We start from the raw sequence: 461,373 nt of genomic DNA on the forward strand, positions 1-461,373 counted from the left end.
ATCATTTGCTGGAGAAAATTCAATTGGAAATAGGTGATATTGATTATTTCGCCATTCATCCGGGCGGAAAACGCATTTTAGATGTGATAGAAGAAAAGCTGTTGATAAGTAAGGATCAAAATCAAGCAGCACGCCATGTCCTGAATACACATGGAAATATGTCATCACCTACGGTGCTTTTTGTAATTAAATCAATTCTGGATGAGTTAAAAGTTGCTGATCATAATAAGCATTTGCTAAGCTTTGCTTTCGGGCCCGGTTTAACCATGGAAAGCGCTGTGCTAAAAACCCACATAAATGCTTAAATACCGGTCAGATCAGTTTGAAATCATGGACGATCTTACTGTTTCTGGGGAAGTGGTAAATCAAACCTTGCGTGAGCTCAATACCATCAATAAAAGACTAGGAGGTAATAAAATCAGCGTCTCTGCATTTAAGAAGCTGGCAAAATCAAATAATATAATACTTGCTGACTTAGGTTGTGGCGGAGGTGACATCATGGAGGAAATGGCGAGCTGGAGTAGAAAAAAAGGATTAAAGGCTTCATTCCTCGGGATAGACGCAAATCCTCATATTGTGGAGTACGCGCAAGAAAATACGAGCAGATACCCGGAGATTAGTTATCGGGCAATCAATATTTTTAGTGATGAATTCAAAGAATTAAAGTTTGACATCATTCATTGTTGCTTGTTTATCCATCACTTTACTACTGATGAGCTCATAGACCTCTTCAAACAATTTAAAAAACAGGCTCGAATAGGTGTAATCATCAATGATTTGCATCGTCACCCTCTTGCCTATTGGAGCATTTCGTTGCTCACATCGCTGTTCTCAAAATCAATAATGGTAAAAAATGATGCAGCTATTTCTGTTTCACGTGGATTTAAAAAGGAAGAATTGCTTCATATTCTAAGGGAGGCAGGAATTAATGAATTTCAGCTAATATGGAAATGGGCTTTTCGGTGGAAGTTGATCTTCTAACTACTTCCAGTCGCCAAAGATCAGATTGCCTTTCGCGTTTACATCACTTGATCGAAAGAAGTTGTTGAGTCCCTGAACCATTTCATCACAGGAAATATAATTGTCGCTATTAGAATCCAGTTCTTCAAAACCCTGGATTGCCATTTTATGAGGAATATTGTAAATGGTTAGCATATTAGCGTATTCTTCTTGAGATATCAATTTGTCTTTATTCATGTCAAATAAATCAAAAATATGCCGAGAGGTTCGGTGAATGTAGTGATCAAGGATACCCGGCTCATCAGATTCAATCTGATCTCGAAAAAATGCAACCCAATCCCATAAAGTAAGGCTCAATTCAGGATTATGTAAGTCCGTAAGTAGTTGAACAAAAAGACGATGGGATTTTAGTAGTATCAGTTTGCCACTTCTTGACCGCTCGCGCAATCCCAACTGAGCAACAATTTTCTTCCCAACGTTTACAAAATCGTTTGGTTGTAGCTGTCCGTTCCGATCTATATCCAGAACGTTAAAGAGGTGATGAACTTTTCTCTTTTGTGTTTCGGAAAAAACGGATCGGGAGCTTCTGGGCGTTGTGGTGGTAGGGCTCCCCATATTATCAATTTACAATTTACAAAAATATTTCCACCCTTCCACGCATTTCTTAGTTTTGCGCACCAATTCTTAACAACAAACAACATGTCCCAGGATATTCAGTCAATATTAAAGAGATTAAAAGTAGATGCAGACAATAAAGGAGCTGCAGTTGGCAATAAGTGGTTAAATACCTCAGGAGAGAAGCTAGCTTCATATTCTCCGGTTGATGGCAAAGTAATCGCCAATGTTACATTGGCCGATGGAAAGGCTTATGATGAGGTGATAGCAGAGGCACAGGAGGCTTTCAAGGAGTGGAGGCAACTACCGGCCCCACAAAGGGGAGAGATCGTACGCCAGCTTGGAAATGAGCTGCGCGAGTATAAGCAAGAGCTTGGCTCGCTAGTTTCATATGAGATGGGTAAATCCCTACAAGAAGGACTCGGTGAAGTACAAGAGATGATTGATATCTGTGACTTTGCGGTAGGTCTGTCTCGACAACTTTATGGATTGACCATGCATTCAGAGCGACCATCTCACAGAATGTACGAGCAGTGGCATCCGCTAGGAATTGTAGGAATTATTTCTGCATTCAACTTCCCAGTTGCAGTATGGTCATGGAATGCTGCACTTGCTTGGGTGTGTGGTGATGTATGCGTATGGAAGCCATCAGAAAAAGCGCCAATATCGGCTATTGCTTGTCAGAAGATAGCCGAACGTGTGTTTGAGAAAAATGGTATTCATCCAGGAGTATGCGGTTTGGTGATTGGTGATGCTGAGATTGGCAAGAAACTAGCAGCTGACACAAGAGTACCGTTAATTTCGGCAACAGGCTCTACCAGAATGGGTAAGAAAGTTGGAGAAGTTGTAGGGGCACGTCTAGGTAAACACATTCTCGAGCTGGGAGGAAATAACGCGATGATTATTTCTGAGCACGCAGATTTGAACATAGTTGTGCCGGGTGCTGTATTTGGTGCTGTAGGAACAGCCGGTCAGCGATGCACATCTACCAGAAGGCTAATCATTCATGAAAGCCAATATGAAGAAGTAAAGGAGCGATTGGTAAAAGCATATGGGCAGTTGAGAATTGGAGATCCTTTGGATGAAAACAATCACGTTGGGCCACTTATCGATACGGATGCGGTTAAAATGTATCAAGCAGCTATTGAAAAAGTAAAAGCCGAAGGCGGAAAGACTGTGATCGACGGAGAGGTACTTACTGGAGCTGGATATGAGTCCGGATGCTATGTGAAGCCCGCCATCTTTGAAGCTAAAGCAGATTATGAGATCGTTTGTAATGAGACGTTTGCGCCAATCTTGTATTTGATCAAATATTCTACCATAGAGGAGGCTATTGAAATTCAGAATGCAGTACCTCAAGGGTTATCTTCTGCAATTATGACTACCAATATCCGAGAGTCTGAGTTGTTCTTGTCACATGCTGGATCTGATTGCGGTATTGCAAATGTGAATATTGGTACGTCTGGGGCTGAGATTGGAGGAGCGTTTGGTGGTGAGAAAGAAACCGGAGGTGGACGTGAGTCTGGATCTGATGCATGGAAAGCATACATGAGAAGACAAACCAACACAATCAACTATTCTACTGAGCTACCATTAGCGCAGGGGATTAAGTTTGAACTTTAAGAAATATCGTTCGATCACTTGAAGCCGGGTGATTAATATGACAATGAATGAAGGTCTGCATTGATGCAGGCCTTTTTTTATCTTAAAATGGGTTAATTTCATATCCAACATGGGTCAACGCAATAAACACAACTGCCTAAATTGTGGATCCGCAATTGCTGAAAACTACTGTCCTAATTGCGGACAATCAACCACAATACATCGAATTACTTTCCGAGAGACAATTAATGATTTCTTCAGCTCTACGTTTGCTTTAGAGGGCCCATTGCTGTTAACCATAAAATTATTGATTTTAAACCCGGGTAGACTATTTAGGGAATTTATTGAAGGAAAACGCAAGACCTATTATAAGCCTGTTGCATTTTTTGTGGTACTTACTGCGCTCTACCTAATCATTAGGTCGGCATCCGGATTTGACCCCTTCCATAATCAACCGCAAATGAAAGGTCGTGATGTTCCAGAAAGGGCAATGATTTTCATTGAGGCAGGCAGATTCATGGTTGCCCATATTAATCACATAATGTTTTTCTTGGTTTTTGCAATTGGGCTTTCAAACAAGCTGTTTTTCTACAGAAAATATAACCTTGCTGAATATATAACAACCGGATTTTATATATCAGGTATTTACATTTTGGTTGGAATTGCTCAAATACTTTTCAGTGTTTATGTTTTTTATATTAGTCCGCAGCTGAATATGGTATTCCTTTTTGCCTACCTTTTTTATGCATCATTTTCCTTTCATAAAAACACGTCATTTATGGCGATAGTTAAATATTTGCTGTTAAGCGTATTCGCAATTATTCTATATGTCGTATTTGGTTTCAGTTTTTCACTTTTAGTTGTTTCCTGAATTAACTGCCTCGGCAATTTGAACCATATGCCGTTCTTCATGAGCCAAAAGAAATTCAAAACATTCCGGCACATAAAATTTCACTTTCTCACCCAGAGCGGTCGGCACTTTTGCGTTTCTCAGGTCTTTGGTTCTGGCTCTTTTGATTAGTTCATTAAATGTTTCTTTCTTCTCCAAAAAGCTGTGAATAATCCCGTTCGTTTGATCGGGTGCGATAGCAGGTCTGAAGAAATCGAAGGTCTTCATTTTGAATCTTCGCTTTTTTCCTTTGGGCCGATTAATTGAAATTGATAGCCTGCCCAAAATTGTTCGTCTCATTGCTGGAGTTTCATTTTCATTTAAATCGCGCGCGGCATTTATGGCCTCATTGAAATTATCGAGATACACATCGTAGACCTTATTCAAATGTTCCACTACCTCAAGAGCAGACCATTTCTTCATGTTTTCCTTTCTTGTGAGAATGCTTTCTTCCAGGTTGGCAACATCTCCTTTGATATAATTTTTGATCCGGTTCGAATCCTGGAGTAATTTTTCGTAGTTCGCTTCCATCTGAGTTGTTTTTTTGACGGTTCAAAGCTCAACTATTCAACAGTAATAAAAATTGATATAGATCAATTAATCACGAAGCGCACGTAACCTACTAAAGGTTTCCGGCTTCATATTGAGATAGCTTGCCAGGTATTTCTGAGGGATTTCAAGCAATTCAGGAGGGCATCTTTTCACAAATGCATCAAATCGTTTTTTAGCAGTCATGGTGGTTATTTCAACTTCACGAGAGATCCTACCCAGTAAAATGTCTTCCATGAAAAGCGCTCTCCATTTATAGAATTCGGGAAATCGCTCAAAGAGCTCATCAAATTTCTGCTTGTTTATGCCAATCAATTTGGAAGGAGAAAGCGCTTCCAGAAAGAAATGGGAGGGCTTACTTGTGATAAAGGAGTCAAAAGCCCCGGATGGCGAACCCTTAAAAGAAAATCCCAAAATGACTTTTTCTCCCTTCTCATTGATGATGTAGAGCGCTTGCACTCCAGAGAGAACAAAATAAAAATACTTTGCATAACCACCACTTTCCACAATCATTTCCCTTCCCGAGTAGTTCATTTCTTGAAAACTGGCATTTAAAAATTCTAATGCTTCCGGGCTTATATCAATGTATTTTCCAAAATAAGATTCGAAAATATGACTTTGCATGGAGTGAATTTAGGGAAAACTACTTTTCAAACTATGGAAGGAAACTAGGCAGTTGCTTTTTGTTTCAATGCCCTATATGTCCACATGCCGGCTACAAACTCAATAAATGAGAAGGCCACTAAGGCAAGTGTTCCACGCTCAAAGACATAGAGCCAGATGAAGAAGACAAACTGAATGATTCTCACCTGAACAGTGAACCCGAAGAATGGAGTGAGGTTCTCTTTAGCATTTCGGATGTAGTAATAGCCTAACACTGCCACCACAAACCCAAGTACGATTCTCCAAACACTTTCCGGGTCAGGGATACAAATGGCTGATAGGATTGATGCAGGAGCCAACATGAGGAAGAGCCCTTCAACAAGTAAGTAGATCCCAAAAAACCAAACAGTTTTCGCAGGTTTTTTCATAAAATTATTAAATAATGATATTAAAGGTTGTCATTTCGACTGAAAGGAGAAATCTGTACCAAAATAAATGTCTGAACAAGGATGGATTTCTCACTTCGTTCGAAATGACAGGAAAAGACTGTTTGCGGTAATTTGAATAAATTCCCATTTGTTATAAATCTCATTTTCAATCTACTGAAACTATGCGAAAATTGCTCCTACTTTTGGTCTGTCCGCTTCTTCTCAGCGCCCAAACCCCGGCCGATCAAATATTGGCAAAGGCAAAAGCCTACCATGACCCTCAGGATATCTGGCCAACGTTAGAGACGACTTTTACTTTCAAAGAAACCAGACCGGATGGCCCGGATAGAAGTACAATCATTATCCTAGATAATGGCATAAGCTACATGAAGATCAATCGGAATGATGAGGAGGTGTATGAAGTCAATGGGGAAGTAGCTGAAGTACTTAAGGGCGATAAAGACAAAGCGCGAGCACTCGTTCTTCGAAACTATTACTTATACCTATGGGGCTTGCCGATGAAGCTGTACGATAAATCCACTCCCGAAATATCTTTGGCTGAAGATGAAAAAGTAGGTGATAAGTTGTGTAAGGTACTTCGTGTCGTATATGAGGAGGATACGTGGTATTTCTATATCGATGATTTTTCCGGGCGCATGCTTCAATACAAGTTCTACAAGGACGAAGCAACCGGAAAAGGAGAGCTCATCACGCTTGAAGATGAAATCATGGTGGATGGAATCAAAATCCCTCAAGAAAGGAGCTGGTATACACTGCCTGAGATGAAGTATTTGGGGACGGATATTTTGGAGGAGGTGGATTGAAGCATCATGCATTAAGATTGTTTAGTTAATGAATTTTTTAAAGGTTTTTATTCTTGCTTTTGTATTAACAGGAAGTAGAGCGCTGTTTGCACAGGATAATTGTGATTATTTGAGAAGAGTTTTGGCTTTCGAAGACGATAATTTTTATGTTCTTATGAAAGTCAAAAATTATCCAAAACAAGAGGTGCTTTTTTCACTTTCAGTCCTTAAACAATTCATGGAAATTGAATTCGGCATTACCTATGATGACAAGGTCAAGATGGACTCTGTTCTATTGAGTAAATGCAATGAAGATTTAGTCTTTAAAGATAAGAAGTTGGTAAACTACTTGAAGGACTATTTTAAGGTAGATTCATTGGGATTAAATAACTTTTCTAGGAGTGTCCACCTTAAGAAGATTATAGGTGAAACAATGGAAAAGTTTCAACTTTTCCAACGACATCAAGGGAACTATGATTCATTAGCTTTCTATTCAGCGGCTAGAGATATTATTATCGAAACCGATTATTTGGAAATACCAATTTGGTTTACTGAAAGAAAGTTATTGATTTCATACTTTATAAGAAAAGGTATTGTTCTCAGAGAGGAGCACAATAGATTTCTTGAAGTATTGGATAAGTCCGAGTTTATTCAAGAGTTTTAATTGGTAACTTATTTTTGAAGTCATTCCCGCAGGGAATCTATGGTCCTTTAAAAAGCATTTTTTCAATATCCATAGACTCCCTTCGGGAGTGACTAATGAAGCTTTATTAAACTCAGGACTAGGTTCCAATTATTTATTTAAAGAGCTTTACCCACCCCTGCCCCTCCAAGGAGGGGATAATGTCACTCATCCTTCAACGTCCTGGCCGGATTGATGCGATACACTTTCATCGAGTGCAAGACGGTAGCTACTAAGGCCGTGACCAAAACCACCAAGCCTGCTGCTAAAAACAGCCACCAGCTAATGTCGATTTTATAGGCATAATTATCCAGCCAGCCGGAGAGCAGCACATAGGCAATCGGAGAAACGATCAACATGGCAATTACAATTCGTAGTGCGAATGGTCTGAACAGATTCCCCATCAGGTCTTTCAGGTTGGCGCCCAACACTTTTCTCACGCTGATCTCTTTGGTTTTCTGTGTGGCTATCAGTGATATCAATCCATAAAGGCCCAAACAGGCAATTATTAAGGTAACAATGGTCAAGGCCTGAAACATTTTGGCGAATGCCACATCCTCCTGGTACAATGAATTGAGATGGTTTTCTAAGAAAATCAAATCAAATGGGAGATCAGGAAAAATGCTGCTCCATTTAGCTTCAATTTCTTCAACCAGTTCGAGCATATTCCCTGGTTCCACTCTTATGTACACGTCTTCTTGTAAGGTTCTTGGATACATGATGGCCAAAGGACCAATATCGTTGTGTAGTGAGGAGAAGTGATAATCGGCAACTACACCAACGATATTACCCGTACGAATCTGCCCAACCTGAATCTGTCGTCCAATCGCTTCTTCCGGTGACGAGTAGCCCATATATCTTACTGCTTTCTCGTTTATGATGACCGCTCCGGCACTATCGGTAGGATACGATTTGTCAAATTCCCTGCCTGCAACCATTGGAATCCCCAACATTTCAAAATAGCCATAATCAACTCCATCGATAAATATGGGTTTTGATTCCTCCATGTCAGGTGTTTTCACCGGTACATTCCCATTGTCACCATCCATTCTTCCCCCACCGATAGCGACTCCAGACACTCTCTGTATAGAGTTCAACTGATTTTTCAACACGTCGGCTTTCTGTAGAAGCGACTGACCGGGTACCCGAAGTACCGCTAAGGCAGATTTATCATACCCCAGATCCTTATCCTGAATGTAGGAGATTTGCTGATAGATAATAATGCTTCCGGCCAGCAGGCCTATGGTGATGATAAACTGCATGGTCACAAGCACCTTTCGCACGTTGATCCCCAATTGACCTCCTGAGATTGTTCTTGCCAGCGCAGCGATGGCTTTAGTTTTTGACATAATAAATGCCGGATAAGCTCCACCCATTGCGCCAACAATGACAACTAAAATGGTCGCGACAATGGCGAGCCATTGGTTCGATTGCCACACCTCCATCGCATATATACTGATGCCTAAGTAGGACTCCAGAAAATTGATTGTTGGAAGAATAAGAGCAATGGAAATGATGAAGGAAAGCAGAGAAAGAATAACCGACTCAATGGCGAATTGAAAAACTACCATTCGTTTACTCGCTCCAAGTGCTTTACGAACGCCCACCTCTTTCGTTCGGGTGAGTGATTGCCCCACAGATAGGTTGGTGTAATTGAATATGATCAGGAACAGGAGCAATGCTCCGGTAATACTTAATGCGTAAATATTATTCCAGCTGCCGGATGCCACGATATCATTTTTGATCTCTCCTAAATAGATGTCCTCCAGCGGCTGTAGCACAAAACGAAATAAATTGTGCTGCTCTTCAGGCCAATGCACTTTCATAAAGTCGACCAACTGTTCTTCCAACGCTTCTTTTTCTGATGGATCTTTTAATTCGATGTAGGTGTGAAAAGAGATCCAACCCCAGGAATTCAGCGTAACAGGGTAGCCAAATGGCACCCTAAAAGCATGAAAAGGAATGATAAAATCAAAGGTAAAATGACTGGTGGATGGGCTTGGGTTCATTACTCCGGTTACGATGTAAGGAGTTTCTGAAATCTCAATACGTTGACCAACCGCCGACGAAGAACCAAAGTATTTCTCAGCCATATCAGCTGATAAAACCACGGAATTGGTGTTCTTTAGAGCGGCTCTTTCGTCACCTTCTGCAAGTGAGTAATCGAACATATTGAACAAGGTGCTGTCAATGTAGAAGATCCCGTCTTCATAGAAATTTTTGTTACCAACTTTTACCGGTTGTGTGGGCGTGTCTCTCACACGCATGTAGTTTTCAATTTCGTCATACGCTTCCACCAATGCAGGGCCAACCGGAGGTCCTACTGTTGCTAAATGGCGATCACTTCTACCTATACTACGTTCATCATGAGTTACCTTGAATATACGATCAGACTTTTCATGCCACTGATCGTAACTCAACTCTCTGATGACCATGAGTGCAATGATCAAACTAAGTGTAAATCCGATGGTGAGACCAATGCCATTCAAAACGGCACTCATCTTATCTTTTTTGAGATTTCTCCAGGCCGGTCTTAGTGTGTGTTTGATAAACATAGTAGAGGTATTAAGTTGATTAATGTTTTTCCAGGTGTATCGATAGCGAGTAAACATAAGAGTGGTGATGAGGAGGTGAAGCTTTGTTCTGAACTTTCCATGTTTAGTTGAGAAGTCTTCCATCTCCTCGTTCAGGTCACCAATAATTTCTTCTCTCACCCTTTCATTAAAGAGTGCACGACACAAAAATTTCACACTACTTGGCAGCTCATTCATGTGGTGATGAATTGCGTTTGAAGTACTTTTTCTGGGATTTTATCCCAAAATTTTGCTCGAAGATTTTTGGCCTCCTCCAGCTTTTTCAACCCCAATGCTGTGATTTCGAAAATACGTTTTCGCTTACCACCTCTCACTGAAGTAGCCTCACCCAGGTAACTTTTCACCAGCCCTTTGTCTTCCAGTCTGGCCAAAGCTCCATGTGCAGTACTTAAGTTGATATTCCGCTTCGCTGTTTGATTGATTTCATCTTTTACGGTATTACCGTATGTGTCCGGATGGGTTGTGCAAACGGCCAAAAGCACCAATTCTTCAAACTCTCCAAGATGTGTTCCTTTCATAAGAGGATTATATACGTATATGTAGAAAATATGTTTTGTGCTTAACAGTTTCCCCCTTTGGAGGGGGCTAGGGGGAGGATTTATTATACGTAAATACAGATCTCATTATTTACTTAACAAATGTGAAACTTATATATTACATTCACGTTTGTTAAGTAAATATTTTAATCCATGGAATATCAATTAGGTGAATTTGAAGAGCTGGTATTGCTCACGGTAGCTGCGCAACATAATGAGGCGTATGGCGTCTCCATTCATGAATTTCTAACCGAGGAAACCAAAAAGAAAATCAATATCAGTGCGATTCATGTCGCATTGAAACGATTGGAAAAGAAAGGTTTTGTCGACTCTCGTTTCGGGGGCATTACCGAAGAACGTGGGGGTAGAAGAAAGAAGTACTACATCGTAACTGCCCTTGGTAAAAAAGTTTTAGATGCTTCACATGACTTGCGAACTAGCATCTATCAAAGAATCCCTTCTCTTCAATTTGCAAAGATTTAAGGATGCCGGAACTGCAACCACCAAAATGGGCACAACGCTTTCTCAGATGGTACTGTAGAGAGGACTACCTCGATGAGATCGAAGGCGATCTTTTTGAGCTCTACAGTATTCGTGTGGCTGCCTCTAGTAGGAAAGCAAACCTATTTTTTGTATGGAATGTCTTTCGATCCTTTCGATGGATCAACCTTAAAAAAACTCAACTCTCAAATAATTGGACTATGAACATGTTTAAGAATTATTCTAAAATCTATTTTCGTCGATTCAGGAAGGAGACGGTACATTACGCCGTAAATATCCTCGGGTTATCACTTGGCTTATCCATCTTGTTTTTCATCCTGATGTTTGTGTATGATGAGCAAAACATTGACAGCTTTCACAGCAAAAAGGATCGAATCTACCGGGTTGTCAACGAAGTTCAGGAAGAGGAGGGTTTAAACCATTATTTATCGGGACCTAATCCTTTAGCGAAAGCCCTCAAGACTGATTTTCCAAGTGTGGAAGAAACGTCATGGTTGACCTATTTTGGATCTCATGTATTAGCTAAAGATGACATTCGGATAGCTGACAGGGACTGGGCCATTGTCAACAGAGGCATGTTTGACATTCTGGACATTGACATTTTAGAGGGGAACCCGGTCAAACAAACCGAAGGAGATGCCGGAATTGTCATCACCGAAGAAGTAGCGATGAAGCTGTTTGGAAGAACCGATGTGGTTGGAGAAGTGGTAGATGGATCTCGATTCGGCACAATAGAGGTTGTGGCGATAATGGATGATATGCCTCGAAATTCAAGCTACCAATTTAAAGAGCTGTATGTGCTCAATCCGGATCAGATGGCAGAAGGATGGCAGAACTTCTTAAATGACTGGGATACCCAATTCATGCAAACCTGGGTGTTATTAAAAGAGGGAACGACACCAGAAGATGTGTATGCCTCTAAAGATCAATTCATCGAGAAATACATTGCTGAGGAAAACAAAGGCAAGTATGATTTTTACCTGCATCCATTGACTGAAGTTCACTTAGGTTCCACTCACATCAAAAACGGTGGACCTGCACCCCTTCTGTCTATTCCTTACAGCGATAGGGAGTTTGTTTCCATGATCCTGATTATGGGAATGCTCGTAATATTTATTGCAGCATTAAATTATGTGAACCTTTCCTCCGTTCAGGCCTTGAAGCGAACACTGGAGGCAAGTATGCGCAAGATCAATGGCGCCACCAATAAACACCTGTTTGGACAGTTGTTTTTCGAAACATTTCTGACTGTAATCCTGAGTTACGTTCTTGCTTTGCTGTTGATCGTTGTTCTGTTTCCTTTCTTCTTGCAGATCGCCAACAAAGATTTTGGTATTAGTCTGTTGTTCTCTGCTGACTTCATTTTCTATCACGTGATCAGCATTCTTATTATCTGGACTATTTCGGCATTGCTTCCGGCACTTTACTATTCGCAGTTAAAACGATCACTCCTGGTTATGAAAAATGCATTTTCCGGGAAAGGGGACTTATTGAGAAAGGGATTGGTAGGGATTCAGTATGCACTGTCCATCTTCCTCATCATTGGGTCTTTAGTGATCTATCGTCAGCTCAACTATGTGCAATCAAAAGATCTTGGCTTCAACAATAAAAATATGATTGTCCTGGATATCAATTCAGGAGCTGCTCGTGGTAATTTCAAAAACATCGTTGAAGGGATTAAGAATAATCCAAATGTTATTAATGCTTCAACATCGTCTAGGGTACCGGGCGAATGGAAAGACATCCCGATTGCCAATGTGAGCAAGAATTTGACGGACGATGCGATGGAATTCAGCCATTATGCTGCGGACAAATATTGGTTAGATACCTATGATATCAAACTATTGGATGGCGAGAATTTCACTGGAGCTGATCAATCAGATAGTTTATATATCCTCATTAACGAAGAGGCAGTAAAAGCCCTAAATCTTGAACAGCCAATTGGTGAAAGTGTGTGGGTAATGTCGAACAGTGATTCAGTGAAAATGAGAATCAAGGGAGTCGTGGAGAATTTTCATTTTGAATCGCTCTATGAAGCTATAGGTCCGGTGTTGATCACTCACTGGAACAATCATATCAGATCAATAGATTACTTCACCATTAAGTATGCTCAAAATCCGAAAGAGACGATAGCACATATAGAAGAAGTCAACGCAACGTTTGATCCGAATACACCAGCTGAAATAAATTTTCTTGATCAGCAATGGGAGCGATTTTATGAAGCTGAAGAAAGTAGAAGTACGATTATTCTCATAGCATCCATTGTTTCAATTATCATTTCTGCTTTCGGCTTATTTGGATTGATAAACTTCACAGTAGAGCGAAAGACCAAAGAAATAGGTATCCGAAAAGTGATGGGAGCAAATGTTCAAAACATTACTACCCTGATATTGAAAGACTATTTAATTCTACTCATCATTTCATTGGTGATTGCTGCACCGGTATCCTGGTGGTTATTTGGTGATTGGCTGGCTGATTTTGCCTACCGAATCAATATGAGTGTGGATCTGTTTGTAATTGCATTTGTGCTTGTCCTCATCATTTCATTTACAACAGTTTTGGCCAGGATTTATAAGATAGCTAAGGCCAATCCGGTTCAGTCCATTCGATACGAATAATGCATCAACAACCACCAAAGTGGCCCTTGAAATTCCTGCGATGGTTCTGTAGGGAAGACTATTTGGATGAAATCGAGGGAGATATTATTGAGCTCTTTCATTATCGATCAACCAAATCACAGAAAACAGCTTCGTTGTTTTTGATTTGGAATGTCATAAGGTCGCTTCGGTGGGTTAATCTAAAGCATGCTCCCGTCTTCAAATCAGGGCTTATTCGAAACTACTTTAAAGTAGGATTCAGAGCTTTAATTAAAGATCGTCAGTTCACAGCAATCAATCTGGTTGGGTTATCCATAGGTACTGCGGTTTTTGTTGCTATTCTTTTGTTGGTTTACCATGAATTAAGTTTTGATCAGTTCCATTCCAAATCCGATCGAATTTTTCAAGTCATCCAGGATTTTGAGAATCACGATGGCAGTGATCCGGAGATTTACACATCATCTCAGCTTGCTGACGCTGTGCGTCAAGATTTTTCATTTGTTGAAAATTCGGTAACCATACATGGAGCTGCATCTACATGGTTTGATGTGTCAGGCAAGAAATTTTTTGAAGAAGAAGGAATAGTTTCTGGGCCACAATTTTTCCAAATTTTCGATTTCAATCTGCTGTCAGGAGATAGAAACCTGGTTTTGAAGAATAAGCGATCCATTGTCCTTTGTGAATCCTTGAGTCGGAAATTTTTCGGTTTTGAAAATCCAATAGGAAAAGAGGTGACCTTATCTCATTATGGGCGTTTTGAGGTAACAGGTATCATGGAAGATGTTCCGGCCAACTCATACATTCAGTTTGAATATCTTATTTCTCAGGATTATGAAACCTATTTTGAGCAGACGGCTGGTTGGTATCCTAGTTGGTTTTTGTCCTGGAATGGTAATGGCGCGACCACCTATGTTTTGCTACATGAAGCAGCGGATAAGGTAGAATTTGAGAATCAAATCCCTAATCTATTAAGAAAGTATCTGGATGGAGAAGAGCGTCCAAACAGGCATTTTTTGTTATCTCTTACTGATCTTCATTTTGGGTCGAATGGAATTGATGGAAGAGTGAATCATTATGTAAAGGGAGATCTGCGTCAGGTTTACTTTTTGATCGTCATTGCATGTGTTGTGCTTTCCATGGCATGCTTCAATTATATCAATATCGCCACTGCGAGAGCTGTGAGGAGGAGCAAGGAGGTTGGGATAAGGAAAACATTAGGAGCCTTTCAGCATCAGGTCAAAACGCAATTTTTGGTTGAGGTCTTCGTGTTGGTGCTGGTTTCCTTTGTATTGGGATTGGGGATCGTGAGTGTCTTACTGCCATATTTCAATACCGTTACCGGAATAGCTCTTGAGCTCAATACAAGTTTACTTTTAAAAACATTTCCTTATCTGATTGGTGCCATTATTCTGGTGACTTTGCTTGCAGGATCTTATCCAGCTTTCTATTTGAGTGCCTTTAATCCTGTTTTTATTCTAACCAAGGCCAAGGCTTCATCCAGATTTAATTCACTTTTGCGAAATGGTCTCATTACACTTCAGTATGTTCTTTCCATTCTAATTCTCTCTTCGCTGGTGGTGATCACCAGACAGTACAGTCTGTTGTCGCATGCTTCTCTCGGTTTCGATTCCGAAGAATTGGTCATCGTGGAAATTAACAGCGGATCAGTCCGGGACAATTTCAGTCTCATGAAACAGGAATTACTGACTCATCCGGAGATCAAAAACGTTGCTGGCCTTACCCGCATGATTAGCGGATACCGCTCTCCAACATCCATATCGGTAACCGACCCGGACGAGCCAGAAAAGGCACAGCCGATGCGGTTTTACGGAATGGATGAAGATGGTTTGGAAACATTGGGTCTGTCATTAAAAACCGGTTCAAACTTTTCAGGAGATACTCGAATGGACAGCCTTTCCATATTCATGAATGAGCAGGCTGCAAAATTGTTTGACGGAGAAGAGTCAATTGGAAAATGGCTTGAAATTGATTCTGATCAAAACGAAAACTTTAGGGCAAGGTTGATCGGAATTGTTAAGGATTTTCATTTCAATTCATTACACTCTCCAATAGAACCGGTCATTTTGGGATACTTTAAGAACCCCTTTATCTCTCTTGATGATATCGTTATCAAAGTAAGAGGAAATAGTCTCAAAGAGACCTTATCCTACATTGAAGAAATTCATAATGAATATGATGATAATGATATAATGACTTGGGAATTTGCTGATGACATGGCACAACGAGCTTATCAAAAAGAGCTTATTTTCAGGGATATATTTATGGGTGCCTCGGTCATTGCATTTTGCATTGTTATTCTGGGAATTATTGGGTTGGCCTCTTATAATGTAACGGTAAAGAGCAAAGAAATTGGCATTCGTAAAATACTCGGTGCATCACCCACGCTTATCCTTAAAAAGCAAGCAAGCCAGTTTGTAATGTTCATTGCCATTGCTGCTTTCCTTACAATCCCCCTCTGCATCTATATTTCAAATAAATGGCTTGACAACTATGCCGTTCGCATGGATGTTTCCGTCTTCTTGTTCATACCTGTATTGGTTGCTATTTTGATAGTTACATTGCTGGTTGTTGTCGCTGTTGCTAATAGAATTGCTACCTCCAATCCCGTAAACTCCATCCGAAATGAATGATCTGAATTTTCAATGCCATCGTTTGCTGGATGAGTGTTTGATTTGATTAAACTTGTGATTTTTTACCTTATTTATCGAAATCTGAAACTATCGCATACGATTTCAGGTTCTTTTATCGTATATTAAAAAGTTATTTATTGCAAAATCAGTCTATTGGAAGCTATCTTTGCAGATTGCTTTTTTATACCCATAACAAATTAGTTTTTAAAGAGATAATATGCGACAGTTAAAGATTACCCAGTCAATTACCAACAGGAGAGAGAGCCACACCCTGGAGAAATATTTTACTGAGGTAAGTAACGTTCCAATGATTACTCCTGATGAGGAGGTAACGCTAGCCAAGCGCATCAAAGAAGGAGACGATCTTGCATTGGAAAAACTCGTAAAAGCAAACTTGAGGTTCGTAGTATCTGTAGCAAAGCAGTACCAGAACAGAAGTTTACCACTAAATGACTTGATCAATGAGGGGAACCTTGGATTGATCAAAGCAGCAAAGAAATTTGACGAGACAAAAGGATTTAAATTCATCTCATATGCGGTATGGTGGATTCGTCAGTCCATTATGCAAGCGTTAGCAGAGCAGTCTAGAATTGTTCGTTTGCCGATGAATAAGTCTGGTGCTATCAACCAGATCAGAAGAGCATATGCCGAGCTTGAGCAGCAATTTGAGCGTGAGCCGACAGAAGAAGAATTAGCTGACATTCTAGACATGAAGCCTAGCGAAGTGAGAAATACACTTGGAGCTGAGGTGAAGCAAATGTCAATGGATGCACCATTTGGTGAAGACGAAAGCGGTTCATTACTTGACGTGTTAGAAAACGTAACAACAGGCCCGACAGATGGAAGCCTTGTCTTCAATGATTCACTGAAAGTGGAAACCATGCGTGCGTTATCGACACTGACTGCTAGAGAAAGAGAAGTAGTAATGATGAGCTTTGGTATCGGATGCGATAATCCATTCACACTGGAAGAAATTGGTGATGCAATGGGCTTGACCCGTGAGAGAGTCAGACAAATTAGAGAGAAGGCGCTTCAGAAATTGAGAGAGCCGGGCAAAAACAGAAGATTGAAAGAATTCTGTGCAAGCTAAAATTTGGGAAAAGCATAAATTTAAATCCTGACAGAAATGTCAGGATTTTTTTTGCTCAAAATTGAATAATGCCAATTCAAGATCAACTTGCTTATGCCCTGGATCGTAACGATCAGGAGCCTAATAAAATCCTGGCAAAACAGATTGTTGATGCCGGAGGTGAAAAGGAAATTAGAGAGTTGATTTCTTTCATTGAAACAAAGCCTAATCAAAGAGCAAAGTCAGACGCAATTCTAACTATGGCTTATGTTGCTGAGCTATCACCTAAATTGATGGCGGGTCAGATTGACTTTTTGACTCATCAATTGGCTAGTTCAATCAACCGGGTAATTTTTGGTAGTATGATAGCGTTGGCGCATGTCGCTCATATGAGAAAAGAAAAACTTTATAAAGCATTGCCTAAAATCATTGATGCAATGGATGATGGAACGGTGGTGACACGTGACCATGGCTATCGCATTATGATCACTTTGTATGCAGATGAGCGTTTTCAGGAAGACATGTTTTTGCTTATCCAGGAACAGCTTATTAAAGCGCCATCGAATCAATTAGGCCAATACACTGAACGATTAATACCAGTTTTGAACAAATTGCACCTCAATACGCTTATTGAAACGTTGGAGGAGCGTAGAAGTGATGTCACGAATGAATATCACATTAATCGATTAAATAAGAACCTTAAAAAGCTGTATAAACTATTATGATTAGCTGGAGTGATTTTGAAAAAATCGACATGAGAGTAGGAACCATAATAAAAGCGGAAAGCTTTCCGGAAGCCAAAAAACCAGCCTATATCCTGACTATCGATTTTGGCCCTGAGATTGGTATCAAAAAAAGCTCTGCCCAAATAACTTCGCTGTACAATAAAAAACGTCTTAAAGGAGAACAAGTCATTGCTGTTGTAAATTTTCCTCCGAAACAGATAGGCCCCTTCATCAGTGAATGTCTGGTAATGGGAATTTACAATGAGCAGGAAGATGTCGTGCTCCTTCGTCCACAGCGCGAAACCATGAATGGGTGCAAGGTTGGCTAGAGTCTGTTGTTTATCCTTTTTAGTTCATAAACATCGTTTAAATCCTTGGGTCTTTTGGATTTGACTTTTTCAAGAATCAAATCGTCAAAATCTATAAAGGGAACTTCGACATCACCAAATTTTGAATATTTGGAATCTCTATGAATCAATTCAAATTCCTTATCGATATTGATTTTGAATAAGAGTTCTATTACATGATGAGAATTTGAAAATTGAATCAGCTCACCTTTACTGATTTCACCTTTAGCCTCATTATCAATAAGGAAACCAAGTTTATCCAACGCTAGATATAACTTTTCAAGGTTATCAGTTTCATGATCAATCAAAAAATCGAGATCTCCTGTAGAGCGATTATAACCCCAAAAGTTGACAGCAAACCCACCGATAATTACAAAACGGACTTGATACTTGGTAAACAATCTGCATGATTCTTCATACAAGTTCATTTCCTTTTTAGTTTATGGCCAGAACTCGTCTTAGGCATAGGATTAATTTTGGCTTGAATTTCTATAAAATCCAAAAGCCATTGAATCCTTTCTGGTGGAGTCAATTCTTTTGCTTTTTTTTGCGCCTTATTCTTGAGTCGGTACATTATTCAAATTTAATCATAAATCGAGCCAAAAAATGTCTCAAATTCATCTGGTTTCCTGGAACGTGAATGGCATCCGAGCCATGATCAAAAAAGATTTTATTAAGGATGTGAAGGAGATGAATCCGGATGTTTTGTGTCTGCAGGAAACTAAGGGACAGCCGGAAGATGTGAAAACTGCACTGCAATTATTACCAGAATATCAGGTGGCTGTAAATTCTTCAAAAGCCAGAAAAGGCTATTCAGGAACCGCCATACTTTCCAAAGAAAAACCGCTGGAGGTTTTCTATGATATGGGAATCGAGGAGCATGACCAGGAAGGGCGTGTTATTGCTGCTGAGTTCGAAAAGTTCTTTGTCGTAACCGTTTATACGCCTAATTCAGGCGAGGGTATGAAACGACTGGATTATCGCGAAACCTGGGATGAAGCATTCAAAGAATATATTATCAGCCTAGAAGAGAAAAAGCCGGTAATCATTTGCGGCGACTTAAATGTGGCGCATACAGAAATTGACATTGCGCGAGCCAAAGAGAACTACAATAGAGCCTCCGGATACACCCAAACAGAGATTGACGGATTAGATGCGCTCTTAAATGAAGGATACATTGATACATTCCGTCTAAAGCATCCGGACGAAGTGAAATATTCCTGGTGGAACTATAAATACAGGGCGCGTGAACGAAATGTGGGGTGGAGAATCGATTATTTTTTGGTGAGTGAAAAGCTGAAAGATCAAGTGGAAGAAGCTCACATTTACAATGAATATTTAGGATCGGATCATTGTCCGGTCGGATTAAAACTTAACAGCTAAGAAGCATGGAAACGAAAAAAATCCCTTTGAATGACCTGCATGAAAAACTCGGTGGCAAAATGACACCTTTTGCAGGATACAATATGCCGGTTCGATACTCATCGGACAAAGAAGAACATTTGACAGTTCGAGATTCGGTGGGCGTATTTGATGTGTCTCACATGGGAGAGTTCATGCTTCGTGGACCTCATGCGCTTGATTTGATCCAGTGGGTGACCAGCAATGATGCATCTAAAATTGTAGATGGGCAAGCTCAGTATTCCTGCCTTCCAAATGATAAAGGCGGTATTGTAGATGATCTTTTGATCTACCGTATGAGTGATGAGGAATACATGCTCGTGGTGAATGCATCCAACATAGAAAAAGACTGGAACTGGATCAAGAGTCAGGATAAGTGGGACGTGGAAATGGAAGACATTTCTGATGATATTGTGCTACTTGCTGTGCAGGGACCGAAGGCAGTTGAAACCCTTCAAAAACTGACAGAAGTCAACCTTTCTGAAGTAAAATTCTACCGATTTGTGCAAGACAAGCTCGCCGGAAAAGAAATGATCATTTCAGCTACTGGATATACCGGTTCCGGTGGATTTGAGCTATATATCAATAAGAACGATGCGGAAGAAGTATGGAACAAGATTTTTGAAGCTGGCGAGGAATTTGGCATCAAACCAATCGGACTTGGCGCTCGAGATACATTGCGACTGGAGAAGGGATTTTGCCTGTATGGCAATGACATCACTGATGAAACTTCTCCTCTGGAAGCAGGACTTGGGTGGGTGACTAAGTTCACGAAGGAATTTGTTAACTCTGAGAATCTAAAAGCGCAGAAAGAGGCAGGCGTAACCCGAAAGTTGGTAGGTTTTGAAATGATTGATCGTGGCATCCCGCGTAATGATTATGAGCTGGCCGATGCGGATGGAAACATTATCGGGAATGTGACTTCCGGCACCATGGCTCCTTCGTTGAACGTTGGAATTGGAATGGGCTATGTGACCAAAGAGCACAGCGCACCTGATACTGAAATCTACGTGCAGGTTCGAAACAAGAGTTTGAAAGCGAAGGTGGTGAAGCCACCCTTTTTGAAATAAAAAAAGTCATGCTGAATTTATTTCAGCATCAGTTCAGACTCTGGAACAAGTTCAGAGTGACACTAAATTTAGATTATGAACACAATCGAAGTTTGCTTAACACCTGAACTCATTCATCAACATGCCCTAAAAGGTAAACTGGTGGTAGTAGTCGATATCTTTCGTGCCACCTCCTGCATCGTAACCGGGCTGGCCAATGATGTTGAAGCGATTAAGCCGGTGGCTGAGGTAGATGAATGTAAAGCATTAGGCACCAAGGGATATATCATGGCAGGAGAGCGTGACGGTATTATGATTGAGGGTTTTGATATTGGCAACTCTCCATTTGACTATCAAAGTGAATCCGTGAAAGGAAAGAAGGTAGCCATCTCGACAACCAATGGTTCAAAGGCGATCCTTTTGTCCGAAGAAGCGGACGAAATAATCATCGGCTCATTTTTGAACCTTGATGCTGTTGCTCAATACATTTTGCAGAAAAAGAAAGATGTGGTGATACATTGTGCAGGGTGGAAAGGCACACCAAATCTGGAAGACACGCTTTTCGCAGGTGCATTGATAGATGAATGTGCAGAGGAAATGAAACCAGATAGGGATTCTGCGTTGGTCGCTCATCAATTATTTATCGCTAGTCATGAAAACATGCTAGGATTGGCCTTGCAATCAAGCCACGCCGAGCGACTTAAGGGGTTTGGTATCGAAGAGGATCTTGAGTTTTGTATGGAGGAGAATAAGTACCCTGTCGTGCCAAAATTGGTTAATGGTGAGTTGGTATCTTAGTTTGATGCAATTCGTTTAGATCTATATGGAAATGCATTGGATCTACATTCTCCTCGCCATAGTCGCTATCATACAGATTGCTATCTTCGTCATGGCCCGTCGCATTCGTAAGCGAGAAAAAGAAAACAATGTGCTTCTAAAGTATAACATCAATTCACGTCAGCGAGCCTGGCAGCTTCTTGCAGATCAATCGATTCCAGATGAAGATAAAGTTAAAATCAAGGAATATTACGAAGCATCCTGATTAAAAACCCTGACAGGTTTAATTCAATTAAAGCTACAGATTATGAAATAATGATCCATTTTGAGCCACTAAAACCTGTCAGGGTTACAGGGTTAAATGCCAAAAGGATTATTTTCTCAACTTCTCATTCTCCAAATGCCTGGTGCTATCTCTTGAATTCTTTTTTTCGAGGTTTTTCTTAAGCGCATCGGTGAGATTTACACCTGTCTGATTGGCCAAACAGATGAGTACCCATAGCACATCGGCCATTTCATCTCCCAGGTCACGATTTTTATCTGATTCTTTAAATGATTGCTCTCCGTATGTGCGGGCGATGATTCGTGCTAACTCACCCACTTCTTCTGTGAGCATCGCCATGTTTGTAAGCTCATTGAAGTAGCGCACCCCCTTTGTTTTTATCCACTCGTCTACTACCTGCTGTGCTTCTTCTATGGTCATCGGTTACTATTCGCTTCCAGATTTTCGTTAATATGTTTCAACTCAAACCCTTCTTCTTCCAGCTTAGATAAAAAAAAGGCCATTCTGTCTTTTTCCTCATTCATTAGACTATCCATATTAGGATCAAACTCCTTGAATGTTTCATGCGGAAAACGCTTGCCCGGTGTGTAATGATCCTTCCAGAACAGGCTTTCCACGATAGTTCCATCCTGATAATAGTATTTAAACTCTTCAGCTAATCGATCATCTTTGAAGTTCATCATGTGACCCGAAAAAATAGGCTTTTCATTTTCGAAGTAGAAATAGTCATCACGCTCAAAGTGAGGTGTTTTAATAATTCCAACGAGCTTCATAAGCCTACCTTCATTGAAATATCCTCTGACTTTATAGGCAGAGTCCGCTTCTACAAAATCATCCTCAATAATGCTGACACGGTGATTTTGATCAATGTGCTTGACTCTATAATCTATGGCTTCTACCAGGTGTCTGTTTTCTTTTTTTATTTCTGAGCCGCAAGCCCATAATAGACTAGCAGAAACGAGAATCAGTAGGTTTTTCATGATGTAGGTTGGTTTTTACTTATGAAAAGTTAATCAATTCGATAAATGCAAGATGGTCGAACGTACCATATTCGACGAATTCATCAATAAATTGTATTGAATGAATGGAAATTATTCCTTGAAAGGAAGAACAAAAGTGTTCAAAATGCGTGCATAAGGAGACTGAATTCAGAAAACATTAACCTTTAAAAAAGCATAAACATGAAATCATTAAAAGTTGCATCCGTACTGGCCCTGAGTTTGTTGTTGGTTTTTTCAGCACAGGCACAAAAAGATAAAAGCAAGCGAAAGAGTCCTCCGGCACAGGTGTCTAAAGAAGTAAATGGAACAAAAATCACCATCGACTATAGTCAGCCATCAAAAAGAGGACGTGATATTTTCGGAAGCCTTGAAGAGTATGGCAAGGTTTGGCGAACAGGAGCTAATGAGTCAACCTGGATTGAAATTTCAGATGATGTAGAGGTACAAGGAAAAACATTGGCAGCTGGCAAGTATGGGCTTTTCACTATTCCGGGTAAAGATGAATGGACAATCATCTTCAACAAAAAGTGGGACGGATGGGGAGCATATGAGTACAAGGAAGCAGATGACGTGCTGCGAGTTACTGCACCATCTTCAAACACAGACAGTGTTGTTGAAACATTTACCATTGAAATAGAAGATAGTGGTGATGTGATTTTGGCCTGGGATCAGACCAAAGTGGAGTTTTCTATCAGGTAATTAAATATTAAAGTTGTAATCCTGAACTTTGATTCAGGATTTGGCCCTGTTGGGATCGAATCCCCGCAGGGCTGCCTTTTTACACAATGTTTAAATTCTGCTCTTTTATTTTCTCCAGCTCATCTTTCATCATTACCACTGTCCGCTGTATTTCAGCATGATTGGCTTTGGAACCAATGGTGTTGATTTCTCTCCCGATTTCTTGTGCAATAAAACCTAATTTCTTTCCGGCGCAATCTTCTTTAGTCAATACTTCATCAAAATAGTCGAGGTGCTGTTTAAGTCTCACTTTTTCTTCTGAGATATCCAGTCGCTCCATATAAAATATTAGCTCCTGCTCAAATCTGTTTTGATCTACCTGTACTCTTTCCTTGATTTCATCCAGGTTTTTCTGCAAGCGTGTGCGAATATTCTCTGTACGGCTTGCATCATTTTCCTCAACACTTTTTAGCCCATCCCTGATGTTTTTAATATAGTCTGAAAGCTTTTTTTCCAGCGTTTCACCTTCTTGCTTTCTAAACACAATGCACTGATCGATGGCAGATTGAAGGCACCCTTTGATTTCATTCCATGGTAGTGCTTCAGGGTCAATTTCCTCTTGTTTTATTACATCTGGTGCTTGGAGTGCCAATTTCACCAAATCTGAACTGTGACTGTTAACAGCTTCTGTCAAAGAGCTGAACTTTTCAAAATAAGCTTTGAATCTGACCTCATCTACATGGACATTCAGGCTGGTTTCGTCAGCCAGTTCCAGGTCGATGTTCAGCATGACCTTCCCCCTTTTTAGTTGATCTGTTATCAGGTTTCGGATATCTGCTTCTCTGGCGGATAATTCCTTAGGGAGCCTTGGAGAGAAGTCTAGGAATTTGCTGTTTAAAGCCTTAATCTCTGTTTTTATTAACAGATTTTTGCTGGTACGTTCTTCACGCCCATAGCCTGTCATGGATTGCTGCATAAGCTGCAAAGGTATACTTTGCCTTAAAAGTCTAAACCAAGTGTGAAATAAAATCTTCGACCTTTAACCTCCCCATCAAGGTAGGGGCGTGCTACATCAAATTTGATGTAGTATCCAAAAAGCACCGTTCGTAGGCCGTAACCAAACCCGCCGAGCCATGGGTTTTGGAATTTTACAATTTCAGCGGTAAATGGTCCCTCTTCGAATTTTCTTGTGATTGGTCTGCCTTCTTTAAATGGTGGAGCTCCGGTCCACACAGACCCAATATCAAAGAAACTAATCAGCTGAAAATTTCTTAAGAAATTAGATTTAATAGGTCCGTTTGTCAGGTACTGAAATACAGGAACTCTCAATTCACTGTTGAAAACTAAAACATCAGAGCCATTTGCCTCATTGAAATCAAGCCCTCTTAGGTTTGTGACAAACTCATTGAATAAAATGTCACTATTGTCCTGATCGTTGCTAATAAAAAGTGGATCCTGTTCACCTTGAACATCTTTCGAAGCGAAAAGCCAGTTGTCCATCCCGCCAAGCATATAATCTTTTCTGGCAGGACCCATTTGCTTCCCGTAAAGCACTCTGTTGGCCCACGTGATTTCACGATGTACTTTTTGATAGTGTCTGAAGTCAAATCGAAGCTTGCTGAAGTTTTTACTTGCATCATCGGCATGAAGATGTGTTGTTACTTCAAACAGCGCTCTTGTGCCCTGGTATAAATTAAAGGATCGTTCAATTGCGTTATCGAATATGAACGTTAGGCTACCGCCAAAATACTTTTGCCTGCTATTTTCTGCTTGTTCATTAGAAAGCCCGGACACACTCAGGTAATGAAGATTGGTAAAAGATGTTTCTGTAAAAAACGGAGAAGCTTCTACTCTGAATGTGTGAGTGACAGGTAGCGAAGCGGTCAATTTGAATCGGTTGAGCTTGTACTTGTGTCTTAAATCATCATCTAACCCCGGATTTTCCAGCAGATACGTTTTACGATCCACTCTGGCTTTAAAATCCATCCAGTATTTCAGGTATTGAAACTCGGCAAATATATCCCCTTGCTGAAAGTCGGTTTTTACTAATGCACCCCCCTTTATCTTATAATTCTCAAGAATGTCATTAATCTCGGTTTCCATGAACATCATGAAATCACGATAGGGGTCCCATAGAAAGGATGTGATTACGTTGTTAAAGTTAAACCTTGGGTTGTACGGGATAGGCCCAACTCTTTCGTTTTCCTGCTCGAAGCTCTGATACTTACTGAAAAATGATTCAGGTTCAAAGGAAGTCTCATTTTCATCTTCAAAGACATAATTGTCAGTATCTATCCAGTTTGGATTTTCCTCGGTTTCCTCGCTTTCAGTTACTTCATCTTCAAATACGAAATCGTCCGTATCGATTTCATCTTTTGCTTCATCTTGAACAGGAGGCGGATTATTTTCAGCATTTCTCAACACGCGAGAAACTACCCGAATGGCATTTTCCCTTCGCTTTCTAGGAGTTTCTGTCGCGAATTTGCTGGAAGTTAAACTTGATATGGTGTCCAGATACACCTTTTCCTCACCATCGGCAAGCATAGTATAGGTCAGTCGGTTAGGATCAAAATGAAGATCGTAACTGATAATGCTCTTGTCAAAATTGGTAATCTGCGTGGTTATTGAATCATATAGATTGTATCGATATAGATTGGAAATACCCTGTTGATCGCTTAGGTAATAAACCTCATTTATATTTTTAGCATATGGTTTCCTGTCCTCTCCGTAGGTGTTGGTGAGTCTGAAAAACTTTGCTGTAGTCGTATCTAGGTCGTAAACAAACAGGTTGAAATTTTCATCCAACGTTTCCAGAGAAACATCAGATACATTGACGGAATCAATGATTCGATTTGAACTAAATACGATTGCTGCTGTACCCGGTACAAATGTTGGATCCAAATCATCGTAAACATCACGTGTGATCCTACGCAGTGCATTTCGGTTCATGGCAATGAGGAAGATATCATTTTGACCATCGATATCACCTGATATCACGGCAAGCCGCCCATTATCATTGAATGCAAAACTTTCTATTTGTCGGAATCTGGATAGCGGTTTTTGACCTTTTTCACCTGTCTCCAGATTAAATGTGTTTAAGTATAAAAATCCTCTTTTGAAGAGTATCACACCCAGTGTATACTCATCTTGCCAGTCAAGTAAAGGCAAATGTTTGTCAACATCCTGACCATTTATGCGATACCCTCCGGTAACTATTTTGTTTGTTTTTCCGCTATTGATATCAGTTACATATACTTGATATTTGCCGTTCTTCAACATCGCATAAGCCACCTTGTCAGCATCTTTATTAAAGCTGATTGTGCTTGTAATTAACTCTTTTGAGTTTTTGATGTCTCTAAGCAGTCTGTCCTCACCGGATTTGATGTAATTCTCTTCTACTTCTATTCGTTGAAGGAGGTAATAGTTTTGCCAATCACTGAGAAAATTTTTGAAAGAAACGCCAAGCGTATTCGCAATGCTGTTCTCTTCCTTTCTGATAATTCGAGTAAGGTTGAGAATATTTGAAAGATTACTTTCTCCATACTTCACAGCTATGTAATTCCATATACTGTGCCCAACCACAGAGGCTGATTCACCATCAATTCTCTTTAGTTTTTTTATCTTTTTTCTACCCATGTAATCTCGCAGGTAGTCGTCCATTTCTCTGGACCATCCATAGGCGATATACCTTGCAGCTCCATCTATAAACCAATCAGGAAGCGTAAGCAAATAGCTGTTTTGGAAAATTTCTGCGAGACTGCCCCCGTACATCATGTCGTTTATTAGGGTGCTGGCTAGTTTGTAGATTAGGTCTTCTTTGAATTTATGAGCTTGCCCCGGATATGCAACTTCCAATTGAAGCTTAACAAACTCAGTCCTTCCTCCAATGGTGTATACTGCTCCGTCTATTCCAACATTACTCTGCTGAAGGTCATGAATGGAATTATAGATAAAGATTTTGGTTTTGCTGTAAGGAGCATACCCCAGTTTATCCGTAAGTGTTACGAATTCATCTTCAAGAAAATTGATTGCCTCTAGCGCATATTCTTGCCCACCGGGATAATAATAAATCTCAAAATTATTGGTGCTGTAATAGTACCAATCAAATTTTTTATACTGAATCCGATTTTGTCCAAATGGAGTAGTGTAATGCTGACCGTAGGCCACACCAACTACCATAAATAAGATTAAAGTGTATTTAAACAACCCTTTGAACATGTACTTCTTCGTCAATATCACTGTGGCCCTCTAAAACATCTACGAAATGTTTTGCAAAATGTGGTGTTAAAGAAACACCTTTCGTGCCAAAACCATTAAAAATACCTAATGTTTTATACTTATGATGTAAACCAATATAAGGCTTTCTATCATGAGTAGCTGGTCTTACCCCAGCCCTTTTGTCTACAATTTCAAATTTACCACTGTACAATTTCTTTAACCGCTCTTCCAACGATTTGATTCCTTCCGCTTGTGGCTCATACGTCAGTTTCTTGTGATCATACGTAGATCCTATGGTAAATCGATTTTGACCTTTGGGAATCATAAAAACCCCCTGATTAATTATATGTTCTGAGCTAAGTTTTGTTTCAATGTCAATTATTTCACCTCGTACGGGCCTGAAAGGGAGCTCCCAATAAGGATTTGAACTTACACCCTCACAAAATATTACTTTGCCGACATTAATATCATCGTAAGAAACACCTTCGAAGTTCAATTCCATTCTTTGGTAGTCAAACACCTCACGTCTGTATGTTCCCTTATTCTGGATATACAGTTTCATCGCTTTCAAAAACTCTGGGATGTTGACATACCCTGAATGATTTAGAATGATTCCTCCAAGAGGGTCATGAATATTTGAGTAACCAATCGGTTCGGTCAGCACTTTTTTTAGATACTGATCATAGCCTGAATCGGTTCGCCTACCATCCCAATCGTTTTGATCCTCTATTGTCTTAAATGGCCTGTAAATGGGGATAGGATAAAGGAATTTTGATTTGAGGGATATTTCCAGCTTTTGATATTGATTTTCAAGGTCCGGGAAGAGCGCATCGGCACGCCAGGTTTTCACCATTTTCCTTCCGGTGATGGGGTTGTAAATCCCAGCTGCTTTTTTTGATGATGTATGAGGGGTGCCTTCATCAAAAATCACTACAGACAAATTCCTTTTTAACATTTCATAAGCTAACCATGACCCTGCAAGCCCTTGCCCAACGATCAAATAATCAGCCTTTATTTTTCCCACTATACTTTTGTGTTTTCAAAGGCCATAAAACTAATCAGATGAAGGTAAAATCTTTTGTGTTTAACCCGTTCTATGAAAATACTTATGTGATCTCTTCCAATAAGAAGAACTGCTTGATTTTCGACCCAGGTTGTTACGAAGACTATGAAGTAGATGAGTTAAAAGAGTACATCCATATGAATGATTTGAATGTTGTGGCAATCATAAATACGCATTGTCACATTGATCATGTGTTAGGAAATGATGTGCTAAAATTTGAATATAAGGCGCCACTCAAAATCCCTGAAAACGAAAAAGAAGTATTCGGGGCTGTACCTGCTTATGCCCCACAATGGGGAATATCAGGCTATAGACATGCTGATGTCGATGAGTATCTCAAAGGCGGTAGTGATTTAGTACTTGATGAAGTGGTATTAAAAATGATAGAAGTACCGGGACATTCACCTGGCCACCTCATGTTTCTTAATCAGGAGGAAAAAATAATGATTGGTGGTGATGTTCTTTTTCGTGAAAGTATCGGAAGAACTGATTTACCAGGTGGTAACCATGACGACCTGTTGAAAAACATCCAGGAAAAGGTTTATACATTGCCTGATGACATTCAGGTACTACCAGGACATGGACCTGCCACCACAATTGGTCATGAAAAACAATACAATCCGTTTGTGAAAGCATGAAAAAGCACATTCCCAATTTACTAACCTGCTTGAATCTTGCAATCGGTTGTGTAGGGATTTATTATACGCTCGGCGGAAAGGAGCCCATAGCATTTTATTTTGTCATAGTTGCCGGGCTTTTTGATTTTTTAGATGGCTTTTCTGCGAGGCTTTTGAAGGTGCAATCAGAAATTGGGAAACAGCTGGATTCCCTATCCGATCTTGTTTCTTTCGGATTGTTGCCGTCATTTTTTATGCTTAAATGGCTTGAGGGAATAACAGCGTTTTACTGGGTAGCGATTATTATAGCTGTATTTTCTGCAATTAGGTTAGCTGTTTTTAATGTGGATGAATCGCAGACAGATAGCTTTAAGGGGCTGCCAACCCCTGCTAATGCCATAATGCTGACTTCATTGAGTTTTGTTTCTTTTGAGTTGTATGAATATACTTTAATTAGCATCTGCCTGTTTTCAGCACTGCTTTTGGTTTCACCAATTCGTTTAGTGGCACTTAAATTCAAATCATTCGCCTGGAAAGGTAATGAGGGGAGGTGGATCTTAATTGCTGGCATAGTAGTGTTTATATCTGTCTTTCAATGGACATTTATTCCTTTCCTGATACCGTTTTATCTAGTGGTATCGCTCATTTCATTTGTAGCTTTTAAGAAAGGATAAAATTTTTATCGTGAAGCATACGTTTTACATAGCGATGTGGAGGTTTATAAGTCTGTTAGTTCTAGCCTGCGGTACCATGCAATCTGCCAGGGCGCAATCCTCAGTATTAGCTTCAGGTAACTGGTATAAGGTTGGAATAACAGAGACAGGTATCTACAAGATTGATAGAAACACCCTGGATGTACTTGGTGTACCTTCCTCAGTCAACCCAAAAAAGATCAAAATTTACGGCAATGGAATCAAAGGGGTTTTGCCCCAATCAAATGCTGAAGACAGACCAGTAGATCTCGTTGAGAATGCCGTTTTTCTATCTGGTCAAAATGATGGATCATTCGATCAAAATGATTACCTCCTTTTTTATGGAATAGGGCCGGACAAGGAAACATGGACCGAGTCAGGGTTTCAATATCAAAAGAATTTCTATTCGGATACCTCATTTTACTTTATGCAGGTGGATGGTGCCGACGGAAAACGGATCAGTACAAAAGAGAATGCTGAAGGGATTGTGGATCAAACAATATCCACTTTTGATGACTTTGTTGTATTTGAAGAGGATGAAAACAACCTCATTTCCTCTGGAAGGGGCTGGTACGGTGAAACGCTTTCAAGTGGTGAATCACAAACATTTTCGCATCAATTAACCGGCTTAAATTCTAACGTCGAATTGACTTTAAGTGGAGTAAGTCAATCATCTGAAGATGCTACATTTGATGTGAGCATAAACAATTCACTGATCGGTTCAATGCCAATAGACAAAGTGCCGGATGGGCCTGGCACGACTTATAGTATTAAAGCTCGCCAGGAAACACAATCATTTTCATTTTCAACGACGGATTCATTCGATTTAAAAATAGCTTTCGATGGGAATGCTTCTGGCGAGCGCGGGTTTATTGATTATTACTTTTTGACGTTCAGGCGTAACCTTCAGTTATATGGAAATGAAACGGATTTTAGATGGTCAGGTAATGTAGGGGAGCGTTTAAGATATGAAATCAACAATGCTGAAGGTGTTAAAATATGGGATGTAACAAATCCCGTTAATATAAAAGAGCAGGGTTATAACCTAAGTGGCAACAAAGCTGTTTTCCTCAGTCAATCTGAAAGTATTGAAGAATATGTTGTTTTTGAAGGGGCCGATTTCCCAACTCCTTTTGTAATCGGAAAGATTTCAAATCAAAACTTAAGAGGCGAAACGAATTATGATGCGGTAATCGTATCACATCCTAGTTTTTTGGCGGAAGCTGAATCATTAAGTCAATTCCATCAGACGCATGATGGTTTAAGTGTGTTAACTGTGACAACAAAGCAGGTTTACAACGAATTTTCTTCTGGACGGCAGGATGTTTCGGCCATCCGAGATTATGTCAGGCATGTATATGATCATGGGGGAAGACTAAAGTATTTGCTTCTATTTGGTGACTGCTCATACGACTATAAGGATCGAGTGTCCAACAATACTAACCTCGTTCCCACATACGAATCACGTCAAAGCTTTCATCCGATTTTTAGCTATTCATCTGATGATTATTTTGGGTTTTTAGAATCAGATGAAGGAGTTTGGGAAGAGACTGTATCAGGAGATCATACACTAGAAATTGGTGTAGGAAGATTGCCGGCAAAAACCAAAGGGGAAGCACAGGCATTGGTCGATAAAATCATTTACTATTCTACAAGCCCAAATACGCTAGGAAAATGGCGAGGAGAGATCACCTATGTAGCAGATGATGGCGATGGAAACGTTCACGCGAGACATGTTGAAGATCTGTCTGAGCTGATAGATACAACCTATGCACTTTACAATATCAATAAACTGCTTCTTGACGCTTTTGAACAGGAATCTTCAGGGTCGTCCGAAAAATCACCTCAGGCAAAAGCGGCATTAAAAACAAGAATTAAAAATGGTACTTTTTCCATCAACTTCATTGGACACGGAAATGAGCGTTTATGGATGGAGGAGCAGATTTTCACAACCGCAGATATCGAAGAGCTTACCAATAGAAACAAGCTCCCCATTTTTGTTACAGCTACATGCGAATTTGGCAGGTACGATGATCCTATCCGTACCTCAGGAGCTGAGGAGCTATTACTTTTAGAGCAGGGCGGGGCTATAGCGCTGCTAACTACAAGTCGACCAGTTTTTGCAAGCACCAATTTTAGCCTCAATCGTGCATTCCATGAAAATATTTTCAGGAAAGAATCAAATATCAACTTAAGATTGGGGGATGTGATTCGTTTGACAAAAAACGAAGGGCTGGAGGGTCCGGTCAACCGTAACTTTACTCTTTTGGGAGACCCTATGATGATGCCCGCATACCCTAAACTTGACATTATTATCAACGAAACAGGCCAACAGCTGGACACTTTAAGTGCACTGGAAGAAATAACACTCACAGGACAGGTGCACAAGAACGGAAGTATTTTTGAGACTTTTAATGGAAAGCTTTCCATAGGCATTTTTGATACCGAGCAGGCTTTTATCACAAAGGGTCAGGAGAGTGCTCCATACTCCTATGAGTTAAGAACAAACGCCATCTTTCGAGGAGAATCGAGTGTTTTAGAGGGTAATTTTTCATTTTCCTTTATCGTCCCGAAGAATATTTCCTACCAGTTTAAGAATGGCAAAATGAGTCTGTATGCATGGGATCCTAATAGCAATTTGGATGCTGGAGGTTCTTCAAGAGATTTTGTTATAGGGGGTACTTCCGGTCAGCCAGCAACTGACTTAAACCCGCCTTTGATTTCTGCATATATAAATGATAGATCATTCAAAAATGGAGCAACCGTAGGAGACTCTCCGCTATTCATCGCAGATCTTGAAGATGAAAGTGGCATAACTACTACAAGTATTGGAGTAATTGAAGGGATCACATTAAATCTCAATAGCGAAGAGTTTAACCTCAACGGATTTTACACCGCAAATGTCGATGATTTTAAAGGTGGAACGGTTGTTTTTCCATTACAGGATTTAGAGCCCGGAAACTATGCTGCTACAATAAAAGTATGGGACACGCATAATAATGCTTCTGAAGAAACGATCGATTTCAAAGTTTCAGATGAACCAATATTGTTCATTTATAATCCCATAGTATACCCGAATCCCGTGATTGGTTCTACAACATTTGCTTTTGAACACGATCGGGAGGATGAAGACCTCTTCATTACTACTATTGTATATGGTCCAAGAGGAGAAATTATTAGTAAGAGGGAGCAATTGATTGAAAATAGTCAACGTCGAATTGAAATTCCATGGAATGCTACTACTAACTCAGGAGAGGCTTTAAGGCAAGGGGTTTATTATAGTCGGATGATTATTCGGAGTAGATTAGATGGGGCAATGAAAGAAATCACCCAAAAGCTCGTTATACAGAATTAGTAAATTTCAGTCAATTGAATATCAGCAGTTTTATTGGAAATTTTAATAGGTATTCACCTGATAATGTTAAGTTTGGCATCCTTTTATAAAAACATTCACATGAGTCACTTTATAAAGAAGATAATTGGAATTCTTCTTGTTTTCGTTGCTGTAGAATCTTTTTCACAGCAGCAACCTTCACCAACGCTATCAGGACAAGGTGATGGCAATAACCCGATTACCGTTGCGGTACCATTTTTAAACTTTGCCCCAGACAGTAGGGCTTCTGCAATGGGAGATGTTGGAGTTGCCACCTCACCAGATGTCAACAGTGTACACTGGAATAATGCAAAGCTTGCATTTATTGATTCTGACATGGGTTTTGGATATTCCTACTCTCCATGGCTTGGAAACATCGTTGACGATATGTCATTGAATTATCTATCGTTTTTCAAAAAAATTGATCAGACGCAATCTTTTGGTGCATCATTCAGGTATTTCGATTTAGGAGAAATTCAAAAGTATGATGGCAATGCAGTATTTCAAGGTGTCGAAAATCCCAATGAATTAGCTGTAGACGGAACTTACTCAAGAAAATTATCCGAGAACATGGGAGTCGGAGCAACTTTACGATTTGTTTGGTCAAATCTGGCAGGTGATCTGCAAGGTGCACCGGATGCCAAAGCGGGCACGAGCGTTGCAGTTGACCTTGGATGGTATTACACTAAACCGTTCATGTTGTCTGGTAAAAACTCCGAGCTTTCATTAGGAGCTCATGTTTCAAATATTGGTCAGAAAATCACCTACAGCGCCGAATCAAATGAGAACTTCATTCCTGCCAATCTTCGGGTAGGATCAGCTTTTAAGACTAATCTGGATCCATATAACACCATCACACTAGCGTTTGACATTAATAAATTAATGGTACCATCACCACCTATTTATGAGGAAGACGAGAATGGTGAGGTTGTAACAGATAGTAACGGTGACCCAGTTATAGCTAAAGGAAAAGACCCAAATAGATCATTGCTTTCAGGGACATTCGGTTCATTTGGAGATGCTCCAAATGGTATAAGAGAAGAGATTCAGGAATTGATGTATTCTGCAGGAGTCGAGTATTGGTATCGTGATGTTTTTACTGCTCGAGCAGGATATTTTTCGGAGCACCAAAACAAGGGAAATAGAAAGTACCTCACCTTGGGAGCAGGATTCCGTTATCAGGTTTTTGGGTTCGATTTTTCTTACTTAATTCCTTCAGACGGACAAAACCATCCACTAGCAGATACATTGAGAATTTCATTGCTATTTAATTTAGATGATAGTGGCAATGACGAGTAGTAGATAAACAGAGAAAAAAATTCTAAAAGAAGAGTTGACTACCTAGTTAACTCTTCTTTCTATTTTTGCGAAAAAACGCTTACAACCAACTTTATGAACGCACTTTCTAGTCGTATTAAAAGCATCCCCGAGTCAGCTACACTTGCCATGGCTGCAAAGGCAAGAGAGATGAAAGAAAAAGGCATTGAGGTAATTAGTTTAAGCCTGGGAGAGCCTGATTTCAAGACACCAAAACATATTCAAGAGGGGGCTAAAGAGGCGATTGACTCAGAAAACTATTTTGCGTATCCGCCAGTTAATGGTTACCTCGATTTGAGAAAAGCAATTTCTGAAAAATTTAAACGTGACAATGGTCTGGACTATGGGCCAGATCAAATTGTAGTTTCAAATGGGGCGAAACAATCCATAGCTAATGTAATGATGGCAATCCTCAACCCAGGGGATGAAGTGATTGTGCTTACACCATATTGGGTTAGCTATTCTGCAATGATACTTTTGGCAGAAGGCAAGCCCGTCTTCGTTAGGGGCACAATTGAGACTGATTTTAAAGCAACTGCAGATCAGATAAAAGAAGCGATCACAGATAAAACCAAGGCAATTATATTTTCTTCTCCATGCAACCCTACTGGTTCAGTATTTACTCGTGAAGAGCTTGAAGGAATCGCTAGTGTATTAAGAGACAGAGAGGATATAACCATAATCTCAGATGAGATATACGAGCTGATAAATTTCGGATCCAAACACGAAAGCATCGGCACTCTCGATGGAATGTTGGAACGAACAGTCACCGTTAATGGCTTTTCAAAAGGATTTGCGATGACTGGATGGCGAGTTGGGTACATTGGGGCACCTCAATGGATTGCAAAAGCATCCAACAAAATGCAAGGGCAATATACCTCTGGTAATTGCTCGATAGCTCAAAGAGCAGCTCTTACAGCTCTTACAGGTCCAATGGAGCCCACTTTGGAAATGTCCAAAGCTTATGAAAGGCGAAGAGGATTAGTATATGATCTTCTCAGCGATATTCCCGGGTTTGAGGTGAATATGCCACAAGGCGCATTCTATTTTTTCCCTAATGTTCGCCACTATCTAGGAAAATCTACTGGAGATGTGAAAATTGAAACTGTGAATGATCTGTGCTTGTACTTACTGGAAGATGCTCATGTTTCGTTGGTCACAGGAGAGGCTTTCGGTGATCCCGAATGTCTAAGATTATCGTACGCTGCATCCGAGGAAGATTTAAAATCAGCCATTTCCAAAATAAAAGAATCGCTAGCTAAGTTGTCTTAATATGGAATCGATCGAAGACGTATTTGAAGCATTCAAAAACAAAACAGTCCTGGTTGTTGGTGATGTAATGATCGACAACTACATGCGAGGCAAAGCAAGTAAGATTTCAGCAGAAGCTCCTGTGCCTGTGATTAGGCTTGAAAAACAGGAAAAAAGATTGGGAGGTGCAGCGAATGTGGCCTTGAACATACGTGCTCTTGGTGCCACTCCCATCTTATGTTCGGTTGTTGGAGACGATGCTGATGGAGAATCTTTTGAACAGCTACTGGAATTTGAAAACATGCCAAATAAAGGCATTATCAGAAGCCAAAACAGGGTTACCACAACGAAACTGAGGATAACATCAGGGTTGCAACATCTGATTCGCGTGGACAATGAAGATGTGCACCCCTTGATTGATTTAGATCAAAAGTCTTTGCTTCATCATATCAGAAACTTATTAGATGAGTGTGACTTGGTGATTTTTGAGGATTATGACAAAGGGACGATCAACCCGGAAGTCATCGAGCAAACAATAAAGCTGGCCAAAGAAAAAAATATTCCGATTGCTGTTGACCCTAAACGCAGAAACTTCACAAAATACCAAGGAGTTTCCCTTTTCAAGGTAAATGTGGCTGATCTAAAAGATGGATTAGATATTGAGTTTGATGCTCTGGATGAGTCAGAATTAGCCAATGCAGCCAAGCAACTGAAAGACAATGTCGCTGCGGATAACTATTTCATTACATTGTCAAAACACGGGCTTTTCTATGATTCAGGAAAAGAATCCGGAAAGCTTGAAGCACATAAAAGAAATATCGTTGAGGTAATGGGTGCCGGTGATACGGTAATAAGCATTTCTGGCCTTTGTCTTACATTGGGGCTTCCGTTAGAGTTTATTGCAGAACTTGCAAATATCGCTGGTGGGATAGTCTGTGAGATGCCGGGAGCCGTCCCAATAGATCGGGAAATATTATTCAATGAAGCGAAGGAAAATCCGATACTCAAAAAATATCTTTAATTTGGCTGCTTGTCAGCCATGAAAAGACTTGTATTCGTACTTCTTTTTTCTACTACCTTACTACCACGGGTATGTACTTCTCAGGAGGTAATTGATGGTGTTATTGACCTTTCCAAAGTCGACCTTAATAACAATGCAGTTGCGATATCCGGAGATTGGGAGTTTTACTGGAACAAGCTGATTAATCCTGATTCTATTAATCTTCAGCAAAAGGACTTTTACCGATTTCCTAAACTTTGGAATGACGGAGTTACCCGGAATGGTATAGAATTGTCCGCACAAGGATATGGCACCTATCGTATCAGGATAATCTTGCCTCCTAAAACACCTCAGCTTGCGATTTCCTTAGGAGAAAGCTATAATTCGTATCGGCTGTTTTATGATGGATTTGAAATCGGCAAAAACGGCAAAGTAGGTAAGTCGAAGGAAACATCAATCCCGGACTGGATGCCACAGGTAATTCCAATTGCCAGGTATCAGAATACCCTGGATCTTATTTTACAGGTGTCTAACTACAGACACTCAAAGGGAGGAGTGCGTGAGCCTATCATGATCGGTGATAGGAAGGTTCTAAACGCTAAGAGGGACTTTGATTTTAGCTATGACTTTCTTTTAAGTGGAAGTTTAATCATGGGCGGCCTCTTCTTCCTTGGTCTATTTATGTTTGGTCAGCATGAGCGTTCAGTGTTATTTTTCGCGCTGTTTTGCCTCACCTTTAGTTATCGTATGATTGGAAGTGGGGAATATGCAATTCATGCGCTTTACCCCAATATGTCATGGGATCTAATTATTCGAGTCGAATACCTGTCTTTATTTATACCCTGTGGAATTTTCACCGTTTACAGCTATTTGCTTTATCCTGAAGATAGTAAGCGATGGATTCTGCTAGGATTTACCATTATTTCAGGCGTATTTTCTATTCTATCACTCTTTGCTCCCACGATATTTTTTACCCGCTTGGTTGAGCCGTTTTTTGTTTTGGTTATTACTGCAATTTTTTACCTGATCTATGTGTATTGGATTGCGTACAAGCGAAATAGAACTGGAGCGCAATATGCTTTTGCAAGTACCGGCATTGTATTTATGGTTGCAGTCTATTTGATATCTGTATACCTAACGCCTGTTCAGGAAAATACTTTCCTTACGTTTATTGGCTTTATTTTATTCTTTTTCTTTCAATCACTAATACTTTCGTATCGTTTCGCACATTCATTAAAGAAAGCAAAAGATGCAGCGGAAGATGCTTCGAAAGCAAAAACAGATTTCCTCAGTACCATTTCGCATGAAATAAGAACACCCTTAAATGCTGTGGTAGGTATTTCGCACTTCTTGATCAATGAAAATCCACGTAAAGATCAAAAAGAAAGTCTTGAATCTTTACAGTTTTCGGCAGAGCATCTCACAGCACTAATCAATGATATTCTGGATTATAATAAGTTAGAGTCGGGCTCAATTGAGTTTGAGTTTACTGAGGTTAATCTTGAATCACTAGCAGCAAAAATCATTAAAGCGCATACTGCTCTTGCAAAAGAAAAGGGGCTCAGTCTGTTATTAGAACTTGATGAGAAAATGCACCCATTAGTATTGGCTGATCAAACCCGAATTTATCAGGTATTGAATAACCTTATCAACAACGCACTAAAATTTACCTCCAAAGGATATGTAAAGCTTAAAACAATCGTCCTGAATGCGGATGAAAAGATACAGACTCTTCGAATAGAAGTACTTGATTCGGGCATTGGTATACCATACGAAAAGCAAAAAGTAATCTTTGAACGATTTACTCAGGCGGGATCATCTACTACCAGAGAGTATGGTGGTACCGGACTTGGTTTAGCAATTATTCGAAAAATTCTAAACATGGTTGGCTCAGAAATATATGTGAAAAGTGAACCTGATTCAGGCACCATATTCTGGTTTGATTTAAGCTTCAAAAAGGTGTTGCATGCCGAAATAGATGAGGCAGTTCAGGAAGAGGAAGATTCAAATATTATTACTGGAAAGCGCATTCTTCTTGTAGAAGATAATCAAATGAACATTATGGTGGCCGAGAAGTTTCTGAAAAAATGGGAGCTAAATGTAGAAGTAGCGCATAATGGGCAGGAAGCAGTGGAAATGATGATGGAAAAATCGTATGATCTGATCTTAATGGATTTGCAAATGCCTATAATGGATGGCTACAAAGCAACCAGAAAGATTAGGACATTCAATCAAAAAACACCAATTATCGCACTGACAGCATCAGCTCTTTTAAAAGTGAGACAAGAAGTAATAGCTGCCGGAATGAATGATTATATCACCAAGCCATTTGATCCGAATGAGCTGAGACGAAAGATTGCTAGTTTTATTAAGTACCAGGAGACAACTCCTTAACCATCTCAATAAAGTATTTTACCTTATTAGGATCTGTGTCAGGATATACACCATGACCCAGATTGGCAATGTGCGGATGATCCCCGAAAGACGCAAGCATTTTCTTGGTTTCAGCCTTTATTACCTCATTGCTTCCATAGAGCGCACAAGGATCAAGATTACCCTGTAAGGTTTTATTCGGCAGGACTCTTCGGGCTTCTTTCGGATCCATATTCCAATCCAACCCCACTGTCCTGCAATTAATATCAGCCATTTCTGGGAGCGCCCACCAGGCACCTTTTGCAAACACAGTGATCGGTACCTCAGTAATAGCGTCACAAATTTTTGAAATATACTTCAGTGAGAATTTTGAATAATGTGCTGGGGGCAACACGCCTGCCCAGGAATCAAAAATCTGCAACATATCTGCTCCAGCTTTGACCTGCTCTTTCAGATAAGCTATGGTGGAGTCTGTAATCATATTGAGCAAATGCTCAGCCATTGCCGGATCGCTGTAAAGCATTCTTCTGGCTTTCGAAAAAGTTTTGCTTCCACCACCCTCAATCATATAAGAAAAAATGGTCCATGGAGCTCCGGCAAACCCGATAAGAGGGACCCGGCCGTCCAGTTCTTTCTTGGTGATACGAAGTGCTTCATACACATATCCTAAGTCAGCAGGATCAGCCACTTTAAGCCTTTCAATATCATGCTTACTCTCTACTGTTTTTGGAAAATGAGGGCCTTTTTTCTCTACCATCTCATACGTGAGACCCATGGCTTCTGGTATTACGAGGATGTCTGAGAAGATGATTGCTGCGTCTACTCCAAGAATATCCACAGGTTGAATCGTTACCTCAGCGGCCAATTGCGGAGTTTCAACCAACTCTTTAAACCCTGAAAGGCTATTTCTCACCGCTCGATATTCTGGCAATATTCTTCCAGCTTGTCTCATTAACCACACTGGAGTACGTTCCGTCTTTTCTCCTCTTGCAGCTCGTAGTATAAGGTCATTTTCCAACATGGCCGCAAAAATAGGCAGGTTGATGAAACTCATGGCCCAAAGCGTCAGTTATTGGGCAAAACAAATAGTATCTTTGAGTATGGGTGTTTTGTTCAACAGTTTTGAGGAGTGGAAAAAGGAGTGCGAGGGAAAAGGCCTACCCCTTTTTCAGGCGGTTCTTGATTTTGAAGTCAATCAAAAAGGCAAGAAGGAAGAGGATATTTGGGCCGGTCTTGATGAAGCCTATCAGGTCATGAAGGAGGCTGTGCAATCCGGTCTGAAGGAGGAGATGAATTCATACTCCGGCATGATCAATAATGGCGCTAAGAAAGTGATGAACTTTCCAAAGACTGTCCTTTCACCGGAATTCCAAAAGCTGGTTGCCCGGGCACTCGCCGCTAAAGAAGTAAACTCATGCATGGGAAGGGTGGTGGCGGCACCTACAGCCGGCGCTAGCGGTATATTGCCAGGGACCATGGTTACTCTTCAGGAGATACATGATATTTCGGATAGAAAAATTTATGAGGCCCTGTTGATTGGAGCAGGGGTGGCTTTGATTTTAGAAAAGCGAGCTTCTATTGCAGGAGCGGTTGGAGGCTGTCAGGCAGAAACAGGTTCAGCTGCAGCTATGGCCTCTGCGGGTATTACCTACTGCCTTGGAGGTAGCAACGATCAGATATTTAATGCAGTAGCAATCACCATTCAGTGTATGCTTGGGTTGGTTTGTGACCCGGTAGCAGGCTTAGTAGAGATTCCGTGTGTAGTTCGAAATGCAAGCGCCGCAGCTATTGCAAATTCTTCCGCACAAATTGCATTAGCAGATGTAAGCCCGGTGATACCGGTAGACGAATGTGTAGATGCCATGGGTGAGGTTGGACAAAGTATGGAAGCCCGATATAAAGAAACAGCTCAGGGTGGACTAGCCGCGACCCCTACAGGAAGAGCAATCTCAAAAAGGGTACTTATTCAGGATATTGAAGTGCTCGAAGACGAGGATGGGGAAGATTAACTTGGAATAAAATCTTCAACGAGCCAGAAAGCATATTTGATAATTAGTGTGATGATCGTGCTCCATAACAAAGCACTGATCCACATCCATTTCAGGATTATTTTTTTCTTTGAGCCAAGCAGGTTAACCAGCAGTCCACCACCAGGTGGCGTGAGTATTAATGGTGTTAGCAAACACATTCCTTTTAACCCAAACTTCCTCCAGATTCGCACAAACCGTCTACTCTTTTTAGAGAAAATTCGTTTTTTCTTTCGAAACCTAGCAAAGAATCTTCTGATCTCATCACCAAAAAAAGTGAAGAGATAAATGGTGGTCATCATCCCTAGTGCTGTGAGAATAATAATAGCTGGCACGGGCAAGTTATTGGCCACACCAAAAGTGGGTCCGAAAACAAATTTTAGCCCACTGAGAAAGTAAACCGTGAAGTATTTTAAAGCGGTAGCCATAATAGATTTGCTAACTTACTGATACTAGTTGTAATAAAGACGGCTCGAAACATTTTTAGCCCTTATCTTTACCGCTTTTTACAAATTGAAGGTATGCTGAATGTAATTTTGTTTGGACCTCCGGGAGCGGGGAAAGGAACTCAAAGTGAGCGACTGATCGAGAAGTATGGTTTGTGTCACATCTCCACAGGGGACCTGTTTCGATGGCATACAAAAAACGACACAGAGCTAGGTAAGCGAGTGAAGGAGATCATCAATAGCGGACAACTTGTTTCTGATGATATTACCATTGCCATGCTGAAGCATGAGGTTGAAAAAAACCCAGAAGCTAATGGGTTTTTGTTTGATGGCTTCCCGCGAACCGTGGATCAAGCCAAGGCACTTGATGCACTCATGGAGTCCATGAACACGAGCATTCATGCCGTGATTGAACTAAAGGTTACCGAAGATGAAGTTCGACAAAGAATTGCAAAAAGAAAGCAGCTGGAAAATAGAGCAGATGATGCTTCAGATAAGCTAGACAGAAGAATTGGTGAATACTTCAATAAAACCGTACACGTACTTCCTTTTTATGAAGAGCAGGGAAGACTCTCTACAGTGAATGGTATTGGGGATATCGAAACCATATTTGCTGATATTGACAAGACTGTCTCTGCACTGGAGGTGTAAAGACCGATGGAATCCAACTTTATAGATTATGTAAAATTTTACGCCCGATCGGGTGATGGCGGAGCTGGGTCGGTGCATTTCCGCAGGGAAAAGCATGTGCCAAAAGGCGGGCCTGATGGAGGTGATGGGGGTAGAGGAGGCAATATTATCCTCAAGGGTAATAGTCAGCTTTGGACACTACTGCACTTAAAATACAAGAAGCACATCACTGCCGAAAACGGAGGGAACGGAGAGGGAGGCCAGCGCTTTGGGAAAGATGGTGAAGATATAATTCTGGAGGTGCCAATAGGAACGATTGCCCGAAACGCTGAAACCAACGAAAAAATGGTGGAGATTCTGGAAGATGGGGAAGAGAAGGTGCTGCTTTCCGGCGGAATCGGTGGGCGAGGAAATGTGCATTATAAGACTCCTACAAACCAAACACCTCGATACGCTCAGCCAGGAATAGAAGGAATTGAAAATTGGGTCATTTTAGAATTGAAGATCCTGGCCGATGTAGGGCTTGTAGGCTTTCCGAATGCTGGTAAATCCACACTACTTTCGGTTGTTTCTGAAGCCAAGCCCGAAATAGCTGACTATCCTTTCACCACCCTCGTGCCAAATTTAGGAGTTGTTCCATATCGGGATTACAAATCGTTTGTGATGGCGGATATACCAGGTATCATAGAGGGAGCAGCTGAAGGGAAAGGGCTGGGGAGCAGATTCTTGAGGCACATTGAGCGTAATTCCATTCTGCTATTTATGATCCCTGCAGATGCAAATGATATTAGAAAAGAGTTCAAAATCCTTATGGGTGAACTTGAAAAACACAATCCGGAATTGATGGATAAAGACCGGTTGCTGGCAATTTCAAAATCAGATCTTTTGGATGAAGAACTAATGGCAGAAATGAAAGAGGAATTGCCTGAAATTGAAACGTTGTTTATTTCAAGCGTAACAGGGTTAGGAATTCAGGAATTAAAAGATAAAATCTGGCGTCAGATTACGTCATAATCCATCTCATTCATCCCTTTGTTTTTATTGTATGCCAACTCCCATCAATTTATTGGTTGAATTCTGCCATAATGGCACACCTAAACGCATTGGCAAAGAAATTGTCAATCTCAGACCATCTTTAAGCATGTTGAAAGAATGAAGGAAACAAAAGAAAAAGTGACTAAAGAGCAGGAAGTAGCAGAAGAGCAGGAAGCTCAGAATAATAAAGACGAGGAAGTGAAGAATCAGGAGGCCAAAGAAGAGGCTTCCGAGGAAACTGAAGAATCCCAGGAGCCAACGCTCGAAGAGCAGGTAGGAGAAGCAAAAGATAAGTACTTGCGTCTCTACTCTGAATTTGAAAACTTTCGTAGAAGGACATCTAAGGAAAAGCTGGATCTCATCAGCACTGCCAATAAAGATCTGATGTCAGACCTTATCCCTGTACTGGATGATTTTGAACGAGCAATGAACGCCTCCGAAGAAAGCGAAGACATTAAGGCATTGCGCGAGGGCATGACATTGATTCAAAATAAACTCAATAAATCGCTTCAAAACAGAGGTCTGAAAAAGATGGAAGTAAAGAAGGGCGATGATTTCAATGATGAAATACATGAAGCGATCACCCAGATTCCTGCTGATAAAGATTTAGAAGGCAAGATTGTAGATGTGGTAGAGGCAGGATACACCCTCGGAGAATCCGTGGTACGATTTGCAAAAGTAGTTGTAGGAGCGAAGCAATAGCATGGCAAAGAGAGACTATTACGAAATTTTAGGAGTTGACAAGTCAGCATCAAAAGATGAGTTGAAAAAAGCTTATCGCAAGATTGCGATTAAATATCACCCGGATAAAAACCCGGACGACAAAGAAGCTGAAGATAAATTCAAAGAAGCTGCAGAGGCGTATGAAGTTCTGAGTAATGATCAGAAACGTCAGCGGTATGATCAGTTTGGTCACCAGGGTGTTGGTGGTGCCGGAGGAGGCTTCAGTGGCGGCAATATGAACATGGATGATATCTTCTCTCAGTTTGGAGATATTTTCGGTGGAGGCAGCCCGTTCGATAGCTTTTTCGGCGGTGGTGGCCGTGGAGGAAGAAGAACCCGTAAGGGTACCAACCTCCGCATCAAATTGAAGCTGACGCTTGAGGAAGTTGCGCATGGCGTAGAGAAGAAAATAAAGGTAAACAGGCTGATCGTTGATCCTGAAACGAAGTTTCAGACATGCTCGAGCTGTAATGGTACCGGTCAGGTTCGCAAGGTGATGAACACGATGCTAGGCCAAATGATGAGTACATCCACATGTCCGTCTTGCGGCGGGAGCGGCCAAATGGTTGAAAGCAGAGCTGCAGGAGTGGATAGCTCAGGGCTAAAGCGTCAGGAGGAGATAATTCCAATCAAGATTCCTGCAGGTGTAACAGACGGCATGCAGCTTTCTATGTCTGGAAAAGGAAATGAGGTAGCTGGTGGTGTTCCAGGGGATTTGCTTATTCTGGTTGAGGAAGTTGAGCATGAAATCCTGAAACGAGATGGCAACAATGTGATCTATGATCTTTATATCAATTTCGTTGACGCAGCACTCGGAACATCAATCGAAGTGCCAACAATCGATGGGAAGGTCAAGATCAAAGTTGATCCCGGCACTCAAAGCGGAAAAATTCTTCGTTTGAGAGGTAAAGGAATAAAGTCTGTAGAAGGATATGGGCAAGGTGACCAATTGGTTCATGTAAATGTGTGGACGCCTAAAAAGCTGAATGCTGATGAAAAAGAAGCATTGGAGGCACTGCGTGAATCTCCAAACTTTCAGCCGGATCCGGGCAAATCAGATAAAAGCTTCTTCGAGCGGATGAAGGAATTCTTTTAATTTATTTAACCACCGAGATATCTAAGAATTTCACAGAGAAGATGCAAGAGCGTTTCTCAGAGAGCCCATAAGAAGGTGCTATAGAGAATCTCTCTCAGTGTTCACTGTGATTAATACTCAGTTCTCTTAGTGGTTAAAAAGATTTTTATTCAAATAGATCGAAGAAACGTAACCTCCAATTACCCTTTGCGTAATAACAATCCATGTTGCGGTTGGTAATGATAGCAGGCACGTCCCTGCTGATGAGTCTGGGTGCGTTTGCACAGCTTACAAAATTTTATACGGTAAAGGAATCTACACAATTCGATACCGTTGACTTTTATCTTAAAGCCACAGCAACCAATTGTTTGCTTAAACGCTCCGAAACGGACAATAATCCACTTACTATCTACGGAAATCCTGACTTGGAAAAGATCAATCCTTCCTTTGCCAATAAGGTTAAAAACAATACATGTTATGCAAAGTTGGCGCTTGATGAATACAACTCTTCGGGGTTTGGAGACAGCTTCTCTATGGCCGTATCCAGGAGTGATAAAGAAAATGATTTCTGGAAGGTCAATTTGAATGAGTCAGAAATCTATAAACTCAACCTGATATACGGATTTGGTAACGCAGATGTGAATTTAACAGGTACTTCTGTTCAGCGCTTGAAAATCAAATCAGGAAGCGCAGACATTGTCGTGGGTTATGATGATGGAAACAAGAACCCCATTCAGATGGATACTTTCTACGTGAAAGCTGACTTTGGTTCCATAGTCGCCAAAAGGATGGAGCTCGCACGCGCTAAGAATGTGATTACCAAGATTGGTTTTGGAAACGTATTGTTGGATTTTGATAGTGAGATGACAGAAAAATGCAATGTAGATGCATCGGTTGGAGCGGGAAATCTTGAGATACTCCTTCCAAGAGACGGCACTCCTGTTAGAATTCAAATTCGGGATTCACCTCTGTGCGCAGTGAAAATTGCTAAAGGATTTGAGGAAGTGGAAAAAAATGTATTCGTCAACATGAGCTATGATGCCAATGCGGATAACCTGCTTTCTTTTGATGTAGATGTGGCACTAGGTATGGTACGCTTCAGGTACACGGATTAATTTTTCTTAACGGATAGACTTAACCACTGAGGCCACTAAGGCGTTCTCACAGAGGACTCAGAGGTTTCCATCAAAGTTTCTTTGTGCTCTCCGTGTTAAATCTCCGTGTTCTTTGTGGTTTAAGTTCACTGTGATACTTCTCAAATTTCTCAGCGGTAAAACCTCTCTGATCTCTTTGTGCTAATCTCAGTGTTCTCTGCGGTTAAAAACCTACTCCACGTGCTTCAACAACCCCTTCACAAGTAATAATTGAGCTGCACAGTAGGTAGACATAATAAACACTCCGGCATAAGGAATCGCGGTATGAAAGGCGTTGAAAGCCAGAATCGAATCTGATAACACGAACAGAATACTTCCGTATAATGCTAGCCTGAAACTTTCCTGAGAAGTATTCCCTTCCCTCAAACGAGCCATGATTACCATTGTCAATATGACCACTCCATAAATGGAAATTGGAATGGTAAAATCGCCAGCAGGTAGAAGGACGAAGAAAAGGGCACCACCATAAGCTAAAAATGGAATTACTTGCACCAGATTGAACGACGGTTTTTGATAAGCAGACGTTCTCAGGACTATTACATAAATGATTTGTGCGACTAAAAACAGCCCAATTCCGGCAATAAAAAAGGCTTCATTGGCTTGGTACATTAGCGCCACATCTCCCAGCCATGAAAAGAACAATGCTCCTGACACAAGTAAGATGCGTTTGGTGGTTTTTCCAATGCTTGACCGATACACATAAAACATAAGTAGCGGCATGAGCATAGGTTTGGTAAACTGATCCAAATCCTCAGAAGGAATAATTTTAGCGATGACATTCGCAAATGATACGATGATGTAGATCCAGAATATAAGGTTGGGCATTTTACTTTCCTTTAAACAAAAGGTAAATAAAAGCTAAAAACGCCAAGCTTCCACATCCGGTAAACACAATCGGAAAATTGGCAGGGTTACCATTGTAGATCTGGCCGGCCAGCATGGCCCCCATACCTATGCCTATCTCTAAGGCCATAAATAAAGTAGAAAAACCTCTGCCTCTGAATTTGTCTGGAGCTAAATCTGCCGCCCAGGCAAAAAGTGCCGGAGAAGATAAGCCGTAACCTGCGCCGAAGATCAGTGCACCAGTAAATAGCTGAAATGCTGAAGTGGAAAATCCGATATAAATAGATCCTGTACCTACAATCAGCATGGCTGCAATCAATACTTTCCTACGCCCAAACTCATCAGACAATCGCCCTCCAACAACCCTTGAAACAAGAGACGTGACAGTAAAATAAGAGAAGAATAATCCTTTGTTAGCAATGCCTAGTGATACACTCAAATCAGGAGCTAACGTAAGAGCTGCACCAAAGGAAAAAGTCACCAACATCATCACAACAGAGGGAACCAGAACGGTAGGTTCATATATATCAGCAGCCTTTATTTTAAGCAATTGCCTGGAGAATTTCTGCTTGTTCTCTACTGTTTCCTTCATTCCGGCCAATACCACAACGGAAAGGATAGCCACAGCAGCACTGCTATAAAAAAGTGTTTCAATGGAGCTGTGAAGGGCTATTTCACCACCGATGTAGTTTCCCATCCCCATCCCGGTCATTCCGAAGAAGCTTAGGATACCCATTCCTTCACCGCGCCTGTTTACAGGAACAATATCCGCCACATAAGCAGCTGTACCTGTTGGCTTAAATCCGGTGGAGAATCCATGCAGAAACCGAATAAACAGGAAGGCATAGATATTCAGGAAGAAAGGATAAAACAATGACACCACAGCCGTGACCGTACATCCAAACACCATGACCGGGATTCGCCCCCAGGTATCAGTCAACTTTCCGCTAAAGGGTCGCGAGATGAGGGCTGTAAGCGTGAAGAAAGTGATATGAAGACCAATGTAGTCTTCACCACCAAAGGTTCGCATAAAATCAGGCAGCTCAGGCAATACCATGTTAAAGGAACCAAAGAAGAGAAACGAACTCATGGAAAGTAACCAAAAGTTCAGTGAATATTTTTTCATTAAACCGGGTTAGGTGTTACGCTATTCTTCTTGGTGAAGAAGATAAGCTTTGATATAATCATTCAAATCCCCATCAAGTACATTTTGTACATCTGTCCGCTCAAAGCCGGTTCTGGCATCTTTGATGAGTTTGTAGGGATGTAACACATAATTTCGGATTTGCGATCCAAAATCGATTGCTTTTTTTCCAGCCTCTATATTTGCGCGCTCTTTGTTTCGCTTCTCGATCTCCATTTGGTACAACTGAGACTTAAGCATCTGCATGGCTCGTTCCCGGTTGGCAAGCTGAGATCGCTCCACCTGACAAACCACAACAATCCCAGTGGGTTTGTGGGTCAATTGAACTTTGGTCTCCACCTTGTTTACATTTTGACCACCGGCACCTCCGGATCGAGAGGTGTGAAGTTCAATGTCAGATGGATTTATATCAATTTCAATTGAATCATCTGCTACCGGATAAACATAAACAGAAGCAAACGAAGTATGTCTGCGTCCACCACTATCGAAGGGTGAGATTCGAACCAATCGGTGTACACCATTTTCTGATTTAAGATACCCATACGCAAGTGGTCCATCAAATTCTAATGTTACCGATTTTACTCCGGCTACATCACCTGCCTGGTAATCAACCTCACGAACTTTGTAGCCATTGGCCTCACCCCACATGATGTACATCCGCATAAGGATGCCGGCCCAATCGTTACTTTCTGTACCACCAGCGCCAGGAGTGATTTGCAGCATGGCAGAGAGTTGATCTTCCTCTTCTCCCAGCATTTTCTTCAATTCCAGGTCTTCCAGTTGTGTCAGAGCAGCTTTGTGAGCTTCTTCCAACTCTTCGTCCGTGGCTTCACCTTCTTGATTAAATTCAAAGAGGGTTTCTACGTCACCAAGTGAAGTCTCTACTTCTTCAAAGCTTTCGGTCCAGGACTTTAAGCCCTGGATTTTTTTCATGGTTTTTTCCGCCTCGTCAGGATTGTTCCAGAAGTCGGGCTGGGCGGTGACAAGTTCTAATTCTTCCAGGTTTTTCTTACGACCATCATAGTCAAAGATACCCCCTCAAGGCATTAACACGAGCCTTTAAATCTTTCAATTCATCTGTTGTCATAGCATGCTAAAATTGAAGTGGCGAAGATAGCATTAGTCTTTAAGAATTTATAAATAATGTGAATATCGGATGAGGAATGCTAAAATGTCCAAAACAATGCCTTAAAGTCTCCTCCTTGGAGGAGTGGAGGTGGGTTTTTGAAAAAGATTGGTTTGGTCATTTTAGGTGTAAAAGAAAAAAGGGTTGCTTATTTAACCCACCCCTAGCCCCTCCAAAGGAGGGAAATAGGCCTCTTTTAGCCGTCAAGAAATTTATCACCCAATCTTTTTGATCCAGCCATATTTGTCCTCAATCTGCCCCATCTTGATGCCAGTAAGCGCATCTAACAGCCGATTAGAGGTCTTACGGGTTTCTATAGTAGGAAGCTCGTAATCTGTTCCTTCATAGCCTATTACTGCAATATGAGACACAGTAGCTGCAGTGCCAATACCAAATGCTTCTGTCAGGGAACCTTTCTCAATTGCTTCGATGACTTCATCAATCTTGATAGGTCGCTCTTCTACATTCAGTCCCCAATCTTTTGCCAAAATCAATGCACTCTCACGAGTAATTCCCGGAAGAATTGAATCGCTGGTTGGAGGAGTGATGAGTGTGTCATTGATCACGAACATGATATTCATGGTTCCTGACTCCTCAATGAACTCATGTGTTTGTCCATCGGTCCAAACCAGTTGGTGATAGCCTTGTGACTGAGCTTGCTTGGCTGGGTATAATGATGCAGCATAGTTTCCTGCAGTCTTAGCAGCACCCACTCCACCCCTTACGGCTCTTGTAAAATGTTTTTCGATTTTCACTTTTACCGGCTCAGAATAGTATCCTCCTACTGGGCCTGTCAAAACCATGAACTTGTACGTTTCAGAAGGTCGAACTCCAATAAATGGATCGTCTGCAAACTGAAAAGGTCGGATATAAAGTGAAGTCCCTGGCTTATTTGGAACCCAATCTTTATCTAAAGAAACCAAGCTTTCGATTGCTTCCATAAAAAGTTCTTCAGGTACGGGCGGCATACACATGCGTTCTGCACTTTTGATCAGTCTCTTAGCGTTAGCTTCTGGTCTGAAGATAAGGATATCTCCATTGTCATTTTTGTGTGCTTTCAGCCCTTCGAAAATACTTTGTGCGTAGTGAAGTGTTGCGTTAGCGGGGCTAATAGAGAGGTTTTGATAGGGTGTGATTCGAAGATCAGTCCATTCACCGTTTTTATAATCAGCCACAAACATGTGGTCAGAAAAAGTCTTGCCGAAAGCGAGGTTGTCGAAATCGATTTCGGATAGTTTAGATGATTGGGTTTCGGTGATTTGTATATCCAACGTCTCAGTCATTATGCTACAGTCTTTGGGTTGAAATGGGATTATTTCAATCAGACTTAGGTGACCAAGGCACTTCCTGTACACCTAAAATGTGCCCGATTGCGCGCGCAAAGATGAACAAATAATCAGACAATCTATTCATGAACTGTAATATTGACTCATCAATAGGCTCGTGATTAGCTAACGAAATGATGCTGCGTTCGGTTCTCCTGCATACCGTACGGCAGATATGCGCAAGCGAAACAGCAGGGTGCCCACCCGGTAAAATAAAAGTTTTTAAAGGAGGTACTTCGCTATCAAATTTATCAATCCAAACCTCTAATTGCTGCACCTCGGTTTTGGTGATTTGAGGAAGTTCAAAGCCTTTAAAATCTGCTTCAGTAGCCAGAATACTTCCGATAGAAAAAAGGTGTTCTTGAATCCAGTAAAGTTGTTGCTTCAGTCGGTTTTCAACTTCATCATGATCTTTTAGGTGTCCGATAAATGAATTGAGCTCGTCCACATTTCCATAGGCTTCAATTCTGAAATCAGCTTTTGAAACTTTTTTACCTCCCAGCAGAGAAGTTTGTCCCTTATCTCCTGTTTTTGTATAGAGTTTGGCACTCATGCAGGCACTTTAGTAGTTCTTACACTTTTATTCACCTCATCAGACTCAATCAACCCATCTCGTAATCGAACAATGCGATGCGAGTACTCTGCAATATCTTCTTCGTGCGTAACCATGATAATGGTGTTGCCTTTGTCGTGCAACTCCTGAAACAGGTCCATGATATCGTATGAGGTTTTGGAATCCAGGTTTCCAGTAGGCTCATCTGCAAGGATAATACTTGGGTTATTTACTAAAGCTCTCGCAATCGCAACCCTTTGCCTTTGTCCACCGGAAAGTTCATTTGGCTTGTGATACGCTCGGTCTTCCAAGCCAACACCAGCAAGTGCTGCGAGCGCCTTCTCTTCTCGTTCTGAAGAACTATAACCTGCATAAACGAGTGGAAGCGCTACATTTTCAAGAGCAGATGCTCTTGGTAAAAGGTTAAATGTCTGAAAAACGAATCCGATTTCCTTATTCCTGATTTCAGCAAGTTCGTTTTCCGTCAGGTCACTCACATCGTGATTATTTAACACATAGCTGCCATCAGTGGGAGTGTCCAGGCAACCAATGATGTTCATCAGGGTAGACTTCCCTGAGCCTGATGGTCCCATAAAAGCAACATATTCTCCCTGGTCGATATTGATCGAAATGGATTTTAAGGCCATAATGACCTCACTACCCATGATGTACTTTTTTGAAACCTCTGTTGTATTTATTATGCTGCTCATTGCTGTCCTTCTATGTTCGCTAAAGTAAAAAATTATGACCTGCTCGAGGCAAGACACTAACACGTTTTTTAGATAGTTTTGGTTCTAATAATGTTACACACTATGCTAGCAATCTTTTTAAGTCTTCTATTCATACCACAACTTTCAGGGTGGGAATTATTATCCTCAGTAGAAATTGTAATGGGGTATGATGACTTTATGAGTGCCGAAGTTGAGCAACCTAAATTTTCTGAACAACTAAAATTACGGGAAGGGAAGGAGCTAACCCTTGAAGGGTTCATTATCCCCCTTCAGCAGGAGAGCGATCAGGACTATTTTGTACTTTCTCGCTTCCCATATCAAAGTTGTTTTTTCTGTGGTGCAGCCGGTCCGGAGACGGTGGTGGAGGTCTATTCAGACAGACAATTTCGATTTACAGATGAACGTGTTAGGGTGACGGGTAAACTTCGGCTAAACGATGACAACCCATTGCATCTTTTTTATATCCTCGAAGATTGCCAGGTAACAAAGCTTGACTAAATGGATAAGGAGAGCTTCTTTCAGGATGTATATGAAGTTGCAAAACTTATACCGAAAGGAAGGGTGACTAGTTATGGAGCAATCGCCAAATATCTAGGCGTAGCACGGTCCGCTAGAGTGGTGGGATGGGCAATGAATGGAGCATCTACTTTGGATGATGTTCCAGCTCATCGAGTGGTAAATCGAATTGGAGTGTTAAGTGGAAAAAACCACTTTCAAACACCTACTAGAATGGAAGAGCTGTTGGAGAAAGAAGGGGTAAAAGTGAAAAACGATCAAATTTTAGATTTCGAAAAACACTTTTGGGATCCTATGACAGAACTTGGCTTGTGAATCTACCCATCCTGATTAGCTTCATCAATTACCCGAATAGCTTCATAAAATAGTTGGTGTAGGTATACTATTTTCATTAAATGGTTCATGTGCCCTTTAGCAAGGTATATGTTAAGCTTCTCTTTTGAATCATTCGTGGGTTGCATTGCTGCAACCATTTCAGAGTTTATGAAGACTTTCATTACATCTGCAGGCTGGTCATACCTTAATTCAAAATGCTCTTTAAGGAACCTCCCTGATAATTTATTGTCATCAAGGTTGAACACCTCATCAGACGCTCCAATTTTCAGAATAATCTCAGCACTATAATTACTCAGGTTGAATACACCTAAAAATTGAGTAGATTTTGATGAAATGATAGCTTTCCATGATTCCGCTACCCAATTATTTTTGACGGTAACTCTCTGAATTACTTGTTTCTCATCACTCAATAGTAAATCACTTTTTGTTTCTTCTTCCCACCCCCTGTTAATTTTGATTATTATAGAGTCTTCCAGTGTAGCCTTACGGGTATCATATTCATTCAAGGTTAATTTTATGGCATTTAGAATAAACTCTGAAACTGATTGATCTGGAGGTCTACTGAAATCAAGTGACTCGAAGCTTGGATTTTCTTCAGAAAATAGCGTGATCAGACATCTATTGTAAATACTGAAGAAATCTTCTTCTGATAAAAGAAACTTGTTACTAATACCTGTAGTTGGGTAGCTAATATTGATTGGGACTTTCACGTTATTCTTAAAAAATTTTTTCCCTTTATGATCTGAAATTTTCACTTTTATTAAAAAAGCATATTGTGTACTCAGGTCAAATGTTTGACTGGTTTGGATTTCAGATTCAAATCTTAAGTAGTAATCATGTCCTCCCTTTTTGATTGCTTTCTTGTGTTTGTTTAAGTACAAAGACGAGGGGCTGGCATACAGATCCTCCTCACTTCCGGCAAAAAAATAGACACTCTCGCCACCGAAGGTGACTTCTTTTATTCCAAAACTAGCTTTGAGTTTTTCTGAAATATCCTCTTTTAGTTTATTCAGGAGATTAGGGGATGACCTAAAATAGTCTGGTAATTCCGGGTCATTGGGGCCGCTGGGATAATTAAAGGTTAAATCGGTTACCAGAAGACCCTGTCCGTCTGTGATTAGAAAAGCAATTGTAAAAATTAATGTTGCAATGCATTTCTTCATTTTGCGCTTTTTTGAATTAAAAATAATCCTATAAAAGTTATGAGACCATTAAGTATTAATATTTCAAATCCAAATCTATAACCGGCCAGAAGGGCTTCAGAATTGATATTAATGAGGTAACTCAATAGTGGTGAAGTAACGCAAACAAGCGGAACAAATCGATCTTTTACATTCCATTTCGTGAATATTCCGAAAGCAAAAAGACCCAAGAGAGGGCCATAGGTGTAACCTGCAGCTATGAAAATAGATGTAATTACACTTTGGTCATTTATGGCCTGAAAAATCAGAATTACAAAAAAGAGAATAAATGAAAACCCAAAGTGAATTCCGATTCTGAGATTTTTGCGTTCTTCGTAGTTTTCTTTTCTGAACCCCAGAAAATCAACGCAAAAGGAAGTAGTAAGCGCTGTGAGCGCTGAGTCGGCGCTGGAGTATGCGGCAGCTGTTATTCCTAATAAAAAAGTTACGGTTCCGATTGTTGAAAACTCATTCACAGCAAGCATAGGGAAAAGATTGTCGGAGCGATCAGGAATGACGATACCACCGATTTCCGCATATTGATAAAGCAGAACACCGAGACTTAAAAACAAGAAATTGACAATGACCAAAATGATGCAAAACCAGAATACGTTTTTCTGTGCTTCACCGATATTCTTACAGGTCAAGTTTTTTTGCATCATATCCTGATCTAGCCCAGTCATCACTATGGCTATAAACGCTCCGCTAAAAAACTGTTTGTAAAAGTTGGTGCCACTTTGCCAGTCCCAATTGAAAATGGTAGATCGACTATCCTGAAATAAGCTTGAAGATAGCTCTGTCCAGGTCCAGGAAAGTTCGTTTTTAATAAAGAGGATACTCACAACAACTGCAACCAACATAAATGCCGTTTGTAGTGTGTCCGTCCAGACTATGGTTTTAATGCCACCTCTAAATGTATAAAGCCAAATGAGAATAATAGTAGTCAGCACAGAAATCCAAAATGGCAGATTATATGTATCAAAAAAAGCAATCTGTAGAACGCCGGCCACTAAAAAAAGCCTAAAGCTTGCGCCAATAATACGGCTGATTAAAAAGAAGAAAGCACCAGATTTATATGCCCAAAACCCAAAACGCTGTTCCAGATAGGTGTATATGGAAACCAGGTTGAGTTTGTAATATAGGGGCAGAAGAACCCTGGCAATTACAAAATAGCCTACCAGATATCCGAGCACGACCTGGAAATAGTGAAAGTTTGTATTGGCAACTTCTCCCGGAACAGAAATGAATGTAACTCCGGAAAGAGAAGCTCCAATCATTCCGAAGGCAACCAGGTACCACTTGGACTCACGATTAGCAGTGTAGAAGTCAGTGGATTTAGCATTTTTGGAGGTGATCCAGGAGATCCCAATCAATAAAATAAAATATCCCAGAATGATCGAGCCAACGAAAATCGGATTCATTGTGTTTGTTATTAAAATGCGGTTGCAAATTACAAAGCAACTCTGGTTGTTCGGCAATTATTAGTTTTGCAGTTAATCAAAGAGATATGAGTACTGATTTTGATATAGCGATTGAGGAAGAAATTCAGACAGGGGAAGATATCGGAAGTGAGAGTTTGCGCGATCTCATGGTTTACAACGATGACTTTAACACTTTCGATCATGTCATTAACACGCTGGTAAAAGTGTGCAAGCATGATGTGCATCAGGCTGAGCAATGTACATTTCTCATTCACTACAAGGGCAAATGCTCGGTGAAAAAAGGAATGTATGAGGAATTGAAACCAATGAGGGAAGGGGTCACTTCAGCTGGCATCAAAGCTTCAATAGTCTAAGAATGGAATTCCCTTCGCAGTTGGTGGAACGTGCCGTTGAAGAAATCTCCAGGCTTCCGGGCATTGGAAAAAAAACGGCACTCAGGCTGGCTTTGCATCTGTTAAAGCAACCTGAAGACGCTACTTTCGAGCTTTCATCCGCACTTAAAGAATTAAGAGAAAATATTAAGTACTGCAAAACCTGTCACATCATCGCTGACACGGAGGAGTGCACCTGTCAAAATGCTTATCGTGATACTTCCGTAATTTGTGTGGTGGAAGATACACCAGACGTTTTGGCAATCAGAAACACCGGACAGTATAACGGACTCTTTCATGTGCTTGGTGGACGTATCTCTCCAATGGATGGTATTGGCCCGGAGAATGTTAAAATCGATTCCTTGATCAGCCGCATTAAGAGTGATGATCAGGTGAAAGAGGTCATTTTGGCGCTGAGTGCTACTATGGAAGGGGATACAACTTCTTTTTATATAACTAAGCTCCTAAAAGAATCCGGAATCAAGGTGACGACTATTGCACGGGGAATTCCGGTAGGTAGTGAACTTGAGTTTGCTGATGAAGTGACGCTTGGGAGAAGTATCACTACCAGAACGCTTTTCAGTCAAGATTAATAATTAATACTAATTATTCGTTTTAGGTAAGCTACTTTCTGCCAATTGATCGCCTAGCTGAAACTTCAATTTGACCAAAAAAGGTTAATCCTTTCTCCTTCCACCGCCTCTTAAATTCTGTGACAATAGAACAGCAATCCCAAAAGCCATGATAAGAAATATCCACCTCGGATTTCCCTCTTTGTAGGTTTTCATCAAGTACCACACACTGAGAAATAAAGCCAGAATAATCCCTGCAAAAGCGAGGGGTCTTATGAGTTTTGGGTTCATGTGGTAAATATAGGAATCACATAATTGCTTCTTAAAAGATACTTTTGCCTCGATGGGTGATTTTATTGAATTTTTATACTCGAGATTCCTTTTAAGTGATGGTGTATCTATCGACACTCGGACAATCGAAAAAGGGAATCTGTTTTTTGCTATAAGTGGACCGAACTTTAATGCAAATAAGTTTGCAGAAGAAGCTTTAGCGAAAGGTGCTTCTTACGTTGTTGTGGATGACAAGGCCTTCTGCACAGATGATCGAATCATATACGCTGAAGACTGTTTAAAATCTTTGCAGAATCTTGCTGTTTTTCATAGGGACAGATTCAAAAGGCCTGTGCTGGGAATTACAGGATCGAATGGGAAAACAACTACCAAAGAGCTAATAACCCGAGTGCTTTCGAAGAAGTACACAGTTCATGCAACAAAGGGGAATTACAACAATCACATTGGAGTTCCACTAACCTTACTTCACATCCATCCACAGGTAGAAATTGCTGTTATCGAGATGGGGGCCAACCACGTTGGGGAGATTGCTATGTTGTGTGAAATGGCAAAGCCAACACATGGCCTGATTACCAATATCGGACATGCACATACCGAGGGTTTTGGGGGTTTTGAAGGTGTCATTAGAGGTAAGAGCGAGCTCTTTGATTATCTGAGAAAATCAAACGGACAGGTCCTTATCAACACAGATGATGAGGTCCTTTCCAACATGGCGAAAAGATTTCAAAACCCTGGAATATTTCCTTCTAAGGATCTGGACCTGACAGAAACAGCGCCAACGCTGGAAATTTCATTAGGCGGTAAAACAAAAAGCACTCAACTAATTGGGAAATATAATTTCTCAAATATCGCTGCTGCAGTATGTGTTGGACGGGTGTTTGATGTAACGGATGATGAAATTCTTGAGAGTATTGCTAGCTATGTTCCGGATAATTCCCGTTCACAGGTAATCAACAAGAATGGTGTCACAATTATTTTAGATGCCTACAATGCAAACCCTGACTCCATGAAAGCAGCACTTGAAAATCTTGCTGAATACGGTGTAGAAACAATCGCTGTTCTTGGGGATATGAACGAGCTGGACAATCCGGATGATGCGCATCATGAACTCTTAGCAATAGCAAAAGAATTGGGGATTAGTGATATTTATACCATCGGTGATAAGATAGGGAAAGTATCAAAAGCAAATCACTTTGCTTCAAAAGAAGCATTGGTTAAGGCGCTAAAAGCCACAAAACTAAAAGGTAAAACTGTCCTTTTAAAGGCCTCTCGTTCGATCAAATTAGAGACAATCGCAAACGAAATTGCATAATGGATTTACAATTTACCCTCGACTTCCTGTCGGATTTGGCCAAGAACAACAAGAAAGAATGGATGGATGATAACAGAAAAAGGTACCAGGAAGCAAAAGATCAGGTGCTGGAATTGAGTGCGGAAGTCATCCAGAAGACTGTCCCTTTTCATCCTGAAATTACAGGATTAGACCCTAAGAAAACCCTTTTTAGAATCAATCGAGATATTCGTTTTAGTAAAAACAAAGATCCCTATAAGACAAACTTTGGTGCTTCGATAACTGCAGGAGGACGCAAGTCAGGTAACCCCGGATTCTACCTGCACATTATGCCCGGAAATAATTTTGCCGGCGGAGGGTTGTATCAGCCTCAATCTGAGGTATTGCATAAAATCCGCCAGGAGATTGATTACAATGGAAAAGAAATACGATCCATTATTGAAGACACTAAGTTCAAAGAAACCTTTGGGGAACCATTTATGGAGGATAAGTTAAAAACTGCTCCAAAGGGCTATCCGAAAGATCATGAAAATATTGGGTTGTTACAGTTGAAGCACTACGTCTATATGCGGAAGATTTCTGATAAGGAGGTGACTTCAAAAGGGTTTTCAGATAAGGTAGCTGAGGTATATCAAACACTTAATCCGTTCATTCAATTTTTATCCAAAGCAATGGATTAAAAATTATTTTTTATCAAGACCTTGCACGGAAAATAAACCGTACTAAATTTGCAGTCCTTTTAAGGAAGGGCGCTTAGCTCAGTTGGTTCAGAGCACCTCGTTTACACCGAGGGGGTCGGGGGTTCGAATCCCTCAGCGCCCACATCAAAAACCCTGATTCAGAAATGAGTCAGGGTTTATTTTTTTATAAGTAAAGTATTTGTAGGGATGAGAACCCAGGTTCGAAACCGGAGCGCAGCGCAGGTTCACGAGGGGTTTGTGCGGCCTGGTTTGAGCGTATGAGTAATCCCTCAGCGCCCACATCAAAAACCCTGATTCAGAAATGCGTCAGGGTTTATTTTTTTATAAGTAAAGTATTTGTAGGGATGAGAACCCAGGTTCGAAACCGGAGCGCAGCGCAGGTTCACGAGGGGTTTGTGCGGCCTGGTTTGAGCGTATGAGTAATCCCTCAGCGCCCACATCAAAAACCCTGATTCAGAAATGCGTCAGGGTTTATTTTTTTATAAGTAAAGTATTTGAAGGGATGAGAACCCAGGTTCGAAACCGGAGCGCAGCGCAGGTTCACGAGGGGTTTGTGCGGCCTGGTTTGAGCGTATGAGTAATCCCTCAGCGCCCACATCAAACAGAAATCCATTACACGATAGAGTGTGATGGAATTTTTTGTTTTAAAGCCTTGTCAGTCCTTTGGGTCAGCTGAAAATAGTTACCGTGACCTTCTGATATAAGTGGTTACGAAAAACTAATCAAAATGCTTAAACAGATCCCCAGCCTTTCACTAAGAAAATGCTGGGATTAAACCATGAAATTTGCAGGGGAAAAATTAAATTAATCAGCTACTATCAAGATGAATAACTCACCAAAAATCCTGGCAGGTTTCTTTTGCATTTTAATAAGCTTTTTTTCAGTGGCTCAACTGGCATTTGAAAAATCGCCTATGGATTCTACAGCTAATAATAGCATCATAAAGGATTTGACTCCTCCACATACCGATCTACTTCCAACGCTCACCGGAAATTACATATATGGCCCGGCAACACGTATCAAGTTTGAAATAATTGAGAAGGAATCCGGTTGGGAAACGACCTACTTCCAGATAGCTGATCTTCCGTACATGAAATCTGACGGGAGGCAAATGATGCCTCATGATTTGAATGATGGTGAATACACAATGCAATACTACAGCGTGGATAAGGAGGGTAATCAGGAACAGGTTCAAGAGAAAACAATATATCTGGATAAGCATGGGCCTAAAGTAACCCCCTATTTTAATATTACTCCCACATCATTTATAGAGGGTATTCCGGTTTTTAGCGGAAGTGTTGACCTTATTGCTGAAATTGTTGACAATAATGTAGGTGTTCAAAAAGTGACATATAGAATAAATGAGGGTCCCATAGTAGAAAGTGATGAACTTCACACAATTGATTTTTCGAAAGAGTTGTCTCAATTAGAATCTGAAACGATAATTATTGAGATAAAAGCTTATGATACTTTCTACAATATTTCAAAAACTGTAATAGCGTTTAAGACAAAGGAATAGTCTGGGTTTCGGGATGGCGAGTGAAGGGTATTTTTTAACTCACCAAATATTCTTTAGCTGTTTCCTCGTCATTAAATGGTCGCATAGCTCCTCCAAGTAGCCGGTTATAGCCTGACAGCAAGACTTTTTTGGCTCCAGTTATTCCCACAACAGCACCTTTTACAGGAACGTTTTTTGTTTCTTTTCCCAGCTCTCTGATATATGCAGTGAATTTCCGGGTTGCTGGAGTATCCGTGATATTAACCAGCCTTAAATGTTCGCCGGGATTAGACAGCAAGAAGTCCCTTAAAGATGATGCAGTTTCAAGCATCTGCTCTTCATTCTGCCCACGATAGTCTACGTAAATAATCAGCTTCCCTTTATAGATGATTTTTTGAATTTTCGGCATTAGTAGTTAGGTATGTGTGAAATACGAAAATAATTAGTTTAAAAAACAATCCAAGGCACTAAGCGTGGGTGTGAAGAAAAAAATATGGGACAATATTATTTTTTTGTTCGTCGTGGGTAAAAAACCCCTTCTTTGGAACCATAATTGATAAATTGCCAACTCGATTATTGAAGGTAGATGGCAAAAAAGAATCAATTCAACACAAAAGCCCTTTACAAAAAACTGGATAAGCTTTTTGAAGCCGGTACCGTCCTCGAATTAAATAAAAAAAAGCGATGGGTCATTTTTTCCGACCTCCATATGGGAGATGGTGGCGCCACCGACGACTTCAAGAGAAATGCCAATCTTTTTACCTCTGCTCTGAAGGAATACTATTTAAAGAAAGATCACACATTAATTCTAAATGGGGATGTAGAAGAGCTTCAGCGATTCCAAATTCGAAAAATCCTCGAAAGATGGAGTGAGGTATATCAGTTGTTCGATCAGTTCAATGCTAAAGGAAATCTCTTTAAGACCATAGGTAATCACGATTTAGAGCTAGAGTTGATGAAAGAGCTTCCCTTTGATTACAAACTTCATGAAGCCTTGAAATTAAAATTTGGAACAAATCATTTATTTGTCTTTCACGGTCATCAGGCGAGCAAAAAGTATCAACAGCATAATGAGCTAATCGGTTTTACTTTAAAATATTTTGCAAATCCGCTCGGTATAAAAAGCTACTCAGTTTCTCATAGCAGTAAGAAACAATACAAAATTGAGAAACGAGTTTATGGTTTCTCCGCATTCAATAAAGTAGTGTCTATAATTGGCCACACCCATCGACCCCTTTTTGAGTCTCTGCATAAGTTAGACAGATTAAAATATAAAATAGAGCAATTATGCAGGGATTATGCCGAAGCGGATATCGAACAGCACAGTGAAATCAAAGCTGAACTAAAGACGCATAAAAAAGAGCTAAAGAAATATTACAAAGAAAATAAGGATCATAGCTTTCAAAGCTATGTATACAACACACTTTTTCACATTCCATGTTTATTCAATTCAGGATGTGTTGTTGGGAAGCGTGGAATGTCCTGTTTGGAGATCGAAGGAGATAAAATCAGACTAGTACACTGGTTTGATAAAAATATCAGCAAGAAATACCTTAAGAAAAGCGGGTACCAGCCCGAACAGCTTGGCAAAACAGATTTTTATCGGTTGGTTATCGATGAGGAATCATTGCATTACATATTTACGAGAATTAAATTTTTGGCATAGGAATTTCCAGATGTAAAATTCACGAAATGCTGATATCAATTAGTTTCGCAGTTTCATATAATGATTATAGACCCGAAGGCAAGACAAAAAGAATAGTTAACCTTCTCACAATAACCTGATAAAATGAGCAAAAAATACGACGTATGCGCTATCGGAAATGCGCTGGTAGATTATGAAATAGAAGTAGCAGATCAATTTTTTTCCGACCATAAGGTAGAAAAAGGATTGATGACGCTGGTTGATGAAGAAAGGCAGTCGGAGCTTGTAGATAGTGTAGAGGGTAAAATCAAGAAGAAGCAAGGGGGTGGATCTGCTGCGAATACCATTTTTGGACTTGCTGAGCTTGGAGGTAAAGGTTTCTACACCTGTAAAGTTGCCGATGATTCTGATGGGATATTGTATACAAATGATTTGATAAAAGCAGGAATCGATTCAAACCTGGATCCTAATAACCTGTATCAAGGAACTACCGGTAAGTGCTTGGTGATGATTACACCGGATGCTGAAAGAACGATGAATACCTATCTGGGCATTACAGCTGACTTTTCAGTGAATGAACTTCAGGAAGAAGCAATTAAAAATTCCACTTACTTATTTATGGAAGGATTTCTGGTTTCTTCTCCTACAGGATTGGAAGCTATGAAAAAAGCAAAAGAACTGGCTCAGAAGCATGGTGTGAAGGTGAGTCTCACCTTCTCGGATCCATCTATGGTTAAATATTTTGGTGATCAAATGAAGGAGGTAGTAGGGGACGGAGTAGACTTACTTTTTTGCAACATAGAAGAGGCTGAATTATTCACAGGAGTAAATGGAGAAGAAGAAGTGAAAAAAGCTATTTCAAAAGTTGCTAGGGAGTTTGTGATTACCAAGGGAAAGGATGGTGCGGTTGCTTTTGATGGAAATTCATACCATGAAATAGAACCATTCCCAACAAAGGCGATTGATGCAACTGGGGCAGGAGATATGTTTGCCGGAGCATTTTTGTATGGAATCAATCATGGGCTATCACATGCGCAGGCAGGGAAATTAGCTAGTGCAGCGAGCTCTGCTGTGGTTAGCAAGTTTGGGCCAAGATTAAATCAGAACCATATCAAGGAGATACGTGAAAATGTTGGCATATAATCCTTCGATGTAAACTGAATTGTTACTTTAGCGAAAATTATAAATCTAATATTCATAAAAAATCATGCGAAACACCCTAATCTTAATCATTCTATTCGCAGCTTTTGGCAGTCTTGCTCAGGAGAAGCGGATTGATTTTGTGGAGTATGACCTAGACAATGGGTTGCACGTGATCCTACATCAGGATAACTCAACCCCAATTGTTAATGTAGCTGTACTCTACCATGTTGGTTCGAAAAATGAGCCGGAAGGACGAACAGGATTTGCTCACTTTTTTGAGCATCTGATGTTTGAAGGATCTCCTAACATTGAAAGAGGTTCATTCTTTAAAATCATCCAAAATGCAGGGGGTCAGCTTAACGCTAACACCTCATTTGATCGGACTTTCTATTACGAAACACTCCCTTCTCACCAGTTAGAACTTGGACTTTATATGGAGTCTGAACGCATGCTTCATGCGAAGATCGATTCAACAGGTGTAGCCACCCAAAAAGAGGTAGTGAAAGAGGAGAAGCGTACACGAATCGACAATCAGCCATACATGTCTTTCCAGGAAAAAATATTTGGCAAGGCTTATGAGGGAACCCCATATTCATGGACACCTATTGGCTCATTTGAGGATATAGATAATGCAACAGAAGAGGACTTTAAAGATTTCTTCGATACTTTTTATGTACCGAATAACGCTACGCTTTCAATAGCAGGAGATATTGAAATAGAAGAAACCAAGAAATTGGTTGAGAAGTATTTTAGTGAAATCCCGAAAGGGACAAAAGAAATCCCAAGACCAGAAATTGAGGCACCAGACCTTGGCGGAGAAGTCAGAGAAGAGGTTTTCGATAATGTACAGCTCCCAGGTGTATTTCAGGCTTACAGAATGGCAGAGCAAGGATCAGACGATTACTATGCAATGCAAATGCTAACGACATTACTTTCAGGAGGACAAAGCTCCAGATTTCAAAAAGAGATTGTAGATAATAAGGAGATTGCTGCTTTCGTAGGATCATTTCCATTTGCTCTTGAGGAGGGCGGTCTTTTCATTTCACTTGGTTTAGTGAATGTCGGTAATACACCGGAGGAATTGGAGGAAGCAATGATTGAAGAAATTGATCGAGTAAAGAATGAAGAAATCAGTGATCGTGAATTTCAAAAACTTCAAAATCAAATTGAGAATGATTTCGTGAGTTCAAACAGCACTATGAGAGGCATTGCTGAGAGCCTGGCCGATTATCACGTCTATTACGGTGATGCAAATTTGATTAACAGTGAAATTGAAAGATACATGGCTGTGACCAAAGAAGATATTAAGCGAGTGGCTAAAAAATATCTTACGCCGGACAATAGAGTGACACTTTATTACTTGCCAAAATCAGCGCAACAAAAGCCTGATGATGAAAAACTCGACGATCAATAAACCTAATCAAAGCAGGAAATTATGAATTTTAAGAATATATTATCCCTCGTTCTGACCATCGGAATAGTAGGTGCTTTTGCACAGGTGGATCGGAGCAAGCTGCCGGAAGCAGCAACCCCTCGTCCAATTAATATCGGCGAGTATGAATCCTTTGAATTAAAGAATGGACTAAAAGTTTTCATCATTGAAAACCACAAACTTCCACGGGTAAGTTATAATCTGCTAGTGGACAGGGAGCCACTTTTGGAGGAAGATAAGGTAGGCTACCTGGGGATGGTTGGACAGATGATGATGCGTGGGACAGAAACCAGAACCAAGGAGCAACTGGATGAAGAAATCGACTTCATTGGCGCCTCTGTTTTTGCTGGTTCTACAAATGTATTTGCATCAGGATTGTCAAAGTATCAGGAAAAAATTCTAGAGCTGATGACTGACGTAGCTTTCAACCCAACATTTCCGGAAGAAGAGCTTGAAAAAATCCGTAAGCAAACCCTTTCAGGACTTGCGTCGGCAAAAGAAGATCCCGGCGCTATCGCTGGTAACCTGAATCAGGCTTTGGTGTTTGGAAAAAATCACCCATATGGGGAAATCCAAACGGAGGAAACAACAAATAACATTACCGTTGAAGACCTCAAAGCATATCACTCAACCTATTTTAAACCCAATATTTCCTATTTGGCAATAGTGGGAGATGTTGATCCTAAGCAGATGAAGAAAATGGTAAAGACCTATTTCGGAAGCTGGGAAGAAGGCGAGGTTCCAATGCCATCATATGAGACTCCACAAGCCCCGGAAAAAACAAAAGTAGGAATTGTAAACAGGTCTGCGTCTGTACAATCGGTAATAAATATTACCTACCCTGTAGTGCTGCCGGTTGGCTCAGAGGATGCCATTAAAGTGAGAGTTATGAATCAGATACTTGGGGGATCATTTTCCGGCAAGCTGAACATGAATTTACGAGAAGATAAAGGCTATACCTATGGCAGCCGGTCGTCTCTTTCCTCGGATGAGCTTGTCTCTCGTTTTAATGCCAATGCAGACGTAAGAAATGAGGTTACGGATAGTGCTGTTGTTCAGATGATTTACGAGATGGAGCAAATGCGAAATGGAGAGATCACAGAAGAAGAGCTGGAGCTTGCCAAAAATTCAATTTCAGGCAGTTTTTCTCAATCACTGGAAAGGCCTCAGACTGTTGCGAATTTCGCTCTGAATACTGCTATTTATAATTTACCTGAAGACTATTACAATACCTACCTTCAAAAAGTGCAGGCAGTTACAATTGAAGATGTGAAGGCCATTGCTCAGAAATATTTAAGTACTGAAAAGGCTCACATTAACATTGTTGGTAAAGCAAGCGAGGTAGCTGAAAAACTGAAGCAGTTTGGTGAACTTACTTACTACGATACCTATGGCAATGAAGTTGATCCTTCACTTTCAAAACTGCCTGAGGGATTAACTGCAGAAACTGTTCTTAAAAACTACATTGAGGCAATTGGTGGTAGAGAGAAAGTTGAAGCGGTGAATTCTGTGAAGATGAAAATGGAAGCTTCTATAATGGGTCAATCCCTAAATATGGAATCGACAAGAATGGCTCCAAACAAGATGTTGATGGAAGTAAAAATGGGTGGAAATGTCATGCAAAAGCAAGTCTTTGATGGTGAAAAAGGAGCTAGCTCAGGAATGCAAGGGAGTAAAAAAATTGAAGGAAATGAAGCTCTAGATATGGCAATAAGTTCTTCTATTGTGGAAGAAACAGTTTATCTCGACAAGAATGTTGATGTAAAGTTGACTTCAGTTGAAAATATCGATGGAAATGATGCGTATGGGCTTGAAGTGACTATGCCTTCCGGTAAGAAATCCATAAGATATTATGATACAGAAACCGGATTCCTTGTTCGGACTACTAATACGATTGAGGCACCTCAGGGGGCAATGACTTTATCGACAGATTATTCTGATTATAAGGAGTATGGTGGGATACTATTTCCAACAGGAATCAAACAACCAATGAATGCTCAAATGAAAATGGATATTAAAGTGACCGAAATTCTTGTGAATGAGGAAATTGATGAATCTATCTTCAATGTGGAATAACTAGAATATTTTCACAAAATTTGCATAGAGGGCAAGGATTTATCTATCTTTGCCCTCCGTTTTTAAAGACGAAAGATAAGATATCATGAAATGAGACTCCCGGGTCGAATTCCATGTTGCTTTTGAAAAACAACTATAGACATGAAAAGGACATTTCAACCGTCAGTAAGAAAGAAGAAAAACAAGCACGGATTCAGAAAAAGAATGGAGAGTGTGAATGGTCAATCTGTGATTGCCAGAAGAAGAGCAAAAGGTCGTAAGAGACTGACTGTATCTGACGATATCCACAAGAAGTAAATCATGGCCTATGGGCCTTTCCAAAGACAGTTTTTCTAAGCAGGAAAAACTTACAAGCAAGAAAAAAATTGAGGGACTATTTAAAAAAGGTTCCTCTTTTTATTTGGGCGACTTCCAGGTTCGTCATCTACGGTCAGCAATACCAGGACCAAATCAAATCCTCATTTCCGTTCCGAAACGTAACTTTAAACGTGCAGTAGATCGGAATCTACTCAAGCGAAAAGTGCGTGAAGCATACCGCCTGAATAAGCATTTAATCGATAATGTGGATGATAAGTCACAGCATTACATTGCATTCATTTATCTTTCAAAACAGATTTTAACCTTTGATAACATCCAGACTCAACTAATTAAGTGTCTGGAACGTTTGGGTAGTATTAGTGCAGAAAATGCAGATTGATATGAGCAGAAAAGTAAAAATTCTCCTTCCTTCTATTTTGATTCTAATCGTCACTATTGCCGCTGTTAAGCCGCCGACGGATAGATACTTCGAAATCCTAAAGAACCTTGACATATTCGCCACGCTGTTCAAAGAAGTCAATACCCACTATGTAGATGAGGTGAACCCAACTACTTTGATGAAATCCGGTATTGACGAAATGCTCGAAACATTAGATCCATACACGAACTATATCGCTGCAGATGATATAGAGACTTATCGGATGATGACCACTGGAGAATATTCAGGCATTGGAGCCGTTGTGGAACGGAAAAATGGGATAAGCACCATAGTAATGCCGTATGAAGGCTTTGCCGCTCATGAGGCTGGTTTGAGATCTGGAGATGAAATCCATGCCATCAACGGTATTTCACTCAATGGAAAATCACAGGAGGAGGTCAGGTTTCTTATGAAGGGACAATCAAATTCTGAAATCACTTTAACAGTCAAACGTTTTGGACAAGACGAAATGTTTGATGTCAAAGTAAAACGGGAAAAGATTGCAGTAGATAGTGTGCCATACGCAGGCATGGTTACAGACAATATCGGCTATGTCAGATTAACAAGCTTTACGCAAAACGTAGGACGATCAATTGGGATAAAAGTACTTGACCTGATGGAACAGGGAGCTGAGAGCATTATTCTAGACCTTCGTGGAAATCCGGGTGGACTCCTTCACGAAGCAGTTAATGTGTCCAATGTTTTTGTAGAAAAAGGAAAAAAGATTGTAGCTCAAAAAGGAAAAGTAAGAGCCAATGACTGGATTTATAAAACCTTAAATGATCCAGTAGACCCGGACATACCTGTTGTCGTTTTGACAGATAATGGGAGTGCTTCGGCTTCTGAAATAGTGTCTGGCGTAATGCAAGACTATGATAGAGGCGTGCTGATAGGAAGAAAAACGTTTGGAAAGGGATTGGTGCAAATTGAACGGCCACTCTCTTATGATGCTGTAGTAAAGATTACTACGGCTAAATATTATACACCTACAGGACGATGCATCCAGGCGATCGATTACGGCAATAGAAATGATGATGGTAGTGTTGGAAAAATTCCAGACTCATTGAAAAATGAATTTTACACCAAAAATGGAAGACTTGTATATGATGGTGGAGGGATTGACCCTGATGTAGAAGTTGAAAAGCTTGATTTTGCTCCTATTACAAAGAGTCTTTTAAGAAACGACCACATCTTCTATTACGCTACAGAGTATTACTATAAAAATGAAGGCCTAAATCCTGCATCACCTAATGAACTTAGGCTATCGGACGAAGAGTATGAACAGTTTGTTAAATGGCTTTCCAAACGAGATTTTGACTATGTGACAAAGGTAGAGCAGGAAACAAAGGATCTGATAAAAATTGCCAAGCAAGAAAAGAAATACACTAAGCTTAAAAGCTATTTTGATGCGCTGGAAAAAGCAACTCGTCACAATAAAGATGAAGACCTAATCACCTTTAAAGACGAAATAGTGATGCTTTTGGAGCAGGAGATTGCCGGAAGATATTTTTATGAGCGAGGCATCATAGAGTCTACTTTCGGAAAGGATCCTGATGTTCAGGCTGCTATTTCTGTGCTTGATGATACTACCAAATACAACTCGATTCTAAATCCTAACTAATTGGCCTTAATTCTCAGCATAGAGACATCTACCATGGTGTGCTCTGTTGCACTTCATCGCAATGGAGAGCTTCTTTCAAATCAACTTCACAAGGTAGAAAAATCACACTCCTCCTTGTTGCCAGGAATAGGATTGGAAGTTTGTCAAGAGGCAAATGTTGAGTTTGGTGATCTTGATGCGGTAGCTGTTTCTTCGGGTCCGGGTTCGTATACTGGCTTGAGAATAGGAGTGTCTACTGCCAAGGGAATATGTTTTACACTAAATAAGAAACTGATTTCGATTCCATCGCTGGATATTATATCAGAATCACAAAGAGATAAATTTTCTGGAGATTACCTCCTGTGCCCAATGATGGATGCCAGAAGGATGGAGGTGTATACTCAGATTGAAGACCAAAGTGGCAAATTAATATGGGATTTGCAGCCCAAGATTCTGGATGAAAATACATTTAATGAATTTGAGCAACCGCTTTATTTATTTGGTGATGGCATGCCGAAGTTTAAAGAAATCGCCAATCAGAAAAACCTGATTTTCATTGAGGATGTGATTCCAAATGCAGAAAATATGGGAAGACTAGCATTAGAGAAGTTCAAAAATGAGCAATTTGAAGATGTAGCTTACTTTGAGCCGAACTATCTAAAGGAATGGCGAACTACCACACCGAAAAAACAGTTGCTGTAACGATGGACGAAATTGTAAATAGAGTAGCAAAGAGCCCACTGGTTTCCATTGACCTGGAGGATCACCTGGATAAAGGAGAGTATGCAGTCTTTGATGTAAAAGAGACACTTTTCGAAGGGTTAATCCTGAGAGAAAAGGATTTCAGATCCTATTTAAAAGAAAAGGATTGGTCAGTTTATCAAGATAAAAATGTAGGGCTTATCTGCTCAGCAGATGCAATTGTTCCTACCTGGGCTTATATGCTTCTGGTCACCAAGATCAAGGAGTTTGCCAATGTAGTTACTTACGGTAATGAGGACGCCATTGAGAAAGAATTAATCGATCAGGCTATCGACAGATGTATTGGTGAGAACAACCTGAAAGAAAAGAAGGTGGTAATCAAAGGCTGTGGCAATGTGAAAAACGTTGAGTATGCCTACACTAAAATCACAGAAAAACTGTTTCCTCTGGTAAGTAGTCTTATGTATGGCGAACCTTGCAGTACAGTCCCTATCTTTAAACGCAAAAAATAACCTAACACGTGGATATAGATGTTTTGAAATACCCTGTTGGAAAGTATGAAGCACCAGCAGAGATCACCGGGGATGTATTCGACAAATGGATCGAAACCATGGCTTCATTACCGGAGCAGCTGAAAAAGGTAGTTGGAAACCTTTCTTACGATGAGTTGGAACTTCAGTACAGACCAGGTAGCTGGAACATTAAGCAGGTTGTTCACCATCTGGCGGATAGTCACATGAATAGCTTCATTCGGTTCAAATTAATTCTCACAGAGGAAAATCCTACGATCAAACCGTATGACGAAGCAGCATGGGCCAAAACAGCCGATGCAAACAATGAAGATATTATGGAGTCAATTGATATCCTTGAGGGCCTTCATAACCGATGGGTGATGTTGCTCAAGTCGTTGAAGCCAGAGCACAAGAAGCGAACCTATTTTCATCCGGAATATGACAAAGAATTTACACTTGAATGGATGCTCGGGCTATATAATTGGCATTGTAAACATCATCTGGCTCACATAAAACAAGCGATCAAGTTGGAAGGAGAATTCACACCCGAAAAAGTAGGGTAGCGCCCTCTGTCTTTAGTAAATGTCCCATTGAGGGGACTATAGGGGTGTCAACAGACAGCCTGAATTGATTCACTTTTTATCCTCTGCGATAATCTCACAGCGTCCTCAGTGATTAATGATCAAAAAAAGCCCCTTGGATTTCTCCGAGGGGCTTTCTTAGGTTAGTCAGGAATTAGTCTTTCTTCTTGCTCGATCCTTTTTTACTTCCGGAACCAGCAATTGAACTTCTCATATCCGTATCCGCCTCAATGTTTTGGAACTTGTAATAGTCCATAATCCCGAGGTTTCCACTTCTAAAAGCTTCCGCAATTGCTTTCGGTACCTCAGCCTCAGCAAGGATTACTTTAGCTCTTGCATCTTGTGCTTTCGCTACCATCTCTTGTTCTTCAGCAACAGCCATCGCTCTTCTTTCCTCAGCTTTTGCCTCAGCCACTTTCAGGTCTGCTGATGCTTGATCCGTTTGTAGTTTCGCACCGATGTTTGCCCCAACGTCTACATCAGCAATATCTATGGATAAGATTTCAAATGCCGTACCCGCATCCAATCCACGTTGAAGGACTAGCTTAGATATTTTATCCGGATTTTCAAGAACTTCTTTGTGAGTCGAAGCTGAACCTACAGAAGTCACAATACCTTCTCCAACTCTCGCAAGAATGGTTTCTTCACCAGCACCCCCAACAAGTTGCTGAATGTTGGCCCGAATGGTTACTCGAGCTTTTGCAACAAGCTGAATGCCGTCAGCCGCAACTGCAGCCACAGAAGGAGTATTGATTACTTTAGGGTTTACTGAAATTTGAACAGCTTCAAATACATCTCTACCTGCAAGATCAATAGCAGTAGCCTGCTTAAAAGTTAAGTTGATGTTTGCCTTATCCGCAGAGATTAAGGCTTTGATCACCTGAGGGACATTGCCTCCAGCCAGGTAATGAGTTTCCAGGTCTTGAGTTCTAAGATCTCTTTTTGTTTCTCCCTCTATCTCTGTAATCTTCAGACCAGCCTTCGTTGCTGTAATGAGAGAATTGACAATTATAGAAGGAGGTACTTTCCTTATTCTCATAAAGAATAATTCAAAAAGACCAACTCTGACGTTGGTTACTTGAGCAGTAATCCATAGCCCTACAGGAATGTAGTATAGCAATATAAATAACGCTATTATGGCTACAATTACTATTACTATTGTCACTATTCCATATCCCATGTTTATATTTTATATAGGTTTTACAAAAATTCTGGTATTGTCTATTTTTTCGATTTCAATTTCGACATTTTCATCGACATAATTCCCTTTCGATCGAACTTCAATTACAACATCATTGAAAATTGCTTTACCAATAGGCTTCAATGTCGAAATAGTCCTTCCTTTATCACCCAATTTCAAGGAATGCTTAAAATCCTGATTGACTTTTGATTCATGAGATTGTTGTAAGGAGAATCGTTCCCACGTTTTACCTCTAAAAGCCAACACTAATGACAAAACGTTAACAATGACTGCTAAAATTAAAACGATGGTGCCCGTAGTTGAATCAAAATATTCGAAGCTGAGATAAACTCCATATATAGAGCATAGTACTCCTAAAGTCCCTGCAATAAAAATTCCAGGAATAAATAATATCTCAGCAATCACCAGGAAAGCGCCAACGAGTATAAGCGATATAATAGTAAACCATTCCATTAATTAGTAGGCCTTAGCAAAGAGAACACGTCCCTTAGACGGCTTGCCTGTAAAGATACAAGTTCCTTCTTCTTCTTTTTGATCTAACGGGATACATCGAATTGTTGCCTTGGTTTCTTCTTTGATTTTATCTTCTGTCTCAGCAGTTCCGTCCCAATGTGCATACACAAACCCCTGCTCTACCAACTCTTTAAACTCATCATAGGTGTTCGCCTCCTTTGAGTTTTCCTCTCTAAGTTCTTTTGCTTTATTATAAATATTCACCTGAATATCTTTCAAGAGATGCATAACATGATCGACAGCCCCATCGATGGGATGGAAAGATTTTTCCTTGGTATCTCTCCGAGCTATTTCGACAGTTCCTTTCTCTAAATCTTTTGGGCCAATGGCTAGACGAACCGGTACTCCTTTTAGCTCATACTCGGCAAATTTCCATCCCGGTTTATGTGTGTCTCTGGTATCAAATTTCACAGAAACACCTTTTTCTTTCAGTTGAGCAACAATCGGAGCGACTACCTCTTCTATTTGAGCAAGTTGCTCATCTTTAAAATAGATCGGCACGATCACCACCTGGATTGGAGCCAATTTTGGAGGTAACACTAATCCATCATCATCAGAATGAGCCATTATCAAAGCACCCATCAATCGGGTGCTTACCCCCCATGATGTACCCCAAACCAGTTCTTCCTTACCTTCTTTTGTTGCAAACTTCACATCGAAGGCTTTAGCAAAATTCTGCCCAAGGAAGTGTGAGGTTCCAGCCTGAAGTGCTTTACCATCTTGCATCATTGCCTCAATACAGTAGGTATCCACTGCACCAGCAAATCGCTCACTTTCTGTTTTTACTCCTTTTATAACCGGCATTGCCATAAATTCCTCAGCAAATGTGGCGTAGACATCCAGCATCTGCCTGGTTTCGTCAACCGCCTCTTGCTTAGTGGCATGAGCTGTATGACCTTCCTGCCATAAAAATTCAGCAGTTCTTAAGAAAAGCCGTGTTCTCATTTCCCAACGCATCACATTCGCCCACTGGTTAACCAGGATTGGTAAATCACGGTAGGATTGAATCCAGTTTTTATAAGAGTCCCATATCACTGTTTCAGAGGTTGGTCTTATGATTAACTCTTCTTCTAGTTTGGCTTCAGGATCCACCACTACTCCCTTACCATTTTCATCATTTTTTAAGCGGTAATGGGTAACCACTGCACATTCTTTGGCAAAACCTTCCACATGATCTGCTTCTTTACTCAGGAAGGATTTTGGAATAAGTAATGGGAAATATGCATTTTCATGACCTGTGTCTTTAAACATTCGATCAAGTGTTTGTTGCATTTTCTCCCAAATAGCAAAACCATAGGGTTTTATTACCATACAGCCTCTAACAGGAGAATTTTCTGCTAATCCGGCCTTTTTTACCAGTTCATTATACCATAGAGAGTAATCTTCCGAACGAGATGGAATAGCTTTTGCCATGAATAAGTTTTTCTTTTGGTATGGAGTTTGCTCCTTTTAGTAAAAAGATTTTCTAAGGGACGCAAATATAGCGGAGGTGTAGAACAGAGAGCCCTTGAGAATCGTTAAATTAAAACAAAGGAGGATCGTCATGAGACATTATTTAAAAAACACACTGGTTTTCATCTTAGGACTCACCGTGATCGGGGCATTCGGTCAGGAGTACGATGATTTATACTTCACCAAAGAAGATAGAGTAAAGAAGAAGTCCAAATCCAATGTGACGATCTCCGCCAATCAGGAAGTGCAGGAAGAAAACAATGAAGAACTAAGCTTCCTGGGTCGACAATACAAAGACAACAACCCTGTCATTGATGGTGTGAGTGAGGAGTCGCTGGAATATTATGCTCCTGAAAAAACACAGGAAGATTACATTTCTGAAGACACTCAAAATGCTTACATCAACGGAACAGACAGGAATCCGAATTTTAGTAATCCTCAGGCTTCATTCAATGACAATCCAAACAGCCAGCCAGTTGTAATAAACAACTATTACAACGACAACTGGAATACCGGGAACCGATGGAATAATCCTGGATGGAGATTTAATATTGGTTGGAACAGCTGGGGCTGGAATACATGGTCAGTATCCTACGGTTGGGGTAATGCCTGGAACCCATGGTACGATCCTTTCTGGGATCCATGGTACAATAATGTATGGGGATCAAGATGGGGCTGGAACTCTTGGGGTTGGAATGCAGGCTGGGGCTTGAGAGGTGGATTTTATGATCCCTATTGGTGTCCCTCATATTATAGAGGATACACAAGACCAATATATATAGTGGATTCTGATAATCGTAGAAGAAGAGATATTGTGAGGGGTTCTAGAAATAGTAGGGGTTCAATTTCCTCATGGGAAAGCAGATCATCTTCGGGCAGAAGATCAGCTGTTGCAAGCGAGGTGAATCGTAATCAAAGCTATAGTCGACAGCAGGCAGACTACTTGAACAGATCCAGGAGTAGCAGATATAGTAGTGACAATAACCGAGGATCAAGCAATTCCGGTAACCGAACTTTCAATACAAATAGCAACTCAAGAAGTACTTCCTCTTATGGAAGAAGGGCGTCAGGAAGCTCAAGCAATAACAATTTTAGCAGATCTTCCAATAGTTCGAGAAGCCGTTCTTACACGCCATCATCTTCCGGAAGCAGTAATCGAAGTTTCTCGCGATCGTCCAGTTCATCTCGAAGTTCTGGTTCGGTAAGGTCTGGAAGTTCTTCTAGTAGATCGTCAGGGTCAAGATCTTCATCTGGCAGATCCAGTTCTGGAAGAAGAGGTGGTAATTAATAAATAATCTGATTAAGTAAATGAAAAGTAAACTCACAATACTCTTACTTTCTATTTTCGGATGTTCAGTTATATCCAATGCTCAGTATTTCGAAGATGCTTACCGTTTTAGCAATACGAATTATAGTCTTGGGAGTACGGCAAGAATGCAAGCCGTTGGAGGTGCTCAGATAGCGCTGGGCGGAGACATCAGCTCAGCTGTTTCAAACCCTGCAGGTCTGGGGTTCTTTAATAAGAGCGTCTTTGTGTTCAGTCCATCGCTGGATTTTATTAGTGCAGATACGGATTATTCAATTATCAGACCGGATGAGGTTATCAATGCGCCAGGGTCAGATTTGACTTTTCGTAATAATTTTAATTTCTCGAATATTGGGACGGTCATCAATTTTGGAAAGGGTCGATTTACGGATGATAAATTTAAAGGAGGGTCACTTGCCATTTCACTTAGTAGAAACAATACGTACCACTTATCCAGAACATACGAGGGTGAGAATGGATTTAACTCCATCGTTGATAATATTTTGCAAGGGGCAGGTTCGAAAAGCTTAAATGAGTTAAGCGAACTAGAATATGCAGCTTTTGATCAGTTTATAATCAACCAGTATGAAGACGATCAGGGAATTTTCTACACCTCCAATGTGGGAGGCTTTCCAATTCAGAGAGAAACCATTAAAGAGCGAGGTTCTCACTATCAGTTAAATATGGCCTGGGGCGGAAACTATGATGATCGCCTGTATTTTGGAGGAGGCATGGGAGTTCAAATATTAAATTATAAGCAGAATAGATCTTATGAAGAATTCGACTTTCTTCAGGATGGATCGGATATGGACTCATTGAATGCCATTTTCATTGACGATGAAATCAGAACAAGAGGTGCGGGAGTGAATTTCAATGCAGGCGCCATTTACAGACCCGCTAGCTTTCTCACAGTCGGTGTAAGCTACACATCACCTTCTTTTCTTTCATTAGATGAAGAAAGCTTCATTGATCTTGAAGCAGATTGGGATCCGGGCTCTACATTCACAGAGGAAGTGGATGGTGAGACAACCACTTACGATTTGGCAAACATAGATCCATACAGGAGCAATCTTTTTGTTAATACCTATCGGTTAAGAACGCCATCAAAAGTGGGGTTGGGTGCTTCAATGTTCATTGGGAAAAGTGGCTTTCTTTCTGGAGATTTAGAGTTTGTGAATTATGGCAATGCCAAACTCAACTCCGATGATTTCTCAACCTCTCAGGACAATGATGACATTAAATCCGCTTACGAATCAGTGGTGAACATACGAGTGGGTGGCGAGTATAGATTTGATAGTTTCAGGTTACGCGCGGGATATGCCTATTTTCCCGATCCATTTAAAGACACTAACCTACAAGACAGAACCAATATAACCTTTGGTTTTGGATACAGAACATTTGATTATTTCCTTGACTTTGCCGTTGTGTCGAGCATTTCTCAGCAGCAAGCAGTTCCCTACTTTTTAGACCCGGAAACAGTTCCGGAAGACTTTGCAGGACAGCCAGTCGCCACCTCGGATATTCAAAATACCACTGTAACTGTTACGTTTGGATTCAACTTTTAAAAACCGCTATTAATTCTTTGTATTTCTGAATGGTATGGTCAGCTCGTCTATACCATTCTTTTCTTTGGTCCAATAAGTTCTCCAGAGTATTGGTCTTCATTAGTGGACGGGTGGTATCCTTTTCAATTCGCATTTGAATTTCTTCGATAGGGGTGTTGATGTAGCAAATCGTTCCAGCTTTTTGCATGACCTCCATATTGTCAAAAAAACAAGGAGTACCACCACCTGTTGCCATCACAAACGAATCAATTTCATTGATCACTTTTTCCAAATGATATTTTTCGAGCTGTCGAAAATGAGCTTCTCCTTTCAACTCAAAAATTTCTCTGATTGAGCACTTTTCAGCCTTCTCAATATCCTGATCCAGATCTACAAATTGAACTCCCAGATCAACCGCCAAATCCAAACCCAAGGTGGTTTTTCCAGCACCGGGCAGTCCGATTAAAAAGATTTTTTGGCTCATTGCCTATTCAGTATTTCGATTACGTCATCGGTCAACGGCGTGTCATTGTAGTGCCATTTGGCAAGAACAGTACCATCTTTCAAAAGCAAGACACCAGGATTTGAACGCACCATTGTTTTAAGTACAGTAGCATCCGCAAAAAAGTAAGGTGCCGCCAGTTGATTCTGGTGTCTGAATGCCTCAAACTTCTCATAGCCTGATGAAGTAAGTATCCAAGTATCAAACCTTGGATTATCAAAGGTTAAGTTTCTCAATCGGTCAATTTCATCAAGTGAAGTCTTTTCAATTTGATGAATGATAATAACCAGTTTAGTTCCAGTCAGTAACTCATCGGTATAATCATCATCATTCTGCCATACGTTTAAGTCGGTGATTTTGGCAGCCGCTTCCGGGTTCATCAGCCTGGCTTCCTTGTATTCATAGCCACCCCCAGATGGGTAGTTTTCAAACTCGATGGTTTCACCATCTTTTTCCATGACGTACACATATTTCAATGGCTCTGAATTCTTCATCAACGTAGGTAGATGATTGCCTACTTTGTATGCTCTAAAGTCAATAAATGGCAAATGAGCGATGGCGTAAATAGCCAGAATCAACATGACTAAAGTTGTTCCAATAATTTTCACCTCCTGCAACATCGGACCTAACATCGGCTTGTAGCTATCCTTTTTCCAGAAAATAACTCCGATGAGGACAAGCAGAATGATGTCTTTGTAAAATGATTCCCATGGAGTGAGCTTAATCGCATCGCCGAAACATCCACAATCGGTCACTTTATTGAAATAAGCTGAGTAGAAAGTAAGGAAGGTGAAAAAGATGATCATGGCCAGTAAGATCCATGATGTAATACGCATGCGGTAACCGACAATAAGTGCGACACCTAATACAACCTCTAGCACACTTAAAAAGACGCTTAAGAAAAGTGCTGCAGGTACAAACCATTCAAAAAAAGGTGCGATATCAGCCGCGAAAACCTGAAAGTATTCTTCAAGTTTGATGGCTGTTCCTACCGGGTCATTGACTTTAATGATCCCTGAAAAAATAAAAAGCGCACCTACTGCATAGCGTGCAAATTCCTTTAAGATTTTCATGATTTTCCTTCTTTCAATTTAATCAAACAAAAAACCGAGTAATTGATCATGTCCTGGTAGTTGGCATCAATTCCCTCCGAGATAAGTGTTTTACCTGCATTGTCTTCAATTTGCTTCACTCGCATCAATTTCATGAGAATAATGTCCGTCATTGAGCTCACTCGCATTTCCCTCCAAGCTTCTCCGTAATCGTGATTTTTAGCGGACAAAAGATTTCTAGTGTCATCAGCAACTTGATCATACATAGGTTCCAACTTGGCAAATGGAATTTCCATGTCTTCGGTTCCATTCAGCTTCATTTGGATGACGGCTATGATGCAGTAGTTGATGATTCCAATAAACTCATTGCTGATGTCTTCACCCACTTTATTCTCTCCCTTATCCTGGATGGACCTAATGCGCTGCGCTTTGATAAAAATCTGATCGGTAATGGATGGCAACCTTAAGATTCTCCAGGCAGTCCCATAATCTTTGGTTTTCTTCTCGAAAATCTCTTTGCACTCAGAAATGATTTCTTTGTATTGCTGTTCAGTTTCCTGTCTCATGTAATTTTACTGTCCAAGCAAAACTAATCCATTGAGCCCCAAACATACCATCAATATTGGAGGAGAAATTATTGATCTTTCGTCACCTAAGGTGATGGGGATTATCAATGTAACTCCGGATTCTTTTTTTTCAGGAAGTAGAAAAACAGCTATTACTGAAATATTGAAATCAGCTGAAAACATGTTGAAAGAGGGCGCTTCTTTCCTTGATATCGGCGGCTACTCATCAAGGCCCGGAGCGGAGGATATTGCCATAGAGGAAGAATTAGAACGGGTCATTGAACCCATTGAATCAATAGCTAAAGAATTTCCTAAGGCCATTATATCCATAGACACATTTCGGTCCGAAGTAGCAGAGAAGGCAATTAGTTCGGGAGCTCACCTGGTCAATGATATTTCAGCAGGGAAACTCGATGCTGGCATGTTATCTGCTGTATCAAAGATAGGTGTTCCTTATATCGCCATGCACATGCGTGGAACTCCACAAAACATGAAGGAGTTAACTAAGTACGACGACCTTCTTCACGAGGTGATGAAGTATTTTTCATCCGTTATTCATGATTGCAACCAGTTGGGGATAAAGGATGTCATAATAGACCTGGGGTTTGGATTTGCAAAAACCGCCGATCAAAGTTTTGATCTTCTGAATAAGCTGGATCATTTTCACCACCTTGATCGACCGTTGATGGTAGGTATTTCGCGCAAGTCCATGATCTACCGAACACTTTATTCGACCGCTGAGGAAGCATTGAATGGAACAACGGTACTAAATACCGTAGCTTTGTTGAAGGGCGCAGCAATACTACGTGTGCACGATGTGAAGGAAGCTGTCGAGGCAATAAAACTTGTAAATGAATTGAGTTGATTTTAGCGTTTCAAATAGGGTTTTTAGATATAAGCTGGAAAGATGTGTTAGACATCCTTCTGGTGACTTTCCTATTAGCTCAGGTTTACAAACTCATGAAAGGAAGTGTGGCCATCAAAGTCTTTGTGGGCTTCCTCTCAATTTATTTAATCTATTTAGTTGTAAATGCCCTCCAAATGGAGCTCTTAAGCACCATTTTGGGACAGTTTATGGGAGTGGGGGTACTGGCTGTGATTATCCTATTCCAACAGGAAATCAGAAAATTCCTCTTGCTGGTAGGGCGTACCAATATCTTCGAAGAAGGCAACCTCATTAAGAACCTTAGATTTTGGACGCAGAACGGTAAGACCAAGCGAGCTAACATCACTCCGATTGTCGAAGCGGTTAAATCGCTAGCTGGATCTAACACCGGAGCTTTGATTGTGCTATCTGAAGATTCTCCTCTAAAATTTTATGCAGAGTCAGGAGATGCGATGGACTCACTGCTTTCCAAACGCCTCTTGCTCGCTATCTTCAACAAATACAGCCCACTTCATGATGGGGCAGTGATTGTCCACAAAGATCGAATTGTTGCTGCACGCTGTATTCTTCCGGTTACGGAAAGAGATGTGCCCGCTCAGTATGGCTTAAGACATAGGGCTGGCCTTGGTATGTCTGAAAACACCGAGACATTTATTATTGTTGTTTCTGAAGAAACCGGTCAAATATCTGCCATGCAAAATGGAGAAACGATGCACAACATCTCGGCTCAGGAACTTAGACGTCAAATCAATAAATACCTCAACGAGCCAAAAGAACTAAAGAAAGAAAAGGAGAAGAAGGAGAAAGAAAAAGAAATCAGCTCCGAGGTTGAAGTGAAGGAAGAGGTGGCTTAATTACCCGAAAGACTCCTTCTATCAAATTTCATTTCGCTACAAAAAACTACTACTCTAAGATAAATCGATAAAATTTTTCAAATTCAGTATCTTAACTGAATGTCCAGAGTTAGTTTTCTTTTTTTATTCACTCTTAGTGTCCACGCCTGGGCTCAAGATCTGAATGAGATTTCTTCTCTGCATTCACAATTAAATGTCGCAAAATCTGATAGTCTTCGCTCGTTTCTACACAGTGAAATCTGCTATCAATGGTGTGGGATTAATTTCGATTCTGCGATGTATCATGCGCAGAATAGTTATATGTATGCAAAGAGTTCAAGGAGTCCAAAATTAATTGGTCTGGGTCTGACAAGTATTGGATGGGTGTTTGATTACGACTATCAGTTTGATAGCGCAATACATTATTATACCAAATCATACAGCTATGCTTTACAACACGAGGATACCAAACGAGTTGCGACCTCTTTGTTCAATGTTGGGGTAGTCTTCTATTACAAGGGGCAGCTTGATTCGGCGTTACATTATTATCTAGCTTCAAAACCAAAATTTGAAGCATTAAATGATGAACCAAATTTATCTCGGCTTTATAACAATCTAGGACGGATTTATGAGAAAACGAACCAACTAGAGCACGCACTTGAGGTATCCAGAATCTCAATTCAAATCAAAGAGAGTTTAGATGATACAAAAGGTTTACTTAATACCTATACGAATATGAGCTCAATCTTTCAGCGGCTGGATCGGTATGACTCTGCACTGGTGTATTCAAATAAGTGCATTAATAAGGCAAAGGAGGTAGGGGACTTGTCCGCTTACAAATCTGAGCTTGTAAATGTGGGAATTATCTACAAGAACCTTGATAACAATAATAAAGCAATAAGTGCTTTCAAAGAAGCAGAATCACTTAAACTGGACAAAGAAGATCCTTATGTTTTATCTCAAATTTATCATAATCTCGGGAAGTTTTACTTCGACCAAAATGAGTTCAGCAACGCTGATTATTATGTTCAAAAAACAAGTGAAGTTCTATTGGAAGAAAAATATCTTGAGACCGCCTTAAAGCACTATCATTTAGATTACGCATTGAATAAACAGAAAGGCAAAGCTCCTGAAGCACTTAAGAGTTTGGAGAAATATCAGGAGTTAAACGAAAGGTACATTACACAAGAACTAGTCAATCGGACAAGTGAGTTGGAACAGCTTTATCAGAAGGAAAAAAGGGAGTTAGAGATAGAGACCTTAAATGCTGAAAATCAAATTCAAAATCTTAGAATAGAAAAAAACATAAGGGATCGAAACGGATGGATCATACTTTCAGTCCTAGTCTTTGGGATTACTTTATTGCTGTATAGACTCTATCATATCAAACAAAAATCATTGAATGAAAGAGAGATCCTATTAAAAGAAATCCATCATCGGGTTAAAAACAACCTACAGGTAATCTCCAGTCTTTTAAATCTGCAGGCAGATTCCCTTGAAAGTGAAATCGCAAAAGATGCAGTGAAAGAGGGGCAGCATCGAGTTAAGTCAATGGCCTTAATTCATCAAAAACTCTATTCTGCCGATGATGTCAGAGGTGTTGATGTACAAGATTATTTGGAAAGCTTATCAAAAGAATTATTTAAAGCTTTTGGGGTGGATGAGGAAAAGATTAGTTGGGAGATTAACACAAACGGACTGAAGCTCGATATTGATACCATCATTCCCTTAGGACTGATCATTAATGAGTTAATTACCAATTCCATTAAATACGCCTTTGCTGACACAGATCAGGGATTACTGAAGATTGATATGCTTGAAGACGGAGATAATTTAAAGGTTGTGATTGCCGACGATGGAAAAGGAATGGATGAGGAGCATATCCAACAATCGAATGCCTTTGGGTGGAAGATGATTCAGTCACTAAGTCGCAAATTAAAAGCGGAGATAAATGTTAATTCTGAAAATGGAACCAAGGTGAATCTTTTACTTTCTAGATATAAGTTAGTCGCATGAGTGTTTCTGTTTTAATAGTTGAAGACGAGCCTTTAATTGCTGATGATATTGCACTTATTTTAGAAAGGGCAGGCTATGACATCTTTGGTATACAAGACAATGCTGATGATGTAATACGTTTATTAAACCAAGATAAACCCGATATAGCACTTCTTGACATTAATATTGAGGGTGAAAAAGATGGTATTCACTTAGCCCACCTCATCAATCAAAAATATCACATTCCTTTCGTCTTTCTAACATCTTATTATGATAGAAACACCTTGGCTCGGGCCAAAGCAACCAATCCTGGCGGTTACGTGGTGAAACCATATGATGAAGGAGATTTGATTGCGAATATTGAGTTAACTCTTTCAAAAGGGCATGCAAAAAATGATATTCCAAGTGATAAAGTTTTTGTTCGAAACCAAGGACAGCTTCAAGCAGTTGATCCATCAGAAATCCTATATGCTGAAAGTGAAGATAACTACACTAAAATCTTCATTGAAGATAAGAAGTTGGTAGTAAGCCATACGTTAAAAAGCGTGGAGGAGCAATTAACTCCATTCGCATTTATACGCATTCATAAGTCGTACCTTGTCAACTTTCAAAAGATCACTAGCATCCATGAAGGGTATGTGTTCATCGAAGAGATAAAGATTCCAATTGGAAGAGCTTATCGAGAAGACTTCCTTAAAAGGCTGGCTATACTCTAATCGTCGTTTACTTAATTCTTTTTGTCGATCACTAAAACTGGTTTTATTATGAGAAATAAGTAAGGAATATTCATGGCCTAATCAAACTCATTGCTGCCATGAAACGATCATCAATACTTCCTTTTTTAATATTTCTTATTTCCCACTTTTCTTATTCTCAATTATTAATAACAGGTGTTGACCCATCTGCAAATAGTACGTCGCTCGCAGTTGACGGGAATATCTCAGTAACCTTTAGTGCGGCGATTGATGGAACAACACTTTCCGGGAATATATTCTTGCGCAGTGAGCACAGCGGTTTGCTTTCATTTACTACCAGTGGTAGTGGCACAGCGACGATTACCATAGATCCGACAAATGATTTTCGATCTGGGGACAACATATTCCTTACAATAACGGATGGAATTATGAGCACGCTTGGTGAATCACTTAATAAAGGACAAACTTTTCGATTTAATTCGACGGTCGACCCTGCATATGAGAATCCTCCCGTTTTCGCTCGGAATGATATATCAACATCTAGCTCTCTTGGATCAGCAATCGCAGTAGACCTTGATAGCGATGGCAATATGGATGTGGTTAGTGCTACATCCTCATTAACCTGGTTTCAAAATGACGGGAGTGAAGGTTTTAATCAAATTTCACTATTAACCGCTTCGAATATACTTCATGGGTTACATCCCTCTGATCTGGATAGCGATGGTGATATGGATATTGTTGCTTTTTCTGTCACTGGCGATGAAATAATGTGGTTTGAAAATGATGGATCTGAAAATTTCACAGAACATTCAGTGATTACATCAGCGGACGGAGCGTATCATGTCCACGCAGTGGATATGGATGGAGATGGTGATGTGGATATAGTTGCTGCTGTTGAGAGAGAAGGAATATTTTGGTATGAAAATGATGGAGCAGAGAGCTTTACTGAAATCGAAGTAAATACTGCAGATGTATCCTGGCCACACGCTGTAAGTGGTATCGACCTGGATTCTGATGGTGATATGGATATTGTCTCAGGTTCATGGGCAAATGATAAAATTGCCTGGCACGAAAACGATGGATCTGGAAACTTCACATTCAATGAAATTTCAGCAAGTGCTGATGGTGTGTGGTCAATATATACAATAGATCTAGACGGTGATGATGATGTCGATGTTCTATCAGCTTCATGGTATGATGATGAAATTGCTTGGTATGAGAATGATGGAAATGGAAACTTTACTACGCATTCGATTTCAACTAACGCCGATAAAGCGTACTGGGTACATGCAGCTGACTTAGATGGAGATTCGGATATCGATGTTCTTTCCGCTTCCGAATCTGACAATAAGCTTTCATGGTACGAAAATGATGGTAGTGGAAACTTTACGGAAGTTCTAATTACAGATCAACTTAAATCAGTTGGTTTTGTATCAGCAATCGATTTGAATGGTGATAATAGAATGGATGTTCTATCATTTTCCAGTGCTGATAAAGATATTGTTTGGTATGAAAACAAAACCAATTCAACCCCTCAACTAGATAATCCAATTCCCGACCAGTCAGCGACTGCTTTTCTTTCATTTTCCTACACGTTTAATGAAGATGTCTTTAGTGATCCAGACGGAAGTCATTTGATGTCATATTCAGCAACCCTAAGTGATGATTCAACACTCCCCTCTTGGTTGTCTTTTTCCGGACCCGAAAGGAGATTTTCGGGTGTCCCAGGCTCAGAAGATGGCGGTATAATCACAGTTAAAGTGACAGCAGAAGATCCTAATGGGGCTTCCGTGACTGATGAATTTGATATTACTGTTACAGTTCCTACGCTCATGTCTATTTCATCAACAAGTCCGGCAGTTAACGAAAATGGGGTTTCAAGTACCTCTACCATTCAAATAGAGTTTAGTGAAACCATTGCTTCCGGAACAGTTAATGATTCCAATATTGTAATTAGAGGTAGTCTAACCGGAGTTATCAATGGAAATTTTTCTGGTGGCGGAACGAATACTGTCACATTTGACCCTACCAATGATTTTAAAAAAGGTGAACTAATAACCATCACAATTACTGCAGGACTGGAGAGTGAAAGTGGAAGCATCCTTCAAGGAGGAAAAAGCTTTTCATTTCTTGCAGCTTCAGGTACTTCTCCTACATCACCAGCTTTATTAGTTGAGGAGGCTACCTTAAGTGCTAATTCAAGCGCTGAAAAGATAGACGCTATAGATTTAGATGGAGATGGTCATATTGATATTCTAGTTCCTATTACCAATTCAAACAGAATTGAATTTCATAAAAATGATGGCGCTGGTAATTTCACTTCTTCGGATATATCAACGGGATCATTTAATGCTCGAACAATTTTCGTGGATGATCTTGATTTGGATGGTGATCTTGACATGCTTGTCGGTGCAACCAACAACACATTGGCCTGGTTAGAAAATGATGGGTCTGAAGGTTTCACAAGTCATACTATAGACACGGATTTTTCCTCCATTCGATCGTCAATATCTGGTGATATGGATGGTGACGGAGACATTGACATTCTTGTTGCATCACAGCAAGACAATACTGTATCCTGGTATGAAAATGATGGTGGTCAAAACTATTCCAGACATGAAATCACAACCATGCTGACCTGGACGTACAATGCTAAAATGGCTGACCTAGACGGTGATCTAGATATCGATGTAATAGCCGGGTCTAGACTTGGTCAAGATGAAATTTACTGGTATGAAAATGATGGGGGACAGAACTTCACAGAACACACGGTCAGTCTTAATGCCAATGATGTTGATGAGATTATTCCAATAGATCTTGATGGAGATGGGGACATGGACGTTGTGGCTGCTGAACGGACTGATGACGAGGTAATGTGGTATGAAAATGATGGGGATCAAAACTTTACTCCAAGAACCATTTTTAATACTACCAATGGGCCCATTTCAGTAGAAATTGCTGATCTGGATGGAGATGGAGATTTGGATGTGATAAGTGGTTCAGATATTGATAATCAAGTTATTTGGCACGAAAACGATGGGAATGAGAATTTCACTTCGTTCATGATTTTTGAAATGGAAGGCCATGATATTGAAGCAGCTGATTTTGATGGTGATGGCGATCTTGATATCGCAAACATTTCTGATGCTGAAAATACACTGAAGTGGGCCAGGAATAAGTCAAATACAACTCCGACGGTTGAGAATTTTATAGATGATCAGAACGCTATTGGAGGTATTACTTTTTCTTTCACCTTACCGGGAAACATCTTCAATGATGTTGATGGTAATCATTTGTTAAGCTACCAGGCAACACTTTCAGATGCATCACCGCTTCCATCATGGTTGTCTTTTGATAGTGAAACATTGCAGTTTTCCGGCACGCCAAGTACTGAAGATATTGGAACTATTACCGTTAAAGTGATCGCATCAGATCCTGCAGGGGCCAGTGCTGAAGATGAATTTGATATTGAGGTAGCTCAACCACCAATCCTAGCAATTCTTTCTACCTCTCCAGCTAGAAACGAGAATCACATCTCTACTACAGATAATATCGTAATCAATTTTGATGCTAATGTTGAAAGCTCAACACTCAATACTTCCAACATTATAGTTCGGGGGGAAGCAAGCGGTTTGATGGACGGTGCTTTTTCTGGAGGAGGAACATCAACAATTACTTTTGATCCTGATAATTCATTTATTGTTGGGGAACGTGTTCATGTGCTTATAACAACCAATATTGAGGGAACCGGGTCCGAGGTTGTTGCAGTACCACATGTTTTCAGTTTTACGGTTGTATCAGGATCTGCAGCCGCTCTTTTTGTTGCCCAAGATCCCATCGAATCCAGTTTAAGTCTTCCTACTTCAGTACATATCATTGATTTAGATGGTGATGGGAATTCGGATGTTCTCTCTACATCGCGAGACGGTAAGATTAATTGGTATGACAATAATGGAGTACAGTCATTTTCCACAATAACACTATCATCTGCAATAAATGGAGCCAGAGACCTTTTTCCTTTAGATCTGGATAATGATGGTGATTTGGATGTTGTTACAAGCGCAGAAGATGATGGTAAGCTATTATGGCTTGAAAACAATGGTACTGAGTCATTTGCTGTTAATACAATTGCACAATCACTTAGTGGTATTAAAGGTGTCTACGCGATAGACATGGAGGGGGATGGTGATCTGGATATAGTATCTGCTTCGATTTTCAGCCTTGATTGGCATGAGAACGACGGCAATCAAAATTTCACCACTCATGATCTTGGATCAACCGGGAATAGTAGAACAACTTGCTATGCTGCGGACATAGATAATGATGGTGACATAGATATCATAGAGGGTTCAAGTTCTAAATTAAGTTGGTTCGAGAATGATGGAACACAGTCGTTTACGCAGCATGATTTACCATTTACAATAGGTGCTGCAGGGGATGTTTTTGCAATCGATTTAGATGATGATGGGGATATGGATATCGTCTCCGCAGAACGAATTGATGATGAGGTGGTATGGTATGAGAATGATGGAAACCAGTCCTTTTCAGAGCATATTGTAAGCAATGATGCTGATGAAATATATGCAATTGTCGTTGCTGATTTAGATGGAGATGGGGATATTGATATCGCATCAAGTTCTAGTTCTGATGATAAAGTGGCTTGGTATGAAAATGATGGTACAGAATCGTTTTCAACACATATTATTTCACTCTCCTCTAATGGCCCAAGGTCTCTATTTTCTGGAGACATTGATGGAGATGGAGATTTGGATTTGGTATCAGGAAACTATGACGGCAATAACATTATTTGGTATGAGAACAGAGCAAATGAGTCGCCGGTTTTGGAAAATGCAATCGTAGATCAAGTGACTAATGAGGACGAGGAATTTTCATTTAGCATACCAACAAATACGTTCGATGATCCTGATGGAGATGAATTGACTTATGATGCAGAATTATCAGATGGTTCATCGTTACCCGACTGGTTAATATTTAACGGAATATCTGGCTCTTTTAGCGGAACACCAGAACAAAACGATGTTGGAACACTAACATTGAGCATAACAGCTTCCGACGGACTCGGTGGGGAAGCCACCGATGAGTTCAGCCTCGAAGTAATCAATACCAATGATGCCCCCATACTTGAAAATACAATAGTTGATAGGAGTGCTGTTGCATTAGAAACTTTCGAGTTTGTGGTCCCTTCAAACACTTTTTCAGATGAAGATGGCGATGATTTAACATTGTCGGCAGAATTGACAGATGGGTCTCCATTACCGGAGTGGCTATCTTTTACAAATAGCACAAACACTTTTAGTGGAACTCCAGGTAATGATGATGTTGGGACAATAAGTATAAAAGTAATTGCTGATGATGGGAATGGTGGAAGCACGAATACTGAATTTGACATTGAAGTTTTATTTACAAATCAAGATCCTGAAGTATCAAATGCAATAGCAGATCAAAATGCTTCTGAAGATCAGGAGTTCACATTTATATTTGATATCACAACATTTTCAGATCCGGATGATCAGGAGTTGACCTATGAGGCCTCCCAAGTGGATGGCTCTGACTTGCCTAATTGGCTAACATTTACCGGCGCTGAAAGAAAATTTGTAGGAACGCCAGCGCAATCTGATGTTGGTGAATTGCAAATTCGCGTGGTTGCAGCAGACCCGGCTGGGGCGAGTGTTTTTGATGATTTTATAATTGTTGTTTCAGCCACCAATGATGCGCCTGTTCTTTTAAAAGGTATCGCAGATCAGACCGCCTTTGAGAATGAACTATTTACATTCACGCTGGACGAAGAAACATTTGATGATGAAGATGGTGATGCACTGAGCTATTCTGCTCAACAAACTGATGAATCGGATTTACCTGAATGGCTTTCATTTGATGATGTAGAACTGACTTTTTCGGGAACGCCAAGTGTGACTGATGCTGGTACGATAACAATTGAGGTGACTGCTTCAGATCCATCTGGAGAAAGCGCAAGTGATGTTTTTAATGTTGTCGTCGAGTTAGTGAATGATGCACCAACAGTTTTAAATCCTATTGCAGACCAGGAGGCTACTCAAGGAAAGTTTTTTTTCTTGGAATTCGCAGAGAATACATTTGTTGACTTGGATGGAGATGAGCTTACCTACACCAGCACATTATTAGATGGTTCGCCATTACCAGAATGGCTAACATTTAGTGGAATCGATCGCACGTATAGTGGTACACCTTCTTCAGATGACGTAGGTTCAATATCTATTCTTTTGACTGCTGCTGACGGTAATGGAGGAACTGCGCAAGACACGTTTGTTATTGAAATTATTGCCTCTAAAAAAGATCAAACCGTATCCTTCGAAGAAATTCCGGAAAAAACATATGGAGATGATTCATTTGAATTAAGCGCTTCAGCAAGCTCCGGATTGACGGTTGTGTTCTCAAGCTCAAATGAAAGTGTAGCCACTGTTGAAGACAATTTAGTTACACTTCATAATGCTGGAACGACAACCATCTCGGCTTTTCAAGAGGGCAATGAAGAATTCAATGAAGCGATAAGTGACCAGATACTAATCGTAAGAAAGGCAGCTCAAACCATCCAGTTTGAGACAATATCTGAAAAAAGCATTGATGCCCCTGATTTCTCAATAGCGGCAACAGCTTCATCAGGTCTGGAAGTGTCCTTCACCAGTTCTGATCTGAATGTGGCCACCATTACAGGAAATGTCGTCTCAATAGTTGGTGAAGGAACAACAGTTATAACTGCGTCACAAGAAGGTAATTCCAACTATAATGCTGCGCCTGAAGTAGAACAAACACTGAGTGTAACAGCATCAAAACAGTCACAAACCATAACTTTTGAGTCAATAGATGATAAAACCTTTGGAGATGCTCCGTTTGAGCTTAATGCGTCAGCATCTTCAGGTCTAACTGTTTCTTATGTAAGTTCCGACGAATCGATTGCCACTATTTCAGGCAATGAAGTTACCATTGTAGGGACGGGAGTTACAACAATCACTGCATCGCAGGCAGGAAATGGCGATTTCGTAGCTGCTGAGAATGTAAGTCAATCATTGCTTATCCATAAGGCAACTCAGACTATCACTTTTGATGCAATCGAAGATAAAGTGTTTGGAGACGCACCTTTTTCTTTATCAGCCACAACTTCATCAGGCTTGGCGATATCCTTTGTAAGTTCTGATGAATCAGTTGCCACTATAACTGGAGATCAAGTCTCGATTTTAGCTGCAGGAAATGTTACGATTACTGCTACTCAAGAAGGAAATGCAAATTATGAGACTGCTTCAGATGTAGCGCAAGAATTGGTCGTTGCAAAAGCAAACCAAACCATCACTTTTGAGACTATTGAAGACCTCTCCGTTGGGGAAACAATCAATCTTTCAGCTACTGCCTCTAGTGGATTGGATGTTTCGTTTGAGGTTGAAGGTCCTGCATCACTAGACGGTAATAGCCTTTCCGTTTTAGATGAAGGAACAGTGACAATTACGGCTTCACAATTCGGGAATGAAAATTGGAATGCGGCTGAGTCAGTAAATCAGATAATTGAAATTACAGAAACAACTCTCGGAATCTCTAATGAGTTAATCTCAGCGTATCCTAATCCTTTTATGAATGTCTTATATCTGGACTATCCGGAACCAGTAGACATTCGAATTTATTCTTTGAATGGATCTGAAGTAATATCCAAAAAAGCAGTTAAAGTTCAACTGGATTTGAGCTCGCTTGATGAAGGAATGTATGTTTTGGAGATAGAAAGCTCCAATGAAATTACACGAATGCGAATAAAGAAAGTAAACTAAGGCAGCTCCTACTTACTTGTTGAGTAGGACATAAAAAACGGCTCCAAGGGAGCCGTTTTGTTTTTTATATCACCCCTAGTTCTTTACCCACTTCAGTAAATGCTTTGATCGCTTTATCCAGATGAGCTTTTTCATGAACCGCAGAAATTTGAACCCTGATTCGAGCTTGTTCTTTCGGCACTACTGGGTAGTAGAATCCTATCACATAGATGCCTTTTTCCAATAACTTGGCTGCCATCTCTTGCGAAAGTTTTGCATCATAAAGCATGATCGGTACAATTGGATGCTCTCCAGGCTTAATGTCAAATCCAGCCTGAGTCATCTGTTCTCTGAAATACTTCGTGTTGTCCTCCAGCTTATCTCGGAGTTCTGTGGTTTCACTCAGCATGTCTATCACTGCAATGGAAGCTCCGGTTATGGATGGTGCAAGCGTATTGGAAAACAAATATGGTCTGGACCGCTGGCGAAGAATATCTACAATCTCCTTTCGGGCAGCTGTAAACCCTCCGGAAGCTCCACCTAAAGCTTTACCTAAAGTTCCAGTAATGATATCAACACGATCCATGCAGTTTCTATACTCATGGACACCACGTCCGGTTTTCCCAATAAATCCGGTGGAGTGACATTCATCGGTCATTACGAGTGCATCATATTTATCAGCCAGGTCACATATTTTATCGAGCTGCGCAATGGTGCCATCCATTGAGAATACTCCATCGGTCACAATGATTTTGACTTTAGCATCAGAAGCCGCCTTCAGCTGTTCTTCCAGGTCAGCCATGTCGTTGTTTTTGTATCTATAGCGTGCGGCTTTACACAATCTCACACCATCAATGATCGATGCATGGTTCAAGGAATCGGATATGATAGCATCTTCAGGTCCTAATAGCGGCTCAAATACACCTCCATTTGCATCAAAAGCTGCTGCATAAAGAATGGTATCCTCCATTCCAAGAAACTCTGAGATCTTCTTCTCGAGCTCTTTATGAATGTCTTGTGTTCCACAAATGAAACGTACAGATGACATCCCGAAACCATGTGAGTCAATACTCATCTTTGCAGCTTCAACCACCTTTGGATGAGACGACAGACCCAAATAGTTATTTGCACAAAAATTGATTACTTCAGAGCCATCCTGAAGTTTAATGTCAGCACTTTGCGGTGAAGCAATGATTCGCTCTTGTTTATAAAGTCCGGCCTCTTTTATCTCTTCAATTTCTTTTTCCAGTCTTGGCTTCAGTGATTTGTACATATCAGCTTGTTTTTGGTTTCAAAGGTTTAATTTTCGGTCGCATGGCTGGTTTTGAAGTACTTTTCACAGCTTCTTCTGTATTCTCCAGTTTATAGGCCCTGCGGATTTTATTAATCAAAAAAAGTTTTTGTTGGGTGAAGCTTTCCGGGTGAACCTGATCAAAGAGCTTCTTAAACTCAGCATATTGAGTGGATTCTCCCTGCTGAAATTTTTCAGGATCAATCTTTTTACTTTTCAAGTATTCCTTAAACTCCATCGACGGCAAATTTAATGGAAGCTAGTTTTCTTATGACGTGTAAATTTGCAATCCCGAAAACAACAATAGACAACAAAATTACCCATGGATAAAATCCTGATCATTGGAGCTTGCGGACAACTGGGAACCGAGCTGACATTAAAACTGAGAGAATTAAAGGGAACAGAAAATGTAATAGCATCGGATCTGAGAGATGAGCCGATAGATTTGCTAACCGAAGGGCCGTACGAGAAGCTAAACATTATGAATAAAGAAGCTTTTCAAATTATATTGGAAAAGCACCAAATCAATCAGGTTTACCATCTCGCTGCAGTTCTATCAGCTAAAGGCGAGCAAAACCCACACTTTGCCTGGCAGCTGAATATGGAAAGTCTTCTTACGGTTTTGGAGGCAGGAAAGGATCGGCTGAAGAAAATTTACTGGCCGAGCTCAATTGCGGTTTTTGGTCCGGATACCCCAAAGGAAAACACGCCTCAGAATACAGTGATGAGTCCTAACACGGTTTATGGAATCTCCAAACTTGCAGGTGAGCGATGGTGTGAGTATTACTTTGAAAAGTACGGGGTGGATGTGAGAAGCTTACGATATCCAGGACTAATAGGCTATAAAGCCATGCCTGGCGGAGGCACGACGGATTACGCAGTGGATATATATCATAAAGCCATAGTAGGAGAGAAGTTTGAATGTTTCCTTTCAGAAAATTCCATGCTGCCCATGATGTATATGGATGACGCAGTTAAAGCTACTATAGATTTGATGGAAACAGATGCGGAGAACGTGAAAGTGCGAAGCTCATACAACCTTGCCGCCATGAGCTTTACACCAAAAGAAATAGCTGAGGAAATTAGAAATCACTACCCGGATTTTGAGATCACTTATAACCCTGATTTCCGCCAAAAAATAGCTGATAGCTGGCCAGGAAGCATAGATGATAGTGCCGCAAGAAACAACTGGGGGTGGCAGCATAAATATGGGCTGAAGGAACTTACGGAGACGATGATCACTAATTTGAAAGACACAATTGTTTTTGATTAAGGCATTTTTCCTTTTTCTTTCCGTCTGAAAAAACCAAGCGACCAAATGGAATCATACGAAAATCTGGCACTGGATCTAGCAGATAGCATTCTTACCATTACTATCAATAGAGAAAGTAAAATGAATGCGCTAAACCGGGCAACAATGCTCGAAATAAAGGATGCTTTTCAGTATGTGCAGGACAATCCGAAGGACATTCGGGGAGTAATCCTAACTGGTGCAGGAGAGAAGGCTTTTGTTGCCGGCGCAGATATCAGTGAGTTTACAGGTCTGAGTGAAATGCATGCCAGAAAGTTTGCCGAAGAAGGTCAGGAGATCTTTCAGGAAATAGAAAATTGTCATACACCAGTAATCGCTGTGGTAAACGGATTTGCCTTGGGAGGAGGTTGTGAGTTGGCAATGTCAGCACATATGCGAGTGGCTGTCTCCTCAGCAAAATTTGGTCAGCCGGAAGTGAATTTAGGTTTGATTCCCGGGTATGGGGGTACGCAACGACTGACACAGCTGATTGGAAAAGGAAAAGCGTATGAATACTTGATGAGCGCTGACATGATTTCTGCTGATCAAGCCAAAGAAATGGGATTGGCTAACCACGTTGAGGATAGTAAAGATGCTGCTCTAGCCAAAGCAAAAGAACTATTACAAAAAATTGCTACAAAAGCTCCGGTTGCCATTGGGTTAGTCATTGATTCGGTCAATGCGCACTATGAAACAGCTGTAAACGGATATCAAACAGAAGCCAATGCGTTTGCAGGATGCTTTGGTACCGAAGACTTCAAAGAAGGAGTTGCTGCATTCCTGGAAAAACGAAAAGCCGATTTTAAAGGCGAATAATCCTTGTCGATACTTAAGAAGCTCGCAAGTCAAACAGCCGTATATGGTCTGAGCAGTGTTCTAGGTCGGATGCTCAATTATTTACTGGTACCTCTTTATACATCTGTTTTCTTACCTGCAGAATATGGAATTGTCACGGAACTTTATGCGTATGTCGCATTTCTAAATATCCTATTCATATATGGTCTGGAAACGGCCTATTTCCGATTTTCCTCTCAGGGAAAAGGATATAACTACTTCAATCTCGCATTCACGAGCATCCTAATTTCATCTTTTGTTTTTTCAGGAGTTATCTGGTTGCTATCTGATTCAATTGCACAGATACTTGAATACCCGAATAAAGCGCACTTCATTCGATGGCTTGCTGCAATACTAGCGATTGATGCGATTGTAGCCATCCCCTTTGCCCGCCTAAGGCAAATTGGAAAGGCGTATCGCTTTGCGGTTTTCAAGCTTTCAAACATTGGAATCAATATCTTCTTAAATGTCTTTTTCATTGTTCTGTGTCCACTAATTTTGACAGATCATCCTGAAAGCTTCATCCGGCATATTTACAATCCTGATTTGGGCGTTGGCTATGTGTTTCTTTCGAATCTTATTGCCAACGGACTCTATTTACTCTTTTTCTATAAAGATTGGCTGAAAGTAAAACTCACATTCAATGCTGCCGAATGGAAGCGAATGATGAAATATGCCTGGCCGGTGCTGATCATTGGATTTTCAGGGGTAACCAATGAAATGCTGAGTAGGGCTATTCTAAAATATCGATTGCCGGAAGGCTTTTATGAAGGATACACGAATCTTGAGATTCTTGGAATTTTCGGGGCTTGTTATAAACTCTCAGTCTTTATGACTCTGGCGGTTCAGGCATTTCGATATGCATTCGAGCCATTCTTTTTTGCACAGGCGAAAAAGAAAAACTCACCACAAGTGTTTAGTAGGGTCATGACCATGTTTGTGTTATTTACTTCCTTTAGCTGGTTGGTTTTGTGTGTCTTCATGCCCTATTACGCACCGATTTTTCTAAGACAAGAAAGCTATTTAATGGCTTTAGATGCTGTGCCATGGCTGCTAGGTGGGGGCCTTTTTCTCGGAGTATTTTACAATCTTTCTTTGTGGTATAAACTGACGGATAAAACTCTTTATGGTGCCTATATCAGTTTGATAGGGGCATTTGCTACATTCATTCTCAATTGGTCGTTAATCCCGGTAATGGGATATATGGGCAGTGCAATAGCCACATTTGGCTCTTATTTGATAATGGTTTTTATTTCTTATTGGTGGGGCATGAGGCACTATGCAGTTCCTTATCAATTAGGCAGAACATTGTCTTACGTTCTTTTTGCCGGGGCAGGTATTTTGATAAATGGTCAATTCGAACAATCCGTTTCAAAGTCCGTGTTGATCGTTTTAATCTTTCTAACTTTGCCGATCATTTTTGAACGAGAATCTTTATTTCGAAAAAGGAGCTAAATAGCTAGTAATCAATACGATCTCATTTTATGAACTTAATTATTCCGATGGCCGGAAAAGGAAAACGACTCAGGCCACACACGTTAACCACCCCAAAACCATTAATTCCTATCGCAGGTAAGCCTATTGTTCAACGATTGGTCGAGGATATCGCAGATGTTACCCCCGAGAAAATCGAAAAGATCGGGTTTGTAATTGGCGATTTTGAGGAAGAAGTAAAAGATAAACTGAGAGAAGTAGCCGCTGCGGTGGGAGCAGAAGCATATTTTTTCGTGCAGGAAACAGCAGAAGGTACCGCTCATGCCATTGCCTGTGCCAATGAAATTTTGGAAGGAAAAGTAACGGTGGCCTTTTCAGACACACTATTCAGAGCGGATTTTAAGCTCAATCCGGAAGATGATGGGATCATTTGGACCAAGCAAATAGAGGATCCTAGTGCTTTTGGTGTTGTGAAAACGAACAATGAAGGAGTTATCACGGATTTCATTGAGAAGCCAAAAGATTTTGTTTCAGATCAAGCCATAATAGGAATTTACTATTTTAAGAATGGTGAAGAGCTCAGAGATGAGATCAATTATCTGATTGAGCATGACATTAGAGGGGGAGGAGAATTCCAGTTGACTATGGCGCTGGAAGCACTAAAAAACAAGGGTACCAACTTTACAATAGGGACAGTGAATGAGTGGCTGGATTGTGGAAATAAGGAAATCACTGTAGAGTCAAATTCCAGATATCTTGGATTCTTAAAAGGACAAAACCTAATTTCCAACAAAGCGAAAATTGAAAACTGCGAGATTATTGAGCCTGTTTCCATAGAAGAAGGAAGTGAGATTTCGAACGCAACCATTGGTCCGAATGTTTCTATAGGTAAAAATTGTACAATTCGTAACGTTAAGCTCTCCGAAACACTCATTCAAAATAACACTACGTTGGAAGACGTTGAATTAACCAACTCAATGATTGGAAACTTCGTTAATTTGAAAGGCAGCCCAAAATCGGTGAGTTTGGGAGACTACAGTGAATGGTAAAACCGATGCGATTACTTCTAATTTCCATCCTTATTTTAGGAACCCTTTCTTCTTTTTCTCAAAAAGGTAAGAAAGGGAAAGATGTGGTTATACCGCAAACGCAAGAGGATTCCTTGAAATTGGAAGGAGTGCTTGTGGAGGCGGAAAAGCAGTTGATTTTGGAGAATTATGCCAAAGCCCTGGAGAATTTCCATGTTGCGATGGAAATGAATACCGAAAGTGCAGCCATCCATTTCAAAATAGCAGAAGTACTCGCGAAAAGCAATGAAGGACAAAAAGCTTTGCCTTATGGTCTTGAAGCAATCGAGTTAGCCCCTACAAATAAATATTATCGTTTAGGACTGGCACGCATTTACCAATCTATTGGATTTTACCTGGATGCAGCAAAAACATACGAAGAGCTTTTAGAACAATTCCCATCTGAGGAAAATGCCTTATACGAATTAGCTGAGCTATATCAGCTTACCGGTAGAAGAGAGGAAATGTTTAGGGTTTTTGATCAAATCGAAGCTCAGCTAGGCGTAAAAGAGGAAATCACCCGTGAGAAGCAGCGTATTTACATGAAAGAGGGGAAAGTGGATCAAGTGGTTATCGAATTTAAGAAATTGATTGACGCCTATCCAAATGAGTCCTCTTACAAAGCTGAATTGATCAATTTCCTCATTCAAAATGGAAAATTAGAGGAAGCTGAAACAGCAATTGCGCAATATGAGGCTACAGAAAGTACCTCTTCCAGGATTACCCTTATGAAAAGTGAGCTAAACTGGATGAGGGGAAATCGTGCCGAATCACTCAAATTACTCACCCAGGCCTTCGAAACCACATCTATTGACTTTGATTCAAAGTTTCAAATCCTTTCCAATTACTTCGTTATGGCCAAGCAGGAAGAGGACAAAATGAAACTTACGCAAGTTGCAGAGATGCTTGCCCGGCAATATCCGGATGAATTTAAAGCACAAGCTTTTGTTGGTGACATGCTGTATCAGAGTGGAAAGAGCAAAGAGGCGGTAACGTATTATTTAAAAGCGGTTGACCTCAGTCCGGCCAATTATTCGGTGTGGCAAAACATTCTCAATGTTGAGGCTGATTTAAATCAGTATGATAGCGTGGTGGTACATGCCGAAAAAGCATTGGAATATTTCCCAAATCAGGCTCTTCTATACTATTTTGCTGGTACTGGTCACCTCATCAAGAATAACTACAAAAAGTCTGTACGGATGCTTGAGCAAGGCCGAAAGTATACGGTTGACCCTAATCTCCTTACCGTTTTTTATGGGCAGCTCGGCGATGCTTACAATGGCATGAAGGAACAGGATAAGTCATTTAAAGCATATGAGAAGGCCTTGGAAAATGGCCCCAATAATGATCACGTATTAAATAATTATAGCTATTTTCTTTCGCTGGCCAATAAAAACCTTGAAAAAGCCCTCGAGATGTCTACGAGACTTGTTGAGCAACACCCCGATAATCCGACATACCTTGACACGCATGGCTGGGTGCTTTACACCAATGGCCAATTTAAAGAGTCAAAAAAATTCCTAGAAAAAGCAGTGTCATTGGATGAAGATGGCACAGTCATTGAACATTATGGAGACGTATTGTTTAAATTAGGTGAAGTTGAAAAGGCAATTATCCAGTGGGAGAAAGCGCGTGATTTGGGCAATGCATCAGAGTTAATAGAAAAGAAAATTGCGGATAGGAAGCTGTATGAATAAGCTTATTATAGTATGCTTGATGGGGATGATAGGTTTATCGTCATGCAACAGAAAAGTAGGAGCCATCTTCACAAAAACGGACAAATTGGAAGTTGTAGATCCACAATTCGAATATTTGTCAGCAAAGGCCAGGTTTAAGTTTGATCATGAGGAAAAAAACGTCTCTGCCACTGCTAATTTTAGAATAAAGAAAGACAGCATTATATGGATATCGATATCGGGATTTGGATTTGAGGGAGCTCGGGTATTAATTGACACCTCCAATGTGCGTATTCTTGATAAGCTAAAGAAGCAATACTATGAGTATACATTTGAAGAGCTCTCTAAGGAATATGACTTTGATTTCAATTTCCAAATGATTCAATCTGTGGTACTTGGAAATCTTGTTGAACCGTATAAAAAACAACGAGTTGAAAAGAGAGACACCTATTACACCTATTCCGCTTCAAAAGGGGTGTACTTGTTTCAAAATTACATTGGAGCTAAATCTATGAAGCTCGAAAAAGTTCAGGTATTTGATGAGGGCACAAAAAACACGATTTCTGTAAATTACAGCGACTTTATATTAGTCGATGGTCAAATTTTTCCATATGAAATTTTGGCATTAATAGATTATGAGGCCGAGTCTAAACCCAATACGGAAATTAGTATTTCATATAACAAAATGGTCATTGAGGACGCCCCAATCAGCTTTCCTTATACCGTTCCAAGTAAGTATGAGAGGAAGTAGTACACAGCTTCTTATGTTGGCGTTGGTTTGTCTCTTCTCGGCTTTTGGAGCAGTGGGTCAAAAGACAAAGAGCCAACTTGAAGAAGAGAAGAAAGAAAACTTAAGAAAAATAGCGGAGGCTGAAAGAATTTTAAGCGAAACTGCCGATGAAAAGAAAGTCACACTTGGCCAGCTTCAAGCATTAAATCAGCAGATCAATGCCCGGGAAAATCTCATACGGTCCATCGGCTCGGAAATACGAATATTGGATAATGAAATTACCGACCTACGCATAGTCGTTAACTCTTTACAAAATGACTTGATACTGCTAAAAGAAGAATATGCTGCCCAGATTTATTCGTCATATAAAGCCAATAGAGGCAATAGTCGTCTGATGTTTCTGTTTTCAGCCAAAAACTTTAATCAACTAGTTCAGAGGCTTAAGTATTTAGAACAATATTCTGAAGCTAGAAAGCTACAGGCTGAACAAATTGAAGAGGTGACGAAGGAGCTGAACGATCAACGAAGCAAAGTGGAAGCTAAAAGAGCTGAACAGCAAACGCTGCTAAACCAACAGGTAAGAGAAAGCAGAAAGCTGGCTCGCTCAAAACAGAAACAATCCGAGCTTGTAGCTCAATTGACAAAAAAGGAACGTCAGCTCAGAAAGGAAGTAGAAGAAAGAAAAGAGGCTAACAGGAGGCTAAACACACTCATTGCAAAAATTATTGAAGATGAAGCAAAGAAATCTACAACAGTCTCTACTGCTGAAGCAGCGAGTGCAGCTGAGCTAACAAGGTTGTTTGAGTCTAAAAAGAACAATCTGGAATGGCCGGTATCTGGTTTTATTGCCTCCAAGTTCGGCAATCAACCGCATCCGGTATTAAAGAGAATTACAGTTGTAAATCACGGTGTAGGGATTCAAACCGAAAAAGACAGCAAGGTAAAGGCCGTTTTTGATGGTGTAGTGAGTGAAATATGGGTTCTGCAAGGCAAAAATAATGTAGTGGTTCTCAGACACGGTGATTATATGACCGTATATGCAAAGCTCAAAACTGTAAACGTCAAAAAAGGTCAAATGATAAGATCTAACGATATTATAGGAGAGGTCTACACAGATCGTGATGGGGTTTCAGAGCTGGAATTTCAGCTATATAAAGGAGCCTCTAAACTCAATCCGGAAAACTGGCTTGCCATGAAATGAAATAATTGTATGATTATTTCTCAAAGCTCCTTCGTTTAATACTTATCTTTGTAATCTTAAATTATTAAAGCAATGCATACATCATTATTATTTGCAATGCCAGGGTGGACAGAGATGATTATCATCGCGCTGTTTATTATCATATTTTTCGGAGCGAAAAAAATCCCTGAGATAGCACGAGGCATGGGAAAAGGTATCAGAGAGTTTAAGGATGCTACCAAGGAAATCAAAAACGAAATAAACGAAGGGTCAAACGACGATAAAAAGGCGTAAACCTTGAAGAATTTTCAATCACTCTCTGAAATCAGATCAGAGATTGCTGACGGGAAGCTATCAGTTTCCTTATTGGTAAAGCACTATCTTAAGCAGATCGAAGATATGAACGGAAGGCTCAATGCCTTCCTTTCTGTTTACGCAGACGAAGCTTTAAGACAGTCCCACTCAATTGATCGAAAAATAAAAAACGGTACTGCAGGTAAGCTTGCAGGTATGGTTGTAGGCATCAAAGATGTGTTCGCTTACAAAGATCATCGACTGCAATGTGCAAGTAATATTCTGCAAGGCTTTCAATCGCAATATACAGCTACCAGCATCCAGCGGTTAATTAATGAGGATGCAATCATTATTGGTCATCAAAACTGTGATGAGTTTGCCATGGGCTCTTCAAATGAGAATTCAGCATTTGGCCCGGCTAAAAACCCCATCAATGAGGAGCATGTTCCAGGCGGGTCTTCAGGCGGCTCAGCTGTGGCGGTAGCTTCAGATATGTGTCAAGTTTCCATTGGTTCAGATACAGGCGGCTCAGTACGCCAACCAGCAGCATTTTGTGGCACTATAGGGTTAAAGCCCACATATTCACGAATTTCAAGACACGGGCTAGCAGCCTATGCCAGTTCATTTGATACCGTTGGTATTTTAGGGAAAACCGTTGAAGACATAGCTTTAGTTTTGGAAGTAATGTCTGGCGCAGATGAATATGACAGCACGGTTTCTCAGCAACCTGTTCCCAGGTTCACCGAGGCACTTAAGAATAATAAATATAAGGTTGCATATTTAAGCGAAACACTGGAGCATCCGAGTCTTAATTATGAGATAAAGGATCAATTAAATGATGTTCTCGAGGATTTAAAATCTGATGGACATCAGGTAGCAGAAGCACATATTTCGATGTTGGATTACCTTTTGCCTACCTATTACGTGCTGACTGCCGCTGAGGCAAGCTCTAACCTTTCAAGGTATGATGGCGTTCGTTATGGCGTCCGTAATGAGGGTGGAAATCTGGAATCTATGTACAAAAAGACCCGCTCTAAGAATTTAGGAGTTGAGGTTAAGCGGAGAATAATGACCGGAACATTTGTGCTCAGTGCCAGCTATTATGATGCTTATTACACGAAAGCTCAGCGAGTTCGTCGTATGATCCGGGATGAAACAATATCCATACTTGAACAGTATGATTTTATCATTTCACCAACCACTCCGACCACAGCGTTTAAAATTGGCGAAATGAAAGAAGATCCAATGCAGATGTACTTGGAAGACCTTTATACCGTTCAAGCCAATGTGACAGGAATTCCGGCAATTTCAATTCCAATCGGCTTTGACAACCAAGGGTTACCCATTGGCGTTCAATTGATGTCAAAAAGCTTTAATGAAGCAGATTTGCTAGATATTTCTAAACAAATCATTACTTTCAAAGATCAAAAGAGATAGAATATGATACGAAAATGGTTCCTACTTGGGATTATGTTCATTTCATTAGTGGGTAGAGGTCAGGAATTTCAGCTCACAGAAGTGATTCCAGACTACACATATGATGAGGTCGCAGACAGAATGAGCTGCATTGAAAATGAAGTGCCGCTTGTTTTCAATGAAAGGGTAATGGCTTTTGTGGATTATTTTGCCATTAAAGACCGGGAATACACCGAAGATATAGTTCGGAAAAAAGAGCTTTACTTTCCTATCTTCTCTGAGACACTGGCGAAACATAATATGCCGGAGGAACTAAAATACCTTGCAATTGTCGAGTCAGGTTTGCGTCCAAACGCTATCTCACGAGCAAATGCTGTAGGATTATGGCAGTTTATTTCATCTACAGGAAAAATGTACGGATTGCACAGCAACTGGTACGTAGATGATAGAATGGATCCGTATGAAGCAACAGATGCTGCAGCCAGACACCTAAGAGACCTATACAACATGTTTGATAGCTGGGAGCTTGCACTTGCAGCTTACAATTGTGGCCCGGGAAATGTTAGAAAAGCGATAAGAAGAAGCGGCTACAAAAGAGAATTCTGGGAGATTTACAGGTATCTGCCAAGAGAGACAAGGTCATATGTCCCGCAGTTTGTAGCAATAACGTACTTGTTTAATCACCTTGAAGAACACGGATTTGATCCTCGTGCGGAGCATTTTTACCCGGAGATGGATACCATCATGATCTCTCAATACTTTCATGTGGAGACTTTTTGTAATCAGGTAGGACTTTGTCTGGATGACATGCTTTTATGGAATCCTCAAATTAAGAGAGGAGCACTTCCGGAGGGAACGAAAAATTTCGCACTAAATATTCCAGTAGAGTGGAAGGAAGAAATAGTAGCAAACCGTGTTTCACTTTATGATACAGCTTCAAAAGTAGGTAAGGAACACCTTGACTACCTGGCTAGAAATACACCGGGAAGCACTTATGGACGTGAACGTCTCTATTATCGAGTAAGAAGTGGTGATGTATTGGGGACAATTGCACAACAATATGGTGTAAGGGTTTCAGACATCCGTTCCTGGAATGGAATAAGAGGAAATCTCATCAGAGTAGGTCAGCGATTAAGTATTTGGGTGCTTCCAACTTATAATTCAAGTAATAAAAGCCTTTATACTGCATCAACCCCACCAACTCCGAAGACAAGTGCGCCCTTGGCTGGCGGATCTGTTTATACAGTAAAGTCAGGGGATTCTTTGTGGAGCATAAGTCGAAATAACAATACCAGTATAGAAAAGCTGAAACAGGCGAATCGACTAACAACGAATACAATTAAGCCTGGACAATCTCTGGTGATTCCTAATTAAGTGGAACCTATTCAAACAATGTCTAAGTTTGAGGAAAGGAATAGTTTTTGCTTTATAAAAGCCAAAAACTGAAACAAAAACATGATGCATAAATACATATTTCTTTTGATCGTTCTGGCATTTGGCTGTAGCGAAAGTGCAAGAGAAAAGAACAGAAAGGATATGCTGCCTAAAGCCAGAGGCGAGGCAGATGAGATTATTTTGGTAGTAGATTCAACTCAATGGGCTGATACATTAGGCCTTGGGGAAGAGCTAAGAAAGACTTTCATGGGACCAATGTTAGGGCTACCACAAGATGAATCTTTATTTAACGTTTCCAAGGTGAATCCTCGACGGTTGAATTCAGTGTTAAAATCAGCTAAAAACATGGTGTTTGTCATGACGCTTGACAGTAAGACACCTGATAGCAGAGTACTTCAGCAATTCTTTACCGACCAGTCGCTCAATCAAATCAAGCGTGACAGCTCAATTTTCATGCGAACACAAAGGGATCTTTTTGCAAAGGGACAGACGGTAATGTTTTTATTTTCTTCCAGTGAAGAGAGGCTCGCTCAGGAAATAAACTACAATCGATCGAAAATCCGTGAGTTTTTTGAAGCATCAGCCAGGGAGACGATAAAAGAAAAAATCTTCAATAGCCCTAAAAAGCAGCTTGCACAACGAATAAAAGAAACGCACTATGTTGAAATGACAATTCCGTACGGATGGGAGAAAGCCAGGGATTTGAAGAATTTCGTTTGGTTGCGAAAAATGGACGCTGAAACGGAGCAAAGCATTTTTGTCTATTATGAGCCATATCGCGATCAGGGAGTGTTTAATGAGATCGGTGAGTTCAGAGATAGGATCACACAAAGGAACTTGTATGATGGGGAAAATCCTGAAGTACACATCAAACGCCAGGAAATCATCCCTGTATTTACTGAGCGAGTCAATTTCAATGGACACTTTGCTGTGGAAGCAAGAGGTTTATGGAAAATAAGCGATAATTCAAGAGGAGGACCGTTTGTCAGCTACACTATCGTAGATGAAGAAGAGGGCCTTATCTACTATGTAGAAGGATATGTTGACTCGCCGGGCACGAGGAAAAAGAACCTGGTGAGAGAGTTGGAAGCTATTCTATCCACTTTTAAAACAAAAGGGGATATTGCTCCAAAAGATGCAGCTTAATCGTATCTAATTATTGCTTATTCCTTTTTAGTTAGTGACCTTTGAAGGTCGGGCGAACTGCCCGATCCCAACATTAACCCATAAAGGATGAGTACTACGAAGATCAGGCCAAAGGAGGCATTAGAATATCATTCAAATAAACCTGCAGGTAAGATTGAGGTGAACTCCACCAAATCGGTGAGCTCACAACATGATTTAGCATTAGCATATTCTCCAGGAGTGGCAGAGCCTTGCAAGGCCATTGAAGAAAATCCTGAGGATGTTTATAAATACACTGCCAAAGGAAACCTGGTGGGTGTGATTTCCAATGGTACTGCAGTGCTAGGTTTAGGTGATATAGGACCGGAAGCATCCAAGCCTGTGATGGAAGGGAAAGGCGTACTCTTCAAAAAATTTGCCGGCATAGATGTTTTTGATATTGAAATCAATGAAAAAGATCCGGATAAATTCATTGAGATCGTAAAATCGTTGGAGCCAACTTTCGGCGGTATTAATCTGGAGGATATCAAAGCCCCGGAAAGCTTCAAGATAGAGCAGACACTTCGGGAAAAAATGAATATCCCGATCATGCACGACGATCAGCATGGTACAGCAATCATTTCAAGTGCCGCTCTACTGAATGCACTTGAGGTAGTAAATAAAAAAATTGAAGACTTAACAATTGTGGTAAGTGGAGCTGGAGCCGCCGCAATTGCATGTACAGACCTTTACGTTGCGCTTGGAGCGAAAAAGGAAAACATCCTGATGGCAGATAGTAAGGGAATTCTTAATGCTAAACGCAAGGGTCTTGATGAGATCAAGTCAAGATACGCTACAGATAAAGACATTGACACCCTGGATCAGGCCATGAAAGGAGCAGATATGTTCCTTGGACTATCCATAGCAGATGTGGTAACCCCTGCCATGCTTAAGTCGATGGCTAATGACCCAATAGTATTCGCATTAGCTAATCCAAATCCGGAAATAGCTTATGATCTGGCTATTAAAACACGTAAAGATGTATTAATGGCTACAGGCCGTTCGGATCATCCGAATCAGGTAAATAACGTACTTGGTTTTCCCTACATATTCAGAGGAGCATTGGATGTGCGATCCACTGCCATCAATGAGGAAATGAAGCTGGCGGCAGTAAAAGCAATCGCCGAGCTGGCCAAAGAGCAAGTCCCTGATATTGTGTTAAAGGCCTATGGGAAAGCAAGCATCCGATTCGGAAGCGAGTACTTGATCCCTAAGCCGATGGATCCCAGACTTATCACTACCATTTCTCCGGCAGTTGCAAAAGCGGCAATGGATACCGGAGTGGCTCGTATTCAGATCAAGGACTGGAAGAAATATGAAGATGAATTGCTGGAGCGTGTAGGTCTTGACCAACGCCTCATTTCAAGGTTTGTTTACAGAGCCAGAAGAAATCCTAAGAAAGTGGTGTTTGCAGAAGCAGATCATGTAAATATCCTGAAAGCTGCACAGATGACCCTTGACACAGGTATTGGCACTCCAATATTGATGGGTAAGCAAAACATCATTAAAGCGCTCATAGAAGAGCATGAGCTTGAGGCAATCAAAGACTGTGACATCATCGATCCATACGAGCACATGGATAAGGTGGAGAAGTTTGCCAAAGAATACACTCAAATGCGTCAACGAAAAGGTATGACTATGCACTTAGCTAAAAAGGCCATGCTAAGTCGGACTTACTTTGGAATGATGATGGTGGAAAAAGGTGATGCTGATGTCTTAATTTCCGGTTTGTCAAACGACTATCCGAAAACAGTGCTCCCGGCCCTTCAGATAGTGGGAATGGAAGAGGGAGTAAACCGTGTGGCAGGCATGTACATCATGAATACTCCGAAGGGGAATTTTTTCTTCGCTGACACCACTGTGAATATGAATCCTTCTGCAGAGGAGCTGGTTGAAATCATTGGCTTAACTCACAGAGCAGTTCGGTTTTTCGATTATGAACCTAAAATTGCCGGGTTATCATTCTCAAATTTTGGATCTACCAAAGGTCAGACTCCAGAGAAAATGGCAAAGGCGGTGAAGCTTGCAAAAGAAAGGTGGCCGGACCTGATTATTGATGGTGAGCTACAGGCCAATGTTGCCCTTAATCGAAGCTTAAGAGACGAAATGTATCCATTCAATGACCTTAAAGGTCATAATGTGAATACCTTGATATTCCCGGATCTTCAATCAGGAAATATTGCTTATAAAACCTTGATGGAGATTGGTGGTGCAGAAGTAATTGGACCAATTCTGATGGGGATGAAAAAGTCAGTGCAGGTATTGCAGCTGGGTAGTTCTGTTAAAGAAATTTATAACATGGTCGCCATTGCGGTAGTGGATGCAGGCGTAGAAAAAAGAGATCGACTATGATTACCTATCTCAATGGTCGACTTGCATTCAAAGACCCAACGCATTTAGTAGTAGATGTTGGAGGAGTTGGATATGAAGTAAAGATCAGCTTGATCACCTATTCTCAGGTAAAGGAGAAGGAAGATATCCTCATTCAAACTTATCTACATGTAAAAGAGGACTCTCACACCTTGTTTGGTTTTTACGAGCAATCTGAAAAAAAGCGATTTCTCGATTTATTGTCTATCAATGGAGTCGGTCCGAGTACAGCATTGATGATATTATCTTCGTTGGATGCTAAAGAATTGCAGGCGGCTATTGTGCAGGAGGATGTGAAGACAATACAGTCAGTGAAGGGAATTGGAGGGAAAACAGCCCAGCGAATTATCCTGGAATTGAAGGATAAAATGAAAAAAGAGGGGCTGCTTGATAAATCGATTGAAATTCAACCACGTTTTGATAATACATTGCGTTCTGAGGCGTTATCAGCCTTGACAACTTTAGGAATAAATAAGTCGACAGCTGAAAAAACTGTCGATAAGATTTTGAAAGAATACGGAGAGGAGATTAAACTTGAGGAATTGATCAAGCAAGCACTAAAGCGATCTTAACCTAATCATATTACAAGCGCCTTTTTTTGAGAGTAAATCCATATATACGATTCCTTTTTGCGTTTCTCATTTTGGGCTTTTGGTCGCAAGCGAATGCGCTGATTTTTCAGCAGCAGGATACTGTACAAAGCGACACGATTGGTCCGTACGAACCAAGCAAGAAACCAACTTATCAACCTAGCTATCGCTTCGGTGATCCCTTTTCATTTCGAAGCTCACGATCTCCCCTTTTCTTAAGAGACCCCTCACAGCTGGACATGCAGGTGCAGTTTAACCCGGACACAACTTCGGAAGATGCTGGTGTAACCTATTCCGTATATGAAAATATTGGAGCCTTGGATTTTCGACCAGCTTCATTCATGACCTTTCGGGAATTCAATCAGTACAACAACTCTCAACTCAATCGTGAATACTTCAAAGATCGATCAGCCGGACTAGACGGAGAAAGTGCTGTCAGTGGCAGAAGTCTGATCCCAAGGCTTTATATCAGCCCGGTGTTTGATCGGATTTTTGGTGGCAGCTATGTGGATATTCAGCCCAATGGGTTTGTAAACCTTGATTTTGGAGCTCGATTTCAAAGAATTGATAACCCAGCCATTCCGCTTCGTCAGCAGAAAAACGGCTCGTTCAATTTCAATCAGCAAATCAGCATGAACGTGGTGGGTAAGGTTGGGGAAAAGCTGGCAATCACTGCCAATTTTGATAACAACAATACATTCGATTTCCAGAATAACCTTAAAGTAGAATACACAGGTTATGAGGAGGACATTATTAAACGTATTGAAATTGGTAATGTAAGTATGCCTGTTACCAACTCATTGATGAGTGGGGCACAATCCCTTTTTGGCATTAAAACAGAACTTCAATTTGGTAAATTGTATGTGACAACTGTCCTTTCTCAGCAAAGAGGAAGAAACGAAACGCTCACCATTGAAAGTGGTTTTCAGGGAAGGGAATTTGAGGTTCAGGCATCAGACTATGAAGAAAATCGTCATTTCTTTTTAGGTCACTTCTTTCGAGATAACTATGAGCAGTGGTTGGAAACACTTCCTCAGGTCACTTCCGGAGTGAATGTTACCCGAATTGAAGTCTACGTTCTCAATCGAAACAACGACACAGAGACCACCAGAAATATTGTGGGATTCATGGATTTGGGAGAAGGAGATAGGCTGTATCGAGAGAATTCCACAGGTGTTGGAGAAGGTAATGGCGGTCCTACCAGAAATGGAGCAAACGATATTTTTTCTAATCTCAGGGTTCAAACTGCTGATAATGTGGATCAATTCATTGAGGCCACCTACCCGGATTTTCAAAGTGCAGTTGACTATGTGAAAATAACGACCGCAAGAAAGCTGGATTTAAACGAATACAAGCTGAATGGCGAGCTGGGCTATATCACACTCAATAGAAGCCTCCAGAGTGATGAGATCCTGGCTGTTGCTTATGAATACACCTATAATGGAGCCAGGTATAAAGTTGGTGAGCTGACGGAAGATTACCAGAGCCGATCTGATGATGAAGTGATTTACCTAAAGCTCTTACGACCAAATGAGATAAATACCGAAATACCTACCTGGGACTTGATGATGAAAAACATCTACAGCCTAAATGCTGCGCAAATAAGCCAGGAAGGATTCCAGCTAAGTGTCATCTATCGGGATGATAACACAGGTCAGGACAATCCGTCTTTGCATGAAGGAAGCAGGCTGAAAGATGAATTATTGGTTGAAATATTTTCACTTGACAGGCTAAACCCAAATGGTGACAGACAACCTGATGGAAATTTTGATTTTATCGAAGGGTATACAATAGACCCGCAAAACGGGAATATCATTTTCCCTGTTCTTGAGCCTTTTGGCTCCACACTGGAATCCTTTTTTATAGACGGGGAAGAATCTTTGGTTGAAAAGTATGTGTACGATGAGCTTTATGATGTTCAAAAAGCCGTTGCTGAAAGAAATTCAAGTAAAAACAAGTTTGTCATTAAAGGGCGCGTCACAGCAGGATCAGCGAGTGAAATCACACTACCCGGAATCAACATTGCAGAAGGATCCGTAATTGTGACCGCTGGAAATACGCCATTAACAGAAGGGCTTGATTATACGGTTGACTACAATTTGGGTCGTGTTAGAATTTTAAATGAAGGCATACTAAGCTCAGGGAAGACCATTCAGGTATCTTATGAAAAAGCTGACCTTTTCAATTTTCAAACCCGAACCCTGACAGGTGCTCGTTTCGACTATCGTTTCAGTGATAATTTCAACCTTGGAGCCACTGTGCTCCACCTCAATGAGCGTCCCGGAGGTATCTCCCGGTATGCCATTGGCAATGAGCCGACCAGTAATACCAAGTATGGAGTTGATATCAATTATCAAAATGAATCACGGTTTCTAACCAAAATGGTTGATGCACTGCCTTTGGTGAGTACCAAAGCACCTTCTACCATCACAATCAACGCAGAGTTTGCACAGCTTCTTCCCGGCACCAGCAATATTGTTGACGGTCAGGGGACTTCCTATGTGGATGATTTTGAAAACTCAGTAACACCCATAAATATCATGGGATGGCAAGCGTGGAAGTTGGCAGCCACTCCTAAAAGGGAGTTTCCAAATGCCCATGCTAGTCGGGGTATAGATAATAGGTATCAATCGGCAAAGATTGCCTGGTACACCGTTGATAATAGCATTTTTTATAGAGCCGGGGGGAATAATCGTCCGTCCAATATTTCTGATACTGATCTTGAGAATCATTACGAGCGAGCGGTATTGCCACAGGAAATTTTCAGACAAAGAGATCAAACGCTTGTTAATTTCAATGAACCCATTTTCGATGTAGCATACTTTCCACATGAAAGAGGTCAATACAATTACAATCCAAATTTCAACATGGAGTCAGCGAATGATGACTTGGTGGAAGATCGATGGGGAGGTATTACCAGGGCGATATCAAATGAAGTTGATTTTAGTGAAACAAATGTTCAATACATTGAATTCTGGTTGATGGATCCATTTATTGAGACAGAGAATGGTAGGGTAAAGGATGGTAACATTAATGGGTTTGCAAGTGAAGATACGGATGGAGGAGTCTTAGTTTTTAACCTGGGTAAAGTATCTGAAGAGCTGGCTCCTGACGGGAAGCATGCTTTCGAGCAGGGACTCCCGGTAGACGGGGAGATCGGGGAAATATCTGACTGGGGCCAGATTACAAAAGAATCCTACCTGACTAATTTCTTTGAGAACTCACCGGGTGCGCGAGACAATCAGGATATCGGTATTGATGGACTTAAAGGTGATGATGAGCAATTGATTCTCGAGCAAAACGGAATAGATAATGTATTTCCGGCAGAGGAAAGAGATGATATTTCAGCAGATGATTTCAGGTATATTCTGGATGAATTTTACGATCAACAAAATGCAACAATTGTCCAGCGTTATAAAAGCTGGAATGGGATGGAGGGTAATTCGCCGATTGCTTCTTCTGGAAGTCAGGATTTCATTCCCGCCTCATCCACTCTTCCCGATGATGAAAACGTGGCTCCAAACCTTGATCAAATAGTCTCGAATGAGGAAGATTATTTTGAGTTTAGGGTGCCTCTCAAACCAGGCCCTAATCCAAGAGGAGGAAATTTGCAGTTAAATGATTTTATTATTGATCAAATTGCAAGCCCGAATGGTGAATCTACCTGGTACCAGTTTAGAATTCCTCTTGATGATGATGTAATAGAAGAGGGAAATCCAGATATCAGTACAATCAAATTCATTCGAATGTATATGACAGGCTGGAGTCAGCCGGTAGTTTTGAGATTTGCACAAATGAGATTGGTTGGCAGTCAGTGGCTTAAATATGATCAAACCTTAAACGAGCCAGGATTAAACGAACTTCCAAACACACAGGACACAAAAGACTTTACCATTTCGGTTGTAAATATTGAAGAAAACAGCACAACGACCACCGGAGGAGTTCGATATGTTTTGCCACCGGGACTCGATCGGGATATTGACAATACCACTACGCAAAATCGAAGAATCAATGAGCAATCGCTTCAAATCTGCGTCGAAGATTTAAAAGACAAAGACGCCAGAGCTGTATATAAAACAAACCTTGGGTATGATTTGATAAACTACGGTCGGATGAAAATGTTCTTTCACGCTGAATCATATCAAAACGATGTGGTGTTGGATGATGAAGTCACAGGTTTTATCAGGCTGGCCACCAACAATAAAGACAATCCGCACTATTATGAAATTGAAGTGCCCCTGAAGATCACGCCCCCGGATCCAAGCGGAAATATAGATGACATCAGAAGGCAGGTGTGGCCGTTGGAAAACGAGCTTGATTTTAGCATCAAAGAGTTAATTGGGGTAAAAGCTGAGCGTAACCGCGCAAACCTCCCCATCGATGTGCCATACACGTCATTGTCTAATGACGGAAAATACAAGTTCACAGTCTATGGTAATCCGGATCTGAGTGCGGTAATCGAATTAATGATTGGTGTGAGAAATCCTGGAGATGATGAATCTACATCACCCAAGTCTGTATGTATATGGGCAAACGAACTACGTGTGACTGATTTTGATACGAACGCCGGATGGGCGGCTAATGCACGCGTAAGCACAAAGCTTGCCGATTTGGGTACCATATCAGCATCCACCAGATATACATCCATTGGTTTTGGAGGCATTCAGCAACGAATCTCCGAGCGAGCAAGAGCTGAAACCAGGCAATATGACGTGTCGGCAAACATGAATCTCGAAAAGTTTTTGCGGCCGGACAAAACAGGACTGGTGCTACCCATGTTTGTGAGTTACGAAAAGACAACCATCACTCCTCAATTTGATCCACTCGATCCTGATGTGCCTCTGGAAGCATCATTGGAAGCTTTTGATAATAGCGAGGAACGTGAGAAATATCGAAGAATTGTAGAGGATAGAACCACTCGTCGGAGTATCAACTTCACCAATGTGCGAAAAGAAAAGGTGAACCCCGACTCCAGAAGCAGAATATATGATATTGAAAACTTCTCCTTTAGCTACGCCTATAGCGACCGGCTGACCAGTAATGTCAATACACATACCCTATTGAATAAAACAGTAAGTGGAGGTGTCAATTACAATTTCTCTCCGGCAACATTGAATCTTGAGCCTTTTAGTGAAGCTGAGGCACTTTCGTCTCCCTATTTGGCTCTTATAAAAGACATTAATTTCTCCCCTATTCCTTCAAATTTCTCATTCTCTACAAACCTTCGAAGAGACTTTAGATTGACTAGATATTATGATAATGAGTTGCAGCCACTAGGTGTAGATGAAATAAATTATGAACGTGCATTTTCATTTGCGAGGAACTACGGATTCAGATGGGACATTACAAAAGGCCTGGGTTTAACCTATAGTGCAACTGCCAACGCGGTAATCGATGAACCTGAGGGTATAATCGAGGGTGATATTAATACTCAGGCGGAAAAAGAATATATCTGGGATCAGATATTCACCTTGGGCCGAATGAAGAATTTTAATCAGAGTGTTCAACTCAATTATTCATTGCCACTGAACAAACTACCATTTACAGACTGGCTTTCTTCTGATGCCAGATATTCAGTAGGCTACAGTTGGATTGCGGGAGCCATAAACAGAACAAGAAGTGATACAATAAGTAGGAGTGAGGATGAGCTTTTCTTCGGAAACTTCATAAGCAATCAGCGTACCATGGGACTGAATGCCAGAGTGGATATGAATAAACTTTATGATAAGGTTACATTTCTGAAGAATGCAAACACACCACCAGGAAGAGGAGAAAAAGTAAGTCCCGGCAATAAAGCACTTCAATTCCTGATGATGCTGAAATCGATCAACGGATCGTACAACATCAATGAAAGCACTTCACTCCCCGGCTTTAAGCCGAATGCATTTTTGTTTGGATTAGATAGTGGATTCAATGCGCCGGGATTTGAGTTTATTTTGGGTAGACAAAACCAATCAATCAAACGTAAAGCAGAACGAAACGGCTGGCTGGTGACGAACCCCAACCTTAACTCTCCTTTCCAGCAAACGTACGGAACAGATATAGATGTCCAGGCAGATATTGAGCCTGCAAAAGATCTAAGAATCCAGTTGACCTGGAATAGAGGTTTGAATAATCAGTATCAGGAAATATTTAGGTTTGATGAAGAAAGAGACGCTTTCCGCACACTTACCCCATCCAGAAGTGGTAGCTACTCTGTATCGTACTTATCCATTCAGACGGCATTCCAAAAAGATGGTCCCGGCAATGCATCAGATGCATTTACCCAATTTGAGCGAAACCTGGATGTCGTTCGTGAGCGACTTAATCGCGAAAATCCGGCGGTAAATCCAGCTGATACAATTTCATATAATAATATTTCTCAGGATGTGTTGATTCCCTCATTTTTGGCAGCATATTCCGGTACAGATGCAAATAGCATTGCCTTAACACCTTTTCCTAAAACACCTCTGCCTAACTGGCGATTGGATTTTACGGGACTGGTAAATATCCCAGCCCTTTCAGAAGTGTTTTCATCATTCACTATTTCTCATGGATACAATTCAGCTTACAGTGTATCCAGCTTTACAAACTCCCTGAATTATGGCGAAGATGATATCGGTCTGCAAAACGATATTTTGGATTATCCGCTTGCTGATGACGATAGCACGGGAAGATTAGTGCCGGTTTACATCATCAATCAGGTCATGATTTCTGAGCAGTTTGTTCCACTTATTGGATTCAATATCCGAACCAAAAACAATATTTCAACCCGTCTGGAATTTAGAAAAAGCAGGAACCTGGCGCTCAATATGTCTAATGCACAGGTCACTGAAACCACTAACAATGATATCACGCTGGATGTAGGCTACTCCAAAGTAGGATTTAAGCTTCCGTGGAAATTTCAGGGAAGAACAATAACGCTTGAAAACGATTTAACCATGCGTGTAGCCGCTTCTGTTCGCGACAGCAAGACGATTCAGCGCAAAATCAACGATAACAGCACGGTGACTAACGGAAACCTTACCTGGCAGGTACGACCTACAGTAACCTATAAAATCAACAGTCAACTCGACTTTACTTTTTATATGGAAAGGAACGTCACAGACCCAAAAGTTTTAAGTTCATACAAGCGTGCAACCACCGCCTTTGGGGTTCAGTTAAGATTTGGCCTTGCACAGTAGGGGAGTTCACCGAAGTACCTTATTTTTGACGCCCAAATTAAAATTGAAAGGCAAATGAATATTCCTTCTGATTTGCAGTATACCAAGGATCACGAATGGGTGAAAATTGACGGAGATGTAGCCACTGTAGGTGTTACAGACTTTGCGCAAGGCGAACTTGGAGATATTGTATACGTTGAAATAGAAACCGAAGGTGAATCACTTGACACTGGGGAGGTTTTTGGAACAGTCGAAGCTGTAAAAACAGTATCTGACCTGTTCATGCCCCTGTCTGGAGAAGTAATAGAGATAAATGAAGCTCTCGAATCAAACCCCGAGGTAGTAAACAGCGATCCATACGGAGATGGCTGGATGATAAAGATAAAGATTTCAGACAAAGGAGATCACCTGATTTCTGCCGAAGAATATAAGGCAGAAGTAGGGGGTTAAGGAATTTTGGAATGTTTTTTGCATGTATTTGGTAAATACCTTCGTCCTTTTGGTATATAAAAAATGAAGGACATATATTTGATGTTCAACTTCACAAAAGAAGGAATATGGAACCGAAAAAAAATCCGAAAATAGACCTTTCCAGGCAGTCAGGCTTGTTCCTGAATATTGGAATGGCAGCCAGTTTATTACTGGTAATTGTGGCTTTCGAATGGAGGTCTTATGATGATTCAGGACTGATGGACCTGGGTAACGTGGATGATGATTTTGAAGATATCATCGATATTCCACCTACGGAGCAACCACCTCCACCTCCACCAAAAGTTCAAATTCCGGAAATCATAGAAGTTCCTGATGAAGAAGAAATCGAGGAAGAGATTGAAGTGGAGCTCGATGTGGAAGTAACTGAAGAAACTGTTGTGGAAGAGATCATTTTTGAAGAAGCTCCTGAAGAGGAGAATGTAGATGAGATTTTCACAATTGTTGAGGAGTCCGCATCATTCCCTGGAGGAATTACAGCATTCTATCAGTATCTCAAGAAAGAACTTAAGTACCCGCGTCAGGCTCAAAGAATGGGTATTGAAGGACGTGTGTTTGTTCAGTTCGTAGTGGAAAGAAATGGAGAGCTCACAGACATTCACGTAGTGAAAGGTATTGGAGCTGGATGTGATGAAGAAGCAGTGAGAGTACTTAAAGAATCTCCTAAGTGGAAACCAGGTAAGCAACGAGGTAAGCCTGTAAGACAAAAAATGATTCAGAATATTCTATTTAAGTTCTCGAACTAAATAGATTAGATTAAAAATAGATGAAGAGCCCCGTGTGAAAGCATGGGGCTTTTTATTTGTCGTCAAATTCAACCCACCTTCTAGCTTAAAGAAACCAACATTGAAGTTAAATGGATCAATTACCAGCTTTGATCCTGCAGCTCCTGCTTTCTTACCTCGTAGACTTCTTTGAATGACTTAAACTCATCCGCTTCAAGCAAAGAAGCCAACCTTTCCAGCGTCTGATCAGCATAATCAACAAGATTCCAATCCAATGCTGCAAACACATATTTTTTAAGAAGAGTGGTACTGTAGGGATTAATTTCAATGGCGTCTACGAGTATTTCATATCCCCCAGAGGCTTCTCTTTCACCAAGCTCATTAACAACTTGTATCACTTGTTGCTCATGAAAAGCATTCATTCTCCCTAAAGCAATAAGTTGGTCGTTGGATAAGGTATCCAGGTTCTGAATTGTTCGATTCTTCGGTGCGGGAGGTTGATAATTATCTAGTCGTTCTAAAAATGTATTTGCCTGATCTGTTAACTCAGGATGTTTTTTCAAAACACGTAGCAATTCATCTGGGATGCTTGAATGTTTACCCATTCTTGCAAGCGCTTCCAGCCGGCTCAGCTGAGACTTAGTATGTTTTACTTCAATTGCTCGGTCAAAAAAATCAATGGCCAACTGATAAGCCTCCTGATCAAGAGCAAATTTTCCGAGCGCATCAAGAAATTCTCCCTTATAATATTGGTGAGCACTTGCCTGAAGGTAATCCAGCACTAAAAAAGCCTGATTTATTTTCCCCCTTTTGTAAAGGTTCAATGCCAGCGCTTTTCTAAGTCTGTTGGTAAGTGTTCCATCTGAAGAATTTTCAACTTCGGTTCGAATCAATGTCTCAACAGAATCATGTCTGAAAAGGTGAGCGCTGTTAAGCAAATAAGCCTGTTTGTGAAGAGCAGCTGCAGCTTTGAGGCCATTCATTTCAAAATCAAGTACTGTAGCAGGAGTTTGTGTTGAAAGAATATTATTTTTCACACCGAAGTTTCCTTTGGAGTAGTCTTCGATTATTGAAGTTGAATCCACCACCTCCAATTTTTTAAGGACATTCCATTTGTTGATTTGCGGGGCATTGTTCCATTTGTCCGATGGCTTGGATTTGATGAAATAGTCAAGGGATTTGTTGAGATCATTCTTCTGCATATACAGTACTCCCAGGTTGTTTTCAATTTCCCCGCTCGAGCTACTTCGTAGAGCTTCTTCATAAATGGCCTGCACTTTATTTGGGTTGATTTCAGCATCCAGATTACCATAGTTGATCCAGGCGTATGGTGATGGAAATCGTTGTGCAGCATTGTGGAAATACATTTTTGACGCGTATTCTGCACCCTTTCTTTTTTCTTCCCATCCTAGCATGTAATTAGGGTAGTGGGTATTGTAGCCCAGAAAACTTGACTGGAGAAGATACTCTTTGGCCAATAGCGGACTTTCATTCGTTTCAGCTTCCTTTGCCAAATAATTGTAGTATCCAGACTTCAACAAATTGTAAGGTAACTGGCCAGAGAGAAAATAGAAGGCAAGCACTGCAAATACACCGCCTAACCTTGCGCTGGCATAGGGGAAATTTCGCTCCTTGTAAACAATTTTATGTACCTCAAAACCCTTAATAAGGGGATCAATGAAATTGCCAATGATATAAAGAAAAAACAGCGCCCCAAAACCAATATGGAAATAGAGGATGAAATAGTGAAAAGCCTGATAAACTGCATCATTTCCCCTGATCATTTGATGGGAAACAAAAAGCATCATGATTAAACCAAGGCTGATGGCAATCAACTTGAAAGTGCTTTCGGGAAAATATTTCTGAACTAATCCTCTTTTATGTTTCAGTGACCACATGCTCACTGCTCCAGTTATGACAAGCAAAATGAATGGGTCAAAAAAGAAAAAACTGTTTTCGTATAACCCCGACTTGTTTAAGTAATAGAGTGTCAGATTACTCAAATAAATAAGTGAAAGGATAAGAAAATGTGTGTGATTACTTCTTCCGCCCTTTCCGGAGGTCACTACGAATAAAACCCCAAAAATGAGCTCTTCAGATACAATGAATAAGAAAAGCAGACCGCAAATGGTAAATCCAAACAATGAGTTTGCGATAAAGTGATCTGTAAAAAGTGTTGCATCATCTATGCCCAATAATAAGGAGCCGCTAAGCAATAGCATAATACCAAGCCTTAGCATAAAGCCTGTCGATTTTTTGTACTCATGAAAGATGACCAGCGGGGCAATCAAAAGGACGGATGGAATTAGTATGACTAACCTTGATTGAATACCAAAGAGCCCAACTTCAAATAAGTTTAGCCTGTTTAGGAATAGTGCAAACAATGCAACTACAGCAAAAAAGACATATCGATGAAGGTAGGTGGAAGTTACCAGTGTAAGGCAAACCGCAATCCATATTGCGCTCATTATAACTTTGTCTAACAGTATATTGCGATGAATCTCACCTCCGGAATATTGTTCACTCAGGAGGTATTTTTCGCCGGTTATTACATGACTCATCAGATCAGTTTCCAACGTCCAGGCAGGAAATTCAATTACTTCTGCTGTGGTGGTTACTTCCCAGTCTATGGCTAGATCATAGCCACTTGCGTAACACGATAGCATAATAGCCATGCTTAAAAGAAAAGTACCGGAAAGAGTTTTTTTGAAGGTGCGATTCACCATTAATCGATCACTTTAGGAACTGTGAAATATTCTGAATTATGTTTCGGTGCATTTTTAAGGGCATCTTTTCTGGGTAGGTGCGGTTTTGGTTTGTCGTCTCTGAATGCATTTATTTCGGAGGACATGGTGGTAAGTGGTTCAACTCGCTCCGTATCAACCTCACTTAATTTATCCACCCAGTCCACCATTTTCTGAAGGTCATTCATTATTTGATCTTCGTCTTCACTGCCAAATTCTAATCTTGCCAGGTGAGCTGTCTTCCGGACGATCTCTTTTGTGATTTTCATAGATGTCAAATGTAGCTATTCAGGTTTGCTCTTTATTAATTCTGTTTGAATGACACGAAATACCTCATCCTTAAGTTTCTTCAGAGCTTCATCATCTGAGCCGTCGGGCCAAATGGGTTCGTGATAAATAATCCTGCACTTTCTCCATCTTATGTTTATGATGTCATCATCTCTTAGAATCCGATAATTGTCTGGCATGGTTACCGGGATGATCGGCAGATTATTTTCAATTGCCAAACGAAAAGCACCATCTTTAAACTCTTTCATGTTTGGATAATGTTCCATACGGATACCACCTTCCGGGAAGAAGCCGAGATTGAATCCATTTTTTATTTGATCCCTCGCCTTAACGAGGCTTTGTGCCCTGCTTCTGTAACTCGAACGATTCACGGTAATGTGTAGTGTACGATACATGTACCCAAACAGCGGAATTCTTGCCAATGAGCTTTTACCAACAAACTTAAATGCAAGCGGGAAAAGTCCTAAAATAGGAATGTCAAGGTATGAAAAGTGATTCGCGCATAGGATATACTGTTGCGTTTTATCCAGGGTAAATCGCCAATCTATCTTCACAGGGATAAACGCCATTTTCAAAAAACACCAAGCCCAAATGCAGTTGATTTTGAGAGCGACTTTGTGTAAACCCCTAAAAGGGACCATTAAAATTAATGGTATGATAAGTATGGCGAAAAAGAAGACTATAGAAAATATAGCCCAGAACGAGTACAAACGTCTTAAAATCATATTGCCGGTTAGGTATGCAATTGGGCCACTAAATTAGCCCCAAAATCCAGTCGGTAGAAAAAAAAGAGCAGCTCTCTAATTTTTAGATACTTTCGTGAATTAATGATCATAAAATCGATATCACCGTGAGTCTATTAAAAGTAGAAAATATAACTAAGACGTACAGCGCACATCAGGCGCTCACCAACATAAGTATGGAAATCCCTCCCCAAACGATTTTTGGATTGTTAGGGCCTAATGGTGCGGGAAAAACCACACTTATCCGCATTATTAATCAAATCATAGAGGCCGATCAAGGGGAAATCTTATTTGACGGTCAGCCATTGAGCATCAACCATATTCGCAATATCGGATATCTTCCTGAGGAGCGTGGTTTGTATAAAAAAATGAAAGTCGGCGAGCAGTTGGTTTACCTGGGGCAGCTTCGTGGGTTGTCCTTGAAGGAGTCTTCAAAAAGAGGTAAGGCATGGTGTGAAAAATTGGATATCATTGATTGGTGGGGGAAGAAAGTCGAAGACCTTTCCAAAGGGATGGCTCAGAAGATTCAGTTCATCGCAACTGTGATGCACGAGCCTAAACTCATAATTCTGGACGAGCCATTTTCAGGTTTTGACCCTATTAACGCCAACCTAATCAAAGATGAAATACTTGAGCTGAGAGAAAAAGGCGCAACGATCATTTTTTCCACACATAGAATGGAATCTGTAGAGCAGCTATGTGATCATGTGGCTATGATCAATAAATCGGAAAAAATTCTGGATGGATCGAAGGCAGAGATCAAAGAACAGTTTCGTGATGGTACCTACTATGTGGAGTACAAAGAAGGCGAAATAAAAGCCGGAACTGGATTTGAGATATTAAATACAGAGGAGATAGGAAGGGGATTGAAAAAATCATTAATTCAATACTCTCCAGAGGGAAATCCAAACGAACTATTAAAAGCCCTTATCGGGCAAGTAGAGATTCATTCATTTGTGGAGCGAATCCCAAGTATGAATGATATTTTCATCTCCCTTGTAAAAGGAAATCCGGAATTAGTAGAAGCTTAAAATCACCAAAAGACCTAATTGAAATGAACAAAATATTTTTAGTAATCCAGCGTGAGTTTATGAGCAGGGTAAAGAAGAAATCTTTCCTGCTTGCCACTATTTTGGTTCCATTGCTATTTCCCGCAATCATTGGCGGTATGGTATACCTGGCCATTCAGAATGAGAAAAACAAAGAACTAGAGGTGATCCATGTATTGGATGAAAGTTCACTTCTCAAATTTGAAGACACGGAAAGCTACGACTATCAGTTGGTAGAAGGACCTCTAGATTCAGCCAAAGCAAGATTCAGCAAATCGGATGATTTTGCATTGATATACGTTCCAAAAATCGAAGTTGACAACCCTGAAGGAATAAAGTTTTATGCTCACACCTCTCCTGGGGTCAACCTGGTTGATGGTTTTGAAAACAAAATAGAGGCACAACTCCGTGATGTTAAGTTGACCAGGTCCGGGCTTACAGAGGAGCAGTTGGAGGAATTGAAAACCTATGTTCAGATTGAATCATTCAACCTGAGCGAGACGGGGGATGAGAAAAAGAGCGACTCTGGAGTAACCTTTGGGATTGGCTATGTCATGGGATTTTTAATCTATATTTTCCTTTTTGCATATGGTGCTCAGGTTATGCAGGGAGTAATTGAAGAGAAAAACAGCAAGATCGTTGAAGTGATTGTATCAACAGTGCGCCCCTTTCATATGATGATCGGAAAAGTGGTAGGAGTGGCATCTGTCGGTATTGTACAATTCCTGATTTGGATGGTGCTGATGAGTGTGATCTCTTTTGCTGGTATGGCCGCATTCGGCCTTAGCATGGATCCAGCAGAAACAGCTCAAATGATGCAAGCAGCAGATGAAGCTTCATCTGTGCAATCAAACGCCAAAGTGCAGGAAATGATGAGTTTAATAAATGATATCCCCATCACTAAGATTGTCCTTCTCTTTATTTTCTTCTTTTTGGGGGGCTACTTGTTATATGGAGCTTTGTTTGCAGCAGTTGGTTCTGCTGTTGATACACCGGCCGATGCACAGCAATTCATGATGCCGATAATGATGCCTATTATTGTTGGGTTGATGGGACTGTTCATGTTTGTGTTCCCCGATCCGCACGGAACAATTAGCTTCTGGCTCTCTATTATTCCTTTTACCTCACCGATTGTAATGATGGGTAGAATAGGATTTGGTGTACCTGCCTGGGAGATTGCTTTGAGTATGGTTCTGCTTGTTGGTGGATTTATTTTCACCTTATGGCTGGCAGGCAGAATTTATCGAATAGGTATATTGATGCATGGCACCAAAGTGAACTACAAAGTGCTTGCAAAATGGTTGATGCAAAAGAATTAAGTTGATCGTAGTTATTTTTAACCTTGACGAGCGTTTTCCTTTGTCAGGTCTGACCAAACGATCATCTTTTGAGAAAAAAGTTTAAAGAAGCTACAGGCAATACATTAGCCCCACTACGACCCCACCTTAAGTGGCTTGTGGTGGGGTTTGCTATTGTAATAAGCTTTGGCTCTATTCTGTACACCAATAGTTTGGTGGAGCAAATAAGGGATAGAGAACAACGCCAGATCGAGATATATGCCAGCTCATTAGAATTTCTGGCCAATGAAAGCGAAAACGTAAACTTCTTTCTCATTCTGGATGAGATCGTAGCAGCCAATCACTCAATTCCGGTTATTCTCACAGATGAAAACGAAGAGCCGGAAGACTTTAGAAACCTCGAAAAAGCAGAACGATACACCCCGGGAGATGATCGGATGAATTTTTTAAGGAGCGAAATTCAGCTGATGAAGGAAGCACACCCTCCAATTGAAGTTACCCTAAAGGATGATCAGGATAATATTTACGGGCATAAGTATATATTCTATAAAAACTCCTTTTTGCTCAATCAGCTTCGTTACTACCCTTACATTCAGCTTTCTGTCATCGGACTCTTTGGGGTGGTTATTTTCATGGTATTGAACTATATCAAGCGTGTTGAACAGGATCGGGTATGGGTAGGACTAGCGAAAGAAACGGCTCACCAGCTAGGCACACCGCTATCTTCTTTGATGGCCTGGTCAGAATATTTTAAAGATTTATATCCAGATCAAAAAGAGGCATTGCTGGAATTTGATAAAGATGTGGATCGATTGAAAGTAATCACGGATCGTTTCTCAAGTATTGGAAGCGAACCGCAGCTTTCCCTGGTCAATGTGGCAGACGCCATAGACGAAATCGTCATTTATTTACAGAAAAGGCTATCTACAAAAATCAATATGACAGTTTCTACATTTCCTAACAGGGAGATCGATGGTAGAATCAACCCTTCATTATTTGCCTGGGTCATTGAAAACCTTTGTAAAAATGCCGCTGATGCTATGGAAGGTAAAGGCTCTATACATATCAGTATTTTACGTGCCAATGAGGGGAGGGTAGCTGTAGATGTACAGGACACGGGAAAAGGAATTGCAAAGGCAAAAGTTAAAAATGTTTTCAGACCCGGGTTTACCACAAAAAAAAGAGGGTGGGGATTAGGTTTAACCCTTGCTAAGCGGATAATTGAACAATATCATCAGGGAAAGATTTTTGTAAAACACTCAGAAATCAACAAGGGCACCACTTTCCGAATTTACCTGAATGGATGAGGGTGAAAACCTTTTTTCCTTATGGTTTTTTCCTTTAATTTCGCACCAAATTTCAAACAACCCCATTAATATAACCACAAGAAATAATGGCAAATACAGGTAAAGTAACCCAGGTTATTGGTCCGGTAGTAGACGTAAGCTTTAACGCTGAGGGATCAAAACTTCCGAATATTATGGACGCACTTAAAGTGACTCGTCCGGATGGAACAGAGGTGATTTTGGAAGTGCAGCAGCACTTGGGTGAGGAGGCAGTAAGAACCATTGCGATGGAAGGAACTGACGGTCTTCAAAGAGGAACTGAGGTAGTTGACCTTGGCAATCCAATCAAAATGCCTACAGGTGAAGCTATCAAAGGGCGTCTTTTTAACGTAGTTGGAGATGCAATTGATGGAATGGAGCAGGTAGACAAGTCCAATGGTCTTCCTATTCACAGACAAGCGCCTCCGTTTGAGGATCTTTCAACTGCTACTGAGGTGCTTTTCACAGGTATCAAAGTTATTGACCTGATCGAGCCTTATGCAAAAGGAGGTAAAATTGGTCTTTTTGGTGGAGCGGGTGTTGGTAAAACCGTATTGATCCAGGAATTGATTAACAACATTGCAAAGGGGCACGGTGGTTTGTCTGTATTTGCGGGTGTTGGTGAGCGTACAAGAGAAGGAAATGATCTTCTTAGAGAAATGATCGAAGCTGGAATCGTTGATTACGGTGAAGAATTCAAAGAATCAATGGAAGCAGGTGGATGGGACCTGTCGAAAGTTAATAGAGAAAAACTTAAAGACTCTAAAGCGACCTTCGTATTTGGTCAGATGAATGAGCCACCAGGTGCAAGAGCACGAGTAGCACTTTCTGGTCTTACTGTTGCTGAGCACTTTAGAGATGGTGATGGTGAAGGAAAAGGAAAAGACATACTTTTCTTCGTAGATAATATCTTCCGATTTACACAAGCAGGTTCTGAGGTATCAGCACTTCTTGGACGTATGCCTTCAGCGGTAGGTTACCAGCCAACGCTTGCTACAGAGATGGGACTTATGCAGGAGCGTATTACTTCGACGAAGAAAGGATCAATTACTTCCGTACAGGCTGTTTACGTACCTGCGGATGACTTGACAGATCCGGCTCCAGCAACTACATTCTCTCACCTGGATGCTACAACTGTACTTTCAAGAAAGATTGCCGAGCTAGGTATCTATCCAGCGGTAGATCCATTGGATTCTACCTCTCGAATCTTGAGCGCAGACATTCTTGGTGATGAGCACTATGACTGTGCACAGCGAGTAAAAGAGATTCTTCAGCGATACAAAGAACTTCAGGATATCATCGCCATTCTTGGTATGGATGAACTTTCTGATGAAGACAAGGAAGTAGTACACAGAGCAAGAAGGGTGCAAAGATTCCTTTCTCAGCCTTTCCATGTAGCAGAGCAGTTTACAGGACTTCAGGGAGTCTTGGTTGACATCAAGGATACCATCAAAGGATTTAACATGATTATGGATGGTGAGCTTGATCACTTACCGGAAGCAGCTTTCAACCTTGTGGGTACCATAGATCAGGCGATCGAAAAAGGAGAGAAACTAATGGCAGAAGCTTCTGCTTAATTACTTCCTTTTAGGAGGGAGTTTAAATCAATAAACTATGTTTCTAGAAATAGTAACACCGGACGAGAAAGTATTTGAAGGAGAAGTGGTTAGCGCTTCTTTTCCAGGAAGCGATGGTTCATTTCAGATTCTGAATAACCACGCCGCAATGGTTTCTACGCTTGGCAAAGGAGATATTCGTTACACACCGGAAAAAAAGCCGGAGGTTCATCTTTTAGTAGAGGGTGGGGTAGTAGAAGTAATGAATAACAAAGTGAACGTTTTAGTAGAAAAGATCTTCAGCGAGTAATAAGCTGATATAAAAATATAATTGAAAAGCCATCCTGACGATTCTGTCAGGATGGCTTTTTTGTTTAACAACCATTAACGCTCATTTTGGGAATATATTCACAATTTTATTTCCTCATATAAGAAAAAGGTGGATTCTTTTTTCGCACATAGGCAACCAATAAACCCTAACCTGCATTCTCCTACCAAATGCTTCGCTTGAACACCAAAGACCTAATCGATAAAAGCAAATCAGGAAACCGAAAGGCTCAACAACAGCTTTTTAGCCAGTTGAGTGCTCCGATGATGGGTGTATGTGTTCGATATATGAAAAGTACAGAAGATGCTGAGGATGTGTTGCTGGAGGGTTTTTACAAGATGTTTAAAAGCCTTAAAGCCTTCACGTATGAAAGCGAACCAGCCTTTTTCGGATGGGTAAAGCGAATCATGGTAAACGAATCCTTAATGAAACTAAGGAAAAACAAAGAAATTCAACTACTGGCAATAAACGAGGATTTGGATCAGGAAGTGGATGTTTCGCCACTGCAAGACCTGGAAGTATCTGACCTTTTAAAGGTGATCAGATCCATTCCTGTTGGCTATCGAACGGTTTTTAATCTGTATGAAATAGAAGGTTATTCTCATCAGGAAATAAGTGAGCAATTGGGGGTTTCGATAGGCACATCCAAGTCACAATTATTCAAAGCGAAGAAACTACTTCGAGAGATGTTGGAGGAAAAAAATGAAGATTATGGCTCTTAACAGATTATCAGAAAACCTAGATCAATTGTCCGGGCAGGAGCTTGGATTTGAATTCGATGAAGCGGCAGTATGGGCAAAACTTGAAAGTCGCCTTGAAAATCGTAAATCCAACGTTTATTGGTGGACAGTTGCCGCAAGTTTACTTCTGGTACTGATTTTCGCTCCTTACAGCCTATTAAAAAAGGATAGATCTGAAGCCCTAATCATGACAAGCATTGAAGAGGTAGCAAAGGAAGCTCCTCAAGAAATTGAAGCACTGAATGCCGATGTTAGCCACAAGCTGAAGAGACACATTGCTTCCGAGATTGGTCTTCTAGAAAGTAGAGGAGTTAGCTCATTACAATTGGCAGAATTGCCTATTAAAAAACTATCACTTGAACCAATCGCGATAGTAAAACAAGAAAAGAAAAATAAGCCGGTTTTTGCGGCAAAAGATATTTCAATCATTCAGGCAAGTCTCGAGCAGCCCTCGATTGGAAAAGGAAGAACAATGACCATAAGAGCTCAATGGCAGAATTCTACCGAGGAATCAAATGTCAATTATCAAGCATTAAAAATTAAGCTCTATGAAAAGAATAAATAAATTAAAATTTACGATAGGTGCAGTTTTACTTTGGGTTTCATCAGTAACCTACGCTCAGCAGCTAAACTTTGGTCAAGCGCCTACCCAGTCAAAGTTCCCCGACACATTAACCATTGTCACTGACACTAACAAGAAACTGATTTTCGCATTTAATCAAATGAGTCGCGAGGAGAAATATTTATCAAATGAATTGTGGAACTCTATTCTAAGCGTAATGGAGACTTCACTGGGCAGATCTCTGTACGACGAAGGGGTAGAGGTTACCTACATCAAGAATGAGGATGCTATAGAAGCCAGAATCACGATTACACCATTTGAATCAAAATCCGATGTATTTGTCATAGGGAAAGAAGGAATATCTGAGCAATTGTCTGATCGTATAGTTTTTACTATCAAACTCGATAAAGTAGCTATTTCCTTTTTTGTGGATGATGTTTCTGAGTTGGATCACTTAAAAAGTCAAAACATAGAAAGTCTTTGGTCAGAAATTAAATCAAGTAAAAAAGAGTTTAAATACAGAAGATCTCAATATCAAGCTGAAGGAATAGCTAAATATGGTGATTTCAAAATAAACAAAATAAGTTCTGATAATCCAGTTGATTTTGTTGAATTAGGTATAGGTGTTGGACTAGGATATTATGCGGATCGATTCGCTCCTGATATCAGTTACGATATTTCATTTCGATTTCATAATCGCTTTGGAAAGCCATCAACCAAATTTGGATTATTATATACACAGCATTATTTCGTTTCAAGAAACGAAGAGAGCGAATTTGATATCGATTTGAATGGCTTTTTGTCTGGTTATTTTGCAATTAACACTTCTTCAGAAAAAGAATATGGGATCGGATTTGGTTATCTGATTAATCAGAATGGATCCTTTTACAAAGGAGATACTTTTAAGATGACGGTCTACAACCGAAAGTCATCTAAGACAAGTTTGTCACCTGAGATAATCTTTACGGACGGATTCAAAAAGGCATTTCCAGCATTAAGGTTTGGGTTGACCTTTTAAGAATACCCTAAACAGGGGATGTGATCAAAAGATTGAATCTGCTATTTTTAGTGTATGAAACGATTCATTCGAGACACCATCCTCTGTTCTCTTTTCATATTCGGCATCATGGGACTCTTTGCTTCAGTCACCTTATTCAAGGTATTCGAACTCTTTGATCCCATTGGAGATATGTTCTCTGACTTTGAGCTAACGGATATCGTATTTTCACAGCTTCAGGAAGACCCCATCGCTGATGAACGAATTGTGATGGTAAATATTGGTAATCTTCCACGAGAAGGAATAGCTCGTCAAATAGAAATCATCAATCAATATGAACCTAAAGTCATAGGCCTTGACGTAATGTTGGACGCTCCTAAAGAGTGGCCGGAAGATAGTGCCCTCACACGTGTGCTTTCAGAAACTCCAAATATCGTCATTGGCGAAAAACTGGTCGGATTTGATGAAGAAACCGGGGAGTTTGCAATGACTGTTAAGCCTGAAGATCACATTGTCCAGGAGGCGCGCCTTGGTTATGTAAACCTGATCACAAATGCAGAAGTGCAGGAGGATCTTAAAATGTGTAGGGAGTTCACCCCTTCAGAAATTGTACAGGGAGAAACCAGATATGCGTTTCCTGTCAGACTGGCTTACGCATATGACTCCATTAAAACAGAGAAATTTTTGGCAAGAGATAACGACATTGAAACAGTCAATTACAAGGGTAATATCATCAGTTTTTCTTCTGCCAATTATGGGATGAAGTACTTCGCCCTGGATGTCTATGACATATTTGACCAAAATTTCACCGCTGATCTCTTTAAAGACAAAATTGTCATTATGTGCTTTATGGGGGAATACATTGGAGATACCGAGACTACTGAAGATTTCTATTTCACTCCGATGAATGAAAATTATGTAGGGAAGGCAAAGAACGACATGTTCGGAGGAGTTATTCATGCCAATATTATTTCTCAAATACTTGATGAAGATCCAATCGATCAAATGTCAAAAAATACTGAAATCGTATTGGCAATTCTCTTTTGCTTGTTCAATGTGTTTCTTTTCAAAATCATTTACGGCGCAATGCCCAAGTGGTATGATGGGATTACTAAAATATTTCAGTTGATTGAACTGATGGTACTTGGTTCATTAATGATTTACCTATTGCTGATTTTCAATTACAAAGCAGATTTCACACTAGCTATGATAGTGATAGCGTTATCAGGAGATTCCTTAGAGGTATACCATGGAGTAGTGAAAAACCTCTTTTCCAAAGAGCGAAGGAAAGAAGTCTTTAAAATCAACCGCCGGTTTTGGGAATCTCAATAGCGGAAATTGGAAGTTCCAATTCACCCAAACCTATCATCGCATTAATCAAGCTCACTTTTTCAAAAGCATTCAGATCGGAAATCTGAATAGTTGTTTCTTTTATTTTGCCTTCTTGCATTAGCTGTGTTCTTTTTACCCCTTTCAGTAGTGGTGTATCTGGAGTTAGCCATTCTACACCATTCCAAAAAGCAAGATTAAAATACGAACCATCTGTAATGTGATTATCAATAGCAATGATGATATCGTCAGCATTTGAAGATTTGACCAGTTTGTTGATCTTGGTTCTGTCCTCAAACTTCATGGAGTAATCAAATGGTTTGGAGTGAACCACTTGAAGTGTTTTGATTTGACGAGGTTGATATTCTGCAAACTCGATATCATACTCCACATCCTCGGTATCCATGTCATAGACTAGGCGTACTTTGTAAGTACCTTCCATTTTTAAATCAGGAAGTATTCGAATCAATGCATGTGAATTGTTTCCAGGAGCATATTTTTTAAAAACATCATCCATTCGCTCTTGATGAATTGAAAGATTTTTATAAACTCCATCCTTAAAAAGTATGCTCTCAATGAATCTCATTCTGTTTTACATCTGCTTGCAAAATTCTAACTTTATATTAAAATCTTCCTAATGTCATGAATCGAATCCAAATCTTACTCATTTTTTCTCTCATTTCATTTTCAACCTATAGTCAGGGATTTTTAAAGAAGCTTAAAGAAGCCGTTGAAGATCAGGTCGAAGATGCTGATGCTGGATCGCTGATAAACAAGGATGACCGAATGTCGGGTTTTAGAAACCAGCAGCTGGTTAAAGATACATCCAACTACAACTATATTTTTTCGCAAGGGAATCGGGCCTCATTTTTTGCCAATAGAGAAGGTAAAGAAAGCTTGCTGTTGACGATTGCCAAAAATTATGAAGACGAGGAGGAAGGTATTGATGCCGTAGAGTTGGAATTATATGAGCAGGCATTTGATTTAAATCGAAGTGGAGAAATGTCCATTTATATTAACCCCTGGGCAGCAAACCTCAATTTTCTGGAAGCACTTGGTCTTATGACCAGTCAATTTGCATATTCCGAAGCTCTTTTGGATTCTGCATTTGAAATCACTGATCTTGTGGACATTGACACACTCAATATTCCGGAGAAATATGCCCTTGGAAAGACGATTGCAAATATTTCCATTCTGATCCATGCAGAAGGCAAATACAACCTGTCAGAAGATTTCATCAATGAAACAATTAAATATTTTAAAGAGCACATTGGAGAGAACAGTATAGCGTTGGCTTCTTTAAACAACAACCATGCGGTAATCGCTCAATCTCAAGGACGGTATACGGAAGCCGAAAACTATTTCAATGAGGCCGAAGAGATTATCAAAATGAATGATCGTGTGGGGTCGCTATCTCATGCGATTATCACCAGCAACAGAGCCTTGCTTTACAATGAAATAGGTCAGTATGAAGAAGCAAAAGCTGCCATTCAGCGCGCAATGGAAATGGCTTCTGGGGAAATTAGAGAGCGTGGTAGAGACAATGTCAGCTTTCAAATCAATCAAGGATTGATCTATTATAGCGCAGGTGAATATGAACAAGCGGAGCAGGTCTTTCGTGAAATTATTGAGCTAAAAGAAAAGCGTTTTGCCAAAAATCAAACAGATGTTGGTAACGTGAAAAACTATCTTGCCGCTACGCTAATGGAGTCAGGAAAGCCTGCTGAGGTTCCTGAATTATTGAACGATGCGCTAAGAATCTTTGAAAAGAAATATTCAACTGACCATCCTGCATACATAAAGACAAAGCATAATTTGGGAAGGTATTATCTCGCCTCAGGGGATTATCAAAATGCGTCGAGTACGCTTTCAGATGTAAACAAAACGTATGAATCTTTCTTTGGAGATCAGCATCCGGATTATCTAAGCTCACTTGAGGATCTTGCAGTAGTTGCCTGGAAACTTGAGGATTATGCTGTAGCCAAATCACGATTTGAGAAGGTTATAAACTCAAACCTGGCACTGGTGGAGAAGTATTTTGGTGCTATGAGTGAGTATGAAAAGGGACAATACTGGGCTAAGGTTCGTCCCTCTATCTTAAAGTTTTACGCCTATGCGGTGGATCAGGGTGATGCCGACCCAACTTTACTAACAGACATGTATAATCTGCACCTTAAGACGAAAGGTATTTTATTAAGCGCTTCTTCCAAAGTACGTGAGCAAATACTTTCCAGTGACAATGAGGAGCTAAAAAATACATATAGCGAATGGGTAGAAACCAAGGAAAGTCTGCTTGTTTATTACTCTTATTCGAAATCTCAATTGCAAGAGCAACAGATTGACTTAGCTGCCGAGGAAGCAAAGGCTAATCAGTTAGAAAAGGAACTGAACAGACTTTCATCAACTTTTGCACAATCCAATAAGCTACCTTCAACCACTCTTGCCGATGTAAAAACTAAGCTTGGCGCCAAAGATGCTGCAATCGAGATCATTGGGTATCCGGCCTTCGAAAACACTTTTACAGACGAAAAGAAATATGCCTTTCTTATAGCGGACCTTAGCTCAGCTAACCCTAAGCTGGTCGTCATTGATGATGGACAAGAGCTGGATACTAAATATGCCAAGGCATACCTTAATATGGTAAAAGTGAAGGCTAAGGATCGAATCACATATGACAAGTTTTGGAAGCCTGTGGACGAAGTACTGATGGGCAAGGAAGATGTACACCTTTCATTGGATGGTGTTTATTTCCAGGTAAATATTGGTGGGCTGCAACGCCAGGATGGTTCATTTGTGTCTGATGCGCTTGATTTACATTTATACACAAGCACCCGTGATTTAGTAAAGCCTAAAAAAGATGGGTTTGCATCAAAGAAAGCAAGCTTTATCGGCTATCCGGACTTTGGTGCGAAAGGATTGCTGGCACCACTGCCAGGAACAAAAGCGGAAATAGATGCCGCCAGTCAAATAACAAAATCAAGAGGTTTTTCAACGGATGTATTTATGCAAAATCAGGCCACTGAAGAACAGTTCAAGAAAATCTCATCGCCATCACTTTTGCATGTAGCTACTCATGGATTCTTCCTTCCGGAAAGTCAGACTTCTGGTGAGAAGGTCTTTGGCGTGGAAGTGAGTGAAGCAAAAGATAATCCATTATTGCGATCCGGACTGATGCTAGCAAACGCAGAACAAACAATGACAGAGGCTACTCAGGGCACTGAGGTAAACACGACTAATAATGGCGTTTTGACAGCTTATGAGGTCATTACTTTGGATTTGAAGAATACAGATTTGGTTGTTCTAAGTGCTTGTGAAACGGGCCTTGGAGAAATAAAATCTGGAGAGGGTGTTTATGGACTGCAACGTGCGTTTCAGGTAGCAGGTGCTGAATCTGTGATTATGAGTCTGTGGAAAGTAAGCGATGAAGCCACTATGCAGCTGATGACCAATTTCTATAAAGAGTGGATGGGTGGTAAGCCTAAAGAAGAGGCTTTTTTCACTGCACAAAAAAAGCTCAGAGAATCATTCCCTGAGCCCTATTATTGGGGTGCTTTTGTAATGCTTAATTAGAAAATCCCCTCCCTGGAGGGGGGTGGGTCGTGAATTTAATTTTTATTCAAAATGACTGATTTGTTTACCCACCTCTTCCTCCTCCCAAGAGGAGACTGTTGGCGTCATTTTGAAACAAGTGTGGGATCTAATTAATATATTATGCCACCTGCACCTTCAAATCCTTCGCGCTCCCCATCTCTTTCATATGTTTGAAATGACTGGCAATGGCTGCTCCGAAAGAAGGAAAAGCATAATATGGTAAGTTGAATTCTTTTACCGTTTGCTGTACCAATTTAGATACCGCCGGATAATGCACATGGCAAATGTCAGGGAAAAGGTGATGCTCGATCTGAAAATTAAGCCCACCTAAAAACCAGGACAGCACTTTGTCATCCATTCCATAGTTGCAAGTGGTTTTAAGCTGATGAGCGACCCAGCTATGTTTGATGTACTCTGACTCTTCCTCAAAAAACTCAGCTGGCTCGACAACATGGGCCGTTTGAAAAATTAAGGCAAGCATAATTCCAGTGATGCAATGCGATGCAAATATCATGAGTATTGTAATCCAGGCAGGAACTGGGATTAGAATCACTGGAATCACCAGGAATACAACCCAGTAGAATACCTTTCTGAGTATCGTCTTAGTCAGTTCCATTGGGAAGTCCTTCTTCTTGATCAATCCCATTCTTCTGTAATCAAAAACCTTAATAAAATCCTTTGTAGTCACCCATTCTAACAGAGGGACACAGTAAAAGATTGGTGCGTAAATATGCTGGAATCTATGGAACCACTTATGTGGCTGATTGGTAGAGTATCTGAAAACAAATCTTGGTAGGATGTCTTCATCTGTTTCCTCAATGTTGGTATAGGTGTGATGAAGCACATTGTGTTGAATATGCCAAATTAGCTTGTCTGCCCCCACAATTGTTGCAGAATGGGTCATCAGCTTATTCAACGTTTTATTCTTAAAATACGACCCATGAATAGAGTCATGCATGATGGTAGTGCCTATAAATGCTTTTCCGATTCCCATTAGTAGCCATAAACCAGCCAGGAGGTAGTAATTAACAAATCCTCCCAAAATCAAGAAGAAATAAGGAACCAAATACATTGATAAAACGGTGATGGTCTTAATGATCATCTTGCTGTTTGCATCCCGCTGAATCTTATTATCCTGAAAATAGGCATTTACTCGCGTACGTAGTGCTGCAGCAAACTCCCTATCTAATTTATTTTCGAATTTGTACCTAATCATCCTTTCTTAGATCAATTTCAACCAAACACCCTAATAATGGAATGTGTTCAATTAAAGCGCAAATTTACCAAGAAATAGCTGATTCTTAATGGGATACGTCGGAAGATTATAGCAGTCAAACGAGAATTTCATACACATTAAGGGGTGTAGACCATTCTAAAAATTCTAATACCGCCCATCCATATCAATTGCACCCTATTTCAATTTTGTTCTAACTTTAGAAGAAACCTTAACCTTTCTATAATGAAACGATTATCATCACTTTTATTCCTTACTTTCTTTTTAGGAGTTGTTTTTTCAACTGATGCGCAAAGAAGATCAAGTAACTCGGATAGTAAACCACTCGATTCAGAGCTTTTCAACAACCTGAAATTCAGAAATATCGGACCGGCATTTATGTCGGGACGTATAGCTGACATAGCCATTGATCCAACTAATGAGAATGTATGGTATGTAGCTGTGGGCTCTGGAGGTGTTTGGAAAACAAACAACGCAGGTACCACTTTTGAGCCAATATTTGATGATCAATCGGTTTACTCGACTGGCTGTGTCACCATCGATCCAAATAATCCATACACAATATGGATAGGAACAGGCGAGAATGTGGGCGGCCGACATGCCGGTTTTGGCGATGGTATTTATCGTAGTACAGACGGTGGTGAGAGCTGGACCAACATGGGTCTGAAAAATTCAGAACACATTTCCAAGATCATTGTCCACCCTGACAATTCAGATGTAATCATGGTAGCTTCTCAAGGTCCGCTTTGGAGTCCTGGTGGAGATCGAGGATTCTTTAAATCAACTGATGGAGGAAAGACATGGAAAAAAACATTAGGCGATGATCAATACACCGGGGTAACGGACATGGTGTTTGATCCAAGAAATCCGGATCGGGTATATGCAGTTACCTGGGAGCACCACAGAACCATAGCCGCCTGGATGGGCGGTGGTGAAAAATCCCGCTTATATGTTAGCGATGACGCTGGAGATACCTGGACACAATTGAAAACAGGTTTACCGGAAGGAAAATGGGGAAAAACCGGTCTTGCCATTTCACCAATCAACCCAGATGTATTGTACGCGGCAATTGAGCTCAATCGTACGAAAGGTGGAGTTTGGCGTTCCGACAATCGTGGAGGAAGCTGGACAAAAATGTCCGATGCTGTTGCAGGTGCAACCGGACCACACTACTACCAGGAAATTTATGCATCACCGCACAAGTTCGATCGTTTGTACATGATGAATAATACCTTGATGAAATCAGAAGATGGAGGGAAGACATTTGAAAATATGGATGAGACAGCCAAGCATGGTGACAATCATTCGATCACCTTCAAAATGTCTGACCCAAATTACCTTCTTGTCGGGACTGATGGAGGAGTGTATGAGAGCTTCGACTTGGGAGGAAGTTGGAGATACATGGAAAATCTTCCGCTCACGCAATTTTACAAAGTTGCTGTGGATGATGCGGAACCTTTCTATAATGTATATGGAGGCACGCAGGATAACAGTACACAAGGAGGCCCATCACGAACTGACAATCATCATGGCATTCGAAATGCCGATTGGAAAGTGGTATTGAACTGGGATGGTCACCAGCCTGCTACAGAGCCGGGCAATCCTGATATCATGTATGGTCAGCGACAGCAAGGAACGCTATCAAGGATCGACTTAAAAACCGGCGAGGTGACCGATGTAATGCCACAACCTGGTGAAGATGAAGATTTTGAACGGTATAATTGGGATGCACCTATTTTGGTTTCCCCTCATGATCCGGCGACCATATATCATGGTTCACAAAGACTGTGGAAATCAACTAACCGCGGAGATAGCTGGACTTCACTTTCAGGGGATTTAACCAGGGATCAGGAACGACTGACGCTTCCGATCATGGGTCGCACCCAAAGCTGGGATTCGCCTTGGGATGTAGGTGCAATGTCCAATTTTAATACCATTACATCCATCGCCGTTTCTCCGCAAAATGAGCAAGTGATATTTATCGGTACAGATGACGGATTGATTCAGGTTACTGAGAATGAAGGTCAGAGTTGGAGAAAGATTGAGGTGAGTGCCACTGGAGTTCCGGCTCGCAGCTATGTGAATGATGTGAAAGCAGATCTATTTGATGAAAGCACATTGTATGTTGCTTTAGACAATCATAAAGAAGGTGATTATCGACCTTATCTGGTGAAGAGTACAGATAAAGGAGCCACCTGGACACGCATCGAAAATGGGTTGGGTGATAAGAACCTGGTGTGGCGAATTGTACAGGATCATGTCAATAAAGATTTGCTGTTTGCGGCAACTGAGTTTGGTGTGTATTTCACAGTAGATGGAGGAGGTAGCTGGACGGAACTGAACGGTGGCATTCCGACCATTTCATTTAGAGATCTGGCGATACAGCGAAGAGAAAATGATCTGGTAGCCGCATCATTTGGTAGAGGTTTTTACATTTTGGATGATTATTCTGCCTTAAGAAATGTGAGTAAAAATCAAATAGCTCAGGAAGCTACCTTATTCGAGCCCCGCAAAGCGTGGTGGTATATTCAGCGATCTGTATTGGATTTTGATGACAAAAGAGGTTCACAAGGATCTCAGCTTTATGTAGCTCCAAACCCTGATTTCGGGGCGGTATTTACCTATTACTTAAAAGATGGCTACAAAAGTCTGGAAGAAGAAAGGCAAGCCAATGAAAAGGGTAATTCAGGAAACATACCTTTTCCGGGATGGGATGCACTTGATGATGAAACCAGAGAAATGGGCCCGTTTGTATACCTGGAGATTAAAGACCAATCAGGCAAGGTGGTAAATCGTGTGAAGGCATCCAACAAAAAGGGTTTTAACCGTGTAGCATGGAATCTTCGGGTTGGAACGACAAAAGCGGTTGATTTAGAGGGGGATTTTGGAAACGTAAACGGGTTGTTATGCGCTCCAGGGACTTACACCGCTACACTAAATAAGTATGAACGAGGAGCGTTTAGTCAGATTGCCGGACCTGTGAATGTTGAAGTCGAGCCATTGTCAGAAGGAACATTGGATGGAAGCCCAATGAACGAAGTGGTTGCTTTTTGGAGAGAATACGAGAATCTAGGTAGAGACGTAAGCAAACTAGGCATACAGCTGTCTAAAACGAGGAAAATGGCAGATATGCTTTTCAAGGCCGCTGGTCATGCAAATGTTGGTAGTGAAATACTTACCGAGGTTGCTACTCTCCAAAGTGAATTAGGGAAGCTGGACACTGAACTTAATGGCAATCCAGCGAAAAACCAGATAGGTGAAAGGAGTAAACCAACCATCGGATCAAGATTATTTGCATTGAACAGAGGGATAACTACATCGACTTACGGTCCGACAGAAACACATAAAGAAACGATGAGGATTATAAAGGATCAATGGGCGAATATGATGGCCAGGTTAGAAACTCAGCGAATCAAAGCACAAAGTATTGCTGATAAAGTGGTAGAGGCTGGTGGTTCATGGGTAGAGGGAAGATAGTACTTATAATGTCATTGCGAGTGACTAAGGAGCGGAGCAATCTTTAAAATGAGACTGCTTCGCTTTGCTCGCAGTGACGTTTTATTAAATAGCCAAATACACCTTATCCACCATCTCCTGGTATTCTTTTTCAGCTTCACTAAATGAAGTTATACCTCCGCCGCTACAGAAAATGAGTTGATCTTTTTCTTTCTTAATGAAGCGGATCATCACTCCTGTGTCTAATGACTCACCATCAAAATGACCGCAGATCCCAGTGTAGAAATTACGCTGGTAAGATTCCACTTGCTGAATGATTTTGATGGTTTCGGGTTTAGGTGCTCCCGAGATTGAACCTGCCGGAAGAAGTTTCGAAAGGATGGTTCCCAGATTTCCTCTCCAGTTGTTAGCTAAAGTACCTTTCACCTCGGAACTCACCTGCAAAAGCTTTTTGTCGTTGGTGACCAACTCGTCAATGTATCGGAATTTGGTTACTTCTACTTTTTCAGACACCTGACTCAGGTCATTCCGGATGAGGTCCACGATGGTCACATGCTCTGCTGTTTCCTTGATGTCATTTAGGATTACCTCCTCAGCATTTGGTATAATCGCATCAATAGTTCCTTTCATTGGGTAGGAGTAGATGTGATTTCCATTAATTCTGACAAAAGTCTCCGGTGAGAACACCACAAACTGATTGGGAACATGAAGCTTGTACTTCGCTTGTGAATATTGGAAGATTTCTTCCAGACTCAGGTTGGTTTTAATCAGGGTTTCAAAAGTTAGGTTAGTGAGGAAAGAATTTCCTATGTTGATCTGATGAATGATCTGGTTGAACGATTGTTTGAATCCCTCCAGGCTTATTGGTTTTTTCTTAAATGTCAACGGCTTTCCGTCGACTGTCGACTGTTGACCTTTAGAAAAATCCGAATCTATCTCCAGTTTAAAATTCTGCTTTTCAGAAGGCTCGATACACCACTTGTCGCCCAAAAAATCACAATAAAAAGAAAACGGCTGGCCAGCCGCTCCAAGCTCATTTAGCCTCGATATCGCCTCATTCTTTGTCAGCATTCACTTTTATACCAAATCTCTTAAGCATCTTTTGCTCATACTTCCAGAAGAAGTCAAATTGACGAAAAAGGAAACCGTAGCAAAGAAGGATTACATTGTAAATAGGCAGGATCAGCACCCAGTATGAAATCTGAAACCAAAGGGGTTTAACACCATCTTCAAAAAGTAATTGGATCAGCGGCTTCTTTATCAAAACGACGGTTGTACCTGTGCAGGCAAAAACGAGCATGATAATTACAAACTGCCAGTTGCTTTCCAGTCCCCACTTATTTTTTAATTTTTCAATCCAGCTCATTGATAAACGCCTGAAAATCCGGCCATTTTGGTTTAGAAATAACTTTTATTGGTTCTTTTTTTATCGGATGCTCAAACTCCAGTTTGTATGCATACAGGTCAATACTCTTATCCTGATTTGCTTTTGAAAACCCATATTTCACATCGCCCCGAATGGATGTCTTATTCTCTCGCATTTGGATACGAATCTGGTGCGGCCTTCCTGTTTCAGGTGTGATCTCTAGCAAGGAAATTTTACTGTGAGTGGCCAGCATACGATAGGAAAGAATCGCTTCTTTGGCATTTCCCTTTGGTTTGCCGTGCGCGTGCGCTTTATTTTTTTCAAAATCCTTGTCCAGCCAGTGTCTTAATGTATGTTCAGGGTTTTTTGGCACCCCATCTACAATCGCCAAGTAGGTTTTCGTGATTGTGCGTTCTCTGAACAGCTTATTCATGCGCTCCAATCCTTTGGATGTACGAGCAAACACCACCAATCCACCAACCGGGCGATCCAGTCGGTGACAGGGTTGACAAAACACGTTCCCCGGCTTATTATATTTTTTTCGAATGTATTCGGTAGCCCAACCAGTAAGTGTGCCATCACCGGTCTCATCTCCCTGCACTAGCCATCCGACAGGCTTCTCCACGATTAGGAGGTGATTGTCTTCGTATTTGACGATTGGTTTGTTCATATCAAATCCAGCATTCTTGCTGGTTAAAACTCACTTATAAAATGAAACTCAATGTCAGGAAAATTATCCTGAACCATCTGCAACCAGGCTTTTGATTCTGCCATGAAAACCAACTTGCCCTCTTTGTCTTTGGCAATGTGTCGTTGCTTGTCTTTAATAAAGGCGTCTAGTTTAGCGCGCTCTTTTGAGCTGATCCAGCACGCTTTATAAATGTTGACAGGCTCGAATTTAGCATTGGCACCATATTCATTGAGAAGCCTGTGCTGCAATACTTCAAACTGTAGCGCACCTACTGTACCTACCACTTTTCTTGAGCCAAGCTCGAAAGTAAAAAGCTGAGCAAGACCCTCATCCATCAGCTGATTCAATCCTTTGTCTAATTGCTTGGATTTCATTGCGTCCATGTTGATTACTTCACGGAACATCTCAGGAGAGAACGATGGTATTCCTTTGTATAATCCTTTTTCGCCTTCACTTAAGGTATCACCGATCTTTAGATTTCCCGTGTCATATAATCCGACAATATCTCCGGGAAAAGCTTCTTCCACCGTTTCCTTTTGCTGAGCCATAAAGGCGGTGGCATTAGAGAATCGAATTTTCTTATCATCTCTCACGTGATAGTAATTGCTGCCACGTTCAAATTTTCCTGAACACACACGCACGAATGCAATTCGGTTACGGTGCTTAGGGTCCATGTTTGCGTGAATCTTGAAGATGAATCCGGAGAATTTCTTTTCTTCAGGACTGATTTCACGCTCTTCAGTTTCTCTGGATTTAGGTGGAGGGGCGATTTGGGTGAAGCAATCCAGCAATTCCCGTACACCAAAATTGTTTACGGCACTGCCGAAGAAAACCGGAGCAACTTCTCCTTTTAGATATGTTTCAGCATTGAATTCATCGTAAACGCCATTCACCAACTCGATCTCTTCGCGCAGTTCTTTCACCAAACCTTCAGGTAATCTTTTATCCAATTCCGGATCATCGACTCCTTTAATCTCAACCACATCGTCCACTCGCTTCTGCTTGTTCGGCTCGTACAGGTTGAGGTTGTTTTCATAGATATTATAAACACCCCTCAGTGATTTCCCCATACCGATCGGCCAACTCATGGGGCGTACTTTTATGCCTAGTTTTTCTTCAATTTCATCCAGGAGCGTGAAAGCATCTTGTCCTTCACGGTCTAGCTTATTGATAAAGCAAATCACCGGTGTATTCCGCATCCGGCAAACCTCCATAAGTTTTTCCGTTTGCTCTTCCACGCCTTTCACACAGTCAATCACCATAATTACACTATCCACTGCAGTGAGTGTACGATAGGTATCTTCTGCAAAATCTTTGTGACCCGGAGTATCCAGGATGTTGATCTTCAACTCCTTGTATTCGAATCCCATTACGGATGTTGCTACCGAAATACCTCTTTGTTTTTCAATATCCATCCAGTCAGAACGGGTACCTATGTCAATTTTGTTAGACTTCACAGCTCCGGCGGTTTGGATAGCCCCACCGAAAAGAAGAAGCTTTTCCGTTAGGGTTGTTTTACCCGCATCGGGGTGGGCAATGATCCCAAAAGTTCTACGTCTGCCTATTTCCTGCTCCAGCGTCATAATGATCAAATTGAGGCGCAAAATTAGGCAATAGCAGGGAGCATCTAATATTCCGTAAAAAGAATGATGGGTAGCCGAAAGATTAGCGATAAATTTCAGTCAGAAATTTCAAACATGAACTCAATTAAGAAAAGAAATGCAGCATACAGGAGTGAGCTTTTCAGACATCTGGATGGAATAGCTATCGCACCTGTAGCCTATGAACTATATGCAAAAGGAATCTTTAATCACATTCTCAAAACAGGAAAAACTGATTTAGGCGATTTAGTTTCTTTATTTAAAGCAAACCCAGGGTACTTGAATGTTGGCTTGCGCTTATTGGCAACTCAAGGTTGGTTGGAATATGATGTAGACAATGAGTCGGGCCAAATCACGGTGGGAATTAATGATAAAAGTGAGTTTGCCTTTGCAAACTTTAGTCACTATAAAGATGTGGTAGACCTCATGAAGTTTTCAGAAGGTTATCACCCGCGAAGATTTGAAAAAGAGCCATATGAGGTTTGGGAACGAATTGCCAGGAAATTTAAGGCAGGGTATTTTCAGCTTTCAGAAAATGAACAGGAAAAGGAAATTCAGGGGCAAATACTGAAGCACATCGAGGGGGTGTTGGTTGGGCCAAGTACTGTACAGTTGGGTATGGGTGGCATGTTTCATAAATACTTTATGGAAATGTCATTTAGTCCAGCGGAGTATCATAAGGACCCTGAGAGTTTCGAACAAATCCTTGATTTCTTTAGCTTTCTTGGATGGTTTGAAAAGAAAAAGAACACCTACAAATTCACCGAGAAGGGTTTGTTCTTCGCGAAAAGATCAGCAGCGTATGGTGTCACGGTCTCTTACATCCCCACATTCAGAAAGCTGGATGAACTAATATTTGGTAATCCTGAAATACTAAAAGTCGCAGAGGGAGAGAAGGAAAAAGGAGTAGATCGTGAGATGAATGTATGGGGAAGCGGAGGAGCACATTTAGCCTACTTTGAAAAGGTAGATGACATTATCATTGACCTGTTCAATAAGCCAATCGCTGAGCAGCCAAAAGGAATTTTGGATATGGGTTGTGGAAACGGAGCGTTCCTGATCCACATTTTTGATGTGGTTTTTCATAAAACCAAAAGAGGTAAAATGCTGGAAGAGTATCCGCTATTTCTTGTTGGTGCAGATTATAATGAAGCGGCACTTTCTGTTACAAGAGAAAACCTGATCAATGCGGATGTGTGGGCGAAAGTAATATGGGGAGACATTGGTAATCCGGAAAGGCTAGCATCCGATCTGAAAGAGAATTACGAAATGGAATTAGAGGATCTTTTGAATGTCCGTACGTTCTTGGATCACAACCGAATGTGGGAGGATGTAGATGAGAAAATAAATGAGACAAGCATTTCTACTGGCGCATTTGCCACTAAAGGAAGATTACTAAGTAACAATGAAGTAGAAGCCAACCTAAAAGCGCACTTTAAAAAATGGCAGCCTTATATCCGGAAGTTTGGATTGATTGTCATTGAACTCCATGGACTGGACCCTCAGCTGACTGCAGCAAATCTTGGGTCTACTGCAAGCACCGCTTATGAAGCGACTCATGGATTTTCGGATCAATACATATTAGAGTTGGATAGTTTTGATAAAGTGGTGAAAGAAGCTGGTTTAGTTATTGACGAAGAGCACAGATCCAAATTCCCTAATTCTGAATTAGCTACTGTTAGTATTAACTACTTGAAATAATGAGAAAACCTTTTCGATACGTTCTTTACATCATGGTTGGGTTTCTGATCTATCAGGTCATTGATTCTGGAGAAGCTGGATTCACGCACAAAGAGGTGAAGAATACACTGGTTATTGCTATGATCGCTGTGTTCGTGTTGCTTTTGATTGTTCGCGTGATAAAGCAGCGATATGATGACAATGAGAAAGAATAAAAAAAGCGGGCTATATAGCCCGCTTCAGCGATTTTAAAAACTGTACCTCAGTCCGAATTGAACTTGCCACCTGGAAAGTAATCCAGTATCCGGGGTAAAGGTTTCTCTCAGGTTTGGATCAAAAGTGTAGGTAACATCTCCAGTTGAAGCGTCTGTACTAGCTCCGATAACCTGTGTATTGGTTGGAAACTGTCTCACACCCCAATCAGAGCTTACAAGGTTGCCAACATTTAGAATATCTACACTGAATTGAATCTGATCACCATTATTCAAGTTGTAATCCTGAAGGATTCGCAAATCCCATCTGGAGTACCACGGACTCAATGCAGCATTTCGTCCTGCATATGACCCTCTGTTCTCACTCAAATAATCATCTTGAGCAATATAGGCTTTTAGCGCAGCTTGTTGCTGTGCAGCTGATACTGTTGTGCCATCTACAGGATTAACAGTCGCTGCAAAGTTCATTGCATCAACCTGGCTGTCTGTGGGGATGTAGATCAAGTCATTTCCAAAGCTAAATGCTCCATCATTGTTGATGTCTCCGGCATATGTATAACTAAATCTTCCACCCTGGGCATATTCAAAAAACATGGAAATCGTTGTTCCCCACTTCTCGCTGTAGTTGAAATACTTGTTTAGGTTTCCTACGATTCTATGTTTATTTCCATAAATAGAAGGTGCCAGAACTGTTTGATTCACATCACCAAGAGCCGGATTTCTGTCGAAGGCATCACTGGTAATCTCTGCTTCAATCGAAGTAACATCCTTTGCGTCCAGATAATTATATGCAATGCTGGTGTAAAGTCCGTTTTCCCAGTTTCTTTTTACCTCAAAACTTGCATTAAAACTTCTTCCCTTATCTGTATTTGTGAAAATGTATGCGTTATTAATCTTTTGTCCATTGGTGTAGATTCGTCTATCATCGCCTGGCGCATTTAACGTTCCCTGAGGGCTGCCTCCTAAACCATAATTTCTCACCATCATTGCATTCACATCATTCGTGTAGGCAAGATCAAGAGAAGTGACCCAGCCACCATTGTAATTTTTGTCAACGCCTAAGCTACTTCTCCAAACCTGTGGGAATTTGAAATCCCGGGCTGTCATATTATAAAAGAAACTATTCGGGTTGGCCACCTGATTTCCGATCCATACGAATGGCAAACGACCTGTGAAAAGGCCCGTTCCACCTCTTACTTGTATTTCTTTGTTTCCTTTCACATCCCAGTTAAACCCTACTCTTGGTGACCAAAGTGGGGTTTGTTTTGGTAGTTCTGTGTGATCAAAAGTGACAGGGTTACCATCTTCATCTGTGTATACAATTGAAGGATCGTAGCAACAGCTTCTATCTATATTTTCCTGGATTTTTTCACTTGTGTCAAAGTACAGAGGAAGATCCATCCTCAATCCGATTGTCAGATTTAGTCTGCTGTTTACTGCAAATCGATCCTGTACATAGAAAGCCCATTGCCCCACATTGGTCTCTGCCAATGCCCATGTGTCATTGGCATTGTTGGCATCAAAAACCGATTGTGAGAAATTGGCAATGTTTTCCAATTGACTAATGCCATCCGAATTGTTGGTATTCACAAAGTCCAGAAATGCTTGGACAGATGCAAATCCACCTCCAAATGATCCTCCAGGGTAGTAGTCAACGTTTCCATTGTATGGTGGCGTGACTCCAGGAATTTCAAAAGGTTCATAAACACCAAGGTTGAAAGAGTTATCAAACGAGAATTTCTCAAGGGAAGTACCAATGGTAATGGTATGATCCCCCAGGTACATATCAAAGTTGTTGGTGATCTGAAGCACATCCTGATCAAGGCGGTTGTTGATGGAGAATGGCTCATGCCCTGCTACTATGCCTCTTACTCCAAATTGATTAATATTCACCACAGGAAATGGAGAACTGAATGGCTCTCTGCTATCATCAAATTTTGTGTAGCCAACCTGAAATTTATTGGAGAATTTATTTCCGAAAAGCGACCGAAGTTCAATCAACCCTGAGTGGATGATGTTGTTGATTTGGTAACCGGAGTTTTGAAATTGCAGAGTTGTAGCATCAGGTCCTCTTCTACCAAGTGCGGAAGGGTGTGCTGGCTTTTGTTTGGATGCATCCAAAAAGTTGTAGGTGGCTACCAATGTATGGTTAGAATTGATATTCCAATCAAGCTTGATAATACCTTTATGATTGTTGGTTTCATGAATAAAACCGCTATAAGCGCCTGGATCATAGCCAATAGACCTAAGTGCACTCTGAACGGCGATTAGATCACTTTCGGGTATTCTGGATTCGTTTATGGCCCCAGTTCCAGTGTTTGGAAGAAAGCTGGAGCCCAAATCATCTCTACGTTCTAGTTCTGTATTTATAAAGAAAAACAACTTATCCTTGATTACCGGTCCGCCCAGGCTGAATCCCGTTTGTAGCTGTGTAAGCTCTGGAACAAAGACCTTTTCGCCCTCTACTTTTGATCCTGTCAGAGCATCCGATCTATAGAATCCAAAAACAGTTCCTTTGATATCGTTTGTTCCACTTTTGGTTACCGCATTTACAGACGCACCTGTAAATCCGGATTGGGTTACATCAAAAGGAGCTACAGAAACCTGAATTTGTTCAATGGCATCCAAGGAGATAGGCTGAGCATCTGTTTGCCCGCCGGGCGTTGCTGCATCCAATCCGAACGGATTGTTGAAGATGGATCCATCCAGTGAGAAGTTGTTGTACTGATCGTTTCTGCCCGCAAACGAATTGCCATCTGATGAAGGAGAAAGTCTGTAGATGTCACCAGCAGAACGGGTAATGGTTGGCATTTTTCTGATTTGCTCATTGTCAAATGCTTGCGATTCCCCAGTTCTGTCGCTATTAAAAATGCCGCCTGCCGTGACAACAACATCTGAAAGCTCTGTTGCTTGCTCGCTTAAAGTTGCGTCAATTTCATAATTGGAGCCAAGTTTTAAGAAGATGTTGTCAACCGTAAATGACTCAAATCCAACATATGAAAGTGTAACCTCATAGGGTCCGCCTACTCTTAAGTTTGGTGCTGTAAATCGCCCCGATGCATTTGTGATTGTGCCGGTTTGCGTACCTGTAGGTCTGTGCTTAACAAGGACGGTGACACCAATTAAAGGCTCACCGTCTGAATCTTTTACTTCACCAGTGATTGTTGATGTTGTAACGCCCTGGCCAAAACCCGTTAAAGAAAAACAGGCTAACCCAAGGCAGATTAGTAGTTTGGAATAAAATTTCATTGATGTTGAGGTTTTTGGTTTTATCCGATTTAAATGTTTCAACATACAATTTACTAATTCGGCTTGAGTGTAGCTAATTAAAATATCAGGATGATTAAGAATATGGTATGGTGATTGGGAAGAAGAGGGATGAGCTTTGAAACGTTGCTTCATTACAGCTCCATATCCCCTTGGGAGGCCGACCAGCAGGGTCCCGTAACATGGGAATCTAAATAATTGCCAGGATAGAGATTCCCAAGTCTCGTTCGTTCCTCACTCGCAAGAGAATACGGGAATACGAATAAAATCAGCTCGAAGTGAATACCTGTCCATCTAGACCTGATTTGAAAAGCTGCCAGTTCTCTCCTAAAAATTCGATTCTACTACCATTTTTTCAGGTTTTTATAAAAGGTGACTATGTCACCTCTGCCAATGTGTCACAATTCTTCCTTTGGCACATCCATTGATAATTCATAGGCGAAACTTGAATTAACGAACAAATAGATAAATCATAGTAATGGGAAAAATTATTGGTATCGACTTAGGAACTACCAACTCTTGCGTGTCCGTAATGGAAGGTAATGAGCCGGTAGTAATCCAAAACAGTGAAGGACGAAGAACAACTCCATCAATCGTGGCATTTCTTGACGATGGAAAAGGAGAAAGAAAAGTGGGTGATTCTGCTAAAAGACAGGCTATCACCAATCCTCAGAATACGGTGAGCTCAGTGAAGCGATTCATGGGTAAGAAATATTCCGAAGTAAAAGAAGAAATGAAAAGTGTCTCTTACGGAGTGGAATCCGGTAGTAATGACACTGTGCGAGTGAAGATTGGAGACAGAAAATATACTCCACAGGAGATTTCTGCTATGATCCTTCAGAAAATGAAATCAACTGCTGAAGATTTCCTTGGACAGGAAGTAAAAGAGGCGGTAATTACTGTTCCAGCATACTTCAACGACTCTGAGCGACATGCGACTAAAGAAGCAGGTCAGATTGCAGGACTTGATGTAAAAAGAATCATCAATGAGCCGACAGCTGCAGCATTGGCTTACGGTCTTGACAAAAAAGACAGAGACATGAAAATCGCAGTGTATGACCTTGGTGGTGGTACATTCGATATTTCAATCCTTGAGCTTGGTGAAGGCGTATTTGAAGTGAAGTCAACGAATGGTGATGTTCACCTTGGTGGTGACGACTTTGATGCCGTTATCATCAACTGGTTGGCAGAAGAGTTTAAGAACGATGAGAACATTGATCTAAGAAAAGATCCGATGGCACTTCAGCGATTGAAAGAAGCGGCTGAGAAAGCTAAAATTGAGCTTTCAGGATCTACTGAAACAGAGATCAACCTTCCATACATTATGCCAGTGGATGGTGTGCCTAAGCACTTAGTAAGAAAACTAACCCGATCTAAGTTCGAGCAGCTTGCGGATGACTTGGTTAGAAGATCAATGGATCCGGTAAAAGCTGCATTGAAAGATGCTGGTTTGTCTACTTCGGACATTGACGAAGTGATCCTCGTAGGTGGTTCTACTCGAATCCCTAAGATTCAGGAAGAAGTTGAGAAGTTCTTTGGTAAGAAGCCTTCGAAAGGAGTGAACCCGGATGAGGTTGTAGCGATTGGTGCTGCGATCCAGGGTGGTGTATTGACTGGTGAAGTGAAAGATGTATTGCTTCTTGACGTAACTCCACTTTCTCTTGGTATAGAAACCATGGGTGGTGTAGCTACGAAGTTGATTGAGGCGAACACTACCATCCCGACGAAGAAATCTGAGACCTTTTCTACAGCTGCTGACAACCAGCCATCTGTGGAAATTCACATTACACAGGGTGAGCGACCAATGGCGAAGGACAATAAGTCACTTGGTAAGTTCCACCTGGATGGGATTCCACCGGCACCAAGAGGTGTTCCTCAGATTGAGGTGACATTCGATATTGATGCAAATGGTATCTTGAATGTGAGTGCGAAAGACAAAGGCACTGGCAAAGAGCAGAACATCCGAATCGAGGCATCATCAGGATTGACTGATGAGGAAATCGAAAAGATGAAGCAGGAAGCGGAGGCGAATGCCGAGGCGGATAAGCAAGCCAAAGAGAAGGTTGAGAAAATCAACCAGGCTGACTCATTGATCTTCCAGACTGAGAAGCAGTTGAAAGAGTTTGGCGATAAGCTTTCTGAAGGCAACAAAACTGCCATCGAAGGTGGCCTGACTAAGCTTAAAGAAGCACACGGCAAGCAAGACCTTGCAGCGATCGATGCGGCAATGGAAGAGCTAAACACTGCATGGCAAAATGCATCTCAGGAGATGTACGCTGCGCAGGGTGGTGCTGAAGGCGGACCAGAAGCTGGTGCTCAAGGTGCTGATGGAGATGCTAAAGCTGACGATGAAGTGTCAGATGTTGAGTTTGAAGAGGTAGAGGAGGAGAAGAAGTGATAAGCCGCAAGGTTTAGCTTCAAGTTCCAAGTCTACCCTGGATATAGATTATGCCCCTGATGGTTTCTCGTCAGGGGTTTTTTATTTTTACAGCTTATGGATTGGTTTAAACTCCTAATCGGAATTGCATTTACTCTACTCGGCATTATCCTGCTAATTATTGAGATAAGAGATGGAGGCTATAAAAAATTGAAGAATTGGGGTGATATAATGCTATTGTTTGGCGGAGTATTCAGCCTGATAGCAGGCATATTATATATCATAGAATCCTTATTAGTTTTCAGTGGTTTTCTTTCGCATTTTTTCCATTCGACCGATTCGTCGGACCGCTAAAAACGCTAGCAAAAAAATCTTACGGTCCGCCGCTGCGGTCAAAATCAAATCCCGCCTTCCCACTTTTCAGCCCCGTGATTTTGACGCTCGCTTCTGAAGAAGCGATTAGGAGGGAGGGCAATGACAGAATGGCGAGGGTGCGTTGGGCTTAGCGAGGAAGCTTTCATTCTGTCTAGATTTTTGACGGGTCGCCGTTGCGATTCTTTTCATCAATGGAAAAGAAAGGCCATGCGGCCTGAGCATGAAAGTGTACTTTTGCAGTTCATTCGAAACAAAGGCTCGAAAACTCACAATAGCAATGAAATTAACCATCAAGACACTTTTCGGATTTGAAGATATCCTCGCTAAAGAAGTAGAAGCATTAGGAGGGGAAAAGATTGAAAAAATTACGAGAGGTGTCCAATGTGAGGGCAACCCTGCCTTTTTGTATCGAGCGAATCTTTCCTTGCGAACGGCGATGAAAATTTTGGTTCCGATTTATTCCTTTCGAGCGAAGAATGAAAAGCAGCTCTATGACAAAATGATGGAGTTTGACTGGTCCAATTTTTTGGACGTGGATCAGACCTTTGCCATCGACCCTGTCATCTTTTCAGAAATATTCACACACTCCAAGTTTGTAGGACTGAAAGCCAAGGATGCCATGGTGGATCAGTATCGGAATAAATATAGAAGACGACCTTCCATCGATACCGATAAACCGGATGTGCTTTTCAATTTGCACTGTGCCAATGATTCTTTTACTATCTCAATGGATAGTTCTGGGGCAGCATTGAATCAACGTGGTTATCGTGAGGAGGGTCATAGAGCCCCTATGAATGAAGTGCTTGCGGCTGGTATGGTCATTTTGTCTGGCTGGGATAAGAAGTCACCATTAGTAGACCCAATGTGTGGGAGTGGGACGATATTGACAGAAGCTGCCATGATTGCCATGAATATGGGGCCAAATCTGAAGCGTAAGGAGTTCGGTTTCCGCACCTGGCCCGAATACAGCCCTATCCTTTTCAACAATATAAAGAATGAAGAGCTTGGCAAGATTCGGAAGCCTAGCATGGATTTAATTGGGATTGATATTGACGACAGTGCGGTCACATTAGCTAGAAAGGCCCTGGGAAAAATAGGATTGCGAAGAGAGGTTAAAATCAAGACCATGGACTTTCGTGAGTTCAAGCCAATCAATGATGCTGGGACGATCATAACTAACCCACCTTACGGGGAACGAATTGGAGATGATATTCTTGAGTTTTATAAGACGATGGGCGATGCGTTTAAGCAAAATTTTGTAGGATATGACGCCTGGCTCATTAGTTCTAATAAGCAGGCATTGAAGCAAATTGGGCTCAAGGATTCAGAGCGAATCAAGCTTTACAACGGTAAGTTGGAGTGCGATTTTTGTAAATATGAGTTGTATTGAATTTTAACCACGGAGGTCGCTAAGATTTCACAGAGAACGCTGAGGTTTCTTTTCTAACTCCAAACCCTACTTTGTTTTCTCAGCGTTTTCTCTCCGATATCTCTGTGGTTAAAGATTTAAAACTTCAGCCTCACCAACTTTCCCTCACCAACTTTATCGATCACAATGATCAGTAAGTTTGAATAATCACTATCGTCGAACTGTTCGAATTTTTCCTCACCAAGTAGCGCATTGGCAAGTCCTGGAATGGTATTGGAATGTCCTGAAATGACAATTGTACCACCAGCGTGTTTCTTAACCACTGACTTAAGCCATTCGTCCTTATCGCTGGGTGCATATTCCGTTATCGATAACTCTTGCTGATCCGCAATAGGCTGAAGCGTTTTCTTTGTGCGTGTAAATGGTGTTGCGTATAGCGCAGTAATGTCTTGATTCTTCAGTAAGTCCGCCAGATAGTTTGCACGTTCCATTCCTGCATCATTCAGAGGTGGATTGTCAGTCCCGTCAATTGCCTTTTCTGCATGTCTTACCAGAATGAATGTGGTTTGATTTTGCGCAAAAGTGATAATTGCGAAAGTGAAGAGGAGTATCGTTATCAGGTGCTTTTTCATACGTAGATTTTTAACCACAAATAACAAAAGAAAACCACAGAGTTCTCCGAATTATTTCGGTTCACTCTGTGGTAAATAAGTTTAATTAAATCCTCTTCTTTCAAGAAGTCCTTCAAACTTTGGCTCTCTGCCCCGGAAGTTTACATACATTTCCATTGCATCCCGCGTGCCTCCTTTTGAAAGAATATGCTCCCGATAAGCATTTGCTGTTTCCTTATCGAAGAGTCCATTTTCTTTAAATGCGCCAAATGCATCTGCATCCATTACTTCTGAGTTTAAGTAGCTGTAGTAGCCTGCTGAGTATCCTTCAGGATTTGAGAATGCATGTGAGAAGTAGCCTGTTCGATACCGAGGCACGATCGCATCAATCATCCCGATTTCATCCATCGCTGCTTCTTCAAACTCACCTGCGCCAATAGTTATTGGTTCAGTTACGGTATGGTACGCCATGTCTAAATAGGAAGCTGCCATATACTCTACTGTTCCAAATCCCTGATTAAACTGTCCGGCGTTTTTAATTTTCTCCACCAATTCAGTCGGCATTACTTCTCCAGTTTCATAATGGAATGCATAAAGGGCTAACATTTCCGGTTCAAACACCCAGTTTTCCATAACCTGAGAAGGAAACTCAACAAAATCTCTAGGGGTAGAAGTACCCGAGATCGAAGGGTAGGTACATTCTGAAAGCAGGCCGTGCAGTGCATGCCCAAACTCATGAAAGAGTGTGGTTGCTTCACTTTGAGAAAGCAGGGATGGCGTATCTCCTGTAGGTTTCGTGAAATTACCAACATTCGTCACGATAGGAATAATTTTATTCCCTTCCATATTACTCTGACTTCTGTAGGTATTCATCCATGCTCCACCTCTTTTGCTACTACGATAGAACCAGTCAGACAGGTAGATGCCGATCAGCTCGCCATTTTCGTTTTTCACCGTGTAGGTCCTAACATCATCATGGTATTTTGGGATGTTTGTTTGCTCCTCAAACGTCATCCCAAACAGCTTGTTTGCTAGTATAAATGTGCCATTGATGACATTGTCTACCTTGAGATATGGACGAATCTCATTTTCATCCAGATCGTACTGTTCTTTCTTAATTTTCTCCGCGTAATACCACCAATCCCAAGGCATGATGTCAATGTCAACCCCTTCTTTGGCAGCCATTTCTTTCATTAAATCTCTTTCTTTTTTCGCAGCTTCTAAAGCTGCAGGCCAAACCTTGTCCAGAAGGTTATAAACTTTGTCAGGAGTATCCAGCATTCGTTGGGTGAGGACATAATCGGCCCAGGTAGAGTAACCGAGTAGCTGTGCCTTTTCAAGTCGGACGTTTGCCAATTGACGAGCCAATTCTTTGTTATCATTTTCATCATCGTTATCGCCACGATTGATATACCCTTTCTTTAGCTTCTCACGCAGTTCTCGATTAGTCGAATAGGTAATGAATGGATACAGACTTGGCCTGTGGGTGGTGAAAACATATTTTCCTTTATAGCCTCGCTCTTTTGCGGCCTCAGCACCTGCATTGATCACGCTTTCTGGAAGACCTTCCAGATCACCTTCCTCAAGGACCATCTCAAACTTGTTGGTCTCAGCCAGCACGTTTTCTCCAAAAGCCACTGAGAGCGAGGAAAGCTGACCGTTGAGTTCACGCATTTTTGCCTGCTCTTCTACACTTAATGCAGCACCGGCACGAACAAATCGGGTATTGTAATTATCTAATAGTTTGGCCTGTTCGATGGTAAGATCTAACTCTTCTCTTTGATCAAACAATGCCTTAACTCGTGCATAAAAGTCTGCATTGAGAAAAATATTATCACTGTGAGCTGAAAGTCTGGGACTTATGACTCTTGAAATTCCTTGCAGCGAGTCGTTGGTATGTGCTGAGGTGAGATTGAAAAACACATTGCTCACTTTGTTGAGCAAGTCTCCTGATTTCTCAAAAGCCGTAATCGTGTTTTCAAATGTTGGTTCTTCTTCGTTGCTGGCTATCGCATTCACTTCTTCCAGCTGTTGCGCCATCCCATCTTCGAAGGCCTGCATGTAGTGCTCATCCTTGATTTGATCAAATGGAGGAACACCGTATGGTGTTTGCCATTCCTGATAGAATGGATTTTCTGTTTGCATTTCCGTATTTTCTGATTGTGTTTGGCAACTGAATAGAGCTACAGCCGCAATCACATAAAGCAATTTTTTCATCATTTAGTTTCTTGGTTGGAGGTAAATTTAATTAAAGGAAATGCGCTCAGGAAATATCCGGGAGCTGCCACTTAAATTTCACAGCCAGAATCCTAAACGAGGCGATGAAGAGTACCGTCGTAAGAATATTCCACCCCTGTTCAAGCCCCATACGTTGCAATACAACGTACAAAATACCACCGCATAAGCAGGTAAGGGCATAAATTTCTTTTCTGAAAATCAAGGGGATTTCATTGCATACGATATCCCGAATCACCCCTCCAAAAACGGCAGAAACCATCCCCATCATAATGGCAATTACAGGATGTACTCCTATGGTAAGCGCTTTTTGTAGACCTAAAACGGTAAACACAGCGATCCCAACCGTGTCAAACATGAAGAAAGTTCTTCTCAGTTTTAGCACTGCCTTTCCAAAAAGGAGGGAAATCAAAATACCTGACCCGATCATCGCTAGGTAGATGAGGTCTTTCATCCATCCAACAGGTGTGCTTCCAAGCAATATGTCACGCATGGTGCCACCGCCGATTGCCGTGATTAGTCCTACAGCGGCAATGCCGAAGAAGTCCAGTTTTTTATCACGACCGGCAAGCGCTCCGGAGATGGCAAATACCATCGTCCCAACGATATCGATGAAGTATAAGATAGTCACGGGGCGAAAGTAACGACTAATCGCCTATTTGAATGAATTTCAAGTTGCGCTTCAACCCTTCAAACTTGGTTCGCTTTACAGCCGACTTCTTAAACACTTTTTGAAAGACCTCTTTGGTCATTTCCTGCCAATCCTGTTTTGAAAGTTCTTCCCATCCTTGAGGTTTGAATGCCGGTTCAGAGTGCGGTTTAGAAAAACGATTCCATGGACACACATCCTGGCAGATATCACAGCCAAAAGCCCAGCCTTCCATTTTGCTTTTGAATTCGTTGGGGATTTCATCTTTCAATTCGATTGTTAAGTATGAAATGCATCTGCTGCCATCTACAACGTATGGTTCAGGAATAGCATCTGTGGGGCAAGCATCCTGGCATGCTGTACAGGTGCCACAATAGTCCTTCATCGGACCATCAGGTTCTAATTCGAGATCTATGATTAGCTCAGCCAAAAAGAAAAAACTGCCCATTTCTCGATTAAGCAAAAGCGAGTTTTTTCCAATCCACCCAATTCCACTTTTGGCGGCCCAGGCTCGCTCATGCACAGGTGCAGAATCCACAAATACACGTCCGTTAACCTCTCCAATCTCTTCCTGAATTTGACTCATGAAGGTTTTTAGCTTGTCCTTTATGATGAAATGATAATCCTGTCCGTAGGCATATTTGGCAAATTTTGGGGTCTTTGTTGAGTAATTGGTTTCAGGGTAATAGTTGTAAACGAGTGAGACAACCGATTTAGCCCCTGGGACGAGCTTGGTAGGATCAAGTCTTTTGTCGAAATGATTTTCGAGGTATCCCATTTTTCCCTGATACCCTCTATTTAACCACTCTTCTAGTTTGGGTGCTTCTTCTTTCAAAAATTCAGCTTTTGAGATACCGCAAAAGGAAAACCCAAGATCAGAGGAGAGTTTCTTTATTAGATTTTTACGGTTCAAAGCGCACACAAGACAAATGTAGTATGCAAAAAATGGTTGTTTAAAGGGTCTCTAATCTTTTATGCAAGAATTGAAAGTGGATGTGCAGAATTCGAAAAAAGGAGATGCGCACTTTTGTCTTATAGATTAATAAAAACAAAAGACGATGTACAATAAATTGAAACAAGCAGAATTAGCATTGAGAGAATCGGATGAGATGATAGCAAGTGCATTTGTGATAGGTTATTATGTGATACTAACCTTTGGATTGCACAATTTCATTCAGGCAGCATATTAAAATTTAGGTAGTAGTTTGATAGGAAGAGTGTTTCTCTTCATGCGCCCGGAACTGGCAATTTCCGGGTGTTTCTTAAAAAATTAGATGGGTTAGTAAACTAAGGCGAAAACTTCCATCTATATCTCTGGGTATTACCGCCAGGGGTTTGATCTAATCATAATGGTGATAGGCAAGGCTAGCCTTGCGTGATAGTTGCCCCGGTTTGTGGTGAGCCGGGGTTTTTTTATTTCTTCAAAACAGGTTTATAGCCTGTGTATTGCTCAAACTGTTTTTTGAACATGGTTACGTTCGTCATACCCACAGCCTTTGCAGCATCTGTCATTGAATTCACCCTTCTGTTGTTTAAAAGATCTTCCGCAAATTGGTACCTGATTTTCTTGATGAATTCCAAAGGGGTGATTCCTAATGCATCCTTTAGGACCTTAAATAACTTTCTCTGACTGACAGCTATCTCATTCGCTAAATTTTGAACCCCTAGCATTGAATTGTCAATATTCTTGACCACCAGGGACTCTAGTTGCCTGATCATTTCTTTTCGTGTAGCCTCAGGATCAAAATGTGAGAAGGTTGCTGAAATAGTACTACCTCCATCTGATCTCTCGATCAGATTTTTTACTCGTACCCGAAGCTCTTTAGCATCAAAAGGTTTAGGTAGAACAAAATCGATTCCGCGATCCAGCGCTTTATGAAGCTGGTCTTTGTCAGCCCGACTTGAAACAATGAGACATGGAATGTCCTTGTACCGTGTATCCTGAACCTGTTCGATAAATTCAAAGCCGTCCATTACAGGCATGGAAAGATCCGTAATGATTAGATCTATCTCCCGCTCCTGAAGTTTATGCATGGCTTCTTCTCCATTTCTAGCTTCATGAATTCGATATTCTTTCCGTAGGAGCTCCGAAATCAATAACCTGATATCAGGATTATCGTCTACGATTAATATCGACTTCATTTCTTCACCTTGTGGGATGGTTTCAGCTTTTTCAGTAGTCGTTTGCGGGGTGATAATTGTATTACTAAGCCATCGTTCTACAGCTTCTCCTTCTTCAGGCAGTTCTTCAATGTTTAATGGAATACTGATAGTAAAGGCGGCCCCCTGCGTTTTGCGATTTTCTGCCGTAAGGGATCCTCCATGTAGTATAACAATTTCTTTTGCGATGGCAAGGCCTATTCCCAGCCCTTCTCTTTTGTTGCTTAGCGTGTCACTGGAATAGAACCGATTAAACATTTGCTCAAGTTTAGCTGGGTCTATTCCGGGTCCCTCATCTAAAATGACTATATATAGATTCTCTTTCTCCTTTTTGCACTCAATTTCAACTTTTGTCCCTGATTCAGCAAAGTCCAAAGCGTTTGAGACAAGGTTGTAAAGAACCTTCTCAAAGTGCCAGGTATCTAGCAATGCCCAATCCGAGTCATTCAAAGATGTCTTCAGTTCAAGAGAAACGTCCTTAGCTTCAGCGGCAGGTTTATACATAGTAATGAATTCAGCTATAAACTCATTTACCATGCACCTGGAGCGATTCAGTTGGAGCAGACCCTCATCCAATCGAATTAATTCGCGAATTTCTGTGGATAAATTATTAAGGGTTTTACTGAAGCGCTGGATGGCTTTGAGCTTATCTATTGTGTCCAATGGGAGCACATCTTCATGTTCAACCAATAGCATATCTGTCAACCCTAGAATGATTGCTATGGGATTTTTTAGATCGTGGGAAACATTCGCGAAAAAAGTAGATTTTGCTTTGTCTAGCTCTGACAATTTCTCATAGCTATCTCGCAGGTTTTTTTCTGTCTCTGACAAGCGAAGTACATTTTTTATGCGTGCCTGAAACTCTAGTTTATTAAAAGGTTTTGATAAGAAATCATGTACTCCAGCTCGAAAAGACTCGGATAGATCTTCTGGCTTTTTCATCACAGCCGTGACCATAATGATGGGTATATGCGCGAGCGCTTCATCAGCCTTTACGGCCTCTACCAGGGCGTACCCATCCATCTCAGGCATCTCCCAATCAGTAAGGATTAAGTCCGGGACATATTTTTTGGCTAGCTGCAATCCAATTTTACCATTAGGAGCTGTTAGTGCATTTTTATGCAGGCCCAGCTCTTTAAGTTCATCAATGATAATTTTGATATTATCCGGCTTGTCATCAATAACCAGAATGCTTGTATTTGGCTTAGTTTGACTCATGCGTTGATGTAGTGGTTAGAAATTCCGCCAACTTTTCTTTAAACGAAGCGATTCCATTTTGATCATGTTCAGCTACCAGTTGCATCAATTGATCACATATTGGTTTAGTACTTCTACTTTTTTCTAAAAGTGAATCTATTAACTCTGACCATTTGCCAGCCTCATATACTTGTAATTCATTTATTCTTTCTGCCAGCCCATCCCAAACAAGATAGTCTTCATCTTTAAAATTAAAGAATGTTTGATGGGTTAATAGATCACTTGCAATGCTTGCCCCCTTACTTATAATAGGAAGTGTGAACGAAAAAACACTGCCTTTACCCTTGGTGGAGTCCACTTCCATTTTTTGTCCGTGGGCATGAATGGCCATTTTACAAAATGATAATCCAAGACCCGTTGATGTTGCTCCTCCGAAGGATCGTGCATCAGACTGCTCAAATTGCTCAAATATCTTCTTAAGATCCTGGGGGGGGATACCTTCACCATGATCCTTGATCGATATCTTGATAACATCATTGGACTCACTTGCATGGATTTCAACCGGTGAATTGAAATGAGAGTATTTGATGGCATTCGATACCAGGTTATTTAGGACACGATGGATGAGCTGTTGATCGGCCTGAACCCTATATTCCCGATTCATTTTGTTCATGATTTGGATATTTCGTTCTTCTGCAACAGGTTTTAACTCATCTATAACTTCATTAATGGTTGCCGATATCGAAAAATCGGAGATATACAATTTCATTTTCGATTTTTCAAAACGCAAAACACCCAGCATGTTTTCAATCAGATTAAGCATATGCTTGCCTGATCTGTTAATTTGTTTGGTCTCCTCATTTTTTTCTCCCTCCACTCTCCTTATAATTGAGACAAGTGGATTCTTCAGATCATGGGCAACCATACTTACCAGTCCTTCTTTAAAAAACTCTAATTCCTTTTGTTTCTCAAATGCTTTTTGAAGGTCCTCATTTTTTTGTGCAATCGTTTTGGTTCTGTCTTCCACTTTTTGCTCAAGAATGACCTGATTTCTTTTTAAGGAATTGATTCTTGTACGATAGAGTGAAATGGCAATGAATATGATGAAAGAGGAAAGAGTAAAGTGAAAAGTCCATGTTTGATACCATGGTGGCGGGATATAGAAGCTAATGGTCAATCCTGCTGAATTCCAGATCCCATCACTATTTGTGCTTTTCACTTTTAAAGTATGATTGCCGTGATTTAGTGCAAAGAATTCGAGGCTATTTTGATTGTTTAATTCAAACCATTCTATATCATCATCCAGCTGGTATGCATAGGAGATATTTGATTTTAGCGCAGGATTAATCGCCGCAAATTGAAAAGTTAGTCTTTGATTATAGGGGAGTATAATTTCTTGATTGGATTGTAAGTCATATTTTTTATTTTGAATTAGGATGTTTCTTAGGGCTAATTTTGGAAAGGAGGATTGTACGGTTACATCATCTGGATTGAAATAGGTGATGCCATTTTTACCACCAAAATAAAAGCAACCCCTTTCATCACTCATGAAAGCTTCGAGGTTATAGTCGTCGCTTCCGAGCCCATCTTTAATCCGATAGTTTTTGAAAGTACTATCCATAGGATTAAAATGACTCAATCCATTATTCGTTGAAATCCAATAGGTGTCAGCATCGGTCTTTAGCATGCCCATTGTGGAATTATTGCTAAGTCCATCTTCTTCTGTAAAATGTGTAAATGTTTTTTTGTGAGGGTTAAAGTGATTTAGTCCGCCACCAAGGGTTGTCAGCCAGTAATTGTCTCCATCAGGGAACAGATGTAGTATTTTATAATTATTTAGACTTGAGTCGTTTTCGGTATCTGGAATAAATCGTTCAAATGAGTTGTTACTATAATCGTACCTGTTTAAACCTCCACCATAAGTACATACCCATAAACCACTTTCGTCTTCTAAAAATGATGTAATGTGATCATCTGATAATGAAGTGGAGTCGCCAGGAATGTTTTTTATTTGTCTGAAATCGTCAGTTTCCGGTTGATAAATATTAATTCCCTCTCCGTATGTGCCTACCCATAGATTTCCTTTGCTATCCTCATAGATAGCAGTGATAATGTTCATACTTAGTCCGTTACCTGATAGAAAAGGAGATGCGGTGTATCTTTTAAAAGTTCCTTTTTCTTTATCAAACAAGTTTAATCCACCTCCCCAGGTGCCAACCCAAAATCGTCCTTTTGAGTCTTCATACATGATTCGAATCCAGTCGTGGCTGATACTCTCCGGGTTGGTTGGATCGTGTGTATACCTTTTAAATACAACCGGATTTTTTGATTGTAGTAGGTTTAGTCCTCCACCGAAAGTTCCCATCCAAAGGTTGCCTGAACGGTCTTTGTACATGCTATAGACGTTGTTGTGGGAGAGCGATCTTTCATCTTGTGGGTCATGTTTCATAAGATGAAACGGGCTTTCTACAAGCTTTTGAAATCCTTTCATGTAATAACCCACATAGGTAACACCGTTGGATCCATGATGAATGGAACTTACATCATCGTCTGATAAGCTTAGAGGATCGGTAGGATTGTGATTGAAATGGTGAAAAATATTTAATTGCGGGTCAAAAATTGAGATACCCATTGTTGCACTTCCAATCCAAATTCTTCCTTTTGCATCTTCAGAAATTGCGTTTATTCGACCTCCTAGTTTATTCGGGACTTTCGTGACAGCACGATTAAATGAATTTGTATTTGCTTTTTTGACCCACAGGCCATTTTCGCCTGTGCCAATCCAGATGTTGTCCCTGGAGTCAATAAGAATATCCCAAGCAGATTTGTTATTTGCAAGTATTCTGCTCGTTGAGTTTGTATTTGGGCTCCAATTAAAGACCCCTTTATCTTCGGAAGCGATCCAAATAGTACCTTCAGAATCCACTTCAATGTCGTTGATTTTGCAATCGGGGATGTTTTCAATCTTGTTAAAAGTTTTATCCTTAAACGCAAATTCGAAAAGGCCTTCACCCTCCGTTCCAACTAATAAACTTTGGTCGTTTAATTGATTGATGGCTTTAATGGCCAATGTGGAGGCTCCTTTTTTTAGAATAAAATTTTGAAAGTTGTTCGTTTCTTTTTTGTAAAGACTCAGGCTAGCTTTTGTCCCCACCCAAAGGTTATAGGTATCGTCCTCGTAAAATGTCCAAACGGAGTTGTCTGGGATGGAAGTTGAATCGCCAAACTTATGTGTGAAAGATTCGAATTGGTAACCATCAAACCGATTGATGCCACCAAAATTGGCTATCCATAGCATATCATTGCTGTCCTGAAAAATGCTGTTTGTACTGCTTTGATTTAAGCCATCTGCCTTAACATAGGATTCAAAAGTGAATGCAGGAGGAGTTACATCTTCTTGCGCAGATATCTTGTGCATCGATATCTGGGCTGCCAAAATCAGTATAAGCCTCAGTCCTTTCATGTTGAGCTATGCCTCCCAGGTAAAGGTTCAACAAAAAAAGCAGATATTATAAGTATTTCGACGAGAATGATAATTCCAATTGTTGGTTGTTTGTAAAAACATAAAACATCAATACTTATGGAATATCAGGAAGAGTCAAGATTTGCAAGAATTGCTTTAACTATAATATACTCAGTAGGCCTTGGTATAATTGCAGCCCTGAATTTACTCGCTGTGGGTTAGGCTATCGAAGCAACTGAGAACCTAAAACCACAGTTCCGCCCGCAATTTTAGCGTTAGCATGTCCACTCGGGTCATGGCTATGCCCGGGATCGCATTCGTTGGTAAAATCCTCTGATTTGTGGTGGATGAATAAAACTGTTCCGGAAATGTCTGAGGCATCACCTGTCCCCAAGCTCCAGAGGTCGGTTTGGATTGTGAAATTGCCACTGCCCTCTTCATCAACCTGGATATTACCAATGTCTCCGGCAAATGGCTTCAGCCACAATCGTCCCATACTTACCGAATCACAGAAAGCAATAAATCGCCCTTTATTCCAGTGTCTGCCAGGCTCTTCTAGCGTGCCTTGATGCAAGTGCATGGCATGAGCTGTATTAGGCTCCATATTCGAAACAGAAACTTCCAGGATCGTCACTCCATCTTGATAGGTAAACGCAGCATTTCCCATCCAATCACCTTTTGTATATGTTTCTCCGTCTTCAGTACTTACCCAATAGATATCTGCTGCAGCAAAGGTTTTAGGGCCAGGATCTTTTTCATCTTTGCAGGAAAGGACTGAAAGGATAAGAGCAAATACACTGAGTAGTCTCATTATTCTCATTGATTTATTTGATTAACAATCAACAAAAATCAAACCACTAAAACAACGATCCGGTTTGTGAAGGCGGTATTGCACCCAAATGCTTATAAGCCAACTCAGTGGCTTCTCTCCCGCGCGAAGTACGTTTTAAGTACCCCTCCTGGATAAGGAAAGGCTCATACACTTCTTCGATTGTTTCGGATTCTTCGCCGCAAGCCGTGGCAATTGTCCCGAGACCGACCGGGCCACCCTTGAATTTGTTAATAATCGTTGATAGGATTCGATTGTCCATCTCATCCAACCCATGATCGTCCACATCCAGTGCTTTCAAAGCCACTTTGGATATCTCCAGCGTGATGGCGCCATCTCCTTTGATTTGCGCAAAATCTCTGGTTCTTCGCAGTAGGTTGTTTGCAATTCGAGGGGTTCCTCTGCTTCTTCTGGCTATTTCAAAGGCAGCTTCCTCATCAATGATTGAATTCAAAATATCAGCAGATCGACCGACAATAGTTGTTAACAGCTTTGAGTCGTAATATTCCAGTCTGGCGTTTATGCCAAATCGGGCTCTGAGTGGTGAGGTCAATAATCCGGAACGAGTAGTTGCGCCGATGAGCGTAAATGGATTTAGCTCAATCTGGACAGACCTGGCATTAGGCCCTGAATCCAGCATGATATCAATCCGATAATCTTCCATTGCCGAGTAGAGATATTCTTCTACGACTGGGTTCAACCGATGAATCTCATCAATGAAAAGCACATCATGAGGCTCCAGGTTAGTGAGCAATCCCGCAAGTTCACTTGCCTTATCCAGCACAGGGCCGGAAGTCACTTTTATATTTGACTCAAGCTCATTGGCTATGATGAATGATAGGGTTGTTTTACCCAAGCCCGGAGGACCATGAAGTAAAACATGATCTAAAGGCTCAGTCCGTTGCTTGGCCGCTTCAACAAATATTTTCAGGTTTTCAACTACCTTATGTTGTCCGGTAAAGTCAGAAAATGAAAGTGGTCGTAGCGCTTTTTCAAATTCTTTTTCCGAGGATTCCATGCCCTCCCCATCCGCTTGCAGGTAGTCTTCTCTCATTGGCCTCAAATATAACTCACAAAGCGATTGAAGCCTGATTGATTTACTTTTGCGGCACAAAGTTTTCCAATGCAAAAACAAAGACTGCTTTACTTCGGAATAGGACTTGCACTGATTTTCATTCTTTTTTCTTATTTAAGAAAAGATGCCCAAAGGCTTCATCATATCCAGGGACAAACCATGGGCACCATCATTTATAATGTGAAATATGTGGCTAAGGAAGTTGATGGGTTGGATCAGAAAATCTCTGATGAACTGGTTGCTTTGAATCAATCACTCTCCACTTATATTCCTGATTCAGAAATATCCATTTTAAACAAGGAAGGCGTGTTTGATTTCAAGTCTGAATTTTTCCTGCCCGTTCTTAAGAGCAGCAAGGAAATTCATGAAAATACAGATGGAACGTTTGACCCCAGTATCGGGCCATTGGTTCAGGCCTGGGGATTTGGCCCAGATAAGCAGATCCCTTTGCTGGATTCAGCGCAGGTAGACTCACTAAAATCAATCACAGGATTTGATAAAGTAAAGTTTAATGAAGATAGTATTTCACTACCCGCAAATTTTCAAATTGATTTCAGCGCCATTGCGAAAGGGTACGCAGTAGACATTGTTTCAGAGTTGTTAGAAGAAAATGGAATAAACAACTACCTGGTAGAAATAGGAGGAGAGGTCAGATGCAGAGGAGTCAATGATGAAGAAAAGTCATGGTCACTTGGGATCGAAGATCCAACTGTTTCACAGGATCAGCAGCGTTTGATGGCGATTGTTCGGTTAAAAAACAAAGCGTTAGCAACTTCAGGCAATTACAGAAATTATTACGAAAAAGAGGGTAAAATCTATGCACATATCATTGATCCTCGAACTGGATATACTGCCAATCATAGCTTATTGAGTGCTTCGGTTTTTGCCTCAGACTGTATGTCTGCTGATGCTTATGCTACGGCTTTCATGGTATTGGGGCTGGAACGATCCAAGCAGCTCATTTCAGTTCATAACCTGGATGCTTTGCTAATTTATCGATCTGCAAATGGCTCCATTGAAAGTTTTGTATCTGAAGGAATTCGACCATTTTTGGAAATGAATAAAGCAAAAGGGAATTAATTATTTGATCTTAAGGTTCACATCTACAGCCGACCGAATCCTGATATGACATTAACTGTAATCATTCTTATTGCTTGTACTTTGATGGGAGGGCTCAGTATTAATCTGATTCCCGGAATGAAGCAAAATCTGCGATTGCCACTGATCTTCGCAGGTTCGTATCTTTTTGCCATCACGATCATTCATATCATCCCAGAGTTATTCTCAATTAGTCGTAATCCTTCTACCATCGGATTGTATGTGCTCATCGGTTTTTTCATGCAGCAGTTTCTCGAGTACTTCTCTTCAGGAGTAGAGCATGGGCACGTGCATACGAATAAGGCCGTTTCGGTAAGCGGAAGATTTTCGATTATCATAGCCCTAATGATTCATAGTTTATTGGAAGGGACACTGCTTACGCATGATTCACCATTCCACGAAAAGCATGAGTCATATTCGCTTCTTCTAGGGATTGTCCTGCATAAAATGCCAGCTGCCTTTGCACTCATGGCCACCATGCAGGGTTTAGGAAAACGAGCAATATATCTATTGATTTTATTTAGTCTGGCCTCCCCATTGGGAATGATACTGGGGGATTTTGTTTTACTTTCTGAAGATGCGGTATTGGTTGTTTTTGCCATAGTATGCGGTAGCTTTTTGCATATTTCTACCACCATTTTTGTGGAGGCAAGCCCCGAGCATCACTTTGGCTTAAATAAAATTTTAATCAGCTTACTTGGTGCTGTATTGGCAATTCTGGTTGAGTTTATGGTATAGAATAGCTCCAAGCTAATGAGTGATAATACATCATTTTTTATACCTTAACCTTCAAATGAGGGTGGTCTTATTATTCATTTCGCTACTTGTCCCCATCCTTTCTCAAAGTTGGGGCTTCTTTGCACACCAGAAAATCAACCGATTGGCTGTTTTCACTTTGCCTCCGGAAATGATGGTATTTTATAAGCAAAATATTCAGCACATCACTGAAAATGCAGTGAAGCCGGATATGAGGCGGTACGCGGTAAAAAACGAAGCTCCACGACACTACATAGATGTAGATGTATATGGAGACTCTGCTGTTTACAAAATGCCAAGATATTGGAACGAGGCAGTTGAAAGGTACTCTGAAGACACCCTTCAGGCTTATGGTATTGTGCCATATCATATTAACCGGATGTCTTATTGGTTGATCAATGCCTTTCAAAATAAAGATGCGGATCAGATACTGCGCCTTTCTTCAGACCTGGGACACTACATCGCAGATGCAAATGTGCCACTTCATACGACTGTGAATTACAATGGGCAGTTATCTGGCCAATATGGTATTCATGGATTTTGGGAGTCGCGATTGCCTGAGCTGTTTGCTGATAATTATGATTTACTGACAGGTAAGGCTGAATATGTAGAAAATTTGCAGCTGTATGCCTGGGATGCAGTTGTAAATGCACATGAAGCGCTTGATTCTGTGTTGATGTTTGAAAAAATGCTAACAAGGAAATATCCAGAATCGAAAAAGTATGGATATGAAGAGCGAGGCAACACAACTATCCGGACATATTCCTATGATTTTTCATCTGATTACCATCGTAAATTAAACGGGATGGTAGAGCGACGGATGCGAGCATCTATCAAAATGGTAGGGGACTTTTGGTTTAGCTGCTGGGTGAAGGCGGGGCAGCCGGATCTTACTGAATTACTTTCAGATGTGGAATTACGGGATTCAATATTTGTCGTGGATCCCAACATGAAGCTTCGAAATCATGAGGCGGGGATAGGAGAATAAATGCTGGTTGATTAAATCAAGATATTCAGAAGGTCTTCCTTGTGATTTAGGTATTCACCAAAAAACTTTCGTTCTTTCATTCTGCTCATCAAGAGGTCCAAATTACTTTTTTCCTTTAATTCAATCCCCACCACAGCGGATCCGGTCTCCCGAGAATTTTTCTTGGTATACTCAAAATGTGTAATGTCATCAGAAGGACCCAGGACCTCAGCTACAAACTCTTTCAGGGCTCCTGCTCGTTGAGGGAATCGTACAATAAAGTAATGTTTCAACCCCTTATAGAGCAAGGCTCGTTCTTTAATCTCTTCCGTTCGGGTGATGTCATTGTTGCTGCCACTCACTACGCAAACCACGTTTTTCCCCACAATTTCATCCGAGAGTTGATCCAATGCCGATAGTGCAAGAGCACCAGCGGGCTCCACCACAATAGCATCTCTATTATAAAGTTCGAGTATAGTTTCACATATTTTTCCTTCATGGACAGTCAACATTTGATCCAGTACCGAATTGCAAATCTCAAAATTCAATTCACCTACCTGCTGCACGGCAGCTCCATCAACAAATTTTTCAATTTGTTCCAGCCTGGTGTTTATACCCTTTTCGAATGAGACCGTCATAGATGGAGCTCCAGCCGGCTCTACACCGATAATTTTTGTGTGAGGGGAAAGCGATTTGAAAACACTCCCAACTCCGGCCGCCAGCCCTCCACCACCAACGGGCAGTAGCAAATAGTCTATTCGTTCATCAGCTTGCTTAAGCAGCTCCAACCCAATAGTAGCCTGACCCTCGATGATCTTTTTATCATCAAAAGGGTGGATAAATGTGGATTTGTTTAATTCGGCATAGGCTACTGCCCGACTTTTCGCATCATCGAAAGTGTCACCCTCCAGCCTCACATCTACATAATTCTGCCCAAACATATTCACTTGCTGAATCTTTTGATTGGGAGTAGTGGAGGGCATAAAAATGACACCTTTGCTCTGCAATGTTGCACAAGCAAAAGCGACACCTTGGGCATGGTTTCCAGCGCTGGCGCATACTACCCCTGAATCAAGCTGCTGCTTGGATAGTGATTTCATTTTATTCAGTGCACCACGAATTTTATATGACCTAACAAGCTGAAGATCCTCGCGCTTCAATAAAATGTTTGTTTTGAACCGTGAAGAATAATACAAGTTTGGCAATAGTGGAGTAAAGCTTACAGCACACTTAATGGATACTGCAGCTTCTTCCACATCTTCTATTGAAGGCATATAATTCGATTTTACCTTCATGGTTTATGCGTTTTCGGGTCTTAAATTTCTGACCGCTGCGCCGGCACGCCACATTTCAGATTCTCTAAGCTCATTAAGCTCTTTTTCCAAACCATCACGATAGTCCGGCTTCTCATTTGATTGAATGGTTATTCGAGCTTCGTTTGCACTTGCGACACTTTCATATAGGTCTTCAAACACGGGTGCAACCGCGTCTCTGAACTTCTTCCACCAGTCCAACGCACCGCGCTGAGCTGTAGTAGAGCAGTTGGCATACATCCAATCCATGCCATTTTCAGCCACAAGTGGATAAAGAGATTGCGTAGCTTCCTCTACAGTTTCATTGAATGCCTCTGAAGGTGAATGCCCTTTACTTCTGAGCAGGTCATACTGCGCAGCGAAAAGCCCTTGTATTGCACCCATCAAGCTACCCCTTTCCCCTGTCAGGTCGCTATATACCTCTCGTTTGAAATCGGTCTCGAACAGGTATCCGGATCCAACACCAATACCCAAGGCGACCGCCCTGTCTCGCGCTTTTCCTGTTGCATCCTGATGGATTGCAAATGAGGAGTTTAATCCTTTACCGGCAACAAATAATCGTCTAAGAGACGTCCCGGACCCTTTTGGAGCCACCAAAATGACATCTACATCTGCTGGAGGAACAATGCCGGTTTGCTCATGATAAGTAACACCAAAACCATGCGAAAAGTAAAGTGCCTTTCCCGGAGTAAGGTGTTTTTTTACCGTTGACCATTGCTGTATCTGCCCGGCATCTGAGAGCAGGTATTGGATAATGGTGCCTCGCTCGCACGCGTCTTCAATTTCAAACAAGTTCTCGCCTTCAATAAACCCGTCTGCAATCGCTTTATCCCATGACTTACCACCTTTCCTTTGACCAACTATTACGTTGAAGCCATTATCTCTTAGGTTTAAGGCCTGACCTGGCCCTTGCACCCCATATCCAATAACTGCGATGGTTTCATCTTTAAGGACTTCTCTTGCTTTTTCTAAAGGGAATTCTTCTCGGGTAACTACCTCTTCCAGTGTACCGCCAAAATCAATCTTTGCCATTTCTGTTTGTTTTATTCGTGTTAAAATTCTTTTATACTTAATGTGTTTGACTGTGAAGTTTCTAATTCGTGAATGAATGCCTCCGTTCGTCTTTTTGATTTAGAAATCGCCACTCTTCCTGAGCGAGCAAATTCAAGAATATCATAGGGTTCCAAAACCTCATATAATTCATGGGTTTCTTGCTTTGTGCCAGTTTTTTCAATCACGATCTGGTTGTCCTCAATAGCAATGATCTTGGCACCATGCTGCCTGATAAGTTTCTCAAGAAGTCCATTCTGTTGAAATACCTCTAGCGAAAGTTTATAGAGTGCGATTTCCTGATAATATATTTGGTCTTCTTCATAGAGGAATGATCCTAACACATCTACGAGTTTTCGGATTTGCTTCACCACTTTTTCTAAATCAATTTTGGTAGCAGTAGCTACAATAGTGAACCTGCTAACGCCTTTCACCTCAGTGGTAGATACATTAAGACTGTTGATATTGATCTTCCTCCGACTCAGGATTATAGTGAGTTTATTCAAAAGACCTGGTTTATCCTCAGTTAGGACCGATATAGTATATTCTCTTTTTTCCATCACTCAAGCCTTATTTTAGAAACACAACTACCCGAAGGCACCATTGGAAATACATTTTCTTCTTTTTCCACCACGACTTCCAGTAAGCTCGAGCCTTCTTGATTCAGCCATTTATTGAAAGCTTCATCCAGGTGATTTCTTTCTTGAACTCGTTGAGCTGGAATGCGATATCCCTCTGAGATTTTGATAAAGTCGGGGTTATCCATCTCGGTGAAGGCATACCTCTTATCGAAGAAGAGCTGCTGCCACTGACGTACCATCCCGAGAAAGCTGTTATTCAGAATTAGAATTTTTACTCCAATCTGATATTGCATGATTACGCCCAATTCTTGAATGGTCATTTGGAATCCCCCATCCCCAATGATTGCGATGACCTGCCGCTCAGGAGTACCTATTTTGGCACCAATTGCAGCGGGCAAGCAAAAGCCCATTGTACCTAATCCACCAGAGGTAATATGGCTTTTCAATTCATCAAATTGATAATACCTCCCCGCCATCATTTGATGTTGTCCTACATCTGTTACGATCACTGATTTGCCCTTTGTTTTTTCCGAGAGCTTGTGAACGACTTCTGCCATGGTCATCAATTTACTTTTAGGCTCCAGGGATTTTTGGACTGCTTTATCCATTTCTATTTTATCACATGCTCGAAATTCTGCTAACCACTGTTGGTGTGAATTCTTGTTCACTAGCGGAAGCAAAGCTTTTAGTACTTGCTTTGCATCTCCAATGATTGCAACATCTGTAAGAATATTCTTATCAATTTCAGCAGGATCTAATTCTATATGAATCACTTTGGCCTGTTTGGCATAAGTAGTTACATCACCTGTCACACGATCGTCAAAGCGCATTCCGATTGCAATGAATACATCGCATTCATTCGTTTTCACATTTGGACCATAGTTTCCATGCATTCCGGTATAGCCCACATACAATGGATGTTTAGTGGAAAAAGCAGATAGCCCCAGTAGGGTAGAGGCAGATGGGATGCCTGTTTTTTCAACGAACCTTTTTAATTCATCTTCCGCACCACTTAGCGTCACCCCTTGTCCAAAAAGGAGGTAGGGCTTTTTGGCTTGATTTATTAACGCAGCAGCTGCCTTCAACGGCTCTTCCCTTAGCTCTGGGTAAGGTTGATAGCTTCTTATTCTTTCACACCGTTTATAGATAAAATCGAATGATTGCTGCTGGGCATCTTTTGTGATATCGATTAATACTGGCCCAGGACGTCCTGATTGAGCGATATAAAACGCTTTTGCAAGTGCCTCAGGGATCTCTTCGGGCTTTGTTACCTGAAAATTCCATTTGGTGACAGGCATGGATATCCCAATGATATCTGTTTCCTGGAATGCGTCACTGCCAAGCAGATGACTTGCAACCTGCCCGGTGATACAAACAATGGGAGTTGAATCGATTTGAGCATCCGTAATCCCCGTGATAAGGTTTGTGGCTCCTGGCCCTGAAGTTGCGAAGCATACCCCAACTTTTCCTGAGTTTCTGGCATAGCCCTGAGCCGCATGAATGGCACCCTGCTCATGACGCACGAGAATGTGCCTTAACTGATTTTCATAATCAAAGAGCGCATCATAGACAGGCATGATAGCACCACCTGGATAGCCGAAAATGGTTTCGACTTCTTCGTTAATGAGACATCTTAAAATAGCTTCAGAACCTGATATTCTTTCAGCTTCAACTACTTTTCCTGGATTTTCAATTAGGGCTTCCATAATTAATTGTCTGTTATGCATCCTTGTGATGCGGATGAAACCATTTTGGCGTATTTGTAAAGGACTCCTCGTTCAACTTTCAATGAAGGAGTTTTCCATTCAGCTTTTCGTTTTTTTAGCTCATCATCACTGACCTCTAGCTGTATACTTTTTTGCTCTGTGTCTATAGTGATTGTATCTCCGGTTTTCACCAGAGCTATAACTCCCCCTTGCTGGGCTTCAGGAGCAATGTGCCCAACAACAAATCCATGTGTGCCGCCTGAAAATCTACCATCTGTGATCAACGCCACATCTTTGCCCAATCCTGCACCCATGATTGCGGCAGTTGGCTTCAGCATTTCCGGCATTCCTGGACCCCCTCTGGGTCCTTCATAACGAATGACTACTACATCGCCTTTTTCGATTTCCCCATTCTGTATTCCATCATTTGCCGCATATTCACCATCATATACTTTGGCTTTACCAGTAAATTTTAAGCCCTCCTTCCCGGTGATTTTTGCAACCGAACCCTCCATTGCAAGGTTGCCGTGTAGAATTTGAATATGTCCCGAAGACTTGATTGGTTGATCAATCGGGAAGATTATTTTTTGATCGAAGGAAAGGTCTGGAATAGTGGAAACATTTTGTTGTAATGTTTTACCCGTTACAGTCATGCAGCTTCCATCAATCATCCCAAGTTTGATGAGGTATTTCAAGACAATTGGCATTCCACCCATTTTATGAATGTCTTCCATTAAGTGTTTGCCGCTTGGTTTTAGGTCCGCTAAAAATGGTGTTCGATCACTGATTCTTTGAAAGTCAGACAGACTGAAGTTGATGCCAGCGGCATCTGCTATTGCAAGAAAATGTAATACCGCATTGGTAGATCCTCCCAGTACGGTTAGCAGGGTCACGGCATTTTCAATTGCAGTTTTAGTTACTATGTCGGAGGGTTTGATGTCTTTTTCCAGTAATGCCATGACACATTCACCTGCCTTTTTGCTTTCAATAGTTTTTTCTTTTCCCACTGCCGGGTTGGAGGAATTATAAGGGAGAGACATCCCCAGTGCTTCTATCGCGGAAGCCATTGTATTTGCAGTGTACATGCCACCGCATGCTCCAGCTCCCGGGCAGGCATTTTCTATCACCTGTTGATACTCGTTTTCTTCAATCTTCCCTGAGACTCTCTCACCCCAGGCTTCAAATGCCGATACGACATCCAGTTTTTTGTTATTGACACAGCCTGAGACAATTGTCCCACCATAAACCAAAATCGATGGACGATTTAACCTTAACATGGCCATGAGTGCACCGGGCATATTTTTATCACAACCAACTACTGTAACCAACCCATCATAGCTCATACCCTGTACCACCGTTTCCATTGAGTCTGCAATGATGTCTCTGGAAGGGAGGGAGTAGCGCATACCCGATGTGCCCATAGAAATACCATCACTAACACCAATGGTGTTGAAGATCAACCCGTTTCCACCTGTGGTATTCACACCATCCTTAACATGAAGGGCGAGATCATTCAAATGCATATTGCACGGATTTCCCTCGAACCCAGTACTGCCAATTCCCACTAGTGGTTTTTTAAGGTCTTCCTTTGTCAGTCCAATCGCATGAAGCATAGCCTGTGCTGCAGGTTGGCTGGGGTCCTGGGTTACTACTTTGCTGTATTTGTTTAATTCTGGCATGTTTTTTTGCATTTTTAGACATAAAAAAACCCTTCTCAGCGTGCTGAGAAGGGTTTTTGAATATTTTTATATCAATAGTCTCCTCAGCGCATATCGTAAATGATAATGACGTTAAGAATAGAGACGATATTGACTATGATGTTTTGCACGTTCGGTTTTTCTGCTTCGATATTGTGTTGTTAGATGATGCAATTTAATGAAAGGTTTATTGAATCCTTATTCATATCTATTTTTCCTCCTTCTTCAATGTACCAGGCGATGGTGTCACCAACCTTGGAACAAGGGCTTGCTTCACTTTTGTCTCTCACAATGTCTTCTGTGGCAAGCTTGTGTTCCAGCGCCCAATCAACAGCCTTACGAATGGTTGAAGCTTCATGGTAAAGCTCAAAGTGATCATACATCATAGCCACGGATAGGATGGTGGCCATAGGATTGGCAATGTCCTTTCCACTCGCTTGCGGGTATGAGCCATGAATCGGCTCGAATAAGGCGGTTTTGGTGCCGACAGAAGAGGAAGGTAACATTCCCAGGGAGCCTGTAATGACACTCGACAAGTCTGATATGATATCACCAAACATGTTTTCAGTTAACACCACATCAAAGTTTTCAGGATCCTGCATCATTTGCATGGCTGCATTATCCACATACATGTATTCAACGTCAATCTCCGGGTATTCTTTGCTGATATCCTGTATGACACGCCTCCACAACCTGGAAGTTTCCAGCACATTTGCCTTATCAATCAGGGTGAGCTTCTTTCTTCTAAGAGTTGCAGCTTCAAATGCCTGATAAGCAATTCGACTGATTTCGTGCGTCGTATAATCACACGAATCATGTGCATGCGAGCCATCTTCTGACAGGACTTTATCACCGAAATAGATACCACCGGTAAGCTCCCGATAGATCACCATGTCCACATTTTCCAGCAAATGCTCCTTAAGCGGGGAAACACCTTTTAGGATATCATAGGTTTTAACCGGCCGGACATTCGAAAACAGCTGTAGTGATTTCCGCAATTTGAGTAAGCCTTGTTCCGGCCTTACTTTCAGGTTTGGGTCGTTATCATATTTCGGATCCCCTATGGATCCCAGCAGGATAGCATCACTATTCAAGCATAAATCAAGCGTTTCATCAGGAAGGGGAGAGCCCGTCTCATCAATTGCTGATGCTCCGATAATTCCATACTTCAAATCAAAATCGTGATTGAAATACGTATTGATGGCTTGCAGGACTTTTATGGCTTGCGAAACAACCTCCGGGCCGATTCCATCTCCTGGCAATATGGTTATATTTTTTTTCATCTCTGTTGTTCAAATAGTGTGACTTCTCCCCTAAGATTTATCAGATAGTCCGTCTCATCCACGCCGTTTAATAGACATTCTTTCTTAAAAGGTGAAATGTGAAAGTTTTTTTCCAGGTTGAGAGTTGAAACTTTCACCAACTGATGTTGAAGTGAAACCTCAATTTCTGTTGCTGGCTGATCTAAAACGAGCTGCGTGATATCAGCTATAGAACGTTCATCTAATTCAACAGGCAGTATGCCGTTGTTATATGCATTGCCTTTGAAAATATCCGCGAATTGGGTGGATAAAACCACCTTGATGCCGTAATCAGCAACTGCCCACGCGGCATGTTCTCTGCTGGAGCCACAGCCAAAATTGTTACCTGCAATAAGTATCTCAGCATCTTTCCTGGCAGGATTATTCAATTCAAAATCCGGGTTAGGACTACCATCTTGCAGATATCGCCACGCGTAGAATAAGTTCTTTCCATACCCCAAACGATCTGTCTGCTTCAAAAATTTGGCAGGTATAATTTGATCTGTGTCAATATTATCAATAGGTAGCGGTATGGCTTTAGATCGAATGTCCATTAGTTTAGAAATATGGTTGGATCTGTAATTTTCCCTGTTATCGCTGAGGCAGCAGCAGTGAGTGGACTTGCCAGTACGGTACGTGCACCTTCTCCCTGTCTGCCTTCGAAGTTTCTGTTGGAGGTGGATACACAGAGCGATCCTGCGGGAATCTTGTCTTCGTTCATCGCCAGGCATGCGCTACATCCAGGCTCACGAAACTCAAAACCTGAAGCTTCAAAGATTTTATCTAAATCCTCTTCAATAGCCTGAGAGCGAACCTTCATAGATCCGGGCACGACCCAAACATTTACATGTTCTGCTTTTTTATGGCCTTTCACCAGGTTCGCAACTGCCCGTAGGTCCTCAATTCTTCCATTGGTACAGCTACCGATGAATACATAATCCACTGACTGATCAGAGATTTGATCGTCCTGATTGAACTGCATATAACCAAGCGCTTTTTTTGTGATGTGCTTGGAAGCACTTACCCGATCAGATAGTCTGATGCCTGTATCAGGGGCAGTACCGCAAGTGACAAGCGGGTGAATGTCTGCGGCATTTAGTTTTATGGTTTTATCGAAGACGGCATCTTCATCTGTATTAAGCGAAAGCCAGGTAAATATTTTTTCTTTTGGGATTTCAACCCTGCTTGTGACATAATCAATTGTTGTTTGATCAATTCCTATCAGTCCACCTCTGGCACCCATTTCGATGCTCATGTTGCAAACGGTCATGCGTTCTTCCATGGTGAAATTTCGAAATACATTCCCGCTATACTCTACAAAATAGCCGGTAGCACCTTCAGCACCCAGCTGAGCAATTATGTACAGTATAACATCTTTCGCTGTTACCCCTTTATTAAGTTGTCCATTTACTTCGATGCTCATGGTTTTCGGACGAGAGAGCACTAAGCTTTGTGCTGCAAGCACTTGCTCGACTTGTGAGGTACCTATACCAAAAGCGATCGTGCCGAAAGCTCCGTGTGTCGAAGTGTGACTATCACCACATACGATTGTCATCCCAGGCTGAGTGATCCCCAGGTCCGGCCCAATGATGTGAACGATACCTTGATTTTCATGGCCAATCCCGTACAGCTCGATACCAAACTCCTCGCAGTTTTTAATCAATGAGTTTACTTGATTGGCCGATAGTGGATCTTTGATCGGTTGGTCTTGGTTTTTCGTTGGCACATTGTGGTCAGCGGTAGCCACACACTGCTGTGGACGAAAAACTTCTACACCTCTTTTTCTGAGGCCATCAAAAGCCTGAGGACTTGTGACTTCATGCAAAAAGTGCTGGTCAATGTAAAGGACATCTAAACCATCAGCCACGTGTTTCACCACGTGTAAATCCCATATTTTGTCAAAGAGTGTCTTTGGCATTATGCGTAAGCTTTTATGGTTTTAAATATTTTATGTAAGTGAATTGATCCCACTTTTTTGACTTGGTCAGCCACTTCTAAAAATTCTTTATAGGCGATTTTAAGACCTTCTGGATCTAGTTCATACCCCAATTTTTTTGCGTGGTAGTTCAATGCTGCCTTACCGCTTCGGGCAGTTAGTATTATTTCTGACCCTGTCGCCCCGACAGAAGCAGGATCTATAATTTCATAAGTTTCTCGTTTCTTAATTACCCCATCCTGATGGATTCCGGATGAGTGAGAGAACGCATTTGATCCAACAATTGCCTTATTTGGCTGAACCGGCATATTCATCATAGATGATACCGTTTTGCTAACAGATGTGATCTGTGTGGTATCGATATTGTGTGTCAAATTGATGTGTTGATGTTGATTGATAATCATCACCACCTCTTCTAAGGAGGTATTTCCGGCACGCTCTCCAATTCCATTGATTGTACACTCCACTTGCCTGGCACCTGCCATCACCCCGGCAATGCTGTTGGCTGTAGCCAAACCAAGGTCATTGTGACAGTGTGTGGAAAGAATAGCTTTATCAATGTTTGGAACATTGTTTACCAGGAATGCTATTTTTTCAGCGAACTGTTCCGGCAAGCAGTAGCCGGTAGTATCCGGGATATTGATGATCGAAGCTCCAGCATCAATTGCCGATTCAACCACCCTGGCAAGAAACTCATTGTCTGTCCTGCCGGCATCTTCAGCATAAAACTCAACTTCAGATACCAGGTTCCTCGCAAATTTTACGGCATGTGCACCACGATTGATTATATCTTCATTCGTGGTATTTAGCTTATACTTTACATGAAACTCTGAAGTGCCAATCCCGGTATGAATCCTGGGGTTGACAGCACCTTTAAGAGCATTAGCAGCTACAGTTATATCTTCTTCAACCGCTCGAGAGAGTCCACAGATGGTTGATTCTTTGATGTGCCTGGATACAAGTGCAACAGACTTAAAATCTTCGGGACTGGAAACCGGAAAACCAGCTTCGATTATATCTACTCCGAGGCTCTCCAAACGGAAGGCGACTTCAAGCTTTTCTTCACTTTTCAACTGGCAGCCAGGTACCTGCTCACCGTCTCTTAATGTGGTATCAAAAATGTGAAGTTTGCTCATATCAACTAAGTGCTAATTTTACGTGCGTGAACAAATGTGGACGTTAAGAGAGGGTTGATGAAACCTTTTATTTTGATTATTCATCTCTTCAAGTCCTTATAATATTTCATAACACATTAAATAACAGGCATTTAAAATCTTTATAATTCACTTGGTCAAGCAGTTATCATATCAATTATTTGAGCTAATAAAGCGGCTTACTAAGGCCGAAAAACGAAATTTTAAGCTTTATGTGCGGCGGAACACCACAGATAAGGAGCTAGTTTCTATCAAACTTTTTGATGTGATTGACAAACAGAAACATTGGAATGACGAAAAAATTCAGCAAGCTTTTCCGTTGTTAAAAGCCAATACACTTTCCAACCATAAATCGCGGTTATATGAACAGATTCTGGTGAGTTTGAAGCTTCTTCAATCAGATGATCCCGGGATTCGGATAAAAGATCATATCAGCTATGCAGAGCTGCTTCAAAGAAAGGGGTTTTACCTTCAAAGCCTTGCACAACTCTCAAAGGCCAAACTCATCGCTACTACCTTCAAAATGGATATTCTTCGGTTGGAGATTGTGGAATTTGAAAAAAAGATAGAGAGCAGGTATGTGACGAGAAGCCATTCACAGCGAGCGAAGGAATTGACGGATGAATCCTCCTTGCTGAGAAGCAAATTTTATTTTGAAGGTGCCTGGTCTGATTTGTCACTGAAGCTTTATGACTATTATTTAAAATTTGGTCATAGTAAAAGTGAAGGACAGCAAAAGAAACTTTCAGCGATGTTTAAAGAAAGTCTTCCTACTTTATCTGATGCTGGATTTGAAGACACGATTTACAAATACCAATGCTATGTTTGGTTTTACTACATTTCACAAGACTTTTCAAGGTGCTATGGGTATGCCCAAAAGTGGTGTCAGGTTTATGAAAAAAATGAAGTGCTTATAGAAAGTGAGCCTGAAATGTACATTAGAGGATTGCACAATGTACTATCTGCGCTATTCTACTGTGATGATGTGAATCGGTTTATTGAGAATCATAAGAAGCTCAAAGCATTTACAACAAAACACCAGCATAGGTTTAATGAGAATCAGCTGATTCAGTCATTTATATATACAGAGACTGCTAATCTCAATTCATATATTGTGGAAGGAAGGTTTACTGAAGGAGCGAGGTATAGTGATGAATTTTTAGAGAAAATGAAGCAATTTGAAGGGCGTCTGGATATCCACCGAATCATGGTCTTTCATTACAAAATTGCAAGCTTAAAGTTTGGAAGTGCTGATTTCTCCGGAGCTGTAAAACATCTGAACATCATCATTAACCACCCAAATATCTCATTAAAAGAAGACATCCAGTGTTTTGCTCGCATTCTTAATTTGATTTCGCATTATGAGCTCGGAAATGATGATTTGATTGACTTTCAAATTAAGTCAACCTACCGATTCTTATTGAAGTTGAGTGATTATCACCGCGTGCATTCAGCGATTTTCAACTTTCTTAAGAACTCAGTTTTTATGGATCGTAAAATGTTAATTCAGGATTTTAAAATATTAAGGGAAGAGTTGTTGGATATCCTAGAGGATAAATATGAACGCAGATCACTGCTGTATTTGGATTTGATTTCGTGGCTTGAAAGTAAGATATATTCAAAACCAGTGGAGGAAATAATACAAGAAAAGAAGTTAGCCAAGAGACGATAGGAGGCCATAGAGGGGTAAAATAAAAAAAGCCAAGGCATAGTTCTCCTTGGCTAGGTCAGGTCTTGCTGGTTGAAAAGACCCTTTTAGATTGACATAGCTATAATAGCAAGATATGCAAGGCCGAGCGATGCAAGTCTTACCAAAGTCCCAGTTTTCACAAACTTACGAGTAAGGATGGCTGGGTCTATATAGTTCACCTGTTTGTCCATCGTTTTTTTTGTAAAAGTCCTAATCATTGAGCGAATATCATATGGGACTTACTCTTAGATGAGGCTAAGCATAATACTTAGTTTAAATAAATATATAAGGTAGCTTTTAGCTTCTGATTATTAGAAAGCCATGGCTAGGATAGCAGCATAGGCAATTCCTAAAGATATTATTCGAACTAATGTGCCGGTTTTGATAAACTTACGAGTGAGAATACTGTGTTCAATGTAATTAGATTGATTTGTCATAGCTTTTAGGGTTAGTAAAACGTCTAGTTTTGATTATTAACTACTTATACTAATGTTTCAATAACAAGTTTATTTAGATCGATGAACGTCAATCCATTGGGTATCTGTCTTTTTATATTCTCGATGAATTGAGCATTCATCAGGGTCCAAAACAGTGAAAATTTATTACTTCAGGCATAAAAAAAGCCACCTAATTGATTAGGCGGCTCTATTTTTTTGAAGAATTAAAGAATTATCCGATAGACACTCTTTTAAATTCTGAAACTGTTAATCCTTTTGAAATAGAATCAAGATATTGAGAAACGGATTGAGAGCTGTCCTTTACAAAAGACTGACTCAACAATGTATTCTCTTTATAGAACTTGTTAAGCTTACCCATTGCGATTTTCTCAATGATATTATCAGGCTTGCCTTCAGCCTTGGCTTGTTCTTTTCCAATTTCAATTTCTTTTTCTACGACTGATGGATCTACACCGTCTTTATCAACAGCTACCGGATTCATTGCAGCGATTTGCATTGCTACATCTTTTCCAGCTTCTTCTACAGAAGTACCATTCGTATTAGAAAGAGAAACCATTACACCAAGCTTTCCATTTGAGTGGATGTAAGGAACAATAGCTTCACCGGTCACAACTTCGAAAGCTTTTACTTCCAATTTCTCGCCAATTTTACCTGTCAGCTCTACGATTTTTTCACCTACTGTCAAATCACCCAAGCTAAGGGCATTTAATGCTTCGATATTGGCAGGCTTTTGAGCGAACGCTAACTCAGCGATTTGATTTCCAAGCTGAACGAACTCATCATTTTTAGCCACAAAATCAGTTTCACAAGTAAATGCGATCAAAGCACCCTCAGTGCCAGCATCGTTGGTCTTAGCAAAAACAACACCTTCAGAAGTTTCTCTATCTGCTCTTGAAGCAGATACTTTCTGACCTTTCTTTCTTAAAAGCTCTACTGCTTTATCAAAATCACCTTCTGCCTCAGTTAGTGCCTTTTTGCAATCCATCATGCCGGCACCAGTCATTTGCCTTAATTTGTTTACGTCTTGTGCTGTAATAGCCATTTTATTTCTTGGTTTAATTTTCTACAAACAAAAATTGAACACCGAATCCCGATAGCTATCGAGGACAATGTTCAATCTTTTTGTTAAGATTTTATGGTCTTTAGATTTTTACTCTGCTACTTCGGTCTTTTCGTCAGCTGCTTTTTTTGCAGCTTGCTCCTCAGTTTGAGCCTGCTCTTCCTTATCTTTCTTACGCTCAGATAATCCTTCCTCAAGTGCCTGACCTACATAGTTTGTGATCAATTTGATCGACTTGTATGCATCATCATTGCCAGGGATAGGATAATCGATCTTAGAAGGATCAGAGTTGGTATCAACAATACCAAATACCGGGATATTAAGTTTTTGTGCTTCTGCAATCGCGATATGCTCTCGCTTGATATCCACCACAAACAAAGCAGCTGGAAGTCTATTTAGATCGGAAATTCCACCGAGAACTCTTTCCAACTTATCTTTCGCACGACTGATCATCAATCGCTCACGCTTTGCAAGGTTTTGATACGCCTCTTCCTTCATTAGTTTTTCCATGCCAGCCATTTTTTTCAATGACTTTCTGATTGTCGCAAAGTTGGTAAGCATACCACCTTGCCATCTTTCAGTTACAAATGGCATGTTTAATCGCTGAGCTTCTTGCTCCACAACTTCCTTCGCTTGCTTCTTAGTGGCAACAAACATCACTTTACGTCCTGACCGAACAACAGCTTTCATAGCTTCAGTTGCGTCATCAAGACATGCAAGTGTTTTGTGAAGGTCGATAATGTGGATGCCATTTTTCTCCATGAAAATATATGGCGCCATGGCAGGATTCCACTTTCTGGTAAGGTGTCCGAAGTGAACACCTGCATCTAATAGATCTTTATGTTCTAGTTTTTGCATCTCAAAATTATCGTTTACTGAACTGGAATCTTCTTCTTGCTTTTCTTCGACCTGGCTTCTTACGTTCCACCATTCTTGAATCTCTGGTTAAGAAACCTTCAGATTTAAGTGGGCTTCTAAACTCTGCGTCTACTTCAGTAAGCGCACGAGCGATTGCCAGTCTTGCTGCTTCAGCCTGACCGGCGGGTCCGCCACCGGTTACATTCACACTAATGTCGAAATTGCCATCCTGCTCCACTTTCGCAAGTGGCTGTTTCACGATGGTTTGAAGGATTTCGGAAGGGAAGTAAACGTTAAGATCCTTATCGTTTACGGTTATTACACCTTTCCCACTCGTCATATAAATACGAGCTACTGAGGTCTTTCTCCTACCTATGGTATTAATTCTGTCCATTCAGGTTTATAGTTTTACTTCTTTTGGTTTTTGAGCTGCATGCGGGTGTTCAACACCCTCATATACGTATAAGTTTTTGAAAAGCTGTCTTCCAAGTCTGTTGATTGGAAGCATACCCTTCACTGCTTTTTCTACTAAAATTGTTGAAGACTTAGCCTTAATACTATTAGGCGTTTCAACGCGCTGACCTCCGGGATGACCCGTGTGACGGATATATTTCTTATCAGTCCACTTACTTCCTGTTAATCTGATTTTGTCGGCATTGATGACAATTACGTTATCACCACAATCTACATGTGGCGTGTACGATGGCTTGTGTTTGCCTCGAATCATTTTAGCAACTTCACTTGCCATTCTTCCAAGTATCTGAGAATCAGCGTCTACGATCACCCAATTCTTCTCTACAGTTGCACTGTTTAATGATACAGTTTTAAAGCTGTTAGTATCCAATTTTATATTGATTTTATAATGTCAAAATCTATCCCCTTGAAAAAGGGACACAAAAATAGAAGTTTCATTTGAGAAAACAAACAGTGAGGGGCTAATTAAATTTTCTTAAGAGCTTGAGTAACACTGAGAAATCTTTTGGATATGGTGCCTCACCCTCAATGATTTCGCCATCCAAATCTTTAAATGCTACCTCAAAGGAGTGCAAAGCTACTCGATTAATCATTGGTTTTTCATCTTCCCACTTTTTATAATTGAAGTTTCTTTTTAGCTCAGATAGAAATGCCGGCTCACCGCCATATCCGGGATCATTAATGATAGGCGCTTGGTGGTGTGCTAAATGAGCTCGTATCTGGTGCATTCGACCTGTTACCGGGAAACACTTTACCAATGTGTGCTTCTTTAATATTTCCAGCGTGCTTATTAAAGTGAATGCAGGTTTTCCTGCTCTAAAATCTACCCTGGATTTTGTGGAGGTAGTTTGAAGTGGTTCGTCCGCTTCAAAATCTTCGAACTTATGAAGGCCGTGAATGACTGCATGGTAAACTTTCTTCACCTCCCTGTTTTCGAGTTGTATCGCAAAGTTTCTATATGCTTCGGCATTTTTTGCAAAGACGACAATGCCGGAAGTTTCTTTATCGAGTCGGTGGCAGATTTGATAATCTTCGTTTACCTCTTTAGCAAGACTGAGAAGGTTCTTGCTTTCAGCACGATCATCCAGGCTGGCAATAAATGGAGGCTTGTTGACGAGGATGTAGTTTTCATTTTGGCTGATGATCAAATCCTCAAATGTGATGTTCTTCAAGTTTTTATGCATAGTCTTCTTCCTCTTCCCATCCTTCGTCCACTTTATCTATGTAATTTGCTTTGTTCAGATCGAAATAAAAGGTCGATCCTATTTTATACTCACTTTCAACAAAAATTTCAGAATCGTGACTTTCAAGGATGTGTTTCACAATAGATAGTCCCAGGCCAGTTCCTCCTTTTTCTCTGGACCTGCTTTTGTCTACTCTGTAAAATCGCTCGAAAATACGAGAAATATCTGATTCAGGGATGCCTCGACCATTGTCCGTTACCATAATCCTGATTTTACTGTCTTCGATTTCTTTAAAACTGATTTTGGCTTGTCCGCCATTTTTAGTGTACTTAATGGCATTGGAAATCAGATTGAGCATTACCTGATAGATACGACGATAATCTCCCCTAACTATGATCGGGTCCTTATATTTTTTGGACATTTTGAGTTCCACGCCTTTCTTCTCTGATTTCCCATCAAGCTGGTCTATAATTTCAGCGCACATCCCTCGCATATCAAAATTTTCGAAGTGCATTTTGATTTCACCAGATTCAATTTGAGATATCGTAAGTATATCGGCAACAAGAAGATCCAGCGCATCAAGGCTTTTTGCAGCTTTCTTTAAAAATTTCTTACGAACCTCCTTATCGTTGATAGCGCCATCCAATAGCGTATGGACAAATCCCTGTGCAGCGAATATGGGAGTCTTCAATTCATGTGAGACATCTGCAATAAACTCTCGACGGAAGTTTTCTCTTTCTTTCAACTCCTCGATCTCTTTTTCTTTGCTTTTGGCAAAGCTGGAAATTTCCCTGTTGATTCTTTTCAGGGGATTTACAGACGACATTCTCCCTTTCAAAGCCAATTCACTATCCCGTATTTTTTTTAGCGAATCATAAATCGTTTCAATTTGTCTGAAGAACAAGAATTCGAGAACAAGGCGGACGAGAATGTAGCTGGATGAAAACGATAACAAAAATGCAATTACAATGGCAGTAGTAGTGATGTTTGGCAACAGGTATAGAAATGCTGTGGTAATAACAGCAACGCATAGTGCCAATAAAAGTGCTATTGCTCTTGAGTTGAATTGCATATGAGGTGACTCTGTTTAGTTAGCGTCAAACTTATAGCCAACGCCTTTCACTGTCGTGATGTGATCATTGCCTATCTTTTCACGAACCTTTCTGATGTGTACATCGACTGTTCTGGCAAGCACGTATACATCCGTGCCCCAAATATTTTGGAGTAACTCATCTCTGCTATAAACCTTACCAGGATTCTGGGCCAGGAAGTATAATAGCTCAAACTCCTTTTTAGGAAGAGAAATTTTTTCGTCACCATTCTTTACGGTATAGCTGGTTCTGTCCACCACCAACTCCCCAATAGTAATGGTGCTTGATTCCTTTTTCTTCTTTGATTCTCTTCTGAATAGGGCGTTTATTCTACTGACGAGTGCACGCGGTTTAATGGGCTTGGTGATATAATCGTCTGCCCCCATATCAAATGCAGCTACTTCGGAGTATTCTTCAGATCGTGCAGTGAGAAAAATAACGAAGGTATTGGCCATTTCAGGGAGCTCACGAATTTGGCGGCATGTTTCTACACCATCCTGCTTTGGCATCATGATGTCTAATAGGATCAGGTCCGGAACAAAGCTTTTGGCTACTTCTACACCTTTAATACCATCATTAGCCGTTTTAACTTCATATCCTTCTTTACTCAGGTTGTACTTGAGCAATTCCAAGATATCAGTCTCATCGTCAACTACTAAAATTTTCTGATTGGTTTTTCCCATTTTTTGTGGAGATATTGTATGATAACGTATCCTTAAATTGTTCTTTACAATTTGTTAAAATTTTAAAGCTGTTTCATTAAATAATTCAGCTTTTCATTCATTTCATTCAACGTTATTCAAAATTAGTCAGAAATCAACTGTATGTTAAAAAGGTAACAATTTGGTAAAAAATAATTACCATCCTTTTTTAGTTCTGTTGTTCAATCGGGATGCGATATAAGATTAGGTGTTAATTGAATTTTTTAATTAAATTGGGATACAAAGTACTCGGCATGCATACTATTATATGCTATTGAGTACTGTTTATTTTAACCTTAACCTAATCGTAATGAAACACACAAAAATCAGCGTGGTGTTGCTTGCATTGCTATTGCTTGCATGTAACGAAGAAACCCCAATCTCTCCACCCATTATTCAACAGGAGCCTATTGCTAAAACAGTGATTGACGAAGCAATCATTTCGTCCCTACAGGATAATGATGAGTTTAACTGGAATGAGGCTTCTGATGAAATGATCTGGAGTGCCTTAATTCATGGTGATAACATTCTTACCATAGGATATCAGCCTGCTGGAGAAACTAACATCAATAGCAGAATCTCTGAAATTGACATCCGGCAAGAAGCATGGGTTACTACATCAGATGATATTATCACTGACGTTGTTCGTATTTTGGAGCGGGAAAATCAGGAGTTTAAAGAGGAAGACTTAAGCCTAAGGAAGCATGAAGTACTTCCCTTCATTGATGTTGAGGTCACCAGCCTTGAAGTTGTAAAATATCTCAGATCCCTACCAACCGTGAGATATGTAGAACCACTTGGATATGAAGTGGACTTTCCGACTGTGGAAGATGGACGTATTGAAAGCAGCAAAGGATGTAGCAATGATCCGAATTATGGCATTCCCTCGAATGACTATACAAACATTAGCCCGGGAGCCAAAGCCTCATGGCATTTGTACGCAAACAATGTTGTAAATGCATGGAATTCCAGTACTGGAAGTGGAATTGGAATAGGCCTAATTGACACAGGCATTTCGCCAAGCCAGGACAACCTTAATGGAAACTTCAATAGTGGCTATTCAAGTGGACGATATGTTCATAAATATGGATTTTATGTTAGCTCATGGTGGTGGTGGGCTAGCCCTGACGGTCCGGATGATGATTGTGGCCATGGTACTGCAATGGCCGGAGTGATGGCAGCACCTAGAAGTACAGATGGCTCATCTGTTGGTGTTGCATACAATGCGAACCTTGTAGCAGTAAGAGGTACCGGTGATGTTGTAATTAATGGTGGGAAAGAGAAAACGGGAGTAGCGGATGCACTTGTTTATTTAGGAAATAGAAGTGATGTGAAAATCATTAGTATGTCTATCGGAGATGTATTCTCTAATTCTAAAGTGGCGGATGCAGTGCGTTATGCTTATGGAAGGGGCAAATTGATTTTTGCTGCTGCAGGAACTTCTACCAGTTGGACCAATTGGTATGGGGTAATTTTCCCTGCATCTATGAGTGAAACGGTAGCGGTGACCGGCATAAAGGAAAGTGGCTATACAAGATGTGATGTCTGTCATTCAGGCAGCAAAGTTGATTTTACAGTGATAATGGAGCGTAGCGGAACAGAAAATCATCCGCTCTCACTGGCTATGAGCGGAAATCAACCGTCAACAGTAGGAGGGTCGTCAGTAGCTACCGCAACAGCTGCCGGTATTGCTGCTTTAGTTTGGTCAAAGAATCCAGCCCTAAGCAGGTCTCAGGTGCTTGACAAATTGAAACAAACTGCCGATCTGTATCCAAATAAGAGCTCATCATTCGGGTGGGGCACTTTGGATGCTGCAGCTGCAGTGAATCACTGAAAGTATTAATTCTCTTATATATAATCGTCGGGGCATTGCCTCGGCGATTTTTTTTATTCATGATATGCTTTCATGCCCTTTATGAAGCGTTTTAAATCATTCTCATAATTGTTGATTAACATTTCTTCAAGTGAATCTTTGGCGGAGTAATACCTGAGAAAAGACATAAAGTAAGCATTATTAGGTCGCGCTTCATCGAATGCCTTGTAGTAGCGGGGATTGTGAAAATGGAGTGTATCTATTGAGTTTACGATAAGATCAATAAGTATATGTTTTTGAATTGCTTTTACTGAATCTGATTCATTTTCCAGGGTTTGATATAAAGAATCGAGGATTTGCGCTGCGTCGAGCATCTGATTGCGGAATGTTCGACTATCATCTTCTGCCATGACATATTCAAAATATGATTCAGAATTTTTACCATATTTTTTATTCAGAAATTGAATGGCTCCTTTTTCACCAATAAAAGATGCGAGGTTTTCATTAAACTCGACATTATCCTTCACAAACAATGTGGAATGTGTTAGCTCATGAATGATCAATTCCACCAGCGAGCCTTCTGGTCGTTCCAGCATATTTGAAAGAATCGGATCCTTGGTCCAGCCCAATGTTGACCACCCACCCACAGGCCGAATGCGCGTATCATATCCTTTCGTTTTTAATTCGTTCATTTCTGACTTTGCATTTTCCAGGTCAAAAAAGCCTTTATAGGGAAATGAACCGAGTAAAGGGAAACTCCACATTTTTGGCTCTAAAGCGTATGCTTTGGATGCAGATAAATTCCAAAGTAAAACCTCACCCTTTTGGTTGTAATAAGTGGTGTAGTTTGCAGACTTCTTTAAGCCCAGCTCTCCAAATGCAAAAGTGCGAACGTCATTCACTATCTGAATTTTAATCTTGATGCTATCGGCAGCCATAGAGTCAGCAAGCACTTGTTCTATAGGTACCGTATTTAATGTAATGCGTAATTGACCTTTTGCCTGCTTGAAGCCATAAGCAATCAACTCCCAATAAATTATTAGCAGTACTATCATCAGCATCAAAATGCCCCCACTCACTTTTTTTATCATGCCACAACTTTATTTATTGTTTATCGTAAGATACCTTGCAATACACAGTAATAGAAATAACCTTTTTCACTCATGGATTTAAAAGATCACGACAACAACCTGCGCATTATTGGTAAGATATTCATTGTAATTGGGCTCATTCTGGTGCCAATATCTATATCTACTTTCTTTTTTGTGGATATGATAAGTCATAGTGATTTCTGGCACGAAATCAGACACTTCGAAGTGATGTTTATGGAGATACATCCGCCGCAGAATCTGCTTTACATGCTTCCAATCCTGCAAACACTTTCACTTCTTGTGTTCATTGTTTCAGGTTACGGTTTAGCGACTAAGCAAGATTGGGGCAAAAAGTTTGCGATAGTTCCTGCTGTATTATTGCTTTTTAAATTTCCGATAGGCACAGCTCTTGGTGGCTATATGATCTATGCTATTCATTATGTACCGAAAGAGGAGGTGAGTAATGGTAATGAGCCAGCTTAACTGTCCGTATCCTTAGCCACACGCATCGTTAGAATAAAGAAGCAGGAGGTTTCACTGTCAGGTTCGAAATAATACTCAAATCGTGTTCCTGTCTTTTTTGCCATGTCAATGAAGCCTAGACCGGCTCCTCCGGTTTCACCAAATTCGGAGTTTGTCATCGCATCTCGATAAAGCTGTTTTACACCATCTGCATCGAGGGAATTAATATTGTCTAGAATTTCTCTTAGCGAGACAGCACTTTTAAGATCTATATTATTTCCGGTGGTTATGAAATACTCGGTTTCATTATGGCCGATAAGGAAGATGCCTTTTTTTACCAGTCCGTGTTCCAGCGAGTTGGATTCTTCATCTGACTGACTGTCTGCATGTTTGCATATATTCTGGAGTGACTCCATCATGACGTGATAGACTCGCTTAGTCACCTTTCTGTTTTCATTGCGAACACTCAGGTCTTCAGAAATCATATCAGTTACACCTTCTATCGTGGCTTGTGTCACATTGCCCAAGTAGACCACATTCACATTACCTTCAGTCATCATCTTCTTAAAGCTGATGATGGTTTTAAGATGTTTTAATTGATTATAAACCTGTTCGTATCCAGTATTGTCCATATAGGTTAGTTTGCTGGAAGGACAAGATAATGAAGGATTAATTGAGTTTATATAAACCAGTCCTGTTTCTCGAACTCAATCTTTGCGATTAGGCACTTATTTGGGCCGGACTAAACTCCATGGTTTCAAGACTTTTGGAAGTGGCCCATTTCTTAAGGGAATCCAGTTGATCTTCATAAATCATAACTTTATGATCAAAGGAAGATCGGGTGTGTTGAATGTCCGTTTCAATGAAGTCGATCAGTGATGTTCTGGACGGAAATGAGACTGAGTACATCAGCCCTTCATTTTTGATGAGTAAAGCGTTTGTCATACATCTGGCGGTTTATATGTTTAAATAAACTCAAAAAAAGCATGCAAGTTTAGACCGTTCGATGGATGGCATGAATTTTTAGATAATCAGTGTAAGCGCGTACAAACGGATAGGTATAATGACTAGTTTTATGCCTTTTTAAAAAGTATTTATTTTTCCTAATATTTTTAGCAAAATTAATTTTTCTTCAGAACGAAAAGACTATTTTTGTCTGATTTCTAAAAAACAAAAAGAACGATACCTCTATGGCTGACGCATCAGAAAAACAGAAAGCTCTCCAGATTACAATCGAAAAGCTGGAGAAGACCTATGGTAAAGGAACTGTCATGAAACTCAGTGATGAAAAAGTGATGGATGTGCCTACCATTTCAACCGGTTCTTTAAGTCTGGATATGGCGCTGGGAGTAGGTGGTATTCCCAGGGGTAGAATCATTGAGGTGTATGGTCCGGAATCTTCTGGTAAAACCACACTTGCCATGCATTGCATTGCGGAGGCTCAAAAAGCAGGAGGTATGGCGGCAATCATCGATGCGGAGCATGCTTTTGATAAGAGCTATGCGGAAAATCTGGGCATTGATACAGAGAATCTATTGATCTCTCAGCCTGATAACGGAGAGCAGGCCTTGGAAATAGCTGAACACTTAATCCGTTCAGGGGCACTGGATATTATCGTAATTGATTCGGTTGCTGCGCTAGTACCACGTGGTGAACTGGAAGGAGAGATGGGGGATAGTAAAATGGGGCTACAGGCACGATTGATGTCTCAGGCCTTAAGAAAGCTGACTGGTACTATTAATAAGACTGGCTGCTCATGTATTTTCATTAACCAGCTTCGAGAGAAGATCGGGGTGATGTTTGGCAATCCGGAAACAACCACCGGAGGAAATGCATTGAAATTCTACGCATCGGTGCGACTGGATATTCGAAGGATCGGTCAGATCAAGGAGTCAGCTGATAATGTGCTGGGTAACCGCACAAGAGTGAAGGTGGTAAAGAACAAAGTGGCCCCTCCATTCAAAATGGTGGAATTTGACATTATGTATGGAAAGGGAATCAGCAAGAGTGGTGAGATCATCGATATTGGTGTAGAGCTTGATGTAGTTCAGAAGTCCGGTTCATGGTTCTCCTATGACGGAAATAAGCTCGGACAGGGAAGAGATGCTGTAAAAGCATTGATTGAAGACAACCCGGAGCTGATGGAGGATATTGAGAAAAAGATCAAGGAGAAACTGAACGGATAAGAACTAATCCTTAATCGTAAAATGAAAGGTGAGCTGGGAGGCTCACCTTTTTTGTTTGCATCAAAAATTCTAGTTGAAAACAGAATTATATAAGTTCGAGCTTTTAATTTTTTATTGGCTATGAGACAAATCAGCATCATTTCTTTACTTCTTGTATCCTCTTTAGGATTTAATCATTGTATATTCTCACAGAGCTTAAAAGCTAAGGATGTAGAAGGTTTATGGTATGGAAACTATTACTTGACAACCGGCACCAATTATGAGTTAATAGTCGAAATCAAAGCCTTAAGAAAATCTCAAGTAGAGGTTCAGCTGTACTATCCGTCATACTTCAATTCAAAGTACAAAGCTATTGGAGTAATTAATCAGGATAGTGTTTTGATTGGCTCGACATCAGTTACACAAGGAGTTGGTAATTTTTTAGTTGACTATGATGACCAAATGCTTTTAGCCTTTGATGGAAGTACCTTAAAAGGAACATATCTTGTTAATGGTGAAATTTTTGCAGATGTCAGTTTAGAAAATGAGTCAGTTATTGATGAAAATCAGCGGAGTGTTTATAGAAATTTGATTAATGAATCAAATCAAAAATTCGGACAAAGTTTAGTTGGAAATGAATTGCGTTTGGATATCGATTCATTATCTCAAGTGGCCATTGAAAATGTCGCATCCTTCAACAATTTGAACGTCTCTACAATGTTGATTGAAGGTAATGTTACAGCGGGTGGTATAGAATTTCCTGCGCGAATGGAGTTCCATATGCCTGAGTCGATGTATATAGAATTGGATTTCCAAGGTCAGAAATTCTTAAAAGTATCAAATGAAGTAATCAACTGGGAGTATGATCCTTTCAATGATGAGTTAACTATTGATTCTTTGTCAGAGGAAACTGATAACAACAAAGCTGATAATAGCTATGATAATTTTATTGGCACACTCGCTAGTTCAATAGAAGGCGGGTTCAAAATTTCAAATGTTCAAAAATCCTTCCTAAACAAAATGGAAGCATATCGATTGACACTTGAAAAAGATAATGAAAAAAGATACTTTTCAATTGATCCTAAAACTGCAAACCTGTTAAGACAGGAAGTTGCCGGCAAGGTTAATTCTTACGGCAATTATCAGACTTTCGAGGGAATTCCAATACCTACTTCAACCACTGAATTTCAATCAAACGGTCAAGTGTTGGAGTTTACCTTTGACAATTTCCAATTTAATATCAGCTTAGACACCAATAAGTTGAAAATCCCTGAACACCTAAAGGGTAAAATAAAGCCAACCAATAATCCTAATGCATATACTGATAAGGCAGGAGTGTATTTTAATGAAGGTGAATATGAGGAAGCAAAGAAGTATTACGAGCTCGCAATAAAGAGCCAAGGAGAAGCAGGCTGGATATACCATAGAATTGGCAAATGCTCGCACAGATTAGGTTCTTACTACGAGGCAATAGGGTTTTATCAGAAAGCAATTTCAATTGATCCAGAAGATGCTGTTTACTATAATGACATGGGTCTTTCCAAATACGACTTGGGAGATTATAAAAATGCTTTAATTGATTTTGAAAAAGCGCTATCAATAGATAGTAATATGGCAGTAACACATTCGAATAAGGCTAACTCTTATTATTTCCTAAATGAAAAAGAAAAAGCCTTTGAAAGTTTTTCAAAGGCAATAGAACTTGATAGTTCTAATGCTAATTTTTACGCAAATCACGGAATAGTCGGTGTTGAAGTTGGTATCTATTCGGAAGCTAGAAATAGTTTGAAATCTGCGATTAATTTGAGTTACGATAATTCAGCTAAGATGTACAACTGGATTGGAATTTCATTTTATAGAGAAGAAGTGTATGACTCAGCTGTCATGTATTTTACTGAAGCCATTAATATTAATGATACTCAATATAATTATGTGAAAAACTTGGCGATGGCATATTATGAACTGGACAAAATGGATAAAGCTCAACTTTACTTTGAGGATGCACTTGAATTAAACAATGAAGATGATGACCTGCTTAATTATTTGGGATTAACCTTTTACAATATGGGAGATTATGATGGAGCAAATTATTATTTTAATAAAGCGATTACAATAAATAGTAAGAATGCTACATATTATGATAATCGGGCTTATACATACGAACAACTTGGGTCATACACTAAAGCTATTGAGGACTTGACAACAAGTATTCAACTCTATCCGGATGATGCAGAGGTCTTTTATAGAAGAGGTCTAATTTATAAGCTTCAGCATAACAACTTCAATGCTTGTCAAGATTTTAAGAAGGCAGCCGAAATGGAGCATGAAGAAGCAGAAGAGGCATTTAAAAATTGTAAGATATCTGATGGATAAAATCTTTAAATTCTGTTAAAGAAGGTGTACGGAAAAGCAGGTTTTTTATTTAATTCGTTCAAAACACTAAAATCATGCACGTTCGTTTTGAGGATCATTATTTCTCAGCAGGTCTTCGCTACACATTTCTGATCATACTAAGTCCACCAATAGTTTATGTAACATTTTGGCATCAGTTTTATATTCTAGCCGGGATACTTTCAATAGTGGTTTTTGGCCTATTAACTACAAAATATGTCACGACGATAGACAAAAAAAATAATAAGATTCATGACCAATTTCATGTCTTTTTCATTCGTACTGGTAGGACTATTGGCTATAGGCAATTACAATATATTCAAATAAGTAAAGAGCGACATACGTATAATGCAAACCAAAGGTCCAGGGATCGTACAGCAGATTTCGCATTGTATACGGGCACTTTAATGTACGATGAAAATGAATCCTTAGAGATAACCACTAAATCTGAATTTTCTTGGTTTGGTAGTGAGATGAACCGTTTAGCTGAGGAGCTACAAATTCCGATTCAAAGAAACTATTAGCTATCACTCTACCGAAAAATCTTTAGAATCTGAGTCAGGTAAGTTCCGAATTTTTGGTAATTCTAATTGCTAGTCAACCAATTGACTACTACCAATCACTACCCAGTAGTCCTAATCGCAATCACTGGATCTAATCTTGCGGCCATCAATGCAGGCACAATTCCGGAGATTACTCCAATAATTCCTGCGACTCCTAAACCGAGAACCACATTGCCGAAGGTTAGCACCAGGTCAAGCGTGCCCAGACTTAAAAGTGAGAGCAGCCACACAAGTAGTAATCCTACACCACCACCTATCAGGCTAAGGAATATAGCTTCGAAAAGGAATTGAAAGAGGATAAAAAAGTTCTTTGCACCAAGTGACTTTTGAATGCCAATGATATTGGTACGTTCCCGAACTGAGACAAACATGATGTTGGCAATGCCGAACCCACCAACTAAAATGGAGAATCCTCCAATCGCCCAACCCGCAATACCAATCACATCGAAGGTGGACCCTATTATATTCATGATTGCATCTTGCCTGTTGACAGAAAAGTCATTTTTTTCTTTGGGTTTTAAGCCTCTTTTTGTCCTAAGGAGGCCCGTAATTTCTGCTTCCAGCTCAACCAATCCAAAATCTTCAGGAGAGCCTTTTACACTTACCAGCGTTTCTACGCCACGGTTTCTGCCTGAATAATATATTTTCTTGAATGACTGGTAGGGGATGAAGATACTTTCATCATTTCCGGTATCGCCAAAAATTCCTTCACCTTCCTCTTCCATGACAGCAATGACAATGTATTTAAGCCCTTTGATTTTTAATTCTTTCCCAATCGCATCACCTCTCGGAAAAAGTTTCTCAGCAATCAGATGACCAATCATGGCGACATTTTTAGCCGTATAAGACTCTGCAGCAGTAAAATATCTGCCCTCAGCCACATCGCTCGCTACATCATAGACATCCTGATGTGTATGGGCAATGCCGAAAAGCGAAACATCCGTGTAGCTGCTACTCTCATATTTGACAGTCTCCCCACCAGTCACCGCGAAAATGGTAATGCCCTCAGCGTTTTTAAGGTTCTTTTTTAGAAACTCGTACTCCTCGTAGTTGGTGTATGGACGCTTTATATATTCCCACCATGGAATATCCGGGCCAAACTCATAAGGAAAGCGACGGATGTCCAGGTTGTTTGCATCCAGGAAACTCAAACTGTCTTTAATACTTCGTTCTAATGAGTCTACCAGCGTAAACACAGCAATAATGGCAAATATTCCGATGGTCACACCAAGTAGTGAAAGGGTGGTCCTCAGAAGATTCTGTTTCAATGCCCCCCAGGCGAATCGGAAACTTTCAATTATTAGCTTAAATATTTTCACTGGATTGTCTTAAAAAATCAAATTTAGCGAAATTGGAATGCTGTTTTTCAAATAAATAGCGATCGGTCAATGATGATTTCGAGCGGTCGATACGATAAGTTGACGAGTTTAAGCTTGGATACGTTACAAACATGAAACATATTTGCTAATTTTGCGCTCTTTTGATCATTAAAATAGATCCTTTTTCCTATGGGAATGAAATTATCCGAATTTAAATTCGACCTGCCATCAAGCCTTATCGCCCTGCACCCAACTGACAACCGTGACGATTCTCGTCTCATGGTTGTACACAAAGATACTGGAGAGATCGAACACAAAGTTTTTAAAGATGTGGTTGACTACTTCGGTGAAGACGATGTTTTTGTATTGAACGACACAAAAGTATTTCCTGCACGCTTGTACGGAAATAAGGAAAAAACGGGTGCTAAAATTGAAGTTTTTCTACTTCGGGAGCTGAATACCGAAATGAAACTGTGGGATGTACTTGTTGATCCGGCTAGAAAAATACGGGTTGGGAATAAACTTTACTTTGGTGATGGTGAGCTGGTAGCTGAGGTTATTGACAACACCACAAGTAGAGGAAGGACCATTAGATTCCTGTTTGATGGAGATCAGGAGCAATTCTATAAAATGATTGATGCATTGGGAGAAACCCCTTTGCCAAAAGAAATTAAGCGCTCAGCAGAGCCTGAAGATCGTGATCGTTTTCAGACGATATATGCGAAAAATATTGGTGCTGTAGCTGCCCCTACAGCTGGACTGCACTTCACACCTCAGCTTATGAAAAGGCTTGAGCTGATTGGTATAGACATAGCTCCAATCACCCTTCACGTTGGGTTAGGCACTTTCCGTCCAGTGGATGTGGAGGATCTGACCAAACACAAGATGGACTCAGAAAATTACTGGGTGGAAAAACCAACAGCTGACAGAGTGAATAGAGCATTGGCTGAAAAGTCAAAAATCTGCGCAGTAGGTACTACCGCTATGAAAACGTTAGAATCTTCCGTTTCAGCGAATGGACTTCTTAAAGACAATTCCGGATGGACCGATAAGTTCATTTTCCCTCCATATGAGTTTAAAATTTGTGATGCCTTAATCACTAACTTCCACTTGCCTGAGTCTACGCTATTGATGATGGCGTCAGCTTTTGGAGGATATGATCTTATTCAGGAGGCTTACCAGACGGCAATTAAAGAGAAGTATCGATTCTTCAGCTATGGAGATGCGATGCTAATTATCTAGGAACTTGAAGAAATATGCCATCATAGTAGCTGGCGGAACAGGCACGCGTATGAAAAGTACCGTGCCAAAACAGTTCCTGCTGGTTGATGATGTGCCTATTATTGTTCATACAATCCGAAAATTCCAGTCTAGCAATAAAGAAATTGAGATCATTGTGGTTCTTCCTGAAGCACATATTAAAAGATGGGAGGCCATTCAGTTTCAGTTTTTTCCTGACCAGAATATTCAGACAGCCATCGGTGGTATCACCCGATCTGCTTCGGTGCTTTCGGGATTAACACTGATTCAAGAGGATGGACTGGTGGCTATCCATGATGCTGTTCGTCCGTTTGTTCACCCAGATATAATTAACGCTTCCTTTAAAGCAGCAGATGAAAGTGGATCAGGGGTTGCAGCAGTAGATTTGAAAGATTCAATTCGTGAACTGGAAGGAGCAAAATCAATAGCAAGAGACCGGTCCAATTATGTTTTGGTACAGACTCCACAAACCTTTCGGGTATCTGCAATAAAGGCAGCCTACAAAAAGGCAGGGGCCGGGTTATTTACAGACGATGCTAGCGTATATGAAGCGGCAGGGAATCATGTAAGTCTTGTAGCGGGTTCATACGATAACATTAAGATTACGACACCAGAAGATTTGAAATAAAAAAATCCGCCCTTTCTGGGACGGATTTTTATATCTACTTGTGATTTAGAATAATCACTTTTTAATTACTCTGAAAGTCAGCGCATTCTTGCCATTTTCCATATCAAAAAACTTCAACAAGTATGTGCCTGCAGGATAATCTTCAAGGTTAAGTTTGAGCTTGCCATTTTTGCCTTTCTTAAGCATTTGTGCTTGAAGAACTTTTCCATTTAGGTCGATAAGCTGCATGCTCATTTCATTTGACAATATTTTGTCATAATCGACATGAAGTGTGCCAACGGATGGATTTGGATAGATACTAAAATCAGTGAAAAACTCGCTGGTAATCCCTAATACTAGCTCTACTTTAATTCCTTCTTCTGTTACAAATGCAGCAAGTACGAATTCATTATCAGCAACTCCTGCTTCACCAATATCAAACTGCACAAAGGAAGATTCATCAAGTGGAATTCCCGGATATTCTACAAAGAACCGATAGGTTCCCTGTGGCAGAAATCCATATTCGAACTCACCATTGTTATTGGTTTCTCCGTATGCGATCAGTTCGAATTCATCATTATCCTGACCCACTCTTCCTCCCGACCTCTTTCTCCTAAGTCCGCACTTTCTTTTTGCAGCTCTTCGTCTACCATCAATTCGACTGTTTTCCGCTTCAAAATCTTCCTCAATCGTACCCTTAACAAGACCGTCACCGGTATTTTCATTTCGAGGAGGAGGAGCCACTTCGATCCGTATTTGTGCTGTAGTATCGCTTGTTAGTACCAAAGTGTCTGCCTCATCCCATAAAAAAGCATCGCCATAGTAAGTGGCTACATATTTTTCAGGGTCAGAGTCTACTACAGTTAAATAATCGCCATGGAAAACCGATGCAAATGAGAACGCGCCACCATTATTATCATTCACCACATCCAGGGTGTCATAATTTCCAGAGGGCTTTATTCTAAGTAGATATCCATCCACCAGCTCGGTTATCGTATTACTTCCATTAGTTATGTTAACCGATGGTACCGCTGTTTCAAGGTTTGCTGCGGGTAGTCCAATGAAAATACGCAGGTTGTCACCTTTTGGTATTTGCCCGATTTCTCCGGAAGAGACTTCTGTGGAATAATTACTTCCTTCAGAAACTCCGCCTACAACATTGGTTGTGTATCCCTGCAATGAAAGCTGACTCGTCGCTTCATGGCAAAAAACAAACACAGCCAATGGGATCAAAGATATTTTAATCCAATTTTTCATTTGCTTGCAGCTTTGCTGTTACCTAACATCTTCATCAATTGATCCATTTCGGATCGTAATTGTTTTACTTCCTCAAGTGAAGCTTTCAAGTTGTTGTTTTCATTTTCTAATGAGGCAACTTTAGCATTCAATTCCTTGATTGCCTCAATTAACACGGCAGTCATCTGTGCATAATTCACAGCTTTCATGCCTTCGTCATTTGTATGCACGAACTCCGGATAAATCTCTTCAACCTCCTGAGCGATCACTCCAATTTGATTTCTCTGAGACATATTTTCGTCTTTCCATTGGTATGAAACACCACGCATTTTAAGCGTTTTTTCCAATGGATTTTCTAAATCGGCGATATTCTTTTTAAGTCTCCGGTCTGAAGTCTGCACCATACCATCTGATGAGGTTAGCGTGTTTCCGGAAACATCTCCCGATGCAGAAATATTGCCATTCTGGCCATCCATACTTATTGAAGTAATAGCCAGGCTATCTCTAAGCTCCACAAGAGATCCGCCACTTGGTCCGTTAAATGAGGTCATAAATATGGTTTCATTCACCACACCTCCATTAGCTGTATTGTAGACGGATATCCTACCTGATGTTTCACCAGCCTGATCATCTGCGACAATCTCAATGTTCGAGCTAAAGTCTCCGGAACCATTATCATTTTGACCGAATACCTGAACAATACCTAATTCGCTATTGTCCCACCATTGGCCTGAGACATAGACATTCCGTGTGGTTGGTCCATTCACCATCACAAGCCCACTCTTACCGGAAGGGTCTCCACCTGCTTCATCACGATTCGAGCCAATTGCAGCTAAAAACGTTCCTTCATTGTCATAGAAGTCAGATCCACCTCTACGGTATCCAGCTGAAAACGGATTGCCGAAGACATCATTGGTGGTTGTGTAATTATTGATCAAAATCGAGTTGCCATCTGCTGTTGGATTCATTCCGTAAACATTGGCAAATGCATTTTCGCCATTTGAGGTTGTCCCTGCAAAAAATGTGGCGCGATTATACGAATTTGTAGCATCAGGACTGCTGAGCTGAATAGTTCCCCCCTCAGTACCACCTTGTAGATATACACCTTCATTACCGGCTGCATTAAACGCTTTAATAAAGGTAGTCTCGATTGAGTCCGGGGCAATATTACCTCCTGATGAAGGTGCTAAGGGCTGACCTTGAATAAGTATTTGCTGGGCATCTATCGTTCCTGAGTTACCATCAAGGCTTATTTGTTGCGTTCCTGAAGCGTCATTGATTCTTAAAACTCCTTCATTTCCACCAAAGAATAGCGTTCCAAAATCTGCACTATTTTGAATGGAAATTCCGCCTCCATCGCCACCATCATGGAAAAGATTTGCGGCTGATGATCCATCCGTTCTGCTGATAGAAATGGTGTTGCTTGCTGAGAGATAACCATTACCACCATCTGCAACTACCCGAATGGTGCCTAATGAATCAAGAAATTCAAGACCACCGCCTCCATTTTCGGCGTAATTACCTGAAACATAAGCAGTCAGATTACTGGATCCAGCAGCGTTATTGTTAAGACTTATATCCCCATATTCATTTATTCCATCACCGGTTCTTCTGGTCGCAATTTGTGCTGAATTATACCACCAACCCCCTCCATCACCTACACTGCCGTATAGATTGATAGAAGATAAATCATGGTCTTCATATCCTTCTGATCCTATTTGAACATTTATGCTTTCGTCCCCCCAAAGTTCCAGTATCCCATTGGTGCCCGTTGGATCTGAACCTCCATCATCTTGAGCTATTGTCAGAACTGCCTGACCACCTCCGTTGCTACGGTTTATTTCAAGTCGTGCAGTTTCCTCTGCTGAATTACCAAGTGGTGTTACCCTGAATCGACCTAAGCCGAAATTTTCCTGTGCGGAACCCTCAATGTAATATTCTGGTAGATTTCCATCAGCGAAGGAGCCTATGAGTGCTGCTCCTGAAAATGTTTCTGTGTCGTCATAGGAAACCAATTGGGCAAACCCATCATTATTGTAACCACCAAACCAGCCGACATTGGCGTGTGATTCATTATAGGTAAACAAGTTACCTCTACCATTATTTGAAACCCGTAACTGAGCTCCTATGTTTCTTAAAGAATCGTAAAGACCCAGAAAGCCAGCATAGCCTCCTGATGCTGATCCAAGAATGACTTTGGTTGAATCATTGGCGCCATACAGAACGAGGCTTCCTGCATTGTTTGGATCGAAAAAGTTTAGGTCTGCTTTGGTTTCACCTGAATTTCCTACAACAATGACGCTTTTAGATCGAAGTGAGTCCGGTTGAAGTATGCCACCTCCGGAACCCTCTATTGGAGCTCCATCAATGAGTATCTGTTGTGCATTGATCGTACCCGTAGAGCCATCGAGCGAGATGGTTTCGACTTCTCCTACATCCCTTAATGAGATATTTCCGCCTGTTGAAACCCCATCACCACTATTAAGATTTAACGTGAATTGAGGTCCGCCCCCATCCTGAGAAGCATTTAAATTTATATTACTGATTGTGGATGTTCCTACATGCTCAGAGAAGATATTATGTGTAGTGTTCCCATAATAATTGTATAGATCTAAACCACCTCGACGATACCCATCAGGAAGCTGACTCCCGTCAATGAATATATCTGAGGCATAAAGGTCAGCCATTATCTGTGGACCGTCATCATTAGCATTACCACCAAATAAGGAAAGAAAGCTATTTTGTCTGGCTTGGGCGATGGTACCTGCAACAACTGCACTTTTCAAAGTACCATCTGCATTTTCTCTTCCATTCAATTGAATGTATCCACCAGTGCCTGTTCCACGATCCGTTGTGATAAATGCACCGGTTCTATCCAGAGAGTCTTTAAAAACAATCGCACCATCATAGCCATTGTTATCCGCAAAAACATTGACTTTAGGATTATCATTAATACCTAACACTTGCACTGAGTTGCTACTGACAGTATCAATCTGAACTGGTCCATCAGCATAAGGAATAAATGAAGAATATAATGTGACAGGGCTGAGCGCCTCACCATTCACAGAAATATTCATTTGAACTTCAGGACTTTCTTGGAAAAGAGTGTCTGGTAAAGGCGTGCTTTCACCAAGTACTACGGAATAATACCCATCCTGCACATTTACATCAGCAATTGTTTCAGACCAGGTAGGTGAAGCTATACTAAACTCAAAGGTAGCTAAGCCAGAGTATGGTTTCCCATTGTCAACTAGTCTACCCTGAAAAGGTAATTTTTGAGCTAATAGCGTGCCTCCAATAGCCAGGCACAGCAGAAGTGAGAAAAGTTTCTTCATGTCAATTTGTGGTTGAAGTTTTTAAACAAAAATTAAAACCTGAACTTAGGTCTTAACTAGATGTAGTTCAATACCTCTTTCGGGGTATTTTTATCATTTGATAATTATTATATTGAGCAAAATCTGAGAGGCTTATGAGAGAAAAAATAGTTGAAAACTACAGTGACATCTTTTCCACTTTTCAGGAGTTCAAAGGGGAATCGCTGGAGAAACACGTAGAAAAGTTAAAACAAGTTGATCAACTCATTCCTCACAGTGCTACATTCTTTTGTATTACCAATACAAGTGATCAATCTTTTGAATATGTGAGCAAAAACTTTCACCCTACGATGAAGCTACCGATCGACGAGATGTGTACTCGTGGTATGGAATTTTGGTGGGGAAGGATGCATCCGGAAGAAATGGAAACATGGCTCCAGTCACTAAAAGACCTGATGATTTTTACCATGAGCAATATTGCGCTGGAGGATAGGCGTAGAATGACTTATACCTGGAATTACCGAGTAAAAGACGGGGAGGGGATTTATAAAAACATCATTCAGCACACTACACCTATGTTTTTTGATGATGAGGGTAAACCCATAATAGGGCTAGCTCACTACTCCGTTTTAGAAGCACATGAAATATTACCAATTCAGGCTACAGCCAAAATCCTTAATGCCAACGATGAATATGAAACGCTTTTTTACCAAATGTATGGAGATCAAAAGTTGTTAGTTGATGATATCTCCCATAGGGAACGGGATGTGTTGAGGTTGTTGTCATTTGGTTTTAGCAACGATGACATTTCGGATAAGCTAAATATTAGTGCCCACACTGTGAAAACGCACCGTAAAAATGTGATGACTAAGACAGGTTGTAAAAACACCACTCAATTGGTGGCTATGTGTATCAGGCAAGGTATTATATAAAAAAGCCCCAGCAAAGTGGGGCTTCTATAACATCAATGTCTTGCGTTAATATTCATCTTCATTAAAAAAGAAGTCCTCTTTCGTAGGATAATCAGGCCATATCTCCTCAATGTTTTCAAAGGGCTGTCCATCATCCTCTAGTTCCTGTAGGTTTTCTACTACTTCTAAAGGAGCTCCGGATCTGATAGAATAATCGATCAGCTCATCTTTGGTGGCGGGCCATGGGGCGTCTTCTAAGTACGATGCAAGTTCTAGTGTCCAATACATATTCTAGCCTCTGTTTTTAAGTCCTGTTTTAATAATGCGCGCAAATATAAATTATTATATCTTATAGCGACACTTATTATTTTTTCAATAATCGAAAGGTAATTTTCTTACACTGAAACGCAAGAAAAAGTTGCTAAAAAATTCAAAATTCTCCAGAATCCACCCAATCAAGCAGTTTGGACTTGATGTCAATCTTTCGCTTTTGACTCTTAATCTTATTTTCAACCAATTTGTTCATTTTTCCATCCGAAGATGAAAAATTAACTGAATTCTCTTCATAAGTCTTCAGGTCTTCTCTATCACGGTTAATCAGATCATTAATAATCCCCTTCCTGAGGGATTTTTTCTTTTCCGCATCCATTTTCGCAAAATCTGGGAATCTTTTTGATGTAAGCTTATCAACAAATGCACGCTCATTTAAGAGCTGGATGAGTTCAAGACACTGATGTTTATCTGTATTACGACTTTTATCCAGAAATACTGATTTCTTAATTTTATCTAGTGTTTCCTTGTCATAAGAAGCCTTATTTGATTTCATGGCCTCAAGTTTTTTTAGTACTTCGGAATAGTCTACTTCAGATTTAAATTTTCGCCCTTTCAAATGTTGATTGAACTGACTGTTTAGCGGTTTGTAAAACTCTGCAGGTATGCCTCCTACTTGTTTCCATTGTTCTTTTAGCTCTTTTACCTTGTTAAATCGCTCCTGACCATGGAGGCTTTCAAGGCTTTTAGCTTGTACTACAAGTTCTTCGTATTGCCTTTTACGATGATCAGTCAGTTTTTGCTTATCCTCATAAAATTTCTTTTTACGATCGAAAAAATCTTTGATGATAGCCCAAAACTCTTCTTCCAGCGCATCATTTTTATCATCTTCAGCACTACCTGTTTTTATCCATCTCCCTTTGATGTCATTGACTTTCTCAGTCCCTTCCCTCCAGTTAAGAATTTCGGATATGTGGCTGGCTTCTTCAATGAGTGCTTTTTTAATTTCTGTATTTCTTACTCTGTTTTTCTGGATGATGTCTTTCACCAGCGATTCATATTTGCAAATCTTGTCGTGAAGCGTTTGGTATTCCCCCAGTCCATCATGCTGAGGAAGGTGCTCTCTTAGGTGCACCAGCTTCATAAGGAAGGAGCCCTTATTTTCTGTTGAGTCTATTTTTTCGGTTACTTCATTGATTTTCTTTTCCAGATCTGCAAAACGTTCTTGAAAGAACTGGACGGATTTATCCGTATCATTATCACGTACTTCTCCTATTTCACGATCGGGATTTTCTCCCCAGCCGTTTTGAAAAACTTTGCCGTCTTTAATAAATCCAAATGGTACCTGTAAGATGTCCAAGGGTGAGTGTAATTCTTAAATTGCTGTGGTATATTCGATTTCTAATCAAACTTAAGCATGTCAGACGAAAAGATCATATTCTCAATGTCGGGGGTCAACAAGATATATCCTCCGCAGAAGCAAGTACTTAAGAATATCTATTTATCATTTTTCTATGGTGCTAAAATAGGCGTCTTAGGACTAAATGGAGCAGGAAAGTCTTCTTTGTTGCGAATAATTGCTGGTAAAGATCAGGAATTTCAAGGTGAAGTAGCGTTTTCGGCAGGTTTTTCAGTAGGAATGTTGGAGCAAGAGCCGGAGTTGGACCCTGATAAAACAGTTATCGAAGTTGTCCGTGAAGGGGCCAAGGAGATTAATGATTTGCTGAAAGAGTATGAGGAAGTAAACGCAAAGTTCACTGATCAGGAAGTGCTGGACGACCCTGATAAAATGAATAAGCTTATTGAAAAGCAAGGTCAAATCCAGGAAAAGCTTGATGCCACAGGAGCTTGGGAAATAGACCATAAACTGGAGCGTGCAATGGATGCGCTTCGTACGCCTCCAGAAGATGCGGTAATCAAAAATTTATCCGGTGGGGAGAAAAGAAGAGTGGCGCTTTGCCGATTGCTGCTGGAACAGCCGGATGTGTTGCTGCTGGATGAGCCTACCAACCACCTCGATGCTGAATCTGTACTTTGGCTAGAGCAGCACCTCAAGCAGTATGAAGGAACGGTCATTGCCGTAACGCACGATCGGTATTTTCTTGATAATGTCGCGGGATGGATATTGGAGCTTGACCGTGGTGAAGGCATCCCATGGAAAGGCAACTATAGCAGCTGGCTGGAGCAGAAGGAGAAACGACTGGCTCAGGAGGATAAGCAGGAGTCCAAAAGACAAAAAACCCTTCAGCGCGAATTGGAATGGGTGCGAATGAGTCCGAAAGGTCGTCAGGCCAAGGCCAAAGCTCGTTTGAGTGCCTACGATAAACTCTTGGGTGAAGAAGCCAGGGAAAAAGAAAAGAACCTGGAGCTCTATATCCCACCAGGCCCCAGACTAGGTGCTAAGGTGATAGAAGCAAACGGTGTAGCTAAAGGATATGGGGATAAATTACTCTATGAAGATTTGTCATTTAGCCTTCCGCAAGGAGGGATAGTTGGAGTCATTGGTCCAAATGGAGCTGGTAAATCAACACTTTTTAAGATGATCACGGGCCAGGAGCAGCCTGATAAAGGAAGCTTTGAAGTAGGAGAAACGGTGGTAATGAGTTACGTCGATCAGGAGCATGATCAGCTCGATCCTAATAAATCAGTCTTTGAGGTAATTTCTGAGGGTAATGAAATCATTGATTTGGGTGGTAAAGAAATGAACGCTCGGGCTTATGTAAGCAAGTTTAATTTTTCCGGTCAGGATCAGGGAAAAAAAGTAAGTGCACTATCCGGTGGTGAAAGAAACCGTGTGCATTTGGCGCTTACACTAAAAAGAGGCGCCAACCTGATTTTATTGGATGAGCCAACAAATGATTTGGATGTCAACACCCTTCGTGCATTGGAAGAAGCCCTTGAGAGTTTTGGTGGATGCGCGGTAGTCATTAGTCACGACCGATGGTTCCTGGATCGTATTTCTACGCATATTCTGGCATTCGAAGGAGACTCACAAGCCTACTGGTTTGAGGGCAACTTCACAGATTATGAAGAAAACAGGAAGAAACGCCTTGGTGATGAAGAGCCTAAGCGAATCAAGTACAAAAAATTAATTGAGTAACCGATATGAAAAAACTAAGCCTAACCTTATCCATTATTCTTATCGCTGCGTCGCTTTCAGCACAGCGCACAATCATTCATGCCGGAACATTGATCGACGGAGTTTCGAAGAAAGCAGTCTCTGAAAAATCCATCATTGTGGAGGGGAAGAGTATTACGTCAATTGAAAATGGATATGTCTCAGCTCAAAATGGTGATCAAGTCATTGACCTTAAAAATTATACGGTGATGCCCGGATGGATCGATATGCATGTACATATGGAGGGAGAGTCAAGTCCTGATCGGTACATTCGAACATTTACAGATAATCCTGCTGATAAGGCGTTTATGTCAGTAGACATTTCTAGGCGTACGCTCATGGCAGGATTCACTACTGTTCGTGATGTTGGTGGTAGCGGAGTGAATGTTTCCCTGAGAGAAGCAATCGCTAAGGGAATCATTGATGGCCCACGAATTTTCACATCGGAAAAAGGCTTGTCCATTACGGGTGGTCATGGAGATCCAACCAATGGATATCGTGATGATTTGATGGGGAATCCCGGCCCAAAAGAGGGAGTGGTGAATGGGGTGGATGATGCTAGAAAGGCAGTGCGCCAGCGCTATAAGAACGGTGCAGATCTGATCAAAATCACGGCAACCGGAGGTGTGCTTAGTGTGGCTAAAGATGGCAAAGGCGCACATTTTCAGGAAGCCGAAATCAAAGCTATCGTCGAGGCAGCTACAGATTTGGGTTTTCATGTTGCTGCACACGCCCATGGAGATGAAGGCATGCAAAGAGCGGTTGCAAATGGCGTAAAAACCATTGAACATGGTACGTACATGAGTGACGAGACCATGGATTTGATGATTGAGAAAAATGCATTTTTAGTCCCAACCATCACTGCCGGAATGGAAGTGGCGGAAAACGCGAAGAAGCCGGGCTATTACCCAAAAGTCGTAGCTGACAAGGCCAGAGTCATTGGACCGAAGATTCAAGGCACATTTACCAGAGCATACAAAAAAGGAGTACCGATTGCCTTTGGGACGGATGCCGGAGTGTTTAAGCATGGTGAAAATGCTCGAGAGTTTACCTACATGGTGGAAGGTGGCATGCCGGCTATTGAGGCGATTATCAGCGCTACGTCCGTACCAGCAGGATTACTTGGGATGGGTGATCAAATTGGTTCGCTTAAGGAAGGATATCTCGCTGATATTGTCGCCGTACCAGGAAATCCATTGGAAAATATTGAGGTGATGAAAGATGTGAAGTTTGTGATGAAGGAGGGCAAGATCTATAAGAATTAAGATTTGAAAATGAATAATTAAAGAATGAGCCGGGTGATCCGGCTTTTTTGTGTTTAATAGGAATAAAAAAAGCCCGGTTTCCCAGGCTTTCAATCTAATATCTAACTTCTAAAGTCTAATATCTCAAAAATCACATCTTTCTTACTTTCCCACTACCTGAAGAATCGCTGATTACTCGTTTTGGATCACCATTGTAGTATATACTTCCACTTCCTGAAATTTTTGCTTCTATTTCCTCTGTTGCCGTGATGTAACAGCTACCCGACCCACTGATAGAAGCTTGAAATACTTTTACCTCTAAATCCTCAGCTTTTATTTTTCCTGAACCACTGATTTTAGCTTCTGCTTCGTTGGCCTTTCCATTCAATCGAATACTTCCGGAACCAGATATACGTAAATCCATTTCTTCACTTTCCACATCCAGCTCCATATCTCCTGAGCCACTCACGGAAAGTCGCATATCTTCTGTACTCAATGTGCCATCACTTTCAATGTATCCACTTCCGCTCACGCCAAGTCCTTCGATTTCCCTCATTGTCACATAAATGGTGATGTCGGATCGGCTCCAACCATCTTTCCAGTTCCATTTTCCTTCTTTTTGGATTACAAGCCGATCACCTTTCATTTCAAACTCGATTTCATCAAACAAGTCATCATCACATTCAATCTGTATCTGATCGTTTGATCCTTGTTTGATGTAAAGTTTAGCCGGAATTCCGAGAGATAATTCAGTGAAGCTCCCGACATCTACTGATCTTTTTTGACCAAAGGAGGGGAGAACAAGTGTAGCTGCTAAAACAACGGTTAGTAATGACTTCATTTTGAGTTTTCTCTTAAAGACATGCTGATTCGTTAGAGGTTGCATTTTCCTTTACAAATAATAGTGAATAAAAAAAGCCCGACTAATCGGGCTTCAATGTTTTCAGCGGTAGATAATATTATTATGAGAAGAATTAATACTTAGCTGCGCTGAAAAGCTGATACGAATGTACCTACAGGTAATTGAAATGCATGAGATTGACCTTCAAAATACCTAATATTCAACTGGATTAGGTATATAGAAAGTGTTAGTAAGGCTTTTCTCCCACCCAATTCCCCGGCGGATCATAGTTGCAAACCCAGATATCCATTCCATCACACTCGATTTTAGCGCATCCTACTTTACGGGTTGTTTGCCATACCATTTGGGTATAATGTCCGCACATCTTGCCCGGCTTGCACTTGTTTCGATTATAGTTGTAGTCTGCTTTTTCGCTTGCCCAGGCATCAACTACATAGGCCGCATCAAAAGCTCCAGCGGTTCCTTTGAATAAATTTTCACCGTACTTATTATCAGGTCGGTGCTCCCATCCGCAATTTTTGCGCTTTAATTTCTTGGCCCAATCAGCCGCTAGCTCAGCCATTTCATCAGACCACTCCAGCTTTTCCATTACACCCACATCCGCTCGCCAGTAATTGTGCCTGTCCAGAATCATTTGTTTTTCTTCAGCACTCAGTGCTGTTTGATATTTAGCAGAGTTAGGAACAAGCCAAAATAGGCTTAGTATTACGATGATCGTTTTCATGCGGGTTGCGTTTCAAGCTCATCCCTACGGATGAAATAGATATACTTTGCCATATAAAACGCACCAATCCCACTAAAGATATGCCAGAGGAAGTGAGAGCCCATTGGTATTAGCATTGCAACGCTGTAATCAATCCTCCGAAACATCAAACTCAGCGATAGGAATATTACTGATACGAGGATGGTTTTGTAATGCTTGTATTCATTCCTTGAAAGGAAGAAAACAATAGGGAAAAAGATCAGGAAGCCGGTGATAACATAATTGAGGTTGAGTGCCAGCTGCCCGTCATAGTAATCGAAAACAGCAAATCGAATAAATGTAAACGGGATTACTACTGTCGCTACCTGCCATCGGTTTTTCAATATTTTATCCCAGAAGTAGATACTAACCGAGAGGGTGACAATAGCAGTGGGCAATACATCCATCCATAATAGAAAGCTGGAAGATCGAAATGCGTGGAAGAGCACACTACCTGTGGCTCCAAGAAAGAGTAAGGGCATAAGGAAGTATAAGAACGGGTACTCTTTTATTTTCCAACTGAGTTTAAATGCCCAGTATACTGCGGGAAGCACAATTGCTAACGATGAAAGCGCATTCCAGGGCTCAGAGATAAATGAAGTAAGGTCAGTTTCTGCATAAATGGGCCCACCATCTGTGGGTAAAAGCGTTTGCATATTCGATCTAAGATTTATTTCCAATAACTATACGTGTAACTAACTGGCAGGGATTTTGATTCATTAAAAAAACCAGGAATGACTTGTTCTGGTCTTTTTTGGTTAGTTGAAAGCCCTGTCTGCCAGTTTGCGGATGGGGTTCTTTTTTATAATTAAACGTCCAATTTTCGTGGATTCTCACGTCAAGATTTATAAATTGGAAAAAATCCAAAAATCGTTTTGCAATCCATTGAAATACAACATACAGACCTGTTGAAGGGATACAACGAAGTGAGAAGCCAAACACAATTTCTATGTGATCCACTGGAAATTGAAGATTTTGTTGTTCAGCCTGTCATGGATGTTAGTCCACTCAAGTGGCATTTAGGACACACAACCTGGTTTTTCGAAAACTTTATTTTGGTTCCGAATATGCTTGATTATAAGGCTTTTCACCCAAAATATGCCTACTTATTCAATAGCTACTATATCTCTGCCGGAGATCGGTGGTCCAGGGAAAATAGAGGCCAATTGACACGACCGACGGTCAAGGAAGTCTTTGAATACAGAAGCTATGTGGATGAGCACATGAAGCAATTTCTTGAAAACCAGGAAATAGCGGAGACATTGGCTGAAGTGCTCATTTTAGGAATGAATCATGAGCAGCAGCATCAGGAGTTGTTTTTGTACGATATCAAGCGAATTCTGGGCGACAACCCACTTTTTCCAGTTTACAGAAAAGAAGAAAAACCAGTCAAACAGGTAAATTCAGAAATGGAATGGCTGAACATTGATGAGGGCATTTATGAAATTGGACATGAGGGCAATGGTTTCCATTTCGATAATGAGGAAGGACGACATAAAGTCTTTTTGCACGAATTTCAGATATGCTCCAGTCTTATAACCAATGGGGAATATTTGAAATTCATTGAAGATGGTGGGTATCGTAATCATATGCTTTGGTTGTCAGAAGCGTGGGATTGGGTCAATGAGAATGAAGTAAAAGCACCAAGGTATTGGAATCAGGAAGATGGTGGTGAGTGGGGACACTACACCCTTCACGGGTATGAGCAAATAAAAGAAGAAGACCCTGTTTGCCACATTTCGTTTTATGAGGCAGATGCATTTGCTCGCTGGAGAGGATGTAGACTCCCTACCGAGCAAGAATGGGAAGTAGCATGCAAGATGTATTCACCAAATGTTCTTGCAGACGCCAACTTTGTTGAAAACAAACATTTTAAAGCAATTCAGACTTCAGACTTTGATTTTTTTGGTAATCTGTGGGAGTGGACATCCAGCCCATACGTATCCTACCCGTACTATAATCCACCTGAAGGAGCTCTAGGAGAGTACAATGGTAAATTCATGGTGAACCAGATGGTGCTTAGAGGCGGTTCTTTTGGCACGCCAAGAAATCATATTCGTGCAACATATCGTAATTTTTTTCACCCGCATCTGCGTTGGATGTTTTCTGGCATCCGGCTGGCTAAGTACATATAAAAACAAATGACCAAGGAAATATCAACGCTCACTCCCTTCGCAGAGGATGTAATGGAAGGACTAATGTCTGAAAACAAGCACCTTCCATCCAAGTATTTTTATGATGCAAAGGGCGATAGTCTTTTTCAGCAAATTATGCACCTGGATGAATACTACCTCACCAGGAAAGAACTTGAGATTTTCGAAACACATAAAGCAGCAATTTTAGAAGCTATAAATGGTGACAATGAGCCATTACGAATTATCGAATTGGGGGCTGGCGATGGTTTGAAGACTAAGGTTTTACTTAAATATTTTCTTTCTCAGGGAGTTGATTTTATTTACACCCCGGTGGATATTTCTGGCAATGTGCTAGAGATTTTAGAGCAAAACCTGACAGCTGAAATACCAGGCCTAAAGATAGAAACCTATGAAGGTGATTACTTCGATGCTTTGAAAGGAATATCAGAGCGGCCAGAAAAGGATATCGTTTTTTTCCTAGGCTCTAATGTTGGAAACTTTAGCCGTGAAGAAGCGGAGAAGTTTCTTTCTGACCTGCAGAAGTTTCTAAAAGCAGGGGACCTACTCTTTATGGGTGTGGATCTAAAAAAAGATCCGGCAATTATTCTGAACGCTTACAATGATTCTCAAGGTGTGACCCGTGAGTTCAACTTAAACCTATTGGACAGAATCAACACAGAAATGGGTGCTAACTTTGATCGGGATCAGTTTCTTCATTACCCATATTACAACCCACATACAGGAGAGTGCAGAAGTTACCTCATAAGTAAATCAGAACAGGAAATCACATTTGAAGAGGAGTCAGTTGTTTTAAGGGCATGGGAGGCCATCTTCATGGAGATCTCAAAAAAATATGATCGAAAACAATTGGAACAGCTGGCAAAAGCATCCGGTTTCTGTCCTGTACAATCTTTCCTTGATTCCGACAATTGGTTTGCAGATGTGCTTTGGCAAAAGGAAAAATAATGACTTTTCTATGGCGGGTTTTCTCACATCTTGCCGTCAATAAAGAGAACCAAAGATTTTTAAAATGAAAAAATTGAATTTCAAGCTGGTTGTCTATGCTTTCAGCATCTTAATGTTAATGGCCTGCGGAGATGATGATTCCGTACCTGCAATGGATGATGTAGAAGGTGATGAGATAGATGACGATGAGTCAGAAGTAGATCAGATCGACATCAGCACTTTAGCTGCAAAATTTTATAATACTGAGGCTGTAAGCGTCGCTTTTGATGACACTTGGGTTACGATCACTTCATCAAACTTGCCGGATCATAAAAGCATGTATTATCCAATGAATGATCCATTGTACGAAGCATATGATGAGCCGAATAATCCCGATTTCAAGAAAAACCCAGGAGAAATAGGTGCTCAAAACTATGTGTTCAAAATCCCTAGATATCCATCAGAAGCAACGAATAAAGAGTCAACTCCAATGGGACCAATGGGTGTCTCCATCAACAGTGTGGTTTTCTTTAATCAAGAAGCCGCACCGGGTGATGATATTTTAGAAGAGCTAAATACATTTGATCAATTTGAAGGTCATCCAGCTGGTGATGCCTACCACTATCATATTGAACCTATCTGGCTCACAGAAAATAAAGGATCAGATGCCTTTTTAGGATTTCTATTAGACGGATTTCCTGTTTATGGGCCGATGGAAAATGGAAAAACCATCACCAATGATGATTTAGATGATTATCACGGTCATACATCAGCAACAGCAGATTTTCCTGACGGAATATACCACTATCACATTACTGAAGACCTGCCATGGATTAATGGTGATGGATTTTTCGGTGTAGCAGGAACGATCACACAGTAACAAAACAATTGTGGGGTTGATCCATTAGGTCGACCCCATTTTTCTATGAAGCAAGTAGGAACTATAGGACTTTTAGTTTGGATGATGGTTGGTTGCATCCATTCAAAAGAAGAGATCAATCCTCTCGTTGAAGAGATAGCATATGATATTCCGAAAATTAACATTCTTGCTACTAACCCGGATATTACCAAAAAACAAAATGGTGATGTATTCTATCATGACCTACCTTTTTCAGGTTATTTGGTTGAAAGATATCCCAATGACTCTCTCTCATTAAAGATTGGATTTTATGATGGGAAGCAAAATGGGGTGATGACTTCTTATTATGAAAATGGAAGCATACGATACATACGACCATACCTGAATGGTGAAAAGCATGGCAAGCATGTTGGATTTCATAAAAATGGGACTAAGGCTTTTGAGTATCATTTTGTTGATGGTTTTAGCGAGGGAAACCATAAAGAGTGGTACGATAATCGACAACCCGCTACCGATATGAATTATGTAAATGGAAAAGAATTTGGAAGGCAACAGGCCTGGAGACCTGACGGCAAGGTACGGTCCAATTATATCGTACGAGAGAATGGAAGGAGATATGGCTTGATGGGGATCAAAAGATGTACAAAACTTGATGGGGTCACTCAATCTGTTGACCCATATAAAGGAGAAGAGCAATGAGAAATATGTTATATATGCTGATTGCGGTTCTTTTACTCAGTTGCAAATCGAAAAATGGAAAGGAGATCGACCTTCCTTTTTATAATGAAGAAACCTTCACTGCTGAATGGATCGAAGAAAATGACTCAAGATATGACAAGATTCATACAATCTCGGATTTTGAGTTTGTAAACCAGGAAGGTGAGATTATTACAAATAAGACTTTTGATGGGAAAGTCTATGTTGCTAATTTTTTCTTCACCATGTGCCCGACAGTTTGTCCAAAAATGGAGGCAAACTTGTCAATGGTTCAGGATGAGTTTAAAGATAATAGTCAAGTGAAAATACTCTCTCATACGGTAATGCCTTGGGCAGATAGTGTAGCAAGGCTGAAGGAGTATGCTCAGCAAAATGAAATCAACTCGCAGCAATGGCATTTAGTCACCGGTGAGCAAGAAGAGATTTACAAAATGGGTCGCCTTGCATACTTTGCAGATGAAGGGTTTGGTAAAGGGGTCACAGATTTGGATGACTTTCTACACACAGAAAATATCGTATTGATCGATCAAAAAAGAAGAATCAGGGGTATTTACAATGGCACTTTAAAGCTCGAGATGAGAAGAATGATGGAGGATATCAGGTATCTTATAGAATAAAGCACGGTAGTGCCCAGAGCGGGAGTCGAACCCGCACGTCCATACGAACACATGGCCCTCAACCATGCCTGTCTACCAGTTTCAGCACCTGGGCAATTTTGAATCGTTACACTGCTTCTTTAAAGCAATGAAAAAATTAATCTGAGGACGGCAAAAATAACTTTTTGAGTATAACCCACCTACTCAAATCAAAACAAAAAAGCCGGATTCAATCCGGCTTTTAGAATCTTTTCAATTTCTTAAATACTAATGACCTGATTCGTCATCATTGTGTTCACTTGCATTTGGCGCATGTGAAGCATGATAGCTATGGGTAATTTTCTCAGTTTGTGACAGCAATAATGCAGAAACGATGAATACCATGTGTATTACAATCTCAATGACAATACCCTCCGGACTTGTCTTTTGCACCTCGTTTCTGTAGTCAATGAAAGTTTTCAGTAAGTATACCCCTGAAATAGAGGCGAGTGAGGTTGCAAGTTTAATTTTTAACTGACCAGCATCCAGACCTTCAAGCCAAAGCGGTTTATCATCATGCATGTCTACATCAATTCGGCTGGTGAAGATTGAATAACCACCTATTGTAACCATTACTACAAGGTTCATCACCATGGAGATATCCACAAGACCTAAAATGCTAAGCATCATCTTGGTTTCATTCCAAATAGTGGTGTATTTCACCATATACATAAGCTCTTGAAAAAACTTATAGAGATAGAAAAATGATGCGATGATTAGCCCTGTATAAAGTGGAGCTTGTACCCAGCGACTCCAGAAAATAAAACCCTCGAAAAAGCTTTCAAACCGTTTTATTGGGGTATTCTCGTTACTCATAATGCTTAGACCAGTTAAAATTTAACCTGAAATATAAATGATAATTGGAAGGTAGACCTTTCACTTAGCGAAATTAAGTCAATCTTCATCAAATAATACCAACGTACCACCAATATAGTCATGTAGCGCTTTTCTTTTTGTGTTGAACGCAATAAGAATAAATCCAGCAAAAAACAGTAGCAAGGATAGTATCTTGGTGAGATTTCTAACGATGGCCTGATAAGTCGTTACTTTTCGATCCGAATCACTACTAACCTTGATTTTAGTCCATTTTTTACCGGGAGTAGCATGCCATGAGGAGGCTTCAAAGGCAATGTGATAGATGAGATAAATACTGCCTAGTATCATCAGGTCATAATCAGATCGAGGAATGATAAATGACATTAAGTAAAAAAGAAATAAGATTGGGAGTAGATCTATATTGTGAGCCATCAATCTTTTCCAAAACCCTGCGTATTTATTTATTTCTTCCAATCCACTTAACTTTAAGATTCACAAAAATCAACTCTAATTATGAAAGTTCTCAAAATTATAGGAATCATCATTTTGGTGATTGTAATTATTGGTATTGTGGCTACAGTTTTTGGTCCAACAGAATCACATGTGGAGCGTTCTGTTACCATTGATGCTCCTGTCGAAACCGTTTTTAAAGAAGTGAATGGATTTCGGACTTTTGATCAGTTTTCTGCCTGGTCAGAAGTGGACACCACAGCAAAAGTAATCATTGAAGGACCTGCAACGGGTGTTGGAGCGAGCTATCGTTGGGATAGTGATAATTCTGATCTGGGAAAAGGGAGTATTGAAATCATTGAATCAGACGAGAATATGATGGTTAAATCCAAAATGAAATTCGAAGGTTACCCGGGAGAACCGACCGCTTCATGGATTTTAAATGAAGAAGATGGCAAGACGGTTGTTACCTACACGTATGATGAAACTAATATCTCCGGCATTGGTAAATTATTTGCCTACGGAATCGATGGTATGCTTGGACCAATGTATGAAAGAACATTAGAGAAATTAAAAAGCAGGATAGAAAGTCGTCCTGAGTTTACCTATCAAATAGATCAGGTTGAAACTGAGGCAATGCCATATATCGGCTCTCAGGTAACCTCTTCAAGTGACCCGCAAATGATTGGTGAGGTAATGGGTGAGACCTATGAAAAAGTATTTGAATATTTGAATGCGAACAACATTGAAATGCAAGGGGCACCCATCTCAATCAACATAAATTATGATGAGCAGTCAGCAGAAATGATCTGCGCTGTTCCTGTTGGAGAAGGGGCTAGTCCTGGGGATGATCTTGTTGGCGGAATGACCTATGAGGGTGCTGCATTAAAGACGGTATATTTAGGTAATTATGATAATATCGGAGATGCACACGAGGATCTGAATGCATATATTTCATATTACGGTTATGATCGAAATGGTCAGCCATGGGAAGAATATATAACCGATCCCATGAGCGAACCAGACACATCGAAGTGGATGACAAATGTTTACTACCCTGTCAAATAGCAAAGATTGAAATTTTTGAAAGCCCCGGTTGCGGGGCTTTTTTATTTAATCACTTGTAGAGTAGCCAAAAATACCCCTTATTAGGTAGTGCAAAAGGCAGGTTGTTTTTTTACCTTTCTGCAATAAACCTAACGCTAATCCATGCCTACCTTTTATAAAACAATAAGGTTACCTATTGTCTTCCTTTTGATATTGTTTGGTTTTAACACCACATTAAGCCAGGATCTAAATAATGTCAATACAGGAGCTGTAGTGAAGAATGCAAAGGTCAGCTTTGATGGCACCAAGATGGTGTTTCTGGCAAATTATTACGGGAGCTTCTGGCCGTATATGTCAACCTACAATGCTGATTCAGCTATGTGGGGAGAGCCGGAAAAAATATTTGAAAATGATGTGATCGCTGGCTTTGAAATCAGAGATCCACATCTAAGTTTTGATAACACCAAATTGTATTTTGCTGCTCGTACCAGCGAAAAACCTGACTTTGACATTTTCTATTCTGAGCTCCAAAATGGAATTTGGTCCAAACCAACATCACTTGATATTGGAATCAATTCTCCTGAAGATGAACTTGGCCCGGCTTTATCCGCTGATGAGAAGAAAGTGCTGTTCACTCGACCATTGCCACCGGAAGCTAAAGCAGACGAATTTTGTGGCCAGCTTTTTTACAGTGAACTAACTGAGGCAGGATCATGGTCTGAGCCAGAATTATTGCCTCCAGCTTACAACACCGGGTGTATCTGTTCGCCATACTACGCACGTGATAATAAAACCTTCTTCTACTCGTCTTTTGAAGATGTTGAAGATGGCGAAGGCAAACGGGTAGCCAGAAAGCAATTCTCGGTTTTCTGGGCCAGAATTGATGGGTTATTCAGATATAACCCTAAGCCGATACTATCAATAATTGCCGATGAAGATATTGTCTCACCATCCTTGGATAGAGACAGTACGCTTTACTATAACTATGGTGAATACGCGAAAGGTCAAGACCGCATTTCATCACGTGTTTTATCCCGTGATCTAAGTTCACTATACCAACCAGCCAAAATGTCACTGGTTTCAGGACGGGTTACTGATGAAAATGGAGGCCCGTTAGAGGCTGCTATTCAGGTTATCAACCCGTATACAACAAAGGTTTTCCAGGAAGCAGTAAGTGATGAGCAAGGCAATTATCAAGTGTTTGTACCTGTCGGCGAACAATTTTCTCTGCTTGCATATAAAGATCAATACTCAGCACAGTCTAAACTGATTGAGCCAACGGAGCAATACATCACAAATAATTTTGAGTTATTCCCAAGTGTCGATGTGACTTTCAATGTTTTTGATGATGAGTTTTTCTTCCCTATAGAGTCTGGTATTTCTCTGTATGATTCAGAATTTAACTTTATTGAAACCATAGAAATAACACGCGGCGAACAGACGGTTCTATCATTAGGTAAAGAATTGAATATCATATTTAATTCAGAAAACTACTTCCCGGACACACTCAATCTGCCTTTCGATGAGGAGGTGATTTTTGATTTTTTTGATTTTGATATTGAGCTGACGAGAAAGTTGAAAGATGTAGCACTTTCGTTTGCTGATGAATCAGGCAACAACCTCGGACTTGAGATCACGGTTTACAATGTAACCCGCAATGAGAAAACAAAGAGACAAGTAAAAGATGGGAAAATCACCCTCCAACTGCGTGATGGTGAGGTATATGAAATCAGCACATCTGCCGAAGGTTATAGCTATTATTCTGCTGAAGTAGACCTTTCGGAAGAGCAGGAATTGAAGGAAATGAACGCGACGCTCCAATCTGTGGAGAATATTTCGCTGGTTCTTGACAATATCACTTTTGAATACAACTCCTATGAATTAAATGCTGGTTCATATGATGAGCTTGGCAAGCTGGTTAATTATTTGCAGGAAAATGAGCAGTACAAGGTGGAGATTTCAGCCCACACAGACAATGTCGGAGCAGATGCATACAACTTGCAGCTATCCAATCTTCGCGCCAACTCGGTGTTACAATATTTACAGGATAATGCCATCAATAAGGATCGGTTGGTGGCTGTTGGTTATGGAGAATCACAGCCCAGGTATCCCAATGACACAGAAGAAAACAAGGCCAAAAACAGGCGTGTAGAGTTTAAAATTTTAGCATCAGAATAAAATGAAAAAGTCGCTTATTATCATATTTTCTATTTGTCTGATCGTATCTGTCTCCGCTCAAACGGGTGCATTTAAAAAAATATTGAGCGAAAAAAATGAGGTTGACAGAAGTGTTTTTTATGATCAGCTAATTGCGTTTCAAAAAGAGAATACTGAATTCGCGAATGTGTATTTCCAGCTCGGTAAATTGGAGCTTGAGACTTTCTCAACGCTTGATCCAATTGTTGATCGGGTAGCATCTAGGCAAAGAATCTACAACACGAAAACAAACTTTGGTCTCGCGAAAAACTACCTGGATGAAAAAGAGGTATCCCGCTTTCCAGACTGGTATGACGTGCCTGATTTGAAAGATAAAGACTCAGTAACTTCTCTGGGTGTAAATAAGGTTGAAAAGAATTATGAGGATGCAATATCATACTCAGAACTATACGAGGAATTAATCAGTAATTACGATCGTGCGGTCTATCACTACCTCAAAGCGAGAGAAGGATTTATTGAGATAAATACCAGCGCCGACAATCTTCGTCAATTGTTCCTTAAAGCTGACGATTCATTAAAAATCGCCGTGAGAGCAGTCGGAACCAGTTTCGATTCCTCAATGTATCACATTGACATTTATAGAGATATTTATCAGCAACTCCCACACAAAAAGAAACGGAAGGTAAACATCAATAAAAGAAAAATTGATCACTTCCGCATGAATGGAATTACTCCAGCCAATTTCCTTGCTGACAACATTGATGTCTGGGATTATAAGCAATGGTCTGAGCGGTTTTTAAAACTATTGAAAGAAGAAGTGGATGGCTTACAGGAAGAAATAAAGTCAGCTTATCGCTTTTTCATAGCCACCAATGAGCGAATGATATCTGGAGATGAATGCATCCAGGCAGAGCTGGATGATATGAAATTTCAGCGGATCATTAATCTCATTACCAAATATGACAATGAATCGGTTTTAATAGATGTGTTTCAATACCTTATTTCAAAATTGGAGTACGGTAATAAACTTACTTATGAGCGAAACTGTAATGAGCTGGAAAGTCCTCCAACCGATGATTTTTTGTCAAGGAAAGCCAGAATTTATCAAAACCTTTATAGTTCATATGAAAAAGCAGATAGTCTGAGTGACGTCATTGTATCGTCCGGGCACAGCCAGGAAAGTTTTCAGTGGTTTTTTGATGAGATGATGCCGGGAGATAATGGTAGCCAAACATTTGCCACAGATCAGACAAAGGAAAACAATCAATCTTTCAAGGAAGAGCTTTCTGGATTGATGCAGAAGATAGATATGCAACAGTTTAATGTTGATTCACTTACCGAATGTTTTGAATCTGATAGTATCTTTTTAATTCCAGGAGCATTACCTGATGAAAACTTTTGTGCTACGAAGAAATTAGTGCTTAATGATAGTCTCGAGCTACTACTTGGTCAAAAGGTAGATCAGAATATGTTAATTGGCGCAGCACCTTTAGAAGAGGATTATCAAAAAAACTGGGAAATAGCCCCATACAAAAACTCTAAGGTTTCATACTTTAAAATAGTGGGAGACAGCACTTTTATGCTTAGCGGTGTTTCAGGTAAGGCGTGGGTTTCACAATACTCGACCAACGGAAAAGAATACTTTACGGTCACACTTCGGTCGGCTGATACCGTGAGAAATGTGATGGTCAATTCTTTGCAAGGAAATGCCACCATCCTACAAGAGGGAAGTGCCGGGTTTACACTTTCGAGAGTCAATTTTAGTGGTAAAATAGAGTCTGCAAATACCTTTACATTACCCGGATCATATATTGGAATGATTCGTCAGGAGCAGTCAATGTGGTTCTTTTCTCACGAAACAACTGCTGAGGGCTCTAAGATTACTGCATCAATCCTGGATGCATCAGGTCAAGTGTCGGGTGAGTTTGTCTATCAATTTGAATCTCAGCTCGCCAGACCAAAAATCATCAAAAATGATAATGAGTACCTTACATTACTATCTGCAAATGCTTTTGCAGGTGACGAAATTGTATATGCTTTAATGAACTATGAAGGGGAAATCGAAAGTGAAACTATTTTTTAGTACGCTGTTTCTAAATCTATGTATTACTTATGCAAACGCACAGCAACAGGTAGATTTTGATCGGGAAGTTGATCGCATCGAAAGCTTAATTCAGCAAGGAGCATTCGAGGAGGCAAATTCAGTCTTAATTGACCTTCAGTTGTCCCTGGAAAACACCTCCCTGATAGCTCAGGATACGGTAAGGTTATATTTTTCTTCCAAGTTCGCTTTTATAGCCAATCAATTAGGTGATTGTGAAAACACCATAAGCAAAAGCAAAGAGGATCTTAACCTTCGGACGGAAATATACGGTGCGGCAGACCCACTCACATTGTCATCCAGTAGAAACCTTGGCATATATTACCTCAATTGCGATTCTGCTGAAATGGCAAAGCAACAACTGCAAATCACTGTGGATATCCATCGGGATTCGATTGGACAACCAGATGAGTTATATGCCCGGTCCCTGGACGATCTGGCTTATGTACGTGGCAAACTTGGTGATATCGATGGTGCAATTAAAAACTACAATGAGTTATTAGGTCTTTTAGGAGATAGCAAGAGTTCATTCTATCTGCACGTAGCAGAAAACTACAGCGCACTCCTCATGTCATCAGAGAGGTATGAAGAAGCAGCCGCGTTTTATGAAGACCTAAAGGGATATATGACACCCAAGTCAGAATACCCTTTCTTTTTAAAGGATTTTTATAATGTGTTTGTGCATCAAAAAAATTATGTGAAAGCCCTGGAAACAGCCACGGAGTTATTGACCTGGTGTGATTCGAATAAGTCGGCTTGTTCGGAAACCGGCTTTGATCTGAAGGAGTTTGTACTTAACAGTGCTCGACTTTCTGTGTTACTATTTCGCTACGAAGATGCTTCCAAATATTATACCAGGGCAGAGGATTTATACAGCGATTCACCAAAGTATATTTCTGTCTTATTAGAGCAGTCTGATCTCTATAATGCGACCGGTGAAAAGTATAAGCAGCTAAATACGCTTAGCAAATCACTCATCACACATCGTTCAAGAAGCATGACAGATAGTGCCAGCTATACAAAAACCGTCCTGGAGCTTGGGAAGATTCACACAGAGATGGGGAGGTTTGAACGGGCAGATGAGGTTTTTAGTGAATACATAGATGATCTTGAAGCGAACCCGGGAACAAATGCTGAAAAGTTAGCGGTAGCCTATCAGTCATTAGGCAACCAGCGATACCTTTTACAAAATTTTAAAGATGCAGATAAGTACCTGTCTAAAGCACAGAATATCCTTGTTAAAGAAGGGCTTACCTCTTCTTCCGAATATGCTTCGGTTCTAAATAGTTTAGGCGCACTTTATGAGGCCTTGGCAAACTATCGAAAGGCCGAAAAAAATTACCGTAAGGCACTTCATATTTCATATGAAGAAGAATCAGGATTAAGAGTGGCGTTAGCAACGAATTTGGCCAATATTCTAACGAGGACACAACCCAAAAATGATTCAATTTTAGTGCTGCTCAACCAGGCCATCAATTGGCAGGAGACCTCTTCTGGTAAGGATCATCCGGGGTATGCTAATCTTTTAAGCAACAGAGCGGTTTATTATCAAAAAAATGAATCGTATAAGTTGGCTCTAGCCGATTTTGAGCAAGCCATAAAAATTTTCAAATACACAGTGCCGGAAGATCACCCGCAATATCTTTCTGCAATGTCCAGTATTGGTCTTTTATATAACCTGATGGATCGTATGGATGAAGCGCTGGAATCGATGCTTATTGCAAAATCGCTTTACCTAAAATATTATTCAGAAGCACATCCCGGTTATATCAGGACCGTAAATAATCTTGCCAACCTCTATACTAAAACTGAACAATACGATTTAGCAGAGCCTTTGCTGCTTTCATTAGCACAGTCACAGGTTAAAGAAATCAATGAATCTTTTACCTACCTGTCCGAGTCAGAGAAAAAGACATTTGTGGAAGAAAAGCAAAAACTACTCAACAACTTCAAAGGGTATGTGGTGGCACGATCTACCATTGAGGAGGGCAGCATCAAGCCAAATGTGATTGAGGATTGGTACAACCTTGAACTGAGTACCAAAGGAATGCTGCTCAATTCAACTAAAAAGGTCAGGGAGCAGATTTTTAATAGCGGGGATAAAGAGTTGATCGATCTTTTTTCGGAATGGACAGTAGCGCGGAAGCAGATTGCTGATTTACAGTCATTGAAGAGCGATCTGAAACAGAAAAGTAAGACGAGGCTGGATAGCCTTCTTCAAAAAACCAATGACCTGGAAAAAGAGCTGTCTCGCAGATCCGCCGAGTTCGATGGGTCCTTTGGGGATAAATCACCTACTTATGATCAAATCACTGCTAAGCTGAAATCTGGCGAGGCAACCGTAGAAATCATACGAACTGAAATAAATGAGGAGGGGATCTACACCGCGCTAATAGGAACAGCAAACCAATCTCACCCCAAGTTAATTGTGCTCGGAAAAGGAAAAGATTTTGAAAGCAATGGGTTTACAGTATACAAGAATGCAATTAAGTTTAAAGTGGATGATCCCAAGTCCTTCGACTTGTATTGGCGAGATATTCATGAATACCTATTGGGTAATGGCATAACTAAAATTTTCTATGCGCCCGACGGCATTTATCATAAAATCAGCCTTAATACCCTGTATGATCCAGCTTCTAAAAACTACTTAATTGACGAGTTGGAGGTTTTTCAACTTAGTTCAACCAAAGATTTCCTAAATCTAAACGTGGGTGGTGAGCAGTTTGAAGGGGTAGATAAAGCACTATTGGTGGGAAGGCCATCATATAAGTTAGCAGGTAATGACGTGGCATCCATTGGCACCACCAGAAGCTTTGCTATGCTAAGTGATGTTTCAGATCTGCCCGGCACGGAAGAGGAGATAAAAGAAATCCAATCATTGATCGACAAGTCTGATGTTGAATGTCAGGTTTTGCTCAAAGATGATGCGAAGGAGTCAGTTGTGAAATCACAGCTAAACAGAGGGCTTGTACATATCGCAACTCATGGCTTTTTTATGGAAGATGATGCGGGAGCCGGATCAGACCCAATGTTGAGTTCAGGTTTGCTTCTGGCCGGAGTGAGTGATTTTAATGAAAATGAATCGGGAGAGGACGGTATTTTGACAGCCTATGAAATCATGAACCTGGGACTGAACGATCTGCAAATGGTTGTTTTGTCAGCATGTGAAACAGGACTTGGTGAGATTTCTTCTGGTGAAGGAATCTATGGACTCCAGCGTGCATTTTTTGTTGGAGGGGCTCAGTCGGTAGTAATGTCTCTTTGGAAAGTCGATGATGAAGCAACCAAGGATTTGATGACGATTTTTTATAAAGATTACCTTAAAAATGGCAATAAGCGAGAAGCATTTTTGAATGCACAGAAAAAGATCAAAAAGAAGTATAAAAATCCGATTTACTGGGGAGCTTTTGTGATGCTCGGAGGGTAATATTAAAGAGCGGTCACTTATTGCAATCTTATCATTGTTTAAATACTTTTGCCCACCGTTTACCAAATCACACGGCTGGGTTTTAAACTCAGTTTGGCAAAAAAGAAAAAATGCCTGAGTGGCGGAACTGGTAGACCTGCCTTTGCCGGCAGGCAGGCGCGCACGACGTGCGCTACTGCTTATGGTCTTCTAATTCCTCTAGCCTCATAAGGCCTAAAGAAATGCCTGAGTGGCGGAACTGGTAGACGCGCACGACTCAAACTCGTGTTCCGCAAGGAGTGCCGGTTCGATTCCGGCCTCAGGTACGAATCCTTCTCAGTTTTCTGGGGAGGATTTTTTTATGTTCCTCAAAAGAGTCTCTGTTCGACTGAATCGTCGGACCTTAGGTACTGAAACCTTCCCCAAAAAGAGGAGGATTTTTTGTTTCAATCTCTGAATAGCAAATAGTTCATACATCATTAACTTTAGCTTTCAAAATCACCCTATATGAACATTTCTTTCAGCAAGTTTTTTTATGGTGTTGCATCCATCATTGGCATTACAGCAATTCTTTATTTTGGAAAAGTTCTTTTAGTCCCATTATGCTTCGCCATGTTGTTTGCCTTCATCTTATATCCTGTCGTGAAATGGCTTACGACTAGGGGTGTTAAGAAAGTGGTAGGGATAATTCTTGCATTGGGTAGTGTTTTTATAGTCTTAATAGGAATATTGGTGCTTTTTTCAGCGCAAATCATAGATATGGCCAGCCAGTATTCAAACTTTTTAGATAAACTAAATTCAACGCTTGAAAAATCAGTTGCCTTCCTTAATGACAAGGTCCAAATCATTCCTGATATCGAATCGCAGACCATCTTAGAAAAACTGACGAGCGTATTTTCAGACAGTAGTTTCCTGATCATTTCCGATACAGTCAACGTTACAAGTTCCTTCTTGTCATTTGTGGTTTTATCAGTTATTTACTCCTTTCTTATTCTTTTTTATAGTGAGCACCTCACAGAGGCTATTTCAAGATTTAGCCCCAGAAAAAATAAGAAGTACTTTTTGAACATGCTTCGACAGGTCCAAAAAGTGGGGCAGCAATATTTTACCGGAATGATGTTGCTAATTCTAATTTTGGGTGTCCTTAATACAACAGGATTACTGCTTCTCGGACTAGATTATGCTTTTTTCTTTGGTTTTTTAGCTGCTGTCATGGCGATAATCCCTTATGTAGGAACCACTCTCGGAGGGCTTATTCCAACACTGTATGCATTCGTTACCTATGATAGTTATTGGTACCCTGTTGGAGTGATAGCTATTTTTTGGTTTATTCAATTTATAGAAGGAAACTTCCTGAATCCACGAATTGTCGGAGGAAACATGCAAATCAATGCTTTGTTCTCCATATTTTCATTGATAGCCGGGAGTGTTATTTGGGGTGTAGCTGGAATGATCCTCTTCTTGCCAATGGTGGCAATGTTGAAGGTTGTGTGCAGCCATTACGAAGAATTGGAGCCTGTGGCGGCTTTGATAGGTGAAAGAATAACAGAAGTCCAACGAGAGCCGGAAAAAGGCCCTCTAAAAAAAATCATAGAAAAATTTTCAAATTAATTATTCAAACCTGTTATAAATGCACTCATATTGACATTGCAGATAAAGCGTTGTTAACTGCCTTTCCAGATCGTCTGGCACATCCATAAAAATTATCTTCATCTTTCTCATTGCTTTTAATGAATCTGAAACAGTATAGAAAGGCTGTTTATCCTGATGTAGATTCACCATGGTATGAGCAAGCTTTTGTTGATACTTGCTGTTTCCTTTGTATTGACGCAAGACCCTCCTGATTACGTATGAAGATTCATCTATAAAGACGATTTTATCATTCTCAATAAAGCCATAAATACCCTTAAAATCAGTTAGTCGACCGGTTTGTTGTAAAATTGATTTGACACCCATCCCTTTTCTGGCAAACAAATCAGCTCCCAAGGCTGAATCGCTTAAAACAGAAATCATTTCTTTTCTTTTGGGAAGGTTTTCTTTTATGATTCTATCAAATCGTAGGGCAAGCGATTGCTTCATAGTCGTTAAAATATCTATTAAGATAAAAGATTTGACTATAACTTGTTTTCTGGTGATGTTGGTTTTGGTATCAATTAAAAAGTTCTATTTTTATCTTCACTTAAAAACGTAACCTACTAGAAAACGAAAAAGCATTGAGCAAAGAGTACCAATACCTAATCATAGAGGATGACCCTGCATTCGTTGAAATCCTGAAGGTAATTATGGCGAAGGTTCCAGAGATGAAATTGATAGGCATTTCAGATAATACTGTGGACGCTGCAAAACGGATTGACATGGATAAGCCGGAGGTGTTGTTACTGGATATCAATATTTCAGGATTGGAAGGACCCGAGGTATTGGAAATAAGTGAGCACAAGCCACTCACTATAGTGATTTCAAGTCACCCTGAAGAAGTCATGGATAATTATGATGTGGAATACGTGGCGTTTATCCAAAAACCATTGAAAAATGCAGAGCAACTGGTTAATGCTATTCATAAATGCATTAACTTAATCTAACATTAAGAGCTGGCGGGAATCCAAAACCCCGGCAGATGAGGAGAGCTTTAGTTAGAAAAATTAATCATTTAGGCCTTACCGATCTTCTTGACCCACTGGAATACCGTCGTGTGCTATTTGTTAATAATGTAACGTTAGCAAGCATTTTGGTTTCTTTTGCGGTTACCATACTTGTGATTTTTGAAGGGTTATATCCCCAATTTTTAGTCACCAGCCTGGGTTGTGTACTTTTCACTATTGTTCTCTATTTAAATCATACTAAAAATTACCTTGCGGCCAGGACATTCTTCCTCCTGTTATCTGTCAATATTCTGGTATTTGCGTCTTTTGTAGCATTCAGTCAAGGTCGCTTTAATGAGACTGAAAATATACTGATAGGCTTTATGGCCGTATGTTACTTACTGTACGATGGTCACCTCCGACATTTAGGATATATACTTATCTACCTGGTTCTGATCTTCTTAAAATTTGTTAAACAATATTATCTGGAGGCTCCATACGATCTTGATTTCTATCTTACCATTCAAAACATCAGTATTCTTTGTTTACTCCTCTTCTTATTTGCCGATGCTTTCCGCGTGAGCTTAATGAAAGCGTTTGTTCGGCTCAAGGATAAAGATGAGTTGTTGTATTCCATGATTGACAATGTGCCTCTTTACATCGCTCTTGTGGATAACGAACTCCGGTATCGTATGGTGAATTTCAACTATGAAAAAACCTTCTACATGAAAAGGGAAGAAATAATAGGATCACGGGTTGAAGATGTTTTGCCTGAAAATATCCTCAAAACACATCTCCCAATGATTAAATCAGCTATTAATGGTGAGAGTCCTGAATTCTTAGAACATACAGTGCTTCCAGATGGAAGTTCTTTTTTTGCAGGAGGTAAGTATGTTCCGGTGAGATCCGATAATGGCGAGATCGTGGGAACCACGGTTTTTGTGAATGATGTAACAAAACTGGAAACCGCCAGGAACAAGCTTAAAAACGCGAATGCAACTAAGGATAGACTCTTCTCCATCATTGCTCATGACATCAGAGGACCTCTTGATTTATTTGAAGGACTCCTGAATGTTTCTTCAGATGGTACGATTTCAAGGGAGGATTTCCTTATTCACCAGAAAAAAGTTGGTGATAAGGTAAGCTCACTTAGGGATACTGTCAACACCTTGCTGGATTGGGCTCGTACACAGCTGGATGGTATCAATGCTAATCCATCTGCTGTTAATGTTTGCAATGTCATTAAAACCAATACAGACCTGTACGGCGAGCTTATTAGTAGAAAAAAAATAAACTTAAAAGTAGATGTACCTGAAGAGATGGAGGCATGGATTGATGAAAATCATTTTAAGATTTCTATTAGAAATTTAATACATAACGCACTTAAATTCACGCCAAATGGTGGAGAGATTTCTACCTCAGCAGAAAAATGTGAAGACGCAATTTCAATGACAATTAAAGATACGGGCATAGGTATGGATCCAGAGAAAATTAACTCCATAATGAATAAAGAGCTTCAGGATTCAAAAGGCGGAACAGATGGTGAAATGGGTACAGGGCTGGGATTGAGTCTTAGTTTAGGGTTGCTTGAAAAAAATAATTGTGAGGTGAGTATTCAGAGTGAGCCCAATTCTGGTACAGAAATAAACATCAAAATCCCGCTCAAATCACATGACAATTAACGGAATTACTTAAATTATCCTTGTTTTATTTGTTTCTAAGGTTACTTTTTGGTTGAAAGTAATATTTACTTACTGGATAATATTGTTCACCTAATTCACCATGAGCTCCTTTTCTCTTAAAAACATTTTAAGAACAGGCATGCACTATGCCGCAAGTCCTCTGGATAAGAGAAGAATAACCCTATTCAATTACCTTATATTCTTTTGTGTGGCAGTAAGTCTATTATTAGGGCTTGTTACTGCTATTTTTGGCCTTATCACACAGCCGGTTTTATGTATAGTTGCTGCGGCATTGTTGGCTGTTTCTTTTTTTCTTAATCGAAAGGGTAAAATCAAGATATCCAAAGGATACTTTATTCTTACAGGAGTCCTAATCATATCAGTTACTACAATTGTTTATGCTGAGCAAGGCCTTTTTGTAGACACAGAGAACATGTTATTTGTCGCGATGGCCATCACCATGTTCCTTGTGGATGGGTTTCGAAAACACACGATTTATTGGTTGATTTTTGCAGTTTATGTAGCCTTAAAAATCAATATTCTAAATCTACAGGGAATAGAGCCGGGAGTTGTATTTGGAATGACGTTGATTAACAACCTGGTCGTATCAGCTATTTTATACCTTTTCTTGTATGTTTTCCGCACCATTTTAATAAAGGCATTTGATCGGTCAGATCAGCATGAACAAACACTACGTTCACTATTGGATAATGCTCCGATACTTATGGCATTGGTTGATAGAAGTGGACACTTTATCCTGGTCAATCAAAATTATGCTGATCGATTTGGGTATAAGCGGAGAGATTTGATTGGCAGAAGTAGGTCTGAAGTTCTACCTGAGAATATTTTTAACAAACATGAGCCCATGTTTCAGGACGTACTAAAAAATGGTAAGCAGATAACGTTTTTGGAAGAAACTAACCTTCCGGACGGGTCAGTTATTTCAGCAAATGGCAAGTACGAACCTATTCTAAACGCTGATGGAGAAGTAGAATCCGTAGCAATTTGTGTAGATGATGTGACTGAACTGGTAAAAGCTCACAAGGCATTGAAAGTGGCCAATGAAACAAAGGATAAACTGTTCTCCATTATCGCACATGACATAAAAAGCCCGTTAAATCTCTTTCATAGTATTCTTAATCTAAACCATGACGATGTAATCTCGAAAGAGCAGTTTATGGAGTATCAGGAAAGTCTAAAACAACGACTTTCAAGTCTGACAAGCACAGTAGATGAGTTGCTGGAATGGGCACGTATGCAATTGGGGGGCATCAGTGCCTACCCGGCCAAAGTAAACATAAGCTCAATTGTGCATGAAAATGCGGATCTTTTCCACACCCTGATTGAACGAAAGCAAATTAGTTTTAAAATTGATACGCCGAGTGAAATGGAGGCATGGATTGATGAAAATCATTTCAAAGTCGCGATAAGGAATCTGATCCACAATGCTATTAAATACACAAATGGAGGAGGTAAAGTGGAAGTAACCAGTAACCAGAACGATCAGGAAACAATTGTTAGAATTGTCGATTCCGGTGTTGGTATGACAAATGAGACCGTTAATTCGATTATTAAAAAAGAAATTCAGAAATCTAAGGTGGGGACTGATCAGGAAATGGGCGCGGGGCTAGGTTTGAGCCTTAGTTTAGGATTGCTAGAGAAAAACAACTGCAATGTATCTGTAAAGAGTGAACCCAATAAAGGTACGCAGGTAGAAATAAAGATTCCCAAATCAGCTAAGGGTTAAAAGAAAATGGCTCAACATTGTTGAGCCTTTTCTTTTTGTTTTTTACTTATTCATATAATCAGAAGAATTATAAACAAAAAATCCTGATCATTTCTGATCAGGATTTTCTAAAGTGACTGGCCTGGGGCTCGAACCCAGGACCCACGCCTTAAAAGGGCGTTGCTCTACCAGCTGAGCTAGCCAGTCATTATTAATCTCCTTTCGTATAAAAAGAAGTGCAATTCAAGACCCTTGCCTTAAATTGCGGATGCAAAAATAGAAATCTTAATCAATAATACCACATGATTGACAGAATAAAGGTGAGATTATTTATAGGAATTTTATTCTTCGGCTTAATAAGTTCGATATCGGCACAAAATGAGATTTTGCACGAGGCAGATTCTTTATTTAGTCAGCAGAAATATACCCAAGCGTTTCAAAGATATGAACAGCTCCACTCAGAAGGACATGCTTCTCAGGCAATGCTATTGAAGATGGCATTTATTCAAGATGGTTTGGGGAATCATTCCGATGCGCTATACTATTTGGATTTGTATTATAAAGAATCGGCAGATAGAGCGGTTGTTGGTAAAATCGAAACAATCGCAGAAGAAAATGAACTTAGGGGATATCAGTATAATGACATCAATTATTTCCTGGCGTTATTGTCAAAATACCGCGCCCATTTTACCCTTGTTCTTTTAGCGCTGGTAATTGTGTTGCTTGTATATATCATTAAAAAGACCAGAGCAGGGGAGCGGCCGGTGGCTGCTGGAATTATTCAAGTAATATTAATTGCCGGCCTTTTTGCTGTTGTGAATCTAGCCTCGGCTGAGAAGGGGATTATTACTGAGGACTATACCTTGCTCCGATCAGGCCCTTCTGCAGGGGCAGAGCCTATTGAGATATTAGCGAAAGGACATAAGGTGAAAATTTTGGAAAAAGGTGAAGTATGGACGAAGGTCGTATGGGATGGCAATGAGGTTTTCGTGAGAAATGGAAGGCTTAAAATTATTTAAGCGGATTGTCAGGCTCCTTCTTCATCATATTGTAGATCATACGATCCAGACGCGAAGGGATGACTTTATTTAAGAAGACAGCCATTTTCCCTTCGAAAGTTAAAATCAAATCTCTCTTTTTCTTTTTTGCCGCCCTAAATGTTCGCTCCGCTACTTCATCAGATGTCATCATCTTTTTTTCGTTTCTTGGAGACTCACCTTGAGCTTTGCCATCTGCTGTCAAGGCAGCATTTCTAATGTTAGAACTGGTAAATCCGGGACATACCACCAAAACATTCACACCCCGTGTCATGACCTCTGTACGTAGTGCTTCGAAAAATCCTTGCATTGCAAATTTTGAAGATGAGTAAGCGGTTCTTGCAGGTGTTGACCGCCATCCATTGATAGAAGATATGGCTATAATCGTCCCTTGTGATTCCAGTAAATGAGGGAGAGCAAACTTGGTGGCATAAATAGCACCGTAGAAATTTATATCCATTAGCTGTTTGAATACCTCAAGCTCTACTTCCTCAAATAAAGCACGCATGGATATGCCGGCATTGCAAATCAACACATCTATCCTTCCAAAATGTTTGATGGTCTCCTCTACCATTTTTTGATTGTCAGACTTGTCGGCAGCATCCAACTCCAATGCTAAATGGGGCCGCTCGCCCAATTCATTTGCCACTTGGGACATACGTTCGCTATTCCGTCCTGTAAAAACAACAGCATATCCCTCATTGGCGTATTTTAGTGTTAATGACTTACCAATTCCCGACGAACCACCTGTTATTATTGCTACTTTTTGCATGCTTTCTATCTGCCTCTGGTATAACTTTTGCCAAGATAACTCACATTGAAAAACTTTAAATAAAAATATGTGAGATGCAACCTAATCAGTGCTTCTCGCATTATGCTTAAAATCATTTACGCACCTATGAAAATCACCTTTTTTTGCCTTCTATCTCTTTTAGGTTCAGTCGTATTTAGCCAGACAGGCATTAAAGGATTTACCAAAAGTGAGTCAGGTGAAGTGCTTCCTTTTTCTACCGTTTATGTTAAGGGAACTACTAACGGCACTACTTCTAATAGTGAAGGCGAATTTTTTCTGAAAACACCTGCAGGGTCTCATACGATAGTCGCTCAGCATGTTGGGTATAAGGTGTTAGAGAAGCAAATCAATTTGAACAGTGGACAATCTATTCGCTATGATTTCATCTTAAAAGAACAGGCACTCCAATTGCAGGAGGTTGTTGTGACAGCCGGAGACGATGATCCAGCTAACCGTGTAATCAGGGAAGCCATCAAGATGCGAAAATTTTATGAAAGCGAAGTGAGCGCATTTAAAACAGATGCGTACTTGAAGGGATTGTTTCGCTTGGATGATAGACCGGATAAAATTCTTGGCCAACAAGTCACAGTTGATACCGGAATTCTTTATTTATCAGAATCCGTATCAGAGTTTTCTTTTGAGCTTCCGGATAAAGTTTCTGAACGAATGATCAGCTCCAAAGTAAGCGGAGATGAGCAGGGTTTTAGTTTTAATAAGGCCTCTGACTTTAACATCAACGCTTATAGCAAATTCATTGATTTGGATATGGAGCGTGAATTTGTTTCACCCATTGCCCCACAAGCGTTTCTTTTTTACGACTATGAGTTACTGGGCTTTTTTGAGGAGAATGGGAAGCTGATCAATAAAATACGTGTAATCCCGAAACGCTCAACTGATCCGGTTTTTGAAGGGGTGGTTTATATCGTGGAGGATGAATGGAGGTTTCACTCCATTGATCTGTTTGTGACCAAGGCCAGGGGATTAGAGTTTATAGATTCCTTGAAAGTCAACCAGGTTTTTGCCCCTACGGAGCACGATATCTGGATGCCACTTTCTCAGAAGTACTCGTTTAGATTTGGTGCATTCGGATTCAAAGGGAGTGGTTACTACATCGGAGTATATTCCAATTATGAAGTAGAGCCCAACTACGAAATGTACAAAAAAGCCAATCGCTATGAGGAAAAATTTGGAACGAAGGAGGATAAGGATCTCTTTGAAGAGAAAGATTTTAGTTCGGAAGTGCTGGTTGTAGAAGAAGGATCGAATGAGCGAGATTCAACTTACTGGAAAAATATCAGACCCGTACCTCTTACCGCCATCGAGGTGGAAGACTATGAGGTTAAGGACAGCATTCGCTTGGTAAAAGAAAGTGTACCGTATAAAGATTCTGTAGATGCAGAACGAAACAAGCTTACCATTGGGAAGATTTTCTTATCAGGCTTTACCCATTTTAATAGCGTTGATGAAAAGTACTGGTCACTGCCGGCAGTCATAAGCATTTTTCAATTCAATACGGTGGAAGGGTTTGTGCCAGAAATTCAACCAACCATTTGGAAGCAGATTGATGGAAGAACGAAGTATTGGATTCGTCCGGCTATTAGGTATGGGTTTTCCAATGAAACATTCAATGCAAAAGTTGAGGGGGGCTACCGAAATCTGGACAACAAGTTTACCCGCTACTATGCAGGCGGTGGTAGATACATTTCTCAGTTTGATGAGTCTGAATCCATCACCCCATTCATTAACAGCTATGTGACGCTGGTAAATGGCGAAAATTTCATGAAAATTTTTCAGAAGTCATTTGGGTATGTGAGATTTCAACAGGAAGTGAAGAATGGTGTTTTGCTCAATACCAAACTGGAGTACGCTTCTCGAGATACGCTCACAAATACTTCAGATTATACCTGGGTTTCGGATGAGAAAAGAGACTTTACAAGCAATCAACCTCCAAATATGGAACTGCCACAAACCGGGTTTTCCAATCACCAGGCGTTAATTTTTGAGGCGACCGTTAGATTTAGGTTTAAGCAAACCTATGCTACCAGGCCAGATCGAAAGTTTATCTATAGTTCAAAATACCCGGAGGTATTCTTTACTTACAAAAAAGGAATAAACACGCTTGGTAGTGACGTGAACTTCGATTTTGTAGAGATAAGGATAACAGATGAGATGAGCTTAGGTTTAACAGGTACAAGCAATTATGCGATTGCAGGAGGTGCCTTTTTAAATGACAAATCACTCACGTTTGTTGATTTCAGGCATTTTTCCGGAAACCAGACCTCACTTAGTCAGGTGGATGAGCCATTAAAGTTTGAGCTCTTACCCTTTTATCAATTCAGCACGACCAAACCTTTTTTCGAGGCTCATTACGAGCACCATTTCAATGAGTTTATTTTCAATAAAATCCCTTTGGTGAAAAAGCTCAACCTGCAAGCCGTAGCATCAGCTAATTATCTCACGAATGAGACTATCGGTAATTACGTTGAGTTGGGAGCCGGGATCGAGCACATTTTCAAGTTCATGCGAGTGGATTACTATTGGGCTTTCCGAAACAATGACTTCTTTGGTAGTGGATTTAGAATTGGAGTAGGTTTTTAATCATCCCAAATGATCATCCAGGCGATTAAGCGCATCGTCCCAAAACTTATCATAGAAGCCAACCCAATCGAATACCATCTTTAGTGGTTTAGGATCTGCAGTACAAAAACGCTCACGGCCTTTGGTGTCGATGTTGATCAGCCCTGCTTCCTCCAGGGTTTTTATGTGTTTGGTTACCCCTTGTCTGCTGATATCAAATTGCTCCGATATCTGTGTGATGGGCATAGCAACACTGGCCACCACTAGGGCATGAAAGATCTCACGCCTTGTAGGGTCAGCAATAGCTTTAAATACTTGATTAATGCGCTGGTTCGCTGATTTCATCTTTTAAATATTGAATGAGTCCGGTAATACATGCATCCCAGCCTTTATCAAAGTGGCCAAGCATCTCAGTAGCTGCTTCGGCAGGATAGTTAGAAATATCTGAGTGCTCAAGGGTCAATTTAGTACCGCCATCTGCTTCTTCCAACGTCCAAAGAACTGTAGTGTCTACTTCTGTGTCACCTACACGCCAGGTGTACTTTAGTGTATAAGGTGAAGCTTCTAAAACTTTTCCTTTGATCTGCGTGCCACCATGCTCTTCCGCAGCAGTAAATGTATACTCATAGCCAATCTCAGGTTTAAAATCTGCCTGAATAAACCATTTTGAAATCTCTTCACCCACTGAAATGGCATTCCAAACTTTGTCGATGGAGTGAGTAAATGTTTTCTCTTTTCTTAATACGTCTTTCATGATTTTCAAATTTAAATATGCAACTATATAGTTGCAAATATATGTGTATTTATTAAAAGCAACCAAATAGTTGCATTAATTTTTAAAAGAGTTTTCCACATTGTCTTTTTCCGTCCATTAACTCTTCTATTTTTGACGACTATTTTTAAAAGAGCAGACGTAGAATGAAACACGAAGAACGAATTGCGAGCGAGCTAAGCATAAACCCAAAACAGGTTATAGCAACCATTGGGCTTTTGGATGAAGGAGCAACTGTGCCGTTTATTTCACGATATCGGAAAGAAGTGACAGGTAGTTTAGATGACCTGCAAGTGGCAGGTGTTCGTGATCGTATTCAACAGCTTCGGGATCTCGATGCGAGACGGGAGGCTATTCTTAAGTCAATCAGGGAGCAAGAAAAACTCACTCCTGAGCTCGAAAAGAAAATCAACGAAGCGCAGACCATGACTGCACTTGAGGATCTTTACCTTCCATACAAGCCAAAACGAAAAACCCGGGCAAGTATGGCGAAAGAGAAAGGTCTTGAACCTTTGGCACTGAAGGTTATGGACCAAGGAAATTTCGACGTGCAATTAGAGGCTGGAAAGTTTGTTGATTCTGAAAAAGGAGTAGAATCTGAAGAGGAGGCATTGCAGGGCGCACGCGATATTATCGCAGAAACCATAAATGAACATGCAGAGACTCGACAGAAGATCCGTGAACTTTTCATGAAAAAAGGAATCATTGCTTCCAAAGTATTGAAGAGCAAAGAGAAGAACGCAGATGCGCAGAAGTACAAAGATTATTTTGAGTGGGACGAGCCGATAGCCAAGATCCCGTCTCACCGTTTGCTAGCCATAAGAAGAGGAGAGAAGGAAGGCTTCCTTTCCATGAATATCGCTCCTGAAGAAGAGGAGGCACTGGAGATCATTGAAAGACAATTTGTAAAAGGAACTTCCGAAGCGAGTGAACAGGTAGCTGTTGCTGTTAAGGATTCTTACAAGCGTTTGATGAGCGTGAGTATCGAAACCGAGGTTCGAATGGAGAGCAAGAAAAAGGCAGATGAGGAAGCAATCACCGTCTTTGCAGAAAACCTGAAGCAGTTGCTAATGGCAGCACCGTTGGGGCAGAAAGCTGTAATGGCAATTGACCCTGGATTCCGAACCGGATGTAAAGTGGTATGTCTGGATAAGCAGGGTAAATTGTTGGAATTCACAGCAATCTATCCGAATGAACCACAACGTGACACCACCCGTGCCGGAGAAACAGTGAAGCACCTCGTTGAGAAACACAAAATTGAAGCCATAGCTATTGGTAATGGAACTGCCAGCCGAGAAACTGAATCTTTTGTCAAGAAATTGGGACTGCCATCTAGTGTAATCGTAGCAATGGTGAATGAAAGTGGGGCATCTATCTACTCAGCATCTGAAGCTGCACGAGATGAATTTCCAAATGAGGACGTGACGGTGAGAGGCTCTGTTTCTATTGGAAGGCGTATGATGGACCCATTGGCGGAGCTGGTAAAAATTGACGCTAAATCCATTGGTGTGGGACAATATCAGCATGATGTGGATCAAACAGCTTTGAAAAAATCGCTGGATGATGTAGTGATGGCGTGTGTAAACAATGTGGGTGTGGAGTTGAATACTTCAAGCAAGCAATTGCTCACGTATGTATCTGGCCTTGGAGCCAGTATTGCTGAAAACATCGTAAAATACCGAAATGAAAATGGCCCGTTTAAATCTCGGGAAGCGTTGAAAAAGGTACCCCGACTGGGAGGTAAAGCATTTGAGCAGGCCGCAGGATTTCTTAGGATAGAAGGCGCTGAGAATCCATTGGATAAGAGCGCTGTTCACCCTGAACGCTACAGCACAGTAGAGCAAATGGCAAAAGATGCCCAGGCAACTGTCAAAGACCTGATGACCAGTGCGGAAATTCGCAAGAGGGTAGATCTGAAGAAATATGTGAGTGATGATGTGGGTTTGCCTACACTTAAAGACATCATGCAGGAGTTGGACAAACCGGGTCGTGATCCAAGAGATCAATTTGAAGCTGTGCAGTTTCAGGAAGGCGTAAATGAGATGAAAGACCTAAAAGAAGGAATGAAGCTTCCGGGTGTAGTGACGAATATTACCAAGTTTGGTGCCTTTGTTGATGTAGGTGTTCACCAGGATGGATTGGTACATATCAGTCATCTTTCCAACTCGTTTGTTTCAGACCCGACTCAGGTGGTAAAACTGGGTCAAAAAGTGCATGTTACGGTATTAGAAGTGGATGTGTCAAGAAAACGAATCTCACTTTCAATGAAAGGGGATGCACCTCAGGTAAAGCGATCGGAGAAACGCACCCGAAGTAATAAACCAACACCAAAAAAGGCAAAAGAAGAGCGAAATCCGGAAGGCGACCTCCAAGCAAAATTGGCGATGCTCAAGGGAAAATTTGGACAATAAGGCTCAGACAATATATTCTGCCTACCTTTGTGGTGACGGAGGTGCAAGCGGTGAGAGCTGATCGTACGGATATTTATCACTCATTCACGAGTTTCTTCATCTTCGTACGATCTCTTTTCGGAGGTCGATTTTTGAAAATTAAAACATTAAAAAGATGCCTTCTTATCCAGTAAATCACAGTCTCTACGTTCTTCTTTGGAATAAATACAAGCCTGTAATCCTTAAATTAATGAAGGATGCAGCTGAAGAGCCACAGGAATACCAGTTTATTCCACATGAATTCCGTGATTTAAATCCAAAAGAAAAAAGTGGGCATTCGTTTACCCTTGAAGCTCACAAAAGACGAGCAGTCAACAACATTAAAATGTCTGTTGTAGCTCAGGACTTATTAGAAATTCTACTTAAATCCAATACTGCACTCAATCTGCTTGAAGAAGCTACTTTTGAGTTTAAAATGGACAAACAATTCAAATTCGTTGTTACGCGACACGAACTTGAGACAGAAGAAACTGCTGATGAAGCGGTTGAAGCTCAAAGTGAAGTAAAGGAAAAAGAAGAGGCTTAAGCCTCTTTACTCATTTATCATTTGTTCTTTGGTTAGCGCTATTGGAATATTTCCAATACGATTGAGCGTATCAAAAAAGTCTTTCAACTTGAAAGATTCGCCCTGTCGTTCCTTTTTCAAAGCGTAAGCCATCATAGCATCTTCTAACAGATACTTACCTGTGATGTAGCTGGTACCGTACCCCGGCTGTCTCAGGTAAAGGTGCTGCTCGAATATGAGCAGTTCTTTTTCTGTTTTCATCCAGCCTCTCGGGGTGTTTTCAGAATGAATCGACCCGGCCTCTTCCATTGTCATTTCATTGGCGTGTGCATATAGAGAGCCCAGCCCTCGTGCGGCTCTCTGAGCAATCATGATATAGACGATCTCCCGAACCCGCGGATCATCATCATACAATCCGGCATCCATAAACATTTCTTCCACTGCGGTAGCTGTTCCTTCATTTCTACTATCAAAGATGTTGTATAGCAATGGCCCTTTTCTGATCGGACTTTCGTGGGGTTCTGTATCCATTCGGGCTAATTCAAACCAGTGATAGAAATGTGAGTATAGCGGTCTGGGATCATGATGAGCTGTAATCCAGAAGAAATTGCGCGTTTCCTTTGGTACAAAAGACCCGAGATGTTCCCTTAAAGCGGGATCAAAATAATCTTTGACTGTAACAACCGAATCCTGATCCAGGAAATTGATCAAGCTCTTTGCTGATCTGTCCGCTAGCTCATCGTACGCTTCCGGTGAGTCAACAGGTTCTAGTTCCGGAAGATTGCGATTTCTATGCTCTTCCAGTTTTAATGCTGACCAAGATCGCGCCAGCTCCCTTTTTAAAAGCATCACTTCATCTTCCCAAGTCAACGGAACCAGATGTACATTTTGTAAATACCAGGTATAGTTTTCTTTCCCAATACCGGAGGGGCCATCTTTTTTAGTTGCCTCATTCTTGAGCCATTCTACAAAATCATTTGTTGAGTCGATCGCTTCATCTATCGCAGAGGTCAAGCCATCATCACCCTTGATTTCTGGCCATTCTTTTATACTCCTGAGGTTTTCACTTTGAAATTCGATGGTCCGAATGCCGGCCACCCATAGGTCTCTTGCATTCCCGGTTAGGTTTACTTTAGCCTGCTCATTCAGCGATGGTATGATTTTCAATTTATTGATTAATTTCTCTTGGTCTACATCGCTTAGTGGAAAATCATACTGCCAAATCTCAGTTGTACCATGGTGCGTTGGCCCTTCATGCGCAGGTACATCACTGCGATACATCCAAAGAGACTTGTAAAATGCCGGATCTCTTTCCCAGGGTTTTAGGATTCGATAATTGAAATCATACCCATTCATCTCGGCCCACACGATGGTCCAGTCTATTTTTTCGGGAGTAGCCCACCCGGCGGTATCCATTGAGAGTAGCCGTTTTTGCAGTGATTTAAATGTTGAGTGACGTGACTCAAAGGTTTCTTGTCGATAATCAGGTGCTCCATCATATAAAGGAGGATTTTCAAAATCCCGCCATTCGACAAAAAGGCTGACCAAATCATCATAGGACGCCTCTTCTTTTTGTGAAACTGTATCTTGGGAATCATCAACTGCGGTGGTACATGCTGTAAGCGCAAATAGTAAAAGTGCCAATTGGCTTATTTTATTCATCTTAATCATGCTAAATCTGAGACTACTTTAAGAGCTTTATCAATTTCTTCTTTGGAATTATAAATATGGACAGAATGCCTGAGTATTTCTTTTCCGACAGACCTGGGCTGGAGTTTTTCTTTTTCCCACATCGTTTTTTGAAGTTGAGGGCCGGTTAGTCCTTTCACTGAATAAGTGGTAATACCAGCACACATTTCCGGATGAATCGAGGAATGAATGGTAACATGATCCATGTCCTTAAGTCCATCTCTCAGATAGTCCCCTAACTCTTTTATTCGGCCAATCCATCTATCTTCGCCAACCGTGTTGAAAAAATCAACTGCGGCATCATACCCGACGATAAGTCCCGGGTTCCCTGTTCCATTTTGCATCAATCGAAATCCATGATCCTCTTCATTCTCCCAATTGTAGCTTGCAATGGTGCTCCAGATGCCACTTACAACTTCTTCTCGGATATAAAGCAGTCCGCTTCCCGGAGGCGCTAGGAGCCATTTATGTAGGCTGGAATAATACGCATCACAACCAATTTCTTTCACGTCAACTTTTACCTGACCTACACATTGAGCACCATCAAGAATCGTAAAAATTCCTCGTTTACGAGCTTCCGCACATAATTCTTTTACTGGCATCACTACACCATACGCCGAAATGATATGTGGAATGGCTATGACTTTTGTTTTGTCAGTTACCTCAGAAAAGATTGCATCAATGACATCCTGGGGATCATTCGCCGGCACAGGCATAGTTGCCTGCTTGTAGATACATCCTCTTCGCTTGGCAAGTAGCTGCCAGGCAGCAAACCCTCCCCCGTGCTCTTGGTTGGTGTTTAGCAGCTCGTCTCCCTCTTTTAGGTTAAGGCCGTTCGCCACATAGTTCATCCCGAATGTAGCATTCTGAGTGAGAGAAATTTCTTTGAAATCTGCATTAATGATTTCCCCCAATTTTTTTCTGAGTTTCTCGTAGGGGAAATATCCGCTCAGTAATTCAGGCCCGGATCCGTCTTTGTAATCGATCTCAGCTGCGTGCCTTGCATTATGAGTCATGTGATCCATCATCTTTTGCAATGCAAAGTTGGATGTAGGTCCGATGGTTCCATTGTTGAAATAGGTTTGGCCTTCTTTGAGTGCAAACTGTTTTCGGAGAAGCTTCCAATAATCCTGGTTGTCTAGTGTGGCAGACTTGAGGTTTTCTAGCGTGAATGAAGTATCAGAAAATGAAAACAGAGGCAGAGAAAGGGCGCTAAAGGCACTTTTCCTTATGAAATCTCGGCGATTGCTCATGGTCGGGCGCGTAGGTTTATTTTAAAGTTAACCTAAGAAACCTTTATTCATAGCCTTCCCACCATCTTTCAGTTTCTATTCCATTTTGAATAGAAATCAATTGCCCTATTTCAGGTGTGAAGAGCTTAATGTTTTCTTCAGCTGCTTTCTTGTGGAGTCGCTGTACAGATTCTTTCCATGGATGTAAAGCCAAATCAAATTTGCCCCAGTGGATTGGCATTAATAGTTCACCTTTCAAGTCCAGATGAGCTTGAGCAGTTTGTTCCGGAAACATGTGTATTTCACTCCAGGATTCGTTGTATGCTCCACATTCCATAAACGTTAGATCAAACGGCCCATACCTTTCACCTATTTCTTTAAATCCGGAAAAATATCCGCTATCGCCACTGAAATAAACCCGCTCTTTTTTTCCAAGGATCACCCATGAACCCCAAAGCGTATGAAAGCGATCACCAAAACTACGACCTGAAAAATGACGAGTAGGAGTGAGTGCAAGTGTCAATTCTCCGAATTTGGCTTCCTGCCACCATTCCAATTCAGTTATATTTTCTTTTGGCACTCCCCAGCTTTCAAAATGTGCTCCCACACCCAAAGGCATGTAAAAGCGATCTACTTTATCCTTCAGAAGCTTAATAGTTGGGTAATCCAAGTGATCGTAGTGATCATGAGAAATAATAACAGCGTCAACTTCAGGGAGGTCTTCAATAGCTGGGTATTCAGTGTAAGAAAACCTTTTTGGCCCCATAAAGCTGAACATAGACGCTCGCTCGCCTTTCAAAACAGGATCGAAGAGAATGGTGACACCATCCACTTTAAGTAAAATGGATGAATGACCAAACCAGGTCATGAATATGCCAGTGTCAGCGGCATTGTTAAATGCTACTGAATTAAAAGGTCTGGTTTCAATTGTCTTTCTGGGAGACTTATTGGTCTTATCCGCAAATAGATAGTGTGCCAATGTTTTGCGAACATCAGCAAACGACATATCCATCTTGGTTTCAAGAGTGTTTACAAAAACACCGTCTTTAAAATTTGATGCGGATTGCATCCGATCTAAACGCTCGCCTTTCGGCTTACCTCCAATTTGTGGTGCTGTCTGAAAAAAAATGATCACACCTCCTACGATGAGGAGGATGATTATGATGAATGTGAGCATGATTTGTTTGAATACCTTCATTAACAGAATTGGCTGAATCGATTGAAGATATTCAACTAGATCCTAGTCTTCTTTCTTAGAATCCTTTTTAGGATCTTTCTTATCTTCTTCAGGTGGGGTGTCAACGATGTTTCCAAACTCGTCAACATAGGCGATCATGTCATCTAAATCTCCGCCTTTGTTGTTGTTTTCCTGTCTCTCCTTTTTCTTCTCCTCTTTCTCTTTGCGCTTTTGCATGCGCTTTTTCACTTTCTGATTTTTGATAAAACTGTTTTGTGATCTTCCCATATAGTATTTTTAAATGGTTTGATGTCCTATCGAGTGCTCATACCATTTCCCATCTGACACAAGATCGCTTTGACATGCTAAAAACTTAAAGTTAATAAACTATTTGCGCCTTCTCTTACCTCTTCTAAAGTCCTTTCGAGAAGAATTTCTATCCGAACGATATTTTTTCTTACCTTTTTTGTCAGATGAAGAGTTGTCATTATCTCGATTCATTCTGATTTCACGGCCACTGTGAGTTACGTTCTTAAAGCGTGTAGAAACACCTTTATCGTAGCGCTTATCCATCTCGAAATAGGTGTGGTTTTGCTTGATCTCCACAGAGCCGAAAAACTTTGTTTCTATTTGTCCTATTTCAGAAACAAACGAAACTATTTCACCTTTAGACATGCCATCGATACTTCCGAGGTTGATAAAATACCGATTGAATTGTGATCGATCTCTTCGGTCTGGCGAGCCACCAATAGATTCGTTTAAATCAGACTGTCCATCGCTTGAAATCAGATTTTCGAGCTGAGAAGAAATGATTCGTTTTAAGATGTCCTCTTTCGAAAGCCCTTCAAACGCATGCTTCACCTCTTCAAAAAGTTTCTCACTTTTTGAATCTACCTGAACATTTATGATTGAGTCAGACCAGTTTTTCAATCGTCCCTCCTGAATTGAATTAAGATCCGGGACTTCCATTTGTTCAAACTTAACATTGATCTTGCGCTCAAGAGCCTGGATTTTCCTGCCTTCTCGCGGATTGATGAAAGCAAGTGAAACGCCCTTTTTGCCAGCTCGACCTGTACGCCCACTTCTATGCGTGTAGCTCTCAAGTTGATCTGGTAGCGTGTGATGAATCACATGTGTCAAGTCATTCACATCAATTCCACGTGCAGCCACATCGGTTGCGATCAGCAACTGCATGGATCGGGATTTAAAACGCTTCATAGCTGCGTCTCTTTGCTGCTGCGAAAGCTCACCATGCAAAGGCTCAGTACTATACCCTAGGTCATTTAATTCATCAGCGATTTGTTGTGTTTCTCTTCTGGTACGGCAAAACATGACTCCACGCATTTCCGGCTGGATATCAAGAAACCTTCTTAGCGCGGCAACTTTGTTCGCAGATTTAGTAATGACATACTGGTGTGTGATGTCTTTATTGCTTTTCTCTTCACGATTGATGGTTACCTCCTTAGGCTCTACCATGTACTTATTGATAATCTTACGGATTTCAGGCGGCATGGTGGCTGAGAAAAGCCAGGTGGATTTAGTATCCGGAGTGTGAGACAGAATTTCGTCAATGGCCTCTTTGAAACCCATGTTGAGCATCTCATCAGCCTCATCCAATACAACATGGCTGATGTTATTCAGCTTAATCGATTTTCGTTTGATGAGATCAAGTAACCTTCCGGGTGTGGCTACAACAATCTGAGTGGGTCTTCTTAGCGCCTTAATTTGGTTAGTGATGGCGGCACCTCCATACACAACCTCTACATTGAGGTCTTTGTATCCCTTTGAAAAGTCAACAAGCTGTTTAGCTGTTTGCTGACCAAGCTCACGTGTAGGTGCCATGATCAGTGCTTGTGTTGTTGGGTTATCGGAATCGATTAATTCAACAAGAGGTAAACCAAAAGCGGCAGTTTTACCTGTTCCGGTTTGGGCCAGGCCGATAAAATCGCATGGATCATTTTCAAGAAGTAGGGGAATAGCCTGTGTTTGTACAGGGGTGGGAGTGGTAAACCCCAATTGATCCAGGGCCTTTAATGTTTTGGGCGAGAGCCCAAGATTTTCAAAATTATTCAAGAACGTATTATTATTAAATGAGGCGCGAAGTTAGCTTTTATTTGGAAGAAAGCCGCTGTGACTCAAACAATTAAAATTTTATTCGTCGAAAATGATTGAGTTAGAGTTTAAACGTATATTTATAAGTGATTACTCACTATATGACAGAGAAGCAGGAAAAAATACTTGAAGTTGCTTTAGACCTTTTCGCGAAAGATGGTTACGCGGCAACTTCTACCAGCAAGGTAGCAAAGGAGGCAGGTGTTTCAGAGGGATTGATATTTCGTCATTTTGTTAGTAAGGAAGGCTTGTTGCGGTCCATTCTTGAGTTGGGAGAGAAAAAAGCACAGGCGCTCTTTCAGGTAGCTGAAGGAATGGAAGATCCTAAAGAGGTACTCAGAAGAATCATCGGACTTCCATTTAATATTTCAGAAGACCAGTATGCTTATTGGAAATTAATTTATTCGCTTAAATGGCAGGCGAGTGTTTATGATGACAGTATGTCCAAGCCGATTAAGGAAATGCTTATCCCTGCATTTGCGGATTTGGGCTATTCAAATCCTACGGTTGAAGCGGAAACCATTCTCGTAATCATTGACGGACTAGTGACAGCTATTCTGTTGAGAGATTTACCAAATCCGAGTTATATCAAACAAAGTCTTTTTAATAAATACAGATTGTAAAATATGTGTGTTAAATCCAAAATGAGTGATCACTCATTTTAATAGCTATCAGGGAAAAAAACGTACAAAGCCTTATTTCACACCATTCGGTAATGCGAGTGAAGGAGAGTTCAAAACTAAGTTGGCGTCACTCCCAATAATAAGAGAATAAAATATCTTGAGTGCGTTGTTAATTGACCTATGTTCTTGGATATCTGATACTCTCGGTAAGCTCCCGGATCTCTTGCGGAGGCTTAGGAGTAATTCTTGAGACAACAACCGAAACGATGAAATTGATCAGAGCTCCCACGGTTCCTATGCCTTCGGGTGCTATTCCAAACCAATAGCCATCTGGTGTGCCTGGACCACCCAATTGTGGTTTGAAGTATATGATATAAACGGTAGTAAATAGCAAGCCTATAACCATGCCACTGATTGCACCTTGTTTGTTCATACGCATGTCAAATATTCCAAGTATGATAGCCGGAAAGAATGATGAGGCAGCAAGGCCGAAAGCCAATGCCACTACCTGAGCAACAAAGCCGGGTGGATGGAGACCAGCCAAACCCGCAGCAGTAACTGCCACTGCGATTGAAATCCTGGCTGCTAACAATTCTCCTTTCTCGGAAATGTCGGGTTTGATATTCTTTTTGAGCAGGTCATGAGATATGGAAGTGGAAATGACAAGCAGCAACCCTGCGGCTGTAGATAAGGCAGCCGCCAAGCCCCCGGCCACAACCAATGCAATAACCCAGTCAGGGAGGTTTGCAATCTCTGGGTTTGCCAATACAATGATGTCTCTGTCGATTGTTAATTCATTCTTTGTTTCATCTGCTAGATATTGAATCTTCCCATCTCCATTTTTATCCTCATAGGAAATCAACCCTGTATTCTCCCAATTGGAAAACCATTGTGGGACATCATCATATGGAGCGTCTTTTACTGTTTGAATCAGGTTTGTCCGTGCAAATGCGGCTATAGCAGGAGCTGTTGTGTATAAAATGGCAATAAAAACTAACGCATAGCCAGCCGATAACCTGGCATCCTTCACTTTTGGAACAGTAAAAAACCGAACGATCACATGTGGTAATCCGGCTGTTCCCAGCATCAGTGCAGCAGTGATGAAAAAGAGATTCACCGTGTTGTCTGGATTGGCAGCTGTGTATTCCGCAAAACCTAAATCCACTGAAAGTTGATCAAGTTTTTCTAGTAAATACGTACCATCTGATAAGGTGCCACCAAATCCTAATTGTGGAATTGGATTGTTGGTCATCTGGATGGAAATGAAAACCGCCGGAACAGTAAATGCAAAAATCAGCACGCAAAATTGAGCTACCTGGGTATAAGTGATTCCTTTCATGCCACCCAGTACCGCATAAAAGAAGACGATCCCGATTCCAATGAGAACCCCTGTTTCAAATGGGACATTTAGAAATCTAGCGAACGCCACTCCCACACCCTTCATTTGGCCAACTACGTAAGTGAAAGAAATAAAAATGGCACAGATCAAAGCGATCAGGCGAGCATTGGATGAATAATATCGCTCCCCAATAAAATCAGGAACCGTGAACTTGCCGAACTTACGTAAATAGGGTGCAAGTAAAAGTGCAAGCAAAACATACCCTCCGGTCCAGCCCATTAAGTATTGAGCACCACCATATCCCATAAAGGATATGAGTCCCGCCATTGATAGGAAGGACGCAGCAGACATCCAGTCTGCGGCGGTAGCCATTCCGTTGACTGCAGGGTGAATGCCGCCACCGGCAACATAAAACTCATTGGTAGAGCCTGCCTTCGACAGCCACGCTACCACGATATAAATGACAAAAGTGATACCAACAATGAGGTAGGTCCAGGTAGCTAAATCCATAGGTTAGGAGAGATCAAAATTATTTTTCATCCACATCAAATTCTTTATCGAGGCGATTCATGAGGTAGACGTAGGCAAATATGAGAATAATGAAAACGTAAATAGATCCTTGCTGAGCAAACCAAAACCCCAACTTAAAACCCCCAACCCTTATGGAGTTTAACTCTTCTGCCAGAATGATTCCGGCACCAAATGATGCGATAAACCAGATACTGAGGAGGATTAGAAGGTATCTAAGGTTTTTCTTCCAATACTGTTTTCTGTTATTCATGTAGTCCAAGATAACAAGAAAACAAGATCCGCATGAGATGATAATTCAACTCTCTAAGTCGCCTGCCAGAACTTTTCCTATTTTCCTTACGATAGTATCTAATTCCTGGACATTTGATTTTAACTCAATGAGTTTTGGGTTTTGAGAATCTGATTGTTCAATGATTGCTAAAATATTCGCAATGGGTGCTCTTACCAGATGGGCATTGATGAAAGAATACTCCGAATCTCGTTTATTTTCTTCATTAAGAACTTTTGTCTTTTGATTTACCAGTTGTTCGAGGTTTTCGTGTATCAATTCAATTTCAGCGTTATACTCTGTTAATTCAGCAGATTTTTTTGCAAGATCTTTGTTTAGGTCATCTAATTGTAGATTTTGAGATTCTAAATCGGCCTGCTCTTTGTCAAGTGCCAACTTAAAGAGGACAAGAAGGATTGCTAGTATTGTTAGGTTAAGAATAAGTTCGAAAACCAATTCGGAATAGGTATTTTGGATGCCTGTAGCTGGGATTGCAACCAAAATAAAAGTAAGAATAAGTAATACGGCACTGAAAAAATGCAAATAAAAACCTCTGTTGATTAAGAGCACCAAGGCTGCCAAAACAGGAAAAATATAGCTACCACTTCCATGAATACCTGAAGAGGAATACCAGAAATATATAAACCCTGACAGGATGAGGATACAAAATATAAAAATGAGAACAGATCCCTTGTTTAATACCCTTCTCAGAAAATAAAATGCGATGCTGATAACGAGGAATAAAATATCAAGCGCGAGATGTAAAAGTGGAAGATCTTGTATCAGGTCATTGAAAATATTTAAACCGAAATAGAACGGAGCAAATGTTAAGGCAATATAGAATAGGCGATCCTCTATTTCCTCACGCAGAATCCAGGCTTTATATTGCTTAATTGTCTGCATTCACCTTGTGTTTTAATTCCCTGATTTCATTTTTAAGCCGGATGCCTGATTGATGAAGCATATCCATCAATTTATCATTCTCACTGCTGGATTCTATTTCTTCTATTAGCTGAACTGCTACTTGATATTTTTTAGTGAGTTCAGTTGTGGTCAACGCCATGTATTCCTTTCTTCTTTTCTTTTGATCATTGACGGCCTGGGTTTGCTGTGTAGCTTTTTGGTCTAATTGAATGGCTAACTGCTCTAGCTCACTTTTTTGAGTGATTAACTGATCTTGCTTAATCTTTAATTCATCTCGCTTTGCTTTTAGTTCTTCGCTGTTTTGATGGAGTCTTTGTCTTCTTGAAACAAAAACATATTTGGCATAATAAGTAAGTCCCATGATTCCGACCATAGCAAAAACAAAATTGAGATAACCGGAATGAGCATTACTATAATTAGTGGACAGATTGTATTCAATTTCAAGCAATATCAGAGAAAGGACAACTGCAAAAACATATGCGAGTGAAAAATAAATTGGTAGTTTTTTCCTTAGGGTGAAATTGATGAAAATCAAGCCAACGAAAATGTTGTGCTCAATGCTGCCCTGGATACCTCGTGCACTGTAGAAAGTATAAATGAAGAGGCTGAGTAGTGGTAAGTAAAATACAAATATTAGCCAGGTAAGTGATTTATTTAGTCTTAATCCGATAAGCGTGATAATGAAAAGAATGGTAAATAATATATCCGTAATAAAATCAGGATGCAGGCTAATATCCTCCAGGTCTTCAATAACAGCCAATGCAGATCGTACCAGTCCTAGAAAACAGGCAAGTAGTAGCACATTGTACTCGAACTGATGTTGGACCGATTTCTTCATTCGATCAAGCTAAGCGGCGAGCAATTAAGATAATTAAATCCACCAATTATTAAATGATCTGAATGAAATCGGTAATAAATTATCGATGAATACCAATAAAAAAACCTCAGATGACTCTGAGGTTTTGAAATCAATTGAAATTTTATCTTAAATTGAATCAATAATTTGATTCAAGCTTGCACTTGGCCGCATGGCGTCAGTAGCCATCTTTTCATTTGGCTGATAGTAACCTCCGATATCAACTGCAGCTCCCTGAGCAGCTATTAGCTCCTCGTTTATTTTGGACTCATTGGCAGCAAGTTCCCTTGCTACTTTTTCGAAAGTAGCCTTTAGTTCCACATCCTCATCCTGATTAGCCAACATTTCTGCCCAGTACATAGCCAGGTAAAAGTGGCTTCCACGGTTGTCTATCTCATTTACTTTTCTGGATGGAGACTTATTCTCTTCCAGCAATTTGGATGTAGCATTATCCAATGTTTCACCTAGAAGCTTTGCGCCTTTATTGTTGTACTTTTCACCTAGATGTTCAAGTGAAACAGCCAATGCCAGGAACTCTCCAAGTGAATCCCACCGAAGGTGACCTTCCTCTACAAACTGCTGAACGTGCTTAGGTGCAGAACCTCCTGCCCCTGTTTCAAATAGACCACCACCATTCATTAGAGGTACGATTGAGAGCATCTTTGCACTGGTGCCAACTTCTAAAATCGGAAATAGATCCGTCAGATAATCTCGAAGTACATTACCTGTCACAGAGATCGTATCCTGTCCTTTTCTGATTCTCTCTACAGAGAACTTAGTCGCCTCAACAGGAGACATAATATGAATTTCCAGCCCTGAAGTATCGTTATCTTTAAGGTATTGCTCTACTTTTTTGATTAATTCAGCATCGTGCGCCCTGTTTTTGTCCAGCCAGAATACGGCTGGTGAGCCTGTTGCTTTTGCTCTGTTAACGGCGAGCTTCACCCAATCCTGAATAGGGGCATCTTTCACCTGACACATTCGGAAGATGTCTCCTGTGTGCACTTCCTGCTCTAAGAGTACATTTCCATCTGCATCAATTACATGTACCTTTCCAGGCTTGTCAAACTGGAAGGTTTTATCATGGGAACCATATTCTTCAGCTTTTTGAGCCATCAAGCCAACGTTTGGTACGCTACCCATAGTAGTAGGGTCATAAGCACCATTGGCTTTGCAGTCTTCAATAACAGCCTGGTAAACCCCAGAATAAGAACGGTCAGGGATTACTGCTTTTGTATCCTGCGTTTTGTTGTCTTTGTTCCACATCTGACCCGAGGTTCGGATCATGGCAGGCATTGAAGCATCAATTATCACGTCACTAGGTACATGCAGGTTAGTAATCCCTTTATCGGAATTGACCATGGCCAGTGCTGGTCGCGATTCATATACCTTATCAATGTCGGCTTCAACTTCTTTTCGCTTGGCATCATCCAGTGATTGGATTTTATTATATACATCTCCAATTCCACTTGTAGCATCTACTCCCAGCTCATTGAAAAGGTCTGCATGTTTTTGAAATACATCTTTGTAATACACTTCAACGGCCGCTCCAAAAATGATCGGGTCCGAGACCTTCATCATGGTTGCTTTCATGTGAAGGGAAAACAAAACATTTTTGGTTTTGGCATCCTCTATCTCCTTCTCAATGAAAGATTTCAGCTTAAACATATTCATGACAGATGTGTCGATCACTTCTCCAGCTTGTAATGGAAAGCTATCCTTCAAATCCTTTGTTTCACCATCCTGTCCATGAAATTTAATTTTCACGTGGGTCTCATTAGAAACTGTAGTGGATTTTTCACTCCCGTAAAAATCACCTTCACTCATGCTGGAAACATGAGATTTTGAATTAGCATCCCATTGACCCATCGAATGAGGGAATTTCTTCGCAAAATTTTTCACCGCTTTTGGAGCCCTTCTGTCTGAATTCCCCTCTCTAAGTACAGGGTTTACTGCACTGCCTTTCACTTTGTCATATCGTGCCTTGATGTCTTTTTCCTGATCATTTTGTGGATCAACGGGATAGTCAGGAAGTGCATATCCTTGTGACTGAAGCTCTTTGATTGCAGCCATCAACTGAGGGATGGAAGCGCTGATATTAGGTAGCTTTATAATGTTGGCTTCTGGTGTCTTTGCAATCTTACCCAATTCTGAGAGCGCATCCCCAATTCGCTGATCTTCAGAAAGGAATTCCGGAAACAGTGCAATTATTCTTCCTGCAAGTGAAATATCCCTTGTTTCAAATTCCACACCTGCTTTCCCTGCAAATGCCTGTACGATTGGTAATAATGATTTAGTTGCTAACGCCGGAGCTTCATCCGTGTGTGTGTAAATGATCTTTGCCATTGATTGGTTTTTCTTTAAGGTCTAATAAGATTCTTTTTCGTTGGGGAATTTTTGGGATTTAATGTCGGAAACATAGTTTTCAAACGCCTCATGCATGATTTTATTCAAGTCTGCATACTGACGAAGGAAACGAGGTTTAAAATCTTGTGTAATGCCGAGCATATCATGAACAACTAGCACCTGGCCATCAGTGTTTGGTCCTGCGCCGATACCTATTGTGGGGATAGAAATTGATTCAGATACTTTTTTGGCCAATTTGGAAGGGATTTTTTCCAGCACAATCGCAAAGCAGCCAAGCTCTTGCAATGCCTTAGCATCTTCAATAAGTTTATTTGCTTCTGCTTCTTCCTTAGCTCGTACGGTATACGTGCCAAATTTGTAAATAGATTGTGGGGTTAATCCAAGGTGGCCCATTACAGGTATCCCGGCTGACAGTACACGAGAAATGCTTTCTTTGATTTCTACACCGCCTTCCATTTTTACGGCATGACCGCCGGATTCTTTCATGATTCTGATGCAAGATCTCAGCGCCTCTGATGAGCTACCTTGATAGCTACCAAACGGCACATCAACAACCACCAAAGCCCTTTTTACTGCTTTTACCACAGATGTAGCATGCCAGATCATATGATCCAATGTGATTGGAAGGGTGGTTTCGTTTCCCGCCATCACGTTGGAGGCACTGTCTCCCACAAGAATCACATCAACTCCGGACTGATCGATGATCTTTGCCATGGAATAGTCGTAGGCAGTCAACATGGATATTTTTTCACCTTTCGACTTCATTTCCTGAAGTTGGTGTGTAGTTACGATCTTGATTTTTCCTTGTATACTCATGCTATAAAATGGATGCGCAATTTACTAAAACAGAAATGGACTATAAAATGATGGTTTTTAGGGATGTGGCATTTTATTTGATGTAATTTGTCAGAACTATAATCAATTAGGAACAATGAAGCTATTTTCTCTCACGATTGTATTTTTTGGCGCCCTTTTATCTAACTGCCAGGAGCAAGTGCAAAGTTCAGACGTGCAAAAAATTGAATTTGGAACCAGTTTTGGGATGTGTGCGGGGTACTGTGTTCAAACGCTAACTGTAACTGAAGGCCATGTATCAAAAACTGTCACTCCCAGAGTAAATCAAAATTTGGAAGAGAAAACATGCCAGCAGTCGTATCAGGAATTTAATTCACTTATGTCTGGGATTGATACCCAAGAATTTTTGGCATTGGATGAAACGATCGGATGTCCGGATTGTGCTGATGGGGGAGCTGAATGGATTGAGATCACAACTCCTGAGGGTTCAAAAAAGGTGACTTATGAGTTCGGAAAGGAACCTGAAGCGGTAAAATCAATAATTGAAGAGTTGAGAGTGCTTTATGCAGAATTAGGTGAATGTGAATAGTACCAAACTCCGTTATTTCCACTTAATACTGCATCCAATACTTGGTTTTTGATCTTCGAAGATTGGTTCATCTTCTAGATGTGCCTCAATGGCATTGACAAGATCATCACCTGTTACCGGTTCCGGATTGCCGGGTGTGCTGGCATCAAACCTTCCCCGATAAATACATTTTAAATCCTCATCGAATAAATAAAACTCAGGAGTGCATGCGGCCTGATATGCTTTGGCTACTTCTTGCGTTTCATCATAGAGGTATGGGAAATCAAACTCAAACTCCTCAGCCTGATCCCGTAATTTATCAGGAGCGTCATCTGGATAGGCAATTGCGTCATTAGAGCTAATGGCAACAAAACCTATTTTCAATTCCCCGTATTGACGCGCGATAACAGCAATTTCTTCTTCAATGTTTTTAACATAGGGGCAGTGTGCACAAATAAACATCACAACAACGCCATATTCTTTTCTTACATCCTCCAGTGTTTTTATTTGACCGGAAACAACATCCGGCAAACTAAAGTCAGGGGCTACCGTACCTAGAGGCATCATATTCGATTCAACTGCTGCCATACTTTTGAATTGATTATTTTTAAATCTGAGCTAAAAGTTAATACATCACATTACATGAAAAAATTCCTTCTATTTATTTTCTCTCTTTCGATTCTTCAAGGGGCCATAGCACAAATTGCCTCTGCACCATCAAGAACACAAGGTGATGGACCGTATGATATGACCATAATCAGGGGAGCCACCGTGATTAATGGCAATGGAGCACCACCCATCGGACCGGTTGATATTGTCATAGAAAAGAATAAAATCACCAAAGTACAGGTAGTTGGATACCCCGGCGTAGCACTAGACCCTGAAAGGCGGCCGAAAATGGAAGGGAATGGGATGGAAATTGACGCTGAAGGCATGTATGTTTTGCCCGGGTTTGTAGACATGCACGGGCACATAGGTGGTACAAGCCAGGGCACACCTTCCGAATATGTTTTTAAACTTTGGCTTGCACATGGTATTACAACAATCAGGGACCCATCAGCTGGAAACGGACTGGATTGGGTGCTTCGGCATAAGGAACGAAGTATTAACAATGAAATAGTTGCTCCACGCATTTTGGCTTACACATCTTTTGGTCAAAATCTGGAGGGCATAGATCGTGTGAGAAGTCTACCCGGTGAGCGAACCGTAGGTGCTGAGGTGCTAAAGGGACCAATTACTAATGCTGAAGAAGCTATTTCCTGGGTGCGTGCCAATTATAGAAGAGGAGCGGATGGAATTAAATTTTTTGGCGCATCGCCGGAAGTGATGGAGGCTGCATTGAAAGAAAATAAACGATTGGGGTTAAGATCTGCCTGCCACCATGCCCAGTTAAATGTAGGGTGGTGGAATGTGCTGAATTCAGCGGAAGCGGGATTGACCACTATGGAGCATTGGTATGGATTGCCTGAAGCGTTGTTTAATGATAGGATTGTTCAGGATTACCCGGTGGATTATAATTATCAAAACGAGCAGCACCGATTTGGTGAAGCCGGTAGGTTGTGGAAACAAGCAGCGGAACCTTATTCTGAAAAATGGAATGCCGTGATGAATCGATTGCTTGAATTAGACTTTACACTAGATCCTACTTTCAATATTTATGAAGCAAGCCGCGATTTAATGCGTTCAAGAAATGCCGACTGGCATAAGGACTACACCTTGCCGTCACTTTGGAAGTTTTACCAACCAAGCAAGGTGTCACATGGGTCTTATTGGCACTTCTGGGGTACCGAAGAGGAGGTAGCATGGAAGGAAAATTATAAGCTGTGGATGACATTTGTCAATGAATATAAGAACAGAGGTGGGAGGGTGACCACAGGATCAGATTCAGGCTTTATTTTCCAACTTTATGGATTTGCCTATATCAGGGAGCTTGAATTGCTGAGGGAGGCAGGTTTTCATCCTCTTGAGGTCATTCGATCAGCTACGTTGCTAGGAGCAGAGGCTTTGGGTATGGAAAAGGAGATTGGCACCATAGAAAAAGGAAAGCTGGCAGATTTGGTGATCGTGGAGGAAAATCCGCTCGCAAATCTTAAAGTACTTTATGGTACAGGGGCAATCAAGCTAACAGAAGACAATGAAGTCACCAGAGTAGGAGGAGTGAAGTATACGATTAAGGATGGAGTAGTATATGACGCAAAGGAACTGTTGGAAGATGTACGACAAATGGTGAAAGAAGCAAAAAATGGTGAGGAGTTAAAGCAACCGGGGTATCCAAACTGGAAAGAGTAAAGTATGAATTGCAAACAATTTTTATTATTGACTATAGTTTTATGTAGTTGCCAGATAGGTGGGAACCAGGAAGATACTGGTAGCTCTGATTCGTCTCTTTCTCAGATCCGAGATCCTTTCAAAATTTACAACCTAATGGGGGAGGAGCTTTCTCCAATTCAGGTATCAGAAGAAGCGAGAGTGGTCTATGATAGTAATTTGCGCATCGCCAAAAGAAACTTTGAAGCAAATCCGGACAGTCTGGAACTAATCATATGGTATGGAAGAAGGCTTGCCTATTTAGGTAAATATTTGGAAGCAATTGAAGCGTATACGCAAGGGCTGCAAAAATTTCCAACTTCTCACAAGCTTAGAAGACATAGAGGGCATAGATATATAACAACCAGACAGTTGGATAAAGCTGTGGATGATTTTGAAATGGCAGCATTTTATAGTGTAAATGCTGAAAATGCCATAGAACCGGATGGGTTACCCAATAGAATTAATCAGCCATTGAGCAACGATAAATTCAATATCTGGTATCATTATGGTCTGGCTCATTATCTCAATGGACGCTTCGATAAAGCCATTTCAGCCTATCGAAAGTGTATGGAGTTTAGTGACAACAATGACCTGCTTACCGCTACTTCATATTGGCTGTTTATGACTTATAAAAAAATTGGGAATGCGGAGCTGGCAGATGAGCTGTTGAAGCCTATAAGCAATGATATGAAAATCATTGAAAATGATGCATACCTTGATTTACTGCTCCTTTTTAAAGGAGAAAAGTCGGCTGAAAATTTAATCCAAAAGGCATTTCCTGAGAATGGAAACATAGACCCAACACTAGGCTATGGCATAGGGAATTGGTATCAGCAACGAGGAAATACTGAGAAAGCCAACGAAATTTTCCTTAAAATTCTTGATAGCCCAAGCTGGGCGTCATTCGGATATATAGCAGCAGAGGCAGAGCTTACTACTGCGTTTCCTGTCCCAATCTCCTGATTTCGTTTCTAAGCTGAATGGCCACATTCGGATAATCTGTAATGATTCCATCAACCCCGGCATTTAACATTTTTATCATATCCTCTCTTGTATTGACCGGATAAGCATGTACCTGATATCCTTTCGCATGCATTTGGAATACCCTTCGAGGTGAAAGCGTTTCCCACTGTGGGTTAATTGCTTTCATGCGATTACTCTCTTTTGCTCGCCCCATATGAATTCTGGTCTCAACATAAAAAGCAATCAGAGGGGCAGAATCTTCACCAATGATTAAAGCTTTAGTTTGAATCAATGAATCAAGTTCATGTACAATGTCGAGATATTCTGGCTCATAAGATTGTAGAATAATCCAAGATTCTCCATCATCCTCACTCATCACTACTTCGACCAGCTTCTCAGCAAAATCATCGTAATGCGGATGATCCATATGTTTGATTTCAATCAAAACAGTGACCTGGCCGTTAATGAAATCCAATACTTCTTTTAAGGTTGGAATACGCTGGTCGCTGTAGTGCGAGTCGTACCACGACCCTACATCAAACTGCTTGATTTCTTCAAGGGTATAATCATGCACATCACCTGTTACAGGATTCCCTAGTGTATCCCTAGCAACTCGATCCAGTCGTTGGTCATGAAATACAATGATCTCTTCGTCCTTGGTATGTCTTACATCAAGCTCGATCTGATCAACACCAAGATCCAATGCTTTCTGGAAAGCAGCCATTGTATTTTCAGGAGCTAAACCGGAAGCCCCCTTATGAGCAATGATTTGAAATTCCTTTCCTTCCAGTCGATCAATAGAAGTACTGGCAAAAAGGTTTCTATAAAACCACGGCTCAAACAATGAGAACGCTCCAAATAATATGAAGAACGGGGCGGAGTAAAGAAGAAATTTCTTAGTCATCAGGTGTGATTATTTAACTGGAAAAGTTAGTAAAAAACTACCAAACGCTACGATTTTGTTGGTTCTACAAGTTTAATTCCCAACTCATTTAGCTGTTCCATTGATATGGCAGAGGGAGAATCGATCATTACATCCCTGCCAGCATTGTTTTTTGGGAAGGCAATAAAATCTCTAATACTCTGCTCTCCGGCCATTATTGCACATAATCTATCGAAACCAAAGGCTACACCACCATGTGGAGGTGCTCCATATTCGAAAGCACCCATCAGAAACCCGAATTGTTCTTCAGCCTCTTCTTTGCTGAACCCCAACACTTCAAACATTCTGGCTTGCATCGCTCGATCATGGATACGTATAGAGCCTCCTCCGGCTTCAACACCATTTATGACCATATCGTACGCATTTGCCCGAACCGCTCCCGGGTCGGAATTTAGTTTTTCCACATCCTCGGGTTTTGGTGCAGTAAATGGGTGATGCATCGCATGATATCGCTTGGTTTCTTCATCCCATTCCAATAGTGGAAAATCAAGCACCCATGCTGCTGCAACTTTGTTTTTATCTCTTAAACCTAAGGTTTCTCCCATTTCCAGACGAAGTTCATTAAGTGCTTTTCTTGTCTGATTTTTCTCTCCAGCTAGGATCAATAGCAAGTCACCAGGCTTGGCTCGAAATTTCTCAGCCCAACCTTTCAGCTCATCCTGATCGAAGAATTTATCTACGGAAGATTTGAATGAACCATCTTCATTGTACTTCACATAAACCAGCCCTTTAGCCCCAATTTGTGGCTTTTTGACGAAATCCGTCAAGCCATCTAATTGCTTCCTTGTATAATTCGCGCATCCTTCTGCATTAATACCAACCACTAATTCAGCGCTATCAAATACCACAAAACCTTTGCCTTGTGCCTTGTCATTCAGCTCACAAAATTCCATTCCGAATCGTAGGTCGGGTTTGTCAGAACCGTATTTCGCCATCGCTTCATCATAACTGATCCGCTGAAAATCATCCAGCTCAATACCTTTCATTTCTTTATAAAGAAACTTTGTCATACCCTCGAAAGTCTGAAGCACATCTTCCTGCTCCACAAATGCCATTTCACAGTCAATCTGGGTAAATTCAGGCTGTCGATCAGCCCTCAAATCCTCATCACGAAAACATTTTACAATTTGGAAGTAGCGATCCATTCCTGCCACCATCAAAAGTTGTTTGAAAGTTTGAGGGGACTGTGGAAGCGCGTAAAACTCATTTTCATTCATCCGGGAAGGCACCACAAAATCCCGTGCGCCTTCAGGTGTAGATTTGATTAAATATGGAGTCTCTACTTCTACAAACTTTTCTTTGTTCAAATACTCTCGCACCTTCTGCATCATCGTGTGACGCAACTGTAGTTTCTCTCTTACAGGATTTCTTCGAATATCCAGGTATCGATACTTCATTCGAAGGTCTTCACCACCATCTGTTTCATCTTCTATTGTAAAAGGAGGAACCTTTGATCCATTCAAAACTTCCAGAGAGTTGACCCGAATCTCCAGATCACCGGTAGCCATTTTATCATTTTTTGCGTAGCGTTCAACTACCTCTCCTGTCGCTTTTATCACAAACTCACGACCAACTTTCTTTGCTTGATCTATGATAGATTGCTCCGTTACACCTTCTTCAAAAATCAGCTGTGTAATCCCATATCTATCTCTCAAATCTATCCATACTACGCCTCCTTTATCACGCTGCTTTTGTACCCAGCCAGTGAGGGTCACAGTGCTTCCAATATGTTCTGATCGTAATTCTCCACAAGTATGTGTGCGTAGCATATCCTCTTTTAATTGTCTTTTTAATACAAATTGGCTGCAAAAGTAGGAATTAGCTCATTATTAAACACTAAAAACAAACCTCTAACCAACTTCAAAAGGGGATTAACTAGACTGTAAAATTGTCTGAGAAAGAAATGTCCCCTTGAGGGGACTACAGGGGTGTATTTCTTTAAATTCGCCATATGAAAAAACTAATATCCATCGGCCTGCTTTTCAATGCGACTATACTTTTCTCGCAGGAAATGGTCAAATATCAGGTAAATGAGGAGATCTCTTATCAAGTGCCAGAGTCTTTTGTGGTAATGAGTGAGGGAGATCGGTTGCAGAAATTTGTTTCTGCTCGCGAACCGTTGGCAATGCATTCCTCCCAAGACAGGGAGGTTAATTTTGGCGTAAACTGGAACCCAATGCAGTGGATCGATGGCGATGAGGAAATTATTTATGGTTTTTACAAAGCCAGCATCCAGTCCATGTTTGATCAGGTTGAATTTCTACAAGATGAAGTGAAGGAAGTAAACGGGAGGAAGTTTATTGTATTCGAATTTATTGGGTCTCTGACTAGTGAAAATGCATTTTCAGGGACAAAATCGTCCAGAACATATTCTTATATCCAATACACAGCTTATAATGGACAAGTACTGCTTTTCAATTTCGGATGTAAGGCGAGGCTTATGGGTCAGTGGCAATCTGCTGCGAGAGAGATTATGAATAGTGTGAAAGTGAAGAAGAAATAATGAGCTTAAGTATTTATAGCGACGAACATTTTATGAAACAGGCGCTCAATGAAGCGCAAAATGCCTACGATGAGGGCGAAATTCCCATAGGAGCAGTTGTCGTCTGCGAAAACAAAATCATTGCTAAAGATCACAACAGGGTCGAGCGACTCAATGATGCAACTGCACATGCGGAAATGTTGGCGATTACTGCTGCTCAAAACAACCTCAGCTCCAAGTATTTGAATGAGTGTACACTGTTTGTAACACTTGAACCATGTAGCATGTGTGCCGGCGGGCTATTCTGGACTCAGATTGGTAGGGTAGTAATTGGGGCACTGGACAAAGAGCGTGGATTCTCCAAATACAGTAAAGATATTGTTCATCCGAAGACAGATTTGAAGATGGGAGTGATGGCAAATGAATGTGAAGTTTTGATAAAAGACTTCTTTAAGAATATTAGAAAGAAATAGATGCGTTTATCATCCAAATAATATTTTCATTTTGGAGTACCGATAAACTAAATACTAATTCACTAATCACTAATTAACCCAACAAGGCAACTAAACATCCCTCAACCTTGTTATCTTCACAAATCATTTTTTTGAACCTATAAAATCACATAATTATGGCTTTTGAATTACCAAACCTACCTTATGCACACGATGCACTAGAACCACATATAGATGCGAAAACCATGGAAATTCATCATGGCAAGCACCATGCAGGATATGTTTCAAAATTGAATGCTGCTATCGAAGGAACAGACATGGCTGGAAAATCTTTGGAAGATTTGGTGAAAAATCATTCTGATAACGGAGCAGTAAGAAACAATGGTGGGGGTCACTGGAATCACTCGTTATTCTGGGAAGTAATGTCTCCAAATGGTGGTGGTGAACCTTCCGGTGCTTTAGCGGATGCTATCAATAAGGCATTTGGGTCTTTCGATAAATTCAAAGAAGAATTCAGTAATGCGGCAGCTACACGATTTGGTAGTGGGTGGGCATGGCTTTGCAAGAATAGCGATGGCTCAGTTGCTGTTTGCTCTACTCCGAATCAGGACAATCCACTGATGCCCGAAGCAGGATGTTCAGGTACTCCGATTCTTGGATTAGATGTTTGGGAGCATGCGTATTACCTGAATTACCAAAATAGAAGACCAGATTACATCAGCGCATTTTTCAATGTGGTAAACTGGGATGCCGTGAGCAAAAAATTTGCTGGATAAATTCCATTTAAAAAAGTCGTCTATATTTGCGACCTGAAATGAGAACACAACAACTACATCATCATGTACATCATATGCTCCACTCGGAAGAGACGGTGTAGTAGGTGTATTGTAGTTAACTAAAAATAACTCAAAGCCCTGACGAACCGTCAGGGCTTTTTTTATGCCTAAACTTTAACACTTATTCGAAATATCAGTTTCAACGACATGAAAGACATTTTAAAAATAGCTGTTCAGAAAAGCGGTCGACTCAATGAGAAAAGCATGGGCTTGCTCAAAGAGTGTGGAATCAAAATAAATAATGGAGGTAAGCTGATGTCCACTGCTTCCAACTTTCCTCTGGAAATCTTCTACCTCCGCGATGACGACATTCCTCAGTATGTTGCCGAGGGTGTAGCTGACATTGGGATCGTGGGTGAAAATGAATACCTGGAAAAGCAACAGCCTGTGGAAATAATCAATCGAACAGGCTTTTCAAAATGCCGGTTGTCTCTGGCCATCAAAAGAGAAGAAGCTTACCCGGGGCTTGAGTGGTTTTCAGGAAAAAGAATAGCGACAAGCTACCCGGTAATTTTAAAGAGTTTCCTCCAGAAAAATAATATAGACGCTACTGTAGAGGTGATTAGCGGAAGCGTGGAGATAGCGCCGGGAATAGGCCTTGCGGATGCCGTCTTTGATATCGTGAGCACAGGCAGCACACTTTTAGCCAATGGTCTTAAAGAAGTGGAAGTCGCTCTTCGCAGCGAAGCATTGCTCATTGCCAATACAATGCTCAACAGGGAAAAGAAAGAAATACTGGACAAACTTCTATTCAGAATCGAAGCGGCTAAGTCAGCGAAACAGAACAAATACATTCTACTCAATGCACCTAATGAAAAATTAGATTCCATTATAGCATTGCTGCCCGGAATGAGAAGTCCTACCGTGCTCCCGCTCGCAGACGAAGGTTGGAGCAGTGTACACAGTGTTATTAATGAGGATGACTTTTGGGAGGTAATTGACCAGTTGAAAGAAAAAGGAGCTGAAGGAATTTTGGTGTGTCCAATTGAAAAAATGATTGTGTGAATTAGTCAGCAGACTATTAGTCGACAGTCAACTGTGACTAATTGCTGTGAACGGTTGATTTATTTGAAATGAAGACAATAAAATACCCAGAACCCTCCGATTGGCCTGCACTCTGCGAAAGACCAACTTTCAATTTCTCGGAATTGGAGGAACGTGTTGGTGCAATCATGACAGATGTTCGGTCTAATGGTGACAAGGCTCTCCTCCGATACAGCAAACAGTTTGATGCTGTGGAATTGGATAGTGTAACAGTTGATATTGCTAATCAGGAATTCAAGATTGATCCTGAATTAGCAGATGCCATAAAAATGGCTAAATCCAACATTGAGAAGTTTCACTTTTCGCAAAAGGAAGAAATAAAGGTTATTGAAACCATGCCTGGAGTGAATTGCTGGCGAAAAAGTGTAGCGATTCAAAACGTAGGATTATATATCCCAGGCGGATCCGCTCCCTTATTTTCAACTTTACTCATGTTGGCGATACCCGCAAAAATTGCTGGATGTAAAAATATTGTGGTGTGTACTCCACCTTCATCAGGTTTTGATGCCAATACTCCCCCTTTAGAAAAGCCTGCCTGCCGGCAAGGCAGGGGGGCGGAGGGGGATTTCAATAGAAAACCATCAAAACCTGTTGAATATCTGAATCCTGTCATAGGCTGGACGTGCCAGCTACTTGGGATAGAAAAGATTTATTTGACAGGAGGTGCACAAGCAGTTGCTGCTATGACCTTCGGAACAGAGTCGATTCCAAAGGTGGATAAGATTTTCGGGCCCGGTAATCAGTATGTGACTGCTGCAAAGCAACTGGCACAGAACTTTGGTGTGGCAATCGATATGCCGGCTGGACCAAGTGAAGTTTTGGTGATAGCGGATGACACTGCATATCCTGAATTTGTCGCAGCTGACCTGTTATCTCAAGCTGAGCACGGCCCGGACAGTCAGGTGGTTTTGGTGAGTAATTCAGAAAAAATTATTTCAGAAGTAAATGAAGAAATATCAAAACAGGTCAATGAACTACCTCGAAAAGACATTGCTGTGAAAGCATTTGAAAACAGTCAATCTGTTTTGGTCAAAAATCTGGATGAAGCCGTTTCATTTAGTAATGAATATGCACCTGAGCACTTGATCATAGCAACCGAAAATGCAGAGGAGTTAGGCGAACAGATTACGATTGCGGGAAGCGTATTTCTTGGCAACTGGAGCTGTGAGAGTGCAGGTGACTATGCCAGTGGGACGAATCACACGTTACCAACCAATGGATACGCACGAAATTATAGTGGCGTGTCTCTGGATAGTTTTGTTAAGAAAATTACGTTCCAGAAGCTCTCTAAGAAGGGCATTCAAAACCTCGGCCCTGCAATTGAAAAAATGGCAGAAGCGGAGCAGTTGCAGGCACACAAGAATGCGGTGAGTTTGAGATTGAAGAAAATAAAAAAAGACCCTGAAACAAGTTCAGGGTGACCATAAAATTGAAAGTCATGCTGAATTTATTTCAGCATCTATAAATAATTAAACAAGATGTTTGATATAAATAAAATCACACGCGAAAATGTCAAAGCACTCAAACCATATTCGAGTGCACGAGACGAATTTGATGGAGTTGCAGAGGTATCATTAGATGCAAATGAAAATCCTTTTGGGTTTGGACTAAACCGCTACCCTGACGGAGCAATGAGTGGTTTGAAAGCTGCCATCGCTAAGTATAGGAATGTAGAGATCCCTCGATTAATCTTCGGAAATGGAAGCGATGAATTAATTGACTTGCTTATTCGTGCCTTTTGTGAGCCGGGTCAGGACAAAGTCATGATCTTTCCGCCAACTTTTGGTATGTATAAAGTGGCCGCTGATGTAAACGACGTAGAGGTGATTAGCGAACCATTGACTGATAATTTTCAAATAGATTTCGAGAGCCTGCAACCCAAGTTATTAGATGAAAATCTGAAGATCATTTTCATCTGTTCACCAAATAACCCAACGGGCAATTGTATTAACAAGGATACAATTCTATCAATCACCGCTGCTTTTTCCGGGTTGGTCGTGATTGATGAAGCTTATATTGATTTTGGAGAGGAAAGCTTGGTGCAGGAAGATATTTCTAACCTGTTTATCCTACAGACATTTTCAAAAGCATTGGGACTGGCCGGGGCTAGACTGGGTATTGGTTTTGGATCATCTGAGGTGATCAATGTGTTGAACAAAATCAAACCGCCATACAACGTCAATACATTGACGCAGGAAAAAGCAATTGATGTTTTGAATAGACCTGAGTTAATCAAGAAACAGGTTACGATACTGATTGAAGAGCGAGAAAAGATGGAGCAAGAGCTAAAGGGCATTCCCTCAGTGAAAAAGATTTATCCTTCGGATGCCAATTTCTTACTGGTTGCTTTTGTAGATGCTCAAAAAACCTATGCAGATCTGATGGCAAAAGGTATTGTAGTTCGTGATCGTTCCGGTCAGGTGCCAAATACTTTAAGAATCACGATAGGTATACCAACAGAAAATCAACGCCTGATTGCTGCTCTCAAAGAAGAGAAGTACGAAGAAAAGGGTAGAATTGGAAGGTGTGTTCGGGCCACCTCAGAAACGAAAATCAAGATTGAAGTCAATTTGGACGATCCTACCAAAACATCCATATCTACTGGTGTGGCATTCTTTGATCACATGCTCGATCAAATAGCAAGACATGGAGCAATTGGTCTCCATGTGGAGGTTGAAGGTGACATTCACATCGATACGCACCACACCATTGAGGATACAGCGTTGGCATTGGGCACAGCATTCAACGATGCATTGAAGGATCGAAAAGGAATCGAACGATATGGATTCCTACTACCAATGGATGATTGCCTGGCTCAAGTGGCCATCGATTTTGGTGGGCGACCATGGCTGGAATGGGATGCTTCTTTTGATGCAACGCACGTAGGCGAAATGCCAACTGAGATGGCTTCTCACTTCTTTAAGTCATTCTCAGATACTGCCAGATGTAATTTGAATGTGAAAGCAGAGGGTGAGAACGATCACCATAAGATCGAGTCGATATTCAAAGCATTCGCGCGTGCCATTAAGATGGCGGTGAGAAAGGATGATAGTGGAGTGTTGCCATCAACAAAAGGAGTGTTATGATTGAAAAGGATTCTGAAACAAGTTCAGAATGACTCCAGAAATTAAAATTTACTTTATTTAAAACTGTCATGCTGAACTCGTTTCAGCATCTATTTAGAAAATGATTGCTATAGTTAAATACAACGCAGGTAATATCCGATCAGTGAAAAATGCGCTGGATCGGATTGGAGTGGAATCCGTGATTACGGATGATCCTGAGACATTGAATAGTGCTGAGAAAGTGATCTTCCCTGGTGTAGGTGAAGCAGGAACTGCTATGAGTTATCTGAAGGAAAGAGGTCTGGATGAAGTCATCATTTCTCTTAAGCAACCCTTTCTGGGAATTTGCTTAGGGATGCAACTCATGTGTTCTCACTCGGAAGAGAAGGACACTACTTGCCTGGGCATTTTCAAAGAAAAAGTGAGGAAGTTTCCGTCAAAAGGGATTGTGCCACATATGGGTTGGAATGACTTCACTAAAACAGAAGGTCCTCTTTTTGAAGGAATTACAACGACTGATAACATGTATTTTGTCCATAGCTATTACGCTGAAGTGGGAGAAGATACAGTTGGTGAGACTGACTATCTGGTGCCATTCACCTCTGCACTGCAAAAGGATAACTTTTATGGAGTGCAGTTCCACCCGGAGAAGTCAGCGGATGTGGGGCAAAAACTGTTGGAGAATTTTTTGAAATTATAAAAATATGATTGTCACATTGAGCCTGTCGAAATGGACATTGCAGGTTTCGAGAGCCTCAACCTTACATTCTAAAATATTGATATGCGAATAATACCAGCCATAGACATCATCGAAGGAAAGTGCGTTCGTCTTTCTAAGGGAGATTACGCAACGAAGAAAATTTACAATGAAGACCCGCTTGAGGTTGCTAAGCAATTTGAAGATGCAGGTTTGCAGTACCTTCATTTAGTTGATCTGGATGGTGCGAAAGCCAAGCACATTGTAAACTGGAAGGTGTTGGAGAAACTGGCAACAAAAACACATCTGAAAATTGATTTTGGTGGAGGGATCAAGTCAGATGAAGATCTAAAGGTTGCTTTTGAAAGTGGAGCGAAACAGATTACCGGAGGTAGCATCGCAGTAAAAGAACCGGTGAAATTCACCTCCTGGATTATGGCCTATGGTGCAGAAAAAATTATTCTTGGAGCAGATGCTATGGACAGCAAAATTGCGGTATCTGGCTGGCAGGAAGAATCCGACCTTGAAATTGAAAGTTTCATTGAAGACTATGTGACCAAAGGAATTGAATATGTGATTTCTACGGATATCTCGAAAGATGGTATGCTGGAGGGTTCTTCGTTTGACCTTTATGAATCAATTCTAAAAAAACTACCAGAGTTGAAGCTGATTGCCAGTGGAGGAGTTAGTTCTATTGACGATTTAGTCAAGTTAAAAGAGCAAGGTTTGGAAGGAGCGATTGTGGGGAAAGCGATTTATGAGAATAGAATTAGTTTGAAGGAATTGGGGGAACTAACATCCCCCTAACCCCCTTCAAAGGGGGATTCACATCTTATTTAGTTCAGAAATATCCCCCTGCCTGCTGCAGGCAGGCTTCAGGGGATTATAGGGGTGTTTTATTAGGAAAAAAATGTTAAAAAAACGAATCATACCGTGCTTAGACATCAAAGACGGACAAACCGTAAAGGGTGTCAACTTTGTGGACATCCGTGGTGCCGGAGATCCAATCGAGCTGGCGAAACGCTATGTGAAAGAGGGTGCTGATGAGTTGGTGTTTCTGGACATCACAGCGACGGTCGATGAACGGAAGACCTTTGCAGCTTTGGTGGAAGAAATTGCGCATGAAATCAATATTCCATTCACCGTAGGTGGTGGCATCTCATCTGTAGAAGATGCCGATGTATTGGTGAAAGCGGGTGCCGACAAGGTAAGCATTAACTCTGCGGCTGTCAGAAGACCTCAATTAGTCAAAGAAATCGCTGATGAATTTGGGAGTCAGTTTGTGGTAGTGGCCATAGATGCAGGTCTGGTAGATGGTGAGTGGAAAGTATTTGTAAAAGGAGGGCGTGAGGCCACAGAGCTGGATGTTTATGATTGGGCCAAACAGGTGGAAGCCTTAGGAGCGGGAGAAATATTATTGACTTCCATGGCCAATGATGGCACTAAGAATGGGTTTGCTTTGGAGCTGACCGGAAAGTTAGCAGCTGATTTAAATATCCCTGTCATTGCATCAGGTGGAGCAGGAAGTAAAGCACATTTCGCAGAGGTGTTTGAAAAAACAAAAGCAACAGGTGCTCTGGCAGCCAGTGTGTTTCATTTTGGGGAGATACCGATACCAGAATTGAAGACCTTTTTAAGAAATAAGAAGTTAGAAGTTAGAATATGACCTGATTTAGAAACAGAAATCGAATGAAACAACAAGAATTGATACCAGCAATCATTCAACATGCTGAAACCAACCAGGTACTTATGCTTGGCTACATGAACGATGAATCGCTTGCGAAAACCAAAGAAGAAGGTAAAGTCACTTTTTACAGTCGATCAAAGAAGCGACTCTGGACGAAGGGCGAGACTTCAGGTAATTTTCTGAATGTTACGAGCATCCAGGAAGACTGTGATAACGATACCTATCTGATCAAAGTGATTCCTGAAGGAGACACCTGTCACAAGGGAACTTATACCTGCTTTAGAGAAAAAGAGCCAACCGGTTTCTTACATGAGTTGCAAGGGGTAATCCAGTCAAGAAAAGACAACCCATCTGAAAAGTCATACACCACAGAGCTTTTCCAAAAGGGAACCAAGAAGATTGCCCAAAAAGTGGGCGAAGAAGCAACAGAAGTAATCCTGGAAGCAATGGATGGAAAGAAAGATTTGCTGATCGAGGAGTCTTCGGATTTACTATATCACTTTCTTGTATTGCTAGCGGATCAGGGATTAAAGCTGGAGGATGTGGAGGCTAAATTGATGGAGCGGCATTTGAAGAAGTGAGGTTTACTTCTTAGGAGAATTCTTCAAAAATTGATCTAGTGATTGTTTTAATTCTTCTTGTTCTTTGATCAAATCGCTGGAAATCGAGACAACTTCACCTGACTTAAGATGTATCTTCCAAACAACAGTTTCGATTCCTTTGGTGAAAGATGTTTTTCGTTGATGTTTAACTATATCCCTTTTATTGATCCAATGACTCTTTTTTAGGTTCTTGATGCCTATTTCTTGATCTTTGATGATAATGGTGGTAAAACTTAACACCAATGCCAGGGTCAAAAAAGCCCCGATGGCTATTAATATCCAGATTAGAACTGAAAGATCTTCCCGGCTTCTCAGGATCAAGGCGGTTCCAAAGAATAGCACAGGGATGAAGATCATCAATGTATTTGACCTAAAAACTTCGTTTGGATTTGCCATAGCTACTTCTAAAAAACTTAAATGTAAGATTGAAGAATAACTTTGTAAATAAATATTTCAGGTTGCACCCAAATAAAAAGCCGTCCTCCTCAGGACGGCCAACCAGCTATGGAAATATGAATCACCACGATTCACATTTTGTTATTTTACCAATGTAGCATTCTCCTATTTATTGAAATACCCAAACATCTCGCTTAGCGCCTGATTGTTGAACTCCTTCATTGTTCCGGTTGTGGTTGCAACATATTTGTCTTTATCACATTTCGCCTCATGAGTAAAGTCGTTGGATGAGTGTGTCAGGAAACCGCTATAGGTAGGCTTAGTAGCCATTGAAAATGCTTTTAGTTTTTCTCCCTCGTTTTCGAAAACACCTTCAAATTCAGGCATTTTCTTTGGGGTGTAATTAATTGCTATCATTTTGCCCGCCCAGGCATTCAATACACATGATGGCATTTTCAACCCAATATTTCCCTTCACACTGGAAGTGCCCAAAACAGAACTTTGACTGGCATTCAGATCAATGGCAGAAAACGTATAATCTGCTGTTAATACCATTACATCGTCCATTTCTTTTAGCAACCTCATTGGGGCACCAACCACCTGTTTCTCTTTTCCCGAATTGGATATTCCTTTTACATAGTATTGAAATCCCTCTGGGGTAACTTTTAAATAACCTGGGTTCTGATCCTCGTTGATATTTGCTCCCATTAATTCATATTCTTCAAAATATTTTAAGTCTCCAATGTCATTGACAGTTAGCACTTCAAAACCTTGACTTTTAAATGCATTGACAAAGTCATTATAAACTGTATTTGTGATTTGTTGAAGATCTGGCGCATCAATACCAGTTACAGCAACATTCATACTTGCACTGGAAGATCCTTTACGTGAATTAGTGGTGGTTTTAGATACTGCTTTAGCATCTGCAGTCATTTGAAAATTGACATTAAACTCCTTGATGTAAACCTTCCTTGGGAATTTTTTCAGATTCTTTTCTCCGTATCCATTGGATTTAAGTTCCAATTCTTGAGCACTTGAAAAATGCATGAGTAATAAAGCAGCGCAAAGGAGCAACAGGCTTTTTAAATTATCTGGCGTTTTCATGATTAATGATTTAGTGGTAAATGATATTGGGTTTTCTTTCCGCTAAATGACTGATTGGGCTCCATGTGTAATTGATTTGTTAATGAAACCATCGAATTCACTTGAGGAATTTTATAGACTAAGTTCAGTTTATACTCTATAAACTTTATAGGGCATATGCCGTATTTTATCTGGTTTTGTACTTTTAAGTATGAGATCATGCCTTCTCATTGCATTTATTTTGCTGACGAGTGCTTCCATAGCGCAATATCGGTTTGACCATTTGACAGTCAATGATGGGTTGGCGCAAAACTCAATAAACGATATATACCAGGACTCAGAAGGGTTCATGTGGTTTGCTACTCAAGATGGGCTAAGCAGGTACGATGGATACACCTTTGTGAATTATACGCCTGATGGGCTACTTCCTGTTGCTGATAATTTTTTATGGGATATAGTAGAAGATAAAAATGGCAACATTTGGAGCGCATCTCGTGATGGAGTCACACGACTCAATTGGAAGGAGAATAAGGTCACTCACTTTAAAGTTTCACGCTCTAGTAATATCTCCAGATCTCAAAATCAATCAAGCGGTTTATTCTCAACGAGGGAACAAATGATTTTGTCCTTTATGGATGGCACGTATAGAATTCCACAGTCTCTATTTCCGGATTCTGTGCAGGTCATTTTAACAGATGAATATTTGTATTATGAGGATCAATCAATTTTAGGGTTTGCACAGGTTGAAGGCGAGGAAATATTAATAACGCCAACTGAAGTAATTCAAAAAAATCAAAGATTGGCTTTTCCGGAGGGACATTTCAAGTCACTTCAATACAAGGACTTTCTTTTATTTGATGATTTATATTGGATAGCTACAAACAATGGGATTCTTACTTCAGGATCTTCTTTTGAAGGATTTAATTTAGTCGAGTCAACTGTTGGGTATGCTATCACTTCCCTTTCGCTTGGCCCTGACAAGGTAAATCTGTGGGTTGGTACAGATAAGGGAATCCTGATTCTAGACCCAAAATCCAGGAAAATCATAGGTCATATTCTTGCAGGATCAGAAAATGACGATTTAAGCACCAATAATATTTCTGAGGTATTCGAATCGAAAGATGGATTGACATGGATTGGTACTGCAAATGGGGGTCTAAATATTTATGATAGCCAAAAAGACAGATTTAGATGCTTGACAAAGAGGCATATTCCTATTACCCCTCCTATATGGTCAATTTTTAAAACTGATGAAGAGCTGCTTCTGGGAGTGGATAATGGACTATATCGAATTGAATTGACAGGAGATGAAAACGCAGTAAAACTCCCCATTCTTTCAAAAGCCAAAAAGATATCACACTCATATTTAGATACTCGAATTACTGCTGTCACGAAGCTGGAAGCGGATAAATTTTTGATCGGTACTTTCAATGGTAAGCTTGGGGTTTTAGACGGAGATAGAGTCAAAATGATTCCATTAACTCTTAAAGAAGGAAGCGTCATTACTGATATTGAAATCACAAAAAATGCAGTTTGGGTTACAACCTATCAAGGGATAATCAAATTAGATAGGGAGTTAAATCAAACAGGTTTCGATGCAATGAAAGAATTCGATCTTCCAACTAATTACTTCCTATCTGTTTTCCAAAGTGATGATGAGACCCTGTGGTTTGCTGGGAATACCGGTTTTTTTTCTTTTTCAGAAGAAAAAGGGGGCAGAAAGTATCCATACAATGAAAGCAATCTCGAAAAAAGCCCGGCCTTCAATTTTATCACCGGTTTTTTTGAAGATGTAAATGGAAGAATATGGATTTCCACATTTGGAGGGGGTGTCAGCAGACTTGACAGAAATACAGATACTTTTAAACATTTTCAGAAGAAGGATGGCTTGAGCAATAATGTCTGTTCAGCAATTGAAGGGAATGACAAATATGTTTTTGTAAGCACAAATAATGGAATCAATAGAATTGACATTGAGTCGGGAGAAATAACTGGATATTGTCGGGCTGATGGTTTAATTGATGATGAATTTGCAATATGTTCATCCTTTTCAGATCAGGATGAATTCTATTTTGGAGGCGTGTCAGGTCTTTCAATATTTAATTCAAAGGATCTCGAAAAGAATAATACGATCCCAAAGCCTGTCATTACCAATTTAGCTGTCAACTATAAGGATCAGCCTTTGGCTAGATTATCAGCTGCTGAATTAGATTTATTTCCAGAGGATAAAATTTTCAGTTTCGAATTTTCACCTCTCACTTTTCGCAAAAGGAACCAGCTCGAGTATGAATATAAGATGTCCGGATTTGATAATCAATGGGTCTTAGTTCCTGCTTCTCAACGTATAGCCACTTATTCTCTACCTCCCAATAGCTATGAATTTCAGGTCAGAACAGTAGATGGCAATAGCCGGAGCGAAATTACCAGGCTGTCAATCGTAGTGCATCCGGCGTTCTATCAGACCTGGTGGTTCATTACTTTATCTCTAATCGTTGTTATTCTGCTAATCATTTTTGTGGTAAGATATTACTCGCATCAATCACTAAAGGAGCGATTGAGAAAACTCGAAATTCAACAGAAAATACAGTCAGAACGGGAAAGAATTAGTCGTGATCTACATGACAATGTTGGATCACAGATTACTTATATCGCAAGTTCCATTGATCATCTTTCAGGAAATGGTTCTTCGGACGATTTGAAAGAACTGGGAGAATATGCCCGTGATACGATGCGACAGCTTCGTGAGACGATTTGGGTTATTAATCATGATGAGGTGACGTTGGATGAGTTAAAATCAAAGGTGATAGAATATTTGGCTGATGTTTTACAATTTCACTCTCAAATCGTGCATGAAGTCAATTTTGAATCATCTGATCTCAAGCTTAAACCTTCAGATGCAATTAACTTATTTCGCATAATCCAGGAAGCGGTTAACAATATCATTAAACACGCAAAAGCTTCTAAAATTGAAATACAATTAAATCTTAATGAAGGTAATCAGCTAATTATTGCGGATAATGGAGTAGGGTTTATTGGCAATTCAAAGGACGGGCATTTTGGTTTGATAAATATGAAGGGTCGGGCAGCAGAGTTGGGAGCGGATTTTCAATTGATCACCAAACCAAAGGCCGGGACCACTATTAAGATAAGTGGATTTCAAATAGGTCAAATGACGTAGAAGCATGTTTATCAGATGGTCTATTTTTAACTAATGAATGTCAAAATTGGCCTGGCAGATGATAATCCTAAGCTCCTTCAGTCTCTTACAAAGGGGCTCAAGAAGTATGAACATATACATCTGGAATTCTTAGCTATTAATGGACAGGAAGTTTTAGATAACCTGGAAAAGAAAAATATTGATGTGATGCTCATGGACATCAATATGCCGGTTATGAATGGCATTGAGGCTACCCAAAAACTGAAAGATAAATTTCCAGACATCAAAGTGATCATGCTCACTGTTTTTGATGAAAACGATAAAATTTTTGATTCAATTTTAGCTGGCGCATCCGGCTATTTATTGAAAGATGTAAAAACAATTCAGATCATAGAAGCCATTGAAGATGTACTGGAAGGTGGGGCGCCTATGAGTCCGGAAATAGCCACTCGAATTCTGGGTTTATTGCGAGGTAAAACTTCAGGGGAGTTGCAAAAGCAACGTGCGGACAAGTTTGGATTGACAGAAAGAGAGATTGAAATTTTACAGGAAATAGCCTCTGGAGCTCATTACAATCAGATAGCAGAAAAGCTATTTATTTCTCCAAAAACCGTAAGAAAACACATTGAAAATATTTACGCTAAACTTCATGTTCATAATAAAGTTGAAGCTATTCAGCTTGCCATGAAGCACAAGATTATTTAGCTATTCTATTCAATCATCGCTCCATCAAAATAACTGATCCGCATGTGACAGCCATCTTCTATCCCGACATAATGAAATTGAGTTCTTGGCCAGGTGGCTTGCGGGAAATGTTTCATTAAAATGGGACTTTGGACCTTGAGTAGAATCCCAATTACATCAGGGTCTTTCCCTGCATTGAAGCGATTATTTAGTTTTGTTTTAGCCTCACTAATTAATTGCAATACGACCCCTTGTTGTCGGTATTTCTGAGCGACAAAAGCACGAAAAAGCCAAAATACTTTACCTATTGGTTCATATTTTCTTTTCATGATCGTGCTTACTCCGATTAGCTGTCCTTCTCTTTCCCGTGCGATGAATGCAATCTGACTCGCTCGTTGGTTAGCCTGTTCTTCGTTCAGTGCTTTTTCCTTCAACCAAAAATCTATCACCTCTTTTTTGAGTTCTTCAGTATGCTGATCAAATATGAAGTGAATTATTGGAGTCATTTGGTAATGAGCGAAGAATCAATTTAGCAAAATGCTACCCTATTCCAAATGTAGATCTGATCTTATCGCTTTTTAATGGATTTCATCCAATTAGTTTCCTCGCAAAGCTGACTAAGCTGAAAAGCTGAAAGAATGAACAATACGGGTAGTACCGGCATCAAAAACCGACCATCCCAGTCTGCAGCTGTCAACCCCACACCCGCAATGTGAATAATGAAATAGGACAATGCAAATGCTTTTATCTCTGGACGAATAGCCTTATTCCATAGACTTTTTACGAAAAGAAAATAGGAGAATAACAGAAACAGCCCATTGAACATATTGTGACCGATAGACCAGAGCGGTCGCACATGGGTAATCAAGAACATCACTTTCGCCAGAGTAAGCTTAAGCCAATACGAAAAATTAAATAAAGCAAAATGGGTGATGCGAATAATTGGCGGGTAGGAATCACCAAGAATATTAAGATCACCTGGCACATCCACCATATAGTATTGAATCCCTTTGATGTGAGGAAGCGTAGTAACACCAGATATAATTTCACCTAGCTGATAGTTCTCAATCACATCATAAGTCATCAGGTATCTGTTCACCAACACAATAGCTCCGAAGGTCAGCCCTAATCCCATCATTAGATTGACAGGGCGAGACACCTTATTTCGCATGCTAAACAAAACAGTAATCATTATTGCTAAGCCAAAAGCAATTCCTGTAGGCTTTACAAAAGCGAGGAAAACTATCATTCCAATCAGTCCTATATAGCTAATGGTATCACCTGTTTTATAGACTCGAGCTAAAAAATAGATGGCAATACAAGTGGAACTGATATATAGCGACTCACACAGAACATAAGAATTCCAGAAAGGTATTTCTATGAATAGAAGAAATAGTGCAGTCGTTATTGCAGCTATTTCCGGTTTTTCAAAAATGATTTTCACACCTCGATAGAGGAATAGTAGCGCGACTCCACTGAGAATATACTGCGCGACAATGATGTTGAGATGATGATTGCCGGGGAGTTTATCTATCAGGTGTATAAAAAGCACAAACCCGAAATAACGCATATTGTGTTTTTCAATATAGAAGCCGTCTTTCAGGTTCTCACTATACTCCAAATAGCGAAACGCATCACCGAAAACTTTTACGCTGTTGATGTGAAAGGAGATCCCAGAGACGATCGCGAATAGTATTCCTAAGCCAATGAGATAATACGTCTCCTTTTTCAGTTCCATTAATCAATTGGATAAGGTACAAAAACGAAGTTTGTAAACTCCTGATCGATCACAAATAAGCAGCAGAACTCATCAGGGTCTTTGAAGTTTTCCTTGAAAATCTTCTCATCGGCAATCAAGCCTCGCTGCGTAAATTCCTCCAGAAAGGATGCGTAGTAATGCCAGTCATTTTCCGCCTGAAAAGCTTCGACCAATACCTGCCCAATGGGCTGAGAAACCTGGCACATAGGGAAGATTGGATATTCGGAAAATCCTTGCTTTTTAATAGCGTAGGCTGCCTCCTTTAATGGCTCTGCCACCTTCACAAAATCTGAAGATATTCTGCCTAATTGCTTTGGACTTAATTCTGGATCGTTTTGCATTTGTACAATTTTTCTTTTTAGTAATTGTCCCCTTGAGGTGGTCCGACATTTCGGGACTATAGGGGTGTTTCTAACCTCCCAAAGCCGATCAAATTGGGAAATCGAATCAATCTCTTAATTTAAGTAACACCACATTCTCTACATGCTGCGTTTGCGGGAACATATCCACTGGTTGAATTTTCACTACATCATATACTTGTCCCAACACTTCTAAATCTCTCGCCTGGGTAGCAGGATTACAGCTCACATACACAATCTTGTCTGCCTTCAAATCAGCCAAAAGCTGCGTTACCCGTGGGTGCATTCCCGCTCTTGGTGGATCCGTGATGATCACATCCGGCTTGCCATGCTCATTGATGAACTCATTGCCCAGCAGATCTTTCATATCACCCGCATAGAAATCCGTGTTGTTTATGCCGTTGATTTCACTGTTGATTTTGGCATCCTCAATAGCAGCTTCCACATATTCAATGCCCACTACTTTCTTAGCTGATCGAGCCACAAAGTTCGCGATAGTTCCTGTTCCTGTATAAAGATCATAGACCAGTTCATCACCTTTTAGGCCGGCAAAATCAGCAGCTACTTTGTATAGTTCATGGGCCTGCTCCGAATTGGTTTGATAAAAGGACTTTGGGCCAATCTTAAACTTCAAATCACCCATTTGTTCCATGATGTGGTCCTTTCCTGCAAAGAGCTCTACCTCCAGGTCCCCAAAAGAATCGTTCCCTTTTTCATTCACCACGTACATCAACGATGTGATTTCAGGGAATTCTTTATTGATGAAATTCATCATCAAATCAATAAGCTCCTGATCACGATAGTGTACCTGAAGTATAACCATCAGGTCTCTTGTGGTAGCTGTTCGTATTACCAGATTCCGAAGGAATCCTTCCTGCTTCTTTACATCGTAATAAGGAACACTATGCTCATCGGCGAACTTTTTTACTGCCAACCGAATCTCATTTGAGGGGTCGCCTTGCAGGTGGCACTTATTGATGTTCACGATTTTATTGAATTGCTTCGGGATGTGAAAGCCAAGTCCAGTGCGCACATGCTCTTCCCCACTTTCAATTTCCTCTTTTGTCAGCCACCGGAAATTAGAAAAGGTAAACTCTAGCTTGTTTCTGTAGAAAGAAGTTTTGTCAGAGCCAAGTATTGGTTTGATGTCAGGCAATTCAAGACCACTAAGTTTTCTAAGGTTTTCTTCAACATGCCCCTGCTTATATTTCAGCTGAGCGTCATACTGCATGTGTTGCCATTTACATCCGCCACACAACCCAAAATGCTCACAAAAAGGCTCAGCTCGCTCACTGGATTTCTGATGAAACGCTTCCACATATCCCTCAAGAAATTTCTTCTTTTTGCCTACCACTTTCACACGAGCCACATCCCCGGGTGCCGTTTCTTTTACAAAAACCACCTGTCCATTGACACGCCCTACACCCTTTCCTTCAGAGGAAATCCCAGTTATTTCCAACGATTCTATTACAGCTCCTTTCTTCATTGCCGCAAAATTACTATTCACATCGCTGCTATACCGCTTCTGCTTTACTTATTTGACTTTATAGGTTTATTAGGAGAGAACATCCAGCTTTTCACATCTACTGATATCCGGGTCGTCCGCTTTACTTCGTGTCCGCTTCCACCCCGTCTAGTTTGCTAAGAGATTCGCTTCGATCTAATTATTGGACACCCCTGAAGTCCCGAAATGTCGGACCACCTCAAGGGGACATTCCGTCACTTAATAGGAATTAATTCCCCCTTTGAAGGCGGTCTGACGTTTCGGGGGTGTGCTGGAAGGCGCTGTTGCAGGGGGATGTAATTATGTTAATTATTCTTCATTGTCGAAATGACAGAATGAGATACCACACTAACTTCGCACCTCCATGCCATTCGACCCCAAAACCATAGACCTGCCAATCGTTGAAATCCTCGAAGAAGTCAAGGATAAACTGGCTAATGACTCCACGCTAATCGTTCACGCACCACCGGGCGCAGGGAAGAGTACTTTGCTGCCTTTGGCTATATACAATGACGCCTGGCTCAAAGGACAAAAGATTATTATGCTTGAGCCGAGAAGGTTGGCGGCAAGATCAGTAGCCATGCGAATGGCAGAGCTGCTGGGTGAGAAAGTAGGAGAGACGGTCGGCTACCGTATTCGCTTTGAAACGAAGGTGAGTGATAAGACACAAATAGAGGTAGTCACCGAAGGCATCCTTACACGTATGCTCCATGGCGATAACTCCCTGGAAGGGGTAGGGCTGGTCATCTTTGATGAATTCCATGAGCGAAGCATCCATGCGGATGTGGCATTGGCACTGTGCAGAGAATCTCAACAGGTGTTGAGACAAGACCTGAAGATATTGGTGATGTCAGCAACACTGAACACTCCACAACTGTCAAGTCTTTTAGGTGCGAAAGTGGTGGAAAGTCAGGGACGGCAATATCCTGTGGAGGTTTTCCATGAAGGCGATCAGGATCAGTTTATGATCCCGGAAATGACAGCCAACACCATTGTCAAAGCATCTAAAAAACATGAGGGAGATATTTTAGTCTTTCTACCAGGTCAGGGAGAAATCAAGAAATGTGAAGGTATCATTCGTTCAAAATTAAGAGGTTGGTCAATCCACCCATTGTATGGACAGCTTGCCTACAACAAACAAAAGGCTGCTATTCTTCCGGATAGAGAAGGACGAAGGAAAGTAGTGTTGGCTACCAATATTGCGGAGACAAGTTTAACCATTGAAGGGATCAAAGTGGTAGTGGATACAGGCTTTGGACGTACCATGAAATGGGATCCGAAATCGGGATTATCGCGACTGGAGACCGTTCAGATTTCTAAAGACTCTGCAGATCAGCGAGCCGGACGAGCTGGTCGATTAAGTGCCGGAGTGTGCTACCGCATGTGGTCCAAAGTAACAGATGGGCGACTACAAGAGCATCGCACACCTGAAATTCTGGAAGTAGACCTGGCCTCCCTGGCATTGGACCTGGCGAGCTGGGGCATCACCGATCCCAACAGCCTCACCTGGCTGACGCCACCACCAAGAGGAGCCTGGCTTTCTGCGATAAACACCTTGCATGAGCTGGAAGCACTGGAGAATGGTCGGATTACCGAACATGGGAAAAATATGCATCGATTGCCATGCCATCCTCGCATTGCTCACATGATGCTGATGGCGGAAGAGGATGATTTGGTTCCATTGGCTGCTGATATTGCAGCACTGCTGGAGGAGCGCGATCCGCTTGGAAAAGAAGCGGGGATTGATGTCAATATTCGCATTGAAGCCCTGCGAACGCATCGAAGAGAGCAACGAAAAGGAGGCCGGCTGGATCGTATTGAAAAGGTTGCGTCATCGTATCGGCAATTGTTTGATGTAGAAGAGGACAATGATCACTTTGATCCGTATGAAACAGGTCTGTTGCTGACCTATGCGTTTCCTGAACGTATTGCCCACAACCGCCCGGGGAACAATGCGCAGTTTAAGCTTGCCAATGGACGCATCGCCATGGCCGGACATAAAGATGATCTGGCACATGAATCGTGGCTGGCAGTGGCCAATCTGGATGCCCGTGATGGAATGGGAAAAATATTTCTGGCTTCTCCGCTCAATCCGAAAGACCTGGCACCCCGGGTGAAAGAAGTGGAAGTGATTGAGTGGGACACGGAAGATGGTGGACTGAATGCCAGTAAAGACTTGCGAATTGGGAGCATTGTACTGAAATCCGTGCCACTACCCGATCCTGATCCATCGCATCTCGTGGAGGCCATTTCCGAAGCAATCAAAAAGGAAGGCCGCACCTTGCTGGATTGGAGTGAACAAGTAGAGCAGCTTCAGAATAGAGTTAGGTGCCTTGGCAAATGGAGACCTGCTGACGTTTGGCCAGATTTTAGTACGGACAATCTGATACTCACCAATAACGAATGGCTAACCCCTTATTTGGAGGGTGTGCGCAAACCGAGCGAGCTGAAAAAGATCAACTTATACGAAGTGTTGTATCACTCGCTGGACTATGACAACCAGCAGCAATTAGAAAAACTGGCTCCAGCTAAAATGGAAGTACCCAGCGGCTCTGAGATCAAGATCATGTACCGTGACAATGGAGAGGCACCAGTTTTGGCAGCTCGCATTCAGGAGTTGTTTGGAATGGCCGAAACACCGACTGTGAATGATGGTAAGCAGCCACTATTGATTCATCTGCTTTCTCCCGGATTCAAACCTGTGCAGGTGACCTCCGACCTGAAAAACTTCTGGAACGAAACCTACTACGAGGTGCGCAAAGATTTGAAAGGCCGCTACCCCAAACACCACTGGCCCGACGATCCATGGACCGCTGAGGCAGTGAGGGGAGTGAAGCGGAAGGGCAGCAAATAATCCGAGGAAATTCCCGGTCTTGTGCCGGAATCTTCCATGGGTTCTCCTCCGAAGATCCCGGAATAAATCCGGGATACCACACAAAAATGCTTACGTGCAAAACCAGATCGCTATTCCCTTGGGAGGGCAACCGCAGGTGCCCGATTCATGGGAATCTCAATGCTACTTGATAATGAGATCCCCAAGCCTCACTCCTTCGTCGTTCGCAAGGGGATGACGGAAGATAAGGCGTAGAAGATCCCAGAATAACGCACGGAAATAAAATACTGCTATTAGAATTACGGTTTGTTCTGAACAAAGTAATTCCCCGCTTAGCAAAGAGGGATGTGAAAGACAAAGATGCTGAATGTTCCACTCGGCAAGTTCAGTATGACGCTCTGAATATAAACGACGCTTTTAGATAGAACGTCACCCTGAATTTATTTCAGGGTCTAATAATCGGATCGTCTTCAAAAGGGTGTGATGGTAGGGGATGTTCTGCTTTACACAAATAAAAACACATGCGGATGCTTGCATTAGCAGAGGCACAAAAAAAGCCTGAATGAAAGACATTCAGGCTTAAAGGTATTGTTAGCTAGCTCTACTATTTTCTACCCAGCATTGCTCCTATCACACCACCGGTGATACCCATCATGATCATAGAAACGAAAGGGTCTACAAGTGCACCGGTAAGGTTCATCATGTTGGAAGTGCCAAACATGGTAAGGTTCATACCCAGTCCCAGGATAAGACCTAGAATTGCGCCGGCTTTTAACCCACCACTAAACGTTGTGATGTTCGCCCATTTGCCGAAAATATAGACTAGGAAATAGGCCTGGAGAAGATTTCCCACAATCAGCGCCCACCAGACCATATCCTCTTCTGCGCGCATCACATTAGTCGCAGAGCCGGCATTGTCTGCATAGAAATCCATCAATAAAAACCCGTAAAAGAGCCACCCCAATAGGAAAAAGACGACAAACCCAACCAGGGTTGCCAATACTCGATTTTTAGCTGTCATAATTATTTAGGTTAGTGTTACTCTATAAAGCTACCGAATTTTGTGCATAATTCGGCCGACCTTACTTTGAGGAGATGCTTGTCCTTCTCTTCTTAAGATCCCGGAATAAATCCGGGATAGGGAAACCAAAACATTTACGTCACCTCGAGGGAGGTACGAGCGAAGAAGTCTTATCATTTGATGCTCAGGAATAAAATCGTTTCTACTTCTGTCGTCGGATCACGATGATGGAAGCATTTTATTCCCGACTGTATTCAGTCCGTGACCTTTGCAACGCATCACGAGGTTCTTGCAAAGCAGTCAGGGTTCTTTGCAAAGCAGTCAGCGATGTTCGCAAGACTGACCCGTCCTAAAATAATTTGATAGAGATAATTCCCTCTTTGAAGACGGTCCGATGATTCCCGGCCTTGTGCCGGGATCTTCCATGGGTTCTCCTCCGAAAATCCCGGAACAAGCCTGCCTACCGGTCAGGCAGGTCCGGGATGACACAAGGAAATAAAATCCTTCAAAAATCCTAAGGAGTCTGAGCCTGCCAGATCAATTTACCTTGGACCAGCACTCGGATGATCAACACTCAAATAATACCGGGTGCCTTTTCGCTCACCGGTTCGTTTGAACGCTCCCATCTCTACCATTTTCTGTAAGTCCCGTGTGGCGGTGGAAGCAGTGGTGCCTGTGATTTTTATGTAGTTGTCAGCGCTGAGCCCGCCCTTAAATCCATTTATGCCTTCATCAAAAATTCGCCCCACCACTTTCTTCTGGCGTTCATTAAGTTTCGCTTGAAATCGACTGTAGTATTTCCCTTTTTCGATCAGAAAGTCGATCATGCTTTGGGTGTGATCCTGAGCTTTGAGCACCATCTCACAGAAATACACCAGCCATTTGGTGATTTCCAGCCCCACACTATTCTCCTGCAAAGCCTGATAATAGGCCTTTTTCTCACGCTCAATCGTTGTGGAAATGGCGATAAGCGTCGGACGTTTCAAATGTTGGGACAAAGCCTTTTCAGAGATAGCCCGACCAATCCGTCCGTTCCCGTCCTCAAACGGGTGGATGCTTTCGAAATAGAGGTGAGCGATCCCAGCCCGGGTGAGCGGCTCGATAGACCCACTGTCGTTAAACCACTGCACAAACAACTCCATTTCTTTTGGCACTCGTGCAGAAGGCGGTGCTTCAAAATGCACTTTTGGTTTGTCATACACACCAGATACGATTTGCATGGGATCTTCATGGGTACGATATCGGCCCATGTCGGTTAGGTCACGACGACCGTAGGTGATCATTTCGTTCCAGCTGCATAGCTGTTCATGTGTCAGTGGATGCTCATAGGTTTTGTACAGGTCGATCATCATCTCGGCAATACCCTGCTCTGCCGGAGGAATTCTCTTTTGATCCGTTTTTAATCCAAAATGCTTTCGAATTGAGGATTGAAGGGAGTCTCGATTTAATAATTCACCCTCTATTTCAGACGTTTTGTAAGCTTCATCGCTGATCAGGTTGACTTTTAATGCGTCATGATCGTCATCACTCACATGCTTCAGACTTCCGGAAATCACCCCTGATTTCTGTAGAAATTCTTTTTCATATTCGGCCAGTTTAGCCTTATCGTAAGTAAAGTTTGGCCAGTTTTCTTCTTCCCAGTTCCAGCGCATGAGCTATATCCTGATCATTTATAGCTCAATATAAGTTAAATAATGAGCTATAAAAAATTATTTATGGCTCATTTTTGTTCAAACCAGACCGCTATTCCTTTGGGAGGGCAACCGCAGGAGCCCGAGTCATGGGAATCTAAATACTACCTGAGATAATAGATCCTCAAGTCTCACTCCTTCGTCGTTCGCAAGGGGATGACGGAAGATAGGAGCGGAAGATCCCGGCATAAAGCCGGGATGAAGCACGGAAATAAAATACTGCTATTAGAATTACGGTTTGTTCTGAACAAAGCAATTCCCCCTTTGAAGGGGGATGTAATTTCTCTCAGACCTAATTAAAACCAGACCGTATTCCCTTGGGAGGGCAACCGCAGGAGCCCGAGTCATGGGAATCTCAATACTACCTGAGATAATAGATCCCCAAGTCTCACTCCTTCGTCGTTCGCAAGGGGATGACGGAAGAGAGATAATTTATCGGAACTTTCATCATTGCTGAGATGCTAAGCGGACGCTTGCACCAGAAAGAAGCCGTAAACAAAATATTTAGCTCACCCTGAATTTGTTCCGTCGTGGAACAGTCAGGGTCTTCAAAATAGCTTCTCGCTTATGCTAACACCCTGCCTTGCCTTTTAACTTCAGCATCTTTCATGGCGCCATACATCATTCCTAAAGTCATTCCAAGACCAGCACCAATCGATAAACCAATGCTAATTCCAATAGCACCAAAGGCTGTTCCGAATGTCAGGCCAATACCAGGGCCAAAAACCAACCCGTAGGCTAACCCAATACTGGTGTAATACCCTTCAGTAATTAATGAAAATTCATTTCTTAAGTAGGTGGAAAATTCGTTGAGCTTACCTTTCAGGTATTTCTTTCGATTATCCGTGTTGGCCGTTAAATCTAACCCGTCCAGGTGGCTTTCTATCGCATGGACTTGTTCGTCAGTTAATCCTCTCTTTTCTAAGCTGGAAAGTATTTGGGTAAACCCCTGATAGACTTTCAATTCAGATTTTTTATTTGTGTCTTCAATGAGGTTGCTGAAGAATGCTTGCGCTTCGCTTAATTTCATTTTAAAAAATTTTCCAATGTTAAAAGTAACTGTAATGGAATTGGTTTAATGGTCAATTTTAGCAGGCGGGCCGGGAGGTTGGTGCATGGGTCGGTTATCGGTTGTGAATGGTTGAAAGAGTGAATGCACGAGGTAATTCCCTCTTTGAAGGCGGTCCGACGTTTCGGGGGGGGATGGAAATGCGGAGAGGAGAGGGATGTTTTAAAGTAAGCATAAAAGCACAAGCGGACGCTTGCGCCAGAGAGGGGGATGTTTTCTCCTCAATGAGATATGACAGCACAAGATTGAATAGGCACAAGCGGACGCTTGCGCTGGAGGAGGAACTCAATCTAGAATTCGTTGTAGTTTCTTTCCAAGTTTAGAATTATTGAGATTTTTAATCTCATAATTAAATGTATAGTTCTCTTCCCTAAGAAGTTTACAAAGCTCTTTTCCTGGCAACCAGTGAAGTAAATCTTTATTTACAAATTCTTCAACAAGCAATTCAGCCTTTTTCTCGAGCTCAGAAAAATCATTGTATTTCTCTTTTAAAGTACTAGTAGAATCTATTGCTTTTTTTAAATCTTCCTTGATTGTGTTGTGACTATTGAATTTGTTGTATGTGACTAATTTGAAAAATGTCTTTAAATATTCATTTGACAATCTTTGTTTCTTCTGAATAATAACCTTCCGAAACTTTTCTTTAGTAAAATTCTTTTCCCAGAAGGGGATTGTTTCATCGAACAGATATAAGTTTTCTATCTCCCAAAAGTTGAAATAATAGATATTGTTATTATTTTCTTTAGAAATATACATTTCTTCAATAGGTGGAATACAGTTTATCAATTCGTCTATGTTAATGTTTGAATTGAAATAGTCACACAAAGTTTGTCGCAACCAAATATCTCCATCTTGAATTCCTTTAGAACTTATTGATTTTGCATCAACTAAATCACCTAATAAATTGGAGAATGATTCGCTTTGAGCAACATTACCGCTATTCCCAATAGGGATGATATTAGGTAAGTTTTCCGGATTAAAGAACATTTCATAAAAATCCCTATGCTTCTGAGCAGGTGACCCAAGGTTTTCAATAAAGAGGTTTCTCTTCTTTGACAGCATGAGTGGTGTAAACCAAACACCATTTCTTTTTAGTGCTTTCACAAAGTCAACATCGCCGGTTGAATTTGAAATTCTCCTTTTATTATCAAGCAAAACAAGGCTTGGAGGTATCTGACTTGTTGCAAGTTGTTCAATAAGTGCAGTTGAGTGTGTAGCAATAATGATTTTAGATCGTGAAAGATTATTTGAAATGAGTTGAATTTCCTTGACAAGGACTTTGATCATATCATCATGCATGTGAAGTTCAGGTTCATCAAAAATGATAAAATCATTTGATGAGTCATTAGCTTTTATCAAGTTGAAAATTAGGTTCAGAAGAACATTTTCTCCATCACTCAGATGATCGGCGCTAATTGCATTTTCTCCATCTATTAAAAAAAGTCTTATTTGATCATTTGCATTTAAGTCATATTGAATCTTAATAGTCTTTTTGGTCGCTCCAAGAAACTTGTGAAGTTTATCGTTGATTTCTTGCTCTAGTTTGTTGATTTCATTTTTAAAATCATCACTTTCAAAAAATTGCCTCATTTTGCTAATAGCAAACTGATTTACGAAATCCACCTCCTTGTCAAAAAGTGAAGAAACTTCGTTTTTTTCGTTATTTCTGTAAAGTACACTATTAAACAAGCGTCCAGTTAATTCAAATTTTCTTGAATGGTTGTCATTGTGTATCCAGAGCCAATTTGATTTAAATGTCGGTTTTGATATGTCAATATAATTATTAAAATCTGAGTTAGAATTTTTGATATTGTTAAGAAAATGGGCTGGAATAATTTCTTGTTTTTTAGATAGAGATAGGTTTATGGTTTCTTGCTTATCTCTAAATGTGTATTTGATTATTGGTATTTCACCAAACTCATTTATCAAATTTGTATTGTTCGATTTCAAGGATCGTTTTGCATTTTCATTAAAAAAAGATGACTCAATTCCCTTTGATATATCACCATCTTCAGATGTAATGAAATGTATTAGTCTAAGTAGGTTAGTTTTCCCACTACCATTCCGCCCAACCAGTAAGTTTATTCCAGGACTTATTTTTAATGGTTGTCCATTTAGTAATCTAATGCCAGCATAACCATTTATTTTTTTTAGAATTAGATCGCCATAGCTCATAGCTTAACAGAGTTACGAGTAAAATTAATTTTTTAAATGAGATTATGTAAAGCCCAATTTAATGTTTGAGCACTTTTGTTTTTTATATTAGTTAACTGTATTGACTTATTATCCTAATAAAATGAAATTTTCAGAGAAAAAGAGTAACGTTTTAATCGAATTATATAAAGTTAGAAAGGATGGTAGATATCATGATCCAATTACACTTCTCAAAAACATTGGGATAAAGATTGATCATATTGAAGCAAAAGAGATAAAGGATTCTTTAAAGGATATGAACTATGCTTCTCCAATTAAATATGGCTTTAGTTCTGCCATGAAGATTACTGGATATGGAATAGAGTATGTGGAGGAAAGCCTTATAGATGCAAAGGACATTGATCAAAGTTTTACAAATACGGAAGTTAAAGATATCAATAATCGACTCGACGATATTTTAAATCAAATAACAGAGTTAAAACTTGGTCAACAGCTCACATATGATGATTTTGATAAGGAATTTAAAGAGTTAAAGGACTTATTAAAAAAGTTAAATAAGAAGAATTGGTGGGAAACTTTGCATGGTAAGTTACTGCTTATGGGACTAGGTAAATTGGATGAGGATGCTTTTCAAATTATTTCTAAATCATTCGATATTAAATTCTTAAAATAGAAAATTATCGTTTTGCTACAATGTTTTTAAAACCACCCAACTAGCGCATTCTATGATAATATCAAGGAATTTTAATTGTATTTTATTGTGATCAGTAGTTTGCATGTTGAACGAATGGCGTACCTCGTTCTACAGTAGCAAATACTCTTGATATCAACTTGTTTCTTACAGCATTGATTACAGCCATTTTGTTTTTTCCTTCACTGACTTTCCTATCAAAATAAGCTTTTAGTTCTCTGTCATGTCTGACTGCATTTATGGCTCCCATACTCAGAAGTGATTTGGCTTTTTTGTTGGCTAAATGACTTATTCGGGTCCGTCCCTTTATGCTAGATCCGGAGGAGTATTCGAAAGGTGCGACACCTGAATAGCAAGCATATTGCCTTGCGTTTTTGAAACAGGTGAATGACCTAGTCGTCATGATTAGATAGATTGCTATTTGAGGCCCTATTCCTGGAACAGACTGACATAACTCAAATGCTTCATTCAATCCACTATCTGATTGGATCAGTTCGATCATCTTACTGTCTAACTTTCTGATCTGATCCTTTAAGACTGAAATCGCTTTATCTGCTGACTTGTTTATTTCGACCATCAATCGAGTGTCAATAAATTCATTGCATTCTTTAGCGGGCATGGCAATGCTGTTCTTAGCCTTTACCAACCGTTCACGCTGACCATACATGAGTTTCAGTTTCAGAAGGAGCTTTTCCGGGATGGTAGTTATAGTCAAGTACTCTTGGAAGAGAAGCCCGTATCTGGCTATGGCTTTAGCATCAGCTTTGTCATTCTTCCCTCGCTGTATACCAAGAGATTTCTTTATCTGGGCAGCTGGAATGAGTGTGTATACTATTTTCCTGGATGCCAAGAATTCACAAATAGGGAATGCGTAAACTCCAGTGTGCTCAATACATACCAGCGTGTGTTCGTTGACCAATTGACTTAATTTTTCAAAGTCGGATTTCTCATTCCTGATCCTTAGGGACTCTGAACCAGAAGATGTGCTTATACATAAATCCAGCGTTCTCTTGGAAACGTCAATACCAATTACAGTTTCATACTTTTTCATAACTTTAAATGATTTCATTAATGCCTTTAATAGGCCTCAAAGCCTAATATTCTATTTAATGCAAATCAAAAAGACAGTAGAGGACTTATGCGCCAGATAAGTCGTCAGCTTAGCGCGCGTGATAGTTCACCTCTACTGTTTTTTGTTTACCTAGAAAGTATAACTATTTCTATTGAAGCTAATCTAAAGGCAAGCGTCCGCTTGTGCTTTACTATTAAGTTTGTCTTATGAAAAAAATCATTTTTTATACTTTCTTTTTTATTATCCCAAGTCTGCTTGCTATATATCTAATCTACCGGTTGGCTGTGACAGACGGATTGATAAAAAGTGACTATATAATCATGCTTATCATTTTCGCACTTGCTCTTCTTCGTCGGGTAGTCCAACCCCGTATGTTAGACTCTTGATTTCAAGTTTCAACTCAAGGCGAATCACTTTGCGATTTAGACGGGATGGGAGCCGACACGCAGTAAGGCGTACAGCGCGGATATCGGTGGAGGTGGAATGGAGAGTGGTCTCTTCGAAACATCCCCCTGCCAACACATTTTCCTCCCCCTACCCCCTCCAGAGGGGGAGATGCACCCGGATATTGTGGATGTGTTTGGTTTCGGTGGAATTCCCCCTTTCTTAAAGGCGGTCCGACGTTTCGGGGGGAGCGAGAGATAGTGTGGAGGAGGGGATTATAAAACCTCTCCCAACGCCTCGATGCAATGCTCGTTTTCTTCGGGGCGGCCGACGGAGATGCGGATGCAGTGAGCGATGGGGTCGTAGAGTGGACGTACGAGTACGCCACGCTTCATCAGTGCATCAAAGACGTGCATTACCTGGTCTCTGTCTTTCCAAACCGTCATGACGAAGTTGCCATAGGAGGGCACATATTTTACGCCCAGCCGGTCAAATTCCTTGTAGAAGTACTTCAGTCCGCTGGTGTTGTTGTCGATGGTTTCTTTCAGGAAGTCATCGTCGTTGAGTGCGCCCATGCCTGCCGCCTGTGCCAGCGCCGTAGGCTCAAAGGTGAGCTTGGCTTTTCCCATCGCCTCGATGATCTTTTCATGGCCCACACCAAAACCGAGTCGGATGCCGGCAATGCCATAGGCTTTGCTAAAGGTTCGAAGCGTCAGAATATTGGGGTAATCCATCTCGAGCGAGTTTGGAAACTCCGGATCGAGTGCGGTGGAGTATTCGAAGTAGGCTTCATCCACGATCACCAGGATGTGGTCGGGGACGTGCTGCATGAAGTTGTCGAGCTCTGCTTTGCTGATACCCGTGCCCGTAGGGTTGTTGCAGTTGGCCAGGTAGATGACCTTGGTGTTTCGGTTGATGCGGCTTTTGATGGCCTCCAGGTCAAATCCATAGCCTTGCGTCATGGGCATGGCGACACAGCGCACATTGTTGATGCGTGCCCAGTTGTAGATGATGACAAATCCTCCTTCGGAGGTCAGGAATTCATCTTCTCCTGAGCACAGTGCACGGATGGCAAGCATCAGCACCGACTCGGATCCATTTCCCAGTACGATCTGGTTTTCGGGTTTGCCCAGTCTTTTGGAAAGTGCTTTTTTCAAGTCTACACTGGCCGGGTCGGGATAGTAGTTGATGGTGTCGTACGCATCGATGACTGCCTGCTTGGATTTTGGTGAATAACCGAGCGTGTTTTCATTGTTCCACAGGATAGCAACTCTGTCCCAGCCGTACTCTTCCCTGAGCTGTGGGATGGTCTTTCCAGGCTGGTAGCTTTTGATGGCGGCAATGTGATCAGGTATTTGGATGTTCATTTTTCTTTTAGTCGTTGGTAAGTTGGTAATTGGAGCTTGGTATCCTCATTGCACTTATTAACTAAACCTCCCATTCTTCTTGCTTCCTAAAGACAACTCCTTTAAACAAGCCGACCAATTCATCCCCTCGGGTAACACGTACAATATACTGCCCCAGGCTTTTAGAGATGCTTTCTTTTTCAGCGGTGGCGACTAGCTCATCTCCAGCAAAAATGGGTTTGATGTGATTGATCGATGTTTCAATGGAAACGGCTTTTTGTCCGTGGGAGTTCGAGGCGAACGCAAAAGCTGAATCGGCTAGCGAAAAGGAGATGCCTCCATGCGCCACCCGGTGACCGTTGAGCATTTCTTCCCGCACGGTCATCTTGATCCGCGCATAGCCTTCCTGTACCTCAAGCACCTCTACTCCCAGCCACTGACTGAAGGAGTCGTTGGCCATCATTTCGGCGACTATTTTTTCTGCGGTTGTCATTGTTTGTCTATACTTCGACAGGCTCAGTATGACAAACGTTTTGTAGTTGTCACCCTGAGTTTATCGAAGGGTCAATAAAACGTTTTTCCTTCCTTTTTCATTCTTCTCAATAACGGACTGCATCGATACCGGTCTTCACGATACTCGTCGTACAGCGCATCCATTTTCTCTACACACCAGTCAATGCCTTTTTCATCGGCCCACTTCAGTAATCCTTTTGGGTAGTTCACGCCTTTGGTCATGGCGGTATCAATGTCTTCCCTGCTGGCGATGTTCAGGAACAGCGCGTCTGCAGCTTCATTGATGAGCATAGCAAGCGTGCGGTCAAGTATCTGCTGGCCTAGTTTCTCGTCTTTCTTCGGTTCCGGTTTCACGGCTCCTTCGGCATAATCATAATAGCCTCTGCCGGATTTTCGTCCAAGAAAGCCAGCTTCTGACATGCGCTTTTGCGTGAAGGATGGCTTGTATCGTGGATCGTAGAAAAACGATGCAAAAACCGTTTCCGTCACCGTGTAGTTGATGTCGTTTCCAATGAAATCCATCAACTCGAATGGCCCCATGCGAAAGCCACCCAGTTCTTTCATCGCCCAATCAATTGTAGCAAAGTCGGCTATTCCTTCTTCGTACATGCGTAGCGATTCGCCATAGAATGGTCGTGCCACCCGGTTTACAATAAAACCCGGTGTGTCTTTGGCCAATACGGTTAATTTTTTCCAGCTATCTACCCAGTCTTTGGCTTGTTGGGTGGTTTCTTCTGCTGTTTGTACGGCAGGAATGATCTCCACCAATGGCATCAACGGAGCAGGGTTGAAGAAATGAATGCCCACAAATCGGGAAGGATCTTTCAATGATGCTCCAATGGATGCCAATGAAAGCGAAGAGGTGTTGGAAGCAATGATGGTGTCTTCGCGTACAATTTCCTCGACTGCTTTAAACACCTTTTGCTTGATCTCCAGATTCTCTACGATCGCCTCGATGACCAAATCCGAGTTTTCGAAATATTGCTGGTCTTCGGTGAAGTCGATTCGTCCAAGAATCTTATCAGCTGTGGCCTGATCGATTTTTTCTTTTTCCACCAGTCGGTTCATCACCTTCACCAGGCTGGCGGATGATTTTTCCAGGATGTCATTGTTGGTATCGTTGATCACCACATCCCATCCGGCCGTGGCGGCTACCTGCGCTATTCCGGTTCCCATGGTTCCGGCTCCTATCACACTTAATTTTGGCATTACTCTCCTTTAAAATTCGGTTTTCGTTTCTCGATGAAGGCCTGCACGCCTTCTTTGTAGTCGTGGGTTTCGGTGGCTTTGAACTGCCACTCTTTTTCCATTTCAAGCTGCTGGTTTAGATCATTAGTAAATGATTGGTTCAGCAAATGCTTCGTGTATGCCAGCCCTTTAGTTGGCATATTAGCCAGCTTCTGCGCAATCTTCTTAGCTTCCTCTGCAAACAAATCGTCGCTAAAAACTTTGTAAATCATGCCCATCTGCTCTGCTTCGATTGCAGACACTTTATCGCCTAACATCATCAAAGCGGATGCTTTTCCGAATCCAATGATTCTTGGAAGCATGAATGTCCCGCCACTATCCGGTACCAATCCTATTTTGCTGAATGCCTGGATGAAGGCAGATGATTCGGTGGCTACACACACATCACAAGCCAAAGCGATGTTGGCTCCTGCTCCAGCTGCCACTCCATTCACTGCAGCGATGATTGGCTTTTCAATGCTTCTGATCTGCCGGATAATCGGATTGTAGTGTTCGTCCACGATCTGCTCAATCTCCAGTCCATTGTCGGCAATGGCTTCCTGCAGGTCCTGCCCGGCACAAAAGGCTTTGCCATTTCCGGTGAGCATGATAGCTCGCACGGAATTGTCTTTAGCGAACTCATCCAGTGCTTTTTGTACAGCGAGTGCCAGCTCTTTATTGAAGCTATTGAAGACATCCGGCCGGTTGAAGGTCAGGATGCCAAGGTTATCTTTTTTGGTTATTTGAAGGGTGTCTGACATGTGGTTAATGTTTGGAATGCGAAGTTAAGAATTCTTGTCTTCCTTGGCAGTGAGAATGCTTCGTTATCTTTAAAGTAGACTAATTACACTGCTATGAAAAAAGTACTCACATTCACACTTATTTTGATCGCGCTTTCAACGTATTCTCAAGATGGGAATAGGGAGCAAATTTCGAATGCTATCAACACCATGGTAGAAGGCTGGAAAGCGGGGAACGGAGAATTATTTGCAAGCCCATTTACAGATGATGCTACCTTCAAAACATGGTTTGGACTGGAGATTAATGGTAAGGAAGCTATCGCTGAAGGTCATAATTTCATCTTTAAGTATTTCTATGCGAATACTGTTTGGAATCTGAAAGTTGATAAGATTCGGTTTTTGACTGACGATTTTGCACTTGCTTATTGTTCGGGAGCGATTTTTAAGATGGGAGCGACAGAAAAAACAGAGCCTGATTGTGTTCCACTAGCGGTATTTCAGAGGATTGATGAACAATGGAAAATAGTTTCATTTCAGAATACTCTATATGCCGTAGGTGAGGGTGGCAAGAGCCCAGGTGATGCAGGTGTGGCTAAACAGGCTATTTGGGAGAAGGTTGGGAGTAGATAATATTAATTATTTGAGTTTTTCTTTTCCTATCCTTCAATATAGGGAAGGCTCTTCTTTTTTTTGCCTAAAGTCCACTCCGTCCGTGGTGGGCTACACTTTTTTCATTTATAAAAAAATGCACATTAAATCTAGACAAAATCAATCCAGCTTACGCGCTAGCCCAACACGTGATTTTGACGGAGCTCGCCTGTAGCGAGCATGGATTAGCACGCATTTCATAGCAAAAAAGATTTAGGATCATTTCTCCCAATTGGGACTTCTAGCTTGCTTCTTGTTTCTTGATGCTTAATGACACTTAAAATAATCAAACGGCTCCAGGCAGTCGTTGCACTTGAAGAGAGACTTGCAAGCGGTAGAGCCAAATTCACTTAAAAGCTGGGTGTTTTTTGAACCACATTGCGGGCATTCGATATCTTCCGGATTAGTGGGATTCGGAGGAGCAATACCGTATGCTTTGAGTTTTTGCTTGCCTTCTTCCGTCATCCATTCGGTGGTCCAGGCAGGGGAAAGGACAGTTGTGATTTTGAAATGATCAATGCCTTCTTTTTTCAAGGCATTGTGGATGTCTTTTTCAATTTCCAGCATGGCCGGACAGCCGGAATAGGTAGGGGTGATGATCACTTCCACAAAATCATCGGTGATGAGTACATCGCGCACAATGCCCAGATCAGTAACTGAGATAACCGGTATTTCCGGATCGGTTACGTTTTCAAGGATTTGGTAAATCGTTGATTGGTTAATTAGTTGATTCGTATTTGTCCTTTCTTCGCTCATCTGCCTAATTAACTATTTAACTAGTCGACTAGTTTCCAATCACCACTCCTGACCCGGATAGGCTCTTTGCAGAAACTGTAAATCTGAAAGTATGTAGCCGAGGTGCTCGGTATGACGACCGTCTTTTCCACCTTCATGTGTGTAGGTGCTTTCCGGAACTTCTAAAGTTGCTTCCGTTAGAATCTCACGGATTTTCGCATCACGCTTTTCTTTCAAAGCAGCCAAATTAACACCATAACCTTCTTCAAAAGCCTTGGTCTCCGTTTCATTCGGTTTCGTTAGTTCTCCGGAATACGACCAAAGCTCATCTATCGCAGCTTTCATCCGATCGTGACTTTCTTCAGTTCCATCTCCCAAACGGATGACCCAGTCACCACTCCACTTTACATGATAAAGTGCTTCTTTATGTGATTTTCCTGCAATGGCAGCTAATCGCTCATCCTTACTATTGATTAACATTTCATAGAAATGCACGCTGTAGGTATCGAATAAAAATTGCCTGAATATCGTTTGGGCGAAATCGCCGTTGGGTTGCTCCACCAATTGGACATTTCGATAATCCCATGCATCCCGGAATGCCACGATTTCATCCTCACTTTTACCTTCGTCTTGTATCTCAGCAGCATACTGATACCACATCCTGCATTGCCCAATCAAATCAAGGCTGATGTTTGACATGGCGATATCCTGCTCTAGGATGGGCCCATGGCCACACCATTCTGCGAGGCGCTGGCCCAGGATCAGACTAGAGTCTGCGTGTTGTAGTACGTAGTTATATAAGTTTTGATCTTTCATTTATAAGTCAACAGTTGATTAGTCGACAGTCTACAGACTTCAGGCCAAACTGAGGACTGTTGTCTGAAAGGCTGTTGACTTCATGTCACATATGCTTTACTTCGTCAGGCAAGTCATAAAATGTTGGATGCCTATACACCTTATCTTTTGCCGGCTCATACAATGGATCGGAATCGTCCGGATCTGAAGCGGTGATAAATTCTGATTTCACTACCCAGATACTTACACCTTCATTTCTTCGTGTGTATACATCTCTGGCATTCTGAATTGCCATCTCCTCATCTGCAGCGTGAAGGCTACCCACATGCTTGTGGTTTAGTCCTGCTTTACTTCTGATAAATATTTCCCAAAGGGGCCAGTTTTTCATAGTTTTTGGTTAATTCGTTAAATAGTTGATTGGTTAATTGGTTTCCTGTCTTCCTCTTTTCTATTCTTTAAATAAGTAATATAACCATTCAACATCCTAATCAATTCTTCATATTGGGCATTGTAAATGCTGAAAGTTTCTTCATTCAAATACCCTTCATCTAATGCAACAGTCAAGTGATCAAAAGTTTCAATTAAACTACCCCTTGCGGTTCTGCAAAATTGAATATTCTCCTGAAAATGAAATCATCCATGACCTTCAGCAATATTTGCTGAGATTGACCGGGACGATCTTATGATTTGATCAACGAGTTTATATTTTTCTTCTGTTGGAAATGATTTACTCAGCTTTGAAATTTCATTTCTGAAAACTCTAGCCTTTTTCCAAACTTCTAAATCTGTTATTCCAAGACTCACTAATTAACTACTCTACTAATTAACTAACTAAGCAGCTTGCTGCTTTTTCGCTTTCTTCTCTGCATGAGCTGCTGCAGCCTCTCTCACCCAGGCACCATTGTCGTAAGCATTTCTTCGGGCATCCACTCTTTGCTTATTGCATGGACCATTCCCTTTAATCACATTGAAAAACTCTTCCCAATTGATCTCACCAAAATCGTAGTGTCCACGCTCTTCATTCCACTTCAAATCTTTATCCGGAATGGTAATGCCCAACAAATCTGCCTGTGGTTTAGATACATCCACAAATTTTTGGCGAAGTTCATCATTGGTAAATCGTTTGATTCCCCATCGCATGGATTGCTCTGTGTGAGTAGAATCCTTGTCTTGCGGGCCAAACATCATGAGTGAAGGCCACCACCATCTATTCAGTGCATCCTGGGCCATTTTCTTTTGCTCCTCTGAACCACGACAAAGCGTAAGCATGATCTCAAATCCCTGGCGCTGGTGGAAAGATTCTTCTTTACATACTCTTACCATTGCTCTTGCATAAGGGCCATAAGAAGCACGACATAATGGAACCTGATTCATGATTGCAGCACCATCAACTAACCAGCCGATGGCACCCATATCCGCCCAGGTAAGTGTAGGATAGTTGAAAATGGATGAATATTTTGCTTTGCCGGAATGTAAATCCTGAAGGAGCTGATCTCTTTCTATCCCGAGCGTTTCGCATGCACTATAGAGATATAGTCCATGACCTGCTTCGTCCTGCACCTTTGCTAATGCGGCTGCTTTTCTTCTCAATGAAGGCGCTCTGGTGATCCAGTTGGCTTCCGGTAGCATCCCCACGATTTCAGAATGAGCATGCTGAGAGATTTGACGGATTAATGTCTTGCGATAATTCTCCGGCATCCAATCTTTTGGTTCGATCCGAATGTCCTTGTCAATCTTCTCGTTGAACCGATCTTCTAAACTCTTTATATCCATCTTCTAATCCTTTGTTTCAAAGTTACTTAACACCTTTCAAATGCGCATTGTTCGGTGGCGTCAAACATCAAAATTCAACTTCACCTTGTCCGTCTTTGGATATGACTGGCAACTTAACACTAACCCTCTTTCTAGCTCGTCTGGTTCCAATGCGTAGTTCACATCCATTTCTACCTCACCTTCCTCGAGTTTACAAACACATGTCGAACATACCCCGCCTTTGCATGCATAAGGTAGATCAGCACCATTATCAAAAGCCACATCCAGAATTGATTTGTCTGAATCATAAGGGAAGGTCATGCTGTTTCCATCAAGAACTACTGTGATTTCAGCGTGTGCTTTTTCATGTGTGATTTCTTTGTCCCTTCCACCCAATTTTCCGACAGGAGAAGTAAATAGTTCCAAATGAATTCTCTCCTCAGGAACGCCAAGGTTCTTTAATTCGCTTTGTACGGCGAGCATCATTTCTTCCGGGCCACAAGTAAAGTAATGATCCACAGATTCAGGATCGAAGAATCGACCGGCGTACCCCTGAATTTTTTCTTCATTAATTCGCCCATTAAACAGATCGGATTCTTGTCGTTCCTTACTCAGTACATGATACAGGCTGAATCTTCCCATGTAGCGATTTTTCAATGCTTCGAGCCTTTCCTGAAAAATGATTGTGCTGGTTCGCCTGTTCCCATAAAAGAGCGTGAATTCACTTTCTGGCTCAGTTCGTAACGTTGTTTCTATGATTGAGATGATCGGTGTAATCCCACTGCCACTAGCGAATGCAACATAAGAATTAGCATTCTCCGGATCAAGTGGAACATAGAAATGGCCGTGTGGAGGGTTTACTTCAACTTCATCGCCGACTTTGAGTTCTTCATTGGCATACGTTGAAAAGGCTCCACCATCTAATTTTTTAATCGCTACGGTTAATTGTTCATCGATCGGGCAAGAGCAGATAGAGTATGAACGACGAATATCTTCCCCGTTTATGTCTTTCTTGAGTGTTAGGTGCTGCCCTTGAATAAATGTGAACGCCTCCCTCAAATCATCAGGAACGTCAAATGTCACTTCGACAGATTCCTCTGTTGGTCTTAATATTTCTGTTACTCTAAGTGAATGAAATTTTGCCATGTCTATTTTTTGGGTGAGGCAAAGCTAACCATCGAAAGGAATTTTGAGGTCACTTAAGGGCAAGCTTCTCTCTGATTTTTGTCACCTTCTCTTCGGCACGCTCTTCCAGAGGATGACTAAATAAAAAATATTTATCTCCATTATCCAATTTTAGATAGGCACGATATTCGTGATTGGCGACTACATTGGATTGATTTGAAAGTGAATACATGGTTTGCTTTGTTTTCACTTTATTGAGGAAGATTTTTTCAATCGAATGATATTTTACCGGTTTCCCTAACTTTTTCCCCATTGTCCACACGCCATCAAAAATGGTTTTATGCTCTTCGTCTACTATGATAACATTTGTGGCAAACCATAATGCCGGCAGAAATGACGAGATGGCGATGGCAATAAGAATAGACCAGGGTTCCGGCAGCATGTCCATTAATTTAATGGTGATGACAACCATGATTATGACACTTACAAATCTGATTGGAAGATTGACAGCTTTACCTTTGTTTATTCGAATGATCCTCATGAATGATCGAATCTACTAAACTATTTTCGCACTATTGAGTTTTTTCATTATGAGTGAACTTGCACTTTTTCCATTGAATATTGTCCCTTTCCCGGGAGAACCTCTTAACCTGCATATTTTCGAGCCCCGATATAAGCAGTTGGTGGCTGATTGTCTGCGAGACGGGTCCACTTTTGGAATACCATCCTATGTGTTGAATAAAATTGAATTGGGCACAGAAGTGAAAATCATGGATGTGACCAAAAAGTATAAGGATGGAAGGATGGATATCAAAACGATAGGATTGGAGACCATCAAGGTGCTGGATTTTCAGAACCCATGGAAAGACAAAGAATATGCTGGTGGTGAGGTAGAATATGTTATTTCCAAAGATGTCCGGGACATTTCGCTTTTAGTCCAGTTTAAGGAAAAAGTAGCCGAACTATTTACCTGGCTTGGAGAGACTGATTTACCCGATGTTTCGGACGTTCAATCAGTTTTTGATATTGGACATAAAATCGGGCTAAAGCCGGGGGAGGAGTACCAACTACTGGAAATGACCAGTGAAAATGAGCGGCTGAAATTTGGAATCTCTCACCTCGAGCAATTAATCCCTGCACTGGAACGTGCCCAGCATGCACAGGATCGAATTAAGCAAAATGGTCATTACAAGCACCTGGACCCACTGAAATTTTGACTTAAAATCAACTAGGTACTAGTTTTTTAGCTATCTCACCGATTCCGTATTAATTTCCCATCATGATCCAAATCAGCGGTTTTGGTACGGTTCTGCTTTTTATCGTAGGAGGGATTGGGTTTCTGATGATAACCCTTTTGGTAGGTAAACTTTTACGTCCGAATAATCCCACTACTGAAAAGCAAACCACTTATGAGTCAGGAGAGGAGCCGTCTGGGACTGCCTGGGGCCAGTTCAATGTGCGTTTCTACATAGTCGCATTAATTTTCCTTCTATTCGAGGCGGAACTCATCTTTCTTTTTCCATGGGCCACTGTTTTTGGAGACGAACAATTGATTGCAGAGTCCGATGGGCTTTGGGCCCAATTCTCAATGATCGAGACCTTCATTTTCATTGGAATTCTTTTGGTGGGATTGGCGTATGTATGGTCAAAGGGAATGCTGGAGTGGGTCCGACCAAAACCCAAAGCATCTGATTTCAAATCCAGGATTCCTGAAAGTGCTTATAAAGATTTTAAATGAAGCAGGAAGAAAATATATCATTAGGTGGCCTGAAAACCGGTGAAGGTGGAATCATTATCTCAAAATTGGATGATCTGTTAAACTGGTCCAGACTGAGTAGCCTTTGGCCGGTTGGGTTTGGCTTGGCTTGCTGTGCCATTGAGTTTATGTCCACTGCTTCTTCTGCTTACGATCTGGATCGGTTTGGAGTGATTCCCAGAAATTCTCCAAGGCAGGCAGATGTGATGATTGTATCCGGTACGGTCACCTTCAAAATGGCTGATAGGGTGAAGCGCTTATATGAGCAAATGGCTGATCCAAAATATGTCATCTCGATGGGATCATGTGCTAATTGCGGAGGCCCTTATTGGGAGCATGGCTACCATGTACTGAAAGGTGTGGATCGGGTAATTCCTGTTGATGTGTATGTTCCGGGGTGCCCACCAAGGCCGGAAGCGCTTATTGGAGGGTTCTTAAAACTTCAGGAAAAAATCAGAACGGAATCCATAATGAGACCAAAAGCACTGGAGAAATTAATGAAGAAAGATGCAGTTTGAAGAAATTAAATCCCTGATCGAAAAAGAGCTTTCCGGTTCCGTTCTAGGAGAGGATTTAATATCAACTCCGAAAGCTTTGCTGATTGACTCAAGTCAGATTAAAAGCGTTTGTGAATTTCTTCATACTCATGAAAAAACCTACTTCGATTCGCTTTCCTGTTTGACAGGCCTGGACAATGGAGAAGAGGCAAATACGATGGAGGTGATTTATCATATGTACAGCATTCCATTCGATCTTCATTTAACACTTCGAGTGGCACTTGACAGATCAAAACCAACAGTTGATTCAGTTACTGACATTTGGAAAACAGCAGACTGGCATGAGCGCGAAGCGTATGATCTATTGGGCATTCAATTTAAAGGTCACCCGGATTTAAGGAGAATTTTATTGCCCGATGATTGGGAGGGATATCCGCTGAGAAAAGATTATGTAGAGCAGGAGAAGTACCATGAAGTAAAAGTGAAATATTGAATCATGGTTGAATCATTTCTTACCAAATCTGAGCCATTAAAGTACAAGGAGGAGAATCTCAAAACAGAAGAGATGATCATCAACCTTGGTCCGCAGCATCCGTCAACTCACGGAGTACTAAGGTTAGAGGTGGTGACAGATGGTGAGATTGTAGTGGATGTGATTCCGCATCTGGGATACCTGCACCGCTGCTTTGAGAAACATGCAGAGTCTTTGCCATATAATCAGACAATTCCATACACAGATAGGATGGACTATGTAGCCGCCATGAATAATGAATGGGCGTTTGTGATGGGAGCTGAGCGAATGCTTGGAATCGATAAAGAGATACCAAAACGGGTAGAATATATCCGGGTGTTGGTTTCTGAGCTCAACAGAATTGCAGCTCACTTCATCGCCATTGGCACCTACGGGATGGATATCGGCGCATTTACACCATTCCTATGGATGATGCGTGATCGGGAGCATATTCTCCGGATGCTGGAATGGGCCAGTGGAGCTCGAATGCTTTACAATTACATCTGGGTCGGTGGACTATTTTATGATCTTCCGGTTGGTTTTGAAGAGCGAGCAAAAGAATTTGTAGACTACCTAAAGCCAAAACTCAAAGATTCCGAAACACTCCTAATCAACAACAAAATATTTATTGAGCGTACAGTCAATGTAGGAGTGTTGCCACGAGATTTAGCCATCAACTATGGGGTGACTGGTCCAATGTTGAGAGGCTCTGGTTTGCGATTTGACCTAAGAAAAGTAGATGGTTACAGTGTATATCCTGAATTGGATTTTGAAGTCCCGGTTGGGACTGGAAAAATGGGAACAGTTGGAGATTGCTGGGATCGAAACTGGGTGAGGTATGAGGAGTGCTGGCAATCGATAAAGATTATTGAACAATGTGTGGAAAAACTCTCGGGTGAACACAAGCGCACCAAAGAATTTGATCCCCGAGCGATGGTACCTAAAAAAATCAGACCGAAAGCACAGGATTTTTATGTTCGGGCAGAAAACCCCAAAGGCGAATTGGGTTATTTCTTCCGAGCAGATGGTCGATCTGACCAACCGCTTAGATGTAAAGCACGGGCACCCAGCTTTAGTAATTTGTCAGTAATTGCTGAAATCAGCAAAGGATGTATGCTGGGAGATTTATTTGCAATTCTGGGATCAATGGATTTAAATATGGGTGAAGTAGATCGCTAATCACTATGAAAGTCCTTACTTCTGAACAAATACGGGCAGCCGATCAGTACACGATCAAGCATGAGCCGATTTCATCACTTGATCTGATGGAGCGTGCAAGCGAGAAGTTTGTACTGAAATTCATGCAGATCAATCGGGAGAATAGGCCTGTTCGGATTTTTTGCGGAGTTGGTAATAATGGTGGAGATGGTCTCGCAATTGGGAGACTTTTAAAGGATAAAGGATGGGATGTGTATTTATACATCGTAGGAAATACACGGAAAGGGTCTGAAGATTTTAAAGCTAATCTCGAGCGCTCAGGGCTTTATGCTGTTCTAAATAAAGAAATCGATCTTCCGAAAATAAACGATTCTGATATTGTCATTGATGGTTTATTTGGCTCAGGACTTTCTCGTCCGCTAGATGGTTTTTATCGTGAGGTTGTGGAATTTTTAAATGGTCATCAATGCACCAAGGTCTCGATAGATATAGCTTCCGGACTCTACGCGAATCAAGCAATGCCAGGTGATGCTGTTGCATTTAAACCGGATTTCACACTTTCTTTTCAGGTACCAAAACTTGCGTTTTTTCTTCCTGACTGCCACCCATACGTTGGTGAGTGGTGTTTGCTGGATATTGGACTAAACCAGTCATTCATTCAAAAGCAGGAATCGAACATATTCCAATCTGAGCTGAAGGATATTTCTCCACTTTTTCCCGTTAGAGAAAAATTTATTCATAAGAATAAAGCTGGACGCCTGATGATTGCCGCAGGTAGCAAAGGAAAAATGGGGGCAGCAATATTATGTGCAAGAGCTGCATTTAAGTCGGGAGTTGGACTTGTAAACATTTGCTCCCCAAAATGTGGAGTTGATATTTTACAGGTGACAATTCCTGAAGCTATGGTAGTAGATGGAAAAGGAGCCAATGAAATTCATAGTTTTCCTAAAACAGAAGATACAATTTTGATTGGCCCGGGGCTGGGAACAAAACCAAAGACCATTGATGCATTCGAAAAGCTTTTGAAGACAACAGATAAGCCAATGGTTATAGATGCAGATGGATTGAACATATTGTCGAAGAAAAAATCATTGTTAAAACTGGTTCCCAAAGAGTCTATTTTGACACCACACCCCGGAGAGTTTAAACGCTTAGTTGGTGAATGGAAAAATGACTTTGACAGACTTTATAAACTCCAGAACTTTTGTGTAAAGCATGAGTTCAATGTTGTTTTAAAAGGGGCCTACTCTGCTGTTTGCAACTCGACAGGTGATGTTCACTTTAATCCTACTGGCAACTCCGGTTTGGCTACTGCGGGAAGTGGCGATGTTTTGGCAGGAATTATTGGGGCTTTGCTGTCTCAAAGTTTGAAACCATTTGATGCATTAAGGTTAGGGGTCTACTTGCATGGTGCAGCCGGAGATGAAGCGGGTAGGTCATTAGAATCACCTTGGATTCAAGCCTCCGATATTGTCAACTTTTTACCAAAAGGGATAAGCTCACTTCTGAATAGAGCGATTTAGACCAATCTGTAAAAAAAATCGATCAAAGATAAAATCCACTCCTAATAGGTTAAAATCAATTCCTTCTGTAAAAAATCCTACGAGAAATAGGCTGGTTAACGTTAATTAACGATTATTATTTTTAAGCCATAAGGAACAATATGAAAAAAAATGCGTAATTTGTATACTATACAATGCGCAATAAACTGATCATATTAACGTTCGCTCTCGCCCTTAGCGGGACGACCCTGGCACAGGGAGGATCAGATTTGCAAGAAATTAAGGTTAGCATTTACCCAAACCCAGCGGTAGAATCAATCGTTGTTGAGTTTGATCGAAACCTTGATAACCCCGAGTTTGAGCTTAATTCTATGATAGGTAATAAGCTTACCATAAGACCTGAAGAGGTTGGTATTGGTAAATACAAAATCCCAGTGAAGGAGCTGGCTACTGGGTATTATTTTCTGATTGTTAAAGATGAAGAAAAACGATTTCGAAAAGCTTTCAAATTCTTAAAGCACTAATTTTTTAAAGACATTAAAAAAACCTCTTGCTAAACAAGAGGTTTTTCTTTTTAAATGCTGTTCAAACTATTATCCACCAGCCTGCAGTTGTGAGTAGTATGAGTTGAATAGCTCTTCATACGCTGCAGCCTTTTCTCTTTCGCCGTTTGCTCGGTAAGCCCTCGCTAGCTCATTCAAAGAAAGTAGATGTTTTTGAAGCTCATTCGTTTCAGGACTATCGGTTGCGAAGTAAAAGTCCAGCCATTGAGAAGCGTTCTCCGAAGTGATTTCAGCAACATAATCTGCAAGCTCAGGCTCACCTACTTTTAATAGCATGCCTACTTGCTGCACGCTAAAGAAGTCTAGTGGCACAGCTTCATTAGGCATCACTTCCAGACATTTTTTCAGGACCTCAGCAGCTCGTGCATAGTCACCTTCATTAATCAGATTTTCAGCCAGTGTATTGAAAGTTGATCTTGAGTTCAAAACAAAACCCGTGTAATCTTGTGTGTAGTAAACGCTTGGGTCATCCAGGTTTGTCCAGGTGAATTTGTTCATCACATTGTCATACATCACTTCGGTATTGACCGGATATCCTGAACGGGAATTAGCATTTCGAATTGGAAGAACTCTGTATGCCATTCCTTCTTGAACCACATTTTGTCTTAAGTCAAAATTGAGTTGAGCAATAGAAGTATTATTCAAATAGATTGGACGTTCCCAATTGGAGTTTATTAGTAAATCCAGAAACGCCAGGTCTTTCTTCTCAAGTGCTCTTCCTTTTACTTTCAACACCATACGATCTACAATTTGATCATGCATGTCTTCCGGCACGATCTGCTTTGCTTTTTCAGTATCTACGTCAATAAAAAGCGTACGTGCAGGAACAGAATTGTAAGCACTTATAGACGTAGGGATTTGCAATCCGGGATTTTCATCCTCAATAAATTTCAACAAAAGTTTAGCATTGATCGCATTTCCCTGAAGCTCATCGCGTTCGTAAACAGGCAAGTAATCATTTAGTCCTCCTTGCTGATAATGGCCAATTGGTAATCCGTAAGGAAGTGGATCAGATTCATAAGCTTGTCTGGCTGATTGCTGAATGTACCAGTCCGTATTGTAATAGCTAAGGACAAGCACTCTTACATCCGTCCTGAATCCTTCAACCTCCTGTGCATACCATAGCGGGAATGTGTCATTATCTCCACCCGTAAAAATGATGCCATTTGGAGCCACTGACGATAAGTAATTTTTAGCCGCATCCACAGAAAAATAACGATCTGAACGGTCGTGATCGTCCCAGTTTTCGCTTGCCATTAGAGCTGGAATTGATAAACCTATGACTGTTGCAAGCACAGCAGCTATTTTTTTCTGCTTCGAAATGTTTTTGAGTATATCGTAAAGGGCAAGTACTCCAAACCCTATCCATATTGTGAAAATGTAAAATGAGCCGGCATAGATGTAGTCTCGTTCACGTGGCTCCACCGGTGGTGTGTTTAGGTAAAGAACAATGGCAATACCGGTCATGAAAAATAGTAATGCGGTTGCCGAAAAGAGTTTTACATCTTTTTTGTACTGAATGAACATCCCAAATAATCCTAGCAATAATGGAAGCCCGAAATAAATATTTCGTCCCTTATTGCTCGCTAAAATATCAGGTAGCTTCTCAAATGCTCCAGATATTCCAACCCAACCTGCACCCTGAATGTCACTTTCTCTACCAGAAAAATTCCACATAAAGTATCTGAAATACTGATGCCCTAGCTGATGCACAATCAGGTAGTAGAAATTATCCCCCCAACTCGGTTTTTCTCCTTCCTTTAATCCTGTTACCTGCCTGTATTTTCTGATATGGTTCGGGGCTGAACTATACATCCTCGGTAGGATAGTGGTATGCTTTGGATCATAAACCTGCGTGACCTTATAATCCTTTATTACATACTCATCATCACCTCTCATGTAAACAGGAGAGCCTTTTTTATTTTCTATTAGGTCTGCTGTATAATAGGGACCTTTAAATAGCGGACGGCTACCGTACTGTTCCCTTTTTAGGTAGGAAACGAACGAGATGATTTCCTCAGGATTGTTCTCATCGATAGGTGGATTGTAATTGCTCCTAATCACAGCAATTGCATATGAAGAGTAACCAATAAGAATAAATGCCAGCGCTAATAAAGATGTATTTAAAACGTACTTGTTATGCTTAATGGAATAATGAATGCCGTAAACAAGACCCCCTAAGACTAAAAGGCCAAAGAAGATCACTCCAGATCCAAATGGAAGGCCGAGGCTATTCACAAAGAAGATCTCAATTTTTCCTGCCATAGAAGGAAGGCCTGGAATAACTCCTTCCAGTACAATCAGAACGATAGCAGCAGATATCGCCATGGTATAAAAGATGCCTTTCTTAGTGACGTTCTCATAGTATTTGAAATAGACGATTAATCCTAGCACAGGAATGGCAACTAAGTTGAGTAAGTGCACGCCGATGGAAAGCCCCATCATATATGCGATCAGGATTAACCATCGCGCTCTGTCTTGCTCTTTGCTCATATTTTCCCATTTGAGAATAGCCCAAAAAACGAAAGAGGTGAAGAACGCCGACATTCCATACACTTCAGCTTCAACGGCTGAAAACCAGAAAGAGTCTGAGAATGTACATGCCATCGCTCCAACAAGACCGGTCCCCATAATCGCTATCGTGTCAGCAGTTGTTTCTTCCCCTTTTTTGATTTTCATCACCCGCTTAGCCAGGTGTGTGATCGACCAGAATATAAAGAGCACGAAAAATGCACTACTTACTACACTGAGCATATTTACCCAAAATGCAACTTGGGTTACGTCTCCTCCTGCAAGCATGGAAAACATGCGCCCGGTAAGTAAAAAGAAAGGTGCGCCCGGAGGGTGAGGCACTTCCAGCTTGTACGAGCAAGCGATAAACTCACCTGCGTCCCAAAAAGAAGCTGTGGGCTCTACAGTAAGGCAATAGGTAATAAATGCGATCAAAAAGGCAATCCAGCCGGTGATGATATTGATTTTTTGGTATCCCATAGTCGAATTCATGTGAAAGGGCGAAAATAGCAATTAACCTGAAGATTTCAGGTGATTTGAACTGTCATTACAAATTGACATGCAAGGTATTGAAAAATTGTACGTATTGAGGAGGTTTTACGCTAGCCCAGCAAAACGGATGAATTTTTTAACATCTTTTAAGCAAAGAAAGTAACGGGGACGCCCTTACGCACCTTCCTTGCGGCCACACCGGCGCTGGCGGGTGGGCCGCTGGTCCTGCATATTTGATCAATAAACGGCCAGGTAGAATGCCAGCCAGACAAAAAAGAATAGCACATAGGTGCTAAGGATAATGTACGTTGAAATTTTTAAGCTTTTCCCGCTAAGGAAATAGATACCAAATACAAGCGCTGGCCAGTATAAAGCTTCAAAAATATTTATTGACTTGAGTGGGTAATGCCACTTTGGTGCGATTTGTGTGTAATCAACAAGGTTAATGAGTGAAAATGGATAGAAAGCCATGTAGTCATTGTAGTCCGGGTCGGTATACATCAGTGTAAACCAAAGCACCTTTACTACCTCCGGCAAAAAGAAAATGATTTCGGCAAACATCACCATTTTCCATAATTGATTGAAATGAAGACGATATCCAAACATGAAGCAGCCAATCCAAAGTGTGAGTGTGGTCCATGTCCACTTCCAGGCGAGGAAAATAGGTACACTTAAATACTGAATGCCATATAAAATGTCAAATACCCATATATCTCCTCTTTCGTTTAGCACTTCAAAAGCCGCAATAGAATCTATGATGAAAATACGCTTAACAAAAAGTAATGCGATGTATGTCATGCAGATAATGAAAAACATACCTGCTACGTTGAAGTTGAACCAATCTTCAAGGAATTGCTTTCTGTATTTTTTAAACCGGTCGGTCATATAGATTTGCGTAAAATGAAATTGCACGTCAAAAATATCATTGCTTCATGCTTAATCCTACTTACGGTGGGAGTGTATGCTCAGCGGCAAAACGGGCTATCGGGCGGTGATAGCACAAAGTATAGCTTGCTAATAAATCCTTTCATTGAAATTGAAAGTACTGAGGCGATCAATTCCATGTACAACTTTGAGTTTAAAAAGGCACATAGTCACTTCAATTACCTACAGAAAAAGTATCCATGGCATCCACTGCCATATTTATTAAAAGGGCTTAACTATTGGTGGAGAATCGTTCCCAATTATCAAAATAAGGAATGGGATGAAGAGTTTCTGGCGTATATGGATACCACCAAGATATTGGCGGAAAACGTGAGAGATAACTTCAATGAGATTGAAGGGTCATTTTTTTTAGCGGCTGCATATGCCTTTGAGGGTAGATTATACTCCGAACGCAGAGATTATCGGAAGGCAGCTTTTGCCGGGAGCAGATCTTTAAAATACCTAAGCGAATGTAGAGGTCATGAAGATTACAGTCCGGAGCTGCTGTTTGGAGATGCGCTCTTTAACTACTATGCCGAATGGATACGGGAAGAATACCCATTACTCCGGCCATTGATGGTATTCTTTCCCAAAGGGGATAAGGAAGAAGGAGTAAAACAACTCAAAGAGGTAGCTCGAAATGCATTTTACTCTCGTACCGAAGCTCAGTATTATCTCATGCGTATCCTGGCGATGGAAGAAAATGATTTCGCAGGGGCACTTCAGGTTAGTAGCTATCTGTATGAGCAATTTCCGAATAATGCCTACTTCCACAGATATTATGCGCGTTTGTTGTATCAGACTGGTCAGTATTCAAAGTCAGAAACACTTTCCAAAGAGATGTTAACCCGGCTGGATGATGGTTGGGCTGGTTATGAGCCCAATAGTGGCAGGTATGCCTGTTTCTTCCTCGGTCATATAAATGAAATCAGGAGAAATTATGCTGAGGCAAAGAAATATTATCACAGAGGATTAAAATACGCTGAAGAAGTAGATGCTACGGATCGAGGCTATTACTTTTATTCGCTCTTGCATTTGGGCGAAATAGCAGAAAAAGAGGGTGATGAAGATTTAGCGAAAGACTATTACAAACAAGTAAAGAAGGCAGCTAAGAGAAGTCACTCTGCTCATGAAGGTGCAAGAAGAAGGTTAAAGGAGCTTTAAAATTGAAAGGCTTTCAGCCATTTTTCCTTGTTGGCATCTACACTGTAGTTTTCTTCTACCGTTTTTCTTCCGGCTTTTCCCATTTTTTTTCGCAGTTGTTCATCTTCAATAAGCAGGGATAATTTTTCTATCCATTCTTCTGTTGAGCCTGCCAAAAAACCATTTTCTCCATCAACGATGATATCCGAATTGACGCCAACTGGCGACATTATGGCTGGTATTTCCAGCGCCATATATTGGAGGCCTTTTAGTCCGCATTTTCCCTTACTCCACTCATCATCAGGCAATGGCATTATACCAATATCTATTTCACATAAGTCAGAAACCTCTGTTTTTGCTTTCCATGGAAGACCATTAATGTTAAGTTCCTTATTGGTATAGTTTCCGTCCCCGATTACTTTAAAATATATTTTGTCTTTGTACTTTTCATTTATGACTTTAAGAGCTTCTAATGCACTTTCAAAATGTTTGATTGTAGAAAAGCTCCCACTCCATCCAATACATACCTTATTTGAATCCTTACTTACCTCCATACGCTGATATTCCTTGAGATCAATCGTAGTAGGAATAATGGTGACGTTAGAGGTATGTTGCTTGGCATAGTCTGCTAAATACTGATTGCCGGCTATTGTGAGGTCACAATAGGATATGATTTTTCCTGTTTTTGAAGGGTTTTTCAACTTCTGAAAAAATGTCTGATTAGGATTTTCATCCTGCAACCAAATTGAGTCATCAAAATCAAAAATGAGTTTTGCGTTAGATTTTTTCAGTAACCATTCAAAGAACGTCCCAAAGAAAAAAGCATCTCGGTAGATGAAGATGTAATCGAATTTGTGCGCTCTAAGAAGGTCTTTGATTCGTGTCAGAAGGGCTGAGAGACCAACAAATACTTTTCCAAATACATTGCCAGCGCCATAAAACACCTTGTCCTGCTTTTGGTTGAGCATGGGTGAGTAGGTGACATCAAAACCATTCTGTTCCAGAAAAGCGAGGTATTGTTCATGCCTGAAGCGCTGGCCCGGTGATCGTTCTTTTCTATGAAGTGTAAGAAAAAGTATTCTGGGCATCAGTCTTCCAGCCAAACAGGCGGTAATTTTTCAGTGATTTCAATGTTTTCGAATTTAGAGCTCTTTTTTGCTCCGGTAGCTTTAGCCCAGCCTACCATACCTTTCAAACCCTCTTCAAGGCTGGTTTTACTGTACTCACCAAATATTTTCTTGATTTTAGAATGGTCTGAATGAGCATGTACTACTTCATTTCTGGCATCAAGAAAACGAAGCTCACTTTTCATTCCCATCGCATCTATGACTGCATTCGCCAGCTCTTTTACTGTGTATTCTTTATCGGCCCCTATATTGAAAACCTCTCCGTAGCATTCCTTGTGATCAACGCAATTAGCAATAATTGGAGCGATATCTCCAACATACGTAAATGCTCTCGTCTGGCTGCCATCACCAAAAACTGTAAGCGGGTTTCCCTGCATTAGCTGATTCATGAAAATTCCTACTACGTTTCTATATCTATCACCTAGATTTTGATATTCACCATAGACATTGTGTGGTCTGAAAATAACATAGTCAAGCCCAAACATTTCATGCGACACCTTGAGGTCCATTTCTACCGCAAGTTTTGCAATTCCATATGGATCCTCAGGCTCTGGAGTCATGTCCTCCCTCATGGGAGGAGGTAATGCGCCGTATGTGGCAATGGAAGATGTAAAGACAAAGCATTTAACTTTATGCTTGACTGACTCATTGATTAGGTTTACACTGCCCGTCAAATTATTAGAGTAGTTGAATCGTTTGATAAAATGACTCAATCCCTCGGCAGCATATGCAGCTAGATGATAGACATATTCTATTTCATATTCATTAAATAATTTCTGAAGCAATTCATGGTCTAGAATTGTCCCCTCAATAAATATGGCCTTTTCAGGAACGTTCTCTTTAAATCCACCGCTCAAATCGTCAAGAACTATAACTTGCTTGCCGCTTGATAATAGACTTCTTGCGACATGTGCTCCAATAAATCCGGCTCCTCCGGTTACTAATGAATAGGGCATTAACTTTACTTTTTCGAGATGAGTACAGAATTAATTAAGGATGGCAAAGAAAGCGAACAATTGGAATCGGTTCGTGATTTTTTCGATGGACATGCATCAGAATATAAAAAGAAATATGAAAAGAAGAATATTTTCTATGAGTACTTTTTTTATGAGAGATTAGCTAAAGCGACTGATGGAGTTGAGTTCACAGGTAAATCCATTCTAGATGTTGGAGCAGGGACCGGACCTCTATATGACTACCTTCAGACGAAAAAGTGGAATGATTTCACAAAATACACTGCTACAGATATTTCTTCAGAGATGCTTAAAAAGAGCCATATTCCTGAAGAACAGCAACTCGCTGGTGACTTTTTGAAGTTAAAATTTGAGGAGAAGTATGATCTGATCTATATGCTTGGAGTCACCACTTATTTAAGAAAGGATCAAATGCAACAATATCTATCAAAAATAAGCAGTTTATTAAATGAAGAGGGGTTATTCATTGTATCGTTTACTAACAAAAACTCGCTCGATATATTAATTAGGAGGCTTGTAAGGCCATTTGTAAGATTATTTGCCGGTAAAAACCGAGTACTTTCTCAGGATTTCACATCATCATATTATTCAAAAAAAGAATGTATCAATCTAATTGAGGATCAATTTAATACCAGGGAAATAATTGGCCTAAATCATACTTTTTTTCCGCTTAGCAGAATAGTACCCGGTGTTTCTATAAAAATTGCTACAGCTATCTCTAAATTGCGAATGAAAACATTAAAACGGTTTTTTAGTAGTGACTTACTAATTAAAGCCATCAGCAAGTAATGGATAACATTGCGATAATTGGGGGTACAGGTACATTGGGTAAATCAATGGAAAAATAAAAATGGAGGCTGAGGAAATTTTCAAAAAGGAAAATAAGAATCCATCTAGAAACCTTGGAGTTGTAAAGCTTGGAAATACTATAGGAGCAAGAGGGTCTGTATTTGAACCCTTTAAGAAACAAGGAAAATCAGGAATACTAAAATTAACACACCCTGAAGCTACCAGATTTTGTATTAGTCAAAGTAAAGCAGCCAATTTCATTTTAAAGGCATTAAAGTCTCAGACCGAATTTATTGAAACCCTGAAAATGAAGGCATTCAAAGTGATTGAATTGGCTCGTGATCTTGCTCCTGGGTGCAGCATTGAGATATCAGGGTTGAGACCTGGAGGTAGGTTGTATGAAGAGATTGATGGAAATAGCTCTAAGGCAATTCAAGAATTAAAACTTTAATTTTTTGGGAATAAAAGACTTTATCATAACCCCAATTTACTTAGGATTATTTACTATTCTGGCTATCGTAATACGTCCATATGTTACTACAAGCAGAACTAGAAAATATTTTTTACCAGCATTGTGGGTGAGGTTCATTGGGGCCATTGCATTAGGCGTTATTTATCAGTTTTATTACGGTGGAGGGGATACATTAAACTATTGGGAACACGGTAGTAAATGGATATGGCAAGCACTTAATGAACAACCTGTGGTAGGAATTAAGATGTTATTGGAAGGAGGGAGTAAATGGAATCCAGAAACTTTTTCATATACAAACAATATCTGGTATTATAAGAGTCCTTCATCTTATGCAATTGTAAAAATCACTACAGTATTTGACTTATTTACATTGCATACGTATTCAGCAACTGCCTTATTTTTTTCTGTTTTTAGTTTTTCAGGGTTATGGGCGCTTTTTACCTCATTGCAGAAAAAATATCCTCGTTCAAATAAACTGGTTTTGGGGATATTGTTTTTTCCTTCTTTAATTTTTTGGGGCTCTGGGATTTTAAAAGACACTATTACTATTGGGGCACTTGGATGGATGCTATGGGCATTAATAGAATGGATTGAATTCAGATCACGCAACTATTTCGGGTTAGTAATATTCATAATTGCTTTTATGGCTGTATCTGTGATCAAGTTGTATGTTGTACTTTGTCTTATACCAACTATCATTATATGGTTGTTTCTGAAATATTTAAGAGTAGTAAAAAGTCTTGTTCTTAGGATTCTCATCATTCCTTTTTTGATAATTGTTTGTGGAGTGGGGGCATATCTGATTTTACAACAAATTACAGAAGGTAATAGACAGTACGAATTAACTAATTTGGCTGAAAGAGCCAAGATAACGGCCTATGACATTAGGTATGGTTGGGGAGCTCGGCTGGAAGGTGATGGAGGATATGATTTAGGTGAGCTGGATGGAACTTGGAGTAACATGGTTCAATTAGCTCCTAAAGCAGTTGTTGTTTCACTATTCAGACCCTTCCCATGGGAAGTAAGAAACCCCCTGATGTTATTAGCTTCTTTAGAGAGTATTGTTATTTTAATCCTTGTCATCAGGCTTTTTACAAGACCAATGGGAATTACAAAAATCATGAAAGACCCATTTTTGATTTTCTGTTTAGCTTTCACGATTTTATTCTCGTTTGCTATCGGAATAAGTTCTTATAATTTCGGAACATTAATGCGCTATAAAATCCCGATGATTCCATTGCTTTTAACATTCCTTTTGGTCAATACGTCAGCCACAAATTCAAATGAAAAAAGTATACTTCACCAATCTTGATGGTCTTAGGTTCTTTGCTTTTTTTGCGGTGTTTCTGGCGCATAGCTTTTATTCAGAGGATACTCGTGTTACTTCTAATGAGATATATCTAAGCATAAGAGAGCTTGGTCATATAGGTATTTTTGGTGTCAACTTCTTCTTTGTTCTTAGTGGCTTTTTGATCACTTATTTGTTGATTCAGGAAAAGAATGAAAATGGCAAGATTAACTTGAAGCATTTTTACGCACGAAGGGTTTTAAGAATCTGGCCATTATACTACACAGTCATTGTAATAGGGTTTGTCTTAATTCCATTCATTCAGCGTGAAATAATGGGGCAAGTAAATTATGAAGAGTCTGCCAACCTTGGACACTACCTTTTATTTGTAAATAATTTTTCAAATGAAACCCCATCTACCGCGGTTCTAGGTATTCTTTGGTCAATTGCTGTGGAAGAGCAATTCTATTTGGTTTGGCCGGTTATAATCGGATTTATGAGCTTCAAAAGATTACCTTTCCTATTTTCATTCATCATAATTGTTTCAGTACTTTTTAGAATTTTTTTGATTGGGTATGGATATAAACATACGCTATCATGCATGTCAGATTTAGCCATAGGTAGCTTATTCGCTTATTATTCTTTCTTTTCAATACGCTTTAGAACTCTTTTTCAAAGTATGAGGTCGTGGCAAATTTTGATTATTTACCTCGTCGGGCTGGGATTATTTTTTATTCGAGATTTATGGTCTGAAATACCTCTTTTGTATTTAAATGAGCGACTATTATTTTCATTATTTTTTGCATTTGTAATTCTGGAGCAGACTTATTCACGATCGATATTTAAAATAGGGAAATTGAAGCTTATAAGTAGATTAGGGCAAGTCACTTATGGGTTATACATGCTCCATTTTATAGCAATTTATATTGTGGCGAAACTTATCCAATATTTAATGAAAACAAGCTTGGTTTCAGTTTTGGTTATAGAGCCCGTAATATCACTTTTGCTTGCTGTCATTTTGAGCTATTTCAGTTTTTATTTATTAGAAAAGCCGTTTCTCAATCTTAAAAGGAAATTTGGAGCGTGAAGTCTTTCAATGATTATCTAGTCGGGATCGCTAAACTGCTAAAGACTCGTGGGTCATTTGTTCAGAATTTTTCAATTGTTTTTGGGGGGAAATCACTTGCTGTCATTCTAGGCATTTTTATAACACCAATCCTTGCCCGAATTTACTCACCTGAAGCTTACGGATTATATGCCATTTACTTTGCTCTTGTTGCGAATTTTAGCTTGGTGATCTCGCTAAGGCTGCCTATGGCATTTATTCTCGCTACTGACGAACAAGAATTCAAGACAATTTTAAAAGTAACGATGAGCTTTGTGCTTTATTTAACAGTACTAATATTGTTGATGTTTTTGTTGTGGAGAGTTGAGATTTTCGATCTGTTTAATGCAAAAAAATTAAACTCAGTCTGGTATGTAATAATCATAGGTACACTTCTGCATGCAATAACATCTATGTTAGGTAGTTGGAATGTTCGAGAGAAAGCTTTTAAGGTGTCAACTACTGTCGCTTTATCAGAAGCTACGACAATAAAAGCATCCAATTTACTCATCGGAATAAAAACAGCGGGAAACTCCTTTGGTCTCATTATTGGAGATTTAATTGGAAAAATTGTAAATCTTATTTTCCAATTTGTATTTTTTATCAGAAATAGAAGTGCTTACCTTATTCCTTGCTTTTCGTTCAAATTACAGCGAGAAACCCTCTCCAAACATTGGAAGTATCCAGTCATTTTGCTACCTACATCATGGATAGCAGTCATTAGTAATAATCTAGTGATTTTTTATATCACCTATCAATTCGATATTTCCATTTTGGGAGAATTTAGCATGAGCTCAAGTTTAATACTAATCCCTGTAAATCTTATAGCCAACTCATCACAACCAATTCTAATGCAGCGTATGGTAGAATTGAATAATGATGATAAAAGTATCGCAATACCTTTAGTTAAGTATGTTTCAACAATCATCTATGGTGCTGCTATTTGCTGTCCGTTGATTATCCTACTTAGCGAACCTTTAATTTCTGTATTTCTTGGAGACAAATGGCAAAATACACCTCAAATAATTGAGGTATTAAGCCCAACATTGCTATTTCAAATACTCTTTATTTCTCTGGCAGGTGTTTTGATTGCATTAGAGAAGAAAGAAAGACTATTTCGTCTTCAAGTAATAAGGCTACTTACTTTGTCTGTCCTTTTTGTGACTTCAAACTTATTAAATCTTGATTTTTATCAAACAATAATGGTGTATTCAGTTGGTTTTTCACTGCTGTCATTTGTATTGATACTTAATATTCTCAAGTCAATTGATGCTTTAAAAAGTAATCAGCTGATTTGGCCATTTATTAGTTTTATATCTCTTTGCTCAATTACTTTTTTGATAACAAGATGACAATTTCGAATCAACAGGTTAAAACGTTTTACGATGAGTTCACCATTTCTCAGGAAGCTATGGGCATTAATCATAGACACCTGAGCATTCAAAGGCATCTTGAAGAATTTGGCCTTCAAAAAGACAATAATATTCTGGAAATAGGGTGTGGTATAGGAACACTCACAGAATTGATGCTAAGTTACGTTGGAAAGAATGGTAAAATAACAGCAGTGGATGTTAGTGAGAAAAGCATTTCGATAGCGAAAAAAAGACTAGAAGTGTATGACAATGTTAACCTTGAAGTTTTCGACTTCACAAAAGATATAAAGGACGCATTGTTTGACGTTATTGTTCTTCCGGATGTAATCGAACATATACCACTTAAACTTCATGAGAGTCTTTTCTTAAATCTTTCAAAGATGTTAAAAAAAGAAGGGTTTGTTCTTATACACATACCAGATCCAAATTATTTGCAATGGAATATTGATCATAAAAAGGAAGGCTTGCAAATCATAGATCAACCCATTTATACTCACTTACTTGCTACCAATATTGTCAAATCGCAATTATATATTGCATACCTGAAGTCATACTCTTTATATGTTAATAATCCTGATTATCAGGTAGTAGTTCTTAAGAAAAAAGAGGGCCTTGAGATGTATAATTCGATTATGCCTACGAATGATTCTTTACTTAGAAGGATTAAGAGGAAATTCAGATACTTGCGGAGGAAATTAATCTGTCTATTTTGAGACCTTCAAATAGAGACACGTTAGTGCTTTTTACGCTTAGTTATCCGTTTGGCAAGGCGGAAAGTTTTTTGGAGAATGAGATTAAGTATCTATCAAGATTTTTTAAGAAGGTATATGTTTTTCCGTCTGTTTCTGAAGGCTATTCACGACAAATTCCATCTAATGTTCATGTGTTAGATATACCTGGAAAGATGAAAGAGTTTTCTTTCAAAATACTTTTCAAAAATTTTTCATTCTTTTTAAGAATAATATGCTATTCTATTTTTTGTTCAAAAAATAGAATTCAATACCTAAGACACATTAAAAGTGTTGCTCATTATTTTGTGATAGATATTTCTAAAGCAGAGGGAATAAAAGAATGCTTGGATCAGCATAAAATTAGCGATGCCTTTTTTTATGATTACTGGCTTCTCAATTCCAGTTTATCTCTGATTAGCATTAAGGAACAAGGGGTGATTAAGGGCAAAATTATAGCTAGGGCCCATGGATTTGATCTTTATGACAATCGACACATTGAAGGAATTGTACCCTTTAAGGAATTTAAAATAGCTCAGCTGGATCAGCTAGTAACCATATCTCTACATGGCTCTCGGTATCTTAAATCCCAGTTGAACCCTTCGCTTTGTGAAAAAATTGAGACTCATTACCTAGGCGTTGAGTCGCCGCTCAAGATTCCACTTGCTTCAAAAGGGAACTTAATAGTTTCCTGTTCTAATTTGATTGCATTAAAGAGGGTGGATTTGATTGTTAAAGCACTCAAAAATGTTAACCACTCTGCTAAATGGATTCATTTTGGTGGAGGTCCGGAGCTAGATACAATAAAAAAATTATTAAAAGAACTTCCGGATTTTATTGAGGTCAGGTTAGCTGGTGAAGTTTCGAATCAAAAAATTCATGACTTCTATTCAAATAATCATGTTGAGTTATTTGTTTCGTTGAGTGAAAATGAGGGGCTACCCGTATCAATGATGGAAGCTCAATCATATGGCATTCCAATCTTAGGCACGGCCATCAATGGGGTTCCAGAAATTGTTAATGAATCAACAGGTATTTTAGCTCCACTGAATGTTTCGGCCAATTATGTTGCATCTATCATAAATAGAGTATTGAATAGAGAGATAATTTTTGACCGAGGGAAAATAAGAGATCATTTTGCTAATCACTTTAGTGCTGAAGTCAACTATCCAAAATTTATTGAGCAAGTCATGAAGTAGCTACAATATGAATGGCAAGACAATACTTCTTATTTCACCAGAGTCATGGGATGATCATCATGTTTCAAAGCATCATTATGCCGAGGAACTTGCTTTTATGGGCAATCAAGTTTATTTCTTAGAACCAAAATATGAAATTTATAAAGAGCACATTTCCAGTGGTCTAACCTTACTGAGATATAAAAAGCATTTGTCAGGTATGCGTTTTTTACCACGAAAACTCAGGGCTAAAATAATCGTTAAGGATTTTTTGAGAATCCAGGATAACATAGGGCGTAAAATAGATATTATTTGGAACTTTGACAGTTCAAGATTTTATGAGTTGAGTGATATCCCACACCAGGTTCTGAAAATCTGTCATTTAGTTGATTTGAATCAAAATTTTGAATGGACTACACTTGTTAAAACCGCAGACTACTGTTTTTGTGTAGCAAAGCCTATTTTTAAAAGGTTATGTCAGTACAATGCGAATACTCATTTAATAAATCATGGTTATAGAGAATCAAAAGTAACTTTAGATGTCTCTTTACCTGGTGATAATCATATAAAAGCCGTTTATGCAGGTAACTTAGATATAGCATATCTCGATCATCAACTTATTGCGAATTTGATCGAAACATTCACAAATGTAGATTTTATTTTTATTGGAGGATTTTCAGAAAATAACCCACTGCGTCAAATAAGGAAGAAAAATTTATTCTTAACAGGAAAGAAACCAGCAGATTCTTTAAATGCATACTATCGTAAGGCCGATGTTCTACTTCTAGCTTATTTGGCTGATATTTATCAAGATCAGGTTTCTAATTCACATAAAATAATGGAATACCTCGGTTCAGGTAAGACGGTTATTGCATCGAAAACAACGGATTATTTGGATAGTCCTTATATTGAAATGGCTTTTTCAGAAAGTGAATATTTGAAGAAGTTTGATGATATAATTAACAACCTGGAACTTTTCAATGCAGCTTCAAAGCAACAAGAAAGAATTGATTTTGCTAGAAGTAATTCTTATGATAAGCAAATAGCCAGAATCAATAACATTCTGACAGAAAAATCGCAATGAAAAGGGTCTTATTTGTAAGTATTGCTTTTCCTCCTAAAAAAGATCCTGAATGCATCCAAACTGCCAGGTACTTTCATTATCTATCTAAAACAGATAAGTTTTATCTTGATGTTTTGACATCAAAGTCTCCAACATTGTTCATGCCTGAAGATCCTACATTGAACAAATATAATTGCGGATGGGACCATAAGTACGAGCTGAAGATTTTAGAAAATAAATACCTGTCTTTCATTCAGAGAAATCTATGGGAATCCCCGTTAATACTTCCGGATACCAAGGCACATTTTCATAGGCAGTGGAAGAAAGCTGTGAGTATGATTAATAATCCACCTGATATCATTTACTCAAGAAGTTATCCGCTAAGTTCTTCTGTTGCAGCTTATAAATTAGTTAAGTACTTCAAGGTTCCATGGGTGTTACATTTAAGTGACCCTTGGGAAGACTCACCCTTACACCAATATTCCCCAAAGGGAAAATCATATCATAAAATATGGGAAAACTTATGTTTTAACCAAGCGAATGCCATATGTCTTACAAGCCAAAAATCGATTGAATTTTACTCTAAAAAGTATCCTAAATTGGCTAATAAATTTCAGCTTTTCCCTAATGTTTTTGATCCTAGTGAGATTAAAAGAAATCGATATCAAATTCGTGATAAATTAAGGATTGTTTACACAGGAGGGCTTGCTGGAACACGGTCCCCTAATACGTTTTTAGAGGGATTACAACAATTCAATAAGGTGAGTGGGATGAGCAATTTATTAGAAGTCATTTTTGCTGGGCCCTGTGATCGGAAGATGCAGGCCGTAATCAAGAAATTCAATCTTTCAAACTTTAAATATGTAGGATCATTGTCACTCGAAGAGTCGATTAAACTTCAGCGAACAGCGGACATACTTTTGATTATTGATAGTCATATTCATTCTGAGGAGCTGTCAATGTATTTTCCTTCCAAGATTTTAGAGTATCTAATCGCTCAAAGACGAATTGTATCATTGACAACAAAAAATAGTTCCACAGCGCATATAATGAGCCAATTGGGCTTTCATTCTATAGATTTGGAGGATGTGGATGAAATTGCGAATCATTTGGGCTTTCTTGCAGATAAATTGGTCTCAAAATCCTATTCATATTTTCAAATAGAAAATGTTCCAGAAGAATTTAGTGCTTCTTATAATGCGAACAGGCTAGCTGAACTATTAAATAATGTATGAAGAAAGTTGCAGTTATTTTTGGAACCAGACCTGAAGCTATCAAGTTAATTCCTGTTTATTTCGCTTTAAAAGAAGCTAATGTAGAAGTTCATTTGATCTCCACAGGTCAGCACCGGGAGATGCTTAATCAAATATTCAATTTTTTTGAGGTCAAACCGGATATTGATTTGGATCTTATGACGGAAAATCAGGATTTAGTGGACCTATCTTCAGTACTCCTTTCAGGGTTGAGTAAAGTAGTAGAGGACTTGAAGCCATCTCATATCCTTGTGCAAGGTGATACTACAACAGCAATGATTGGATCACTTGTTGGGTTTTATAAGAAAATAAAGGTAGGTCATGTCGAAGCAGGATTACGAACGTATAATAGGTTTTCACCTTATCCGGAGGAAGTGAATAGAAGGATAATTGGTCTGAATGCAGACATCCATTTTGCTCCAACAAGTCGTGCTGAAAAGACCTTGAATGATGAAAAGCTCACGAATATCTATAACGTGGGGAATACAGTCATTGATAGTGTTCTCCTAGCTAAAGCCAAGGTTGAGAAGAATAAAGAATCATATCACAATACATTTCAATTCATTGAGGATTCAAAAAAAATGATCCTTATTACTGGTCATAGAAGAGAAAGTTTTGGAAAGGCGTTTGAGGATATTTGTAATGCGATTCTTCAACTAGCAAATGAGAATCCAGATCTCATTTTTGTTTACCCAGTTCATATGAATCCGCAGGTAAAAAAGCCGGTAGGTAATATTTTGCGAAGTGTTAAAAATGTATATCTAATTGATCCTGTTCCCTACGATCAAATGGTATTTTTAATGATGAATGCACATATTATATTAACAGACTCGGGTGGAATACAAGAAGAAGCTCCCTCACTAAATATACCGGTGATTGTTATGAGGGAGACAACTGAACGTCCCGAAGGGATTGATGAGGGATGTGCGATTTTAAGTGGAACGAGTCACATAGGTATAACAAGTGCTTTCAAGGTTATTTATAATGACATCACAAAATGGAAGCAAATGGCTTCTTCTCCTAATCCTTATGGTGATGGAAAGTCATCTGAAAGAATTGCCAAAATTCTGAGTCAGGAATGAAGACTTCAATTGTATATGTGTACAATAGTTTCAAAGATCCATTGTTTCAAGCAACATTGTGGTTATACCTGAAAGAGGAAGTAAAAAACAGAAGATTCAATTTTTTATTGATTACCTACGAGCAAAAGGAATTTGAGATTTCAAGGGAGGAGAAGAATCAGATTAAAGAGGAATTAAAAGAATTCAACATTACCTGGTATCCTCTTAAATGGCATTCAGGGCGATTCAAGCTAATAAAAAAATTATTTGATTTCATTTCATCCATATTTTTGATAGCTAAACTTTATGTCAGAAAGAAGCCATCATCAATCATTTCACTAGGGACAGTCGCAGGGAGTTTTGCTTACATAGTTTCCAGATTATTTCGTCTAAAAAACTATATCTATCAATATGAGCGACATAGTGAGTTTTTAGCTGATTTTGGCATTTGGAGTAGAAGATCTATTTCATTCCAAATTCTTAACTATTTCGAACGACTATCGGGCAGAAACTCTGAGCTACTCGCTACTGGAACAACCCACATGATTAAAAGGCTCGAACAGGAAGGTGTAAAGGGTGATCTTTATCTTTTACCCAGCTGTGTCAATGATTTCCACTTTCAATTTTCTGCTGAAAGTAGAGATAGAATAAGGGATTTGTTAAAAATTGGTTCCAAAAGAGTGGTAATCTATTTAGGTAAATTTGGGGGTATCTATTTTTCACTTGATGAAGTGTCAGATTTTTTTTATCAGTGGAAATGTTTAGATAAAAAAACGTTTTTCATTGTTTTAACTCCAGAAGATTCTGAAGCTGTTGAAAACCAACTTAAAAATTCTGGGCTTTTACCAGAGTCTTTCTTTATTGGTCACGTACCGCACAGAGAAGTACCAGCTTATTTATCTGCCGCAGATATGGGTATTGTAGCAGTTCCTTCATTCCCATCGCAGAAATTCAGATCCCCAATAAAAGTAGGGGAGTATCTATGCTGTGGCTTACCGTATGTGGTTGGTAGAGAGATTTCAAATGATGATGATGTAGCATTAAAAAGCGACGTTGGGATTGTACTCAATAGTTATAGTATGGAAGAATTAGAAAAAAACTATTCTAAAGTAGAATCCTTTTTTGATGAGGAACGCATTTCATTGAGAAAACGCTGCAGAGATGTGGGGCTTACCTATCGGGGGTTTAGCCGATTAAAAAAGAAGGGAGAGGAGATTTTCGATAAACTTGCATCCTTATAATACTGTTCAAACTGATTATTTTATGAGAATTATTGGCTTTATATGCAAATTGAATTGGATTTATCGATTGTCATAATCAACTACAACACGAATGAATTAACGCGTGACTGTATAGCCTCCATTAAAGAAAATAATCATTCCTTAAATTATGAAATTATTGTTATTGATAATTCTTCGCAAAAGGAAGACCCGGAGGATATAAAGGCAGCCTATCCGGAGATTAATTTAATTACGTCGGACGAAAACCTTGGTTTTGGAAGGGCAAACAACATTGGCATCAAGATATCCAAGGGTAAGTACATTCTGCTTCTGAATTCAGATACTATCATATTGGATGATTGCCTAAGCAACTGTCTGGAATTTATGAAAAGTGAACATGCCAAATCCAATAATATTGGATTGATTGGGTGTAAGGTATTAAATGAGGATCGGACACACCAACCATCAATTTTTAGAGACCATGATCCTTTAACCTATTTCCTTACGTCAAACTTAGTATTATCCCATCTATCGATTAGCAGAAATGCTTTCGATTTTGAGAAAACACAAATAGTTTCTGGTGTCTCTGGCTGTTTTATGATGTTTGATTCAAGTGTTTTTAAGCACATAAAACCTTTTGATCCGGATTTTTTTATGTATGCCGAAGAATCTGAACTTTGCAGAAACAGAGTCTCAAAAAAATTTCGAATATGCTATTTCAGTAACGCATCTATCATCCACTTGGGAGGTCAAAGTTCACCAACATCAAAGGCAAGGTTTCAAAATATGCTCTCATATGCACTTTACAGGTATAAACTGGGGACTGGTGATTATTTTCTCTACCTTATTGCAACCCTTTTAAACGTTCTCACTTTGTTGATTTTTCTACCTATTTTGATACTGACGAAAAAAAAATCTAGGATTTATGAGTTAAAGGGATATTTTTTGATTTTGCCATACCTTCTTTTGTACATTCCAAAATACTCTCGGAAATGGGGAGGCAGGGAAAGTCCATTAAAATTTCATAAATGAATCGAATAATCAAATTTAAAGAATCCATTTTTGAAAAGATTGATAGGCTTTTTATTAGGATAGATAAGGGGCATTTAAGGCGTACTTCCAGCCTAAAACTCATTCCAGCTTTTCAAATGAGAAGAGGAGGTAAGGTTAGTTACGCGGAATGGGCTTATGTCATTGGCATATTCCACACATTAATCGACCAAAACTCAAGTCCTAAATGTCAGATTCTTGATGTCGGGTGCGGAACAGGACTTTTGGGAATTGCAGCATACAATCGGGTGATGAGTGGGGGGAGCTATACTGGAATAAATGTAAATGAAAAAGATGTTGAGTTTTGTCGGTCTAATTTCAAAAATGGGGAATATGATTTCATCCATTTGGATACGTATAATGCGACATACGCAAATAATCAACAAAAGCAGCCAATTCCGTGGAATCTAAGTAATCAGAGCTATGATGTAATAACTGCTCTTTCTGTCTGGACACATTTCAACGAAAATGATGCGAGATATTATCTGAACGAAGCATCAAGGGTTCTGAAAGGAGAAGGGAGGGCAATTATCAGCTTCTTTATACTTGATAAATACTATGATACATTTTTAAAGAACAAGTCAGCGATCCCACAGCATAATGCCTTATCATTTGATTGGACTTTCAATGCTGATGCATATGATTCTTGTAATTGGAAGACTACCAAATGGGCTCTTTCACCAGAAGATGCAATTGCAATAAATGAGGATGGTTTGAATAGTTTGCTTCAGGAATCGGGTCTTGAAATTGATGGAAATTATCCCGGAACCTGGAAAAATTATCCTGGGCTGTATTTTCAAGATATTCTTATTTTGAAAAGAAAAAATGCATAAAACTTTTACTATAGCAGGAATGCATCGCTCCGGAACCAGTCTAATGGCCAATTGGTTTCATAACTCCAATGCATTTTTGGGGTTTGATTTATTGGATGCTGCCTCTTCAAATAAAAAGGGTCATTTTGAAGATGTGGAATTTTTGGAGCTACATAAAAAAGATTTACGAGACAAAGGGTATCATGAGACAGGCCTACTAATTGAGAAAGAAAAAGATTGGTTTTTCAACGATGAAAATCGTTCCATTGCATCTTCAATAATTGATAAAAGAAGTTCGTTCGAATTTTGGGGGTGGAAAGAACCGCGTACCGCTCTCTATTTGGAGCAATGGAAAAAGCTGATACCTCATCTGAAGGTAATTAGTGTATACAGGGAGCCAACCTTAGTCATAGACTCCCTTTATCGAAGGCTTAAACGAAACAAATGGTATTATACCAGAAATCCAATCACACGATTAAAGTGGTGGGTTGATATCGATCATAATCCAAGGAAATGGCACCACAAATTTTCAGCGGTTTATACACATTACAATAAAAAAATCATCGATTTTCACAAAGAGCATCCCAAAGATTCAATTTTGATCAATATTGAAGACTTGTTGACTGGTGAAGAGAAAATTCGGATTGAAATTGAATCATTTTTAAGCCAAAACTTGAATTTTGTGCCTTTTTCGACGGTCTATGAAAAGCAACTGATGAAGGGAAAGACTGATCCTTTAAATTTACCCGAAATTGAATCTTCCATTGAAATTTTTGGGTTAATGGAGGATTTGAAGGTTTAGTGGATGAGATTATTAATTTACTTTTTTCTATTCATTGCAATTAATCAACTGCATGCACAGAACCTCTCTGTGAGTGCGCCTGATACATTGTGTAGTCAAGAGATTGTTAACTTCGAAAACTTAAGTAGTGGAATTGACAGTGTCCAATGGGATTTTTGTCCTGGAGATTTGGCATTCACTCCATCAAATTCTTCAACTTATGACATTCCTGCGAGCACAACAAGTTTAGATGAAATTGAAGTGGTATTTGACGGCTCCAATTATTATGCATTTGTTCTTGGACTTAATAATACCCTTGGTCGCATAACTATTGGAGACTCCCTGACAGATAACCCATCAGCGTTTACTAATTTTGGTACTGTTGGATCCATTTCAAGTCCGAGACGTTTGAGCCTTATCAAACAGGGAGGCAATTGGTATATTTTTATATCCAATTTGACTAGTAATACAGTATCTAGAATTGATTTTGGAGACGATCTTGGAGCCAATATCTCCGCTTCAACAAATTTAGGCAATCTTGAATCTGAACTAACCCAACCTTTTGCAATAGAAGCTTTAGAGGTCAATGGTAATTACTATCTCCTGGTAGGAAATCATAGCGCAAAAACCGTAAAAATTTTCAACTATGGTGCTTCATATTCGAATGCTCCAACCTTAATTAATACAATCGTAGCACCGTCAGGTTTAGGTAATATGACCTCAATTAAGACATTGGCTCTGGATGATGAATTGCATATAGTGATTTCTGGACAATCAAATGGGTACGTATACGCTCTCAGTTCTAATTTGAGCAATTCTGCTACTCAAATTCATGATCTTGGATCATTGGGAGCGCTCACAAACCCGCGAGACTTAGATGTATTATATGATAATGGGGAAATTCAGGTTAATGTCATGAGCATTTCAGGCAATCATTATTCATACAGATTTGATGAGCAATGGAATTTTCTGGCATATACTGATTACGGCCAAGTAACTGAAATAAGCGACACCAGATCAATTGATTTTAATAAACAAAACTCTCAATGGACTGGATTTTCTATAAACAGGAGCACAAACAAAGAATTGGTAGTTATTCAATATCCAAATGAATGTGGCAGCACTAAAAATTCCTCCACACTCGATGACCCAATGGATGTTGCCTACGACTCATTAAGTTGGAATTTCTACACTGTTCATGGTTTTTCTGATGGTTACAGATATCATTATAAAGATTCAATCTTCATTAAAGGATTATCTTCAGTCTATTTTGATGTGGATTTAGCGTGCACAAACAGTGCGAGTGTCTTTTCTTCATCTTTAGAAATACTTGAAACTACTGCCGTATCATTTAGTTGGAATTTTGATGATCCTTCAAGTGGAGCATCCAATACAAGTTCAGATGCAAACCCAACTCATGTTTACAGCTCACCGGGAGATTATGATGTTATTCTATCAGTTTCTGATGATTGCGGTATCACTATGGACACAACGATAGTATTAACCGTTTTCGATGAAAATGACTTAAAGCCCGGGTTTGATCAGACTACCTCATTACTCTGCTCAAATAGTAATATTCAATTTAATGACACTTCGAATTTCATCTCGGATGAACCCCAATTATGGGAATGGTATATAGACGATAGCCTTGCCTCTACGGAGCAACATCCGATTTTTAATTTTTCTGGTTCTGGTTTCTACTCAGTTCGCCTAGACGTGGAAGGTTTAAGTGGTTGCATTAAGTCAGCGGAAGAAATAATTGAAATTCAGGAGGGTCCCGGAGTAACAATTTCATATGATAATAATTGCTTTGGATCCGAAGTAAATTTTTATAGTACTGTAGCTGGTGATGATAGTGGAGGATATAGCTGGGATTTGGATGGTGATTTGGTTGAAGATAGTACAATCCCAAATCCGTCATTTGAATATTTAGTAAGTGGAGATTATACAATTACGTTAATTGTTTCTAATGGTATTGGATGTCAGACTGAAGTAACTTTAGATTTAGAGGTTCCAGGTATTGATTTTATTGACTTTAATCTGAATACGGGAACTGAAAATTTGCCTGTTGATTTAAATGCATTAGATGAAACGATAGTAAATGATTCTGTAACTAACTGGTCATGGGTGTTGAATGATACCATATTTTCTAATGATCAGAATACCGTATTAACTGTTAGTGAGCCCGGTGAATATTCTGTGTTATTAATAGGGCAGTCCGCTCAAGGATGTACCGATTCATTGACAAAAACTCTAACTATTGATGAGGCTATTTCACCATCACCCTCTTTTACATTTAAGAAAGATGTTTGTCTTGATCAATCAATTGAATTACTTAACACATCAGTAAATGCCTCATCGTTTGAGTGGGATTTTTGTCTGGAGGACTTTACTGAAACGCCGACAGTTGACACTACGACCTTCAACGGATTGAGTGCTTTATATGGGTACAAACTATTTCAGGAAAATGGAAACTGGATTGGACTGTTGACGGAAAGGGACGCGAATGCAATTTATAGACTTGAATTTGGAAACTCTCCCCTTAATCAGCCAGACATTACAAACCTTGGAAATCTATCGGGTTTACTAGATGGTCCAGTCGGATTTGATTGCGTTTATGATAATGGGAATTGGCATTGCTTTTTAGGATATTTTGACAATAACCACGAAATAATCAGGCTTGATTTTGGAAGTAGCCTCACCAATGACCCTACAGCAATTGGAATAGGATCGTTCGGGATTTCTGGAAGGATTAGGGACTTGGCTATAGTTCAACATTCGGATAGCAGTTATTTAGTTCTTCCTTCATACTCTTTCAATTCACTTACGATCGTGAATTTGGGAATTTCTGTTACAGATGAAGTTGCCAGTGAGGATATAATCACAACAAATCCTATTTCTGGGTCACAAAATATTAATGGAGTCTCGGTGTTAAAGCATAATAGCAGTTGGTTGGTTTTTGTGAGCTCACTGTCCAATAGTGTTGTTCAGAAATTGGATTTTGGAGAGACTATCTTCAATAGTACTCCTACAATAGCAGGTACCTACTCATTCAGCACAGTTAATAGGCCATTTAGGTTATCATTCATAAAAAGCGGGGCTAATTATTTTGGCGTTTTAGGAAATGACGGCTTACCATTTTCAATCATTGATTTTTCAGATTTTAGCAGTGTTCCAGTTGAACTAACTAACATGAGCTTTCCATCTTTGTATGGAATAGATGTAATAAAGTATGATGGAGAATTTATCGTGCAAGGAGGATTTAATAATAGCATGATATCCACTACTTTTTCTAAATCGTGCACCGATTCACAAATGTCGAATGAGATAAACCCTATTGTTACTTACACTTCTTCTGGTGACCATGTGATCGAGCTAGTTGCGACTAACGACTTAGGAAACAGTGATTTCTATTTAGATACGATTCAGGTAAGTATAAATAGTGCTCCGATAGCTAATTTTTCAATCAACGAGTCCAGATGCGTATCAACTGCAAACATTTTTACAAGCTCAACGGCTGGACTGACGTATTCCTGGGACTTCAATAATGATGAAATAGAAGACAGCAATGAAGAGAATCCACAGGTACTTTTTGACACCCTTGGAGGGCCAGGCACATATACTGTTCGTATAGATGTAAATGATGGTGCTTGTGACAACTTCTATGAAGAAGACATCACAATTTATCCCGAACCACCTACACCTACTTTTGATACTTCTTTCCCTTCATTATGTGAAAATGTCGCATTTAGCTTTACTAACACTATTGATAGCAGTGCATATGATAGCTTACTAGCATATCGATGGTTTTTGAATGGGTCAGAAATTGCAACAGATTACCACCTGGAATACTCATTTGATTCACCTGGAGAAAAAATAATTGGCTTGCAAGCGCATATCCCCGGATGTGAATCTGAAGTTGTACAAGACACTTTTAATATTATTACAACACCAACAGCAGATTTCGTTGCAGATACTATCTGTATTTCAGAAACATTATTCTTTTCAAATAATAGCCTAGATGCATCTTCTTATAGTTGGGATTTCGATGATGGAGAAACTTCTACAGCTTTTGAGCCGAGCAAAATTTATGCTGATACTGGAACTTATCAGGTTAGTTTGGAGGCATTCGATAGTTCAGGAAACTGCAGCGACGTGCTTATAAAAGAAGTGCGAGTAAATAGGAATCCACCAACACCGTCATATGATGTTGCATCGGTTCCACTATGTGTTGATTCCCAAATCACTCTTTCAAATAGTACTGATGATGATTCATTTAATTCTGAAGTATCCTATGTGTGGACGGTGACAGACTTGGGTACTTTTACTGATAAGGATATAAACCTTAATTTTTCTACACCTGGAGAAAAGATTATTGAGCTACAAAGCATTTATAGATCATGTGAATCTGCTGTCATAAGTCAAACAATCACGATTAACGACCTACCAACGGCTGATTTCACATCAAATTCAATCTGTGAGGATGAATCAATGCAGTTCACAAATACAAGCGAAAGTGCAAACTCCTATCTATGGGATTTTGGAGATGGGTTTACATCTACAGCTGAAAATCCTGGTCATATTTTCCCTGGGGCAGGCAATTATTCTGTTACCTTAACCTCAACTGATAACAATGGATGTGACAATACGATCGTCAAAGAAGTATCTGTTTCCGCATCACCCCAACCATCTTTCGACTTTGAAGTGCCTTGTACTTCTGAAGAAGGAACCCAGTTTTTTGATATGTCTACTGTTGCCGGCGCAGATATTGTCTCGTGGGTATGGGAAGTGGATGGCGTAGACGAATCAACTGAACAAAATCCGGTTATCAGCTTTGAAAGCTCGGGGACTAAAACGATTGGATTGACAGTTACCAGCTCTAATGGATGCGAGACGTACTATACAGAAGATATTGAGATATTAGATTCTCCACAACCAGATTTTACCGTATCAGTTGGTTGCCAGGGTGCAGAAACGACTTTCTTTGACAATACCAATTCAGCCGGAAGCTCAACTGTTTCATGGCTGTGGACGGTAAATGGAGTGAATTACACTACTGAGGATGTAACACATACTTTTGATGACTCTGGTGTATTTGAGGTGTCACTTGAGGTTACAAGCCAAAATTTCTGCAGTGAATCCATTACAAAAACAGTGGAGATACTGGAACTTCCTTCTGTAGACTTTTCAATTCAGGGGCAATGCGATAATCAATTGATTCAGGTTGATGACCAATCAATTGAAGGAAATGATCCAATAATATCCAGAACCTGGATGCTAAATGGTGAGCGTGTTGGCAATGGATCACAGTTGTTTTTAAATGAACTAATTGATGGGGCATATGAATTAGCGCTAGAAGTCGAAACATCATCGGGCTGTGTGATACAATCCAGTGAAACACTGGAGGTAAATCCTTCACCTACTGCAGCCTTCTCATCATCATCAACGTATGGATTGCCTTCAGATAATATCACATTCATCAACAGCTCATCAGGAGCTGTTTCATATGAGTGGTTATTAAATAGTGAGGCAATAAGTACAAATCCTGATCGTGAGATCATTGCATTTTCTGAGGCGGGTACTCACCTCGTAAGTTTGGTTGCTGAAAACAGTGTTGGGTGTAGAGATACAATGAATCAGGAGATATTGATAGCTATTCCGGAAGTTGATCTTGTGATTGAAAACCTGGATTTGGTTAAGGAAGATGGTCTTGGTAAGATTTTCATGAATGTTCAGAACCAAAGCAACCTTCCAATAGAAGTAGTGGATGTAGCGATTGTTTTAGAGAATCAATTTAGGGTCACTGAGCAAATTGCTCAATTTATAGGTGTTGGTGAGACTTCTTTGTTAGGGCTCAATATTGGTATTCCGGTTGAGGTTTCTGAGCCGGCTTATTTCTGTGTTGCTGTTTCGTCTCAATACACAGAGTTTGAGGATATGAATCCAATAGACAATGAAAGATGCCTGACAATAAAGCCTGATATTAAAGTTGAAAATCCATTCCCAAATCCTGTCACGGATCGGTTTCGATTGAAAGTAATAGTACCTGAAGCCGGAACTGCTAAACTATCGCTTGTTAATTCTGCAGGAAAGGTTGAGCAGGAGCAATCATTTGACTCTGCCCAGGGTCTAAACAACTTCTTCTTTGATATGAGTACACTAAACCCAGGAATCTATTTCGTTATGGTAGAAGTTGCAGGTGAGACTCATAAAAGAAAAGTCATAAAACTTTAATCCTCACTGATTAGGGTCATTTGTCAATTAATTGTTAAAGGTTTGTAGTTTATTTAAACGGTTGCCAAAATTTTTGTTAATCCTATTAACTTTGTGACGAAGAAAATTTTGTTGCAAATCGGAACTATTTAACAAATAAAGTCATTCGCACTTGAGACCGATCAAAAACAGACTAAAACAAATGAAAATTCAATCATCACGAATTAAACTTGACAAAATTGATCGCAAAATTCTGGATATTTTGCAATCAAACGCCAAAATCACCAATGCCCAGCTTTCAAAAGACATAGGGCTATCACCTGCTCCAACCCTAGAGCGTGTAAAGAAGCTAGAAACTTCAGGGATTATTAAAAGCTATCATGCCAAACTAGATACTGATAAGATTGGCCTGGGAGTGCACACCTTTGTTCAGGTTTCTTTGAAAGGGCATAATAAAAAAAATATTGATGCCTTTATTAATGAAATCAACTCTATTTCAGAAGTTATTGAATGTCATCATATCACAGGATCTGGTGATTTCATATTGAAAATCATTGCAAGCGATATCCAATCTTATCAAAAGCTGATGCTTGAAAAAGTCTCTGAGATAGATGTGGTTGACGGCTTGCAATCCATGATAATACTCTCTACTTTCAAGGACAGCAAAGTAATGCCTGTGCCTGAAAATGAGTGATAATCAAATCTTAACGCAACCCAAGGTTGATCAGATCATCCGAAGGATCGCCTACCAGATTTATGAAAATAACATGAATGATGAGGTGGTTCTTGTGGGTGTAGATTCTGGTGGAAGAAAGCTAGCCGATCAGATCAATATCACCTTGGCGGAAATTGCCGGGGAAAAAGCCGTTGTTCATACAATTTCGCTAGATAAGGAGAATCCGCTAAATAAGGATATCCTTTTAGATGGAGACGTTTCTGATCTAAAAAACAAAACAGTAATCCTTTGTGATGATGTACTCAATAGCGGTAGGACATTGGCATATAGTCTCACCAAACTTTTGACCCTTCGGGTGAAAAAAGTAGAAACGGCAGTGTTGGTACTTCGTACACACGGTAGGTTTCCTATTTACGCCAACTATAAAGGCTATGAACTTTCGACGACCATCAAAGAGCACGTGGAGGTTCGTCCCGGTGATGGGGTGTTCTTGAATTAATAGTCTTTATAAAGATTCGGCTTACGTGTCAGCATTTCCAGACTCATTTCGACCAACTCACCCATATTTTCACACGAAATAAAGTCTTTCTCCTCGTAAAATAAAGAAAGTTCCTTTCGCAGCTTTCTGATATTGTTTAGGTTAGAAATCGTGTCTTTTTTCATGGCAGACAGCAAATCATCCACACGTTTTCGCTCTACTTTCAACCGATTAGCAATGTTGGATCGTTCTTCACGCTGATACTGACGGACGGTCTCTGGTGTCATATGCTTGAGGCCTATCTTAATGATCGGATTGTTTTGTGTGTAATACTGTGGAAGATAAATAGCTCTTCTTCCTTCATACGATTGCTGATCAAAATCGATAGCCCGCAATCTGTATTCTACATCTTCAAAATCCGGAGTAATGTCAATCACAAAATTGCTGCTGTGCATATCTCCGAGTAACCGAACAAAACATCTCTCATTAAATTTCACAAACTCTTTGGCAAGCCTGATCTCATTTAAATTGGCACTTCCAAGATATTTTTTAATAAATAGTTCGGCAGGAATCCCAATAATATGCTCCTCAATTAAGGTTTCTCTATTCACCACATAGCTGATCTTATTAGGCGATAGCAGGTGCTCCAACTCTAGTCCGTAAATACGTGAGGCGTCAGCATTCTTGATGTAGAAATAGTCGAAATTGTCATTGATTTGATTGACCACCCGAATTCGAAATGGTTGAGTATTTCCATATGCACATAGGTCTACCCGGTCAATGATCAAGTGATCCATTACAGAAAGATCTCCGTCCGACTTCATGATAGCATACACTTTCTTTAGCGAAGCATTGATATGCACCATGTCTCCCTGAGGGAAGAAGACTGTTTCCCACAAGGTGTCATTACCTGCCTTATCATAAAGTGGAATGGAGTTGTCATATCGAAGTAAATCTCCATAATAGATGGGTAGATTGATTTCCCTGTCGTACTTCTTTATATAAGATCGAAGTGTTTTGCTGATGGGGAAGATCTCTTTTTTTTTACTAATTATAGCCATTGCGCATTAGTCAAGATATTTAACACCAAACTTTCCAATTTTTGGCTCGATAGGTGCCGGAACTGTTTCGCTTTTTATCATTTCCAATAGATCTATTTCGATGTTTCTTGTAATAGTACTTATAGGAGTATCCGCAGCTCTACCTTCAAACGGATCTTCAGTTACCGCCCCTGACTTTTCGAGAATGGTAAAAACAAAAGAAATAGCAATAGACATGGGGATCGAACCCCAGCCCATTTCCGGGGCAAGTGAGAATGGCAAACAGATAACAAAAAGCCAAAGGAATACACCAGTGAAATAATTATAATAATAGGGAAAAATTGTTCCTTTTATACGCTCAGCCATGCCTTGGAGACTATAGAACTCTTTGATTACGTTGGCTAGCTCCATGTGTCGAAAATCCTCAATTATGTTTGCTTCATATGCTTCCTGAAGTCGTTCGCTCTGTTTGTGTAACAGCTGAGTGGGTTTGTTGTGAACGCTCTTTATTTGTTCAATCTCCTCTTCAGAAAGATATTTTTCAAGATCATTCCAGTGATTATGCTTACGCAGATGCTTAATCAAAGAATACAACCATCCAATGTGCCGATTAATTAACTCCTTTCTCCATGTAAGTACCCTTTCGTCGGACACTTTGCCTTTTGAAAAATAACTTGATGAAAATGTGCAAATCATTACTCCAAAGGTTCTGCTGGCATTAACAATCCCTCCCCATATCTTTCTCGCTTCCCACCATCTGTCATAAGCGCTGTTATTTCTGAACCCAAGAAAGATAGCAAGAGCTCCTCCCAAGATGGTTACCGGAACAACTGGAAGGGTGATAGGGTTGAAAATAAATATCTCGGCAAATTGATACTGCAGAGTTGCAATTAAAGAGAAGGTCGTGAATAGAAAAATATTTCTTTTGTTGTAAAAAGCGATTCCCAGAACCTGCTTGAATGGGTTGTCAGAATATTTTATTAGCATCTTTAAATAAGTATTTCTAAAAAACGATCAGAAGAGGTGTCGCACCACTTTCGGAACTCGCTTCCCACCTCTTTGTGATTTGGAAGATAGTCTAACAAAATTTCTAAGTCAAAAAATTCACTTGATACGCCAGCGCCTGCCTGTTTTGCATCCATCGCATTACACGCTTGCTCATAATGACCTTCTACTGGAACCATCAAAACAGGTTTCCCCATATACATGGCTTCACAGACAGATTCAAACCCGGCGGTAGTCAAATATCCTTTGCAGGAGGACATTAGCTTGATAAATTTTATATCATCTAGCTGATGAAAAGTCAGGGTTTCATCCACTTTTAACTCTGCTGGCTCATCTTTTTTATCCCAAAAACAATGAATGGGTATGTTGGGATGTCGCTCATGAAAATCAAGAACTTCCTTTGAATAGCCATGATTTACTATGTAAACAAGGAAATGATTTTTTGACTGAGGCTGCTGAACTTTGATTTTATCTCTCAATAATGGTGGAACAACGTGGAGCTTTTTATTGGGCTCATCTTTCATGGGTTGAAATGATAACGCTAAAATCTTATTAGCACCATATGCAGCCAATCTGTTTCCGGCCAGGAGTGAAGCTTTATCATAAAACCTACCCTTGGGAAAAACAAAATCATTATGGTTGAGCAAAAATTGATGCGCCAAAGCAAAGTGTTTAACGTCAGGACGTTTAATAAAAAAATATAGTCCCCCCAGAAAGTCGTAAAAGTTGATGATTGCATCAGGTTGCTCATTCTTGACAATTTTGTCAATATGATTTACGCTATTTAGAAAAGTACGATACTTGCTGACATTAGATGTAAAAGTTCGTAAAACGTTGACAGATCGATTGTTTTTATCCGTGATGAAGTTAGGACTTTCAAGCTGTGTAACAGGGCTATTTATCTGTTCCAGAAAAAAAGATGGCAGAGCTCGTCGATTACTTTTCCCAACAATAATGTGAGACACATCATGCCCATTATTAGTCAAAATATTGAAAAGTGTAATAGCCTGGGTCATGTGCCCTCGACCTTCACCCTGAACGATAAAAATGTATTTCAACGCGAGCTATTCTTTAGCTCGCAAACTTAAGTAGAAACTCAGTGCCTTCGCCGATTTGTGACTTTGCGGTTATGTTACCCCCATGCTTCCTCATTATTTGCTTAGAAAGACTAAGTCCTATCCCCGAGCCATTTTTCTTTGTGGTGAAGAATGGGATAAAGATTTTTTTCAGTGCCTCTTCTTCGATTCCAGTTCCATTGTCAGCAACTGAAATGAATGCACCACCTCCTTCACTTGGCATGGCTGTTATCGTAAGCAGCTTATCTTCTTTATCTGTAGCTGCCAGTGCCTGAACAGCATTTTTGATCACATTGATTACGACCTGTTCAATTTGTTCACGATCAATATTCGCAGTGAGGCCCGGTTTGACGGAGCAATTCACCTTAATGGAAGCTTCTTCGATATCAGGCTTTAACAATATCAAAATTTGCTTGATCATGTCTTCTATTTCATGATTCGCCAGTGTTGGGTGTTTGATACGTGTCATGTTTCTAAAGTCAGAAACGAACTTAATCAAGCTTTCACTACGGTTGTGGATGGTTTTTAAGGACAAATGAAAATCTTGAATGGTATCATCATTTATTCGATTTACATCAGAACCAGTTTGTAAGAATTCATGTAACTCTGTTTCTACTGTGGCTGCAAGTGAAGAGATTGGTGTTACTGAATTCATGATTTCATGGGTCAGAACCCTTATCAGGTTTTGCCATGCCTCCATCTCTTTTTCTTCGAGCTCCGACTGAATGTTTTGGATGGAGATAAGTTTAAACTGTTTCTCTCTAAGAGATAGTTCGATTGCATAAACAGCCAGCTGCACTTCTTCTTCATTTTTCGAGATTTTTACCAGGTCGCGACCCCCTGTTTTCAACTCTGTGAATGATTCTTTAAGTGCGGGATGGTCACGAGCAACCTGGCTTATATTTTTGATAAGCTTGATTCCAAGTAGCTTCTTTGCCGCATTATTCATTATTTGAACTTCACCTTCACGATCGAAGGTGATAATACCAATACCAATATGCTGAACAATAGTTCTTAGGTACTGATGTTGTGCTTCCTTATCTGCTCTGATTTCACGAAATTTCTTTAGTATTTCATTGAACTCATGATAAAGTAAGTCTCTGCTGGAGCCGGTTTTTCGCTCGGGATAGGTATTTGTAAAATCATCGTAATGAATGCTTTCAAGAAAGTGAACAATCTCCCTGTTAGACTTTTCAAGAAAATTATAAATAGACCAACCTTGAAAAAACACAAGTAGGAAAACCAGGAATTTGGTAAAGAAATATGACTCTGAATAATTCAGGTGTGTAAATAAAAACATGGTGAGCAGGAGCAAAACCAGCCTGCCGATTAATTGAAATCTAAATGATTTATAAACCATGTTTTTCTAGTCTACGGTATAATGACGCACGAGTAAGTCCAAGCTCTTTTGCAGCCTTGGAAATATTCCCCTCATATTTATTCACCACCTTTTGAATGGTTATTTTTTCCATATCATCCAGATTATAAGAGTCTGGTTCTAACGAAAGGTTGCTTTCCGGCTTTTGAGCCAGAAAGAAAAAATCTTCCGGCATGAGTTGGGAGTTGTCGCTCATGATAATAGCCCGCTCTATGGCATGCTGTAACTCTCGAATGTTTCCCGGCCAGGGGTACTTCTGTAGCTTACCAACAGTAGAAGGAGCTACTCCATCAATACTCTTCCTATATTTTCCAGCATACATTTTCACGAAATGATTTGCTAGTTGCTCGATATCCTCCATTCGTTCGCGAAGAGGAGGTAGGTGTATTTCAACCGTATTTATTCTATACAGTAAATCTTGCCTGAAGGTATTTTCATTCACCATTTCATATACCGGCATATTGGTAGCGCTTACTAAGCGTATGTCAATTGGTATTTCCTGGTTACTCCCGATTCGGGTGACCTTTCTATTTTGAATAGCTGTTAAAAGTTTCGATTGTAGTGGCTGACTTAAGTTTCCAATTTCGTCTAGAAAAAGGGTGCCACCTGAAGCAACTTCAAATCTTCCTGCTCTATCTTCTTTTGCATCCGTAAATGAACCCTTCTTGTGTCCAAAAAGCTCACTTTCAAATAAGGACTCGGTAATTGCTCCCATGTCCACACCAATAAAAGGCATGTCTTTTCTCAGCGACTTTTGATGAATAGCACGCGCAATCAGCTCTTTTCCAGTTCCATTTTCACCGAGAATCAAAACATTCGCATCTGTTGAGGCTACCTTATCTATTAGCTTAAATACTTTCTTAATGGCATCACTCTCACCGATGATATCTTTAAAAGCTTTGCTACTATCGGCTTGAAGTGTCTTGCTCGTTTGCTTCAATTTGGAGACTTCCTTACGGCTCTTTTTTAGTTTTGATGCACTCGAAAGTGTTGCGAGAAGTTTTTCATTTTGCCACGGCTTTAGCACAAAATCTGTGGCTCCAGCCTTTAAAGCTTTAACCGCCATTTCCACATCGCCAAATGCAGTTATTAAGATAACAACGGCTTCCGGTTCTTTTTCTAAGATTTGCTCCAGCCAATAGAAGCCTTCTTTGCCACTGGTGGTATCCTGACTGAAGTTCATGTCAAGAAGTATCACATCAAAACTGTCATTATTGACCAGGAATGGAATCTTTCTTGGATCTTTTTCAATTACGACCTCTTTGATATGTTTTTTAAGCAACATTTTAGCTGCCAGTAGCACATCTTCATCATCATCTATTATGAGTATTTTATTTATTTCTTCTTCCACCTGAGTTATTATTTTCTCCTTATTAACACGACAACTGTGCCAACCCCTAAAATAGGCTATTGGACATTATAAGAGGATAAAATTAATTATCACCTGTTCGATAATGAACAATGCTACTGACTATTTGTTGCAAAATCGAACATGTTTCCAAGTCCAAGCATTGGAGAGCCTACAACATGATAAAATTCGCTTTTGCTTTTTTCCAGCTTTATATAGGCTTCATAAAAATCAGTTTGTGCCTCTATGTACTTATCCTGCTGAATATTAAGCTTGAATAGGTCTGTTTCGCCATTTTGCAAATTGATTATCTCTGCCTGCAAAAGTCTTTGATAGTTGTTAGAAACTCCTTGATATTGTATCAGCAAGTCTTGAAACGCAATACTTTGAGCGTAGGCGGCTAAAATTTCGTTTCTTAATTCGACTTGGTTCTGTGCCAACTGATATTCGTTACTTTGTAGTTTCAGCCTGGTTTGTTCCAGCTTTCCACGCTCTTTTCTCAGCAGAATGGGAATTGAAAAATCGATCCCCATTTTATAATTATCTCCAAACTCAGGAGATTGTGCATCCAGGTTGGGGTTGAATGGGGCGTCAATAAATGAATAGGAAAGATCAATCTGAGGTTTAATACTTTCTCGCGCCCACTTCATGTCGGCGTTGAGCTGGTCTCTTTTTCCTTCCAGCTTGCTAATCTCCGGGTGATTTGTCATCGCAAACTCTATGGCGCTCCTCACACTACTGTCTTGTGGTGTTTCAAAAAGGGAGAGTGAATCCGGAAATACATTGGGTAATATTTCAAGTGGTATAAGATTTTCTGACCATAGGTGTTTTCCAAGACTTAACCTGGCGAGCTCATATTCCAGAGTTGCCTTTCTGAAATCAACTGTTCGCTTCTGAAAGTTAATTTTGGCTTGCAAAGTATCTACCACAGCTGCCTCACCGAATTCATAATCAATCAACGTTCGATCAAAAAGGTTCTGCGCTAAGACGATGGCCTGCTGCATTAAAGCTTGCTTTTGGCTGGCGAAATACCAATTCCAGTAATCCTTGATAATAGTAAATAGTACCTTGTTTATCTCCTTGGTTTGCTCAGCCTCTGCTATTTGTGAAAAGGCCTCTGCTTTTCGGATAGCGTTTCTTCTTTCATCATAAAACAAACCCTTACCGATAGGTATGGAAAGCCCAACAGCAATTTGTTCATTGTCTGTTTCAGGCATAATAAAGTTTTCGGGATTTAAATACTCACCGCTGTTTTTGTAAAACTCTACTTTTGGGTCAATCCCTATCCAGGTTGGTATTTTGAAAGAGGTACTTAGTAGATTGTAATACTCCTTTTCTTTGAATTCTTTCAGATTGAAATCCGCTTCTAATTTTGGGTCGAGGTTCCCGCGAGCCTCTCGAATTACTGCATCAGCATTTTGATTCAATAATTTGGCTTGTTTAACAATTGGATGATACGATAATGTCATTTTTATCACATCTTCCAGAGAAAGGTAGGTGGAGTCCGATACGGTAACCGAATCCTGACTATAAAGTGTATTTGTAGTGAAAAAAAGAAGTATCAAAAATTTTCTCATTTCTTCTTCTCATTTTCAACAACTTCACCATCTTCATAGATCATTGGAGGGAACCCATTCATCTGACGCCAGATTTCGTACCACACAGATACATTGTTTAACATTACCCATCCTTTAATTCCAGACCCCAATCTTAATTGTTCGGGCCATTTCTCATCCTCAGGATCAGGCTTTACTAAAATTCTGAACATACCGTTATTACTTTGAACGCGATCCACATTGGCTACAATTCCTCCGAAAGTCCCAACAGATACATTAGGCCATCCTGAAAACTGTAAAGCTGGCCAGCCATCAAATTGAACCCGCACTTTTTTGCCACTTTCAATAAGTGGAATGTCCATTGCCTTGACGTACATTTCCACTGCTTTGTCATCGGATTCAGGAAGGATAGTAGCGACGGCATCTCCCTCTTTAATGGTCTCACCAATCCCAACTTTTATTGCTTTCACCACATGTCCGCTTTGTGGTGCGATAATTTGATATTGCTCTCTTCTAATGCGCACATTAGATAGTTCGTTTTCCATTTTAGCTATCTGAGCCTTGGTTTCATTCAGGCTGGAAATTGTTTCATTTAAATTTGATTGAGCCTTGCTGATTTTATCTGCATAATCAGCATCTATTGAGGTAAGCTCCAATTCTGCGTTTGCAAGATCCGCTTTTCGTTGAAGCCATTCATTTTCAGCTTTTAGCACCTTGGCGGCACTCATCTGAAATTTCGATTCTATTTCCTGAAATTTTGTCAATGTAATGTTTCCGGCCTCATATCGATTTTTGTTTCGTTCAAAAATGCTCGTTGCGTTTTGATAATTTACCTGCTCGGCAACAAATTCCAGACTGTCAGCTTCAAGTTTTAAGGATGCTTGTTTTAGTTTATTTTTAGCCTGACTGTTTTTTGCAACCAATGCTTTTCTCAAAGCCACAATTTGGTTTCGAAGTGCAATAATTTTATTTGTTTTTGCTTCTTGCGAATTCTTTTTAGCCTCAAGTTGCTCCTCCATCCTGGAAATCAGATTAGGATCAAAGTACTTGTCCTTGATCTCAGTAATGCTGAGTAGCACGTCTCCCTTATTTACATAATCACCTTCGACAATATGCCATTGAGTTATTCTACCTGCTATGGCTGACTGAATCATTTGTGGTCTGTTTTTTGGACTCAGAGCCGTAAGCTTTCCTTTGCCTCTAATGTTTTGTTGCCAGGGGAGAAACAGGAAGAGAATAAAAAGGAAAGTGATAACCATGAGTACCTTGGCAACCATTCTTCCTATTCCCGGTGTTTTTAGGGTCCTAAGAGAATAGAGATGTGTTTCAGAAAGTTTATCTAAATGGTCCATTAGTAGATCTCTTTAATTATTTCGTCTCTTTTAATAAGCTCATCAAATGGTTCCAATGCTTTTGCTTCGCCATTTTCTAAATACAGCACTCGGTCACAGGCTGCCATCACCAGCGGGTCATTGGAAACAACTATTAAGGTCCATTTTTTATCTACTCTTGTTAACATTTCGATAAGCTTTAGTCGCTCGGCTTTAGTGAAATTGTTGAAAAAGTCATTGAGAATGAGCATAGCCGGTCTTTTCGCCAAACACCTTGCAAGAACAAGTTTGTTAACAAAAGAGGACGAAAATCCCTTTCCGGCACTGAGAATCTGTGTATTCAATCCATTTTCTAGTGCATTGATTTCCCTGGATAGGCCTACCTCTTTGATTGCAGCAATGGCATGGTCAATGTCAGAAGTTGGCTTACCTACCAGGATATTTTCCAAAACAGAGCCTTCAAAAATATCCTCCTGAGAAACGTTTTTACCTATCCTGTCCCTGATGTAGGTCGAATCCAGATCGCGGAGTGACAGGTCATTGTAAGTGAGGATACCCTCATAGTTTTGGTGAATTCCAGCAATGATGTTGGTAAGTGTAGTTTTTCCTGCACCACTACCACCGCTGATGCATAATGTGCCACCTTTTGGGATTTCAATGTTTAGATGGCTAAGTGACGGTCGTTTCGATCCTGGATATGTGTATGAAACATTTTCAAGTTTTACATCCAGACCTTCAGCCATTTGCGAATGAGGTATATCAATACCTCCAGACTCTTCAAGCGGCAAATCTGTGACATGAGATATTTTATCAACCGCAGTAAGCATATCATAAACGATATCCATATACATGATAATCTTTTCTACGGAGTTTAAAACCAGAATAATGATCACTTCAGAAGCTACGAACTGCCCGAGGGTAATTTCTCGCTGAACAACCAAAATAGTACCCAGGATTAGGAGACCTCCGGTTACGATCGCTTTGAATAGCAGTATAAATGAGTACTGCGAAATCAAAACTTTGAAATGAGCACTTCTATGTTTTAGGTAATTATTGACAAAATAGTCCGTCTTCTTCAAGGGTAGGATAGTGTTACCGGCTAGCTTGAAAGAATATAGCGTGCGCGCCATTTCTTCCAGCCAGTAGACAACCTTGTACTTGTATTTCGATTCTTGAATAGAGCTCTTTAACCCCTTTGGGCCTGTTAGATAAAAAATGAGGAATAAAAGGCCAATAAGACCAAGACCGAAAATGATGAAAAACGGGTGATAAAAAGATAGTAATAGCAACCCGAATAAAATTTGGATCAGACCAGTAGATAAATCAATTAGGAGCTTAGGTAATCCTTTCTGCAAGGTTAAAACATCAAAGAACCGATTCATGAGCTCCGGCATGTGCATATTGAGAACAGATTCCATCTTGATTCTGGGGACTCTAAATGCAAATTCAAAAGCAGCTTTCGTAAAGACCCTTCTTTGCAAATACTCCACAATGGTGATTTGCAAAACCTGAAGTACTCCTGTTCCTAATACCCCCAAGATGATCAGTGTTATCAATAAGTAGACAGAGCTAAAGACTACTCCCCCCGAGATAAGTTCTACAGCCGCTTGAATACCTAGTGGCAGGGTTAAGCTAACCAACCCTATCAAAGCTGCATATACATACACATAGAAAATGTCCTTCTTATCAGCCGACAGAAGATTGAACAGCCTTTTTACTGGAGTCATTAAAGAAGAATCACCGTCAGCATTGAAACTCTGATAGGCAAATGAAGTCAAAGTGAATACCTCACCTTCAGCATTAGTTGAGAATTTAAGCTTGTTGAAATCTGGTGTTCGGACTTCTCTCAATTGACCTGTTTGAGTGATGAACTCCAAAACGATCTCTTTTTTCTTCTTGCTAATAAAGGCAGGAAGAAACCCATCTTGTTCTAAAAATACAATTGTAGGAGAGCTACTATCAGAGATGAACTTCATTAGAACATCATGTTCCATGTGTTTTTCAAGAAGCACAATACCACTTTCATTTCCAGCTTCTATCAAATCCCTTTGAAATTCAGATAGCTCAGTATCTTCATAGAATCTTGAAATAATATCTACTCTTTCGAGTTTTGAAATATTTAAAGAGATATCCAGCTTAGTAGCGCATTCCTGAAGACACCTTATGATTTGTTGATTGTTCATTTTTTCAAAGAATTGAAAATGAGAGTTAATAGGTACTGGCGGCTTTGATCATAGATATTGCCATTTTTATCTAGATCAGATAGGCGCGGAAGATGTATAGCGAAAAATAATTGTTGATGGGCGGCTTCCAGACATGTACTTGATAATGAAACCGGGAATTCAAATTCTGGATTGATTTCCTTCATATAGGAGGCAATTGTTTCACAAAGCGATTTATAACCTTTAAACACACCTTCCTTATTGATCTGATCAACATTTTTGGTCAGATAAGTCTTGTCCGATTCGTTGATGACAATTTGTTGCAGCACTGATTCACTTATTCCTGGGAAATGATCATCATCATCCATCTTAGCTGTAATTATGCGAACAACAATTCGAAGCTTTTCTTCTGGAGTTAAAATGTTATTGGTTTCAAATGTGATTCGGTATTCCAGGTAGCTCCAGTACCAGGAGATAAGGTAAATCAATAAACGATGTTTGTTTTCAAAATAGCGGTAAATAGATGCTTCGGTGGAATTGATTACGGATGATAATTTTTTAAATGTAAAAGATTCAAACCCAATATCATTAATCAAAAAAATACTCTCACGTACTATTTTTTGACCTAAATCACTTGATTGCGGATCTCTTAAGTATAAAGCAGAATTTAATTGAATTTGAAGTCTTGCTATCATTGAATGCTATATGACTATCAAAGATAATAGTATTACTATCACAACCAATAATTTTCTTATAGGTTCACATTTTTTTTTCAGTGGAACTTTTACTAATATTGAAGTCATTAGTCCTTTTTATTTTGAGTTTTTGACCTTTGGGTTCAGGTGTTAGTCCTCCTGAACCTTTTTTTATGCCCTGGAGTCTGGGCTACAAATTCAAACGCCTACCTTCATATTGTTTTGTTTAGCGGACACTTATCAAGTGGTCGTAAGCGAACACTTTTCTGTACCATTCTGTACATGGATGAAACGCACATGAATTAAAATATCTTGTAAGTATCTGTTATATAGTGAGTTGCAATTAATGGCATCCTTCTTGGCATAGTGGACGATCGAAACCTAAACGACCAAATTGTCAATGGACAGAAAGATTAAAAAGAAAAAGTGGACCGCTAAGAAAATAGCCATTTATGCAGGAGCTGCATTGCTCGTAATTTTCATTGGTTACAACTTTTTCCTCTCTGGTGGTGGAACCAGACTCAACGTAGAAAGGAATAAAATCAATATTTCTACTGTACATGAAGGAGATTTTCAAGAATTTATCCCCGTAGACGGGAATGTGCTTCCTATTAAAACCATTCGGCTGGATGCAATTGAAGGGGGGGTAGTTTCCAGAAAGCATTATGATGGAGGTATTCTGGTAGAAAAAGGGGACACCATTTTGGAGCTGGCAAATAATGACCTTCTTCAAAGCTTTGTGCGGGAAGAGACGCAGGCTTTCATTCTTGTAAACAATCTGGAAAACACCAAACTTGGTCTCCAAAGGAATCAATTCGATCTACGAAGAAACCTTCTCGAGTTAGATTATCAAATCGATGCGGCTAAGGATGCGTTCGAACGTGGAAAAAAACTATATGATGATAGTATTATTTCAGAGCAGGAATTTTTGAACCTTAAGCGAGAGTACAACCGATTAAAGGATAATCGCAAGATTCAGATAGAGACGAATAAATTCGATTCTTTGAATGCGAAACTTCAAATCAGGCAAACAGAAGCAACACTCGAGAGAACAAGAGAGAATCTTGAGATGATTAAACGTAATCTTGATAACCTCTATATCAAGGCCCCAATAGAAGGTAGACTATCAACAGTGGACGTGGAAGTAGGGGAGTCAATTGCTCCTGGACAGAACATTGGACAGATAGATGATTTAAATGGATTTAAGGTTCGTGCAACTATTGACGAACATTATATATCTAGAATATATGCGGGCTTGAACGGAACGTTCACTTTTGCCGGAAATGATTTCGGTTTAGCGATTACAAAAGTGTATCCTGAGGTGAATAATGGCTTATTTGAAGTAGATATGGCTTTTGACACTATACCTAATGGAATCAGAAGAGGGCAGACACTTCAAATAAGATTGCAGCTGAGCGAGAATATCACAGCTGTTCAAATTCCAAGGGGTAGCTTTTATCAAACGACTGGAGGAAACTGGATATTCGTTGTAAATGAAGATGAAACGGAAGCAGTGAGAAGGGATATCAGACTTGGCAGACAAAACCAGCGATATTACGAAGTTGTTGAAGGATTGCAACCTGGAGAGAAAGTAGTTGTCTCTTCATATAGAGGATATGAAGACAAAGATATTCTGGTAATAAAGTAACCTAATTGAAAACAAAAAGTATTTAAAATAGACCCAAAGACTAAACTCAATAAAATCATGGAAAACGCTAAAGCACTTATTCAAACTAAAGATTTAAAAAAGTTTTACTACACAGACGAGATTGAAACAACAGCACTAGCTGGAGTGAACCTGACTATTAAAGAGGGTGAATTTGTTGCAATCATGGGCCCGTCTGGTTGTGGTAAGTCAACATTACTCAACATAATTGGACTATTGGACAATCCTTCTGAAGGAGAATTTCATTTTACAGACCTGGAAATTTCTAACTACAAAGAACGTCAGAGAGCGGATCTTAGAAAAGCGAATATTGGGTTCGTATTCCAGAGCTTTAACCTGATCGATGAATTGACAGTATTCGAAAATATCGAATTGCCATTAATTTATTTGAAGTACTCAGCAGCTGAAAGAAAGAAAAGGGTTGAAGAAGTGATGGAGCATATGAAAATCATGCACAGAAGAAATCACTTCCCTCAGCAACTTTCCGGAGGTCAGCAGCAAAGAGTTGCAATCTCAAGAGCTGTAGTTGCTAAACCTAAACTTATCCTTGCAGATGAGCCTACTGGTAACCTTGACTCAGCAAACGGACAAGAAGTAATGAACCTGCTTACGGAGCTTAATGAAGCTGGGACTACCGTAATCATGGTGACTCACTCGCCTGTTGATGCCGAGTATTCTCATAGAGTTGTGCACTTGTTTGATGGTCAGATTGTATCTGAAAACATCAATGCAAAAGAAGCTTTAGTGTAATCCTCTTCATACTTACACATACAGTTCTCATCCTGCCCGATTTAGGGTGGGTGAGAAACTGTACCTAAGAAAACCTAGAAAGTATTTTATTATGCGAAAATTTATTTTCGGAATCATATTATTTGCCAGTTTGACAATAGCCGCTCAGGAAGCCCAAGAGCTTTCATTGGATGATTGTATTTCCATTGCCATGGAAAAGAACATTGATCTTAAGCGAGCTAGAAACAATGAAATTAGCGCGCGGGCGAACCGTTTTCAGGCAATAATGAATTTCTTTCCCTCATTGACCGCAGGAATTAACTACGATTACTTTTTTGGAAACTTTTTTGATCAAAATGCAGCACGGCAAGTGTCCGCCACGACCAATAGCTCAAATCCAAACCTTTCATCTAGCGTCATAATTTTTAATGGGTTTTCAAATCAGTATAACCTTAAGCAAAGAGAAAGCGAACAAAGAGCGGCTGAAGCAGCGGTTGACAATGCACAATTGTCCGTGAAGTCAAACATCATGACTTTCTACTTAAATGCTGTACTAAGTCAGGAAAATCTCAGGATCGCAGAAGATCGGGTACGCTTATTAGAATCACAATTAGAAAGAGAAGAGAAAAGAGTTTCTGTTGGTGTGGGCAACCTGGATGCTGTATACAACCTAAGATCTCAGCTTTCCAATGAAAAGCAAAATTTGATTTCAGCAAAAAACACTTTAGCTACAAACGAGCTCACCCTGATTCAGGCAATGCAGCTGGACCCTTCCGATAATTATATAATTAAGCCAACTTCCATTCAGGAAGAGGAACTTTTAACAGAAATTGATCCATTCGATTTGGTGTTGTCAGATGCATTAAAAATAAACCCAGCTATAGATCAAGCGGGTGCAAATAAGGATGCCGCAAATTATTCATATAAAAGAACTTCAGCAGGACAGTTTCCAACCCTTTCGGCATTTGGAAGAATTGGATCTAATTATTCCTCAAATGGTGCAAGAAATCCAGAGACCGGCGATTTTGAGCCAAACGCAACATTTTCCGATCAATTAGACTTCAACAAATTTGAGTACGTCAATTTCCAACTGAATATTCCTATCTTCAATAGGTTTCAGACAAGAAGAGATATTCAGGTAGCAAGAGTAGGGGTTCTAAACGCAGAGCTTGATTTTCAACAAGCACAGAATTCAGTAACTAACCTTGTTCAGAGGGTTTATCTGGACATGTTGAATGCACAGACAACTTATCAATCCGCCAAGGAAAATCTTGAAGCTCAGCAATCCATCTTTGACTTTATTAAAAAGAGATTTGAAACGGGAAATACAGACTTCAATACGTATCAGGAAAGTCTAACGAATAAAAACCGAGCTGAACTGCAATTGGTTAACGCTAAGTATTCAATTGTATTCAGAAAGCAAATACTGGAACTGTTTAGAGGAGAGTAATAAGTGGCACGAACTTTCATGAGCTAGTTAGTCGTCAAGTTGATAGAAGGTTAACTTCTTGTTTTCTATAGATATCAAGGTATCATTTATCATCAAAATACCCAATGCCTCAGCATTTGGTACCTTCTTTTGTTCACCCAATGTTAAACCACCTATATTAACGCTAAAAAGAGTATTCTGGGCATACACATTGAGATCCCCTTTTTCGACATAAAAATTGCGAAGACCTATCAATGATATACTTTGAATATGTCCTCCGAACTGATCAAAAAAGTGCACACCCTTTTCATCACCGATGATCAGAAAATTTTGATATGCGAGCATTTGTCTGGTGGAGTCACCAATGCTAATCTGGACTTCCAGAACAGTGTTTTTCCTCCTGGGGTTAATTTTTTTTAAGCGTTGCGGGTTATTCTCTATTATCCATATGTCTCCATCTGGCGCAGGACATGCCATCATGGCAAAAGACACTTCAAAATCAGATATGGAATAGATTTTAGGAATTGCCGAAAATCGGTCTAGAATGGCAACCTGCTGATTATCATAATAGAATAGAAATGGCTTTAATGAATTTTGAACATCAATTAGCGTAATCGCGGAGGAGTTCGGCATAGAGAAATTCTCAAGTAATTTTCCTGTAGAATTGTGTCTACTTAAACTTCCGTCGGCAAACCCAAGAAAAATATTGGAACGTGAATCCATTGCAAAAGCAGTAGGTATTTGCTTGATCGCAATAGCAGATGTTTTCTCCCACGCTTGTGTATGTGCGAGCTGTGGAACTAGGATAACAAGACTAATCCTCAAATACTTTAAGAGCAGCTTTTTTCCCATCAAATTCCAAATACGTACAATGATTGATCCATTCACCTAAATTAAAGTAAGTGGAATTTTCCGAAACCTTTAGTTCGAGAGGGTGGTGCCGATGACCGAAAATGTATAAATCGTGGTGCGAATTATTTTCTATGTCTTCACAAAATTGAAATAGTCGCTCCTTTGATAAATCGATTGTATCACTTCTTTGATCACTAAAATCTCGCGAGCTATCAGCCCATGATTTTGCAACCCATACTCCAATGTTTGGATGAATCCATTGAAACAAGCCTTGTAGTAAGCGATTTGAAAAAAGTTTTTTTAAAAACTTATATGTTTTATCTCCCGGCCCCAGGCCGTCACCATGTCCTACAAAAATCTTAGTGTTATTTACCGTTAGCGTTGCTGGATTCTTATAAACAGGTATGTTTAGCTGATTCGGGAAATAATTCCGCATCCACATATCATGGTTACCAGCAAAAAAAATAATTGGAATGCCATTGTCTCTGAGCTCTGCGAGTTTTCCTTGAAAGCGTATGAAACCTTTAGGTATCGTTGATTTGTATTCAAACCAAAAGTCGAAAATGTCACCAACCAAAAAAATAGCTGCAGCATCTTTAGAAACATGCTGCAGCCATCTAATAATTTTCAACTCTCGATCCAGACTTTCTTTTTCATTAGGAGCTCCTAAATGAAAGTCACTGGCAAAATAGATTCTTTTGTCAGAAGGTAGCTCCTGAAAAGAGCTGATCTGCTCAGGATTCACCTTCATACCTATTCACCTTTGTCAGCCGTAGATTCTTCTTTTTCTACCGCTTCTTTCACGTCACTTTTAACCTTGTCTATATCTTTTGAATCGTCTTCTTTCTTCTTCTTTTTTTCTTTCTTCTCCTTCTCATCAACTCCATTTGTGAAAGCGTCATAAGTTGTTGGAGTCTTGAAAGGACGCTTGCCTATTAGCCCTTCTAAATCAGCCTGGAAGATTATCTCACGCTCAAGTAGCTCCTGAGCAAGTATTTCAAGTTCTTTCTTCTTAGATAATAGAAGCTCCTTCGTTCTTACATATGCCTTATCAATCAAGGCTTTTACTTCTTTATCAATCAACTCAGCTGTTGCGTCTGAATATGGTTTAGTGAAATTGTAATCAGATTGTTTTGAGTCATAAAATGAAACGTTACCAATCTTATCATTCATGCCATAAATACTAACGATGCTATAAGCCAGTTTAGTAATTCGTTCAAGATCGCTTAATGCACCCGTCGAAATCTTACCAAAGATGATATCCTCAGCAGCTCTACCTCCAAGCGCCATACACATCTCATCAAACAATTGCTCTGTTTGGTACAAAAACTGTTCTTTTGGAAGGTACTGGGCATATCCTAGAGCTGCGACTCCTCTTGGCACAATACTTACCTTAACCAATGGATCAGCATGTTCCAGAAACCAACCCGCAACGGCATGGCCGGCTTCATGGTAGGCAACAATTTTCTTCTCTTCAGGGGATATTAGTTTGTTCTTTTTCTCCAGTCCACCAATAACTCTATCGATGGCGTCCTGGAAGTCAGTCATATCGACCTTATCTTTATTCTTTCTTGCCGCAATCAATGCTGCTTCATTACAAACGTTAGCAATTTCCGCTCCTGCAAATCCGGGAGTTTGAGCAGCTAATTTTTTGGTATCTACATCCTTTGATATCTGGATGGGTTTGATGTGTACTTTGAAAATAGCTTCCCTTCCAATGATATCCGGCTTATCAATACTGATTTGTCTGTCAAAACGTCCTGGCCTCAATAGTGCAGAGTCCAAAACATCCGGACGGTTAGTAGCGGCCAAAATGATTACACCCACATCTGTAGAGAATCCATCCATCTCAACAAGAAGCGAGTTTAGTGTATTCTCTCGTTCATCATTAGATCCGGGCATTTGACCTCTTCCTCTGGATCGGCCAATTGCATCAATCTCATCAATGAAAACAATACATGGTGCTTTCTCCTTGGCTTGCTTAAATAGGTCACGAACTCGAGCCGCACCCACTCCTACGAACATTTCCACGAAATCAGAGCCTGACAATGTGAAGAATGGCACTGCAGCCTCACCAGCTACAGCTTTCGCTAATAATGTCTTGCCTGTTCCTGGAGGGCCTACAAGTAAGGCGCCTTTTGGTATTTTGCCACCTAGCTTTGTAAATTTTTCGGGACTTTTAAGAAACTCAACAATTTCCCGAATTTCCTCTTTAGCTTCTTCAAGACCAGCAGCATCTGAAAAAGTGATCTTTACTTTATTCTGCGCGTCAAATAAAGAAGCTCTGGATTTTCCAATGTTGAATATTTGTCCACCAGGACCACCACCTCCGGTCATACGACGCATAAGGAACCAAAAACCAAAAATCAATAGAATCAGGAATCCCCAGTTAAAGAAGATGTTTTGGTAGTCACTTCTTTCGGTGATTTGATAATCAAATCGCTGATCTTCAGGAATATTAGCCATTAACTCCTCATAGTCACGCACAAATTTCTCTATGCTGACAATCTCAACTTTATAGTGAGGTCCACCACCAGCATCAAGAATGCTGCGGTTTTGCTCCAGCTCAATTTTGTATTTGGTATTACTTAATGCCTCTGGCTTTAAGGTTACCTCAATAAAATCTTGATTTTTTATAAGTACAACTTTTTGCACATCGTTAGATTTCACCATTTTCTCAAACGACCTGAAAGTGGTAGTCACCGCTCCACTATCATTTGAAAATAAGGTGATACCAATTACTAATGCGAGTAGTCCACCAATTAGCCAACCTTGAAATCCTGGGCGTGGTTTTGGTGCGTCTTTTCTTTTCTTATCGGGCATGCTTTTGTTCCTTCTGTAAAATTTTTTGTTTAGCTAACGAGGTGACTGAGTATTAGTTCTCTTCAATGCGAGTAATTTTCGCATCTCCCCACAGTTCCTCCAATCCGTAAAATCTTCTTTTTTCTTTATTAAAAATATGTGCCACCACGTCTACATAATCCAGCAATATCCACTCTTTGTTTTGCTGTCCTTCACGTTTCCATGGGTTTTGCTTCGATTGTTTATGTATCTGTTCTTCAATGGAGTCTGAGATTGCATCAATTTGTGTGTCAGAATTTCCGCTGCATATTACAAAATAGTCTGCAATTGCGTGCTTTACGTCTCGCAGATCCATCACAACAACGTCTATGCCTTTTTTGTCTAACATCCCGTCTACAACCCATTCACTCAATATTTCAGAACTGACGTCTTTACTTACCTGCTGATTCACTAATAGATTCGAATTAATTTTGCCGCAAATTTACATTAATTCTATTGCATAAAATCTTTGCCAAACCCTTATTCTTAGGTAAAAAAGTGGATTTCCTGCCACAATGTCACTCTACTAATGATGAACTACTCTTATTGGTAAAAAATTCCGTGGTGCAGGAAGGTTCTGTGATTTATACGGATCATCAGCTAAAAGGTAGAGGCCAGCGTGGTAATGTTTGGTTTGATGAGCTTGGTAAAAATGTGTTGATGTCGATCCTGCTGCGCCCCAAATTTCTAAGCCCAACGAAACAATTTTATCTTAACCTGATAACAGGTTTAGCGATTGTGGATGTACTAGGGGAAGTTCTAGAGGGAAAAGTAGAATTGAAATGGCCAAATGATGTTTACGTTAATGATAGAAAGATTGCAGGGATACTAATAGAAAGTAATTTGCGAGGGACTTCATTGGAATCGGCAGTAATAGGGATTGGATTAAATGTTAATCAGAGTGGGTTCAATATGCACGGTGCAACATCTCTTTCGCTAGAAAGTGGAAAACACCATGATCGGTTTAAGTTAATGGAGTTGGTAGTTGCGCAATTAGAAAAATGGTATTTAAAATTAAAGGGAAGTAATTATGAAGTTATTCTTGAAAGCTACCATGACCTGTTAATGTGGAGGGGAGAGCTTCATGCATTTAAAGGAGTTGCGGGTACATTTAAAGGAGAAATAGTGGGTATCAATCAGCATGGAAACCTCGCTATAAATGTTGATGGAAAATTGCAATACTTTGGTCTTAAGGAAGTCGAATTTATCAATTAATACACCCTTGTTCAGGTTCATGAACCTTTATGATCAATGATGGTTATATCTTTGCACTTCAAAAAAAGAATCAATTCTGAAACTAGATAAATAATGAGCGTTACGACAGAAAAATTTAAAGTAAAAGACATTGCCCTTGCAGACTGGGGGAGAAAGGAAATTGAACTTGCAGAAGCGGAGATGCCCGGATTGATGGCATTGCGAGAAGAATATGGAAAAGACAAGCCTTTGGCCGGTGCAAGAATTGCTGGATGTCTTCACATGACCATCCAGACTGCTGTTTTGATTGAAACACTTGTCGAGCTTGGAGCGGATGTGACATGGTCCTCATGTAATATTTTCTCAACACAGGATCACGCTGCAGCAGCTATAGCTAAATCTGGTGTTCCGGTATATGCATGGAAAGGCATGAATGATGAGGAGTTTGATTGGTGCATCGAGCAAACGCTATTCGCTTTTGAAGATGGCAAACCATTAAACATGATTCTTGATGATGGGGGAGACCTGACAAATATGGTTTTGGATAGATATCCAGAACTTGTAAAAGATATTAGAGGACTTTCGGAAGAGACTACTACAGGAGTTCATAGATTATACGAGCGAATGAAGAATGGCACACTTCCAATGCCTGCTATCAACGTGAATGACTCGGTAACCAAGTCAAAATTTGACAACAAATACGGCTGTAAAGAGTCGCTAGTAGATGCGATTAGGAGAGCAACTGACGTGATGCTTGCTGGAAAAGTAGCTGTTGTTGCTGGATATGGCGATGTTGGAAAAGGTTCTGCTGCCTCACTCAGAGGTGCGGGTGTACGTGTGATCGTTACTGAAATTGATCCAATCTGCGCACTTCAGGCTGCTATGGATGGATACGAAGTAAAGAAAATGTCTGATTCAGTTTCAAGAGCAGACATTGTAGTTACTGCTACCGGTAATAAAGACATTATCAGAGGTGAGCACTTCGAAAAAATGAAGGACAAAGCAATCGTTTGTAATATTGGTCACTTCGATAACGAAATTGACATGGCGTGGCTGAAGAAAAACCACGGAAACACGCATGTGGAAATCAAACCTCAGGTTGATCTATACAATGTGAACGGAAATGACATAATTGTCCTGGCCGAAGGTCGATTGGTAAACCTTGGCTGTGCAACTGGTCACCCATCATTTGTAATGTCCAACTCTTTCACAAACCAGACTTTAGCTCAACTAGAGTTGTGGCAAAACCACGAGAAGTATGATAACGCAGTTTACATGCTTCCAAAACACTTGGATGAAAAAGTAGCGGCTTTGCATTTGGCCAAGATTGGCGTTGAATTGGATACGCTTTCAAAAGATCAGGCTGATTACATAGGTGTGGAGGCTGAAGGACCTTTCAAACCTGAGTATTACAGATACTAATGATTTTTAAATCATATTATTGAAAGGATTCTTCCTAAAAGGAGAATCCTTTTTTTGTTTCCACCCCTAATACACGCCGTTATGGCAGGTTTCTTTGAATGGCAGGGTTTTGGTGGTTTTTAACCTAAACAAGCTCGTTTTAAACCATAAGATTGTCAGATATATAACAATTCGTTGGTTTAAGAGTTGCTTAAATAGAGATTCAAAAAAGTTTGAACTTATTTAGAACTAATCTAAATCAGGCACGTATATTGATGTACATACACATAAAATGTGAAGAGAAATGACCAATCAAGTAGATACTCCAGTTAAAAGAACATATTCTGAAGCTAAAAAAGTGCGAGTCTTCGATGGGGAATTTATGCCTCACGTAGATTCAATGTACAATTTTGCTTACCGTCTCACCTTCGATGAGGATGATGCAAAAGATCTAGTTCAGGACACATACATGAAAGCGTTTCGCTTTATCAATTCTTTTCAGGAAGGAACCAATGCTAAAGCATGGTTGTACAGAATCCTAAAGAATAGCTTCATCAATGATTACAGGAAAAAGAGTAAGCAACCTGCTAAGGTAGATTATCAGGAAGTAGAGCAATTCTACAACTCTGAAGATACACCTAGTACAGCAACTGTTGATTTGCGCCTTGAAACAACCAAGGACATGATTGGAGATGAAATCAGCAATGCGCTGAACTCCTTGGCAGTCGATTTCAGAACGGTAGTAATCTTGTGTGATCTTGAAGGGTTCACCTATGAAGAAATGGCGAAAATCTTGGACATTCCCATTGGTACCGTTCGGTCAAGATTACACAGAGCAAGAAACTTGCTTAGAGAAAAGTTAGGTTCTTATGCAATGTCTATGGGGTACAATTGATTTAGGAACTTTTTTCCTGATCTTTCCATTTCATACTCGAACACCAAAAACAACATGCTAAGAAATGTCAGATTGTCCCGATTGTGGTTGCAGTGATTTTGATAAGTGCCTGAGGATATTAAACCTGATGTTGGATAATGAAGCCACCCCCAATCAGGAAGAGTTTTTTTACGGACACATCGAGAAATGTATGGTTTGCTTTGCTCATTACAATGTAGAAAAGCAGATCAGGCAACTTTTAAAAAGTAAGCTTAATAATAAGGAAGTGCCAAATGCTTTGGCAGAAGAAATCAGGCGGAAGATTGTTTCCTGAAAGAAAAAACCTTGATTTCAGAATGTTCCACAAAGAATAATTGCCCCCCGAATCTTTCGGGTTTAATTTCGCGTGATGGAAGGAAAGGCCATCATATTTTCGGCACCATCAGGTGCCGGTAAGACCACCATCGTACACAGCCTGCTCGACAGAATTCCAAACCTGCGCTTTTCCATTTCAGCCACGACACGCGCAAAGCGCACAACAGAAATCGATGGTCGAGATTATTACTTCCTAGCAATCGAAGAGTTTAAGCAAAAACAATCCAATGGAGAATTATTGGAATGGGAGGAAGTGTATACCGATACATTTTATGGTACGCTTCGCTCTGAGGTAGAGCGACTTTGGGAAGAGGGCAACCATGTGATTTTTGATGTGGATGTAAAAGGAGGTAAAAAGCTCAAGAAAATTTTGGGCAGCAAGGCTCTTTCAATATTCGTAAAAGTTAAAGGTGAAGAGGTATTACGTGATCGGTTGAAAATGCGAAATACAGAAAGTGAAGAAACGCTTTCAAAGCGCATTAACAAAGCGGCAGAAGAAATGAAGGAAGAGGTTTATTTTGATGAGGTAATCCTTAATGATAATTTAGATATCGCCATTGATTCTGCAGAAAGCATTGTGAAAGCATTTATAAAATAAGCGACATGGAGGTAGGTCTCTTTTTTGGATCTTTCAATCCCATACATACAGGTCATATGATCATTGCAAATCTGGTGAAAGAAACAACCAGCGTGGAAGAGGTGTGGTTTATTGTAAGTCCACAAAATCCATTTAAGAAGAATAAAAATTTACTCCACGAATTCGATCGATTAGATTTGGTTAACGCGGCTATTGCCGATGATTATAAGTTTCGCTCCAGCGATGTAGAGTTTAATATGCCGCGCCCAAGCTATACGATAGACACACTGACGGTCCTTCAGGAAAAGCATCCTGATAAAACATTCCGTTTGATCATAGGAGGGGACAACCTGGCCTCATTTCCAAAGTGGAAAAATCACGATAAAATACTAGAGCACTTTGGTCTAATAGTTTATCCAAGACCAAATGCGAAACCTACTGATTTAATCAATCATAAAAGTATACAGATGATTGATGCACCTGAGGTAGACATCTCAGCCACACTCATCCGAAAGTTGATCAAGGAAGGAAAGTCAATAAATTATCTGGTGCCGGAACCAGTAGCAGGATTAATTAGGAGTAAAGGTTTTTTTCAGGACTAAACAGTCATAATATCTTTCTCCTTGCTCTCAACCAAGGTGTCAATCTTATTTGTGTAGGTGTCCGTTAGCTTTTGTACATCATCTTCGGCACCTTTAATCAAATCTTCAGAAACACCATCCAACTTTTTCAGAGAGTCATTAGTATCCTTTCGTGCATTTCGAATACTGATTTTTCCTTTTTCAGCTTCAGCCTTCACTTGCTTCATAAGTTGAAGTCTTCTTTCTTCAGTAAGAGGAGGTATGTTTATGCGAATTTGTTCACCATCATTCTGCGGGTTGAATCCGAGATTACTGTTAATGATTGCACGCTCTATTTCCTGAAGCATCGTTTTCTCCCATGGTTTTACGCTCAGAGTTCTTGCGTCAGGGGTAGTTACTCCAGCCACCTGATTCAATGGAGTCATTGTGCCATAGTATTCTACCTCTACTCCGTCCAGCATGCTTGGCATTGCTTTCCCAGCTCGAATTTTAGAAAACTCAGTAATCGTATGAGAAACCGCCCCTTCCATCATCTCTTTCGCAGTGTCAAGATATATTTCTATTTCTTCCATGAGTGAAAATTATAATTTTTCTATTGAATAAGTGTTCCTACTTCTTCTCCGGCCACAATTTTCTGCAGGTTGCCTGGGGTATTCATGTCAAATACTATAATTGGGAGATTGTTTTCCTGGCAGAGGGTAAAAGCTGTCATGTCCATAATGTTCAGATTTTTCTCATAGGCTTCCTGAAAGGAAATGTTAGAAAATCGTTCGGCATCAGGGTTTTTCTCAGGGTCTTCCGAATACACACCATCCACACGAGTTCCTTTCAAGACTACATCAGCTTCTATTTCAATGGCTCTAAGACTGGCTGTCGAATCTGTTGTGAAATATGGATTGCCAATTCCAGCTCCAAAAATGACTACCCTCCCTTTTTCCAGGTGTCTGATCGCTCGTCTTCTTATAAATGGCTCGCATACCTGCTCCATTTTCAATCCGGACATCAGCCGTGTGTACATCCCCTGTTTTTCAAACATGCTTTGTAGGGCCATGGCATTGATGACCGTAGCAAGCATACCCATATAGTCACCCTGCACACGATCGATCCCGGAAGCTTCAGCTTCTACACCTCTAAATATATTTCCTCCCCCAATAACCACCGCTACTTCAATCCCTTCATTTACTACCTTCTTTATGTCTTCCGCATATTGGGTCAATCGCTTTGAATCAATCCCGTGTTGCTTCTCTCCCATCAGGGCTTCTCCGCTTAGCTTGAGTAGTATTCTTTTGTAGGTCATGCCTTTACTATAATGAGGGTTTTAGATGTTTGATGAAATCGTGCAAATATATATTTATTGTATTCGGAATTACTCGAAAGAAATAAGGACTTGATTTTTTTCCACGTTTTCCTTTTCTGCGATATGAACTTTCGCGACTTTACCTTCCCCGGGTGACTTAATTACATTCTCCATTTTCATAGCCTCTAAGACTAAAAGTTGATCCCCCTCCTTTACTTCATCACCTTGGGCTACAATTATATTTAAGATGGATCCGGGCATAGGTGCTTTCACGTCTTTTACTGCGGCACTTGCAGCTATATTCATTCCCAGTTTATCTAGTATTTGATCAATGTGGTCAGTGATTGAAACTTCGATTAAGTGGTCATTTACTTTAAGTTTCATTTCTTTTCCCACTCTTTCTACCACATCTACTCGAAAAATTTTATTGGATTTAAAAACTTTGAAAGAGCTATCATCAATTTTTATGACCTCCCCATCAAACAGCTTATCGTTGAGATAAACCCCGTCTTTTTTATTTTGAACCTTGATTTTGTCAGTATCTCCTGCCTTGATTTCAATCATAGAAATGGTATTTATTTTTTGGCTTGTCAAAATTATGAATTGCAATAGACTTTTTATCTAAAAATGAAATTTGATTAGTCCAAAAAACCATATACTTTTGCAATCCTTTTTCTGGAAAGCATCTGGAAAAAGTAGTTCTTAAAAGTGTTTTAAAAAGGGGAGATACTCAAGCGGCCAACGAGGACAGACTGTAAATCTGTTGGTGTATTCCTTCGCAGGTTCGAATCCTGCTCTCCCCACCATTTTTTAAGCGGGTGTAGCTCAGTTGGTAGAGCGACAGCCTTCCAAGCTGTAGGTCGCGGGTTCGAGCCTCGTCACCCGCTCAAATGTCGAAAAAGTTCGACATTGAGCAATCAGATGAGATCATTAGATTTCATTTGAACGTTATTGTAAAATTGAAAGTGGGTGTAGCTCAATTAGTAGACATACAGTTCGTTCCATTACGGCTTCCAAGCTGTAGGTCGCGGCGGTTCGTCGCTACGATTCGAGCCTCGTCACCCGCTCAAATCTTCCGAGTAATCGGGAGTCTTTGAGCTCTTTGGTTCAAAAAGCTGGACTTAGAGAGTTTAGTGATTAGCCGATGTAGCTCAGGGGTAGAGCGTTTCCTTGGTAAGGAAGAGGTCAGGGGTTCAAATCCCCTCATTGGCTCTTATTCAAGGATTAGAATTAGAAAATAGAGTAATAACAATAAATTAAACAAACGAGGATTATCAAGCATGGCTAAAGAAACCTTTGATCGTTCGAAACCACACGTAAATATTGGTACAATCGGACACGTTGACCATGGTAAAACAACTTTAACGGCAGCAATTTCTGCAGTACTTGCAGGTAAAGGACTCGCTACAGCTAGCGATTTCTCAGCAATTGACAATGCCCCTGAGGAAAAAGAAAGAGGAATTACCATTAACAGTTCACACATTGAGTATCAGACTGAAAAACGTCACTATGCTCATGTTGACTGTCCTGGTCACGCGGATTATGTAAAGAACATGGTTACAGGAGCTGCTCAGATGGACGGAGCTATCATCGTGGTAGCTGCTACTGATGGACCTATGCCACAAACAAGAGAGCACATCCTTCTTTCAAGACAGGTAGGTGTACCCGCATTGGTTGTGTTCATGAACAAAGTTGACTTAGTAGATGATCCTGAACTACTTGAGCTAGTAGAAATGGAAATCAGAGAGCTACTTTCTGATTACGACTTCCCAGGTGATGACATTCCTGTAATCCAGGGCTCTGCACTTGGTGGACTTAACGGGGACGCTAAGTGGGTTGGAAAAATTGAAGAGTTGATGGATGCTGTAGATGAGCACATTCCTCTTCCAGAAAGAGCTGTAGACAAAGATTTCTTGATGCCAGTTGAGGACGTATTCTCAATTACAGGTCGAGGAACTGTTGCGACTGGTAGAATCGAAAGAGGAGTTATCAACTCGGGCGATGGTGTTGATATCATCGGAATGGGTGCTGAAGGACTAAAGTCTACAATCACTGGTGTAGAGATGTTCCGTAAGATTCTAGACAGAGGTGAAGCCGGTGATAACGTTGGTCTTCTTTTAAGAGGTATTGAAAAAGACCAAATTAAGAGAGGAATGATTATCTGTAAGCCAGGATCAGTAACTCCTCACGCTCACTTCAAAGCAGAGGTTTACGTTCTGTCAAAAGAAGAAGGTGGACGTCACACTCCATTCTTCAACAAGTATAGACCTCAGTTCTACTTGAGAACTACAGATGTAACTGGAGAAATCATGCTTCCTGAAAACGTTGAAATGGTAATGCCAGGTGATAACGTTACAATAGAAGTAAACTTGATTAGCCCTGTTGCGCTAGAGCAAGGATTGCGATTTGCAATTAGAGAAGGTGGACGAACTGTAGGTTCTGGTCAGGTAACTGAAATTCTTGATTAATAAATAGTTATCCCGATATACACTAGTATGTCGGGATTTGTTTATACAAACTGATTACTCTAAATTTGCAGTCCTTTTGGGACTGCTTGTTTTTTACGGGTGTAGCTCAATTGGTAGAGTAGTGGTCTCCAAAACCATTGGTTGGGGGTTCGAGTCCCTCCTCCCGTGCTAAAATGAAGGAAAATTATGTCTAAAGTTATCACTTTTTTCAAAGAGTCATATGATGAGCTGGCACATAAAGTGTCTTGGCCAAAATATGGCGATTTGCAAAACAGCGCCGTTTTGGTGCTAGTAGCGTCATTGATCTTTGCACTGATGATAGGAGCAATAGACTATGCCTTCGAAAATTTAATGGAATTTATTTACCAGGAACTATAATACGTACGGGACAGGATGGAGCATAAGTGGTACGTAGTAAGAGCCGTTAGTGGCAAGGAAAAGAAAGTCAAAGAAGCTATTGAGAACGAGGTAGTTCGTCAGGAGCTTTCAGACTATATCCCTCAGGTACTTATCCCTTCGGAGAAAGTATATGAGATGCGTAACGGCAAAAAAAGAGTAAGAGAAAGAAACTTCTTTCCAGGGTATGTATTGATCCAAGCAGACTTCTCCAATGGTGAGGTACAGCACCTGGTTACGAATAAAGAGCTAATTCCGAATGTGATCGGCTTTCTAGGATCCACCGGAAGTAGCACAACAAAAGATCCAATTCCTTTGAGACAAGCTGAGGTCAATAGAATCCTTGGTAAAGTAGATGAGGTTGAGGAGTATGAAGAGAAGCTTGATACCCCATTCATAGTGGGTGAAAGTGTGAAAGTGATGGACGGTCCCTTTAGTGGCTTCACGGGTACAGTAGAGGAGGTATTTGAGGATCGTAAGAAGCTTAATGTTACGGTTAAGATTTTTGGCAGAAATACACCTGTCGAATTGAATTATATACAGGTAGAAAAAGAAGATTAATAAGGTAAAAAAATGGCTAAAGAAATAACAGGCTATTTGAAATTACAGATTCGTGGAGGTGCGGCTAATCCGTCACCACCGGTAGGACCTGCGCTTGGTGCTAAGGGTCTGAATATCATGGACTTCTGTAAGCAATTTAACGCAAGAACTCAGGATAAGCCAGGACAGCTTCTTCCGGTTGTTGTTACTATATATGCTGACAAGTCTTTTGACTTTGTAATTAAAACACCTCCGGCTGCAGCTCTATTAATGGAGGCAGCTAAGTTGAAGAAAGGATCTTCCGAGCCAAACCGTGTGAAAGTAGGTTCTGTATCATGGGATCAGGTAAAAACAATTGCCGAAACCAAGATGCCGGATTTGAATGCATTCAATATTGAGGCTGCTATGAGAGTGGTAGCTGGTACTGCAAGAAGCATGGGTGTGAAAATTTCAGGTAAAGCCCCTTGGGCAAATTAATATTTGGTAATGGGAAAGCTTACAAAAAATCAAAAGAAAGCTCAGGAACTGTTAGAGGTTGGGAAAGAGTATTCTTTGGAGGAAGCGTCAAAGCTTGTAAAGGATATCACTTTTGCAAAATTTGATTCTTCTGTAGATATCGACATCCGTTTGGGTGTAGATCCAAAGAAAGCTGACCAGATGGTCCGTGGAGTAGTGTCACTTCCTCATGGCGTAGGAAAAGACGTGAAGGTTTTGGTGCTATGCACACCTGATAAAGAGCAAGAAGCAAAAGATGCTGGTGCTGATCATGTTGGATTGGATGATTACGTGAAGAAGATCGAAGGAGGATGGACAGATATTGATGTAATTATCACAATGCCTACTGTGATGGCACAAGTAGGTAAACTCGGACGGGTTCTAGGACCTAGAGGTTTGATGCCTAATCCAAAGTCTGGAACAGTGACAATGGATATCGGACAGGCAGTAAAAGAAGTGAAAGCTGGTAAGATTGACTTTAAAGTAGACAAGTTTGGAATTATCCATACGAGTGTAGGAAAAGTTTCCTTCGATGCAGATAAGATCAAGGACAATGTCTTAGAGATGGTTCAGACTGTTTCTAAACTGAAGCCTGCATCTGCGAAGGGAACATATTTCAGGTCGATCACGCTATCATCAACGATGAGTAGCGGCATAGCAATTGATAAAAGTAGCATAGCGAATATTTAATAGTTATGACACGACAAGACAAAGCACAACTAATAAGTGACCTTACTGAAAAGTTAAAGGAAACAGATCATTTCTATATAGCTGACACTTCTGGACTCACAGTAGCTCAGATCAATAAGTTTAGAGAAATGTGCTTCAATAAAGGAGTTGAATATAAGCTTGTGAAAAACACGCTTATCAAGAAGGCCCTTGAGAATGTAGATGGAGATTATTCGTCTTTAGACGAAGTGTTGAAGGGTACATCTGGCATTATGTTCGTAAACGAAACTGCCAATGCTCCTGCGAAGATTATCAAAGAATTCAAAAAAGCGGATTCTAACGATAGACCGAAATTCAAGGCTGCTTCCATAGACTCGGATTTATTTATTGGTGAAGATCAACTAGGCGCACTTGCTAGCTTGAAATCTAAGCAAGAGCTTATTGGCGATATCGTCACCCTATTGCAATCACCTGCTAAGAATGTACTTACTCTACTTCAGAGTGGAGAGCACAAGCTTGCTGGTATTGTTAAAACACTTTCAGAAAGAGAGAATTAAAAATTTTTAAACAGAATTAACACTTAATAAAATGGCGGATTTAAAAGAATTTGCAGAGCAATTAGTTAACCTTTCAGTTAAAGAGGTAAACGAACTAGCTAATATCCTTAAAGACGAGTATGGCATTGAGCCTGCTGCAGCTGCTGGACCTGTTATGGTTGCTGGTGCTGCTGGTGGCGATGGTGAAGGTGGAGCTGAAGAGAAATCTTCATTCGACGTGATCCTTAAAGCTCCAGGTGGTGCAAAACTTGCGATCGTTAAGTTAGTGAAAGAACTTACTGGACTAGGCCTTAAAGAAGCAAAAGAGCTTGTTGACGGTGCTCCTAAGCCAGTGAAAGAAGGAATCGCTAAGGACGAAGCTGAAGCATTGAAAAAGCAGCTTGAAGAAGCTGGTGCTGAAGTAGAATTAAAGTAATTAGCACATAATACCAAAGGTTTAGGCCTGGCTCCCTCCCGAAATTTTCGGGATCAGGGATCAGGTCTTTTCCTGTTTGTATATGATGCTAAACGTTCTTTTTCAATTTTTATAAACTAAAACTCCGTAAGCTTTGGCTAACAACAATAACGCGAGAATTAACTTCTCCTCAATAAAATCAGTTATTGATTATCCGGATTTCCTGGATGTACAATTAAAGTCATTTGTTGATTTTTTCCAGCTTGACACACCCGCTGAGCATAAAGAAGGTGAAGGCCTTTACAAGGTGTTTATGGAAAACTTTCCAATCACGGATTCCAGAGAGAACTTCGTATTGGAGTTTGTGGACTATACAGTAGATCCTCCAAAATACAGCATTCAAGAGTGTATTGAAAGAGGATTGACGTACTCAGTTCCACTAAAAGCAAAACTTCGTCTGCTTTGTAACGACGAAGAAAATGAAGAATTTGAAACGATCGAGCAAGAGGTATTCCTTGGGAATATCCCGTATATGACGGAAAAAGGCTCATTCGTAATCAATGGTGCTGAGCGTGTAATTGTTTCACAGCTACACAGATCACCAGGTGTGTTCTTTGCTCAAAGCAAGCACACAAATGGTACGCTTTTATATAGTGCCAGAATTATTCCATTCAAGGGGTCTTGGATTGAATTTGCTACAGACGTTAACAACGTGATGTATGCATACATTGATCGTAAGAAAAAGTTTCCTATTACGACACTTTTAAGATCTATTGGGTACGGATCTGATAAAGAAATTCTTGATCTTTTCGGTCTTTCAGAAGAAATCGATGCGACTGAAAAGGAACTTAAGAAAGTAATTGATCGAAGACTAGCGGCCAGAGTACTTAGAACCTGGACGGAGGATTTCGTAGATGAAGATACCGGTGAGGTTGTTTCTATTGATAGAAACGAAGTAGTACTTGAGCGTGATAGCATGATCACTGAGGATGATATTGAGACGATTATTGAGTCTGGCTCAAAATCGATCATCATCCACAGAAAAGATGTGAATATTGCTGAATATTCAATCGTTTATAACACACTACAAAAAGATAACTCAAACTCTGAAAAAGAAGCAGTTGAGCAGATTTATCGTCAGTTGAGAAATACGGAGGCTCCTGACGAACAAACTGCGCGTGATATTATCACCAGTTTATTCTTCTCAGATAAGCGATATGATCTTGGAGAAGTAGGACGATACAGAATCAATAAGAAATTAGGTATTGATACCGATTGGGATCGAAGAGTATTATCAACAGAAGACATTATTCTGATTGTAAAATACTTGATCGGTCTGATCAACAGTAAAGCAGTGGTTGATGATATTGACCACTTGAGTAACAGAAGGGTACGAACAGTAGGGGAGCAGCTTTACTCTCAGTTTGGTGTTGGACTTGCGAGAATGGCAAGAACAATCCGAGAGCGAATGAACGTTCGAGACAATGAAGACTTTAAACCGGTTGACTTGATCAACGCGAGAACATTGTCTTCAGTAATCAACTCATTCTTTGGTACAAACCAGCTATCTCAGTTCATGGATCAAACGAATCCACTTGCTGAGGTAACACACAAAAGAAGAATGTCTGCACTAGGGCCAGGTGGTCTCTCAAGAGAAAGAGCAGGTTTCGAGGTTCGAGATGTTCACTACACACACTACGGTAGACTTTGTACCATTGAAACGCCAGAGGGTCCAAACATTGGGCTGATTTCCTCTCTTTGTGTTCACGCAAAAGTGAACCAAATGGGATTCATCGAAACTCCATATAGAGAGGTAGGAAAAGGTACAGTAGATATGTCTGGTAATGTAAAATACCTGACAGCAGAAGAAGAAGATACCCACAACATTGCGCAGGCAAATGCGCCATTGTCTGATAAGGGTAAATTCCTGAATGATAAAATTAAGGCACGATTTGAAGGTGACTTCCCGCTTTGTAGCGAAGAAGAAGTAACCTACATGGATGTAGCTCCTAACCAGATTGTGTCAGTAGCAGCTTCCATGATTCCATTCCTTGAGCACGATGATGCGAACAGGGCATTGATGGGATCAAACATGCAGCGTCAAGCGGTTCCTTTGATGAGACCTCAGGCTCCTATTGTAGGAACAGGTCTTGAAGAGCGAGTAGCGCTTGACTCCAGGGCATTGATCAGAGCAGAAGGCGATGGTGTGATCGAATATGTTGATGCAACGAAGATTACAGTAAAATATGATCTATCTGAAGATCAGCAGGTCATTTCGTTTAATGACGCAGTTGTAACTTATGATTTGGTGAAGTTCAGAAGAACAAACCAGGACACATGTATCAACCTGAAGCCGATCGTTCAAAAAGGAGATAAAGTAAAGCAAGGTCAGGCTCTATGTGATGGATTCGCAACGGAGAAAGGTGAGCTTGCATTGGGTATCAATATGCAGGTGGCCTTCATGCCATGGCAGGGATACAACTTTGAGGATGCAATTGTAATCTCGGAACGAGTAGTACGTGAAGACATCTTCACATCTATTCACATTGATGAATTTGAACTTGAAGTAAGAGATACGAAGCGAGGTGAAGAAGAGCTTACAAGTGAAATTCCAAACGTTTCCGAAGAGGCAGTTAAAAACCTTGACGAAAACGGAATCATTCGAACAGGAGCAGAGATTAAAGAGGGAGACATTCTTATCGGTAAGATCACGCCAAAAGGAGAGTCTGATCCAACGCCGGAAGAAAAACTGCTAAGAGCGATCTTCGGTGATAAAGCTGGTGATGTTAAAGATGCTTCATTGAAAGCTTCTCCTTCATTGAAAGGAGTAGTCATTGACACCAAGCTTTTCTCTCGACCTAAGAAAGATAAAGATGTAAGAGCACGCGCTAAGAAAGAAGTTGAACTACTTAAGAACAAGTACAGTCAGCAGCTTTCTGAGGCAAGAGCGACGATGATCGACAAAATCGCTAAACTTCTTGAAGGCAAAACTTGCCAGGGAATCAAGCACAAGTTTGGTGAAGAGGTAATGAGCAAAGGGGTGAAGTTCTCTAAGAAGAATATCGAAGCGAACCTATTCCCTCCTAAGAATAAGTACAGAGACGAGAGTAATTACAATGTGCCGGAAGAGGCGAATTTGATCTCTGACTTGGTCATTGAGAAGTGGGTAGCTGATGATAAGACCAATGAGCTTGTATTCAAGTTGATTAAAAACTACATCGGTTATAGAAACGATATTTCAGGACACTTCAAGAGAGAAAGATTCACTCTTGAAGTTGGAGATGAACTTCCTGCAGGAATCGTTCAGCTTGCTAAAGTTTATGTAGCTAAGAAGCGTAAACTGCAAGTTGGAGATAAGATGGCAGGTCGTCACGGTAACAAAGGGGTAGTAGCTAAGATTGTTCGGGAAGAAGATATGCCATTCATGGAAGATGGTACACCTGTTGATATTGTACTTAACCCACTTGGTGTACCATCAAGGATGAATATCGGTCAGATTTATGAAACAGTCCTTGGATGGGCTGGATTGAAGATGGGAAGAAAATATGCAACGCCAATTTTTGATGGTGCTTCTGAAGAAGAGGTACAGAAAGAATTGAAAGATGCAGGTCTTCCTGATTTTGGTAGAACCTATCTATATGATGGTTTAACTGGTGAGCGTTTTGATCAGCCGGTGACTGTAGGTGTGATTTACATGCTGAAACTTGGTCACTTGGTAGATGACAAGATGCACGCAAGGAGCATTGGTCCATACTCACTTATTACTCAGCAGCCGCTTGGTGGTAAAGCGCAGTTTGGAGGTCAGCGTTTCGGAGAGATGGAGGTATGGGCACTGGAAGCATTCGGTGCAGCCAACGTGCTTCAGGAAATCCTTACTATCAAATCCGATGATGTAATTGGTAGAGCAAAAGCTTATGAAGCGATCGTGAAAGGCGAGAACATGAATAAGCCGAACATTCCGGAATCATTCAATGTATTGATACATGAATTGAGAGGATTGGCTCTTGAAATTACTTTGGACTAATTAATTATTGACAATCATTCCCTGACCGTAAGCGTCAGGGGCTTTATTGATATACAACATGGCGTTCAGAAAAAACAAAAAAATCCACAACGACTTCTCAAAGGTTACTATCAGCCTTGCTTCTCCGGAATCAATCCTGGAAAGCTCGCATGGTGAAGTAACTCAGCCGGAAACCATTAACTACAGGACTTATAAGCCTGAGATGGGCGGCCTTTTCTGTGAGCGAATTTTCGGTCCGGTAAAAGACTGGGAGTGTCACTGTGGAAAATATAAAAGAATCCGTTACAAAGGCATCATCTGTGATAGATGTGGTGTTGAAGTAACAGAGAAAAAAGTACGTAGAGAGCGAATGGGACACATCGAATTGGTGGTACCTGTTGCTCATATCTGGTATTTCAAGTCTTTACCAAATAAAATTGGTTACCTACTTGGCGTACCAACTAAGAAGTTGGATCAGATCATTTATTATGAACGATACATCGTGATCCAGCCGGGAGTTAAAGAAGAAGACGGAATCGCAAGACTCGATTTTCTGACTGAGGAAGAGTACCTTGACATTCTTGACAAGCTTCCTCGCGAAAACCAAATGTTGGATGATGATGATCCAAACAAGTTCATCGCTATGATGGGTGCTGATGCACTCGAAATGCTTTTGGCAAGAACTAAATTGGACGAACTTTCTTACGAATTACGTCACCAGGCAGCAACCGATACTTCTCAGCAGAGAAAAGCGGAAGCATTGAAACGATTGAGGGTAGTTGAGGCATTCAGAGATGCGAAAACTCGAATCGATAACAGACCTGAGTGGATGATCGTGAAGATGGTTCCGGTAATCCCACCAGAATTGAGACCATTGGTGCCATTGGATGGTGGTCGATTTGCTACTTCTGACCTGAACGACTTATACAGAAGAGTAATTATTCGAAACAATCGTCTGAAAAGACTGATAGATATTAAAGCTCCTGAAGTAATCCTTCGAAATGAGAAGAGAATGCTTCAGGAAGCAGTGGATTCACTTTTCGATAATTCAAGAAAAGTAAACGCTGTTCGATCTGATGGAAACAGAGCATTGAAGTCTTTAAGTGATATGCTTAAAGGTAAGCAAGGTCGTTTCCGTCAAAACTTATTAGGTAAAAGGGTTGACTATTCCGGTCGATCTGTAATCGTAGTAGGGCCTGAGTTGAAAATGCATGAGTGCGGTTTGCCAAAGAATATGGCGGCTGAGTTATTCAAGCCATTCATCATCAGGAAGTTGATCGAGCGTGGAATCGTTAAGACCGTAAAATCTGCGAAGAAAATTGTAGATAGAAAAGATCCTGTCGTTTGGGATATCCTTGAAAATGTATTGAAAGGACATCCGGTATTACTTAACAGGGCACCTACACTTCACAGATTAGGTATTCAGGCTTTCCAGCCAAAATTGATTGAAGGAAAAGCAATTCAGCTTCACCCGTTAGCTTGTACAGCATTCAACGCTGACTTTGACGGTGACCAGATGGCGGTACACGTTCCTCTTGGTCATGAGGCAATTCTTGAGGCTTCTTTATTGATGCTTTCTTCTCACAATATCCTGAATCCTGCAAACGGAGCTCCAATTGCGGTACCTTCTCAGGATATGGTATTGGGTCTTTACTACATTACTAAAGGTCGAAGAAGCACGGATAAGGAGAAAGTGGCTGGAGAGGGTAGAATTTTCTATTCTCATGAAGAAGTAATCATTGCTCTGAATGAAAAGCAGGTTTCTCAGCACGCTTACATAAAGGTGAGAACCAATGTGAGAAATGAGAAAGGCGAACTCGAGTCAAAAATTATCGAAACTGTTGCAGGGCGTGTACTTTTCAATGAGTCAGTACCAGAAGAAGTTGGTTTCGTAGATGAGCTTTTGACTAAGAAAAAGCTTCAAAAAATTATTTCCAATGTCTTCAAGATTGTAGGAATGGCCAGAACGGCTCATTTCCTTGATGATATCAAAGACCTTGGGTTTAAGATGGCTTATAAAGGTGGTCTTTCAATGGGACTTGATAACATCAACATCCCGGAAGAAAAAGAGAAGTTAGTAGCTCAGGCTAAAGAAGAAGTAGATGCTGTATGGCAAAACTATCTGATGGGTCTGATCACAGATAATGAGCGTTACAACCAGGTAATTGACATCTGGACAAGAACGAACACTATGCTGACCAACTCGTTGATGACGCAGATGGAAGAAGATGATCAAGGCTTTAACTCGATTTACATGATGATGCACTCTGGTGCAAGGGGATCGAGAGAGCAGATTCGTCAGCTTGGAGGAATGAGAGGATTGATGGCCAAGCCGCAGAAAAACCTTCAAGGTTCAGTTGGTGAGATCATTGAAAACCCAATTCTTTCAAACTTTAAAGAAGGACTTGATGTGATTGAGTACTTCATTTCGACGCACGGTGCGAGAAAAGGACTAGCGGATACAGCTTTGAAGACTGCAGATGCGGGATACCTAACAAGACGTCTCGTAGATGTGGCACAGGATGTTGTAATTAATGAAGACGACTGTGGAACATTAAGAGGACTTTCCGTTTCTGCATTGAAGGATAATGAAGAAGTGGTAGAAGCATTATCTGAAAGAATTCTTGGGCGAGTTTCAGTACATGATATTTATGATCCAATTACAGAAGAGTTGGTGATTGAATCTGGTGCTGAGTTTACAGAGGAGATAGCTGATTATGTTGATCAGTCCAGCATTGAAGAAGTTGAAATCAGATCGGTATTAACTTGTGAGACTCGTCAGGGAGTTTGTGCTAAATGTTATGGACGTAACCTTTCTACTGGTAAGATGTCACATGTAGGTGAGTCTGTTGGAGTTATAGCAGCCCAGTCTATTGGTGAGCCCGGTACTCAGCTTACACTGAGAACATTCCACGTAGGGGGTACTGCATCCAATATTGCCGTTGATGCAAACATCAAAGCGAAGTTTGATGGTGTGATTGAATTTGATGAGTTGAGAACAGTGAAATCGACCGATGACGATGGCAATAAGATCGAGGTAGTGATGGGACGTTCAGGTGAAATTAAGATCTTGGACGCTAAGAAAGAAAAAGTATTGATCTCCAACCACGTTCCTTACGGCGCAATCCTAAAGGTGAAAGATGGTGGTAAAGTGGCAAAGGGTGATGAACTCTGCTACTGGGATCCATATAATGCAGTGATCATGTCTGAGTTTGAAGGAACGACCTCATTCGACTCAATCATAGAAGGTGTTACTTTCAAGGAAGAGTCTGATGAGCAGACTGGGCACAGAGAGAAAGTGATCATCGATACAAAAGATAAGACGAAGAACCCTGCAATTGAGGTTGTTGGAAAAGATGGTTCTACTGAGAAAGCATATAACATTCCAGTAGGAGCACACTTAGCAGTTGAGGCTGGTGACAAGATCAAGCCAGGTCAGGTTTTAGCTAAGATTCCAAGAAAAACCGGTAAGTCGAGAGATATTACAGGGGGTCTTCCAAGAGTTACTGAGCTATTTGAGGCAAGAAATCCTTCGAACCCTGCTGTGGTGAGTGAAATTGATGGCGTGGTAGAGTACGGTGGAATCAAGCGAGGTAACCGAGAAATTTACATTGAGTCGAAAGACGGTGTGAAAAAACGTTACATGGTGCCACTTTCTAAGCACATTTTGGTTCAGGATAATGATTATGTGCGAGCTGGTGATGCACTTTCTGATGGAGCAATTACTCCGGCAGATATTCTAAAGATTAAAGGGCCAACAGCAGTTCAGGAATACTTGGTGAATGAAATTCAGGAAGTGTACCGACTACAAGGTGTGAAGATTAATGATAAGCACATCGAGGCGATCGTTCGTCAGATGATGCAGAAGGTTGTTATTGAGAATCCGGGAGATACAAGCTTCCTGACAAATCAGTTGGCTGATCGTTTTGCTTTCATGGAGGAAAATGACAGCATCCTTGATAAGAAGGTGGTTGTTGATCCGGGAGATTCTGCAAACTACAAAGCAGGTCAGATTATTGACGCCAGAAGTTTGAGAGATGAAATTTCTAACTTGAAGCGACGTGATTTGAAACCAATAGTGGTAAGAGATGCAGAGCCTGCAACGGGTAAACCAACACTTCAAGGTATTACACAGGCGTCACTTGGTACTGAGAGCTTCATTTCTGCAGCATCGTTCCAGGAGACTACCAAGGTACTAAGCGAAGCATCCATTAAAGGAAAAGCAGATACGCTTATTGGATTGAAGGAAAATGTGATTGTTGGGCACTTGATCCCAGCAGGAACTGGAATTAGAGAACACCAGAAATACATCGTAAATTCTCAGGAAGAATACGAAAAACTGGTATCCTCTAAAGAGGAGTTTGAATCGAAGGAAGTAGAAGAAGCTTAAGGTTATGAGCGACGATCAGAAAAAGAAAGACGATTCAAAGATTCAAAAGGATAATCAGATCAACATAGAGCTCTCGGAGGAAACTGCCGAGGGCATCTATGCTAATCTGGCCATGATTGCTCATTCGAGTAGTGAATTTGTTATCGACTTTATTCGACTGATGCCTGGTGTTCCTAAAGCCAAAGTAAAATCAAGAATTGTAGTAACTCCTGAGCATGCTAAAAGGCTTTTGAATGCCCTTCAGGACAATATCCAGAAGTATGAAGCCAACTTTGGGGAGGTTAAGCAAACAGAAGAAACACCAAAATTCCCGATGAATTTTGGCGGAACAATGGGGGAGGCATGAGCCACTCATTTACAGATTCTAAAAATATCCCCGTTAAATCATCTTTTAACTTTTTGATATAATCACAATATATCTATCTTTGCGTTCCCAAATTTTGGGACGATTAGAAATTATAGCGTATGCCAACTATACAACAATTAGTAAGGAAGGGTAGAAAGAAATTGACTTCAAAGTCTAAATCCCCAGCACTGGACTCTTGTCCACAGCGAAGAGGAGTATGTACGCGTGTATATACTACCACTCCTAAGAAGCCTAACTCTGCAATGAGAAAAGTAGCAAGGGTACGACTTACCAATGGGAAAGAAGTGAATGCTTACATTCCGGGAGAAGGTCACAACTTGCAGGAACACTCAATTGTTCTTATCAGAGGTGGTAGAGTAAAGGATTTACCGGGAGTAAGATACCACATCATTAGAGGTGCGTTAGATACTGCTGGAGTGAATGGACGTCTACAAAGAAGATCTAAATACGGCGCTAAGCGACCTAAAAAATAATTTTCAGGAGAAATGAGAAAAGCAAAACCAAAAAAGAGATACATCCTGCCTGATCCGATTTATCAGGACACACTTGTAACCAAGTTTGTTAACAATCTGATGTTGGATGGCAAGAAGAGTATTTCTTACAGTATTTTCTACAATGCAATCAATCAAGTAGAAGAGAAGACAGGTGAAAGTGGCCTTGAAACATGGAAGACGGCACTTAGTAACATTATGCCATCTGTAGAAGTAAAGGCAAGAAGAGTTGGTGGTGCCAATTTCCAGGTACCTATCGAAGTTCGACCAGACAGAAAAATCGCTCTTGGTATAAAATGGATGATCAAATACGCGAGACTAAGAGGTGAAAAAACCATGCAGGATCGATTGGCACAAGAAATAATCGCCGCATCAAAAGGTGAAGGAGCCGCTGTGAAGAAAAAAGATGATATGCACAGAATGGCAGAAGCGAATAAAGCATTCTCACACTTCAGATTCTAAGAACCAAAATGGCTAGAGACTTAAGACTTACAAGAAATATCGGTATCGCAGCACACATTGATGCCGGAAAAACTACAACCACTGAGCGTATCCTTTATTACGCAGGTATCAACCACAAAATTGGTGAAGTTCACGATGGTGGTGCTACTATGGACTGGATGGAGCAGGAGCAGGAAAGAGGTATTACAATTACTTCTGCTGCTACTACTGTATTCTGGAAGTATAAGGATGAGGATTACCATATCAATATTATTGATACTCCGGGACACGTTGATTTTACTGTAGAAGTAAATAGATCACTTCGTGTATTGGATGGTCTTGTATTCCTTTTTAGTGCGGTTGATGGTGTTGAGCCTCAGTCTGAAACAAACTGGAGACTTGCTGATAACTATAAAGTAGCTAGAATTGGATTCGTTAATAAAATGGACCGTTCTGGTGCTGACTTCTTGAAAGTTTGTAAGCAAGTAAAAGAGATGCTTGGAACGAAAGCTGTTCCTCTTCAATTGCCAATCGGTGCTGAAGACAACTTCAAAGGTGTTGTAGATTTAGTTGAGAATAAAGCCTATATCTGGAATGAAGAGGATATGGGAATGACTTTTGAAGAAATTGAAATTCCTGCTGACATGCAGGGTGAAGTAGATGAGTATAGAGAACATCTTGTTGAATCAGTAGCAGAATACGATGAGAACTTGATGGAGAAATACTTCGAAGATCCTGCTAGTATTACAAGAGATGAAATCGTAGCTGCTCTAAGAGCTGCAACTATTGACTTGGCTTTTGTGCCGATGCTTTGTGGTTCTGCTTTTAAGAATAAAGGAGTTCAGACACTATTGAATTACGTGATGGAATTACTTCCTTCACCATTGGATAGAGATAGCATCACTGGTACAAACCCAGACACTGAAGAACCAACTACAAGAAAGCCGTCAAGTGATGAGCCATTTTCAGCACTTGCATTTAAAATTGCGACAGACCCATTCGTAGGTCGTCTTTGCTTTGTGAGATCATACTCTGGCACACTAGAGTCCGGTTCTTACATATACAACACAAGAACAAGCAAGAAAGAGCGAATTTCTCGAATCTTTCAAATGCACGCCAACAAGCAAAACCAAATTGACAAACTTCACTGTGGAGATATTGGTGCGGTAGTTGGATTTAAAGACATCAAAACAGGAGATACACTTTGCAACGAGAAGGCCAAGATCGTTCTTGAATCAATGGTATTCCCTGATCCGGTTATCGGTTACGCTATTGAGCCTAAAACTCAAGCTGACGTAGATAAGCTTGGTATCGCAATTGGTAAATTGATTGAAGAAGATCCTACACTTCAGGTAGAAACTAACCATGAAACAGGTCAGACTATCCTGAAAGGAATGGGTGAGCTTCACTTAGATATTATTATTGACCGTCTGAAAAGAGAGTTCAAGGTTGAAATCAATCAGGGAGCTCCTCAGGTAGCATACAAAGAAGCAATTACTACATCTGTTGAACACAAAGAAGTTTACAAGAAGCAGTCTGGTGGGCGAGGTAAATTCGCAGATATTGTATTCGAGATCGGTCCAAAAGACGAAGATTACGAGCAAGGAGGCCTTCAATTCGTAAATGAAATTGTTGGTGGTGTTATTCCAAAGGAATTCATCCCTGCAATCCAAAAAGGATTTGAATCCGCAATGGTAAATGGTCCACTTGCAGGATATCCAATCGACAACATGAAAGTAAGACTATATCATGGATCATTCCACGATGTAGATTCAGATTCACTATCATTCGAACTAGCTGCTAGAGCTGGTTTCAAAGCAGCAGCTGCAAAATGTAGCCCAGTGATTCTTGAGCCGATAATGGCTGTAGAGGTAGTAACACCTGATGAGTACACAGGAACAATTACTGGTGACTTGAATAAAAGACGTGGTATCATGAAAGGAATGGATACAAGAGGAACTTCATCTGTGATTAAAGCAGATGTTCCATTGTCTGAACTTTTCGGATATGTAACAGACCTTAGAACCAATAGTTCAGGACGAGCTACAGCATCATTGACGTTCGCTCACTATGATCAGGTTCCTAAGAATATTGCTGAAGGTGTAATCGCTGAAGTTAAAGGCACAGCCAACGTATAAAGACATTTAAGATGAATCAAAAAATTAGAATAAAACTTAAGTCTTACGACCATAATTTGGTTGACAAGTCTTCTGAGAAAATTGTTCGAGCAGTAAAGACTACTGGAGCAGTCGTTAGCGGTCCAATCCCACTTCCTACTGTAAAGGAGAAGTTCACTGTTCTTAAGTCGCCTCACGTAAACAAAAAAGCAAGAGAGCAATTTCAGCTTTGTACCTATAAGAGGTTGGTAGACATCTACAGTAACAGTGCAAAAACAGTTGATGCATTGATGAAGTTGGAGTTACCTAGCGGGGTAGACGTAGAGATCAAAGTATAATACGATTTTAAATCGTCAGGGAGAACCAATTGGTCCATATCGATTGGTTCTTTTTTTGTCTAAAAAAATAAGCGAACAAAGTTTTTGTTCGGCAAGCGGATTTGCTATCTTTGCAGTCCTTTTCACGAAAAGTTTGCCTGAGAGGGTAATTAAAAGATATAAACGACTAGAAAATGCCTGGTTTAATAGGAAGGAAAGTAGGAATGACAAATGTCTTCGACGAAAATGGTAAGAGCATTGCTTGCACCCTCGTTGAAGCTGGTCCTTGCGTCGTAACTCAAGTTAAGAACGAAGAGACAGACGGTTATAAAGCTGTGCAGTTGGCATACGGTGAAAGAAAAGAAAAAAATACACCAAAAGCTCTACAGGGTCATTTTGCTAAAGCAAAGACTACTCCTAAGCTTAAGGTTGTGGAATTCAGAGATTTCAGATCTGAGTTTGATGATAAAGTGAAGTTAGGTAATGAAATCAAGATAGAAGACATCTTCAATGAGCAGGACTATGTTGATGCCATTGGTACTTCTAAGGGAAAAGGTTTTCAGGGGGTTGTAAAGAGACACGGTTTTGGAGGAGTAGGTCAGGCAACTCACGGTCAGCACAACAGAATGAGAGCTCCGGGTTCAATTGGTGCTGCATCTTTCCCATCAAGAGTATTCAAAGGGATGAAAATGGCGGGAAGAACTGGTGGAGATAGAGTAAAAACTCTAAACCTAAGAGTATTAAAAGTATATCCTGAGAAAAATTTGGTTCTGATTTCAGGTGCCATCCCGGGAGCAAAAAATTCATTCGTAATACTTGAAAAGTAATCATGAAGGTAGCTGTATTAAATATTAAAGGAGAGGAGACAGGACGAGAAATCAACCTGGACAAAAGCATCTTTGGCATTGAGCCTAACGAGCATGCTGTCTACCTTGATGTAAAAAACTACTTGGCCAACCAACGACAAGGTAATGCTAAGACCAAGGAGCGTGGAGAGATCGTAGGATCTACCAGAAAGATCAAGAAGCAGAAAGGAACAGGTACAGCAAGAGCGGGTAGTATCAAGTCTCCTATTTTCAGAGGCGGGGGTACCATCTTTGGTCCCAAGCAAAGAGACTATGGCTTTAAGCTGAATAAGAAAGTGAAAAAACTTGCTCGCAAGTCAGTTCTTTCTTCAAGAGCAAAAGAAAAAGCAATTCAAATCTTAGAAGACTTCACATTTGAAGCACCTAAGACAAAAGAATTTATCAGCATTCTTAATAGTCTTTCGGTATCAGATAAGAAATCATTGTTGCTGGTAAGTGACAAAAACAAAAATGTATTCTTGTCTTCTCGAAATCTTAAGAAAGCACATGTATCAACTGTTGATGAAGTGAATACTTACGATTTGATCAACGCTGAGCGTGTGATCATTTGTGAGGGTACACTTGAGCAACTAAAAGAAAGATTTAACTAAGATGGGAGTTTTAATTAAACCATTAGTTACTGAGAAAGTGTCTTCGCTCAATGAGCATGGTCAGTACGGATTTGTAGTTGCCAAAGATGCTAACAAGGTTCAGATAAAGACTGAAGTTGAAAAAACTTACGGTGTTACTGTTGAATCTGTTAATACAATGATCCAACCGGGTAAATCGAAAAGAAGATATACCAAATCAAGGGTTATTGAAGGAAGAACCCCAGCTTATAAGAAGGCAATTGTGCAGGTAGCTGAGGGCGATATAATCGATTTTTATAGCGGAATATAACAAACAGAAATGGCTGTAAAAAAACTTAAACCGACTACCCCAGGACAGAGATACAGAATGGCTCCTGTCTTTGATGATGTTACTAAGTCCACTCCAGAGAGGTCTTTGGTAACTACATCTAAAAGAAATGGTGGTAGAAATAATCAGGGTCGAATGACCGTGCGAAATGTGGGAGGTGGTCACAAGCGTAAGCTAAGAATCATTGACTTCAAAAGAGACAAGCATGGCATCCCTGCTACAGTAAAAGCAATTGAATACGATCCGAACAGATCTGCAAGAATTGCATTGCTGTACTATGCTGACGGTGAAAAACGATACATTCTGGCACCAGCTGGTTTGGAGGTTGGAACGGTGATTAATTCGGGCAAAGGAGTTGCTCCTGAAGTTGGAAATACACTTTTTCTGTCTGACATCCCTCTAGGTACAATTATCCATAATATCGAGCTGAAGCCTGGTAAAGGTGGTGTAATGGCAAGAAGTGCCGGTACATATGTACAACTAGTCGCAAGAGAAGGAAAGTACTCAACTGTTAAACTTCCTTCAGGTGAAATGAGATTGGTTCTCAATACTTGCCTTGCTACTATTGGTACGGTTTCTAATTCAGATCACATGAGTGTTCGTCTTGGAAAAGCTGGTCGAAATAGATGGTTAGGTAAGAGACCTAGGGTTAGAGGTGTGGCAATGAACCCAGTAGATCACCCAATGGGTGGTGGTGAAGGAAGGTCATCAGGAGGACACCCTAGATCTAGAAACGGTCTGTACACGAAAGGTATGAAGACCCGTAAGCCAAATAAATATTCTGATAAGCAGATAGTTAAACGTAGGAAATAATGTCAAGATCATTAAAGAAAGGGCCTTATATAGACTTCCGTCTTGAGAAGAAAGTTGACGCGATGAGCGAATCAGGTAAGAAGTCAGTGATCAAAACCTGGTCACGACGTTCTATGATATCTCCTGATTTTGTAGGTCACACTTTCGCTGTACACAATGGAAATAAATTCATCCCTGTTTTTGTAACAGAAAACATGGTAGGTCATAAACTTGGTGAGTTTGCTCCTACGAGAAACTTTAGAGGACATATTGCCAAGAAGGATAAAGGTAAAAGATAAGAGCACCTATGGAAGCTGAAAAGAAACTTAAGAAATCAGTACGAATCAGGCTTCAAAAAGAAGCTGATAAGAAGTTCCGTGAAGAGAATAAAGGAAAGTTAGGTGCAGTTAAGTCTTCACTTAGGAATGTTCCAACTTCTCCACGTAAGATGAGACTCGTTGCTGACATGATTAGAGGTGAGCGAGCTAATATAGCTCTTAATATTCTTCGCTTTGATTCACATCAGGCCTCAATTACCTTGGAAAAGCTTTTACTAACAGCTATTGCTGATTGGCAAATGCAAAATGAGGACATCAGCATTGAAGAAGCGGATTTATATGTGAAAGAAATCTATGTGGATAGCGCTCGAATGTTAAAGAGACTAAGACCGGCTCCACAGGGTAGGGCTCACAGGATCAGAAAGAGATCAAATCATGTGACTATCGTCGTTGATAATCACAATCAGGATACTAAAGAAACTAAAGAAAGCAACAAATAATGGGACAAAAAGTACACCCAGTTGGATTTAGATTAGGCGTTATCAAAGGGTGGGATTCTGCCTGGTTCGATAGTAAGTCTTACGCTGACAAACTTGTTGAAGACAACAAAATTCGTAAGTACATCGCTGCTCGTATGCCAAAAGGAGGCATATCTAAAATAGTGATTGAACGAACGCTTAAAAGAATAACTCTTACAGTTCATACTGCTCGTCCGGGTGTGGTGATTGGTAAGGGGGGATCTGAAGTCGATAAGATCAAAGAAGAGTTGAAAAACTTGACTGGTAAAGATCTTCAGATCAATATTTTTGAAATCAAAAGACCTGAGTTAGATGCGAAGCTGGTAGGGGAGTCTATCGCACAGCAGCTACAAGCAAGAATCTCTTTCAGAAGAGCTATGAAGCAGTCAATTGCTTCTTCTATGCGAGTAGGAGCTCAGGGAATCAAAATCAAATGTTCTGGTAGATTGGGTGGTGCAGAGATGGCACGAAGTGAGCAGTATAAAGAAGGGAGAATTCCTTTGCATACGCTTAGAGCAGATATTGATTACGCTATTACTGAAGCTCACACCATTTACGGAAAGATTGGTATTAAGGTGTGGATATTCAAAGGAGAGGTGTTTGGTAAGAGAGATCTTTCACCAAACGTAGGTCAAGCAGGTGGTGGAAACAATGCACCTGGTGGTGGAGCGCCGAACAGAAGGCGAAGAGAAAATAGAAGAAGAAAGTAAAAGTTTTGTAAAAGCATCATGTTACAGCCAAAACGAACGAAATTTAGAAAAATGCAAAAAGGCCGAGTGAAGGGTCTTGCCAATCGTGGGCATAGACTTGCATTCGGAACTTTTGGAATCAAGGCAATGGAGCCAGGATGGATCACTAGCCGGCAGATAGAAGCTGCAAGGATTGCCATGACCAGAGCGATGAAAAGGGAGGGTCAGGTATGGATCCGGATTTTTCCTGACAAGCCTGTGACTAAGAAGCCTGCAGAGGTAAGAATGGGTAAGGGTAAGGGAGCGCCAGAATATTGGGTAGCTACTGTTAAGCCTGGTACCGTACTATTCGAAGCAGCAGGTGTAGATATCGAATTGGCTAAAGAAGCTTTACGATTGGCTGCACAAAAACTGCCAATCTCTACAAAATTCACATTAGCAAAAGATTATAAGCCAGAGTAATGAAAAATTCTGAATTAAGAGGATTGAGTCTGGACGAGCTGAAAAACAAGCTTGCAGTAGAAAAGGAAAACTATGGTAAACTTAAGTTTGCACATAGTATTACACCTATCGAAAACCCAATGAAAATTCGAGAGAATAGAAAATTGGTGGCAAGAATTCAGACAGAAATAAAGGCCAAGGAATTAAATCAAGTTGCTGAAGCAAGCAAATAATTTTCAGTAATGGAAAGAAATCTAAGAAAAGAAAGAATCGGACAAGTGGTGAGCAATAAAATGCAGAAAAGCATCACTGTGGCTGTTGAGCGAAAAGTAAAGCACCCGATCTACGGAAAATTTGTGAGAAAAACCACTAAGCTCACAGCTCATGACGAGAAAAACGATTGCAATATTGGAGATACTGTAAAAGTGATGGAAACTCGACCTATGAGCAAAAGCAAAAGATGGAGATTGGTTGAAATTATTGAAAGAGCAAAATAATGGTACAGCAGGAGTCAAGATTATCGGTTGCGGACAATAGCGGCGCTAAAGAAGTGCTTGTGATCCGTGTGCTTGGTGGCACTAAGAAGCGATATGCTTCTGTTGGTGACAAAGTGATTGTGACTGTTAAGCATGCACTTTCATCAAGTAGTTTGAAAAAAGGAACTGTCTCACGAGCCGTTGTAGTAAGAACGAAAAAAGAAGTTCGAAGAAAAGATGGAAGCTATATCCGATTTGAGGATAATGCAGCTGTACTTCTTACTGCCAACGATGAGCCTAGAGGAACCAGGATTTTCGGTCCGGTTGCGAGAGAGCTTAGAGAAAAGCAGTTCATGAAAATTGTATCATTAGCACCAGAAGTACTTTAATAATGGACAAGGTAAAATTTCACATAAGAAAAGGTGACACGGTAAAGATTATTGCCGGTAACGATAAAGGAAAAACCGGTAAAGTACTGGAAGTGAACACTGCTAAGTATAGAGCAATCGTAGAGGGAGCTAACATGGTAACAAAACATGTGAAGCCATCTGCTGCTAACCCGGAAGGCGGAATTCAGGAAACTGAAGCTGCTATTCATCTTAGCAACCTTATGGTAGTAGATCCATCATCTGGTGATGCTACCAGAACTGGAAGAAAGAAAAATGCAGATGACAAGCTGCAGAGATATTCAAAAAAATCAGGAGAATTTATCACGAATGGCTAGTCCTAGATTAAAAGAAAAATACAGGGAGGAAATCGTTCCTCAATTGAAGGATAAGTTTCAGTACAGCTCTGTTATGCAGGTGCCGAAACTGACTAAGATCGCCATCAATAAAGGAATTGGCGCTGCTGTATCTGACAAAAAATTGGTAGATGTAGGAGTAGAAGAACTTACGATGATCACTGGTCAGCAAGCTATTCCTACAATCGCTAAGAAGTCCGTTTCCAACTTTAAGTTGAGAGAAGGAATGCCAATTGGAGCAAAAGTGACGCTTCGTGGTGATAAAATGTATGAATTTCTTGATCGTTTGGTAACTGTAGCGCTACCACGAGTAAGAGATTTCAAAGGAATTAGAGAAAAAGGATTTGACGGAAGGGGTAATTACACACTAGGTGTGGAAGAACAAATTATTTTCCCTGAAATCAGTATCGATAAAGTAAACAAAATCACAGGTATGGACATCACGTTTGTGACAACTGCACAAACTGATGAAGAGAGTCTTGAGTTATTGAGATCTCTTGGTATGCCGTTTACTTCTAAGAAGAACTAAGAAATTATGGCTAGAGAAGCAGTAAAAGCGAGAGAAAGAAAAAGAGAGAAGCTTGTTGCAAGATATGCTGAGAAAAGAGCCGCTTTAAAAGAAGCAGGTGATTACGAAGCATTAGACAAGCTACCAAGAAACTCTTCAAAAGTAAGATTACACAATAGATGTAAGCTTACGGGTAGACCAAAGGGCTACATGAGGAGATTTGGTATCTCAAGGGTGACATTCAGAGAGATGGCATCACAAGGAAAAATACCAGGAGTAACAAAAGCTAGCTGGTAGTTTAAATCTTCCTTTCGTTTCAAAATATAAATTATTATTTTTGCACCCCCTTTTTCAGAGGGGGATAAGTGTGTTTAAGAAATGGTAACAGACCCGATAGCAGATTATTTAACCAGGATTCGCAACGCAATAGGAGCGAACCATCGTGTAGTAGAGGTGCCTGCTTCTAATTTAAAGAAGGAGATCACTAAGGTATTACACAGTAAGGGCTTCATCAGAAACTACAAGTTTGAGGATGATAACAAGCAAGGGATCATCAAGATCGCTTTAAAGTACAATCCACAAACAAAACAGTCAGCGATAACTAGCCTGGAGCGCGCAAGTACACCAGGTCTTAGAAAGTATGCTGGTGCTGAAGCTCTGCCAAGAGTATTAAACGGTCTTGGTATCGCAATTTTATCTACATCGAAGGGTGTGATTTCTGATAAAGAAGCACGTCGTGAGAATGTAGGTGGAGAAGTTTTATGTTACGTGTATTAATAGAATTGAGATGTCAAGGATAGGAAAAGCACCAATAAATTTACCAGAGGGAGTAGCAGTTACTGTAGATAAAAATACAGTGAATGTAAAAGGTCCTAAAGGTGAACTGACTCAGCAAATTGATCCGGATATCACCTTTAAGGTGGAAGACGGAGTTGTGACCGTAGAGCGTCCAACTGAGCAGAAAAGACATAAAGCCCTACATGGCCTTTACCGTTCATTGGTAAACAACATGGTTGAAGGTGTGAACACGGGATTCAAGAAGGAGATGGAACTCGTAGGGGTAGGTTATAAGGCAGCCGTGCAGAATAATGTATTGGAGCTGAACCTTGGATATTCTCACAGTATTTATTTCGCTGTACCAGAAGAAATTAAAGTTTCTGCTGAAACAGCTAAAGGACAAAATCCAAAAGTGATTGTAGAAGGAATCGACAAGCAGTTAGTTGGTCAGATTTCAGCAAAAATCAAATCACTTAGAAAAGTGGAGCCATACAAAGGAAAAGGTATCCGCTTTATTGGAGAGCATGTTAGAAGAAAAGCTGGTAAAACTGCTGCTAAATAATAAGACATGGCAATTACTAAAACGGCAAGAAGAAAAAGACTTAGACTGGGTATCAGAAGAAAAATTTCTGGTACAGCAGAGAGACCTAGAGTTTCTGTATTCAAAAGTAACAAGGGTATATACGCTCAGTTGATTGATGATGTAAATGGTAAAACATTAGCATCAGCATCTACTAAAGAGCTTGGAAAGCAAAACTTAAACGTAGAGGTTGCTAAGGAAGTGGGCAAGAAGCTAGCTGAGAATGCAAAAAGTGCGGGTATCGAATCAGTAGTTTTTGATAGAGGCGGATATCCATACCACGGTCGGGTTAAGTCCTTGGCTGATGGTGCTCGAGAGGGAGGTTTAAAATTCTAAGGAAACAGAAATTATGTCACAGAGCAATATAAGATCTATAAAAGCAAGTGAAATCGACCTTCAGGAGCGAGTAGTTGCGATCAAAAGAGTAGCGAAAGTAGTAAAAGGTGGTCGTCGATTCAGTTTCTCAGCTATCGTAGTTGTAGGGGATGGAAACGGTGTGGTAGGTTATGGTTTGGGTAAAGCAAACGAGGTAACTGACGCAATCACAAAAGGAATCGATGACGCAAAGAAAAATCTCGTGAAAGTGCCTGTATTTAAAGGTACTGTTCCTCACGATGCATTAGGTAAGTTCGGGGGTGGATTGGTGCTTCTTAAGCCAGCTGCTCCTGGTACTGGAGTAATTGCCGGTGGTGCGATGCGTGCGGTATTGGAGAGTGCGGGCGTGCATGATGTACTTGCTAAATCAAAAGGATCATCTAACCCACATAATGTGGTGAAAGCAACTTTTGATGCGCTTAATAAAATGAGAGATCCATTTGCTGTAGCTCAGCAAAGAGGTGTGTCTTTAGATAAAGTTTTCAATGGCTAAGACAATGGGAAAAGTATTAATCACACAGAAGAGAAGTACGATCAAGCGTCCTAAAAACCAACAAAAAACAATTGTTGCTTTAGGTCTTGGTAAAATCAATAAGTCCGTTGAAAAGGAATTAAATCCTTCGATTGAAGGAATGATCAAAACGGTGAATCACTTAGTAGAAGTTAAAGAGCTGTAAACATGAGACTTGAATCATTAAAGCCTGCAGAGGGCTCAACAAAGAATAGAAAGCGAATCGGTAGAGGTCAAGGCTCTGGAAGAGGTGGTACATCTACGCGAGGACACAAAGGCGCTCAGTCTAGATCAGGATACTCTCGAAAAACAGGATTTGAAGGAGGACAGATGCCTCTTCAAAGAAGGGTTCCTAAGTTTGGTTTCAAAAACAACAACAAAGTTGTTTCTAAACCAATCAACCTGGATGACCTGCAAAAGCTAAGTGAAGCGAAAAAACTAAAAGAAGTTACGCTTGAGATCCTAATTGAAAACGGTCTTGCTCAAAAAAATGATATCATCAAAGTTTTGGGTAGAGGCGAATTGAAAGCAGGACTTAAAGTTACAGCACACAAATTCTCAAAGACAGCTCAGGAAGCTATTGAGAAAGCTGGTGGATCAATTACTGTAGTTGAATAATGAAGAAATTCATAGATACCATACGAAACATATTTTCCATTGAGGAACTAAGAACCAGAATCCTAAATACGATAGGATTTTTGGTAATTTTCAGAATTGGTTCTTTCGTGGTACTTCCAGGAGTGGATCCATCCAAGCTTACCGGACAAGCGTCAGGTATTTTTGGATTGCTAGATACGTTCTTAGGTGGAGCATTTAGTAATGCATCAGTGTTTGCACTTGGTATCATGCCATATATCTCTGCATCAATTGTATTACAGCTGATGACAGTGGCTGTTCCTTACTTCCAAAAGCTTCAGAAAGAAGGAGATAGCGGAAGGAAGAAAATTAATCAGCTTACAAGAGTTTTAACAATCGCCATTTGTATGGCGCAGGGCTTTAGCTACGTTTCAGCTGCTATCGAGCCAACAGCCATTCTGGATAACTCATTCTTTTTCAAGTTTACTTCAGTGATCATCCTTACTTCAGGTACGATCTTTTGTATGTGGCTTGGTGAGAAAATCACTGATAAAGGTATCGGAAATGGTATCTCTATGCTCATCATGATTGGGATCATTTCAAGGTTCCCTGGAAGTATTGCTGCTGAGGCTATCACCAGAGGGATGAGCGAAATGTTGCTTTTCATCCTTGAGTTAGTAGCATTATTCTTTGTTGTACTTGTGACAGTAGCATTAGTGCAGGCAGTACGAAGAGTACCTGTGCAGTATGCGAAACAGGTAGTCGGTAACAAAGTATACGGTGGACAGAGACAGTACATTCCATTAAAGGTGAATGCTTCTGGTGTAATGCCGATCATCTTTGCACAATCCATTATGTTCCTTCCAGCTATGTTGGCAGGCCTATGGAGAGAAGAGAGCGATTTCGCAAACTACATTGGTACTACCTTTTCAGATTTTACTTCATGGCAGTACAATTTGACCTTTGCGATAATGATTATCGTATTCACATTCTTCTACACTGCCATCACAATCAATCCTAACCAGATTGCAGATGATATGAAAAGAAATGGCGGTTTTGTGCCAGGCGTTAAGCCAGGTAAACAAACCGGTGATTTTCTAGATAATATTCTTTCAAGAATCACTTTACCAGGAGCGATTTTCCTTGCGATCATCGCTATCCTTCCTGCATTCGCAATGATTGCAGGTGTAAATCAGGGCTTTGCTCAGTTTTACGGAGGAACGTCACTATTGATTATGGTGGGTGTAATTCTTGATACCCTTCAGCAGATTGAGAGCTACCTGCTCATGAGGCACTATGAAGGTATGATGAAATCAGGTAGAGTTAAAGGAAGAACTCAGGCAGCATAATGGCAAAACAAGCATCCATAGAACAAGACGGAACGATCGTGGAAGCATTGTCAAACGCAATGTTTAGAGTAGAACTTGAAAATGGTCATGAGGTGATCGCGCATATCTCTGGAAAGATGAGAATGCATTACATCAAGATTTTACCTGGAGATAAGGTAAAGTTGGAAATGTCGCCATATGATTTAACAAAAGGAAGAATAGTTTATCGCTATAAATAACAGTCTAAGACTGAAAAAGTAAATAGAAATGAAAGTAAGAGCATCCGTTAAAAAACGAAGCGTTGATTGCAAGGTGATTAGGAGGAAAGGGAAGCTTTATGTAATCAATAAAAAGAATCCAAAGTTTAAACAAAGACAAGGATAATTATGGCAAGAGTTGCAGGAGTAGATATTCCCGATAACAAACGAGGCGAGATTGCCTTGACGTACATTTTTGGTATCGGTAAAGCATCAGCACAAAAGATTTTGTCTGAAGCCGGAGTAGACCCAAACAAGAAGGTACAAGACTGGACTGACGATGAGGGTGGTAGTGTAAGAACTATTATTCGTGAGAATCACAAAGTAGAAGGTGTTCTCAAAGGAGAGGTTCAGATGAGTATTAAGCGACTTTTGGATATTGGTTGTTACAGAGGCCTCCGTCATAGAAAAGGACTTCCTGTTAGAGGACAGCATACTAAAAACAATGCTCGAACTCGAAAAGGTAGAAGAAAGACGGTTGCGAATAAGAAGAAAGCTGTTAAGTAATAGATAGATGGCACAAAAGAGAAAAGATAAAGCTAAAAAGAGAGTTGTTGCTGTTAGTGCTGTGGGTCAGGCTCACATCAAAGCATCATTCAACAACATCATTATTTCCATGACCAATGAAACCGGTCAGGTTATCAGCTGGGCTTCAGCAGGTAAAATGGGTTTTCGTGGATCTAAAAAGAACACTCCATATGCTGCTCAAGTAGCCGCTCAGGAATGTGCTCAAAAAGCTCATGACCTAGGCCTTCGTAAAGTAGAAGTATTTGTAAAGGGTCCTGGATCAGGAAGAGAGTCTGCCATCAGAACCATCCAAAATACAGGTATAGAAGTTACGATGATTAAAGACGTGACCCCACTGCCTCACAATGGATGCAGACCACCGAAAAGAAGAAGAGTTTAAGATATTAAAATTGTTATAGATAATGGCAAGATATACTGGGCCTAAGACTAAAATTTCCAGAAGATTTGGAGAGCCAATCTTCGGAGCGAGCAAAGCGCTTCAGAAGAAAGCATACCCTCCTGGTCAGCATGGAAGAGGAAGAAGAAAGAAGCAGTCTGAATACGCGATCCAGCTAGCTGAGAAGCAGAAAGCAAAGTACACGTATGGAGTACTGGAGCGTCAATTCGCGAACGCTTTTGATAAAGCTTCCAGAAAAAGCGGAATTACCGGTGAAGTCCTTCTTCAATTGTTGGAGGCAAGATTAGATAATACCGTGTTCCGACTGGGTATTGCGCCAACGAGAAGGGCTGCAAGACAATTGGTATCTCACAAACACATAACTGTGAATGGAGAGCTGGTAAATGTGCCTTCTTATACATTAAAAAATAACGACATCATTGGTGTGAGAGAGAAGTCAAAATCTCTGGAAGCTATTACCGATAGCCTTGCATCCAATGCTCGTAGCTACTCTTGGTTGGAGTGGGATTCTGCCAGCATGACTGGTAAGTTTCTAAACTCTCCTAGCAGGGAAGAAATTCCTGAAAATATCAAGGAGCAGCTAATCGTCGAATTGTACTCTAAGTAAACACTCAAAAGAATAAGATATATGTCTATCCTAGCATTTCAAATGCCAGAAAAAGTGGTAATGGAAAAAGCAGATGATTTCCATGGCCTCTTTACATTCAAACCTCTGGAAAAGGGATACGGTGTTACAATAGGTAATGCGTTAAGAAGAATTCTTCTTTCTTCACTGGAAGGGTATGCAATCACAGGAGTGAAAATTCCGGGTGTTTTGCATGAATTCTCTACCATCGAAGGAGTAGTGGAAGATGTGAGTGAAATGATCCTGAACCTGAAAATGGTTCGATTCAAGAAGATTGAGGATGTAGCAGATAACTCTATCACTGTGAGTGTTTCTAACATGAAGAAACTTACTGCTGGTGATTTAGCAAAAGCAACTACTTCATTCGAAATCCTTAATCCTGATCATGTGATTTGTCATCTTGACGAATCAGCGAAGTTCGAAATCGAACTTACTGTTGAAAAAGGAAGAGGATATGTTGGTGCGGACGAAAATAAGCCTGCAGAACAAAATTTCGGATTCATCGCTATTGATTCGGTTTACACGCCAATCAAAAACGTAAAATACAGCGTTGAAAACACAAGGGTAGAGCAGAAAACTGACTATGAGCAGTTAACGCTTGATATCGAAACGGATGGTTCGATTCACCCTGAAAATGCACTAAAAGGTGCAGCTAACATTTTGATTCAGCACTTCATGTTGTTCTCAGATCAGAATATGATCCTTGAGACTCAGGAAGCTGGTGAGCCAGAGCAGGTAGATGAAGAGTTGCTTCACATGAGAAAGCTACTTAAGACTAATCTGAATGATCTTGATCTTTCAGTTAGAGCTTACAACTGCCTGAAAGCAGCTGATGTTAGAACCCTTGGTGATTTAGTTTCACTAGAGATTTCTGACATGATGAAATTTAGAAACTTCGGTAAGAAGTCACTTGCTGAGTTAGAGCAATTGGTTTCTGACAAAGGCCTTACCTTCGGTATGGACCTTGGCAAATACAAATTGGAGGAAGAATAATGAGACACGGAAAGAAATTTAATCACCTTGGTAGAAAGACCGCTCACAGAAGTGCGATGCTTTCTAATATGGCTTCTTCTCTTATCATGCATAAGAGAATCAATACGACTGTAGCGAAAGCGAAAGCGTTGAGAAAGTATATTGAGCCAATTCTTACCAAGTCTAAGACAGATGATACGCACTCAAGAAGAGTGGCATTCTCTTACCTTCAGGACAAAGAATCTGTAACTGAGCTTTTCTCTACTGTAGCTGAGAAGATAGCTAGCCGACCAGGCGGGTATACCAGAATCATCAAAACAGGTGCAAGACTGGGTGATAATGCAGAGATGTGCATGATGGAGTTAGTAGACTTTAATGAGTTGATGCTAAGCGAAAGCGGTGAAGCGAAAGCGAAGACAAGAAGATCCAGAAGAGGTGGAAAAAGCAAAGCAAAGACTGAAGCTCCTAAAGCTGATGTAGCTGAAGTTAAAGAAGAAGCAACCGCGGAGGTAGTAGAAGAAGTGAAGGAAGAAAAGAAAGCTGAGGAAGTAGAAGTAAAGGCAGAGGAGACTGAAGCAAAAGCGGAAGAAACAGAAAAGAAAGAGGAGTCTAAAGAGGAAAAGAAGAAAGAGGATTAAGATTGAAGACTCTCAAAAAATATAAAGCCATCGGTCGATTTGACTGATGGCTTTTTTATTGTCTAATCCATATTATTTTTGCATCCCAGTATGAAATACCCCACACGTAAGAAAGCAACCCTATTATTACAGGACGGCACCATTTTCGAAGGATTTTCCATAGGTAAAGAAGGAACCTCTGGAGGAGAGATTTGCTTCAATACCGGGATGACTGGTTATCAGGAAATCTACACGGATCCATCTTATTTTGGTCAGATCATTGTAAACACCACTTCTCACATTGGAAATTACGGCGCGTTAGATACGGAAGTAGAAAGTGATGCACCTACTATTAATGGTTTGGTCGTAAACGAATTTTCCGGAATTTATAGCCGTACAAGTGCCACTGAAGGACTTCAGGAATTCCTGGAAAAGCATAATACGGTAGGTATCGCAGGTGTAGATACACGAAAAATCGTACGCCACATACGTACCAAGGGTGCCATGAATGCGATCATATCTTCTGAATTGGAGGATAAAGAGCTTCAGGCGGAACTCGATAAGATTCCGAGTATGGAGTCGCTGGAACTCTCAACTAAGGTCACAACGAAAGAAATTTATGACCTTGGTGAAGATAATGATGGCTACAAAGTGGCGGTATTGGATCTGGGAATTAAAAAATCGATTCTAAAAAACCTGATTGAAAGAAATTGTCAATGCAGAGTGTTTCCTGCTAAAACATCATTCGCAGAAATGGAAAAATGGAACCCGGATGGGTATTTCATTTCCAATGGCCCAGGCGACCCGGCTGTGATGGATTATGCAGCCAACACAGTTAAAGAAATTTTGGATAAGGATAAGCCACTTTTTGGAATCTGTATGGGTAGCCAAATACTCGCACTTGCAGTTGGTATCCCAACATACAAGATGCACCATGGACATAGAGGCCTTAACCATCCGGTTAAGAATTTAAATTCTGGTTTTAGTGAAGTTACATCGCAAAATCATGGATTTGCAGTGGAGATGGAAGCCTTGAAAAATTCGGAAGTTGCTGAGTTGACGCATATTGACTTGAATCACAATACGGTAGAAGGTCTGCGGTTGAAGAACAAGCCCGCATTTGCTGTACAATACCATCCGGAATCATCTCCTGGCCCCAACGATTCAAAATATTTGTTTGACGATTTTATACAACTAATAAAAGACAATAAGTAATGAGTGTTATCGAAAGCGTTTTTGCCCGCCAAATCATGGATTCCAGAGGTAACCCTACCGTTGAGGTAGAGGTAATCACTGAGGATGGCTACATAGGAAGAGCTGCCGTCCCTTCAGGAGCGTCAACAGGCGAGCATGAGGCTGTGGAGCTACGAGATGGTGATAAGTCTCGCTACATGGGCAAAGGGGTGCAAAAAGCTGTAGATAATGTGAACGAGATTATCGCACCTGAGATTGAGGGATTGTTAGTTGTAGAGCAAGCTTATATTGATCAGTTGATGATTGAGCTTGATGGAACTCCAAACAAATCTAAGCTGGGGGCAAATGCAATTCTAGGTGTTTCCCTTGCTGTTGCTCATGCAGGAGCTGATGCTTGCCAGCTTCCGCTGTACCGATATATTGGTGGGGCTAACGCGAAGACACTTCCTGTACCAATGATGAATATCATAAATGGTGGATCTCACTCTGATGCTCCAATTGCCTTTCAGGAATTTATGATTCGTCCAGTTGGAGCACCTACATTCACAGAAGCACTGAGAATGGGCGGGGAAATTTTTCATAACCTGAAAGCAATCATTCATGATAAAGGGCTCAGCACTGCAGTAGGAGATGAAGGTGGGTTTGCACCAAACTTTGAAGGAGGTACCGAAGAAGCTTTGGAGAGTGTTTTGGCTGCTATTAAAAAAGCAGGTTATAAGCCAGGTTCTGACGTTACTATCGCACTGGATTGTGCATCTTCTGAGTTCTTTGAAAATGGCGTTTACGATTACAGCAAATTTGAAGGACCAAATGGAGCTAAGCGATCGAGTGCAGAGCAAGCAGAATACCTGGCGGAATTAGTAAGTAAATACCCAATTGATAGCATAGAGGATGGCTGTGATGAAAATGACTGGGAAGGATGGAAAATGGTGACCGCTAAGATCGGAGACAAATGTCAGCTGGTAGGTGACGACCTATTGGTGACCAACGTGAAGTTTTTGGAGAAAGCAATCAAAGAAAATGCAGCTAACTCAATCCTCATTAAAGTAAATCAGATCGGTACGCTTTCCGAGACTTTAGACGCCATTGAAATGGCACACAAGGCTGGCTGGACAGCCGTAGTATCTCATAGGTCTGGTGAGACGGAGGATGCTACTATCGCTGATATAGCTGTAGCTACAAACGCCGGACAGATCAAGACGGGCTCAATGTCCCGTTCCGATCGAATGGCCAAGTACAATCAACTACTCCGTATTGAGGAAGAGCTGGGTGATGTGGCTATCTATCCAAGCAATAAATAGACTCAAGAATCTAGCATAAAATATTTAAGGCTTCCGAAAGGAGGCCTTTTTTTGTTTTTATACATGAGTTGTTCCACCACTCAAAGTGGTTGGACGACCTACACATCCTGAACAATAAAAATAGCGTTGCGGTTAAGGTCGTAAAACCCAAACTCATGTGTGCCCCAGGGAGTGTTCATTCTTAGCTTTTCTTTTTGGATGGTGCCACGTTTCACGAACTCATCCACATACGTGTGAATGTCCGAAACAAAGATTTTCATCACTGAAGGGAAGACCGGATCATCTTCGTTTGCATGATGAAACTGCAAATGAAATTCCAGGTTATCCCGTTGTAGTCCTACGTACCCATCATCGCCAAACGCATACTTAAAACCGGTGTATTTTTCATACCATTCCAGGTCACGTTTGATATTATCAGTAGAAAGAACAGGAATGATCTGTAAAGGGGAGAGTGATTGAGTCATTTTGATTTAATTATTACTACTAAAAGAAGCGAAAGCATTTTCGTAGTTTTTGTATCCTTTCTTCTTGGCTATCTCGAGTCCTTTAGTAAGGAATTTTTCGGATAGCTCATCTTCATTTAAAGCTGTGTACAACCTCGCCAGGTAGTAATAGCTTCTGCAAAGGATTATGCCATGATTAAGCTCTTCAGAGATGTATTGTGCTCGCTTGAAGAATTCTTCTGCTGTTTCAAAATCATTGCGATCGAAATAAAAAAGGCCAAGATTACATAAAGCATGAGCTTCCGTGTAATTCTTATTTAACTTTTTAGCTAGTTCGTAGGCACGCTTATAATGGAACAATGCAGAATCTAGCTGTCCGAGTTCTTCAAGGTCTGAAGCTGTGTGAATATCATTTCTGATAATTCCGGCCGTGTCAGCTGCATTGATTGATATTTCAAGGCCTCTATTAAAATTAGCCAGACTCTTTTCTACTTCTCCCTGAATTTGTAAGATTGATCCTGATCGGTAAAGTACCTGTGAAATTAGCGACTGATCTTTGCTTTTTTCTGCATAAAACATTGCCGAGTCAAGTAAAGGGATAGCTTGATCCAATGCTTCTTCCACTTTAAAGTAGCTCCAGCTTAAATATTTCAGATCACCAATCCCATATAGCGCCCAACCTTTGAAATTTGGATATTTATGTATCTCAGGGTGGGATAAGATACGATTGAAGTAGACATCCGCTGAATCATACTTTTCGCTAAAGCGAAAATTTTCTCCCTTCTTTAAAAGGTAAAAGAGCTGATCATGAGCGGAAATATTCGGATTTCGAAGCTCGATGCTTGCTATCCTGATAGACTCATTCCAATTTCCCTGGATAAAAAGATCGGTTACAATTTCTTTGTAATCACTAGCATATTCGGTGGGATTTTGGTTGGAAGAGCAGGATATAAGTGTCAACAATAATGTTGCGAAAGGTAAGGTCATGATTCTCATAATACCATTTTTCTACGGATTAGAGATCATGAATGTTTGCTGGCCGAAACATTCATGAGATGATCAAGAAATTCTATTTTGAGTTTAGTTCATCCAGATCAGCCTGAAGCCGTTCATTCCCCAGTGCCCTACTAGTCAGTTGATACATTCGGTCATTTGGGCCATCTTCCCCTAATAGAAGATTAGCTGCCAGGAGTCCATAAGTCATGGTTCCTTTCGCTCCAACCCCTGACATTCCACCTACGAGCACGGCATTCTGGTCAAATGAGCCATCAGGGAAAGGTAAATTCACCGCATAAGGAACTTCGGTTTTTGTAAGGGAATACACACACGAATAGCCGCTGTGAAATTCAATATCCTCTTTCTGAAGATTGAAATCGTTCATTTGAAGGTACTCAATTGTTTCATGGATGCTCCATTCCATTTCCTCATTTGACAATGACAGTTTCCACACATTGTCCAGATCGGAGATCGGCGCTCTTTTAAAATGTCCACCAACTTTAAGGATCGGCACCTCATCTGTATCGAATTGCTCAATCATTGAATAGAATAATTCATCGTGAAGCTTGATGATCGGGTAGCCAGCGAGGAGCTTGCTCTTTTGTTCATCACTCCATCTATTATAAACAGTCGGTTTGATCTTGAGGAAAGCCAGAAACAATCGCTTGGGTGTGATTAACTGATCAATGACTGGAGCGATATCATTTAACAATCTTCCATTGTATGGTCCTGCCGCTGCAACAATCCTTGAAGCTTCTATGACCACTTCAGTTTGGTTCTTAGCATCAAAGATTGCGAGCTGGTATCCCTGATCTGTTCGTTTAAGCTGCTTTACTTTTCGATTATATCGTACTTCATTTCCGGTAAGGGAAATGGCTCTATGCAGCTTTTCAATCAAAGCACGTGGATTTATCGTTCCCGAGTATTTTCGATACTCGCGGATTGTTTGCAATGAATCAGACAGGTTTAAGCCGAATTTTCTTTTGGCAGTCTTGGAATCCGGTGCGAATGCAATACTATCGCCTGATGGCTGAGCCAGGGTGTCCGCTTTATCAAGGTTGAATACCGCGATACCCTCAGATGTCTTAGGGTAAAAAAGATAAGTAACCGGACTTGTTCTGTAAATATCTTCCATGGAATGAGCGTTCGGCTCCTTCTCATTCAGGAAGTCAATAAGCTGTTGGGTTTCGCTTATCCCCTGGATTTGCAGGTATGCAAAGATGTCATCTTGAGGTCCCAGGCTTCTGGAAATACGAGACTCACCAAAGCTGGATCCTGAGGTATAAATGGAGTCTTGCTGCTCAAGCAAAATCACCGATTCCCCTTGCAGAGCGAGCTGCCATGCTGTGGCACTGCCCATCAGTCCGCCTCCGATGACAATGGTCGGTTTCATTTCTTGTTTAGCCTGGCAGGAAGATAATAAGTGAAATAACAATACGCTTATAATCCAACGAGTCATATGGAAAGATAAAGCATTTGTAGAAGGGATAATGTATTGTATTGGGCCCTACTCACTATTTCGGTTCGTGGGGACATGAACCGTGGCATGGAGCTATTGTTTGTGTCTTCATAAACCACTATTTCGTTCGTGCGGTATAGAATTGAGGCAATGGTGTTAGTTAAATTTCTTTAATTCCAATCTTCTTTAAGAAGTTAAATGTTCCGTCATAGAAGTTGGCTGGTCGTGTTGGGTCGGTTGAAGAGCCTTCTGGTATATAAATCACCATTCCTTGCCTTGCCCTTGTAAGTAGTACTCTATAAGCGTTCAGTTTATAGGCTCGATCAATTTCTTTGTTTATGTTCATCCATTTTGTTCCCTTGAAATTCTGGAAATTCCATTCGGAGTTATGATAGAGATCTCCATCCCAAGCGACAATTGCCCAGTCTATTTCTAACCCTTGGATATCGAATTCAGTGGCCACTTCTTCAAGGAAGTTAGAAGATCTGACATCTTCCTTTGGATTTAAGAACCAGTTTGGTGGTTCAATTTCGTTTTTAGCATGAATGCCAAGCGGTATTAACCGCTTGGCTCCTGACGAGCATATCAATCCAATACGTTCATTTCCACGAGCAATCCTTCTTATCCATGCTTTGGCTTTGTCAAGGTCACGTGTCAATTTGATTGGGTAGTCCTGAATTAGCTGATTATGAAGAATTTGAGCAATTTTTAGATTACCATCTAAAACTGAGTGAACAAGATCTGATACTTTTTCTGATCGGAATGATCTTACAGAAACTGCTAGATGCAAATCTGTCATTGAGTTGGAATTTCGATGCATCCATTCTTTTAGCTCATCAGACTTCAGGTAGTCATTATTGTTTGCTATTAGTTCTGAATGATATATGTTCCACTCTGAATAGTGTGCTTTCAGTGCTGAAATCCATTCTTCCAGACCAGCTTCACCGGTGTTAATTTCTTGTCCACCTCCAATTAAGCAAACGATAGTGCACCAGTCATCATGTCTGTCTAAAATACTTATTAGAAAATCTGGCTCAGACATTTCAAAATCAGTATTACCTCTACGTCGCATAAATGAAGACGATTTCTCTTTAGTCCAGGCTCTTTGCGCTTCATCAAATACAACTACTTTCTCAACTGGAGCACGATCCGACAGAAGAGCTTCATCTCTAAAATGATGAATATTTTGAATGAAAGCATTGGCCTTTTGGCATGCTTCTCTTTTTGTAATGTCAGAATTGCTTGATTCATCTCTAGCCAATGCTTCCCTAAGAACTTGTACAAGAGGCCCATTCCCTGAAAGAAAGACAGCATTTTCATTTTCGTCTGCTTTCATTCTTTCATTAGCAATATTCAAACCTGCGAGCGTTTTACCAGCGCCGGGAACGCCAGTTATGAAGCATATGGATTTCTTATTATTGGCTTTAGAATCCTCAATTATTTGAGAAATACTGTCGCTTGTTCTGGAAAGGTTGATTGCGCCAGAGTCAGAGCGAGAAATTTCTTGAACATTATGTCCTTTGTATAAAGCCTGAGCTGCTTCTACAATTGTAGGTGTTGGCTGGTATCTTGAGTTAGACCAAATATTAGGATCAATTACGGTAGAGTTCTCTCGAATTTGTTCAATAGCTGCTCTTATATTAGTTGAGTTACAGAGAATCGGTTGAAAAAGTGAGTCTTCAAATTTTTGAATTTCAATGTCAACTGAATTGGCTTTAGAAGAAATTAATATTGGAATCAAATCCTTGTCGTGACTGCCCTCATGAAAGTTTTTCAGATCGAGAGCATAATCCAAAACTTGATCAATGGCATGGTTAGGATAGGACTTCTCACCAATTTTAAATTCAAGGATTAAAATTGAATTCCCTGCGATCACAACATTATCAACTCTTTTCCCCATTCTAGGGATTGCAAACTCGAAGAAAATATGCCCATTAATTGAGTTCAGTTGATCTTTCAGAATTTCAATTTGTTGCCTCCAAGCATTCTTTTGAAGTTCGCCTAGGTCGAAACCATGATTAATTGCTAGTTCGCCAATTATCCGGGAGTTGTTGTCCGAAAGAAAGTCTGAAATTGAATTGGAGTAATATGATCTGTTCATAGAGTTTTAACGAGCAGCAAAAATTACCGCCGACATTAATGTAAACGCCATACGGCGTTTATCTACCTTTCAAATATAGCGGCTTTAAGTACTTAAAATAACATAACTATAAAAATAGTTGTATAATTATAATTATAGTTATAGTATTGCTATATGAAGGAATTGACCAAAGCAGAAGAACAACTCATGCAGATCCTATGGGGGCTGGAAAAAGCCTACCTCAAGGATATTGTAGAGCAGTATCCGGACCCGGCACCTGCGTACACCACCATTTCTACAGTAGTGAACGTATTGGTGAAAAAGGGATTCATCGGATTTGAAACGCATGGGAAGTCAAGGGAATATTCCCCGCTGATCTCAAAGGAGAAGTACACCCGCCAGTCCATGAATGGGCTGATGAGCAGCTTTTTCGATAATTCTGCTAAGCAATTCGCTTCATTTTTTGCCAGTCAGAAGGACTTGTCCATGGAGGAGCTACAGGAAATCAGAAAACTGATAGATGAACAAATAAAGCAGCGAGAGGCATGAACGAGGTATTGATATATGTGGCGAAGGTGATTGTCATTCAGGCCATCTTCTTTGCTTTCTATCGTCTGGTGCTTAGAAAAACGGCCAGACACATGTATAATCGTGTCTTTTTGCTGGTTTCATTGCTTTCCAGCTTCCTAATCCCCTTCATGAAAGCTCCGGTAAATGTGCCTGTCGAGGACTGGCACAGCGATGAGGTGTTTTTGTGGGTGCAGGAGTCTGTAAACACGTTTGAATTGATACCGGCAGCTACTGTTACGGAGGAAGTAAATGTTTCTTTTTGGGATATTTCTCCGTGGATTTATGGGGCTATTGCTTTGTTTTTGATTGGCCGTTCTTTCATGTATTTAATCCTACTTCAAAAACTCAAAAAACATTCTGAATATGTAAAAAAACAATGGTTTAAACTTTTTAAAACCACACAACCGCGTCCTTTTAGTTTCTTTTCAAATGTCTTCATCCCGGGAAAACTCTTCGGAGGTCGGGCGTTTGATCAGGTGCTGGCGCATGAGTGTGTGCACGTAAAGCAGCGTCATTCCATTGACCGGCTGCTGTTGGATTTTCTTGTTTCGCTGTTTTGGTTCAATCCCTTCATTTATTGGTATCGAAACGCACTCATTGAAATCCATGAATATCAGGCTGATGAAGCGGTCATTCAGAAGTTCAGAGATCCTATCGGGTATCAGGAAATTCTATTCGATCAGCTACAAAATGCCTCTTATTCAGGTTTGGTGAGTCATTTCAATTTTTCATTAATTAAAAAACGAATTGTAATGATGAACAAACAAAAAACAAAATATAGCTCGTGGAAGTATGCCCTTGGATTGCCATTGCTGGCCACCGTAATTTTTGCCTTTTCCACGAAGGAGGCCATCAAACCTATCGAAAAGGTAGGGAATGAATTGGGCCAGATGATGAAACCGGATGCTTTGTTAGATCTTCCTATTTTCAATGTGCCGGAAGTCGATCAGGACGCTTATACCCCTTCAATCCTGCCATTGAAGCAAACAGACAAGGTAAAGATGACTTCCGGATTTGGTAAACGCATGCATCCGATTCACAAAGTTGAAAAGATGCACAAGGGGATGGATTTTTCATGTCCAATGGGTACGGAAGTCATTGCTCCAGCAGATGGGGTGGTGAAGAAGCAAGAGGCTAAAACGGATGGGTATGGCAATCTGATGATTCTGGATCATGGTGGTGCTTATCAGACAAGGTATGGACAGCTCTCGGAATTCAAGCTGAAGGAAGGTGATCGTGTAAAGAAAGGAGATGTAATCGCGCTTTCAGGAAATAGTGGAACTTCTACTGCTCCGCATCTGCACTATGAGGTACTCAAGGACGGAGAGCATGTGAATCCAATGTTTTATATCAAGGACTTCAATTTCAAAGCTTCATCAACCGGTGCAAGCGTTTATGAAGCTTCAGAAAGTGAAGAGCTACTTGCGGAAAGGGAAATGATGCAGGCTGAACGCGAGCTTAGATTAGCTGAGATGGAAATGCAACGAGCTGAAAAAGAAGCTTACAAAACGGAAATGTTGCAGGAGAAAGCAGAGATGCTGAAAGAGAAGGAGCTGGCGGCAATGCACAAGGCCAATCTGTTGGCTGAAAAGGAGAAGTTGAAAAAGGAAAAGGAAAAATTTAAAGCAGAGAAAGAGAAAGCTGCGAAGGAAAAGAACAAGCAAGAAAAGAAGAGTAAAATTAAACGCAAGAATGGAAGTCAGGCTTTTAGGGTGATCATTGATCCGGGACATGGAGGCAAGGATGCTGGTGCTACCTCTCCATCGGGAGTAAGTGAGGCAGCTCTTTCATTAGCGATTGGTAAAAGGGTGAGAGATTTGCTTAACAATAACAGACAGGTTGAAGTTATTCTAACGCGAGAGAGCGACGAGTTTTTAAGCTTGGAGAGCAGAGTGGAAAGAACTGAAAATGCGGATTTATACATTTCCCTTCATACAGATAACTATGCTGGAGAAGGGAGTTTCATCATGTCCACATTTTTTGAGGGAAACGAATTCACAGAGCGATCCAATGAAATAGCAAACTTCTTAGCGAGTGAATTTGAAAGTTGTGGCAAAGAAGCCAAAGTCGCGTATTCATATGAGCATTATGTATTGAAAAATGCAAAATGTCCAGCAGTGCTTCTTCATTATGGCTTTTTCTCGGATCCTTCGGAGGATGAACATTTAAGCTCAGAGGATGGACAACTTGAAGTAGCACAGCAGGTGGTTGATGCAATTAAACTTGCGGCAATCTAATTGGATTGATATAAGTAATATTCATTGAAATCCCGATAGAATCTCTATCGGGATTTTCTTTTTATCTATACAAATACTCAAACAACCCGGTAATCACTTCAGATGCGCCAATATAAATACCCACACCATAGGTTACGTGTCTGACCGACAGATTTTGGATAGCATAAGGCAGCCCGCCAATATTCATTGTTGTGAATGCAGCTCCGATAATGAGCGCGGAAATGATGGTCACATAGACATTACCTGAAAAAATCAGAATTAGAACACCAAAAGCTAATACAACGAAGCTGGTAATTAGTACCCGCTGAAGGTTCATATCCGCTATTTTCTTACTAATCAAAAATCCTCCTACAGCACAGATTCCCAAAATGCTAAATGAAATTACGCTTCCACTTATCTCAAAACCGGCGAAGTTCTGATCAAAGAACTCAGGTAAAAACTCTACAATGAATGCTTTCCCAACACCTAGTAGCAGTCCGACAACAAGAATTGCTAAATAGGAAGCTACTGATTGATTTTGAACCCGATCATTTTGCATAAGCTCAGATTTGCGCTGCAGCACCTCATCTCTGGATACCCGATGAAAGATGAATCCGGTCCCCCCAATTAGAATTCCGCCGACAACAAACGTTAGTGTGTCCCCAAAGAAGGTGACTAGCCCTACGACTACAGGTTCCAGGGCATATAAAAGCTCGGTAACAAGGAATAAAACTCCAACGACTATTGGAAGTTGTTTTGCCGGAGCGAATGCTTCGATCATAGAGTTAGCAGGGCTAATAAATAAATTCATGCTAATGAGCCAGATCACGATCATGAACGGAATGATTCCGCTTACATCCATGATATTTGAAGTGCCGATTAGTGTAGCCACCACCATGAAAACCATGGCCGTAGCTCCAATTCCAACAGTAAAAATGACCATGTATTTGCCATTCTTTTTCATGATCCTGTCAGCTAGCCAGCCAGCAAGTGGAGGAATAGTTATAAGTATAATAGCTTTTGCGATGATCAGGAAATCAACCAGATGGGTGATCCCCAGATTTTGCATTAATATTGGTTGGTATTCATGATAGGCAATCCAGCTAATGACTACTGCTGCGTTTAGTGCAGCAAGACTATAGACCTCTTTCCATTTAAGAGATCGGGTATTTTCAGTTGACATAAAATTTGCTCTTTGGTTAATAGATGTAGGTACATACGGAGATTTGTGAGTAGTCAGATTTCCTGCGGGTGTTTGAAAAATTACGTTAATTCAATGATGAAACCAATAATGGCTAAACCGAGACAGAGTGGTGAGTACACTAAAGCGTCCTTTTTAGCAAATGGTGTTTTGGTTATTTTTTTAAAAAATCCCACATATCTGAAATCTCCAATTGCGCGAAATAGGAAAATCGATGGGATCATCCAGGAAGCGATATTTATAGCCCAGCTTGGGATTTCAAGGATCAAAAGATCAATTTTGATAAGGTAGAAAACAGCAAAAAACAATAGTCCTATTCCTACTAATGCACTGTCTTTTCTGGTGGGGTTTAGTACAGGTTCATCATTTTCATTGGTTGGAATGACAGAGCGGAAGCTCCATTCACTACCGAGAGCCCAGCTTATGTGGATTCCTGAAAGAATTAGAAGAATTAAAAACATTATTATACCTGGGATCATCGCTAGTAATTCATGTACTTCATCAACACTTGCTTGAGTGTTTCTGATTTTATGGGCTTCAAAATGTAATCGCTCATTCCTGCTTCACTACATTCCTCCATGCTATTCTTCATAGCATTTGCCGTAAGTGCAATTATGATAGGTTTTTGATTTTCAGTTTCATATACACTTGATATCTGTCTTGATGCTTCAAACCCACTAATGTCAGGCATTTGTAAGTCCATTAGTATAATGTCATAAAATTGCTTGCTTGCTTTTTGAACTCCTTCGGTACCATTTATTGCCATTTCAATATGAGTTATACCAAGTGTTTTTAGCATTTTCTGAGCGACAAGTCGGTTGATTTCTACATCTTCTACAATCAGAATTTTGAGATCGCTCAAACCTGGCACTACAATCTTTTCAAAACCTTCCAGGTCTTCCTTTTTAGCTACTCCTAAAGGAAGAATGAATGAAAATTCAGAACCTTTTTGCGGTTCTGATTTAAAATCTATAGTACCCCCCATCAATCGAACGAGCTTATCTACAATAGGCAGTCCTAGCCCCGTACCTTCATAGTCAGCCTCTTCAGATGACTTGTAGAAAGTTTCAAACAAGTGAGCCTGTTTGTCTAAGGAGATACCGGTTCCAGTGTCTTTAATGGAAAATTTCACTGAAACAACGTCTCCGGCCTGACCAACCACCGAAATAGAAATAGTGATACTACCCTTTATGGTAAACTTGATTGCATTGTTAAGCAGGTTAACGAGCACCTGTCTGATTCTCGGCAGATCTCCGCTCAGATATTCAGGCAGTAGGTCATCAACTTCCAGATGCAGTTTAACATCAGGATTGACATTAATTTTTTTCTCAAAAACCCTCCAAAGCGCATTGAATTCCTTTTGAGATGAAAAGGAGCTCATGTGTAATTCCAATTTACCAGCTTCAATAATGGTAATATCTAAAACGTTGCTGATTAGTCCATGTAGAATATTACTACTGTATCCCAGGCTCTCCACCAGCTCTTGCTGCTCTTTGTTGAGATCAGTTTTGGTGAGCAATTCCGTCATACCCACAATCCCGTTTAGCGGGGTGCGCATTTCGTGTGAGATGGTTGCTAAAAAAGTTGTTTTAGCCTGATCAGCAGATTCTGCCTTAAGTTTTTCCTTTTCGAGCTCTTTGTTATTTTTTCTTAAAAGCCTTCGGTCATCAATGTAGGTTCGTTTGAAAATAAACAAGCAAATCCCCATAATCACCAATGATGTTAAAGTAGAAATTGCTATATCCTGAATAAGCAGCTCTTCGCTTAAATAGGGTGCCGGTGCGTCCGGGTACTTAATTTCATACAAAATCAACCCCAGGACCATCCCAAAGGTGACAATAATGAAAACGAGGTAATCCTTTAGTGGTAAAACCAAAAGACCGGATAGATAGACCAATCCTAGAAAAGTAGGGATTGCTGCTTTAAGACCACCGGAAGGGAACCAGGATATGCCAATCAGTAGAAGCGCCAAATAGTAATAGGTAAGGGAAAGTTTTCTAAATCCGATTCCTTTTTTCTGAAGTATGTACAGTACCAGATAAATGAAAATACCCGTGGTATATACTGTTTGTACAAAATACTCATAGCCAATAATGAAGCCGTAGACACTCCAAAACAAGAATACTGACACTGTCAGTATAAGAATAATTTCGAATAACCGAAGCTCAATCTTAAGAGAACGGTCGGTAGTAGGTAAAATATGTTTGATATGAAAACTCAATAGCTGGCACTCACTGTATAGTGAATTTAAGCTAATAAGAGGAGAAATCAGCAGCATCATCATTCCGAATAAATACTGAAAGCCGTCTGGGTAGTATTGTGGAAGATTTTTTACCCAAATATTGCGATAGCGCTCAGGAGGGCGGCTCGGTAGCTTTGAAGTATAAAATTCACTTCTATGAGCTATTTGAAATATACACTGCTCGCTTTTGGCATTTTCACCTTACTAGAGGCCAGGACTCAGTCATATGTGACTGTAAATCTTGAGGAGGAATACCTCTTTCTTGTGGAGGAGTGGGATGAAATTTCAGAAGGACTTTCCACTTATTATGGGTTGTCTGCATTTTGTACAAATGAGGAATACAGAACTCAAGTTCTAGATATTTTAGACATGGTTCACTACTACGATTCAATCGTTCTGGATGTTTTAAAAGATCCTACTACTGAGATTCAAATCAGCTCCCGAAAGTATGGGAAAATGATGGATGAACTTTTTGCCTTTAGCGATGAGCACTCGAAAGCAGAGTTTATCTCTTTTATGCGAAAATTTTGTGTTGAGCGAAATAACCTTGAAAAAGACAAGGATGCATTAAAACATGAAGTTGGCATGTATTCATATGATGGCCAAATTTTGTTGATTGAAACCGATCTGAATAAATACATGAAAAGAATGGCCAAAGGTGTTGAGTCAATTAATGAGTATGTGCAGGAGTTAGCACCTAGCACTCTTGAGCCTGTTGATGTGGTAGTCAACTATGATTAATCCTCGACCCTGTTTTTAGATGTTTTTATGAAGGCATAAACCGGCAGGCCAAGTAGGATGAGGATGAATCCCCAAAACACCACTTCTTGCCCGGACCCGATCACTGCTCCAACTGCAAATACAAAGGCAATCCCTGAAAGAATGGTCTGCCGGAGAAGTGGCTTCCCCCTCACACCATCACGATGAAGCTTAACGATCAAGGCTACAGAGGTATACAGATAAGCCAATAAAGCTGTGATACTAGCCAGGAGTAAAGCAAATTTGAAAGCTTCTACCAGCCCCTTCGTATAGTTCATGATCATTAGCAGGGAGATCAACACGGTAGATAGCACCAGACTCCCTACCGGTGCATTGTTCTTGTTTGTTCGCTTAAAGGCAGCTGGAAATAGATGGTCTTTTGCAGCAACTGCAGGCACTTGTCCCTGGATGAGAATCCATCCATTTAGTGCACCCAGTGTTGAAAAAACTGCTCCGGCTGCCACCAGCCATTCTCCCGTTTGACCCCAAAGCATTTTAGCGGCATCTGCAAAAGGTGCAGTAGAGTTCGCTAGCGTTTCAACGCTTAAGAGCCCGATCAATACAGAGGTGCTTATGAGGTAGATAACGATCACTGTGATAAGCCCAATGATTGTCGCCTTTCTTACTGTTTTATCTGGCTCAATGATATCTTCGGCAGGTACCGCCGCACTCTCCAGGCCCATGTAGGAGAAAATGGTAAAAGCTGTACAGGCAGCTATAGCTTCAAAGTTGGTTGCTATGCCTGTGTTAAAGGGTTTGAAGTTGCTCCACTCGATAAAAAACAGCCCGATTAAACTGATGGCAATCAGCGGCAAAATCTTCAATACGGTCGTGATCAATTGAAAAATACCCGCCTCACGAATGCCTCGCGCATTCAACCATACTAAGCTCCATACAATAGCAAGTCCAAGTACCACAGATGCAATTGGGCTTTCTTTCAAAATGGGAAAGAATACACCCAGATAACCTACAAGTGCTATGGCTATTGTAGCATTTGTTGCCCAGATCGATATCCAATAGCCCCATGCTACCTGAAAACCGGCAAAATCACCTAGTCCGGCACGGGAATAGGTATATGGTCCGCCACTCTTACCGGGAACTACTTTCGAGAATTTGATAAAGACCTGCGCCAAGAAATAGGCCCCAAAACCAGATATTAGCCAACCAATCAAGCTGATGCTTCCATATGTTGCAAGAACAGCTGGAGCTAAAAAAATACCTGCACCGATGGAATTTCCTACAACAAGCGAGGTGCTGGTCCATAATCCAAGTTTTTGCTTACTCAATTGAGGTTGGTTTTGTACAATTGGAAATAGCGTAGATTTGAATGCATGAGTACTCCTTCACAATATAGGGTGAATTCCGCAATTGATAGCGCTGAGACACTGCCGGCATCTTTTTATAATGATCAGCAGACATTTGATTTATTAAAAGAAAAAGTGTTTTACGCCTCATGGCAATATGTGGGTGATAAGACGCTGGTTAAGCTGAATGAAGAAGTATACCCATTCATTTTAATGGATGGATATCTCACAGAACCTTTGTTGCTGACTCGAGATGAGCAAGGAGAGATTCATTGCCTGAGTAATGTATGCACTCACAGAGCCAATCTGGTAGCTGAAAACCCGGCCAAAACAAAGCGACTGCAATGTAGATATCACGGACGGAAGTTTGCTTTAAATGGTAAATTTCAATCCATGCCAGAGTTTAAGCAGGCCAAGGACTTCCCACGCCCATGTGACGATTTGCATAAATTTCTCACCGCTGAGTGGGGCCCGCTCTTGTTTGCTAAACTGGGCGGGGAGATTGATTTCTCCCGAATGCTTGATGAGATGAACCAAAAGGTTGGATTTATTCCATCAGATGAATTGGTTTATTCAGATGCCCTCTCAAAAGAATACCTGGTAAACGCGCATTGGGCGCTTTACTGCGATAATTACCTGGAAGGGTTTCACATCCCATTTGTTCATGAAGATCTCAATCAGGTTTTGGATTACTCCACCTATGAAGTGCAGGTAGAAGATCATTATGTATTGCAGGTTGGCTATGGCGATGAAGCCTCTGATTGCTTTGATTTACCTGAAGGTCACCCTGATGAAGGTAAAATGATCGCGGCGTACTATTACTGGATTTACCCCAACCTCATGTTGAATTTCTATCCCTGGGGACTTTCAGTCAATATTGTTCGACCGCTCTCGATGAATCAGACCAAAGTTTCATTTCGCACATACATTCTGGATGAATCGAAGCTGCATAGTGGGGCCGGTGCATTGCTGGATAAAGTGGAAAGAGAAGATGAGGCTGTAGTGGAATCCGTCCATAAAGGACTGAAATCAAAATATTATCCTGGGGGTCGATTTTCTCCTTCACGTGAACAGGGAGTTCATTATTTCCATCAGCTGCTAGCGGCTTCCTTGAACAAATGAGTCATCCATAATTTTTGACTCCATCCATACTTGCTTAGGTTTGCCTCGCTAAATTTTACGCTATGGCAGAGAATATATTCACCCTAATCATGCTCATCATATTGCAGGCTGTTCTTGGTTTTGATAACCTGCTTTACATTTCGTTGGAATCCAAGCGGGCGCCTGCTGAGAAACAAAAAATGGTTCGCTCGGTAGGAATTGGTATTGCGATCGCATTACGAATCATACTACTCTACGTTTTGGTCAATGTGATCCAATACTTTCAGGAACCATTCCTTGAACTTGATTCTGAGTTTCTTTCTGGTGCAATCAATGTGCATAGTCTGATTGTGCTGTTTGGTGGGGCATTTATTCTCTATACAGCAGTAAAAGAGATATTCCACCTGGTATATCTGGAAGAACATGAAGGGATGGAGCAAAGAAAGCAGAGTACCACAAAAACGATCATGATGATAGTTTTGATGAACCTGATATTTTCCTTCGATTCGATCTTGAGTGCTATGGCACTGAGTGATGTGTTTTGGGTGATGGCTGCAGCCATTGTTGTTAGTGGAGGATTGATGATCTGGCTATCAGATGGTGTCTCAACCTTTTTAGCGAAAAACAGACTTTACGAGGTGCTCGGATTGTTTATCCTCTTTTTGGTAGGAGTGATGTTGCTTTCTGAAGGAGGTCATCTGGCACATTTGAAGATTTACCGCAATCCCATCACACCGATGAGCAAGACTACTTTCTACTTCATTATTGCCATTTTAGTAGTGATAGATATCCTGCAAGGTCGCTACCAGAAAAAATTGCTTAGCAGGAAAAAGGGCGTGCAATAGGAAATTACTTTTCCCAATTAATGTCAGTGTCACGAATCACCTGATCGATGGTTGACATAGCGTCATCCATCACCTCTTGGTTTGAGAATAAGTAGACATTGCCATTTTCTGCTTTATACGCATACTGAGGATCACCTGGTGCTGCAAATCCTTTGCCTACGGCGAAGGCACAGTGACCTCCAGCAGCTGGAATATACTTTTCTCGATTTACTTGGAAAGCATTCAGATTTTCTTCGTTGGCGAATTGCCAGGTGGCATCCATCCATTCTGTTTGAAAGTTTTCGCTTCCTTCCACGGCTCCCTGATCATTGAATAGCGCAACCACATCATACCCTTTTAGCGCTAGTCCATCCTCCGTGTATATGCTGTCATGAGCATTGAGTGCCAGTAGAGAAATTCCTGCAGCCTTACCGGCTATAAAACCGATGATCAGGAGTGCTACGAGAATAATGGAAATGACTTTAATTACTTTCATGACTTACGATTTCAGTTTGCCTATCCTAAATTAAACTATTGCTTTATCATATGTTGCCTATTTAGCATTTACAGAATTGCATCTTTATGACAATAAGTCTCGTAAAGCTTAACTCATCTTAATTAAGTCAAATTATGAAATATGTATTTTCAATTACCGTATTACTGTTCTTGGTAATGACTTCCTTTGGACAATCAACCAGAGTTTCAACCATAGATTTTGTCCAGATTCTAAATGATAATCGTGATGAAGCCTTGTATTACTATCAAAATAACTGGTTGAAGTTACGCGAAGAGGCAACAGCAAGGGGCTACATCACTTCATATGAATTGGTAGAAGTAGAGTCTACTTCAGAAGCCCCGTTTGATTTAATGCTGATGACCACCTATCCAAATATGGATGCTTATGAAAAGGCGGAGGAGAATTTTGGAATCCTGATAAGCGAAAGAGGAGACCTGAGGCTTTTAAATGAGAAGAAGCCTGGAGAGTTTCGAAAAAGCATCTTTACTAAGTCAGTAGGAAAGCATCTTTCTGAAAATTGAAAATCTAGATGATCTTAATTTCTTAAGAAGCTATCCATTTAAACTGATATTGCTTTTCGGGTATTTGAACACGCTCTGATAGTCGTTGCAGTCTGTCAGGAAGAGCCATGAGGAAATCTCTTGCCTCTTCGGCTTTTGCATTCAAATCTTTGATACTGTCAATGTCCCATTCTTTTAAAAGCGAATTAAGAATGTCAATGTAATCCTGTGTGGTATAAACCATCGTTCGCTGAGCTGCATCCGAAAAGTGTTTGAACAACTCTCCGATCTTTCCTCCGGATTCTCTTAAAAAATGAGCTGGCATCACAATCTTTTTTCTCATCATATCCTCAAAAGCAATCATCGCTTCGCTCGGATCAATTTCAAAGATGCTTTTGACAAAATTCTTATATGCACTAGCATGACGAGACTCGTCTGAAGCAATCATACCACACATTTTTGCCAGCAGGGCATTACCTGCCTTTTTCGCCAGACTTGCCACTCTGCGATGGGAGATGTTTGTAGCCAGCTCCTGAAAGCTGGTATAAATAAAGCTTCGGTATGGGTCTTTAGCTGTTTGAATATCAAATCCGTCATTCAGCAAATGATGTGTAGAAAGCTCCATTTCCCGCATGTTTACCCTTCCGGATAGATAGAGGTATTTGCTTAGCAAGTCTCCATGGCGATTTTCTTCAGCAGTCCAGCCTCTGACCCACCGGGTCCATCCTTTTTGCTCATCTTGATTGACCCCTTCTACGTCCATCAACCAGGATTCATAGGTAGGTAAGGCTTCTTCAGTTATTGTATCTCCGATAAGTACAGCAAAAAGATCATAATCCATTTCGGCAGAATGTCCCTGGATATCGCGAATTTCTTCAATGAAATCAGGGCTGCTAGAGTCTGGAAGAATATCTGATGGTTGCCATATGGTTTCAATTGGCTTCAAATATTTTTCCATTAACTCATCCATCGATTTCTCGAGGGTTTTCATCACTTCCCTTCGTACATTATTCAAATTCATTTAGCTAAGTTATCTGAATAGTTTGGGGTCGTCAGCTTTATGGGAGTTTAATCCTCGAATCTCATGAAAATAATTTGATAGGGAAGCCCTAAGACTCGTTATCGTAGTAAATCTTATAGTATTTCCGACCGTCGGAATCTTCACCTCGCTCAATCAGCTTTCTGTTTCCATGTATGTAGATATGGAAATTCTTGTCAAGTTTCAGCACACTCTTAAAGATGCGTGCCTGCTTTTTCACTGAGTTTGCGGCGATTTTGAAGTTTTCAGAAAGTTCCAAATCCATGTCGTCCTGATACTGCTTGTCAAAAAACCGGAAGGAATTGATTGCTTGTTCCTCTTGTCCAAAAACCGAAAGCTCGAACTCACCTTTGTCAAAGTCTTCAGCCCCTTTAAAGTATTTAATGGATTTGTTGAGTAGGTCAATCTGATCGGTCTTCGATACCTCAAATTCTTCAGGCATCTGATCAGTGATATAGCTCTTAGTCATCTGCAGGAAATGATTGGTGTCATTCACATGATCTTTCTTAAAATCCAAACTGATAAAATCATTCTTCCAATAAACCGCCTCGCTGCTGTTGTTATCATATGCCAGAATCGTGAAAGGTTCAGGTGTAAACAGGATTAAGCAAGCCTTATCCAGTTTTTTCTCCCCAATCCCTTCCTTGAAAAGCAGCGTAGGTTCTTTGGTCCAGTCAGGTGTTTCTATGAAAGCATCTTTCTTTTCTACTTTGAAGATGCCTAAACCGTCTACGGGTTCACCTCCAAACATGATATCGCTAAATCGCACAATAAAAAGATCGCCTTCTTTGATGTTGGGGTGACGTGAACTGTTTCGTAAATGTGTGACAATTCCCTCTTGTGTATCACTTAATTGATTGCCCTCATGCACTTTGCGGGAAAGTTGAAAAAGTACATTAAGCTCCAGATCTACATCATGCTTAAACTGATACGTATTAATGGTTTCAGAAAATGGTTTGAGAAAGATGTTTTTTAGGATTTCTTCCTCAGAAGGAGAAAATTCGGTTTGATTCAAATGATGTTCATCTGTCTCTTCTTTGATTTTCTTGAAAAATAGTTCTTGAATGGACGCTCCTTTGTATTCAATCATTTGTGCTTCTGAATATGAAAAGTGATATCATTAGATTCTCGTGGGTTCTATCAAATCCCACAGGTTGCCGTAAAGATCGGCAAATACACAGACCTTTCCGTAAGGTTCTGTTGATGGTTCGCGTATTATTTTCACTCCTTTTTTCACCAGAAACTCATAATAGCCATCAAAATCATCCGTGTGCATGAAAAGAAATACTCTTCCTCCGGTTTGATTTCCAACGGATGCAAGTTGCTCTTCATTTTTAGCCTTGGCAAGTAGAAGAGCTACCTGAGAGTAGGGGGGAGCCACACGAACCCATCGCTTAGTTTCATCAAGTTTTGTGTCTTCCAGAAGCTGAAATCGCAGTTTTTCAGTGTAAAACTCAATGGCTGCATCATAGTCTTTTATGACCAGTGTTAGTTGTACAATTTGGTTCATGTATGCAAGATAGATTAGGATGTAATTTTTGTAGTAATATAATTTTTACCCCTGTGTAGGTATTGATTGCCAGTTAATATGTGTCGTCATTTGATGTTTCAACACCAACAAAAAAACACTACTGCCATGAAAAAGTACCTAGTAAAATTTATTGTTATTACACTGATATTGAGTTTAATATCCTGCGAAACCGGGGAGGAAGATCCCGGTCCTGATGAGAATCAAGCACCGTCTATTGCTGATCAATCCTTTTCCGTTGATGAGAACAGTCCAAATGGAACTGTCATAGGAACAGTAAGCGCCTCAGATCCTGATGGTGATGATGTGACATTTAGTATTATCGGAGATAATGACAACTTTAGTTTGTCAAGCTCAGGGGAACTTACTGTGCAAAACTCCAACGCACTTGACTTTGAAAGCACTTCGAGTTTTGAAATTTCTGTTGCCGTTACCGACGGTGAACTCACTGAACAAGCCATTGTTACCATAAGTCTTAATGATGTAGAAGAGGGCAATGGAACTACAGGAGCATGTGAGATCACAAGCCTGAATTATGGGGATGGAGCCTTAACCTTCACTACCAATGATGACGGTCATATCACCTCTATTTTAGATTCGTATACTGATGAAGAAACAGGAGCTACAGAAACGGAAGAGCTAAAATTGACCTATTCAGGTGGGAAGGCGGTATCTGGCGAGTGGCTTGATAATGGCTCAGCTGATTCGCAACTAATCTTCACCTATGATGGAGATCGTATCTCAAAAATTGTTGATTCAGGCACTGATTATGTAGATGAATATCGTTTTTTCTATGATCAGGACCGGTTGAGTAAAGTGGAGAATTGGACTTCTGAAGATGGTAGCGCGATGACTTTGGATAATTCTGAATTGGTCAGTTATTCCGGTGACAATGTGTCTTCCATTGAAGAACTAGATCAGGGGACTGCTAGCGGAACGGAAACATTCAGCTACGATACCAAGCAAAATCCATTTTACAATGATCTTGCAAGCCTGATATATTTTGAGAATCTGTTTTGGTATGTATCTGTTAATAATGTTACCAGTATCACTCAAACCTATGTTGCCGGGCATGGCTATTCTGAGACATTCACCTATTCATACAACGCTGATAATTACCCAACGAGTGTCAATATACTCTATGAAGATGCTGAGCCGCCTAATGAAACTTCTGAGGAAACTTTCAGCCTAGCCTACAATTGTCAATAAATCTTCTTCATGCTTACGAAAAGAGCGACTCTATTGGGTCGCTTTTTTTGTGATATAACAAATGATCACTTTTTAGACCAAGCGATCATTTGAGTAGATAATTGGAGCTAAGATGTATTTTAAAGGTTTTATCTTACGATAGTTAGATTTATTGGTAGGGTGATTTTCCACTTGCCTGTAGTACTACTAAAATTGAATCATTATGAAATCACTAAAATTAATTGCCTTATTTCTAAGCTTCACATTCTTGATAGCATGCTCGAATGATGATGAAATCCCAAGTAGTATCGACATTCCATCAGAATTTTCTGTGGATATACCTCAGTCAATTAGCGATAATGCGGGCGGGCTTAATGCCCGTACTGCCGGAGATGGAGATGGAGTTATTGAAGGAAACGAGATCTATGAAAGCCTCAGACATTTTATTAAGATCGGAGAGGGTTCTGCTGAAATTGTAAAGTTCACACTACAAGTAGCTGTTGCGCTGGAAACACAAAAAGTTCGGTCATACACATTTGAAAGTGACGATGATGGACGTGAAAAGCGCATAGATCTAACAGAAGCAGTAAATCGAGGTGGAACTGCCTATGATTATGAAATGACGATGGTTGATACCGAAAACAGTGAGATGGCACTGCAGATATTATGGAATTCGAATCCTGTGGTAGGTGTTGCGATTTTAAAGCCTTATAACATTGACCGTAGAGATAGCGACGCTGTAGATGCTTTTATCAGAATAGATTACAGCGAGGATGATGCAAATTATGATGCCACCATGACTGTGTCTATCTCTGGATTAGAAACAGTTGACAATGGAGACATTGATAATATGAAAATGTTTGTGGGTAAGAAAGGTGACATTGTAGATGTTATGGGTAACTCCAACCACCCAAATATTGAAATCATCGATCCGAATTTTTCAGGTGGAAGAAACTATGCGTTTGTTGCACGTGGGGATGAATCAACTGATTTAGGTGTAGCCAAGCTGGCACTTCCACCTTCTTCAACTACTACAAATGATGTGTTAGTGGATTACTCAGTTTTTGCTGTATTGGAAGCAGAAATAAATGCAGTTGCAGATTTAGATCAGAGTATCATAGATGCGATTCTTGCTGAGGCTCACTCGCCCGCTTATTTCAATAATAATGGCTTCATCACTTCTGGAGAAGACAACAAACCTGCAAGTTTTGATGCAGCTTTTGTTGATCTCTCAGGCATGAACCCATTCGTGCCAAATGATGTAAAGAACTTAACGTTAGACTTTATTCAGTAAATATTTTTGGTTTATAGGTTATTGTAAATTGAATCCCGGCCGAGAGGTCGGGATTTTTTATTTTAAACCGTGGCACGAACAGCCATTTCATTTAAATCTTTTTCAGTCAGATCGTTTTCACCAGATAAAGTCAAATCAGCATAGGGATACCGACCATATTTCAAATGGGCTTCCCAAACATATTCTACGTACCAATCCGGTTCTTTACCCCATCTGGTTTCTTCCATTCTGTGCTTCAGGAATTTTGGTTTTGAGATTTCAATAAATACAGTCAAATTGTAATGACTGTTCAATTCATTGCAAGCGAATGCCAGAATTCCTTCCACAATGATGAAATCATAGTCGGACTCACACTTTTTTATCAGCGCAATGACTCGATCATAATCGATGGATTCCGGTACTTCGTAATTTGGTAGGTCTTTGATCTGCGGAAGTTCTCTTTCGGGAAATACATACTCATCCATATCGATGAGTAGCACCTTTTGTGGTTTCAGTCTCTTTTTTAGATTCTTAGCTAGGGTAGACTTTCCGGACCTACTGATTCCTCCTATACCTATTATGCTGGCCATGGGCTAAAAATAGAAAATGTAAAGCCGTATCAACAGATTTAATGAGAAAGTCAAACTCAGACGTCTTTTGTGGTTTAGCGCTACGCTTTAATCATCTCCAAAGCTTCCAGACTTTTATCTACCTCTTCTTCCGTATTAATAATACATGGAGTCAAACGAGCATAACTTATTCTGTAAGGTGAAGAACTTGCAATCACGCCTTGTTCATGAAATTTCTTAACAGTGGTCTCCGCATCCAACCCATCAATTTCAAAGCAGTTGATTCCAGCCGAAAGTTCCGGAGACAAAGGTGTGAGCAGTTTTATGTGCTTCATCTCTTTGATACCATCCTTGAGTCGTGTATTTAATTCTGTAGTACGTTGGTGTACTTTATTTCGGCCAATTTCCATTTGAAACTCAAAGGCAGCATCCAGTGCCCAACGATGATCAAACGCATGAAAACCACCCGGCGAGCACATCTCTCCAAAGGTGACTTCTCCTTCGGGTGGGAATCCGAGCCACATGCCGTATGGATTCCATCTAAAAGCAGGTATAGTGGGCGCCACAGCATCCCATGCGTCCTTTTTCCCCCAAAGTATACCTGTACCACGAGGGCCGAATATCCATTTATGCGTACCTGCCGCAAAGAAATCACATCCAAGACCTGAAATGTCTTCATCCTGATTTCCAAAACCATGAACCCCGTCCACACAGAAATAAATGCGATCAGCTATTGATCGGTTGGTATTCACATCGGCTATGACTTCAGAGATAGCTTTTATCGGGAGTTTGATACCTGTGCATGAGTGAACCCATGTAACAGCTACGATACGCGTTTTGTCTGTAATAGCATTTGAAATATTAGAAGTGATCTCATCCACAGTTGCAGTTACAGGATCAGCATACTCTGCAATTCGATTGATTGTTGCACCGTTCTTATCACAGGCAAATTTTAAAGACATTTCTGTAGCATAATGGTCGTGTGTGGTCGTCAGGATTTCATCTCCAGGTTTGAGTTTGAAGCCATTATATAGCATGGCAAGACTTTGGGTAGTGCTATCGGTAAGTACCACTTCACCGGGATCTACATTCATGTATTTAGCAGCAGCCTTGCTCACGATATCTTCTTGTGGCCGCCAGTTTTCTTCCCAATAGAGAGCAGGATTTCGATCAAAAGCATCTCTATGCTTTTGAATTGCTTCTCTAACAGGTGTCGGGTGGGAGGCAAGCAGCATTTGCGCCATTTGGATGTGGCTATGATCGAGCAGGAATTGCTCTCGAATGCTTTGCCATGAGTTCGTGTCAAGTGTCTGGGATTGCTCTTCTGTACAGGCTACAAGGGCGGGAGTGAATAGTGCCGTTCCGAAAGCTGTTCCGGAGCGCGCTAAGAATCTTCGTCGATCCATAAGATTTAGAGTGATTGGTGAACAACCAAGATACAGAAAATAGATAGGAGTTGCTAGTCTGTAATCCTTAGAATTTCGGCTTGAATGCCTAACCTATATTAAAGAAATACCATTCAGATCAGTCGTAATCATTTCTGTCATACAGTCCAAAAAAGGTCGCATTTCTTTAAAAGCATCAGACATTATCTCAGGAAAATTTGAATCTTTCACCTGTCTTTGGGTAAAGTCATGTCGGATGATGTATTGCTTATATCTGAGTAGGTCAATCTCCGGATGATCTTTTTCAAATCCCTTTGGAGCTGTCTTTAATTGTTCACCTAGCAATTCACCAAATGCATTTTTAAATGCTTTAGACTGAAGAACCGCTCTCAATGGATCAGCATCTGATGCAATTTGATTTCTGAAATGCAGCATGTCCTGGGCGTTTGGCCCAAAGAATCCCCCCATGACATACGCTTCATCAAGGCCTATTTTGTAAAAATATCCGCCACGTCTGTCAGCTCCTGCACGCCTAAACCTTCCTGCCCAGTGTGTTTTGTACGGTGTTTTATCTTTCGAAAACCGGACGTCCCGATAAATTCTAAACAAGCTCTTTTTACCCGTTGGCGTTTCAATCACATCATGTTTGTTCATTTCACTCAGCAATTGATCTGCAAATGCAATCATCTCATCCAGCGCGGATTCATAGGCTGGCTTATTGGTTTGGAACCATTCTCGATTGTTGTTTTCAGCAAGGTCGGAAAGGAAGCAGAGGGATTTTTGCATCTTGGAAAGGTAAACTAATATCAGAGGGATTCCCCCTTTCCTAAAGGGGGCTAGGGGGATTTCTTCTTCTCCCACTCCTCCACAAAACGATAAATCTCCCCCAACAAAAAAGCCATGTTTTGCTTTACATCCAGATCGTCAAACCGGAGGAATGATAGCTCCATCGCTTCAAGAATTTCCTGTCTGGCCTGATCCTGCATACGAGCCTCTTCATGATAGTGACTGCTTCCATCCACTTCGATTACCAGGTTGAGCTTCTTGCAATAGAAATCCACGATGTATTGATCGAGCGGTTTCTGTCGGTTGAATTTATAGCCTTTGATTGATCATGCTCTCAGCTCCTGCCATAGCAGCACCTCACCCAGTGTGCTGTTGTTCCGTAGGTCTCGCGAAAACTGTTTCAGGTTCTTGTTGTACGGCAGGTAGTACATGAAGTAAAAATAGAAACGTTGCGTTGAATATCTTGAATTTGAATGCGTCGAACTCCTTGTCTGTGTTTCGTCGAATCCCCCGACTTGATTCTTCGAATCAAGTCACCCCCTTTGGAAAAGGGGGATTCCTTCCTTATTTTATTCAAATCAAAAATGGATGTATTCCCCCTTGAATAAGGGGGCTAGGGGGATTGATAGGTGCACAAAAGCACAAGCGGATGCTTGTGAGAGTATTATGATATAATTCAATTTTTATACAATACTACTGATCCAATAGCATAATCATGAATAGCCCTTCTTTTATCATTTGTAGAGACAACTAGTAATGATATCCATCCTAAGAAAAATTTTATGATGAATCTGAACAATGCGCTGACGAAATTCAAGTTTTTGTCATGATTTTGATCCTTTTTCACACAAATTCCATTAGCAGCATGCCCGAGGGTCTTTCCTGTTAGACTAACACTCAAAGGCTCGTAAACTGCCCATATCAGAATAAAAGCAAGGGCTCGCATCAAATCGGGAACTTCATCGAACATTTGGAATAATTGCTTAGCTAGGATCATTAGAATGATCATTATTATACCATCCATAAAAGCAGCCTTAACCCTATCTAAGATTCCTGGATATTCTCTCATTATGCCAAAATACATATCATTAACAAATTCGCATTTGAACCGAATGATTTTAAGGCCTTGATATTTCACTCCAAATAAAATCTTTTTAATCCTTTATCCATCCAAAGGATACTGGTATTCAATCGTCATCAAACCAAATCCCTCTATTTCCCCTCCATTTTCAGTAATTTTGCAGTCCCAAAATTTTGAAGCGACATGACCCAAGTAGCAGAGATATATAAACCCAAAAATCACATTCGTATCGTTACAGCCGCATCGCTTTTTGATGGACACGATGCAGCGATCAATATCATGCGACGAATCATTCAGTCTACCGGCTGTGAAGTGATCCATTTGGGACATAATCGTGCCGTGCAAGAGATTGTAGACTGTGCCATCCAGGAAGATGCACAAGCCATCGCCATTACTTCTTATCAGGGTGGGCATGTGGAGTATTTCAAATACATGTATGATCTGCTGAAAGAAAGAGGTGCAGAGCAAATCAAGATTTTTGGTGGGGGGGGAGGTACTATCCTTCCGGAAGAAATTGAGGAACTACACAAGCATGGAATCACGCGTATTTACTCTCCGGATGATGGGCGCTCCATGGGACTGCAAGGTATGATCAATGACCTGGTGAAACAAAGTGATTTTGCGATTGGTGAGAACCTGAATGGACAGGTTAAAAAGATCAATACCAAAGATCATAAGACGATTGCCCGGATAATCTCTTCAGCTGAGAACTACCCTGATCAAAACAAAGAAGAAATGGAAGCGCTGCGAAAGCAGGCGTCCAATACTCCTGTATTGGGAATCACCGGAACGGGAGGAGCAGGTAAATCTTCCTTAGTAGATGAGCTGGTTAGAAGATTCCTCGTGGACTTCAAAGACAAAAACATTGCGGTGATTTCTGTCGACCCATCTAAGCGGAAGACTGGTGGTGCATTACTCGGAGACAGAATCCGAATGAATGCAATCTTCAATGAGCGTGTGTATATGCGTTCACTGGCTACTCGTCAATCTAACCTGGCACTTTCTAAATATGTGCAGGACGCTATTGACGTGGTGAAAGCCGCCGGATTTGATCTGATCATTCTGGAAACGTCAGGGATTGGTCAGTCAGATACTGAAATCACCGATCACTCTGATGCATCTCTTTACGTGATGACGCCCGAGTATGGTGCGGCTACCCAGCTTGAGAAAATTGACATGCTCGACTTTGCTGATATGATCGCGCTCAATAAGTTTGATAAGCGAGGCGCTTTGGATGCATTGCGGGATGTGAAAAAGCAATTCCAACGAAATCATCAATTGTGGGATGCCAAGCCGGAAGACCTGCCTGTTTTCGGGACCATTGCTTCACAATTCAATGACCCGGGCATGAATCAGCTGTATCTATCATTGATGAATTTGATAGCTGAGAAAACAGGTGCGGAGTTAAAATCATCTTTTGAAAGCTCGGAGGAGATGAGTGAAAAAGTATTCATCATACCTCCAAAAAGAACCAGATATCTATCTGAGATTACTGAAACCATTCGTGGGTACAATGAAAAAGCACTTCAGCAAAAAGAAGTTGCACAGAAGCTCTACAGTCTTGAGAAATCAGGAGAGATCTTAAAAGACCAGAAAGATGCTTTGGCAGCCATTGATAAAGCGAAAGAGGAATTAAAGTTGGATCTCGATCCGCACAACTTGAAGCTTTTAGAAGAGTGGGACGCCAAGAAAGCCAACTATGAAGGTGAAGAGTACACGTACGAAGTACGAGGCAAAGAAATAAAGGTGGAAACGACTACCGAGACGCTTTCACATACCAAATTGCAAAAAGTATCATTGCCGCGATATGAAGGGTGGGGAGATATCCTCCATTGGAGCCTTCAGGAAAATGTACCGGGGGAGTTTCCTTATACTGCTGGTGTGTTTCCTTTCAAACGAAAAGGAGAAGATCCCACACGAATGTTCGCTGGGGAAGGAGGCCCTGAGCGAACAAATAAAAGATTTCACTATGTGTCTACCGGACTACCGGCAGCACGACTTTCAACAGCATTTGATTCGGTAACGCTTTATGGAGAAGATCCGGATCATCGTCCGGACATCTATGGAAAGATTGGTAACTCCGGTGTGAGTATCTGCTGCCTGGATGATGCAAAAAAATTATACTCTGGTTTTGATCTATGTGATCCGACTACCTCTGTTTCTATGACCATTAATGGTCCTGCAGCAACGATCTGTGCATTCTTTATGAATGCTGCGATTGATCAGCAGTGTGAAAAGTACATCAAAGAAAATGGGCTGGAAAAAGAGATCGAAGCGAAAATTGCGAAGATGTACAAAGATGCCGGTGTGGAGCGTCCTACATACAGCGGTGATCTACCAGAAGGACACAATGGATTGGGTTTGATGCTACTAGGAGTATCTGGCGATCAGGTGCTGCCAGCAGATGTGTACCAGGAAATGAAGGCGAAAGCACTTTCGTCGGTGCGTGGCACGGTGCAAGCAGACATTCTGAAAGAGGATCAGGCACAAAACACGTGTATATTTTCAACGGAGTATTCACTTCGATTGATGGGAGATGTGCAACAATATTTTATTGACAATAATGTCAGAAACTTTTATTCTGTTTCCATTTCTGGTTATCATATCGCTGAAGCAGGTGCAAATCCCATTACACAGCTGGCGTTCACATTAGCCAATGGCTTCACTTTCGTTGAATACTATCTATCAAGAGGAATGGACATCAATGCTTTTGCACCAAACCTTTCATTCTTCTTCTCCAATGGCGTAGATGCAGAATATGCAGTGATCGGACGAGTAGCCAGAAGAATCTGGTCTAAAGCAATGAAGCTCAAGTACGGAGCTAATGAGCGTGCTCAAAAGCTGAAATATCACATTCAAACCTCCGGTCGTTCCCTTCACGCTCAGGAGATTGACTTTAACGATATCCGAACCACGTTGCAGGCACTTTATGCTATCTATGACAATTGTAATTCGCTGCATACGAACGCTTACGACGAGGCGATTACAACTCCAACTGAGGGTTCTGTACGTCGCGCGATGGCTATCCAATTGATCATTAACAAAGAACTTGGATTGGCTAAGAATGAGAATCCAATGCAGGGATCGTTCATAACAGAAGAATTGACCGATTTGGTTGAGGAGGCTGTGATGATGGAATTCGACCGAATTACGGAAAGAGGAGGTGTGCTTGGTGCGATGGAGAGTATGTATCAGCGAGGCAAGATTCAGGAAGAGTCGATGTATTACGAGACATTAAAACACACGGGTGAGTTACCAATAATCGGTGTGAATACATTCCTTTCTTCTAAAGGATCACCAACTGTTATTCCTGATGAAGTAATACGTGCTACGAAGGAAGAGAAGGAGCAACAAATTCACAATTTGCGGGAGATGCAGAAAGGCAATGCAAGCAAATCTGCTGAGCTATTAAAAAAACTTCAGGAGGCAGCTTTACATAATGAAAATACATTTGAAGCATTAATGGAAGCTTCCAAGTACTGTTCATTAGGTCAGATTACACACTCAATGTTTGAGGTAGGTGGGCAGTATAGGAGGAATATGTAAAAAACCGAGCGTATTTATGAAACAATTTCAGACGGTAAGTTTTTACTGAAAACATTAACTCTCTTCGGGGTATTAGAAGTCTTTGGACATGCTTTTGAGGATAAGGTCATCTGTATCCTCCCCCATAATAGATTCCTTTGGTTGGTCGTAAGTAAGAAGAATTATAGAGTCTTTTACTGACGAAACCCCATAAATGTGTGAGTGAGCATCCCAGTTCTCATTTGGCCCAAGAAAGACGTGATTCAATTTGACTCCAGTTTTTTTGTCCGCCTTAACCAGCAGTCCGATATGATATGTTGGCTGCCAAAACCATTCGGAATAAAATTTATGTCCTTCCCCGTAGAGATAGAGATAATCATCATCAAACGTTAATCCTTCATATTCAGTAACATGAGCCGGGATTGTAATCGAATTGCTCCAATCAAATTGACCAGTTTTAATATCAATTGCATTCAGGTGAGCTTCATAGGTCGAATCATTTGCCAAAGTATAATGGGTGTAAATGGTTTGATTTGAAGAATCGTAGGAAATGGTAAGTTCATCAAGTGGATCAAAGGGTCCACTTTTAACATAAATGTCTCTTGTCCAATGGATAGTATCAGAAAAACCAACAAATTCAAGTGAATAGCTGATAATATGATGATTTCCTTTTTTAGTGATAATGCGGAAATCCCCCCTATCTGTTGATTGGAATTCTGTTAATACATCTGAAGTTGGTAAAACTTCTACATCTCCCACCCATTTATTATTTGTTTTGGATAGGCTAACTCTATTGCCTAATGAATAAATTAAATATGTATCTCTATCAGAACGAGTAAATGACAATGTTTTCCATGGATTACTTGCATTCATCCTTTTATTCCATAGCGTATCTCCTTTCATGGAATAGAGAGTCATTACACTCTCTTCTAAGACCCCATCATATTCATGGTAGCAGACAACTAACAATGGCCCACTTTCATTCAGGAGAAGCATTTTTTTAGAGTGATAGTCAGTAAGCGGTATGCTGGCAGATATTATTTCTTTTTCGAACCACGAAATATTATCTCCTCCCATAACAATGAAGCTATTATGGTCGATCATTTCAACTTGTTGTATTCCCCCAGGTTCAAATTCTAAAGCATCTGCTTTTACCACAAGTTCATTAGACGGCTTCATCTCCAACACCTCTTCATTCTGTATGAGATTTATTATGAGGTTATCCAGCATGTCCAGCATCAAAGCAGAACTAATAACAAATGGAAAAATAACAGCGATAACTCCTTTAAGAGTTGACCAGAACCAATGCTGAATTCGAAGTGCAATTACAGGGTAAACAGAGATGAAAAAGAAAGTAGGAATGATTATTAGTTCTGATTCGATATCCAGGCTATTCAATACGAAAGCCAAAACAATGAAGAGCGTGAACATTACAGATGTCAGGTAGAATGATGCAGAAAGAAAAAATCCCCATGGCTTTTTTCTGAAAAAAAGGAGTTTTAGCGAAAGAAAATAGAAAGGTATAAATGCTATAGCTGTTATGTAGCCAAAATAATCTTCCTCAATACTCTTATTTAATTCTACGTATCGTTGGTGAGGAAGAGGATATTTCCACATTTGAAAATCACCAACATGAATGCCTGCTGAATTGTACAAATAGTAGATAACAAAAAGTATGGTGAATACATTAAAGGTGAATTTTAGTTCCCCTGTATAGGTACCATCATTTGCTTCAATGATCTTAGTAGGCCGGACAAATGCATCCCTGAATGTTCGAAAAAACTTAAAGTCGTATTCGCTAAAATCCCTGAAATAAGGGCCAAATTCACGTTTGAAAAAATTAATCACAACGATTGGTTAGTTAATAAAGATAAGAGGTTTTCAGCTATTAGTTTTGCCTTTCATGAGGTTAGCTACTTTCGTATTTTTAGTAGTTGCTTTTAGCACTACATTTTCGCAAATCCTCAAAGTAGACAAAGGGTTTCTGGCCACAGATTCTGCGAATTACTTTACCGGTGTTATTGATGCCACTTTTGCCATAAATAATCGAAGCTCCACGGTTGATCAGCAAAACATCTATGTAGGGATTAACAATAACGTGGATCTGGTTTACATAGCAGAAAAATCTGCGACTGTGCTGATTAGTGGTTTAAACTATTTCAAAATAGGTGATGGACCATTGATCTATAATGGAACAGCACATCTAAGACAAGTATTGCGACGATCCGCTCCTCTAACACCTGAGTTTTTTGTGCAAGGCCAATTTGATGAATCCAGGAATATGGAGTTCAGGATGCTGTATGGGGGTGGTCTCCGTTGGAACATCCTTCAAAAAGAGAATTCACTATTTGCCGGGATTGGAATTTTTAGAGAAAATGAGCGATGGAATGGCCCGGAAGGTGAAGTAAATAAAAATCTTTGGAAACTAAATTCCTACCTGAGTGCCGATGTAAAACTTACTGAATCAATAAATGTCAATGCTATCGCATACTTTCAATCTGGGAGAGATCCTGAAATTGATGCTTTTAGAAATCGACTTAGTGGACAGCTGGAATTTAAAAACGCTCTTACAGATCAATTTAAGATAAAAATGACCTCTAATTTTCTTCTGGATGACAGGCCGATCATTCCGCTAAATGAATTTATCTATGAAGTGTATTTTGGCGTGGAGTATAGTTTTAAATAATCACTTTACCACTTTGTAGATCACCTCTTTCTCTGGTAGTGCAAAACGTGTTTTTTCTTCAGAACTCAACTCATCGATGATACGCTCCTCGACTACCTTAAAGCCGGCCTCTCCTAATCGTTGACCATAATCCTCTCCGTACATTCTCACATGGTCATCCTGGCCAAAAGCCTTCTCACGTTCTTTTGGCTCAACTATTGCCTTGTCCTCGTAGGTGGTTTTAGGAAGGGGATAGAAAAATGGAACCTGTAAAATGGCCCATCCTCCCGGTTTGAGTACGCGAAGCATTTCACTGAGTGCTTTTCTATCATCATCCACATGCTCTAAGACGTGATTGCAAAAAATAATGTCTACTGAATTGTCTTCAAAAGGAATTTGATGAATGTCCATTTTCACTTTTGCCAATGGTGATTCTATATCTGCAGTGATATACTCGAGGTTTTCAAGTGCATCAAAACGACTCATAAAGCATAATTCCGGTGCAACATGAAGCATTTTCGCTTCTTTAGTGAAGAAGTCAGTCTTTCTTTTCAAATAAAGCCAAATGAGTCTATGACGTTCTAATGCGAGGCATTTAGGGCAAAGCGCATTGCTCCGTGATTTACGTCCATAAGGCAGGAACTTTCGAAATCTGGATTCACAAACCGGACATTCTACCTTATTTCCACGATAAAATACTGCTACTACTCTCAGCACCACATGACTAAAAAGCTGGATGTACTTTCTCGGTACATTTCGCAGAAAAAATGAGATAATAAACTTCACGATTCGTCAATTTTGCCCCGCAAGTTATTTATTCACCTCACTACCAGCAATCATTGCTGAATTTTTCTCTATTTTGGTTTCTTTATGAAACAGCACCTGATTTCTGCACTTCTTTTATGCACCGGATTACTATGTCTGGGCCAAAGAGTGAAAACAGTTGAGGAACACCTGCCGACAGAGAATCTGGAGATGCGAAAAGACGCAAACAAACGATCAAACAAGCCGAAAAGTACTAATTACGACTTCATCTATGTGCCGAATGCTGATAAGATTCTCTATGGCAATCAATGCGTGCTGGAGATAACTCATAAATGGGGATTTGAATACGTTGTAGAGCCACGAAACATAGCCGGGAGCAAGAATTGGAAAGGTAAATTTTTGAATAACCTCTGGGTAAAGACTAAATTAGTAGTGACTCGTTCACCTTTTTGGAAACAGATTCTGCGCGGTAAAATAAAAAAATGCCGCAAGATGAGTGGAGATTTGGTGGGCTAATCACCTAAACGCACATCATGAACAACCTGTCCCGATTTGCAAAAAAGACAACAGTTGTCCTTTTTGTTTTCCTTTTCTCCTGTGCCAATATCACCGAAGAAATTTATCTCAACAAGGATGGAAGCGGCCGGTACGTGGTTTACACTGATGCGGTCAGCTCCACCAGAGCCATGATGATGGGTATGATGACCAGCATATATCCGGATGCTTCCAAGGATAGTATCATGCAGGTAGTAGATGCTCAACTTTGGGAGCAGTTTCCCGCTGAGGTAGACTCCATCATCGATTTCTCCTCAAGAGTACCGGATAGCATCAAAAATGATCCCGCAAAAAAGAAATACCTTGATAACATCGAGATGTTTATGAAGGGAAGTCGAGAGAAAGGATACCTCAATTCGGGAATACGATATACATTCTCGAGTATCGATGAACTTCAGGGGTTTAATGACTTTATGAGTGAAAATCAGGAAGCTACCGGAGGTCAAATGAACATGGATCTTCCTCAAATGGATGTGCAATACTCATTTGATGGCAGCTCTTTTTCCAGAACGGCTAAAATGAATGAAAACATTGAAATGAATGATTCTACCATGATGATGTTGGGATCACTTCTAGAAGGAGCAAAGTCAAGGCTAATTATTCATCTGCCGAGTAAGGCAAAGAAGGTTAGTAAGAATCAGCTTGTGGGGAAGGTAGGAAAGGATGTCACTTATGAATTTGAACTGATCAAAATATTGAGTGGAGAACAATCCACAGACGTTAAAGTAGAATTTTAATTATGGAGCCACGCAGTGTTCAATTTTCCCGTACCAAGTTGACAGAATTGATGATCCCTTCATTTGCCAACTTTGGTGGAAAGGTGCATGGAGGATTGATCTTATCGTTGATGGATAAAGTGGCTTATGCGGTTGGTAGTAAGCATGCAGGTACGTATTGTGTCACCGTGACAGTAGATGGTGTAGAGTTTCTTCAGCCGGTGGAGGTAGGTGAGTTACTCACATTAGATGCCGCGGTTCATTATGTAGGGAATAGTTCACTGGTGGTTGGTATAAAAGTGACCTCAGAGAATATAAAAACCAACGAAGTAAAGCATACGAACAACAGCTACTTTACCATGGTAGCAAAGGGAGAAGATGGGAAACCGACCAAAGTGCCGGAGTTGATCCTGGAGGATATGACAGAAATGAGGCGATTTGTGGATGCAATAAAAAGGATAAAAGTGAAAAAGGAAGCAAACGCCAAAATGCAGAAAGAGCAGGATGAATTTATTATGGTTGATGATATGGAATTACTCAATAATCAACGCTGCAAAGTTGAGTTTAAAGTTGATGATGATTTCAACGATCTTTTTTCCGATACATAAACTTCAACCCTGACCAGTCTTCATCTACGGCGCATACTTTCACATCCACCAGACCTCCTTTTAAGCCAAATTCTCTTACAATATTTCCATTTAGATTAGTGGTGATGCTGGACGTCCCTTTAGGCCAGGAAACCCACATGGTGCCACCCTTTTTTAGTGCTTGTTTCCATTTGTTCCAGTGAGCTTCCATTACCTCCAGCTCTTTTACAAAAACATGCTGAAAATCGTATGGGACGGAGTGCAACTCATCATCCCATTGCGTGTTTACTGGTGTTTCCTCAAGTAGGTCAAAATAGTTTTCAGGGGAGTTGAAAAGGTAGCAGGTGTATCCTTCTTTGATGTTGAGCTTCTTCCAAAGCGGGTTTTTTGAGTAGCCAGCCATTTAATTGCAAACATTTGGTAACACATCTCTCCAATCACGATCTTTTGCTTCAGCAAACTCATGACAGGCCTTAGTTCGTTGACCCATTGCGAGATAGGCATTTCCGGTGGTTACGTATGAAATCGCACTGTCAGGCCATACGTATTTGTTCCAATCAGCAGCTTTAATCGCCATTTCAGGATCATCTAATGCTAAGTATGTATCTGCTAATGATGTGTAGAGATAGTAGTGTGATTTTGGGAGGTATTGTTCATTGATTACCAATGCATAACCTTCACCGTAGTATGTTTTGTACCGCTTTACGGCTAGTCTGTGGGCTATCAATAGGTGGTCAAGCGCTTCTTCAGGATTATTAAGCTCATCCATTTGAATCTCAGCAATTTTCACCAATGACGCTATGATTTCGTATTCACCAACAAGAAAGTCTTTCAAAATGTCAATGGCCTTTTCGGGTTGGTTCGTTCGCTTGTAAGACTCAGCGAGCTTCTGCCTCAATTCATAAAATGGCAGGTTAGGCGCAAATTCCTGAACAAGCTCATACAACTTGATTGCCTCGTTGTAATTTGATCTGCGAAACTGTTGATCTCCTTTTTCTATAATCTGATCCAGCATGGTGGTCTTAAAAACCTTCATGTCTTTTTCTTCGGTTCTGAAAAAGCTGAGAGAAGTCATAAGTTCAAAGGCTGTTTTGTACTCCCCGGCCTCAAAGTATTGTTTCGCATCTAAATAGGTAGATCTACGCTCTGCAAGTAGCTTTTCAAGCTGCCGATCATCATAGCTTTGTTTGATCCAGACACCTGTCATGACGAATAATGCTATGAGGAATGTGATACCAAATGCATATGCAGTTGCAATCGCATTTTGTCTGTAATCCACTCGCCCACTACTGTATCTTGCTCTGGCCTGATTTTTCCAACGGTCTGCTGATGGCGGTCTATATGTATAAGGACGGGATTGAGAGTGTGAAAATTGTTGATACTTTAGTTTTAGATCAAATCGGGCTTTCTCGTACTCATCAGACAGAATTTGATGAGCCATATTGATTTCCTTGAATTTCTCCTCCATTTCAGGTCTGCCCGGATGTTTATCAGGATGATATTTGACGGCCAGTCGTTTGAATGCGGCCTTGATTTCAGTAGGTGTGGCATCCTCAGAGAGCCCTAGTACGTGATAGTAGTTGGTCATCTGAAATGGTTAGAGTCTATATAACGAAGAAAATCTCAGAAAGATTATCCCTTATTCATAAGGTAAAAACCTATTAGGCAAACAATAAGCCCACCAACCATACTGATTGAAGCGTAAAGAATGAATTGTACAATGAGGCCATCTCTGATTAGTTTTAATCCGTCCAACGCAAACGTGGAAAAAGTGGTGAATCCACCGCAAAGGCCGGCAACAAGGAATAAACCGGTTTGATTTTGTAGTTTAATAAGTCCGCCACTCAAAACCCCAATGATCAAACAGCCAACCAGATTAACTATTAAAGTGCCGGTATATGGCTTGTCTGCATAATGTTTAGCTGTGAGTAAATACACACTATATCTGGCTGCACTACCAATAAATCCACCAAAACCGACGATGAGGATATCCTTCATTTCTCAAAATTGGCTACAAATTCCTCCAATTCAGGAAAGAACTGATGAAACTCCTTTTCAAAATCTTCATAATGGTTCTTGAGTGCTTTTGAGGCTTCATCCATCTTATTTTCATATTTGGTTCGCCTGCTCATTCCTGTCAATGCCCGATCTATACCCTCAATAAATTGATAATTGTACAGCCAGTTGTCCTGGGCCATGAAACTTAACATGTGAACAACCCCTTTTGGAACTGTTTCATGGTAGTCGCTCATGGTTTCATAAAAAGATTCGGTATACTCCTTTAATGGTGTATCTGAAAATTGACCCCAATCCCGCGCTAAAAAATGATCATAAAAAACATCGACGATAACAGGCGCGTAATGCCTGAATTTTTCCCTTAATCGAATCTTGCTCTGAAGTACCGTATCGTGATTGTCGGTATAGAAATCAATGGCACGGTGTAATCGGATGCCTTTTTGAATGCCATCGGTATATTCATCCATTTGTGATCCCTTCACAAAATCACCAATGAAGTTTCCAACCAATAACTCCTTATCGGCACCACTTAAATAGAGATGTGCAAGAAAATTCATTGGTTTACGTTTGTTTTAAGCATCGACCATTTAAGTTTGAGATTAACCGTGCTAGGTTTACTTTTGTGCACGGCTCACGCCTTAAAGCAATATAATAACTTATTTAAAACAGCCATCGAGAGCAATTTTCCAAATATCATCCGATCACATCTAAACATGCTTGTGCAACTAGCACGAGTAGACGGAGTTGTGGTACAAGAAGAAATTGATCTGATCAAGCAGATTGGTAAAGCTAATGGTCTGTCGAATGAGGAGATCAGTGAATCATTCGAAGACCCTTCAGTGATTGAAGGATTGGAAACGTTGAATGATGACCAGCGATACGACTATCTGTACAACGTAGTTCAGTTGATGAAAATCGACGGTCGTATCTATAAGGAAGAAATTAAGTTCTGTGCGCGTATTGCCAGTAAACTTGGGTATGATGAGGATGTGCTGAGAGAAATGATGCTTAAAATTTACAGCGATCCACATATTTCAACTGATAAAGAAACGTTAAAGGCAAAAATCCAAACGTATCTTAAAAAATGAGAAACAGCTTTTCTCTATTCCTTACGCTAATTAGTATTTCGTTATCCGCCCAAAACCCAGATGAACGAGCAATTCGTGAAGTATTGGCTATGCAACAGGAATGTTGGAACGATGGAGATTTAGAATGCTTTATGGAGGGCTACTGGAAGTCAGATCAGTTGGTTTTTATCGGAAGCAAAGGAGTGACGTATGGATGGCAGGCTACCCTGGACAATTACAAAAAAAGCTATCCCGATAAAGAAAAAATGGGAATTTTAACATTCGATTTGATTAGTCTGGAACCGCTTAGTGAAGATTTTTGGACGGTCATCGGTAAGTGGAGTCTGAAAAGGAAATCAGATAATCCAAATGGCCATTTCTCGCTTATTTTCAGGCGTTTAGGAGACGAATGGGTGATTGTTTCAGATCATTCCAGTTAATCAATCAACATACTAAATTTGGGTAATTGGTGTTTTATGAGTAGATTCTATGCTACTTAAAACATTAAATTCAGCTAAATATGGTAATGAGCTATCGAGGAGCAGAAGCTCCTAAAACACAGGAAACTCAAGCACTTAAGGTCGAAGATTATATGGCTCGTAAGCTTATCACGTTTAAGCCTGACCAACCCATGCATGAAGTGGTTGACGCCTTGATGAAACACAAGATTTCAGGTGGGCCGGTGGTTAATGATCAGGGTGAATTGGTAGGTGTGATTTCTGAAGGAGACTGTCTCAAGGAAGTGGTCAAAGGTAAATATGATAATATGCCGATCTTCACTGGTTTGGTGGAAGAGCATATGGCAAAAAATGTAATTACCGTAGATCCTAATCTCAACATTTTCGAAGCAGCTAAAATGTTTCTTGAGAAAAGACTCAGACGTTTTCCTGTTATTAGAGATGGGAAGCTGGTGGGCCAAATCAGTCAAAAGGATGTAATGAAAGCGGTATTAAAAGCGAAGAGCTCTACCTGGTAGCACCTGATTACATTCTTTTGTATTTTCGTTCTTCAACAAACCCAGAAGAATGAAGAAGCTATTATCCATAACCCTCTTATTTTTCTTTTTATCTACTTACGCCCAGGTAGATGTAAAAGCAATTGATAAATACATCGAGCAGGCCAGAAAAGACTGGGACGTGCCTGGAATGTCCGTAGGTGTTGTGAAAGATGGAAAGGTGGTCTTGAGCAAAGGATATGGTGTAAAAGAGCTGGGTAAAAGCGATAAGGTTGACGATAATACTTTATTTGCCATTGCTTCCAATTCCAAAGCGTTTGTTGCTTCGTGTATTGCGAAACTTGTGGAAGAAGGAAAGCTTTCATGGAAAGACAAAGTAAGGGACTACTTGCCCTACTTCACTTTGTATGGTGATGAATACATTTCATCAATGGTCACCGTCGAAGATTTACTCTGCCATCGGGTTGGTTTGGGTACATTCAGCGGAGATGTGATCTGGTACAAGTCTGAAAAAAGTCCTGAAGAGATCATCAAGAGGGCTGCACATGTTCCCAAAGCTTTTGAATTTAGAGATGGTTACGGGTATTCCAATCTAATGTTTATTACTGCCGGTGAAGTCATACGAACGATAACAGGTGAACCGTGGGAAAACTATGTGAAAACGAACTTTATGGAGCCTCTTGGAATGAGCAATACCGTAATCAGTGTAAATGATCTGAACGATAACGTAGCTACTCCGCATAAACCAACCATTGATAGAGGTACTGAAGTATCCGAATGGGCCAGCTGGGATGCACCAAGTGCTGCTGGTGGGATCATTTCTTCTTCTACCGACATGGCCAAGTGGATGATGATGAACCTCAATGGGGGTGAGTGGAATGGAATAACCTACATAGATAAGGAGCAACAAAACTTACTGTGGACCCCACATGCCAATTTTAAGATAAGCGAACAATCAAAAGAATCTTTACCGGGTGTTCATTTCAGAGGGTATGGGCTTGGCTGGAGTCTGATGGACTATCATGGCAATCTGGTAGTGAGTCATGGAGGAGGATATGATGGTATGTATTCCAGAGTTGTGATGGTGCCAGATCAGGAGTTAGGGATTGTCGTGTTGACCAACTCCATGGAAGGCATTTCATCTCCACTAGCTATGTACATTGTGAACCAATTTATTCAAAAAGATATGCGTGACTGGTCTGCTGAATATCTGGAGAGAGCACGTTCGCGTAATGGGCATAAAGAGGAGGTGGAAGAGCGTAGGACAGCCAGAGTAATGGATACCAAACCAGCACTAACTCAGGAGGAAATGATTGGAACGTACAATGATCCGATGTATGGTGATATCACTATTTCTGAAAAGGATGGAAACCTGCGCATTGAATTTCAGGATGCGCCGGAACTGGGAGCAAGCTTGACGCATTGGCATTACGATACGTATCAAATCAATTGGGATGAAGAGCACGCCTGGTTCGATTTTGGCACTGTTTCATTTGAAATGGATAACAATCTGAAAGTTGAAGGAATCGAATTTGATGTGCCGAATGGGGACATCTTCTTTCATGAGTTGCATCCGAAGCGTGTGTATTAAAGAGTATAGTTTACGAACCCAACAGGGTTTCAAACCCTGTTAGGGTTTTTCACTCAAAAGTAACAGGATTCATATTTCTCAAATCCTGAAATGATTGGTGAAATTCCTTGTATGACTTTTTATCACCAAACCAATTAATGACTTCATTGCGATGCAATTTTGTTGATTTATCACTCAAATGAGCATGGTATGAGGAGTGTGGGTATTCTCTAAAATCATCAATTAACCCGTGCTTTTGAGGATTGAAATGAATGTAATAGACCAATTTGGAAAAATAATACTCATTTTCAATCGGGATCCTTCTGAATGGTAGTTCAAAAAGCTTTCCGGTTCTTTTATAAGCTTTATTGATAGCTTGGGTATATCCATTAAAGAAATGAGAAAATTGTAGACTGATTATTTGTGAAGAAGTTTTATTAACTCTAACAGGGTTCAAAACCCTGTTAGAGTTGTTATTAGTGGCTTGAATTTCTTCACCACCCTTTGTTCTAATCATTAAGTGAAAATGATTCTTCAAAAGGCAATAAGCATAAGTGTCAGCAACTGGACTAATATATTTTTCATACTTTAAAAGAAAGTATTGATAGTTTTCTTCCTTTTTAAAAATGTCCTCTCCATTGATTCCTCTATTGTAAACATGATAGTATGTTTCTGGCTGAAGAGGTTTGGTGTTTTTCATTTTGAAATATGACTATCTCACTGTTATCTTTCTAGACCATAACAGAGTTCCTACTTAATCAGCAATAATCAATCGTCTGGTATATTTAACATCGTCTTTTTCTAGCTGAAGTAAATAGATACCATTTTTGAGATGAGATACCTCAATTACACTTTGAGATTTAGGAACACGTTTTATGATCTGACCACTCAAAGAAAGAATTTGAATGTTTTCATATATTCCGTTTAGAGTTACAACGCCAGATTTAACTGGATTTGGATAAAACAACTCTTCTAATATCGAGTTGCTGCCCAAAACACGAGGTTCACTGGAAACGGCAATTGAATAGGTAGAAAATGTCGTTTCTATTTCAATGAAACTTTCCAACGGAAGATTTAATGCTGGCTCAAATGTAAAGTGGATGGTCTTAGTTTCCTGTGGATGAATGATTCCGTCCCAGTTTCCTTTGAAGTTTTCAGGGTAGTTGATGTTAGTTACAATCACACCATTTTCACCTGTGTTAGTTATATCAAAGGAGCTTGTAATTATGTCACCTTCGGTATAATCTGCGAATTGAATGTAGTCCGTTGAAAGTGAAACTTGATCTGTGTTGTCGTTTGTCACATAGAAGTAGGTCGACAATCGATCACCCGCATATGATGAAGTAAATCTCCACTGCCCCTGATCGCCTGATGCTGGAAGTGTAAACGACCTGTACCAATAGGATCCGCTGTAAAACCGTGGTGAAGTAGTTGTCCATTCCTGAAAAATTGTTCCATCTGGTTTATAAACTGCATGAGTGCTCACAGCAGACTCCATTTGGTCCCTAAAATAGGTGGCAAAGTAGACGGTCACACCATTACTAAAGTCAACTTCGAGATTAGGGCTTTCACTTCCGTGACAGCCAAACTCAGGAGGAGAATGATGGGTTGCTACCCTGTTAAGACCCGAAACAGTATATTCCTGCTGCTCCTTCCACCAAGATTCATTCGTTGTGGAGTTACAATCTCCGACAAAAGGGTCAATCAGGTTTCCCTGAGAGTCATAAAGTTCGAAATGAAGGTGTGGGCCAGTGGAGTTTCCCGAGCTACCCATCACACCTAAATATTCTCCAATCTCTACTCTTTCGCCTTCAGCCTTTTTAGTTGCAGAGCCTGTCTTTAAATGACCATACCATGCAATCGAGCCATCGTCATGCTGGATATATACTGCATTCCATCTGTTGCTATTAAAAGAGCAGCTTTTATCTGATTGGTTATTTTCCTTGTAAATAATTTCACCTGCAGCAGCAGCTACTATTTCCATGTGATCATGGTCCATTTTATGCCAATTAAACGGCCAGGAATAAATATCCGTGCCCTTGTGATTATAGCCATTATCTGTATCGTAAGTACGCGTGCCGCAATTGTAATCCAAAAGTTGATTTGGATATTGATCATTTAAATCCACATAATTGGAAATACCAATGGCTCCATATTCATCGTAATTTTTTGCTTGCCTGATCGGCCATTCTAGTTTGACCTGGTTTACGCTTCTAGCAGATTTGTTAGAAGTACGCTCGGCTATTATTTCTTTAATTAGTTCACGGTCACTTTCACTCAAACATGGAGTTGGGTTCTGTATGATGTATGGTGTGCCATACCCTTCCTCTTGTGCTGTGGCAAAAAGCGTGACGCACATGAAAAAGATTGCTAAATGGTGGTGAGTTTTCATAAAAGATGTATTTATCATAAAGATAGGGAAAAGCCTATTTACTCCATTTCAGTGGAGGTATTTTTTCTTCCCTGCCGGAACATTCAATTAATGTGATCAGTCTTTTTTCTCTCGTCTCTTCCCGTTTGGCACTCATCACCCACCAGATAGACTGTTTACGATAGGAGGGAGCTAGTTTGGAGGTAAAAAATGTCCAGGCTTTTTTGTTTGCTTTCATCCGAGTTTCAAAGTCTTTACTCAGTTTTACTTCCTTTTGCTCAAAGGAAGCACGCCCTGAATTTTCCAGCTTTCTTTTCTTATAGGCTTCAAGCCCTGCTTTGGTTACCTGCTTTTCCTTCGTCAGCTCCTCAATACGTTTAATGTTTACATTACTCCAATGACTGTTGGGTTTTCTGGGAGTAAAACGAACCTGATAAGCTTCATCATCTATTCGTTTACGGATGCCATCGATCCATCCATAGCACAATGCCTGATCCACTGACTCAGGCCAGGTTATGCTGGGCTTACCGGTGGCTTTCTTGTAATACCCAACCCAAAGTTCTGTTTCAGATTTATGATTTTCTTCCAACCACTTTCTAAAATCCTGAGGAGTAGGGAAGAAAATTGCCATGATTCTAGAAAGGAAGAAGGTCAGGTGCTACGTATTCTTTTTTGGCACGTTTATCAGCAAAGACATTAAACCCATAATGCTTACCTAAGAGGTCTTTGAAGTTGGTCAGCAATCGCGGAAATTCCTGAATAAAGTCTTTGAAATTGTCCGACTTAGCTTTTTGCATAAAATGATTCATGGCTTTCACGGAGGCTATGGTCACTGTCTTGTTGAATTTATCATAAACACCAAGCGACTCAGCAAAACCTTTGATCTGTTTGCACATGTTAAGTTCAGCCTGTTCTAATCCATACTTTTCAATATGGATGTAAGCCAGTCTTAGGTGAGCTTCATGGCTGAACATGCCTGGCTTTAGATGGTAAGATTCGAATATCTCCTCATATTCATCGTCGGTATACTGCCAGTGATCTTTGATACGCATTCTACAAAAATACGTATGAATAAAAAAAGCCACGAGAACCGTGGCTTAAGTTTGTTAGAACTTCAAATCATATAATCCTGTGATATGGAGGTGATTCCAGCTTCCAGCAATTCCTGTTATTTCAAAATTGCCTTTAGGTAGTGTTTCCTGACTAAATCCGGCTCTGTTGAAGGTAGTGACAATGCCCTGCTTATTCGTCCCATCTGATAGGGGATGGGAGCCCTCCCATTTTTTTACGCCATCAGCATGTGGGAAAGAAACATTCTTTAGTCTAACCATTTGTCCTGCATACGTTCCTTTAATTAAATCGTCTATGGTTATTTCAATCGGTTGCACAGCTATGTTTTCTGCAAGGATGGTGCCTAGTCTGTCTTCTACCTCAAGCATAGCTTTTTGACCATTCACTTCATGTCCTGTAGCATTCTTAAGGTTAAGTCTCACTTTTTGACCAACGGACAATAGATTATCAAGGATAAAGCTTATTAATATACCTCCAGTCTGATCCTGAATGTATATGAACTTATTTGTAGGCACATTATCTATGCTGGTAACAACGCCTTCAATGAAGTAATCAGTTGAAAAATACCAAACACCTTCATGTGTCGAAAAGTAAGCTTTAAGCTCTGCGATGGTATGAATTTCAGAATTGATTACATCATCTTCTTCCACGGTCAATAGAAGATCAAATTCACTACCTTGCTTCAAACCTTCACTCCAGTTGCTAATGGTAAAAATCAATTCCGCGTTGGCTTCTACAACATTATTGTTTGCAGGGTAAAATTTTATCATTTCACTGGTCTCTCCAGCTTCAAATACAAGTGGAATAAGGAAGTCGAACATTTCCGGATCTGTATGAAAATCTATTCCGTATTCATAATCATTCGGAAGGCCAACAGCTATTTCAACCACCTGTTGAATTGCAGAAGTCCTTTCAAGGATCACCTCAATTTCATAACCATCTACCTCAGATTCTGAGATGGTGGCATTACGAACTTTAAAATTGACAGCAATTGATTCTGTTTCAACAGGGCTCTCACCTTCATCATTATCAGTGATTGAAATGTTTGCAGTCTTATCAGCCAATACAAATCCATCTGTTGGATTTTGTAAGGTAAGGGTGATGGATTTTGAACCAGTATTTACATCATCATTGACAGGTAAAATCAAAAATTTCACTTCATTATCACCTTTCTCAAAGGATAATTTTAATACTCCATTTTCAAGTTCAGGTAAAACAATGTAATGATCCGGATTACTTGCGGATCCACTAAAAGCTACTTCAAGATTGCCTTCTTTTTTGGCTGGTTCATCCAGAACCACAGTCACGATCAATGCGTCATCAGCCTCATTTAGATTCAATGTGCTGCTTTCAAACTTTACTGTAGTCTGTACTACAGTCTCTAGATTGTCGTCGGAACATCCAAGAACCAACAACAAAGTCATTATTAACAAAATATTTACTTTCATTGCTCATCAATGATAAACTGATATCGGGCCTTACAAACGGAATGCCAGATATAGAAAGCAGTCAAATTCTTTTAATCAGCAGTTATCCATATGATGAGTTTGTCCAATTACGAACAAGTCTTTTGGTGATTTGATCATTTTCGATCATGAAAATCTCCTTTTATGCCCGTTAATCAATGATTTTTTAAATAATACATCAAATAATGAGGTATTCACTTGCAATATATCAATAATTGATGTATTGTTGTATTATGTATTCGAAAGAACTATTAAAAGGGACATTGGAAGTAATCGTATTGAAGCTGCTATCGGAGCATGGTAAAATGTATGGTTATGAGCTTTCGCAAAAGGTGAAAGAGGAGACAGAAGGAAAGATTCATTTGAAGGACGGGTCGCTTTATCCTGCCTTGCATAAGCTTACAAAAGACGGCATACTCACATTTGAGGAGGTCAATATCGGGAAGCGTGTGCGCAAGTATTATAAACTCACAGCGAAGGGAGAGGAACAGAAGGAGACACTGCTGGATGAGATGCGAGACTTTATCAAAACGATCGAGAAAGTAATTTTTAGTGACTTAAAAACATCACCGGCGATATGATTGCTGAAGAATATGAAGATCGGATCATTGAAGAGGTCGAAAACAGCGCGATTAAAAATCAAACGCTGAAAGATGATCTTATTGATCATTTCTGTTGTCTTGTGGAGATCGAAATGGATCGCGGATTATCCTTCGAGAAGGCGCTGGAAAAAGCCTATCTGCAAACTGCTCCAAACGGACTGGAAGAAATACAAAGGGAAACAATTTTTTTACTCAATTACTCAAAAATCATGTTTATGAAACGACTAATGTATGTTGTAGGCTATCTATTCACAGTGACTTGGATGGCTGGAATCGCATTTAAATTACTGCATCTGGCTGGTGCAGGTGTTTTACTTAGTATTGGGGCACTAGGTCTGGCATTTATTTTTATCCCAATGTTTTTAATAAATCGGTATAAGAATTTTGCCAGGGAAGTACTGTCCGAACGATTGAAATGGATATTTGGGGGAATATCATTTCTGTTACTGGTGACTTCCATTACCATGAAATTACTACATCTTATGGGAGCAGGACTAATGTTAGGACTCAGTTTTCTGATTTTTGGAATCGGTTTTTTGCCCTTCTTATTTTTCACGATGTACAAAAAATCAGTAGATGAACTCTGAGGTCATGGACTAGACTCAAAATGAAAAGGCTGCTTGTTTCAAGCGGCCTTTTTTGATTCAAATTGTAGCTTTACTGTAATGGTTAGACAACACAATATTACCCTACCTCCTTTTCCCAGAGGTTTCCACCTCATCACGGATGAAGTCTTAAGTCAAGTGGATTTAACCGGTATCGAAGCTGGTTTGCTAAACGTCTTCATCAAACACACTTCGGCCAGCCTCACCATTAATGAGAATGCTGATCCTACAGTTCGCGCAGATTTCGAAAGTCATTTCAATCAATCTATTCCTGAGAATGCACTTTATTATCAACATACGTATGAAGGATCGGATGATATGCCGGCACATTTGAAGGCCAGCACTTTGGGAAGCTCTGTGACTATCCCGATCACAAATAGTCATTTGAATCTAGGTACCTGGCAGGGGATATATCTGGGTGAGCATCGTGATCATGGCGGAAGCCGCAAAATTGTGGTTACTGTATATCACTAGATGCCATCTTCCTGATTTTATTCAGATAGCTGCTTGGGAAACCTTCACGCTCAGCCAATTCAAAAAGCGAATTAGCATATGCTTTATTCGTTCCTGTGAGTGCTGTGAGAGGTAGATTATAACACGTTGCTTTAATAGACTCATCCGAAACTGTAAGTATAGTTACCTCTTCGGGGATATAGTCTGCCACACTCGGCTCGGCATATAGCTTTTGGAGAGCATCTTTTTCAACAGTCATTATGATACCATAAGCCCTTTCATTCTTACAAGGGATTAGAGAAGCTCGATCACCAATTTTCAATGTATAGTCTTTCAGATATCCCTTTCTTGAATTGGTCGGATGGATGCCATTCTTTTTTAAGATAGAACGATCCATGAATAAGCCATAGAAGAATACTTCCATTAACGGAATTTTTACTTTGAGCCTGAGAAATTTCCTGAACCATCATTCAGATAGATAAAGAAATCGGATGAAGCACCACCAATGTTCTCTAATCCTTGAATATTATTCATGAAGATATCGAGTGTTCCATCTCCATCTATATCCCCCACAGCAGCCCCATGTGTGAAGGCGCTTGCAGTTCCAATATTTGAAGAGCTGTTAACAAGTTCACTACCTGATCCCATGAGAAATGTATTAGGGTAACCAGGAAATGGCCAGAAATCATAGCCATGATCCGCAATGAAAAGATCATCTTTTCCATTACTATCAAAATCGGCAACCAGCCACTGTCTGGCATGATTTACTCCTGGAGTAGCTCCTGTTATCAAGCCTGTCGTTTCGGTGAATCTGCCCGTACCATCATTGATGGCTGTTACAATTTCTACTGTCTCGTCAGGTAATCCTGAAATGGATGAGGAGCCTATGACATCCAGAAAACCATCTCCATTGATATCAAGTAAAGCTCCATTTTTGAAACGTACTTCATCATAAGGATCAGAATTATGATTCCCATTGAGAATGACTTCAAATGTAGGCTCTGTTCCTGAACTGATGTTAATAAAAGTGGCCCATTGCCCCTCTGCATACCCATTTGGAGCTACTAAATCTGTGTCGCCATCATTATCTACATCTCCAACGAAAATGTCAAGCGGGAAACGACCCATTCTAGCTTCACCGTTTTCTGCCTCGTCCCATGTTAAAACTTCAAATGAATATTCACCAAGATCTCCATTGTCATTCATATAAATTAAGGATCTTGAAAAATTTGCATTGCCATCATTTAGGTAGATATATCCACCTTGGAAGACTCCATTTGCTGCATCCATACCAAACCCACCAGAGGAGGTTGTGACAAAATCCACGTTCCCATCATTGTTGAAATCACCGGTTCTAACCCATTCAACCCAACCCACTTCAATCAAATTGTCGGTTATTTTACTAGTACCATCGCTAAATGTATTATCTCCGTTATTGAGGTACAAATGAATTTGAGCAGACTCGGAGAAGGATCCTTCCGCTGCATCGATGGTACTAGATATTATATCAGGTCGTCCATCACCATTGAAGTCTTCTGATGAAATAGTGACTGTGTTTGCTGTTGAGCCTTTGTATCGGGTCGGAAAGGCATTTTCCTTGATCTGAAAATTCCCTGTCCCATCATTGATTAATAGTGCATCCGAACTAAGCCCAATGTGCGGACCAAGAATAATATCATTATCTCCATCCTGGTCAGTGTCCAGCATATAGGAAGCAGTAAAGTTCCCATGTTCATAGACAGCTCGAGGCAATCGGTTGTTTTCTTCTATTTCTTTATTTGGATCCTTTACTGAGTCATCATTTCCGCAAGAGGAGAAGAGGTGAAGTATAGTAAACGTGAATATCCAGGCAAGGGCATTTGCGAATTTCTTCATTATTGCTCTTAAGTTTGATAGATGCTTCAACGCATCATAGGCGTATCCACTTAAATGGTTATATACCTCCTAAAATAATAAAATCAGTTCAGATTAAAATTTAAGCATTACTGAGGTAAAGGTTAGCTCTTGAATAAGCTTTTCAAGCTTCTTTGGATCATAGCCACGTCCATGACCAGCTTCAATTCCTGTTCTCGAGGAATGTTTGGTTACAACTTATTTAGGTAATAGGCACCTGCTGATCAGAGGGCTTCAATTTCCTTAGCTATTTTATCGGCCTCTGCAGCTTTTTCGTCGCTGGCCTTTCTATTTGTTTTAGAAAGCGTGTACGATTCTTTCATCAGCTTCTCGTATTTTTTCTGAAGCTTTTCTTTTGGAGTTGTTTTGCTAAATAGTCTCATGATTAATTAACCACATTTGTAATAAGATGTTAGCTTCAGTCCTACTTTTCCAAGTTTTAGATACTGAACTAAATTCAGTATGACTCTTGAAGAGTTTATTGAGCACATAAATTATACTGTCTGCTGACCTTGTTTCAGTATGTCTTGAAAAGAAACTTGGCAGTAGGACTAGGCACTTTACTGCGTGTGTTCTTCCCTAAACTCGCCCGGTGATTTTCCGACAAGCTTTTTGAAATTGTTGTAAAACGAAACCTTATTTCGAAATCCGGCTTCTTCACCGATTGCTTCCAGTTTTAGATGGCTGGAAGATTCAAGCAATAGCCTGCTTTTAGCTTCCTCAACCCTAAACTCATTAATTAGTTCGGAAAAGGACTTTTCTGAAAAAGCATTAAGGGCTTGAGAAATCCGATATTTAGGCACACCTAGTTTCTCCGCAAAAGATGAGAGGTTGAAGTCCGGGTCTTTGTAATATTTGTTTTGCTCCAGTACGGAATTGATTTTTTGTACCAGGTAGTCCCCATCTTCTTTGGTCAGGCTGCTCGAGGAATATTTGGGTTTTACTCTTTCTTTAATAAAACTGTACTCACCAAAATAAGTAATGCCATAGGTGAGAAGGACAAATCCTCCACAGATGATGTAATCGAGCCGGAGTGTGTAAAATCCAAAGTACAGTGATAAGAAGTAGGCAATTTGTCCGATGATAAATGAAGTATATGCAGCTAAAAATAACTGGTTGATGGCATTAAATTTTACCGTTTTCACAATCACATATCCATAACCAACGAACAAGGCTATTTTAATCCAGGGCAATACATTTCTCATAATAGAAAGAAAATCGAGCGAAGCTTGAATGAAAAATGACATTGCTGCCCAGTAGATAGTAAATGCCAATGCTGGAATGAGGTGATAAGGGAGGTGTTTAAGTTTCGCCCCTTTCTTCATGTAGTAGTAAAAAGCAAAAGGCATGAACCAGTTAGCGGTTACAAATAACCATCTGATCGCAGTAGGAGGATTGATCATTTGCGCCCAATAGTTGACATAATGCAGGATGGTGATAGAAAACATCAGCAAGTACAGTCCCAGGAATCGTTTTCGTTTGCTTGCACTGATAATAAACAATAGCGAGAGGATCAGGCCATTGATGGCAGCTGCTAAAAAAAGTATGAGTTCCCAGGTCATGTCATTCCAGTAAAATTTTTGAAAAGATTTTTTGATATGAATACATGGAGTTAGATAACTACCCTTTTATTCCCCAAAGGCACTTTTTCAATATCACCCTTTGAAGGGGTTTTAAGATTCATTTAGAAAATCTTTTCATCTATTAAATATCACAAATAGTTTATTCCTCAACGGTTAAATCTAATCAGTAAATGGAATTAGGGCATAAATATTCGTTAATGTTAACCTCTTGCAGTTGATATGCTAAGTGTATGGATACATGGAAGCGTTATCATTATCCTAACAAAAAACAAAAAATATGAAAGCGACACTACTTATGGCAGGCATGATCCTATGTATCATGGCATCAGCTCAGCAGCCTCCAAAACCCTCTGAAGAAGATCTTTCCAAACTCGATTTTTGGGTAGGAAAATGGGATTTGACCTGGGAAGGCGGAAAAGGAACGAATCTCATTGAGAAGAAGCTGAATGGCCGAGTCATTCAAGAAAATTTTGAAGCGACAGAGGGTAACTTTAAAGGCTACCTCGGAACAAGTATTAGCACATTCAGTCCGAGAGATGGTAAGTGGCATCAGGCTTGGGCGGATAGTAATGGAGGGTACATTGACTTGATAGGCACGATGGACGGAGATACTCGTATTTTCCAAATGACCAGTCCGAGAAAACTCCCTGATGGGAATGAGATCGTTTCCAGAATGCGATTTTATAACATCACTGATGATTCCTTTACCTGGGATTGGGAAGCTTCAACCGACGGAGGGGAAACCTGGAATCTGAGCTGGAGAATCAATTATAAACGAGCTGAATAGTACTTGTATGAAATTATTAATGAATACATGTTGGCTAGTATTGGTATGCTGTTTTGCTTGTGGTGGAGAAGAAGAAAAGGAAACACCTGTTCTTACTTCATTGACAATTGTTGAAAGTCCTTTTAAGTTGGATCTAAATGAAACAGTGAAACTTACGATAAAGGGGATGGATCAAAATGGGAGTGAGATCGACATCACCGATGAGGTTTTGTGGTCTTCCAGCGAATCAAATGCATCGATTGATCAGAGCGGATCAGTTACAGGTCAGGCTGAAGGTGATGTTACAATTACTGCATCAGTTGATGATATTTCTACTAGTATTGATATAAGGGTCTGGGATAGCGCAGCTCCACGAATTGAAATTTATGTAACTGATGCAGCCAGGTTTAACAACGGAGGACCATATAAGGTCATTAGGTATGATGAAGATGGTGGATTTGCTGAAACATTGATTGATTCAAACCTTGGTTGGCCACAGGATATTGTTTTTCTTGAAGATAAAGGAACGATGCTCGTTTCAAACCTATCTACAAACAGTATTGACAAATTTGATATTAGCTCTGGTGCACATAAAGGAGCTTTTGCGGCGGTATCCAATGGGCCTACGCGAATGAAAATTGGGCCGGATAATTTATTATATGTTCTTCAATGGAATAATTCTGCGGGTGTATTAAGGTTTAATCTGGACGGAACATTTGTTGATTCCTTTACAAGTATTGGCGTAAATCAAGCCATTGGAATGGATTGGGATGCTTCAGGAAATTTTTATGTCTCTTCTTTTCAGGGCACGGTTCGGAAATTCGATTCTGAGGGTAATGATCTGGGAGTTTTTATTAGCTCAAATATTCAAGGCCCAACCAACATCTGGATCCCCCAGAACAGTGGAATGCTAGTGTTAGATTGGAAAGCAGGTACCATTCAAAAATTCGACATGGATGGCAGTTTCGTTGGAACATTTGCTACCGGACTTTCTCAGCCGGAGGGTATCGACAGACTTCCAAATGGCAAATTCTTAGTTGGAAATGGAAAGGCATCAACCGTTAATATTTTCAGTTCTGAAGGTACTCCCGAGGGTACGTTGTTTTCCGGTGGTTTCGGGTCATTAATACAGCCTAATGGAGTCGTTATTCGATTAGTGAATTATTAGAATTAAAAATTAAACATGAGTTGGTAATAAAAAAGCTTGTTCCTGATTTGGGACAAGCTTTTGTCTGTTTAATTTTCAATTTCTATCCAATTAGCTACCTCAAATTGATAGCTATTTTTTGGATCTCCGGCCACCAGTTTTTGATTTGCACAATCTCCAGTTCCACCTGATGGTATCCCTACAATATTATTGGGATTTTTAGCTGTCATTAATCCGATGGCAATTTTTAAATTTTCACCGTATGCTTGACGATCAATGATAAACTCTGTCTCGCCAGCATTGCCCATGTTCATGGTATTGGCTACCCATCCATTATCCCGCAGATATTGGTTGCGTTTAGCTATTGTAGCATCTTTCATATCGACTTCACGAAGTTGCCAATCAAACTTTTGATTGGTGGACCACTGGTCGCCTTCTTTTTTGTAGAGGATTTGACCCAGAGCTGCTGAGGCATGCAAAACAGTTACCTCATCTTGCTCATTGCATATACACAGGCTGGCAACATATAACTCCTCTGATTTGACGGTTATTTTCAGATAACTATCTGAAGAAGGATCAATCAGTAATTGATTGCTTTCATTCTTATCAAGTACTTCAAGTCCTTTAGCTTCTTCGGAGGAAATGTTGCCATCAAGGCTTTTTAGGTCTGTCTGCGCCTGAATTGAATAAACAAAAAATAGTAGTAATGTAGTTTTTAGTAATATTTTCATGATTTGAAAATTATAGATTATTAGTAGTTCCAAAGCTTAAGTAATGAACCAGAAGTACCATCCAATGGGTCTGTCTTCGGATTTGGAACTTCGGCAATATTTTTATCTGTTCCCGGTCGATCATTTGGTTTGCACCTCACAATATCTACCGGCATACCTTCTGGGTAAGCACCAACTACACCTAAATTGTGACTTCCTAAATTTTTATGCCCCACGCCTGCAGGGATTATTATGATATCGCCAGCCTCGACGATTACTTTTTCGCCCTGTTCTCCTCCTAATAAAACCTCTGCTCCCCCACTATAAATACCCAATACCTCGTGAGCGATGCTGTGGTAGTGCTGGAAGTCGAATATTCCATTTCTCCAGGAGTTACTCCAGTCATTGGTGAGAAACCTATTTTCCAGCCAAAGAGCGCCAGCTTCATTCCGTTTATTAAATGCTTTTTTGTAGACCAATAATGGATATTTACTGTTTGGAACTATTCCATCATCCTCAAAAAACATCGTTACCGGCGGCTTTCTTACTTCATTTGTTAAAGCGAGTGAGCCTAGAATTGCAGGAGCCATAAATAGAAAATCGCGTCGTTTCATTTTGTTTGACATTAATGATGTTTTTACTCTTGCTTCAATGTTTTGGAAGGGTTGATGCTTCCAACTCGAAGCGTTTCTCTTCCTACGATTAACAGAATAAGTATGGACAGAGCGAGAATTGGCAACATCAACATCCACCACTCAATCTGAATACGAATCGGGTATGAACTCAACCACTCTGATATACTGAAGTAACATATTGGAGTAGCAATTGCTGCAGCTATAAAGATCAGTTGCAAATAGTCTTTCCAGAAGTGTTTCTGTAAACTTATCATCGAGGCACCCAGGGCTCTTCTAATGCCAACTTCTTTTATTTTCAAGGAGAAGGTAAAAGACACTAAACCGAAAAGCCCCATTGCTCCGATTAGCATTGCGAATGCCGCGAAAAATCCTGTCAACTTACTAAACCTTAGTTCATTCAGATATTGTTGATTGAAGTATTCATCAAGAAAGAATGCATCATATTGATATTCTGGTAATACAGTTTGCCATGCTGTTTCAATTGATTGTAGTGCTTCATTTAAATTGTTTGTTTTAAATCTTACCAGATAATAGGCATATGGAGCATAAGGATTGATAGAGTGCTTGAGTTGATACACTAAACGCGGCTTATCGTTTTTAACCGAAGAATGGTAGTAATCAGAAATAACACCAATAATTTTCAATCGCTTATCAAAACGTGAATAAAAGACATCTTTATTTATCGCATCTTCTACATTAGTGTAACCCAATCTTTTCGCAGTTGATTCACTAACCAGTATAGCAGAAGTATCGGAACCATATGTTCTTTCAAAGCTTCTTCCGGCAACTAGATTCAGTCCAAAAGACTGAATAAAATCATAGTCTACAGCGAATATCCCGGAGATGAATTCATCGCCTTTATTATCTAAAGGAGAGAAAACCTGACTAGCAACATCTTTTGCAGGGATAGTTGAAGTGGCAGTAACTGAGTTAATAAATGGTATATCACGTAATCGTTCTTTCAATAAGTTGAATTTCCGATAATTAGAATCACCTCCAACATTTGCCTTGATTACCAATGTTTGATCAAGGTCTATTCCCAGATCCTGATTTTGCATAAAAGTAAGCTGTCGATATACAAAAAGCGTAGTTGTGATGAGAATGATCGAAATCATAAATTGGAAAACAACCAGACCCTTTCTCATCAGTATCCCACTTCTTGAGACTGTTAGTTTTCCTTTCAAAACCTTCAATGGTTGATAAGAGGAGATAACTAAAGAAGGATAACCTCCCGCCACAATTACTCCGATTATAGTGATTAGCAGTAGTATTACACCAACCGATAGTACATTAAATCCAGGTGGCCATTCCATTGACCGACCAATAATGCTTTCAAGAAATGGCTCTATGAATTTTACTATTCCAAGACCTACAAGCAAGCCCAAAACGTTAAATAGTAATGCCTCGGTTAAAAACTGATGGATTAGGTGGGTTCTTTGGGCTCCAATTACCTTCCTGATACCTATTTCTTTTGATCTTTTTAGAGATTGTGCTGTAGTAAGGTTTATGTAATTGATCCATGCCACGGCCAAAATGAAAAAGGCCATGATCATAAATATGATGATCATTGTTTTGCTATATGTAGAGGTGGGTTCTTCAAGGAATCCAGAATTAAGGTGGATTTTGTCTACTGGCTGCAATAATGATTCGTGAACATACCCTATCTCCGCCAAAGACTCCTTGTAGGTTGTAGGAACAAGATCGTTTATTTTTTGCTGCAAAGATTGGAGATCAGCAGATTCGGTGGTTTTAATGTATGTATGAAACTGCGTCCATCCCCAATGACCAGTTAGATTTGTCAGGAAGTTTTCTTCAAAAGTTGAGTATGAGATCAGTGCTTCAAATTGTAAGTGACTATGCTTTTTGGGGTCTGCAATTACACCCGTTACCAATAATTGTAATTCTGTGAGAAGGTGTTCCATACCCCCGGTTTGTATACTAATTGTTTTTCCTATTGGGCTATCATGCTTAAATAGTTTATCTGCAAGTGTTTGAGTTAAGATAATCGTATTTGGTTCTTTCAAGCCAGATAGGTTACTTCCGGCTATTAGATCATAGGAAAAAATGTCAAGCAGTGATGGATCTGCATAATAGGCTTCTTCAAGGTTGAATGACACAATCCCATTTTCACTTTTGTGCGATGCAATACATAAAGGTTCGGTGATATTTTGTCTGAATAACCGAGCAGCAAACTTTACTTCTGGAATTTGCTCTGTAATGGCAGGAGCCAGAGCGGGAACATTACTTGCTTTAATCACTGTTCCATCTGGGGTGTCCCTCTTTAATGGAACTCGATAGATTTGATCATAATCGGTGTAATGTTTGTCGAAACTTAACTCGAAGCTGACAAACTTCAATATCAACAAACTGACACCAATCCCTAACCCCAATCCTATAATATTAATGATAGAAAATGACTTACTTCTGAGAAGTGTTCTGAATGCTAGCTTGATATTCTTTTTAATCATAATATAGATAATATGACCTTAGAACAAAGTAGTGATTGATTTCACTACTTTCCATTTATAATTTTTCCTGAAATTTCAAGTCTAATGACCACCTCCCCCCACCTTTTATCAGCAGCGCGATTATTAGCGTAAACACCAACAGGTGAAACTCAAAGCCTTCACCTCTTCCCGGCTCACTGTACCAGTTCATGAAAAAGCCAAACTGACCATGTACCAGGTAGATGGCACCTATCATAATTATTCCCAGGGCAGCACTCACGATCCGAGTGCCAAGCCCGAGAATTAAACAAATCATACCTATGGATTCACCCAGTATCACCAGCCATGTAATAATACCAGGAATCCCCCACCATTGTTGCCACATATCCACGGTCCATTGTGGCCCATGCCCACCAAAAACTCCAAGGATTTTTTGCAGACCATGAGGAAGAATTACCATTCCTAACCCCACTCGAAGTATGAGAGGTAGGATGTCATCTGAGGTGTTTAATATTTTTTTCACGGTTAGGTTGACTGTTATTTTCCTTTTATACGCTCATTTCGAATAAAAAAGTCGTCATTTTTATTTCTACGGTTCCATAGATCTATCAATGCATTCTTATCTTCTTTTAGATAAGCATCAAAAAAGCTTTTTACACTTTCGTACCAGAAGTAATGCTTCTGATCGATTGTTTCATCAAGCTGTGGTAGGACGAATAAATTTCCTGTGAGATAATCATGCCCAAACTCATTCAGGATGTAGGAGTATCGATCAATGTTTGTCAAGGAGTCAAATATGGTGGTGTTTACATACAAGGATTCATTCTCCGGACTTTCATGCTGCTGAAACTCCATACGTGGTATTTTCAAATTGGCAGGTTCATAATAAACAGAGCTACTGGAATAGCTGTATCCATTGTTCTTGCCCTCCCAACCATCAATACTTACCATTGCATCAGCAGTTAGGTTTTTCATTTGATACAGAAGGGTAGATATGCCATCTGAATTGAGTCCGAGCAAACCAATTTGCGACTGATTAATATTAGGGAAATCATCGAGCATTCCTCTTACAATTTCAAAAGTTCGGATGCGCCGATTAATCACTTGCTGGGTATTTTGTCTGAATAGTCGGTTGCTACCCGATAGCGGCCCGGTAGAAATTACGACATAGCCATGACTTGCAAGGTATTCACAAAGTGTGCTCATTTTCCATACCCCACCGTCGTGTCCGGCAAGGAGTGCTGGAAAAGGACCAGGGGCTTCTCTTACATTCGCCATTGCTGCAGTAGGTTTACTACCTATTTCTTGTTTTTCATCGGCAGTAAACTCAATGGATAAACCGTATTTGGCATAGTTAAAGAAGATATCCATGGCTTGCGCTTTTTGCTGCTCATTCAATTCATTGAAATCATTCTTCTCAGCTGTTTTAAAAAAGTAATGCTCAAATGGCAGGGCCTTGTCTATGCTCCATTGAACCGTAGTAGGGTACCAGATCGATATTTGAATTGGGAAAAACCGATTATCGCTAAGACCACCGGGGATACTACGACTTTTGTCGATATAGTTGATGGTTTTGAATCCAACCTGGTAGGGTCCGGGCTCTAAGTTCTTCCATAACGAATAGGTTGGTTGTCCGATTAATAAATGGGTGAAAGTAACAATTACGATATATAGTTTGAATGCTTTTTTCATTGGGGAACTACTTTATTGTATCAACTTTAAACTTTTGAAGTAATGAGTCCATATCTCAGCTGCAAAAACAAAGCTACTGTCAGGCGCCATGGATACATCCGGATGCACTAATCCATCAGTTTCTGACCATTTTGCATAGACCGTCAATGAAGTATCACCGGAAACAGTTGGCGTAAAATATTTGTAAGGGAGTCCATTCTTATTGAGGATAATGGTGGCTATAAAATAGCTCCCATCCCAGATGTTGAATGTTGAATCATTTTTGGCCTTTGCTACATAGTTTTCAGTAGCCAGATTTTTAATGGTTCGGTAGAATAAATGCCGGTCCCAATTTTTCAAATAAACAAGCATGGAGGAATCCATCTCTGTTTTATTACCATTTCGCAGGCTCCAGCCCAGGGAATCATTGAAATATCTGACATTGTCAAACTCATCAGTCCACTGATGAATCCACACTTCCGTAGGGTACAGATTGCGTTTTATTTCGGAGTAATATGGAAAGTCAAGTCTTTGTTCCTCATGCAGGGCTTTTATATAAAGTGCCTGCAGTGAACGCCATTTGTCCAGGTCTCCCATTTTGGCCAATACCTTTTCTCTTTCAGAAATTTGGGATGACTGATTTTGCTGGCTGCAAGATACCTGCAACACTATCAGCACTATACAGCACAAAAGGTGAAAGGTAGGTTTCATCGGTTTTTCAATTGATCAATTTTATTCTTAAAAGCATTTTTATGTGCGTTCAGTAAGTTCTCTGGGTAACCTGTTGCCGTTTCAGTAAGCTTAATGCCTTTCTCAAATTGCTCAAGAGCTTCCCCCTTTTTTCCTATTTGCTGATAGTAGTCACCCAGGCTGTACCTGGGAATGTGATGTTCAGGGTAGTTTTCAACGTTGGCCAGAAAGACCAGTAGTGCTTCATCTTTCATTTCAAAGCTGAGAAGCATATAGCCGAGATTATCCAGTATCCCTCTCGCATCCTGATTTTCGGGATCTACAATGAGGAGAATTTTTGCTATAGCTAGGGCTTTGTCAATATCCCCTCTGCGTTGATAAAACATACCTACTTCTCGAAGGGAAAAAATATCCTGTTGAAGCAAATTAAAGGTGTCTTTCTCAGCTTCTCTTTCCATCATCGATACCACTTCCTTAGGGGAATGCTTGTCAAACAAAGCTTTGAGCTCCGCCAGATTCGGCATATTGGATTGTCGAGGCGTATACTCCATCGTTACCAGCTCAGGATCAAATTCAACGGGCACTTGTGCAGATTGAATGCGCAGCTGAGACTCAAGGTTTCCTTTGAGTGATGCATCAAAAAAATGCTTTAGATAATCATTGAAAATATGGAAGGACTCGATTACGTCTTGTGCTACATCCTTTCTGTTGTTGAGGTGTTTGGCTGCCAGATATCCTTCTGAAGCAAAATCCCAATGATGTTGAGGCTTCCCGAGAATGAGGCGATAGATATCTGCATATTTCATCAGGAACAGACTATCAAGAAAAATTTCCTCTTCGGTCAGCTTGCGACTGAAAATGTGGAGAAATGGAACCCTGATCTGTTGAGGGTCATAGGATGATAGGGCAGTCAATCCTTCATAAAGTCCTTCCATGAAATAGCCACTTTCAATATCAGCTATAGCGTCTACATCCACATTAAGCATAGCAAAGTGTACTTGCGCAAAACCGGATCCGCTGAAGCCAATAGTTCCCAGTTTTTGTTGATCTGCAATTTCCATTTTTCGAAGTTTCATTGTTACAAACTCCATATCACGGGCCATGTTGATATAGGTCTTCGACATGACAGGATAATATTGATGCGATTGGGATTCGTAATCGTGTTGACGGACATAGGCTACTATGAATCCATGGCTGGCTAGGTATTCATTTGTAATGAAGGTGGAAGTAGGTCTCAATTCGCCGATTAGCAGTGGGAATTTTTGTGAGTGATAATCTGCACCAATGGATGCTTCCCATTCAAGGCTTCTCAGTTGTTCCCAGTCTGATTCCTCAAAAGCACCAAACCATGAGCGCATAGCGTTTTTGTTTCCATGAATAAGACTTCTGCTTGGCAGTGTTTCCAGCGCCCCATTTTCATCTTCCCACTTTTGACTGGCCATGTATTTTTCTGTTGTCATCTTATAGTTAGATGAAGATGAAGTCGGATACCAAATGTGGACTTTGATAGTGCGATATCTGTTCTCAGGCTGTGCCAGAGGTTCGTTAGTCATCACACGAGTTGAATCGATAAAAGTCAGAATACGGAATCCAACATTGTGCGAACCATAATTTAGATCTTGAGCGAAAGACTGAAAAGTGAGTAGGCATATCAGTGAATAAATAATTAATACTTTCATCTAATTAGAATTTTTGATTTGAACCCTCCTCACACTTCAGATTCTATTTATTCTCATCCTTGATTCTTCTCATCATTTTCGTATGGTCTTTTGCGTTGTAACTCTGCCATAAAATCTGCTGAACAATCCAATCATCATTTTCATTTTTTGTCATTAACAAATAGTCGAAACCCCAGATGGCGTAGACCTTCACGTTAGCGACACGTTCATCCATATCCAGTATTTCTACTTGTTTAGGTGCAGTAGGAGGGATCCATCCTTTCTTATTATAGGTTGCTGCTATATTCTTTAATTCTTCATAGGTCATGGGGCTTATGGACCATGAGCTGTCTTTTCTGGAGTAGTAGTAGCCTTGTTTTACAAGGCTAGGAGAAATGCTTACAAGCAATGTAGTGTCTACTTTATAAATGCTCTCAAGATAGTTCATGGCAGCCTTGGTAATCTTTTTCCGGTCATCGGAATACCAATCGTCCAACATCAAGGGAAGGGGATTCTCATCATCTTCATCGTACCAGACCATTGCCGCTATTTTCCACTCATTCTGTTCATTTTTGATAAGTTGAATGCTATTAATGCCTCGTTTTTTATGAACGCCCTGAGGTGTTTTTACTTCTGCTTTATAGGAACTGAGAAAGTGTGCGATATTTCCATAGATCTCTGATTTGTTTGAAATCTCGAATTCTGTGGCTTCCAAAATGATCCCTTCCCTGATTTGATCCTCATAGACTTTCAAAAATTCGACCGGTGTAAAGGAAGCCACAGTTGAATCGCTTACCCACTTAAACTGTGCATTCTCTGTGAAAAGCTTCAGCCCTTCCTTAAAATCGGGTATGGTTTTCCCATCGTAATTAATCGACGTGTAAAGCGCATCCACAGTCTCTTGAGGGGTTTGGGCATTTAGGCCAATAACCAGGGCAAATAGTAATAATGTTAGGTTGTTTTTCATATTTTAATAAGTTTGGGAAGTTGAATTCTTTGAGAAACTTTTTAAAGCGCTCTCAATCTGCACACCTGATGCGCCAACACCGTTATATGGTTCTTCAGCTCGCATATCTAGCTTAAGCAGCTCTACTTTAATGTCTCCATGAACAAAATTTTGCTGATTCACTCCTGTGCTGTCATTGCTGAAGTCAGAGTGCAGGACCATTCCATTCTCCTTAACAAACTCAGTGAATGTCTTATACCGATTGTCATTATCTGTGATGAATGCATAGAAACTATTCTTCCAGTGAGATCCTCCTTCGAAAAACTGGAGCACATTGCCTTCCGGATCCCGGACGAGAAACATGGATCGACCCCAGAAAACGATTGGCCTTCCAAACATTAAATCATCAGGTCTAGGGAAGTGTTTTTCTATTACATCCTGCGTATTAGGGACATCAAAACCAAATTTGAAAACTCCATTTGGGTTCTTATTATTTCGCTCCGATTTGTAAGAGCTGAGTATTGGTCGGCTTGAATCATGAATGAATTTTATCTGCGCATTCTGATATTGAAGTGTCAATGAAGAATCTGTTTGTGCTACTACTTCAAAAGGCAGGCGATCAAGGTACCATTGCGTAGTAGAGTCAAAATTTGCAGCTCTATAGGTGAATTCTTTAATACTGAGAGTGGGAGGCTTCTTAAGTAGCATTTCCTGCTTATCATAGTCAAAGATGACTTCATAATTTTTCAGGATGCCACTCCCCAGGTTACCTGCATGCGTACTTCTTGCCCAGGCACCAGCCGAATGATCAGGCACACGTGTCTTAACGGAACGAAACTGTAATTCGTCACTGATCTTGACAGAGGGTAAAACATACTCCCTGGCCATTACTGGCCCTCCAACTCCGTAACCAGTTCGTCGTAGCTCGCTCAACTCTTTATCGGATGTATCTAGCGAATTGTAAAATGCTGAGAAAGTAGTGAGCATTGACCGATCTCCTGTGTCGACTGTAAAATCACCTTCTACGCCATCGATCTCCATTTTGATCATTGGTATTTGATTACGATAAAATTCAAAAGGTACCACCTCGTAACCGTCAGTGGGATGATGACCTTTTTCGTAAAAGGTGATTTGCCTATTCGGGTAATTGATAGATAAATCATATTCCTGAAACAGATTCAGACCAAGCACACCATCTGCAAAAGGTATGGAGAGAGAGTCTCTTATTGGGTTTAGGTTTAATATGATTGGACTGTCAGAAAGTGTTTTAATGGAAGTGCCAACGATATGAAATTCAGCTTTCTCTCCATACCATGCTTCCTGCTCCCCATCTCCGCCACCCTGGATCATAAATGATCGACCCTTTTTTACCCCTGCTTTTTCAGCGAAATCGGTGTTCATTCCGTGCACACCCCCAGTATCAACAATGAACTTGCCTTTGACACCATTGACTTCTATTTCGATATACGGACGATTGTCAACCAACTGAAATAAGACAGATTCAGGCTCTTGGGTATTTTCTGTTTGTGAGCTACATGAAATTAATGTAGCCACAACTAAAGCTAAGGTTAGGTTTCTTCGCATCGGTTATTTGATTTTGAAGAAGATAACGACCTCACTTTAATCGAGTTGGAATTCTTATATAAGAGGAGTAAACATTTTCTAAAATTTACTCCTAAAAACCGTTAAAAAACCTATTCTGCTGCTATAGCCAGCTTCTTCCCATCCGGAGATACGGATAGTCTGGTGATCGATGTGATGCCATGCTTGCTCAAGTCGGCAAATTGTTTCCATTCCGATTCAGGAGCCCAAACAAAGAGTTTAGCTCTATCAGCCATCAGGATTTCACCTTTAGGTGTCCAGCAGTAATCTTCACCATCTCCTTTTACAGATATGAGTGTGCTGGTTTCTTGCGTATCTGGGTTCATTGCTTTTATGGCCCATGGGGATTCATTTTTATCTAGATAGCTAAAAGCAGTTTTACCGGGAATTCGATGTAGCGAACGCCCAATATTTTCCGACACAATTTCAGCCTTGTTCGTTTTGATATTGATTAGTTGCAAGGTGGCCGGATCACCCAATACAAATGCCGCAATGCGATCCTTATTAACCCAGCAGTGGTAACCGATTTTCAATTCTGGTACCAATACTTCATTGACTCCCTTGAAATCGTATGCATAAAGTAATTGAAGCCCTGTAGCGTCCAGTCGGATACTTGAAATTCTACCATCCGGCATAGGAGTCGGTGAATATTCGCTTCCTTGTTTGGTATCTGTGACTAAAAGCGTGTTCCCTGAGTCAAAGTAGTAACGAGCGATCTCGGTCTGCCCGTCTACTGTTCGTGCGTAAAGTAATGCCTCACTATCTACCCAAAATGCTGGCTGGTTATCGTATCCGGGATTCTGAGAAATATTTACAGGTTTTTCAATAAGTAATCCATCTGTCGATCGCCTCAAATCCATTAGATAAATTTCCGTATCTGATTGTGCGATGACTACAAGCTGTATAAAAAGGGTAGAAACAGATAAAAGCAAGTACTTCATTGTGGATAATCGTTTAGCTGGTTTGATTCTGGAAGTTCAGAGGTTAAATTTAGTGGTTCAACTTAACTAACCTTCTAATATGAAAAGAAGAAATTTCATCCAGCTTAGCGCCATTACTGGAGCTATTCCCTTTCTTGGTATTAAAGCCTGTGCTCCGACTGAGAGTTCAACCGAATCTAATAACACTGAAGAACAGCCTTTTGAACTTGAAGAATGGACAGTAGCCCAACTACAAGAAGCAATGGAGTCAGGCACCTATACCTCACGTCAAATCTGTGAGTTGTACCTCAAACGAATTGAGGAAAAAGATCAAAGTAAAGGTGGGCTTAACAGTGTGATTGAAACCAATCCGGATGCATTGTCTATTGCTGATCAACTGGATTTAGAACGATCTGAAGGAAAAGTAAGAGGTCCTCTTCATGGCATTCCTGTTATGATCAAGGACAACATTGATACCGGAGATAAAATGATGACTACTGCCGGGTCAATGGCTTTAGCAGGATCTGCAGCGCCTGACGATGCGTTTATTATTAAGAAATTAAGAGAGTCAGGAGCAGTTCTTTTAGGGAAAACTAATTTGAGTGAATGGGCAAACTTTAGATCTTTCAGATCATCCAGCGGATGGAGTGGGAGAGGAAGGCAAACTCGTAATCCATTTGCCTTAGATCGAAATCCGTGTGGATCAAGTGCAGGATCCGGATCAGCAGTGTCTGGAAATATGTGTGCGTTGACTATAGGAACTGAGACGAATGGCTCAATTGTTTGTCCTTCATCTGCTAATGGAGTGGTAGGAATAAAGCCAACCGTTGGTCTTTGGAGTAGAGATGGTATTATTCCAATATCTGAGACTCAGGACACAGCGGGTCCGATGGGGAGGACGGTAGCTGATGCAGTTAGCTTACTTGGAGCATGCGTTGGAGTAGATGAAGCTGATAAGCGAACATTAGAAAGTGAGGGAAACTACTACCCTGACTACTCCCAGTTTTTAGATAAAAATGGATTGCAAGGCCGGCGTTTAGGAGTGCTTGAAGGTACCATTGGCTATCACGAACGAGTAGATGAAATCATGGAACGTGCTTTTGTTGCTATGGAAGCACAAGGTGCTACATTAGTTAAAGACGTAAAACTCTATGAAAACGATGCTTATGGAAATTCAGGACTAGAGCTTTTACTTTATGAATTTAAGGATGGACTGAACAAATACCTTGATTCGAGACCTGATGCAAAAGTGAAGTCATTAGCAGATGTCATTCAGTTTAATAAGGACAATGCAGATTTGGAGATGCCATACTTTCCGCAAGGCATTTTGGAACGAGCAGAGAATAAGGGTCCACTTACGGACGAAGAATACAAAGAGCACCTCAAGGTGGTAACCGAGGTTTCAAGAAATGGGATTGACAATGTGATGAAAGAGCATAACCTCGATGCAATCATTGGCGTAACGGGTGGTCCTGCCTGGCCAATTGATGTGATCAATGGAGATCATTTTGGAACGGGTAGTTCTACACCAGCTGCGCGATCCGGATATCCGAATATTACGGTTCCTGCCGGATTTGTGCATGGACTTCCGGTTGGCATGTCCATCTTTGCCGGCAAATATGAGGAGCCTAAACTTATTAGCATCGCTTATGCGTTTGAACAGGCGACAAAAGTGAGAAAAGCTCCCAAACTAGTACCAACACTTGATCTCACATGATAAAAGCCGTATTGAAATTTCTTGGAACCGGATTAGTCACTTTATTGATAATTGGGATATTAACATATCTCTTTATCGACGAGTCTGTACCAGATGGCACGAAGGGCCAGGAAGCAGAGGAGCTGGCTGATGAAATGTTAACCGCATTAAATAAACCAGGTTTTGACACTTTGTCTATCATCAATTTTACCTATCCGGGAGGGCATACCTATGAATGGAATAGAGATGAAAACGAAGTGCGGGTCCAATGGGAAAGCAACGATGTGCTGCTCAATTTGAATGTATCACCTGAGGAATACAGCAGTACCGAATATCAAGGGTATGAATATTTTATCAATGATTCTTTTTGGTTGATTGCCCCATTCAAAGTCCGTGACCATGGAGTAATAAGATCTTCGGTAAAACTGGATGAGGGAAGAGGACTTTTGGTTACTTATACTACCGGCGGAGTAACACCCGGTGATAGTTACTTGTGGATTATTGATGAAAAAGGATTTCCTAAAGCCTGGAAACTTTGGACCAGTAACGTACCAATAGGCGGACTAAAATTCGGATGGGGAGGCTGGACAGAAAAGAAGGGAGTATGGTTCTCACTTTTTCACCCAAGTCAGGTAATTGATCTGGAGATCACAGATTTGGAGGTTAGTTATTGATTTTTTCAATCTTCACTCCAATTTTCTCTACCTCATCCCAAAACCCCGGATATGATTTTTCAACGACCATAGGGTCACAAATAGTTACATCCATGAGAAAGCAAAGTGGTGCAAAAGCCATGGCCATGCGGTGATCTTCATAGGTGTCTATCTCTACTTCATCAGGTAGGTTTACGGACGGAATGAGTGTCCACTCACTTTTGTTTTCCAAAAGCTGAGCACCGATTTTGTTCAACTCTGCTTGCATCGCGGCTATTCGATCGGTCTCTTTGATTTTTAAACTTTCAAGTCCAACCATCTCGAGTTTCACATCAGAGGCAGCTGCGGCTACCATCACCGTTTGTGCCAGGTCAGGGCAATCACGAAAGTCGATTTTTAAGCAGTGCACTCGTTCATTTCTCTTCATCAACTTTACTTTACCCGGTTCGAAATATGTGGTGATGCCCAGTTGATACATGATATTCGCGATCTCTTTGTCTCCCTGGGTGGAATAATTTCTTATGTCAGGTAAATTCAAATATCCTTTCTCTGGTGAAAGCGCCATAAATCCATACCAATAACTGGCTCCCGACCAGTCACCCTCAATGGCGTATTTGGTTGGTTCATAAGCTTGGGGTTTGACAGAAACCGTATTTCCCTCAAAATCAGATTCTACATCAAAAGCCCTCATAAGATCCAGGGTCATCTGAATGTATGGAAGGCTGTAAATGTCTGTTGTCAGATTAATGGTCAGTCCATTTTCTAATTGTGGGGCAATCATGAGCAAAGCAGAGATATATTGGCTGCTGATGTTACCCTTGATGGAAATCTCATTGGTTTGCTGGTGTTCGATTTTTGATATTCTTAATGGAGGATATCCATCTTTCTCAAGATACTCGATTTGAGCCCCAATTGAACGTAACGAATCTACCAACGGGCCAATTGGTCTGTTTTTCATTCGTTCAGATCCAGTGATCGTTTCACCTTCACCATGGATTGCCAGATATGCAGTTAAAAACCGCATGGTAGTTCCGGCATCCTTTACATCGTAGACTTCAGGTCTTGATTGGAGAAGGGACAACATGGTTTGTGTATCCCGAGCATTGGAAAGGTTTGCAATTCTGGTCGCCTCACCACCGGCAAGTGCATTGATTATTAGTGCCCGATTACTTTCACTTTTAGAAGATTCAAGGGTTACCGTCCCTTTTAATCGGGAATTATATCTTTTTAATCGATATTTCAATGTTTGGCAGGTTTTTTGGTTAACAGAATTACAACTTTTTACGTTACTAAGTTGTCAATAAATTATAATATGTCAAGATCGCGTACCATAGGAACCATCTTCGCCTCTATCGCCTTAGGAGCTCTTACCTTCTTTTTGAGCACACCGAAGAAAACGGTGAAAAAGAAAGAACAGCAGACCTCTCAAGACGATGCTAAAAGCGATAAGGAAGACTTGTTCATTTAAGCACCTGCTTTAGAACCCGTTCTTCAATGAGCACATCATATGTGCAGGAATTGATCTGCGTCAATAATGAGAACCTGATGCCTTGCGCATCTTTTTTTTTGTCCTGTAAAAGGTGGTTTTTCAAGGTCTCATAATCAGGCACTATCGAAGGTAACTCATAGATGCTCGAAATATAGTTTTCAATTTCCTTACTAACATCTTTATCTAGCATTCCTTCCTCAACTGCTAATTTGTTTTCCAGCATCATTCCCCAGGCGATAGCCTCTCCATGAAGTAGAGGGTATGTAGAATCAAGAAAATGAGATTCGATGGCATGACCGATCGTATGCCCATAGTTTAATATTTTCCTTACTCCTTTTTCTCGGGGATCTTCATTTACAACCTCGTTCTTAATTGCGATTGATCTGGGAATAATTTCTTCCCAATTCAGTTCTTGAAAAACTTTCGTTTTCAAATAACCCCACTGCGATTCGCTTCGAATGAGTGAATGCTTAATGACCTCAGCAAAACCGGATTTCAATTCTCTTTCAGGAAGTGTATCTAAAAATTTCGGATAAACGATGACCTTGTTTGGTTCCTGAAATACACCAATGTGATTCTTCAGTCCATCAAAGTCAACCCCTAATTTTCCGCCAATGCTGGCATCCACCTGCGAAAGAAGTGTGGTAGGCACATTGATAAAAGCCATCCCTCTCTTGAAGGTTACTGCAGCAAACCCACCCATATCTCCGATCACTCCACCTCCAAGATTGACCAAAAGACTGTTGCGGGTGAATCCATTGGAGGTTAATTGGCTCCAAATATGTTGGCAGGTGCTTAATGTTTTTTCCTTTTCACCGCTTTTGATTTCAATGATCAGATTAGACTTTATGCTGATTAGTGGGAGGCAGTGTTTTCGTGTGTTTTCATCAACCAGTACGGCTATTTTGTCCGGAGCAATACTTTCAATAGCATCACTTAAATCCCGATCAATATCGGTGGAAATGGTTAGGTAAGTAGGGAGATTATTAGACATTTCAATAAACAGATAATGGTGTGAATCTGTTAGCTATCTTTGCACACCGATTTTCAAAAATATGCAATCAGAGCCAATCAATTTTGATGATACTGCAACAGCGTTTGCTTATCGTACAAACGGAGAATTGAAGAACTCCCATTTTGTGTTCACATCCATGAGCAAACCATGGATGGTAAAGATGGGAACTGTAATGACAAACCTGGCCTTAAAACTGAAATTACCAGTGAAAGGCATCATTAAAAAGACCATCTTCAACCAGTTTTGTGGAGGTGAATCGATCAAAGACTGCAGTAAAATGATCAACCGGCTGGGGGATCATAATGTAGAGACAATCTTAGATTACTCGGTGGAAGGACTGAAAAACGAGGATGGGTATAACGATACCAAAGAAGAGGCACTTAGAGTGATCGATTTTGCTTCTACCAATGATCACATTCCTTTTTGTGTGCTGAAGCTTTCAGGCCTTGGTTCCACTGACCTGATGACTAAGGCACAGGCGAAAGAGAAATTGACGGAAGTTGAGAAGACGAAGCTCTATAACGCTGAGCTTCGAGTTGACGAAATCGTAAAGAAAGCAAGCAGCAAAGGACTGATGGTGATGATTGACGGTGAAGAGTCATGGTTTCAGAGCTTCATTGATGGGGTTGCCTATCGGATGATGGAAAAATACAACAAAGACAGGCCTGTCGTTTACAATACCTACCAATTGTACAGGCACGATATGTTGGACAGGTTAAAGAGAGCTCAGATTGAGGCAGAGGTCAATGGGTATTATCTTGGAGCAAAGCTTGTGCGCGGCGCATATATGGAGAAGGAGCGAGACAGGGCAGAGGAGATGGGTTATGAGTCACCAATTCATAAAAACAAAGAGAGAGTGGATAAAGACTATGATGAAGCATTGCGATACTGCATGCAGCATATAGACAAAATGGGAATTTGTGCCGGCACGCATAACGAGAACTCCAGCAAACTATTGGCCCAATTGATGGCTGAGCATGGGATTTCAAATAAGGATAACAGGGTGTTTTTTGGTCAACTGCTGGGGATGAGTGACAATATCTCATTTAAGTTGGCAGACATGGGCTACAATGTAGCCAAATATGTTCCTTATGGTCCGGTAGAAAAAGTACTTCCGTATTTATTCAGAAGGGCAGAAGAGAATACCTCTATTGCCGGACAAAGTGGAAGAGAATACACATTGGTAAAAAAAGAGCTGAGAAGAAGAAAATCAGCCTAATAATAATTAATAAGAAGAATAAGCAATTACGATGCAGTTAAGCGAACAGGAAATTCAACGAAGAAAATCTCGCGAAGAGTTAATGGCGATGGGGGTGAATCCATACCCTGCCGAATCTTTTGATGTGAATGTAACTGCCAAACACATCAAGAAGAACTTCGAAAGCAGACCGGACGACTACACCAATATTTCCATAGCCGGAAGATTGATGAGTCGTCGGATTATGGGCTCAGCATCGTTTGCGGAAATTCAGGATTCCAGCGGTCGAATTCAGATATATATCCGAAGAGATGATATCTGTTCGGGCGAGGATAAATCACTTTACAATGATGTCTTCAAAAAGAAGATGGACATTGGAGATATCATCGGTATCAAAGGCTATGCATTTAAAACAGAGGTGGGGGAAATCTCCATCCATGTGACTGATCTGAAAATGCTAACCAAGTCTTTACGCCCACTTCCTATCGTGAAGGAAACGACTGATGAAGAAGGAAATAAGAAAACATACGATGCGTTCAAAGACCCGGAGCAGCGCTATCGTCAGCGCTACCTGGATTTGATAGTAAATCCGGAGATCCGGGACACGTTCGTTCAGCGAACTAAGCTTATCAACTCTATTCGTGAGTATCTAGCTGAAAAAGGCTACCTGGAGGTGGAAACTCCTATCCTTCAACCATTGTATGGTGGAGCTGCGGCTCGTCCGTTTAAAACACACCACAACACACTGGACATGACGCTTTATCTGCGAATTGCCAATGAGCTATACCTGAAGCGTTTGATCGTCGGTGGATATGATGGTGTATTTGAGTTTGCCAAGGACTTCCGAAATGAAGGAATGAGCCGATTCCACAACCCTGAGTTTACCCAAGTGGAATTGTATGTAGCATACAAAGACTACAATTGGATGATGGACACCATGGAGGAAATGATCGAGAAGGTGGCGATGGATCTCCATGGCGATACCAAAGTGCAGGTAGGAAAGAATGTCATTGACTTCCAGCGACCGTGGAAACGCTTCACGATGTTTGAAGCGATTGAGCACTTTACTGGAATTGATATTTCAGAGATGGATGAGAAGGAGCTCAGGGAAACTGCCAAGAAACTGGAGGTGCCTTTGGATGAAACCATGGCCAAAGGAAAAATCATCGATGAGATCTTCGGTGAGAAGTGTGAGCCATTATTGATTCAACCAACATTCATCACGGACTATCCGGTGGAGATGTCTCCGCTTACCAAGAAGCACCGATCTAAAGAAGGTTTGGTAGAACGCTTTGAAGCGATTTGTAACGGCAAAGAGATTATGAATTCATACTCCGAGCTCAACGATCCGGTAGATCAGCGTGAGCGCTTTGAGGAGCAACTGGAGCTTGGTAAGCGTGGTGATGATGAGGCGATGACCCTGGATGAGGATTTCCTTCGTGCGCTGGAGTTCGGAATGCCACCAACGGCAGGTGTTGGACTTGGAATTGATCGATTATCGATGATCATGACCAACTCGAATTCAATACAGGATGTATTGTTCTTTCCACAAATGCGACCGGAAGTAAAATCGAAAGCTGTAGAGCTTGAAGGTGATGAAAAGGCTGTATTCGAAATGCTCGAAAAAGAAGGAAAAATAGAGTTAAACGCACTCAAAGAACAATCAGGTCTATCCAACAAGAAGTGGGATAAAGCCATGAAAAAACTGACTCAGGGAGGTTTTGCCAGTGTAAACAAGACCGATGAGGGCTTGTTAGTGGAGGTGGTTTAGTTAAACCCACCCCTAACCCCTCCGAGGAGGGGACTCATTCTTGTTGAAAAATTTGATATAGATTCAAAGTAAATCCCCTTTGAAGGCGGTCCGACGTTTCGGGGGTGCGATGGAAATGAGCGAGGGAGGGGGGTGTTTAAACACGAACCGAAGCTATGGAGTCATTCCCTAAGATAGAGACCATATTCCCTTGCGAACGACCTCAGGAGTGAGACTTGTAATCTCTTTTGAGTTATTGCATTTAATTAAGAGATTCCCATGACTCGGATAGCTGCGCTATCCTCCCAAGGGAATACAGAGTATAGGGTAGCTGATATCTTTAATGGAAGTAAATCCCCCTTTGAAGGGGGGTGCAGGGGAAATGTGGAAGGCAGGGGGATGTCACACTCCCAACCCCAACAGCGGCAAATTCTTTACCTTATGGTAAGTAAGAGCCACTTTAATGCACTGTTTCAGTTCCTTTTCTGGCACTTCATCATCTAACTTAAAAACGATGGCACGGGTAGTTTCATAATTGAATAGGTCACCATACGCCAGTTGAAAGGACGGAACCAACTTACTGGTGCACTTAAAGTACATGGCGTATTGATCAGGCTTCTTTTCCTTCCAGTCGATGCGGATGGTGCTGCCATGTTTGGTGAGGTAGCTGGGCTCTCCCCATTTCAAAGTTTCTTCTAAGTCAGTGATGCCTATTTCATTTGCTGTTTCCAGGATGAGTTTACGGAGATAAGCAACTTTTTCCCTGGCTTGGGGAGGATAGGAGGAGAAGGTGGATTGGACAGTGGATTTGTTGGTCATTTCATCAAATATAAAGAGCGAACAAAAACCGCCATCCCTGACGGTTTATGTCTTATGATTCTTTCGCTGCGAGATTATGCAAACTCAGGCATAGGTGTGTAGAAGAATTGCTCCTTCACCACCTTTCCATCGTTCACCTCATACACGCAAATCTCATCCATATTGATTGGTTGATCCATGCCTTTTAAAGTCACTTTGGATTTCATGGTCATGGAGAAGAAATTTTCAGCTACGATAGGATCTGAAATTTCACTCTCATGAAATTCAGTTACCATACCATGCCATTCTTCTGCTTTTTTGGCAATGGCATCCAGTCCCTGAACAGTGCCCCAGGCACCACCTTCCGGTTCTATGCTTTTGATATCAGGTGAATAAAACTTTTTGATGCATTCTTCCCACTTCCCCACTTTGCACATGGCTACAAATTCGTTGGCTACCTCTTGTGTTGTCATTTTTTTATTTGTTAGAGTTAAACATGACTCAAAGAAATTGGCTAGAGTGACAGCCCTATGTCACTGGTTTGTCGAAATAAGAAAAATTGATGTCGGTACTGCAATAAAATTCCCGATCTTGGCGGATTCTATGCGAAAACTGCTGGTAATACTCGCTTTAATTACTTTCCATTTTGGTCAGTGTCAGTACCTTGATTTGGCAAAGATCGAATATGCCTATTTACCCGGAGACAATGCCAACTTTGAGTATCAGCGTCAACGTGTATTGTTCAACATTCCCTTCAAGCTTAACAAGAACTCATATGTTTTTGCAGGGTTGGATTATAGCAACATCCAATTTAAGCATAAGGAAGAGCAAGATTCGTATGATAAGACAAACGCAGAAAGTTTCAAATCACTCGGCCTGACCGTATCATATACTTTTCAACTTAATGATGACTGGATTTTTGGTGCTCAAATCTCACCTTCCTTCAATAGCAACCTTGAGGGGGATCTGAAAAGAGAAGATTTGTTAGCTTCTGGGTTAATCGTTTTCGTGAAGGATAAGAAAGGTTCAGCGAGTGTGAGGAAACCTTTTCGGATCATTACGGGACTATATTATAACACCAACACACGTTTGCCATTCCCGCTTCCATTTATCAGCTATTATCGAAAGTTTCGACCAAAGTGGTCATACACGATAGGTGCACCATATTCGAATCTTCAGTATCATTTAACAGAAAAGCATCGATTAAAAATTTATGCTGAAGGAGATGGGTTTAATACCAGTTTACAAAATGGTGTGATCATCAATGATAATCTTTTAGCAAATCGCTTAAGGATGTTTTTGATTTTGACCGGTGTGCGATACGAGTACAATATTGCTAAGCATGTAGAATCGTATATAAACATCACTCGAACCGTATTTTCTGATGTTCAGTTGAGGGATGGAAAGGAAAATGTTTTTATCCCGGC

General features: G+C 40.5%; 427 protein-coding genes, 8 tRNA genes and 1 pseudogene (2 of these 436 only partly in view). 248 read left to right on the forward strand and 188 right to left on the reverse strand.

The genetic code is table 11. From position 1 onward, the window contains the following. On the forward strand, positions 1-305 hold the final stretch of the coding sequence (locus CHB71_RS08500; protein WP_245811236.1) for a type III polyketide synthase. The gene continues 805 nt to the left of window position 1, outside the view; only the last 305 of its 1,110 coding nucleotides appear in the window; its start codon lies off the left edge, out of view; it ends in the stop codon at positions 303-305. Further along, on the forward strand, positions 298-981 hold the full coding sequence (locus CHB71_RS08505; RefSeq protein WP_089356496.1) for a methyltransferase domain-containing protein: 684 nt from the start codon (positions 298-300) through the stop codon (positions 979-981). Before CHB71_RS08500 ends, CHB71_RS08505 begins: the two co-directional genes overlap by 8 nt. Here the strand turns inward: CHB71_RS08505 and CHB71_RS08510 are convergent, their stop codons facing one another. After that, complete coding sequence (locus tag CHB71_RS08510) at positions 982-1,575, reverse strand: EF-hand domain-containing protein (RefSeq protein ID WP_089356497.1); 594 nt, start codon at positions 1,573-1,575, stop codon at positions 982-984. Between the two features lie 84 nt (positions 1,576-1,659). Here CHB71_RS08510 and amaB point away from each other — a divergent pair, with 84 nt between their 5' ends. Together amaB and CHB71_RS08520 are read left to right on the forward strand one after the other, a co-directional pair. Then, complete coding sequence (amaB, locus tag CHB71_RS08515; RefSeq protein WP_089356498.1) at positions 1,660-3,198, forward strand: L-piperidine-6-carboxylate dehydrogenase; 1,539 nt, start codon at positions 1,660-1,662, stop codon at positions 3,196-3,198. 109 nt (positions 3,199-3,307) lie between these two features. After that, entirely contained in the window at positions 3,308-4,048 is a 741-nt protein-coding gene (locus CHB71_RS08520) for a DUF3667 domain-containing protein (protein WP_089356499.1), read from the forward strand. Here CHB71_RS08520 and CHB71_RS08525 read toward each other — a convergent pair. From CHB71_RS08525 to CHB71_RS08535, 3 genes are all read right to left on the reverse strand, one after another. Beyond that, a complete protein-coding gene (locus CHB71_RS08525) occupies positions 4,034-4,597 on the reverse strand; it encodes a DinB family protein (RefSeq protein ID WP_089356500.1) in 564 nt (187 codons plus the stop codon). The two genes, CHB71_RS08520 and CHB71_RS08525, sit on opposite strands and share 15 nt — an antisense overlap. A gap of 66 nt (positions 4,598-4,663) precedes the next feature. Continuing rightward, on the reverse strand, positions 4,664-5,239 hold the full coding sequence (locus CHB71_RS08530; RefSeq protein ID WP_089356501.1) for a Crp/Fnr family transcriptional regulator: 576 nt from the start codon (positions 5,237-5,239) through the stop codon (positions 4,664-4,666). A gap of 44 nt (positions 5,240-5,283) precedes the next feature. Beyond that, positions 5,284-5,646, reverse strand: a complete 363-nt coding sequence (locus CHB71_RS08535) for a glycosyltransferase family protein (RefSeq protein WP_089356502.1) — start codon at positions 5,644-5,646, stop codon at positions 5,284-5,286. Positions 5,647-5,828: 182 nt separating this feature from the next. On the opposite strand from CHB71_RS08535, the gene CHB71_RS08540 reads away from it, so the two are divergent. Together CHB71_RS08540 and CHB71_RS08545 are read left to right on the forward strand one after the other, a co-directional pair. Continuing rightward, on the forward strand, positions 5,829-6,470 hold the full coding sequence (locus CHB71_RS08540) for a DUF6503 family protein (RefSeq protein WP_089356503.1): 642 nt from the start codon (positions 5,829-5,831) through the stop codon (positions 6,468-6,470). 28 nt (positions 6,471-6,498) lie between these two features. Continuing rightward, a complete protein-coding gene (locus CHB71_RS08545; protein ID WP_089356504.1) occupies positions 6,499-7,113 on the forward strand; it encodes a hypothetical protein in 615 nt (204 codons plus the stop codon). Positions 7,114-7,295: 182 nt separating this feature from the next. Here the strand turns inward: CHB71_RS08545 and CHB71_RS08550 are convergent, their stop codons facing one another. Beyond that, positions 7,296-9,902 (reverse strand): ABC transporter permease, encoded by a 2,607-nt coding sequence (locus tag CHB71_RS08550; RefSeq protein WP_089356505.1) that lies wholly within the window; start codon positions 9,900-9,902, stop codon positions 7,296-7,298. After that, positions 9,899-10,243: a PadR family transcriptional regulator gene (locus tag CHB71_RS08555; protein ID WP_089356506.1), complete on the reverse strand. Its 345-nt coding sequence runs from the start codon at positions 10,241-10,243 to the stop codon at positions 9,899-9,901. Before CHB71_RS08555 ends, CHB71_RS08550 begins: the two co-directional genes overlap by 4 nt. A 171-nt stretch (positions 10,244-10,414) precedes the next feature. Here CHB71_RS08555 and CHB71_RS08560 point away from each other — a divergent pair, with 171 nt between their 5' ends. The 6 genes from CHB71_RS08560 (at position 10,415) to CHB71_RS08585 (ending at position 18,133) form a co-directional block, all read left to right on the forward strand. Beyond that, positions 10,415-10,744: a PadR family transcriptional regulator gene (locus CHB71_RS08560; protein WP_089356507.1), complete on the forward strand. Its 330-nt coding sequence runs from the start codon at positions 10,415-10,417 to the stop codon at positions 10,742-10,744. Between the two features lie 2 nt (positions 10,745-10,746). Beyond that, a complete protein-coding gene (locus CHB71_RS08565; RefSeq protein WP_089356508.1) occupies positions 10,747-13,380 on the forward strand; it encodes an FtsX-like permease family protein in 2,634 nt (877 codons plus the stop codon). Continuing rightward, positions 13,380-16,010, forward strand: coding sequence for an ABC transporter permease (locus tag CHB71_RS08570; protein ID WP_089356509.1), 2,631 nt, complete (start codon positions 13,380-13,382; stop codon positions 16,008-16,010). The genes CHB71_RS08565 and CHB71_RS08570 overlap by 1 nt, the downstream gene beginning before the upstream one ends. Positions 16,011-16,227: 217 nt before the next feature. Beyond that, positions 16,228-17,100, forward strand: a complete 873-nt coding sequence (locus tag CHB71_RS08575; RefSeq protein ID WP_089356510.1) for a sigma-70 family RNA polymerase sigma factor — start codon at positions 16,228-16,230, stop codon at positions 17,098-17,100. 68 nt (positions 17,101-17,168) lie between these two features. After that, complete coding sequence (locus CHB71_RS08580; RefSeq protein WP_089356511.1) at positions 17,169-17,804, forward strand: hypothetical protein; 636 nt, start codon at positions 17,169-17,171, stop codon at positions 17,802-17,804. Continuing rightward, positions 17,801-18,133 carry a tRNA-binding protein gene (locus tag CHB71_RS08585; protein ID WP_089356512.1) on the forward strand — a complete coding sequence of 111 codons (333 nt, stop codon included), beginning with the start codon at positions 17,801-17,803 and terminating at the stop codon, positions 18,131-18,133. Before CHB71_RS08580 ends, CHB71_RS08585 begins: the two co-directional genes overlap by 4 nt. Here CHB71_RS08585 and CHB71_RS08590 read toward each other — a convergent pair. Beyond that, a complete protein-coding gene (locus CHB71_RS08590) occupies positions 18,130-18,579 on the reverse strand; it encodes a nucleotidyltransferase (RefSeq protein ID WP_089356513.1) in 450 nt (149 codons plus the stop codon). The two genes, CHB71_RS08585 and CHB71_RS08590, sit on opposite strands and share 4 nt — an antisense overlap. A 178-nt stretch (positions 18,580-18,757) precedes the next feature. Here CHB71_RS08590 and CHB71_RS08595 point away from each other — a divergent pair, with 178 nt between their 5' ends. From CHB71_RS08595 to CHB71_RS08610, 4 genes are all read left to right on the forward strand, one after another. Further along, a complete protein-coding gene (locus CHB71_RS08595; protein ID WP_245811237.1) occupies positions 18,758-19,534 on the forward strand; it encodes an exodeoxyribonuclease III in 777 nt (258 codons plus the stop codon). Between the two features lie 5 nt (positions 19,535-19,539). Then, the gene (gene gcvT / locus CHB71_RS08600; protein ID WP_089356514.1) at positions 19,540-20,622 is read left to right on the forward strand and encodes a glycine cleavage system aminomethyltransferase GcvT; all 1,083 of its coding nucleotides are present in this window, start codon (positions 19,540-19,542) and stop codon (positions 20,620-20,622) included. 75 nt (positions 20,623-20,697) lie between these two features. Beyond that, positions 20,698-21,399 (forward strand): 2-phosphosulfolactate phosphatase, encoded by a 702-nt coding sequence (locus tag CHB71_RS08605; protein WP_089356515.1) that lies wholly within the window; start codon positions 20,698-20,700, stop codon positions 21,397-21,399. 31 nt (positions 21,400-21,430) lie between these two features. After that, positions 21,431-21,643, forward strand: a complete 213-nt coding sequence (locus CHB71_RS08610) for a hypothetical protein (protein WP_144017373.1) — start codon at positions 21,431-21,433, stop codon at positions 21,641-21,643. Between the two features lie 108 nt (positions 21,644-21,751). Here the strand turns inward: CHB71_RS08610 and CHB71_RS08615 are convergent, their stop codons facing one another. Further along, positions 21,752-22,081, reverse strand: coding sequence for a nucleotide pyrophosphohydrolase (locus CHB71_RS08615; protein WP_089356517.1), 330 nt, complete (start codon positions 22,079-22,081; stop codon positions 21,752-21,754). After that, the gene (locus CHB71_RS08620) at positions 22,078-22,641 is read right to left on the reverse strand and encodes a hypothetical protein (protein WP_089356518.1); all 564 of its coding nucleotides are present in this window, start codon (positions 22,639-22,641) and stop codon (positions 22,078-22,080) included. The genes CHB71_RS08615 and CHB71_RS08620 overlap by 4 nt, the downstream gene beginning before the upstream one ends. 201 nt (positions 22,642-22,842) lie before the next feature. On the opposite strand from CHB71_RS08620, the gene CHB71_RS08625 reads away from it, so the two are divergent. After that, on the forward strand, positions 22,843-23,361 hold the full coding sequence (locus CHB71_RS08625) for a DUF2911 domain-containing protein (RefSeq protein WP_089356519.1): 519 nt from the start codon (positions 22,843-22,845) through the stop codon (positions 23,359-23,361). 79 nt (positions 23,362-23,440) lie between these two features. Here CHB71_RS08625 and CHB71_RS08630 read toward each other — a convergent pair whose 3' ends face one another. The 3 genes from CHB71_RS08630 to CHB71_RS08640 are packed head-to-tail and all read right to left on the reverse strand — an operon-like array spanning position 23,441 to position 28,582. Then, positions 23,441-24,316 carry a YicC/YloC family endoribonuclease gene (locus tag CHB71_RS08630; RefSeq protein ID WP_089356520.1) on the reverse strand — a complete coding sequence of 292 codons (876 nt, stop codon included), beginning with the start codon at positions 24,314-24,316 and terminating at the stop codon, positions 23,441-23,443. 23 nt (positions 24,317-24,339) lie between these two features. Further along, positions 24,340-27,579: a TolB-like translocation protein gene (locus CHB71_RS08635; RefSeq protein ID WP_179213357.1), complete on the reverse strand. Its 3,240-nt coding sequence runs from the start codon at positions 27,577-27,579 to the stop codon at positions 24,340-24,342. Then, positions 27,539-28,582 carry an NAD(P)/FAD-dependent oxidoreductase gene (locus tag CHB71_RS08640; protein ID WP_179213358.1) on the reverse strand — a complete coding sequence of 348 codons (1,044 nt, stop codon included), beginning with the start codon at positions 28,580-28,582 and terminating at the stop codon, positions 27,539-27,541. The genes CHB71_RS08635 and CHB71_RS08640 overlap by 41 nt, the downstream gene beginning before the upstream one ends. A 38-nt stretch (positions 28,583-28,620) precedes the next feature. Between CHB71_RS08640 and CHB71_RS08645 the strand changes: the two genes are divergently transcribed. From CHB71_RS08645 to CHB71_RS08675, 7 genes are all read left to right on the forward strand, one after another. Continuing rightward, on the forward strand, positions 28,621-29,259 hold the full coding sequence (locus tag CHB71_RS08645; protein ID WP_089356523.1) for an MBL fold metallo-hydrolase: 639 nt from the start codon (positions 28,621-28,623) through the stop codon (positions 29,257-29,259). Next, positions 29,256-29,912 carry a CDP-alcohol phosphatidyltransferase family protein gene (locus CHB71_RS08650; RefSeq protein ID WP_089356524.1) on the forward strand — a complete coding sequence of 219 codons (657 nt, stop codon included), beginning with the start codon at positions 29,256-29,258 and terminating at the stop codon, positions 29,910-29,912. Before CHB71_RS08645 ends, CHB71_RS08650 begins: the two co-directional genes overlap by 4 nt. 10 nt (positions 29,913-29,922) lie before the next feature. Then, positions 29,923-33,285, forward strand: a complete 3,363-nt coding sequence (gene porU, locus CHB71_RS08655; RefSeq protein ID WP_144017375.1) for a type IX secretion system sortase PorU — start codon at positions 29,923-29,925, stop codon at positions 33,283-33,285. A gap of 99 nt (positions 33,286-33,384) precedes the next feature. After that, on the forward strand, positions 33,385-34,602 hold the full coding sequence (porV, locus tag CHB71_RS08660) for a type IX secretion system outer membrane channel protein PorV (RefSeq protein WP_089356976.1): 1,218 nt from the start codon (positions 33,385-33,387) through the stop codon (positions 34,600-34,602). A gap of 93 nt (positions 34,603-34,695) precedes the next feature. Further along, the gene (locus CHB71_RS08665) at positions 34,696-35,892 is read left to right on the forward strand and encodes a pyridoxal phosphate-dependent aminotransferase (protein WP_089356526.1); all 1,197 of its coding nucleotides are present in this window, start codon (positions 34,696-34,698) and stop codon (positions 35,890-35,892) included. A gap of 1 nt (position 35,893) precedes the next feature. Further along, positions 35,894-36,892, forward strand: coding sequence for a bifunctional heptose 7-phosphate kinase/heptose 1-phosphate adenyltransferase (locus tag CHB71_RS08670; protein WP_245811238.1), 999 nt, complete (start codon positions 35,894-35,896; stop codon positions 36,890-36,892). A gap of 18 nt (positions 36,893-36,910) precedes the next feature. Further along, positions 36,911-39,265, forward strand: a complete 2,355-nt coding sequence (locus CHB71_RS08675) for a response regulator (RefSeq protein WP_089356527.1) — start codon at positions 36,911-36,913, stop codon at positions 39,263-39,265. On the opposite strand, the gene hemE is transcribed toward CHB71_RS08675, so the two are convergent. Continuing rightward, a complete protein-coding gene (gene hemE / locus CHB71_RS08680; protein ID WP_245811239.1) occupies positions 39,240-40,298 on the reverse strand; it encodes a uroporphyrinogen decarboxylase in 1,059 nt (352 codons plus the stop codon). The two genes, CHB71_RS08675 and hemE, sit on opposite strands and share 26 nt — an antisense overlap. Positions 40,299-40,344: 46 nt before the next feature. Between hemE and sdaAA the strand changes: the two genes are divergently transcribed. Next, positions 40,345-41,253 carry an L-serine ammonia-lyase, iron-sulfur-dependent, subunit alpha gene (gene sdaAA / locus CHB71_RS08685; protein WP_089356979.1) on the forward strand — a complete coding sequence of 303 codons (909 nt, stop codon included), beginning with the start codon at positions 40,345-40,347 and terminating at the stop codon, positions 41,251-41,253. Here the strand turns inward: sdaAA and CHB71_RS08690 are convergent. Continuing rightward, positions 41,250-41,699 carry a hypothetical protein gene (locus CHB71_RS08690; protein WP_089356528.1) on the reverse strand — a complete coding sequence of 150 codons (450 nt, stop codon included), beginning with the start codon at positions 41,697-41,699 and terminating at the stop codon, positions 41,250-41,252. The genes sdaAA and CHB71_RS08690 overlap by 4 nt on opposite strands. 93 nt (positions 41,700-41,792) lie before the next feature. Between CHB71_RS08690 and CHB71_RS08695 the strand changes: the two genes are divergently transcribed. The 5 genes from CHB71_RS08695 to CHB71_RS08715 all read left to right on the forward strand — a co-directional run bounded on the left by CHB71_RS08695 (position 41,793) and on the right by CHB71_RS08715 (position 46,295). After that, positions 41,793-42,368, forward strand: coding sequence for an adenylate kinase (locus tag CHB71_RS08695; protein WP_089356529.1), 576 nt, complete (start codon positions 41,793-41,795; stop codon positions 42,366-42,368). Positions 42,369-42,374: 6 nt separating this feature from the next. Next, a complete protein-coding gene (gene obgE / locus CHB71_RS08700) occupies positions 42,375-43,361 on the forward strand; it encodes a GTPase ObgE (RefSeq protein ID WP_089356530.1) in 987 nt (328 codons plus the stop codon). A 138-nt stretch (positions 43,362-43,499) separates the two neighbouring features. Beyond that, a complete protein-coding gene (locus tag CHB71_RS08705) occupies positions 43,500-44,084 on the forward strand; it encodes a nucleotide exchange factor GrpE (RefSeq protein ID WP_089356531.1) in 585 nt (194 codons plus the stop codon). Between the two features lies 1 nt (position 44,085). Beyond that, positions 44,086-45,201, forward strand: a complete 1,116-nt coding sequence (gene dnaJ, locus CHB71_RS08710) for a molecular chaperone DnaJ (protein WP_089356532.1) — start codon at positions 44,086-44,088, stop codon at positions 45,199-45,201. A 218-nt stretch (positions 45,202-45,419) separates the two neighbouring features. Beyond that, positions 45,420-46,295: a hypothetical protein gene (locus CHB71_RS08715; RefSeq protein WP_144017376.1), complete on the forward strand. Its 876-nt coding sequence runs from the start codon at positions 45,420-45,422 to the stop codon at positions 46,293-46,295. A 210-nt stretch (positions 46,296-46,505) separates the two neighbouring features. Here the strand turns inward: CHB71_RS08715 and CHB71_RS08720 are convergent, their stop codons facing one another. From CHB71_RS08720 to CHB71_RS08750, 6 genes are all read right to left on the reverse strand, one after another. Next, positions 46,506-47,159 (reverse strand): lysoplasmalogenase, encoded by a 654-nt coding sequence (locus CHB71_RS08720; RefSeq protein ID WP_089356534.1) that lies wholly within the window; start codon positions 47,157-47,159, stop codon positions 46,506-46,508. Position 47,160: 1 nt separating this feature from the next. Then, on the reverse strand, positions 47,161-48,303 hold the full coding sequence (locus tag CHB71_RS08725) for an MFS transporter (protein ID WP_089356535.1): 1,143 nt from the start codon (positions 48,301-48,303) through the stop codon (positions 47,161-47,163). 21 nt (positions 48,304-48,324) lie between these two features. Next, a protein-coding gene (gene prfB, locus CHB71_RS08730; protein ID WP_144017377.1) for a peptide chain release factor 2 occupies positions 48,325-49,408 on the reverse strand; the annotation gives its coding sequence in 2 pieces (ribosomal slippage) (positions 48,325-49,347 and positions 49,349-49,408; 1,083 coding nt in all). Positions 49,409-49,662: 254 nt separating this feature from the next. After that, complete coding sequence (locus CHB71_RS08740) at positions 49,663-50,730, reverse strand: branched-chain amino acid aminotransferase (RefSeq protein WP_089356538.1); 1,068 nt, start codon at positions 50,728-50,730, stop codon at positions 49,663-49,665. Between the two features lie 34 nt (positions 50,731-50,764). Further along, positions 50,765-51,325 carry a cob(I)yrinic acid a,c-diamide adenosyltransferase gene (locus CHB71_RS08745; protein ID WP_089356539.1) on the reverse strand — a complete coding sequence of 187 codons (561 nt, stop codon included), beginning with the start codon at positions 51,323-51,325 and terminating at the stop codon, positions 50,765-50,767. Beyond that, complete coding sequence (locus CHB71_RS08750; RefSeq protein ID WP_089356540.1) at positions 51,322-52,035, reverse strand: ABC transporter ATP-binding protein; 714 nt, start codon at positions 52,033-52,035, stop codon at positions 51,322-51,324. The genes CHB71_RS08745 and CHB71_RS08750 overlap by 4 nt, the downstream gene beginning before the upstream one ends. Before the next feature lie 102 nt (positions 52,036-52,137). Here CHB71_RS08750 and CHB71_RS08755 point away from each other — a divergent pair, with 102 nt between their 5' ends. Beyond that, a complete protein-coding gene (locus CHB71_RS08755; RefSeq protein WP_089356541.1) occupies positions 52,138-52,554 on the forward strand; it encodes a hypothetical protein in 417 nt (138 codons plus the stop codon). Beyond that, positions 52,555-52,887, forward strand: a complete 333-nt coding sequence (locus tag CHB71_RS08760) for an MGMT family protein (RefSeq protein ID WP_089356542.1) — start codon at positions 52,555-52,557, stop codon at positions 52,885-52,887. It begins immediately after the preceding gene. Between the two features lie 2 nt (positions 52,888-52,889). Here CHB71_RS08760 and CHB71_RS08765 read toward each other — a convergent pair whose 3' ends face one another. Beyond that, the gene (locus CHB71_RS08765) at positions 52,890-54,071 is read right to left on the reverse strand and encodes a hypothetical protein (RefSeq protein ID WP_089356543.1); all 1,182 of its coding nucleotides are present in this window, start codon (positions 54,069-54,071) and stop codon (positions 52,890-52,892) included. Then, positions 54,068-55,510 (reverse strand): sodium:solute symporter, encoded by a 1,443-nt coding sequence (locus tag CHB71_RS08770; RefSeq protein ID WP_089356544.1) that lies wholly within the window; start codon positions 55,508-55,510, stop codon positions 54,068-54,070. The genes CHB71_RS08765 and CHB71_RS08770 overlap by 4 nt, the downstream gene beginning before the upstream one ends. An 86-nt stretch (positions 55,511-55,596) precedes the next feature. On the opposite strand from CHB71_RS08770, the gene CHB71_RS08775 reads away from it, so the two are divergent. Next, on the forward strand, positions 55,597-55,884 hold the full coding sequence (locus CHB71_RS08775) for an ATP-dependent Clp protease adaptor ClpS (protein WP_089356545.1): 288 nt from the start codon (positions 55,597-55,599) through the stop codon (positions 55,882-55,884). Positions 55,885-55,886: 2 nt separating this feature from the next. Further along, complete coding sequence (recR, locus tag CHB71_RS08780) at positions 55,887-56,495, forward strand: recombination mediator RecR (protein ID WP_089356546.1); 609 nt, start codon at positions 55,887-55,889, stop codon at positions 56,493-56,495. Between the two features lie 84 nt (positions 56,496-56,579). Here recR and CHB71_RS08785 read toward each other — a convergent pair whose 3' ends face one another. Continuing rightward, on the reverse strand, positions 56,580-56,765 hold the full coding sequence (locus CHB71_RS08785; RefSeq protein ID WP_089356547.1) for a hypothetical protein: 186 nt from the start codon (positions 56,763-56,765) through the stop codon (positions 56,580-56,582). Positions 56,766-56,817: 52 nt separating this feature from the next. On the opposite strand from CHB71_RS08785, the gene CHB71_RS08790 reads away from it, so the two are divergent. The 4 genes from CHB71_RS08790 (at position 56,818) to CHB71_RS08805 (ending at position 60,276) form a co-directional block, all read left to right on the forward strand. Next, complete coding sequence (locus CHB71_RS08790; RefSeq protein ID WP_089356548.1) at positions 56,818-58,077, forward strand: UDP-N-acetylmuramoyl-tripeptide--D-alanyl-D-alanine ligase; 1,260 nt, start codon at positions 56,818-56,820, stop codon at positions 58,075-58,077. After that, positions 58,077-58,736: a DUF2461 domain-containing protein gene (locus CHB71_RS08795; RefSeq protein WP_089356549.1), complete on the forward strand. Its 660-nt coding sequence runs from the start codon at positions 58,077-58,079 to the stop codon at positions 58,734-58,736. The genes CHB71_RS08790 and CHB71_RS08795 overlap by 1 nt, the downstream gene beginning before the upstream one ends. Positions 58,737-58,803: 67 nt before the next feature. Further along, positions 58,804-58,878, forward strand: a tRNA-Val gene (locus CHB71_RS08800). A gap of 702 nt (positions 58,879-59,580) precedes the next feature. Then, positions 59,581-60,276: a hypothetical protein gene (locus CHB71_RS08805; RefSeq protein WP_089356550.1), complete on the forward strand. Its 696-nt coding sequence runs from the start codon at positions 59,581-59,583 to the stop codon at positions 60,274-60,276. A 34-nt stretch (positions 60,277-60,310) separates the two neighbouring features. On the opposite strand, the gene CHB71_RS08810 is transcribed toward CHB71_RS08805, so the two are convergent. After that, entirely contained in the window at positions 60,311-60,664 is a 354-nt protein-coding gene (locus tag CHB71_RS08810; protein ID WP_089356551.1) for a hypothetical protein, read from the reverse strand. A gap of 177 nt (positions 60,665-60,841) precedes the next feature. Between CHB71_RS08810 and CHB71_RS08815 the strand changes: the two genes are divergently transcribed. The 10 genes from CHB71_RS08815 (at position 60,842) to CHB71_RS08860 (ending at position 70,664) form a co-directional block, all read left to right on the forward strand. Further along, a complete protein-coding gene (locus CHB71_RS08815; protein WP_089356552.1) occupies positions 60,842-61,921 on the forward strand; it encodes a metallophosphoesterase in 1,080 nt (359 codons plus the stop codon). Between the two features lie 123 nt (positions 61,922-62,044). Beyond that, the gene (locus CHB71_RS08820) at positions 62,045-63,043 is read left to right on the forward strand and encodes an adenosine kinase (protein WP_089356553.1); all 999 of its coding nucleotides are present in this window, start codon (positions 62,045-62,047) and stop codon (positions 63,041-63,043) included. A 64-nt stretch (positions 63,044-63,107) separates the two neighbouring features. Next, positions 63,108-64,457 (forward strand): M16 family metallopeptidase, encoded by a 1,350-nt coding sequence (locus CHB71_RS08825; protein ID WP_089356554.1) that lies wholly within the window; start codon positions 63,108-63,110, stop codon positions 64,455-64,457. 21 nt (positions 64,458-64,478) lie between these two features. Further along, the gene (locus CHB71_RS08830) at positions 64,479-66,551 is read left to right on the forward strand and encodes an insulinase family protein (protein WP_089356555.1); all 2,073 of its coding nucleotides are present in this window, start codon (positions 64,479-64,481) and stop codon (positions 66,549-66,551) included. Positions 66,552-66,692: 141 nt separating this feature from the next. Beyond that, entirely contained in the window at positions 66,693-66,848 is a 156-nt protein-coding gene (gene rpmH, locus CHB71_RS08835; RefSeq protein ID WP_089356556.1) for a 50S ribosomal protein L34, read from the forward strand. A 10-nt stretch (positions 66,849-66,858) separates the two neighbouring features. Beyond that, positions 66,859-67,248: a ribonuclease P protein component gene (gene rnpA / locus CHB71_RS08840; protein ID WP_089356557.1), complete on the forward strand. Its 390-nt coding sequence runs from the start codon at positions 66,859-66,861 to the stop codon at positions 67,246-67,248. Position 67,249: 1 nt separating this feature from the next. Continuing rightward, complete coding sequence (locus CHB71_RS08845; RefSeq protein WP_089356980.1) at positions 67,250-68,908, forward strand: S41 family peptidase; 1,659 nt, start codon at positions 67,250-67,252, stop codon at positions 68,906-68,908. Then, on the forward strand, positions 68,909-69,589 hold the full coding sequence (gene tsaB / locus CHB71_RS08850; RefSeq protein WP_144017378.1) for a tRNA (adenosine(37)-N6)-threonylcarbamoyltransferase complex dimerization subunit type 1 TsaB: 681 nt from the start codon (positions 68,909-68,911) through the stop codon (positions 69,587-69,589). Continuing rightward, on the forward strand, positions 69,553-70,101 hold the full coding sequence (locus CHB71_RS08855) for a DUF2480 family protein (protein WP_245811240.1): 549 nt from the start codon (positions 69,553-69,555) through the stop codon (positions 70,099-70,101). Before tsaB ends, CHB71_RS08855 begins: the two co-directional genes overlap by 37 nt. 8 nt (positions 70,102-70,109) lie before the next feature. Next, on the forward strand, positions 70,110-70,664 hold the full coding sequence (locus CHB71_RS08860; RefSeq protein ID WP_089356559.1) for a YfiT family bacillithiol transferase: 555 nt from the start codon (positions 70,110-70,112) through the stop codon (positions 70,662-70,664). A 172-nt stretch (positions 70,665-70,836) separates the two neighbouring features. Here the strand turns inward: CHB71_RS08860 and floA are convergent, their stop codons facing one another. Genes floA through proS form a run of 3 tightly spaced genes read right to left on the reverse strand, consistent with a single transcriptional unit; the run spans position 70,837 to position 73,809 of the window. Beyond that, positions 70,837-71,862: a flotillin-like protein FloA gene (floA, locus tag CHB71_RS08865; RefSeq protein ID WP_089356560.1), complete on the reverse strand. Its 1,026-nt coding sequence runs from the start codon at positions 71,860-71,862 to the stop codon at positions 70,837-70,839. Between the two features lie 9 nt (positions 71,863-71,871). Continuing rightward, the gene (locus CHB71_RS08870) at positions 71,872-72,336 is read right to left on the reverse strand and encodes an NfeD family protein (RefSeq protein ID WP_089356561.1); all 465 of its coding nucleotides are present in this window, start codon (positions 72,334-72,336) and stop codon (positions 71,872-71,874) included. 3 nt (positions 72,337-72,339) lie between these two features. Further along, positions 72,340-73,809, reverse strand: a complete 1,470-nt coding sequence (gene proS / locus CHB71_RS08875) for a proline--tRNA ligase (RefSeq protein ID WP_089356562.1) — start codon at positions 73,807-73,809, stop codon at positions 72,340-72,342. Between the two features lie 130 nt (positions 73,810-73,939). Between proS and CHB71_RS08880 the strand changes: the two genes are divergently transcribed. Both CHB71_RS08880 and CHB71_RS08885 read left to right on the forward strand, forming a co-directional pair. Beyond that, positions 73,940-75,136: a hypothetical protein gene (locus CHB71_RS08880; RefSeq protein ID WP_089356563.1), complete on the forward strand. Its 1,197-nt coding sequence runs from the start codon at positions 73,940-73,942 to the stop codon at positions 75,134-75,136. 20 nt (positions 75,137-75,156) lie between these two features. Next, entirely contained in the window at positions 75,157-76,719 is a 1,563-nt protein-coding gene (locus CHB71_RS08885) for an OmpP1/FadL family transporter (RefSeq protein WP_089356564.1), read from the forward strand. Here the strand turns inward: CHB71_RS08885 and CHB71_RS08890 are convergent. Genes CHB71_RS08890 through CHB71_RS08900 form a run of 3 tightly spaced genes read right to left on the reverse strand, consistent with a single transcriptional unit; the run spans position 76,709 to position 78,818 of the window. Next, the gene (locus CHB71_RS08890) at positions 76,709-77,182 is read right to left on the reverse strand and encodes a shikimate kinase (protein ID WP_089356565.1); all 474 of its coding nucleotides are present in this window, start codon (positions 77,180-77,182) and stop codon (positions 76,709-76,711) included. The genes CHB71_RS08885 and CHB71_RS08890 overlap by 11 nt on opposite strands. After that, positions 77,179-78,273, reverse strand: coding sequence for a BT_3928 family protein (locus CHB71_RS08895; RefSeq protein WP_089356566.1), 1,095 nt, complete (start codon positions 78,271-78,273; stop codon positions 77,179-77,181). The genes CHB71_RS08890 and CHB71_RS08895 overlap by 4 nt, the downstream gene beginning before the upstream one ends. Beyond that, entirely contained in the window at positions 78,270-78,818 is a 549-nt protein-coding gene (locus CHB71_RS08900; protein WP_089356567.1) for a DUF1599 domain-containing protein, read from the reverse strand. Before CHB71_RS08900 ends, CHB71_RS08895 begins: the two co-directional genes overlap by 4 nt. Before the next feature lie 31 nt (positions 78,819-78,849). Between CHB71_RS08900 and folP the strand changes: the two genes are divergently transcribed. The 5 genes from folP to CHB71_RS08925 all read left to right on the forward strand — a co-directional run bounded on the left by folP (position 78,850) and on the right by CHB71_RS08925 (position 91,038). Next, positions 78,850-79,683, forward strand: coding sequence for a dihydropteroate synthase (gene folP, locus CHB71_RS08905; RefSeq protein ID WP_245811241.1), 834 nt, complete (start codon positions 78,850-78,852; stop codon positions 79,681-79,683). Further along, the gene (gene cdaA / locus CHB71_RS08910) at positions 79,680-80,558 is read left to right on the forward strand and encodes a diadenylate cyclase CdaA (protein WP_089356568.1); all 879 of its coding nucleotides are present in this window, start codon (positions 79,680-79,682) and stop codon (positions 80,556-80,558) included. The genes folP and cdaA overlap by 4 nt, the downstream gene beginning before the upstream one ends. A gap of 300 nt (positions 80,559-80,858) precedes the next feature. Then, on the forward strand, positions 80,859-82,553 hold the full coding sequence (locus CHB71_RS08915) for a tetratricopeptide repeat-containing sensor histidine kinase (protein WP_221406695.1): 1,695 nt from the start codon (positions 80,859-80,861) through the stop codon (positions 82,551-82,553). Further along, entirely contained in the window at positions 82,550-83,248 is a 699-nt protein-coding gene (locus CHB71_RS08920) for a LytR/AlgR family response regulator transcription factor (RefSeq protein WP_089356570.1), read from the forward strand. Before CHB71_RS08915 ends, CHB71_RS08920 begins: the two co-directional genes overlap by 4 nt. Positions 83,249-83,346: 98 nt before the next feature. Continuing rightward, positions 83,347-91,038 (forward strand): FG-GAP-like repeat-containing protein, encoded by a 7,692-nt coding sequence (locus CHB71_RS08925; protein ID WP_089356571.1) that lies wholly within the window; start codon positions 83,347-83,349, stop codon positions 91,036-91,038. A gap of 64 nt (positions 91,039-91,102) precedes the next feature. Here CHB71_RS08925 and kbl read toward each other — a convergent pair whose 3' ends face one another. Then, positions 91,103-92,290, reverse strand: coding sequence for a glycine C-acetyltransferase (gene kbl / locus CHB71_RS08930; RefSeq protein WP_089356572.1), 1,188 nt, complete (start codon positions 92,288-92,290; stop codon positions 91,103-91,105). Between the two features lies 1 nt (position 92,291). Then, on the reverse strand, positions 92,292-92,546 hold the full coding sequence (locus CHB71_RS08935; RefSeq protein ID WP_089356573.1) for a hypothetical protein: 255 nt from the start codon (positions 92,544-92,546) through the stop codon (positions 92,292-92,294). An 84-nt stretch (positions 92,547-92,630) separates the two neighbouring features. Between CHB71_RS08935 and CHB71_RS08940 the strand changes: the two genes are divergently transcribed. From CHB71_RS08940 to CHB71_RS09015, 16 genes are all read left to right on the forward strand, one after another. Then, the gene (locus tag CHB71_RS08940) at positions 92,631-93,581 is read left to right on the forward strand and encodes an NAD-dependent epimerase/dehydratase family protein (RefSeq protein ID WP_089356574.1); all 951 of its coding nucleotides are present in this window, start codon (positions 92,631-92,633) and stop codon (positions 93,579-93,581) included. Positions 93,582-93,626: 45 nt separating this feature from the next. Next, the gene (locus CHB71_RS08945; RefSeq protein ID WP_089356575.1) at positions 93,627-94,415 is read left to right on the forward strand and encodes an enoyl-CoA hydratase/isomerase family protein; all 789 of its coding nucleotides are present in this window, start codon (positions 93,627-93,629) and stop codon (positions 94,413-94,415) included. 3 nt (positions 94,416-94,418) lie between these two features. Continuing rightward, entirely contained in the window at positions 94,419-95,888 is a 1,470-nt protein-coding gene (locus CHB71_RS08950) for a lipopolysaccharide biosynthesis protein (protein ID WP_144017379.1), read from the forward strand. 29 nt (positions 95,889-95,917) lie between these two features. Next, entirely contained in the window at positions 95,918-96,916 is a 999-nt protein-coding gene (locus CHB71_RS08955) for a sugar phosphate nucleotidyltransferase (protein ID WP_089356577.1), read from the forward strand. 5 nt (positions 96,917-96,921) lie between these two features. Continuing rightward, the gene (locus CHB71_RS08960; RefSeq protein ID WP_179213359.1) at positions 96,922-98,631 is read left to right on the forward strand and encodes a tetratricopeptide repeat protein; all 1,710 of its coding nucleotides are present in this window, start codon (positions 96,922-96,924) and stop codon (positions 98,629-98,631) included. Next, a complete protein-coding gene (locus CHB71_RS08965) occupies positions 98,624-99,361 on the forward strand; it encodes a DUF4292 domain-containing protein (RefSeq protein ID WP_089356579.1) in 738 nt (245 codons plus the stop codon). Before CHB71_RS08960 ends, CHB71_RS08965 begins: the two co-directional genes overlap by 8 nt. Then, a complete protein-coding gene (locus tag CHB71_RS08970; RefSeq protein ID WP_179213360.1) occupies positions 99,348-100,541 on the forward strand; it encodes a murein hydrolase activator EnvC family protein in 1,194 nt (397 codons plus the stop codon). The genes CHB71_RS08965 and CHB71_RS08970 overlap by 14 nt, the downstream gene beginning before the upstream one ends. 72 nt (positions 100,542-100,613) lie before the next feature. Continuing rightward, positions 100,614-100,814: a twin-arginine translocase TatA/TatE family subunit gene (gene tatA, locus CHB71_RS08975; protein WP_089356581.1), complete on the forward strand. Its 201-nt coding sequence runs from the start codon at positions 100,614-100,616 to the stop codon at positions 100,812-100,814. A 3-nt stretch (positions 100,815-100,817) separates the two neighbouring features. After that, complete coding sequence (gatA, locus tag CHB71_RS08980) at positions 100,818-102,251, forward strand: Asp-tRNA(Asn)/Glu-tRNA(Gln) amidotransferase subunit GatA (protein WP_089356582.1); 1,434 nt, start codon at positions 100,818-100,820, stop codon at positions 102,249-102,251. 3 nt (positions 102,252-102,254) lie between these two features. Continuing rightward, complete coding sequence (locus CHB71_RS08985) at positions 102,255-103,604, forward strand: lytic transglycosylase domain-containing protein (RefSeq protein ID WP_089356583.1); 1,350 nt, start codon at positions 102,255-102,257, stop codon at positions 103,602-103,604. 81 nt (positions 103,605-103,685) lie between these two features. Further along, complete coding sequence (locus CHB71_RS08990; RefSeq protein ID WP_089356584.1) at positions 103,686-104,771, forward strand: DUF4837 family protein; 1,086 nt, start codon at positions 103,686-103,688, stop codon at positions 104,769-104,771. An 87-nt stretch (positions 104,772-104,858) separates the two neighbouring features. Then, positions 104,859-107,141, forward strand: coding sequence for an NADP-dependent malic enzyme (locus CHB71_RS08995; protein WP_089356585.1), 2,283 nt, complete (start codon positions 104,859-104,861; stop codon positions 107,139-107,141). Then, entirely contained in the window at positions 107,138-107,731 is a 594-nt protein-coding gene (gene ruvA / locus CHB71_RS09000) for a Holliday junction branch migration protein RuvA (RefSeq protein WP_089356586.1), read from the forward strand. The genes CHB71_RS08995 and ruvA overlap by 4 nt, the downstream gene beginning before the upstream one ends. A gap of 26 nt (positions 107,732-107,757) precedes the next feature. Beyond that, complete coding sequence (gene sov, locus CHB71_RS09005) at positions 107,758-114,912, forward strand: T9SS outer membrane translocon Sov/SprA (RefSeq protein WP_245811242.1); 7,155 nt, start codon at positions 107,758-107,760, stop codon at positions 114,910-114,912. 54 nt (positions 114,913-114,966) lie between these two features. Further along, on the forward strand, positions 114,967-115,341 hold the full coding sequence (gene gcvH, locus CHB71_RS09010) for a glycine cleavage system protein GcvH (RefSeq protein WP_089356587.1): 375 nt from the start codon (positions 114,967-114,969) through the stop codon (positions 115,339-115,341). A gap of 107 nt (positions 115,342-115,448) precedes the next feature. Continuing rightward, the gene (locus CHB71_RS09015) at positions 115,449-116,126 is read left to right on the forward strand and encodes an energy transducer TonB (protein WP_089356588.1); all 678 of its coding nucleotides are present in this window, start codon (positions 115,449-115,451) and stop codon (positions 116,124-116,126) included. A 119-nt stretch (positions 116,127-116,245) separates the two neighbouring features. Here the strand turns inward: CHB71_RS09015 and CHB71_RS09020 are convergent, their stop codons facing one another. The 3 genes from CHB71_RS09020 to CHB71_RS09030 are packed head-to-tail and all read right to left on the reverse strand — an operon-like array spanning position 116,246 to position 119,706. Beyond that, positions 116,246-118,831, reverse strand: coding sequence for a tetratricopeptide repeat protein (locus CHB71_RS09020; protein WP_089356589.1), 2,586 nt, complete (start codon positions 118,829-118,831; stop codon positions 116,246-116,248). Further along, positions 118,831-119,118: an Asp-tRNA(Asn)/Glu-tRNA(Gln) amidotransferase subunit GatC gene (gene gatC, locus CHB71_RS09025; protein WP_089356590.1), complete on the reverse strand. Its 288-nt coding sequence runs from the start codon at positions 119,116-119,118 to the stop codon at positions 118,831-118,833. Before gatC ends, CHB71_RS09020 begins: the two co-directional genes overlap by 1 nt. A gap of 15 nt (positions 119,119-119,133) precedes the next feature. Beyond that, positions 119,134-119,706, reverse strand: coding sequence for a lysophospholipid acyltransferase family protein (locus tag CHB71_RS09030; protein WP_179213361.1), 573 nt, complete (start codon positions 119,704-119,706; stop codon positions 119,134-119,136). A gap of 281 nt (positions 119,707-119,987) precedes the next feature. On the opposite strand from CHB71_RS09030, the gene CHB71_RS09035 reads away from it, so the two are divergent. From CHB71_RS09035 to CHB71_RS09075, 9 genes are all read left to right on the forward strand, one after another. Continuing rightward, positions 119,988-120,911, forward strand: a complete 924-nt coding sequence (locus CHB71_RS09035; protein ID WP_245811243.1) for an ABC transporter ATP-binding protein — start codon at positions 119,988-119,990, stop codon at positions 120,909-120,911. Positions 120,912-120,934: 23 nt separating this feature from the next. After that, positions 120,935-122,248 carry an ABC transporter permease gene (locus tag CHB71_RS09040; protein WP_089356592.1) on the forward strand — a complete coding sequence of 438 codons (1,314 nt, stop codon included), beginning with the start codon at positions 120,935-120,937 and terminating at the stop codon, positions 122,246-122,248. Positions 122,249-122,316: 68 nt separating this feature from the next. After that, on the forward strand, positions 122,317-123,534 hold the full coding sequence (locus CHB71_RS09045) for a sensor histidine kinase (protein WP_089356593.1): 1,218 nt from the start codon (positions 122,317-122,319) through the stop codon (positions 123,532-123,534). Positions 123,535-123,620: 86 nt separating this feature from the next. Beyond that, entirely contained in the window at positions 123,621-125,129 is a 1,509-nt protein-coding gene (gene atpD, locus CHB71_RS09050) for a F0F1 ATP synthase subunit beta (RefSeq protein WP_089356594.1), read from the forward strand. Positions 125,130-125,166: 37 nt separating this feature from the next. Continuing rightward, on the forward strand, positions 125,167-125,418 hold the full coding sequence (gene atpC / locus CHB71_RS09055) for an ATP synthase F1 subunit epsilon (protein WP_089356595.1): 252 nt from the start codon (positions 125,167-125,169) through the stop codon (positions 125,416-125,418). Positions 125,419-125,615: 197 nt separating this feature from the next. After that, positions 125,616-126,158 (forward strand): RNA polymerase sigma factor, encoded by a 543-nt coding sequence (locus CHB71_RS09060; RefSeq protein WP_245811244.1) that lies wholly within the window; start codon positions 125,616-125,618, stop codon positions 126,156-126,158. Next, positions 126,148-126,741 (forward strand): hypothetical protein, encoded by a 594-nt coding sequence (locus CHB71_RS09065; RefSeq protein ID WP_144017380.1) that lies wholly within the window; start codon positions 126,148-126,150, stop codon positions 126,739-126,741. Before CHB71_RS09060 ends, CHB71_RS09065 begins: the two co-directional genes overlap by 11 nt. Next, positions 126,725-127,756, forward strand: a complete 1,032-nt coding sequence (locus tag CHB71_RS09070) for a hypothetical protein (protein WP_089356598.1) — start codon at positions 126,725-126,727, stop codon at positions 127,754-127,756. Before CHB71_RS09065 ends, CHB71_RS09070 begins: the two co-directional genes overlap by 17 nt. 54 nt (positions 127,757-127,810) lie before the next feature. Then, positions 127,811-129,067, forward strand: a complete 1,257-nt coding sequence (locus tag CHB71_RS09075; protein ID WP_089356599.1) for a CHASE2 domain-containing protein — start codon at positions 127,811-127,813, stop codon at positions 129,065-129,067. On the opposite strand, the gene CHB71_RS09080 is transcribed toward CHB71_RS09075, so the two are convergent. Beyond that, positions 129,039-129,650 (reverse strand): aminotransferase class IV, encoded by a 612-nt coding sequence (locus CHB71_RS09080; RefSeq protein ID WP_089356600.1) that lies wholly within the window; start codon positions 129,648-129,650, stop codon positions 129,039-129,041. The two genes, CHB71_RS09075 and CHB71_RS09080, sit on opposite strands and share 29 nt — an antisense overlap. A gap of 56 nt (positions 129,651-129,706) precedes the next feature. Between CHB71_RS09080 and CHB71_RS09085 the strand changes: the two genes are divergently transcribed. Next, positions 129,707-132,634 (forward strand): CHAT domain-containing protein, encoded by a 2,928-nt coding sequence (locus CHB71_RS09085; RefSeq protein WP_089356601.1) that lies wholly within the window; start codon positions 129,707-129,709, stop codon positions 132,632-132,634. 139 nt (positions 132,635-132,773) lie between these two features. Here CHB71_RS09085 and CHB71_RS09090 read toward each other — a convergent pair whose 3' ends face one another. Beyond that, positions 132,774-133,871 carry a fatty acid desaturase family protein gene (locus tag CHB71_RS09090; protein WP_089356602.1) on the reverse strand — a complete coding sequence of 366 codons (1,098 nt, stop codon included), beginning with the start codon at positions 133,869-133,871 and terminating at the stop codon, positions 132,774-132,776. A 243-nt stretch (positions 133,872-134,114) separates the two neighbouring features. Between CHB71_RS09090 and CHB71_RS09095 the strand changes: the two genes are divergently transcribed. Beyond that, the gene (locus tag CHB71_RS09095; protein WP_089356603.1) at positions 134,115-137,366 is read left to right on the forward strand and encodes a WD40/YVTN/BNR-like repeat-containing protein; all 3,252 of its coding nucleotides are present in this window, start codon (positions 134,115-134,117) and stop codon (positions 137,364-137,366) included. An 84-nt stretch (positions 137,367-137,450) separates the two neighbouring features. Here the strand turns inward: CHB71_RS09095 and CHB71_RS09100 are convergent, their stop codons facing one another. From CHB71_RS09100 to CHB71_RS09115, 4 genes are read right to left on the reverse strand one after another with little or no spacing between them, the layout of a single operon-like run. Then, the gene (locus CHB71_RS09100) at positions 137,451-138,416 is read right to left on the reverse strand and encodes an aminodeoxychorismate synthase component I (RefSeq protein ID WP_089356604.1); all 966 of its coding nucleotides are present in this window, start codon (positions 138,414-138,416) and stop codon (positions 137,451-137,453) included. After that, complete coding sequence (locus CHB71_RS09105; RefSeq protein WP_221406696.1) at positions 138,400-138,711, reverse strand: DUF6787 family protein; 312 nt, start codon at positions 138,709-138,711, stop codon at positions 138,400-138,402. The genes CHB71_RS09100 and CHB71_RS09105 overlap by 17 nt, the downstream gene beginning before the upstream one ends. Next, positions 138,698-139,381 carry an RluA family pseudouridine synthase gene (locus CHB71_RS09110; RefSeq protein ID WP_089356605.1) on the reverse strand — a complete coding sequence of 228 codons (684 nt, stop codon included), beginning with the start codon at positions 139,379-139,381 and terminating at the stop codon, positions 138,698-138,700. The genes CHB71_RS09105 and CHB71_RS09110 overlap by 14 nt, the downstream gene beginning before the upstream one ends. A 23-nt stretch (positions 139,382-139,404) precedes the next feature. After that, the gene (locus CHB71_RS09115; protein ID WP_089356606.1) at positions 139,405-140,985 is read right to left on the reverse strand and encodes a peptide chain release factor 3; all 1,581 of its coding nucleotides are present in this window, start codon (positions 140,983-140,985) and stop codon (positions 139,405-139,407) included. A 114-nt stretch (positions 140,986-141,099) separates the two neighbouring features. On the opposite strand from CHB71_RS09115, the gene CHB71_RS09120 reads away from it, so the two are divergent. Continuing rightward, positions 141,100-142,704: a class I SAM-dependent methyltransferase gene (locus CHB71_RS09120; protein WP_089356986.1), complete on the forward strand. Its 1,605-nt coding sequence runs from the start codon at positions 141,100-141,102 to the stop codon at positions 142,702-142,704. Continuing rightward, entirely contained in the window at positions 142,704-142,898 is a 195-nt protein-coding gene (locus CHB71_RS09125) for a hypothetical protein (RefSeq protein WP_089356607.1), read from the forward strand. Before CHB71_RS09120 ends, CHB71_RS09125 begins: the two co-directional genes overlap by 1 nt. Before the next feature lie 33 nt (positions 142,899-142,931). Here the strand turns inward: CHB71_RS09125 and CHB71_RS09130 are convergent, their stop codons facing one another. Further along, positions 142,932-146,144 (reverse strand): TonB-dependent receptor, encoded by a 3,213-nt coding sequence (locus CHB71_RS09130; RefSeq protein ID WP_089356987.1) that lies wholly within the window; start codon positions 146,142-146,144, stop codon positions 142,932-142,934. A gap of 496 nt (positions 146,145-146,640) precedes the next feature. Here CHB71_RS09130 and dnaK point away from each other — a divergent pair, with 496 nt between their 5' ends. Continuing rightward, the gene (dnaK, locus tag CHB71_RS09135; RefSeq protein WP_089356608.1) at positions 146,641-148,560 is read left to right on the forward strand and encodes a molecular chaperone DnaK; all 1,920 of its coding nucleotides are present in this window, start codon (positions 146,641-146,643) and stop codon (positions 148,558-148,560) included. Between the two features lie 631 nt (positions 148,561-149,191). After that, positions 149,192-150,304 carry a THUMP domain-containing class I SAM-dependent RNA methyltransferase gene (locus CHB71_RS09145; RefSeq protein WP_179213362.1) on the forward strand — a complete coding sequence of 371 codons (1,113 nt, stop codon included), beginning with the start codon at positions 149,192-149,194 and terminating at the stop codon, positions 150,302-150,304. A gap of 116 nt (positions 150,305-150,420) precedes the next feature. Here the strand turns inward: CHB71_RS09145 and CHB71_RS09150 are convergent, their stop codons facing one another. The 4 genes from CHB71_RS09150 to queG all read right to left on the reverse strand — a co-directional run bounded on the left by CHB71_RS09150 (position 150,421) and on the right by queG (position 154,700). After that, on the reverse strand, positions 150,421-150,915 hold the full coding sequence (locus CHB71_RS09150; protein ID WP_089356611.1) for a phosphoglycerate mutase family protein: 495 nt from the start codon (positions 150,913-150,915) through the stop codon (positions 150,421-150,423). 81 nt (positions 150,916-150,996) lie between these two features. Next, positions 150,997-153,114, reverse strand: a complete 2,118-nt coding sequence (locus CHB71_RS09155) for a M3 family metallopeptidase (protein WP_089356612.1) — start codon at positions 153,112-153,114, stop codon at positions 150,997-150,999. Positions 153,115-153,157: 43 nt separating this feature from the next. Further along, positions 153,158-153,760, reverse strand: a complete 603-nt coding sequence (locus CHB71_RS09160) for a trimeric intracellular cation channel family protein (protein ID WP_089356613.1) — start codon at positions 153,758-153,760, stop codon at positions 153,158-153,160. 16 nt (positions 153,761-153,776) lie between these two features. Next, positions 153,777-154,700: a tRNA epoxyqueuosine(34) reductase QueG gene (gene queG, locus CHB71_RS09165; RefSeq protein WP_089356614.1), complete on the reverse strand. Its 924-nt coding sequence runs from the start codon at positions 154,698-154,700 to the stop codon at positions 153,777-153,779. A 136-nt stretch (positions 154,701-154,836) separates the two neighbouring features. Here queG and CHB71_RS19090 point away from each other — a divergent pair, with 136 nt between their 5' ends. Further along, positions 154,837-154,968, forward strand: a complete 132-nt coding sequence (locus tag CHB71_RS19090; RefSeq protein ID WP_262485925.1) for a hypothetical protein — start codon at positions 154,837-154,839, stop codon at positions 154,966-154,968. Between the two features lie 223 nt (positions 154,969-155,191). Here the strand turns inward: CHB71_RS19090 and CHB71_RS09170 are convergent, their stop codons facing one another. The 4 genes from CHB71_RS09170 to ruvB form a co-directional block, all read right to left on the reverse strand. After that, positions 155,192-157,156, reverse strand: a complete 1,965-nt coding sequence (locus tag CHB71_RS09170; RefSeq protein ID WP_089356615.1) for a response regulator — start codon at positions 157,154-157,156, stop codon at positions 155,192-155,194. Beyond that, the gene (locus tag CHB71_RS09175; RefSeq protein ID WP_179213363.1) at positions 157,143-160,553 is read right to left on the reverse strand and encodes a sensor histidine kinase; all 3,411 of its coding nucleotides are present in this window, start codon (positions 160,551-160,553) and stop codon (positions 157,143-157,145) included. The genes CHB71_RS09170 and CHB71_RS09175 overlap by 14 nt, the downstream gene beginning before the upstream one ends. Positions 160,554-160,821: 268 nt before the next feature. Beyond that, positions 160,822-161,409: a superoxide dismutase family protein gene (locus CHB71_RS09180; protein WP_179213364.1), complete on the reverse strand. Its 588-nt coding sequence runs from the start codon at positions 161,407-161,409 to the stop codon at positions 160,822-160,824. Positions 161,410-161,455: 46 nt separating this feature from the next. Then, a complete protein-coding gene (gene ruvB, locus CHB71_RS09185; protein WP_089356618.1) occupies positions 161,456-162,481 on the reverse strand; it encodes a Holliday junction branch migration DNA helicase RuvB in 1,026 nt (341 codons plus the stop codon). Positions 162,482-162,550: 69 nt separating this feature from the next. Here ruvB and CHB71_RS09190 point away from each other — a divergent pair, with 69 nt between their 5' ends. The 3 genes from CHB71_RS09190 to CHB71_RS09200 are packed head-to-tail and all read left to right on the forward strand — an operon-like array spanning position 162,551 to position 165,344. Further along, positions 162,551-163,582 carry an FAD:protein FMN transferase gene (locus CHB71_RS09190; RefSeq protein ID WP_089356619.1) on the forward strand — a complete coding sequence of 344 codons (1,032 nt, stop codon included), beginning with the start codon at positions 162,551-162,553 and terminating at the stop codon, positions 163,580-163,582. Positions 163,583-163,627: 45 nt separating this feature from the next. After that, positions 163,628-164,338: a ZIP family metal transporter gene (locus CHB71_RS09195; protein ID WP_089356620.1), complete on the forward strand. Its 711-nt coding sequence runs from the start codon at positions 163,628-163,630 to the stop codon at positions 164,336-164,338. Positions 164,339-164,393: 55 nt separating this feature from the next. Then, positions 164,394-165,344: a zinc dependent phospholipase C family protein gene (locus tag CHB71_RS09200; RefSeq protein WP_089356621.1), complete on the forward strand. Its 951-nt coding sequence runs from the start codon at positions 164,394-164,396 to the stop codon at positions 165,342-165,344. 11 nt (positions 165,345-165,355) lie between these two features. On the opposite strand, the gene ilvA is transcribed toward CHB71_RS09200, so the two are convergent. From ilvA to CHB71_RS09245, 9 genes are all read right to left on the reverse strand, one after another. Continuing rightward, on the reverse strand, positions 165,356-166,618 hold the full coding sequence (gene ilvA, locus CHB71_RS09205; protein ID WP_221406697.1) for a threonine ammonia-lyase IlvA: 1,263 nt from the start codon (positions 166,616-166,618) through the stop codon (positions 165,356-165,358). A gap of 3 nt (positions 166,619-166,621) precedes the next feature. After that, positions 166,622-167,668: a ketol-acid reductoisomerase gene (gene ilvC, locus CHB71_RS09210; protein ID WP_089356622.1), complete on the reverse strand. Its 1,047-nt coding sequence runs from the start codon at positions 167,666-167,668 to the stop codon at positions 166,622-166,624. A gap of 20 nt (positions 167,669-167,688) precedes the next feature. Then, positions 167,689-168,246, reverse strand: a complete 558-nt coding sequence (gene ilvN / locus CHB71_RS09215; protein ID WP_089356623.1) for an acetolactate synthase small subunit — start codon at positions 168,244-168,246, stop codon at positions 167,689-167,691. Further along, positions 168,246-169,973, reverse strand: coding sequence for a biosynthetic-type acetolactate synthase large subunit (gene ilvB, locus CHB71_RS09220; RefSeq protein WP_089356989.1), 1,728 nt, complete (start codon positions 169,971-169,973; stop codon positions 168,246-168,248). Before ilvB ends, ilvN begins: the two co-directional genes overlap by 1 nt. Positions 169,974-169,975: 2 nt before the next feature. After that, positions 169,976-171,652, reverse strand: a complete 1,677-nt coding sequence (gene ilvD, locus CHB71_RS09225) for a dihydroxy-acid dehydratase (protein ID WP_089356990.1) — start codon at positions 171,650-171,652, stop codon at positions 169,976-169,978. Positions 171,653-171,831: 179 nt separating this feature from the next. Next, positions 171,832-172,953 carry a 3-isopropylmalate dehydrogenase gene (gene leuB, locus CHB71_RS09230; RefSeq protein WP_089356624.1) on the reverse strand — a complete coding sequence of 374 codons (1,122 nt, stop codon included), beginning with the start codon at positions 172,951-172,953 and terminating at the stop codon, positions 171,832-171,834. Then, complete coding sequence (leuD, locus tag CHB71_RS09235) at positions 172,950-173,525, reverse strand: 3-isopropylmalate dehydratase small subunit (protein ID WP_089356625.1); 576 nt, start codon at positions 173,523-173,525, stop codon at positions 172,950-172,952. Before leuD ends, leuB begins: the two co-directional genes overlap by 4 nt. Beyond that, on the reverse strand, positions 173,525-174,889 hold the full coding sequence (gene leuC / locus CHB71_RS09240) for a 3-isopropylmalate dehydratase large subunit (RefSeq protein WP_089356626.1): 1,365 nt from the start codon (positions 174,887-174,889) through the stop codon (positions 173,525-173,527). The genes leuD and leuC overlap by 1 nt, the downstream gene beginning before the upstream one ends. Then, positions 174,889-176,043, reverse strand: a complete 1,155-nt coding sequence (locus CHB71_RS09245; RefSeq protein ID WP_089356627.1) for a 2-isopropylmalate synthase — start codon at positions 176,041-176,043, stop codon at positions 174,889-174,891. Before CHB71_RS09245 ends, leuC begins: the two co-directional genes overlap by 1 nt. Positions 176,044-176,275: 232 nt before the next feature. Between CHB71_RS09245 and CHB71_RS09250 the strand changes: the two genes are divergently transcribed. Continuing rightward, entirely contained in the window at positions 176,276-177,733 is a 1,458-nt protein-coding gene (locus CHB71_RS09250) for a hypothetical protein (protein ID WP_144017381.1), read from the forward strand. Positions 177,734-178,062: 329 nt separating this feature from the next. On the opposite strand, the gene CHB71_RS19095 is transcribed toward CHB71_RS09250, so the two are convergent. The 8 genes from CHB71_RS19095 to CHB71_RS09285 all read right to left on the reverse strand — a co-directional run bounded on the left by CHB71_RS19095 (position 178,063) and on the right by CHB71_RS09285 (position 183,559). Then, entirely contained in the window at positions 178,063-178,188 is a 126-nt protein-coding gene (locus CHB71_RS19095; protein ID WP_262485926.1) for a hypothetical protein, read from the reverse strand. 232 nt (positions 178,189-178,420) lie between these two features. Next, positions 178,421-179,251, reverse strand: coding sequence for a translation elongation factor Ts (gene tsf / locus CHB71_RS09255; RefSeq protein WP_089356629.1), 831 nt, complete (start codon positions 179,249-179,251; stop codon positions 178,421-178,423). Between the two features lie 108 nt (positions 179,252-179,359). Continuing rightward, positions 179,360-180,127, reverse strand: coding sequence for a 30S ribosomal protein S2 (gene rpsB, locus CHB71_RS09260; RefSeq protein ID WP_089356630.1), 768 nt, complete (start codon positions 180,125-180,127; stop codon positions 179,360-179,362). Positions 180,128-180,134: 7 nt separating this feature from the next. Continuing rightward, positions 180,135-180,521 (reverse strand): 30S ribosomal protein S9, encoded by a 387-nt coding sequence (rpsI, locus tag CHB71_RS09265; protein ID WP_089356631.1) that lies wholly within the window; start codon positions 180,519-180,521, stop codon positions 180,135-180,137. 6 nt (positions 180,522-180,527) lie between these two features. Beyond that, on the reverse strand, positions 180,528-180,971 hold the full coding sequence (gene rplM, locus CHB71_RS09270; RefSeq protein ID WP_089356632.1) for a 50S ribosomal protein L13: 444 nt from the start codon (positions 180,969-180,971) through the stop codon (positions 180,528-180,530). A gap of 91 nt (positions 180,972-181,062) precedes the next feature. Then, entirely contained in the window at positions 181,063-181,785 is a 723-nt protein-coding gene (locus tag CHB71_RS09275; protein WP_245811245.1) for an RluA family pseudouridine synthase, read from the reverse strand. Beyond that, a complete protein-coding gene (locus CHB71_RS09280; protein ID WP_089356633.1) occupies positions 181,778-182,857 on the reverse strand; it encodes a sensor histidine kinase in 1,080 nt (359 codons plus the stop codon). Before CHB71_RS09280 ends, CHB71_RS09275 begins: the two co-directional genes overlap by 8 nt. Before the next feature lie 15 nt (positions 182,858-182,872). Beyond that, positions 182,873-183,559, reverse strand: a complete 687-nt coding sequence (locus CHB71_RS09285) for a response regulator transcription factor (RefSeq protein WP_089356634.1) — start codon at positions 183,557-183,559, stop codon at positions 182,873-182,875. Positions 183,560-183,887: 328 nt separating this feature from the next. Here CHB71_RS09285 and CHB71_RS09290 point away from each other — a divergent pair, with 328 nt between their 5' ends. After that, positions 183,888-185,411, forward strand: coding sequence for a S8 family peptidase (locus CHB71_RS09290; protein WP_089356635.1), 1,524 nt, complete (start codon positions 183,888-183,890; stop codon positions 185,409-185,411). A gap of 53 nt (positions 185,412-185,464) precedes the next feature. On the opposite strand, the gene CHB71_RS09295 is transcribed toward CHB71_RS09290, so the two are convergent. Further along, on the reverse strand, positions 185,465-186,481 hold the full coding sequence (locus CHB71_RS09295; protein WP_089356636.1) for an aminopeptidase: 1,017 nt from the start codon (positions 186,479-186,481) through the stop codon (positions 185,465-185,467). Positions 186,482-186,553: 72 nt separating this feature from the next. On the opposite strand from CHB71_RS09295, the gene CHB71_RS09300 reads away from it, so the two are divergent. Next, positions 186,554-186,964, forward strand: coding sequence for a hypothetical protein (locus CHB71_RS09300; RefSeq protein ID WP_089356637.1), 411 nt, complete (start codon positions 186,554-186,556; stop codon positions 186,962-186,964). Here the strand turns inward: CHB71_RS09300 and CHB71_RS09305 are convergent. Together CHB71_RS09305 and CHB71_RS09310 are read right to left on the reverse strand one after the other, a co-directional pair. Beyond that, entirely contained in the window at positions 186,961-187,575 is a 615-nt protein-coding gene (locus tag CHB71_RS09305) for a SiaB family protein kinase (RefSeq protein WP_089356638.1), read from the reverse strand. The two genes, CHB71_RS09300 and CHB71_RS09305, sit on opposite strands and share 4 nt — an antisense overlap. An 88-nt stretch (positions 187,576-187,663) precedes the next feature. Beyond that, positions 187,664-187,888: a hypothetical protein gene (locus tag CHB71_RS09310; protein ID WP_089356639.1), complete on the reverse strand. Its 225-nt coding sequence runs from the start codon at positions 187,886-187,888 to the stop codon at positions 187,664-187,666. A gap of 245 nt (positions 187,889-188,133) precedes the next feature. Here CHB71_RS09310 and recA point away from each other — a divergent pair, with 245 nt between their 5' ends. The 3 genes from recA (at position 188,134) to CHB71_RS09325 (ending at position 192,023) form a co-directional block, all read left to right on the forward strand. Then, the gene (recA, locus tag CHB71_RS09315; protein WP_089356640.1) at positions 188,134-189,129 is read left to right on the forward strand and encodes a recombinase RecA; all 996 of its coding nucleotides are present in this window, start codon (positions 188,134-188,136) and stop codon (positions 189,127-189,129) included. Positions 189,130-189,249: 120 nt separating this feature from the next. Next, positions 189,250-191,481, forward strand: a complete 2,232-nt coding sequence (locus CHB71_RS09320) for a tetratricopeptide repeat protein (RefSeq protein ID WP_089356641.1) — start codon at positions 189,250-189,252, stop codon at positions 191,479-191,481. Between the two features lie 74 nt (positions 191,482-191,555). Then, complete coding sequence (locus CHB71_RS09325; protein ID WP_089356642.1) at positions 191,556-192,023, forward strand: hypothetical protein; 468 nt, start codon at positions 191,556-191,558, stop codon at positions 192,021-192,023. A 98-nt stretch (positions 192,024-192,121) separates the two neighbouring features. Here CHB71_RS09325 and CHB71_RS09330 read toward each other — a convergent pair whose 3' ends face one another. Beyond that, positions 192,122-193,381, reverse strand: a complete 1,260-nt coding sequence (locus CHB71_RS09330) for an ABC transporter permease (RefSeq protein WP_089356643.1) — start codon at positions 193,379-193,381, stop codon at positions 192,122-192,124. A 195-nt stretch (positions 193,382-193,576) separates the two neighbouring features. Here CHB71_RS09330 and queA point away from each other — a divergent pair, with 195 nt between their 5' ends. Together queA and CHB71_RS09340 are read left to right on the forward strand one after the other, a co-directional pair. Continuing rightward, on the forward strand, positions 193,577-194,623 hold the full coding sequence (gene queA / locus CHB71_RS09335; RefSeq protein ID WP_089356992.1) for a tRNA preQ1(34) S-adenosylmethionine ribosyltransferase-isomerase QueA: 1,047 nt from the start codon (positions 193,577-193,579) through the stop codon (positions 194,621-194,623). 4 nt (positions 194,624-194,627) lie between these two features. Next, entirely contained in the window at positions 194,628-195,269 is a 642-nt protein-coding gene (locus CHB71_RS09340) for a 2-C-methyl-D-erythritol 4-phosphate cytidylyltransferase (RefSeq protein ID WP_089356644.1), read from the forward strand. A 54-nt stretch (positions 195,270-195,323) separates the two neighbouring features. On the opposite strand, the gene CHB71_RS09345 is transcribed toward CHB71_RS09340, so the two are convergent. Together CHB71_RS09345 and CHB71_RS09350 are read right to left on the reverse strand one after the other, a co-directional pair. After that, on the reverse strand, positions 195,324-196,505 hold the full coding sequence (locus CHB71_RS09345) for a T9SS type A sorting domain-containing protein (RefSeq protein WP_089356645.1): 1,182 nt from the start codon (positions 196,503-196,505) through the stop codon (positions 195,324-195,326). Continuing rightward, positions 196,502-199,819, reverse strand: coding sequence for a tail fiber domain-containing protein (locus tag CHB71_RS09350; protein ID WP_089356646.1), 3,318 nt, complete (start codon positions 199,817-199,819; stop codon positions 196,502-196,504). Before CHB71_RS09350 ends, CHB71_RS09345 begins: the two co-directional genes overlap by 4 nt. Before the next feature lie 134 nt (positions 199,820-199,953). On the opposite strand from CHB71_RS09350, the gene CHB71_RS09355 reads away from it, so the two are divergent. Next, positions 199,954-200,730: a response regulator transcription factor gene (locus CHB71_RS09355; protein WP_089356647.1), complete on the forward strand. Its 777-nt coding sequence runs from the start codon at positions 199,954-199,956 to the stop codon at positions 200,728-200,730. A gap of 45 nt (positions 200,731-200,775) precedes the next feature. Here CHB71_RS09355 and CHB71_RS09360 read toward each other — a convergent pair whose 3' ends face one another. Beyond that, positions 200,776-200,997, reverse strand: a complete 222-nt coding sequence (locus CHB71_RS09360; RefSeq protein WP_089356648.1) for a DUF2795 domain-containing protein — start codon at positions 200,995-200,997, stop codon at positions 200,776-200,778. A 142-nt stretch (positions 200,998-201,139) separates the two neighbouring features. Continuing rightward, entirely contained in the window at positions 201,140-202,339 is a 1,200-nt protein-coding gene (locus tag CHB71_RS09365; protein ID WP_089356649.1) for a DUF349 domain-containing protein, read from the reverse strand. Positions 202,340-202,396: 57 nt separating this feature from the next. Between CHB71_RS09365 and ettA the strand changes: the two genes are divergently transcribed. Continuing rightward, positions 202,397-204,079, forward strand: coding sequence for an energy-dependent translational throttle protein EttA (gene ettA, locus CHB71_RS09370; protein ID WP_089356650.1), 1,683 nt, complete (start codon positions 202,397-202,399; stop codon positions 204,077-204,079). A 5-nt stretch (positions 204,080-204,084) separates the two neighbouring features. Then, the gene (locus CHB71_RS09375; protein WP_089356651.1) at positions 204,085-205,362 is read left to right on the forward strand and encodes a metal-dependent hydrolase family protein; all 1,278 of its coding nucleotides are present in this window, start codon (positions 204,085-204,087) and stop codon (positions 205,360-205,362) included. Positions 205,363-205,492: 130 nt separating this feature from the next. Here CHB71_RS09375 and CHB71_RS09380 read toward each other — a convergent pair whose 3' ends face one another. From CHB71_RS09380 to CHB71_RS09390, 3 genes are all read right to left on the reverse strand, one after another. Beyond that, the gene (locus CHB71_RS09380) at positions 205,493-206,182 is read right to left on the reverse strand and encodes a head GIN domain-containing protein (protein ID WP_179213365.1); all 690 of its coding nucleotides are present in this window, start codon (positions 206,180-206,182) and stop codon (positions 205,493-205,495) included. Positions 206,183-206,429: 247 nt separating this feature from the next. Further along, positions 206,430-206,927 carry a CAP domain-containing protein gene (locus CHB71_RS09385; RefSeq protein WP_089356653.1) on the reverse strand — a complete coding sequence of 166 codons (498 nt, stop codon included), beginning with the start codon at positions 206,925-206,927 and terminating at the stop codon, positions 206,430-206,432. Next, positions 206,924-207,601 carry a ceramidase domain-containing protein gene (locus CHB71_RS09390; RefSeq protein ID WP_089356654.1) on the reverse strand — a complete coding sequence of 226 codons (678 nt, stop codon included), beginning with the start codon at positions 207,599-207,601 and terminating at the stop codon, positions 206,924-206,926. Before CHB71_RS09390 ends, CHB71_RS09385 begins: the two co-directional genes overlap by 4 nt. Before the next feature lie 252 nt (positions 207,602-207,853). Between CHB71_RS09390 and egtB the strand changes: the two genes are divergently transcribed. The 5 genes from egtB to CHB71_RS09415 all read left to right on the forward strand — a co-directional run bounded on the left by egtB (position 207,854) and on the right by CHB71_RS09415 (position 212,218). After that, positions 207,854-209,080, forward strand: coding sequence for an ergothioneine biosynthesis protein EgtB (gene egtB / locus CHB71_RS09395; protein ID WP_245811246.1), 1,227 nt, complete (start codon positions 207,854-207,856; stop codon positions 209,078-209,080). Positions 209,081-209,086: 6 nt separating this feature from the next. Further along, positions 209,087-210,046, forward strand: coding sequence for an L-histidine N(alpha)-methyltransferase (egtD, locus tag CHB71_RS09400; protein ID WP_089356655.1), 960 nt, complete (start codon positions 209,087-209,089; stop codon positions 210,044-210,046). 64 nt (positions 210,047-210,110) lie between these two features. Beyond that, complete coding sequence (locus CHB71_RS09405) at positions 210,111-210,905, forward strand: YHYH protein (protein ID WP_089356656.1); 795 nt, start codon at positions 210,111-210,113, stop codon at positions 210,903-210,905. A 45-nt stretch (positions 210,906-210,950) separates the two neighbouring features. Beyond that, positions 210,951-211,583: a toxin-antitoxin system YwqK family antitoxin gene (locus CHB71_RS09410; RefSeq protein ID WP_089356657.1), complete on the forward strand. Its 633-nt coding sequence runs from the start codon at positions 210,951-210,953 to the stop codon at positions 211,581-211,583. Beyond that, the gene (locus CHB71_RS09415; RefSeq protein WP_221406699.1) at positions 211,580-212,218 is read left to right on the forward strand and encodes an SCO family protein; all 639 of its coding nucleotides are present in this window, start codon (positions 211,580-211,582) and stop codon (positions 212,216-212,218) included. Before CHB71_RS09410 ends, CHB71_RS09415 begins: the two co-directional genes overlap by 4 nt. A 10-nt stretch (positions 212,219-212,228) precedes the next feature. On the opposite strand, the gene CHB71_RS09420 is transcribed toward CHB71_RS09415, so the two are convergent. The 3 genes from CHB71_RS09420 to CHB71_RS09430 all read right to left on the reverse strand — a co-directional run bounded on the left by CHB71_RS09420 (position 212,229) and on the right by CHB71_RS09430 (position 213,526). After that, positions 212,229-212,312: transfer RNA gene (locus tag CHB71_RS09420), tRNA-Leu, on the reverse strand. A gap of 152 nt (positions 212,313-212,464) precedes the next feature. Next, the gene (locus CHB71_RS09425) at positions 212,465-213,052 is read right to left on the reverse strand and encodes a TIGR00645 family protein (protein WP_089356658.1); all 588 of its coding nucleotides are present in this window, start codon (positions 213,050-213,052) and stop codon (positions 212,465-212,467) included. Between the two features lie 78 nt (positions 213,053-213,130). Continuing rightward, positions 213,131-213,526, reverse strand: coding sequence for an RDD family protein (locus CHB71_RS09430; RefSeq protein ID WP_089356659.1), 396 nt, complete (start codon positions 213,524-213,526; stop codon positions 213,131-213,133). A 39-nt stretch (positions 213,527-213,565) separates the two neighbouring features. Here CHB71_RS09430 and CHB71_RS09435 point away from each other — a divergent pair, with 39 nt between their 5' ends. The 6 genes from CHB71_RS09435 (at position 213,566) to CHB71_RS09460 (ending at position 223,824) form a co-directional block, all read left to right on the forward strand. After that, positions 213,566-214,570, forward strand: coding sequence for an SRPBCC family protein (locus tag CHB71_RS09435; RefSeq protein ID WP_089356660.1), 1,005 nt, complete (start codon positions 213,566-213,568; stop codon positions 214,568-214,570). A 141-nt stretch (positions 214,571-214,711) separates the two neighbouring features. Continuing rightward, complete coding sequence (locus CHB71_RS09440) at positions 214,712-216,727, forward strand: OmpA family protein (RefSeq protein ID WP_089356661.1); 2,016 nt, start codon at positions 214,712-214,714, stop codon at positions 216,725-216,727. A gap of 1 nt (position 216,728) precedes the next feature. Then, entirely contained in the window at positions 216,729-218,789 is a 2,061-nt protein-coding gene (locus CHB71_RS09445) for a hypothetical protein (protein WP_089356662.1), read from the forward strand. Continuing rightward, on the forward strand, positions 218,755-222,234 hold the full coding sequence (locus CHB71_RS09450; RefSeq protein WP_089356663.1) for a CHAT domain-containing protein: 3,480 nt from the start codon (positions 218,755-218,757) through the stop codon (positions 222,232-222,234). Before CHB71_RS09445 ends, CHB71_RS09450 begins: the two co-directional genes overlap by 35 nt. Before the next feature lie 223 nt (positions 222,235-222,457). Continuing rightward, positions 222,458-222,539 (forward strand) — tRNA-Leu (locus CHB71_RS09455). Between the two features lie 181 nt (positions 222,540-222,720). Then, the gene (locus CHB71_RS09460) at positions 222,721-223,824 is read left to right on the forward strand and encodes an AI-2E family transporter (protein ID WP_089356664.1); all 1,104 of its coding nucleotides are present in this window, start codon (positions 222,721-222,723) and stop codon (positions 223,822-223,824) included. Here CHB71_RS09460 and CHB71_RS09465 read toward each other — a convergent pair whose 3' ends face one another. Continuing rightward, on the reverse strand, positions 223,825-224,292 hold the full coding sequence (locus tag CHB71_RS09465) for a hypothetical protein (protein WP_089356665.1): 468 nt from the start codon (positions 224,290-224,292) through the stop codon (positions 223,825-223,827). A 134-nt stretch (positions 224,293-224,426) separates the two neighbouring features. Here CHB71_RS09465 and CHB71_RS09470 point away from each other — a divergent pair, with 134 nt between their 5' ends. The 3 genes from CHB71_RS09470 to CHB71_RS09480 all read left to right on the forward strand — a co-directional run bounded on the left by CHB71_RS09470 (position 224,427) and on the right by CHB71_RS09480 (position 228,221). Further along, positions 224,427-224,792 carry a LytR/AlgR family response regulator transcription factor gene (locus CHB71_RS09470; protein ID WP_089356666.1) on the forward strand — a complete coding sequence of 122 codons (366 nt, stop codon included), beginning with the start codon at positions 224,427-224,429 and terminating at the stop codon, positions 224,790-224,792. A gap of 35 nt (positions 224,793-224,827) precedes the next feature. Continuing rightward, on the forward strand, positions 224,828-226,474 hold the full coding sequence (locus tag CHB71_RS09475; protein ID WP_089356667.1) for a PAS domain-containing sensor histidine kinase: 1,647 nt from the start codon (positions 224,828-224,830) through the stop codon (positions 226,472-226,474). Between the two features lie 100 nt (positions 226,475-226,574). Beyond that, positions 226,575-228,221: a sensor histidine kinase gene (locus tag CHB71_RS09480; RefSeq protein ID WP_089356668.1), complete on the forward strand. Its 1,647-nt coding sequence runs from the start codon at positions 226,575-226,577 to the stop codon at positions 228,219-228,221. Positions 228,222-228,334: 113 nt separating this feature from the next. On the opposite strand, the gene CHB71_RS09485 is transcribed toward CHB71_RS09480, so the two are convergent. Next, positions 228,335-228,407: transfer RNA gene (locus CHB71_RS09485), tRNA-Lys, on the reverse strand. A 95-nt stretch (positions 228,408-228,502) separates the two neighbouring features. Here CHB71_RS09485 and CHB71_RS09490 point away from each other — a divergent pair. Next, on the forward strand, positions 228,503-229,219 hold the full coding sequence (locus CHB71_RS09490; RefSeq protein ID WP_089356669.1) for an SH3 domain-containing protein: 717 nt from the start codon (positions 228,503-228,505) through the stop codon (positions 229,217-229,219). Here CHB71_RS09490 and CHB71_RS09495 read toward each other — a convergent pair. Further along, positions 229,212-230,009, reverse strand: coding sequence for an SDR family oxidoreductase (locus CHB71_RS09495; RefSeq protein ID WP_317043978.1), 798 nt, complete (start codon positions 230,007-230,009; stop codon positions 229,212-229,214). The genes CHB71_RS09490 and CHB71_RS09495 overlap by 8 nt on opposite strands. Before the next feature lie 126 nt (positions 230,010-230,135). On the opposite strand from CHB71_RS09495, the gene CHB71_RS09500 reads away from it, so the two are divergent. Next, positions 230,136-232,628 carry a DUF5686 and carboxypeptidase regulatory-like domain-containing protein gene (locus tag CHB71_RS09500; RefSeq protein ID WP_179213366.1) on the forward strand — a complete coding sequence of 831 codons (2,493 nt, stop codon included), beginning with the start codon at positions 230,136-230,138 and terminating at the stop codon, positions 232,626-232,628. On the opposite strand, the gene CHB71_RS09505 is transcribed toward CHB71_RS09500, so the two are convergent. Together CHB71_RS09505 and CHB71_RS09510 are read right to left on the reverse strand one after the other, a co-directional pair. Continuing rightward, the gene (locus CHB71_RS09505) at positions 232,629-232,952 is read right to left on the reverse strand and encodes an ArsR/SmtB family transcription factor (RefSeq protein ID WP_089356672.1); all 324 of its coding nucleotides are present in this window, start codon (positions 232,950-232,952) and stop codon (positions 232,629-232,631) included. Then, positions 232,927-233,361 (reverse strand): SRPBCC family protein, encoded by a 435-nt coding sequence (locus tag CHB71_RS09510; protein WP_089356673.1) that lies wholly within the window; start codon positions 233,359-233,361, stop codon positions 232,927-232,929. Before CHB71_RS09510 ends, CHB71_RS09505 begins: the two co-directional genes overlap by 26 nt. 164 nt (positions 233,362-233,525) lie before the next feature. Here CHB71_RS09510 and CHB71_RS09515 point away from each other — a divergent pair, with 164 nt between their 5' ends. Together CHB71_RS09515 and CHB71_RS09520 are read left to right on the forward strand one after the other, a co-directional pair. After that, entirely contained in the window at positions 233,526-235,790 is a 2,265-nt protein-coding gene (locus tag CHB71_RS09515) for a Tex family protein (protein ID WP_089356674.1), read from the forward strand. Between the two features lie 154 nt (positions 235,791-235,944). Continuing rightward, a complete protein-coding gene (locus CHB71_RS09520; RefSeq protein ID WP_089356675.1) occupies positions 235,945-236,355 on the forward strand; it encodes a hypothetical protein in 411 nt (136 codons plus the stop codon). 6 nt (positions 236,356-236,361) lie between these two features. Here the strand turns inward: CHB71_RS09520 and CHB71_RS09525 are convergent, their stop codons facing one another. The 5 genes from CHB71_RS09525 to CHB71_RS19295 all read right to left on the reverse strand — a co-directional run bounded on the left by CHB71_RS09525 (position 236,362) and on the right by CHB71_RS19295 (position 242,505). Beyond that, entirely contained in the window at positions 236,362-237,996 is a 1,635-nt protein-coding gene (locus CHB71_RS09525) for a DUF885 family protein (RefSeq protein ID WP_245811247.1), read from the reverse strand. A 5-nt stretch (positions 237,997-238,001) separates the two neighbouring features. Next, positions 238,002-239,276 (reverse strand): aminotransferase class V-fold PLP-dependent enzyme, encoded by a 1,275-nt coding sequence (locus CHB71_RS09530; protein ID WP_089356677.1) that lies wholly within the window; start codon positions 239,274-239,276, stop codon positions 238,002-238,004. Positions 239,277-239,319: 43 nt separating this feature from the next. Beyond that, on the reverse strand, positions 239,320-240,453 hold the full coding sequence (locus CHB71_RS09535; protein ID WP_089356678.1) for an MBL fold metallo-hydrolase: 1,134 nt from the start codon (positions 240,451-240,453) through the stop codon (positions 239,320-239,322). A gap of 42 nt (positions 240,454-240,495) precedes the next feature. Then, positions 240,496-240,720: a cold-shock protein gene (locus CHB71_RS09540; protein WP_089356679.1), complete on the reverse strand. Its 225-nt coding sequence runs from the start codon at positions 240,718-240,720 to the stop codon at positions 240,496-240,498. Positions 240,721-240,819: 99 nt separating this feature from the next. Further along, on the reverse strand, positions 240,820-242,505 hold the full coding sequence (locus CHB71_RS19295; protein ID WP_089356680.1) for a DEAD/DEAH box helicase: 1,686 nt from the start codon (positions 242,503-242,505) through the stop codon (positions 240,820-240,822). Positions 242,506-242,645: 140 nt separating this feature from the next. Between CHB71_RS19295 and CHB71_RS09550 the strand changes: the two genes are divergently transcribed. Beyond that, positions 242,646-243,167 carry a TetR/AcrR family transcriptional regulator gene (locus CHB71_RS09550; protein ID WP_089356681.1) on the forward strand — a complete coding sequence of 174 codons (522 nt, stop codon included), beginning with the start codon at positions 242,646-242,648 and terminating at the stop codon, positions 243,165-243,167. Positions 243,168-243,345: 178 nt separating this feature from the next. On the opposite strand, the gene CHB71_RS09555 is transcribed toward CHB71_RS09550, so the two are convergent. The 6 genes from CHB71_RS09555 to panB form a co-directional block, all read right to left on the reverse strand. Continuing rightward, positions 243,346-245,016 carry a sodium:solute symporter family protein gene (locus CHB71_RS09555; protein WP_089356682.1) on the reverse strand — a complete coding sequence of 557 codons (1,671 nt, stop codon included), beginning with the start codon at positions 245,014-245,016 and terminating at the stop codon, positions 243,346-243,348. Positions 245,017-245,035: 19 nt separating this feature from the next. Beyond that, complete coding sequence (locus CHB71_RS09560; protein ID WP_089356683.1) at positions 245,036-245,287, reverse strand: DUF4212 domain-containing protein; 252 nt, start codon at positions 245,285-245,287, stop codon at positions 245,036-245,038. 45 nt (positions 245,288-245,332) lie between these two features. Beyond that, on the reverse strand, positions 245,333-246,208 hold the full coding sequence (locus tag CHB71_RS09565) for a coiled-coil domain-containing protein (RefSeq protein WP_089356684.1): 876 nt from the start codon (positions 246,206-246,208) through the stop codon (positions 245,333-245,335). Continuing rightward, on the reverse strand, positions 246,195-247,067 hold the full coding sequence (locus CHB71_RS09570) for a hypothetical protein (protein WP_089356685.1): 873 nt from the start codon (positions 247,065-247,067) through the stop codon (positions 246,195-246,197). Before CHB71_RS09570 ends, CHB71_RS09565 begins: the two co-directional genes overlap by 14 nt. A gap of 147 nt (positions 247,068-247,214) precedes the next feature. Then, complete coding sequence (locus tag CHB71_RS09575; RefSeq protein ID WP_089356686.1) at positions 247,215-249,431, reverse strand: NADP-dependent isocitrate dehydrogenase; 2,217 nt, start codon at positions 249,429-249,431, stop codon at positions 247,215-247,217. 21 nt (positions 249,432-249,452) lie between these two features. Continuing rightward, positions 249,453-250,268: a 3-methyl-2-oxobutanoate hydroxymethyltransferase gene (gene panB / locus CHB71_RS09580; RefSeq protein WP_089356687.1), complete on the reverse strand. Its 816-nt coding sequence runs from the start codon at positions 250,266-250,268 to the stop codon at positions 249,453-249,455. A gap of 115 nt (positions 250,269-250,383) precedes the next feature. On the opposite strand from panB, the gene CHB71_RS09585 reads away from it, so the two are divergent. Next, positions 250,384-250,836: a hypothetical protein gene (locus tag CHB71_RS09585; protein WP_089356688.1), complete on the forward strand. Its 453-nt coding sequence runs from the start codon at positions 250,384-250,386 to the stop codon at positions 250,834-250,836. A gap of 12 nt (positions 250,837-250,848) precedes the next feature. On the opposite strand, the gene CHB71_RS09590 is transcribed toward CHB71_RS09585, so the two are convergent. After that, positions 250,849-251,403, reverse strand: a complete 555-nt coding sequence (locus CHB71_RS09590; RefSeq protein ID WP_089356689.1) for a thioredoxin family protein — start codon at positions 251,401-251,403, stop codon at positions 250,849-250,851. A gap of 54 nt (positions 251,404-251,457) precedes the next feature. On the opposite strand from CHB71_RS09590, the gene CHB71_RS09595 reads away from it, so the two are divergent. Then, positions 251,458-253,104: an amidohydrolase family protein gene (locus CHB71_RS09595; protein WP_089356690.1), complete on the forward strand. Its 1,647-nt coding sequence runs from the start codon at positions 251,458-251,460 to the stop codon at positions 253,102-253,104. A 135-nt stretch (positions 253,105-253,239) separates the two neighbouring features. Next, positions 253,240-254,088 (forward strand): tetratricopeptide repeat protein, encoded by an 849-nt coding sequence (locus CHB71_RS09600; RefSeq protein ID WP_179213367.1) that lies wholly within the window; start codon positions 253,240-253,242, stop codon positions 254,086-254,088. Here the strand turns inward: CHB71_RS09600 and CHB71_RS09605 are convergent. Together CHB71_RS09605 and aspS are read right to left on the reverse strand one after the other, a co-directional pair. Beyond that, positions 254,060-254,992: a glycerophosphodiester phosphodiesterase gene (locus CHB71_RS09605; RefSeq protein WP_089356692.1), complete on the reverse strand. Its 933-nt coding sequence runs from the start codon at positions 254,990-254,992 to the stop codon at positions 254,060-254,062. The genes CHB71_RS09600 and CHB71_RS09605 overlap by 29 nt on opposite strands. A gap of 47 nt (positions 254,993-255,039) precedes the next feature. Further along, positions 255,040-256,800: an aspartate--tRNA ligase gene (gene aspS, locus CHB71_RS09610; RefSeq protein ID WP_089356693.1), complete on the reverse strand. Its 1,761-nt coding sequence runs from the start codon at positions 256,798-256,800 to the stop codon at positions 255,040-255,042. A 182-nt stretch (positions 256,801-256,982) separates the two neighbouring features. On the opposite strand from aspS, the gene CHB71_RS09615 reads away from it, so the two are divergent. The 10 genes from CHB71_RS09615 to hisIE all read left to right on the forward strand — a co-directional run bounded on the left by CHB71_RS09615 (position 256,983) and on the right by hisIE (position 265,875). Continuing rightward, positions 256,983-257,534 carry a hypothetical protein gene (locus CHB71_RS09615; protein WP_089356694.1) on the forward strand — a complete coding sequence of 184 codons (552 nt, stop codon included), beginning with the start codon at positions 256,983-256,985 and terminating at the stop codon, positions 257,532-257,534. Next, positions 257,534-257,986, forward strand: coding sequence for a nucleoside deaminase (locus CHB71_RS09620; protein ID WP_089356695.1), 453 nt, complete (start codon positions 257,534-257,536; stop codon positions 257,984-257,986). The genes CHB71_RS09615 and CHB71_RS09620 overlap by 1 nt, the downstream gene beginning before the upstream one ends. Before the next feature lie 155 nt (positions 257,987-258,141). Then, positions 258,142-258,741: a superoxide dismutase gene (locus tag CHB71_RS09625; RefSeq protein ID WP_089356696.1), complete on the forward strand. Its 600-nt coding sequence runs from the start codon at positions 258,142-258,144 to the stop codon at positions 258,739-258,741. 207 nt (positions 258,742-258,948) lie between these two features. Next, complete coding sequence (hisG, locus tag CHB71_RS09630) at positions 258,949-259,806, forward strand: ATP phosphoribosyltransferase (protein WP_089356697.1); 858 nt, start codon at positions 258,949-258,951, stop codon at positions 259,804-259,806. Positions 259,807-259,874: 68 nt separating this feature from the next. Further along, positions 259,875-261,266: a histidinol dehydrogenase gene (hisD, locus tag CHB71_RS09635; RefSeq protein WP_089356698.1), complete on the forward strand. Its 1,392-nt coding sequence runs from the start codon at positions 259,875-259,877 to the stop codon at positions 261,264-261,266. 57 nt (positions 261,267-261,323) lie between these two features. Then, a complete protein-coding gene (gene hisC / locus CHB71_RS19260) occupies positions 261,324-262,931 on the forward strand; it encodes a histidinol-phosphate transaminase (protein ID WP_179213368.1) in 1,608 nt (535 codons plus the stop codon). Positions 262,932-263,031: 100 nt separating this feature from the next. Then, on the forward strand, positions 263,032-263,610 hold the full coding sequence (gene hisH / locus CHB71_RS09645) for an imidazole glycerol phosphate synthase subunit HisH (protein ID WP_089356699.1): 579 nt from the start codon (positions 263,032-263,034) through the stop codon (positions 263,608-263,610). A gap of 81 nt (positions 263,611-263,691) precedes the next feature. Then, the gene (hisA, locus tag CHB71_RS09650; RefSeq protein ID WP_089356700.1) at positions 263,692-264,414 is read left to right on the forward strand and encodes a 1-(5-phosphoribosyl)-5-[(5-phosphoribosylamino)methylideneamino]imidazole-4-carboxamide isomerase; all 723 of its coding nucleotides are present in this window, start codon (positions 263,692-263,694) and stop codon (positions 264,412-264,414) included. A 103-nt stretch (positions 264,415-264,517) separates the two neighbouring features. Continuing rightward, positions 264,518-265,273, forward strand: coding sequence for an imidazole glycerol phosphate synthase subunit HisF (gene hisF / locus CHB71_RS09655; RefSeq protein WP_089356701.1), 756 nt, complete (start codon positions 264,518-264,520; stop codon positions 265,271-265,273). A 23-nt stretch (positions 265,274-265,296) separates the two neighbouring features. Beyond that, a complete protein-coding gene (gene hisIE, locus CHB71_RS09660; RefSeq protein WP_089356702.1) occupies positions 265,297-265,875 on the forward strand; it encodes a bifunctional phosphoribosyl-AMP cyclohydrolase/phosphoribosyl-ATP diphosphatase HisIE in 579 nt (192 codons plus the stop codon). A gap of 3 nt (positions 265,876-265,878) precedes the next feature. Here hisIE and CHB71_RS09665 read toward each other — a convergent pair whose 3' ends face one another. Together CHB71_RS09665 and CHB71_RS09670 are read right to left on the reverse strand one after the other, a co-directional pair. After that, positions 265,879-266,292, reverse strand: a complete 414-nt coding sequence (locus CHB71_RS09665; RefSeq protein WP_089356703.1) for a hypothetical protein — start codon at positions 266,290-266,292, stop codon at positions 265,879-265,881. Between the two features lie 165 nt (positions 266,293-266,457). Continuing rightward, positions 266,458-267,396: a hypothetical protein gene (locus CHB71_RS09670; protein ID WP_144017382.1), complete on the reverse strand. Its 939-nt coding sequence runs from the start codon at positions 267,394-267,396 to the stop codon at positions 266,458-266,460. 190 nt (positions 267,397-267,586) lie between these two features. Between CHB71_RS09670 and CHB71_RS09675 the strand changes: the two genes are divergently transcribed. Next, entirely contained in the window at positions 267,587-270,553 is a 2,967-nt protein-coding gene (locus tag CHB71_RS09675) for a ligand-binding sensor domain-containing protein (RefSeq protein WP_089356705.1), read from the forward strand. Between the two features lie 33 nt (positions 270,554-270,586). Further along, positions 270,587-271,237 (forward strand): response regulator, encoded by a 651-nt coding sequence (locus CHB71_RS09680; RefSeq protein WP_089356706.1) that lies wholly within the window; start codon positions 270,587-270,589, stop codon positions 271,235-271,237. A 5-nt stretch (positions 271,238-271,242) separates the two neighbouring features. On the opposite strand, the gene CHB71_RS09685 is transcribed toward CHB71_RS09680, so the two are convergent. The 4 genes from CHB71_RS09685 to rlmD all read right to left on the reverse strand — a co-directional run bounded on the left by CHB71_RS09685 (position 271,243) and on the right by rlmD (position 274,820). Beyond that, the gene (locus CHB71_RS09685; RefSeq protein WP_089356707.1) at positions 271,243-271,722 is read right to left on the reverse strand and encodes a hypothetical protein; all 480 of its coding nucleotides are present in this window, start codon (positions 271,720-271,722) and stop codon (positions 271,243-271,245) included. A gap of 62 nt (positions 271,723-271,784) precedes the next feature. Beyond that, positions 271,785-272,954: a glycosyltransferase family 39 protein gene (locus CHB71_RS09690; RefSeq protein WP_089356708.1), complete on the reverse strand. Its 1,170-nt coding sequence runs from the start codon at positions 272,952-272,954 to the stop codon at positions 271,785-271,787. After that, entirely contained in the window at positions 272,954-273,316 is a 363-nt protein-coding gene (locus tag CHB71_RS09695) for a hypothetical protein (protein ID WP_089356709.1), read from the reverse strand. Before CHB71_RS09695 ends, CHB71_RS09690 begins: the two co-directional genes overlap by 1 nt. A 106-nt stretch (positions 273,317-273,422) precedes the next feature. Next, complete coding sequence (rlmD, locus tag CHB71_RS09700) at positions 273,423-274,820, reverse strand: 23S rRNA (uracil(1939)-C(5))-methyltransferase RlmD (protein ID WP_089356710.1); 1,398 nt, start codon at positions 274,818-274,820, stop codon at positions 273,423-273,425. Positions 274,821-275,202: 382 nt separating this feature from the next. On the opposite strand from rlmD, the gene hrpB reads away from it, so the two are divergent. Further along, a complete protein-coding gene (gene hrpB, locus CHB71_RS09705) occupies positions 275,203-277,692 on the forward strand; it encodes an ATP-dependent helicase HrpB (RefSeq protein ID WP_089356711.1) in 2,490 nt (829 codons plus the stop codon). Between the two features lie 583 nt (positions 277,693-278,275). Here hrpB and CHB71_RS09710 read toward each other — a convergent pair. The 4 genes from CHB71_RS09710 to CHB71_RS09730 form a co-directional block, all read right to left on the reverse strand. Next, the gene (locus tag CHB71_RS09710) at positions 278,276-278,692 is read right to left on the reverse strand and encodes a DUF1761 domain-containing protein (protein WP_089356712.1); all 417 of its coding nucleotides are present in this window, start codon (positions 278,690-278,692) and stop codon (positions 278,276-278,278) included. Positions 278,693-279,234: 542 nt separating this feature from the next. Then, positions 279,235-280,344 carry a Fic family protein gene (locus CHB71_RS09715; protein ID WP_089356713.1) on the reverse strand — a complete coding sequence of 370 codons (1,110 nt, stop codon included), beginning with the start codon at positions 280,342-280,344 and terminating at the stop codon, positions 279,235-279,237. A 604-nt stretch (positions 280,345-280,948) separates the two neighbouring features. After that, the gene (locus CHB71_RS09720) at positions 280,949-281,413 is read right to left on the reverse strand and encodes a hypothetical protein (protein WP_089356714.1); all 465 of its coding nucleotides are present in this window, start codon (positions 281,411-281,413) and stop codon (positions 280,949-280,951) included. Positions 281,414-281,737: 324 nt separating this feature from the next. Further along, positions 281,738-283,627, reverse strand: a complete 1,890-nt coding sequence (locus CHB71_RS09730; protein ID WP_089356716.1) for an ATP-binding protein — start codon at positions 283,625-283,627, stop codon at positions 281,738-281,740. 121 nt (positions 283,628-283,748) lie between these two features. Here CHB71_RS09730 and CHB71_RS09735 point away from each other — a divergent pair, with 121 nt between their 5' ends. Next, on the forward strand, positions 283,749-284,279 hold the full coding sequence (locus tag CHB71_RS09735; protein ID WP_089356717.1) for a hypothetical protein: 531 nt from the start codon (positions 283,749-283,751) through the stop codon (positions 284,277-284,279). Between the two features lie 91 nt (positions 284,280-284,370). Here CHB71_RS09735 and CHB71_RS09740 read toward each other — a convergent pair whose 3' ends face one another. The 5 genes from CHB71_RS09740 to CHB71_RS09760 all read right to left on the reverse strand — a co-directional run bounded on the left by CHB71_RS09740 (position 284,371) and on the right by CHB71_RS09760 (position 289,600). After that, complete coding sequence (locus CHB71_RS09740) at positions 284,371-285,348, reverse strand: IS110 family RNA-guided transposase (protein ID WP_179213369.1); 978 nt, start codon at positions 285,346-285,348, stop codon at positions 284,371-284,373. A 680-nt stretch (positions 285,349-286,028) separates the two neighbouring features. After that, positions 286,029-287,120 carry a histidinol-phosphate transaminase gene (gene hisC / locus CHB71_RS09745; RefSeq protein WP_089356719.1) on the reverse strand — a complete coding sequence of 364 codons (1,092 nt, stop codon included), beginning with the start codon at positions 287,118-287,120 and terminating at the stop codon, positions 286,029-286,031. 61 nt (positions 287,121-287,181) lie between these two features. Continuing rightward, positions 287,182-287,592, reverse strand: a complete 411-nt coding sequence (gene paaI, locus CHB71_RS09750; protein ID WP_089356720.1) for a hydroxyphenylacetyl-CoA thioesterase PaaI — start codon at positions 287,590-287,592, stop codon at positions 287,182-287,184. 71 nt (positions 287,593-287,663) lie between these two features. After that, positions 287,664-288,821: a 3-hydroxyacyl-CoA dehydrogenase NAD-binding domain-containing protein gene (locus CHB71_RS09755; protein ID WP_089356721.1), complete on the reverse strand. Its 1,158-nt coding sequence runs from the start codon at positions 288,819-288,821 to the stop codon at positions 287,664-287,666. Beyond that, entirely contained in the window at positions 288,821-289,600 is a 780-nt protein-coding gene (locus tag CHB71_RS09760; protein WP_089356722.1) for an enoyl-CoA hydratase-related protein, read from the reverse strand. Before CHB71_RS09760 ends, CHB71_RS09755 begins: the two co-directional genes overlap by 1 nt. 93 nt (positions 289,601-289,693) lie before the next feature. Here CHB71_RS09760 and CHB71_RS09765 point away from each other — a divergent pair, with 93 nt between their 5' ends. Further along, positions 289,694-290,209, forward strand: a complete 516-nt coding sequence (locus tag CHB71_RS09765; RefSeq protein WP_089356723.1) for an SgcJ/EcaC family oxidoreductase — start codon at positions 289,694-289,696, stop codon at positions 290,207-290,209. Positions 290,210-290,494: 285 nt separating this feature from the next. Here the strand turns inward: CHB71_RS09765 and paaD are convergent, their stop codons facing one another. From paaD to CHB71_RS09800, 7 genes and pseudogenes are all read right to left on the reverse strand, one after another. Then, positions 290,495-290,983, reverse strand: a complete 489-nt coding sequence (gene paaD / locus CHB71_RS09770) for a 1,2-phenylacetyl-CoA epoxidase subunit PaaD (protein ID WP_089356724.1) — start codon at positions 290,981-290,983, stop codon at positions 290,495-290,497. 39 nt (positions 290,984-291,022) lie between these two features. Continuing rightward, complete coding sequence (gene paaC / locus CHB71_RS09775; protein WP_089356725.1) at positions 291,023-291,778, reverse strand: 1,2-phenylacetyl-CoA epoxidase subunit PaaC; 756 nt, start codon at positions 291,776-291,778, stop codon at positions 291,023-291,025. An 85-nt stretch (positions 291,779-291,863) separates the two neighbouring features. Further along, positions 291,864-292,145 (reverse strand): 1,2-phenylacetyl-CoA epoxidase subunit PaaB, encoded by a 282-nt coding sequence (paaB, locus tag CHB71_RS09780; protein ID WP_089356726.1) that lies wholly within the window; start codon positions 292,143-292,145, stop codon positions 291,864-291,866. Positions 292,146-292,162: 17 nt separating this feature from the next. Beyond that, positions 292,163-292,561, reverse strand: a pseudogene (locus CHB71_RS19005) (four helix bundle protein). Positions 292,562-292,588: 27 nt separating this feature from the next. Beyond that, on the reverse strand, positions 292,589-293,530 hold the full coding sequence (gene paaA / locus CHB71_RS09790; RefSeq protein WP_089356727.1) for a 1,2-phenylacetyl-CoA epoxidase subunit PaaA: 942 nt from the start codon (positions 293,528-293,530) through the stop codon (positions 292,589-292,591). Between the two features lie 60 nt (positions 293,531-293,590). Continuing rightward, positions 293,591-294,655 (reverse strand): 1,2-phenylacetyl-CoA epoxidase subunit PaaE, encoded by a 1,065-nt coding sequence (paaE, locus tag CHB71_RS09795; RefSeq protein WP_089356728.1) that lies wholly within the window; start codon positions 294,653-294,655, stop codon positions 293,591-293,593. 49 nt (positions 294,656-294,704) lie between these two features. Beyond that, on the reverse strand, positions 294,705-295,175 hold the full coding sequence (locus CHB71_RS09800; RefSeq protein WP_089356729.1) for a hypothetical protein: 471 nt from the start codon (positions 295,173-295,175) through the stop codon (positions 294,705-294,707). A gap of 49 nt (positions 295,176-295,224) precedes the next feature. Between CHB71_RS09800 and CHB71_RS09805 the strand changes: the two genes are divergently transcribed. The 7 genes from CHB71_RS09805 (at position 295,225) to CHB71_RS09835 (ending at position 300,582) form a co-directional block, all read left to right on the forward strand. After that, the gene (locus CHB71_RS09805) at positions 295,225-295,851 is read left to right on the forward strand and encodes an LON peptidase substrate-binding domain-containing protein (RefSeq protein ID WP_089356730.1); all 627 of its coding nucleotides are present in this window, start codon (positions 295,225-295,227) and stop codon (positions 295,849-295,851) included. Positions 295,852-295,913: 62 nt separating this feature from the next. Continuing rightward, positions 295,914-296,372, forward strand: a complete 459-nt coding sequence (locus CHB71_RS09810) for an NADH-quinone oxidoreductase subunit A (protein WP_089356731.1) — start codon at positions 295,914-295,916, stop codon at positions 296,370-296,372. Further along, entirely contained in the window at positions 296,369-296,908 is a 540-nt protein-coding gene (locus CHB71_RS09815; protein ID WP_089356732.1) for an NADH-quinone oxidoreductase subunit B, read from the forward strand. The genes CHB71_RS09810 and CHB71_RS09815 overlap by 4 nt, the downstream gene beginning before the upstream one ends. Further along, positions 296,898-297,380: an NADH-quinone oxidoreductase subunit C gene (locus tag CHB71_RS09820; RefSeq protein WP_089356733.1), complete on the forward strand. Its 483-nt coding sequence runs from the start codon at positions 296,898-296,900 to the stop codon at positions 297,378-297,380. Before CHB71_RS09815 ends, CHB71_RS09820 begins: the two co-directional genes overlap by 11 nt. Before the next feature lie 3 nt (positions 297,381-297,383). Further along, a complete protein-coding gene (locus tag CHB71_RS09825) occupies positions 297,384-298,577 on the forward strand; it encodes an NADH-quinone oxidoreductase subunit D (protein ID WP_089356734.1) in 1,194 nt (397 codons plus the stop codon). A gap of 5 nt (positions 298,578-298,582) precedes the next feature. Further along, positions 298,583-300,079 carry an NAD(P)H-hydrate dehydratase gene (locus CHB71_RS09830; RefSeq protein WP_089356735.1) on the forward strand — a complete coding sequence of 499 codons (1,497 nt, stop codon included), beginning with the start codon at positions 298,583-298,585 and terminating at the stop codon, positions 300,077-300,079. 173 nt (positions 300,080-300,252) lie between these two features. Next, a complete protein-coding gene (locus tag CHB71_RS09835; RefSeq protein ID WP_089356736.1) occupies positions 300,253-300,582 on the forward strand; it encodes a T9SS type A sorting domain-containing protein in 330 nt (109 codons plus the stop codon). Positions 300,583-300,651: 69 nt separating this feature from the next. On the opposite strand, the gene CHB71_RS09840 is transcribed toward CHB71_RS09835, so the two are convergent. Further along, positions 300,652-303,612 carry a glycosyltransferase family 117 protein gene (locus CHB71_RS09840; RefSeq protein WP_089356737.1) on the reverse strand — a complete coding sequence of 987 codons (2,961 nt, stop codon included), beginning with the start codon at positions 303,610-303,612 and terminating at the stop codon, positions 300,652-300,654. A gap of 249 nt (positions 303,613-303,861) precedes the next feature. After that, positions 303,862-304,509 carry a hypothetical protein gene (locus tag CHB71_RS09845; RefSeq protein WP_089356738.1) on the reverse strand — a complete coding sequence of 216 codons (648 nt, stop codon included), beginning with the start codon at positions 304,507-304,509 and terminating at the stop codon, positions 303,862-303,864. A 15-nt stretch (positions 304,510-304,524) separates the two neighbouring features. Here CHB71_RS09845 and CHB71_RS09850 point away from each other — a divergent pair, with 15 nt between their 5' ends. Then, a complete protein-coding gene (locus CHB71_RS09850; protein WP_089356739.1) occupies positions 304,525-305,712 on the forward strand; it encodes a tetratricopeptide repeat protein in 1,188 nt (395 codons plus the stop codon). Here CHB71_RS09850 and CHB71_RS09855 read toward each other — a convergent pair. Together CHB71_RS09855 and CHB71_RS09860 are read right to left on the reverse strand one after the other, a co-directional pair. Beyond that, positions 305,709-306,779, reverse strand: a complete 1,071-nt coding sequence (locus tag CHB71_RS09855) for a glycosyltransferase family 4 protein (RefSeq protein WP_089356740.1) — start codon at positions 306,777-306,779, stop codon at positions 305,709-305,711. The two genes, CHB71_RS09850 and CHB71_RS09855, sit on opposite strands and share 4 nt — an antisense overlap. Further along, on the reverse strand, positions 306,779-307,774 hold the full coding sequence (locus CHB71_RS09860; protein WP_089356741.1) for an NAD-dependent epimerase/dehydratase family protein: 996 nt from the start codon (positions 307,772-307,774) through the stop codon (positions 306,779-306,781). The genes CHB71_RS09855 and CHB71_RS09860 overlap by 1 nt, the downstream gene beginning before the upstream one ends. Before the next feature lie 18 nt (positions 307,775-307,792). Between CHB71_RS09860 and CHB71_RS09865 the strand changes: the two genes are divergently transcribed. From CHB71_RS09865 to CHB71_RS09945, 17 genes are all read left to right on the forward strand, one after another. Next, positions 307,793-308,581: a class I SAM-dependent methyltransferase gene (locus tag CHB71_RS09865; protein WP_089356742.1), complete on the forward strand. Its 789-nt coding sequence runs from the start codon at positions 307,793-307,795 to the stop codon at positions 308,579-308,581. Positions 308,582-308,642: 61 nt separating this feature from the next. Beyond that, complete coding sequence (locus tag CHB71_RS09870) at positions 308,643-309,032, forward strand: polysaccharide biosynthesis protein (RefSeq protein WP_089356743.1); 390 nt, start codon at positions 308,643-308,645, stop codon at positions 309,030-309,032. Positions 309,033-309,036: 4 nt separating this feature from the next. Continuing rightward, positions 309,037-310,365 (forward strand): hypothetical protein, encoded by a 1,329-nt coding sequence (locus CHB71_RS09875; protein WP_144017383.1) that lies wholly within the window; start codon positions 309,037-309,039, stop codon positions 310,363-310,365. Beyond that, positions 310,337-311,428, forward strand: a complete 1,092-nt coding sequence (locus CHB71_RS09880) for an acyltransferase family protein (protein ID WP_089356745.1) — start codon at positions 310,337-310,339, stop codon at positions 311,426-311,428. Before CHB71_RS09875 ends, CHB71_RS09880 begins: the two co-directional genes overlap by 29 nt. Next, on the forward strand, positions 311,425-312,798 hold the full coding sequence (locus tag CHB71_RS09885) for an oligosaccharide flippase family protein (protein WP_179213370.1): 1,374 nt from the start codon (positions 311,425-311,427) through the stop codon (positions 312,796-312,798). Before CHB71_RS09880 ends, CHB71_RS09885 begins: the two co-directional genes overlap by 4 nt. Further along, positions 312,795-313,532 (forward strand): class I SAM-dependent methyltransferase, encoded by a 738-nt coding sequence (locus CHB71_RS09890; protein ID WP_089356747.1) that lies wholly within the window; start codon positions 312,795-312,797, stop codon positions 313,530-313,532. The genes CHB71_RS09885 and CHB71_RS09890 overlap by 4 nt, the downstream gene beginning before the upstream one ends. After that, the gene (locus CHB71_RS09895) at positions 313,529-314,746 is read left to right on the forward strand and encodes a glycosyltransferase (RefSeq protein WP_144017384.1); all 1,218 of its coding nucleotides are present in this window, start codon (positions 313,529-313,531) and stop codon (positions 314,744-314,746) included. Before CHB71_RS09890 ends, CHB71_RS09895 begins: the two co-directional genes overlap by 4 nt. Before the next feature lie 7 nt (positions 314,747-314,753). Continuing rightward, positions 314,754-315,809, forward strand: coding sequence for a glycosyltransferase family protein (locus CHB71_RS09900; RefSeq protein WP_089356749.1), 1,056 nt, complete (start codon positions 314,754-314,756; stop codon positions 315,807-315,809). A gap of 314 nt (positions 315,810-316,123) precedes the next feature. Beyond that, on the forward strand, positions 316,124-317,023 hold the full coding sequence (locus tag CHB71_RS09905) for a glycosyltransferase family protein (protein WP_144017385.1): 900 nt from the start codon (positions 316,124-316,126) through the stop codon (positions 317,021-317,023). Continuing rightward, a complete protein-coding gene (gene wecB / locus CHB71_RS09910; protein ID WP_089356751.1) occupies positions 317,020-318,123 on the forward strand; it encodes a non-hydrolyzing UDP-N-acetylglucosamine 2-epimerase in 1,104 nt (367 codons plus the stop codon). Before CHB71_RS09905 ends, wecB begins: the two co-directional genes overlap by 4 nt. Then, positions 318,120-319,343 (forward strand): glycosyltransferase, encoded by a 1,224-nt coding sequence (locus CHB71_RS09915; protein WP_089356752.1) that lies wholly within the window; start codon positions 318,120-318,122, stop codon positions 319,341-319,343. The genes wecB and CHB71_RS09915 overlap by 4 nt, the downstream gene beginning before the upstream one ends. 42 nt (positions 319,344-319,385) lie before the next feature. Then, positions 319,386-320,354: a glycosyltransferase family 2 protein gene (locus CHB71_RS09920; protein WP_089356753.1), complete on the forward strand. Its 969-nt coding sequence runs from the start codon at positions 319,386-319,388 to the stop codon at positions 320,352-320,354. Then, positions 320,351-321,205 carry a class I SAM-dependent methyltransferase gene (locus CHB71_RS09925; RefSeq protein WP_089356754.1) on the forward strand — a complete coding sequence of 285 codons (855 nt, stop codon included), beginning with the start codon at positions 320,351-320,353 and terminating at the stop codon, positions 321,203-321,205. Before CHB71_RS09920 ends, CHB71_RS09925 begins: the two co-directional genes overlap by 4 nt. After that, positions 321,198-321,986, forward strand: a complete 789-nt coding sequence (locus CHB71_RS09930; RefSeq protein WP_089356755.1) for a sulfotransferase — start codon at positions 321,198-321,200, stop codon at positions 321,984-321,986. Before CHB71_RS09925 ends, CHB71_RS09930 begins: the two co-directional genes overlap by 8 nt. A gap of 3 nt (positions 321,987-321,989) precedes the next feature. Next, a complete protein-coding gene (locus CHB71_RS09935) occupies positions 321,990-328,199 on the forward strand; it encodes a PKD domain-containing protein (protein ID WP_089356756.1) in 6,210 nt (2,069 codons plus the stop codon). A gap of 181 nt (positions 328,200-328,380) precedes the next feature. Next, positions 328,381-328,872, forward strand: a complete 492-nt coding sequence (locus CHB71_RS09940; RefSeq protein ID WP_089356757.1) for an Lrp/AsnC family transcriptional regulator — start codon at positions 328,381-328,383, stop codon at positions 328,870-328,872. Continuing rightward, a complete protein-coding gene (locus CHB71_RS09945; RefSeq protein WP_089356758.1) occupies positions 328,865-329,353 on the forward strand; it encodes a phosphoribosyltransferase domain-containing protein in 489 nt (162 codons plus the stop codon). Before CHB71_RS09940 ends, CHB71_RS09945 begins: the two co-directional genes overlap by 8 nt. On the opposite strand, the gene CHB71_RS09950 is transcribed toward CHB71_RS09945, so the two are convergent. The 9 genes from CHB71_RS09950 to CHB71_RS09990 all read right to left on the reverse strand — a co-directional run bounded on the left by CHB71_RS09950 (position 329,350) and on the right by CHB71_RS09990 (position 340,923). Then, entirely contained in the window at positions 329,350-330,393 is a 1,044-nt protein-coding gene (locus CHB71_RS09950; protein ID WP_089356759.1) for a hypothetical protein, read from the reverse strand. The two genes, CHB71_RS09945 and CHB71_RS09950, sit on opposite strands and share 4 nt — an antisense overlap. A 6-nt stretch (positions 330,394-330,399) precedes the next feature. Beyond that, positions 330,400-331,359 carry a bestrophin family protein gene (locus CHB71_RS09955; RefSeq protein WP_089356760.1) on the reverse strand — a complete coding sequence of 320 codons (960 nt, stop codon included), beginning with the start codon at positions 331,357-331,359 and terminating at the stop codon, positions 330,400-330,402. Between the two features lie 2 nt (positions 331,360-331,361). Beyond that, a complete protein-coding gene (locus CHB71_RS09960) occupies positions 331,362-332,435 on the reverse strand; it encodes a glycosyltransferase family protein (RefSeq protein WP_144017386.1) in 1,074 nt (357 codons plus the stop codon). A gap of 13 nt (positions 332,436-332,448) precedes the next feature. Next, positions 332,449-333,813: a sensor histidine kinase gene (locus CHB71_RS09965; RefSeq protein ID WP_089356762.1), complete on the reverse strand. Its 1,365-nt coding sequence runs from the start codon at positions 333,811-333,813 to the stop codon at positions 332,449-332,451. Next, positions 333,803-335,116 carry a sigma-54-dependent transcriptional regulator gene (locus tag CHB71_RS09970; RefSeq protein ID WP_245811255.1) on the reverse strand — a complete coding sequence of 438 codons (1,314 nt, stop codon included), beginning with the start codon at positions 335,114-335,116 and terminating at the stop codon, positions 333,803-333,805. The genes CHB71_RS09965 and CHB71_RS09970 overlap by 11 nt, the downstream gene beginning before the upstream one ends. 179 nt (positions 335,117-335,295) lie before the next feature. After that, positions 335,296-336,756 (reverse strand): TolC family protein, encoded by a 1,461-nt coding sequence (locus tag CHB71_RS09975; protein ID WP_089356764.1) that lies wholly within the window; start codon positions 336,754-336,756, stop codon positions 335,296-335,298. After that, positions 336,753-338,087, reverse strand: coding sequence for an HlyD family secretion protein (locus CHB71_RS09980; RefSeq protein WP_089356765.1), 1,335 nt, complete (start codon positions 338,085-338,087; stop codon positions 336,753-336,755). The genes CHB71_RS09975 and CHB71_RS09980 overlap by 4 nt, the downstream gene beginning before the upstream one ends. After that, positions 338,087-340,249: a peptidase domain-containing ABC transporter gene (locus CHB71_RS09985; protein WP_089356766.1), complete on the reverse strand. Its 2,163-nt coding sequence runs from the start codon at positions 340,247-340,249 to the stop codon at positions 338,087-338,089. The genes CHB71_RS09980 and CHB71_RS09985 overlap by 1 nt, the downstream gene beginning before the upstream one ends. Continuing rightward, entirely contained in the window at positions 340,246-340,923 is a 678-nt protein-coding gene (locus tag CHB71_RS09990) for a TetR/AcrR family transcriptional regulator (protein ID WP_089356767.1), read from the reverse strand. The genes CHB71_RS09985 and CHB71_RS09990 overlap by 4 nt, the downstream gene beginning before the upstream one ends. A gap of 400 nt (positions 340,924-341,323) precedes the next feature. Between CHB71_RS09990 and CHB71_RS09995 the strand changes: the two genes are divergently transcribed. The 3 genes from CHB71_RS09995 to CHB71_RS10005 all read left to right on the forward strand — a co-directional run bounded on the left by CHB71_RS09995 (position 341,324) and on the right by CHB71_RS10005 (position 344,768). Continuing rightward, positions 341,324-342,571 (forward strand): efflux RND transporter periplasmic adaptor subunit, encoded by a 1,248-nt coding sequence (locus CHB71_RS09995; protein WP_089356768.1) that lies wholly within the window; start codon positions 341,324-341,326, stop codon positions 342,569-342,571. A gap of 57 nt (positions 342,572-342,628) precedes the next feature. Further along, positions 342,629-343,339: an ABC transporter ATP-binding protein gene (locus tag CHB71_RS10000; RefSeq protein ID WP_089356769.1), complete on the forward strand. Its 711-nt coding sequence runs from the start codon at positions 342,629-342,631 to the stop codon at positions 343,337-343,339. A 91-nt stretch (positions 343,340-343,430) separates the two neighbouring features. Then, on the forward strand, positions 343,431-344,768 hold the full coding sequence (locus tag CHB71_RS10005; protein WP_089356770.1) for a TolC family protein: 1,338 nt from the start codon (positions 343,431-343,433) through the stop codon (positions 344,766-344,768). Positions 344,769-344,795: 27 nt separating this feature from the next. On the opposite strand, the gene CHB71_RS10010 is transcribed toward CHB71_RS10005, so the two are convergent. The 4 genes from CHB71_RS10010 to rsfS are packed head-to-tail and all read right to left on the reverse strand — an operon-like array spanning position 344,796 to position 348,852. Beyond that, positions 344,796-345,599 carry a hypothetical protein gene (locus tag CHB71_RS10010; protein WP_089356771.1) on the reverse strand — a complete coding sequence of 268 codons (804 nt, stop codon included), beginning with the start codon at positions 345,597-345,599 and terminating at the stop codon, positions 344,796-344,798. After that, on the reverse strand, positions 345,562-346,350 hold the full coding sequence (locus tag CHB71_RS10015) for a UDP-2,3-diacylglucosamine diphosphatase (RefSeq protein ID WP_089356772.1): 789 nt from the start codon (positions 346,348-346,350) through the stop codon (positions 345,562-345,564). Before CHB71_RS10015 ends, CHB71_RS10010 begins: the two co-directional genes overlap by 38 nt. 2 nt (positions 346,351-346,352) lie before the next feature. Next, a complete protein-coding gene (gene ftsH / locus CHB71_RS10020) occupies positions 346,353-348,422 on the reverse strand; it encodes an ATP-dependent zinc metalloprotease FtsH (RefSeq protein ID WP_089356773.1) in 2,070 nt (689 codons plus the stop codon). Positions 348,423-348,474: 52 nt separating this feature from the next. Beyond that, the gene (gene rsfS, locus CHB71_RS10025) at positions 348,475-348,852 is read right to left on the reverse strand and encodes a ribosome silencing factor (RefSeq protein WP_089356774.1); all 378 of its coding nucleotides are present in this window, start codon (positions 348,850-348,852) and stop codon (positions 348,475-348,477) included. A 44-nt stretch (positions 348,853-348,896) separates the two neighbouring features. Between rsfS and CHB71_RS10030 the strand changes: the two genes are divergently transcribed. From CHB71_RS10030 to nadD, 6 genes are all read left to right on the forward strand, one after another. Further along, complete coding sequence (locus tag CHB71_RS10030; protein ID WP_221406700.1) at positions 348,897-349,655, forward strand: biotin--[acetyl-CoA-carboxylase] ligase; 759 nt, start codon at positions 348,897-348,899, stop codon at positions 349,653-349,655. 93 nt (positions 349,656-349,748) lie between these two features. Next, complete coding sequence (gene ahcY, locus CHB71_RS10035) at positions 349,749-351,056, forward strand: adenosylhomocysteinase (protein WP_179213372.1); 1,308 nt, start codon at positions 349,749-349,751, stop codon at positions 351,054-351,056. A gap of 283 nt (positions 351,057-351,339) precedes the next feature. Next, on the forward strand, positions 351,340-351,930 hold the full coding sequence (locus CHB71_RS10040) for a sigma-70 family RNA polymerase sigma factor (RefSeq protein WP_089356777.1): 591 nt from the start codon (positions 351,340-351,342) through the stop codon (positions 351,928-351,930). Between the two features lie 64 nt (positions 351,931-351,994). Next, positions 351,995-352,243 (forward strand): anti-sigma factor, encoded by a 249-nt coding sequence (locus CHB71_RS10045; RefSeq protein ID WP_144017387.1) that lies wholly within the window; start codon positions 351,995-351,997, stop codon positions 352,241-352,243. Positions 352,244-352,318: 75 nt separating this feature from the next. Beyond that, a complete protein-coding gene (gene gmk / locus CHB71_RS10050) occupies positions 352,319-352,882 on the forward strand; it encodes a guanylate kinase (RefSeq protein WP_089356779.1) in 564 nt (187 codons plus the stop codon). A 5-nt stretch (positions 352,883-352,887) separates the two neighbouring features. Continuing rightward, positions 352,888-353,463 (forward strand): nicotinate (nicotinamide) nucleotide adenylyltransferase, encoded by a 576-nt coding sequence (nadD, locus tag CHB71_RS10055; protein ID WP_089356780.1) that lies wholly within the window; start codon positions 352,888-352,890, stop codon positions 353,461-353,463. On the opposite strand, the gene frr is transcribed toward nadD, so the two are convergent. The 3 genes from frr to CHB71_RS10070 form a co-directional block, all read right to left on the reverse strand. Further along, positions 353,460-354,014 (reverse strand): ribosome recycling factor, encoded by a 555-nt coding sequence (gene frr, locus CHB71_RS10060; protein ID WP_089356781.1) that lies wholly within the window; start codon positions 354,012-354,014, stop codon positions 353,460-353,462. The two genes, nadD and frr, sit on opposite strands and share 4 nt — an antisense overlap. Before the next feature lie 20 nt (positions 354,015-354,034). Then, positions 354,035-354,739 (reverse strand): UMP kinase, encoded by a 705-nt coding sequence (gene pyrH, locus CHB71_RS10065; protein ID WP_089356782.1) that lies wholly within the window; start codon positions 354,737-354,739, stop codon positions 354,035-354,037. A gap of 69 nt (positions 354,740-354,808) precedes the next feature. Further along, positions 354,809-355,303 (reverse strand): acetyl-CoA carboxylase biotin carboxyl carrier protein subunit, encoded by a 495-nt coding sequence (locus tag CHB71_RS10070; RefSeq protein WP_089356783.1) that lies wholly within the window; start codon positions 355,301-355,303, stop codon positions 354,809-354,811. 156 nt (positions 355,304-355,459) lie between these two features. Here CHB71_RS10070 and CHB71_RS10075 point away from each other — a divergent pair. From CHB71_RS10075 to eno, 48 genes are all read left to right on the forward strand, one after another. Beyond that, positions 355,460-355,545: transfer RNA gene (locus tag CHB71_RS10075), tRNA-Tyr, on the forward strand. Between the two features lie 8 nt (positions 355,546-355,553). Then, a tRNA-Gly gene (locus CHB71_RS10080) sits at positions 355,554-355,626 on the forward strand. Between the two features lie 253 nt (positions 355,627-355,879). Continuing rightward, a tRNA-Thr gene (locus CHB71_RS10085) sits at positions 355,880-355,951 on the forward strand. Positions 355,952-356,019: 68 nt separating this feature from the next. Continuing rightward, positions 356,020-357,207 (forward strand): elongation factor Tu, encoded by a 1,188-nt coding sequence (gene tuf / locus CHB71_RS10090; protein WP_089356784.1) that lies wholly within the window; start codon positions 356,020-356,022, stop codon positions 357,205-357,207. A gap of 95 nt (positions 357,208-357,302) precedes the next feature. Next, positions 357,303-357,375: transfer RNA gene (locus CHB71_RS10095), tRNA-Trp, on the forward strand. Between the two features lie 18 nt (positions 357,376-357,393). Then, positions 357,394-357,585 (forward strand): preprotein translocase subunit SecE, encoded by a 192-nt coding sequence (secE, locus tag CHB71_RS10100; protein WP_089356785.1) that lies wholly within the window; start codon positions 357,394-357,396, stop codon positions 357,583-357,585. 15 nt (positions 357,586-357,600) lie between these two features. Continuing rightward, positions 357,601-358,164 (forward strand): transcription termination/antitermination protein NusG, encoded by a 564-nt coding sequence (nusG, locus tag CHB71_RS10105; protein WP_089356786.1) that lies wholly within the window; start codon positions 357,601-357,603, stop codon positions 358,162-358,164. A gap of 12 nt (positions 358,165-358,176) precedes the next feature. Continuing rightward, positions 358,177-358,620, forward strand: coding sequence for a 50S ribosomal protein L11 (gene rplK / locus CHB71_RS10110; RefSeq protein ID WP_089356787.1), 444 nt, complete (start codon positions 358,177-358,179; stop codon positions 358,618-358,620). Positions 358,621-358,629: 9 nt separating this feature from the next. Beyond that, on the forward strand, positions 358,630-359,328 hold the full coding sequence (gene rplA / locus CHB71_RS10115) for a 50S ribosomal protein L1 (RefSeq protein WP_089356788.1): 699 nt from the start codon (positions 358,630-358,632) through the stop codon (positions 359,326-359,328). Positions 359,329-359,333: 5 nt separating this feature from the next. After that, positions 359,334-359,864 (forward strand): 50S ribosomal protein L10, encoded by a 531-nt coding sequence (gene rplJ / locus CHB71_RS10120; protein WP_089356789.1) that lies wholly within the window; start codon positions 359,334-359,336, stop codon positions 359,862-359,864. Positions 359,865-359,895: 31 nt separating this feature from the next. After that, a complete protein-coding gene (gene rplL, locus CHB71_RS10125; protein ID WP_089356790.1) occupies positions 359,896-360,279 on the forward strand; it encodes a 50S ribosomal protein L7/L12 in 384 nt (127 codons plus the stop codon). Between the two features lie 133 nt (positions 360,280-360,412). After that, on the forward strand, positions 360,413-364,282 hold the full coding sequence (gene rpoB, locus CHB71_RS10130) for a DNA-directed RNA polymerase subunit beta (RefSeq protein WP_089356791.1): 3,870 nt from the start codon (positions 360,413-360,415) through the stop codon (positions 364,280-364,282). Between the two features lie 58 nt (positions 364,283-364,340). Further along, positions 364,341-368,651, forward strand: a complete 4,311-nt coding sequence (gene rpoC / locus CHB71_RS10135; RefSeq protein WP_089356792.1) for a DNA-directed RNA polymerase subunit beta' — start codon at positions 364,341-364,343, stop codon at positions 368,649-368,651. A 4-nt stretch (positions 368,652-368,655) separates the two neighbouring features. Then, positions 368,656-368,997: a DUF3467 domain-containing protein gene (locus CHB71_RS10140; RefSeq protein ID WP_089356793.1), complete on the forward strand. Its 342-nt coding sequence runs from the start codon at positions 368,656-368,658 to the stop codon at positions 368,995-368,997. Between the two features lie 119 nt (positions 368,998-369,116). Next, entirely contained in the window at positions 369,117-369,491 is a 375-nt protein-coding gene (gene rpsL / locus CHB71_RS10145) for a 30S ribosomal protein S12 (protein WP_089356794.1), read from the forward strand. Positions 369,492-369,503: 12 nt separating this feature from the next. Next, the gene (gene rpsG / locus CHB71_RS10150; RefSeq protein ID WP_089356795.1) at positions 369,504-369,971 is read left to right on the forward strand and encodes a 30S ribosomal protein S7; all 468 of its coding nucleotides are present in this window, start codon (positions 369,504-369,506) and stop codon (positions 369,969-369,971) included. Between the two features lie 8 nt (positions 369,972-369,979). Then, positions 369,980-372,088 (forward strand): elongation factor G, encoded by a 2,109-nt coding sequence (gene fusA, locus CHB71_RS10155; RefSeq protein WP_089356796.1) that lies wholly within the window; start codon positions 369,980-369,982, stop codon positions 372,086-372,088. Between the two features lie 11 nt (positions 372,089-372,099). Further along, positions 372,100-372,405 (forward strand): 30S ribosomal protein S10, encoded by a 306-nt coding sequence (rpsJ, locus tag CHB71_RS10160; protein WP_089356797.1) that lies wholly within the window; start codon positions 372,100-372,102, stop codon positions 372,403-372,405. A 173-nt stretch (positions 372,406-372,578) separates the two neighbouring features. Continuing rightward, positions 372,579-373,211, forward strand: a complete 633-nt coding sequence (gene rplC / locus CHB71_RS10165; protein ID WP_089356798.1) for a 50S ribosomal protein L3 — start codon at positions 372,579-372,581, stop codon at positions 373,209-373,211. 2 nt (positions 373,212-373,213) lie between these two features. Continuing rightward, positions 373,214-373,840, forward strand: a complete 627-nt coding sequence (rplD, locus tag CHB71_RS10170) for a 50S ribosomal protein L4 (protein ID WP_089356799.1) — start codon at positions 373,214-373,216, stop codon at positions 373,838-373,840. Position 373,841: 1 nt separating this feature from the next. Then, complete coding sequence (gene rplW, locus CHB71_RS10175) at positions 373,842-374,129, forward strand: 50S ribosomal protein L23 (RefSeq protein WP_089356800.1); 288 nt, start codon at positions 373,842-373,844, stop codon at positions 374,127-374,129. Positions 374,130-374,138: 9 nt separating this feature from the next. Then, the gene (gene rplB / locus CHB71_RS10180) at positions 374,139-374,960 is read left to right on the forward strand and encodes a 50S ribosomal protein L2 (protein ID WP_089356801.1); all 822 of its coding nucleotides are present in this window, start codon (positions 374,139-374,141) and stop codon (positions 374,958-374,960) included. Then, positions 374,960-375,238: a 30S ribosomal protein S19 gene (gene rpsS / locus CHB71_RS10185; RefSeq protein ID WP_089356802.1), complete on the forward strand. Its 279-nt coding sequence runs from the start codon at positions 374,960-374,962 to the stop codon at positions 375,236-375,238. The genes rplB and rpsS overlap by 1 nt, the downstream gene beginning before the upstream one ends. Positions 375,239-375,246: 8 nt before the next feature. Then, positions 375,247-375,717 (forward strand): 50S ribosomal protein L22, encoded by a 471-nt coding sequence (gene rplV / locus CHB71_RS10190; RefSeq protein ID WP_089356803.1) that lies wholly within the window; start codon positions 375,247-375,249, stop codon positions 375,715-375,717. Further along, entirely contained in the window at positions 375,717-376,445 is a 729-nt protein-coding gene (gene rpsC / locus CHB71_RS10195) for a 30S ribosomal protein S3 (RefSeq protein WP_089356804.1), read from the forward strand. Before rplV ends, rpsC begins: the two co-directional genes overlap by 1 nt. A gap of 18 nt (positions 376,446-376,463) precedes the next feature. Continuing rightward, positions 376,464-376,886: a 50S ribosomal protein L16 gene (rplP, locus tag CHB71_RS10200; RefSeq protein ID WP_089356805.1), complete on the forward strand. Its 423-nt coding sequence runs from the start codon at positions 376,464-376,466 to the stop codon at positions 376,884-376,886. After that, complete coding sequence (rpmC, locus tag CHB71_RS10205) at positions 376,886-377,098, forward strand: 50S ribosomal protein L29 (RefSeq protein WP_089356806.1); 213 nt, start codon at positions 376,886-376,888, stop codon at positions 377,096-377,098. The genes rplP and rpmC overlap by 1 nt, the downstream gene beginning before the upstream one ends. A gap of 9 nt (positions 377,099-377,107) precedes the next feature. Continuing rightward, a complete protein-coding gene (rpsQ, locus tag CHB71_RS10210) occupies positions 377,108-377,362 on the forward strand; it encodes a 30S ribosomal protein S17 (RefSeq protein ID WP_089356807.1) in 255 nt (84 codons plus the stop codon). After that, positions 377,362-377,730: a 50S ribosomal protein L14 gene (gene rplN, locus CHB71_RS10215; protein WP_089356808.1), complete on the forward strand. Its 369-nt coding sequence runs from the start codon at positions 377,362-377,364 to the stop codon at positions 377,728-377,730. Before rpsQ ends, rplN begins: the two co-directional genes overlap by 1 nt. Before the next feature lie 2 nt (positions 377,731-377,732). Next, on the forward strand, positions 377,733-378,065 hold the full coding sequence (gene rplX / locus CHB71_RS10220) for a 50S ribosomal protein L24 (RefSeq protein WP_089356809.1): 333 nt from the start codon (positions 377,733-377,735) through the stop codon (positions 378,063-378,065). Then, positions 378,058-378,612 (forward strand): 50S ribosomal protein L5, encoded by a 555-nt coding sequence (gene rplE / locus CHB71_RS10225; protein ID WP_089356810.1) that lies wholly within the window; start codon positions 378,058-378,060, stop codon positions 378,610-378,612. Before rplX ends, rplE begins: the two co-directional genes overlap by 8 nt. A 6-nt stretch (positions 378,613-378,618) precedes the next feature. After that, positions 378,619-378,888 carry a 30S ribosomal protein S14 gene (gene rpsN, locus CHB71_RS10230; protein WP_089356811.1) on the forward strand — a complete coding sequence of 90 codons (270 nt, stop codon included), beginning with the start codon at positions 378,619-378,621 and terminating at the stop codon, positions 378,886-378,888. Between the two features lie 81 nt (positions 378,889-378,969). Next, positions 378,970-379,368, forward strand: coding sequence for a 30S ribosomal protein S8 (rpsH, locus tag CHB71_RS10235; protein WP_089356812.1), 399 nt, complete (start codon positions 378,970-378,972; stop codon positions 379,366-379,368). Between the two features lie 10 nt (positions 379,369-379,378). Then, positions 379,379-379,930: a 50S ribosomal protein L6 gene (gene rplF, locus CHB71_RS10240; RefSeq protein WP_089356813.1), complete on the forward strand. Its 552-nt coding sequence runs from the start codon at positions 379,379-379,381 to the stop codon at positions 379,928-379,930. A 6-nt stretch (positions 379,931-379,936) separates the two neighbouring features. Further along, positions 379,937-380,284, forward strand: coding sequence for a 50S ribosomal protein L18 (rplR, locus tag CHB71_RS10245; protein ID WP_089356814.1), 348 nt, complete (start codon positions 379,937-379,939; stop codon positions 380,282-380,284). A 13-nt stretch (positions 380,285-380,297) separates the two neighbouring features. Further along, on the forward strand, positions 380,298-380,816 hold the full coding sequence (gene rpsE, locus CHB71_RS10250) for a 30S ribosomal protein S5 (protein ID WP_089356815.1): 519 nt from the start codon (positions 380,298-380,300) through the stop codon (positions 380,814-380,816). Between the two features lie 4 nt (positions 380,817-380,820). Beyond that, on the forward strand, positions 380,821-381,000 hold the full coding sequence (gene rpmD, locus CHB71_RS10255) for a 50S ribosomal protein L30 (protein WP_089356995.1): 180 nt from the start codon (positions 380,821-380,823) through the stop codon (positions 380,998-381,000). Between the two features lie 2 nt (positions 381,001-381,002). Beyond that, the gene (gene rplO / locus CHB71_RS10260; protein WP_089356816.1) at positions 381,003-381,452 is read left to right on the forward strand and encodes a 50S ribosomal protein L15; all 450 of its coding nucleotides are present in this window, start codon (positions 381,003-381,005) and stop codon (positions 381,450-381,452) included. Beyond that, a complete protein-coding gene (gene secY, locus CHB71_RS10265) occupies positions 381,452-382,759 on the forward strand; it encodes a preprotein translocase subunit SecY (protein ID WP_089356817.1) in 1,308 nt (435 codons plus the stop codon). The genes rplO and secY overlap by 1 nt, the downstream gene beginning before the upstream one ends. Beyond that, the gene (gene infA, locus CHB71_RS10270; RefSeq protein ID WP_089356818.1) at positions 382,759-382,977 is read left to right on the forward strand and encodes a translation initiation factor IF-1; all 219 of its coding nucleotides are present in this window, start codon (positions 382,759-382,761) and stop codon (positions 382,975-382,977) included. Before secY ends, infA begins: the two co-directional genes overlap by 1 nt. A gap of 28 nt (positions 382,978-383,005) precedes the next feature. Next, the gene (rpmJ, locus tag CHB71_RS10275; RefSeq protein ID WP_089356819.1) at positions 383,006-383,122 is read left to right on the forward strand and encodes a 50S ribosomal protein L36; all 117 of its coding nucleotides are present in this window, start codon (positions 383,006-383,008) and stop codon (positions 383,120-383,122) included. A 2-nt stretch (positions 383,123-383,124) separates the two neighbouring features. Then, on the forward strand, positions 383,125-383,502 hold the full coding sequence (gene rpsM, locus CHB71_RS10280; RefSeq protein WP_089356820.1) for a 30S ribosomal protein S13: 378 nt from the start codon (positions 383,125-383,127) through the stop codon (positions 383,500-383,502). A gap of 7 nt (positions 383,503-383,509) precedes the next feature. Next, on the forward strand, positions 383,510-383,902 hold the full coding sequence (rpsK, locus tag CHB71_RS10285; protein WP_089356821.1) for a 30S ribosomal protein S11: 393 nt from the start codon (positions 383,510-383,512) through the stop codon (positions 383,900-383,902). A gap of 22 nt (positions 383,903-383,924) precedes the next feature. Next, positions 383,925-384,527 carry a 30S ribosomal protein S4 gene (rpsD, locus tag CHB71_RS10290; protein ID WP_089356822.1) on the forward strand — a complete coding sequence of 201 codons (603 nt, stop codon included), beginning with the start codon at positions 383,925-383,927 and terminating at the stop codon, positions 384,525-384,527. A gap of 21 nt (positions 384,528-384,548) precedes the next feature. Continuing rightward, entirely contained in the window at positions 384,549-385,538 is a 990-nt protein-coding gene (locus CHB71_RS10295) for a DNA-directed RNA polymerase subunit alpha (protein WP_089356823.1), read from the forward strand. Further along, positions 385,538-386,155: a 50S ribosomal protein L17 gene (gene rplQ, locus CHB71_RS10300; RefSeq protein ID WP_089356824.1), complete on the forward strand. Its 618-nt coding sequence runs from the start codon at positions 385,538-385,540 to the stop codon at positions 386,153-386,155. The genes CHB71_RS10295 and rplQ overlap by 1 nt, the downstream gene beginning before the upstream one ends. Positions 386,156-386,245: 90 nt before the next feature. Beyond that, the gene (carA, locus tag CHB71_RS10305) at positions 386,246-387,349 is read left to right on the forward strand and encodes a glutamine-hydrolyzing carbamoyl-phosphate synthase small subunit (protein WP_089356825.1); all 1,104 of its coding nucleotides are present in this window, start codon (positions 386,246-386,248) and stop codon (positions 387,347-387,349) included. Continuing rightward, a complete protein-coding gene (eno, locus tag CHB71_RS10310; protein WP_089356826.1) occupies positions 387,349-388,629 on the forward strand; it encodes a phosphopyruvate hydratase in 1,281 nt (426 codons plus the stop codon). Before carA ends, eno begins: the two co-directional genes overlap by 1 nt. A gap of 98 nt (positions 388,630-388,727) precedes the next feature. Here eno and CHB71_RS10315 read toward each other — a convergent pair whose 3' ends face one another. The 4 genes from CHB71_RS10315 to CHB71_RS10330 all read right to left on the reverse strand — a co-directional run bounded on the left by CHB71_RS10315 (position 388,728) and on the right by CHB71_RS10330 (position 393,628). Next, positions 388,728-389,093, reverse strand: coding sequence for a VOC family protein (locus CHB71_RS10315; protein ID WP_089356827.1), 366 nt, complete (start codon positions 389,091-389,093; stop codon positions 388,728-388,730). A gap of 6 nt (positions 389,094-389,099) precedes the next feature. Beyond that, on the reverse strand, positions 389,100-390,059 hold the full coding sequence (locus tag CHB71_RS10320; RefSeq protein WP_221406701.1) for a tetratricopeptide repeat protein: 960 nt from the start codon (positions 390,057-390,059) through the stop codon (positions 389,100-389,102). 82 nt (positions 390,060-390,141) lie between these two features. Beyond that, on the reverse strand, positions 390,142-391,461 hold the full coding sequence (locus tag CHB71_RS10325; protein ID WP_089356829.1) for an NAD(P)/FAD-dependent oxidoreductase: 1,320 nt from the start codon (positions 391,459-391,461) through the stop codon (positions 390,142-390,144). Positions 391,462-391,687: 226 nt separating this feature from the next. Next, positions 391,688-393,628, reverse strand: a complete 1,941-nt coding sequence (locus tag CHB71_RS10330; RefSeq protein WP_089356830.1) for a DUF2075 domain-containing protein — start codon at positions 393,626-393,628, stop codon at positions 391,688-391,690. 153 nt (positions 393,629-393,781) lie between these two features. Here CHB71_RS10330 and CHB71_RS10335 point away from each other — a divergent pair, with 153 nt between their 5' ends. Both CHB71_RS10335 and CHB71_RS10340 read left to right on the forward strand, forming a co-directional pair. Further along, complete coding sequence (locus tag CHB71_RS10335) at positions 393,782-394,156, forward strand: BlaI/MecI/CopY family transcriptional regulator (RefSeq protein WP_089356831.1); 375 nt, start codon at positions 393,782-393,784, stop codon at positions 394,154-394,156. Then, positions 394,153-396,414, forward strand: coding sequence for an N-acetylmuramoyl-L-alanine amidase (locus CHB71_RS10340; protein ID WP_089356832.1), 2,262 nt, complete (start codon positions 394,153-394,155; stop codon positions 396,412-396,414). Before CHB71_RS10335 ends, CHB71_RS10340 begins: the two co-directional genes overlap by 4 nt. Positions 396,415-396,475: 61 nt before the next feature. Here CHB71_RS10340 and CHB71_RS10345 read toward each other — a convergent pair whose 3' ends face one another. The 3 genes from CHB71_RS10345 to CHB71_RS10355 all read right to left on the reverse strand — a co-directional run bounded on the left by CHB71_RS10345 (position 396,476) and on the right by CHB71_RS10355 (position 399,725). Continuing rightward, the gene (locus tag CHB71_RS10345; RefSeq protein ID WP_089356833.1) at positions 396,476-397,576 is read right to left on the reverse strand and encodes an MFS transporter; all 1,101 of its coding nucleotides are present in this window, start codon (positions 397,574-397,576) and stop codon (positions 396,476-396,478) included. Between the two features lie 80 nt (positions 397,577-397,656). After that, positions 397,657-398,055 carry a DUF3995 domain-containing protein gene (locus CHB71_RS10350; RefSeq protein ID WP_221406702.1) on the reverse strand — a complete coding sequence of 133 codons (399 nt, stop codon included), beginning with the start codon at positions 398,053-398,055 and terminating at the stop codon, positions 397,657-397,659. 20 nt (positions 398,056-398,075) lie between these two features. Further along, on the reverse strand, positions 398,076-399,725 hold the full coding sequence (locus CHB71_RS10355; protein WP_179213373.1) for an ATP-binding protein: 1,650 nt from the start codon (positions 399,723-399,725) through the stop codon (positions 398,076-398,078). 267 nt (positions 399,726-399,992) lie between these two features. On the opposite strand from CHB71_RS10355, the gene CHB71_RS10360 reads away from it, so the two are divergent. Then, positions 399,993-400,577 (forward strand): hypothetical protein, encoded by a 585-nt coding sequence (locus CHB71_RS10360; protein WP_089356836.1) that lies wholly within the window; start codon positions 399,993-399,995, stop codon positions 400,575-400,577. Here CHB71_RS10360 and CHB71_RS10365 read toward each other — a convergent pair. Next, positions 400,574-401,881, reverse strand: coding sequence for an amino acid permease (locus CHB71_RS10365; protein WP_179213374.1), 1,308 nt, complete (start codon positions 401,879-401,881; stop codon positions 400,574-400,576). The genes CHB71_RS10360 and CHB71_RS10365 overlap by 4 nt on opposite strands. A gap of 45 nt (positions 401,882-401,926) precedes the next feature. Between CHB71_RS10365 and CHB71_RS10370 the strand changes: the two genes are divergently transcribed. After that, complete coding sequence (locus tag CHB71_RS10370; protein ID WP_089356838.1) at positions 401,927-403,021, forward strand: aromatic ring-hydroxylating oxygenase subunit alpha; 1,095 nt, start codon at positions 401,927-401,929, stop codon at positions 403,019-403,021. 62 nt (positions 403,022-403,083) lie between these two features. Further along, on the forward strand, positions 403,084-403,845 hold the full coding sequence (locus CHB71_RS10375) for a TerC family protein (protein ID WP_089356839.1): 762 nt from the start codon (positions 403,084-403,086) through the stop codon (positions 403,843-403,845). A gap of 4 nt (positions 403,846-403,849) precedes the next feature. On the opposite strand, the gene CHB71_RS10380 is transcribed toward CHB71_RS10375, so the two are convergent. Beyond that, positions 403,850-404,320, reverse strand: coding sequence for a YHS domain-containing (seleno)protein (locus CHB71_RS10380; RefSeq protein WP_089356840.1), 471 nt, complete (start codon positions 404,318-404,320; stop codon positions 403,850-403,852). A gap of 134 nt (positions 404,321-404,454) precedes the next feature. Here CHB71_RS10380 and CHB71_RS10385 point away from each other — a divergent pair, with 134 nt between their 5' ends. After that, the gene (locus CHB71_RS10385) at positions 404,455-404,862 is read left to right on the forward strand and encodes a hypothetical protein (protein WP_221406703.1); all 408 of its coding nucleotides are present in this window, start codon (positions 404,455-404,457) and stop codon (positions 404,860-404,862) included. A gap of 22 nt (positions 404,863-404,884) precedes the next feature. Here CHB71_RS10385 and CHB71_RS10390 read toward each other — a convergent pair whose 3' ends face one another. The 3 genes from CHB71_RS10390 to CHB71_RS10400 form a co-directional block, all read right to left on the reverse strand. After that, positions 404,885-405,862 (reverse strand): acyl-ACP desaturase, encoded by a 978-nt coding sequence (locus CHB71_RS10390; RefSeq protein WP_089356842.1) that lies wholly within the window; start codon positions 405,860-405,862, stop codon positions 404,885-404,887. Between the two features lie 88 nt (positions 405,863-405,950). Then, positions 405,951-406,970 (reverse strand): nucleoid-associated protein, encoded by a 1,020-nt coding sequence (locus tag CHB71_RS10395; protein WP_089356843.1) that lies wholly within the window; start codon positions 406,968-406,970, stop codon positions 405,951-405,953. 30 nt (positions 406,971-407,000) lie between these two features. Continuing rightward, on the reverse strand, positions 407,001-407,390 hold the full coding sequence (locus tag CHB71_RS10400) for a VOC family protein (RefSeq protein WP_089356844.1): 390 nt from the start codon (positions 407,388-407,390) through the stop codon (positions 407,001-407,003). A gap of 126 nt (positions 407,391-407,516) precedes the next feature. Here CHB71_RS10400 and CHB71_RS10405 point away from each other — a divergent pair, with 126 nt between their 5' ends. Together CHB71_RS10405 and CHB71_RS10410 are read left to right on the forward strand one after the other, a co-directional pair. Next, positions 407,517-408,617 carry a cadherin repeat domain-containing protein gene (locus CHB71_RS10405; RefSeq protein WP_179213375.1) on the forward strand — a complete coding sequence of 367 codons (1,101 nt, stop codon included), beginning with the start codon at positions 407,517-407,519 and terminating at the stop codon, positions 408,615-408,617. Between the two features lie 202 nt (positions 408,618-408,819). After that, complete coding sequence (locus tag CHB71_RS10410; RefSeq protein ID WP_089356846.1) at positions 408,820-409,890, forward strand: hypothetical protein; 1,071 nt, start codon at positions 408,820-408,822, stop codon at positions 409,888-409,890. Between the two features lie 62 nt (positions 409,891-409,952). Here CHB71_RS10410 and CHB71_RS10415 read toward each other — a convergent pair whose 3' ends face one another. From CHB71_RS10415 to CHB71_RS10435, 5 genes are all read right to left on the reverse strand, one after another. After that, complete coding sequence (locus tag CHB71_RS10415) at positions 409,953-410,459, reverse strand: uridine kinase family protein (RefSeq protein WP_089356847.1); 507 nt, start codon at positions 410,457-410,459, stop codon at positions 409,953-409,955. Between the two features lie 80 nt (positions 410,460-410,539). Next, complete coding sequence (locus CHB71_RS10420) at positions 410,540-411,844, reverse strand: aminotransferase class V-fold PLP-dependent enzyme (RefSeq protein ID WP_089356848.1); 1,305 nt, start codon at positions 411,842-411,844, stop codon at positions 410,540-410,542. Positions 411,845-411,937: 93 nt separating this feature from the next. Next, positions 411,938-412,609 (reverse strand): DUF2461 domain-containing protein, encoded by a 672-nt coding sequence (locus CHB71_RS10425; RefSeq protein WP_089356849.1) that lies wholly within the window; start codon positions 412,607-412,609, stop codon positions 411,938-411,940. Positions 412,610-412,659: 50 nt separating this feature from the next. Next, positions 412,660-412,932, reverse strand: a complete 273-nt coding sequence (locus CHB71_RS19010; RefSeq protein ID WP_262485927.1) for an endonuclease domain-containing protein — start codon at positions 412,930-412,932, stop codon at positions 412,660-412,662. 353 nt (positions 412,933-413,285) lie between these two features. Continuing rightward, positions 413,286-413,678 (reverse strand): RDD family protein, encoded by a 393-nt coding sequence (locus tag CHB71_RS10435; protein ID WP_179213376.1) that lies wholly within the window; start codon positions 413,676-413,678, stop codon positions 413,286-413,288. 195 nt (positions 413,679-413,873) lie between these two features. Here CHB71_RS10435 and CHB71_RS10440 point away from each other — a divergent pair, with 195 nt between their 5' ends. Further along, positions 413,874-417,236 (forward strand): methylmalonyl-CoA mutase family protein, encoded by a 3,363-nt coding sequence (locus CHB71_RS10440; protein ID WP_089356851.1) that lies wholly within the window; start codon positions 413,874-413,876, stop codon positions 417,234-417,236. Positions 417,237-417,308: 72 nt separating this feature from the next. Here the strand turns inward: CHB71_RS10440 and CHB71_RS10445 are convergent, their stop codons facing one another. Then, positions 417,309-419,063, reverse strand: a complete 1,755-nt coding sequence (locus CHB71_RS10445; RefSeq protein WP_089356852.1) for a hypothetical protein — start codon at positions 419,061-419,063, stop codon at positions 417,309-417,311. Between the two features lie 55 nt (positions 419,064-419,118). Here CHB71_RS10445 and CHB71_RS10450 point away from each other — a divergent pair, with 55 nt between their 5' ends. Beyond that, the gene (locus CHB71_RS10450) at positions 419,119-419,901 is read left to right on the forward strand and encodes a DUF481 domain-containing protein (protein WP_089356853.1); all 783 of its coding nucleotides are present in this window, start codon (positions 419,119-419,121) and stop codon (positions 419,899-419,901) included. Here the strand turns inward: CHB71_RS10450 and CHB71_RS10455 are convergent, their stop codons facing one another. Next, complete coding sequence (locus CHB71_RS10455) at positions 419,902-420,666, reverse strand: class I SAM-dependent methyltransferase (RefSeq protein ID WP_089356854.1); 765 nt, start codon at positions 420,664-420,666, stop codon at positions 419,902-419,904. An 84-nt stretch (positions 420,667-420,750) separates the two neighbouring features. Between CHB71_RS10455 and CHB71_RS10460 the strand changes: the two genes are divergently transcribed. The 3 genes from CHB71_RS10460 to CHB71_RS10470 are packed head-to-tail and all read left to right on the forward strand — an operon-like array spanning position 420,751 to position 422,524. Next, complete coding sequence (locus CHB71_RS10460; RefSeq protein ID WP_089356855.1) at positions 420,751-421,161, forward strand: hypothetical protein; 411 nt, start codon at positions 420,751-420,753, stop codon at positions 421,159-421,161. Positions 421,162-421,178: 17 nt separating this feature from the next. After that, positions 421,179-421,937: a hypothetical protein gene (locus tag CHB71_RS10465; RefSeq protein ID WP_089356856.1), complete on the forward strand. Its 759-nt coding sequence runs from the start codon at positions 421,179-421,181 to the stop codon at positions 421,935-421,937. 2 nt (positions 421,938-421,939) lie between these two features. Beyond that, positions 421,940-422,524 (forward strand): acyl-CoA thioesterase, encoded by a 585-nt coding sequence (locus CHB71_RS10470; protein ID WP_089356857.1) that lies wholly within the window; start codon positions 421,940-421,942, stop codon positions 422,522-422,524. On the opposite strand, the gene CHB71_RS10475 is transcribed toward CHB71_RS10470, so the two are convergent. Genes CHB71_RS10475 through CHB71_RS10490 form a run of 4 tightly spaced genes read right to left on the reverse strand, consistent with a single transcriptional unit; the run spans position 422,499 to position 425,076 of the window. Further along, positions 422,499-422,906, reverse strand: coding sequence for a hypothetical protein (locus tag CHB71_RS10475; RefSeq protein WP_089356858.1), 408 nt, complete (start codon positions 422,904-422,906; stop codon positions 422,499-422,501). The genes CHB71_RS10470 and CHB71_RS10475 overlap by 26 nt on opposite strands. Then, positions 422,907-424,091 (reverse strand): J domain-containing protein, encoded by a 1,185-nt coding sequence (locus CHB71_RS10480; RefSeq protein WP_089356859.1) that lies wholly within the window; start codon positions 424,089-424,091, stop codon positions 422,907-422,909. Between the two features lie 44 nt (positions 424,092-424,135). Continuing rightward, positions 424,136-424,501, reverse strand: a complete 366-nt coding sequence (gene crcB / locus CHB71_RS10485; RefSeq protein WP_089356860.1) for a fluoride efflux transporter CrcB — start codon at positions 424,499-424,501, stop codon at positions 424,136-424,138. Further along, positions 424,498-425,076 carry an acyl carrier protein phosphodiesterase gene (locus tag CHB71_RS10490; RefSeq protein ID WP_089356861.1) on the reverse strand — a complete coding sequence of 193 codons (579 nt, stop codon included), beginning with the start codon at positions 425,074-425,076 and terminating at the stop codon, positions 424,498-424,500. The genes crcB and CHB71_RS10490 overlap by 4 nt, the downstream gene beginning before the upstream one ends. A gap of 156 nt (positions 425,077-425,232) precedes the next feature. On the opposite strand from CHB71_RS10490, the gene CHB71_RS10495 reads away from it, so the two are divergent. The 4 genes from CHB71_RS10495 to CHB71_RS10510 all read left to right on the forward strand — a co-directional run bounded on the left by CHB71_RS10495 (position 425,233) and on the right by CHB71_RS10510 (position 428,132). Then, positions 425,233-425,607 carry a tellurite resistance TerB family protein gene (locus CHB71_RS10495; RefSeq protein WP_089356862.1) on the forward strand — a complete coding sequence of 125 codons (375 nt, stop codon included), beginning with the start codon at positions 425,233-425,235 and terminating at the stop codon, positions 425,605-425,607. Beyond that, positions 425,604-426,026, forward strand: a complete 423-nt coding sequence (locus CHB71_RS10500; RefSeq protein WP_089356863.1) for a YybH family protein — start codon at positions 425,604-425,606, stop codon at positions 426,024-426,026. The genes CHB71_RS10495 and CHB71_RS10500 overlap by 4 nt, the downstream gene beginning before the upstream one ends. Before the next feature lie 86 nt (positions 426,027-426,112). Next, positions 426,113-426,562: a CBS domain-containing protein gene (locus tag CHB71_RS10505; RefSeq protein ID WP_317043979.1), complete on the forward strand. Its 450-nt coding sequence runs from the start codon at positions 426,113-426,115 to the stop codon at positions 426,560-426,562. Between the two features lie 49 nt (positions 426,563-426,611). After that, complete coding sequence (locus tag CHB71_RS10510) at positions 426,612-428,132, forward strand: serine hydrolase (RefSeq protein ID WP_089356865.1); 1,521 nt, start codon at positions 426,612-426,614, stop codon at positions 428,130-428,132. Positions 428,133-428,181: 49 nt separating this feature from the next. On the opposite strand, the gene CHB71_RS10515 is transcribed toward CHB71_RS10510, so the two are convergent. The 5 genes from CHB71_RS10515 to CHB71_RS10535 are packed head-to-tail and all read right to left on the reverse strand — an operon-like array spanning position 428,182 to position 433,001. Then, on the reverse strand, positions 428,182-428,811 hold the full coding sequence (locus tag CHB71_RS10515) for a hypothetical protein (protein ID WP_089356866.1): 630 nt from the start codon (positions 428,809-428,811) through the stop codon (positions 428,182-428,184). A gap of 54 nt (positions 428,812-428,865) precedes the next feature. Beyond that, on the reverse strand, positions 428,866-430,503 hold the full coding sequence (locus CHB71_RS10520; protein WP_179213377.1) for a peptidoglycan DD-metalloendopeptidase family protein: 1,638 nt from the start codon (positions 430,501-430,503) through the stop codon (positions 428,866-428,868). A gap of 34 nt (positions 430,504-430,537) precedes the next feature. After that, a complete protein-coding gene (locus CHB71_RS10525; protein ID WP_221406704.1) occupies positions 430,538-431,113 on the reverse strand; it encodes a YdeI/OmpD-associated family protein in 576 nt (191 codons plus the stop codon). Positions 431,114-431,117: 4 nt separating this feature from the next. Further along, positions 431,118-431,534 (reverse strand): hypothetical protein, encoded by a 417-nt coding sequence (locus tag CHB71_RS10530; protein WP_221406705.1) that lies wholly within the window; start codon positions 431,532-431,534, stop codon positions 431,118-431,120. 54 nt (positions 431,535-431,588) lie between these two features. After that, complete coding sequence (locus tag CHB71_RS10535) at positions 431,589-433,001, reverse strand: DUF5689 domain-containing protein (RefSeq protein ID WP_089356869.1); 1,413 nt, start codon at positions 432,999-433,001, stop codon at positions 431,589-431,591. Between the two features lie 251 nt (positions 433,002-433,252). On the opposite strand from CHB71_RS10535, the gene CHB71_RS10540 reads away from it, so the two are divergent. The 3 genes from CHB71_RS10540 (at position 433,253) to CHB71_RS10550 (ending at position 434,700) form a co-directional block, all read left to right on the forward strand. Continuing rightward, a complete protein-coding gene (locus tag CHB71_RS10540) occupies positions 433,253-433,600 on the forward strand; it encodes a PadR family transcriptional regulator (protein ID WP_179213378.1) in 348 nt (115 codons plus the stop codon). Then, a complete protein-coding gene (locus CHB71_RS10545) occupies positions 433,597-434,208 on the forward strand; it encodes a hypothetical protein (RefSeq protein WP_089356871.1) in 612 nt (203 codons plus the stop codon). The genes CHB71_RS10540 and CHB71_RS10545 overlap by 4 nt, the downstream gene beginning before the upstream one ends. Before the next feature lie 78 nt (positions 434,209-434,286). Beyond that, positions 434,287-434,700, forward strand: coding sequence for a secondary thiamine-phosphate synthase enzyme YjbQ (locus tag CHB71_RS10550; RefSeq protein ID WP_089356872.1), 414 nt, complete (start codon positions 434,287-434,289; stop codon positions 434,698-434,700). Here CHB71_RS10550 and CHB71_RS10555 read toward each other — a convergent pair. The 4 genes from CHB71_RS10555 to CHB71_RS10565 all read right to left on the reverse strand — a co-directional run bounded on the left by CHB71_RS10555 (position 434,684) and on the right by CHB71_RS10565 (position 438,134). Next, positions 434,684-435,103 carry a gamma-glutamylcyclotransferase family protein gene (locus CHB71_RS10555; protein ID WP_089356873.1) on the reverse strand — a complete coding sequence of 140 codons (420 nt, stop codon included), beginning with the start codon at positions 435,101-435,103 and terminating at the stop codon, positions 434,684-434,686. The genes CHB71_RS10550 and CHB71_RS10555 overlap by 17 nt on opposite strands. Before the next feature lie 11 nt (positions 435,104-435,114). Next, positions 435,115-436,554: an FG-GAP repeat domain-containing protein gene (locus CHB71_RS10560; protein ID WP_089356874.1), complete on the reverse strand. Its 1,440-nt coding sequence runs from the start codon at positions 436,552-436,554 to the stop codon at positions 435,115-435,117. Between the two features lie 242 nt (positions 436,555-436,796). Further along, complete coding sequence (locus CHB71_RS18720) at positions 436,797-436,955, reverse strand: Lacal_2735 family protein (RefSeq protein WP_245811250.1); 159 nt, start codon at positions 436,953-436,955, stop codon at positions 436,797-436,799. 177 nt (positions 436,956-437,132) lie between these two features. Beyond that, on the reverse strand, positions 437,133-438,134 hold the full coding sequence (locus CHB71_RS10565; RefSeq protein WP_089356875.1) for a helix-turn-helix domain-containing protein: 1,002 nt from the start codon (positions 438,132-438,134) through the stop codon (positions 437,133-437,135). A 298-nt stretch (positions 438,135-438,432) separates the two neighbouring features. On the opposite strand from CHB71_RS10565, the gene CHB71_RS10570 reads away from it, so the two are divergent. Continuing rightward, complete coding sequence (locus tag CHB71_RS10570; RefSeq protein WP_089356876.1) at positions 438,433-438,942, forward strand: hypothetical protein; 510 nt, start codon at positions 438,433-438,435, stop codon at positions 438,940-438,942. 7 nt (positions 438,943-438,949) lie between these two features. Continuing rightward, the gene (locus tag CHB71_RS10575; protein ID WP_089356877.1) at positions 438,950-440,089 is read left to right on the forward strand and encodes an Ig-like domain-containing protein; all 1,140 of its coding nucleotides are present in this window, start codon (positions 438,950-438,952) and stop codon (positions 440,087-440,089) included. Positions 440,090-440,157: 68 nt separating this feature from the next. Here the strand turns inward: CHB71_RS10575 and CHB71_RS10580 are convergent, their stop codons facing one another. From CHB71_RS10580 to CHB71_RS10625, 10 genes are all read right to left on the reverse strand, one after another. Next, the gene (locus CHB71_RS10580; RefSeq protein WP_089356878.1) at positions 440,158-440,799 is read right to left on the reverse strand and encodes a hypothetical protein; all 642 of its coding nucleotides are present in this window, start codon (positions 440,797-440,799) and stop codon (positions 440,158-440,160) included. Between the two features lie 20 nt (positions 440,800-440,819). After that, complete coding sequence (locus CHB71_RS10585) at positions 440,820-441,392, reverse strand: cupin (protein WP_144017390.1); 573 nt, start codon at positions 441,390-441,392, stop codon at positions 440,820-440,822. Between the two features lie 23 nt (positions 441,393-441,415). Beyond that, a complete protein-coding gene (locus tag CHB71_RS10590; protein ID WP_089356880.1) occupies positions 441,416-443,881 on the reverse strand; it encodes an ABC transporter permease in 2,466 nt (821 codons plus the stop codon). A gap of 55 nt (positions 443,882-443,936) precedes the next feature. Beyond that, on the reverse strand, positions 443,937-444,383 hold the full coding sequence (locus CHB71_RS10595; protein WP_221406706.1) for a DoxX family protein: 447 nt from the start codon (positions 444,381-444,383) through the stop codon (positions 443,937-443,939). Between the two features lie 14 nt (positions 444,384-444,397). Continuing rightward, positions 444,398-445,552, reverse strand: coding sequence for a hypothetical protein (locus tag CHB71_RS10600; RefSeq protein ID WP_089356882.1), 1,155 nt, complete (start codon positions 445,550-445,552; stop codon positions 444,398-444,400). A gap of 12 nt (positions 445,553-445,564) precedes the next feature. Then, on the reverse strand, positions 445,565-446,200 hold the full coding sequence (locus CHB71_RS10605) for a hypothetical protein (protein WP_221406707.1): 636 nt from the start codon (positions 446,198-446,200) through the stop codon (positions 445,565-445,567). 38 nt (positions 446,201-446,238) lie between these two features. Next, complete coding sequence (locus CHB71_RS10610) at positions 446,239-447,900, reverse strand: tetratricopeptide repeat protein (RefSeq protein WP_144017392.1); 1,662 nt, start codon at positions 447,898-447,900, stop codon at positions 446,239-446,241. A 43-nt stretch (positions 447,901-447,943) separates the two neighbouring features. Next, positions 447,944-448,846: a nuclear transport factor 2 family protein gene (locus CHB71_RS10615; protein ID WP_089356885.1), complete on the reverse strand. Its 903-nt coding sequence runs from the start codon at positions 448,844-448,846 to the stop codon at positions 447,944-447,946. A gap of 3 nt (positions 448,847-448,849) precedes the next feature. Continuing rightward, positions 448,850-450,409 (reverse strand): hypothetical protein, encoded by a 1,560-nt coding sequence (locus CHB71_RS10620; RefSeq protein ID WP_089356886.1) that lies wholly within the window; start codon positions 450,407-450,409, stop codon positions 448,850-448,852. Between the two features lie 110 nt (positions 450,410-450,519). Continuing rightward, on the reverse strand, positions 450,520-451,368 hold the full coding sequence (locus tag CHB71_RS10625) for a TolB family protein (RefSeq protein WP_089356887.1): 849 nt from the start codon (positions 451,366-451,368) through the stop codon (positions 450,520-450,522). Positions 451,369-451,447: 79 nt separating this feature from the next. Between CHB71_RS10625 and CHB71_RS10630 the strand changes: the two genes are divergently transcribed. Continuing rightward, positions 451,448-453,064: an amidase gene (locus CHB71_RS10630; RefSeq protein ID WP_089356888.1), complete on the forward strand. Its 1,617-nt coding sequence runs from the start codon at positions 451,448-451,450 to the stop codon at positions 453,062-453,064. After that, on the forward strand, positions 453,061-453,717 hold the full coding sequence (locus tag CHB71_RS10635) for a hypothetical protein (RefSeq protein ID WP_089356889.1): 657 nt from the start codon (positions 453,061-453,063) through the stop codon (positions 453,715-453,717). The genes CHB71_RS10630 and CHB71_RS10635 overlap by 4 nt, the downstream gene beginning before the upstream one ends. On the opposite strand, the gene CHB71_RS10640 is transcribed toward CHB71_RS10635, so the two are convergent. Continuing rightward, positions 453,707-454,939, reverse strand: coding sequence for a 3-phosphoshikimate 1-carboxyvinyltransferase (locus CHB71_RS10640; RefSeq protein WP_089356890.1), 1,233 nt, complete (start codon positions 454,937-454,939; stop codon positions 453,707-453,709). The two genes, CHB71_RS10635 and CHB71_RS10640, sit on opposite strands and share 11 nt — an antisense overlap. Positions 454,940-455,008: 69 nt before the next feature. Here CHB71_RS10640 and CHB71_RS18815 point away from each other — a divergent pair, with 69 nt between their 5' ends. Beyond that, positions 455,009-455,164: a hypothetical protein gene (locus CHB71_RS18815; RefSeq protein ID WP_179213379.1), complete on the forward strand. Its 156-nt coding sequence runs from the start codon at positions 455,009-455,011 to the stop codon at positions 455,162-455,164. Here the strand turns inward: CHB71_RS18815 and aroB are convergent. After that, positions 455,157-456,179 carry a 3-dehydroquinate synthase gene (gene aroB / locus CHB71_RS10645; RefSeq protein ID WP_089356891.1) on the reverse strand — a complete coding sequence of 341 codons (1,023 nt, stop codon included), beginning with the start codon at positions 456,177-456,179 and terminating at the stop codon, positions 455,157-455,159. The two genes, CHB71_RS18815 and aroB, sit on opposite strands and share 8 nt — an antisense overlap. Before the next feature lie 61 nt (positions 456,180-456,240). On the opposite strand from aroB, the gene CHB71_RS10650 reads away from it, so the two are divergent. Both CHB71_RS10650 and lysS read left to right on the forward strand, forming a co-directional pair. After that, entirely contained in the window at positions 456,241-457,419 is a 1,179-nt protein-coding gene (locus tag CHB71_RS10650; protein ID WP_089356892.1) for a proline dehydrogenase family protein, read from the forward strand. 31 nt (positions 457,420-457,450) lie between these two features. Then, positions 457,451-459,169: a lysine--tRNA ligase gene (gene lysS, locus CHB71_RS10655; RefSeq protein ID WP_089356893.1), complete on the forward strand. Its 1,719-nt coding sequence runs from the start codon at positions 457,451-457,453 to the stop codon at positions 459,167-459,169. Positions 459,170-459,550: 381 nt separating this feature from the next. On the opposite strand, the gene CHB71_RS10660 is transcribed toward lysS, so the two are convergent. Continuing rightward, a complete protein-coding gene (locus CHB71_RS10660; RefSeq protein WP_089356894.1) occupies positions 459,551-459,967 on the reverse strand; it encodes a DUF1801 domain-containing protein in 417 nt (138 codons plus the stop codon). A gap of 74 nt (positions 459,968-460,041) precedes the next feature. After that, complete coding sequence (locus tag CHB71_RS10665) at positions 460,042-460,419, reverse strand: nuclear transport factor 2 family protein (protein WP_089356895.1); 378 nt, start codon at positions 460,417-460,419, stop codon at positions 460,042-460,044. Positions 460,420-460,549: 130 nt separating this feature from the next. Between CHB71_RS10665 and CHB71_RS10670 the strand changes: the two genes are divergently transcribed. Continuing rightward, positions 460,550-461,373, forward strand: partial view of a DUF6268 family outer membrane beta-barrel protein gene (locus CHB71_RS10670; RefSeq protein WP_144017393.1) — the 5' portion only. Its footprint extends 49 nt past the window's final position; the window shows 824 of its 873 coding nt (coding positions 1-824); the start codon lies at positions 460,550-460,552; the stop codon falls past the right edge of the window.

It is taken from the genome of Ekhidna lutea, assembly GCF_900188325.1.
In the GTDB taxonomy this organism is placed as follows: Bacteria; Bacteroidota; Bacteroidia; order Cytophagales; family Cyclobacteriaceae; genus Ekhidna; species Ekhidna lutea.

What these genes read in the sequence shown, in the direction of transcription:
- CHB71_RS09980 (WP_089356765.1), bottom strand. Translation starts at nt 338,087, where the DNA reads ATGGACCATTTAGATAAACTTTCTGAAACACATCTCTATTCTCTTAGG.
- secE (WP_089356785.1), top strand. Translation starts at nt 357,394, where the DNA reads ATGTCTAAAGTTATCACTTTTTTCAAAGAGTCATATGATGAGCTGGCA.
- CHB71_RS09320 (WP_089356641.1), top strand. Translation starts at nt 189,250, where the DNA reads ATGAGACAAATCAGCATCATTTCTTTACTTCTTGTATCCTCTTTAGGA.
- CHB71_RS10525 (WP_221406704.1), bottom strand. Translation starts at nt 431,113, where the DNA reads ATGGCAATTTTCTTCCCTACTCCTCAGGATTTTAGAAAGTGGTTGGAA.
- CHB71_RS10325 (WP_089356829.1), bottom strand. Translation starts at nt 391,461, where the DNA reads ATGAAACCGACCATTGTCATCGGAGGCGGACTGATGGGCAGTGCCACA.
- CHB71_RS10045 (WP_144017387.1), top strand. Translation starts at nt 351,995, where the DNA reads ATGTCAGATTGTCCCGATTGTGGTTGCAGTGATTTTGATAAGTGCCTG.
- CHB71_RS09840 (WP_089356737.1), bottom strand. Translation starts at nt 303,612, where the DNA reads ATGGGATACCAAAAAATCAATATCATCACCGGCTGGATTGCCTTTTTG.
- CHB71_RS09065 (WP_144017380.1), top strand. Translation starts at nt 126,148, where the DNA reads ATGGCTCTTAACAGATTATCAGAAAACCTAGATCAATTGTCCGGGCAG.
- rplN (WP_089356808.1), top strand. Translation starts at nt 377,362, where the DNA reads ATGGTACAGCAGGAGTCAAGATTATCGGTTGCGGACAATAGCGGCGCT.
- CHB71_RS10500 (WP_089356863.1), top strand. Translation starts at nt 425,604, where the DNA reads ATGAGAAACAGCTTTTCTCTATTCCTTACGCTAATTAGTATTTCGTTA.
- CHB71_RS10435 (WP_179213376.1), bottom strand. Translation starts at nt 413,678, where the DNA reads ATGAGAGAATATCCAGGAATCTTAGATAGGGTTAAGGCTGCTTTTATG.
- CHB71_RS09765 (WP_089356723.1), top strand. Translation starts at nt 289,694, where the DNA reads ATGAAAAAAGTACTCACATTCACACTTATTTTGATCGCGCTTTCAACG.
- CHB71_RS08825 (WP_089356554.1), top strand. Translation starts at nt 63,108, where the DNA reads ATGCGAAACACCCTAATCTTAATCATTCTATTCGCAGCTTTTGGCAGT.
- CHB71_RS10420 (WP_089356848.1), bottom strand. Translation starts at nt 411,844, where the DNA reads ATGGATCGACGAAGATTCTTAGCGCGCTCCGGAACAGCTTTCGGAACG.
- CHB71_RS08765 (WP_089356543.1), bottom strand. Translation starts at nt 54,071, where the DNA reads ATGAAGAAATGCATTGCAACATTAATTTTTACAATTGCTTTTCTAATC.
- CHB71_RS08645 (WP_089356523.1), top strand. Translation starts at nt 28,621, where the DNA reads ATGAAGGTAAAATCTTTTGTGTTTAACCCGTTCTATGAAAATACTTAT.
- CHB71_RS09375 (WP_089356651.1), top strand. Translation starts at nt 204,085, where the DNA reads ATGAAAAAACTAAGCCTAACCTTATCCATTATTCTTATCGCTGCGTCG.
- ilvC (WP_089356622.1), bottom strand. Translation starts at nt 167,668, where the DNA reads ATGGCAAAGATTGATTTTGGCGGTACACTGGAAGAGGTAGTTACCCGA.
- CHB71_RS10635 (WP_089356889.1), top strand. Translation starts at nt 453,061, where the DNA reads ATGATAAAAGCCGTATTGAAATTTCTTGGAACCGGATTAGTCACTTTA.
- CHB71_RS09355 (WP_089356647.1), top strand. Translation starts at nt 199,954, where the DNA reads ATGAGAGAAAAAATAGTTGAAAACTACAGTGACATCTTTTCCACTTTT.
- nusG (WP_089356786.1), top strand. Translation starts at nt 357,601, where the DNA reads ATGGAGCATAAGTGGTACGTAGTAAGAGCCGTTAGTGGCAAGGAAAAG.
- CHB71_RS09890 (WP_089356747.1), top strand. Translation starts at nt 312,795, where the DNA reads ATGACAATTTCGAATCAACAGGTTAAAACGTTTTACGATGAGTTCACC.
- CHB71_RS08745 (WP_089356539.1), bottom strand. Translation starts at nt 51,325, where the DNA reads ATGAGTGCCAAACTCTATACAAAAACAGGAGATAAGGGACAAACTTCT.
- CHB71_RS08760 (WP_089356542.1), top strand. Translation starts at nt 52,555, where the DNA reads ATGGATAAGGAGAGCTTCTTTCAGGATGTATATGAAGTTGCAAAACTT.
- CHB71_RS08650 (WP_089356524.1), top strand. Translation starts at nt 29,256, where the DNA reads ATGAAAAAGCACATTCCCAATTTACTAACCTGCTTGAATCTTGCAATC.
- ilvA (WP_221406697.1), bottom strand. Translation starts at nt 166,618, where the DNA reads ATGAAGGTAAAATCGAATTATATGCCTTCAATAGAAGATGTGGAAGAA.
- CHB71_RS08810 (WP_089356551.1), bottom strand. Translation starts at nt 60,664, where the DNA reads ATGCCGAAAATTCAAAAAATCATCTATAAAGGGAAGCTGATTATTTAC.
- CHB71_RS09925 (WP_089356754.1), top strand. Translation starts at nt 320,351, where the DNA reads ATGAATCGAATAATCAAATTTAAAGAATCCATTTTTGAAAAGATTGAT.
- CHB71_RS08995 (WP_089356585.1), top strand. Translation starts at nt 104,859, where the DNA reads ATGAGTACTACGAAGATCAGGCCAAAGGAGGCATTAGAATATCATTCA.
- rpsI (WP_089356631.1), bottom strand. Translation starts at nt 180,521, where the DNA reads ATGGACAGAATTAATACCATAGGTAGGAGAAAGACCTCAGTAGCTCGT.
- CHB71_RS09625 (WP_089356696.1), top strand. Translation starts at nt 258,142, where the DNA reads ATGGCTTTTGAATTACCAAACCTACCTTATGCACACGATGCACTAGAA.
- rplW (WP_089356800.1), top strand. Translation starts at nt 373,842, where the DNA reads ATGGGAGTTTTAATTAAACCATTAGTTACTGAGAAAGTGTCTTCGCTC.
- CHB71_RS09515 (WP_089356674.1), top strand. Translation starts at nt 233,526, where the DNA reads ATGAAACACGAAGAACGAATTGCGAGCGAGCTAAGCATAAACCCAAAA.
- CHB71_RS09540 (WP_089356679.1), bottom strand. Translation starts at nt 240,720, where the DNA reads ATGGGAAGATCACAAAACAGTTTTATCAAAAATCAGAAAGTGAAAAAG.
- CHB71_RS09900 (WP_089356749.1), top strand. Translation starts at nt 314,754, where the DNA reads ATGAATGGCAAGACAATACTTCTTATTTCACCAGAGTCATGGGATGAT.
- CHB71_RS09345 (WP_089356645.1), bottom strand. Translation starts at nt 196,505, where the DNA reads ATGAAAAATTGGATTAAAATATCTTTGATCCCATTGGCTGTGTTTGTT.
- hemE (WP_245811239.1), bottom strand. Translation starts at nt 40,298, where the DNA reads ATGAGTTTCATCAACCTGCCTATTTTTGCGGCCATGTTGGAAAATGAC.
- CHB71_RS09030 (WP_179213361.1), bottom strand. Translation starts at nt 119,706, where the DNA reads ATGGCGTTTATCCCTGTGAAGATAGATTGGCGATTTACCCTGGATAAA.
- CHB71_RS10415 (WP_089356847.1), bottom strand. Translation starts at nt 410,459, where the DNA reads ATGGCCAGCATAATAGGTATAGGAGGAATCAGTAGGTCCGGAAAGTCT.
- CHB71_RS10650 (WP_089356892.1), top strand. Translation starts at nt 456,241, where the DNA reads ATGCAATCAGAGCCAATCAATTTTGATGATACTGCAACAGCGTTTGCT.
- CHB71_RS09805 (WP_089356730.1), top strand. Translation starts at nt 295,225, where the DNA reads ATGAGTGAACTTGCACTTTTTCCATTGAATATTGTCCCTTTCCCGGGA.
- CHB71_RS10590 (WP_089356880.1), bottom strand. Translation starts at nt 443,881, where the DNA reads ATGATTAAAAAGAATATCAAGCTAGCATTCAGAACACTTCTCAGAAGT.
- CHB71_RS10320 (WP_221406701.1), bottom strand. Translation starts at nt 390,059, where the DNA reads ATGACCTTACCTTTCGCAACATTATTGTTGACACTTATATCCTGCTCT.
- CHB71_RS09040 (WP_089356592.1), top strand. Translation starts at nt 120,935, where the DNA reads ATGAACAAAATATTTTTAGTAATCCAGCGTGAGTTTATGAGCAGGGTA.
- CHB71_RS08545 (WP_089356504.1), top strand. Translation starts at nt 6,499, where the DNA reads ATGAATTTTTTAAAGGTTTTTATTCTTGCTTTTGTATTAACAGGAAGT.
- CHB71_RS08955 (WP_089356577.1), top strand. Translation starts at nt 95,918, where the DNA reads ATGAACTTAATTATTCCGATGGCCGGAAAAGGAAAACGACTCAGGCCA.
- CHB71_RS08720 (WP_089356534.1), bottom strand. Translation starts at nt 47,159, where the DNA reads ATGCCCAACCTTATATTCTGGATCTACATCATCGTATCATTTGCGAAT.
- rpmC (WP_089356806.1), top strand. Translation starts at nt 376,886, where the DNA reads ATGAAAAATTCTGAATTAAGAGGATTGAGTCTGGACGAGCTGAAAAAC.
- CHB71_RS10550 (WP_089356872.1), top strand. Translation starts at nt 434,287, where the DNA reads ATGGTTAGACAACACAATATTACCCTACCTCCTTTTCCCAGAGGTTTC.
- ilvD (WP_089356990.1), bottom strand. Translation starts at nt 171,652, where the DNA reads ATGCCAGAATTAAACAAATACAGCAAAGTAGTAACCCAGGACCCCAGC.
- CHB71_RS09195 (WP_089356620.1), top strand. Translation starts at nt 163,628, where the DNA reads ATGACATTAACTGTAATCATTCTTATTGCTTGTACTTTGATGGGAGGG.
- proS (WP_089356562.1), bottom strand. Translation starts at nt 73,809, where the DNA reads ATGGCAAAAGCTATTCCATCTCGTTCGGAAGATTACTCTCTATGGTAT.
- CHB71_RS18815 (WP_179213379.1), top strand. Translation starts at nt 455,009, where the DNA reads ATGTCAAGATCGCGTACCATAGGAACCATCTTCGCCTCTATCGCCTTA.
- CHB71_RS09015 (WP_089356588.1), top strand. Translation starts at nt 115,449, where the DNA reads ATGGAACCGAAAAAAAATCCGAAAATAGACCTTTCCAGGCAGTCAGGC.
- fusA (WP_089356796.1), top strand. Translation starts at nt 369,980, where the DNA reads ATGGCTAGAGACTTAAGACTTACAAGAAATATCGGTATCGCAGCACAC.
- hrpB (WP_089356711.1), top strand. Translation starts at nt 275,203, where the DNA reads ATGCCATTCGACCCCAAAACCATAGACCTGCCAATCGTTGAAATCCTC.
- hisD (WP_089356698.1), top strand. Translation starts at nt 259,875, where the DNA reads ATGAAGACAATAAAATACCCAGAACCCTCCGATTGGCCTGCACTCTGC.
- CHB71_RS10380 (WP_089356840.1), bottom strand. Translation starts at nt 404,320, where the DNA reads ATGAAAGTAATTAAAGTCATTTCCATTATTCTCGTAGCACTCCTGATC.
- CHB71_RS09505 (WP_089356672.1), bottom strand. Translation starts at nt 232,952, where the DNA reads ATGAAATCAGCGAACCAGCGCATTAATCAAGTATTTAAAGCTATTGCT.
- CHB71_RS10390 (WP_089356842.1), bottom strand. Translation starts at nt 405,862, where the DNA reads ATGAATTTGAATAATGTACGAAGGGAAGTGATGAAAACCCTCGAGAAA.
- CHB71_RS08665 (WP_089356526.1), top strand. Translation starts at nt 34,696, where the DNA reads ATGAACGCACTTTCTAGTCGTATTAAAAGCATCCCCGAGTCAGCTACA.
- CHB71_RS08520 (WP_089356499.1), top strand. Translation starts at nt 3,308, where the DNA reads ATGGGTCAACGCAATAAACACAACTGCCTAAATTGTGGATCCGCAATT.
- CHB71_RS08555 (WP_089356506.1), bottom strand. Translation starts at nt 10,243, where the DNA reads ATGAAAGGAACACATCTTGGAGAGTTTGAAGAATTGGTGCTTTTGGCC.
- CHB71_RS08740 (WP_089356538.1), bottom strand. Translation starts at nt 50,730, where the DNA reads ATGACTGAGACGTTGGATATACAAATCACCGAAACCCAATCATCTAAA.
- CHB71_RS08845 (WP_089356980.1), top strand. Translation starts at nt 67,250, where the DNA reads ATGAGCAGAAAAGTAAAAATTCTCCTTCCTTCTATTTTGATTCTAATC.
- CHB71_RS09740 (WP_179213369.1), bottom strand. Translation starts at nt 285,348, where the DNA reads ATGAAAAAGTATGAAACTGTAATTGGTATTGACGTTTCCAAGAGAACG.
- CHB71_RS09440 (WP_089356661.1), top strand. Translation starts at nt 214,712, where the DNA reads ATGCCTACCTTTTATAAAACAATAAGGTTACCTATTGTCTTCCTTTTG.
- pyrH (WP_089356782.1), bottom strand. Translation starts at nt 354,739, where the DNA reads ATGACCTACAAAAGAATACTACTCAAGCTAAGCGGAGAAGCCCTGATG.
- rplL (WP_089356790.1), top strand. Translation starts at nt 359,896, where the DNA reads ATGGCGGATTTAAAAGAATTTGCAGAGCAATTAGTTAACCTTTCAGTT.
- dnaJ (WP_089356532.1), top strand. Translation starts at nt 44,086, where the DNA reads ATGGCAAAGAGAGACTATTACGAAATTTTAGGAGTTGACAAGTCAGCA.
- CHB71_RS10530 (WP_221406705.1), bottom strand. Translation starts at nt 431,534, where the DNA reads ATGCGTATCAAAGATCACTGGCAGTATACCGACGATGAATATGAGGAG.
- CHB71_RS10425 (WP_089356849.1), bottom strand. Translation starts at nt 412,609, where the DNA reads ATGCAAAAATCCCTCTGCTTCCTTTCCGACCTTGCTGAAAACAACAAT.
- CHB71_RS09425 (WP_089356658.1), bottom strand. Translation starts at nt 213,052, where the DNA reads ATGAGTAACGAGAATACCCCAATAAAACGGTTTGAAAGCTTTTTCGAG.
- CHB71_RS09390 (WP_089356654.1), bottom strand. Translation starts at nt 207,601, where the DNA reads ATGCAAACGCTTTTACCCACAGATGGTGGGCCCATTTATGCAGAAACT.
- rpsE (WP_089356815.1), top strand. Translation starts at nt 380,298, where the DNA reads ATGTCACAGAGCAATATAAGATCTATAAAAGCAAGTGAAATCGACCTT.
- CHB71_RS09820 (WP_089356733.1), top strand. Translation starts at nt 296,898, where the DNA reads ATGCAGTTTGAAGAAATTAAATCCCTGATCGAAAAAGAGCTTTCCGGT.
- CHB71_RS09510 (WP_089356673.1), bottom strand. Translation starts at nt 233,361, where the DNA reads ATGAAAGACGTATTAAGAAAAGAGAAAACATTTACTCACTCCATCGAC.
- CHB71_RS09090 (WP_089356602.1), bottom strand. Translation starts at nt 133,871, where the DNA reads ATGATTAGGTACAAATTCGAAAATAAATTAGATAGGGAGTTTGCTGCA.
- frr (WP_089356781.1), bottom strand. Translation starts at nt 354,014, where the DNA reads ATGGAAGAAATAGAAATATATCTTGACACTGCGAAAGAGATGATGGAA.
- rplX (WP_089356809.1), top strand. Translation starts at nt 377,733, where the DNA reads ATGGACAAGGTAAAATTTCACATAAGAAAAGGTGACACGGTAAAGATT.
- CHB71_RS10520 (WP_179213377.1), bottom strand. Translation starts at nt 430,503, where the DNA reads ATGAAAACTCACCACCATTTAGCAATCTTTTTCATGTGCGTCACGCTT.
- CHB71_RS09190 (WP_089356619.1), top strand. Translation starts at nt 162,551, where the DNA reads ATGCAAAAACAAAGACTGCTTTACTTCGGAATAGGACTTGCACTGATT.
- CHB71_RS10295 (WP_089356823.1), top strand. Translation starts at nt 384,549, where the DNA reads ATGTCTATCCTAGCATTTCAAATGCCAGAAAAAGTGGTAATGGAAAAA.
- hisG (WP_089356697.1), top strand. Translation starts at nt 258,949, where the DNA reads ATGAAAGACATTTTAAAAATAGCTGTTCAGAAAAGCGGTCGACTCAAT.
- CHB71_RS09105 (WP_221406696.1), bottom strand. Translation starts at nt 138,711, where the DNA reads ATGAGCTGGATTGAAAAATTAAAAAATAAGTGGGGACTGGAAAGCAAC.
- CHB71_RS08885 (WP_089356564.1), top strand. Translation starts at nt 75,157, where the DNA reads ATGAAAAGTAAACTCACAATACTCTTACTTTCTATTTTCGGATGTTCA.
- CHB71_RS09100 (WP_089356604.1), bottom strand. Translation starts at nt 138,416, where the DNA reads ATGCTGACAAAGAATGAGGCGATATCGAGGCTAAATGAGCTTGGAGCG.
- CHB71_RS08890 (WP_089356565.1), bottom strand. Translation starts at nt 77,182, where the DNA reads ATGAGCCAAAAAATCTTTTTAATCGGACTGCCCGGTGCTGGAAAAACC.
- CHB71_RS09310 (WP_089356639.1), bottom strand. Translation starts at nt 187,888, where the DNA reads ATGACAAACGCTTTACTCATCAAAAATGAAGGGCTGATGTACTCAGTC.
- CHB71_RS09475 (WP_089356667.1), top strand. Translation starts at nt 224,828, where the DNA reads ATGAGGAGAGCTTTAGTTAGAAAAATTAATCATTTAGGCCTTACCGAT.
- rpsS (WP_089356802.1), top strand. Translation starts at nt 374,960, where the DNA reads ATGTCAAGATCATTAAAGAAAGGGCCTTATATAGACTTCCGTCTTGAG.
- CHB71_RS08725 (WP_089356535.1), bottom strand. Translation starts at nt 48,303, where the DNA reads ATGAAAAAATATTCACTGAACTTTTGGTTACTTTCCATGAGTTCGTTT.
- rpsB (WP_089356630.1), bottom strand. Translation starts at nt 180,127, where the DNA reads ATGCAAAAACTAGAACATAAAGATCTATTAGATGCAGGTGTTCACTTC.
- sdaAA (WP_089356979.1), top strand. Translation starts at nt 40,345, where the DNA reads ATGGGTGTTTTGTTCAACAGTTTTGAGGAGTGGAAAAAGGAGTGCGAG.
- CHB71_RS09685 (WP_089356707.1), bottom strand. Translation starts at nt 271,722, where the DNA reads ATGACTCCAATAATTCACTTCATATTTGATCAGCATACTGAAGAACTC.
- CHB71_RS09405 (WP_089356656.1), top strand. Translation starts at nt 210,111, where the DNA reads ATGAAAAAATTGAATTTCAAGCTGGTTGTCTATGCTTTCAGCATCTTA.
- aroB (WP_089356891.1), bottom strand. Translation starts at nt 456,179, where the DNA reads ATGTCTAATAATCTCCCTACTTACCTAACCATTTCCACCGATATTGAT.
- CHB71_RS09200 (WP_089356621.1), top strand. Translation starts at nt 164,394, where the DNA reads ATGAGGGTGGTCTTATTATTCATTTCGCTACTTGTCCCCATCCTTTCT.
- CHB71_RS09360 (WP_089356648.1), bottom strand. Translation starts at nt 200,997, where the DNA reads ATGTATTGGACACTAGAACTTGCATCGTACTTAGAAGACGCCCCATGG.
- CHB71_RS09125 (WP_089356607.1), top strand. Translation starts at nt 142,704, where the DNA reads ATGAGAAAACCTTTTCGATACGTTCTTTACATCATGGTTGGGTTTCTG.
- CHB71_RS08590 (WP_089356513.1), bottom strand. Translation starts at nt 18,579, where the DNA reads ATGAACTTGTATGAAGAATCATGCAGATTGTTTACCAAGTATCAAGTC.
- rlmD (WP_089356710.1), bottom strand. Translation starts at nt 274,820, where the DNA reads ATGAAGAAAGGAGCTGTAATAGAATCGTTGGAAATAACTGGGATTTCC.
- CHB71_RS10465 (WP_089356856.1), top strand. Translation starts at nt 421,179, where the DNA reads ATGAACAACCTGTCCCGATTTGCAAAAAAGACAACAGTTGTCCTTTTT.
- CHB71_RS10610 (WP_144017392.1), bottom strand. Translation starts at nt 447,900, where the DNA reads ATGAAAGTATTAATTATTTATTCACTGATATGCCTACTCACTTTTCAG.
- eno (WP_089356826.1), top strand. Translation starts at nt 387,349, where the DNA reads ATGAGTGTTATCGAAAGCGTTTTTGCCCGCCAAATCATGGATTCCAGA.
- CHB71_RS10470 (WP_089356857.1), top strand. Translation starts at nt 421,940, where the DNA reads ATGGAGCCACGCAGTGTTCAATTTTCCCGTACCAAGTTGACAGAATTG.
- CHB71_RS09730 (WP_089356716.1), bottom strand. Translation starts at nt 283,627, where the DNA reads ATGAGCTATGGCGATCTAATTCTAAAAAAAATAAATGGTTATGCTGGC.
- gcvH (WP_089356587.1), top strand. Translation starts at nt 114,967, where the DNA reads ATGAATATTCCTTCTGATTTGCAGTATACCAAGGATCACGAATGGGTG.
- CHB71_RS10440 (WP_089356851.1), top strand. Translation starts at nt 413,874, where the DNA reads ATGACCCAAGTAGCAGAGATATATAAACCCAAAAATCACATTCGTATC.
- rplA (WP_089356788.1), top strand. Translation starts at nt 358,630, where the DNA reads ATGGGAAAGCTTACAAAAAATCAAAAGAAAGCTCAGGAACTGTTAGAG.
- tatA (WP_089356581.1), top strand. Translation starts at nt 100,614, where the DNA reads ATGCATACATCATTATTATTTGCAATGCCAGGGTGGACAGAGATGATT.
- CHB71_RS09810 (WP_089356731.1), top strand. Translation starts at nt 295,914, where the DNA reads ATGATCCAAATCAGCGGTTTTGGTACGGTTCTGCTTTTTATCGTAGGA.
- CHB71_RS09560 (WP_089356683.1), bottom strand. Translation starts at nt 245,287, where the DNA reads ATGAATAACAGAAAACAGTATTGGAAGAAAAACCTTAGATACCTTCTA.
- CHB71_RS09665 (WP_089356703.1), bottom strand. Translation starts at nt 266,292, where the DNA reads ATGGCAAATCCAAACGAAGTTTTTAGGTCAAATACATTGATGATCTTC.
- recA (WP_089356640.1), top strand. Translation starts at nt 188,134, where the DNA reads ATGGCTGACGCATCAGAAAAACAGAAAGCTCTCCAGATTACAATCGAA.
- rplB (WP_089356801.1), top strand. Translation starts at nt 374,139, where the DNA reads ATGGCTGTAAAAAAACTTAAACCGACTACCCCAGGACAGAGATACAGA.
- CHB71_RS08870 (WP_089356561.1), bottom strand. Translation starts at nt 72,336, where the DNA reads ATGGAATGGTTTACTATTATATCGCTTATACTCGTTGGCGCTTTCCTG.
- CHB71_RS09415 (WP_221406699.1), top strand. Translation starts at nt 211,580, where the DNA reads ATGAGAAATATGTTATATATGCTGATTGCGGTTCTTTTACTCAGTTGC.
- rpsL (WP_089356794.1), top strand. Translation starts at nt 369,117, where the DNA reads ATGCCAACTATACAACAATTAGTAAGGAAGGGTAGAAAGAAATTGACT.
- CHB71_RS19095 (WP_262485926.1), bottom strand. Translation starts at nt 178,188, where the DNA reads ATGACAAATCAATCTAATTACATTGAACACAGTATTCTCACTCGTAAG.
- CHB71_RS08620 (WP_089356518.1), bottom strand. Translation starts at nt 22,641, where the DNA reads ATGAAAAACCTACTGATTCTCGTTTCTGCTAGTCTATTATGGGCTTGC.
- CHB71_RS09940 (WP_089356757.1), top strand. Translation starts at nt 328,381, where the DNA reads ATGAAAATTCAATCATCACGAATTAAACTTGACAAAATTGATCGCAAA.
- CHB71_RS08830 (WP_089356555.1), top strand. Translation starts at nt 64,479, where the DNA reads ATGAATTTTAAGAATATATTATCCCTCGTTCTGACCATCGGAATAGTA.
- CHB71_RS08920 (WP_089356570.1), top strand. Translation starts at nt 82,550, where the DNA reads ATGAGTGTTTCTGTTTTAATAGTTGAAGACGAGCCTTTAATTGCTGAT.
- CHB71_RS09990 (WP_089356767.1), bottom strand. Translation starts at nt 340,923, where the DNA reads ATGATAGCAAGACTTCAAATTCAATTAAATTCTGCTTTATACTTAAGA.
- CHB71_RS09120 (WP_089356986.1), top strand. Translation starts at nt 141,100, where the DNA reads ATGAACTCAATTAAGAAAAGAAATGCAGCATACAGGAGTGAGCTTTTC.
- CHB71_RS09955 (WP_089356760.1), bottom strand. Translation starts at nt 331,359, where the DNA reads ATGCTAATAAAATATTCTGACAACCCATTCAAGCAGGTTCTGGGAATC.
- CHB71_RS08570 (WP_089356509.1), top strand. Translation starts at nt 13,380, where the DNA reads ATGCATCAACAACCACCAAAGTGGCCCTTGAAATTCCTGCGATGGTTC.
- CHB71_RS09985 (WP_089356766.1), bottom strand. Translation starts at nt 340,249, where the DNA reads ATGAACAATCAACAAATCATAAGGTGTCTTCAGGAATGCGCTACTAAG.
- CHB71_RS08580 (WP_089356511.1), top strand. Translation starts at nt 17,169, where the DNA reads ATGCCAATTCAAGATCAACTTGCTTATGCCCTGGATCGTAACGATCAG.
- CHB71_RS09710 (WP_089356712.1), bottom strand. Translation starts at nt 278,692, where the DNA reads ATGACAGCTAAAAATCGAGTATTGGCAACCCTGGTTGGGTTTGTCGTC.
- CHB71_RS09620 (WP_089356695.1), top strand. Translation starts at nt 257,534, where the DNA reads ATGAGCTTAAGTATTTATAGCGACGAACATTTTATGAAACAGGCGCTC.
- CHB71_RS09935 (WP_089356756.1), top strand. Translation starts at nt 321,990, where the DNA reads ATGAGATTATTAATTTACTTTTTTCTATTCATTGCAATTAATCAACTG.
- CHB71_RS09070 (WP_089356598.1), top strand. Translation starts at nt 126,725, where the DNA reads ATGAAAAGAATAAATAAATTAAAATTTACGATAGGTGCAGTTTTACTT.
- CHB71_RS10340 (WP_089356832.1), top strand. Translation starts at nt 394,153, where the DNA reads ATGAACGAGGTATTGATATATGTGGCGAAGGTGATTGTCATTCAGGCC.
- CHB71_RS09590 (WP_089356689.1), bottom strand. Translation starts at nt 251,403, where the DNA reads ATGGCAGCAGTTGAATCGAATATGATGCCTCTAGGTACGGTAGCCCCT.
- CHB71_RS08755 (WP_089356541.1), top strand. Translation starts at nt 52,138, where the DNA reads ATGCTAGCAATCTTTTTAAGTCTTCTATTCATACCACAACTTTCAGGG.
- CHB71_RS08695 (WP_089356529.1), top strand. Translation starts at nt 41,793, where the DNA reads ATGCTGAATGTAATTTTGTTTGGACCTCCGGGAGCGGGGAAAGGAACT.
- CHB71_RS08880 (WP_089356563.1), top strand. Translation starts at nt 73,940, where the DNA reads ATGAGACATTATTTAAAAAACACACTGGTTTTCATCTTAGGACTCACC.
- CHB71_RS10070 (WP_089356783.1), bottom strand. Translation starts at nt 355,303, where the DNA reads ATGATTGAAATCAAGGCAGGAGATACTGACAAAATCAAGGTTCAAAAT.
- paaI (WP_089356720.1), bottom strand. Translation starts at nt 287,592, where the DNA reads ATGACAACCGCAGAAAAAATAGTCGCCGAAATGATGGCCAACGACTCC.
- CHB71_RS09605 (WP_089356692.1), bottom strand. Translation starts at nt 254,992, where the DNA reads ATGACTAAGAAATTTCTTCTTTACTCCGCCCCGTTCTTCATATTATTT.
- CHB71_RS08815 (WP_089356552.1), top strand. Translation starts at nt 60,842, where the DNA reads ATGGCAAAAAAGAATCAATTCAACACAAAAGCCCTTTACAAAAAACTG.
- CHB71_RS09670 (WP_144017382.1), bottom strand. Translation starts at nt 267,396, where the DNA reads ATGAAAACGCCAGATAATTTAAAAAGCCTGTTGCTCCTTTGCGCTGCT.
- tsf (WP_089356629.1), bottom strand. Translation starts at nt 179,251, where the DNA reads ATGGCTATTACAGCACAAGACGTAAACAAATTAAGGCAAATGACTGGT.
- CHB71_RS08770 (WP_089356544.1), bottom strand. Translation starts at nt 55,510, where the DNA reads ATGAATCCGATTTTCGTTGGCTCGATCATTCTGGGATATTTTATTTTA.
- CHB71_RS09080 (WP_089356600.1), bottom strand. Translation starts at nt 129,650, where the DNA reads ATGAGATTCATTGAGAGCATACTTTTTAAGGATGGAGTTTATAAAAAT.
- CHB71_RS09575 (WP_089356686.1), bottom strand. Translation starts at nt 249,431, where the DNA reads ATGGCAAAGATCATTTACACACACACGGATGAAGCTCCGGCGTTAGCA.
- CHB71_RS09275 (WP_245811245.1), bottom strand. Translation starts at nt 181,785, where the DNA reads ATGCATAAAAACTTGAAGAACATCACATTTGAGGATTTGATCATCAGC.
- paaA (WP_089356727.1), bottom strand. Translation starts at nt 293,530, where the DNA reads ATGGATATAAAGAGTTTAGAAGATCGGTTCAACGAGAAGATTGACAAG.
- rpmH (WP_089356556.1), top strand. Translation starts at nt 66,693, where the DNA reads ATGAAAAGGACATTTCAACCGTCAGTAAGAAAGAAGAAAAACAAGCAC.
- atpC (WP_089356595.1), top strand. Translation starts at nt 125,167, where the DNA reads ATGTTTCTAGAAATAGTAACACCGGACGAGAAAGTATTTGAAGGAGAA.
- CHB71_RS19090 (WP_262485925.1), top strand. Translation starts at nt 154,837, where the DNA reads ATGTACAATAAATTGAAACAAGCAGAATTAGCATTGAGAGAATCGGAT.
- CHB71_RS09525 (WP_245811247.1), bottom strand. Translation starts at nt 237,996, where the DNA reads ATGAATAAAATAAGCCAATTGGCACTTTTACTATTTGCGCTTACAGCA.
- porV (WP_089356976.1), top strand. Translation starts at nt 33,385, where the DNA reads ATGAGTCACTTTATAAAGAAGATAATTGGAATTCTTCTTGTTTTCGTT.
- CHB71_RS09930 (WP_089356755.1), top strand. Translation starts at nt 321,198, where the DNA reads ATGCATAAAACTTTTACTATAGCAGGAATGCATCGCTCCGGAACCAGT.
- CHB71_RS10505 (WP_317043979.1), top strand. Translation starts at nt 426,113, where the DNA reads ATGAGCTATCGAGGAGCAGAAGCTCCTAAAACACAGGAAACTCAAGCA.
- CHB71_RS08915 (WP_221406695.1), top strand. Translation starts at nt 80,859, where the DNA reads ATGTATGCAAAGAGTTCAAGGAGTCCAAAATTAATTGGTCTGGGTCTG.
- CHB71_RS09085 (WP_089356601.1), top strand. Translation starts at nt 129,707, where the DNA reads ATGAATCGAATCCAAATCTTACTCATTTTTTCTCTCATTTCATTTTCA.
- CHB71_RS10345 (WP_089356833.1), bottom strand. Translation starts at nt 397,576, where the DNA reads ATGTCAACTGAAAATACCCGATCTCTTAAATGGAAAGAGGTCTATAGT.
- rpsK (WP_089356821.1), top strand. Translation starts at nt 383,510, where the DNA reads ATGGCACAAAAGAGAAAAGATAAAGCTAAAAAGAGAGTTGTTGCTGTT.
- CHB71_RS08505 (WP_089356496.1), top strand. Translation starts at nt 298, where the DNA reads ATGCTTAAATACCGGTCAGATCAGTTTGAAATCATGGACGATCTTACT.
- CHB71_RS08540 (WP_089356503.1), top strand. Translation starts at nt 5,829, where the DNA reads ATGCGAAAATTGCTCCTACTTTTGGTCTGTCCGCTTCTTCTCAGCGCC.
- CHB71_RS08550 (WP_089356505.1), bottom strand. Translation starts at nt 9,902, where the DNA reads ATGAATGAGCTGCCAAGTAGTGTGAAATTTTTGTGTCGTGCACTCTTT.
- CHB71_RS10495 (WP_089356862.1), top strand. Translation starts at nt 425,233, where the DNA reads ATGCTTGTGCAACTAGCACGAGTAGACGGAGTTGTGGTACAAGAAGAA.
- CHB71_RS10330 (WP_089356830.1), bottom strand. Translation starts at nt 393,628, where the DNA reads ATGAACAGATCATATTACTCCAATTCAATTTCAGACTTTCTTTCGGAC.
- CHB71_RS09755 (WP_089356721.1), bottom strand. Translation starts at nt 288,821, where the DNA reads ATGCCAAAATTAAGTGTGATAGGAGCCGGAACCATGGGAACCGGAATA.
- CHB71_RS09535 (WP_089356678.1), bottom strand. Translation starts at nt 240,453, where the DNA reads ATGAAGGTATTCAAACAAATCATGCTCACATTCATCATAATCATCCTC.
- CHB71_RS10545 (WP_089356871.1), top strand. Translation starts at nt 433,597, where the DNA reads ATGATTGCTGAAGAATATGAAGATCGGATCATTGAAGAGGTCGAAAAC.
- CHB71_RS09680 (WP_089356706.1), top strand. Translation starts at nt 270,587, where the DNA reads ATGAATGTCAAAATTGGCCTGGCAGATGATAATCCTAAGCTCCTTCAG.
- CHB71_RS09835 (WP_089356736.1), top strand. Translation starts at nt 300,253, where the DNA reads ATGCGCAATAAACTGATCATATTAACGTTCGCTCTCGCCCTTAGCGGG.
- ahcY (WP_179213372.1), top strand. Translation starts at nt 349,749, where the DNA reads ATGAGCGTTACGACAGAAAAATTTAAAGTAAAAGACATTGCCCTTGCA.
- CHB71_RS09825 (WP_089356734.1), top strand. Translation starts at nt 297,384, where the DNA reads ATGGTTGAATCATTTCTTACCAAATCTGAGCCATTAAAGTACAAGGAG.
- CHB71_RS09995 (WP_089356768.1), top strand. Translation starts at nt 341,324, where the DNA reads ATGGACAGAAAGATTAAAAAGAAAAAGTGGACCGCTAAGAAAATAGCC.
- CHB71_RS09870 (WP_089356743.1), top strand. Translation starts at nt 308,643, where the DNA reads ATGGAGGCTGAGGAAATTTTCAAAAAGGAAAATAAGAATCCATCTAGA.
- CHB71_RS10560 (WP_089356874.1), bottom strand. Translation starts at nt 436,554, where the DNA reads ATGAAGAAATTCGCAAATGCCCTTGCCTGGATATTCACGTTTACTATA.
- CHB71_RS10335 (WP_089356831.1), top strand. Translation starts at nt 393,782, where the DNA reads ATGAAGGAATTGACCAAAGCAGAAGAACAACTCATGCAGATCCTATGG.
- CHB71_RS10580 (WP_089356878.1), bottom strand. Translation starts at nt 440,799, where the DNA reads ATGAAAATATTACTAAAAACTACATTACTACTATTTTTTGTTTATTCA.
- ettA (WP_089356650.1), top strand. Translation starts at nt 202,397, where the DNA reads ATGTCAGACGAAAAGATCATATTCTCAATGTCGGGGGTCAACAAGATA.
- CHB71_RS09845 (WP_089356738.1), bottom strand. Translation starts at nt 304,509, where the DNA reads ATGACCGACCGGTTTAAAAAATACAGAAAGCAATTCCTTGAAGATTGG.
- ftsH (WP_089356773.1), bottom strand. Translation starts at nt 348,422, where the DNA reads ATGCCCGATAAGAAAAGAAAAGACGCACCAAAACCACGCCCAGGATTT.
- CHB71_RS09695 (WP_089356709.1), bottom strand. Translation starts at nt 273,316, where the DNA reads ATGCAAAACGATCCAGAATTAAGTCCAAAGCAATTAGGCAGAATATCT.
- CHB71_RS08785 (WP_089356547.1), bottom strand. Translation starts at nt 56,765, where the DNA reads ATGAACCCAAAACTCATAAGACCCCTCGCTTTTGCAGGGATTATTCTG.
- paaC (WP_089356725.1), bottom strand. Translation starts at nt 291,778, where the DNA reads ATGAAAGATCAAAACTTATATAACTACGTACTACAACACGCAGACTCT.
- rpsN (WP_089356811.1), top strand. Translation starts at nt 378,619, where the DNA reads ATGGCTAGAGAAGCAGTAAAAGCGAGAGAAAGAAAAAGAGAGAAGCTT.
- CHB71_RS08990 (WP_089356584.1), top strand. Translation starts at nt 103,686, where the DNA reads ATGATGCATAAATACATATTTCTTTTGATCGTTCTGGCATTTGGCTGT.
- CHB71_RS08565 (WP_089356508.1), top strand. Translation starts at nt 10,747, where the DNA reads ATGCCGGAACTGCAACCACCAAAATGGGCACAACGCTTTCTCAGATGG.
- lysS (WP_089356893.1), top strand. Translation starts at nt 457,451, where the DNA reads ATGCAGTTAAGCGAACAGGAAATTCAACGAAGAAAATCTCGCGAAGAG.
- rpsQ (WP_089356807.1), top strand. Translation starts at nt 377,108, where the DNA reads ATGGAAAGAAATCTAAGAAAAGAAAGAATCGGACAAGTGGTGAGCAAT.
- CHB71_RS09880 (WP_089356745.1), top strand. Translation starts at nt 310,337, where the DNA reads ATGAAAAAAGTATACTTCACCAATCTTGATGGTCTTAGGTTCTTTGCT.
- CHB71_RS09490 (WP_089356669.1), top strand. Translation starts at nt 228,503, where the DNA reads ATGATTGACAGAATAAAGGTGAGATTATTTATAGGAATTTTATTCTTC.
- CHB71_RS09325 (WP_089356642.1), top strand. Translation starts at nt 191,556, where the DNA reads ATGCACGTTCGTTTTGAGGATCATTATTTCTCAGCAGGTCTTCGCTAC.
- CHB71_RS08585 (WP_089356512.1), top strand. Translation starts at nt 17,801, where the DNA reads ATGATTAGCTGGAGTGATTTTGAAAAAATCGACATGAGAGTAGGAACC.
- hisF (WP_089356701.1), top strand. Translation starts at nt 264,518, where the DNA reads ATGTTAAAAAAACGAATCATACCGTGCTTAGACATCAAAGACGGACAA.
- CHB71_RS08985 (WP_089356583.1), top strand. Translation starts at nt 102,255, where the DNA reads ATGATACGAAAATGGTTCCTACTTGGGATTATGTTCATTTCATTAGTG.
- CHB71_RS09530 (WP_089356677.1), bottom strand. Translation starts at nt 239,276, where the DNA reads ATGAGCAATCGCCGAGATTTCATAAGGAAAAGTGCCTTTAGCGCCCTT.
- CHB71_RS09760 (WP_089356722.1), bottom strand. Translation starts at nt 289,600, where the DNA reads ATGTCAGACACCCTTCAAATAACCAAAAAAGATAACCTTGGCATCCTG.
- paaD (WP_089356724.1), bottom strand. Translation starts at nt 290,983, where the DNA reads ATGAGCGAAGAAAGGACAAATACGAATCAACTAATTAACCAATCAACG.
- CHB71_RS09290 (WP_089356635.1), top strand. Translation starts at nt 183,888, where the DNA reads ATGAAACACACAAAAATCAGCGTGGTGTTGCTTGCATTGCTATTGCTT.
- CHB71_RS08965 (WP_089356579.1), top strand. Translation starts at nt 98,624, where the DNA reads ATGAATAAGCTTATTATAGTATGCTTGATGGGGATGATAGGTTTATCG.
- CHB71_RS10370 (WP_089356838.1), top strand. Translation starts at nt 401,927, where the DNA reads ATGAGTACTCCTTCACAATATAGGGTGAATTCCGCAATTGATAGCGCT.
- hisA (WP_089356700.1), top strand. Translation starts at nt 263,692, where the DNA reads ATGCGAATAATACCAGCCATAGACATCATCGAAGGAAAGTGCGTTCGT.
- CHB71_RS09860 (WP_089356741.1), bottom strand. Translation starts at nt 307,774, where the DNA reads ATGCCCTATTCATTAGTAACCGGAGGAGCCGGATTTATTGGAGCACAT.
- gcvT (WP_089356514.1), top strand. Translation starts at nt 19,540, where the DNA reads ATGGAAACGAAAAAAATCCCTTTGAATGACCTGCATGAAAAACTCGGT.
- CHB71_RS09920 (WP_089356753.1), top strand. Translation starts at nt 319,386, where the DNA reads ATGCAAATTGAATTGGATTTATCGATTGTCATAATCAACTACAACACG.
- CHB71_RS08935 (WP_089356573.1), bottom strand. Translation starts at nt 92,546, where the DNA reads ATGGAGTTTAAGGAATACTTGAAAAGTAAAAAGATTGATCCTGAAAAA.
- CHB71_RS08715 (WP_144017376.1), top strand. Translation starts at nt 45,420, where the DNA reads ATGATAGCAGGCACGTCCCTGCTGATGAGTCTGGGTGCGTTTGCACAG.
- CHB71_RS08805 (WP_089356550.1), top strand. Translation starts at nt 59,581, where the DNA reads ATGAATAACTCACCAAAAATCCTGGCAGGTTTCTTTTGCATTTTAATA.
- CHB71_RS08690 (WP_089356528.1), bottom strand. Translation starts at nt 41,699, where the DNA reads ATGGCTACCGCTTTAAAATACTTCACGGTTTACTTTCTCAGTGGGCTA.
- CHB71_RS10350 (WP_221406702.1), bottom strand. Translation starts at nt 398,055, where the DNA reads ATGTTTTTAATTCTTCTAATTCTTTCAGGAATCCACATAAGCTGGGCT.
- recR (WP_089356546.1), top strand. Translation starts at nt 55,887, where the DNA reads ATGGAATTCCCTTCGCAGTTGGTGGAACGTGCCGTTGAAGAAATCTCC.
- CHB71_RS10405 (WP_179213375.1), top strand. Translation starts at nt 407,517, where the DNA reads ATGAAAAAGTACCTAGTAAAATTTATTGTTATTACACTGATATTGAGT.
- CHB71_RS09600 (WP_179213367.1), top strand. Translation starts at nt 253,240, where the DNA reads ATGGGGGAGGAGCTTTCTCCAATTCAGGTATCAGAAGAAGCGAGAGTG.
- CHB71_RS10475 (WP_089356858.1), bottom strand. Translation starts at nt 422,906, where the DNA reads ATGGCTGGCTACTCAAAAAACCCGCTTTGGAAGAAGCTCAACATCAAA.
- CHB71_RS10570 (WP_089356876.1), top strand. Translation starts at nt 438,433, where the DNA reads ATGAAAGCGACACTACTTATGGCAGGCATGATCCTATGTATCATGGCA.
- kbl (WP_089356572.1), bottom strand. Translation starts at nt 92,290, where the DNA reads ATGTACAAATCACTGAAGCCAAGACTGGAAAAAGAAATTGAAGAGATA.
- hisH (WP_089356699.1), top strand. Translation starts at nt 263,032, where the DNA reads ATGATTGCTATAGTTAAATACAACGCAGGTAATATCCGATCAGTGAAA.
- rplP (WP_089356805.1), top strand. Translation starts at nt 376,464, where the DNA reads ATGTTACAGCCAAAACGAACGAAATTTAGAAAAATGCAAAAAGGCCGA.
- CHB71_RS08525 (WP_089356500.1), bottom strand. Translation starts at nt 4,597, where the DNA reads ATGGAAGCGAACTACGAAAAATTACTCCAGGATTCGAACCGGATCAAA.
- CHB71_RS09450 (WP_089356663.1), top strand. Translation starts at nt 218,755, where the DNA reads ATGAAGGGGAAATCGAAAGTGAAACTATTTTTTAGTACGCTGTTTCTA.
- gatC (WP_089356590.1), bottom strand. Translation starts at nt 119,118, where the DNA reads ATGAAAATCACAAAAGAGATCGTCCGGAAGACAGCTCACCTGGCAAGA.
- CHB71_RS09300 (WP_089356637.1), top strand. Translation starts at nt 186,554, where the DNA reads ATGGATTTAAAAGATCACGACAACAACCTGCGCATTATTGGTAAGATA.
- CHB71_RS09565 (WP_089356684.1), bottom strand. Translation starts at nt 246,208, where the DNA reads ATGCAGACAATTAAGCAATATAAAGCCTGGATTCTGCGTGAGGAAATA.
- CHB71_RS09615 (WP_089356694.1), top strand. Translation starts at nt 256,983, where the DNA reads ATGAAAAAACTAATATCCATCGGCCTGCTTTTCAATGCGACTATACTT.
- CHB71_RS09380 (WP_179213365.1), bottom strand. Translation starts at nt 206,182, where the DNA reads ATGAAGTCATTACTAACCGTTGTTTTAGCAGCTACACTTGTTCTCCCC.
- CHB71_RS09970 (WP_245811255.1), bottom strand. Translation starts at nt 335,116, where the DNA reads ATGTTGCTTAAAAAACATATCAAAGAGGTCGTAATTGAAAAAGATCCA.
- CHB71_RS10000 (WP_089356769.1), top strand. Translation starts at nt 342,629, where the DNA reads ATGGAAAACGCTAAAGCACTTATTCAAACTAAAGATTTAAAAAAGTTT.
- CHB71_RS10490 (WP_089356861.1), bottom strand. Translation starts at nt 425,076, where the DNA reads ATGAATTTTCTTGCACATCTCTATTTAAGTGGTGCCGATAAGGAGTTA.
- CHB71_RS10565 (WP_089356875.1), bottom strand. Translation starts at nt 438,134, where the DNA reads ATGACCTGGGAACTCATACTTTTTTTAGCAGCTGCCATCAATGGCCTG.
- CHB71_RS08750 (WP_089356540.1), bottom strand. Translation starts at nt 52,035, where the DNA reads ATGAGCAGCATAATAAATACAACAGAGGTTTCAAAAAAGTACATCATG.
- carA (WP_089356825.1), top strand. Translation starts at nt 386,246, where the DNA reads ATGAAATACCCCACACGTAAGAAAGCAACCCTATTATTACAGGACGGC.
- egtD (WP_089356655.1), top strand. Translation starts at nt 209,087, where the DNA reads ATGACCAAGGAAATATCAACGCTCACTCCCTTCGCAGAGGATGTAATG.
- CHB71_RS10600 (WP_089356882.1), bottom strand. Translation starts at nt 445,552, where the DNA reads ATGAAAAAAGCATTCAAACTATATATCGTAATTGTTACTTTCACCCAT.
- CHB71_RS09350 (WP_089356646.1), bottom strand. Translation starts at nt 199,819, where the DNA reads ATGAAGAAACTTTTCTCACTTCTGCTGTGCCTGGCTATTGGAGGCACG.
- CHB71_RS09145 (WP_179213362.1), top strand. Translation starts at nt 149,192, where the DNA reads ATGAAATTAACCATCAAGACACTTTTCGGATTTGAAGATATCCTCGCT.
- CHB71_RS09280 (WP_089356633.1), bottom strand. Translation starts at nt 182,857, where the DNA reads ATGCAATTCAACTCAAGAGCAATAGCACTTTTATTGGCACTATGCGTT.
- rplE (WP_089356810.1), top strand. Translation starts at nt 378,058, where the DNA reads ATGGCTAGTCCTAGATTAAAAGAAAAATACAGGGAGGAAATCGTTCCT.
- CHB71_RS10375 (WP_089356839.1), top strand. Translation starts at nt 403,084, where the DNA reads ATGGCAGAGAATATATTCACCCTAATCATGCTCATCATATTGCAGGCT.
- CHB71_RS09285 (WP_089356634.1), bottom strand. Translation starts at nt 183,559, where the DNA reads ATGGGAAAAACCAATCAGAAAATTTTAGTAGTTGACGATGAGACTGAT.
- CHB71_RS10540 (WP_179213378.1), top strand. Translation starts at nt 433,253, where the DNA reads ATGTATTCGAAAGAACTATTAAAAGGGACATTGGAAGTAATCGTATTG.
- amaB (WP_089356498.1), top strand. Translation starts at nt 1,660, where the DNA reads ATGTCCCAGGATATTCAGTCAATATTAAAGAGATTAAAAGTAGATGCA.
- CHB71_RS10615 (WP_089356885.1), bottom strand. Translation starts at nt 448,846, where the DNA reads ATGAAAAACAACCTAACATTATTACTATTTGCCCTGGTTATTGGCCTA.
- secY (WP_089356817.1), top strand. Translation starts at nt 381,452, where the DNA reads ATGAAGAAATTCATAGATACCATACGAAACATATTTTCCATTGAGGAA.
- CHB71_RS08625 (WP_089356519.1), top strand. Translation starts at nt 22,843, where the DNA reads ATGAAATCATTAAAAGTTGCATCCGTACTGGCCCTGAGTTTGTTGTTG.
- CHB71_RS09170 (WP_089356615.1), bottom strand. Translation starts at nt 157,156, where the DNA reads ATGAGTCAAACTAAGCCAAATACAAGCATTCTGGTTATTGATGACAAG.
- ruvA (WP_089356586.1), top strand. Translation starts at nt 107,138, where the DNA reads ATGATTACCTATCTCAATGGTCGACTTGCATTCAAAGACCCAACGCAT.
- CHB71_RS08900 (WP_089356567.1), bottom strand. Translation starts at nt 78,818, where the DNA reads ATGAGACAGGAAACTGAACAGCAATACAAAGAAATCATTTCTGAGTGC.
- CHB71_RS08705 (WP_089356531.1), top strand. Translation starts at nt 43,500, where the DNA reads ATGAAGGAAACAAAAGAAAAAGTGACTAAAGAGCAGGAAGTAGCAGAA.
- rpsD (WP_089356822.1), top strand. Translation starts at nt 383,925, where the DNA reads ATGGCAAGATATACTGGGCCTAAGACTAAAATTTCCAGAAGATTTGGA.
- CHB71_RS08960 (WP_179213359.1), top strand. Translation starts at nt 96,922, where the DNA reads ATGCGATTACTTCTAATTTCCATCCTTATTTTAGGAACCCTTTCTTCT.
- CHB71_RS09175 (WP_179213363.1), bottom strand. Translation starts at nt 160,553, where the DNA reads ATGCACAAGATATCTGCGCAAGAAGATGTAACTCCTCCTGCATTCACT.
- rplJ (WP_089356789.1), top strand. Translation starts at nt 359,334, where the DNA reads ATGACACGACAAGACAAAGCACAACTAATAAGTGACCTTACTGAAAAG.
- CHB71_RS08940 (WP_089356574.1), top strand. Translation starts at nt 92,631, where the DNA reads ATGGATAAAATCCTGATCATTGGAGCTTGCGGACAACTGGGAACCGAG.
- CHB71_RS09830 (WP_089356735.1), top strand. Translation starts at nt 298,583, where the DNA reads ATGAAAGTCCTTACTTCTGAACAAATACGGGCAGCCGATCAGTACACG.
- CHB71_RS08575 (WP_089356510.1), top strand. Translation starts at nt 16,228, where the DNA reads ATGCGACAGTTAAAGATTACCCAGTCAATTACCAACAGGAGAGAGAGC.
- CHB71_RS09020 (WP_089356589.1), bottom strand. Translation starts at nt 118,831, where the DNA reads ATGGTGAATCGCACCTTCAAAAAAACTCTTTCCGGTACTTTTCTTTTA.
- CHB71_RS08795 (WP_089356549.1), top strand. Translation starts at nt 58,077, where the DNA reads ATGGATTTACAATTTACCCTCGACTTCCTGTCGGATTTGGCCAAGAAC.
- CHB71_RS09155 (WP_089356612.1), bottom strand. Translation starts at nt 153,114, where the DNA reads ATGATGAAAAAATTGCTTTATGTGATTGCGGCTGTAGCTCTATTCAGT.
- CHB71_RS09905 (WP_144017385.1), top strand. Translation starts at nt 316,124, where the DNA reads ATGATTAATAATCCACCTGATATCATTTACTCAAGAAGTTATCCGCTA.
- rpmD (WP_089356995.1), top strand. Translation starts at nt 380,821, where the DNA reads ATGGGAAAAGTATTAATCACACAGAAGAGAAGTACGATCAAGCGTCCT.
- rpsM (WP_089356820.1), top strand. Translation starts at nt 383,125, where the DNA reads ATGGCAAGAGTTGCAGGAGTAGATATTCCCGATAACAAACGAGGCGAG.
- rplQ (WP_089356824.1), top strand. Translation starts at nt 385,538, where the DNA reads ATGAGACACGGAAAGAAATTTAATCACCTTGGTAGAAAGACCGCTCAC.
- infA (WP_089356818.1), top strand. Translation starts at nt 382,759, where the DNA reads ATGGCAAAACAAGCATCCATAGAACAAGACGGAACGATCGTGGAAGCA.
- CHB71_RS09735 (WP_089356717.1), top strand. Translation starts at nt 283,749, where the DNA reads ATGAAATTTTCAGAGAAAAAGAGTAACGTTTTAATCGAATTATATAAA.
- rplV (WP_089356803.1), top strand. Translation starts at nt 375,247, where the DNA reads ATGGAAGCTGAAAAGAAACTTAAGAAATCAGTACGAATCAGGCTTCAA.
- rpsJ (WP_089356797.1), top strand. Translation starts at nt 372,100, where the DNA reads ATGAATCAAAAAATTAGAATAAAACTTAAGTCTTACGACCATAATTTG.
- leuC (WP_089356626.1), bottom strand. Translation starts at nt 174,889, where the DNA reads ATGCCAAAGACACTCTTTGACAAAATATGGGATTTACACGTGGTGAAA.
- CHB71_RS10510 (WP_089356865.1), top strand. Translation starts at nt 426,612, where the DNA reads ATGAAGAAGCTATTATCCATAACCCTCTTATTTTTCTTTTTATCTACT.
- hisC (WP_089356719.1), bottom strand. Translation starts at nt 287,120, where the DNA reads ATGAACATCCAAATACCTGATCACATTGCCGCCATCAAAAGCTACCAG.
- panB (WP_089356687.1), bottom strand. Translation starts at nt 250,268, where the DNA reads ATGAGTATACAAGGAAAAATCAAGATCGTAACTACACACCAACTTCAG.
- CHB71_RS08925 (WP_089356571.1), top strand. Translation starts at nt 83,347, where the DNA reads ATGAAACGATCATCAATACTTCCTTTTTTAATATTTCTTATTTCCCAC.
- CHB71_RS09075 (WP_089356599.1), top strand. Translation starts at nt 127,811, where the DNA reads ATGAAACGATTCATTCGAGACACCATCCTCTGTTCTCTTTTCATATTC.
- paaB (WP_089356726.1), bottom strand. Translation starts at nt 292,145, where the DNA reads ATGAAAAACTGGCCCCTTTGGGAAATATTTATCAGAAGTAAAGCAGGA.
- CHB71_RS10625 (WP_089356887.1), bottom strand. Translation starts at nt 451,368, where the DNA reads ATGAAGTACTTGCTTTTATCTGTTTCTACCCTTTTTATACAGCTTGTA.
- CHB71_RS09495 (WP_317043978.1), bottom strand. Translation starts at nt 230,009, where the DNA reads ATGCAAAAAGTAGCAATAATAACAGGTGGTTCGTCGGGAATTGGTAAG.
- CHB71_RS10005 (WP_089356770.1), top strand. Translation starts at nt 343,431, where the DNA reads ATGCGAAAATTTATTTTCGGAATCATATTATTTGCCAGTTTGACAATA.
- gmk (WP_089356779.1), top strand. Translation starts at nt 352,319, where the DNA reads ATGGAAGGAAAGGCCATCATATTTTCGGCACCATCAGGTGCCGGTAAG.
- rplD (WP_089356799.1), top strand. Translation starts at nt 373,214, where the DNA reads ATGAAGGTAGCTGTATTAAATATTAAAGGAGAGGAGACAGGACGAGAA.
- CHB71_RS10450 (WP_089356853.1), top strand. Translation starts at nt 419,119, where the DNA reads ATGAGGTTAGCTACTTTCGTATTTTTAGTAGTTGCTTTTAGCACTACA.
- queA (WP_089356992.1), top strand. Translation starts at nt 193,577, where the DNA reads ATGAAATTATCCGAATTTAAATTCGACCTGCCATCAAGCCTTATCGCC.
- CHB71_RS09675 (WP_089356705.1), top strand. Translation starts at nt 267,587, where the DNA reads ATGAGATCATGCCTTCTCATTGCATTTATTTTGCTGACGAGTGCTTCC.
- tuf (WP_089356784.1), top strand. Translation starts at nt 356,020, where the DNA reads ATGGCTAAAGAAACCTTTGATCGTTCGAAACCACACGTAAATATTGGT.
- CHB71_RS10555 (WP_089356873.1), bottom strand. Translation starts at nt 435,103, where the DNA reads ATGGAAGTATTCTTCTATGGCTTATTCATGGATCGTTCTATCTTAAAA.
- CHB71_RS08610 (WP_144017373.1), top strand. Translation starts at nt 21,431, where the DNA reads ATGCATTGGATCTACATTCTCCTCGCCATAGTCGCTATCATACAGATT.
- leuB (WP_089356624.1), bottom strand. Translation starts at nt 172,953, where the DNA reads ATGAAAAAAAATATAACCATATTGCCAGGAGATGGAATCGGCCCGGAG.
- CHB71_RS10410 (WP_089356846.1), top strand. Translation starts at nt 408,820, where the DNA reads ATGAAATCACTAAAATTAATTGCCTTATTTCTAAGCTTCACATTCTTG.
- CHB71_RS09800 (WP_089356729.1), bottom strand. Translation starts at nt 295,175, where the DNA reads ATGAGGATCATTCGAATAAACAAAGGTAAAGCTGTCAATCTTCCAATC.
- wecB (WP_089356751.1), top strand. Translation starts at nt 317,020, where the DNA reads ATGAAGAAAGTTGCAGTTATTTTTGGAACCAGACCTGAAGCTATCAAG.
- CHB71_RS09915 (WP_089356752.1), top strand. Translation starts at nt 318,120, where the DNA reads ATGAAGACTTCAATTGTATATGTGTACAATAGTTTCAAAGATCCATTG.
- CHB71_RS08945 (WP_089356575.1), top strand. Translation starts at nt 93,627, where the DNA reads ATGGAATCATACGAAAATCTGGCACTGGATCTAGCAGATAGCATTCTT.
- CHB71_RS10395 (WP_089356843.1), bottom strand. Translation starts at nt 406,970, where the DNA reads ATGATTGAATACAAAGGAGCGTCCATTCAAGAACTATTTTTCAAGAAA.
- CHB71_RS09480 (WP_089356668.1), top strand. Translation starts at nt 226,575, where the DNA reads ATGAGCTCCTTTTCTCTTAAAAACATTTTAAGAACAGGCATGCACTAT.
- CHB71_RS08530 (WP_089356501.1), bottom strand. Translation starts at nt 5,239, where the DNA reads ATGCAAAGTCATATTTTCGAATCTTATTTTGGAAAATACATTGATATA.
- CHB71_RS10010 (WP_089356771.1), bottom strand. Translation starts at nt 345,599, where the DNA reads ATGGGAAAAAAGCTGCTCTTAAAGTATTTGAGGATTAGTCTTGTTATC.
- CHB71_RS09500 (WP_179213366.1), top strand. Translation starts at nt 230,136, where the DNA reads ATGAAAATCACCTTTTTTTGCCTTCTATCTCTTTTAGGTTCAGTCGTA.
- CHB71_RS10040 (WP_089356777.1), top strand. Translation starts at nt 351,340, where the DNA reads ATGACCAATCAAGTAGATACTCCAGTTAAAAGAACATATTCTGAAGCT.
- atpD (WP_089356594.1), top strand. Translation starts at nt 123,621, where the DNA reads ATGGCAAATACAGGTAAAGTAACCCAGGTTATTGGTCCGGTAGTAGAC.
- CHB71_RS09865 (WP_089356742.1), top strand. Translation starts at nt 307,793, where the DNA reads ATGAGTACAGAATTAATTAAGGATGGCAAAGAAAGCGAACAATTGGAA.
- ruvB (WP_089356618.1), bottom strand. Translation starts at nt 162,481, where the DNA reads ATGAGAGAAGACTACCTGCAAGCGGATGGGGAGGGCATGGAATCCTCG.
- CHB71_RS08820 (WP_089356553.1), top strand. Translation starts at nt 62,045, where the DNA reads ATGAGCAAAAAATACGACGTATGCGCTATCGGAAATGCGCTGGTAGAT.
- hisIE (WP_089356702.1), top strand. Translation starts at nt 265,297, where the DNA reads ATGAAACAACAAGAATTGATACCAGCAATCATTCAACATGCTGAAACC.
- CHB71_RS10400 (WP_089356844.1), bottom strand. Translation starts at nt 407,390, where the DNA reads ATGAACCAAATTGTACAACTAACACTGGTCATAAAAGACTATGATGCA.
- CHB71_RS09720 (WP_089356714.1), bottom strand. Translation starts at nt 281,413, where the DNA reads ATGAAATTAAGCGAAGCGCAAGCATTCTTCAGCAACCTCATTGAAGAC.
- CHB71_RS09435 (WP_089356660.1), top strand. Translation starts at nt 213,566, where the DNA reads ATGAAAGTTCTCAAAATTATAGGAATCATCATTTTGGTGATTGTAATT.
- rpoC (WP_089356792.1), top strand. Translation starts at nt 364,341, where the DNA reads ATGGCGTTCAGAAAAAACAAAAAAATCCACAACGACTTCTCAAAGGTT.
- CHB71_RS10585 (WP_144017390.1), bottom strand. Translation starts at nt 441,392, where the DNA reads ATGAAACGACGCGATTTTCTATTTATGGCTCCTGCAATTCTAGGCTCA.
- CHB71_RS09975 (WP_089356764.1), bottom strand. Translation starts at nt 336,756, where the DNA reads ATGAGAAAATTTTTGATACTTCTTTTTTTCACTACAAATACACTTTAT.
- CHB71_RS08970 (WP_179213360.1), top strand. Translation starts at nt 99,348, where the DNA reads ATGAGAGGAAGTAGTACACAGCTTCTTATGTTGGCGTTGGTTTGTCTC.
- CHB71_RS10140 (WP_089356793.1), top strand. Translation starts at nt 368,656, where the DNA reads ATGAGCGACGATCAGAAAAAGAAAGACGATTCAAAGATTCAAAAGGAT.
- CHB71_RS09110 (WP_089356605.1), bottom strand. Translation starts at nt 139,381, where the DNA reads ATGAACAAACCAATCGTCAAATACGAAGACAATCACCTCCTAATCGTG.
- rplK (WP_089356787.1), top strand. Translation starts at nt 358,177, where the DNA reads ATGGCTAAAGAAATAACAGGCTATTTGAAATTACAGATTCGTGGAGGT.
- CHB71_RS08605 (WP_089356515.1), top strand. Translation starts at nt 20,698, where the DNA reads ATGAACACAATCGAAGTTTGCTTAACACCTGAACTCATTCATCAACAT.
- CHB71_RS09570 (WP_089356685.1), bottom strand. Translation starts at nt 247,067, where the DNA reads ATGAAGAAATCGGTCCAACATCAGTTCGAGTACAATGTGCTACTACTT.
- CHB71_RS08855 (WP_245811240.1), top strand. Translation starts at nt 69,553, where the DNA reads ATGGCGAACTACCACACCGAAAAAACAGTTGCTGTAACGATGGACGAA.
- CHB71_RS09410 (WP_089356657.1), top strand. Translation starts at nt 210,951, where the DNA reads ATGAAGCAAGTAGGAACTATAGGACTTTTAGTTTGGATGATGGTTGGT.
- CHB71_RS10535 (WP_089356869.1), bottom strand. Translation starts at nt 433,001, where the DNA reads ATGAAAGTAAATATTTTGTTAATAATGACTTTGTTGTTGGTTCTTGGA.
- CHB71_RS09295 (WP_089356636.1), bottom strand. Translation starts at nt 186,481, where the DNA reads ATGATAAAAAAAGTGAGTGGGGGCATTTTGATGCTGATGATAGTACTG.
- CHB71_RS10620 (WP_089356886.1), bottom strand. Translation starts at nt 450,409, where the DNA reads ATGCGAAGAAACCTAACCTTAGCTTTAGTTGTGGCTACATTAATTTCA.
- CHB71_RS09445 (WP_089356662.1), top strand. Translation starts at nt 216,729, where the DNA reads ATGAAAAAGTCGCTTATTATCATATTTTCTATTTGTCTGATCGTATCT.
- ilvB (WP_089356989.1), bottom strand. Translation starts at nt 169,973, where the DNA reads ATGGAAGCCCTAATTGAAAATCCAGGAAAAGTAGTTGAAGCTGAAAGA.
- CHB71_RS08630 (WP_089356520.1), bottom strand. Translation starts at nt 24,316, where the DNA reads ATGCAGCAATCCATGACAGGCTATGGGCGTGAAGAACGTACCAGCAAA.
- CHB71_RS18720 (WP_245811250.1), bottom strand. Translation starts at nt 436,955, where the DNA reads ATGAGACTATTTAGCAAAACAACTCCAAAAGAAAAGCTTCAGAAAAAA.
- CHB71_RS09305 (WP_089356638.1), bottom strand. Translation starts at nt 187,575, where the DNA reads ATGGACAATACTGGATACGAACAGGTTTATAATCAATTAAAACATCTT.
- CHB71_RS09585 (WP_089356688.1), top strand. Translation starts at nt 250,384, where the DNA reads ATGAAGCTATTTTCTCTCACGATTGTATTTTTTGGCGCCCTTTTATCT.
- CHB71_RS10015 (WP_089356772.1), bottom strand. Translation starts at nt 346,350, where the DNA reads ATGAAGGTGAATCCTGAGCAGATCAGCTCTTTTCAGGAGCTACCTTCT.
- paaE (WP_089356728.1), bottom strand. Translation starts at nt 294,655, where the DNA reads ATGGCAAAATTTCATTCACTTAGAGTAACAGAAATATTAAGACCAACA.
- CHB71_RS09520 (WP_089356675.1), top strand. Translation starts at nt 235,945, where the DNA reads ATGCCTTCTTATCCAGTAAATCACAGTCTCTACGTTCTTCTTTGGAAT.
- CHB71_RS08510 (WP_089356497.1), bottom strand. Translation starts at nt 1,575, where the DNA reads ATGGGGAGCCCTACCACCACAACGCCCAGAAGCTCCCGATCCGTTTTT.
- rnpA (WP_089356557.1), top strand. Translation starts at nt 66,859, where the DNA reads ATGGGCCTTTCCAAAGACAGTTTTTCTAAGCAGGAAAAACTTACAAGC.
- rpsG (WP_089356795.1), top strand. Translation starts at nt 369,504, where the DNA reads ATGAGAAAAGCAAAACCAAAAAAGAGATACATCCTGCCTGATCCGATT.
- CHB71_RS08560 (WP_089356507.1), top strand. Translation starts at nt 10,415, where the DNA reads ATGGAATATCAATTAGGTGAATTTGAAGAGCTGGTATTGCTCACGGTA.
- CHB71_RS09945 (WP_089356758.1), top strand. Translation starts at nt 328,865, where the DNA reads ATGAGTGATAATCAAATCTTAACGCAACCCAAGGTTGATCAGATCATC.
- CHB71_RS08535 (WP_089356502.1), bottom strand. Translation starts at nt 5,646, where the DNA reads ATGAAAAAACCTGCGAAAACTGTTTGGTTTTTTGGGATCTACTTACTT.
- CHB71_RS09150 (WP_089356611.1), bottom strand. Translation starts at nt 150,915, where the DNA reads ATGAAAAAGCACCTGATAACGATACTCCTCTTCACTTTCGCAATTATC.
- CHB71_RS10315 (WP_089356827.1), bottom strand. Translation starts at nt 389,093, where the DNA reads ATGACTCAATCACTCTCCCCTTTACAGATCATTCCTGTTCTTTCTACT.
- CHB71_RS10515 (WP_089356866.1), bottom strand. Translation starts at nt 428,811, where the DNA reads ATGAAAAACACCAAACCTCTTCAGCCAGAAACATACTATCATGTTTAC.
- CHB71_RS09465 (WP_089356665.1), bottom strand. Translation starts at nt 224,292, where the DNA reads ATGAAGCAATCGCTTGCCCTACGATTTGATAGAATCATAAAAGAAAAC.
- CHB71_RS08775 (WP_089356545.1), top strand. Translation starts at nt 55,597, where the DNA reads ATGAGTACTGATTTTGATATAGCGATTGAGGAAGAAATTCAGACAGGG.
- CHB71_RS08615 (WP_089356517.1), bottom strand. Translation starts at nt 22,081, where the DNA reads ATGACCATAGAAGAAGCACAGCAGGTAGTAGACGAGTGGATAAAAACA.
- CHB71_RS08670 (WP_245811238.1), top strand. Translation starts at nt 35,894, where the DNA reads ATGGAATCGATCGAAGACGTATTTGAAGCATTCAAAAACAAAACAGTC.
- CHB71_RS09595 (WP_089356690.1), top strand. Translation starts at nt 251,458, where the DNA reads ATGAAAAAATTCCTTCTATTTATTTTCTCTCTTTCGATTCTTCAAGGG.
- CHB71_RS09555 (WP_089356682.1), bottom strand. Translation starts at nt 245,016, where the DNA reads ATGGATTTAGCTACCTGGACCTACCTCATTGTTGGTATCACTTTTGTC.
- CHB71_RS09965 (WP_089356762.1), bottom strand. Translation starts at nt 333,813, where the DNA reads ATGGTTTATAAATCATTTAGATTTCAATTAATCGGCAGGCTGGTTTTG.
- obgE (WP_089356530.1), top strand. Translation starts at nt 42,375, where the DNA reads ATGGAATCCAACTTTATAGATTATGTAAAATTTTACGCCCGATCGGGT.
- dnaK (WP_089356608.1), top strand. Translation starts at nt 146,641, where the DNA reads ATGGGAAAAATTATTGGTATCGACTTAGGAACTACCAACTCTTGCGTG.
- floA (WP_089356560.1), bottom strand. Translation starts at nt 71,862, where the DNA reads ATGGGATATGGAATAGTGACAATAGTAATAGTAATTGTAGCCATAATA.
- CHB71_RS10460 (WP_089356855.1), top strand. Translation starts at nt 420,751, where the DNA reads ATGAAACAGCACCTGATTTCTGCACTTCTTTTATGCACCGGATTACTA.
- ilvN (WP_089356623.1), bottom strand. Translation starts at nt 168,246, where the DNA reads ATGGAAAAAAGAGAATATACTATATCGGTCCTAACTGAGGATAAACCA.
- rpsC (WP_089356804.1), top strand. Translation starts at nt 375,717, where the DNA reads ATGGGACAAAAAGTACACCCAGTTGGATTTAGATTAGGCGTTATCAAA.
- rpsH (WP_089356812.1), top strand. Translation starts at nt 378,970, where the DNA reads ATGGTAACAGACCCGATAGCAGATTATTTAACCAGGATTCGCAACGCA.
- CHB71_RS08675 (WP_089356527.1), top strand. Translation starts at nt 36,911, where the DNA reads ATGAAAAGACTTGTATTCGTACTTCTTTTTTCTACTACCTTACTACCA.
- rplO (WP_089356816.1), top strand. Translation starts at nt 381,003, where the DNA reads ATGAGACTTGAATCATTAAAGCCTGCAGAGGGCTCAACAAAGAATAGA.
- CHB71_RS09460 (WP_089356664.1), top strand. Translation starts at nt 222,721, where the DNA reads ATGAACATTTCTTTCAGCAAGTTTTTTTATGGTGTTGCATCCATCATT.
- aspS (WP_089356693.1), bottom strand. Translation starts at nt 256,800, where the DNA reads ATGCTACGCACACATACTTGTGGAGAATTACGATCAGAACATATTGGA.
- rplC (WP_089356798.1), top strand. Translation starts at nt 372,579, where the DNA reads ATGCCTGGTTTAATAGGAAGGAAAGTAGGAATGACAAATGTCTTCGAC.
- CHB71_RS09180 (WP_179213364.1), bottom strand. Translation starts at nt 161,409, where the DNA reads ATGAGACTACTCAGTGTATTTGCTCTTATCCTTTCAGTCCTTTCCTGC.
- CHB71_RS10385 (WP_221406703.1), top strand. Translation starts at nt 404,455, where the DNA reads ATGAAATATGTATTTTCAATTACCGTATTACTGTTCTTGGTAATGACT.
- CHB71_RS09550 (WP_089356681.1), top strand. Translation starts at nt 242,646, where the DNA reads ATGACAGAGAAGCAGGAAAAAATACTTGAAGTTGCTTTAGACCTTTTC.
- CHB71_RS09245 (WP_089356627.1), bottom strand. Translation starts at nt 176,043, where the DNA reads ATGAGCAAACTTCACATTTTTGATACCACATTAAGAGACGGTGAGCAG.
- CHB71_RS09950 (WP_089356759.1), bottom strand. Translation starts at nt 330,393, where the DNA reads ATGGCTATAATTAGTAAAAAAAAAGAGATCTTCCCCATCAGCAAAACA.
- CHB71_RS10575 (WP_089356877.1), top strand. Translation starts at nt 438,950, where the DNA reads ATGAAATTATTAATGAATACATGTTGGCTAGTATTGGTATGCTGTTTT.
- CHB71_RS09095 (WP_089356603.1), top strand. Translation starts at nt 134,115, where the DNA reads ATGAAACGATTATCATCACTTTTATTCCTTACTTTCTTTTTAGGAGTT.
- CHB71_RS09115 (WP_089356606.1), bottom strand. Translation starts at nt 140,985, where the DNA reads ATGACGCTGGAGCAGGAAATAGGCAGACGTAGAACTTTTGGGATCATT.
- CHB71_RS09815 (WP_089356732.1), top strand. Translation starts at nt 296,369, where the DNA reads ATGAAGCAGGAAGAAAATATATCATTAGGTGGCCTGAAAACCGGTGAA.
- CHB71_RS09855 (WP_089356740.1), bottom strand. Translation starts at nt 306,779, where the DNA reads ATGCCCAGAATACTTTTTCTTACACTTCATAGAAAAGAACGATCACCG.
- rplR (WP_089356814.1), top strand. Translation starts at nt 379,937, where the DNA reads ATGGCAATTACTAAAACGGCAAGAAGAAAAAGACTTAGACTGGGTATC.
- leuD (WP_089356625.1), bottom strand. Translation starts at nt 173,525, where the DNA reads ATGGACATTCGATCTAAAGCCATACCGCTACCTATTGATAATATTGAC.
- CHB71_RS10660 (WP_089356894.1), bottom strand. Translation starts at nt 459,967, where the DNA reads ATGACCAACAAATCCACTGTCCAATCCACCTTCTCCTCCTATCCTCCC.
- CHB71_RS10480 (WP_089356859.1), bottom strand. Translation starts at nt 424,091, where the DNA reads ATGACCAACTACTATCACGTACTAGGGCTCTCTGAGGATGCCACACCT.
- CHB71_RS09690 (WP_089356708.1), bottom strand. Translation starts at nt 272,954, where the DNA reads ATGGAACTGAAAAAGGAGACGTATTATCTCATTGGCTTAGGAATACTA.
- CHB71_RS08790 (WP_089356548.1), top strand. Translation starts at nt 56,818, where the DNA reads ATGGGTGATTTTATTGAATTTTTATACTCGAGATTCCTTTTAAGTGAT.
- CHB71_RS10665 (WP_089356895.1), bottom strand. Translation starts at nt 460,419, where the DNA reads ATGACAACACAAGAGGTAGCCAACGAATTTGTAGCCATGTGCAAAGTG.
- CHB71_RS09385 (WP_089356653.1), bottom strand. Translation starts at nt 206,927, where the DNA reads ATGAAAACGATCATCGTAATACTAAGCCTATTTTGGCTTGTTCCTAAC.
- crcB (WP_089356860.1), bottom strand. Translation starts at nt 424,501, where the DNA reads ATGAAGGATATCCTCATCGTCGGTTTTGGTGGATTTATTGGTAGTGCA.
- rplF (WP_089356813.1), top strand. Translation starts at nt 379,379, where the DNA reads ATGTCAAGGATAGGAAAAGCACCAATAAATTTACCAGAGGGAGTAGCA.
- CHB71_RS10360 (WP_089356836.1), top strand. Translation starts at nt 399,993, where the DNA reads ATGAGCTATTTGAAATATACACTGCTCGCTTTTGGCATTTTCACCTTA.
- nadD (WP_089356780.1), top strand. Translation starts at nt 352,888, where the DNA reads ATGGAGGTAGGTCTCTTTTTTGGATCTTTCAATCCCATACATACAGGT.
- CHB71_RS09850 (WP_089356739.1), top strand. Translation starts at nt 304,525, where the DNA reads ATGAAATTGCACGTCAAAAATATCATTGCTTCATGCTTAATCCTACTT.
- CHB71_RS10630 (WP_089356888.1), top strand. Translation starts at nt 451,448, where the DNA reads ATGAAAAGAAGAAATTTCATCCAGCTTAGCGCCATTACTGGAGCTATT.
- hisC (WP_179213368.1), top strand. Translation starts at nt 261,324, where the DNA reads ATGTTTGATATAAATAAAATCACACGCGAAAATGTCAAAGCACTCAAA.
- CHB71_RS08595 (WP_245811237.1), top strand. Translation starts at nt 18,758, where the DNA reads ATGTCTCAAATTCATCTGGTTTCCTGGAACGTGAATGGCATCCGAGCC.
- CHB71_RS08895 (WP_089356566.1), bottom strand. Translation starts at nt 78,273, where the DNA reads ATGAAAATCTTAAAGGAATTTGCACGCTATGCAGTAGGTGCGCTTTTT.
- CHB71_RS09715 (WP_089356713.1), bottom strand. Translation starts at nt 280,344, where the DNA reads ATGCGCTGGAACTGGGAAGAAGAAAACTGGCCAAACTTTACTTACGAT.
- CHB71_RS09130 (WP_089356987.1), bottom strand. Translation starts at nt 146,144, where the DNA reads ATGAAATTTTATTCCAAACTACTAATCTGCCTTGGGTTAGCCTGTTTT.
- rpmJ (WP_089356819.1), top strand. Translation starts at nt 383,006, where the DNA reads ATGAAAGTAAGAGCATCCGTTAAAAAACGAAGCGTTGATTGCAAGGTG.